At 35.3% G+C, this 417,898-nt stretch carries 367 protein-coding genes and 8 tRNA genes; 209 read left to right on the forward strand and 166 right to left on the reverse strand.

Going from position 1 to position 417,898, the window contains the following annotated elements:
- The first annotated feature begins 407 nt into the window (after positions 1–407).
- The 4 genes from thrS (at position 408) to rplT (ending at position 3,621) form a co-directional block, all read left to right on the forward strand.
- Positions 408–2,348, forward strand: coding sequence for a threonine--tRNA ligase (thrS, locus tag ACFQ39_RS00005; RefSeq protein WP_377175158.1), 1,941 nt, complete (start codon positions 408–410; stop codon positions 2,346–2,348).
- Positions 2,349–2,387: 39 nt separating this feature from the next.
- Positions 2,388–2,945 carry a translation initiation factor IF-3 gene (gene infC / locus ACFQ39_RS00010; RefSeq protein WP_377175861.1) on the forward strand — a complete coding sequence of 186 codons (558 nt, stop codon included), beginning with the start codon at positions 2,388–2,390 and terminating at the stop codon, positions 2,943–2,945.
- A 34-nt stretch (positions 2,946–2,979) separates the two neighbouring features.
- The gene (gene rpmI, locus ACFQ39_RS00015) at positions 2,980–3,177 is read left to right on the forward strand and encodes a 50S ribosomal protein L35 (RefSeq protein WP_377175160.1); all 198 of its coding nucleotides are present in this window, start codon (positions 2,980–2,982) and stop codon (positions 3,175–3,177) included.
- Between the two features lie 99 nt (positions 3,178–3,276).
- The gene (rplT, locus tag ACFQ39_RS00020; RefSeq protein ID WP_377175162.1) at positions 3,277–3,621 is read left to right on the forward strand and encodes a 50S ribosomal protein L20; all 345 of its coding nucleotides are present in this window, start codon (positions 3,277–3,279) and stop codon (positions 3,619–3,621) included.
- A gap of 110 nt (positions 3,622–3,731) precedes the next feature.
- Here rplT and prfA read toward each other — a convergent pair whose 3' ends face one another.
- Positions 3,732–4,808, reverse strand: a complete 1,077-nt coding sequence (gene prfA / locus ACFQ39_RS00025; RefSeq protein ID WP_377175164.1) for a peptide chain release factor 1 — start codon at positions 4,806–4,808, stop codon at positions 3,732–3,734.
- A gap of 145 nt (positions 4,809–4,953) precedes the next feature.
- Here prfA and ACFQ39_RS00030 point away from each other — a divergent pair, with 145 nt between their 5' ends.
- Positions 4,954–5,373 carry a c-type cytochrome gene (locus ACFQ39_RS00030; protein ID WP_377175165.1) on the forward strand — a complete coding sequence of 140 codons (420 nt, stop codon included), beginning with the start codon at positions 4,954–4,956 and terminating at the stop codon, positions 5,371–5,373.
- 48 nt (positions 5,374–5,421) lie between these two features.
- On the opposite strand, the gene gdhA (ACFQ39_RS00035) is transcribed toward ACFQ39_RS00030, so the two are convergent.
- The 3 genes from gdhA (ACFQ39_RS00035) to gdhA (ACFQ39_RS00045) all read right to left on the reverse strand — a co-directional run bounded on the left by gdhA (ACFQ39_RS00035) (position 5,422) and on the right by gdhA (ACFQ39_RS00045) (position 11,305).
- Entirely contained in the window at positions 5,422–6,759 is a 1,338-nt protein-coding gene (gene gdhA, locus ACFQ39_RS00035; RefSeq protein ID WP_377175167.1) for an NADP-specific glutamate dehydrogenase, read from the reverse strand.
- Positions 6,760–6,819: 60 nt separating this feature from the next.
- Positions 6,820–9,852: a PEP/pyruvate-binding domain-containing protein gene (locus tag ACFQ39_RS00040; protein ID WP_377175168.1), complete on the reverse strand. Its 3,033-nt coding sequence runs from the start codon at positions 9,850–9,852 to the stop codon at positions 6,820–6,822.
- A gap of 109 nt (positions 9,853–9,961) precedes the next feature.
- The gene (gdhA, locus tag ACFQ39_RS00045) at positions 9,962–11,305 is read right to left on the reverse strand and encodes an NADP-specific glutamate dehydrogenase (RefSeq protein WP_377175170.1); all 1,344 of its coding nucleotides are present in this window, start codon (positions 11,303–11,305) and stop codon (positions 9,962–9,964) included.
- Between the two features lie 205 nt (positions 11,306–11,510).
- Here gdhA (ACFQ39_RS00045) and pheS point away from each other — a divergent pair, with 205 nt between their 5' ends.
- The 26 genes from pheS to ACFQ39_RS00175 all read left to right on the forward strand — a co-directional run bounded on the left by pheS (position 11,511) and on the right by ACFQ39_RS00175 (position 33,571).
- On the forward strand, positions 11,511–12,530 hold the full coding sequence (gene pheS / locus ACFQ39_RS00050) for a phenylalanine--tRNA ligase subunit alpha (RefSeq protein WP_377175172.1): 1,020 nt from the start codon (positions 11,511–11,513) through the stop codon (positions 12,528–12,530).
- Between the two features lie 4 nt (positions 12,531–12,534).
- Positions 12,535–12,993, forward strand: coding sequence for a retropepsin-like aspartic protease (locus ACFQ39_RS00055; RefSeq protein ID WP_377175173.1), 459 nt, complete (start codon positions 12,535–12,537; stop codon positions 12,991–12,993).
- A complete protein-coding gene (locus ACFQ39_RS00060) occupies positions 12,993–14,168 on the forward strand; it encodes an AIR synthase related protein (RefSeq protein ID WP_377175175.1) in 1,176 nt (391 codons plus the stop codon). Before ACFQ39_RS00055 ends, ACFQ39_RS00060 begins: the two co-directional genes overlap by 1 nt.
- Before the next feature lie 57 nt (positions 14,169–14,225).
- Entirely contained in the window at positions 14,226–15,707 is a 1,482-nt protein-coding gene (locus ACFQ39_RS00065) for a DUF5687 family protein (RefSeq protein WP_377175177.1), read from the forward strand.
- Between the two features lie 7 nt (positions 15,708–15,714).
- Positions 15,715–16,410: an ATP-binding cassette domain-containing protein gene (locus tag ACFQ39_RS00070; protein WP_377175179.1), complete on the forward strand. Its 696-nt coding sequence runs from the start codon at positions 15,715–15,717 to the stop codon at positions 16,408–16,410.
- Positions 16,411–16,463: 53 nt separating this feature from the next.
- Positions 16,464–16,796 (forward strand): PadR family transcriptional regulator, encoded by a 333-nt coding sequence (locus ACFQ39_RS00075; protein ID WP_377175181.1) that lies wholly within the window; start codon positions 16,464–16,466, stop codon positions 16,794–16,796.
- On the forward strand, positions 16,793–17,491 hold the full coding sequence (locus ACFQ39_RS00080) for a hypothetical protein (protein WP_377175183.1): 699 nt from the start codon (positions 16,793–16,795) through the stop codon (positions 17,489–17,491). Before ACFQ39_RS00075 ends, ACFQ39_RS00080 begins: the two co-directional genes overlap by 4 nt.
- A gap of 117 nt (positions 17,492–17,608) precedes the next feature.
- On the forward strand, positions 17,609–19,762 hold the full coding sequence (porW, locus tag ACFQ39_RS00085) for a type IX secretion system periplasmic lipoprotein PorW/SprE (RefSeq protein WP_377175185.1): 2,154 nt from the start codon (positions 17,609–17,611) through the stop codon (positions 19,760–19,762).
- 17 nt (positions 19,763–19,779) lie between these two features.
- Positions 19,780–20,178 (forward strand): bactofilin family protein, encoded by a 399-nt coding sequence (locus tag ACFQ39_RS00090; protein WP_377175187.1) that lies wholly within the window; start codon positions 19,780–19,782, stop codon positions 20,176–20,178.
- On the forward strand, positions 20,147–20,368 hold the full coding sequence (locus tag ACFQ39_RS00095; RefSeq protein WP_377175189.1) for an AtpZ/AtpI family protein: 222 nt from the start codon (positions 20,147–20,149) through the stop codon (positions 20,366–20,368). Before ACFQ39_RS00090 ends, ACFQ39_RS00095 begins: the two co-directional genes overlap by 32 nt.
- Before the next feature lie 8 nt (positions 20,369–20,376).
- Positions 20,377–20,754, forward strand: a complete 378-nt coding sequence (locus ACFQ39_RS00100; RefSeq protein WP_377175191.1) for a DUF6168 family protein — start codon at positions 20,377–20,379, stop codon at positions 20,752–20,754.
- A gap of 77 nt (positions 20,755–20,831) precedes the next feature.
- On the forward strand, positions 20,832–21,920 hold the full coding sequence (gene atpB / locus ACFQ39_RS00105) for a F0F1 ATP synthase subunit A (RefSeq protein WP_377175193.1): 1,089 nt from the start codon (positions 20,832–20,834) through the stop codon (positions 21,918–21,920).
- A 30-nt stretch (positions 21,921–21,950) separates the two neighbouring features.
- Positions 21,951–22,142, forward strand: coding sequence for an ATP synthase F0 subunit C (gene atpE / locus ACFQ39_RS00110; RefSeq protein ID WP_377175195.1), 192 nt, complete (start codon positions 21,951–21,953; stop codon positions 22,140–22,142).
- 73 nt (positions 22,143–22,215) lie between these two features.
- Positions 22,216–22,716, forward strand: coding sequence for a F0F1 ATP synthase subunit B (locus ACFQ39_RS00115; protein WP_377175197.1), 501 nt, complete (start codon positions 22,216–22,218; stop codon positions 22,714–22,716).
- 4 nt (positions 22,717–22,720) lie between these two features.
- Positions 22,721–23,278, forward strand: a complete 558-nt coding sequence (atpH, locus tag ACFQ39_RS00120; protein WP_377175199.1) for an ATP synthase F1 subunit delta — start codon at positions 22,721–22,723, stop codon at positions 23,276–23,278.
- A gap of 21 nt (positions 23,279–23,299) precedes the next feature.
- Positions 23,300–24,877 carry a F0F1 ATP synthase subunit alpha gene (atpA, locus tag ACFQ39_RS00125; protein WP_377175201.1) on the forward strand — a complete coding sequence of 526 codons (1,578 nt, stop codon included), beginning with the start codon at positions 23,300–23,302 and terminating at the stop codon, positions 24,875–24,877.
- A 47-nt stretch (positions 24,878–24,924) separates the two neighbouring features.
- Positions 24,925–25,785, forward strand: coding sequence for an ATP synthase F1 subunit gamma (atpG, locus tag ACFQ39_RS00130; protein WP_377175203.1), 861 nt, complete (start codon positions 24,925–24,927; stop codon positions 25,783–25,785).
- A 164-nt stretch (positions 25,786–25,949) separates the two neighbouring features.
- A complete protein-coding gene (locus ACFQ39_RS00135; RefSeq protein ID WP_377175205.1) occupies positions 25,950–26,486 on the forward strand; it encodes a hypothetical protein in 537 nt (178 codons plus the stop codon).
- 116 nt (positions 26,487–26,602) lie between these two features.
- Positions 26,603–27,274, forward strand: coding sequence for a hypothetical protein (locus ACFQ39_RS00140; protein WP_377175207.1), 672 nt, complete (start codon positions 26,603–26,605; stop codon positions 27,272–27,274).
- 102 nt (positions 27,275–27,376) lie between these two features.
- Positions 27,377–28,039 carry a hypothetical protein gene (locus tag ACFQ39_RS00145; RefSeq protein ID WP_377175209.1) on the forward strand — a complete coding sequence of 221 codons (663 nt, stop codon included), beginning with the start codon at positions 27,377–27,379 and terminating at the stop codon, positions 28,037–28,039.
- A complete protein-coding gene (locus ACFQ39_RS00150; protein WP_377175210.1) occupies positions 28,032–29,093 on the forward strand; it encodes a sensor histidine kinase in 1,062 nt (353 codons plus the stop codon). The genes ACFQ39_RS00145 and ACFQ39_RS00150 overlap by 8 nt, the downstream gene beginning before the upstream one ends.
- A complete protein-coding gene (locus ACFQ39_RS00155; RefSeq protein WP_377175212.1) occupies positions 29,083–29,772 on the forward strand; it encodes a LytR/AlgR family response regulator transcription factor in 690 nt (229 codons plus the stop codon). Before ACFQ39_RS00150 ends, ACFQ39_RS00155 begins: the two co-directional genes overlap by 11 nt.
- 153 nt (positions 29,773–29,925) lie before the next feature.
- Entirely contained in the window at positions 29,926–30,435 is a 510-nt protein-coding gene (locus tag ACFQ39_RS00160; protein WP_377175214.1) for a hypothetical protein, read from the forward strand.
- A 183-nt stretch (positions 30,436–30,618) separates the two neighbouring features.
- Positions 30,619–31,137 (forward strand): DUF3575 domain-containing protein, encoded by a 519-nt coding sequence (locus ACFQ39_RS00165; protein WP_377175216.1) that lies wholly within the window; start codon positions 30,619–30,621, stop codon positions 31,135–31,137.
- Between the two features lie 17 nt (positions 31,138–31,154).
- Entirely contained in the window at positions 31,155–31,664 is a 510-nt protein-coding gene (locus ACFQ39_RS00170) for a DUF3575 domain-containing protein (protein WP_377175218.1), read from the forward strand.
- 254 nt (positions 31,665–31,918) lie between these two features.
- On the forward strand, positions 31,919–33,571 hold the full coding sequence (locus ACFQ39_RS00175) for a sodium/sugar symporter (RefSeq protein WP_377175220.1): 1,653 nt from the start codon (positions 31,919–31,921) through the stop codon (positions 33,569–33,571).
- Positions 33,572–33,621: 50 nt separating this feature from the next.
- Here ACFQ39_RS00175 and ACFQ39_RS00180 read toward each other — a convergent pair whose 3' ends face one another.
- The gene (locus ACFQ39_RS00180; protein ID WP_377175222.1) at positions 33,622–36,186 is read right to left on the reverse strand and encodes a M14 family zinc carboxypeptidase; all 2,565 of its coding nucleotides are present in this window, start codon (positions 36,184–36,186) and stop codon (positions 33,622–33,624) included.
- Between the two features lie 93 nt (positions 36,187–36,279).
- Between ACFQ39_RS00180 and ACFQ39_RS00185 the strand changes: the two genes are divergently transcribed.
- Entirely contained in the window at positions 36,280–37,239 is a 960-nt protein-coding gene (locus ACFQ39_RS00185) for a 2-hydroxyacid dehydrogenase (protein ID WP_377175224.1), read from the forward strand.
- On the opposite strand, the gene ACFQ39_RS00190 is transcribed toward ACFQ39_RS00185, so the two are convergent.
- From ACFQ39_RS00190 to ACFQ39_RS00230, 9 genes are all read right to left on the reverse strand, one after another.
- Positions 37,214–37,630 (reverse strand): CBS domain-containing protein, encoded by a 417-nt coding sequence (locus tag ACFQ39_RS00190; RefSeq protein ID WP_377175226.1) that lies wholly within the window; start codon positions 37,628–37,630, stop codon positions 37,214–37,216. The genes ACFQ39_RS00185 and ACFQ39_RS00190 overlap by 26 nt on opposite strands.
- 64 nt (positions 37,631–37,694) lie before the next feature.
- Positions 37,695–38,564, reverse strand: a complete 870-nt coding sequence (locus ACFQ39_RS00195; RefSeq protein WP_377175228.1) for a CvfB family protein — start codon at positions 38,562–38,564, stop codon at positions 37,695–37,697.
- 122 nt (positions 38,565–38,686) lie between these two features.
- Positions 38,687–41,122, reverse strand: a complete 2,436-nt coding sequence (locus ACFQ39_RS00200) for a GH36-type glycosyl hydrolase domain-containing protein (protein ID WP_377175230.1) — start codon at positions 41,120–41,122, stop codon at positions 38,687–38,689.
- 201 nt (positions 41,123–41,323) lie between these two features.
- Positions 41,324–42,466, reverse strand: a complete 1,143-nt coding sequence (locus ACFQ39_RS00205) for a saccharopine dehydrogenase family protein (RefSeq protein WP_377175232.1) — start codon at positions 42,464–42,466, stop codon at positions 41,324–41,326.
- 27 nt (positions 42,467–42,493) lie between these two features.
- The gene (locus ACFQ39_RS00210) at positions 42,494–42,991 is read right to left on the reverse strand and encodes a CIA30 family protein (protein ID WP_377175234.1); all 498 of its coding nucleotides are present in this window, start codon (positions 42,989–42,991) and stop codon (positions 42,494–42,496) included.
- A 68-nt stretch (positions 42,992–43,059) separates the two neighbouring features.
- Positions 43,060–44,514 (reverse strand): PAS domain-containing protein, encoded by a 1,455-nt coding sequence (locus ACFQ39_RS00215; RefSeq protein WP_377175236.1) that lies wholly within the window; start codon positions 44,512–44,514, stop codon positions 43,060–43,062.
- Positions 44,515–44,717: 203 nt separating this feature from the next.
- Positions 44,718–45,239, reverse strand: coding sequence for a menaquinone-dependent protoporphyrinogen IX dehydrogenase (hemG, locus tag ACFQ39_RS00220; RefSeq protein ID WP_377175238.1), 522 nt, complete (start codon positions 45,237–45,239; stop codon positions 44,718–44,720).
- Positions 45,240–45,368: 129 nt separating this feature from the next.
- Entirely contained in the window at positions 45,369–47,495 is a 2,127-nt protein-coding gene (locus ACFQ39_RS00225) for a xanthine dehydrogenase family protein molybdopterin-binding subunit (RefSeq protein ID WP_377175240.1), read from the reverse strand.
- Entirely contained in the window at positions 47,492–48,040 is a 549-nt protein-coding gene (locus ACFQ39_RS00230) for a (2Fe-2S)-binding protein (RefSeq protein ID WP_377175242.1), read from the reverse strand. Before ACFQ39_RS00230 ends, ACFQ39_RS00225 begins: the two co-directional genes overlap by 4 nt.
- A gap of 230 nt (positions 48,041–48,270) precedes the next feature.
- Here ACFQ39_RS00230 and ACFQ39_RS00235 point away from each other — a divergent pair, with 230 nt between their 5' ends.
- The 13 genes from ACFQ39_RS00235 (at position 48,271) to ACFQ39_RS00295 (ending at position 70,487) form a co-directional block, all read left to right on the forward strand.
- Entirely contained in the window at positions 48,271–51,102 is a 2,832-nt protein-coding gene (locus ACFQ39_RS00235; protein ID WP_377175244.1) for a helix-turn-helix and ligand-binding sensor domain-containing protein, read from the forward strand.
- Positions 51,103–51,387: 285 nt separating this feature from the next.
- Positions 51,388–54,603 carry a SusC/RagA family TonB-linked outer membrane protein gene (locus ACFQ39_RS00240; RefSeq protein WP_377175245.1) on the forward strand — a complete coding sequence of 1,072 codons (3,216 nt, stop codon included), beginning with the start codon at positions 51,388–51,390 and terminating at the stop codon, positions 54,601–54,603.
- Positions 54,604–54,621: 18 nt separating this feature from the next.
- Positions 54,622–56,322: a RagB/SusD family nutrient uptake outer membrane protein gene (locus ACFQ39_RS00245; RefSeq protein ID WP_377175246.1), complete on the forward strand. Its 1,701-nt coding sequence runs from the start codon at positions 54,622–54,624 to the stop codon at positions 56,320–56,322.
- Positions 56,323–56,350: 28 nt separating this feature from the next.
- On the forward strand, positions 56,351–57,136 hold the full coding sequence (locus ACFQ39_RS00250; RefSeq protein WP_377175249.1) for a hypothetical protein: 786 nt from the start codon (positions 56,351–56,353) through the stop codon (positions 57,134–57,136).
- Positions 57,137–57,250: 114 nt separating this feature from the next.
- Positions 57,251–58,372, forward strand: a complete 1,122-nt coding sequence (locus ACFQ39_RS00255) for a glycoside hydrolase family 16 protein (protein WP_377175251.1) — start codon at positions 57,251–57,253, stop codon at positions 58,370–58,372.
- A 134-nt stretch (positions 58,373–58,506) separates the two neighbouring features.
- The gene (locus ACFQ39_RS00260; RefSeq protein WP_377175253.1) at positions 58,507–59,952 is read left to right on the forward strand and encodes a glycoside hydrolase family 30 protein; all 1,446 of its coding nucleotides are present in this window, start codon (positions 58,507–58,509) and stop codon (positions 59,950–59,952) included.
- A 21-nt stretch (positions 59,953–59,973) separates the two neighbouring features.
- Positions 59,974–61,512 (forward strand): sugar porter family MFS transporter, encoded by a 1,539-nt coding sequence (locus tag ACFQ39_RS00265; RefSeq protein WP_377175256.1) that lies wholly within the window; start codon positions 59,974–59,976, stop codon positions 61,510–61,512.
- A 3-nt stretch (positions 61,513–61,515) separates the two neighbouring features.
- Positions 61,516–62,844, forward strand: coding sequence for a glycoside hydrolase family 2 TIM barrel-domain containing protein (locus ACFQ39_RS00270; RefSeq protein WP_377175258.1), 1,329 nt, complete (start codon positions 61,516–61,518; stop codon positions 62,842–62,844).
- A 262-nt stretch (positions 62,845–63,106) separates the two neighbouring features.
- A complete protein-coding gene (locus ACFQ39_RS00275; protein WP_377175261.1) occupies positions 63,107–65,305 on the forward strand; it encodes a beta-glucosidase in 2,199 nt (732 codons plus the stop codon).
- On the forward strand, positions 65,295–66,635 hold the full coding sequence (locus tag ACFQ39_RS00280) for an ADP-ribosylglycohydrolase family protein (protein ID WP_377175263.1): 1,341 nt from the start codon (positions 65,295–65,297) through the stop codon (positions 66,633–66,635). Before ACFQ39_RS00275 ends, ACFQ39_RS00280 begins: the two co-directional genes overlap by 11 nt.
- A gap of 13 nt (positions 66,636–66,648) precedes the next feature.
- Complete coding sequence (locus tag ACFQ39_RS00285) at positions 66,649–67,506, forward strand: endonuclease/exonuclease/phosphatase family protein (protein WP_377175264.1); 858 nt, start codon at positions 66,649–66,651, stop codon at positions 67,504–67,506.
- Positions 67,507–67,535: 29 nt separating this feature from the next.
- Complete coding sequence (locus ACFQ39_RS00290) at positions 67,536–68,807, forward strand: glycoside hydrolase family 5 protein (protein ID WP_377175266.1); 1,272 nt, start codon at positions 67,536–67,538, stop codon at positions 68,805–68,807.
- 144 nt (positions 68,808–68,951) lie between these two features.
- A complete protein-coding gene (locus ACFQ39_RS00295; RefSeq protein WP_377175267.1) occupies positions 68,952–70,487 on the forward strand; it encodes a CotH kinase family protein in 1,536 nt (511 codons plus the stop codon).
- A 20-nt stretch (positions 70,488–70,507) separates the two neighbouring features.
- Here ACFQ39_RS00295 and ACFQ39_RS00300 read toward each other — a convergent pair whose 3' ends face one another.
- The 4 genes from ACFQ39_RS00300 to ACFQ39_RS00315 form a co-directional block, all read right to left on the reverse strand.
- Positions 70,508–70,957: a YybH family protein gene (locus tag ACFQ39_RS00300; RefSeq protein WP_377175269.1), complete on the reverse strand. Its 450-nt coding sequence runs from the start codon at positions 70,955–70,957 to the stop codon at positions 70,508–70,510.
- Between the two features lie 99 nt (positions 70,958–71,056).
- The gene (locus ACFQ39_RS00305) at positions 71,057–72,703 is read right to left on the reverse strand and encodes a beta-N-acetylhexosaminidase (protein ID WP_377175272.1); all 1,647 of its coding nucleotides are present in this window, start codon (positions 72,701–72,703) and stop codon (positions 71,057–71,059) included.
- Between the two features lie 158 nt (positions 72,704–72,861).
- Complete coding sequence (locus tag ACFQ39_RS00310; RefSeq protein WP_377175274.1) at positions 72,862–73,518, reverse strand: PliI family lysozyme inhibitor of I-type lysozyme; 657 nt, start codon at positions 73,516–73,518, stop codon at positions 72,862–72,864.
- Between the two features lie 16 nt (positions 73,519–73,534).
- Positions 73,535–74,068 (reverse strand): GNAT family N-acetyltransferase, encoded by a 534-nt coding sequence (locus tag ACFQ39_RS00315; protein ID WP_377175276.1) that lies wholly within the window; start codon positions 74,066–74,068, stop codon positions 73,535–73,537.
- Positions 74,069–74,234: 166 nt separating this feature from the next.
- On the opposite strand from ACFQ39_RS00315, the gene ACFQ39_RS00320 reads away from it, so the two are divergent.
- Together ACFQ39_RS00320 and ACFQ39_RS00325 are read left to right on the forward strand one after the other, a co-directional pair.
- Positions 74,235–75,005, forward strand: coding sequence for a hypothetical protein (locus tag ACFQ39_RS00320; protein ID WP_377175279.1), 771 nt, complete (start codon positions 74,235–74,237; stop codon positions 75,003–75,005).
- A gap of 67 nt (positions 75,006–75,072) precedes the next feature.
- The gene (locus ACFQ39_RS00325) at positions 75,073–75,480 is read left to right on the forward strand and encodes a DUF2721 domain-containing protein (RefSeq protein WP_377175281.1); all 408 of its coding nucleotides are present in this window, start codon (positions 75,073–75,075) and stop codon (positions 75,478–75,480) included.
- Between the two features lie 36 nt (positions 75,481–75,516).
- Here the strand turns inward: ACFQ39_RS00325 and ACFQ39_RS00330 are convergent, their stop codons facing one another.
- The 20 genes from ACFQ39_RS00330 to ACFQ39_RS00425 form a co-directional block, all read right to left on the reverse strand.
- Positions 75,517–76,695, reverse strand: coding sequence for an MFS transporter (locus ACFQ39_RS00330; RefSeq protein ID WP_377175282.1), 1,179 nt, complete (start codon positions 76,693–76,695; stop codon positions 75,517–75,519).
- Positions 76,696–76,814: 119 nt separating this feature from the next.
- A complete protein-coding gene (cls, locus tag ACFQ39_RS00335; protein ID WP_377175284.1) occupies positions 76,815–78,296 on the reverse strand; it encodes a cardiolipin synthase in 1,482 nt (493 codons plus the stop codon).
- 156 nt (positions 78,297–78,452) lie between these two features.
- A complete protein-coding gene (locus tag ACFQ39_RS00340; protein ID WP_377175286.1) occupies positions 78,453–78,704 on the reverse strand; it encodes a CBU_0592 family membrane protein in 252 nt (83 codons plus the stop codon).
- A complete protein-coding gene (locus ACFQ39_RS00345; protein ID WP_377175288.1) occupies positions 78,697–79,260 on the reverse strand; it encodes a GNAT family N-acetyltransferase in 564 nt (187 codons plus the stop codon). Before ACFQ39_RS00345 ends, ACFQ39_RS00340 begins: the two co-directional genes overlap by 8 nt.
- A 47-nt stretch (positions 79,261–79,307) precedes the next feature.
- Complete coding sequence (locus ACFQ39_RS00350; RefSeq protein WP_377175290.1) at positions 79,308–80,576, reverse strand: MFS transporter; 1,269 nt, start codon at positions 80,574–80,576, stop codon at positions 79,308–79,310.
- A gap of 136 nt (positions 80,577–80,712) precedes the next feature.
- The gene (locus ACFQ39_RS00355; protein ID WP_377175292.1) at positions 80,713–81,807 is read right to left on the reverse strand and encodes a BamA/TamA family outer membrane protein; all 1,095 of its coding nucleotides are present in this window, start codon (positions 81,805–81,807) and stop codon (positions 80,713–80,715) included.
- 237 nt (positions 81,808–82,044) lie between these two features.
- Complete coding sequence (locus tag ACFQ39_RS00360; RefSeq protein ID WP_377175295.1) at positions 82,045–83,472, reverse strand: DUF1254 domain-containing protein; 1,428 nt, start codon at positions 83,470–83,472, stop codon at positions 82,045–82,047.
- 23 nt (positions 83,473–83,495) lie between these two features.
- Complete coding sequence (locus ACFQ39_RS00365) at positions 83,496–85,007, reverse strand: DUF1254 domain-containing protein (RefSeq protein ID WP_377175297.1); 1,512 nt, start codon at positions 85,005–85,007, stop codon at positions 83,496–83,498.
- Positions 85,008–85,228: 221 nt separating this feature from the next.
- A complete protein-coding gene (locus ACFQ39_RS00370) occupies positions 85,229–85,852 on the reverse strand; it encodes a TetR/AcrR family transcriptional regulator (protein ID WP_377175300.1) in 624 nt (207 codons plus the stop codon).
- Positions 85,853–85,901: 49 nt separating this feature from the next.
- Complete coding sequence (locus tag ACFQ39_RS00375; RefSeq protein ID WP_377175302.1) at positions 85,902–86,756, reverse strand: hypothetical protein; 855 nt, start codon at positions 86,754–86,756, stop codon at positions 85,902–85,904.
- Between the two features lie 67 nt (positions 86,757–86,823).
- A complete protein-coding gene (locus ACFQ39_RS00380; protein WP_377175305.1) occupies positions 86,824–87,537 on the reverse strand; it encodes a porin family protein in 714 nt (237 codons plus the stop codon).
- A gap of 188 nt (positions 87,538–87,725) precedes the next feature.
- Positions 87,726–88,238, reverse strand: coding sequence for a DinB family protein (locus tag ACFQ39_RS00385; RefSeq protein ID WP_377175307.1), 513 nt, complete (start codon positions 88,236–88,238; stop codon positions 87,726–87,728).
- A gap of 4 nt (positions 88,239–88,242) precedes the next feature.
- Positions 88,243–88,689, reverse strand: a complete 447-nt coding sequence (locus ACFQ39_RS00390; protein WP_377175310.1) for a GNAT family N-acetyltransferase — start codon at positions 88,687–88,689, stop codon at positions 88,243–88,245.
- 36 nt (positions 88,690–88,725) lie between these two features.
- The gene (locus ACFQ39_RS00395) at positions 88,726–90,036 is read right to left on the reverse strand and encodes a M24 family metallopeptidase (protein WP_377175312.1); all 1,311 of its coding nucleotides are present in this window, start codon (positions 90,034–90,036) and stop codon (positions 88,726–88,728) included.
- Between the two features lie 189 nt (positions 90,037–90,225).
- Entirely contained in the window at positions 90,226–90,429 is a 204-nt protein-coding gene (locus ACFQ39_RS00400) for a hypothetical protein (RefSeq protein ID WP_377175315.1), read from the reverse strand.
- 45 nt (positions 90,430–90,474) lie between these two features.
- Positions 90,475–90,771 (reverse strand): Bor family protein, encoded by a 297-nt coding sequence (locus tag ACFQ39_RS00405; RefSeq protein ID WP_377175317.1) that lies wholly within the window; start codon positions 90,769–90,771, stop codon positions 90,475–90,477.
- 342 nt (positions 90,772–91,113) lie between these two features.
- A tRNA-Arg gene (locus ACFQ39_RS00410) sits at positions 91,114–91,187 on the reverse strand.
- A 7-nt stretch (positions 91,188–91,194) separates the two neighbouring features.
- Positions 91,195–91,491, reverse strand: coding sequence for a GIY-YIG nuclease family protein (locus tag ACFQ39_RS00415; RefSeq protein WP_377175319.1), 297 nt, complete (start codon positions 91,489–91,491; stop codon positions 91,195–91,197).
- Positions 91,492–91,536: 45 nt separating this feature from the next.
- Positions 91,537–91,983, reverse strand: coding sequence for a GatB/YqeY domain-containing protein (locus ACFQ39_RS00420; protein ID WP_377175321.1), 447 nt, complete (start codon positions 91,981–91,983; stop codon positions 91,537–91,539).
- A gap of 68 nt (positions 91,984–92,051) precedes the next feature.
- Positions 92,052–92,531, reverse strand: a complete 480-nt coding sequence (locus tag ACFQ39_RS00425) for a regulatory protein RecX (RefSeq protein WP_377175323.1) — start codon at positions 92,529–92,531, stop codon at positions 92,052–92,054.
- A gap of 60 nt (positions 92,532–92,591) precedes the next feature.
- Between ACFQ39_RS00425 and ACFQ39_RS00430 the strand changes: the two genes are divergently transcribed.
- A complete protein-coding gene (locus tag ACFQ39_RS00430; protein ID WP_377175325.1) occupies positions 92,592–96,164 on the forward strand; it encodes a lamin tail domain-containing protein in 3,573 nt (1,190 codons plus the stop codon).
- A 38-nt stretch (positions 96,165–96,202) separates the two neighbouring features.
- Here the strand turns inward: ACFQ39_RS00430 and ACFQ39_RS00435 are convergent, their stop codons facing one another.
- The gene (locus tag ACFQ39_RS00435) at positions 96,203–97,738 is read right to left on the reverse strand and encodes an Rne/Rng family ribonuclease (protein WP_377175327.1); all 1,536 of its coding nucleotides are present in this window, start codon (positions 97,736–97,738) and stop codon (positions 96,203–96,205) included.
- A gap of 278 nt (positions 97,739–98,016) precedes the next feature.
- A complete protein-coding gene (locus ACFQ39_RS00440; protein WP_377175329.1) occupies positions 98,017–98,307 on the reverse strand; it encodes an HU family DNA-binding protein in 291 nt (96 codons plus the stop codon).
- A gap of 135 nt (positions 98,308–98,442) precedes the next feature.
- On the opposite strand from ACFQ39_RS00440, the gene mutY reads away from it, so the two are divergent.
- Genes mutY through ACFQ39_RS00465 form a run of 5 tightly spaced genes read left to right on the forward strand, consistent with a single transcriptional unit; the run spans position 98,443 to position 102,926 of the window.
- The gene (mutY, locus tag ACFQ39_RS00445; protein WP_377175331.1) at positions 98,443–99,480 is read left to right on the forward strand and encodes an A/G-specific adenine glycosylase; all 1,038 of its coding nucleotides are present in this window, start codon (positions 98,443–98,445) and stop codon (positions 99,478–99,480) included.
- Positions 99,481–99,518: 38 nt separating this feature from the next.
- Positions 99,519–99,956: a single-stranded DNA-binding protein gene (locus tag ACFQ39_RS00450; RefSeq protein WP_377175333.1), complete on the forward strand. Its 438-nt coding sequence runs from the start codon at positions 99,519–99,521 to the stop codon at positions 99,954–99,956.
- Between the two features lie 25 nt (positions 99,957–99,981).
- On the forward strand, positions 99,982–101,301 hold the full coding sequence (gene gldE, locus ACFQ39_RS00455) for a gliding motility-associated protein GldE (protein WP_377175335.1): 1,320 nt from the start codon (positions 99,982–99,984) through the stop codon (positions 101,299–101,301).
- Between the two features lies 1 nt (position 101,302).
- Entirely contained in the window at positions 101,303–101,863 is a 561-nt protein-coding gene (gene gldD, locus ACFQ39_RS00460; RefSeq protein WP_377175337.1) for a gliding motility lipoprotein GldD, read from the forward strand.
- A gap of 4 nt (positions 101,864–101,867) precedes the next feature.
- On the forward strand, positions 101,868–102,926 hold the full coding sequence (locus tag ACFQ39_RS00465; RefSeq protein ID WP_377175339.1) for a COX15/CtaA family protein: 1,059 nt from the start codon (positions 101,868–101,870) through the stop codon (positions 102,924–102,926).
- A gap of 69 nt (positions 102,927–102,995) precedes the next feature.
- On the opposite strand, the gene ACFQ39_RS00470 is transcribed toward ACFQ39_RS00465, so the two are convergent.
- The 3 genes from ACFQ39_RS00470 to ACFQ39_RS00480 all read right to left on the reverse strand — a co-directional run bounded on the left by ACFQ39_RS00470 (position 102,996) and on the right by ACFQ39_RS00480 (position 104,578).
- Positions 102,996–103,226: a hypothetical protein gene (locus ACFQ39_RS00470; protein ID WP_377175341.1), complete on the reverse strand. Its 231-nt coding sequence runs from the start codon at positions 103,224–103,226 to the stop codon at positions 102,996–102,998.
- A 214-nt stretch (positions 103,227–103,440) separates the two neighbouring features.
- Entirely contained in the window at positions 103,441–104,187 is a 747-nt protein-coding gene (locus tag ACFQ39_RS00475) for a lipid-binding SYLF domain-containing protein (RefSeq protein ID WP_377175342.1), read from the reverse strand.
- A 43-nt stretch (positions 104,188–104,230) separates the two neighbouring features.
- A complete protein-coding gene (locus ACFQ39_RS00480; protein WP_377175344.1) occupies positions 104,231–104,578 on the reverse strand; it encodes a heavy-metal-associated domain-containing protein in 348 nt (115 codons plus the stop codon).
- Between the two features lie 73 nt (positions 104,579–104,651).
- Here ACFQ39_RS00480 and ACFQ39_RS00485 point away from each other — a divergent pair, with 73 nt between their 5' ends.
- The 6 genes from ACFQ39_RS00485 to ACFQ39_RS00510 all read left to right on the forward strand — a co-directional run bounded on the left by ACFQ39_RS00485 (position 104,652) and on the right by ACFQ39_RS00510 (position 109,578).
- Positions 104,652–105,524: a DMT family transporter gene (locus tag ACFQ39_RS00485; protein ID WP_377175345.1), complete on the forward strand. Its 873-nt coding sequence runs from the start codon at positions 104,652–104,654 to the stop codon at positions 105,522–105,524.
- A 179-nt stretch (positions 105,525–105,703) separates the two neighbouring features.
- The gene (rplU, locus tag ACFQ39_RS00490; protein WP_377175347.1) at positions 105,704–106,345 is read left to right on the forward strand and encodes a 50S ribosomal protein L21; all 642 of its coding nucleotides are present in this window, start codon (positions 105,704–105,706) and stop codon (positions 106,343–106,345) included.
- Positions 106,346–106,381: 36 nt separating this feature from the next.
- Positions 106,382–106,642, forward strand: a complete 261-nt coding sequence (gene rpmA, locus ACFQ39_RS00495; protein ID WP_377175348.1) for a 50S ribosomal protein L27 — start codon at positions 106,382–106,384, stop codon at positions 106,640–106,642.
- A gap of 131 nt (positions 106,643–106,773) precedes the next feature.
- Positions 106,774–108,225, forward strand: coding sequence for a lipopolysaccharide biosynthesis protein (locus tag ACFQ39_RS00500; RefSeq protein ID WP_377175349.1), 1,452 nt, complete (start codon positions 106,774–106,776; stop codon positions 108,223–108,225).
- Complete coding sequence (gene dut / locus ACFQ39_RS00505; RefSeq protein ID WP_377175350.1) at positions 108,222–108,653, forward strand: dUTP diphosphatase; 432 nt, start codon at positions 108,222–108,224, stop codon at positions 108,651–108,653. The genes ACFQ39_RS00500 and dut overlap by 4 nt, the downstream gene beginning before the upstream one ends.
- Before the next feature lie 46 nt (positions 108,654–108,699).
- Entirely contained in the window at positions 108,700–109,578 is an 879-nt protein-coding gene (locus ACFQ39_RS00510; protein ID WP_377175352.1) for a tetratricopeptide repeat protein, read from the forward strand.
- Between the two features lies 1 nt (position 109,579).
- Here ACFQ39_RS00510 and ACFQ39_RS00515 read toward each other — a convergent pair whose 3' ends face one another.
- Genes ACFQ39_RS00515 through ACFQ39_RS00540 form a run of 6 tightly spaced genes read right to left on the reverse strand, consistent with a single transcriptional unit; the run spans position 109,580 to position 113,686 of the window.
- Entirely contained in the window at positions 109,580–110,218 is a 639-nt protein-coding gene (locus ACFQ39_RS00515) for a LysE family translocator (protein ID WP_377175354.1), read from the reverse strand.
- Between the two features lie 15 nt (positions 110,219–110,233).
- The gene (locus tag ACFQ39_RS00520; protein ID WP_377175356.1) at positions 110,234–111,283 is read right to left on the reverse strand and encodes a 2Fe-2S iron-sulfur cluster-binding protein; all 1,050 of its coding nucleotides are present in this window, start codon (positions 111,281–111,283) and stop codon (positions 110,234–110,236) included.
- A gap of 20 nt (positions 111,284–111,303) precedes the next feature.
- On the reverse strand, positions 111,304–111,741 hold the full coding sequence (locus tag ACFQ39_RS00525) for a TPM domain-containing protein (RefSeq protein WP_377175358.1): 438 nt from the start codon (positions 111,739–111,741) through the stop codon (positions 111,304–111,306).
- Between the two features lie 27 nt (positions 111,742–111,768).
- Positions 111,769–112,362: a LemA family protein gene (locus tag ACFQ39_RS00530; RefSeq protein WP_377175360.1), complete on the reverse strand. Its 594-nt coding sequence runs from the start codon at positions 112,360–112,362 to the stop codon at positions 111,769–111,771.
- 23 nt (positions 112,363–112,385) lie between these two features.
- Positions 112,386–112,715: a MerR family transcriptional regulator gene (locus ACFQ39_RS00535; protein ID WP_377175362.1), complete on the reverse strand. Its 330-nt coding sequence runs from the start codon at positions 112,713–112,715 to the stop codon at positions 112,386–112,388.
- Entirely contained in the window at positions 112,715–113,686 is a 972-nt protein-coding gene (locus ACFQ39_RS00540; RefSeq protein ID WP_377175364.1) for a peptidoglycan DD-metalloendopeptidase family protein, read from the reverse strand. Before ACFQ39_RS00540 ends, ACFQ39_RS00535 begins: the two co-directional genes overlap by 1 nt.
- A gap of 109 nt (positions 113,687–113,795) precedes the next feature.
- Between ACFQ39_RS00540 and alaS the strand changes: the two genes are divergently transcribed.
- Positions 113,796–116,408 carry an alanine--tRNA ligase gene (gene alaS / locus ACFQ39_RS00545; protein ID WP_377175366.1) on the forward strand — a complete coding sequence of 871 codons (2,613 nt, stop codon included), beginning with the start codon at positions 113,796–113,798 and terminating at the stop codon, positions 116,406–116,408.
- Positions 116,409–117,371 carry a GSCFA domain-containing protein gene (locus ACFQ39_RS00550; protein ID WP_377175368.1) on the forward strand — a complete coding sequence of 321 codons (963 nt, stop codon included), beginning with the start codon at positions 116,409–116,411 and terminating at the stop codon, positions 117,369–117,371.
- A gap of 31 nt (positions 117,372–117,402) precedes the next feature.
- On the opposite strand, the gene ACFQ39_RS00555 is transcribed toward ACFQ39_RS00550, so the two are convergent.
- The 3 genes from ACFQ39_RS00555 to ACFQ39_RS00565 form a co-directional block, all read right to left on the reverse strand.
- Positions 117,403–117,714 (reverse strand): rhodanese-like domain-containing protein, encoded by a 312-nt coding sequence (locus ACFQ39_RS00555; RefSeq protein ID WP_377175369.1) that lies wholly within the window; start codon positions 117,712–117,714, stop codon positions 117,403–117,405.
- A 212-nt stretch (positions 117,715–117,926) separates the two neighbouring features.
- Positions 117,927–120,113, reverse strand: coding sequence for a glutamine synthetase III family protein (locus tag ACFQ39_RS00560; protein WP_377175371.1), 2,187 nt, complete (start codon positions 120,111–120,113; stop codon positions 117,927–117,929).
- Positions 120,114–120,293: 180 nt separating this feature from the next.
- Positions 120,294–121,226 carry a calcium/sodium antiporter gene (locus ACFQ39_RS00565; protein WP_377175373.1) on the reverse strand — a complete coding sequence of 311 codons (933 nt, stop codon included), beginning with the start codon at positions 121,224–121,226 and terminating at the stop codon, positions 120,294–120,296.
- Between the two features lie 149 nt (positions 121,227–121,375).
- Here ACFQ39_RS00565 and ACFQ39_RS00570 point away from each other — a divergent pair, with 149 nt between their 5' ends.
- The 6 genes from ACFQ39_RS00570 to ACFQ39_RS00595 all read left to right on the forward strand — a co-directional run bounded on the left by ACFQ39_RS00570 (position 121,376) and on the right by ACFQ39_RS00595 (position 124,815).
- Complete coding sequence (locus tag ACFQ39_RS00570) at positions 121,376–121,738, forward strand: BlaI/MecI/CopY family transcriptional regulator (protein ID WP_377175374.1); 363 nt, start codon at positions 121,376–121,378, stop codon at positions 121,736–121,738.
- A gap of 4 nt (positions 121,739–121,742) precedes the next feature.
- Positions 121,743–123,455 carry a M56 family metallopeptidase gene (locus tag ACFQ39_RS00575; RefSeq protein WP_377175376.1) on the forward strand — a complete coding sequence of 571 codons (1,713 nt, stop codon included), beginning with the start codon at positions 121,743–121,745 and terminating at the stop codon, positions 123,453–123,455.
- 87 nt (positions 123,456–123,542) lie between these two features.
- A complete protein-coding gene (locus ACFQ39_RS00580; protein WP_377175379.1) occupies positions 123,543–123,695 on the forward strand; it encodes an SsrA-binding protein in 153 nt (50 codons plus the stop codon).
- Positions 123,696–123,726: 31 nt separating this feature from the next.
- Positions 123,727–123,966 carry a putative signal transducing protein gene (locus tag ACFQ39_RS00585; protein WP_377175381.1) on the forward strand — a complete coding sequence of 80 codons (240 nt, stop codon included), beginning with the start codon at positions 123,727–123,729 and terminating at the stop codon, positions 123,964–123,966.
- Between the two features lie 60 nt (positions 123,967–124,026).
- A tRNA-Arg gene (locus tag ACFQ39_RS00590) sits at positions 124,027–124,100 on the forward strand.
- 265 nt (positions 124,101–124,365) lie between these two features.
- A complete protein-coding gene (locus ACFQ39_RS00595; protein WP_377175383.1) occupies positions 124,366–124,815 on the forward strand; it encodes a Na(+)-translocating NADH-quinone reductase subunit F in 450 nt (149 codons plus the stop codon).
- 58 nt (positions 124,816–124,873) lie between these two features.
- On the opposite strand, the gene ACFQ39_RS00600 is transcribed toward ACFQ39_RS00595, so the two are convergent.
- From ACFQ39_RS00600 to ACFQ39_RS00635, 8 genes are all read right to left on the reverse strand, one after another.
- On the reverse strand, positions 124,874–126,946 hold the full coding sequence (locus ACFQ39_RS00600) for a M13 family metallopeptidase (RefSeq protein ID WP_377175385.1): 2,073 nt from the start codon (positions 126,944–126,946) through the stop codon (positions 124,874–124,876).
- Between the two features lie 223 nt (positions 126,947–127,169).
- Positions 127,170–128,078: a hypothetical protein gene (locus tag ACFQ39_RS00605; RefSeq protein ID WP_377175386.1), complete on the reverse strand. Its 909-nt coding sequence runs from the start codon at positions 128,076–128,078 to the stop codon at positions 127,170–127,172.
- 2 nt (positions 128,079–128,080) lie between these two features.
- On the reverse strand, positions 128,081–129,403 hold the full coding sequence (locus ACFQ39_RS00610) for a vanadium-dependent haloperoxidase (protein ID WP_377175387.1): 1,323 nt from the start codon (positions 129,401–129,403) through the stop codon (positions 128,081–128,083).
- Positions 129,400–132,675: a VCBS repeat-containing protein gene (locus tag ACFQ39_RS00615; RefSeq protein ID WP_377175388.1), complete on the reverse strand. Its 3,276-nt coding sequence runs from the start codon at positions 132,673–132,675 to the stop codon at positions 129,400–129,402. Before ACFQ39_RS00615 ends, ACFQ39_RS00610 begins: the two co-directional genes overlap by 4 nt.
- The gene (locus ACFQ39_RS00620) at positions 132,668–136,003 is read right to left on the reverse strand and encodes a VCBS repeat-containing protein (RefSeq protein ID WP_377175390.1); all 3,336 of its coding nucleotides are present in this window, start codon (positions 136,001–136,003) and stop codon (positions 132,668–132,670) included. The genes ACFQ39_RS00615 and ACFQ39_RS00620 overlap by 8 nt, the downstream gene beginning before the upstream one ends.
- A 3-nt stretch (positions 136,004–136,006) precedes the next feature.
- Positions 136,007–139,306, reverse strand: coding sequence for a VCBS repeat-containing protein (locus tag ACFQ39_RS00625; RefSeq protein ID WP_377175391.1), 3,300 nt, complete (start codon positions 139,304–139,306; stop codon positions 136,007–136,009).
- A gap of 95 nt (positions 139,307–139,401) precedes the next feature.
- On the reverse strand, positions 139,402–140,946 hold the full coding sequence (locus ACFQ39_RS00630; RefSeq protein WP_377175393.1) for a RagB/SusD family nutrient uptake outer membrane protein: 1,545 nt from the start codon (positions 140,944–140,946) through the stop codon (positions 139,402–139,404).
- A 20-nt stretch (positions 140,947–140,966) separates the two neighbouring features.
- Complete coding sequence (locus ACFQ39_RS00635; RefSeq protein ID WP_377175395.1) at positions 140,967–143,957, reverse strand: SusC/RagA family TonB-linked outer membrane protein; 2,991 nt, start codon at positions 143,955–143,957, stop codon at positions 140,967–140,969.
- Positions 143,958–144,227: 270 nt separating this feature from the next.
- Between ACFQ39_RS00635 and ACFQ39_RS00640 the strand changes: the two genes are divergently transcribed.
- Positions 144,228–145,259 (forward strand): LacI family DNA-binding transcriptional regulator, encoded by a 1,032-nt coding sequence (locus ACFQ39_RS00640; RefSeq protein ID WP_377175397.1) that lies wholly within the window; start codon positions 144,228–144,230, stop codon positions 145,257–145,259.
- 146 nt (positions 145,260–145,405) lie between these two features.
- Here the strand turns inward: ACFQ39_RS00640 and ACFQ39_RS00645 are convergent, their stop codons facing one another.
- Complete coding sequence (locus tag ACFQ39_RS00645) at positions 145,406–146,725, reverse strand: sugar porter family MFS transporter (RefSeq protein WP_377175399.1); 1,320 nt, start codon at positions 146,723–146,725, stop codon at positions 145,406–145,408.
- Between the two features lie 416 nt (positions 146,726–147,141).
- Between ACFQ39_RS00645 and ACFQ39_RS00650 the strand changes: the two genes are divergently transcribed.
- Positions 147,142–147,666 (forward strand): HD domain-containing protein, encoded by a 525-nt coding sequence (locus ACFQ39_RS00650; protein WP_377175401.1) that lies wholly within the window; start codon positions 147,142–147,144, stop codon positions 147,664–147,666.
- On the opposite strand, the gene ACFQ39_RS00655 is transcribed toward ACFQ39_RS00650, so the two are convergent.
- From ACFQ39_RS00655 to ACFQ39_RS00670, 4 genes are read right to left on the reverse strand one after another with little or no spacing between them, the layout of a single operon-like run.
- Positions 147,667–148,245 (reverse strand): HD domain-containing protein, encoded by a 579-nt coding sequence (locus ACFQ39_RS00655; protein WP_377175403.1) that lies wholly within the window; start codon positions 148,243–148,245, stop codon positions 147,667–147,669.
- Complete coding sequence (locus tag ACFQ39_RS00660) at positions 148,245–148,805, reverse strand: Pycsar system effector family protein (protein ID WP_377175405.1); 561 nt, start codon at positions 148,803–148,805, stop codon at positions 148,245–148,247. Before ACFQ39_RS00660 ends, ACFQ39_RS00655 begins: the two co-directional genes overlap by 1 nt.
- A 4-nt stretch (positions 148,806–148,809) precedes the next feature.
- Positions 148,810–150,822 (reverse strand): adenylate/guanylate cyclase domain-containing protein, encoded by a 2,013-nt coding sequence (locus tag ACFQ39_RS00665; protein WP_377175407.1) that lies wholly within the window; start codon positions 150,820–150,822, stop codon positions 148,810–148,812.
- A gap of 1 nt (position 150,823) precedes the next feature.
- A complete protein-coding gene (locus ACFQ39_RS00670; RefSeq protein WP_377175409.1) occupies positions 150,824–156,058 on the reverse strand; it encodes a S8 family serine peptidase in 5,235 nt (1,744 codons plus the stop codon).
- 348 nt (positions 156,059–156,406) lie between these two features.
- Between ACFQ39_RS00670 and ACFQ39_RS00675 the strand changes: the two genes are divergently transcribed.
- The 3 genes from ACFQ39_RS00675 to ACFQ39_RS00685 are packed head-to-tail and all read left to right on the forward strand — an operon-like array spanning position 156,407 to position 159,905.
- Positions 156,407–156,892, forward strand: a complete 486-nt coding sequence (locus tag ACFQ39_RS00675) for an acetyl-CoA carboxylase biotin carboxyl carrier protein subunit (protein WP_377175412.1) — start codon at positions 156,407–156,409, stop codon at positions 156,890–156,892.
- Positions 156,893–156,901: 9 nt separating this feature from the next.
- On the forward strand, positions 156,902–158,362 hold the full coding sequence (locus ACFQ39_RS00680; RefSeq protein WP_377175414.1) for an acetyl-CoA carboxylase biotin carboxylase subunit: 1,461 nt from the start codon (positions 156,902–156,904) through the stop codon (positions 158,360–158,362).
- Positions 158,355–159,905 (forward strand): acyl-CoA carboxylase subunit beta, encoded by a 1,551-nt coding sequence (locus ACFQ39_RS00685; RefSeq protein WP_377175417.1) that lies wholly within the window; start codon positions 158,355–158,357, stop codon positions 159,903–159,905. Before ACFQ39_RS00680 ends, ACFQ39_RS00685 begins: the two co-directional genes overlap by 8 nt.
- Before the next feature lie 25 nt (positions 159,906–159,930).
- On the opposite strand, the gene ACFQ39_RS00690 is transcribed toward ACFQ39_RS00685, so the two are convergent.
- The 4 genes from ACFQ39_RS00690 to tpiA form a co-directional block, all read right to left on the reverse strand.
- Positions 159,931–161,454, reverse strand: coding sequence for a M28 family peptidase (locus tag ACFQ39_RS00690; protein WP_377175419.1), 1,524 nt, complete (start codon positions 161,452–161,454; stop codon positions 159,931–159,933).
- Positions 161,455–161,479: 25 nt separating this feature from the next.
- Positions 161,480–161,755: an ATP-dependent Clp protease adaptor ClpS gene (locus tag ACFQ39_RS00695; RefSeq protein ID WP_377175421.1), complete on the reverse strand. Its 276-nt coding sequence runs from the start codon at positions 161,753–161,755 to the stop codon at positions 161,480–161,482.
- 30 nt (positions 161,756–161,785) lie between these two features.
- On the reverse strand, positions 161,786–162,613 hold the full coding sequence (gene prmA / locus ACFQ39_RS00700; RefSeq protein ID WP_377175423.1) for a 50S ribosomal protein L11 methyltransferase: 828 nt from the start codon (positions 162,611–162,613) through the stop codon (positions 161,786–161,788).
- Positions 162,614–162,674: 61 nt separating this feature from the next.
- Positions 162,675–163,436 (reverse strand): triose-phosphate isomerase, encoded by a 762-nt coding sequence (tpiA, locus tag ACFQ39_RS00705; RefSeq protein ID WP_377175425.1) that lies wholly within the window; start codon positions 163,434–163,436, stop codon positions 162,675–162,677.
- A 92-nt stretch (positions 163,437–163,528) separates the two neighbouring features.
- Here tpiA and pyrF point away from each other — a divergent pair, with 92 nt between their 5' ends.
- Complete coding sequence (gene pyrF, locus ACFQ39_RS00710; protein WP_377175427.1) at positions 163,529–164,362, forward strand: orotidine-5'-phosphate decarboxylase; 834 nt, start codon at positions 163,529–163,531, stop codon at positions 164,360–164,362.
- Positions 164,363–164,398: 36 nt separating this feature from the next.
- Here the strand turns inward: pyrF and ACFQ39_RS00715 are convergent, their stop codons facing one another.
- Together ACFQ39_RS00715 and ACFQ39_RS00720 are read right to left on the reverse strand one after the other, a co-directional pair.
- A complete protein-coding gene (locus ACFQ39_RS00715) occupies positions 164,399–164,890 on the reverse strand; it encodes a DUF1579 family protein (protein WP_377175429.1) in 492 nt (163 codons plus the stop codon).
- On the reverse strand, positions 164,887–165,399 hold the full coding sequence (locus tag ACFQ39_RS00720; RefSeq protein WP_377175431.1) for a GTP-binding protein: 513 nt from the start codon (positions 165,397–165,399) through the stop codon (positions 164,887–164,889). Before ACFQ39_RS00720 ends, ACFQ39_RS00715 begins: the two co-directional genes overlap by 4 nt.
- Before the next feature lie 95 nt (positions 165,400–165,494).
- On the opposite strand from ACFQ39_RS00720, the gene der reads away from it, so the two are divergent.
- Positions 165,495–166,799: a ribosome biogenesis GTPase Der gene (gene der / locus ACFQ39_RS00725; protein WP_377175433.1), complete on the forward strand. Its 1,305-nt coding sequence runs from the start codon at positions 165,495–165,497 to the stop codon at positions 166,797–166,799.
- A gap of 170 nt (positions 166,800–166,969) precedes the next feature.
- On the opposite strand, the gene ACFQ39_RS00730 is transcribed toward der, so the two are convergent.
- The 3 genes from ACFQ39_RS00730 to ACFQ39_RS00740 are packed head-to-tail and all read right to left on the reverse strand — an operon-like array spanning position 166,970 to position 169,541.
- A complete protein-coding gene (locus ACFQ39_RS00730; RefSeq protein WP_377175435.1) occupies positions 166,970–168,307 on the reverse strand; it encodes an NAD(P)/FAD-dependent oxidoreductase in 1,338 nt (445 codons plus the stop codon).
- Positions 168,308–168,331: 24 nt separating this feature from the next.
- Positions 168,332–168,697 (reverse strand): DoxX family protein, encoded by a 366-nt coding sequence (locus ACFQ39_RS00735; RefSeq protein WP_377175437.1) that lies wholly within the window; start codon positions 168,695–168,697, stop codon positions 168,332–168,334.
- A gap of 34 nt (positions 168,698–168,731) precedes the next feature.
- Positions 168,732–169,541, reverse strand: coding sequence for a TPM domain-containing protein (locus ACFQ39_RS00740; RefSeq protein ID WP_377175439.1), 810 nt, complete (start codon positions 169,539–169,541; stop codon positions 168,732–168,734).
- Between the two features lie 91 nt (positions 169,542–169,632).
- On the opposite strand from ACFQ39_RS00740, the gene ACFQ39_RS00745 reads away from it, so the two are divergent.
- Positions 169,633–172,821 (forward strand): WD40/YVTN/BNR-like repeat-containing protein, encoded by a 3,189-nt coding sequence (locus ACFQ39_RS00745; protein WP_377175441.1) that lies wholly within the window; start codon positions 169,633–169,635, stop codon positions 172,819–172,821.
- 106 nt (positions 172,822–172,927) lie between these two features.
- Here the strand turns inward: ACFQ39_RS00745 and ACFQ39_RS00750 are convergent, their stop codons facing one another.
- Both ACFQ39_RS00750 and ACFQ39_RS00755 read right to left on the reverse strand, forming a co-directional pair.
- Entirely contained in the window at positions 172,928–173,557 is a 630-nt protein-coding gene (locus ACFQ39_RS00750; RefSeq protein ID WP_377175443.1) for a DUF6973 domain-containing protein, read from the reverse strand.
- Between the two features lie 19 nt (positions 173,558–173,576).
- A complete protein-coding gene (locus tag ACFQ39_RS00755; protein WP_377175445.1) occupies positions 173,577–176,351 on the reverse strand; it encodes a WD40/YVTN/BNR-like repeat-containing protein in 2,775 nt (924 codons plus the stop codon).
- 181 nt (positions 176,352–176,532) lie between these two features.
- Here ACFQ39_RS00755 and ACFQ39_RS00760 point away from each other — a divergent pair, with 181 nt between their 5' ends.
- From ACFQ39_RS00760 to ACFQ39_RS00770, 3 genes are read left to right on the forward strand one after another with little or no spacing between them, the layout of a single operon-like run.
- Positions 176,533–177,831 (forward strand): aminopeptidase P family protein, encoded by a 1,299-nt coding sequence (locus tag ACFQ39_RS00760; RefSeq protein ID WP_377175447.1) that lies wholly within the window; start codon positions 176,533–176,535, stop codon positions 177,829–177,831.
- Positions 177,831–178,622, forward strand: coding sequence for an alpha/beta fold hydrolase (locus tag ACFQ39_RS00765; protein WP_377175449.1), 792 nt, complete (start codon positions 177,831–177,833; stop codon positions 178,620–178,622). The genes ACFQ39_RS00760 and ACFQ39_RS00765 overlap by 1 nt, the downstream gene beginning before the upstream one ends.
- A gap of 1 nt (position 178,623) precedes the next feature.
- Positions 178,624–179,118 (forward strand): DUF4251 domain-containing protein, encoded by a 495-nt coding sequence (locus ACFQ39_RS00770; RefSeq protein ID WP_377175451.1) that lies wholly within the window; start codon positions 178,624–178,626, stop codon positions 179,116–179,118.
- A 7-nt stretch (positions 179,119–179,125) separates the two neighbouring features.
- On the opposite strand, the gene thiL is transcribed toward ACFQ39_RS00770, so the two are convergent.
- Positions 179,126–180,172 carry a thiamine-phosphate kinase gene (gene thiL, locus ACFQ39_RS00775; RefSeq protein ID WP_377175453.1) on the reverse strand — a complete coding sequence of 349 codons (1,047 nt, stop codon included), beginning with the start codon at positions 180,170–180,172 and terminating at the stop codon, positions 179,126–179,128.
- A gap of 76 nt (positions 180,173–180,248) precedes the next feature.
- Here thiL and ACFQ39_RS00780 point away from each other — a divergent pair, with 76 nt between their 5' ends.
- Together ACFQ39_RS00780 and ACFQ39_RS00785 are read left to right on the forward strand one after the other, a co-directional pair.
- Positions 180,249–181,148 (forward strand): metallophosphoesterase, encoded by a 900-nt coding sequence (locus ACFQ39_RS00780; RefSeq protein WP_377175455.1) that lies wholly within the window; start codon positions 180,249–180,251, stop codon positions 181,146–181,148.
- A gap of 52 nt (positions 181,149–181,200) precedes the next feature.
- Positions 181,201–182,094: a hypothetical protein gene (locus ACFQ39_RS00785; RefSeq protein WP_377175457.1), complete on the forward strand. Its 894-nt coding sequence runs from the start codon at positions 181,201–181,203 to the stop codon at positions 182,092–182,094.
- On the opposite strand, the gene ACFQ39_RS00790 is transcribed toward ACFQ39_RS00785, so the two are convergent.
- Both ACFQ39_RS00790 and ACFQ39_RS00795 read right to left on the reverse strand, forming a co-directional pair.
- Positions 182,091–183,245, reverse strand: a complete 1,155-nt coding sequence (locus ACFQ39_RS00790; RefSeq protein WP_377175459.1) for a hypothetical protein — start codon at positions 183,243–183,245, stop codon at positions 182,091–182,093. The genes ACFQ39_RS00785 and ACFQ39_RS00790 overlap by 4 nt on opposite strands.
- A 58-nt stretch (positions 183,246–183,303) precedes the next feature.
- Entirely contained in the window at positions 183,304–184,053 is a 750-nt protein-coding gene (locus ACFQ39_RS00795) for a TerB family tellurite resistance protein (RefSeq protein ID WP_377175460.1), read from the reverse strand.
- Positions 184,054–184,190: 137 nt separating this feature from the next.
- On the opposite strand from ACFQ39_RS00795, the gene ACFQ39_RS00800 reads away from it, so the two are divergent.
- Positions 184,191–184,601 carry a BrxA/BrxB family bacilliredoxin gene (locus tag ACFQ39_RS00800; RefSeq protein ID WP_377175462.1) on the forward strand — a complete coding sequence of 137 codons (411 nt, stop codon included), beginning with the start codon at positions 184,191–184,193 and terminating at the stop codon, positions 184,599–184,601.
- A gap of 57 nt (positions 184,602–184,658) precedes the next feature.
- The gene (locus ACFQ39_RS00805) at positions 184,659–185,321 is read left to right on the forward strand and encodes an HD domain-containing protein (protein ID WP_377175464.1); all 663 of its coding nucleotides are present in this window, start codon (positions 184,659–184,661) and stop codon (positions 185,319–185,321) included.
- A gap of 52 nt (positions 185,322–185,373) precedes the next feature.
- On the opposite strand, the gene ACFQ39_RS00810 is transcribed toward ACFQ39_RS00805, so the two are convergent.
- The 10 genes from ACFQ39_RS00810 to leuS all read right to left on the reverse strand — a co-directional run bounded on the left by ACFQ39_RS00810 (position 185,374) and on the right by leuS (position 197,105).
- Positions 185,374–186,147, reverse strand: coding sequence for an enoyl-CoA hydratase/isomerase family protein (locus ACFQ39_RS00810; protein WP_377175465.1), 774 nt, complete (start codon positions 186,145–186,147; stop codon positions 185,374–185,376).
- A 4-nt stretch (positions 186,148–186,151) separates the two neighbouring features.
- Entirely contained in the window at positions 186,152–187,606 is a 1,455-nt protein-coding gene (locus ACFQ39_RS00815) for a sensor histidine kinase (RefSeq protein ID WP_377175467.1), read from the reverse strand.
- A 57-nt stretch (positions 187,607–187,663) separates the two neighbouring features.
- The gene (gene trpA / locus ACFQ39_RS00820) at positions 187,664–188,425 is read right to left on the reverse strand and encodes a tryptophan synthase subunit alpha (RefSeq protein ID WP_377175469.1); all 762 of its coding nucleotides are present in this window, start codon (positions 188,423–188,425) and stop codon (positions 187,664–187,666) included.
- Positions 188,426–188,435: 10 nt separating this feature from the next.
- On the reverse strand, positions 188,436–189,620 hold the full coding sequence (gene trpB / locus ACFQ39_RS00825; RefSeq protein WP_377175471.1) for a tryptophan synthase subunit beta: 1,185 nt from the start codon (positions 189,618–189,620) through the stop codon (positions 188,436–188,438).
- A 10-nt stretch (positions 189,621–189,630) separates the two neighbouring features.
- Complete coding sequence (locus tag ACFQ39_RS00830) at positions 189,631–190,281, reverse strand: phosphoribosylanthranilate isomerase (protein ID WP_377175472.1); 651 nt, start codon at positions 190,279–190,281, stop codon at positions 189,631–189,633.
- Entirely contained in the window at positions 190,274–191,059 is a 786-nt protein-coding gene (gene trpC / locus ACFQ39_RS00835) for an indole-3-glycerol phosphate synthase TrpC (RefSeq protein WP_377175474.1), read from the reverse strand. Before trpC ends, ACFQ39_RS00830 begins: the two co-directional genes overlap by 8 nt.
- A gap of 6 nt (positions 191,060–191,065) precedes the next feature.
- Positions 191,066–192,058 (reverse strand): anthranilate phosphoribosyltransferase, encoded by a 993-nt coding sequence (gene trpD, locus ACFQ39_RS00840; RefSeq protein WP_377175476.1) that lies wholly within the window; start codon positions 192,056–192,058, stop codon positions 191,066–191,068.
- 9 nt (positions 192,059–192,067) lie between these two features.
- Positions 192,068–192,637: an anthranilate synthase component II gene (locus ACFQ39_RS00845; protein ID WP_377175478.1), complete on the reverse strand. Its 570-nt coding sequence runs from the start codon at positions 192,635–192,637 to the stop codon at positions 192,068–192,070.
- A 13-nt stretch (positions 192,638–192,650) separates the two neighbouring features.
- Positions 192,651–194,048, reverse strand: a complete 1,398-nt coding sequence (locus ACFQ39_RS00850; RefSeq protein WP_377175479.1) for an anthranilate synthase component I family protein — start codon at positions 194,046–194,048, stop codon at positions 192,651–192,653.
- A gap of 237 nt (positions 194,049–194,285) precedes the next feature.
- Positions 194,286–197,105 (reverse strand): leucine--tRNA ligase, encoded by a 2,820-nt coding sequence (gene leuS, locus ACFQ39_RS00855; protein ID WP_377175481.1) that lies wholly within the window; start codon positions 197,103–197,105, stop codon positions 194,286–194,288.
- A gap of 159 nt (positions 197,106–197,264) precedes the next feature.
- Between leuS and ACFQ39_RS00860 the strand changes: the two genes are divergently transcribed.
- Both ACFQ39_RS00860 and ACFQ39_RS00865 read left to right on the forward strand, forming a co-directional pair.
- Complete coding sequence (locus ACFQ39_RS00860) at positions 197,265–198,035, forward strand: patatin-like phospholipase family protein (protein ID WP_377175483.1); 771 nt, start codon at positions 197,265–197,267, stop codon at positions 198,033–198,035.
- Positions 198,036–198,063: 28 nt separating this feature from the next.
- Entirely contained in the window at positions 198,064–199,695 is a 1,632-nt protein-coding gene (locus ACFQ39_RS00865) for an amidohydrolase (protein WP_377175485.1), read from the forward strand.
- Here ACFQ39_RS00865 and ACFQ39_RS00870 read toward each other — a convergent pair.
- Entirely contained in the window at positions 199,685–200,218 is a 534-nt protein-coding gene (locus ACFQ39_RS00870) for a DUF2911 domain-containing protein (RefSeq protein WP_377175486.1), read from the reverse strand. The two genes, ACFQ39_RS00865 and ACFQ39_RS00870, sit on opposite strands and share 11 nt — an antisense overlap.
- A 27-nt stretch (positions 200,219–200,245) precedes the next feature.
- Positions 200,246–200,803 (reverse strand): DUF2911 domain-containing protein, encoded by a 558-nt coding sequence (locus tag ACFQ39_RS00875; protein ID WP_377175489.1) that lies wholly within the window; start codon positions 200,801–200,803, stop codon positions 200,246–200,248.
- 271 nt (positions 200,804–201,074) lie between these two features.
- Here ACFQ39_RS00875 and ACFQ39_RS00880 point away from each other — a divergent pair, with 271 nt between their 5' ends.
- The 5 genes from ACFQ39_RS00880 to mdh all read left to right on the forward strand — a co-directional run bounded on the left by ACFQ39_RS00880 (position 201,075) and on the right by mdh (position 207,666).
- Positions 201,075–202,190 carry an acyloxyacyl hydrolase gene (locus tag ACFQ39_RS00880; protein WP_377175491.1) on the forward strand — a complete coding sequence of 372 codons (1,116 nt, stop codon included), beginning with the start codon at positions 201,075–201,077 and terminating at the stop codon, positions 202,188–202,190.
- Between the two features lie 119 nt (positions 202,191–202,309).
- Positions 202,310–202,984 (forward strand): response regulator transcription factor, encoded by a 675-nt coding sequence (locus ACFQ39_RS00885; protein WP_377175493.1) that lies wholly within the window; start codon positions 202,310–202,312, stop codon positions 202,982–202,984.
- The gene (locus tag ACFQ39_RS00890) at positions 202,984–204,231 is read left to right on the forward strand and encodes a sensor histidine kinase (RefSeq protein ID WP_377175495.1); all 1,248 of its coding nucleotides are present in this window, start codon (positions 202,984–202,986) and stop codon (positions 204,229–204,231) included. The genes ACFQ39_RS00885 and ACFQ39_RS00890 overlap by 1 nt, the downstream gene beginning before the upstream one ends.
- 554 nt (positions 204,232–204,785) lie before the next feature.
- Entirely contained in the window at positions 204,786–206,726 is a 1,941-nt protein-coding gene (gene gyrB / locus ACFQ39_RS00895) for a DNA topoisomerase (ATP-hydrolyzing) subunit B (protein WP_377175496.1), read from the forward strand.
- Between the two features lie 19 nt (positions 206,727–206,745).
- A complete protein-coding gene (mdh, locus tag ACFQ39_RS00900; protein ID WP_377175498.1) occupies positions 206,746–207,666 on the forward strand; it encodes a malate dehydrogenase in 921 nt (306 codons plus the stop codon).
- 49 nt (positions 207,667–207,715) lie between these two features.
- Here mdh and ACFQ39_RS00905 read toward each other — a convergent pair whose 3' ends face one another.
- Entirely contained in the window at positions 207,716–209,383 is a 1,668-nt protein-coding gene (locus ACFQ39_RS00905) for a formate--tetrahydrofolate ligase (protein WP_377175500.1), read from the reverse strand.
- A 157-nt stretch (positions 209,384–209,540) separates the two neighbouring features.
- Between ACFQ39_RS00905 and secDF the strand changes: the two genes are divergently transcribed.
- The 6 genes from secDF to ACFQ39_RS00935 all read left to right on the forward strand — a co-directional run bounded on the left by secDF (position 209,541) and on the right by ACFQ39_RS00935 (position 216,794).
- Positions 209,541–212,516, forward strand: coding sequence for a protein translocase subunit SecDF (gene secDF, locus ACFQ39_RS00910; RefSeq protein WP_377175502.1), 2,976 nt, complete (start codon positions 209,541–209,543; stop codon positions 212,514–212,516).
- A gap of 98 nt (positions 212,517–212,614) precedes the next feature.
- Positions 212,615–213,154: a hypoxanthine phosphoribosyltransferase gene (hpt, locus tag ACFQ39_RS00915; RefSeq protein ID WP_377175504.1), complete on the forward strand. Its 540-nt coding sequence runs from the start codon at positions 212,615–212,617 to the stop codon at positions 213,152–213,154.
- A 79-nt stretch (positions 213,155–213,233) separates the two neighbouring features.
- The gene (locus ACFQ39_RS00920; RefSeq protein WP_377175505.1) at positions 213,234–213,806 is read left to right on the forward strand and encodes an adenylate kinase; all 573 of its coding nucleotides are present in this window, start codon (positions 213,234–213,236) and stop codon (positions 213,804–213,806) included.
- A 10-nt stretch (positions 213,807–213,816) separates the two neighbouring features.
- Entirely contained in the window at positions 213,817–214,809 is a 993-nt protein-coding gene (gene obgE / locus ACFQ39_RS00925; RefSeq protein WP_377175507.1) for a GTPase ObgE, read from the forward strand.
- Between the two features lie 52 nt (positions 214,810–214,861).
- Positions 214,862–216,373 carry a class I SAM-dependent methyltransferase gene (locus ACFQ39_RS00930; protein WP_377175508.1) on the forward strand — a complete coding sequence of 504 codons (1,512 nt, stop codon included), beginning with the start codon at positions 214,862–214,864 and terminating at the stop codon, positions 216,371–216,373.
- Between the two features lies 1 nt (position 216,374).
- A complete protein-coding gene (locus ACFQ39_RS00935; protein ID WP_377175510.1) occupies positions 216,375–216,794 on the forward strand; it encodes a hypothetical protein in 420 nt (139 codons plus the stop codon).
- Positions 216,795–216,943: 149 nt separating this feature from the next.
- Here ACFQ39_RS00935 and mnmD read toward each other — a convergent pair whose 3' ends face one another.
- Entirely contained in the window at positions 216,944–217,615 is a 672-nt protein-coding gene (gene mnmD / locus ACFQ39_RS00940) for a tRNA (5-methylaminomethyl-2-thiouridine)(34)-methyltransferase MnmD (RefSeq protein WP_377175512.1), read from the reverse strand.
- A 91-nt stretch (positions 217,616–217,706) separates the two neighbouring features.
- Here mnmD and ACFQ39_RS00945 point away from each other — a divergent pair, with 91 nt between their 5' ends.
- Positions 217,707–218,777: a branched-chain amino acid aminotransferase gene (locus ACFQ39_RS00945; RefSeq protein WP_377175514.1), complete on the forward strand. Its 1,071-nt coding sequence runs from the start codon at positions 217,707–217,709 to the stop codon at positions 218,775–218,777.
- Between the two features lie 22 nt (positions 218,778–218,799).
- Here ACFQ39_RS00945 and ACFQ39_RS00950 read toward each other — a convergent pair whose 3' ends face one another.
- Positions 218,800–219,186, reverse strand: coding sequence for a pyrophosphohydrolase domain-containing protein (locus ACFQ39_RS00950; RefSeq protein WP_377175516.1), 387 nt, complete (start codon positions 219,184–219,186; stop codon positions 218,800–218,802).
- Positions 219,187–219,432: 246 nt separating this feature from the next.
- Between ACFQ39_RS00950 and ACFQ39_RS00955 the strand changes: the two genes are divergently transcribed.
- On the forward strand, positions 219,433–219,621 hold the full coding sequence (locus ACFQ39_RS00955) for a hypothetical protein (protein WP_377175518.1): 189 nt from the start codon (positions 219,433–219,435) through the stop codon (positions 219,619–219,621).
- Here the strand turns inward: ACFQ39_RS00955 and ACFQ39_RS00960 are convergent.
- Positions 219,618–220,874, reverse strand: a complete 1,257-nt coding sequence (locus tag ACFQ39_RS00960; RefSeq protein ID WP_377175519.1) for a peptidase U32 family protein — start codon at positions 220,872–220,874, stop codon at positions 219,618–219,620. The two genes, ACFQ39_RS00955 and ACFQ39_RS00960, sit on opposite strands and share 4 nt — an antisense overlap.
- A 216-nt stretch (positions 220,875–221,090) precedes the next feature.
- Between ACFQ39_RS00960 and ACFQ39_RS00965 the strand changes: the two genes are divergently transcribed.
- The gene (locus tag ACFQ39_RS00965; protein WP_377175521.1) at positions 221,091–222,080 is read left to right on the forward strand and encodes an aspartate-semialdehyde dehydrogenase; all 990 of its coding nucleotides are present in this window, start codon (positions 221,091–221,093) and stop codon (positions 222,078–222,080) included.
- A gap of 36 nt (positions 222,081–222,116) precedes the next feature.
- Here ACFQ39_RS00965 and trxA read toward each other — a convergent pair whose 3' ends face one another.
- Positions 222,117–222,476: a thioredoxin gene (trxA, locus tag ACFQ39_RS00970; protein ID WP_377175523.1), complete on the reverse strand. Its 360-nt coding sequence runs from the start codon at positions 222,474–222,476 to the stop codon at positions 222,117–222,119.
- 170 nt (positions 222,477–222,646) lie between these two features.
- Positions 222,647–224,905 carry an inorganic phosphate transporter gene (locus tag ACFQ39_RS00975; protein ID WP_377175525.1) on the reverse strand — a complete coding sequence of 753 codons (2,259 nt, stop codon included), beginning with the start codon at positions 224,903–224,905 and terminating at the stop codon, positions 222,647–222,649.
- A gap of 381 nt (positions 224,906–225,286) precedes the next feature.
- Here ACFQ39_RS00975 and ACFQ39_RS00980 point away from each other — a divergent pair, with 381 nt between their 5' ends.
- The 3 genes from ACFQ39_RS00980 (at position 225,287) to ACFQ39_RS00990 (ending at position 228,048) form a co-directional block, all read left to right on the forward strand.
- Positions 225,287–225,490, forward strand: a complete 204-nt coding sequence (locus ACFQ39_RS00980; protein WP_377175528.1) for a dodecin family protein — start codon at positions 225,287–225,289, stop codon at positions 225,488–225,490.
- Between the two features lie 75 nt (positions 225,491–225,565).
- On the forward strand, positions 225,566–227,692 hold the full coding sequence (locus tag ACFQ39_RS00985) for a thioredoxin domain-containing protein (protein ID WP_377175530.1): 2,127 nt from the start codon (positions 225,566–225,568) through the stop codon (positions 227,690–227,692).
- Positions 227,689–228,048 (forward strand): DUF1304 domain-containing protein, encoded by a 360-nt coding sequence (locus ACFQ39_RS00990; RefSeq protein WP_377175532.1) that lies wholly within the window; start codon positions 227,689–227,691, stop codon positions 228,046–228,048. Before ACFQ39_RS00985 ends, ACFQ39_RS00990 begins: the two co-directional genes overlap by 4 nt.
- Here the strand turns inward: ACFQ39_RS00990 and tsaB are convergent.
- The 3 genes from tsaB to ACFQ39_RS01005 all read right to left on the reverse strand — a co-directional run bounded on the left by tsaB (position 228,045) and on the right by ACFQ39_RS01005 (position 229,878).
- Positions 228,045–228,725: a tRNA (adenosine(37)-N6)-threonylcarbamoyltransferase complex dimerization subunit type 1 TsaB gene (gene tsaB / locus ACFQ39_RS00995; protein ID WP_377175534.1), complete on the reverse strand. Its 681-nt coding sequence runs from the start codon at positions 228,723–228,725 to the stop codon at positions 228,045–228,047. The genes ACFQ39_RS00990 and tsaB overlap by 4 nt on opposite strands.
- 124 nt (positions 228,726–228,849) lie before the next feature.
- Positions 228,850–229,137 (reverse strand): TM2 domain-containing protein, encoded by a 288-nt coding sequence (locus ACFQ39_RS01000; protein ID WP_377175536.1) that lies wholly within the window; start codon positions 229,135–229,137, stop codon positions 228,850–228,852.
- Between the two features lie 9 nt (positions 229,138–229,146).
- Positions 229,147–229,878, reverse strand: a complete 732-nt coding sequence (locus ACFQ39_RS01005) for a TM2 domain-containing protein (protein ID WP_377175538.1) — start codon at positions 229,876–229,878, stop codon at positions 229,147–229,149.
- 116 nt (positions 229,879–229,994) lie between these two features.
- Here ACFQ39_RS01005 and ACFQ39_RS01010 point away from each other — a divergent pair, with 116 nt between their 5' ends.
- Positions 229,995–230,990: an NAD(P)H-dependent glycerol-3-phosphate dehydrogenase gene (locus ACFQ39_RS01010; protein ID WP_377175540.1), complete on the forward strand. Its 996-nt coding sequence runs from the start codon at positions 229,995–229,997 to the stop codon at positions 230,988–230,990.
- A gap of 17 nt (positions 230,991–231,007) precedes the next feature.
- Here ACFQ39_RS01010 and ACFQ39_RS01015 read toward each other — a convergent pair whose 3' ends face one another.
- From ACFQ39_RS01015 to fabD, 4 genes are read right to left on the reverse strand one after another with little or no spacing between them, the layout of a single operon-like run.
- The gene (locus tag ACFQ39_RS01015) at positions 231,008–231,403 is read right to left on the reverse strand and encodes a hypothetical protein (protein ID WP_377175542.1); all 396 of its coding nucleotides are present in this window, start codon (positions 231,401–231,403) and stop codon (positions 231,008–231,010) included.
- Positions 231,404–231,409: 6 nt separating this feature from the next.
- Entirely contained in the window at positions 231,410–231,589 is a 180-nt protein-coding gene (locus ACFQ39_RS01020; protein ID WP_377175544.1) for a hypothetical protein, read from the reverse strand.
- Positions 231,586–232,347 (reverse strand): enoyl-CoA hydratase/isomerase family protein, encoded by a 762-nt coding sequence (locus ACFQ39_RS01025; RefSeq protein ID WP_377175545.1) that lies wholly within the window; start codon positions 232,345–232,347, stop codon positions 231,586–231,588. Before ACFQ39_RS01025 ends, ACFQ39_RS01020 begins: the two co-directional genes overlap by 4 nt.
- A gap of 12 nt (positions 232,348–232,359) precedes the next feature.
- Complete coding sequence (gene fabD / locus ACFQ39_RS01030) at positions 232,360–233,238, reverse strand: ACP S-malonyltransferase (RefSeq protein ID WP_377175547.1); 879 nt, start codon at positions 233,236–233,238, stop codon at positions 232,360–232,362.
- Between the two features lie 382 nt (positions 233,239–233,620).
- Between fabD and ACFQ39_RS01035 the strand changes: the two genes are divergently transcribed.
- The 11 genes from ACFQ39_RS01035 to ACFQ39_RS01085 all read left to right on the forward strand — a co-directional run bounded on the left by ACFQ39_RS01035 (position 233,621) and on the right by ACFQ39_RS01085 (position 244,367).
- Positions 233,621–234,157 carry a hypothetical protein gene (locus tag ACFQ39_RS01035; protein WP_377175549.1) on the forward strand — a complete coding sequence of 179 codons (537 nt, stop codon included), beginning with the start codon at positions 233,621–233,623 and terminating at the stop codon, positions 234,155–234,157.
- 214 nt (positions 234,158–234,371) lie between these two features.
- Positions 234,372–235,109 carry a queuosine precursor transporter gene (locus tag ACFQ39_RS01040; protein WP_377175551.1) on the forward strand — a complete coding sequence of 246 codons (738 nt, stop codon included), beginning with the start codon at positions 234,372–234,374 and terminating at the stop codon, positions 235,107–235,109.
- Positions 235,110–235,684: 575 nt separating this feature from the next.
- Positions 235,685–236,425: a helix-turn-helix transcriptional regulator gene (locus ACFQ39_RS01045; protein ID WP_377175553.1), complete on the forward strand. Its 741-nt coding sequence runs from the start codon at positions 235,685–235,687 to the stop codon at positions 236,423–236,425.
- 274 nt (positions 236,426–236,699) lie between these two features.
- Positions 236,700–237,713: a hypothetical protein gene (locus tag ACFQ39_RS01050; protein ID WP_377175555.1), complete on the forward strand. Its 1,014-nt coding sequence runs from the start codon at positions 236,700–236,702 to the stop codon at positions 237,711–237,713.
- A gap of 118 nt (positions 237,714–237,831) precedes the next feature.
- Positions 237,832–238,821: a hypothetical protein gene (locus tag ACFQ39_RS01055; protein WP_377175557.1), complete on the forward strand. Its 990-nt coding sequence runs from the start codon at positions 237,832–237,834 to the stop codon at positions 238,819–238,821.
- A gap of 27 nt (positions 238,822–238,848) precedes the next feature.
- Positions 238,849–239,829 carry a hypothetical protein gene (locus ACFQ39_RS01060; RefSeq protein ID WP_377175559.1) on the forward strand — a complete coding sequence of 327 codons (981 nt, stop codon included), beginning with the start codon at positions 238,849–238,851 and terminating at the stop codon, positions 239,827–239,829.
- Positions 239,830–239,910: 81 nt separating this feature from the next.
- Positions 239,911–240,342: a hypothetical protein gene (locus tag ACFQ39_RS01065; protein ID WP_377175560.1), complete on the forward strand. Its 432-nt coding sequence runs from the start codon at positions 239,911–239,913 to the stop codon at positions 240,340–240,342.
- 11 nt (positions 240,343–240,353) lie between these two features.
- Positions 240,354–241,061 (forward strand): CsgE family curli-type amyloid fiber assembly protein, encoded by a 708-nt coding sequence (locus ACFQ39_RS01070; protein WP_377175561.1) that lies wholly within the window; start codon positions 240,354–240,356, stop codon positions 241,059–241,061.
- A gap of 14 nt (positions 241,062–241,075) precedes the next feature.
- On the forward strand, positions 241,076–241,477 hold the full coding sequence (locus tag ACFQ39_RS01075) for a curli production assembly/transport component CsgF (RefSeq protein WP_377175563.1): 402 nt from the start codon (positions 241,076–241,078) through the stop codon (positions 241,475–241,477).
- Positions 241,478–241,483: 6 nt separating this feature from the next.
- Positions 241,484–242,842 (forward strand): CsgG/HfaB family protein, encoded by a 1,359-nt coding sequence (locus ACFQ39_RS01080; RefSeq protein ID WP_377175565.1) that lies wholly within the window; start codon positions 241,484–241,486, stop codon positions 242,840–242,842.
- Positions 242,843–242,855: 13 nt separating this feature from the next.
- On the forward strand, positions 242,856–244,367 hold the full coding sequence (locus ACFQ39_RS01085; RefSeq protein ID WP_377175567.1) for a carboxypeptidase regulatory-like domain-containing protein: 1,512 nt from the start codon (positions 242,856–242,858) through the stop codon (positions 244,365–244,367).
- 33 nt (positions 244,368–244,400) lie between these two features.
- Here ACFQ39_RS01085 and ACFQ39_RS01090 read toward each other — a convergent pair whose 3' ends face one another.
- From ACFQ39_RS01090 to ACFQ39_RS01110, 5 genes are all read right to left on the reverse strand, one after another.
- Positions 244,401–245,402 carry a PorP/SprF family type IX secretion system membrane protein gene (locus ACFQ39_RS01090; protein WP_377175570.1) on the reverse strand — a complete coding sequence of 334 codons (1,002 nt, stop codon included), beginning with the start codon at positions 245,400–245,402 and terminating at the stop codon, positions 244,401–244,403.
- 2 nt (positions 245,403–245,404) lie between these two features.
- A complete protein-coding gene (locus ACFQ39_RS01095) occupies positions 245,405–247,135 on the reverse strand; it encodes an Ig-like domain-containing protein (protein ID WP_377175572.1) in 1,731 nt (576 codons plus the stop codon).
- A gap of 96 nt (positions 247,136–247,231) precedes the next feature.
- On the reverse strand, positions 247,232–248,026 hold the full coding sequence (locus tag ACFQ39_RS01100) for a DUF2797 domain-containing protein (RefSeq protein ID WP_377175574.1): 795 nt from the start codon (positions 248,024–248,026) through the stop codon (positions 247,232–247,234).
- Positions 248,027–248,088: 62 nt separating this feature from the next.
- Entirely contained in the window at positions 248,089–249,228 is a 1,140-nt protein-coding gene (locus ACFQ39_RS01105) for a 5-(carboxyamino)imidazole ribonucleotide synthase (protein WP_377175577.1), read from the reverse strand.
- Positions 249,229–249,240: 12 nt separating this feature from the next.
- Positions 249,241–249,672, reverse strand: coding sequence for a hypothetical protein (locus tag ACFQ39_RS01110; RefSeq protein WP_377175579.1), 432 nt, complete (start codon positions 249,670–249,672; stop codon positions 249,241–249,243).
- A 171-nt stretch (positions 249,673–249,843) separates the two neighbouring features.
- Here ACFQ39_RS01110 and greA point away from each other — a divergent pair, with 171 nt between their 5' ends.
- Positions 249,844–250,320 (forward strand): transcription elongation factor GreA, encoded by a 477-nt coding sequence (gene greA, locus ACFQ39_RS01115; RefSeq protein WP_377175581.1) that lies wholly within the window; start codon positions 249,844–249,846, stop codon positions 250,318–250,320.
- A 10-nt stretch (positions 250,321–250,330) separates the two neighbouring features.
- On the forward strand, positions 250,331–250,720 hold the full coding sequence (locus tag ACFQ39_RS01120) for an HIT family protein (protein ID WP_377175583.1): 390 nt from the start codon (positions 250,331–250,333) through the stop codon (positions 250,718–250,720).
- Here ACFQ39_RS01120 and ACFQ39_RS01125 read toward each other — a convergent pair whose 3' ends face one another.
- Positions 250,721–251,911 carry a sensor histidine kinase gene (locus tag ACFQ39_RS01125; protein WP_377175585.1) on the reverse strand — a complete coding sequence of 397 codons (1,191 nt, stop codon included), beginning with the start codon at positions 251,909–251,911 and terminating at the stop codon, positions 250,721–250,723.
- A gap of 97 nt (positions 251,912–252,008) precedes the next feature.
- Here ACFQ39_RS01125 and ACFQ39_RS01130 point away from each other — a divergent pair, with 97 nt between their 5' ends.
- The 5 genes from ACFQ39_RS01130 to ACFQ39_RS01150 are packed head-to-tail and all read left to right on the forward strand — an operon-like array spanning position 252,009 to position 254,568.
- On the forward strand, positions 252,009–252,875 hold the full coding sequence (locus tag ACFQ39_RS01130; RefSeq protein ID WP_377175587.1) for a flavin reductase family protein: 867 nt from the start codon (positions 252,009–252,011) through the stop codon (positions 252,873–252,875).
- Positions 252,876–252,878: 3 nt separating this feature from the next.
- A complete protein-coding gene (locus tag ACFQ39_RS01135) occupies positions 252,879–253,247 on the forward strand; it encodes a DUF3127 domain-containing protein (protein ID WP_377175590.1) in 369 nt (122 codons plus the stop codon).
- A gap of 60 nt (positions 253,248–253,307) precedes the next feature.
- On the forward strand, positions 253,308–253,961 hold the full coding sequence (aat, locus tag ACFQ39_RS01140; protein WP_377175592.1) for a leucyl/phenylalanyl-tRNA--protein transferase: 654 nt from the start codon (positions 253,308–253,310) through the stop codon (positions 253,959–253,961).
- A gap of 32 nt (positions 253,962–253,993) precedes the next feature.
- On the forward strand, positions 253,994–254,323 hold the full coding sequence (locus ACFQ39_RS01145; protein ID WP_377175593.1) for a nucleotide pyrophosphohydrolase: 330 nt from the start codon (positions 253,994–253,996) through the stop codon (positions 254,321–254,323).
- Complete coding sequence (locus tag ACFQ39_RS01150; RefSeq protein WP_377175595.1) at positions 254,320–254,568, forward strand: hypothetical protein; 249 nt, start codon at positions 254,320–254,322, stop codon at positions 254,566–254,568. Before ACFQ39_RS01145 ends, ACFQ39_RS01150 begins: the two co-directional genes overlap by 4 nt.
- A 1-nt stretch (position 254,569) precedes the next feature.
- Here the strand turns inward: ACFQ39_RS01150 and ACFQ39_RS01155 are convergent, their stop codons facing one another.
- Positions 254,570–257,683 (reverse strand): VPS10 domain-containing protein, encoded by a 3,114-nt coding sequence (locus tag ACFQ39_RS01155; protein ID WP_377175597.1) that lies wholly within the window; start codon positions 257,681–257,683, stop codon positions 254,570–254,572.
- 62 nt (positions 257,684–257,745) lie between these two features.
- On the opposite strand from ACFQ39_RS01155, the gene ACFQ39_RS01160 reads away from it, so the two are divergent.
- Positions 257,746–258,957: a 3-phosphoshikimate 1-carboxyvinyltransferase gene (locus ACFQ39_RS01160; RefSeq protein ID WP_377175599.1), complete on the forward strand. Its 1,212-nt coding sequence runs from the start codon at positions 257,746–257,748 to the stop codon at positions 258,955–258,957.
- Position 258,958: 1 nt separating this feature from the next.
- On the opposite strand, the gene ACFQ39_RS01165 is transcribed toward ACFQ39_RS01160, so the two are convergent.
- Positions 258,959–259,879, reverse strand: coding sequence for a polysaccharide deacetylase family protein (locus ACFQ39_RS01165; protein ID WP_377175601.1), 921 nt, complete (start codon positions 259,877–259,879; stop codon positions 258,959–258,961).
- Between the two features lie 8 nt (positions 259,880–259,887).
- Positions 259,888–260,388, reverse strand: a complete 501-nt coding sequence (locus ACFQ39_RS01170) for a GyrI-like domain-containing protein (protein WP_377175603.1) — start codon at positions 260,386–260,388, stop codon at positions 259,888–259,890.
- Positions 260,389–260,530: 142 nt separating this feature from the next.
- Here ACFQ39_RS01170 and ACFQ39_RS01175 point away from each other — a divergent pair, with 142 nt between their 5' ends.
- Entirely contained in the window at positions 260,531–263,137 is a 2,607-nt protein-coding gene (locus ACFQ39_RS01175; protein ID WP_377175605.1) for a hypothetical protein, read from the forward strand.
- A gap of 3 nt (positions 263,138–263,140) precedes the next feature.
- Here ACFQ39_RS01175 and ACFQ39_RS01180 read toward each other — a convergent pair whose 3' ends face one another.
- Positions 263,141–263,641, reverse strand: a complete 501-nt coding sequence (locus ACFQ39_RS01180) for a hypothetical protein (protein ID WP_377175607.1) — start codon at positions 263,639–263,641, stop codon at positions 263,141–263,143.
- Between the two features lie 235 nt (positions 263,642–263,876).
- Here ACFQ39_RS01180 and ACFQ39_RS01185 point away from each other — a divergent pair, with 235 nt between their 5' ends.
- Positions 263,877–264,716, forward strand: coding sequence for a GLPGLI family protein (locus ACFQ39_RS01185; RefSeq protein ID WP_377175609.1), 840 nt, complete (start codon positions 263,877–263,879; stop codon positions 264,714–264,716).
- A gap of 33 nt (positions 264,717–264,749) precedes the next feature.
- Complete coding sequence (locus tag ACFQ39_RS01190; protein ID WP_377175611.1) at positions 264,750–267,455, forward strand: carboxypeptidase regulatory-like domain-containing protein; 2,706 nt, start codon at positions 264,750–264,752, stop codon at positions 267,453–267,455.
- Positions 267,456–267,678: 223 nt separating this feature from the next.
- Here the strand turns inward: ACFQ39_RS01190 and ACFQ39_RS01195 are convergent, their stop codons facing one another.
- Complete coding sequence (locus tag ACFQ39_RS01195) at positions 267,679–269,013, reverse strand: hypothetical protein (RefSeq protein ID WP_377175613.1); 1,335 nt, start codon at positions 269,011–269,013, stop codon at positions 267,679–267,681.
- 97 nt (positions 269,014–269,110) lie between these two features.
- Here ACFQ39_RS01195 and ACFQ39_RS01200 point away from each other — a divergent pair, with 97 nt between their 5' ends.
- From ACFQ39_RS01200 to ACFQ39_RS01230, 7 genes are all read left to right on the forward strand, one after another.
- Positions 269,111–269,860 (forward strand): response regulator transcription factor, encoded by a 750-nt coding sequence (locus tag ACFQ39_RS01200; protein ID WP_377175616.1) that lies wholly within the window; start codon positions 269,111–269,113, stop codon positions 269,858–269,860.
- 131 nt (positions 269,861–269,991) lie between these two features.
- Positions 269,992–270,711 (forward strand): LuxR C-terminal-related transcriptional regulator, encoded by a 720-nt coding sequence (locus ACFQ39_RS01205; protein ID WP_377175618.1) that lies wholly within the window; start codon positions 269,992–269,994, stop codon positions 270,709–270,711.
- Positions 270,712–271,178: 467 nt separating this feature from the next.
- Positions 271,179–272,477, forward strand: coding sequence for a tyrosine-type recombinase/integrase (locus ACFQ39_RS01210; RefSeq protein WP_377175620.1), 1,299 nt, complete (start codon positions 271,179–271,181; stop codon positions 272,475–272,477).
- Positions 272,478–272,495: 18 nt separating this feature from the next.
- Positions 272,496–273,407 carry a hypothetical protein gene (locus ACFQ39_RS01215; protein WP_377175622.1) on the forward strand — a complete coding sequence of 304 codons (912 nt, stop codon included), beginning with the start codon at positions 272,496–272,498 and terminating at the stop codon, positions 273,405–273,407.
- A gap of 114 nt (positions 273,408–273,521) precedes the next feature.
- Positions 273,522–273,791 carry a helix-turn-helix domain-containing protein gene (locus tag ACFQ39_RS01220; RefSeq protein ID WP_377175624.1) on the forward strand — a complete coding sequence of 90 codons (270 nt, stop codon included), beginning with the start codon at positions 273,522–273,524 and terminating at the stop codon, positions 273,789–273,791.
- A gap of 3 nt (positions 273,792–273,794) precedes the next feature.
- Complete coding sequence (locus ACFQ39_RS01225; protein ID WP_377175626.1) at positions 273,795–274,052, forward strand: hypothetical protein; 258 nt, start codon at positions 273,795–273,797, stop codon at positions 274,050–274,052.
- 442 nt (positions 274,053–274,494) lie between these two features.
- The gene (locus tag ACFQ39_RS01230) at positions 274,495–275,316 is read left to right on the forward strand and encodes a hypothetical protein (RefSeq protein WP_377175627.1); all 822 of its coding nucleotides are present in this window, start codon (positions 274,495–274,497) and stop codon (positions 275,314–275,316) included.
- Positions 275,317–275,604: 288 nt separating this feature from the next.
- On the opposite strand, the gene ACFQ39_RS01235 is transcribed toward ACFQ39_RS01230, so the two are convergent.
- Both ACFQ39_RS01235 and ACFQ39_RS01240 read right to left on the reverse strand, forming a co-directional pair.
- Complete coding sequence (locus ACFQ39_RS01235) at positions 275,605–276,654, reverse strand: hypothetical protein (RefSeq protein ID WP_377175630.1); 1,050 nt, start codon at positions 276,652–276,654, stop codon at positions 275,605–275,607.
- A gap of 293 nt (positions 276,655–276,947) precedes the next feature.
- Positions 276,948–277,949 (reverse strand): hypothetical protein, encoded by a 1,002-nt coding sequence (locus ACFQ39_RS01240; protein WP_377175632.1) that lies wholly within the window; start codon positions 277,947–277,949, stop codon positions 276,948–276,950.
- A gap of 247 nt (positions 277,950–278,196) precedes the next feature.
- Between ACFQ39_RS01240 and ACFQ39_RS01245 the strand changes: the two genes are divergently transcribed.
- On the forward strand, positions 278,197–278,646 hold the full coding sequence (locus ACFQ39_RS01245) for a JAB domain-containing protein (RefSeq protein ID WP_377175634.1): 450 nt from the start codon (positions 278,197–278,199) through the stop codon (positions 278,644–278,646).
- Positions 278,647–278,690: 44 nt separating this feature from the next.
- Here the strand turns inward: ACFQ39_RS01245 and ACFQ39_RS01250 are convergent, their stop codons facing one another.
- The 5 genes from ACFQ39_RS01250 to ACFQ39_RS01270 form a co-directional block, all read right to left on the reverse strand.
- Complete coding sequence (locus tag ACFQ39_RS01250) at positions 278,691–279,386, reverse strand: PD-(D/E)XK nuclease family protein (RefSeq protein ID WP_377175636.1); 696 nt, start codon at positions 279,384–279,386, stop codon at positions 278,691–278,693.
- Between the two features lie 16 nt (positions 279,387–279,402).
- The gene (locus ACFQ39_RS01255; protein ID WP_377175638.1) at positions 279,403–279,861 is read right to left on the reverse strand and encodes a hypothetical protein; all 459 of its coding nucleotides are present in this window, start codon (positions 279,859–279,861) and stop codon (positions 279,403–279,405) included.
- A 173-nt stretch (positions 279,862–280,034) separates the two neighbouring features.
- Positions 280,035–281,672 (reverse strand): DUF4116 domain-containing protein, encoded by a 1,638-nt coding sequence (locus ACFQ39_RS01260; protein ID WP_377175640.1) that lies wholly within the window; start codon positions 281,670–281,672, stop codon positions 280,035–280,037.
- Between the two features lie 17 nt (positions 281,673–281,689).
- Entirely contained in the window at positions 281,690–282,511 is an 822-nt protein-coding gene (locus ACFQ39_RS01265; RefSeq protein ID WP_377175642.1) for an 8-oxoguanine DNA glycosylase OGG fold protein, read from the reverse strand.
- A gap of 68 nt (positions 282,512–282,579) precedes the next feature.
- Entirely contained in the window at positions 282,580–283,491 is a 912-nt protein-coding gene (locus ACFQ39_RS01270) for a helix-turn-helix transcriptional regulator (RefSeq protein WP_377175644.1), read from the reverse strand.
- 188 nt (positions 283,492–283,679) lie between these two features.
- Between ACFQ39_RS01270 and ACFQ39_RS01275 the strand changes: the two genes are divergently transcribed.
- From ACFQ39_RS01275 to ACFQ39_RS01330, 12 genes are all read left to right on the forward strand, one after another.
- A complete protein-coding gene (locus ACFQ39_RS01275) occupies positions 283,680–283,757 on the forward strand; it encodes a JAB domain-containing protein (RefSeq protein WP_377175862.1) in 78 nt (25 codons plus the stop codon).
- 120 nt (positions 283,758–283,877) lie between these two features.
- Entirely contained in the window at positions 283,878–286,406 is a 2,529-nt protein-coding gene (locus tag ACFQ39_RS01280; protein ID WP_377175646.1) for a DEAD/DEAH box helicase family protein, read from the forward strand.
- Positions 286,403–286,786 (forward strand): GIY-YIG nuclease family protein, encoded by a 384-nt coding sequence (locus tag ACFQ39_RS01285; RefSeq protein WP_377175649.1) that lies wholly within the window; start codon positions 286,403–286,405, stop codon positions 286,784–286,786. Before ACFQ39_RS01280 ends, ACFQ39_RS01285 begins: the two co-directional genes overlap by 4 nt.
- 4 nt (positions 286,787–286,790) lie before the next feature.
- Entirely contained in the window at positions 286,791–289,364 is a 2,574-nt protein-coding gene (locus ACFQ39_RS01290; protein WP_377175651.1) for an N-6 DNA methylase, read from the forward strand.
- Positions 289,364–290,212 (forward strand): SIR2 family protein, encoded by an 849-nt coding sequence (locus tag ACFQ39_RS01295; RefSeq protein ID WP_377175653.1) that lies wholly within the window; start codon positions 289,364–289,366, stop codon positions 290,210–290,212. Before ACFQ39_RS01290 ends, ACFQ39_RS01295 begins: the two co-directional genes overlap by 1 nt.
- Positions 290,212–290,901: a hypothetical protein gene (locus ACFQ39_RS01300; protein WP_377175656.1), complete on the forward strand. Its 690-nt coding sequence runs from the start codon at positions 290,212–290,214 to the stop codon at positions 290,899–290,901. The genes ACFQ39_RS01295 and ACFQ39_RS01300 overlap by 1 nt, the downstream gene beginning before the upstream one ends.
- Before the next feature lie 186 nt (positions 290,902–291,087).
- Positions 291,088–291,984 carry a DUF5655 domain-containing protein gene (locus ACFQ39_RS01305; protein WP_377175657.1) on the forward strand — a complete coding sequence of 299 codons (897 nt, stop codon included), beginning with the start codon at positions 291,088–291,090 and terminating at the stop codon, positions 291,982–291,984.
- Between the two features lie 30 nt (positions 291,985–292,014).
- On the forward strand, positions 292,015–292,542 hold the full coding sequence (locus tag ACFQ39_RS01310) for a hypothetical protein (RefSeq protein ID WP_377175659.1): 528 nt from the start codon (positions 292,015–292,017) through the stop codon (positions 292,540–292,542).
- Positions 292,543–292,652: 110 nt separating this feature from the next.
- Positions 292,653–293,588: a DUF5677 domain-containing protein gene (locus ACFQ39_RS01315; RefSeq protein WP_377175661.1), complete on the forward strand. Its 936-nt coding sequence runs from the start codon at positions 292,653–292,655 to the stop codon at positions 293,586–293,588.
- 90 nt (positions 293,589–293,678) lie between these two features.
- Positions 293,679–294,053: a hypothetical protein gene (locus ACFQ39_RS01320; RefSeq protein WP_377175663.1), complete on the forward strand. Its 375-nt coding sequence runs from the start codon at positions 293,679–293,681 to the stop codon at positions 294,051–294,053.
- Between the two features lie 103 nt (positions 294,054–294,156).
- Positions 294,157–294,975: a putative phage abortive infection protein gene (locus tag ACFQ39_RS01325; RefSeq protein ID WP_377175665.1), complete on the forward strand. Its 819-nt coding sequence runs from the start codon at positions 294,157–294,159 to the stop codon at positions 294,973–294,975.
- Between the two features lie 163 nt (positions 294,976–295,138).
- A complete protein-coding gene (locus ACFQ39_RS01330) occupies positions 295,139–295,402 on the forward strand; it encodes a hypothetical protein (protein ID WP_377175667.1) in 264 nt (87 codons plus the stop codon).
- 131 nt (positions 295,403–295,533) lie between these two features.
- On the opposite strand, the gene ACFQ39_RS01335 is transcribed toward ACFQ39_RS01330, so the two are convergent.
- On the reverse strand, positions 295,534–296,151 hold the full coding sequence (locus ACFQ39_RS01335) for a T9SS type A sorting domain-containing protein (protein ID WP_377175669.1): 618 nt from the start codon (positions 296,149–296,151) through the stop codon (positions 295,534–295,536).
- Between the two features lie 404 nt (positions 296,152–296,555).
- Here ACFQ39_RS01335 and ACFQ39_RS01340 point away from each other — a divergent pair, with 404 nt between their 5' ends.
- Complete coding sequence (locus ACFQ39_RS01340) at positions 296,556–296,927, forward strand: hypothetical protein (RefSeq protein WP_377175671.1); 372 nt, start codon at positions 296,556–296,558, stop codon at positions 296,925–296,927.
- Positions 296,928–297,117: 190 nt separating this feature from the next.
- On the opposite strand, the gene ACFQ39_RS01345 is transcribed toward ACFQ39_RS01340, so the two are convergent.
- Both ACFQ39_RS01345 and ACFQ39_RS01350 read right to left on the reverse strand, forming a co-directional pair.
- Positions 297,118–297,203, reverse strand: a tRNA-Leu gene (locus ACFQ39_RS01345).
- A gap of 141 nt (positions 297,204–297,344) precedes the next feature.
- Positions 297,345–297,416, reverse strand: a tRNA-Gly gene (locus ACFQ39_RS01350).
- Between the two features lie 143 nt (positions 297,417–297,559).
- Here ACFQ39_RS01350 and cyoE point away from each other — a divergent pair.
- The 9 genes from cyoE (at position 297,560) to ACFQ39_RS01395 (ending at position 304,153) form a co-directional block, all read left to right on the forward strand.
- Positions 297,560–298,465 (forward strand): heme o synthase, encoded by a 906-nt coding sequence (cyoE, locus tag ACFQ39_RS01355; protein ID WP_377175673.1) that lies wholly within the window; start codon positions 297,560–297,562, stop codon positions 298,463–298,465.
- Positions 298,465–299,025: a cytochrome c oxidase subunit 3 gene (locus ACFQ39_RS01360; protein ID WP_377175675.1), complete on the forward strand. Its 561-nt coding sequence runs from the start codon at positions 298,465–298,467 to the stop codon at positions 299,023–299,025. The genes cyoE and ACFQ39_RS01360 overlap by 1 nt, the downstream gene beginning before the upstream one ends.
- A 115-nt stretch (positions 299,026–299,140) precedes the next feature.
- Positions 299,141–300,118, forward strand: coding sequence for a cytochrome c oxidase subunit 3 (locus tag ACFQ39_RS01365; RefSeq protein ID WP_377175677.1), 978 nt, complete (start codon positions 299,141–299,143; stop codon positions 300,116–300,118).
- Between the two features lie 15 nt (positions 300,119–300,133).
- Complete coding sequence (locus ACFQ39_RS01370) at positions 300,134–300,481, forward strand: cytochrome C oxidase subunit IV family protein (protein ID WP_377175679.1); 348 nt, start codon at positions 300,134–300,136, stop codon at positions 300,479–300,481.
- An 81-nt stretch (positions 300,482–300,562) separates the two neighbouring features.
- Entirely contained in the window at positions 300,563–301,222 is a 660-nt protein-coding gene (locus ACFQ39_RS01375) for a hypothetical protein (RefSeq protein ID WP_377175681.1), read from the forward strand.
- Positions 301,223–301,244: 22 nt separating this feature from the next.
- Positions 301,245–301,886, forward strand: coding sequence for an SCO family protein (locus tag ACFQ39_RS01380; protein ID WP_377175683.1), 642 nt, complete (start codon positions 301,245–301,247; stop codon positions 301,884–301,886).
- Positions 301,883–302,413 (forward strand): DUF420 domain-containing protein, encoded by a 531-nt coding sequence (locus ACFQ39_RS01385; protein ID WP_377175685.1) that lies wholly within the window; start codon positions 301,883–301,885, stop codon positions 302,411–302,413. The genes ACFQ39_RS01380 and ACFQ39_RS01385 overlap by 4 nt, the downstream gene beginning before the upstream one ends.
- Positions 302,413–302,652, forward strand: a complete 240-nt coding sequence (locus ACFQ39_RS01390) for a hypothetical protein (RefSeq protein WP_377175687.1) — start codon at positions 302,413–302,415, stop codon at positions 302,650–302,652. The genes ACFQ39_RS01385 and ACFQ39_RS01390 overlap by 1 nt, the downstream gene beginning before the upstream one ends.
- Before the next feature lie 58 nt (positions 302,653–302,710).
- Complete coding sequence (locus ACFQ39_RS01395) at positions 302,711–304,153, forward strand: TolC family protein (RefSeq protein ID WP_377175689.1); 1,443 nt, start codon at positions 302,711–302,713, stop codon at positions 304,151–304,153.
- Here ACFQ39_RS01395 and ACFQ39_RS01400 read toward each other — a convergent pair.
- The 3 genes from ACFQ39_RS01400 to ACFQ39_RS01410 are packed head-to-tail and all read right to left on the reverse strand — an operon-like array spanning position 304,126 to position 307,682.
- Positions 304,126–305,955: a GNAT family N-acyltransferase gene (locus ACFQ39_RS01400; protein WP_377175691.1), complete on the reverse strand. Its 1,830-nt coding sequence runs from the start codon at positions 305,953–305,955 to the stop codon at positions 304,126–304,128. The two genes, ACFQ39_RS01395 and ACFQ39_RS01400, sit on opposite strands and share 28 nt — an antisense overlap.
- A 3-nt stretch (positions 305,956–305,958) precedes the next feature.
- On the reverse strand, positions 305,959–307,206 hold the full coding sequence (locus tag ACFQ39_RS01405; protein WP_377175693.1) for an aspartate kinase: 1,248 nt from the start codon (positions 307,204–307,206) through the stop codon (positions 305,959–305,961).
- A complete protein-coding gene (locus ACFQ39_RS01410; protein WP_377175695.1) occupies positions 307,203–307,682 on the reverse strand; it encodes a GNAT family N-acetyltransferase in 480 nt (159 codons plus the stop codon). Before ACFQ39_RS01410 ends, ACFQ39_RS01405 begins: the two co-directional genes overlap by 4 nt.
- A gap of 74 nt (positions 307,683–307,756) precedes the next feature.
- Between ACFQ39_RS01410 and fbp the strand changes: the two genes are divergently transcribed.
- The 28 genes from fbp (at position 307,757) to katG (ending at position 339,280) form a co-directional block, all read left to right on the forward strand.
- Positions 307,757–308,776 carry a class 1 fructose-bisphosphatase gene (fbp, locus tag ACFQ39_RS01415; protein ID WP_377175696.1) on the forward strand — a complete coding sequence of 340 codons (1,020 nt, stop codon included), beginning with the start codon at positions 307,757–307,759 and terminating at the stop codon, positions 308,774–308,776.
- Between the two features lie 21 nt (positions 308,777–308,797).
- The gene (gene folB, locus ACFQ39_RS01420; protein ID WP_377175698.1) at positions 308,798–309,154 is read left to right on the forward strand and encodes a dihydroneopterin aldolase; all 357 of its coding nucleotides are present in this window, start codon (positions 308,798–308,800) and stop codon (positions 309,152–309,154) included.
- Between the two features lie 13 nt (positions 309,155–309,167).
- Positions 309,168–309,893, forward strand: coding sequence for a glycosyltransferase family 2 protein (locus ACFQ39_RS01425; protein WP_377175699.1), 726 nt, complete (start codon positions 309,168–309,170; stop codon positions 309,891–309,893).
- 4 nt (positions 309,894–309,897) lie between these two features.
- The gene (locus ACFQ39_RS01430; protein ID WP_377175701.1) at positions 309,898–310,530 is read left to right on the forward strand and encodes a lipid-A-disaccharide synthase N-terminal domain-containing protein; all 633 of its coding nucleotides are present in this window, start codon (positions 309,898–309,900) and stop codon (positions 310,528–310,530) included.
- On the forward strand, positions 310,517–312,127 hold the full coding sequence (locus ACFQ39_RS01435) for an ArnT family glycosyltransferase (RefSeq protein WP_377175703.1): 1,611 nt from the start codon (positions 310,517–310,519) through the stop codon (positions 312,125–312,127). Before ACFQ39_RS01430 ends, ACFQ39_RS01435 begins: the two co-directional genes overlap by 14 nt.
- A gap of 53 nt (positions 312,128–312,180) precedes the next feature.
- Positions 312,181–312,251 (forward strand) — tRNA-Cys (locus tag ACFQ39_RS01440).
- Between the two features lie 104 nt (positions 312,252–312,355).
- The gene (locus tag ACFQ39_RS01445) at positions 312,356–313,222 is read left to right on the forward strand and encodes an MBL fold metallo-hydrolase (protein ID WP_377175705.1); all 867 of its coding nucleotides are present in this window, start codon (positions 312,356–312,358) and stop codon (positions 313,220–313,222) included.
- A 26-nt stretch (positions 313,223–313,248) separates the two neighbouring features.
- Positions 313,249–314,928, forward strand: coding sequence for a S8 family peptidase (locus ACFQ39_RS01450; RefSeq protein WP_377175706.1), 1,680 nt, complete (start codon positions 313,249–313,251; stop codon positions 314,926–314,928).
- 78 nt (positions 314,929–315,006) lie between these two features.
- Positions 315,007–316,830 (forward strand): M1 family metallopeptidase, encoded by a 1,824-nt coding sequence (locus ACFQ39_RS01455; protein WP_377175708.1) that lies wholly within the window; start codon positions 315,007–315,009, stop codon positions 316,828–316,830.
- Positions 316,831–317,263: 433 nt separating this feature from the next.
- Entirely contained in the window at positions 317,264–318,115 is an 852-nt protein-coding gene (locus tag ACFQ39_RS01460; protein ID WP_377175710.1) for an alpha/beta hydrolase, read from the forward strand.
- 169 nt (positions 318,116–318,284) lie between these two features.
- Positions 318,285–318,737, forward strand: a complete 453-nt coding sequence (locus tag ACFQ39_RS01465; protein ID WP_377175711.1) for a hypothetical protein — start codon at positions 318,285–318,287, stop codon at positions 318,735–318,737.
- A 389-nt stretch (positions 318,738–319,126) separates the two neighbouring features.
- Entirely contained in the window at positions 319,127–321,418 is a 2,292-nt protein-coding gene (locus ACFQ39_RS01470; protein WP_377175713.1) for a glycoside hydrolase family 3 protein, read from the forward strand.
- A 196-nt stretch (positions 321,419–321,614) separates the two neighbouring features.
- A complete protein-coding gene (locus ACFQ39_RS01475; protein ID WP_377175715.1) occupies positions 321,615–323,000 on the forward strand; it encodes an amidohydrolase family protein in 1,386 nt (461 codons plus the stop codon).
- 56 nt (positions 323,001–323,056) lie between these two features.
- Entirely contained in the window at positions 323,057–324,487 is a 1,431-nt protein-coding gene (locus tag ACFQ39_RS01480; RefSeq protein ID WP_377175717.1) for a DUF1254 domain-containing protein, read from the forward strand.
- A gap of 159 nt (positions 324,488–324,646) precedes the next feature.
- On the forward strand, positions 324,647–325,489 hold the full coding sequence (locus ACFQ39_RS01485; RefSeq protein ID WP_377175719.1) for a GIY-YIG nuclease family protein: 843 nt from the start codon (positions 324,647–324,649) through the stop codon (positions 325,487–325,489).
- A 249-nt stretch (positions 325,490–325,738) separates the two neighbouring features.
- A complete protein-coding gene (locus ACFQ39_RS01490) occupies positions 325,739–325,987 on the forward strand; it encodes a hypothetical protein (RefSeq protein WP_377175721.1) in 249 nt (82 codons plus the stop codon).
- A 76-nt stretch (positions 325,988–326,063) separates the two neighbouring features.
- Positions 326,064–327,080: a YeeE/YedE thiosulfate transporter family protein gene (locus tag ACFQ39_RS01495; RefSeq protein WP_377175723.1), complete on the forward strand. Its 1,017-nt coding sequence runs from the start codon at positions 326,064–326,066 to the stop codon at positions 327,078–327,080.
- On the forward strand, positions 327,077–327,619 hold the full coding sequence (locus ACFQ39_RS01500) for a hypothetical protein (RefSeq protein ID WP_377175725.1): 543 nt from the start codon (positions 327,077–327,079) through the stop codon (positions 327,617–327,619). The genes ACFQ39_RS01495 and ACFQ39_RS01500 overlap by 4 nt, the downstream gene beginning before the upstream one ends.
- Positions 327,620–327,869: 250 nt before the next feature.
- Complete coding sequence (locus ACFQ39_RS01505) at positions 327,870–328,277, forward strand: nuclear transport factor 2 family protein (RefSeq protein ID WP_377175727.1); 408 nt, start codon at positions 327,870–327,872, stop codon at positions 328,275–328,277.
- Between the two features lie 372 nt (positions 328,278–328,649).
- On the forward strand, positions 328,650–329,159 hold the full coding sequence (locus ACFQ39_RS01510) for a lactoylglutathione lyase family protein (protein WP_377175729.1): 510 nt from the start codon (positions 328,650–328,652) through the stop codon (positions 329,157–329,159).
- 192 nt (positions 329,160–329,351) lie between these two features.
- On the forward strand, positions 329,352–331,493 hold the full coding sequence (locus ACFQ39_RS01515) for a cation:proton antiporter (protein WP_377175731.1): 2,142 nt from the start codon (positions 329,352–329,354) through the stop codon (positions 331,491–331,493).
- Positions 331,494–331,658: 165 nt separating this feature from the next.
- The gene (locus tag ACFQ39_RS01520) at positions 331,659–331,916 is read left to right on the forward strand and encodes a nuclear transport factor 2 family protein (RefSeq protein ID WP_377175733.1); all 258 of its coding nucleotides are present in this window, start codon (positions 331,659–331,661) and stop codon (positions 331,914–331,916) included.
- 6 nt (positions 331,917–331,922) lie between these two features.
- Positions 331,923–332,150 carry a DUF4440 domain-containing protein gene (locus ACFQ39_RS01525; protein WP_377175864.1) on the forward strand — a complete coding sequence of 76 codons (228 nt, stop codon included), beginning with the start codon at positions 331,923–331,925 and terminating at the stop codon, positions 332,148–332,150.
- Between the two features lie 100 nt (positions 332,151–332,250).
- Positions 332,251–332,631: a YkvA family protein gene (locus ACFQ39_RS01530; RefSeq protein WP_377175735.1), complete on the forward strand. Its 381-nt coding sequence runs from the start codon at positions 332,251–332,253 to the stop codon at positions 332,629–332,631.
- A gap of 207 nt (positions 332,632–332,838) precedes the next feature.
- Positions 332,839–333,288: a hypothetical protein gene (locus ACFQ39_RS01535; protein WP_377175736.1), complete on the forward strand. Its 450-nt coding sequence runs from the start codon at positions 332,839–332,841 to the stop codon at positions 333,286–333,288.
- Between the two features lie 45 nt (positions 333,289–333,333).
- The gene (locus ACFQ39_RS01540; RefSeq protein WP_377175738.1) at positions 333,334–334,098 is read left to right on the forward strand and encodes a DUF6090 family protein; all 765 of its coding nucleotides are present in this window, start codon (positions 333,334–333,336) and stop codon (positions 334,096–334,098) included.
- A gap of 195 nt (positions 334,099–334,293) precedes the next feature.
- The gene (locus tag ACFQ39_RS01545) at positions 334,294–336,918 is read left to right on the forward strand and encodes an MGH1-like glycoside hydrolase domain-containing protein (protein WP_377175739.1); all 2,625 of its coding nucleotides are present in this window, start codon (positions 334,294–334,296) and stop codon (positions 336,916–336,918) included.
- A gap of 190 nt (positions 336,919–337,108) precedes the next feature.
- A complete protein-coding gene (gene katG, locus ACFQ39_RS01550) occupies positions 337,109–339,280 on the forward strand; it encodes a catalase/peroxidase HPI (protein ID WP_377175741.1) in 2,172 nt (723 codons plus the stop codon).
- Between the two features lie 120 nt (positions 339,281–339,400).
- Here katG and ACFQ39_RS01555 read toward each other — a convergent pair whose 3' ends face one another.
- Positions 339,401–341,809: a glycoside hydrolase family 3 C-terminal domain-containing protein gene (locus tag ACFQ39_RS01555; RefSeq protein WP_377175743.1), complete on the reverse strand. Its 2,409-nt coding sequence runs from the start codon at positions 341,807–341,809 to the stop codon at positions 339,401–339,403.
- A gap of 83 nt (positions 341,810–341,892) precedes the next feature.
- Here ACFQ39_RS01555 and ACFQ39_RS01560 point away from each other — a divergent pair, with 83 nt between their 5' ends.
- From ACFQ39_RS01560 to ACFQ39_RS01570, 3 genes are all read left to right on the forward strand, one after another.
- On the forward strand, positions 341,893–342,612 hold the full coding sequence (locus ACFQ39_RS01560) for an NUDIX hydrolase (protein ID WP_377175745.1): 720 nt from the start codon (positions 341,893–341,895) through the stop codon (positions 342,610–342,612).
- 8 nt (positions 342,613–342,620) lie between these two features.
- Positions 342,621–343,049, forward strand: coding sequence for a hypothetical protein (locus tag ACFQ39_RS01565; protein ID WP_377175747.1), 429 nt, complete (start codon positions 342,621–342,623; stop codon positions 343,047–343,049).
- Between the two features lie 88 nt (positions 343,050–343,137).
- Complete coding sequence (locus tag ACFQ39_RS01570; RefSeq protein ID WP_377175749.1) at positions 343,138–343,752, forward strand: fumarylacetoacetate hydrolase family protein; 615 nt, start codon at positions 343,138–343,140, stop codon at positions 343,750–343,752.
- A gap of 163 nt (positions 343,753–343,915) precedes the next feature.
- Here ACFQ39_RS01570 and infB read toward each other — a convergent pair whose 3' ends face one another.
- From infB to rimP, 3 genes are read right to left on the reverse strand one after another with little or no spacing between them, the layout of a single operon-like run.
- Positions 343,916–346,723 (reverse strand): translation initiation factor IF-2, encoded by a 2,808-nt coding sequence (infB, locus tag ACFQ39_RS01575; protein ID WP_377175752.1) that lies wholly within the window; start codon positions 346,721–346,723, stop codon positions 343,916–343,918.
- A 24-nt stretch (positions 346,724–346,747) separates the two neighbouring features.
- Positions 346,748–347,998, reverse strand: coding sequence for a transcription termination factor NusA (nusA, locus tag ACFQ39_RS01580; protein ID WP_377175753.1), 1,251 nt, complete (start codon positions 347,996–347,998; stop codon positions 346,748–346,750).
- An 8-nt stretch (positions 347,999–348,006) separates the two neighbouring features.
- On the reverse strand, positions 348,007–348,468 hold the full coding sequence (gene rimP / locus ACFQ39_RS01585; protein ID WP_377175755.1) for a ribosome assembly cofactor RimP: 462 nt from the start codon (positions 348,466–348,468) through the stop codon (positions 348,007–348,009).
- A gap of 153 nt (positions 348,469–348,621) precedes the next feature.
- On the opposite strand from rimP, the gene ACFQ39_RS01590 reads away from it, so the two are divergent.
- Together ACFQ39_RS01590 and ACFQ39_RS01595 are read left to right on the forward strand one after the other, a co-directional pair.
- Entirely contained in the window at positions 348,622–349,452 is an 831-nt protein-coding gene (locus ACFQ39_RS01590; RefSeq protein ID WP_377175756.1) for a universal stress protein, read from the forward strand.
- Between the two features lie 305 nt (positions 349,453–349,757).
- Complete coding sequence (locus ACFQ39_RS01595) at positions 349,758–350,486, forward strand: sulfite exporter TauE/SafE family protein (RefSeq protein ID WP_377175758.1); 729 nt, start codon at positions 349,758–349,760, stop codon at positions 350,484–350,486.
- A gap of 92 nt (positions 350,487–350,578) precedes the next feature.
- Here the strand turns inward: ACFQ39_RS01595 and ACFQ39_RS01600 are convergent.
- Positions 350,579–350,649 (reverse strand) — tRNA-Gln (locus tag ACFQ39_RS01600).
- Positions 350,650–350,828: 179 nt separating this feature from the next.
- On the opposite strand from ACFQ39_RS01600, the gene ACFQ39_RS01605 reads away from it, so the two are divergent.
- Positions 350,829–353,909, forward strand: coding sequence for a glycosyltransferase family 117 protein (locus tag ACFQ39_RS01605; RefSeq protein WP_377175760.1), 3,081 nt, complete (start codon positions 350,829–350,831; stop codon positions 353,907–353,909).
- Positions 353,909–354,547, forward strand: coding sequence for a polysaccharide deacetylase family protein (locus tag ACFQ39_RS01610; protein WP_377175762.1), 639 nt, complete (start codon positions 353,909–353,911; stop codon positions 354,545–354,547). Before ACFQ39_RS01605 ends, ACFQ39_RS01610 begins: the two co-directional genes overlap by 1 nt.
- Here the strand turns inward: ACFQ39_RS01610 and ACFQ39_RS01615 are convergent.
- Entirely contained in the window at positions 354,544–354,840 is a 297-nt protein-coding gene (locus ACFQ39_RS01615) for a thioredoxin family protein (protein ID WP_377175764.1), read from the reverse strand. The two genes, ACFQ39_RS01610 and ACFQ39_RS01615, sit on opposite strands and share 4 nt — an antisense overlap.
- 153 nt (positions 354,841–354,993) lie before the next feature.
- Here ACFQ39_RS01615 and polA point away from each other — a divergent pair, with 153 nt between their 5' ends.
- From polA to ACFQ39_RS01675, 12 genes are all read left to right on the forward strand, one after another.
- Positions 354,994–357,837: a DNA polymerase I gene (polA, locus tag ACFQ39_RS01620; protein WP_377175766.1), complete on the forward strand. Its 2,844-nt coding sequence runs from the start codon at positions 354,994–354,996 to the stop codon at positions 357,835–357,837.
- A gap of 162 nt (positions 357,838–357,999) precedes the next feature.
- Positions 358,000–358,455 carry a 50S ribosomal protein L13 gene (rplM, locus tag ACFQ39_RS01625; protein WP_377175768.1) on the forward strand — a complete coding sequence of 152 codons (456 nt, stop codon included), beginning with the start codon at positions 358,000–358,002 and terminating at the stop codon, positions 358,453–358,455.
- 1 nt (position 358,456) lies between these two features.
- The gene (gene rpsI / locus ACFQ39_RS01630) at positions 358,457–358,843 is read left to right on the forward strand and encodes a 30S ribosomal protein S9 (protein ID WP_377175770.1); all 387 of its coding nucleotides are present in this window, start codon (positions 358,457–358,459) and stop codon (positions 358,841–358,843) included.
- A 125-nt stretch (positions 358,844–358,968) separates the two neighbouring features.
- Entirely contained in the window at positions 358,969–359,700 is a 732-nt protein-coding gene (gene rpsB, locus ACFQ39_RS01635; RefSeq protein ID WP_377175772.1) for a 30S ribosomal protein S2, read from the forward strand.
- A gap of 71 nt (positions 359,701–359,771) precedes the next feature.
- A complete protein-coding gene (gene tsf, locus ACFQ39_RS01640; protein WP_377175774.1) occupies positions 359,772–360,596 on the forward strand; it encodes a translation elongation factor Ts in 825 nt (274 codons plus the stop codon).
- Positions 360,597–360,723: 127 nt separating this feature from the next.
- Positions 360,724–361,431 carry a UMP kinase gene (gene pyrH / locus ACFQ39_RS01645; RefSeq protein ID WP_377175776.1) on the forward strand — a complete coding sequence of 236 codons (708 nt, stop codon included), beginning with the start codon at positions 360,724–360,726 and terminating at the stop codon, positions 361,429–361,431.
- A gap of 20 nt (positions 361,432–361,451) precedes the next feature.
- Positions 361,452–362,006 carry a ribosome recycling factor gene (gene frr, locus ACFQ39_RS01650; RefSeq protein WP_377175778.1) on the forward strand — a complete coding sequence of 185 codons (555 nt, stop codon included), beginning with the start codon at positions 361,452–361,454 and terminating at the stop codon, positions 362,004–362,006.
- A gap of 73 nt (positions 362,007–362,079) precedes the next feature.
- Positions 362,080–364,473, forward strand: coding sequence for an efflux RND transporter permease subunit (locus ACFQ39_RS01655; RefSeq protein WP_377175780.1), 2,394 nt, complete (start codon positions 362,080–362,082; stop codon positions 364,471–364,473).
- Positions 364,470–365,336, forward strand: coding sequence for a glucose-1-phosphate thymidylyltransferase RfbA (rfbA, locus tag ACFQ39_RS01660; protein ID WP_377175782.1), 867 nt, complete (start codon positions 364,470–364,472; stop codon positions 365,334–365,336). The genes ACFQ39_RS01655 and rfbA overlap by 4 nt, the downstream gene beginning before the upstream one ends.
- A gap of 80 nt (positions 365,337–365,416) precedes the next feature.
- Entirely contained in the window at positions 365,417–366,850 is a 1,434-nt protein-coding gene (gene asnS, locus ACFQ39_RS01665; protein ID WP_377175784.1) for an asparagine--tRNA ligase, read from the forward strand.
- Positions 366,851–366,980: 130 nt separating this feature from the next.
- A complete protein-coding gene (gene rpoN / locus ACFQ39_RS01670; protein ID WP_377175786.1) occupies positions 366,981–368,438 on the forward strand; it encodes an RNA polymerase factor sigma-54 in 1,458 nt (485 codons plus the stop codon).
- Between the two features lie 3 nt (positions 368,439–368,441).
- Positions 368,442–369,044, forward strand: a complete 603-nt coding sequence (locus ACFQ39_RS01675) for a hypothetical protein (RefSeq protein ID WP_377175788.1) — start codon at positions 368,442–368,444, stop codon at positions 369,042–369,044.
- On the opposite strand, the gene ACFQ39_RS01680 is transcribed toward ACFQ39_RS01675, so the two are convergent.
- The 7 genes from ACFQ39_RS01680 to ACFQ39_RS01710 form a co-directional block, all read right to left on the reverse strand.
- Complete coding sequence (locus ACFQ39_RS01680; RefSeq protein ID WP_377175789.1) at positions 369,039–369,701, reverse strand: porin family protein; 663 nt, start codon at positions 369,699–369,701, stop codon at positions 369,039–369,041. The two genes, ACFQ39_RS01675 and ACFQ39_RS01680, sit on opposite strands and share 6 nt — an antisense overlap.
- A gap of 75 nt (positions 369,702–369,776) precedes the next feature.
- On the reverse strand, positions 369,777–370,241 hold the full coding sequence (locus tag ACFQ39_RS01685; protein ID WP_377175791.1) for an ExbD/TolR family protein: 465 nt from the start codon (positions 370,239–370,241) through the stop codon (positions 369,777–369,779).
- A gap of 6 nt (positions 370,242–370,247) precedes the next feature.
- The gene (locus tag ACFQ39_RS01690) at positions 370,248–370,874 is read right to left on the reverse strand and encodes an ExbD/TolR family protein (RefSeq protein ID WP_377175793.1); all 627 of its coding nucleotides are present in this window, start codon (positions 370,872–370,874) and stop codon (positions 370,248–370,250) included.
- 3 nt (positions 370,875–370,877) lie between these two features.
- The gene (locus ACFQ39_RS01695; RefSeq protein WP_377175795.1) at positions 370,878–371,342 is read right to left on the reverse strand and encodes a hypothetical protein; all 465 of its coding nucleotides are present in this window, start codon (positions 371,340–371,342) and stop codon (positions 370,878–370,880) included.
- A gap of 8 nt (positions 371,343–371,350) precedes the next feature.
- The gene (locus ACFQ39_RS01700) at positions 371,351–372,037 is read right to left on the reverse strand and encodes a MotA/TolQ/ExbB proton channel family protein (RefSeq protein ID WP_377175796.1); all 687 of its coding nucleotides are present in this window, start codon (positions 372,035–372,037) and stop codon (positions 371,351–371,353) included.
- A 113-nt stretch (positions 372,038–372,150) separates the two neighbouring features.
- A tRNA-Ser gene (locus tag ACFQ39_RS01705) sits at positions 372,151–372,237 on the reverse strand.
- A 75-nt stretch (positions 372,238–372,312) separates the two neighbouring features.
- The gene (locus ACFQ39_RS01710; protein ID WP_377175798.1) at positions 372,313–373,344 is read right to left on the reverse strand and encodes an asparaginase; all 1,032 of its coding nucleotides are present in this window, start codon (positions 373,342–373,344) and stop codon (positions 372,313–372,315) included.
- 70 nt (positions 373,345–373,414) lie between these two features.
- Here ACFQ39_RS01710 and ACFQ39_RS01715 point away from each other — a divergent pair, with 70 nt between their 5' ends.
- Positions 373,415–374,092: a zinc metallopeptidase gene (locus ACFQ39_RS01715; protein ID WP_377175800.1), complete on the forward strand. Its 678-nt coding sequence runs from the start codon at positions 373,415–373,417 to the stop codon at positions 374,090–374,092.
- 1 nt (position 374,093) lies between these two features.
- On the opposite strand, the gene ACFQ39_RS01720 is transcribed toward ACFQ39_RS01715, so the two are convergent.
- From ACFQ39_RS01720 to pdxA, 7 genes are all read right to left on the reverse strand, one after another.
- Positions 374,094–374,558, reverse strand: coding sequence for an Lrp/AsnC ligand binding domain-containing protein (locus tag ACFQ39_RS01720; protein WP_377175802.1), 465 nt, complete (start codon positions 374,556–374,558; stop codon positions 374,094–374,096).
- Between the two features lie 72 nt (positions 374,559–374,630).
- On the reverse strand, positions 374,631–375,983 hold the full coding sequence (gene accC, locus ACFQ39_RS01725; RefSeq protein WP_377175804.1) for an acetyl-CoA carboxylase biotin carboxylase subunit: 1,353 nt from the start codon (positions 375,981–375,983) through the stop codon (positions 374,631–374,633).
- A 49-nt stretch (positions 375,984–376,032) separates the two neighbouring features.
- Positions 376,033–376,515 carry an acetyl-CoA carboxylase biotin carboxyl carrier protein gene (gene accB, locus ACFQ39_RS01730; protein WP_377175806.1) on the reverse strand — a complete coding sequence of 161 codons (483 nt, stop codon included), beginning with the start codon at positions 376,513–376,515 and terminating at the stop codon, positions 376,033–376,035.
- 15 nt (positions 376,516–376,530) lie between these two features.
- Entirely contained in the window at positions 376,531–377,526 is a 996-nt protein-coding gene (locus ACFQ39_RS01735; protein WP_377175808.1) for a beta-ketoacyl-ACP synthase III, read from the reverse strand.
- A gap of 188 nt (positions 377,527–377,714) precedes the next feature.
- On the reverse strand, positions 377,715–377,909 hold the full coding sequence (gene rpmF / locus ACFQ39_RS01740; RefSeq protein ID WP_377175810.1) for a 50S ribosomal protein L32: 195 nt from the start codon (positions 377,907–377,909) through the stop codon (positions 377,715–377,717).
- Positions 377,910–377,911: 2 nt separating this feature from the next.
- On the reverse strand, positions 377,912–378,454 hold the full coding sequence (locus tag ACFQ39_RS01745; RefSeq protein ID WP_377175812.1) for a YceD family protein: 543 nt from the start codon (positions 378,452–378,454) through the stop codon (positions 377,912–377,914).
- A 66-nt stretch (positions 378,455–378,520) separates the two neighbouring features.
- Positions 378,521–379,564 (reverse strand): 4-hydroxythreonine-4-phosphate dehydrogenase PdxA, encoded by a 1,044-nt coding sequence (gene pdxA / locus ACFQ39_RS01750; RefSeq protein ID WP_377175813.1) that lies wholly within the window; start codon positions 379,562–379,564, stop codon positions 378,521–378,523.
- Between the two features lie 72 nt (positions 379,565–379,636).
- Between pdxA and ACFQ39_RS01755 the strand changes: the two genes are divergently transcribed.
- Entirely contained in the window at positions 379,637–380,221 is a 585-nt protein-coding gene (locus tag ACFQ39_RS01755; protein WP_377175815.1) for a riboflavin synthase, read from the forward strand.
- On the opposite strand, the gene ACFQ39_RS01760 is transcribed toward ACFQ39_RS01755, so the two are convergent.
- Both ACFQ39_RS01760 and ACFQ39_RS01765 read right to left on the reverse strand, forming a co-directional pair.
- On the reverse strand, positions 380,222–380,407 hold the full coding sequence (locus tag ACFQ39_RS01760; RefSeq protein ID WP_377175817.1) for a hypothetical protein: 186 nt from the start codon (positions 380,405–380,407) through the stop codon (positions 380,222–380,224).
- Positions 380,408–380,752: 345 nt separating this feature from the next.
- Positions 380,753–380,826, reverse strand: a tRNA-Ile gene (locus ACFQ39_RS01765).
- A gap of 94 nt (positions 380,827–380,920) precedes the next feature.
- Here ACFQ39_RS01765 and ACFQ39_RS01770 point away from each other — a divergent pair.
- Entirely contained in the window at positions 380,921–381,514 is a 594-nt protein-coding gene (locus ACFQ39_RS01770) for a hypothetical protein (RefSeq protein ID WP_377175819.1), read from the forward strand.
- Here ACFQ39_RS01770 and ACFQ39_RS01775 read toward each other — a convergent pair.
- Positions 381,498–381,821: a hypothetical protein gene (locus ACFQ39_RS01775; RefSeq protein ID WP_377175821.1), complete on the reverse strand. Its 324-nt coding sequence runs from the start codon at positions 381,819–381,821 to the stop codon at positions 381,498–381,500. The two genes, ACFQ39_RS01770 and ACFQ39_RS01775, sit on opposite strands and share 17 nt — an antisense overlap.
- Before the next feature lie 20 nt (positions 381,822–381,841).
- Positions 381,842–382,816, reverse strand: coding sequence for a polyprenyl synthetase family protein (locus ACFQ39_RS01780; RefSeq protein ID WP_377175823.1), 975 nt, complete (start codon positions 382,814–382,816; stop codon positions 381,842–381,844).
- 109 nt (positions 382,817–382,925) lie between these two features.
- Between ACFQ39_RS01780 and ACFQ39_RS01785 the strand changes: the two genes are divergently transcribed.
- Genes ACFQ39_RS01785 through ACFQ39_RS01800 form a run of 4 tightly spaced genes read left to right on the forward strand, consistent with a single transcriptional unit; the run spans position 382,926 to position 389,565 of the window.
- Complete coding sequence (locus ACFQ39_RS01785; protein ID WP_377175825.1) at positions 382,926–383,519, forward strand: TetR/AcrR family transcriptional regulator; 594 nt, start codon at positions 382,926–382,928, stop codon at positions 383,517–383,519.
- A complete protein-coding gene (locus ACFQ39_RS01790) occupies positions 383,516–384,859 on the forward strand; it encodes a TolC family protein (RefSeq protein ID WP_377175827.1) in 1,344 nt (447 codons plus the stop codon). Before ACFQ39_RS01785 ends, ACFQ39_RS01790 begins: the two co-directional genes overlap by 4 nt.
- Positions 384,860–384,891: 32 nt before the next feature.
- Positions 384,892–386,061: an efflux RND transporter periplasmic adaptor subunit gene (locus tag ACFQ39_RS01795; protein ID WP_377175829.1), complete on the forward strand. Its 1,170-nt coding sequence runs from the start codon at positions 384,892–384,894 to the stop codon at positions 386,059–386,061.
- Between the two features lie 3 nt (positions 386,062–386,064).
- Positions 386,065–389,565, forward strand: coding sequence for an efflux RND transporter permease subunit (locus ACFQ39_RS01800; RefSeq protein WP_377175831.1), 3,501 nt, complete (start codon positions 386,065–386,067; stop codon positions 389,563–389,565).
- On the opposite strand, the gene ACFQ39_RS01805 is transcribed toward ACFQ39_RS01800, so the two are convergent.
- Genes ACFQ39_RS01805 through ACFQ39_RS01815 form a run of 3 tightly spaced genes read right to left on the reverse strand, consistent with a single transcriptional unit; the run spans position 389,562 to position 394,208 of the window.
- Positions 389,562–391,787: a patatin-like phospholipase family protein gene (locus ACFQ39_RS01805; RefSeq protein ID WP_377175833.1), complete on the reverse strand. Its 2,226-nt coding sequence runs from the start codon at positions 391,785–391,787 to the stop codon at positions 389,562–389,564. The genes ACFQ39_RS01800 and ACFQ39_RS01805 overlap by 4 nt on opposite strands.
- Before the next feature lie 22 nt (positions 391,788–391,809).
- Positions 391,810–393,597, reverse strand: coding sequence for an excinuclease ABC subunit UvrC (gene uvrC / locus ACFQ39_RS01810; protein WP_377175835.1), 1,788 nt, complete (start codon positions 393,595–393,597; stop codon positions 391,810–391,812).
- Positions 393,594–394,208: a DUF4230 domain-containing protein gene (locus tag ACFQ39_RS01815; RefSeq protein ID WP_377175837.1), complete on the reverse strand. Its 615-nt coding sequence runs from the start codon at positions 394,206–394,208 to the stop codon at positions 393,594–393,596. Before ACFQ39_RS01815 ends, uvrC begins: the two co-directional genes overlap by 4 nt.
- 99 nt (positions 394,209–394,307) lie before the next feature.
- On the opposite strand from ACFQ39_RS01815, the gene ACFQ39_RS01820 reads away from it, so the two are divergent.
- Positions 394,308–395,552, forward strand: coding sequence for an aminotransferase class I/II-fold pyridoxal phosphate-dependent enzyme (locus tag ACFQ39_RS01820; protein WP_377175839.1), 1,245 nt, complete (start codon positions 394,308–394,310; stop codon positions 395,550–395,552).
- Here the strand turns inward: ACFQ39_RS01820 and ACFQ39_RS01825 are convergent.
- From ACFQ39_RS01825 to ACFQ39_RS01875, 11 genes are all read right to left on the reverse strand, one after another.
- Positions 395,549–396,217 (reverse strand): lipoprotein signal peptidase, encoded by a 669-nt coding sequence (locus ACFQ39_RS01825; protein WP_377175841.1) that lies wholly within the window; start codon positions 396,215–396,217, stop codon positions 395,549–395,551. The two genes, ACFQ39_RS01820 and ACFQ39_RS01825, sit on opposite strands and share 4 nt — an antisense overlap.
- 16 nt (positions 396,218–396,233) lie before the next feature.
- On the reverse strand, positions 396,234–396,821 hold the full coding sequence (locus tag ACFQ39_RS01830; protein WP_377175843.1) for a hypothetical protein: 588 nt from the start codon (positions 396,819–396,821) through the stop codon (positions 396,234–396,236).
- A 64-nt stretch (positions 396,822–396,885) separates the two neighbouring features.
- Positions 396,886–397,266 carry a TraR/DksA family transcriptional regulator gene (locus ACFQ39_RS01835; RefSeq protein WP_377175844.1) on the reverse strand — a complete coding sequence of 127 codons (381 nt, stop codon included), beginning with the start codon at positions 397,264–397,266 and terminating at the stop codon, positions 396,886–396,888.
- Between the two features lies 1 nt (position 397,267).
- On the reverse strand, positions 397,268–400,678 hold the full coding sequence (gene ileS, locus ACFQ39_RS01840) for an isoleucine--tRNA ligase (protein ID WP_377175846.1): 3,411 nt from the start codon (positions 400,676–400,678) through the stop codon (positions 397,268–397,270).
- 119 nt (positions 400,679–400,797) lie between these two features.
- On the reverse strand, positions 400,798–402,342 hold the full coding sequence (locus ACFQ39_RS01845) for an OmpA family protein (protein ID WP_377175848.1): 1,545 nt from the start codon (positions 402,340–402,342) through the stop codon (positions 400,798–400,800).
- Between the two features lie 89 nt (positions 402,343–402,431).
- Positions 402,432–404,060 (reverse strand): OmpA family protein, encoded by a 1,629-nt coding sequence (locus tag ACFQ39_RS01850; protein ID WP_377175850.1) that lies wholly within the window; start codon positions 404,058–404,060, stop codon positions 402,432–402,434.
- A gap of 56 nt (positions 404,061–404,116) precedes the next feature.
- On the reverse strand, positions 404,117–405,043 hold the full coding sequence (locus ACFQ39_RS01855; protein ID WP_377175852.1) for a PorP/SprF family type IX secretion system membrane protein: 927 nt from the start codon (positions 405,041–405,043) through the stop codon (positions 404,117–404,119).
- Positions 405,044–405,173: 130 nt separating this feature from the next.
- Entirely contained in the window at positions 405,174–410,912 is a 5,739-nt protein-coding gene (locus tag ACFQ39_RS01860; protein WP_377175854.1) for a T9SS type B sorting domain-containing protein, read from the reverse strand.
- Positions 410,913–411,128: 216 nt separating this feature from the next.
- Positions 411,129–412,730, reverse strand: a complete 1,602-nt coding sequence (locus tag ACFQ39_RS01865) for an OmpA family protein (protein ID WP_377175855.1) — start codon at positions 412,728–412,730, stop codon at positions 411,129–411,131.
- A gap of 40 nt (positions 412,731–412,770) precedes the next feature.
- Positions 412,771–413,697: a PorP/SprF family type IX secretion system membrane protein gene (locus tag ACFQ39_RS01870; protein ID WP_377175857.1), complete on the reverse strand. Its 927-nt coding sequence runs from the start codon at positions 413,695–413,697 to the stop codon at positions 412,771–412,773.
- Positions 413,698–413,755: 58 nt separating this feature from the next.
- A partial coding sequence (locus ACFQ39_RS01875; protein WP_377175859.1) for a T9SS type B sorting domain-containing protein occupies positions 413,756–417,898 on the reverse strand: 4,143 nt, incomplete at its 5' end.

The following is a 417,898-nucleotide window of genomic DNA, read 5'->3' on the forward strand; positions in this document are numbered from 1 at the left end:
TACTTCCTCAGCTAAGCGGGTGCAAATGTACAATAGTTTTTTATTCCGGCAAGAAAAAAATTATTTTTTTTTCAAAACTAATTCCTCGTAATCCTTACCCAAATAATTCAATAAACTACAGAACTTAAACACTCAACCAAATAAACAGTATTTACCGTTTTTTAGCGGGTGCAAATGTACAACTAAATATAATTGCAATCCAAACTTTTTTTGACCATTATTTTGATAAATTTCATATCCTATTGATTACCTGAATATTCGGCTTTGAAATAATTTACAATTTAACATTTCATTACAAACTTCAGAATTTGACAGAATTAGTATATATATTAAGGTGTAGTTTATTTTTTTACTCCATCAACTTAAATTTTCAAAAAGTAATATCTTTGCAGCCTTAAATTAGAAAAATGATCAATATAACTTTACCTGACGGTAGCGTAAAACAGTTCGAAAAAAATTCGACTGCCATGGATGTGGCAAAAAATATTAGTGAAGGTTTGGCCAGAAATGTGCTTTCGGCTCAATTTAACGGCTCAACAATTGAAACCAAAACGCCTTTGAAAGAGGACGGTTCACTCACTTTATATACATGGAATGATCTGGAAGGTAAAAAAGCTTTTTGGCATTCTTCTGCACACATATTAGCCCAGTCGATTCTATTTTTCTATCCTAATGCAAAATTGACTATTGGTCCAGCCATTGAAAACGGTTTTTACTACGATGTGGATTTTGAAGAGGAATCTATTTCTGAGGCTGATTTCAAAAAAATTGAAGATAAAATGCTCGAGTTTGCGAGACAAAAGTTTGAGTTTGAAATGCGATCTGTCTCGAAAGCCGATGCGCTTTCCTATTATAGAACAAATAATAATGTTTTTAAAGTAGAATTAATTGAGAATTTAGAGGATGGAGACATCACTTTCTGTGATCATAGCGATTTTACAGACCTATGCAGGGGCGGGCATATACCGAATACTGGGTTTATCAAAGCTGCTAAAATACTGAGTGTTGCCGGAGCTTACTGGAGAGGTGACGAAAAAAACAAACAGCTTACCAGAGTATACGGCATCACATTTCCTAAACAAAAAGAATTAACTGAATACCTGGCTCTTTTAGAAGAGGCTAAAAAAAGGGACCACAGAAAGCTCGGAAAAGAACTAGAACTTTTCGCCTTTTCTAATAAGGTTGGGCAAGGTTTACCCCTATGGCTTCCAAAAGGTGCTGCCCTTAGAGAAAGATTAGAGAATTTCTTGAAAAAAGCACAGAAAAAAGCGGGTTATGAAATGGTCATTACACCCCATATTGGTCAAAAAGAACTCTATGTCACTTCTGGTCATTATGCAAAATATGGAGCTGATAGTTTTCAACCTATTCATACGCCTAAAGATGAAGAGGAGTTCTTGTTAAAGCCAATGAACTGCCCACACCATTGTGAAATTTATAACAACAAACCCTATTCCTACAAAGATTTACCGAAAAGATTTGCAGAGTTTGGCACTGTCTATAGGTATGAACAGAGTGGAGAATTACATGGTTTGACAAGAGTTCGGGGTTTCACACAAGACGACGCCCATATTTTTTGTACCCCAGAGCAGTTAATTCAGGAATTTCAGGAAGTGATCAACCTAGTATTGTATGTTTTTAATTCTTTAGGATTCGAAAACTTTACCGCTCAAATTTCTTTGAGAGATCCAAATAACAAAGAAAAGTATATTGGAAGCGACGAGAATTGGGAAAAGGCAGAACGAGCCATCATTGAAGCGACAAAAGAACAAGGCATGGAAACTGTTATTGAATATGGTGAAGCCGCTTTTTATGGTCCGAAACTGGACTTTATGGTAAAGGATGTTTTAGGAAGATCATGGCAACTAGGCACAATTCAAGTGGATTACAACCTTCCTGAAAGGTTTGACCTCACCTACAAAGGTGCTGATAATCAATTACACAGACCCGTCATGATTCATAGAGCACCATTTGGCTCAATGGAAAGATTTATCGCTATTCTGATAGAGCATACAGGTGGTAATTTCCCATTATGGTTAATGCCTGAGCAAGCTATTATTTTACCTATCAGTGAGAAATATCAAAATTATAGCGAAAAAGTTTTAAATTTGTTGGAAAATTACGAAATTCGCGCCCTCGTAGATAATAGGAACGAAAAGGTAGGCAGAAAAATCAGGGATGCCGAAATGAGTAAGATACCTTTTATGTTGATCATTGGAGAAAATGAGGCAAATGAGGGTACGGTTTCTGTAAGGAAGCATGGTGAAGGAGACCTAGGCACTTTCTCTGTTGAACAATTTGCAAAAATTGTTCAGGACGAAATTGACAAAACCCTAAAACAATTTTGAATTAACCATTCGATTTAATCGAAATAAAATTATAAAGATATCGCAGTATACAGAGGTAGAGGTAACAGAACCTTTAGAGTAGAAAAAGAGGACAAGCACAGAATCAATGACAAAATTCGTGTTCCTGAAGTACGTTTGGTTGGAGAAAACGTTGAAGTTGGCGTTTATCCTATTGCACAAGCGAAAGCGATTGCCTTGGAACAAGAGTTGGATTTGGTAGAAATTTCTCCAAATGCGTCTCCTCCTGTTTGCAAAGTGATCGATTACAAGAAATTTCTTTATGAGCAGAAAAAACGGGAGAAAGTTTTAAAAGCTAAAACAACAAAAGTAGTTGTTAAAGAAATTAGATTTGGTCCTAATACAGACGACCACGATTATGACTTTAAAAAGAAACACGCTATGAAATTCCTCGAGAGTGGAGCAAAATTAAAAGCGTTTGTTTTCTTTAAAGGAAGATCTATCGTCTACAAAGATCAAGGTCAGATTCTTTTGCTCAAATTGGCTCAAGATCTGGAAGATTATGGAACTGTTGAGCAAATGCCTAAATTAGAAGGTAAAAGAATGACGATGCTCATGGCACCGAAGAAAAAGAAATAAAGTATTATAAGCAAGAATTATAAACCGAGAGAAGATGCCTAAATTGAAAACAAAATCTAGTGCCAAGAAACGCTTCAAGTTGACAGGAACTGGAAAAATTAAGAGAAAACATGCTTACAAGAGTCATATTTTGACTAAGAAAAGCAAAAAACGTAAATTAAAATTGACGCATGCTACATTGGTTCATCCAACTGATGTAAACAGTATCAAAGAACAATTAACGTTGAAATAAACTAAAAGTTTATTCGGTAATTCATATTAACCCTGTGTTAGTGCCCAAAAAAATGTTCTCGATTATTCAGGACTGCCTGACACAAAAAAAATTAAAATTATGCCAAGATCAGTAAATTCAGTAGCTAAAAGAGCTAGAAGAAAAAAGATTTTAAAACAAGCCAAAGGGTACTTTGGTCGTCGTAAAAATGTTTATACAGTTGCTAAAAATGCAGTTGAAAAAGCATTATCTTATTCATACCGCGATAGAAAAAACAAAAAGAGAAACTTTCGTGGATTATGGATTCAACGTATCAATGCGGGTGCACGTTTGAACGGAATTTCTTATTCACAATTGATGGGTAAATTAAAAGCTAACAACATAGACTTGAATAGAAAAGTTCTTGCTGATTTAGCGATGAATAACCCAGAAGCTTTCAAAGCCATTGTAGAAAAAGTAAAATAAATAAAAACAATTTCTTGCTTATATAAATAAAGCCGAATCAAATTGATTCGGCTTTTATTTTATGACTTATTTTGGTATTGAGATTCTTGACTCAAATAATTCTATTCGGATTAAATTGAATCTCCTGTAGCTTTGATTTTTTCAGCATTCTCAGCCAATTTCAATTCTTCAATAATTTTAGTTAAATCACCATTGATCACACTACTCAGGTCATAGATGGTTAGTCCAATTCTATGTTCCGTTACTCTACCCTGAGGATAGTTATAGGTCCTGATTTTCGCAGACCTATCTCCGCTTGACACCAGTGTTTTTCTTTGTGCCGCGTCTTCATCTAGTTTCTTTTGCAATTCCTGCTCATACAATCTAGACCTCAGCACTTTTAGCGCCTTTTCTTTATTCTTGTGCTGTGATTTCTGGTCTTGGCATTGAGCCACTATGCCCGTTGGCACGTGTGTTAATCTCACTGCTGAATAGGTAGTGTTTACCGACTGACCTCCGGGACCTGATGCACAAAAATAATCAATCCTAATATCACTCATTTTTAGGTCGATATCAAATTCTTCTGCCTCTGGCAACACCATTACGGTAGCCGCCGAAGTATGTACTCTTCCTTGTGTTTCTGTCTGAGGAACGCGCTGTACTCTGTGTACACCAGATTCAAATTTCATGGTGCCGTATACATTATCACCGGATAAACTAAAAATAATTTCTTTAAAACCTCCAGCTGTCCCTTCATTCAGATCTTCAACCTCGACTTTCCATCCTTTTTCCGCAGCAAACTTTTGGTACATTCGGAATAAATCTCCTGCAAAAATACTCGCTTCATCTCCTCCGGTACCCGCTCTAATTTCTACAATAACATTTTTTGCATCTTGCGGATCTTTGGGGATGAGCATGAATCTCAACTCATCTTCCAACAAAGGAATCTTAGATTGACCTTCGTCTAATTCCATTTTTGCCATTTCCGTCATTTCGGGATCAGATCCATCTGCAATAATTTCTTTGGCTTCCTCTATATTCTGAACAACGGCAATATACTCGTTACCCTTTTCAACGATCTCTTCGAGGTCTTTATATTCTCTGGTCAATTTGATATAGCGATCTTGGTCTGATATCACATCAGGTTGTATGATCAAATCTGAGATCTCATCAAAACGCTGCTTCACTAACCTAATTTTCTCTAACATTTTCTTTCTTTAAGGACTGCAAATTTACATTATTTTTTAGAGTTTTCTTCTGCTAAACCTTTGCTAAAAATATCGCATAATCTTTGTTAAAATCATCTATTTATTCTTTAACTTTGTTTCAAATACTAAATTAAAACCTATCATCATGAGAAAATTTTATTTTTCAGCCCTTTTAGCCTCTTTGTTTATTGTAAGTTGTGGAGACAAAAAAGAAAAAACGGCAGAACCAGAAATGAAGCCTGAAGTACAAACCGAAGTGAAAAGCGAACCTGTTAAGGCTGAAGATCAATTAGTAATGGGAGAAAGATTGTTTACTGAAAAAACTTGTGTTTCTTGCCATCAAATTGACACCAAAGTTGTGGGTCCATCAATTAAAGATATTGTTAGAATTTATGACGAAAAAAATGGTAATATCGTTCAGTTTTTAAAAGGAAATGCTGAACCTATTGTGGATACCGATCCAGGACAAGTAGCCATTATGAAGGCAAACTTAGACGGATTTGTAAAAGATTTATCTGCTGAGGAACTTCAAGCCCTAGCCGCTTATATGAGAAGCAAAAAATAATCTGAAAATTGATTAAAATAAAAAAAGGCCTTAAAGGCCTTTTTTTATTTATACAACTCCCAAATCCAACATGGCATCTGCCACTTTAATAAATCCTGCAATGTTGGCACCTTTCACATAATCAATATAACCCTCGTGGTCTGTACCATACTTCGAACAGGCACTGTGAATAGAAGACATAATCTGGTGTAATTTTGCATCAACTTCTTCTTTGGTCCAATTCATCTTCATGGCATTTTGCGACATTTCCAAACCAGACACTCCAACACCACCGGCATTAGCTGCTTTACCCGGTGCAAAAGGTAATTTATTTTGATGGAAAAGCTCTATGGCCTCCGGGGTACAACCCATATTAGATACTTCTACTATATATTTAACCCCATTTGCAATCAATATTTTTGCATCCTCTTCATCCAGTTCATTTTGTATTGCACTTGGCATAGCTATATCACAAGGCACTTCCCAGGGTTTTCTATCTGCATAAAATTTAGCTTCTGGAAAAACTTCTGCATAAGGAGAAACAATATCATTGTTTGAAGCCCTTAAACTCAATAGGTAATTTATCTTGTCTGCATCTAATCCCTTTTCGTCATAAATATATCCGTCGGGACCAGAAATAGTAACTACTTTTCCTCCTAATTCAGTTACTTTTAGTGCCACTCCCCAAGCAACATTTCCAAAACCAGAAACAGTAACAATCTTGCCTTTAAAACTGTCATTTTTTGTATCCAGCATTTCCTTGGTAAAATAGGTGGCGCCAAATCCAGTAGCCTCCGGCCTGATCAAACTTCCTCCCCAATTGAGACCTTTACCCGTAAACACACCGGAATTTTCAAATTGAAGTTTTTTGTACATGCCATACATAAAACCAATTTCTCGTCCGCCAGTTCCAATATCACCGGCAGGAACATCTGTATTCGGACCAATAACTCTCCATAATTCTAACATAAATGCCTGACAAAAGCGCATAATTTCGTTGTCTGACTTTCCTTTAGGATTGAAATCGGATCCACCTTTTCCTCCTCCCATCGGCAAGGTGGTTAGGGCATTTTTAAATATTTGTTCAAAACCAAGGAACTTTAAAATGCTCAAATTAACACTTGGGTGTAAACGTATTCCACCCTTATAAGGACCAATCGCATTATTAAATTGTACACGATAGCCCAAATTGACCTGCACATTCCCTGCATCATCCATCCAAGAAATCCGGAAAGTGTAAATTCGATCGGGCTCTACCAAACGTTCAATAATCTTTGCAGCTTCGTATTGCGGATTCTGATTATAGATTTCTTCGATTGATTCTAGTACCTCTCTCACCGCTTGAAGATATTCATGCTCACCAGGATGCCTAGTCTCCAAATTATTCAATATTTCTTTTACATTCATATCTGTAATTTTAAAAATCGTTTTATTTAATTTTTTCTTTTTTTGAATCAAGTTATACCGCTACATAAAGCCTTCGGGCGGCAAATCATCAAGTGACATTTCATCCTGACTATGAAGTAAATTTGCTTTATATCCTTCTTTAAAAATTGCCGCTTTATTTGATTTACCTTCAATGATAATATTCAGTGGTTCATTAAATCTTATGTGTCTTAAAAACTGATTTTCAAATACGGCCTCCTGGCTATTTAAATAATCAATATCTAAAAATCCATCATCTACAAAGGGATTAACGGTTAAATAACCTACCTTAAATGATGTTAGATTTTGGAAAAAATGTGTACCCTGACTAGGGTCTATTCTGAAATTATTCAGTCCAGCCTCTATAATGATCTTAGCAGAAGAAATTTGAGGCCAAATCACCGGAATACCTAACCATGGATCACTCGAACCCCATCTTCCGGGACCACAAAGTACAAAATCATCATTTGATTCTGTAAATTTCTTGTTGATCTCTTCCACAGCCTTCGCAATTTCTCTTGTTTTCGCACTTTGAAAAGTTTCTGGTTTAACATAAACAAAATCGTAGATGTGCTCATATCTACCATTACCCAAAGCCGAATTTGAATAAACAATCGTATCACTTTCTTGCACTTCTCCTAATCTACCCACGGTTCCATCATAAGTTTCAACGATGGGTCTAATTTGTAGAAAACTAAATTCTTTTGGTTGCCCTTCAGGAACATCTAATTTGATCGCAAACTCAATTTCTATAGGGTTACTCATTTCTGCCTGGCCAATTTTCAAAAGATCTTGGAGAATCTCAGGCAGTGGAAAAGTGTTGTATTTCAGAATATTGTCAAAGGTAATGACCCTAAAACCATCATGCAATACACCTGGTCTTATGACATTATTTTGCAGGTCATAGGTAGATGCTACAAACTTAAAAGAAGATTGATCTTCAGCATTTCTGATATTTATTTTCTTTTTATTGATAGCTTCTGAAGTCGATGTCACATAGCTATTAGGATCCATGTCTAATCCATAAAAATATTGCTGTGTTTCTCTCATGGTTGTGCCGGGCGAGGACAGTTGCAGAACTTGTTTTGGATGATAGGGAGAAAACCTTAAGGTTTGTCCACCACCTACAATAATCTCTCCGAGACCTAGTGCAATGTTACAAATACCCTCTTCAGGAAGTTCATTTCCAATAGGGTAAAAATTAATGGATCTTGCTACCCCTGATACGTTTGGATAATAAACATCTTTATATTGTTTTCCTGTTATTTCCTGTAAGATGACAGCCATTTTATCCTCTTCTATGGTATGCGAGGTAGCTTTTAAATAAGCCTTACTGTCTTGATAAAAAGCAGATGCCATGACCGATTTGATGGCATTTGAAACCATTTCCAACATTTTATCTTTCCTAGTATTAGGAATCATATAAGTGGCAAAAACACCTGCAAAGGGTTGGTAGTGCGAATCTTCCAAAACACTGGAAGAACGTATAGCCAATGGCGATTTCGTAACATTCAGAAAAACGCGGATATCTTCTAAAACCCAATTAGGTAATGGTTTTGAAACAAACATTTTCAAGATCTCCTCGTCATCATTTGAATTTGCAACAAAATTGATCAAATCATGCTTTTCCATAAATTCATCAAAAACCTCCGTACTAACGACCACTGTTCTTGGAATGGAAATAATAACATCTTCAAACTTATTATATAATTTATGTCTTTTGAGAAAAGTGTTAATAAAAGCCAGACCTCTACCCTTTCCTCCTAATGCGCCTTCTCCAATTCTTGCAAATCCGAGATATTCATCATACCTGTTTTTATCAAATTTAGCTATGACACCTCTGGACCTAAAAACTCGATAAGCTTTAATCCCATCGATCAAAAAGTCACGTATTTGATCTACATCATCAAAATCTTCATATTCTACATTGCTGAATAAATTTGCCAATGAAAACAGGGCTCTAGATTGCAACCACTTACTGTATTCGCTTCTTTTTGAATGATATACAATCGAATCGTTGGAAACAAAAGTTAATGCTTTTTGAAATTCATTTAAATCTGTTACCGTTGCCAAAACTTTCATTTGTACAGGGTCCCAAAACTCAAATGCACCAAAAGAAAAATACTTGGTAATATAATCTTTGATCTCACTACCTACAGTTTCAGAATGTTTGTGTAAGAATTTACCTTTTAATTCTAAAGCCATTTTTTCATTTTCAATATCAGATGACTGAATAAGAAATGGAAAATAGCGTTCTATACTCCGCACGTATTTGAGCAATTCAAATCCTGCCTTAGAATCTCTTTTCCCGCCTTTAAAATAATTTACATCAGAAATAACTCCCAATAAATTGTGTTTATACTTTTCGAAAAGAGCTATTCCCTCCTCGAAATTAGTAGCTAAGAGAATTTTAGGACGGCCGCGCATCAACATCATGGTTCTGTGCTCATTTAAACCTTCCGACATGAATGAGCGGGTCTGTTTCAAAATGATTTTGTAAATTAAGGGTAGATACCGCGAATAAAACCTGATCGAATCTTCTACCAACAAAATAGCTTTTACTCCAATCTCGTTGATATCTCGTTCTGCATTCATTCTATCTTCCGCCAATTTAATGATCGCTAAAAAAATCTCAACATTGCCACTCCAGTGAAAAACAGCATCAATAATTCCTGTTTGGGCATTTAATACTTTTTTTCTCAGTTCCGAAGAATAGTGACTAATCGCCGCGATATGCACTTGTGGAAATGCTTCTTTGATTTGTTTTGAGGTTTCGAATGCGTTGTATTTTCCAATATCGAGCCAGGTAATAACCAAGTCAATCTTATCTGAACGCATCAATTTTATGGCTTGAGCAGCAGAATTGGCATGAAGAAAACTTGGAGGAAATCTCAAGTTGAGATCGGTGTACTCATTGAAAATTCTTTCATCAATTCGTCCATCTTCCTCGAGCATATAAAAATCGTAGTTTGAACAAACGATCAACACCTTATTGATTCTATCTCGCATAAGTTCATTGAAAGCGACTTCTTCAAACTCATACGTTTTAAGATCGGGAAGCGGTTTTCTTTTCATTTGCTCGGAAATTGATTTCGGAAGTTATTCAATATTGCGGAAATACTGTCATTCTAATTGAAAAAAAGGGTCGAAAATTCAACCCTTTTTTCTTTTTGCGATGGCAACATTATACAACTCCATGTGCAAGCATGGCATCTGCAACTTTGACAAAACCAGCTATGTTGGCACCTTTTACATAATCTACGTAACCATCTTTCTGGGTACCAAATTTAATACATGACTCATGAATATCACTCATAATCTTTTGCAGTTTTGAATCTACTTCCTCCCTCGTCCAATTTAACCTTAAGGAATTCTGACTCATTTCTAAACCTGAAGTGGCTACTCCACCTGCATTAGAAGCTTTCCCGGGAGCAAAAAGAATTTTTGCTTTATGAAATGCAGCAATTGCATCTGGGGTTGAGGGCATATTTGCTCCTTCACTTACACAAATACAGCCATTTGAAATTAATGATTTAGCATCTTCACCATTGAGTTCGTTTTGAGTAGCACAAGGAAAAGCGAGATCACATTTTTCGTGCCATGGGGTTTTTCCTTCAAAATATTTAGACTTGGGATATTTTTTTACGTACTCACTAATTCTACCTCTTTTCACATTTTTCAAATCCATTACATACGCTAATTTCGTTGCATCAATTCCTTCCTCGTCTAAAATATAGCCCGAAGAATCTGATAAGGTAATTACTTTAGCCCCTAATTGAGTTGCTTTTTCTGTAGCATATTGCGCGACATTTCCAGATCCTGACACCAATACAGTTTTCCCTTTTAAATCTTTGCCTTGGGTTTCTAGCATATTTTTCGCAAAATAAACTGCACCATAACCAGTAGCTTCGGGTCTTATTAAAGAACCTCCCCAAGACAAACCTTTTCCTGTTAGTACGCCGGTGAACTCATTTCTCAATCTTTTATAGGTACCATAAAGAAACCCAATTTCTCTTCCTCCAACACCAATATCTCCGGCAGGTACGTCCGTATTCGGACCAATATGTCTATATAATTCTGACATAAAGCTTTGACAGAAACGCATCACTTCACCATCCGATTTACCCTTTGGATCAAAATCTGAGCCTCCCTTTCCTCCACCCATTGGCAGGGTTGTCAAACTATTTTTAAAAACTTGCTCAAAGGCCAAAAATTTTAAAATACTCATATTAACGGTTGGATGAAATCTAAGTCCTCCTTTATAAGGACCGATGGCAGAATTCATTTGAATCCTATACCCTCGGTTTACTTGTATTTCGCCAGTATCATCCACCCAGGCCACACGAAATGTTATGGCTCTTTCTGGTTCTACCATGCGTAATAATATATTCTTTCCGTTATAAATTTCTTGTTTTGCGATATAAGGGATGACAGTTTCTGCCACTTCTTGAACAGCTTGAATGAACTCCGGCTCATGACCATTTCGCTCAATCACCTCATCCATAAAGGCTTTTATTTTTGATTTCATAATATTTAGCTTAATCTATTTGTAATTTAATAATTTGAACAAACAAAAATAATCAAATTAACAATATGACTTCTCATTCCCATTTCAATTTTATCGATTTATTTTTAAATTAAATGCGTATGTGATTGCATATCAAAATTGATTTTCCAGCCCCCTGATAAATCAAAAAAATGTAAATTTGCCTTTTTTAATCTCTCAAAGATCAATGAAGGAGAAAATTCAGTTATTAACACAAGAAATTCAGGCGTTTAACGCAAAAAACGCAGATGAATTAGAAGCGTTCAGAATTAAATTTTTAGGAAGTAAAGGAATCTTAAAATCACTTTTTGGAGATTTTAAGGCTGTAGACAATTCCTTAAAAAAGGAAATAGGTCAGGAATTAAATCAATTGCGTCAACTAGCCAATGACACGCTAAATTCTCAAAAAGGAATATTAGAAAGCAGTAAAGTAAAAACCAAAAGTAACACTGATTTTACGAGGCCGGCTGAACCTATTGATATTGGAGCGCGACATCCAATATCTATTGTAAAAAACCAAATACTTGACGTTTTTTCAAGAATTGGCTTTACTGTTTCTGAAGGTCCTGAAATAGAAGATGATTGGCATAATTTTACAGCGCTTAATTTGCCAGAATACCATCCGGCAAGAGATATGCAGGATACCTTTTTTATCGAACAGGATCCAGACATATTGCTGAGGACACACACCTCTTCTGTTCAGGTTAGATTCATGGAAAACAACCAACCTCCTATAAGGACGATCTCTCCTGGAAGGGTTTTTAGAAATGAAGATATTTCTGCAAGAGCCCATTGTATTTTCCATCAGGTAGAAGGATTGTATATCGATACGGATGTTTCGTTTGCAGATTTAAAACAAACCCTTATTTACTTTACCAAAGAAATGTTTGGTAAGTCGCGAATTAGGTTAAGACCATCCTATTTTCCCTTTACAGAACCGAGCGCAGAAGTTGATATTTATTGGGGATTGCAAACAGAAACTGATTATAAAATCACCAAAGGTACTGGATGGCTCGAAATAATGGGCTGTGGTATGGTAGATCCGAATGTTTTGAAAAACGTCAATATCGATCCTGAAAAATATAGCGGCTATGCCTTTGGAATGGGAATAGAACGTATTGCGATGTTACTTTATCAGATTCCTGATATCAGAATGTTTTATGAAAACGACCTTCGTTTTATCGATCAATTCAAATCAGTAATTTAAATAGATGACGAAACTAACCGATTTTCTTTCAAAACAAGGTTACCAAAAAATCAAACTCAAAAAGATCAATACGAATCATTTTGAGATCAAGGCCAAAGTCAATAAAGTGAAAGGTAACTTTATTTTAGACACCGGCGCATCAAACTCTTGTGTGGGATTTGACATGATCGAAAATCTTTCGTTAGACGCTGAGCCGACAGATCAAAAAGCCAGTGGTGCGGGCTCAACTAATTTAGAGACAAAACTGGCTAAAAACAATGTTGTTCAAATTGGTAAATACAAACAGCCTAAAGTAAATTTGGTCTTGATTGATCTAAGTCACATCAATGAAGCGCTGATAAGTCAAAATGCTGATCCGGTGACTGGAATTATTGGTGCCGACATCCTTTTCAAAGGAAAAGCGATCATAGATTACGACAAAAAATATCTATATTTAAAGAACAAAACAGAAAAAAACAAGTGATGAGCCAAAAAGAAAATCGCTATAATTTAAGAGGCGTTTCTGCGCAAAAAGAAGACGTTCACAATGCCATTAAAAATATAGACAAAGGTCTTTTTCCTCAGGCTTTTTGCAAAATTATACCAGATTATTTAACCCAGGATGAAGCTTATTGTTTGGTGATGCACGCCGATGGTGCGGGAACAAAATCATCTTTGGCTTATATGTATTGGAAAGAAACAGGCGATCTTTCAGTTTGGAAAGGAATTGCCCAGGATGCACTCATCATGAATATAGATGATCTATTATGTGTTGGTGCAACCGAAAACATCCTACTTTCTTCGACTATTGGTAGAAATAAAAACTTAATTCCAGGCGAAGTTTTATCTGCCATTATTAACGGAACTGAGGAATTGATCGATGAATTAAAACAGCACGGATTTGTTATTCATGCCACTGGTGGTGAAACAGCTGATGTAGGAGACCTAGTGCGGACCATCATTGTAGATTCTACGGTAACCGCTAGAATGAAAAGAGAAGATGTGATCGATAATGCTAATATTCAGGCAGGCGATGTCATTGTTGGCTTGGCCTCTTTTGGTAAAGCCATCTATGAAACAGATTACAACGGTGGCATGGGTAGTAACGGACTTACAAGTGCCCGACATGATGTTTTCGAAAAAGGTTTGGCTGCCAAATATCCCGAAAGTTTTGACAACCAGGTACCTCAGGATTTGATCTATTCCGGATCCATGAAATTAACAGACCCAGTACCTGGAACTGATTTAGATGCAGGAAAATTGGTACTTTCTCCAACTAGAACTTATGCCCCAATAATCAAAAAAATACTGGAAAAACACAGAAAATCAATACATGGAATGGTGCATTGCAGTGGTGGTGCACAAACTAAAATCTTACACTTTGTAAACAATCTACATGTTGTTAAAGATAATTTATTTGAGGTACCCCCATTGTTCAGGCTAATTCAAGCACAATCAAATACAGACTGGAAAGAGATGTACCAGGTATTTAATTGTGGTCATCGTATGGAAATTTATTTACCTGCGTCTTTGGCTCAGGAAATCATTGATATATCTAAATCTTTTCATGTCGATGCAAAAATTGTAGGAAGGGTAGAAAGTTCTAACCAAAAGAGGTTGACGATCAAGAGTGAATTTGGTACTTTTGAGTATTTCTGATTCGTGCATGTAACAATTAAGCTTGATTTTGCACTAATCAAAGTGTAAAACCAAACTATGACAAGTGATTTTGTAAAACTAGAACAAAAACAGTTCTTTCGTTCTTCCTATTGGCAAAAGAGTATCGCATTAAACATTTTGCTCGGTTTTGTAGCCCTTTATTTTATCGTTGTATTTATCGCCTTGGGCTTTAGTTTATATCCTATTATATTTAAGTATTTTCCAGACCAAGACCCTTTGGTTGTAGCGAGTTCATTTCTTTTTTATTGGTTTTTAGCCGATTTGGTGATGCGCTTCTTTTTCCAGAAACTCCCTTTGATGCAAGTAAAACCATTACTCACCTTGCCCATTAAAAAATCAAAGGTGATTCATTATGTGTTGAGGAAATCACTTTTCTCATTTTTTAATTTCTTACCCTTATTTGCGATAATTCCTTTTGGCATTGTAACTGTTATGGAAGGAGGATATGACTCCGGAAAAATGTTTACCTGGATTGTTTTTGTGGTTTTAGCTACACTGATTGTCAATTTTTTAAATTTCATCATAGAGATCAAATCGTCTGAATCTGACTTATCATTTCTTCCCCTATTAGTCATCGCCTCTATTTTATTCGGACTCAATTATTTTGAATTGGTTCAATTTGATACTTTTTTAGCTCAAGGAGTCATATCCATTGTCGAAAAACCTGTCTATTTAATTGTTCCTTTTCTTGTGTTGGTAGGACTTTACTTTTTGGATTTCCAAAACCTTAAAAAACAATTGTATTTAGATCGGTCTGTACGAACAAAAACGATGACCATCAATTCTTCCGATTTGTCTTGGACACAAAAATTTGGCAGTAGTGCCCCTTTTTTAAAATTAGATCTCAGATTGATTTGGAGAAATAAACGATCTCGTTCTACAGTTTTTATTTTGGTGATTGGTCTCTTATACGGATTATTTTTCTATCCCAACAAAATGTACCAAGAATGGGATGCTATGTTTGTATTTGTCGGCGTATTTATTACTGGAATTTTTATGATCAATTTCGGACAATTTATTCCTGCCTGGGATAGCAGTTATTATAAACTATTGATGAGCCAAAATATTCGATACAAAGATTACCTCAATTCTAAATATACGTTAATGATGCTAAGCGCTCTGATTCTATTTATACTCAGCATACCTTATGTATATTTTGGTTGGAAAATTATTCTGATCCATTTTGCGGCTATGGTCTATAATATAGGTGTTAACAGTCATGTTCTTTTATATGCAGGTTCATTTAACCGAAAGAAAATAAATCTCGACCAAAGAGCGGCCTTTAACTATCAAGGTACAGGTGCCGTACAATGGCTGGTTGGAATACCCCTTTTGTTATTGCCTGTGCTATTTTTTTACTTACCCTATAAATTTATCAATTTTGAAAGCGGACTTACATTTTTGATCATACTAGGTTTATTAGGGATTTTGTTTCACACAAAACTCATGCGTTTTATTACGGCGAAGTACCAAGAAGTAAAATACCCAATGATAGAAGCCTTTAACCAAGACAACTAATTAAACTATGATTTCAGCAACAGAAATAACTAAGAAATACGGAGATAAACAGGTTCTAAATATTGAAGAAATAACCATTCCTTCAGGTCAGTCTTTCGGACTAGTGGGTAATAACGGCGCAGGGAAAACTACTTTTTTTAATTTAATTCTCGATCTGATCCAACCAACAACAGGGAAAATAAAAAACAAAGAAGTAGATGTAAGACATAATGAAGATTGGAAAAATTTTACCTCGGCATATTTAGATGAAAGTTTTTTGATCGGCTATTTAAAACCAGAAGAATATTTTGAATTTATTGCCAAACTGAGAAATGTGAATGATGCAGATCTTCAAAATGCGCTGATGCAGTATGAAGAATTATTTAATGGAGAAATCCTCGGTCAAAAAAAGTTCTTAAGAGACCTCTCTAAAGGAAACCAAAAAAAAGTGGGCATTGTTGGTGCTTTGATTGGTCAGCCGGAAGTAATCGTGCTGGATGAACCATTTGCTAATCTGGATCCTACCACACAAATCAAGTTAAAAAAACTACTCAAAGAACTCAACCAGACAACTAATTCAACCTTGCTTATTTCCAGTCATGATTTGGGGCATATCACTGAAGTATGCGACAGAATTGTTGTTTTAGAAAAGGGAGAGGTTACCAAAGATCTCAAGACATCAGAAGAAACATTAAAAGAGCTAGAAATTTTCTTTTCCTCATAAAATATATAATGCATAAGTTTCTTATGTATTAGCATTTTTTATTACTTTTACCTATGCAAAAATTGGTAAAGGGCACATTACAAACGATTGTACTCAAATTATTGTCTGAAAATGACAAAATGTATGGTTATGAAATTACCCAAAGAGTAAAAGAACTTACTATAGGCAAAATTCAAATTACCGAAGGAGCGCTTTATCCTGCTTTGCACAAATTAGAATCAGAAGGACTTTTAGACGTGGAAGTTGTGAACATTGGTAATCGCATGCGCAAATACTACAAGTTAACTGAACAGGGCAAGAAAGAAAAAGTGAATAAACTGGACGAATTGGAGGAATTTATAAAAACCATGCAAAATCTAATCAACCCTAAATTTAGTATGGAATGAGCCAATTAAGCAAAGCACAAATCGAGAATTTATACCAATTTACCCGACAGCATTTTGTTGAATGGTATGATTTACAAACTGAATTGGTAGATCATTTGGCCAATGATATTGAAGTGATGATGGAAAATGAGAAAGATTTAAGCTTCGAAAAAGCAAAGTACCTATCTTTCAAAAAATTTGGTGTTTTTGGGTTTAGTGATATCATTGAAAAAAAGCAAAATTCGCTCTCAACCCATTATTGGAAATTGGTAGGGAAATATTTTCTCGAATATTTAAAGCTTCCCAAAATTTTATTCACACTTTTTTTGATCGCTGTTTCTTTCTCTGTTCTAAAATGGTTTGAAGAACCTAAATACTTCATGATTACTTTTTTTGCCACGCTTTATGGATTTTTATTCCATCATCTTTATCGTTTTCATAAAATGATGAAACATAACACCAAGATTACCCAAAGAAAATGGCTTTTTGAACATACTATTTTAAATTTAGGTGGTGCTGTTTGCCTTGCCGGAATTCCTATTCAAATCTTGGGTAATGTTTTAGACGCAACTAAATGGACAGACAAAAGTTTGATCATTTATTCCACCTTGATGATTGTCGTGGGCCTCATCACATTTATTTTGATCAAAATAGTACCTAAGAAGATTTTTCAAGAAATGTCAAAACAATTTCCTGAATACAAACAAATCGCCTAATTTCACTTCTTTTCGTTTTAATTTGTACTTTTACAGACACTTCATCGTTTATCTAAAAAATAGGTTTCAGACCGTTGGAATTGTGATTTGAAAAAAGGGACAAAAATCTTATTCTTCTTGCTTGGGATACTTGCTGTTTTGATTGGTTGTTCTACCAAAAAAGACACGTTTATCAATCGTTCATCGCATGCCATGGTGTCAAAATACAACGTACTTTATAACGGCAATTTGGCATATGACGAGGCCAAGGAAAAACTTGATGCCGAATATGAAGATAACTTTTGGGAAATTCTTCCCATTGAAGCGATCAATATCGAAGATAAAATACCGATGCCCGGAGAAAGCCAAACAGAAAACCCCGTGAAAGTTGGCTTTGACAAAGCCGAAGAGAAAGCGGTTAAAGCCATTCAAAAACACTCGATGGTAATAGAGGGTTACGAACGCAATAATCAGATAGACGAAGCTTATTTGTTACTGGGTAAGTCGAGGTATTTTAGTCAGCGTTTTGTTCCTGCAAGAGAAGCTTTTACCTATGCCCTTGAAAAATATCCCAACGCAAATCTTTATTACGAAACTAAAATTTGGAAGGCCAAAACTGATATCCGATTACAAAATGAATTGTTGGCCATTGAAACATTAGACAATACAATCAAAAGCGGTAATCTTGATGAAGAATTAACCGAAAAAGCCTATACTGCAATGGCTATGGCTTATAATCAACTGGATAGTTTACAGAAGACCATAGATAACTTGAAACTGGCTACTTATTATTTTACCAATAAAAATCAAGGAGCCAGAAACCTCTTTATTTTAGGGCAATTATATCGTGAGCAGCAAAAAATAGACTCCTCTAATATGATGTTCGAAGCGCTTACTTATCTCAAAAAGATACCTAGAAAATACATGGTACATGGACAGATAGAAAGGGCTAAAAATTTTACGGAAAAAGATAGTACTGACGCTCTAATTTTTGCTTTGCGACAATTGGTTGATGACAGAGAAAACAGAGCATACTTTGATGAAATATATTATCAAGCCGGATTGATTGCGGAGAAAAAAGGTATCAAAGACAAGGCAAAAGAATATTTTGCCCTTTCCATTTTGATGAATAGCAATAAGCCATACCAAAAAAGCCTCTCCTATGAAGCTCTTGGGAACTGGTATTTTGACAATGCCGAATTTGCAGCGGCCGGGAAGTATTACGATAGTTTGTTACAGATACCCAATGTGGATCTCAACAGCAAAAGAGTTCGAAGAATTATAGCGAAAAACAAGAGTCTTGAGGATGTAATTTTTTACGAAAATGAATTAAAGGTATCGGACAGTATTTTATATTTAGCTAATTTAAATGAAGCGGGGCAAAAGCAATATTTCTCAGAATATGTAGAAGCTTTGCGGAAACAGGATGAATTGATCAAAATTCAGCAAGACCGCATGAATGCCTCAGGAAACGAATTTTTAGGTGCAACAAGCGGTCCCAGAGCCAATGAAAAGTTCTATTTTTATAACACTCCAGTTGTTCAAATGGGAAAACAAGATTTTAAAAACAGATTTGGTAACAGAGCACTAACAGATAATTGGATTTTTTCCCAATTGGCCAGTGGCAATGTGACTCAGGAAATTTCGCAAACTGAAACCATCGATTTAGAACAGCGCTATGATCCGTTATATTATATACAAAGCATCCCCAAAGAACCCAAAACCTTAGATAGTATAACCAATATTAGAAATTTAGCGCATTATAACTTAGGATTATTGTACAAAGAACAATTTAAAGAATATGAAATTGCCGCAGATCATTTCGAAAAATTCTTAAGTTTTAACCCTCAGGAATCATATATATTACCAGCAAAATACCAATTGTATAAATGTTACGAGCAGTTTAAGCCTGATTTGGGCAATAAACTGGCTAAAGAAATCGTTACTGATTATTCAGATAGCAAATACGCCCAAATAATTAGTCACCCAGAAGAGGTGATCTCATTTGAAAACAACGAATCCTCCCCCGAAAACGTTTATAAGCAGGCCTATATTTGTTATGAGGAAGGCGAATTTGATTATTCACTTAGTTTGTTGAATCTTTTGGACAACAGCGCTGAAATTTTAACGCTAGAACCCAAAGTTGAGCTTTTAAAAGCGTTTATCGCTTTAAAAAAGGAAGGTAAAGAGATTTACACCAAACAACTGAACGAATTGATCATTCAATTTCCAAATACAGAAGAAAGTAACTATGCCAAAATAATATTGGCGAATATGGATGAAAAAAAATAACCTAAAAATTAAAATTTATGTTTAGCGAAAAAAGGGGGACACAGAGCGTAGTTGGAGAAAGAAATATCATTGGTAAAAACACAAGTTTAGTTGGTGATTTACAATCTGAAGGAGATTTCAGAATCGATGGTAAAATTGAAGGGAATATTAAGACGGCAGGTAGGGTTGTCATAGGAAAAGAAGGAACCGTTACCGGTACCATTGATTGCACCAACGCAGATATTGAAGGACATTTTTCGGGAAATCTCGTGGTAGAACAATTATTGTCTTTAAAAGAATCTGCCGTGGTAAACGGAGAGGTTACTTTGGGTAAGCTTATGGTAGAGCCAGGAGCAGAACTCAATGCCACTTGTGCGATGAAAGGCGCCCTAAAACAAATAAATCATGGAGGATCCGAAACCAAAAAAACCGCTTAACAAATACATTCGTTTAACAGGAGCGGGTCTTCAAATGGGTATTACCATCTATTTGGGGGCTTATTTTGGCAAATGGCTGGATCTCAAATATCCTAATGACAAAAATTGGTTTACTATAATTTTCACGCTTTTAGCGCTGGTTATTTCATTTTACAGTTTACTCAAACAAATTAAAGACATCAACAACTAAATAGACCTATGGCTCAGGTTTTACGATTTTCTTTCGTTCTGTGTATCAGTCTGTTTTTCGTCTTTTTTGTTCATACCTCTATAATTTTTCAACTAGACCTACCCATTTTTGATCATCTTATCGTTGCGGCTTATTTGATCAATTGTATCTTGGCGATTCTCATTTACACTTATTTATTTTATTCAAGAAGAAAATATCACGACCAATTGGGCTTCCTTTTCATGTTTGGAAGTATGCTTAAATTTGCCGTGTTTTTTATTTTTTTTTATCCATCTTATAAAGCAGATAATCAACTCGAAACAATTGAATTCATTACATTCTTTATCCCTTATGTGATCTGTTTGATTTTGGAAACCTTAGGTTTGATTAAGATTCTAAAAAATTAGTATTTTTTTATTTGGGTTCATCGAAATAAAAATCTTACATTTGCACCGATTTTTTTAAGCCACAAAAACAAAAAAATATGCAGCGTAAGCATTTCGTCAAGTACCTTACAATCATTGCTTTTGTAATTAATTTCAATTCGTTTGCACAGCATAATGAGCACGAGACCCAGCATGAGGAGAAAGATCTAAAAACTGAGATCAAAGAAGAAATTCAACATCACCTTCAAGATTCGCACGACTTTACTTTTTTTAGTGATAAAGAGAAAGGTAAACATTACGGCATTTCATTGCCTGTGATTTTATGGGACAATGGTTTACAGGTTTTTTCTTCGGGAAAATTTCATCACGGAGAGACTGTGGCAGAAAACAATGGTAATTACTACAAACTTTACCATAATAAGATATACAAAACTGATGCAGAAGGAACAATTAGTTACGATGAAGCGCATCATCCAACCAATGCAAAGCCATTAGATTTTTCAATGACCAAAAGTGTAGTCATGATGATTGTTACCGGGTTATTGATGTTTTTAATTTTCGGTGGATTGGCTAAATCGTTTGGAAAAGGACCTATACCCTCTGGAGTTGGAAGATTTTTTGAGCCTATCGTACTCTTCATAAGAGATGATATTGCCATTCCAAACATTGGTGATCCTCAGTATAAGAAATATATGCCCTATTTATTAACCATCTTCTTTTTTGTATGGTTCCTAAACTTATTCGGTTTGACTCCTCTGGGAGTGAACGTAACCGGCAATATTGCAGTTACCTTTGCCTTGGCACTGTTGACCTTTATTATAACACAAATTTCGGGTAACAAGAATTACTGGAAACACATATTCTGGATGCCAGGGGTGCCGCCTTTGATGAAAATCGTTTTAGCACCTATTGAATTATTGGGTGTGTTTATTAAACCTTTTGCATTAATGATTCGTCTCTATGCCAATATTATGGCAGGTCACGTCGTATTAATGAGTATCATTGGGTTAATGTTTGTTTTCCAAAATTGGGTTGGTAGTTCAATGACATTTTTATTGGCTTTTGCCTTATCAATTTTAGAATTATTGGTTGCCGCTTTACAGGCGTATATTTTTACTATGCTTTCAGCACTTTATTTCGGTTTTGCCGTTGAAGATCACGAACATGAGCACAGTGAAAGTCATTAATTTGAATGTTTAATTTTTAAATATATATATATGGAGATTCCAGCTATTGTTGGTGCAGGTTTAATCGTTATTGGTGCCGGATTAGGTATCGGTAGAATTGGTGGTTCAGCAATGGACGCTATTGCTCGTCAGCCAGAAGCATCAGGTAAAATTCAAACAGCTATGTTGATTGCAGCAGCGCTTATTGAAGGTATTGGTTTCGCTGCTTTATTTGCAGTGTAACAAAAATTCCCAACAGCTATAACGGTTGGTTATAGCTGTTGTTTTTAAATAAAAATTATTACATCAATATACTATGGAAAAATTAATCAACGACTTTTCATTCGGGCTGTTCTTTTGGCAGATCCTTATTTTTGTTTTATTGGTTTGGCTACTCAATAAGTTTGCCTGGAAACCAATTCTGAATGCAGTAAATTCAAGAGAAGAGGGTATAAAAAAAGCTTTAGATGAGGCAGATAAAGCTCGTCAAGAAATGGCTGAATTAAATGCCAGTAATGAAAAGATCTTAAAAGAAGCTCGTGCAGAAAGAGAGAAAATGTTAAAAGAAGCAAGAGAGATCAAAGATTCTATGATTACCGAGGCAAAAGATGAAGCAAAAGTTCAAGCCAATAAAATCATCGAACAAGCCAAAGTAACAATTGAAAACGAAAAATTAGCAGCCATTACCGAGCTTAGAAATAATGTAGCTGAACTTTCTATAGGAATTGCTGAAAAATTAATTCAAGAAGAGTTATCGAACAAAGACAAACAGGTCAAATTGATCGAAAAAATGTTGGACGAAGCGCCTTTAACTTAATCAAATGAAAGGAACAAGAGCTGCATTGAGGTATGCGAAAGCTACCCTAAACCTAGCAAAAGATCGCGGTGTTGCTGATAATGTCTACAACGATATGTTGCTGATCGATCAGACCATCGATGAAAATAAAGAGTTGAAAAACTTAATTGTAAGCCCAATTGTGAAGTCGGGCCTTAAAAGTAAAGTGCTCACTGAGATTTTTGGCAAAAAAACAGATCCTCTTACGCAAGATGTGATGAGACTGTTAATAGAAAACAACAGAATAGATATCTTAGAACTTGTCGCAAAACAGTACGCCATTATTTACGATTTTATAAAAGGTGTAGAAGTTGCGCAAGTCACCACTGCCGTGCCACTTACCAAAGATCTCGAAGCTAAGATTCTCAAAAAAGTAAAAACAATTACAGGAAAAGAAATTTCTGTAGAAAATAAAATTGACCCTAGTATGTTGGGTGGTTTTATTTTACGTGTTGGAGACAAACAATACGATTCTAGCGTAAAAGGTATTTTGAATAATTTACTGGATAAATTTGAAGACAACTTTTATGTTCAAAAATTTTAATTAAAGAAATAAACAATAAAAATGGCAACAATAAAACCGGCTGAAGTATCAGCAATCTTAAAAGAACAACTGATTGGATTTAAGGGAGAAGCTTCTTTGGATGAAGTAGGAACTGTATTACAAATTGGAGATGGTATTGCTCGCGTATTCGGACTTGCCAATGTTCAATACGGTGAATTGGTTCTTTTTGAAGGAGGATTAGAAGGTATAGTATTGAACCTTGAAGAAGATAACGTTGGTGTTGTATTGTTAGGTGAATCGACTAAAATTAAAGAGGGTGCTACAGTTAAAAGAACCAATCGTATTGCTTCTATCAATGTAGGTGAAGGGATTTTAGGTCGTGTAGTAAACACACTCGGACAACCTATTGATGGGAAAGGTCCTATTGAAGGTGAATTATTTGAAATGCCACTTGAGCGTAAAGCGCCAGGTGTAATTTTCCGTCAACCTGTAACTGAGCCTCTTCAAACGGGTATCAAAGCAATTGATGCGATGATTCCTATCGGTAGAGGTCAGCGTGAGTTAATCATTGGTGACCGTCAAACAGGTAAAACAACGGTTGCTATAGACACCATCATCAACCAAAAAGAATTTTATGATGCAGGTGAGCCAGTTTATTGTATCTATGTTGCCATAGGACAAAAAGGTTCTACCATTGCGAATATAGCGAGTACCTTAGAAGAAAAAGGAGCATTGGCCTACACAACTATTGTTGCTGCGAACGCATCAGACGCGGCTCCAATGCAGTTCTACGCACCTTTCGCAGGAGCTTCGATCGGAGAATATTTCAGAGATACAGGCAGACCGGCATTAATTATCTTTGATGACTTGTCGAAACAAGCCGTTGCTTATCGTGAGGTCTCTTTATTACTTCGTCGTCCACCAGGACGTGAGGCTTATCCTGGAGACGTTTTCTACTTGCACTCTAGGTTACTTGAAAGAGCGGCTAAAATTATTGCCGATGACTCTATTGCACAGAAAATGAATGACGTTCCGGCATCATTGCAAGGGAAAATAAAAGGAGGAGGTTCTTTAACCGCTCTTCCAATTATCGAAACTCAGGCAGGAGACGTATCAGCCTATATTCCAACCAACGTAATTTCGATTACTGATGGACAGATCTTCTTAGAATCAGATTTATTTAATGCAGGGGTTAGACCAGCGATTAACGTAGGTATTTCAGTATCGCGTGTTGGTGGTAACGCACAGATTAAATCGATGAAAAAAGTTGCCGGTACTTTAAAACTTGATCAGGCACAGTTCCGCGAATTAGAAGCTTTTGCTAAATTCGGTTCTGACCTTGATGCGGCTACTTTAGGGGTGATTGAAAAAGGTAGAAGAAACGTTGAGATCTTAAAGCAAGCACAAAATGATCCATTTACTGTAGAAGATCAAATTGCAATTATCTATGCGGGTTCGAAAAACTTATTGAAATCAGTACCTGTAGAAAGCGTTAAAGAATTTGAAAAATCTTTCTTGGCATTTTTGAGAAAAAAGCATGCAGATGTTTTGGCTACATTAAAATCAGGTAAATTAACAGATGAAGTTACCGAAATCATTGAGAAAGTAGCACTAGAAATTGCAGCAACTTATAATTAATCTAAGCTTTAAGGCGCATTGAAAAATGTGTTTTGTTAATTGATGATATGGCAAACTTAAAAGAAATACGGAACAGAATTACATCCATAGGTTCTACGATGCAAATAACCAGTGCCATGAAAATGGTATCTGCTGCAAAGTTGAAAAAGGCACAGGATGCAATTATTCAAATGAGACCCTATTCCAATAAATTGACAGAGCTTTTGCAAAACTTAAGTGCAACATTGGATGCCGAAGATGGTGGTGCTTTCACACAACAAAAAGAAGTTAATAAAGTTTTGATTGTTGCAATTACCTCGAACAGAGGATTATGTGGTGGCTTTAATTCTGCGATCATTAAGCATGTAAAAATGCTTTCTGAAACAAAATATGCTGGGAAAGACGTTAGTGTTTTAACCATTGGTAAAAAAGGTCATGACATCTTAGCTAAAACAAGCAAGATTTATGACAATCAAAGTGAACTATACGATGACCTCAATTTTGACAATGCAGCATTGATTGCAGAAAATTTGATGGAAGTATTTTTAAAAGGCTCCTTTGATAAGATCGAATTGGTTTATAACAGGTTTAAAAATGCTGCTACACAAATTGTCACTGAAGAACAATTTTTACCTATTTTACCTCCTGAAAAAGTTGGTAATACAAGTGTAGATTATATTTTTGAACCTTCTAAAAAAGAGATTGTTTTAGGGATTATACCTAAATCTTTAAAAACACAATTGTATAAGGCAATTCGCGATTCTTTTGCAGCAGAGCACGGCGCCCGTATGACAGCCATGCACAAAGCAACCGATAATGCAAAAGACCTCAGAAATGAATTATTACTTCAATACAACAAAGCGCGTCAAGCTGCTATTACAAACGAAATTTTAGAGATTGTTGGAGGAGCTGAAGCATTAAAAGGATAACATTTATTTACATATTACACAAAAAACGCCAAGAATTCTCTTGGCGTTTTTTTTTGATGATTTTTATTGTTTACCGAGAAAAACAGTCAACTGAACGAATAATTTTTGCCAACTCAATGGGACGCTCGTAATTTGTTTGCTCTAACAATTTAATAAATTCTACCATGATGAAGCGTTTTATTTTAAACCAGAATTTCGTAGGTATACTTTTACTTACAGCCGTAGTTTTATGCAATACAAGTTGTAGCAAAGATGATGACAACGATAAAAAGATTGCTGAAAGCATGCTGGAATCACTTGATAAGACCAAATGGGTTTTTGATGGAATTGGTTTTCCTGCTATTTATTTAAAATTCAATGATACAAACACTGATTTTATAGAATTGTGGGCCGCGATCGCAGAAATGGAGTGCTATATCTATGGTAGTTCAGAGGATGACAATACATTACAAATTATAGAAAATTCAAAAACCAAATTAGTTATTAAAGCAACTGAATCCTCAGAATATTACTCATTAATGATTATTACCTATGTCGGCGACAAGCTCAACATAAAGGACGAATATTATGTAAATGGCGTTTTGGACGATACAGATGTGTTGGTTTTTAATAAGACAAGTGTTAACCTGGACAATTTAAACTTATGTGACCTTGGATTCGAGTTTAAATCTCCATTGGTAAAACAATCTTTTTCAAACTAATTGAGAACTCAAATTAAAAAAAGTACAATCTCGACCTTATAGATATAAATTTCTGTAGTGTAACTTTCTCAATAGAATAAGCTTTTACTTCATTCAAATAATTATATTTGAGTTATATGAAGGTCAAATTTATACTTACAACATTGATTTTGTTTATATTAAATGGATGTATAGTAAAATCTTTACATCCATTTTATACAGAAAATACGATCTTTTTTGACAACAGATTTCTGGGAACTTGGGAGGATGACAAATCCAATAAATGTGAGGTTTATTCTTTCCAAAAGAAATTTTTAGAAATCAACAAAAAACGATCCTCTTCAGATTTAACAACAACAGAAATTGAAGAATTTAATAAATACAAAGACGCCTATTATATAGTCCTAACAGAAGGCAGTAAAAAAGCAACTTTCTCGGTATTTTCGTTTAAAATAGAGGATCAGGTATTTTTAGATTTTACGCCCATGTATATTGATCTAGGCAAGATTAACAATTTAGCCAGCCAACATTTAATGGGTATGCACACTTTGGTTAAGCTGGAGTTCACAAATGACAATAGTGTAGTAAATCTCAAGTTCTTTGAAGAAGAAAAATTGAAAGAGTTGATTGATCAGAATAGAATAAAAATAAAACATGAAAAAATTGGTCACAATGAAAACAACTACTTGTTAACGGCTTCGTCAAGAGAACTTCAAAGATTCATCACGAAGTATATGAACTCTCCAGATCAAGAAAAATGGGCCATGGGTCAGCCAAACAATTACAATTTTAAGCTCAAATTGAAATAAACTTAATTGTTTTATATTCAACAATTAGGAGATGTTTACAACCATACTTGATAGAATATTTCACCATATGCAGTCTTTTTCAACCATCTAATCACAAAAGTTATGAAACTAAGGCTATTTCAACACATATTAATACTCTTTGTATTCAACTCTTGTATTGTTCTGTCAATACATCCATTTTATACAAAAGAATCTATATACTTCGAAAAAAAACTTATAGGAAATTGGGAAGATCAATCTTACAATGAATGGAAAATCATTCCTTTTAAAGAATACTATTTGAGAAAACAGAAACAAGAAAATCTCTCGGCTGATTCGATTAAATTTCTAAAAAAATACATCCATGCCTATTTAATCACATATCAAGATGAAAAAAACCAAGAAATTGAATTCGTTGGAATGCCCTTTAAAATAGACAATAACTTGTTCATCGATTTCTATTTATCTTCCTGTGATTGTGAAATAGATGAGCTTGCATCTATGCATCTTGCTCCTTTGCATTCTCTTGCAAAAGTTGAGCTCTTAAACAAGAATTCATTAAATTTAGTATGGTTAGGAGATGAAAAATTCAAGCACCATATAGATGAGAATAAGATTAAAATAAAGTATGAGAAAATTGGTCTTAAAAACGATCAATATATATTAAGTGATGACTCTGAGAATTTAGAGAAATTTATTAAGCGATATATGAATTCCGCCATACCAAATAAATGGGAATCAGGCGAAGAGCAGGTTGAAATTCATTTAACGAAAAAAGATGGCTAGTATTAAAAACATACTTTTTAAACAAAAAAATCACAACCCCTATCTATTTAATGGCGTTATATGGATAACTACGTTTTTTGTCATGTTATTTGCATTTTCAGAGGACAATCATCCTAAAAAAATTGATTTCCTGTATACTTCCTTTTTTCTAATTACTATAATAATTCCTTCACTCATTAATTTATATATCGCAATTCCCAATTTACTTAAAAAAGAAAAATACATACTCTACGCTGTGGTCTTTTTGATCAATTTAATGCTTTTTACACAATTGAATATTTGGTTTTTTGACATGGTTATTGATAAGATTTTTCCCGATTATTATTTTATCTCTTATAACAGTAACCTAAAACTCATTGTTCTCTTTACATTATTCTTAATTGGCACAACTCTTCTCAAAATTTTTGAAGATTGGATTTTTCTAAACAGAAGAGAAAATGAAAAACTGGTTATAGAAAATCAGAAAATTCAGAGTCAATTATCTTCATTAAGATCTCAGATAAATCCGCATTTCCTATTCAATGCCTTGAATGTAATTTATGCTTTGGCATTGGATAAAAAGGAAGAAACGACAGATGCAATTGTTCAGTTGTCTGATATATTAAGATATGTAATTTACGATTCAAACACGAATCGTGTTATGCTAAAAGATGAAGTTAAGTTGATTAACAGCTATCTCGAATTTCAAAAATTTAGACTCCAAAAATCAAAAAGAATTAAATTCAATGCAAATGTTGAGAATGAGAACTATCTTATCTATCCTATGCTATTGTTGCCCTTGATTGAAAATAGTTTTAAGTATGGAAGTAATGATGGACTAAACAAACCATTTATAAAAATGGATTTGAAACAAATAAATGGTAGTTTTAGTTTTTGTATTACCAATAACTACGCGATCAGCCAAGGACATGAAAACAACAATTACTCTGGTGTTGGTATTGAAAATATTAAAAAAAACCTTGAAATTATCTACCCTGACCGGCATGTATTTGCAACAGAAAAAAATAATAATGAATTTAAAGTTACTTTAAAACTTTTTAGCCATGATAATTAATTGTCTCATTGTTGATGACGAGGTTTCTTCACAGAAAGTCCTCGAGAAATTCATAAAAGTTGTCGATTTTTTGTCAATTGTTTGTATTTGTGATAATGCAGAAGATGCATTAGAAAAATTACAATACAACCATGAAATAGACCTATTATTCTTAGATATCAATATGCCAAAAATATCTGGCATCACGATGTATAAATCCTTACAAAATCCTCCACCAGTCATATTTACAACTGCTTATTCAAAATATGCCATAGATGGTTTTGATGTAAATGCCATAGACTTTTTACTTAAACCTTTTTCCTTTGATCGATTTTTAAGCGCTGTAAATAAGGTAATTGCAAAAAACAGTTCTCTACAAAACAACTTAATCAAAAACAATTCAATTTTAGTAAAAGCAGATAAAACTATACATAAAATCAATATTAATGATATACTCTTTATTGAGGCTTATGGAGATTATGTTAAAATCCATCTGAAGGATAAGTACATTCTAACCAACAAAACATTTGCTTCTATATTAGTTTCATTACCTCAAAATAAGTTCATTCAAACACACAAATCATTTGCTGTAAACATAGATGAAATTAATACTCTACAAGGAAATCAAATTACAATAGCTCATCATACTATTCCTGTTGGTCTCACCTATAAATCGAATTTCCTTACATTTTTTAAGTAAAAAACCACTTGTTCATCGGTAATATGGGCAAGTACAACGAATTATTTTTACATAGTTACACCAATTTCGTTTCTTTAAATCAAAAAGTCAAAGTTGTTGAAGTGATTGAGTTACAAAGGTAATGCTCGTAAAAATATGGGTAAAAATCATCATATGACAAAATTAGTTTTGCTTTTATTGCTGATAGTTTTTCTATCTGGTTGTGAAGAGGATAGCTTGACCGAAATTAAATATGACGGAACTGGAGGAATATCCTGTTTAGTCGATGGAATGGTCTTGAAAAATGGACCAAGTGATGCTATTTGCAAATTCACTATTTTGGAAAATGGTATAATTATTTTAGAAATAATGTTTTTTGATAATACCAGTCAATGGGTATTTGAATCTGTTTATTTGAAAATTTACGATATTCATATTGATAACATTATAGGATCGACCTATTATCTTGCTGAGAAAATGAATAATTCAAGCTATGCCGTTTATGAAATTGGAAGTTTGAAATATGAAACAAATAAAAACAATGTCGGAGATTTTACTATTTCATACTACGATTCTGAGAAAAAAGTAATTGCGGGATACTTTTCGTTTAATGCGAGAGGCAATGGAGAGGTTAAGAAAATAAAGTTTGGCCGATTTGACCTTCCTATAAATGAGCTTAAATAGGATTAATAGTAAAGTAGTGGTACTGTAATTTGTTATTAATGTGGCCTAAAAACCACTAAACTATAGATATTTTGATTTAAAATGTTTTATGAAACAAACTAAAAAATTCACGGGTTACAATTATGCATTATTTCTTCTATTCAGGGTTCCATTCTACTTAAATTTTTATCTAAAATTTATTTTATGAAAAAATACTTTATGGTTACGATAGCATTTCTGTTATTTTCTCTTCCGTTTTATTCCCAAAAAAATATAGTGAAATTTGGGTTTTTACATAACGGCGGGACCAATTATGGTTTTACATATGAACGTTCAATAGCAAGTAACTTTTCATTATTGGCCCAATGGGGTTTTGTTACGGATATCATATTTGACACTGATAACGCTGAATCATTTCAAGTTGGTTCAGGACTTTATCTGGAGGGAAGATATTATTTCCAAAAAGAAAAAGACTTGATGGAAGGTTGGCATGTAGGTGTTAATTTTTTATTCCAGGATACAGAAATGGAAGACGATTTTAGTACCGAATATCTAAAAAGAAAAGGCTTTGGAGTAACCACAGGTTACCAATGGATTTTCTTAAATCATTTAACCATAGACACTATGTTTGGTTTAGGATATTCTATTAATTCAACTAATATTAAAAATTTAGACAATGGTGTTATATTTATTTTAGGCGCTAATCTAGGATACAATTTCTAATCATTAAATTAAGACTGATGAAAGCAAATCAATCTACAACGTTATTATTTACACTTTTAACCCTGCCCATTTTTGCCCAGGAAAATATAATAAAATTAGGCTTTTTGGGTTCTGGTGGAACTCTCTCGGGGTTACAGTTCGAAAGGTCAATTACGAAACAAATATCTTTTTTAGGAGAAATTGGATATGCTGAGGTCATAGATATTTTAGGTGTTGAATCAAATAAGGGCTTCGGTCTCTATGGCGAGGGTAGATACTATTTCTCAAAAAACAAGGATTTGATGGAAGGATGGCACAGCGGTATTTATCTTTACTATTTAAATACAAAGGGCGATGATTCCAGCTATTCTGATTATCATGTGAACGCATTTTCTGTAGGTCTTAACGGAGGGTATCAATTCATTTTTTCAAGTCATATCTCATTGGATCTATTGGCTGGTGGAGGGATTCGTTTTGCATCTGGCACTTTTGATAGTGACACCGATTTTTATCCTCTTTTAGGGCTAAGTTTAGGTTACAACTTTTAACGTAAACTGCGATAAAACTATTTCATTTCAACAAGAAATTATACGTCATTTTAGTTTGTATTGAATTTAAATTCTATCTCTTTACCTTTATTCTTTAAATTTACCTAAACGTGCAGATCAACTATATTTTCGTTGTATATTCCTTTCATTTATAATTAATGTATTTTTTACATTTAATATTGATTTTTAGTGTCATTTGTCCAATTTATTCGTATACTTGACATAAGAATGAAGCTTAATTATAAATTGAAAAGATGAAAACCAATTTTGAACTTATAGACTATGTCATATTCATTATTTATGCCTTAATCATTTTAGGAGTTGGTTTATGGGTTTCAAGAGATAAAAAGGGTCATCAAAAAAATGCAGAAGATTACTTTTTGGCGAGCAAAAGTTTGCCTTGGTGGGCCATTGGTGCGTCATTAATCGCTGCAAATATTTCAGCCGAACAATTTATAGGTATGTCGGGCTCGGGTTTCGCCTCGGGTTTAGCGATTGCTTCCTATGAATGGATGGCGGCCATCACGTTAATCATTGTTGGTAAATATTTTTTACCAATTTTTATTGAAAAAGGGATTTATACGATCCCGGAATTTGTAGAAAAACGGTATTCAACAAATTTAAAAACCATATTGGCAATATTCTGGATTGCGCTTTATGTATTTGTAAACCTTACAACTGTTTTGTATTTAGGCGCTCTGGCCATCGAAACTATTTTGGGAGTTCCAATGATTTACGGCATTATGGGTCTCGCTCTGTTTGCGGCAGCCTATTCTCTATATGGTGGACTTTCTGCAGTGGCTTGGACAGATGTTATACAGGTTGTTTTTTTGGTGTTAGGAGGGCTTGCAACTACTTATCTTGCACTGAATACTGTATCTGGCGGAGAAGGTGTTTTTAGCGGTTTAAAAACAGTCTATGATGCTGTGCCAGAAAGATTTGCTATGATTTTGGATAAATCAAATCCTGAATATAAAAACTTACCCGGTATTGGGGTTTTAGTGGGCGGACTTTGGGTTGCGAATCTCTATTATTGGGGGTTTAATCAATATATCATACAAAGAACGCTGGCAGCCAAATCTTTACCTGAAGCACAAAAAGGTATTTTATTAGCGGCATTTTTAAAATTATTGATTCCTCTTATTGTAGTGATTCCCGGAATTGCTGCTTATGTGATGGTCAATGACCCTGAAATCATGGGTAGTTTGGGAGCTGCCGGGCAACAAAATTTACCCTCACCGGAGCAGGCTGATAAAGCTTATCCCTGGTTGCTTCAGTTTTTACCAACCGGACTAAAAGGAGTTGCTTTTGCTGCATTAGCCGCGGCTATTGTCTCCTCTTTGGCTTCAATGCTCAACTCTACCTCAACCATTTTTACAATGGATATCTATAAACAATATATCAATCCAAACGCAAATGATAAACAAACTGTTAATACAGGTAGACTCTCTGCTTTAATTGCTTTGGTTATTGCCTGTATTATTGCTCCCCTTTTGGGAAATTTAGATCAGGCTTTTCAATATATCCAAGAATATACCGGAATTGTAAGTCCAGGAATTTTAGCTGTCTTTTTATTGGGACTTTTCTGGAAAAAAACAACCAATAAAGCTGCGATCATTGGTGCTTTGAGTTCTATTCCTATCGCTATGTATTTCAAAGTTGCTCCTAAGGGTTGGTCAGATAGTGCATTCTTTGTGGATGTTCCCTTTATGGATCAAATGGGCTATACTACCTTGTTAACCATGGTGGTCATCATTATTGCGAGCTTAATTCAAAACAAAGGAGCTGAAGATCCTAAAGGGATTCCTTTAAACAAACAAATGTTTAAAACAAATGCAAAATTCAATATCGGTGCCTTTACCATCATGGTTATTTTGGTAGCACTCTATGCCGCATTTTGGAACTAAAAAATATAACATTTTAAAAAGTCCACTAAGTGCAGCATTTTAATATTAGGTTATTTTGGCATTTCAATGATTGACCCAAACATGATGGCATTCGTAAACAATTTATTCGTACCATACCAAATTCCTCTAAAATTAGGGTTATCTGCAAACATAACAACCCTTCCTTTGCCAATGTTACTCACAATTATAGAGGCAGATTTTTCCATCAATGCTAAGTTCTCCGGTGTAATAAATCCGTCGATATGAGGATCATCGGTATATCTTGCCACCGTTGAAAAATTGTTTTTGCTCGGATTCAACCAAACGGTGTTATTTTTATACACAGGTAGTGTTCTTTCCGAATAACCGAATCCAATAGGATGAGTAATATCTAAATCCACTTCAAAAATAGCTCCTCCAATGTTATTCCGGCCAATGAAGCCGTCAGACAAACCATAATCAACCCTTTGCACGGTGGTGTCTTTTGACTTTTCAACCAATGTTTCATCTACTAATTTATTCTTGATGATCCATGTATTAGCTGTTCTTGTTGTAATTAAGGTATTTCCTATGCCTACCCAGTTTTTCAATTTTTCTATTTCCGCACTACCAAAAACATTATAACTACCCGAAACCATCACAATGGCATTGTATCTATTCAGATCAGCTCTATCAAAGTCTGAGACATCTATTTTTACCAAGGGCATTTTCAATCGCTGTTCCATGAGATGCCATACTTCACCTGCCTCATAAGGCGATATCCCCTCACCCACCAATAACATCACTTCAGGCTTTTTCACAGTCATTAAGCTTCTGCTGCCCAAGCCATTACCATCAACAGTCATACCCGTTTGAATCGGGTAAACTTGCACATCAAAATCATTACTCCCATCTAGCAAAAATTCATATAGTTCATCAGAAGTTATTTTTTGATCCTGTACAGAAAGCATGATAGATCCGCGACCAAATGAATGATTTTTACCTTCAACTACTGTTGTAAGAGGTTTTGAAGTTGTTTTAGCTATTAGCCCTTTGTCCTGCAAAAAATATAAAAAGGATGGTGCATTATAATCTGCATAATCTATTAAATAGGCATAATTCGACTTTTGCAAAGTTCTGTTTTTCTTTTCCAAAAATTCTTTGGTGATCTCATTACCCAGATTCGGTAATTTATTTAATTGTGCATGTGGTAAATTAAAGGCGTTGACCAAAGACCAAGCCGAAGTATCGTAATATACACTGTCTCGATACTTTTCGAAAGTCTCAAATAGTGATTGAACCATATAATATTGCTGCTGTTTTACCGGAACAATATAGCTCATGTCTTTTTTAAATGTTCTTTTATCAATGTCTAGATCCTTCTCCGCTTGATATACCTTGATTTTATGCGTGAGCAAAACTTCTAAGAAAGCCTTGTTCCTATTTGTGTCATAAGGATCTCCAAAAACATAGGCTTTAACTTTACTTTTTGATGCCTTATCAATTGCTTCTTGAAAAAATCTGCTCTGATAATCATAAAGCGTTTGCTTATTCTCAACTGCAGCTTTTAAGGTTGAGAAACTCGAGATGAATTGATTTCTAATAGCGAAAGCAAAAGTAATCTCACCTGTTGGTGTTTCTTGTAAATGGCCTCTGGCACTCGCCTGCTCAAATAGCAAAGCCAAAGATCCTTGTAAATCACCATAGGTAGAGCCATAACCCGGATAAGTAGAGTCATACACCTCCGCTGTAAAATATAATGATCCTATTTGATCTAGATCAGCTGCAAATTGTTTGGCAAAAAGGTTGTTGAGCGTGGTATAATTCTCTTTCGGTGTAATTGGAACAAGTGAAGCAGATTGGTTTTTTGGCTCGAAAAAATAAGTGCTGTTTGTTCCCATTTCATGAAAATCAGTGACCACATTGGGATACCACTCATGATACCATTTCAATTTTGCCTTACTTTCAGGATGCACCGCCAAAAGTAAATCTCTATTCAGATCAAACCAATAATGATTGGTTCTTCCATTAGGCCAACCCTCATTATGCTCAATATCATTTTTATCTGCAATAAAGGGCTGTCCTCTACGTGAATTTACCCATTGCGTATGCCTGTCGCGCCCATCAGGATTAATGGTTGGATCTAAAAAAACCACTGTTTCCGACAGTATTTCATCTACTTTTGGATGACTTGAAGCCGCCAATGTATATGCCGTAAGCATGGCGGCCTCAGTACTGCTCGGTTCATTTCCATGAACATTATATCCCAAATTAACTATCAGCGGGAGATCGGTAAAAGACGAAACTTTCTTATCAGGATCTACAACTTCCAAATGTACTCTTTTGATCTCTTCTAAGCGATCGTGATTAGATTTGTTTGTAATAATAGCCATGACCAACTTGCGCTGCTCATGGGTTCTTCCATATTCGAAGACTGTGACTCTATCAGACATACTTGCCAATTTTTCTAAATAAGAAACAACAAGATCATGACGTGTGTGATACTCACCAATTGGGTATCCCAAATATTCTTCAGGGCTTGGAATTTTACTATCAAATGGACTATATTCTTTGAAAAAATAATCCTGTGCTATTCCTTGAAAAGGGAGAAAAATAAAAAAGAGAAAGCAGAATCTATATGGTATTTTTTTTAACATATGAGGTGTACATTTTGTGTAGTCAGCTAAAATAGAAAAATTAATTCATTAAGATAATAATCCTAATTTTGTCTTAAACAAAAGATTATAAAAATGAAAGTTTTGCTTCTCGATACTAATCACGAAAGAATTAAGGAAGGACTTACTCAATTGAATTTTGAGTTTGATGAAGATTACCATTCCACAAAACAAGAAATTGAAGACAGGATTCACTTGTACGATGGGATCGTGATTCGCAGCAGATTTAAAATAGATCAATCTTTTTTAGAGAAAGCCAAAAACCTAAAATTTATCGGACGTGTTGGTGCCGGACTTGAAAATATTGATTTGAACTATGCAGAACAACAAAACATTCATCTTATCGCTGCGCCGGAGGGAAACAGGAATGCGGTTGGAGAACAGGCACTTGGAATGATTTTAGCTCTTTTTAACCGGCTTTGTATCGTAAATAGAGAAGTGCGCGAAGGTATTTGGCTCAGAGAAGAAAATCGAGGTATAGAATTAGAGGGGAAAACAGTTGGCATTATCGGCTACGGGAATATGGGTAAGGCATTTGCCAAAAAATTAAAAGGATTTGACTGTGAAGTGATTTTTTATGATATACTCCCAAATTTGGAAGATCAAAATGCAAAAAAGGTAAGTTTAGTGGAGTTGATGGAGCGCACTGATATTTTAAGTTTGCACACACCTCAAACAGAACTCACTAAAAAAATGGTCAATAAAAACTTTATCGAAAGTTTTTCTAAATCCTTTTATTTGATCAACACAGCCAGAGGTTCTGCCGTAGTTACTGAAGACCTCGTAGAAGGTTTAAAATCCGGAAAAGTTCTAGGTGCCTGTTTGGATGTATTGGAATACGAAAAAAGCTCTTTTGAAAACATGTTTTCAGAAAAAAATGGTTTGCCCGCTCCCTTTCAATTTTTGATAGAATCCGACAAGGTTTTATTAAGTCCGCATATTGCAGGTTGGACTCATGAGTCGAAGTACAAGTTGGCTGATGTGATTATAAAAAAACTTGAATATTGGCTTAACAATTCTCTACAAAATAATTGAGTAAATCTGTTGTAGTAACAATCCCCACCAAATGTTCATCATCAACAATAGGCAAAGAATGAAACTTTTTATTGGCCAATAATTTTGCTACTTCGTATATAGGCGTATCAGAAGAGACTGTTACCAAATTTTTGATCATCAAATCTTCAATGCTCATCATATTATATATAGCTGTATCTACTGTACCTTCTTCATTATAAGCATCAATAAAACTGATCCGAAGAATATCAGAAAGACTGATCATTCCCATCAATCTTTTTCCATTTACCACAGGGATATGGCGAATGTTATTTTTCTTCAACCTTTTCTCTGCTGTATATAAAGTATTTGACAAATTTAATGTGATTACATCTGTTGTCATTATTTTGCCGATAGGTTCCTCTTTTTTCATAAGATCAGTATTAATGATATAAAGTTCATTAAATAAATAGACTTAAAAAATGATTAAAGTCAATCTATTCAGAAGACTTTTCGGGTTCTTCCTGGGCAACCTGAATTAAATGTATTCCTTCTTCATCTAAACGGATCAATTTGTTTTTAAACAAATTCCCCACTGCCTTTTTAAAGGCCTTTTTACTGAGATGAAATGCGCTATAAATTAATTCAGGGCTTGTTTTATCATGATAGGGTAAAAACCCATCTTCCTCATTTAATTTAGTCAAAATAATTTGGGCATGAGGCTCAATCGATTTTTTATAACCTTGTGGATGTAAACTGATATCTAATTTATTCTCTGAGCGAATTTTCTTTACATAACCAGTAAGTTTATCACCCACTTTGATTTCGCCAAAAATTTCATTTTCAAAAATAAGGCCTTTATGAAGGTGATTTACAATCACTGAATATCCTAAATCCGATTTGTGCATCACCAATAATTCTACTTGATCCCCTTCTTCTACTGTTAAATTCTCATTATTCAAGTATTTCTCGATTTTATTACTTCCAATAAGCCTATCCGTTTCTTTATCAAGGTCCATATATATGATATACCACCTACCCACTTCCAGTTTTTGTCTTTGTTCTTTAAACGGAACGAGCAGATTCTTTACCATGCCCCAATCCACAAATGCACCAAAACTAGAAACTGCCGTCACTTTCAAAAACCCAAATTGGTGTAATAAAAGATAGGGCTCAAGGTTAGTAGCTATCTTTTTACCATCGTGGTCTCTGTAAACAAATACCGTTAAAACATCTCCTAAACTATATTCTTCCGGACAGTATTTACTGGGAAGCAAGACATCTTCGCCCTCTTCATCGCCCAAAAAAAGACCAACCGTGGTCATTCTTAAAATACTTAAATCATTGTATTGCCCAATTGAAATCATGAAAATGCTTTTATACTGCAAAGTTACTCTTTTTTAATGGCAGTATCGAAGTTGGTTTGTTGAGACGAAGTTTAATTTCAAAAAAAATCCGAAATCTATAACAGATTTCGGATCATGTCTTACTAGCCCATCATGACTTCTATTTGGTAATCTCCGGGAGGTAAAACAGGGATTTTATTTCCTTTCATCTGCTTTCCATTGACAGTAAGAGATTTTACCCCTTTACTTACCTTATTCGGATTCTGAATATCGATATACAAATTAGCTCCTCTAAATTTTCTTTTTACCTTATAGCCTTTCCATTCATTCGGGATACAAGGATTTATTTCCAATCCATCATAGTCAGGGTTAATTCCTAAGATATATTGAACCACCGCATAAAAATTCCAGGCAGCAGTTCCTGAGAGCCAAGAGTTTTTCCCTTCACCCGGTTTATACGCATCTTTTCCTGCAATCATTTGGCAATAAACATAGGGCTCGACTTTATGGAGTTCTTGAATATCTTGCAAGTATGAAGGACATATTTTACTGTAATAATCCCAGGCTTCATTTCCTCTTCCCAATTTCGTTTCTGCAATCATAATCCACGGGTTATTATGACAAAAGATACCGGCATTTTCTTTATAACCTTTGGGATAGGTCGAAATTTCGCCATATTCTATGACATATTTTGTAAATGCTGGATTATTTAAAACGATACCATAGGGTGTATCTAGGTGTTTTTTAACAGCGTCTAAGGATTTTTTAACCATTCCTTCTTCCATGCCGATCTCCGCCATAGCACACCAGCCTTGCGATTCTATAAAGATCTTTCCTTCATCATTTTCATTCGAACCCACCTTTTTACCAAAATAATCATAGGCACGCAAGTACCATTCTCCATCCCAACCTTTTGTCCTAACTACTTGTTTCATCTTGTCAACCTCTTTTAGAGCACGATTAGCTTCAGCAGTTTTACCCAAAACCCTACAGAGTTCTGCGTAGTCCGTTCCATACATTACAAATAGGCCGGCGATCATCACAGATTCGGCCTTACTGCCATCCGTCTTATTTTCTGTCGTTTGAAAAGATTCATTGGGATCGTTAGAAAAACAATTCAAATTCAAACAATCGTTCCAATCTGCTCTTCCTATAAGAGGCAAGCCATTGGGTCCTAAATTATTGATGACATGATCAAAAGAAATAGTGAGGTGATCAAATAGACTTTTGGCTAAACTCATGTCATTATCAAAGGGAACCATTTCATCTAAAATGGAAAAATCGCCGCTTTCTTTAATGTAAGAAACTACGCCTAAAATTAACCACATGGGGTCGTCATTAAAACCTCCCCCAATGGCATTATTTCCCCTTTTTGTAAGAGGTTGATATTGGTGATAACAACCGCCATCTGGGAATTGTGTCGATGCAATATCAATAATTCTTTCTCTAGCTCTTTCAGGGATTTGATGGACAAAGCCGATCAAATCCTGATTGGAATCTCTGAAACCCATTCCTCTTCCAATACCCACTTCGAAAAAAGAAGCAGATCGAGACATGTTGAAAGTAACCATACATTGGTATTGATTCCAGATATTCACCATACGGTTCAATCGATCATCTTCATGCTCTATATTGATAATGCTCAATAGATTCGTCCAATAAGTGTCTAACTCAGCCAATGCCTGATCTACCTTATCTACTGTATCGAATTTAGCAATCAATGATTTCGCTTTGGATTTATTGATTATACCATAACTTTCCCATTTATCGTCTTGTTCATTCTCAACATATCCTAAAATAAAAATCAGGTCCTTTTCTTCCCCTGGTTTTAATGTAATTTCTTTGTAATGAGAGGCGATTGGCGACCAACCATGGGCTTCCGAATTTCTGCTTTTACCTTCTGTCACAACTTGAGGGTTACTAAATTCATTATACAAGCCCATAAAAGATTCCCGATCTGTATCAAAACCATCAATGGTGTCGTTTAAATGGTAAAAGGCAAAATGATTTCTTCGTTCCTTGTATTCCGTTTTATGGTATAGTGTAGCACCGTCTATTTCTACTTCTCCTGTAGATAAATTTCTTTGTAAATTATTCTGATCATCTTCTGCATTCCACAAACACCATTCTGTAAAGGAAAATAGTTTAAAAGTTTTGGTTTGTTTACTTAAATTGGTCAATTTCATTTTTTGGATTTCGGCCCAATTTCCTAAAGGAATGAAAAAAGTTATCTCTGCCGCTATTCCGTTCTTTTCTCCCCTAATTTTCGTGTAACTCAAACCATGCCTACATTCATACTTATCCAATTCCGTCTTTACTGGCTTCCAACCTGGCGACCAAATTGTTCCACCATCATTGATATAAAAATAACGCCCTCCATTATCCATAGGAACATTGTTATATCTGTATCTATTCAATCGCCTAAATTTGGCATCTTTATAAAAGGCGTATCCACCTGCTGTATTTGAAATCAGACCAAAAAAATCTTCATTACCTAAATAATTGATCCATGGAAAAGGAGTAGCGGGGTTGGTAATGACGTATTCTTTATTTTTATCATCGAAAAAACCGTATTGCATATTTTTAAAATTTTTGAAGACATGTATGATAACATCTATATTTTGAAGATTTTAAATTAAACCATATGATGTTTAAACAAAGTAATTGATTATTTCAATAACCTAATCATACCTAAGTAGTGTTTGGAATTTTTGGATAAAGAAATGATGAAATCCTACAAAGAGAAAAAACATACCTTAGATAAACCTATTTCAAAAGGCTTAATTTTCTATTTTTCCATAGATTTTTGCAATACAATTTCCATTCAGAAATTGCTGGGTATCGAGCTCACTTTGTAAAATGGGTCCACGCTTATTTTCTTTTAAAAGCCACATCGCAGATTCAACCATGGGCGCGGCTGTTGTCGTTTGAATCGCTCTTAATTTTGCTTTACCTACTTTTTGCGGTTTAATTATTTTGGCAAATTCTTTTCTTCTTAGTACTCCTTTTTCATCATTGCCCTGAACTGCGGCAAAGACCACGACCTGGTCTTCTTCCAAATGCGGAATTACACTTTCCATTTTCTTCTGCAAATCAGCAATCTTATCATTGGACTTAAATGTCTTTAATTGTTCTTCTACCCATTGATAGTGTCCTGGAAAACGGAGTGTTTTATAATCTATGTTTTCTACTTTATCTTTTAATGCTTCTGGTAAATCTGCAGCTCCCCCTGATGTTAAATCTTCTTCATAGAGAAGTCCGTGAATCAGAATTCTTTTTCTTTCAGATAATGATGGTCTATTTACCACCTCATGATTACGCACCACAATCGCATCTTTGATGTACTCCGTGGCAACACCAACCGGACTCCAAGTAAAACCATAAAAATAAGGTGCCATGGCATGCTCTGTTAATGCACCTACTTTCATTTCTAAATGGATAGCTTTTTCAACCTTAAACTCTTCGCAAAAAGATTTATATAAATGATGAGCAAGAACATTGATGTAACCTGGTGCTAAGCCTGATTGCAGTACAAAAGCAGTTGATGCATCTTTGGCTATTTCTTTGATTTGCTCTGTTTCTTGGACATACTCTGTTAAATTGACATAATGCAGTTGATGATTTTTAGCTAACAAAGCCATTTTAGGTGCCAAAGAACCAGGAAGACAATCCAATAAAACTTGCCCTTTATCCAGAATTTCCTTCATTCGTTGATCTGGCTCTGTTAATAATGTAAAGGGCTCAATTTGGACATCTTTTGTACTGTTTGTTTTTATCCATTCTGCAACGAGTTTTGCCTTAGAGAATGTCCTGTTTCCCAAATAAAGTACTAATCTTTTTTCAGACCATTCTGCTAACAATAATCCTACGGCTTCTGCAATACCGCCAGCTCCAGCAATTACGATATGGTTTGCTTCTTTCATCTTAAACTGAGTTTAAATGGTGAAATACTATTGAAGTATAATTTTATCTATGGATAAAGAAAACTCCTCACCCACTTTGTTTCCTATTAAAAATGCTATTTCTTCAATCTGTGACTGGTCAAAATTGGGTTTGTCTAAGCGCCTACCTCGAAAAGCAGGATACATTTTTGATAAAGGAATTTCGATCTGCTCCCAATCACCGCTTGTTTCAAAATATAACACATAAGAATAATAATCACCCCTTCTGGCCTTTACTCTGAACTGATATTTTTTTCCATCTCCTTTTAAAAAAAGTATAATTTTTTGATTATTACTTACCGAAGCTTTAGCTAAGCTTCCTCTAACAGAGGAAAATCCTCCATTATTTTCTGTAGAAACACGGCCACTAAAAACAGCATTTCCCTTCACATCCAATTTAAAATTGCCAGAAGATACCCCACCCATGACCACATCATCCACGACTTGCCAATTCTTTAAATCCGCATTTGAATGGAAATCACATAAAACTATAGACGACTGTATCATAATAAATAATATTAATTTGTAGTAAAGCATAGTACACTAATTCTATCATAGAAACTTAAAGCAAGTTCCTATTTCTTTTCTTTGTTATCGGATACTTCATCATCATCTTTTTTAAACCCAATCGCCTTTCTCAATTTTTTCTCCGATTTTTTTAGCTCTTCTTCGATCTTTTTGTATTCTCCAATATCCTTAATGGTTACAACTCCGGCAACCACCTTATTCTCCTGATCTATTATCGGCCTTCCGCTAATGAGCACTCGTCTTTTTTGTTGTAATTCTGGATGCCACAAAACGACATCTACATCATTTGAAGCCTCACCGGCCAAAGCCCTTTCCATGGGCATATTTTGTGAAGGAAAGACTGTTTTTTCATCGGGGTAATACAATTCAAATTGATCTGAAAATTGAGCAGGAATATTTTCATCATCCTGAATACCAAAAAGTTGATGTGCCATGTAATTAGCCAAAACCACTTGCTTATCAGAATTTGCCACAATAACACCGTCACCTATATTATCTACAATCAAGGCCAACTGCTGCTGGCTTTCGTATAATTGATTCAAAGCAAGTTCCTCCTCCTGTTCCTGTTTTAACATTTCGGTCATGTCTCTTGCGATCGCATACAAGAAACCCGTTTCAATATCGGAAGTAGCTGTCCATGAAAGTGATTTTATACTTCCATCTTTGCAGATCCATCTGTTAATAAAATTCAATGTAGAAACTCCCTGTTGTAATTTTTTAATTTCTTCTTCAGTTTTGGCTAAATCATCTGGGTGAATATATTGGCTAAATGGATGGTTTAATAATTCCTCACTCGAATAACCCAATACTTTTGAAAGGGCAGGATTGATTTTGACAAATTTTTCATCAGATGCCACAACTAATATATCCATTGAGAGCATGAAAAACTTCTCTCCAGCAATCAAAGATCTTTCAATATTTTTTCTTTCTGTAATATCTGTTCCAATGCTCCCTATGGCAAAAACTCGATTATCTGTATCGAATAGAGGAAATTTCACCGATAAATAGGTATGAGGTCCGTCGTCCTGCTCGACAACTTCTTCTATCTTTATCTCCTGACCATTTTTTAAGGCTTCCAAGTCTGCATTCCTAAATTCATCTGCAATTTCTTTGTCCAGAAAATCGTGATCAGTTTTCCCAATGATGTTCTTCTCATCCAAGCCAAATAATGCGGCAAATTGCTTATTAATGGTTAAATATTCACCATTTATTTTCTTGACAGATATAGGTAAAGATGTATTGTCTATAATTGATTGGATCAACATTCTATTTTCCACAAGGTTTATCTCTGACTTTCTTCTCGCCTTTAATTGTCTTTTGATGATGATGTAAACCACTGTTAACATAATCAAGGACATGACAATAAGTAAAAGAACAATCCAATCCAAGGTAACTGTTTCTCTATTAGCGAGTCGATGCCAATAAATAAGACCAAGCACCAATACAACTAGGATATTGATGACAAAACCTATGACAATTTTCTTTTCGAAAGATATTTTCATTTTAATTTGATTGAAAAATTGTAATTAAGACTCTTTTTGTTTGGTATAACTAAAAATAATTAAATAAACCCGAACTAAGGGACTATCAAACAAATTAAATGAAAAGTTGGTATTTTAAAAGTGTGATATACAATCATACCCAGTAACATACCACATTGTCGGTAACTGAATTGGTAGTTATTTTTAAATTTCCTTTTTTGTATTTAAAGGTTACAAAGTTTTTGTCCGAATTGATCTACATCATCCCAATTGGTGTATTCAATTTTAGTTTCTGGATTTGTTGGCCCTTTTGTCATCCACATGATGAATTGGATCATGATTCGGTCAAAAAATGTGTACTTTTTATAATCCAACATCCCGGCAAAAACATCAACTTGATCTGGGCGCCAATCAGTAGATTTAAAATATTTAATTACATATGGATTTGTTTCCGCACTCTTTTTTTCAGGTTTTCTCGCGACCAGATTTACCGAAAAGAAAGCAGTTTTTATTTTGGCTAACTTTTTCTTTTGTTCTTCAATAAAGGCAATAATGTCCTTGTGATGAATTCCATACCTAATGCTTGAGCCTATGATAATTCTATCAAATTTCAAGACATCTTCATGAAATTGATCTATAGAATACATTTCTATATCCTGTTGATTCTTTTGTAAAACTTTTTTTAAATGATCTGAGATTTTCTTGGTTTGACCATCAACAGATGCGTAAATTAATGCTGTTCTCATACAACCTTCTTTTAAGATAAGGTTCGGGCGGACTATTTAAATCAGAAAACCACCACCCGTATCTTATTTATAATCAAAGTTAAGGTTTAAAAAAAGAATGTTTTATGACCAATATCAACCTCTCTAGAATTAACTCATACCAGACAAAACTCTCTGGGGTGTAATGGGTAATCTATTCACTCTCGCCCCACAAGCATCAAAAACAGCATTAGCGATAGAAGCTCCTACACAAATAATAGCAGGTTCTCCTCCACCTTGAGGTTTCGCGTCCATTTTATCTATAAAAACGCAATTAATCTCTGGCGTTTTAGAGAAGCGTGTAAATTCATAATTATTAAAATTATCGGTTTTCATCTTTCCTCCTTCAAATTCTATTTCTTCAAATAATGCATAGCCAACACCCATTGTAATACCCCCTTCTGTTTGTATGGTTGCGCCATGAGGATTTACAACTTGCCCCATATCCTGAGCGCAAATAACCCGTATCACTTTTACTTCTCCGGTTTGCTTATTAACCTCTACTTCTGAAATCATTGCCACTAAAGTCCCGGCATCTTGCCCTAGTGCAATTCCAAATCCACGGTTTGATTTTTTCTCTTTTCCCCAACCAAAAGTTTCTGCTGCCAATTTTAATGTTGCCACCATATTTTGATCTTTCAGGTTACGAATTCTGAAGTCATAAGGATCAATGCCTGCGGCATTGGCTAAAACATCGATATGTGATTCTCTGGCAAAAGTTGTGGTGTTATTTCCAGGAGCTCTCCAAGCACCCGTGCCAAACGGATGTACACCAGATTTATTAAACATTCTAGTTCTGTTATCTGGTATGTCATAAAACAGATTGGTACCTCTGGTCCCTGCACAATAAATATCAAAATCCCAAACTGTCAACTCACCCTTTTCATCAACTCCAGCGCCTACATTTACAACTGCCGCAGTCCTAAATCGATTATAAAAAAATTCTTCCTTTCGAGAAAACGACAGTTGCACAGGCTTACCTACTTTTTTTGCTATTAAGGCCGCTTCTATGGCTTGGCTATTAAATCCTTTTCCTCCAAAACCTCCACCTAAAAAGACCTGTTTAACATGAACTTTCTCCTCGGGCATATTTAATTCCTTTGCTACCTGACTTCTTGTACCAAAAGGCGTTTGTGTAGAAACCCACATCGTTAATTTATCTCCTTCAAAATAGCAGGTAGCGGCATGTGTTTCCATACAGGCATGCGCCTTATACCCGTCTAAATACTTTCCTTCAAGATAGATTTTAGATTTAGCCTTTCCGACTTTAAGACTTCCCGCTTCTTCAAATACTTTAGACTCTTTAATCTGTTCTTCCAGATAGTTAAATATGGATTCTTGATCTACCTTAAGTTCTGGCGATTTCCATATAACCCTTATACTGTTCATGGCTTTATTCGCCACTTCAGGATCTTTATGCACAACAGCAACAAAATCATCTGTTTCTACAAATTCAATATCCTCAAAATCTGATAATCCTGAAGTGTCTACACTTACCTTTTCTGAACCAAAAATGTCTGGCCTTACTATTTTGGCATAAACCATGCCCGGCAGTTTGATGTCAGCAGTATATTTTGCTTTACCCGTTACTTTTGCCTCAGCATCCATACTCAAAATAGGCTTTCCAATTATTTTAAAGTCTTTTGCTTTTTTTATTTGAGGCTTCTCTTTGAGGTTCTTTACAATTTTCTGACCTTTAGTTAATTCCGCATAACTTATTTTTTTTGAAGGATCATTTTTTACATAAATCGCTCCGTTATTTACTTGAAGTAGATCTTTAGAAATTTCAAATTTTTCTGAAGCAAGGTCTAGTAATACTTCCCTTGCCTCTGCCGCCGCGGCTCTTATGACAGGATCAGTAAATCTAGTTGTTAGGGAACCCCAAGTTCCGGCATCATATGGACATAGTTCTGTGTCTCCCATCACCATATCGACATCATAAACAGACACTTCCAGTTCTTCTGCCAATACCTGAGCCAAAGAAGTGACAATTCCCTGACCCATTTCAATTTTACCAGTATAACAATCCACCCTGCCGTTTTCTTTTACACGCAGGTAAGCGTTAAAATTGAGATCTTCAGAAGTATTGGAACAACTCGCATTTAACAAGCTAATATCTCCTAAACAAAAAACTACGATGATTCCACTTCCTAAATTTTTTAAAAATTTACGTCTGTCGTATACCGGAGCTTGGTATAGATCATTAAAAAATATATCATTTTGAAGATCTCGTTTCATAATTTTACTTTTTTATTCATTTCTTTTGAAGCAGTTTGAATGGCATCGACAATTCGATTATAAGCTCCACATCTACATAAATTAGCGTCCATTCCTACAATGATTTCTTCTCGGGTAGGCGCAGGATTTTGCATTAGGAGTCCGTATGCATTCATGATCATCCCTGAAGTACAATAACCACATTGCAAGGCATCATGAGTAATAAATGCTTTTTGCAGTGGATGTAACTCTCCGTTTTGACTCAATCCTTCAATGGTAAGAATATCTGCGCCATCTAGATCTTCTGCAAAAATCATACAAGATCTAATAGCTTCACTATTGATTAAAACCGTACACGCACCACACTCCCCTATACCACATCCATACTTTGTTCCGGTTTGGTCTAAATAAACTCGAATAAGTGTTAAAAGAGATTCTTCGCCATGAACATCTAGCGATACAGATTGTCCATTTAATTTAAATTTTACAGATTGCTTCATCGTAATTTTTTTAAAATTGGCAAAAGCCAAAAAATCACCAATAAAGTTAGAAAATAATTCCTTCATTATCAATGAACTTCAGGTTTTTCTATTACATTTAGAATGATTCAACCAAAGTTTTCTGATCAAATTTTTTGATGAAAATCTTTTACCATTAATTTATTGAACATTGTCAAAAAATAATCTTCTCTGACAGAAAAAGTGAAAATAGTTTTTAAATAATTCATTTGTATTGAATCAAAATCAAGGTTATAATAATTCATTTATTCGTTTATATTTGTTCTAAAATTGAGCGCTTGAAGAAGCTAATAGTTTTCCGTTTTTTCTCAATAGCTGTAACTTTTATTGCATTTTTGTTAAATTATCAGCTGATCTGTCAGGAGTTACCTCCTATTCAAAATTTTACTACACAAGATTATTTGGCGGGTAATCAAAATTGGTCTATCGCTGAGGCAGGCAACAAGTATATTTATATTGCAAATAATGAAGGTCTTTTAGAATATAATGGGGCAACATGGAAGATTTATTCTTCTCCGAATCAATCTGTCATAAGAAGTGTAAGTGTTATCAATGACAGATTATATACGGGTTGTTTTAGAGAGTTTGGTTATTGGGAGAGAAATGAATTTGGCAATTTAGATTACTACTCGCTCAGCGAAAAAATAAAAGACAAACTTGATGATGATGAACATATTTGGAAGATTTTTTCTTTCGATAATTGGGTGGTATTTCAATCTCTTCACAACATCTATTTTTATGACACGATAAGTCACGTTTTTAAGATTGTTCATTCAGAGACGCTGATATCAAAGGCTTTTAGAGTAGATAAAGATATCTTTTACCATAGGTTGGATTTTGGTCTTTATAAAATCGAGAATGGGATTTCTAAAATTTTTTCAGATGATCCATCGATCAAAGAAAACAACATCATCAGTATTTTTTCTAAAGACAATAAATTATTTATCCTCACCTCGGAAGAGGGTTTTTACTTCTTTGAAAACAAAACTTTAAAACATTGGAATATTGAGGCAGATGAAGAACTAAGAAGTTCAAGTATTTATAGTAGTGCGATATTAAGTGATGGCAGTTTTATTATAGGAACCATCTCAAAAGGATTAATCCATTTAAATAAAGAAGGAAATATAGTTCAGCATTTTAATAAAAATCATGGCCTCCAAAATAATACTGTCCTGTCTGTTTTTGAAGATTCGCATGAGAATATCTGGTTAGGACTAGACAATGGAATAAGCTTAATTAATTTGAATTCACCTTATCTCGAATTTAATGATGGGGATGGTAGTTTGGGCACAGTTTACACTTCTATTCTTCATAATGAATTGTTATATCTCGGTACAAATCAGGGGCTTTTTGTAAAACCCTTTGAGTCAGATGAAAAGTTTAAACCTATTCCCGGCACCGAAGGGCAAGTTTGGTGTTTAAAAGAATTTTCCGGAGAATTATTTTGTGGACATAATAATGGCACCTATCTCATTGAAGATGCAAAAGCGACTCATATTTCTCATGTTGTCGGGACTTGGGACATAAAGCCAATTAAGAACTCCAATTTACTCTTACAAGGGCATTACAACGGGCTAAATATTCTTGAAAAACAAAATGGAAAATGGAAAATTCGCAATCATTTAAAAGATTTTAATATTTCATCGCGACAATTTGAATTGATAGATGAGAATATTCTTTTTGTCTATCATGAATACCAAGGTTTGTACAAACTAGAATTGGATCAAAACTTTGAAAAAGTAAAAAATTTCTCAGTTGTACTGAGCGCACCTCAAGGATTAAAATCCGATTTAATTCACTTTCAAAATAAACTTTATTATAGTTGTAAGGAAGGAGTTTTTGAATATCAAGAAAGTACAAACCACTTTATAAAAGATACGCTTCTAACAAAACAATTTTTGGGTGAGGATCAATTTGTCTCCGGAACATTATTATTAGATTCTTTAGATCAATCTTTGTGGGGATTTACTAAAGAACACATTGTTAAACTAATGCCGGGTAAACTGACAAATCAACTGAAAAGAATAGCTTTTTCTTTGCCAAATCCGTTTAGAGGTACGGTATCCGGCTATGAGAATATTACAAGATTAAAAAACAATAATTACCTTATTGGCACCTCAAACGGTTATTTAATCATTGATACGGATAAGTTAGAAGAAGAAAAAAATGATTTTTATGTAAACATTGCATCAGTTCAAAATAGTTTTTTAGACAAGGAAAAAGCAAACGTATCCTTTTTTCAAACAAACCCATTTCCTTACGAAACCAATAATTTTTATTTTCAGTTTGGCGTGACAGTATTAGACAATATTTTTCCCATTCAATACCAACATAAGCTAGAAGGAATATACAATGAATGGAGTGATTGGACAAATAAATCTGAAATTTCCTATGAAAACTTACCAGCTGGAAACTATATCTTTAAACTAAGGGCAAAACAAGGAAATGTATTGTCAAAAAATATAACTTCGTTCGCCTTTCAAATAGAAAAACCTTGGTATCTCAGTAATAAAATGATTTTGTTTTATGCTGCGCTCTTCATTTTATTTATTCTTTTGATTAACCTAATTAACAGGTGGTATTACAGAAAACAAAAGCAAAAATTGCTAGAAGAAGAAAAAAGGGTTTTACTCATGAAGCAATTAAATAGTGAAAAAGAAATCATCCAATTAAAAAATGAAAAGCTTCAGAATGAAATAGAAAACAAATCAAATGAGTTAATGAATTCTACCTCTAACGTGATCAAATTAAATGAAATGCTTACATCTATTAGAAGCGGCCTCGAGCCCGTTAAGGATGAACCTAAAATTAAGCGAGTTATTAATATGATTAATCAAAAATTAAATAATAATTCAGATTGGGAAACATTTCAGGAAGCATTTAATAATACAGATCGTGATTTTCTTCACAAGATTAAAACAGCACATCCCACTCTAACCCCGCACGATCTGAGACTGTGCACTTATTTAAGGATGAACCTTACATCTAAAGAAATTGCTCCGCTTTTGAACATCTCTCCTAGAAGTGTAGAAATAAAAAGGTATCGTTTGAGAAAAAAAATGAACCTAGAGCATGAAAATAGCTTAGTAGAGTATATTTTGAGTATTTAATTAACTTTACATATTAAAATATTACCTCAACATTCCCTCAACATTTACCTTTCTTAACCGTTTAAGATTAGTAAAATATAGTCATCTCTCCTAACTCATCAAATCGTCAAAAAGATATCTAAATCCTTTCCTAATATATCCTTCGAGTCTATTTCTCAACTAAAAGGATCATATTCCATTTATACTATTTTGTCATTTTTGACCCTGTATATTTTTTGTATAGGTCGATATTAAGAAATTGTTAAGAAACCTGCATAATATTACTTAACTCAAATTAAATATTTTATGAAACATAAATTAGTTAGAAATTTTTTATTTCTAGGATTGTTTATACTTTGTAGTTTTTCATATGCGCAAAGTATATCTGGAACAGTTTCAGATGCCCAGGGTCCATTACCAGGGGTAAATGTAATTGTTAAAGGAACCGACAATGGTGTGACGACAGATTTTGATGGTCGATACACCATTTCTAATGTTAGCCAAAATTCTGTTTTGGAATTTAGCTATGTAGGATTTCAAACTCAAGACATATCGGTTGCAGGTCAGACTGTGATTAATGTAGTACTTGAAGAAGATGTCAATCAATTAGATGAGGTGGTCGTTATTGGATATGGTGTCCAAAAGAAAGCATTGACTACCGGAGCAAATTTAAACGTAAAAGGGGAAGATATTGCTGCCTTAAACACAGGTACTGCTATGGAAGCCTTACAAGGTGTAGCTGCGGGTGTTAGCGTTACCAGAAATAGTGGTTCTCCCGGCGCAGGTACCAGAGTTACTATTAGAGGGCTGGGTACCATAGGTAATTCAAACCCTTTGTATATTGTTGATGGAATTGCTGTTGGTGATATCGATTATTTGAACTCTTCAGACATCGCCTCAATTGATGTCTTAAAAGATGCCGCTTCTGCGGCCATTTATGGTTCTAGAGCTGCAAACGGGGTTATTCTTGTAACGACAGTGAAAGGACGAAGAGATCAAGCGGCAAAAATTAGTTACGACACATTCTACGGTTTTCAAAACATCTACAAAAACTTAGATCCATTGAATGCACAGGAGTATATGTACATAATGGATGAGGGTCGTTTAAATGATGGTCTGGGTCCGAATGATTGGGAAGCAATACTCAAAAATAACTCTTGGTTAAATGATAATTACAATGGTCTTGGAACACAATTGGGCGAAGAAATTTGGTCAGATTTACAAAACGGATGGAAAGGAACCAATTGGATCGATGAAATGACTAATAAAGATGCACCAGTTCAAAGTCATGCCGTAAATATTACAGGAGGTAGCGAAGATATTATCTATTCTATGGGTGCTTCTTATTATGATCAAAAAGGTATTATTGGTGGTGATATCATCGGTGCGGGATTTAAAAGATTTACAGCCAGATTAAATACCCAAATGGTTCTCAAAAAGAATTCCTCACATGCCATCTTAACAGTTGGAGAAAATTTCACCTACACCAATACAGAAAACAGAAGTGTGGCAACAGGAAATATTTATTGGAATGACCTTCATAACGGATTGGTGCAAAATCCTTTAATGCCGGCCTATTGGCAACCTGCTATAGATAACAATGTGAGTGAGTTTGGATTTACACCTACTTTAGACGGTTTAAATTCGAATCAGACTAACCCAATCGCGGTTATGTATTACAGACATAATTATAATTATGGCAAAGGCAACAGGATTGTAGGAAATGTTTTTGCTGAATTAGAACCCATTAAAGACTTGAAATTTAGATCTGCTTTTGGTGTAGATTCATGGTTTGGTCACGGAAGATCTATGAACCCTACTTATCATTTAGGCGTTCTTTATAGAGATGATGTAGATGGAGCTCAACAAAGTCAATACTTTGGAAATAACTGGACATGGACCAATACATTATCCTATAACAAAAGTTTTGGAGATCATCATTTAGACATGGTTATTGGGACAGAAATGCTTCAAAACCAAATAAATACAGAAGTTGGCGGTTCTAGAAATAATTTATTATTTCCTGGCGATCCAAAATATGCTTACATCCGCAACACCCAAAGTCCTGAAAGCATCAGTGACATCAATACTTGGGGTCAAGATTGGGGTGCACAAGGTGGAGGATTATTATCTTACATTGCTCGTGGGCAATACAATTACAAAGAAAAGTATCTTCTTTCTGCCACATTCCGTGCGGATGGTTCTTCAAATTTTGCAGAAGGAAATAGATGGGGTTATTTTCCTTCCGTATCAGCCGGTTGGGTAATAACTAACGAAGATTTTATGGATGATTCTAGTAATATCTTGAGCTTCTTAAAATTAAGGGCAAGTTGGGGGCAAAATGGTAATCAATCCATAGATAATTTTGTCTATTCATCTAATATTACTTATGCATTTCCAGGTTATTTCTTCGGTGACACAAAACCAGTATCAGGTCCAACGGCTTACCCAGCAAATGTGCCAAATAAAGATGTTACTTGGGAAACTTCAGAACAACTCAACTTTGGTTTAGATGCACAATTCTTTAATTCGAGATTAGGTGTAACCTTTGATTGGTACAACAAAACAACCAAGGATTGGTTGGTTTTGGCCGGTATTCAGGGAACTTTTGGTGCGGGCCCTCCATATATCAATGGAGGTGATATCGAAAATCAAGGGGTAGAACTTGTTTTGAACTGGAACGACCGTTGGGGTGATTTTAAATATGGAATAACTTTGAGCGGATCGCATAACAAAAATGAGGTGACGAGAATTGACAATACCAACGGTATTATCAATGGACCAAGTTCTGTACTATCACAAGGAACAGCAGAAATTTCAAGAGTTGAAGTAGGTCGCCCGATCGGCTATTTCTATGCATTTGAAACCGATGGTCTTTTACAAACCCAAGATGACGTTGATGCATATGTAAAACCCGATGGTACACCAATGTTTAACGATCAAAGACCGGGTGATGTAAAATTTGTAGACCGCAACAATGATGGTGTAATAGATGAACAGGACAAAACGATGATAGGTGATCCAAACCCTGATTATGAGGTAGGTATTCAGTTGTACTTTGAGTTTAAAGGAGTATATGCCAACGCAACCCTCGCAGGAAAATACGGAATGCAGGTCATGCAATCATACAGATCATTCGCTGATAATTTTGATCAAAACTACACCACTGATATTTTTAACAGATGGCATGGTGCCGGAACCTCAAATCGTATCCCTAGATTAACTTCAGGATCAAATAGAAATACCAACCTGATCTCTGATATTTTCATGTACGACGCTGATTTCTTGAGAATAAATAACTTAACTGTGGGTTATGATTTTGGAGAAGCACTTTCTAATATCAACGCCATTTCCAACCTTAAAGTTTATATGGCCGTAAATAACCTATACACATTTACCGATTATAAAGGAATGGATCCTGAAGTACGTTTTGGACATGACGCAAGTTGGGCTTCAGGAATAGATCTTGGATTATATCCTCAGGCTAGAACAGTTATGTTTGGTGTAAGTGTTGATTTTTAATGTTTAATAAATAAGATAATGAAAAAACTAATATATTTTGCTTCCCTTGTAGCTATGTTACTTGTAACCAGCTGCAGCGAAGAATATTTGGATACGGATAATCTTTATGGAAAAAGTTTAGAGACTTTTTACAAGACTCCGCAGGACATAGATGAAGCTATGGCTGGTGTATACAACGCCATATACACACCTAATGTACACAGTAACGAATCTGTAGCAGCAACTTTAATGTCTGATATGATGTTAGGTGGTGGTGGACCTGATGATAAATCTGCAAAGTATGTAGATAATTTTGAAGATCCTGCAGAGGATACTTATCGCGATATGTGGACTCAATGTTATAGAGGAATTGCCAGAGCAAATGCGATCATTGAAAAAACTCCGGATGCAGATTTTACTACCTATTTTGATAGTCCTGAAAAAGCCCAGGAATTTAAAGATCAAGCCATAGGTGAGGCCCTTTTTATGAGAGCATTTTTCTATTTCAGATTAGCTAAATTCTTTGGTGGGGTTCCCATGATAGTAGCTGTAGATGATCCAAAAGATGTAGGTAGATCTTCCTATTCAGATACTTTTGCACAAATCGCATCAGACTTGGTGAGCGCCATCGAAACAATGCCTGCAACACCATTTCCGAGCATTCCAACTTCTAGATATGGACATGCAAACAAATGGGTAGCAGAAGCCTATTTGGCCAGGGTATTTTTGTTTTACACCGGTTATATGACCAATATTGAAGGTCAGGGAACAAATGATCTTCCCTTAGCAGGTGGTGGTTCTTTATCCAAATCTGAAGTTACCAGTTATTTGGAAGATTGCATTAATAATAGTGGACATAAATTAGCGAGTGATTTTAGAAATTTATGGCCTTATTCTTACCTCAATCAAAGTGCGGGGACAACCGTATTGCCATGGGCAGAAGCTGAAGGACTTTCATGGGTAGGTCAAGACGGACACTCTCCAACTTTTGGAACAGGAAACTATGAAACTATGTTTGTCCAACGTTTCTCCTTTGGAGATTGGGGATGGTCAAACGGGAATATCTACACCAACAGACTTTGTTTATTTACTTCCATTCGCGGAAACTCACTTACTCCTTTTGGAGAAGGTTGGGGATGGGGTACAGTAAACCCTAAATTATGGTCTAGTTGGTCTGATGACGATCCTAGAAAAGTAGGCTCTATTCTTCAACTCGGTCAAGCGGATCAAGGAACAGACGGCTATAAATTTCCTGATAATGCGGATCATCATACAGGTTATTTTAATAAAAAATACACCGCTTTGCAACACAGCGGTAAAGGTATGTTTGTTCAGTTATACAGCTGGGGAAATGCAGATATGCAGTTGATGCATGCACAAGACTTTATTTTTATGCGTTTCGCCGATGTATTACTGATGCATTCAGAAATTACAGGAACAGCTGAAGGTATGAATGAAGTAAGAGCTAGAGCGGGATTAGACCCTGTAGGATATTCTTTACAAGCTTTAAAGGAAGAGCGTTTACACGAATTGTCTTTTGAAGGTCTCAGATGGTTTGATTTAGTTCGTTGGGGAGATGTAAATACGGCCTTCAACGATGTCATCAATGTGAAAAATGCAGGTGGAATCGATGCACAATACAAAGTGACCTACAGACCTGAAACCAAAGGATTGGTTCCAATACCTGAAACTGAAATCAGACTATCAGGTGGAGTTTATGAACAAAACCCGGGCTGGTAAAAAAGTTAAATTTTAATATAACAGAGATATGAAAATAAATAAAATATATGGTCTTTTTATTGGATTGATGGTACTGATGGTATCATCATGTGATCCAATTGTTGACGAGGAATACCTTGAAAATACGACAGACATCGCTGGTGTTGAGTTGGTAGCAACTCAAAGTACACCAGGTGGAAATAAAATTACCTTAGAAATGGCCACGCCCGGAATTACCGGCTATTGGGACTATAATTTAGGTAAGGCCTTAACTGATAAATTTGAATTTATCTATCCTATTCCTGGAAAAGCAACATTTACCTATGTAGGTACACTTGGAGCAGAGTTTTTTGAAAAAACAATCGATGTTCAAATTGATCAACTAGACAATGCATTAGATCAGGATTGGTACGATTTAGTTGGAGAAGATACTGCTGCGGGTAAAACTTGGGTTTTCAATGGTACCGGAGGTGATGAAAGATTATGGTGGTATATGAGTCCACCTGATAATTGGGCCGGAGTTTGGTGGAATGCCGGAGGAACTTGTTGTCCTCCTTTCGATCAAGCCGGCAAGATGAAATTTGATCTTGATGGTGCAGCGAATTTCACTTATCAATCAGGACCCGATGCTGACCAAGTAAAATCAAGTTTTGTTTTAGATGTTGGAAATCAAATGCTTCAAATCAATGGTGGAAATATTTTAGGAGCTGTTGAATGTGGTACCAATGCCAGTGCAAAATATCAAATTATTTCATTAACAGAGGATGAATTGATCCTATTTATACCAAATGGTACCTGCGGTAGCGGATGGACATGGATCTTTAAACCAGAATAACCTTCTCATTCATAATTCATAATTAGATTAATTTGTGTTTTGATCTTTACCGGCCTTCGGGCTGGTAAAGATTAAAACTTTCAAACATGTATTTTTATCACTATTTTTGAAGTTATGAAAAACTCATCGTACAATCAATTTTATAAAATAGGATTTTTCGTCTTATTTATACTGTTCGGTCTATCTTGCAATGGCAGTGACGACCCCACAACTCCTGAACCGGATGATATTTTTCCTACAAATCTGGTGGTTAACTTAGCCATCAACGGACAAGACTCTTCCAATCCAAACGGAGATGGTTCTGGAAAAATAACCTGCACAGCTTCGGCAAAAGATGCGATAAAATACGGTTTGAAAATTGGAACTGAACCTGAAATTCAAAATACAACAGGCAATTTTGAATTCACCTTCACTAAAGTAGGCACAAATGATTATTCGATTACTATATATGCTTATTCAAAGGATGCCAGATCGATTAATGAGTTTAAAACTATTCGAGTATATGTAAAACCTCCTGAGTACAAACTAGTTTGGGCAGATGAATTTGATGTAGATGGAGCCGTTTCAGAGCAAAATTGGAAATTTGAAACAGTACCCCCAAATAATGGCAGCTGGTGGAATGGAGAAAAGCAACATTATACAGACAGGCTGGATAATGCCTATGTTTCTGATGGAACTTTGAAAATTACTGCAAAAAAAGAGACCTACACTTTTAATAGCTCTACCAAAAATTACACTTCTGCACGTTTAAACTCAAAACATACTTTTACATATGGAAGGTTAGATGTTAGAGCTAAATTACCAAAAGGTGATGGAACATGGCCCGCCATTTGGATGCTTGGTGCCAACCACACTACTGTGGGCTGGCCGGCTTGCGGAGAAATTGATATTATGGAGCACTGGGGACATATTCCTGCGGAAGTATCTAGTGCTACACACACACCGGCTTGTTCCGGTGGCTGTAGTAATGTTCGAGTTGGCGCTACAATGATTAGCGATTACGACACTGAGTTTCATGTTTATTCTGTAGAATGGACACCAGATAGCCTCCGCTTTTTAATAGATGGAGAATTCAAATATGAATATAGCCCATCTTCTAAAAATAGTCAGAATTGGCCATATACTGCAGATCAATTTATTATCCTCAACGTTGCCATGGGAGGTGATTGGTTTACAATCGATCCTAACTTTACCAAATCATCTATGGAAATTGATTACGTAAGACTTTTTCAATGATTTGATTTTAAAAATAAGAATTAGACAGGGATAAGCTAAATCAAAAAGAAATCTTATGTCAATAAATTAAAATACACATGCTCAACCAATTTTATATAAACAAGATTTTACTTTCATTTTTTACTGTACTTCTTATGACAAATTGTAAACAAGAGGCAAAAAATCCGTCGACTGAAAATGATAAGGAAACAATAAAAGAAAAAAGACAAAGTTTCGAAAATAGTGCTGTCTACACAACCAGCATCACAAATGATGTGAAATTACAATTAACCCATGCACAACTTAATTTCACAGATTTTATTCAACCACTGGAGACTGAAAGTTCAGTCTTAGTAAACACCGCAAAACAACATCAAACTCTTTTAGGAATTGGGGCTGCGCTTACAGATGCTGCGGCCGAAACATTTTATAAGTTAGATGAGGATCAGCAAAAGGTGTTTATGGAAGCTTATTATAGCATAGAAAATGGTATTGGATATTCATTGGCCAGAACCATCATTCACAGTTGTGATTTTTCGAGTGGCAGTTATACGTATATAGAAGAAGGAGATGCTGATCTAAAAACATTTAATATAGAGCATGACAGAACATACAGATTGCCATTTACCAAATTAGCCATTGAAGCGGCTGGTGGAGAACTTACTACTTATGCAAGTCCATGGAGTCCGCCTGCCTTTATGAAAACCAATGGAAACATGCTGGGAGGAGGCAAATTAAAACCAGAATTCGCGAAAGTCTGGGCAACTTATTACGCTAAGTTTATCAAAGCGTATGAAAGTGAGGGAATTCCTATTTGGGGGCTTTCTATTCAGAATGAACCCATGGCCACCCAGAGATGGGAATCTTGCATCTATACAGCCGAGGATGAACGAGATTTTTTAAAAAACTTTTTGGGCCCAACCTTAGAGGAAGAAGGACTAGGGGATAAAAAAATAATTGTTTGGGACCATAATCGTGATCTACTTTTTGAAAGAGCGAATGTCATTCTAAGTGATCCTGAGGCCAATAAATACGTTTGGGGAACCGGTTTTCACTGGTATGAAGATTGGAAAGACGGCATACCTATGTATAAAAACGTCGCTAAGGTGAATGAAGCTTTTCCGGATAAAAAACTCATTTTTACCGAAGGATGTAATGAAAGATTTGACATGGAAAGAATCGAAGATCCAAAACTTCCTGAAAGATACGGCAAAGCGATGATCAATGATTTTAACCACGGAACCGTGGCGTGGACAGATTGGAATATCTTATTGGATGAAAATGGCGGGCCCAACCATGTTGGAAACTTTTGCTTTGCTCCGGTGCATGGAGACACAAAAACCGGCAAGTTAATTTTTACCAATTCTTACTACTACATCGGACATTTTTCAAAATTTATCCGCCCGGGAGCAAAAAGACTCTCTACAGGCACCACATCTAATCCGCTTAGTGCGACCTCTTTTATGAATGTAGATGGAAGCATTGTGATTGTAGCGATGAACGATGCAGATACACGCATAGATTATTTTATAACTGTAGATGGAAAGACCGCTAAATTAGCTATGCCCGAGCATTCTATTCAAACCATTGTTTTAAATTAACCGCTACTAAACAATTTAATAATGTCAAAAAAAGTTGTATTTATTGCATTTGTAGTCTCATTAGGCGGGTTTTTATTTGGGTTTGATGCGGGAATTATTTCAGGCGTAATGTCTTACGCCGGACCTGAATTTAATTTGAACGATACTCAAACAGGTTGGGTAGTTAGCTCACCCTCATTTGCAGCCATGATTGCTATGTTAATAGCAGGACGATTAAGTGATATCATTGGCCGCAAAAAAATATTGATCCTCGTTGCTTTCTTATATGCTTTTTCAGCCTTATCCTCTGCCTACGCCACATCCTATGAAATGCTTTATATAGCAAGAATGATTGGAGGTTTAGCTTTTGGTGCAGCGCTCGTATTAGCGCCAACTTATATTGCCGAGATTTCTTCAGCTGAAAATAGAGGAAAGCTAGTCTCAATCCAACAATTAAATATCGTACTTGGCTTTTTCGCAGCTTTTTTAAGTAATTATTATTTCAACAAACTAAATACCGAAGGGAATTCGTTTTTAACCGATGAAAATGTTTGGAGATGGATGCTTGGGGTGGAGTTTATTCCTGCAATTTTATATTTTATTTGTATGTTTTTTGTACCAAAAAGCCCACGTTGGTTATTTTCAAAAGGCAAATTACAAGAAGCAAAAAATATATTGAACAAACTTTACGGAGAAAAACTGGCAGCTATTGAAATTAACTCAATTAAAGAAAATGTAAAAGAAGGGGAAAAAGCAGAAAAAATTGCTATTGTAGAGCTTTTAAAACCTTCATTGCGGTTTATTTTAATGGTAGGTTTAGTTTTGGGAATTCTCCAACAGATTACAGGTATCAATGCGGTCTATTTTTATGCCACTTCAATATTTAAACAAACTGGAATTGGCAATGATGCTTCTTTCGCGTCAGGGATATTATTGAGTTCAACCACAGTGGTATTTACAATAATAGCGATTATTTTAATTGATAAAATGGGTAGAAGACCGTTACTTTTAGTTGGAATGGCTGGCATTGCTTTAAGTTTATTGTTGTGTGCGCATGGTTTTAATCAGGCAACGTATGAATTAACTCCTGAAAATATTTCAAAATTTGAAAACTTTGATTCAAGTAAATTAAATCAATTTGCGAATAAAAAGTACGACAATGATTTAGATTTTAAAAACGATATGAAATCAGCCTTAGGCAACCAAGTATATACCAAAAACGAGGGCGCCATTTTAGAAGCTGCAACAAACATGAATGCTACTTTGGTGCTAATAGGTATTTTAGGCTTTATTGCCTGTTTTGCCTTTTCTTTAGGCCCAGTTATGTGGGTAATGCTGTCAGAATTGTATCCCATTAAATATAGGGGTTTGGCGATCGGTGCCATTGGCTTTGTAAATTCATTTATAAGTTGGTTAGTACAACAAATATTCCCTTGGGAATTATCAACGCTTGGAAACGCTTTGACCTTCTTGATTTTTGGATTAATCGCTCTCATTGGTTTCTTTATTTTATTAAAAATATTACCGGAAACCAAAGGCAAATCATTAGAGCAAATCGAGTTTGAATTGGTGAAAAACTAACTAATGGCAGTACAACATCTTAAATTCATTTTTGTAATAGTTTTGAGTATCCTGAGCTTATTCGCTTGCAATTCTAAACAAACCAAAAAGGAAACTTCTGTGAAAACAAATCATCCATCAAAAGTTGAATTAAAAAAAGTAGGCGAAAAATTTCAAATCTATATAAATAATGAACCTTTTTATATAAAAGGTGCAGGTATAGAATTTGGTAATATACCAGCTTTGGCAAAACATCATGGGAATTCTTTTAGGACTTGGAGAACAGATAATGGAGAAAGAAGTGCCAAAGAAGTTTTAGATGAAGCATATGAAAATGGATTGATGGTCACCATGGGAATCGAAGTTGCGAGAGAAAGACATGGATTTGACTACAATGATGAAAAGGCAGTAAAAGCACAGCTCGAACGGATTAAAAACGAGGTCATGGCATTAAAAGATCATCCTGCTCTTATGATTTGGGGAATTGGTAATGAACTCAACTTGCGGTATACCAATCCTAAGGTTTGGGATGCTGTAAACGATATTTCCAAAATGATACATAAAATTGATCCAAATCATTTAACCACCACGAGTCTTGCGGGTATATCTCAGAATGAAGTGTCACTGATCAAAGAAAGGTGTTCTGATATAGACCTACTTTCAGTTCAAATGTATGGCGAATTATCAAGGCTTCCACAATTAATAAAGGAGTATGGCTGGAAAGGAGCTTACATGGTGACCGAATGGGGAGCCACCGGACATTGGGAAGTGCCAAAAACGAGTTGGGATGTGCCAATTGAAGAAAACAGTACTGTAAAGGCAGCGAATTATTTAAAAAGATATGATAGCGGCATTGCATCAGATCCTGAGCAATGTGTTGGTTCTTACGTTTTTCTATGGGGCCAAAAACAGGAACGAACACCTACATGGTATGGAATATTTTTAGAGGACGGCAAGGAAACAGAATCAGTTGATGCGATGCATTACATTTGGAATTCAAATTGGCCATCCAATCGAACACCAAAAATAGTGTCCTTCCTGTTAGATCAAAAAACTGCATACGATAATGTCATATTAGAAGATGGGAAAAACTATAAAGCAAATATTACAATTGAAGATCATGAAAATGACAAAATCAATTATACGTGGGAAATTTTGCCAGAAAGTACTGACCTTGGAGATGGTGGAGATTATGAATCACGTCCCAAACCCATCGAAGGTAATTTTATCAGCATGGCTAATGGTCAGTTAGAATTTAAGGCGCCTAAAACAGGAAATTACAGACTATTTGTCTATGCCGATGATGGAAATAATCATGCAGCAACAGCAAATATACCTTTTAAAGTCAATTAAAGTTTTTACCTTAAGAAAATACACCCCTCATTTTGTGTGTTTTACAACCCAAAAATCATGCCCTCATAATTAAAAACAAATTAGGAATTAGATGGATGTATTTCTTCATTATAAAAAAATTTAATTATATGGCTTTCAAGTAAAATAATCTTCTAAGTGTTTTATCTAGTATGAGAAAAACGATAAGATTAAAACAATTATAACAAAACTATGGTCATTGAAAAATTCAAAATTTTGATCGCCATTTTTAAGTAAAATCAATATGAAAAGTAAAATTGTATTTGGCATTATCACTTTATTTCTTTCGTTTTTTAGCGTTGGGCAGAACTTGTCTCAGAACAAATCGAGGGATTTAATAATTGAAGAGAGAATTGATAGTATTATAGGACTGTTGACATTAGAAGAAAAAGTCGCGATGTGTCACGCCCAATCAAAATTTAGTACGCCGGGTGTACCCAGATTAGGTATTCCTGAAATTTGGATGTCGGATGGTCCTCATGGTGTAAGAGGAGAAATAAACTGGGATAATTGGGGTTATGCAGGTTGGACAAATGATTCCATTACCGCTTTTCCAGCACTGACATGCCTCGCGGCTTCTTTTAATCCGAGTCTCGCGAAAGCATATGGTCAAAGTGTAGGAGAAGAGGCTCGCTATAGAAAAAAAGATGTTTTACTAGGACCTGGTGTTAATATATACAGAACTCCCCTGAACGGAAGAAATTTTGAATACATGGGTGAAGATCCGTTTTTGGCTTCTACCTTAGTTGTTCCTTATATCCAAGGGGTGCAAGAAAATGGCGTAGCAGCCTGTTTGAAACATTTTGTACTAAATAACCAGGAAAAATGGCGTGGTCATATCAGTGTTGAGGTAAGCGACCGTGCGCTTTATGAAATCTATTTACCCGCTTTTAAAGCAGCTGTTGAACAGGGAAAAGTGTGGGCAGTAATGGGCGCTTATAATAAATTTAGAGGTCAGTATTGTAGCCATCACGAACTGCTCATTAATAAAATTCTAAAAAGCGATTGGAAATTTGATGGAGTTTTAATTACAGATTGGGGCTCTGCACACAATACAAAGGAGGCGGCACTGTATGGTTTAGATATGGAAATGGGCACAGGAACAGATGGCTTAACGAGCACATTAAAAAATGCCTATGATAATTACTACCTGGCCTATCCTTTTTTGCAAATGATTAAAAATGGTGAAATAGAAGAGCGATTTTTGGATGAGAAAGTGAAGAGAATTTTACGGTTAATGTACCGCACAAATATGAATCCTACCCGTTCCTTTGGAAAAGCAAATAATCAAGAACATCTGGATATAGCCAGAAAAATTGCACAAGAGGGAATTGTTTTATTGAAAAATGATAGCGATATATTTCCTATAGACCCAAATAAAAAAATGACAATTGCAATTATAGGTGAAAACGCAACCAGGAAAATGGCACCTGGTGGTGGGTCTTCAGAACTAAAACCAAAATTTGAGATATCACCACTTCAAGGTATACAAGAAAGATTTAAAAATGCAACAATCTTGCACAGTATGGGATACGCGTCCGGACCACCGGTGTACGGTAATGTGATCCCTTCAAAATTGAATGCTGACTCTTTAAAATCAGCTGCCATAAACATCGCAAAACAAGCCGATCTCGTTTTATTTGTTGGGGGACTAAATAAAAATCACCTTCAAGATTGTGAAGGTGGTGATCGGCTTTCTTATGACTTACCCTTTGGTCAAAATGAAATGATCAATGAAATTTCCAACGTAAATAATAATATCGGAGTTGTCCTTATTAGTGGAAATGCCGTTGCCATGCCATGGCTGCCAAAAGTGAAAGGGCTCGTTCAATCCTGGTATTTAGGAAGTGAATCTGGTCATGCCTTGGCAGATATTTTAAGTGGAGATGTCAACCCCTCAGGCAAACTCCCTTTTACTTATCCTATAAAATTAACTGATAATGGTGCACACTATTTTGGAGAACTTTCATATCCGGGAGACAGCATAAAACAATATTACAAGGAAGATATCTTCGTGGGTTACCGTTGGCATGAACATAAAAAAATTACTCCGCAATTTGCTTTTGGTGAAGGGCTTTCTTATACCGATTTTAAAATTGATAATATCGAAATATTAGACAAAACAGTTTCTGCCGAAAATCATTTAAAAATCGATTGTGATATAAAAAACATTGGTAGTCGAGAAGGTTCAGAAGTCATTCAAGTGTATGTTGGCAAACCAAAGTCTATTGTAAAGAGGGCTGTGAAAGAATTGAAAGGATTTGAGAAAGTTTTCCTTAAAAGTGGCGAGAAGAAAACAATTACTATTACCATTGATCCAAAATCTTTGGCTTTTTACGATGAAACAATTTCTGACTGGCATCTGGAGAAAGGCGAGTATATCATATATGTGGGAACAGCTTCGAATAAAATTGATCAAAAATTAAAAATCGATGTACAATAAAGTTTTTCTTAGAATTGGCTTAGTTTTTTTTCTTTTTATCACAAATCATATCGAAGTTTTTGCTCAGATAAAAGAAAATAAAGTATCAAAATCTGAGGATCATATTTTATCGCGGGCTGAATACGTAAATAAATTAGAAGGTTTTTGGTTGGGACAATGCATTGCGAATTGGACAGGTTTAATCACCGAAATGGATAAAATTGGAAATATCGGAGAGATTAAAACGGGTGATTTTTATACTCGAAACAATTGGGGTAAAGCCGATCAGCCCAGTATTTGGGGAGAAGGAGTTCCTAGCAATTTATCGCCAACCATTGATTTTATTTTTGCTAAACCGGATAGTATTTGGGGGGCAGATGATGATACGGATATAGAATATATGTACCAACACCTTCTATTGAATTACAAAACAAGTATGCTTTCGGGGGAACAAATTAGAGAAGGTTGGCTAAAACATATCAAACAAGAGGAGGAAAATTATTTGTGGGTTTCAAATCAACAAGCCTTTGATCTTATGAAAAAGGGAGTGATACCACCGGAAACAGGATCAGCTAAAAACAACCCTCAATATGATATGATCGATGCACAGCTCACCACAGAAATTTTCGGACTCTTCGCTCCTACTCGTCCGGATATTGCTTTAAAAATGGCGAGACTACCCATACAAACTGTGGCCAGAGAAAATGCAGAAAAAATATCGCAGTTTTATGTCATCATGCATGCGTTGGCAAGTTCACCTTCAACATTGCCCATTAAAAACCGACTGCAAAACATGGCAGAGGAAGCAAAAATGGTATTCCCGAAAGATTCCTACATGTGGCATATGTACGATTTTGTAAAAAGGAATTATGATGCGAAAGTACCTTGGGAAAGAACGAGAGACCAACTCTATGAAAAATATCAGGTAAACCAAGAAAATGGTTACGGTATTACATCTCAGAATTTATATTGCAACGGATGCTTTGCCGCAGGTATTAATTTTGGAGCGAGTTTAATCAGTCTATTTTACGGAGAAGGAGATTTTAAGGAAACTGTAAAAATTGGTGTTCTCACGGGTTGGGATTCTGATAACCCAACGGCTACATGGGGAGGTCTGATTGGTTTTATGATCGGCAAAGAGGGAATTGAAAAAACATTCGGACAAAAATTTTCTGATCAATTTAACATTCACAGAACAAGAATTAATTTTCCTAATGATGGAGTTGATCATTTTCCTTCAATGGCACAGAAAGGGATAGAAATTATTGATAGAGTAGTGATTGAGGAAATGCACGGAAATATTGATTTTGAGAACAACAATTGGATTATTCCTCAAATCATTATAAAATAAAGTAAATCTTGTTATGAAATTTTCAAATCGACATGTTCAATTTTATCTAGTTTTACTGGCGTGTACCATTTTTACTCATCTACAGGCACAAGAAATGAAAGTAATGACCTTCAATATCCGCTATGCAACAGCGAATGACAAAGAAAATCAATGGGAACTGCGAAAAGAAGAATTAGCGGATCTTTTGGTTAAGAACAGACCAGATATTTTTGGAATCCAAGAGGGTTTAAAATTTCAACTGGATTTTATTGAAAAGAAACTAAAACAATATACCTATTTTGGTGTTGCTCGGGAAGATGGAAAGGAGTCTGGAGAATATTCTCCCATCTTCTTTGACACAACCAAATATACTTTGATTGAAGAATCCACCTTTTGGTTGGCAGAAAATACTTCTTGCTGTAACATCGGCTGGGATGCGGCACATAAAAGAATTTGTACTTATGGTCTTTTTAAAGAAAAATCATCAAAAAATAATTTTTGGGTTTTTAACACGCATTTTGATCACAAAGGTGAGATAGCCAGGCAAAAAGAAGCAGAATTGATCCTGAAACAAATAGAAAAAATAAATCATGAGAAATTTCCTGTTGTCCTCATGGGCGATTTTAATGCCCTACCTGATAGTGAACCTATTTTAAAAATCAAAGCAAAAATGAAAGACGGATTGGAATTTACTTCCAACGATTTTATGGGAAAGATAGGTACTTTTAATAATTTTGACCCAAATTATCCTGAAGACGTGAGAATCGATTACATATTTGTAAAAGATTTTGAGGTTTTAACTTATCAACACATCAAAGATAAAAGGAAAAACGGCTTATTTATTTCAGATCATTTTCCTGTTGTTGTAAATATATTCCCTTCCAATCCATAAAAAATTAAAGCATCCTAAAACATTCCGCCATGCATCTACAAAGAAATTATTTATTTATCCTCTTCATTATGGTAAGTTTCATTTCTTGTAAAAAAACAGAAAAGGATACACTTGTTCAGTCTGATAAGATGAAATCCTTTTTAAGGACAGATGGCCAAAATATCCTTGATGAAAATGGTAATACCATCATTTTAAAAGGAACCAATTTAGGGAATTGGTTAGTCCCTGAAGGATATATGTTCAAAATGGAGCAGGTAAATTCTCCCCGAAAAATTGATGAATTGTTATATGAGTTGGTGGGTCCTGATAGTCTACGAGTATTTTGGGAAGGTTTTTTGGACCATTACATCACCCATGAAGACATCAAATATTTGAAAAGAATTGGCTGCAATCATATACGCCTGCCATTTCATTATAAACTGTTCACCGATGAACTTTACATGGGTAAAAAAAATGCTGGCTTTAAATATTTTGACAGGATCATTGATTGGTGTAAGCAGGAAAACTTGTACGTCTTATTGGATATGCATTGCGCCCCTGGCGGCCAAACGGGAGACAACATCGATGATAGTTATGGCTATCCCTATCTTTTTAAAAGCCAATCATCTCAAGACCTTATGACCGAAATCTGGGTTAAAATAGCCCAGAAATATGCTGATGAACCCATCGTACTGGGTTATGATCTCATGAATGAACCCATTGCTCATTACTTTGAAAACGAACTGGATACTTTGAATCGTTCGTTGTTTGAGTTGTACAAAAGAATTACTAAGGAAGTTCGACGGGTTGACCAAAACCATATGATCTTTTTAAATGGTTCGGTTTGGAGTACGAATTTTAATGTTTTTGAAACAATATTTGATGAGAATATCGTTTATGAATTTCACAAATACTGGTTCGATGTAAATCAAGAAGCTATTCAAACTTACATAGATTTTGGTCTGAAAAACAAAGTCCCTATTTACATCGGAGAAACAGGTGAGAATTCGGATGATTGGGTGCATGATTTCAGAACCTTACTTGATAAGAATAACATTGGTTGGTGCTTCTGGCCCTATAAAAAAATGAACAATCTAAGTGGTATCATGAATTTTCCAGAACCGAAAGATTACCATTTTATCTCAGATTTTGCCAAAAGCAATCGTTCAAGTTATGCTGAAATAAGGAAAAACAAACCAGATTCAGACAAGGTCCAGTTGGCTCTGAATGAATTTCTGGAAAATTGTAAATACGAAAACTGTTTTGTTAATACAGGTTATACAAAAGCACTGAATTTTAAAATTGAGCCATCAGAAAAATAGTTCCAAAATTAGGAAGTCCTATGGTGTAAAAAGTAGATCTGAACCGTTTTATTAACTTAAAACTTGTATGCTAAAAAAAGGCACAACATATTTACAACTGAAGTACGAATCATTGAAAGAATATTCAACCCTAACAAAAAATATATGTCCAAATTTACCTATACCTTTTTTGATCTAATCAAAATCAAACTAATCTATTTTTTATTTGGCTTTCTCCTTATCTCCTGCGGGGATGACGGTAATTCAAATGATCCGGAAGCTAATGGTACCACCATCACCTCCTTTACATTTTTGCCTTCTGAAAACCCCAGTATTGGAACCAGTGAAGGCATGGAAATTGAAGATGACAAAATCATTGGAACACTTCCTGTATATGCAGATATGGAAAATCTAGTAGCCAGATTTGAGCATACAGGTGCTGAGGTAATTGTGAATAATTTTCCTCAGCAGAGTGGAAAAACTGCCAATGATTTTACTAAAACACTCAACTACACCGTAAAATCTAAAAATGGAGAAACTAGGGTTTACGAAGTAAATTTAGATAGATTTACAGGTTTACCTATCGTTTATATCAACACCCTTGGAAGTCAGGCCATAGATTCTAAAGATGACTATCGTGAGGGAAGTATACAAATTGATGGCAACAAGAATTTTGCGAATTTAGGGAATAGTGAAATGAAAATTAGGGGAAGGGGTAATTCTACCTGGTGGGTTCATCCTAAAAAGCCCTATCAACTCAATTTTTCAGATAAAACTGAAATGCTGGGTATGCCCAAGGACAAAAAATGGATCTTTTTAGCTGAGTATTCGGATAAAACTTTGCTGCGCAATCGAATTGCTTTTGAATTGGGTCATATGAGCAAATTAGATTGGACACCTCAATCTGCGTTTGCGGAAGTGATGGTAAATAATGAATATATGGGCACCTACCACATTAGCCAGAAAGTCGAAGAAGGTGATTTTCGTGTCGCGTTAGGAGATGATGGCTACTTATTAGAAATTGATCAATTGGACAGATTAGATCCCGATGATGTTTATTTTAGAACGAACTCTTTCTTAATCAATATTAAAGAACCTTCTTTAGACTATGAAAGTACGGCATATACCTACATTAAAGATTATATCAATGACTTCGAAAATACGCTTTTTAGTAATAATTTTAAAGACCCGATTCACGGTTATCAAAAATATGTAAACCTGGATAGTTTTATAGATTGGTATTTGATCAGTGAGATAAGTAAAAATCAGGATTCTAAAGACTTTTCGAGTATTTTTCTCAATGTTATGCCTGGCGAAAAGATAAAAATGGGTCCTCTTTGGGATTTTGATCTCGCATTTGGAAATGTAGATTATTCAGATGCAACAAAACCCACCGGATTTTGGGTAAAAGATCATAAATGGTACAGCAGACTGTTTGAAGATCCTGCTTTTGTTGAGTTGGTTAAGGAGCGTTTCAAATATTTTAGGCAAAATGAAAGCCTAATCCTTCAAAAAATTGATGACCAAGCGAATTATCTTAAATGGGCTCAAGAAGAAAATGATAAAAAATGGAATCTTTTCGGAAATTATGTTTGGCCAAACCCGGTTGTTTTTGATACTTATCAAGAAGAGGTGGATCATCTAAAATCTTGGTATAAAGAGAGAATGAATTGGTTGGAAGGAGCCTTTAATTCGCTCTAGTTGAATCGATAAAATGTAAATTAATCCCAAACGAAACGCCAGTCGCCGTTATTCTGTTTTTTCCAAACAGTATGAAAAAATCCTTCATCGGTAATAACTACTCCCAGAGAATCGGTAGATCGGAAGACATACTTTCCGTAGGTATAGCCTAAATCACCTGAATTGGACACCTCTACAAAATCCGGTTTCCAAGTAAGGCTAACTTTTTTATCCGAATTGCTATTTTCTTCAAAATAGGATTGTAGTGATTTTTTTCCTTTGATCATTTTTTTTCCCCTCATCAAGACAGCGTCTTCGGCCGCATAAAAAAGAAAAGCTTTTTTAATCCCCTCCTTTTGCGCCATTTCAGCAAATTCCCCCTCAACTTTTAGAATTTCGTTCTTAGAATTCTCCACAATATTATCTCCTATTTGCTTTTTACAAGAAATTAAAAGTGTCAATAAAACGAGCGTTACATACGGAATTTTCATTTATAATTCATTTGTTTGTTTCAATTGGTCTGTACCCTATTTTTAATCAAACACAAAATTATACGATTTTCAAAGTGGGCAAATAATTTGCTCAAAGGATCAATCCATTTTAAGACTGTGTTTCGCATATCGATAACCTATAGCGTCAAACCTTTGTGTCATGGTTTGCAATCGCATTTGAAAATCATCCCAATCTCGTCTTTCCTTATTGGACCAAAGTACCTCAGAGAGGGCAGTCATTCTTGGTAAAACCATGTATTCAACATGTTCAAAAGTGGGCATATACTCTGTCCAAACATTCCCTTGGGCACCAAGAATGTATTTTTTTTCTGTTTCAGACAAAATTTCAGGTGTTGGTTCATAGTAATACACCTTCTCAACTGTAGTCACTCTACTACTTCCCGTGAGCGGTTCATTCTTTTGTTCCTCCCCGTCAATTTGGTAATAGTCAAAATAACAATGTGTACCAGGTGTCATAATCACTTTATGATGTTGTTTTGCAGCTTCAATACCGCCTTCTTCTCCCCTCCAGGACATCACGACCGCATTAGGTGCAAGACCACCTTCAAGAATTTCATCCCATCCAATAATTTCTCTATCAAAAGAATTCAGGAATGATTCAATTCGCCTGATAAAATAACTTTGCAATCCCTTTTCATCTCCCAAATTTTCTCTTTTTATTAGCTCTTGGGCATAAGGGCTTTCTTCCCATTCCTTTTTAAGGACTTCATCACCGCCAATATGTATGTATTTGCTCGGGAAAAGCTCCATTACCTCTGTCAATATTTCTTCTAAAAAAGTAAATGTTTCTTCTTTGGGTGAATAGATTTCAGTAAAAATCCCCCACCTTTTCGCAACTTCATATGGACCTTGGTTATTTCCAAACTCCGGATAGGCCGCAAGTGCCGCAGAAGAATGCCCAGGCAATTCTATTTCTGGAATTACTACAATGTGTCGTTTAGCTGCATAATCTAAGACTTCCCGAATTTGCTCCTGGGTATAATAACCCCCATAACGAATCGTATCATAGGTATAAGGCGCATTTTTGGTGCCAGCCAAACCAATGGCTGTTCCATCTCTGTAAGCTCCTATACTTGTTAATTTTGGATATTTTTTAATTTCGATCCGCCATCCTTGATCCTCGGTGAGATGCCAATGAAACGTATTCATTTTGTGCATTGCGATTAGGTCTAAATACCTTTTAATGTAGGATGAATCAAAAAAATGTCGACCGACATCCAGATGCATTCCTCTGTAAGCGTATCTGGGCCCATCTTCGATCTCCACCGCAGGGATAGTAATCGCCAAGTGGTCTTTTGATTTACTTTCTATCTCAGGAGGTAGTAGTTGTCTTAAACTTTGGATACCGTAGAAAATACCGGCAGGTGAATTGGCTGAAATAATTATACTTTGTTGGCTAATCGACAATTTATAGTCTTCCTTATTCAAGATTTCCGGAACCAAACGAAGCGTAATATTTCCTTTCAAAGTGTATTCTTCAGCGATATTTACAGAAATATCTGCCACCTGATTCAACATATCCCGCAAGTAATTCGCTTCGTTTATCAATTCTGAAGAGGCATTTAGCTGTGTTGCCGACAACAAAACGAAACGACCCTTCTTTATTTCGAGTATTTTCGGTTTTGGAATAATTGGATAATCCGCCAGAGAATTGATGGTTTCTATGTGCGAATTCCGACATGATATCATCAAAAGCCCCGTAATTATTAAAATAATAAACCTCATCATCTATCTTTTTGTCTCAATTTATTTTACCCATGACTTTACGAATATCGACTATATAAGGTTCACAGATTTTTTTTGATCAAAATCACCCTAAAGTTCTAATACTTTAAAGGAATCTCGTGTTCTCTTTAACGTATTCCTTACCACTAAAACGTCAATTAGTTTTTCGGTATCAAAATTACCTGGTCAACCACAAACTTTCTAGAAGCTTCCCCATCTACTAATTTATATTGGATCTGTCTAATATTTCCGGTGGGAGAAGCATTGGAATCACCTTCTTCGTATATGGGAAATCTCCTGAGCAATGTTGTTTCGGCAATCGCAAATTCGTCGTGGCCCATATATCCTTTTGCGGCTTCACTGTCAGGTTCAATTTCCGGAAAAGAAATCTGGCTTATAGATTTTCCTCCGTTTACACTGTATGCGATCACATTTCCATAACTACCGCTACCTGCAGAAGTGGTGTAGATCAATATTTCAGGATATCCATCCGAATTGAGGTCCTCAATTTCTGCATTCATCACGGCTCCATCTGTTTCCATTTCCACTTTTGACGCATCCATACTCAAACCTTCTGGTGCGATGGTTAATTTTCTGATGGATCCTTCTCCCTCAGTTTTAATCTGAAAAGTAATCCCTTGTAAGCTCAATGTCTTTTGAAAACTTGGAAGTTTATTCGTGCGATTTCCGTCAATTTCTTGAACTTCCTCAACTGGAAGCTCATTTACTTCTGTTTTTGATTCAACTTTTTGTTTACATGACCAACCCATTACTAGGATTAATAAAAGCAAAGAAAATTTAATACATGTTTTCATATTAAGAAAATTGTTATTACGAAGATATGTCATTCCTCTTTTCGAACAAAAACAATTTCTTATCATCTCCCTCAAGTGTAATTTCACCTGCAAAGATTAGTCCCAGTTTTTTAAGTAGAGACTGGGAAACAACATTTCTCTTATCTGTTATTGCCACTACTTTTTTAAGTCCGAATCTGTCAAACGCCAATGCAAGTATTTTCTGAGATGCCTCAAAACCATATCCTTGTCCTTCATATTGGGGTAAAAATGCAAAACCAATATCCACCCCTTCCAATCCTTCACGGTCATATAAACCGCAAGATCCCATTTTTACCCCATCAGATTTTCTTATGACCGTATAGTTCGAGAAACCCAATCGTTTATGCTGTACCCAAATCTTATTTTCAATATAGGCTTCAGCAGCTTCTTTAGACTTTACATTTCTGTCGCCAATGAACTTCATCCACTTGGGGGTGTTCATCAATTCCAAGATAAAGTCCGCATCTTCTTTATTAGTGGGTCTCAAATACAATCTTTCGGTTTCAAAATTTTCCATTTCAGAATTCATGTAATTACATTTTTTTTAAATATAAGTGGAATTTAGTTAAATCCTCTTCTGAACAAAAATGAATCGCAATGAATTGACCTCAAATTACTTAGATTTTACAATTTGCAAAAACATATTATAAATTTCGTAACTTTAAAAGGAATCTAACCCCTAATCTATTCTTATTATGAAAAAATTGTTTTTAATTTTAGTCGTCATGCTCATGTCTATAGCGACTTACGGACAAATTAGTTATTTACAATACAGACATGTTCCAGCAGATCAGGAAGAAAAATTCTTGGAAAGGGAAACAAAGCATTGGTCTAAAGTTGCCCAGGCAGCTGTTAAAAAAGGGCAAATGCAATCTTGGTCTTTATGGCGTAAAGTAGGTATTACTAATGCTGACACTTCCACACCTAATTATGTATTTGTGAACACCTATGAAAGTATTGATAAAATGGATCCTGAAAAAGCATGGAATGACAATTTAGACGCCCTTGGCAACATAAAACCCGAAAGCATTGAAACCAGCTCATTTACCACAACAACCTTTGATTATTACATACAATCTGAAGATCATGTACCCGGAGAATATAAATATGCTCTTGTAAACTATGGAAAACCAACAGACAGGAATGCTTTTATACAAGAAAACAGGTCTCTTTGGAAACCTTTACATGAAGCGAGTATTAAAAATATTTTAAATGGGATGACTTATTGGGGCATGTCATCTGTCATTTATCCGGCAGGAAATCAAGATAGATTTTCAGTATTTACTGTAGATGGATTCAATAAACTTTCTGATGCTTTGAATTATTTACGCTTTACAGAAACTTCTGATAATTCTCCAAACGCAGCAGCATGGAATGATGTACTCGATAAAACAAAAATGGATGATTTAATGCCCAATGGTTTTGAAAGGAGAATTATTTATGAAAGAGTGATGACCATAAAATAATAGGAAACAGCGATGGCTGATAAGGGAATAAGCTAGTAAACTTTAAGTAAATTTGAAAAAAATTTACATGGAACAGCTAACACTTACAACTCCTGCTCTACTCTTCTCAGCCATTTCATTAATCATGCTGGCCTATACGAACCGATTTTTGGCCTATGCCGCAGTCGTCAGGAATTTGAAAGACCAGTATATAGAGAAAGAGGACGAAAAGCTTATACGCCAGATAAAAAATTTGCGCAAAAGACTTTACTTAACAAGGTCTATGCAAATTTTTGGTATCTCGAGTTTGTTGTTATGTGTACTCACCATGTTTCTGATCTATATTGAGCAGCACCTGATTGCCGTTTGGGTTTTTGGGTTTGCCTTAATTCTACTAATCCTATCGCTGGCCCTCTTAATTCGTGAAATTCAAATCTCGGTAGAGGCCCTAGAGTTCCACCTCGGAGATCTTGAATCCCGTTCAAAAAAGACGTAAATAAATAACAATCTTTAGGAAGGCTGCAGATTATATTTAATCAAGGCTTTGTGGGACTTTTTTTAATGCGATCAGGCCAAATATGGGTCCGATTGCCAAGATCATAAAAATATCATTGATATCTAAAAATTCTCTGAGCACATTTATCAATTGGATACTTATGATTGTGATTGCAAAACCGATACAATTGACAATGGTAAGCGCTGTTCCTTTCATTTCAGGAGATGTATTTTGTGCAACAAGGGTAGAAAAGAGGGGTGAATCTGCTATAACAACCATCCCCCATAAAATTAAAAATCCAACAAAAATGTTTTCCCTTTCCAAGGTGAATATCCAGGGGGAAACAAGGCAACAGATACAGGAGGCAAAAAGTGCAAAAAAGGCAATCCTTCTAGTTCCGAACTTTTGAGCGAGATAAGCCCCTAGCACACATGATAAGCCACCTATACCAATCACCAAAAAAGACAAAAAAGGAATATTAAAGGAATTTTCCGGATGGCTTAGGGCATAGGTTTTAATCATAATAGGAACAAAAGCCCAAAAAGCATATAGTTCCCACATATGACCAAAATAACCAAAAGCCGCTGAACGAAATTCACTATTTTCAAAGACTTTATAAAATGCCCCTAGATCTATTTTTTGACCAGGTTTTCTGAATGGTCCATCGGGTACTAAAAAAACCATCAGAACACCTCCTAGAACCGCAAGAGCAGAAGTATTAATCAAAACAAATTTCCACGACAAAAGGTTAGATAAGTTCTTTAACAAATGAGGAAATGAAGTACCAATGACTAAGGCTCCCACAATAAAACCCAAAGATTTTCCCAACCCTTTTTCAAAATAATCTGCTGCAATTTTCATCCCCACCGGGTATATGCCTGCAAGAAAAAAACCAGTAAAAAACCTTAAAACAAGAATGCTCAAGAAACCATTCCCCTTCCAAATTATTCCTAAATTGAATATTGCCCCAATCAAAGCACATACAAAAAATACTTTCGACGGAGGAAATCTGTCTGCAATTGTTAAAATAGCAAAAATCAAGGTGCCTGCGATAAATCCCAATTGCACAGCTGAAGTTAAGTGTCCTAATGCGCTTTCCTGAAGGTTGAAATTCACCACTAAATCATTCATTACACCATTACCGGCAAACCACAGTGAAACACAACAAAATTGAGCGAAAACAATAATGGCTAATATGTGTCTCGGCGATTTCATCTTATATTTTTTTTACTGTGAGATCAAGACTTGACTTACCAAATAAAAATATTGAATCTGTCAAAAGCGAAAGATCGAAAGAGAGGATCATATACTTTTCAGTTAGTTTGAGTCCTATCTTACAAGAAAGAGGAAATTAATCTGGCTGTAGCGAATTTTAAGAATGTCCAATTACTCTGCTTCATCCAATCTGCATAATTAAGTAATTCACTGTTTTCTAAATCCGACAAGAAGTTTCTTTCCATTTCTGCAGCAAACTTATTACCATATATGACAGACATGATCTCAAAATTCAAATCAAAACTCCGTAAATCCATATTGGCCGTTCCTACTACACTCACATAACTATCGGCAACAAGTGTTTTTGCATGAATAAACCCTTTTTCGTACAGATAAATTTTAACCCCAACTTCTAGAAGTTCTTTAAAATAAAAATTTGTAGTTGCTCCAACCAACGCAGAATCAGATTTCTTAGGCACTAAAATCCGGACATCAACACCCGTAATCGCTGCTTGTTTCAAGGCATTTAAAATACTTGAATTAGGCACGAAATAAGGATTAGTTATGTACAATTTTTGAGTGGCGAGCGTGAAGATCTTAAAATAGGTGAGCATGATATTGGATATGTTATCCAAAGGACCTCCGGCAACAATCTGAGCTAATTCTTTTTCTTTATTGATGTTTGTTTCAGGAAAATTAGGAAATAATTCCTTTTTAAATGTCAGGTTTTTAGTTTGGTCAGCCGCATTCCAACAAATAATAAAATGCCTTTGTAAATTATTTACAGACTCTCCCATTATTTTTACGTGTGTATCTCTCCAATACAAACCGGTATCAATAGAATTATCATATCGATCTGAGACGTTTATTCCACCTACAAAACCTACCACGCCATCTATGATGATTATTTTTCTGTGATCTCTGTGGTTGGTTCTACTCGCCAATCGCGTAAAAATAATCTTGATAAAAGGATGTACTTCAGCTCCACCTTCGTTCAATTCCTTTACAATATTTTTCTCTATGCCTCGACTTGCAAAAGCATCTACCAACACCCTAACTTTCACCCCTTCTTTGGCCTTTTTAAGAAGTACCTCTTTGATCTGGTTTCCTCTCACATCATTTTCCCAGGCATAATATTCTATGTGAATGAAGGATTTTGCCTTTTCTAACTCTTTTAAGACTTCTGGAAATTTATTTTCGCCATTTTCAAGCAAATGGTAATCGTTGAAATTTAGGTTTTCATGACTGTGCTTGTAAATAAATTTTACCAAGTCTTTATACTGCATCAAATCATTTTCATATTCTTTCAATAAAGCAGAAGTATTATCCTTGTTCTCTTTATTAAATGCTCTTGTTAGTGCGACTGCTTCCTTATAACGATGAGCTGTAATTTTTACATGCCTGTAATCACCTCCAAAAGCATAAAAGAAGAGAACCCCCAATACCGGAAAAAGGGCGACTAAAAGAATATACGCTAAGGTTTTGGGTGTAGAGTTTGTGTCCAACAAAATTCTAACTATAGTAAATACCAATACGAATCCGTAAAGGATTAAAACAATTATTACGGCTGATGAATTGACATTAAAATCGAAAAATCGCATGAGAGCAGTTTATGGTATTTTTATTAATCGGTTAACAAATAATAGAAAATTAGTGATTAAATTTTACTTTAAAATGATCTTTCTTCATTATAAAAATACAACATAATTATTTGAAACATCTATTTTGAAATGATTCTCGTTTCGTATATATATGATTTATTGGTAATGCTTACTGCCACTGAGAAACTTTAAAAGAGAAATAAGCGATACCAATGTCCAGGCACCTTCAAGAATTATAAACGGAACGTAATGTATGAGAATAGAGGCTAAACAAGCCATCCCGGCACCAATTGTATTGAGTAGAATAAACGATAAGTCTTTATGGGTGACCTTACCTGTTACATTCAAAAAGTACGCAAGTAATATTTGAAAAACTCCTATAAAACCAATCCAGTCTGTGTTAGTCATTTGATATTTTTTGTTTCCATTCGTTTTGTGTTATTTGATAACAAATACAATTTTCGTAATCGGGGTGCTCACTTAATTTCGGATGTTTGAAGGAACCGACTTTACGCATGCCGATTTTATTCATTACCCTTTCTGACCTTGTATTTATTTCGGTGCAAGTTGAAATAATTCTTTTCAATTTCAATTCCTCAAAACCAAATTTTAAACATCGCTCTGCGCCTTCCGTTGCAAAACCTTTTCCCCAAGCAGAATTTTTTAATCGCCAACCCACATCTACGGCAGGTGTATATTTTGTAGGATAATCCTGGTAAGCCAATCCGATAAACCCTATAAATTCGCCTGTTTCTATTAACTCAGCCGCGAAATAATTATGACCGTGTTCGATGTAATGATCCTGCAGTCGTTTGATAAAATCTTTGGTTTCAGAAAGAGTTAATATGTTAGGGAAATGCTCCATTACTTGGGCATCTGCATTCATCATTGCAAATTCGGACAGATCTTCTTTTATCCAATTGCGGAATCCAATCCGTTCAGATGTGAAAATATATCTCTCCATAACAAATAAACACAATATTTTTTATAAAATTTAAATCACATAAAACCTCAAGCCGCTATGTTTTTTTTCAATTTAGCTGTTTGAAGTAAAATGAAACCACTTATAAAAAAGACCGACATAAAAATCATACTGTTACGCATACTTCCGGTCACCTGGTCTATATAACCATAAGCCATTGAACCTATCACGATAGCGATCTTTTCTGTGATGTCATAAAAACTAAAAAAGGAGGCTGTGTCTTGTGTCTCCGAGGGGATCAATTTTGAATAAGTAGATCTCGAAAGCGACTGAACGCCACCCATTACAAATCCCAGAGAACCTGCCAAGCTGTAAAAAGTTACTTTTTGCTGTAAAAAATATCCCGAAACACAGATCGTGATCCAAATGATCAAAGTGCAACTAATGGCAAATCCATTCCCCTTTTTTTCGGACAACCACGCAAAGAAATAAGCGCCGATTACAGCCACAATCTGTAGAATCAAGACAATATAGATCATTTCATCGGCGCCCATCCCTATCTCTTTATCAGCAAAGAGCGGAGCCAATAACATAACGGTTTGCACGCCCATACTGTAAAGAAAAAAGGACGATAAAAACCTCAACATTACTTCTTTTTGCCTGATGACCTTGAACACCTGCATTAACTGTTTTCTTCCCTGACTTAAAACTTGAAAACTGAAACGATTCCCAGTACTTCGGTCTTTTAAAAAGTAGAAAGAGATTTGTGCAAAACCCATCCACCAAATACCCACTAAAATAAATCCAAAACGCGTTGCCGATCCGCCATTTTCAAAACCAAGGAATTCATAGTTTTGATATAGAAGCAGATTAATTATAAGCAGTATAATGCTACCGATATATCCCATGGCAAACCCTCTGGCACTTACACTGTCCATTTTATCCTGCGTGGCCACTTCGGGTAAAAAGCCATTATAGAACACCAAAGAACCTGCATACCCTATACTTGCCAAAACAGAACAGGCGATCCCATATTCGATATTTTCACCTGTAAAGAAAAATAATCCGATACAGGCCAATGATCCTAAGTAAGTAAAGAATTGCATAAAGCGTTTCTTCAATCCGCCGTAATCGGCAATACCCGAAAGTACCGGAGAAAGAAAAACGATAACCAAAAAAGAAAAGGAAATAGCATATGAAAAAAGTACAGAGTTCTTCATTGACAGCCCAAAGAATTTGACCATTTCCCCACCAAAAGCAGTTTCAGTTGTACTGATATAATAAATAGGAAAAATAGCAGTGGTAACAATTAAATTGTAGACAGAATTAGACCAATCAAAAGAGGCCCAGGCATTCATCAGACGTTTGTTGTTTTTTTCGAGCACAGTTTTATCCGGAATTTACCTTGCACAATAAATTGCTATAGGTTTTATCAAATATACCTATTATCTGAAAATTATGGATGTGGGGGTTGCAATGCGATGAGGCAACCGATTAAAAAGCCTCCATTACCCCAAAATACAAGCCCTGATTACCATCTACGCCCAATGCGTAATCTAAGCGAATATTGATTCTTTTCTCTTTTGAGACCATATAGCGTAATCCCAACCCGGCACTTGGTAACCAGGCTCGCTCAAATTCCTCCTCCCCGTTGTTTTCATTACCCCAAATACTTCCCGTTCCACCAAAAAAAGCTGCACCCCATTTTTTATAAAAACGCCAGCGCAATTCTACCTGACTGGCGATCATGTTTCTACCTTTGTACTTTCCTGTTTCATAGCCCCTTAAACTGTTTCTCACTCCATAATTTTGATAGCCGTCAAAGGGCACATCTCCAAAGGCAAATCCACCCGCTAAACTCGCAGCCAAGATCTTATCATCGCTGAGCGAATAAAAATAGGTAAACTCATAATCAGTATCTACATAATCATTATCACTGCCTAACCAATCTGCGTTGAGCTTTGGCCTGATACTAAAACTCAATCCACGAGTTGGATAGTAAGGGTAATCTCGACTGTCAAAGGAAAGATTAAGTCCGATAGACGATACAAAATTATCTTGAATACCGTTTTCTTCAAAAAACGCTTTTGTAAAATCCTTTTCTTCCTGCGTTCCTCTGTTAAACGCATAGCTGGTCTGAGTGCCCAGATAAAGTATTCCCAAATAAAAATCACGCCATACCTTTTTACTGTATTCAGCGGTCATAAAGGTTCTCATCTCAGTATAAACCAATCTAAAATCGCCGTCATAATCCTCGTATTTAAAATCATTGTTGACCCTTAAATTACCTACTCCAAAAGCTGCTCTATTTCTATCTTCTCCCCAGAAAATTCTGGCAAAAGGGGTAATCATATAACTGTCATTGGTAGAATAAATACCGTAAAGTGAAACCAAGGAAGGTGGTGATTTCTGATCTTGCTGGTTTATTTTAAAAAAGAATAAGCCAAGTCCACCAAATCCGGTTTGCATAACCGGGTCATTGGTGATGAGGGGTACAGCTAAAAAAGTCTTAGTATCCTTATTAAAAATAGTGTCTAAAACCTGCTCTTCCTGTCCGGATAAGATTCCAATCCAGAAGTATATGAGCATGTGGAACCATTTTTTTATGCTATTTTCCATTTTGCACTATTAAGAAATCATATTGATTTGGAATCATGTTTTAATCTTCAAAGTCATTCCTAATTTCTAACGACCATCCAACTAAAAAGACCAAATCTAAATTAAAAATTAGAACCAGCCCTAAGAACAAATCCAGAAGTGGTCATATCATATAAAACCTGATTTTTGCCAATTTTTCCATTTTGGTTCTATTTTTTTCGAAATTAGCTACTTCTGAGGCACAATTCCCGGTGGTACCCAAGAACCGTCAATCACTTTTGTCATAGGAGCGTATAAACGCAGTGCTATTTTGAATGGTCCAGATTTTGGAGCAGGAAGCCAATTGCTTTCTTTATCTGCTCCTGGTGATTCGGGCTGGATGTAAATGGTAAGCGACCCATCTGAATTAGGCTTCATGTTGCTTCGATCACCCACTGCATATCTATTCAATGGATTATCGACCAAATACCCTTCCAAATCATACATGGTTAAAGACCAGAATGCAGCGGCGGGAGGCCATTCACCTTTCTCAAAAGTGAGTGTGTAATTGTGCTCGCTGCTGAGCTGTTTTCCGTTGATATCGTTCAGCGCGAGCGGATAGAAGGCATCCTCGATAACGTTTCCACCGATACCGACGAAAGTCCATGCAGCACGATACGCATATTTCGTTCCATAGCGCCCCATGTCATAGGTTAGCCCCCAGTTATTGACCATCTTGCCAAGATTTTTCATCTCTGCTCCCATAGACGCTTTTCCCTGCGCTACTCCCTCCTCGAGAGCCTCGACTAAATCGTCAGCGAGTCCTTCTATGGAAAATGGCATACCTGGAGCGATACCCAGTTTACGAATCTTTTCAAGCATCGGATTATCCTCTACATAGGCCGGGTTTGTCACCAAGAGTCGATTGAGATTGCTGAAAAATTGTTCAGCACTAAGCGCCATCAATTGCTCGTTGACTAATGTCTTGCCATCAGCTCCATCTTTCAATGGAACTTCAGGGGATGTGTAGGACTTACCCCAAGCAGATAATGGTATGAGTATATACTCATCCTGAACCCGGTTGACAGTTACATAGTCTTCGTCTCCCGAACAGTAGGTGCGACCTCCGATGCCGCCGAGGTTTGTAGGCGAGCGCAGTAGCTCCATTCCCTCAGGAACTGTACCTTTCCAGTCTGGCCCCGCGATGAGAAAGACGTGTGGGTCATCACCACTGTGCGTTCTGGAACCAGGCGCTGCTGGTACGCCATTCCATGCGTCGACGATCTGCATCATCCAATAGCGATCCCCCATGGCCGGCACGGCAAGCACGAGCGGCTCGTCCTTGATGTCGATCCAGGCAAGTGAGTAGAGGTTGTCTACGTTAAAACCAACAATAGAGCGGTTCGAAGCATCGACGAACTTTCGATAGTGGACAAATTGGTTAATCGGTGACCGGGTTTCCTCTGGCTGGGTCACATGGGTGCTGTAATCGATCTGTTTCTCGAACATGACCAAAGGCATTCCAAATAACCAGGCTTCTTTAGCAAGATTTTTTGTCTCTTCTGGTGTTAGATTTTGTACGCCTGTTTTTGTGCCTGTAGTGCATGCTGTAACGAGCACTACAACCGCAAATAGGATGATTTTTATACGTAAGGTGATCTTCGCTAATTTCTTCATTTTTTGTTTTTTATTAAATCAATTTAATCTACCCGCACTACCCCAGGAATATTATAGCTTCCGTCAATTAGTGGTGTATAAGCGCCATAAAATCGGGCGGCAAACTGAAAGCCTTCGTCAGGAGCCGGCAACCAATTTTTCTTCTTATTTGGATCAATGGGTTCATCCTTCTGAACATAGATAATTAGTTTGCCATCTGCCGTATGAAGTTGTCCACGCTCAAGCATATAACTGTTCAGTGAATAGCGATCCAGTGGGTTGTCAACAAAGTAACCTGCGTTGTCATACAGGGGCATTTCCCAGAACTCGGTAACTGGTGGCATATCGTCCAGATCAAAGGTAATGGTATAGTTATGCTCTCCTGTTAATGGCCTTCCTTCAGAATCTTTCATACAAAGTGAACCCGTATGGGATCGAGATGGTACCGGCGCCAAAACGGCGATCAACCCATAGCGCGCCCGGCTTAACCAATCGGTATCCTTGTAATCCAAATCACTGGTGAAATCCCAACCGTTCTTGTTAAATCCAACTCCTTTTTCAGATAAGGCCTGAATATCATTTTTGGCTTCTTCAATACCTTCCTCAATGGCGGTTACTATTTCGGGCGTAAATTGGTCGGGGTCAAAGGCAACTCCCTCTTTTAAACCCAAGCGTTCGAAACGCTTAAATGCTTCTATCTCCTTATGTCCGTCTGTTTGTTTGCTGAAACTAGGATCGTTCAGAACGAGTCCTACCCATCTAAGAAATTCTACTCCACCCAATTTTCCGGGTTCTTTTACTGTTTCCATGCCAGGATAGGTAGGGTAATCAGCGATGGTGCCTGGAACATCTTCTGCACGAACTAATTTCCGTCCGGCTGCATTCCATTGGCTGAGCGTCATAGCTGTGATGCCATCCTGGATGCCGTTGACAATCTTCAACTCTGCGTCTGTATTATCTGTAAGTGCGACACGCGCCAATACACCAACAAAATTTGATTTTGACTGGACAACATCGGCTCCGGCAAAACCTTCCGGTAATGAACCATTCCAATCAGGGCCAAGAATTAAACGCTGAACTTTACCCGGTGCATTAAACTGGCTACCAATCATGTGTCCCCAACGTGCATAATTATCAAAGAGCTGTACGCTCCAATAATGATCTTTAATATCAGGAACTATAATGACCATCGGTTCCTTTGAAACATCAAACATTCCGGTGCCATAAAGCGTAGTGGCATTGGGTGTAGTGGCCACCTTTGGCATGGCCTTCATAGGTTTCCTAAACCATGCAATCCGGTTTAAACCAACTTTAATGGGGCTCAAATCATTCTGGGTATAATTGTAGCGCAGGTGATAAATAGCCACAGGGTGCATGCCCCATAAAAAAACTTCCTTGGCAATGCTCTTTGCTTCTTCAGGTGATAGTTGTCCTTGTATTTCTCCATTAGGAGCAGGATTGCAAGCGACAATGAGCAAAACAGCTGCAACTAAAATGGCTTGAATACTCAATGTGAAATTTTTTAAATTAAAACGTAGCTTAAATTGGTTTTTCATGATTCTACTGTTTGGTATAACTTTCTATACGTCTGTATATTTGATATAAAATTTTTCGCTCTTTACGATAAATCTAAATCCAAACTGATTTACTTATTAAATCAAAATAGGAAGGGTTTGTTTAGGATCAAAATGCAACAATTTCATAACACGACAGGCATCTCTTATTTGAAATGCCTACCAAAGTTAAGGTCTAAATGCCAATTGTTTTGACAGGGATGTCAAATGAGTTCAAGAGGAAGACTAATGATTTCTTTTCTTGTTTTTATCTGGATATTTTTGATCAAATGAAGCAAGGGCTCCATAATTTCATCTGTAAGTCTTATTAGGTGACTTAGTTCCATATTCTCAAGATCTAGACGGGAATACCAAGTTTCTGTTAACGATTCATGCAAAGAACATGCATCTTCAAAAGTTAGGGGTAAATTATAATGGTTGATGAACATCTGAACAACGAACTCCCGGCCAGAAATTTTGTTACAGTTTTGAAAAACCTCCCTGTATTTTTGAATGTTTTGATGATTAAATAATTGTTTGTGAAATTTAAATCCTAATGAAAAATGGACGATCATTTCGTGCAAATCGGGTATATAATTTTTACAATTCGCCTTTCCATATTCACAAAATACTTTGTGAAGGTCACAATGGTATCGAAGAAGCTCATCAATAAATTCCTCTTGACTTTTAAAATAATAATGAAAGGTTGTTCTGGATACAGCATTATCTTCTGCAATTCTTTTGATACTGAGTTTTTCTGGGCCAAATAAGCCAAAATGCTCATATCCTTTTTCTATCCAAAAATTTAAAGTATCCATGGGTCTGCGATGAACATAAAGATACTCCATTTTTTTCGGACAATGCGTAAATTAAAAGTCTAAACCGAATATTCAATGTTCATTTTTTCTTATCAGGTTTGAAAAAATCAATAGGTTTCAAATCGCACACATCTATCATTTCGATGGGATAATCTAAAGTTACCATATCTTTATCCGCATTATTGGTTCCCATACTGAATTTTACACCGGCGGCTTTTGCCCTTTTGACAAACCTGGCAGAGGGTATCTTATACCGCGCATTGATCTCTATGGCCACTTGATTCTTTGCAGCTGCCTCAATCACCTTATTCATGCGTTCCTCCGTCCACAAAACATCATAATTCACCTGCAGTACATCTGGTAAGAAAGTTGCATTCACATAAATATCAATTGGTTCGTTTTCCATCACATAAACTATCTGTTCCACAAGTTGATCCATAAAGTCGTTTTCAGAATCTATAAAGACTTCCTCAGGCATCCATAGCCTCATTCTTCTTCCTTTATGATCTGTCCAGGTCATGGCATCTGTAAAAACATAGTCAAAGGTAGCAATACTTTCATCCGAAAACATTTTTACCCATTCTCTTCCTTCCGCCTGCATAGCCATATAGACCGGAAAATCCTTGTATTTTTGATAATTTTCTAATAAAGTTGTATCGTCAGTAATCGGAAAACCAATACCTGCATTGAAGGCAACACCATAAGAAATACCAGTTTTCTCTGAATGTTCTAGCAAATCCTCCATAGTGAGTCCTCCTTTTAAATGAGCATGATAATCTACAATGTCGTAACCCAAAGTTTTGAGCTCGGAAATTCTTTTTAAAAGAGCGGTCTGATCACTTAAGTTATCCTGTTCAACCTCACTTTTTTTCTGATTCAACCCGCAACTTGCCAATAATAGCAGCAGGAGAAAGAATAATGGTTTATTTTTCATCGTTTTTCTGTGAATATTAATTGGGGAAAATTCAATTTGATCCTGTTAAAATTTACTACTTATATATTTATTCTTTTGTTTCAGAGGAATTAATAAAGGGAAAACTGACAAAAATTTGCCAAACAGAAGTATTGCTAGAGTAGAGTTCATTGTTTGAAAAGACATCTCCCAGACCAAAATTATATCTTAGTTTAATATCAAGTCCTTTACCTCCCCTCATGGTTGACAGAGCGTAGGACAACTGGAGTGGAATTTGGAAATGATAATCATTCATGATCGGTTTTAAATTCTCCTTTATCTCTACACTTTCTCCTGTACTCAATTTCCCGGTTGTCACTAGTTTTGACGAATTCAGAAAACTAATCTGTGGTCCGGCGGCTATTGAAAACCTCCTCGACATTTGATACTGCAAAAGAACAGGAACATCTATATAGTTGATTTTAATATATGCGTCAGGGTCTTGAATTTCTATCCCCATAAAAACATCATTTAAACCTCTTATCTTTAGTGGTGATACCGGTTTGAATTCGGGTGCCAAGGACCATTTATCGGTGAGCTTAATGTACGTACCCAAACCAAAATAAAAGCCCGCGCCTGAAGATCCCTGGTCAAGACCCGGCAGATCAGAAATAGTAAGTCCGGCATCTAAACTCAGATGAAAATTCTCACTGGCCACTTTATCTCCAAAGATCAAGACCAAGAGACCTGCTTGTGCATTGCATAGGGTTAAGAAAGTAAATTCTAAAAAAACAAATAATCCTAAAAGCTTAAACCATTTCATGACGAAACTGGATGTTGAGGAACGAATTTATCTTTTCAATAAATGAGCGCATCAATGGAAAAGACTTCGTTTATTCACAAGCTAAGTTAATGTAAAAATTACCAAATCCATATAGATAAAGTAATTATTTAAATGATCTTCAAGTCATTAAATACATCTTTAACAAAAGAGACTAATTTCATGCAATTCTAAATCCACGTCCCTGCATAAGTCAAATTTTCATTTGTCATGGCTTGTACATAATCATATTTCAATTTGGTGATTTGCCTGAGATGTAAATAATCGTGAGCTAACCAATTCGCTAAAAATATAGCTGCACTCATTGCTCCCAACTTTGGATGTACATATGAATTTTTCCAATCTGGATTTTCGAGTTTTTCTAACCAAATGATCGATTTTTCTCTTTCTTTTAAAAAGTTACTCAACATCAATTCATAATCTTGTTCCAAATAGTTTCTTTCATTTACCCAAGTCAATGGATCGAATGACGGTAGTGTTTTTTCAGGATTTTTAAGTACTTGCCTAGTTCGCAATCTAAAATCTTCTCTTTCTTCATCGTATAAATGGCATACCACTTCTAAAATACACCATTTCTCAGGACTTGGTTTAAATGTGTACATCTCTTTTGAAAGTGCCGATAATAGATCTTTAAAAACAAGTCTATTTCTATCTAGTTCTTTGGTGATTTTTATGTGATCCATCTTTTCATATTTTTCTCATCAGAGGTAAAAATCTCCCGGGCGGATAGCTCTCAATTTTCCCAATTGTTATAAATCCACTCTTTTTATAAAAACCTTCCGCATTTGGATCCGAAACAACCTGAATAGGTTTTGTACTATGACTAACTAAACCTAATGTATAGTCGAGAAGTTTTTTACCATAACCTTTTCCAACAAATTCGGGTAAAATCCATAAATGATCTATCTCAAAAAAATCCCCTTCCTCAGATACACTACAAAATCCAATAATTTTTTCTTTAAACTGGGCAACCTGAACAGTATTTTGGGTGATATCATCAATCGAAATAAAGAGATCGTCCTTCCATTGTTCAATCCATTCATCAGGATACCCCCAATATTTTTTGGATGCAAGGCTGATTTGGTTTAAATGAGATTGATCTTTTATTTCTGCCTTTCGAAATTTTAGCATCATTCATAATAGCTTTAAAATCAATCAGATAAAATCAGATTAATTCACCATCCTGATAGACTCTTGTCTTCCATTTACGTAACGAAAACCAGTCTCACCAAAAAAACCATCTTCCTCAAGCATAATTCGGATATCCTTTCCCCATTCAGGAATGTTGACCGTTGTATTCAACTCTATGGCATAAACTGTATTATATTGAAGTGGGTAATCGCCATTTACAGGAACACCATCTTGCGCATCCCACATACCGAAAGTTGTCCCTGCACTGTGTCCGTAGGTGCCAAGTGGATGTGAATAAATTGAAGGCCTTAACCCTTCATTCTTGGCTTGATCTATAGATTGGCGTAAAATATTATTTCCAGTTTCGCCCTGAACAAAATTTCCGGTAAAAATATCCTGAACCCTATTTCCCTTTTTAAAAGCCATTTCCAAAAACGCAGGTACAGAAGTTTCACCCTTTTTAGGTACATAGGCGTGTTGTTGGCAGTCTGTGTTTAAACCGATATAGGTGATGCCAAAATCGCAATGAAGCAGATCTCCAGTCATGATAACGTCAGACTTTTCACCTTTAGAAAAGGATTCAATATGACTTTTTAAAGGCTCTTCCTTTCTTTGAATATCAACCGTAGGGTGAAACCAGGTCTCTAAACCTAAGTCAGTCACTTTTTGACGCATCCACCAAACTACATCATCCGAAGTAGTTATACCGGGTTGAATAACTTTATTCGAAAAAGCTTCAGCAATAATATCATGAGTAATTGTAACCAATGTCCGATAAAGCTCCATTTCCTTTTGAGTTCGAGTTTCGATCCAGGCAATAGAAAGTTTTTCGGCAGAAACTATTTTGTCTTGATAGCTTTTTGGCAAAACTGAAATCAATTCATCATAATCTGTTTTTACCAAGCCATCAGCTATATTAAAATGGGTTGAAGTATTTATTCCAATTTTCTTTGGATTTTTTTCTTGGATTATTTTCACCAAGGCTAACCATTGATCTGGTTGCACCTCCTTGTTCCAGGCCGATTGAATGTTGTTACCTACGTTATAACGAGCAACTGCTAATTTTTCAATGGTGTTTTTCTCTTTATTTCTGTAAAAGAGCAGAATCGTTCTTCTTCTAGCGTTTAACCAAGTTGAAGGAAGCATAGTGCGCATAACAGGATCTTCGTTATATTCTCTTGATATAATCAGCCACATATCGATACCTGTTTTATCCATTAATTGAGGTAAAAGATTGTTGAATCTATCTTCAAGGATTTCATCTCTTAATAAGGCACGATCTCTTTCAGGTAAAATTTGTGCATGAAGGAAAGCAGTAAAAAAAAGACAAATAATTAGGTTTATTTTCATGATATAAGATGATAGGAACTATTAATTTACAATGTTAAGGAAATAGATACAATTTCCTTGGATAACAGTGAAAATTTTAGCCGCTTTTATCTTAGATTTCTCTAATGATCACTACTTATTACTGGACTGTGAAATTTAGTAATTCCTTTGGAGAAATTTTAAAGGAGCCTGAAGCGTAAGTCTTTCTGATTAAACCTCGTGCTTTTTAGGTTTCCTTTTAGTTTTAAAAGCGATAAAAGCAAACAATAAGATCAAAATAAGGACACCTGTCAAGTAACCATAGCCAAATTCTGATAAATGGGCGAAGCCCAGCGATAAGAGGTAGATCAATTTTACCAAATAATACAATAAGAAACCCAGAGAAACGATATGAATCACTTTTTTAACTGCCATAAAAAATAAAAGGCCATCTAAAAAGATGGCCCTGATAGAGTAAAATTATTTTGTAACGGTTGTGGTTGTTGGAGAATAAATACCAAATGTCAAAACACTTACGAGCCCATTCACAAAGCTCAATTCAGTTTTTACATTGTAATCTTCAGCTCCCCCTGCCAAATCTTTGGGGTTTGATACATCGATTGGAGCAAGTCCTCCGATCAAGTAATGATTCCATTTTGTCGTTTTATCATTTCCTTTTGCGCCTTCTCCTACAACTGTAGTATAAGAATAGCAAGAGGTAAATAAAATTCCAGTGGCCATTAGCATGACAGCCATTTTTAATGTTCTTTTTATCATTATTAAGAAATTTAATATGACTAATAAAGTTATGGTTTTATTTAATTCCAAAGAGAAAATTCATGAATTATTTTGCTCCAAAAATCTCATTAATTTTTGTACTCGGCGTTTGTCAAAATGTAAAAAATCAAGCTATAAGATTTAGCTTGTTCGAATAATTGTATCAAAGGATGATCTGCGATGATCCTCCAAAGCTCCGCTTTGAAAATCAAAAAAGCAAGCTTTATGATTGCGATTGGCAATTAATTGTGATAAAGGATTATCTGCGATGATCCTCTAAAGCTCCGCTTTGAAAATCAAAAAAGCAAGCTTTATGATTTCGCTTGCTTTTTGATTTATTCGTGACCCCGACAGGATTCAAACCTGTAACCCTCAGAGCCGAAATCTGATGCGCTATTCAGTTGCGCCACGGGGCCATTTTACCTATAATTTCTTTAAATATTCTCTTCCTGATCCAGATTTTAAATACTTCTCTCTTTTTCTTGCCTCTAACCTCTCTTCAAACTCTTCAACATGGATGAGCTTCCATGGGACATATGCCTTCGTTGATTTGTTCTTACCTAAATTATGCTCTCTTACTCGCCGATCCAAATCCTTTGTGAAACCCGTATAGTTCCTATCAAAATTGACACTATTTAAAACGTAAACATAATACATTTTTACTTTTGCCGAAACCTGCCTGCCGGCAGGCAGGTCTGATGCGCTATTCAGTTGCGCCACGGGGCCATTTTACCTATAATCTCTTTAAATATTCTCTTCCTATTTTCAACTTAGGAGTTTCTTTACAACATCAGATATAGCTTTACCATCTGCCTTTCCTCCTAATGATTTTGAGGCCACTCCCATTACTTTCCCCATATCCTTCATCGAGTTCGCTCCCGTTTGGGTAATTATTTCTTCAATCGCTTTTTTTAATTCCTCCTCTGATAATTGTTGAGGTAAAAACTGTTCTAAAACTTTGGCTTGTGCTAATTCTGGTTCTGCCAAATCAGCTCTTCCCTGCTCTGCATAAATTGCAGCACTATCTTGTCTTTGCTTTACCAACTTCTGAACAATTTTAAGTTCATCAGCTTCAGATAAGGTGACATTCGTACCACTCGTATTCGCCAATAAGAAAGCAGATTTCAAGGCTCTAAGCGCTTCCAAAGCTACTGTATCTTTTGCTCTCATGGCTGTTTTAATATGCTCCATTATTTCTGTCTGTAAACTCATCCTTTTGTTGATTTAGGCCAGCAAAGATACTAAAAAGATCGGCAAATATTCTTTACGAAATTCTCTTTTTAATCTAAAAAATATGGGTTAATTACATCATTAATCATATCTTGCTCATATCCTTTCTGAGCTAAAAATAAATATAATTTTTGGCGCTTTTGGTATGAGTTAGATTCGGTAATGAGATTGTATTTTTTATTAGCCAAATTCTTGAGATTATACAAATACACATCTTCATCAATCTCTTTAAATCCAGATGCTATATTCCTTTCTGAAATTCCTTTAAGTTTTAAAGCAGCTTTTATTTTTACTCTACCCCAGGCCTTTTGACCGTACTTTCCTCTAACAAAGCTTTTGGCAAAACGTTCTTCATTTAAAAAATTATTTTCTAATAAATGTAAAATAATTTTTTCTTGTCCTTCTTGAATAATATGCATTTCTCTTAACTTCTGCTCTACTTCTGCATGACAGCGATCTTGGTAAACACAATATCTTTCTAAAAGAATTGTGGCTTCTTCAATTGTATATGTTAACCTTTTTCTTTCCATGCCATAAATACTAAAAATCAAATGTAATGTAGATCTAATAAATACACAAAGCCATACCTTATGAAACCAACATTTACCCTTTTTCTGTGTTTTGTATGTTCAATTTCAATCCAATCACAAACTTTGATCGCTAAACAAGGCTTCGAAACTTCCGAAGACACTTGGAATCCAGTAACTTTTTCAACACAACCTTGCACGAGTAATGGAGATACATGGGATTACCAAACGAGCTGGCAAGATCTCTTACCCACTGAAGGCACTCAGTTTTGGGCTATTGAAGATCTTCAGGGTGATTGTGGAAGTTCCAATTTCGAATCCATTTATTTATCAGAAATTGATATATCTTCTTTTAGACAAGTTCAACTTTCATTTGATTATTTTTTCAAAGGATACAACAGTACTGATAGAATTAAATATCAACTGATCATCAATAAAGAGGCTCTGGAAGAAGTCATGCTATACGCTCCAGGTACAGAAGGGAATACCGAAACTTGGAAATCAGAGTTTATCAATATTCCCAATTATGCAAAAACGGTTGAATTGATTATAAGTGTAAAACAAAATGCACAAGGGGATTATGCCGGATTTGACAATATTAAATTGGAGGGAATTGAAATTGTTCCATGTAGCCAATTGATGATTTCAGAGTTGGCCGAAGGAACATCATCTTCAAATCATAGAAATAACTATGTAGAGATTTATAATCCATCTGATTCGCCAATTGATCTAAGTAACTATGATTTGGTATCCTATAGAAATAGCAGTGAACAACACATCAGCCCCTTAAAACTTGAAGGAGTAATTCCCGCATACGGCGTCTTTCTCGTTGAAGATGAAACAGAAAATTTAAACATAAACGCTCAACTATCGACAAATTCTGCAGTACTTGATTTTACAGGAGACGATAAAATTGCATTACGCCAAAATGGAGAGATCATTGATTTAATAGGCAAAATAGGTGACTCTGTTCCCTTTTATGAAAACATAACCTTGCGAAGAAAGCGCGAAATAAATTTCCCAACAAGTGATTTTAATCAGAAAGAATGGATAATAGCTAGCTTGGAAGATATTTCTGATTTTAATCGGCATAACTCTTATTGTAAGGAAGCATCTCCTCAGATAACCCTTTTCGGAAATGGTATCGAAATTATTAGTAATAGCCCTGCTACCATTTATGAAAACAATACTTTTTTTGGCACACATACTATTTCAAATACGCCAATTTCAAAAGAATTCACCATTCGAAACCAAGGTATTGCCGACCTTGAGATTTCTTCCTTCACACTCCTTTATCATGCGGATATTTTTGAACTAGTGGCTCCAAATTCAATCATTATACCACCCGGTGGTAGTAGGAATTTCACTTTGTCTTTTTTACCTGATAAAACGGGATTCTTTGATAGTGAAATTCTTATAAAAAATAATGATCCTTCTCAAACCGACTTCAGACTGAAAATATATGCTGAAGTGGGTGGTGAAACAAACGGGCCATTATTGATCACGCAATACTATCAAGGCACTGGTTCAAACAAGTGGATAGAAATTACAAATACGAGCTCTCATATTATCCACGAGGGAGAATTCTATCTCTGTGCTTATACCAATGAAATGGCCTTTAATCCTCATAATGAAAAGCCTACAGTAACCAAAGCTATACCCACTCTAGAACCAGGTGAAAGTATATTATTTCATGACCCAAATGCCGTGGAACCTAACTACGCTTTAAATCTTCCAAAAATATCGAGTACAACAGCAAGGATAACAGGAAATGATATTTTACTGATTTCTTCTAATAACAAAGAAAAAAGTTGGGAAAATAGAATTGATGTAATAGGTACAGCCGGTCAATGGACAGAATCGGCAAGCTATGTGCGCAAATATGGTTGTGAAGACGCAAAACCCTTTTCGGTTTTTGATCCTACCCATTGGAATACATTAAGTATTGAAGCAGTAAATAGCGCAAAAAATGGATATAATGAAAAATTAGGAGAACACTATATAGGATCCGTAGTGTTTGAAAATGGCACTTGGACAAACGGACTGCCAGAAATAATTCGACCAATTACAATAAAAAGTAATTATAATACGCAAATACACGGAGAGTTTGAAGCTTGTCATATGATTGTTGATGAAAATGTTCAAGTAGAAATATCAGCGGGGAATTCAATTAAAATAGTAAATGACATTGTGAACAAGGGTAAAGTAATTGTTGATCATGAGGGATCGATTACAGCGTCAAACGATGAAGGATTAGTAAGCGGAAATGATTTTGAGATCCATAAAACGGTAAACAATCTTAAGCCAAATGACTATATCTATTGGTCATCCCCGGTGGTTGGGGCAGAAATTAGAAAAGTGTTCCCAAATTCAAATCCAAATTCCTTCTTTTGGTTTAACACGCAAGAATTTGAAGATAACGATAAAGACTCTTATGAAGACAATCACTTAAAAGGTTGGCAGATTGCCCAAGAAACAATGGCTAAAGGAAGGGGCTATACAGCTATGGCAGAAAATTTACTTCCCTTCAAGAGCGAACAACAATTTGTATTTAAAGGAAGTATAAACAACGGTAAAATATTGGTCCCCATTCAAATTAGCTCAAAAGATACTGTTCTAAATAATAATTGGAACTTTATTGGAAACCCATATCCTTCACCCATCGATATTCATCAATTATTGGCCAATGAAAACAACGCAAACTTGATCAATGGGGCGGTTTATTTCTGGACACACCATTCATCAGCTAATAATGGCAAATACAGTTCTTCAAATTACGCTGCCTACGTTGTGGGAACTGGCGGGATAAAAGCAGCTGATGACGGCTTAGAACCCTCAGGATATCTCGCATCTTGCCAAGGTGTTTTTGTCAATGCCAAAAAAGCCGGTCAATTAGAGTTCAACAATGGCATGCGCGTTAAAGATCCGGGCAATATTTTCTTTAAAAATGAAATAAAAGATAGAATCTGGTTGAGTGTAAGCAATAGTGAAGGAATTTACCATCAAATATTATTAGGCTTTTCGGCAGAAGCAACATCTGCATTTGATCCTCAACATGACGCCTTGCTTCCTCCTGGGGAAAATCTACTTTCATTTTATTCCTTAAACAAAGGAAATAAGTTTATTATTCAAGGTCTTGAACCCTTTCATGAAGAGCAGGTTATTCATTTAGGTTTTAATAAGAATATCGAAGAAGCGATAGAATTAAACCTGAAGCTAGATAGAGCTGAAGGTGAATTATTAGAAAGAAAAGTGTTGTTATACGACAAATCAATGAATGTAATTCACGACATGAAAAACAGCTATCAATTTAGTTTAGGCAAAAATGAAGCATACAACGATAGATTTCAGTTGTTTTTCAAAGAAGAAAAAAAGTTAATTTTTGATACGGATGAATTGGAAGTCGAGGTGACAGTAAAAACGAATCCTGAAGCGATACTTTTTGAAACGAATGGTAAGAAAAAAATTATAAAAACTGAGGTCTTTGACCTTCTAGGAAGGAGTATAATAGAACGAAAACTAAATCATCATGAATGGATTCTACAAAAACAAGATCTCAAAGATCATTTTTATATTGTTCAATTACAGTTTGATGATTATACGGTTTACAACAAAAAACTAATTATTAATAAATAAAAAATAAACCTGCCCTTTGGCAGGTTTATTTATCAAATTCATCCTATTTCTTTACCGTCTTTATCAAAAAACTGGTATTCTAAGTATGGAAAAGCGTCACGGGAAATAATTTTAATCCACTTTTTATATTTCATAAACCACTTAAATCTTACTGATTGTAATCCTTTTGTTAGGTAAGCTGCAATAAAGGTATGTGCATGTAGCACTATTCCTTCATGCTTTTCTTCAATCAATCTGTTTAGGTCGGCTTCAATTTTATCTGCCAAAACAATTGGAGCTTCTACTTTTCCACTGCTAGGCACTACTTCTTTTGTTTCGATATTTCTTTCTTGTCTCACCCTTTGGCGAGTAATCTGAACCAGTCCAAATTTACTCGGTGGTAAAATTTTATGCTTAGTTCGATTATTCTTCATTTCCTCGCGAAGGTGATCGAATAATTTTCTTTTGTGTTCTGCAGAATGCATATCGATAAAATCGACAACAATGATACCGCCCATATCACGTAATTGCAATTGACGAGCAATTTCTGTTGCTGCGATCATATTTACTTCCAATGCCGTTTCTGCCTGCGAATTCGCTTTGTTAGACCGATTTCCGCTATTTACATCAATCACATGTAAAGCTTCGGTATGTTCTATGACCAGATAAGCACCCTTGCGCATTGAAACCGTTTTACCAAATAAGGCTTTAATTTGTTTTTCAATACCGTAAAAGTCGAAAATAGGTACTCTTGCTTTATGTAATTTAGCGATTGATTCCTTTTCTGGCGCAATACCACGCAAATATTCACAAACTTCCTCATGTAAATTAGGGTCGTTCGTCACAATACTTGTAAAAGAATCATTAAAAATATCTCTCAAAATTGAAGAAGCTCGATTCATTTCAGACAACACTTTACTAGGTGCTTTTGCCTGTTGGATCTGTTTGCACATATTTACCCATCTTTGCATGGTATTCTGCAAATCCTTATCTAATTCTGCTACTTTTATATCTTGTGCAACAGTTCTGAGAATTACCCCAAAACCTTTTGGCACGATACTTTTAGCTAGTCTTTTTAGACGATCTTTTTCTTTATTACTACTTATTTTTTGAGAAACAGATATTCTGTTTGAGAAGGGTACCAAAACCAGGTACCTTCCAGCGATTGATAATTCTGAACTAATTCTGGGACCTTTCGTTGAAATGGGTTCTTTTACTATTTGAACCAACAATTCTTGCCCAGCTTTTATCACTTCATCAATTTTACCGCCTTTGTCGATATCTTTTTCGAAACGGAAGTTTTTAAGTGTATAATCTTTTAATTTCCCTGTGCGTACTAATTTAGTGAATTTTGAAAATGAAAGGAGTTGCGGACCTAAATCGTGGTAATGTAAAAAAGCATCTTTTTCACTTTTTACATCCACGAAGGCTGCATTTAATCCGGTAAGTGTTTTCTTTACTTTTGCTAAGAAAATATCTCCTACCGAAAAATTATTATCAACTACCTCATTGTGTAATTCAACTAATTTTCCATCTTTTAATAGGGCAAAATCAATATCCGAGGAATTCGATCTAATGATTAATTCTGTTTTCACTCTATACAAATTTATACCCATGGTAAAATACACGTATTTTACCTTGAGATGATTATTAAATACGTTTTTAATGTTTACCGTTCGAAGTTTATAAAAACTTCTATTTCAATGAACTTGTTCGTAAATGTCGTAAAAAAGAAGTAGGTGAACAAGTCACCTACCTATTTATTTTTTCTTTTTATGACGATTTTGTCTGCTTCTTTTCTTACGCTTGTGCGTTGAGATTTTACTACGTTTTCTTTTTTTTCCGCTTGGCATAATTTCAAGTTTTTTAATTACTATTTAACTTCAACGCTGTTCTTCACACTTTCAACAAAAACCTTAGCTGGTTTAAAAGCAGGAATATTATGCGCAGGAATCTTTATTGTTGTGTTCTTAGAAATATTTCTACCAGTTTTCTCAGCTCTTTCTTTTACAATAAAACTACCAAAACCCCTTAAGTAAACATTTTCACCTTTGCTTAACGAACCCTTTATTTCTGCCATTAAATCTTCAACAACTCTTAAAACATCACCTTTTTCAATTCCTGAATTATCTGCAATGCTGGCAACGATCTCTGCTTTAGTCATTCTTAATTATTATTAAAATTATTTATATTCATTATTCGGGCGGCAAAGATATAATAATAAATCAATTTTAAAAAGCTAAATCCTTAAAATTTAATAAGATATATTTGCAATCCCATTAGGAACGGCTATTTTTTTATGATCATAAGTAACCTATTAATTTCGTGGTATTTAGCTAATAAAAGGGAGTTGCCTTGGAGACAAACTAAAGATCCTTATACAATTTGGCTATCTGAGGTGATTTTACAACAAACCAGAATAGCACAAGGCACGGCATATTTTATCCGATTTACAAAAGAGTTTCCTACTGTATTCGACCTTGCAACTGCAAATGAAGATGAAGTACTTAAACTTTGGCAAGGATTAGGCTATTATTCAAGAGCCCGAAATCTTCACTATACCGCAAAGTACATAGTTAATGAATTAAATGGTGTTTTCCCTAATAGCTATAAGTCTTTAAAAAAAATGAAAGGCATTGGTGATTATACGGCTTCAGCAATTGCTTCAATCTGTTTTAACGAAGTTCAGGCTGTTGTTGATGGCAATGTCTACAGAGTCCTTTCGAGATATTTTAACGTTAAAACTGCGATTAATTCCTCTCGTGGCATAAAAGAATTTAAAGAAATCGCACAAAATATTATCTCTAAAGAAAATCCTGGATTACACAATGAAGCAATAATGGAGCTCGGCGCATTGATCTGCACGCCAAAAAATCCAAATTGTGGTGCTTGCCCCTTGTCAGGATCTTGTTTAGCTCTGAAAAAAAACAAAATAGATTCGCTTCCACTTAAACTTAAAAAGACCAAAATCAGAACGCGCTATTTCAATTTTTTAGTGGTTAATATCAATAACCAAAGCACGATTTTAGAACAGAGGAAAGAGAATGATATATGGAAACATCTTTATCAATTTCCACTTGTTGAATCGAATGAAGAGTTGTCACACGAATCAATACTGACTTCTGATAATTTAGAAAAATTGATTCAGGATAAATCATTACAACTGAAGTTATTCAACCAAAATAATATTGTACATATTCTCACACATCAAAAAATACTTGCAAAATTCTGGATCATCAACACAAAAAGCGATCATAAAAACGCCGTAGAATGGAATAATGTAAGTAATTTTGCAGTACCTGTAATTATCTCTAATTTTTTGGAGAAATTTCGTTGAGTGAAAATTTATTTATCTTTGATTCAAATTAGGATTTTATGGCAAACTCTTTAAACAAAGCGATGTTGATCGGCCATTTGGGTGATGATGTTAAAATACATTATTTTGACAAGGGGAACTGTTTGGCGAGATTCCCTATTGCGACCAATGAAACTTTTGTAAACAAACAAAGTGGAGAAAGAATAACGAATACCGAATGGCACAATGTAGTTGTGCGCAATAAGCTAGCGGAACTTTGCGAAAAATATTTAAGTAAAGGTGACAGGGTCTATGTAGAAGGCAGGATTAAAACAAGAAGTTATGAGCAAGACGGACAAAAGAAATATTCCACAGAAATTCATGCGAATGAAATGACTTTCCTCACTACAAAAAAGGACCTATCAGTTGGCGCAAGTCCTGCTCAACAGACACATCAGGGTCAAGCTCCACAGCACAGTTCAACAGCTAATGACGAGGAAGATGATTTACCATTTTGATTTGTTGCTTATTAACTAAATTTATTTGAATTTGGACCCCGAACCGCGGATTTTTCTTTTTTTATCAAATATAGATTGGCCTGTTGTCTTTAGCGTTTTAACGCTCATTGGCTTACTTTTTTCTTCTGCAATCATTTCTGGATCAGAAGTGGCTTTCTTTTCCTTAACCAAAACTGATCTATCAGAAGAAAAAACGAAAAAAGGAAATATGAAATTAGTTGCTGAATTACTGAGTAATCCTGCCAAATTACTAGCAACCATCTTGATTTCTAATAATTTCATCAACATTCTTTTTGTTTTAATCTTTGCCTTTACAGGCGATTATTTTTTTGGATCTGTTGGCAATGCAGTTATAAAATTCTTACTAGAGATTGTTTTAGTCACCTTTTTATTGCTCCTATTTGGCGAGGTTCTACCTAAAATTTATGCCAGTAGAAATGCTGTACATTTTGCGGCATTGATGGCTAAACCATTAAATATTTTAAACTCTTTTTTTACTTTTCTAAGTTTTCCTCTTATCAATCTAACCAGTTTTTTAGAGCAAAGACTAACAAAAAAAAATAGTGAGTTTAATGTTGAAGTGCTTTCTCAAGCTCTTGAACTCACGTCTAAAACAGCCACAACAAAAGAAGAAAAAAAGATTTTACAAGGTATTGTCACTTTTGGAAATACAGAAACATCTGAAGTCATGTGTCCGAGAATGGATATTTTTGCCATTAATATGGAAGAGGAGTTTTTGGACGTGATGAAAAAAATTATAGACAATGGTCACTCAAGGATACCGGTATATGAAGATAATATAGATAATATCATTGGAGTTTTATATATCAAAGATTTAATCCCTCATTTGAATAAAAAAACCTTTAAATGGCAAAAATTACTTCGTAAGCCATTCTTTGTTCCCGAGAACAAAAAATTAGACGATTTGCTGAGAGAATTTCAAGAAATGAAAAATCATTTAGCCGTTGTAGTAGATGAATATGGCGGGACTTGTGGGATCATCACATTGGAAGATATCATTGAAGAAATTGTTGGAGATATAAGTGACGAATTTGACGAACAAGATGCTCAATTCACTAAAATTGACTCCTACAACTATCTATTTGAAGGCAGGGTTTCTCTAAAGGATTTTTTCAAGATTACTAAAATAAATCCTGTAGTTTTTGAGTCGTATATGGAAGATGCAGAAACAATTGCAGGATTGATACTGGAAATAACAGGAAGATACCCCAAAAGGAAAGAAAAAATTAATATTGGACCATATGTCATCTCAATTGAATCTTTAGATTTAAAAAGAATAAAACAGGTAAAAGTAACTTTACCTGAGACATCTAAAACAGTTTAGCATGAATCGATTTATCTTTTATTGCAGTTTTTTCATATTAGTCACACTATTCTCATGTAAGGAAGATATCTTTCCTAAACCAAAAGCACAATTGCGTTTGCAATATCCTGATTCAAACTATCTTTTTTTAACTTCTGATTGCCCTTATACTTTTGAATATTCAGAATTAGCAACCATTAGCACGAACGAGAAATGCTGGACAAATATTTACTATCCAACACTCAAAGCGAGTATCAACATTACTTATAGACCCATAGAAAATAATTTACAAGAGCTGTTTATGGAGTCTGAAAAACTAACCTTTAATCATACAATTAAAGCAGATGGTATCAGCTCTTTGCCTTTCGCAAATAAAGAGCATCAAACCTATGGATCATTATTTGAGGTAACGGGAAACGCAGCCTCTCCTTTGCAATTTCACCTTACAGACAGTATAAAGCATTTTATAACCGGTGCGGTGTATTTTGATGTAAGTCCTAATTTTGACTCTATTCAACCAGCCATTTCCTATATAGAAAAAGATTTACAGAAAATTATGGAGACTACTTCTTGGAAAAATTAAGGAAATGAAGAAATCAGATTATTTGTATTCAAGAACTGTAAGAATTTGGCTGATCATAGGGTTGGTCATGTTATTAGGTCAGGTAATCTTAGGTGGAATTACACGGCTAACTGGATCAGGTTTATCCATCACCAAATGGGATGTGGTCACAGGAGTAATACCACCAATGACTGAGCAAGATTGGTTAAAAGAATTCGACCTTTATAAAGAAACACCTCAATACCAGAAAATCAATAGTGCATTTGATCTGAATGAATTCAAATACATTTATTTTTGGGAATTTTTTCATCGATTTTGGGTTCGTGCCTTAGGACTAATCTTCTTATTTCCATTCCTTTATTTTGTTTTTTCAAAAAAAATTGACGGTAAACTGGTTAAGCGCTTAGGGCTTGTTATTCTTTTGACATTATTAACAGCGTCTGCGGGTTGGATTATGGTTCAAAGTGGACTTGTAAATAGGCCTTGGGTAAATGCTTATAAGCTCACACTACATTTTATATTGGCAAGCTTAACTATTTCTGCACTCGTATGGATCATCGCAGATGTTTATAGATTTGGCGAAGATGCAAAAAACGTTTCCAAAAAATTTGTTCAATGGTTAATAGGTATAACTTTCTTACAACTTATTTTTGCCGGAATGATGAGCGGAATGAAAGCCGGATTATATTACCCAACTTGGCCAGATATGAATGGTCAAATAATTCCCAACGTTTTATTAGAAATTGGAAATTGGAAATTGGAAAATCTAACCAACTATGATAGTTATTTATTTGCACCTGCCCTTATTCAATTTATTCATAGAGCAATAGCTTATTTGCTTCTAATACTGACTTTTATTCTCTTTTTCAAATACCGTTCGAAATTAACGGATACCCCATTGCATTGGATTTGGATTGTATTTATCTTGATTAACATCCAAGTATTATTGGGTATTTTTACCTTATTAAACATCAAAGGTGCAGCAATACCTCTTTTTTTAGGGGTATCACATCAACTAGTGGGTTTACTCTTTTTTATTGGATTACTTTTCTTTTACTTTTCTCTACGGAAAAATAGGGCATAAAAAAAGGCTGCCTTGGCAACCTTTAAAAATTCCGAGAGTTTATTCTCGTTTAGCTTTGACTAATGTAAATTAGTGAGCGCCTTCTTTTACGTCAGCTTTTACTGAATCAATTACAGCAGCAGCCTCATCAGTAGCTTCATTTACAGCTTCAACAGCCTCATCAGCAGCCTCATTTACAGCTTCAACAGCCTCATCAGCAGCCTCAGATACAGCTTCAACAGCCTCTGTCGCATCTTCTTGCGCTCCTTTAGCAGTTTCTTTACAAGAAACGGCAATTAAACCAATAATTGCGAATGTCAAAATACCTTTTAATAATTTCATAGTTTAAATATTTAGTTTGTATGTAAAAACGCACAAACCTACTCATATAATCATAATAAAACAAATTTTTCTTAAATTTATCATAAAACTTAATTCACACATAACTCATTCAATATTAACTGATTAAATATTTACTTAAAAAAAAGAAAGCCCTCCGTGAGGAAGGCTCTTAAATTTTAACAAAAAAAACGGCTTAAATACCTGCTTTATATTTGAATTTTTGAGTGCCAACTGAAGCTTCAGCCATTACTCCGCCCATTGGATCAGTAATTATAGCAACACCATCTTGATAAGCTATGTCGGCAGAAACTCCTTTTTCAAGGGCTACTGCTGAAGCTTCTCCTGAAAACTTAAACTTACCATTTGTAAATCTGTCTAGGGCAGCCTTATCTTCAAAGAAGACAACCTCTCTATATTGCTGTCCACCTGCTTGAAGACCAAAGGTTGCCTGCATCAATGTTGCTTTTCCAATGACGGTTCCCTTTTCAAAAACAAGCCCTTCACCACCTGCTCCACCGATCCCTAAACCAGCTTTGGTTATTTTTGGAAAGATGGCATAACCGTAAGCATTAGCAAAGTACTTTGACAATGAAGGATCTTCTTTTATTAATTCTTTCATACCAGATTTAACCTCATCGGCTAATTTTGTATCCTGCGGATAAACAACTGAAAATCCTGCAGCCTTCACTGCACCCTCAACAGTCTTAGCAGCTTCATTTGCTACCTCTCCTAGGTCTTCTGCGGCATCGACAGCATCATCCATTGCTTCTTCAACTTCCTCGGCAGCGTCCGAAACTGCGTCACTTACATCATCTGCAGTTTCTTGAACAGCCTCAACGGCATCTTGCACATCCTTTTCTGCTCCTTTTTTGGTTTCCTTACAAGCGATCACAGTTGTTGCAAGAAAAATGAGAGCAATTCCTAATTTAATTAATTTCATAGTTTAAATATTTTAATGGTTTGTTCTACAATATTACTAAAATTTATTCAACCAACTGGCTTCTGACCACTGTATATAGATCCCCTCCGCCTGTGGCCTCAATGACATCATTTATTCTTTTTTCATCTATTAAATTGGCATCAAACTCAATCACACCTTTTTTTTGCTCAAAGCTCACTGTCGCAAGTTGCACTCCCTCAGTTTTCGAAAGTTTTGATTCAATCAACTTAGCACATCCAATTTCACATGTCATGCCCTCTATATCGACTTCAACTTTTTTAATTTCCTTAACAACTTCTTTCTGAGAAAGTTTAAATTCTTTGTCCGATTTAGTACAGCTAAAAAACAATAATAGAAATGTGGTGCTAAGAATAAATATAAGCTTTTGCATAGTAGTTAATTTTCTTCAAAGTTATTAATTAAAATAATTTATTTGATTTTTGCATGAACTAATTCTAACAGCTATGAATGAGAAACAATTGCGATGGTTTTATCTTATCACACTATCGCTTATATGGGGTAGTTCATTTATTCTAATGAAAAAAGCTCTTATTGGACTAAGCCCTTTGCAGGTTGGTGCACTTCGAATCTCGATTGCAGCCATTTTTCTCAGCCTGATAGGCATTAAAAAACTAAAAGAAATAGAGTCAAAAGAATGGAAATATCTGATTCTATCCGCCTTTTGCGGTACATTTTTTCCTGTATTTCTATTTATATATGCCGTATACCACATTGATAGCTCTATTGCTTCCATTCTCAATTCTTTAACTCCCTTAAACACCTTGATCATAGGAGTGCTTTTTTTTGGGGTTGCATTTATAAAAAAGCAATTCTTGGGTATATTAGTTGGATTGACTGGTGCTGTTCTTTTAATTCTGAAAGGATCTGAAATAAATCCTGATCAAAATTATTTTTATGCACTTTTTATAATTCTGGCCTCTGTGGGCTATGGCCTAAATGTAAATCTTGTAAAGAAACATTTGAGTAACGTTAACGCAACAACAATTACCATCAGTAATTTTGTCTTCCTGCTAATACCTTCTTTAATTGTATTGTTCTATTCCGGTTTTTTTGAGATTACTTTTAACAAGGATGTAAATATTTCTCTAGTTTACGTTTCACTTTTATCCATCGTTTGCACGGCCTTAGCTAATATTTTATTTTATAAAATGGTACACATTTCATCTCCTATTTTTGCAAGTTCTGTAACTTACTTAATTCCTTTAGTTGCCATTTTTTGGGGAATAATGGATGGTGAACACTTAACTATTTTACAACTACTCTTTGGGACACTCATCATTTTTGGTGTGTATTTGATCAACTCAGCGAAAAAATAAATCATTTTCTTTTTAGAAAAAGATTCACCCAACAGTATAACAAACTTTATTTATATGAATGGAATAAAAAATTTCAAATTATTTTCAATTTGCTTATTCATATAAAAAATGTATATTTGCACCCTCAAAATCTGGATAAGGTTTTGATTTTAATCAAATAAGCGAAAAACAGATTAACTATGTATGCAATTGTAGAGATAGCAGGGCAACAATTTAAAGTTAAAAAAGACCAAAAGGTTTTTGTGAATCGTTTACAACAAGAAGAAGGATCAAATATTTCTTTTGATAATGTATTGTTGTTAGACGATGGCAAAGTAACCATTGGCGCCCCAGTTATAGAAGGTGCAGAAGTAACTGCAAAAATTCTAAAACACCTAAAAGGTGACAAGGTAATCGTCTTCAAAAAGAAAAGAAGAAAAGGTTACAAAAAGAAAAACGGACACCGTCAGTCTTTATCAGAAATCGTAATTGAATCTATTTCAGCTACTGGTGGAAAGAAAAAAGAAGCGGTAAAGTCTGAAGAAAAACCAGCTAAAAAAACGGTAAAAAAGACAGCTGCTAAAAAAGCAGACGATTTGAAAAAAGTTGAAGGAATTGGACCTAAGATAGCTTCTTTATTCGTAGAAGCGGGAATCGATTCTTTTAAGAAATTAGCTCAAACAGATGTAGCCAAATTAAAAGAAATTTTAGAAGCTGCAGGTTCTCAGTATGCTAATAAAGTTCCAGATTCTTGGCCAGCACAAGCACAAATGGCGGCAGATGGAAAATGGGATGAATTGGCTAAATGGCAAGAAGACGTAAAAGGAGGAATTGAAAAATAATCTCCTGAATCAATAAAAATTTAAAAATATAACATCATGGCTCATAAAAAAGGTGTCGGTAGTTCAAAGAACGGTAGAGAATCAGAATCGAAACGATTAGGCGTTAAAATTTTTGGTGGACAAGCTGCTTTGGCGGGAAATATTTTAGTACGTCAAAGAGGAACAAAACACCATCCTGGTGATAATGTTTATATGGGTAAAGACCATACTTTACATGCACAGATCGACGGTATCGTAAAATTTGCAAAGAAAAAAGATAACAAATCTTACGTTTCTATAGAAAAAGCTGAAGCTTAAGTAGTTTTCAAAGCTTTAATAAAAAACCCTTATCAATAGATAAGGGTTTTTTTGTTTATTTATTTTGCGTAGACAAACTTCATAAATTTTCATACTTTCGTAAACCTATATAGCGCAAAAAGAAACTAAACTTGAGCAATTTAAAACGCTTTTTTAAAGATACCCTTATCTACGGTATAGCGGCTGTATTGCCAAGAGCCATCAACATTTTATTGGTAAAACTGCACACCAATACGTTGAGCAGTGAGAAATATGCTGAGAATACTTTGTATTTTGTTTATGCAGCCTATTTAAACGCAATTTTAACCTTTGGCATGGAAACGGCCTTTTTCAGGTTCTTCACAAAAGAAAAAGAGAAAGGAAAAGTCATCTCTACAAGTTTTTACTCCATTTTATCTGTCACAATCATTTTCTTGGCACTTGCTCTCTACTTTTCTAAAGAACTAAGTATTTATTTCGGATTTGGGCATCCCATTTATTTACAAATATTAATCTGGGTAACGGCTTTAGATACTTTGGTTGTGATTCCTTTTGCTTATTTAAGGGCAACGAATAAACCTATAAAATTCGCATCCGTCAAAATCTTCAATATTCTTATCTACGCTTTTTTTAATATTCTGTTCTTATTGTTTTTACCAAAATGGATAGAACAAGGTCATACTTTATCAATACTAGAAGAAACGTATCACAAATACCCATTGGTTGTCTTTATTTTCTTGTCTAATTTATTTGCCAGTATTTTTACATTCATTATCCTTTTCCCTATCATTCTTAAGTTCAAATTCACCTTCGATAAAAAACTTTTACGCGAAATGATGGCTTATGGAATTCCAATTCTCATAACCAGTTTGGCATTTGTGACCAATGAAAATTTAGATAAAATTCTTCTAGAAAAATATTTAGGAAAAGAAGAGATGGGTATTTATGCTGCCTGTTATAAATTAGGTGTATTTATGATGCTTTTTACCATGGCTTTCAAACTTGGTGCAGAACCATTTTTCTTTAACAAGGCAGCTGACAAGAATGCAAAAGAGACTTATGCCAAAATTCTAAATTGGTTCACCATTTTGGGTTCTCTTTTCCTTTTAGTTGTTATACTTTTCTTACCCCTCTTTGCAAAACTCTTACTGGGAGATGAATCATATTACGCCGGATTGAAAATTGTACCCATTATCTTATACGCCAATTTAATGCTTGGTATTTCTTACAACCTCGCTGTTTGGTATAAACTCACCGACAAAACAATTTACGGCACCTACTTTGCATTGGTCGGATCTGTTATTACCATATTAGTTAACATTTGGCTCATTCCAAAAATAGGCTATATGGCTTCTGCTTGGGCAACATTATTCTCCTATGGCATCATAGTAATTTTATCTTATTTCACGGGTAAAAAACATTACCCTATCCCCTACTCAATTTCTAAAACTACCTTTTATCTAATTACATCTTTGATTATTTCGATGATCTCTCTTAGCCAATTTAATGGCAATTATGTTGTTTCTGTATTGTTACTGCTTTTGTTCACTTCTCTAATTTTGTGGAAAGAAAAATCTGAATTACAAAATATTTTTAAAAAATGATAGTTAATATAATTAATAAATCGAACCATCCAACACCGTCATATCAAACAAAAGCATCTGCCGGTATGGATCTTCGTGCAAATATTGAAAAACCGGTAGAGTTAAATCCATTGGAGAGAACTGTTATTAAAACCGGATTATTTATTGCGCTTCCGGAAGGTTATGAGGCACAAGTTAGACCTCGTAGCGGACTGGCAGCAAAACATGGCATTACGGTGTTAAACACCCCTGGAACTATTGATGCAGATTACCGAGGTGAAATTGGTGTGATCTTGGTGAATTTATCAAATGACAAATTTACCATTCAGGATGGAGACAGAATTGCACAACTCGTTATTGCCAAGCACGAGCAAGTGAGTTGGAGGGAAGTTGAAATTTTAGAAGACACATCTCGAGGAGCTGGCGGTTTCGGAAGTACAGGAGTTTAATAGGATCTAAGCAAGAAATAACTTGTAGATCTTTAAAAAATATTTTATGAAATTGATCAAGTTATTTCTTGTTTTTATCGTAAGTTCAATAAATGCGCAGCAAAATAATTTGAACATGGATTCTCTCTCTAGCGAAACATGCAGCTGTATCGAAAAAATAAATATCACCGAAAAGCATAAAAATCAAGCCGTCAACAAATGCTTGAGCCAAACAATTGCAAATCATATCCAGTCAGATATGGCATCTACAGAAGTCATTACAGAAAAAAGATCTGCGGAGATTTATAAGCTTGTAGAGAATCATTTAATCGATAACTGCAAAGCATTAAAAAGCCTGATGTTTACAGAAACGGAAGATGTCGGGCACGTATCGTCAAAGAATGTCTTGGCTCAGTTAGCTTATGACGATGGAATGGATTATTTAAAGGAAGAGGATTTGCCAAATGCCATAGAAAAGTTCAAGAAAGCTGTTCTTTTGGATCCTGAATTTGTCTATGCTTGGGACAATCTAGGTGTCTCATACCGAAAAAACAATGAATTAGATTTAGCCATTGAAGCTTATCAGAATTCGTTAAAAATTTTTCCTAATGGCAAGCTTCCTCTAATCAATCTTGCAGTTGTTTATAATGTGTCGGGGAATGCAGAAAAGTCCAGAGAATATTATAAAAAATACTGTGAAATTTTTCCTGAAGACCCAGAGGGGTATTATGGTTTGGGATTAATCGAATATAGTGGTGGGCAATTGGAATCTGGCTTAGACAACTTGGTTCATTCATTTATCTTATATAGTGCACAACAATCTCCTTATAGGTCTGATGCCGCAGGTAAAATTGGGTATATCTATAATGATCTCAAATCAAAAAATCAGACAGAAATTTTTGATAGAGTGGTTCATAAATACGACCTAAAAATAAAAATGAACTAGATCATATTTCTAAGGGTATAAATCTTTTAGCCGCTAAAATCAAACCAAAAACAATAAAAACAATACCCAAGCCAAATTGCATTTTATGCAATACTATTGGTGTTAGCTTCGATTTTAGTTGTTTAGAAACCACAATTTTAAATAGATCTATTACAAAAAAAGTAATCATTGTTGTGGCAAAATACTGAATGATTTTATTTTTATCGAGTTCCAAACTAGCGGTAACCGCAATAACTACAGCGAACCAAAAAGCTAAGACGCCAACATTGATAAAATTTAAGAAAAATCCTTTTAAGAAAAGTTTGAGGTAGTTTGAAGGTTCATTCACTCTTAATTTTGAATTTGCGATACCCGTCTCACCGGATTTCTTTACAATGGTAAAAACCCCAAAAGCAATTAATACTAATCCACCAAAAAGGTATACGCGGCTATCGTTCTGTATTCTCTCTAAAAATCCAACACTACCAAAATATGCCAATGAAATAAATGAGATATCCGCTAAAATCACACCCAGATCAAATACTATTGCTGCCCTGGCACCTTTTGTTACACTGGTCTCTATCAATGTAAAAAAGACAGGACCTATCATAAAAGCCAGGCCAATTCCTAATAATATTGCATTTAAACTTTCATTGAGCATTCCGCTAATTTAACTTTAGACATCGTCATAATCAATAGATACTGTTGATGTAATGGGATGTGCCTGACAAGTTAATATTAATCCTTCAGCCAATTCTTCGTCACTCAGTATACGGTTATTATCCATTTTTACAGCTCCTTCTGTCACCTTAGCCAGGCAACTACTACAGATACCTCCTTGGCAAGAATAAGGTGCATCAACGCCGTGCGCGAGCGCAGCACCAAGTACTGTCTCATCCTGACGCATTTCAAAAGTAGTCTCTTCTTCGTCTAAATGAATTTTAACTTTCGCTGATCCTTTAAACTCATTTTGATTTACCTCTTTTTCTTCTGTAACATTAAACCACTCGATGTGAATTTGATCTTCACTAAATTGATGTTTGAGCAAATAATGATTAACTTGGTCAATCATGCCCTCCGGACCACATATATAAATTCCGCTAACGGATGGATTAATTTTTTCTTCCTTTAAAATCTGAGTTAAAAGATTTTCTGAGATTCTTCCAAAATGGTGTTTCTCAGATAATTTTCTACTAAATACATAATGTAAAGCAAGTCTCTCCGGATAATTCTTTTTAAGTGTTTCAATGTTTTCTAAAAACATCGTCTCTTCTAAACTTTGATTTCCGTAAACAAGAACAACCTGACTATTTGATTTTGATTCCAGTAAAGAACTAAGCATCGAAAGAATTGGCGTAATACCACTTCCAGCAGCAAACATCACATATTTATCTTCGGCCTGTTCGGGTTCAAGTATAAAACGTCCTTCAGGCGCAGTAACCTCTAAAACATCTCCAGCCTTTAGTTTTTCATTTGCAAAAACAGAAAAACTTCCTCCCTCCACTTTTTTAATAGCAATACGAACTTCTCCGCTATTTAATGAGGAGCAAATCGAATACGCCCTTCTCAATTCCTTTTCTTGAATTTTTTTTCTAATGTTTACATACTGCCCCGGTTTAAAACGAAATTCGCTTTTAAGTTCAGACGGTATTTCAAATAAAACAGAAACTGACGAAGGAGTTTCTCTTCGAACTTCCTTTACTTTTAACGGATAAAAAACAGACATAAAACTTCTTTTTCAGCAAATTAACTTTTGGATATGTGATTTGGTAACTCATTCTTATCAGTATGATGATAAGGGAAGAATTCACTCAACTTTTGTCCAGCCTCAATAATTCCCAAAACCAAACCATCACAAAAATTGCCTTTTGCAAATTCACCCTGAACACGATCTTTTACGCTATCCCAGAAATTTTTAGGTACTTTTTTATCAATGCCGGAATCACCAATCACGGCAAACATATGACTTTGGACGGAGACATAAAATAAAACACCATTGCGGTCTTTGGTTTTATCCATGCCGAGATAATTGAATACCTCTTTTGCTCTGTCTAAACATCCTATTTCGCAATTATTCTCAATATGAACACGTATTTCACCAGATGTTTTTTCTTCTGAACCTCGAATCGTTTCAACAATTTGTTTCTCCTCTTCGGGGCTTAAAAAATCTTCTACAATACTCATATTTCGTTTATTTTTATCCAAATGAGACTAGGAATTAAAATCTACTGTTGGTGCATTCTCACTTCCAGCTGCTGCTTCAAATAAAACTAGCGGATCAAAATTTAAAATGTTAGCCACCACGCTTGCTGGAAACTTTCTCACATAAACATTATAATCTTTTGCTAATTCATTGTACCTGTTTCGTTCAACATTAATTCTGTTTTCTGTTCCTTCTAATTGACTCTGCAGTTCTAAAAAGTTTTGATTTGCTTTTAAATCCGGATATCTTTCTGCAACTACCATTAAACGGCTTAATGCGCCACTTAAAGTATTTTGAGATTCTTGAAATGCAGCCATTTGTTCTGGCGTTACATTGGTAGGATCTATGGTTGTTTTTGTAGCATTTGCACGCGCATTAATTACCCCTTCTAAAGTTTCTTTTTCATGCTCTGCATATCCTTTTACCGTATTGACTAAATTTGGTATTAAATCTGCTCTTCGCTGGTAGGCACTTTCGACATTTGCCCACTGCGTTTTAGCAGTTTCTTGCTTTTCTACCATGGTATTGTTCAAACCTACACCCCATCTAAAAAGACCAATAAGTAGAACTACGATAATAATAAAGGGAAGCCATTTTTTCATTTTTTTTTAATTTAAGTTAAAGATTATAGTTGATTTTTAATTTTCAATAGTTCTTCTTTGATCGCTTGAAGTCTCAAAATAATATCATGAGTCTCCACAACTTCTTGCGGTTTTTCTTTTAATTTAATCTTTGCTCCTTCTAAGGTATAACCTTTCTCTTTTACCAAATAAAAAATCATTTGTAAATTTTTAATATCCTCAGGGGTAAACAACCTGTTGCCTTTTTTATTTTTTTTGGGCTTTAAAATATCAAATTCATTCTCCCAAAAGCGAATAAGAGATGCATTCACACCAAAAGCATTGGCAACTTCTCCAATTTTATAATATCTTTTATCAGGTAAGTCTATGTGCATTAGTCGTATGATTGTCCTTCTTGTGATGATCTCAACAGCATTTCCTGGAATTCTTCCGGTGTAAGTTCTCCATAATAGAAATTAATCGGATTAACTGCCTGCCCTTTATACCAAACTTCATAATGTAAGTGAGGTGCCTGTGACCGCCCTGTACTACCAATAAAACCAATCAGATCACCTCTTTTCACACGCTGTCCTTTTCTTACATTGTATTTAGAAAGATGGGCATAGAGCGTTAAGTAATCAAATCCATGATCTATTCTAATATGATTTCCAAATCCTGAAGAGGCGTTATCAGCACGCGTAACTATGCCATTTCCCGTAGCATAAATCGGTATACCCCTTGGTGCGGTAAAATCCATTCCTTTATGAAATTTTCTCGCTTTTGTAAATGGGTCCAAACGCCAACCATAACCTGAAGCCATCCTCGTCAAATCTTCATTACTTACAGGCTGAATAGCCGGTATAGCTGCGAGTAGAGCCTCTTTATCTTTTGCATAACCTGTAATCTCGTCCAAAGATTTTGATTGTACATACAACTGTTTTGAGAGCACATCCATCTTTTTTGTCGCTTCCGTTATCATGTTGCTGTAATCAAATCCCTCTAAAGATTTATACCTGTTTACACCACCAAAACCAGCTTTCCTTTGTTCTTCAGGAATTGGATTCGCCTCAAAATATACTCGATATATATTGTTATCTCTTTCTTGAATTTCATCGAGAACTTTTTGCGATTGTTCCATTCGCTTACTCAGTAATTCATAATTTAATTTCAAATTCTCCAATTCTCTTTGCATGACCTTCTCTTTTGGTGATGCAATGTATTGTAATAAAACGGTAACAGATAAAAATCCGAATAAAGCTGACGCGATGATAAAAAGCATGGCTCTTCTAAATCGATCTCGCTTTCTGGTTTGTATTTTTTTATAGGATAAAGTATCTGAATCGTAATAATATTTTACTTTCGCCATAATCTATAATTGTACTATTTTTGCAGTATTAAACTGAAAAAAAGCCAGATTAACAAAATTACAATTTTTTTTATTACCCAAACATTTTAGAAAACAAATAGCTCATTGTATGACCTCCTCAGAAATTAGGCAAAAATTCTTAAATTTTTTTGAATCAAAATCACACGACATTGTTGCGTCTGCACCTATTGTCATAAAAAATGATCCTACCCTTATGTTTACCAACGCCGGGATGAATCAATTCAAAGAGTATTTTTTGGGGCAAAGAAAAGTTGAAACGAAAAGAATTGCTGATACGCAAAAATGCCTCAGGGTTTCCGGTAAACACAATGATCTTGAAGAGGTAGGTATTGACACATACCATCATACAATGTTTGAAATGCTTGGAAATTGGAGTTTTGGTGATTACTTTAAAAAGGAAGCAATTGCATGGGCTTGGGAATTGTTAACAGAAGTATTTAAAATCGATAAAAAAGATTTATATGTTACTGTTTTTGAAGGAAGCGAAGATGAAAATTTGGCATTTGACCAAGAAGCTTATGACTGCTGGGCAAAACTGATCGATAAAGATCGAATCATTAATGGTAATAAAAAAGATAATTTTTGGGAAATGGGTGCTCAAGGACCTTGTGGACCTTGTAGTGAGATACATGTAGATATTCGTTCTGAAGAAGAAAAGGCGAAAATTTCAGGCAAAGATTTGGTAAATAATGATCACCCCCAAGTCGTTGAAATTTGGAACCTTGTGTTCATGGAATTCAACCGAAAAGCAGATGGAAAATTAGAAAAATTACCCGCCAAGCACGTAGATACTGGAATGGGTTTTGAAAGATTATGTACTGTACTTCAAAAGAAAAAATCCAATTACGACACAGATGTTTTTCAACCACTTATTAGAGAAATTGAAGCGGTAACAGATTTTAAATATGGTAAAAATGCAGAGACAGATATTGCCATTCGCGTCATTGCAGACCATGTAAGAGCCGTTGCATTTTCTATTGCAGACGGACAGTTACCCTCAAATACTGGTGCCGGATATGTCATTAGAAGAATATTGCGCAGAGCCATACGGTACGGATACACATTTTTGAATAAAAAGGAACCTTTTATTTTTCAGTTAGCCCAAGTTTTAAGTGACCAGATGGGATCTTCTTTTCCTGAATTAACAGATCAAAAACGCCTTATCCAAATTGTGATCAAGGAGGAAGAAAATGCCTTTTTAAAAACCTTGGAACAAGGTTTAGTAATCTTAGATCAGATTGTTCAAAACAACAAAGGAAAAATAGTCTCTGGTAAAAAATGTTTTGAATTATACGACACCTATGGTTTTCCTCTAGACCTTACTGCCTTAATTTTGAGGGAAAAAGGCTTGTCTTTTGACGAAGCTGATTTTCACAATGAAATGCAAAAGCAAAAAGAAAGATCTCGCTCTGCTGCCAGTATCGATGCCGATGATTGGGTTATTTTAATCCATGACCAGGAAGAAGAATTTATTGGTTATGATTATTTAAAAACTAATGTAAGAATTACACGGTATAGAAAAGTTAGTTCGAAAAAGGATGGTACTTGGTATCAACTGGTTTTCAACCTTACACCATTCTACCCTGAAGGTGGAGGTCAAATGGGAGACAAAGGATATTTACAAGCTGCGAACGGCGACGTATTTTATATACTAGACACAAAAAAAGAAAACAACCTCATTCTACATTATTCTAAAACCTTACCAACAGAATTACACCAAACCTTTTTAGCAGTTGTAGATGATAGAAATAGGTTGGCCGTTACTTGTAATCATTCTGCTACACATTTGTTACATCAAGGCTTAAGAACCATTTTAGGAGATCATGTAGCACAGAAAGGCTCTGCCGTTTATGCAAGAAATTTACGCTTTGATTTCTCACATTTTTCAAAGGTCACAGATCAAGAGTTGAAAGAGGTTGAGAATTTTGTCAATGCGAGAATAAATGAAAAATTAGATCTTGTAGAACAGAGAAATATACCCATTCAAGTAGCCGAAGAGCAAGGTGCTATGATGCTCTTTGGAGAAAAATATGGCGACACAGTAAGAACAATTAAATTTGGCAAATCGATTGAACTATGCGGAGGAACCCATGTTAAAAATACCGGCGACATCTGGTATTTTAAAATCACCTCCGAAAGTGCCGTGGCTGCAGGAATTAGAAGAATTGAAGCTGTGACGAATGAAATTGTTAAAGATTATTTCTTAGCTCAGGATAATGAATTCAGCGAGTTAAAATCACTTTTAAAAAATCCATCAGACACAAAACAGGCGGTCTTAAAATTGCAAGAAGAAAATGCCGCTTTGAAAAAAGAGGTTGAAAAACTTATTCAAGAAAAAGCGAACTCACTTAAAACTGATCTGTTATCCAAAATAGAAAAGTTAAACGGTGTAAATTTTTTAGCAACGAACATTGAAATGGATGCTGGAACAATCAAAAATATGGCCTTCGAGTTGGGAGATCAAATTTCTAATTTATTTTTCATCAATGGATCTAAAAACGATGGCAAAGCATTTCTGACCATCTATATTTCAAAAAATTTAACAGAAGAAAAAAGTTTAAATGCCGGCACAATAGTCAGAGAATTAGGTAAATATATTCAAGGAGGCGGTGGCGGACAGAGTTTCTTTGCAACTGCTGGAGGCAAAAATCCGGAAGGCATTGCAAAAGCTTTATCCAAAGCTAAGAGTTATCTTGTTTAAATGAAATTTAGGACTGAAATAAAAATTGGAAAAGCATATCCTCAGATTAATTACGAATCTAAAATAGCCCTTTTTGGCTCTTGTTTTTCCGAGCATATTTCAAGTTGTTTAAAGCGATATCAATTTCAAACTTTCACAAATTCGCATGGCATAGTATTTCATCCTTTGGCAATTGAAAATTCGATAAAAAGGAGTCTAGAAGGAAAAAAGTACTGTGCGGAAGATTTAAACAAATTAAACGACATCTGGTTTAGCTACGAACATCACTCAAAGTTTTCTTCTACTGACCCGAAAAGCACCTTGCAAAAAATCAATGACCATATTAAGTTGGGTAATGTTTTTTTATCCGAGGCAAGCCATGTAATTTTTACTTTAGGAACTGCCTGGGTCTATAAAAGAAGTAACGGAAATCTTGTTGCAAATTGCCACAAAGTACCTCAAAAGGAATTTAGCAAAACACTTCTTTCTCATGAAGAAATTACGAATTCTTTGGTTAGGACAATCGAAAGATTAAAATTACAAAGACCAGGTCTTACAATCATTCTCACTTTAAGTCCGGTAAGACATCTCAAAGATGGTTTTGTTGAAAATGCTCAAAGCAAGGGCTTACTTTTAAACGCAATACATTCGGTATGCGATATGAAAAAGGTTCATTATTTTCCATCTTATGAAATAATGATGGATGATTTAAGAGATTACCGATTTTACGAAAAAGACCTGATTCACCCCAGCGAAACTGCTGTTGAGTATATTTGGGAAAAGTTTAAGGATACTTGGGTAGATGAATCCATTCATCTGGATATGAAAGAAATAGATCGTGTCTTTACCTCATTGAACCACAAACCTTTTCATGAAAAATCTGATGCCCATCAAACATTCTTAGAAGAATTGACGGTTAAAATAAAATCTTTAGAGGAGAAATATCCTCATTTATCATTTCACAAAAAAAGAGGATCGAATTGATCCTCTTTTCTATTTTAGTAATTTTAACTTCTTATTTTATACAAGCAGCAACACTCTGCCATGGTCCACCATTGATAGCGTCAACACCATTTTGTTTTAAAAAATTAGCCGCTGTACCGCTCCTTGCACCACTTCTACAACAAGTAATTACAGATTTACCAAGCTTTTTTATTTCCTCTAATTTAGCTTCAACTGTATCCAATGGAATATTTTTAGATCCTTCCACATGCCCTTCCACAAATTCAGCAATCGTTCTCACATCGATCACAACAGCTCCTTTGTCTAAATATTCCTCAATCGCCGGGGTAGCGACACTACTTCCAAATAAATTAAAAAATCCCATAATCTAGTATTTAAATTTTTTGCAAATTAAGTTTAAATGTTCCACCTATAATGTAACTATTGTTGCAGGTAAATATTGTTCAAATATAGTCATTGTGTTTTATGTATCTATTCGCCTGCACAATTTCAGCCAAACCTTAACATTTTTCATGCCAAAAAAAAAACCTGCTACAGATAGTGAAACAGGATTTTTTCATTGTAACTAAATCTTTATTATCTCGTAAATAACATTTCACGATACTTCACAAGCGGCCACATTTCATCATCTACCATCAGTTCTAACTTGTCACAGTGGTATCTAATTATATCAAAATACGGCTTCACCTTATCACAGTAAGCCATAGCAGTCTCTTCTGCATTATCTAAAATATTGGCTTTTTTGCGTTCTTCTATCATTTCGTGAACATTTTGACTTATCGCACTTGTATGAACAGAAATTTTTCTAATTAAGTCCATTTGATCTTTTGCAATGGTTCTAAACTCCTCTTCGAAGACTTCTTTTAAACCACTAACATTTTCAATCAAAACATTCTGATAGTTAAGCGCTGTAGGTACTACATGATTTAATGCGATATCTCCTAAAACTCTTGCCTCAATTTGAATTCGCATGGTATACTCCTCCAACTTGATTTCATGACGCGCTTCAATCTCAACCTTGTTCATCACCTCCAATTCTTCGTACAAAGCAATTGTTTTAGGTGCAACATCTGCTTTTAGGGCAACTGGCGTTGTTTTATTATTACTCAAACCTCTTTTAGCTGCTTCAATTTCCCATTCGGCACTGTATCCGTTTCCTTCAAAAAGGATGTGTTTTGAATCTTTAATATATTCTCTTAAGACATTGAAAATAGCTTCATCTTTCTTCAAATCCTTTTCTTCAATCAAAGCATCAACCTCAATTTTAAAATCTTTCAACTGTTTTGCTACAACGGAGTTTAAAACTGTCATCGGAATAGCACAGTTAGCCAAAGAACCAACTGCTCTAAATTCAAATTTATTACCTGTAAAGGCGAAAGGTGAAGTTCTATTTCTATCTGTATTATCTAGTAAAATTTCAGGAATCTTTCCAACTACATTTAATTTTAGATCTGTTTTTTCTTCTGGAGAAAGCTTTCCATTGGTTACCTCTTCCAATTCTTTTAATACTTCAGTCAATTGCGCTCCGATAAAAATCGACAAAATTGCTGGCGGCGCTTCATTGGCTCCCAATCTATGATCATTACTTGCAGATGCAATACCTGCACGCATTAATTCTTCGTATTCTTTTAAAGCTTTAATTGTATTGATAAAGAAAGTTAAGAATTGCAAATTGCGCATTGGCGTCCTTCCAGGACTCAATAAATTCACTCCGGTATCTGTGCTCAATGACCAGTTATTATGCTTTCCTGAACCATTGATTCCTGCAAATGGTTTCTCGTGTAAAAGAACTTTAAAATTATGCTTAGATGCAACTTTCCCCATTAGATCCATCAACAAGGAGTTATGGTCTACCGCTAAATTTGCTTCTTCATAAATTGGTGCTAACTCAAACTGATTTGGTGCTACCTCATTATGTCTTGTTTTTACAGGAATCCCTAATTTCATACATTCCTGCTCCAATTCACGCATAAAATTGAGCGCTCTACCTGGAATACTTCCAAAATAATGGTCATCTAATTGCTGACCTTTGGCCGGCGCATGACCCAATAATGTTCTACCTGTCATTACAATGTCAGGACGAGCACTTGCCAATGCCTTATCAATTAAGAAATATTCTTGTTCCCATCCTAAAGATGCGTTTACTTTTGTTACGTTTTTGTCAAAATATTTTGCAACTGCAGTTGCGTGTTTATCCACTGCTTGAAGTGCTCTTAACAAAGGTGTTTTATTATCTAGAGCTTCTCCTGTATAGGAAACAAAAATTGTTGGGATACATAGTGTGGTACCCAAAATAAAAGCAGGAGATGTTGGATCCCAAGCCGTATAACCTCTAGCTTCAAAAGTATTTCTAATTCCTCCATTTGGAAAACTTGAAGCATCAGGCTCTTGTTGAACCAATTCACTTCCTCCAAATTTTTCGATAGCCATCCCCTCTCCGATAGGTTCAAAGAAAGAATCGTGCTTTTCTGCAGTTCCACCAGTTAATGGCTGAAACCAGTGTGTATAATGAGTTACTCCTTTAGACATAGCCCATTCTTTCATCAGAGAAGCCACCTGATCTGCTATCTTACGATCTATTTTTGCCCCAACCTTTATAGCACTTAAAACACCGTTATAAGCTTCTTTGGTTAGGTACTGGCGCATCGCTTTTTCACTAAATACATTGCAGCCAAACATTTCTGAACGCTTAACTGTTTCTGATACTTCAACAGGCTTTCTGTTTAAGGTTTCTTTTAATACTTCAAATCTGAATGTGGTCATACGAATATTTTCTAAAAATTACCAAGCAAAAATATAAAAATAAGGACATATCCAAACCTATACCCACTTTTTTTTAGGGTTAAGTAGCTATTTTTTTTAAATAAACAATTAATTCCCCTGTTTTTTTTAAGGTTATCAAAATATGCGTGCTAGAATGCAGTAGAATTATAAATCTAAGAATTACAACATGAGTGTTATAAAGACTGTATAACAACCAAGTAAGATAAGTCCTTCCTTCCAACTCAATTTCATTTTCACCGGTGTAAAAACCAATGGAAAAATCATTATAGCAAATACCAACATCCATATCAAATCGTATGAAATTAGCTTGTCATCCACAGCTTTTATGGGAGTAATGATTGATGTTACACCTATAACACCGAAAATATTAAATATGTTAGAACCCAAAAGATTACCTAAGGAAATAGCTTTTTCCTTTTTTATAATAGCGATTACCGATGCAGCTAATTCAGGTACACTTGTACCTATTGAAATAATGGTTACACCTATTACTCGTTCACTTACGCCTAGCTCATTTGCCAAATTCACCGCCCCTTTTACCAGCAGTTCAGAACCCGCCCAAAGACCCAATCCACCGAGCGACAAATATAAAAGGGATAAATAAACAGGCAATTCAATCTCTTCCAGCTCATCATCCTCTACAACTGCTTTTTTTTGAAACTTTAGCAAGTAAATAAGAAAAAATACCAGCAATAAAACAAATATAATTCCTTCACCTCTGCTTATTATCCCGTCGAATTTAATAAACAGATAAAACAATATTGAGGCAAACATCATAACCGGCCAGTCTGTGATATAAAAACTCTTTTCAACGCTAATCGTGGATAGAACTATAACAATTCCCAGTACCAATCCTAAATTGGCAATATTGGATCCAATGACATTTCCTAAAGAAATATCTGCAAATCCGCTCATTGCAGCATTTACGCTCACAATTAATTCAGGGGCAGAGGTAGCAAAGGAAACGACTGTCATTCCAATAACAATCTTAGGAATATTGAGTCGCAGTGAGAGTCCAACCGCAGCCTTTAACAACCAATTCCCTCCCAAAATTAAGATGATAAAACCAGCAAGTATAAGTAGATAATTCATTTTCAAAAGTTTCGGTAAATATAAAATTTAATCTTATCGCTGAAATAATTGAAAGGCATATCCTTCAAAATATTAAATATTTGTTAAACCAACTATTTATTTAGTTATATAACTATTTTTATAGTTTATATTTGTGAAAAAGTTAATCCATGGAAAAACTCACCAATAAAGAAGAGGAGATCATGCAGGTTCTTTGGGATCTTGAAAAAGCGTTTGTAAAAGATGTGATTGCGAAATTTCCTAAACCAGCTCCTCATTATAATACTGTTTCTACCATGATCAGAAATTTAGAGGAAAAAGGTATTGTTTCCCATGAAACTTTTGGCAAAACACATCAATACTTTCCATTGATATCTAAAGAAGAGTATAGAAAAAAATTCATGCATAAAACCATTCAAAATTATTTTGAGAATTCTTACAAAAATGTGGTTTCCTTTTTTGCTAAGGAAGAGAAGATTAGCGTAAAAGAACTTAAAGAAATTATAGAAATCATCGAAAATAATAAACAATAGCGATATGGAATTATTAGTCTATTTGGGAAAATCAAGTATCATATTGAGCTTGTTTTATTTGGTTTATATTTTGTTTTTAGAAAAAGAGACCTTCTTTAATGGTATACGCGTTTATTTTTGGTTGGGAACTTTGGCTACATTTATTCTCCCCTTGGTTGAAATTAAACGTACGGTTTTTGTGGATAAGATTACTGTTCCAATATCAGAGGGTTTTTACTATCAAACTGCCGTAACTCATAACACCTTGGATTTAAATGGGATCCTAATGACCATCTATTTTATGGGGCTTGTTTCCTTATTGTTCATATTAGCTATTCGACTTATCTCCTTATTTAGTTTAATTGCAAAAGAGAAAAAAAACAAGTTAGAGAATTACTTTTTGATTAAAACGAATAAGGAAGTTAGCCCTTTCTCTTTTTTCAAATACATCGTAACCGGTAATCAAAAATTTGACGAGAATGAATTTGGTCAAATTTTGTTTCACGAAAAAGTACATGCCAAAGAATGGCATAGTCTAGATGTGCTGATGGCAAATATAGTTTCAATCATTTTTTGGTTTAACCCGTTTGCCTGGCTTTATAAAAAACAAATACAAAAAAATCTAGAATTTATCGCAGACGCTCACACGATTTCATCCTTAAAAAACAAAAAAGACTATCCTTATCTTCTATTAAAATCAGTTCCAACCAAATCTTATGGTTTAACAACCCAATTTTATGATTCAACAATTAAAAAACGAATTACTATGTTACACAAAACAAGATCTAAAAAGGTGAACCAATGGAAGTTTTTAACCGTACTACCGCTGTTAATCTTATTTTTATTCACAATGAATATCAAAACAGTGGCGCAAAATAAAACAGCACCGCTAAGTGTTCAAGAAGAACTTTTTATTGAAATCATTACTAAAGACTTCACAAAATCCCAATTGTCTAGCTTAAAAGAACAGCTCAATTCAAAAGGAATTGAATTTAAATTTGGCAAGTTAAAATACAATAGCCAAAATGAAATTACAGGTATCGAACTTTCGGCAAAATCAAAAACTGGTAATAAAGTAAATCTATCACAAAGCAGTACTGCTCCTATAAGCCCTATTAGAATCTCTTGGGATGATAAAGGAAAATTATCTCTTGGAAATGTTAATGTCGCTCCAGAAAATCATTTTGTTTGGAATGATTCAGGTGCTCACGGTTCACATAAAAAAATAGTCATTGAAAAAAACGGCGACAAAGATATATTGGTCTTCTCGCCTGAAGGTGAGGGTGGATCACTCATTTCAGAAGGCGAAAATATTTTTATCAGTGAAGATGGGAAAAAGCATGTGATAAAAATAAAATCTAAAGGTGATGATGACTTGATCTGGATCTCAAAAGAGGGTGATACAATCAGTCAAAAAACAATGAAGGTAAATACATTTACCGAGGATAACGGAAAAACTTATAAAGTGATCATTGAGAAAGACGGCGATGTAGATGCCAGTGAAGATATCCTTATTAAAACAGATGGAAAAATAAAGGAGAAAAAGGTGTTCTTCGTATCCTCAGATGATGAAAAACCGCTTATTTTAATTGATGGAAAAGAAGCCCCTGAATCTACTATGAAAGATTTAGATCCGGATAGAATTGATAAAATGGAAGTGTTGAAAGGAGATAAAGCCGTTGAAAAATACGGTGATAAAGGTAAAAATGGTGTTATTTTAATCACCACAAAGAAATAAGTCAGTTAAAAACATTTTAATCATCTATTGGGTTAAGTGATCTACCCAATAGATGATTTTTTTTATGAGAATGGTTACATTTGCCCTATGAAAAAGGAACTTTTTAAAGTGCTTGCAAAATTGAATAAAACGGTGCTCCCTAGTTTTGGAAAAAAGCAGTTAGACATGAGTAAAGCTGCCAAATGGCAATTGGCCATCATTGCATGGAGATATTATGTGACACGAAATAGTTTGGATTAAATTTTGTAAATTTAAGGATAAAACTATCCCCATGGATGATCATGATAAACACGTTAAATTTTTTGTTGGATCGTTGATTGAAATTCAGCGATTGCAATTAGATCTAGACGATCAAAACATACCTTCACTGGTAAAAAACAACTTTCAATCCGGATTGCGCTCTGGTTTTTATGGTGGATCGCCCTCTCAAGTAGAGCTTTTTATTTTTGAAAGCGATCTAGAAAAAGCAAAACCTATCCTCAAAGCATTTGAAAAGGAAATGAACGGGTGATTTTTTACAGATATATTTTTTCTTTTCTTTAAAATAAAAGTATATTTGCAGCCCAAAAATGGCCTCGTGGCGCAACTGAATAGCGCATCTGATTACGGCTCAGAAGGTTACAGGTTTGAATCCTGTCGAGGTCACGATAAACAAAAAACGCCAAGCTTGCTTGAGCGTTTTTTTTTATTTCTATTGTTTTGTATCAAAAATAGGGTCACCATACACAGAAATCTGTCAGTTTATGATAAAGCAAATAATATACATCACATAAACTTCGAATAGACAGGTGAATTTTTTTAACAAATGATAGGATTGACCTATCATCTGCGTTCTCCCCCTCTAATCTGATATTTGCACTCAAAAATCATTTTTTGTATCTTAGGGCTGTTTCACTTAATACATTTGATCATGAACTTAGCCCCCAGATTAGAACATGCCATCACCAAACTCTACAATGCTTTCCATCAAAATACCCTAAACCCTGAAGATTGTTATCGATGTGCCGTTGGAAACATTTGTGACAATCAAGATTTTTGGAAACATTTTACAGATAAACACGGCAGTGATCAATTGAATTATTTGGGAAGGGTTCACGAATTGATGGGCAGAAAATACTATGGATATTTACCCTCAGAATTGTTAAAAATAGAATCCACTTTTCTTGAAGGTTGCGGATATAAGAAAGCTTCCGTGCAAAAAAGATCCATTTCAGATCGATATAGTAAAGACCAATTATTTGACGGCCTATTTAGTGCAGTGGCTCTTTTATGCGCTTTGGAAGGAATTGAAAATGTGATGGACTATTCTAAACTTTTCCATCATGAAAAAGATATTCCAGTTTATGAATTGCCATTTTAGTAAATAAAAAAAGAGGTGTATTTAACACCTCTTTTTTGTTGATTCTTTTTATTGATTTCTACCAAATCCGCACTCTCTCTTCAGGAGATAAATACATTCCATCACCTTCTTTTACGTCAAAAGCTGAATAAAAAGCATCAATATTTTTAAGAGGCTGTGTAGCCCTGTACATGCCCGGAGAATGTGGGTCTGTTAAAATCTGATTTCTCAAAGCATCATCTCTCATCAAGGTTCTCCAAACCGTAGCCCAACTCATAAAGAATCTTTGCTCTGGACTAAAGCCATCAATATTCTCTGGTCTACCCTCAACTTCAAAGAACAACTGCAAACCGTCGTAAGCGCCTAAAAGTCCTCCTAGATCTCCAATATTTTCTCCTAAAGTAAATTTACCATTGATAAAAACACTGTCCAACACCTCAATCTTACTGTATTGTTCTGCCAACGCATCACCTCTTTTGGTAAACTCTTCTAAATCTGTATCTGTCCACCAGTTCTTTAAATTACCATCCTTGTCATATCTAGAACCAGAATCATCAAAGGCGTGCGAAATTTCATGTCCGATTACAGCACCCATTCCACCATAATTTACAGCTTCATCTGCTTTGTAGTTATAAAACGGAGGTTGTAATATCGCAGCAGGAAAAACAATCTCATTGTTTCTAGGGTTAAAATAAGCGTTTACAGTTTGAGGAGCCATACCCCATCTAGCTTTATCTACAGGTTCGTACAATTCAGAAAAATTTTTAGCTGTTTCAAATTCTTGAACGGCTCTCATATTTTCTGCCAATGAATTTCCCTCTTTAATAGCTAATTTAGAATAATCTTCCCATTTATCAGGATATCCAATTTTAACTGTCAGATTCTCTAATTTTTCAATAGCCTTCACTTTGGTGTCTTCACTCATCCAATCTAACACCTGGATTCTATTTTGAAATGCTTTAATAACATTCGAAATCATTTGCTCAGCTTTTGCTTTTGCCTCTGGTGGAAACTTAGCATCAACATACAATTTACCCAAAGCTTCACCCACTGAACCTGTTACTGTGCCAAGAGCTCTTTCATCTAAAGGTTGTTGCGCTTTCGCACCTCTGAGTGTTTTAGAATAAAAATCCCAACTCGTTTTTTCCATTTCTGTACTCAAATTACCCGCTGCTCTTCGCAAAGTCGACCATTTTACCATGGTTTTTACATCTTCAAAAGGTGTAGTTTTTACCACTTTATTAAGGGCATCCATATATTTGAGTTCTGAAACGATAACGGAATCGACTTCTTTCTCAATTCCGGCATCTTTAAACATTGTTTCCCATTGGAAAACAGGAGAAATTGTCTGTAATTCTGTTAGAGTTCTCGGATTATTTCTCTTTCTTGCATCTCTCCGTTCTACTTTATCCATTCTTGGCTCGGCTAACTTAGTTTCAAGGGCCAATATCGTTTCTGCACTTTCTTGGGCTTGCTCACCTACTACCCCTGTAAAACTCATAAGATTTACAATAAACTGCTTGTATTGCTCTCTGATTTCTTTTGATTTCTCATCTTGATTGATGTAATAGTCCCTATCAGGCAATCCCAATCTACCGGGAGAAATATACATGGTATTCATCGCACTGTTGTTTAAATCTGCTCCAACTCCAAACCCAATAAATGGATTTGAAACCGCCACATCCTTAGCAATTAATCCTTGCAGCTCTGCCATATTTTGAGCAGCATCAATACTTTTTAAAGTTGGCAAAATCGGATTTACACCTAAGCTATCTCTGGTTAAAGTGTCCATTTCAGATTTAAACAATAGTAAAGCTTTTCCCTGATCGGTTTCTTCACTATAAGCACCTGACTCTTTTGCAAAAGAAATAATCTCTAACAAATCTTTCCGTGTAGATTTTCTTAATACATTAAATCCTCCCCAACTCACTTCATCTTCGGGTATTTCATTTTCTTTTAACCAAGTACCATTGACATAATTAAAAAAATCGTCTTTGGGATTTACATTGGGGTCCATGTTAGCCAATACAATTCCCTCTACTTTTTCTTCCGTTTCCTCTACTTTCTCAGTTTTTTGACATGCCACAATACTTAGAAGTACCAAAGCCAAAAAAAGAGGACTGAATAACTTACCTTTTCTTTGTTTAATCATTTTAAGTTTTTTGATAATATTAATTAATAATTCCACCTACAAATGTAATCTTTTGAACGAATTGACCTTTCAACTCTCTGTAACATAAGCTACACAAAAGGCATTTTGACAAAAAGTTACAAATATTTTCTGTTCATCTTTTTTTACAATTGCATGAACAAATATAGCTCAATTATTGTATTTCCAAATTCTGCTGAAATAAACGAATGTTTTGACGATAAAATTATTGACTAAGAGGTAAGAATACTTCTGTTTCCCATTCCATTTCTTTGGTATCCGTAAATGGATTGTTATGAAAAATTTCAATAGGCTCGAGATCCACCTCAAAATGTTGTCTTATTGCATAATCATGAAGGGCAAACCAGGCTTTATCAGAATAGATATAATTCCCGTTATAAATTGTTTTTAACGCCTGCTTAGAAAGTAGTTGATCAAATTTGAGTGCACCAGTTATATCTGGCTGAACTACAGAATCAATTTGAATACAAAGCCTATAATCAATCTTGTTTTCCTTTAAATTCCAATTTTTTACCATCACAAATGGGTAACCTTTTCTAAGAATACCTAGCTCATCTACTTGATGAATAAGCTCATAATTATGCTTCATCATCTGTTCAGCTTTATCGAATACAGATACGTTCTTGATATCTACATAGGCATAATTTAGTTGAGGTGTTTCAACCAAGATCACCTCATTCACTTTAAACTTATTCGATAGACTTTGCTCCGCTCCCTCTTTAAATGCGGTAGACAATTGTACGATATTTTTCTTGAATTCATTCGAATAAAAAGGTGCAATAATTCTGTTCAATACAGTTTTTCCAGGCTCCTTAAAACCTAGCGTTATATTTGTTACAGAATCATTCTCCGGCTTAAGTTTCCAATAAAGGTTGTAGATTCTATTATTATTTTTTAGTTCCAGTTGCAATGAGTGATACCTTTGATCGTCTAGAAACTTGATTTTGGCACCCTTAGGTCTACCTAATTCTATACCCCAGTCTTTGATCAATGCATAAGCAACCCCTGGTGAAGTTGGAAGTTTAAACCTGATTATATAATCGCTCTGTTTTAGAAATAAATACCAAAATGCGACTAAGCCAACTGCAAATAAAAGGATCTTTTTTGCCGTCATATTTAATTGGCCAACTGAAGTTTATTGTCCACAAAGTGTCCTAAATTCTTCCCTTGAATCAACCCATTGTCTATGGCAGCTCTAAAATGAATGCCACCATATAATCTGCTAATTGCAGCTTCTGATGAAGCCTCATAAAATGATCCGAAACTTCTAACGGGTAATCCATAAACCAATTCTGTTGTATCGTCGAATGCAAAATTGTCTCCGAAGATTTCTGTTAATATTACTGAAGCAGCACCTGAAACTACTGAATGTCCGCTCGTGTATTCCGGAAATGGAGGTGTTTGTAAAACAGGAATCCAACTTTCGTCAAATGTATTATTGATAATGGTTTCCGGACGAATTAAATTACTGCTATACTTCTCATCCCAGCAACTTATAAAAGCATCTGCCATTGCCATGGAGGCTTTTGCATAGACATAGACCGTTTTTGAAAAATCAGCTTCAGCTTTTTGTGAAGCAATCTTACAAATACCAATCCAATGTCCTCCTGGAGTAATCTTTTTTGTCGCGAACATCAAATGTCCTTTCGTCATTGATACATAAGGGTTACAATCCCAAAAACTAGCAATTTCTACATGTTGTTCATCCTTTTTTTTATCAGGACCTCCTCCTCCTAACTCATACACTTCCATTAGTTCTTTATAAAATTTACTATTCTTTGCCATTGTAAACTCCGGATGTGGAAGCGGTTTAAATTGAGCCGCAGAATCAATTGCGAATGGTCTGATTTTACTCCAATGTGGTTCAATCCCATCCATATACATCGGAGGTGTTGGTTGCCAACGAGATACCTCATCCGATTTTACTGTAAATTTTGGCATGGTGCGGGTTTGTTTGTAATTATCTTCATCCAACCAAGCTTTGACATGATTTGCTACCTCTAAGCCATAAGATCTAGAATCATTAAAAACTTTTGAATTTCTCTGCTCCCAATCCGTGTACAGACTATCTCTATATTCATTCATCATGGCTTCTGAAAAAATAAGTTCTTTTCCAACTTCCAAAAAAGCAATTATTGAGGCCATTTCAAAATTGAGATTCTTTTGGCTCGGTTTAGGCGTAGTCTTATAATTTGTTGCCATTCCCTCAATCGATTTGTAATTTTCATCTTTTTGAGCGATTACTTCATAACCGGCAACAGAAGCATAAGCATATATTCTGCTGGCTACCGGAGGCGAAAAAATATCATGAACAATGACCGAGGTTAACTGATCCATGGCATTGTGGTAATCCTTTGGTGTAATCTCAATTTTTTCTTCCTTTTTTGAGCAAGATAAGACCATCAAGCCTAAAACTACTAATAACAGACCTTTTTTCATTTTTTCCATGTTTCTAAATGATATAATTCTGGTTTCCCATCGTTTAGAGTTACCAACAAGTATTCTTTATGATTGATATGAATAATTTCAAATCCTCTTAGAAGTTTATTCGATAAATTTAGACCAAGTTGAGATGTTGAGGTGAATTTTATTGGGCTTTCTAAGATATAACCCGGCATCGCGTCCAATCTGCCATGAAAAGGAATTACTCCTGTGAAATTCCCTCCAAGAAGAAGGTCCTTCTCTCCGTTCTTATCAAAATCATACACCAAAAAACGCGTAATTGGGGCAAGTTGTAGTTCATCGGCGAATCTGCGAAATCTGTATTTACCTTTCATATTTTCCAAATAACCGCTTGCCAATTCTTGCACTTCAAACTTTTGCATTTTACCAAGAAGTTCCTTCTCAAAGACCTCATCTAAATCTTTTCCCGCAAACAAGTCATAAGAAGTAAACTTCTTTTTCAGCGAATTAATTTGTGAAGCAAGCTCATCTAATCCTAAAAGAGGATAGTATTTACCTTCTTTTTCGCTTGCAATGATTGTTTCGGTAGTACCATTATTATCATAATCTCCATAGAACATTTGCAAAGGATATTTGGAACTAGCTTTAAATTTACTATTCAAACCCCAATTACCTAAAACGATATCTTCATCCCCATCCTGATCTATATCAAATAATTTTATTTGTTGCCAAAGCCCATTCAATTGTTCCTCTTCATAAAGGAAAATCTCTTCAAATTTACCTCTGTTATTTTTAAAAAACCTTGGGGACATCCATTCTCCCACCATGACCAAATCATGATAATCATCACCATCTAGATCTGCCCAAAGAAAATCAGAAATCATACCAACATCATCAAACAATTCTGTTTGAACCGGTAAAAATTTTCCGCCCTCATTTTTGACCAAGTAAGACTTTGGTATTTTACCAAAGTCATACGCTTTAAAACCTCCAGCAATAAATAAATCTACATCACCATCTTTATCGTAATCAAAAGCCCTAACTACACTCCCATTTTCAAAGGAATTAGGCATAACATCAGCTTTTTCTTTTAAACCTGTTTTATCTCCATAATATACTCTATCGAGTAAATGAACCGATTCTCTATAATAATCACCACCACTGCTCATAACAAACAAATCTTTCTGTCCATCACCGTTAAAATCTTCGATCACTGCAGAAACATCCTCTTTCAAGGAATCATTTTTCAAGATATTTTGTTCTGCTTCAATAAACATTCCATCATTTTGAAAATACAATTTTGAATGACTGAAAATCGATGATCCAAAAAAAACATCTTCTTTGCCATCACCATTAAAATCTCCAACTACAGTAGCAGGACCTTTATCTGAAATTTTATAAGGAATTAATTTTTGTCGATTAAAATCATTATAATCATTTTCTCTGTGTTCGTATAAAATCCCAACAGAATCAATGTTTATTGATTTGAAAACCTTTTGCGCACCCTTTGAATAAACTCCTAAATTAAATTTTTCTCTGTTTTTTGAAGCTTTGAGAACCAATTTTTGATTGACTTTCTGCTTGTATATTTTTTGAAGGGTTTGATCGGGCCAAATTACCCACAGCGAATCTATTTCGACAGATTTTCCAAATCCGAAATTAAGTATAGGCTCTGAACTAGATTGAAACCCTTTGGTTGTATACAATTGTTTAAACTGTTTTTCACCTTGATTAAAGGAGATCACTTTTGTACCTATCCCAAATTTATTCTTCTTTTCATATTCAAATTGAATAATGAGGTAATTTCCCAATGTCTTTCCATTATTTTTATACAGAGTAGGTGATTGATTCAGGTTGTTGGTAATCACATCTAGATCGCCATCATTATCAAAATCTGCGTAAGCGGCGCCATTGGAGATTAAGGTATCATCGCTAATCCAATTTCCTGTTTGGTCTTTGAATCGGATTCCTTCATTACCCTCAAAAATATAATTCTTGACACTTCCTGACGGCATTAATTTTAATGCTTCTTTATCTACCAAATTTGTTTGATCGATCTTTTTCTGTATTTCTTCATTTGAATAATATTTGATGTAATCCAGATTATTAGGTCTTTTTGGGATACCCGTAAAAACGAAAAGATCTTCCTCGCCGTCCAAATTGTAATCGGCAAAAAGAGCAGACCAACTCCAGTCTGTCGCCGCAACGCCACTGAAGAGCGCTGTTTCAAGAAAATTTGCACCTCCTTGATTAATTTGCAACATATTTCGGCTAAATTGATAATGATAACCAAGCATTTTTATTCTCAAATCGAGAATATCCAATCCTTCATCACCATCTGAAGATTTTAATACTTTTTCTTCTTCTGGCAGCATGTCCAAGGTAATAATATCGGTAAATCCGTCATGATTAATATCAGCAACATCGCTTCCCATCGAAAATCGAGAAGTATGCCCAAAATGTTTTTTGAGCGATTCCGTAAACGTTCCATTTCCGTTGTTCAGGTAAAAATAATCATCCTCATGAAAATCATTACAGATATAGATATCCGTAAATCCATCATTATTAAAGTCTGCCGTTGCTATACTCAAACCATAACTGTTATACCCTCCAAAAATTCCGGCTTCCTCACTCACATCAACAAAGATATTTCCATCATTTCTGAGCAATTTATCTCCACTCTCATAAATTCTCTTATTTCTGATCGTTGCCGGGCCAAAAGAATTGACCGAATGAACCGCATGATTGAGAAGGTACATATCCAAATCGCCATCGTTATCATAATCAAAAAAAGATGCAGTAGAGGCATAGGTTTCAAAATCCAAACCATACTTTTTTGCAGATTCGGTAAAAGTTCCGTCATGGTTATTGATAAAGAGTTCGTTGACACCATCAAAACCATTGATACCCACGACAGCACAGACATAAATATCTAAAAATCCATCGCCATTCACGTCTGCCATAGTAACACCAGAATTCCATTCAGAATTTCCACCTACACCTGCATTTTGGGTAATATCTTCAAATTGTAGATTTCCCTTATTGAGGTAAAGTTTATTTTCTTCGAGATTAGACACAAAAAAAATATCTGTGAGACCATCATTATTAATATCGCCAACAGAAACACCACCTCCATTATAAAAATATAGGTAATCAAGAATACTCAGTTCTTCTGAATCATTAACTCTATTCACAAAATCTATACCTAGATCTTGTCCTTCAATCTCCTCAAATAAATTGTTCTGTTCTTTATTTTGACAAGAAAGGAAAAGAAAAACAAGAATACAAAGTATATTATATCTAATCATTAAGTTCAAAAAGTTGTGGCGTATTGTCATTCAAGCCAACTATAAATAAATCAGGATGAAAATTATTTTTCAACCAGCGCATTTGCGAGGCTTGACCTCTTATAAAAAACCCAGAGTATTGGCTATTTGCACAGCTATACTTTCTTGCTGACTGACTCATAATAACATCCCCTGTACTTGCATCAGATCTAGAAAACTGAGGTTTATACCTAAAATCATTACCCGCAGTAATTATATCTAAAACACCATCTCCATTTAAATCTTTAGTGAGAATCGCATTTACACTTGACCGTTGAATTCTATTGGGTAGCGATTCTATCGCAAAGTTATTGTCGCCATTGTTATATGCAATAACACTTTCGAAAGTCATGACGCTTTTAACTATAGAATTTTCGATAATTTTTTCATTAAAGAGACCATTGATATCTGTTTTGGCATAATCTTCAAACTTAAGTACAGTTTTTTTTAAGGAAGGAATCTGTTTTGAAAGCTCCTTTCTCAATACCACAGGCATATCTTTTCGATTAATGTTTCTCGTTAAAATTTGCTCGATAGTACCATTATTATCAAAATCATTGATATACATTTTAGCGGGGTTTTCTTTGGAAGTCTCATAAAACCAATTTGTTCCTTTGTTCCCCAAAACTAAGTCCAATTTGCCATCGCCGTCCAAATCACAGACATCCAATGCAGTCCATAAACCTGTTAATTCACTAAGATTTGATTTAATTTTTTTTAATCGTCTTCCTGAATTTTCAAAGATCATAGGAGCCATCCACTCTCCGGCGATCACTAAATCTGCTTTTTCATCCTGATTCATATCTATCCAAACTGCATTTGTAATCATACCTACTTTTTTAAGATCAAATGCCTTGGATTCTATGACATCTACAAATTTTCCCTTTCCATCATTTTCAAATAATAAATTCTCGGGGTCTACTCCGTAAATACCAGGAATACTTCTATGTCCGATGAATAGGTCTATATCTCCATCAGAGTCAAAATCACATGGGGCTACCACTGCTGTATTGAGTTGAACGGGAGTAAAAGAACTTTGTTGAAACTCAAAATTACCTTGTCCGTCGTTAAAATAAATTCTATCGTTGAAATATTCCTTTCTTTCAAGCACATTGTTTCCACCTGATCCAACATATAAATCCTGATCACCGTCTTGATCAGCATCAAAAAATGCGGAAGCCGTATCTTCAAAAACAGCATGATTTGCAAAAGCCGTCTGCTCAACAGAAGAATAGGTGCCATCCGCATTTTGTAAATATATTCTCGCTGATTGCCCCGAGGCACCACCAACAAAAATATCTTCCCTTCCATCATTATTCACATCAGCAAGGGCAAAGGTTGGCCCTTCTCTTGACAACATTTTTGGTATGAGGCCTTCATAATCAAAGTCTACATAATCATTTTCCAGATGACTGTCAAAAGTACCCTGTACTTCCTTAAAAATAGGTTTGATTCTTTCTTTAGAAACAGGTTTATCAGAAGTTGCCAGTAAATTCAGGTCAATTTTAAACTCCTCATTCAAGGGTATTTCTTTTATAACAACCCTATGTCTATCAGGACGGAATACTTCAATTGAATCAACTTTATCAATTTCTGCAAGTCCAAAAACCAATTTATAATCTATGGAAGATTGAAAACCCCTTGATGGAATCAGTTCTTGGCGATAAATATTCTCGCCTGCATGCAACAAAATCAATGAACCAATACCATATGTGTTTATAGAATCACCAACGACATTTACTTTGACAAAGTTCCTTTTATACTTTTCATTGGATTTATTTTCAAAGACAAACAATTTTTGATTAACATTATTGACAATCAAATCGAGATCTCCATCATTATCCAGATCTCCATATGAAGCCCCATTTGAAAAACTCGGGATATCCATACCCCAACTTTTTGCAACATTCTGGAAAGTTAAATCTCCGTTGTTTTTCAAAATGTAATTTGGAATTGGCGTACTTGGCATTTCATCGATCACCTTTTTTTTGTCTGCTTCAATCTCCTTCACCGTCATGTTTCTAATAATATCATTGGCGAAAAAATCTATAAAATCTTGATTTGTAAGGTCGTGGAATATCCCATTTGACACATAAATATCCTTGAATCCGTCATTATCTAAATCGACCAAAAGAGCCCCCCAACTCCAATCAGTTTCTGCTACTCCGGCCTGAAAACCAATTTCAGAAAAAGTATTATCACCGTTATTGAACTGTAATGTGTTCTGCATGTATTGTTGATGAAAATCTCTATTTAATTTGAGTTTGTGCAAATCATAATTTTCAAATTCACTTGTTGTTTTTAACCTTTCGTCAAACTCCGGCAGCATATCTGTAGTAAAAATTTCGGGTAAACCATCATTGTTTATATCAGCCATATCCGCCCCCATAGATGACATACTCATGTGTTCTATCCAATCTTTACCTTCTTCAGAAAATGTGCCATCTCCCCTATTGATATATAAATAATCACGCTCGTAAAAATCATTGGAGATAAAAATATCAGGGAACAAATCTCTATTGACATCACCTATTGTTACACCCAAACCAAAACCAATTAGGCTGCTATAAATGCCTGCACTTTCCGAAACATCAACAAATTTTCCGTTTCTGTTCTCATATAATTTATCTCCTCCACCTTTATATTTTTCATCAATTTGCCAGTTTTCCTCTCTTAACTCACGCTTATTATTATAGCCTAAAGTACTTACAGGAATAAAACTGTTATTGAGCATATAAACATCTAAATCACCATCTAGGTCGTAATCAAAAAAAGCTGCGTGGGTTGTAAATCCGTTATCTGCTAAACCATATTCTTCCGCTTTTTCTGTAAATGTAAGATCACCATTATTGATAAAAAGTTCATTCTTTTGATCGTCTCCCTCAATATTTCCAGCATTACATACATAAATATCTAATAATCTATCATGGTTGATATCAACCATGACTACCCCTGTAGACCATGCCTTTTTTCCTCCGGTTTTACTCGATTCGGTAATGTCTTCAAATTGAAAATTCCCTTTATTCAAAAAAAGTTTATTTTCTTCCATATTAGAAGTTAAATAAACATCAGATAATCCATCATTATTTATATCGGCAATAGCTACACCACCGCCATTATAAAAATTACGATAAGAAAAAACATTGAAACCGTCTATGTTTTTAAGGTTATTACTAAAATCGATTCCTGTATCTTCTCTCAATACAAATAATGCATCATCGTTGTTGTATGTTTTCTCCTCTTTTTTAGCACATGAGAGGGTTGTAATAACTAATAAGCCAAATACAATTCCTTTTTTAATTTTAAACATTGTCTAATCCTCTTTAATCCAAACTAAATTTTGATTGTTTCTCGCAATAACCAAATAGCCCCGACCTCCAATCTTTAATGATTTAATATCTCTTATTGCACCTGAAACCGAAATATTTTTGGTTAATTTCATATTGATTTCAAAGTTTCCCTTTTGATCTATTGTCAACACCTGCCCTTTGGAAGCATCCAGTTGCCCTAATTGGGTATTTAACTGCGTATCATTTCCTCCAATAATAACATCGACATTTCCATCTTTGTCAAGATCATCAACGAAAACAGCATGTAGTGGGGAAATCTGCGCGAATTTAGGTAAATTATGTATCTTAAAGTTAAAATCCCCTTCGTTTTTGATCAAAATTGAAGCTAAATTATAAACATATTTCACTTTTGAAGAATTTATCAAATCTTTTTTAAAGATATCTTCAAAACCGGCTTTTGCAAAACTTCTATAGCTCAGAAAACGCTTATTAAGTGAGGGTATTTGTTTAGTGAGTTCATCCTTATTTGCAAATACTATTTCATTCCCATCACTAAAATAGGTCATAACAGGCTCCTCTGTCCCATTTTTATCAAAATCATTGATATATAAAGACATAGGTTCTTCATAGGAAGCATGTAATCGAGAATTTAAACCCCAATTTCCAAGAATAAGGTCTGTATCACCATCGTTATCAATATCAAATGGTACAACAACATTGTACAGACCATTTGTTCGCGATAAAAAATCAGTAGTTATTTCTTTTAAAATACCATTCTCGTTCCTATAAATTTTCAACGGCATCCAATGCCCCACTATAATAAGCTCTTCGTATTGATCTCCGTCTAAATCTGACCAAACTGCATCTCTAACCAATCCTGGATACAAAAGGCCTTGACTATGTTCAGAGGTCAGATCTCTAAAAACTCCACTTTCATTGATAAGCAGGTAAGATCTTGGGGTATCTCCAAATTTTTGTGATACCGAGGATCCTCCCAGAAAAATGTCCAAATCACCATCTTTATCAAAATCATTGATGGCAATGGCAGAGGTATTTGTTTCAATTTTCGGCAATCGATTATTTTCAAGTTTTAAATATCCATCATAATTGATGAACAAGCTAGGTTGTAAATTTTCACCCGAAACATATTCACTGCCACCATTGGCAATAAGTAAATCCAAATCTCCATCATTATCAACATCAAAAAATTCTTGGTTATTATTTTCCGTATTAGAAATGCTATCCAATTCATTATTAACATCCAAAAGAAATGTTGCATTATTCTGTTGCAGATATAAGTGAGCATTATGTTTTTTCCCATTCCCGATAAAAACATCATCTAATCCATCATTATTAAAGTCTATAACAGAAATGCGAGGTCCTAGATGTGAGGTCATATAAGGTGCCAATGGTTCTCTTAAAAATTCTTGAGAATCAAGCTCTGTATGTTGAAAATTAGGAATAAAATTATCTTCACTGTTTTTAACTTCAAAAGGATCAACTATAAACTTGTCCAAAACTGCATTTCTAACATCTACTATTGTCGCAGAATTAAGGGCCGGATTAAAAATAATCTGTGATTTTTGGTTGGGCCAAATAACCTCTAAAGAATCTATTTGGCTAATATTTCCAACACCTATTGTTAATTGAGTCGATACCGCGGATAAGTATCCTCTAGTAGGATAATTTTCATAAAAAATGATTCGGTCACCAGAAAATATTTTGCATTTTGCACCAATTCCCAATTTATTGTGTTCTTCACCAATGAAGGATATTTTTATAAAATTACGGTCTGTATATATTTGCTCGCTTCTATTTTCATACAAAAATGCCACCTGATTTAAATTGTTTGTTACGAGATCCAGATCTCCATCGTTATCCAGATCTGCATATGCCGCCCCATTACTAAAAGAGGGAGTTCCTTGGGCGGTTTTGGCAAAGGTTAAATCACCGTTATTCCCAAAAAAATAATTAGGAACTTTTTTCTGCGGTATTTCATTAATCATTTCCATATCATCCGCTGTCATTCCCTTTGATAATCTCTTTTGAATATTCTCATTAGAAATAAAGCTGATATAATCCATATCATTTGTTGCTCCATAAATTCCGTTAGACACAAAAATGTCTTTCAATCCATCGTTATCAAAATCCATCCATAAACCTGCCCAACTCCATTCAGAGGCCGAAACACCTGATAAATAAGCAATTTCACTAAAATATCCGTTCTTTCCGTTCAGATGAAGTGTGTTTTGCATGTACTGAGGATGATATCCATACTTCAGGTAATTCTGATATATATTGTAGTTAAATTCATTGCCTGAAGTTTTATAAGTTTCCAGATCATTGGGCAACATATCCATCGATAAAATATCTACTGCTCCATCGTTATTAAAATCAGCCAGATCATTTCCCATAGAAAAATGTGTGGTATGACCCATGATTTTGTTGTTCTGATGAATCTTTTCCTCAAAAGTTCCATCCCCTTTGTTGAGATACAAATAGTCATTTTCATAAAAATCATTCCCAACATAAATATCCGGGTAACCATCTGCATTGAGATCAGAAATCCCCAACCCTAAGCCAAATCCAATTTTACTGCTAAAAATACCGGCCTCTTCTGTAAAATCTTGAAAAAATCCCCTGTTATTTTTGTAAAAACGATCTCCTGAAATCGAATCTTTTACTTTTCTTTGACTTCCCTTGCCGTAATTGCTCGATGGATGAATTGAATGATTGAGCAAATACATATCTAGATCACCGTCTAGGTCAGCATCAAAAAATGCTGCTTGGGTAGAATACCCTGAAAAATTTAAACCATATTCCTCTGCTTTTTCTAAAAAATTTGGTATTCCATTTTCATCAATACCTTGATTTACATACAACAGATTTCTCCCAGAAATCCCTTTCAAACCATCAACCTGACAAACATAAATATCCGGTAAACCATCATCATTGACATCGGTTATAGTTACTCCTGTAGACCATCCCTTTTTAGTAATATTAGCCTTTTCACCAACCTCTTCAAATTTTAGTTTTCCCTTATTGAGAAATAATTGATTCTTTTCTTGGTTCGAAGCAAAGAAAATATCCTCCAATCCATCCTGATTAAAATCGGCAATACCTACCCCTGCTCCATTATAGTAATACAAATAAGTTAGGATATTTAGTTCTGGTGTATCTTCAAGTTGATTTTTAAAATGAATCCCACTCTTTTCTTCAGGTATAAGTTCAAATATTTCAAGAGTTTGTTCCTTTTCTTTTTGACAAGAAAAAACGAATAGGATAGTAAAAAGAGTGTAGATAAAATTACTTTTGAAAGTCATTCTGAACTATAAAAACGAAAAGTAATAAAAAAATAAATTGGGTCCTTCAAAAAAATTAAAAGACCCAATTCGAACATTAAAAACAATTAAAATTCTTAATAACCGGGGTTTTGGGTAATATTCGGATTAGCAAGTGCTGCCGCCGGAATTGGGAAAAGTATATACTTGGGATCAGACTCATACTCTTTCAACTGAACAGGAGACAAAAATTTACCAAAACGAACTCTATCGTTTCTTCTCCAACCTTCCCACCACAATTCACGGGCTCTTACATCTAAAAGATCGTCAACACTATTAAGGCTAGTTGAACTTTCATTTTTAAACCCTTGAACAATGGTTTGAGCCGTTGATAATTCGCCTTTTCTAGCCAAAGCCTCTGCTTTCATCAATAAGGCTTCGCCGTATCTTGCTATGACAAAGTCGTTGTCAACATTATCTCCACTTTCATTATCTGGCACGTATTTTACTCCTCGAATACCAGCAGTTTCAAGTGTAGTACCACCTGTGATTAATGTGAGTTCCTTTGTAAATACCAAAGGATTTCCTGGTCTGTCTTTTAAGGCTTCTCCTACACCAGGACCACCCGGCCCATATTGTTGGCCAATTTGAAATCCGACGTTGTATCCATTCTTTGCAGTAATCTCTGGGAACCATTTCAAAATTCTTTCATCATTGGGATCGAATTTGTCATAATATTCTGCTAATGTTGTAAAACCATTCCATCCTGAAGGCGTTTGGTTATAGTGTTGTCCCATAAACCATCTTGAACGCACATTACCTGAAGCAATACCTCCAACATTCTCTGATACGAAAATGATCTCACTGGATGTTTGGGTGTTTTCTGGTAAGAAGTTATCCCAATAATCCCCAGCTAAACTCACATTTGAAATAGCATCAACATGTTGAATAACCATATCCATATCGCCATTATCAAAGTTATATGGCCCAGCAGGATTTTCCGCATTAAATACCGCTTTGTTTAAATACATTTTTGCTAATAACCAATGAGCCGCATTTTTATTTGCGATAGTAGCATCGGTTGTTGCGGGTAGATTAGTCAATATTTCATTTAATTCATCTATTACCCAAGCAGTTGCCTCTGATCTCGACAAAACGGGAGCCGCAGCGTTTGGATCACTTCCAATCTCTCTAATAGGTGCAGATCCCCAAAGATCGATTACATGATAATAATGTAATGCTCTTAAAAACCTTGCCTCAGCTTCTTGCTGTGGACTTGGATTGGCACCCAATACAAAATTTGCCTGATTGATTGCCGAGAAAATATCATTCCAAGTATCTCTATTAAATCCATGATCAGGAGCATAGGTTTGTGTATGCAATTGTCTCCAAACTCCATTATCATCCCAGTCACCTCCCCTAGTTGGACCCACAACAGCATCAGTTGAATGTTCATCTAAACAAAACAATCTCGCTTGGTCTTGATACGGACCTCTCATAGCTGTATATGCAGATGCAAGAAGATCCGCCGGATTGGCATTTGAAACTGCATATTCTGTATTGGCGACTTCAAATTCTACACCGTCAATTACTGTTTCTTCTAGATCTGTACAGGCAGTAAAAAGCAACAATCCTGCAGTGAAGAAACTTAAATTCCTTAATTTATTCAAATCTAATCTCATTTTTTTAAGTTTTTTTATTGTTAAAATCCTACAGAAACACCTAGTGTAAATCCTTTAGAGTTTGGATAAGCCAGATAATCCATACCGGCAGAATTCACGCCGCTGATGGCTTTATTGGTATCAACTTCAGGATCGAATCCTGAATAATCGGTAATTACAAATAAATTGTTTGCACTAAATTGAAAACGAAGTCGATCTACATAATTTCCTAATTTATCTCCATTGATCGTATATCCAATATTCAAGTTAGCAAATCTGAAGAAATCTCCTGATTCTAAATATCTTGTAGATGGTGAATTAGGATCCCCTTGAACCTGATTGGTCGTAGCGTATTCTAAAGGCACGTTTCTATCACCCAAAAATGAACCCTTGAAGAATAAAGCATTGGCTGTGTTGTTATAAATATAACCACCAAACTGTCCGTAGAAAGCCGCGCTAAAATCTAAATTTCTCCAATTACCATTTAACGAGAAACCAACGTTGGTATCTGGTAAACCTGATTTTTTTAGAACTTTTTTCGAGGCTCCACCCAATCCGGTATCACTTCCATCAGCTGCTGCATATATTGAGTTTCCATTGGCATCAAATCCTCTCCATTCATTCAAATAGTAGGTATAAAGTGGCAATTTATTCGCGATAATCTGTGCATAAGCACCTGTTAAACCTTGACCATTTATACCTCCTGTTTCGATAAACAATGGGAAATCTTCCATTTTGTTATCCAAGAAGGCTGCATTACCTGATAGTGATAAAGACCAGTCTTCATTTCTTAATACATCCCAAGTTAAAGAAATCTCATACCCTGTATTCTTTAATTGACCAGGCAAATTGACAAAAGTAGCTGCACCAGCATTATTAGGAACATTCGAGGCTCCAGGTTGAGGAAAGATCAAATCTTCAGTAATTCTGTGATAATAGTCAAATGAACCACTCAAATTATTAAATAATCTGAAGTCAACACCTACTCCAAAGTTGGTTGTTGTCTCCCATTTCAAATCGGCATTAGAGTTTCCTGATTGTGAAAGTGCACCATTATTATAGCGTCCGTAAGCTCGTGATGAATAAACACCAAATTCTTGGTTACCAACAATACCCCAGTTTCCACGAATTTTTAAATTGTTTACAGGGCTATCATTGTTATCAAATATTTTATAGGCAACACCCACAGCAGGGAAAGTGCCATAGGTTTCATTCTCACCTACTTTACTCGAACCATCGAAACGCAAAGAAGCAGTTACCAAAAGATTTTCAAAAATCGCCATTTCAGCGCGGGCAAAGAAAGATTGTAACTCTTGAACATTTTTCAAAGAAGATGTTCTAAAATCACTGTTTTTACCTCCCTCAATGTTATCAACCAAATTCTTTTGGTTCACATTAAAATATTTTGCAGAGGCAGTATTGGATTTATATTCATAAGAATAAAAAGAATAACCCAATAAAGCATTTAATGAAAAATTCTCACTAAAATCATTGCGATAAGTCAAAATATTTTCAAACGTCTTGTTGAATCTTTCCACATCAAACAAAAAGGCCAAACCACCTGCAGGAGATCCATCTGCAGTTGTACCACCTGACACATCGTTTAATTGAAAATCGGCAGCCAATTGTGAAGCTCTGTCTGAGGTAGAATAATCCACACCAAAAACAAACTTATAGTCCAATTTATTTGTTATATGTACTGTTGGAGAGATACTCGCCAAAATTCTTGTCGTATTTGCGTTATCATCATAACTATTCAATAGTTGAACAGGGTTCAAATAATCTGACCCTTTTACAAAATATGAACCATCATCATTAAAAATAGGGTAGGTTGGATTCCAGTATAATGCAGAACCCAAAAGGTTTCCGATAAATCCTGCACCCCCTGTAATCAACTGTGCTTCATCAGTAATATGTGAAGTAAGCACATTTGTTTCTAATAAGAATTTTTCATTAAATGCTTTTAAACTGTTATTCAAAGAAAAAGTATATTTCTTCATACCTGTTTCTTTCACAATACCTTCCTGATCTCTATATCCAAAAGACATACGCGTTCTTGAATCATCGCCAGAAAAACTAGCAGAAAGATCATGACTGATTGTATTAGCAGTTCTAAAAATCGCATCTTCGTAATCATATCCTCTAGAACCATGGTCCAAACTTGGTGAACCATTCAAGCTTGCTTGTTCTGCATATTGTTGCGAAGACATCATGTCGATAGGATTCGACACTTTTTGGAATCCCATAGAAGTTGAATAGTCAAATTGTGGTTTCCCAAGTGTACCTTTTTTTGTAGTAATTAAGATAACACCATTCGCACCTCGAGAACCGTAAATAGCAGTAGAAGAAGCATCTTTTAAAACGTTGATACTTTCAATATCATCTTGATTGATAAAATTTAAAGGGTTTCTCGGCGGGGCACTACCCAAACCATTCACATCTCCACCCGCGGCTGAGACATCTCCACCGGCTAAGGGTACCCCATCCACAACAATAAGGGGATCATTCCCTGAACGAATAGAACTATTACCGCGTACCCGGATATTTAATCCTGCACCAGGTTCACCGCTGGTTTGAGTAATTTGCACACCGGCAACCTTACCTCTCAATACTTCTGCAGGGTTTGCTGCATTTACAGTAGTAATATCCTTTGCGCCAATTGCATCAATTGCACCGGTTGCATCAGATTTCTTTACAGAACCATATCCTATGACCACCACCTCATCTAGGGTTTGTGCATCAGCCAACAAGTTAATATCGATTGTTGTTCTTCCATTTACAGGAACGTCTTGTGTAGAAAAACCGACAAAACTAAATTCCAGAACAGCATCAGCTGCTACATTGTCCAACGAATAAAATCCGTCAAAATCTGTGGCAGTACCATTAGAAGTACCTTTTACCACAACATTCACTCCTGGAAGAGGACCCTCTTCAGAATCCACTTTACCCGATACTGTAATTTGAGCAAACATAGCCCCACTGCACAGAACCGTGATCAAAAGTAAAAATCCTTTTCGTAAATTAATTCTCATAATTCATAAATTAGTAGTTAGTTTAAGTAATCGTTAATTGTGATTATAATAAAAGTAGTCTAACGAAAATATTAATTTTAATGAAATCTTAACAGATATTTAAGTTAAATGACAAAATAGGGCATCGAAAACGATTTCGGAAATCAACTTTATTACTACATTTAACAATAATTTTTGTTAAAACAAGGAAATTAACGATCTCAGGTTTTTATCTATCTTATTTGTTTTTGTTTCAACTAACTAACCCTATTATTAATTATAATCTCTTTTATGGAAAAGCATAGCCTCAAAACAATTGCTAAAAAACTAGGAATATCCGTTGCTACGGTATCAAAAGCACTTAACGACTATAATGATATTAGTGCCGTTACAAAACAAAGGGTTAAAGATCTTGCTCAAGAATTGAATTTTATTCCTGATTCTGTTGCCAAGAGTTTACGTGCCAAACAATCAAAAATAATTGGCTTCATTGCTCCTGATTTGATGCATCACTTCTATTTTAATGTTTTATCCGGAGTCTTAAAAGTAGCTCAAGAAAAAGGTTATTTTGTGGTTGTTGCAAGTTCCGAAGATGTTATGGACAATGAAATCAGACATTTACGTTCTTTTGAAAATAAAAGGGTTGATGGAATTTTATTGGCCTTATCAGACAACACTCTTGAATACAGCCACGTCAATAGGGTAGTTCAAAACGAAATTCCATTGGTACTTTACGACAAAGTGAGTAAAACCGTCAAATGCTCAAAGGTAGTTATTAATGATAGAAAAGCCGCTCAGTTGGCTACACAACACTTGATAGATTTAGGTTGCAAGAAAATTGCTGAAGTAAGAGGCTATTTTAACGCTCTTACTGCAATAGATAGATTTATAGGTTATAAAAATGCATTAAGAGAAAACGGCATGACATACAACAGGAAAATTGTTTTTGACGGGAATGGTCCATCCATAAATGACGGAATGCAGGTTGCTGATAGAATTTTTGAGCAGAAAAACGAAATTGACGGTGTGATTTGCCATAATGATTTGTTGGCCATTGGTATAATAATCAGATTAAATGAACTTGGTGTAAAAATACCTGAAGAAATCGCAATACTCGGATTCAGCGATTCTCCTTATACCAAAATATCTCAACCCAGTTTAACCACCGTAAAACAAAATGGTCATGAAATTGGATTAAAAGCATGTGAAATTTTAATTGAAGAAATAGAAGCAAAAGTCAATAAAAAATCTTTTAAAACAAAAACAATAGAAATTCCAATTGAATTAATCATAAGAAAATCGACTCATAAGCCAATTAACTGATGTTAAATCATTTTTTTGATCCCGCATTTATACCTTTAAAATGGTTGATTGTGTAAATTATTTATCCTTTTTTTCATTTCAATATTGTGACCTATTGTGAATAAGAAAAATATCAAAGACTAAGATGTATTTAAAATAAATGTTTTTTATTTTCTATTTAATTTTTCACTCAGTTCTTCCAAGCGTATACCTTTGGTTTCAGGCATCATAAACCTTACAAAAAGCAATTGCAAAAACATCATTAGGGCAAATATGAGAAAGACAACTCCTGGCCCAATAGAGTTAAATAGAAATGGTATAGCAGAGGGAATTATAGCTGCTAAAATCCAATGAACCGAACTTCCAAATGCCTGTCCAGACGCTCGCAACTGGTTTGGAAAGATTTCAGAAATAAAAACCCAAATCACTGCGCCCTGCCCAATCGCGTGGGCCGCAATAAAAATAAATAAAAATACTGGCACGAAAAATCCTTGCCATTTAAAAAAGAAAGCCATAGAAACTAATGTCAAAGAAAAGATATATCCAATAGAACCGATGTACATCAACTTTCTTCTACCTAGTTTATCTATTAGAAATACACCGAGCAATGTGAAAATCAGATTCACCAATCCTATACCCACTGAACTCAACAGTGCACCACTTTTGTCAATTCCTGCCTCCTCAAAAATCCTAGGTGCATAATAGAGAAATGCATTAATTCCTGAAAATTGATTAAAGAAAGCTATAAGAAAAGCCAATACGAGTGGAAATCTATGTTGCTTTTTAAATATATGATCAGAAGCATCTTGTCGTGAGGCAACTTCTTCAAATTCAGAAACAACAGCTTCAGCATTTACATCCGGATAAATTCTTTTTATTAGTTCTAGTGCCTTAATATTTTTCCCTTTTGAAATTAACCACCTTGGGCTTTCAGGCAGAGTTAAAGCGAGTAAAGTATAAACAGCAGCCGGAAAAACTTCTACGCCAAGCATCCATCTCCAAGCGTTTTGTCCCGCATTTCTCAATAAATAATTAGAAAGAAAAGCTATCAAAATCCCCAGAACTATATTGAACTGATAAAGAGAAACTAATTTTCCTCTATTCTCTGCCTTCGCTATTTCTGAAATAAATGCAGGAGCGGCAATGGTAGATACACCAATCCCAACACCACCCAGAAAACGAAAAAAAGCAAATAAAAATGGATTATTTGAAAAGGCAGATCCTAAAGCCGAAATACTATATAATACTCCAATTAGCACCAAAGTATTTTTCCTCCCCCACTTATCAGTAGGTAGACTTCCAAAAAATGCTCCAAAAACAGTTCCCCAAAGCGCCATTCCCATTACCACAATTCCATGAAAGACATCACTAGATCCCCAGATATCTTGCAATTGTTGATCTGCACCTGAAATTACCACAGTGTCAAAACCAAACAAAAAACCCGCTAACGCTGCTGTAATTGACCAAACAAATATTTTATTTTTCATGAATCATGAATTAGGACAAAAAGATACAAAAAAAGAAAACAGACCTTAGTTTGGTTAGATCTGTTCTCTATGCTAAAAACAATTAAATAAATTATGAAAATTAACAAACTCCAATTGAGTAATTAACTTCTCATTCATTCTTTTCGAATGAATTACAAATTGAATTTAATCAATAACTTAAGGCAAATTAAATTTAATCCAAAAAAAAGGCCTTTTCCCTACCGAAATCGATTTAGGAATTAGTAAAGTTTAACGTTTGTTACAATTCTTTTGTATCCAATTTTAATTATATCATCGAGTTTGACTCTATTACCCAAGTAACCTTTTCCAATAAAAGCAATAAACAAAAAATCAAAACGTTCATAGTTTGGTAAATCTATTACTCTAAAACAAATATGGTCATCAATTTTGAATCTATGAGCATACAAAGCAAGTATCAAGAAGCTGCTCTTTTTGCTGCAGAAAAACATCAAATACAGAATGTTCCGGGCACAAAAGCCAACTATTTTTTGCATTTATCTAATGTGGCCATGGAAATATTGATTGCCTCATCTCATACACCTAATTTTGATGTAGAATTTGCGATACAGGTTGCCTTATTACATGATACCTTAGAAGATACACATACAAGTTTTGCGGAGATTACCGAAATTTTTGGACCCTACGTAGCACAAGCTGTTTTAGCACTTACAAAAGATGATCAACTGCCGCAAGAAGAACAAATTTTTGACAGCATAGAACGAATAAAAAAATTACAACCTGAAGTTTGGGCTGTCAAATTGGCCGATAGAATTAGCAACTTACAACCTCCACCAGAACATTGGAACGGTGATCGAGTAATGAAGTACAAAGAACAATCAGAAAAAATTCATCTTCTACTGAAAGATGGTAACGAGTACCTTGCAAAAAGATTGGATGAGGTCATAAAAAAATACCCTTGATTATAGTATTTCTTCTAATTCTTTAATTCTTCGCTGCTTTTCAGGCTCTCTATTTTTTTTAGCAAAAGAAGTATGGAATTTATGCATTCTCAAAAAATCTATTTGCATTTTTATCCAATCCATTTTAGTACTAATCTTTCCTCTTTCTTTTAATTCTGAGAAAAGTAATTCTGAAATTGGATGATAATCTGATCTACCGAGATAATCTAAATCAACATCACAAATTATTTTTTCTAATTCATTCTGTGGGTTTTGCGGTATTTTTGTGGCGAGAATCATATTTTGTACTTTGCCTATATCCCGCTTTGAAAAATTAAACTCAGCCAAAAGTTCTTTTGCAATTTCTACTCCTGCTTCCTCATGATTTTCCTCGTCGCGAACAAACCCTATATCGTGCAGTAAAACCGTCAATCTCAATAATTTGGCCTGATGACTTTTGATTTTTTCTCTTCTAACATAGACATTACATACTTTTAACACATCTAGAGTATGATGTATACCATGATAGTGAAGATAATCTGGCAGTTCGTTTTTTAATATAGTTAAGATTTTATTCCTTAAAGAAATATAACCGTTCATTATAATGGACTTTGAATCATTGAGGATATAAGCCAAAATACAACGAATGAAATAACAAAGATAAAACTCAAGGCAAAATATTTAATCGATTTTTGCACACAAGTAAATTTTGCATCAATGATCTTACTCTCTGCATGAATTTGCTCGCTTAATTGTTTAAAAAGCTTTTCATGATCACCACAAATTTCAATCGTTTTTTTGGTGTATTCTTCTATTGAACCAAATGCTCGGACTGCATCCATAAAAAAGAAAACGTTCTTTTCATATTTTAATTCCATTTGTGGCTTAAAGCATATAAAACAATAATAAATTGAAATTAAAACGCAAATTAGCCAAAGTGACACCAAAACAATCAAGAATACATTGCCCTTTAGCAAGGAGCCAATATACTCTAAGCGATCTACAAACAAACCCAATATTAAACTATGAAAAGAAAAGATAACACCCGCTTTCAATTCGGAACCTTTGATTAATTTCTCTAAACGTTCTAGCTGTTCCCAATAGTTATTGGGATCTTGATCTTGTAAATCGATTGGTTTTTTTAAATTAGAATCTGACACAACATTAAATTACTTTATGTTCTGAAGTTATTTTTGTATAATTTTCTTTTTTTGCCTTCAAACCCTTTACAAAATACATTTTCATAAGGCCTTTATTCTTGGCCTCAATCTCACCTCTATATTCACAATCATAGACATCATTGATTAATTCAAAGGTGTCTTCAGAAATATTGATCATCCCAGGTTCAGACATACTTTCCATTCTGGCAGCAACATTTACAGTATCTCCCCAAATATCATAAGCAAATTTCTTTGTTCCCACTACTCCGGCAACCACCGGCCCTGTATTTATTCCAATACGCACATCGAAACAGGTTATGCCAGCAGGTTTCATTAATTTGGTTGAAGATACAAAATTGGTCATTTCTATTGCAGCCTGCACCATACTTTTCGCATGATTTTTTGAAGAGGCCATCAATCCACCTGCACACATATAGGCATCACCAATCGTTTTGATCTTCTCCAGACCATATTTTTCCATAATCTCATCAAATTTAGAAAAATAATAGTCAACACTATGCACCAACTCTTCAGGTGTTAAATGTTGAGCAAAAGTTGTAAAACCTTTAAAGTCAGTAAACAGAACAGTGACAGAATTGTAACTTTTCGCTTTTACTTTGCCGTGCTTTTTTAATTCAAGTGCAGTCTCTTCAGGCAATATGTTTAACAATAAATCATCTGATTTATCTTTCTCTGCCTCAATGATCTGCTTGGTTTTTTTCATAAACCTATATCGGTTAAATACACCCATCACCAAGAGAAAAAGGAGCACTGATGAAAAGATTGTACCATATATCACATTTCTCTGTTTCTGCACTTTTAGCTCTTGAATTTCTCCTTCTTTCTCAAGCAAACTTATTTCATCTTGCTTTTTGTTTAAATCGAAATCGAATTGTAGACCTCTAATTTTATCATCTGTCTCAAGATTAAACAGAGAGTCATTTTGAGCCAAATATTTGTTTTGGTAGTTATAGGCATTCCTAAAGTCACCTTGATTTTTGTAAGCTTTAGAAAGACCATCATAAATATCTCTTAACTCATAAGTTAATTCCATTTCTTTGGCTAAAGTCTCAGCTTCCTCAAAAAATCGAATCGCTTCTTTTGCATCATTTTTTTGATTTACAATACCTTTTTGGATCAATATTTGGATATTTTCATATTGCTGGTCATTGGCTATGGCTATCTCATGGCCTAAATCTAAGTACTGGTTAGCTCTTTCAAGATCTCCCATATGGTAATAGGTTTGACCCAAAAACATTAAATTTTCTGCGTAATAAATAGTGTTTTCTGTAATACTTAATGCTTCCTTAAAGCTTTTTAATGCCTCCTCATAATTAGCCTGATCATCTTTAATAAGACCAACACCAAAGTAATAGGCCTTCGCTAATTCAATATTATTTCCAGACACCAAATAAGGCACCATTTGGTTATAATAATCCAAGGCCAACTCATAATCCTGTGGGTTATCTGCATAAGTGATGGCAATATTTCCCAATGCTGAAACAACCCTTAATGAATCTTTAATTTTTTCTGCAATACGTAGAGAGCGTAAACTAAATTCAATGGCCTTGGCATTACTTCCTTGAAGCCGATAAAGACCTCCCAGATTATTCAAAATATTAGCGATTCCGGTTGAATCTGTAGAAAGTTCAAAGGTTTCTAAAGATTTTGTCCAATTATCAAAGGTTTCTATATAATTCCCTTGATAATAGTGAACTAACCCAATTTGTTTGAAAGCATAAGCTTCCCCTTTGGTAAAACCAATTTCGTTAGCCAATTTCTTCGCCCTTTGTGCAAATTCCAATGATTGTGAAAATTCACCTTGGTTTAATAAATCTGAACTAATTTCATTCAAAGCATTAACAGATAAGCTGTCTTTTTTACTTTTCGTAAGAACATCTCTAAGACTATCTATATTCTTACTCTGACCAAGTACATGAAAAAAGCTTAGGCATAATAATATTATTATGCCTTGCTTAAATGGTTTAAGTATTTCGACCAAAAGTCTATGCTTCATGCTAATTCTTTATTATCTCAAAGGTAACTATTTTAGATGAAGTTGTAATTCTCACAAAATATATGCCCGCCCTCTGAGCACTTATATCCAGATTAATATCATTAGAATTGTTTTTCTTAAATGATTTACTGGCTACTACTACTCCGCTAATATTAAGTACATCCACATTTCCAGACTCGATCAAATTGCGTTTGATGGTAAGAGGTCCAATTGTAGGATTTGGGTATACCACATAATCTGTATTCTGATCGGTATCTGTTCCTTTTGCATCGCATTTGTTCGAATCTAAGGAAGCCTCAGAAGAAATAGAGGTTTTTTGTGTCCCATTAAAAGTAGTCAAATTCCAGTACAACTTATTTCCATCAAATAATATAGAAAACACTCCTTCTCCCGGTGTAAAAATAACAGGTGGTGCACCTTGAAATGCACCTAAAGAAGATAAATTATTATCAGGACCAACCAAAACATATACAGGCACGTCATTTGGATTATAATATCTAAAGTTCGCTACATATTTAAATCCATTTGTGCTGTTAGCATCGTATTCAACACAGTCCAGATAAGTTCTCACATTATTCAGGTTATCATCAAAAGATGTCACATAAAGTGATCCTGTTTTATCTAAATTTACAATATAATTATCAGGATTTTCTACCCCAATCTTAAACACACCAACATCGCCTACCACATAATCAAGACCAAAGTCATTGATAAAAGTATACTTCAACCCAGTAGGGAATACATCCACTTTTGATTCATTGTAAACAAAACCGCTAAAATTAGGGGTGATCAAATTTGTATTCACCGGTTCACCCTCAGTGATTAAGATATCATTTGTGGATAAATTTAGCTGTGCAGGCTCAACCGTCAATATACTCTCAACAATGGTATACTCTAAACCATAATTTTTGACCGGAGGTATAATGGTAATTTTATATTGGCCAACCGGTATTTTGGACTGGAGCGTGTAAGTATTTATTAAATCTGAAAAATTGTATTCAATTCCTCCTGAGAACACACTTTCCACATTATCGTTAAAAGCAAATCCGTTTATTGCCACATTTAAGTTTGCTTGTGGATTGACACCGTATTTTACAGTCAAATCATTTATGGTAACAGCCAAAGTCGCTTTAATAATCTCAAGTTTCCCGTGTTCTTCGGCGTATGCTATTAAATAGTTGTCTGTTCCTTTTACTCTGATCTCATAAATTCCGGTTCCTGGAATACTTTCGAAATTATTTCTGTCATACTCCAAATTATTGGAATCGATGAAATAATATTCCAATCCCTGAGGGAAAACAGATGTAATTGTTTCATCATTTACAAATCCTGTTAGTTCAGAAGTCAATTGTTCAAAAGGCAACACTCCATATTTGATTTCCAAATCTTCGGATGAAACCATCAATGTTTTCTTATCTATGATCAATTTTCCGTGATTCTCACCATAAATTAAAGCGTAATTCTTGGGTTCTCTAATTCTAATATCAAATGTACCAACACCTTGTGTTGCCAATCCCTCTACTTCAAATTCCTCGCCCTTCGCGTTTACAAAATAAAATGGTACACCATCCGGATAAACTATTTCCACCGTTTCATCGTACTCAAATCCGTCAAAGGTTAAGGACAGTAATTCTGTAGGATTATCTCCATAATTGATCTCTATATCGGCTACTTCAACCGTTAAGACCTTAGGAGCTACAGACAAATTACCTGATTTATAAAGTACATTAAAATTAGCTGCCATGTTATTTATAAATGCTCCTGGGTAGATCAAATGAGGTTCTGTTGTGGTGACATCATTTCCTGTAATCAAATTGATCGAATAGAATTTTTCTATCTTCAATTCCGGTTCTTCATCGGAAATTGTAAACTCTAAATCGAAAACTGAGAATACTTTTGAATAGTCATTCAAATCTGTCTCGTCACCAAGTCCACTGTCATTGGCGATACTCAATTGTCTTCTACCATTCTCAATGGCAATATCAAAAATATTATCAAACAGATCTTCAGAATTAGCGATACTTAATTGTCTGCGACCATTGGCGATACTCAATTGTCTTCTTCCATTAATAATTGTTTGATCAATGTAATCAGAAAATTGATTTACTCCTAAATCCACAAAATTGTTTGCAATACTTAATTGCCTTCTTCCATTTTCAATACCACTTTTAGTTGAAATCCAACTTCCATCTTCTATAAAAGATAAAATTTCAGTATACCTCGCGATGTTGGAATTCAAACCATTAATCAACAACAGCGTATTATTCAAATCATTTTCATAAAAATCACTTTGATGAGCTGTCTTAATTCTGCTTAAAAATTCTTCAGTATTTGCTATGCCGGTTTCTTCAAAATTATAGGTTAATGGCACTTCAATCAGATCGCCATAGGTAATTGACACGTCTTCAGCTTTGATTTCCAGATCTTTTTTAGTCACACTAAAACTTCCTGTCACAAAATTGATTTGATAGGTAGCTTGCTGTTCTTCTGACAATACCTCTTCAAAAAATGGCGTAATCAAATAAAAATCATTTACATCCGGATATGGAAATACCGCAGGACTGCTATATTTTACCTCGGGCAGACCAGTACTCTCGTAAGTCACTCCCTCGGGCAATCCCTCAACATGAAAAGAAAACTCATAAATTTGTCCATACTCTATAGAAAAGTTATCCGCGATTATATTAACCAGGTATTTTCCGTCTGGGTAAAAGGTTAATCCATTTGATATTCCTTTATCTGCACCTGTTTCTGTTTTGCCTTCAGTTTCGACTATTAATACAGGATTTCCCGAAAATGTATTGACCTTGGCAACAATTTGTTTATCACTTACAGAAACAATTTCTAACTCCTGTCCATCAAATATAACTGTAGGTTCACTTGGCAGGTATTCTCCTAAGATCTTAACCTCAAAAGGTGTTGCTCCGGGAGTTATACCATCTTCTACCACTAACTGTGTAATATTGGCTGTTTGCGCCGCAATTTGACCAAAGGCTGCTTCCATATTGATTAGTCCTTCCCCTGCCTGATCTTTATCACCCGCAGGAATCGAAGTTTGTTTCACAAGTTGCAAAGCCTTATCAGCCTTAATATTTGTTAGTTCGACCGCCTCTATTGGAAGTCCACTAGGATACCACGAAGGTAAGGCCGACATCAACAAAGCGAATGCACCTGCAGCATGAGGGGCGGCCGCGGAGGTGCCAAAAAAGTTTGGAAAACCTGTTCCATCAATATCCTGCCCAATAGAACTCACATTTGTATCTACACCATCAGGTGCAGATAATTTAATCTGAAGTATCTGATTGCTCGATAAGGTTCCGGCAAACGAAGAGAATGCTTGAGCATCAGGATTTTGAGCAGTTCTATAATCAACCGCCGCAATGGCATTTGCAGCTGGAGTCATGGCGTGCCCACTCACAGTAGGTGCACCACCATACTCTAAGAATTCAAGACCATCTGCACGAAAAGCAATAAATCTAAAAGGTAAGCCATTAGTAGCTGCACCATTTGTACTTGTAATCATAATGTTCGCGGTTCCGCTACCTGTAGCTTGAAACACCATTATTTCTGTAGGATCTCCATCTTCATTTACGCGATTATTACCTACAATTAAATTGCCATTATCATCAACAATATAAAAATCAAGGTCTGTAAAGGCACCGCTTAAATTATCCTGTGAAGCGATATCCTCCTCCCATTGTAAAACCAGCATGTATACGCCTTTTTCTACACTAATTTTTTGTAAGATATCTGGTGTTCCATCTGGGTTCGTGCCAAAGACATGTGCTCTTACATTACTTCCGGATGTTAAAAAGTTGGTTTTAGGAAGGTTTAGGGAACTTGAAAATGTCGCCTGATAACCATTATCAGCAAAATTTCCAGCAGAAGTAAAATATAATTTACCATCTTGTGAAGTGAAATTTTCAATAGCCTGAGAAATTCTTCCGTCACCAAAAAAGGGCTCGGTAGGAAAGGTGATGTCATCAACAATTATATCACAATTAGCTTCTTGCAGAGCCTTAATGGCTAACTCAAAATTTCTTGGAGATAGAATTCCTGTGTGAAATGCGAGTTCAGAAGCAGGCGCAACATCGTGCAAAATCTGCAACATTGCTCTTCCCTCATCAGAAGCCTCGCCATAAGGAAAATCTAGTAAAACATCTACAGGCAGATCATATCCATCTGGATTACCTATTCCAGGTAGGTCGCCATTTTCTACATCAACTGTAGCTTTAGATTTACCCGTAAATGGTTGCTTATCATAACTATCTGAAATTACACCCACCTTGATACCTTTCCCATCAACAGGTACAATTTCTCCGTCTCTTAATATTCTAAATGATTCACGCACTACAGAAGTTCTTTGAACTGTATCACCTTGTGAAGTAGCCCGTTCAGCATTTCGAAATGAAGGGACCAACAAACTCGCAAACTTTACACTTTCGAAATTCTCCAATTCAAGAAGTCTGCTAATCGGGAAAAAAACGTCTGCCGCTGTTAGTTGATCCAACAGTATAATATCAGGATCAATGATAAAATTGGATAAATTTGGATTTGAATTGAATTGTAAGGAGAAAGTATTCTTAAGCAGATTAATCAAATTTGGCATTTGATTTGCGCCTGGTATAATCTCAATTAAAACTTCATTATTGTCATTAATTCTATATATCAAATTTGAGGGATTCTCTCCTGCTTCACCCTTTGCTAAGGACTTCAATCTTAAGTCCAACTTTCCTTCCGTCTTTCCATTATCTTGTCCATGGACCGGAAAAATAAATCCAGTTTCTTCTTGAGGACAATTAACCGAATTCGCATCCGCAATCACAACAAAAATCTTCCCATTTGGGCCAACGACTTCCCATTCTACAGATTCATTTTTTGCAAATTGAGTCTTAAATGCTTTTATGTATTTTCCTCTTTTAAAGTAATTGGTACCATTGCCAACCACAACACCTTTCTTCGTCCAATAACTCTTATCAACATCAACAACAATGTCTTCTCCATTATCATTGTCATAGCTAAAGGATACTTGGTATAAGCCATTTCCTATATCTTCCACACAGGCATAAAGTGTTAGATTGTAGTTATTCTGTTTATTGTTTCCCTTTTTCTGAGCCAAAACTAAAGAAGGAATCAATAATAGTAGGGTCAATAAAATTGTAAGATGTGACCCTATTTTAAAATGACCATGGTCTTTTAAAAAAATAGACGATAAAAAAGAGTAAATATTTTTCATAACGAGGGGATTAACAATTCTTTGGATTAAAGAACCTAAGTAAACTACATTTACAAATTTAATATTTTAGCTATTGATATAGTTGTACTTTTCTTGCATCAACTTGGACTTTTATCTCATTTTTCGCTTAAAGATATTTTTTTTGGAAAACAAAAAACCTCCCAAATAATTAAATAAAATCAACAAAACTTCTTAAAAGATAGGTAAAACAACGTTTGGCAAGTTTTCTTCCAATTCTTTTTAAATTTTGGTCATTCTCATTAATTTCTTTAAAGAATTGTGATTCGTATTTGTTATTCAACAAGCATATTTCCGTAAATTTATAAGATACTTTAAAATATATTTCTTGTGGAACAGTCTTATCGAATTACAGTGAATGACTCTTTTGAGTTAAACATATCGCAGGCCGAACTCAATCAAATAAATACAGTTACTAACGATTATCGCAAATATCATTTACTCGATGACAGAGAGGCTTATAAAGCTGAAGTTCTAGAAAAAGATTTTTTTAACAGGCATTATAAAATCGATCTCAACGGTAATCTTTATCAAATAAAAATAGGTCATCCGCTAGATCTTATCATCGAGAGGATGGGATTCGAAATGGGTGCCGGTAAAAAATCAAATGTGATCACTGCACCCATGCCTGGGATTATTATCGATGTCAAAGTAGCTCCGGGTGATGAGGTTGAGGAAGGTGATATCTTGTTTATTTTGGAAGCCATGAAAATGGAAAATGCTATATCCTCCCCGAAAAAGGCGAGAGTTAAACGTATATCGGCAAAAAAAGAGGACACTGTAGAAAAAGGAAAAGTGATCGTAGAACTGGAATAAGCTTATTTTATGAAAAAAATATTAGTTGCTAATAGAGGTGAAATAGCTCTGCGGGTTATGAAAACGGCAAAGAAAATGGGAATAAAAACCGTGGCTATTTTTACTGAAGCAGATAGAGCTGCACCCCATGTTAAATTTGCGGATGAAGCCGTTTTAATTGGTGAAAATCCATCAAATAAATCCTACTTACAGGGAGATAAAATCATTGAAGTTGCAAAAAATCTAGAAGTGGATGGAATTCACCCCGGCTATGGTTTTTTAAGTGAAAACGCAACATTCGCAGAAAAAGTAGAAGAAAACGGGCTGATTTTTATTGGTCCGAAATCTAAAGCCATCAAAATGATGGGTGATAAATTATCTGCCAAAGAAGCTGTTAAGCATTACAATATTCCAATGGTCCCTGGAGTAGACAAGGCCATTTCCAATATAGAAAAAGCAAAAGAAATAGCAAACCAGATCGGTTTTCCTATTTTGATCAAAGCTGCTGGTGGCGGAGGTGGAAAAGGAATGCGAATTGTAGAAGGTGAAAAAGATCTGGCCTCACAGATGGAAAGAGCTACAAGTGAAGCCTTGTCTTCTTTTGGTGATGGATCTGTCTTTATAGAAAAATATGTTTCCTCACCTAGACACATAGAAATTCAAGTACTGGCAGACCGCCATGGAAATATTGTCCATCTCTTTGAAAGGGAATGCAGCATTCAGCGCAGATATCAAAAAGTAGTGGAAGAAGCACCTTCTGCCATTTTAACACCTGAAGTAAGAGCAAAAATGGGAGAGGCAGCTGTAAACGTAGCACGTGCCTGTGATTATTTGGGTGCCGGTACCGTGGAGTTTTTGGTAGACGAGCAACTGAATTTTTACTTTTTGGAGATGAATACACGACTACAAGTTGAACATCCCGTTACAGAACTTATCACTGGGTTAGATCTGGTAGAACTGCAAATTATGATCGCAAGAGGAGAAAAAATCCCTTTTAGTCAGAATGATTTAAAAATAAACGGACATGCCATAGAACTGCGTGTGTACGCTGAAGATAGTAAGAATAATTTTATGCCCAATGTGGGAAAATTGACGAGGTATATAAGACCCGAAGGAGAACATATCCGTTTAGATGACGGCTATGAAGAAGGTATGGAAATTCCCATTTTTTACGACCCAATGATCTCAAAATTAATCACTTATAGCAAAACTAGAATTGGAGCCATCGAATTGATGATCAAGGCTATAGAAAATTATAAGATTACAGGTGTAGAAACAACTTTACCCTTTGGCAAATTTGTAATGAAAAATGAATCTTTCCGATCAGGAATGTTCAATACACATTTTGTAAAAGATTTTTACAACCCAATCTTGCTGGAAAAAGAGCTGAAAAATGAGGCTAAAATTGCGGCATTATTGGCGCTGAAATTATATACAGAAGAGCAAAAATTATTGAGACTCCCTAATGTAAACCTCAACAAAAATGGATAAAGAATTGTCTAAAATAGAGAAGTTAGAACACCGCGTTTCACTTGCACATCAAGGTGGAGGAAAAGAGCGAATCGCAAAGCAACACGCAAAAAAGAAATTGACAGCAAGAGAACGTATAGATTATTTGCTCGATGAGGGCTCATTTGAAGAAATAGGTGTCTTGGTTACTCATCGATGTACAGATTTTGGCATGGAAGATCAAATCTATTTTGGCGATGGTGTAGTAACAGGCTATGGAACAATTAACGGTCGTCTCGTTTATATTTTTGCTCAGGACTTTACTGTTTTTGGCGGTGCATTGTCAGAAACGCATGCCGAGAAAATTTGTAAAGTCATGGATCAAGCACTAAAAGTTGGTGCTCCTATAATAGGTTTAAATGATTCCGGAGGTGCAAGAATTCAGGAAGGTGTTAGATCTTTAGGCGGTTATGCAGATATTTTTTTTAGAAATGTCCAATCTTCGGGCGTAATTCCGCAACTTTCGGCCATCATGGGGCCCTGTGCAGGAGGAGCGGTTTATTCTCCTGCCATGACAGATTTTACTTTGATGGTAGAAGAAACCAGCTATATGTTTGTCACTGGTCCAAACGTGGTCAAAACAGTGACCAACGAAGAAGTAACTTCAGAAGAATTGGGCGGTGCGTTTACACATGCTACAAAGTCGGGCGTAACTCATGTCACCAGTCCAAACGACGTAGCATGTTTAAACGATCTCAAATTACTTTTGAGTTATTTGCCTCAAAGCAACAGAGAAACGACCAAAAAATTACCTTTTGAACTGGGTACAGAGATAAGAGAAGAATTAGAAACAATCGTACCAGAAAACACGAACAAACCCTATGATATGCATTTGGTGATCAAAAACATCATCGATAAGAATTCGTTTTTTGAAATCCAAAAGGATTATGCAGAAAACATCATAGTGGGTTTTGCGAGATTGGCGGGTAGAAGCATAGGAATTGTAGCCAATCAACCCATGAGTTTAGCCGGATGTTTAGACGTTAACAGTTCTAAAAAAGGAGCCAGGTTCGTACGATTTTGCGATTGTTTTAATATTCCTTTACTCGTCTTGGTGGATGTACCCGGCTTTTTACCCGGAACAGATCAAGAATGGAATGCAATTATTACGAATGGAGCCAAATTGCTATATGCATTAAGTGAAGCAACAGTTCCAAGAATTACGGTGATTACAAGAAAAGCTTATGGTGGAGCTTATGATGTGATGAATAGTAAACACATTGGCGCCGATTTAAATTTTGCTTGGCCAACAGCCGAAATTGCCGTGATGGGAGCAAAAGGTGCTGCCGAAATTATTTTTAAAAATGAGATCAAAAAAGCAGAAAATCCGGAAGAAAAACTAAAGGAAAAAGAAGCGGATTACGCCAATAAATTTGCTGACCCTTATCGTGCTGCCAGAAGGGGTTTTATTGATGAAGTCATCTACCCGAAAGATACTAGGAGAAAACTGATCAAAGGATTTCAGGCATTAGAGGGTAAATTAATCCAAAAACCCGACAGAAAACACGGAAATATTCCGCTATAAAAAAAGGCCCGTGAGGGCCTTTTTATTATTTATTCATTGTCAACTTTCCTTCTTTATTCGCCAATTCCCAGGCAGTATAGAAAATAAGTTCTGTCCTTTTTTTCAATAAATCAAATTCAATTTTATCTACTGTATCTGTGTCTTTGTGGTAATCCACATGTGAGCCATTATAGTAAAAAATAATAGGGATATTGTTTTTTGCAAAATTCCAATGATCCGACCTGTAATAGATTCTTTCTGGATGGTCCTGATCGTTGAAGGTATAATCCAAATGTAGATTTGTATAAGTGCTATTCACTTCCTCGCTGATATCGTGTAATTCTTGTGAAAGCTTGTCAGCGCCAACTAAAAACACATAATCTTCGGTCTCAAAATTTCTATTTCCTATTCTGCCAATCATATCTATATTTAAATCAACCATGGTGTTTTCGAAAGGAAATACAGGGTGCTCTGCGTAATAAGCTGAACCTAGTAATCCTTTTTCCTCTCCGGTAACAGGCATGAATAAAATACTCCTTCTAGGTCCATGACCCTCTGCTTTTGCCAGACTAAAAGCTTCTGCTATTTCCAATAATCCTACAGTTCCTGAACCGTCATCGTCAGCACCATTATAAACTTTTCCATCATTAACACCAACATGGTCATAGTGCGCTGTAATTATTATAACTTCGTCCTTTAAATCAGTACCTTCTAAATAACCCAACACATTTTCAGAAAGAACTTCTCTTTTTTCAACACCCAATTTAAAACTCACTTTGTTTCCTTTTATCTTCGTGAAAGCATTGGTCTTTCCTGATGCAAAATTCTCATTAGCTTTTAGAAGTTTCTCCATGGAAGTTTTTGTCAGTTTTTCTGCAACTGAAGGTTTGATATAAAAGTTTCCGGTAGCTGAAGAAGATTCTTCTGAGGCTAAACCAAGCCTTTCATTTGTTAAATAATGGGTATATTTCTCTAGGTATTCATCATACTTCTCATCAGAACTTTGGTTCACTACAAATATCATTTTAGCGCCCTTTTCATAAGCATATTTAGAAGCACTTCTCGTCTTGATTCTATCTGACTGAACGATAACTAAACCTTTGTTCTCTAAGTCCAAACTAGCTAATTCAGCTTCGCTTCCTTCACCTCCAAAAACAATGTCAATGGGAATTTCGGGAGTATCCTGACCTGTACCAGAGTAGACTACCCCGTCCTCCATATTTTTCAGCGTTTCCTCTCCAATTTTAACATAAATATTACCTGGTTTCGTAGCTACCAATTCAACTTCCTGAAAGTAACTCATCTTATTCCCGTTCTTTACCACAGGTTGCAAGCCTAAATCTCTAAAAGTACTTTCAATAAAAGCCGCCGCCATTTTTTGCCCACGTTTCCCTGTTTCTCTACCTTCCAAAGCATCAGAAGCCAAAATCGTAAGGTCTTCTTTTAAATCATCTACGGTGATACTATTCCCATATTTCATCGCCACTTCGCTTTTTGCAACCTTCATTGGTGCTTGGGCAAAAGCAATCCCACTCAACAATAATGCCGAGCTCAAAATAATTTTCTTCATCAAAATTTGTTGTTTTTCAATCGTGTTAAATCAATTCTGCAGATAAACCCAGTTGAAGTAGTTTAGAACATCTCGGTTTGAGATCATCTATTTCCCCTGTTTTTACTGTGCATTTTCCTTTATAATGCACCAAATATGTGCATTGTTCTGCTTGTTCTAGTGTGTGTTCACAAACATCTATTAAAGAATCGATCACATAATCAAACGTATGTACATCATCATTGAATAAGACAATTTGGTGCTGTTCGAGTTCTTTTTCTAGAACATCAAAATCTTCTTGTATTCTTTCTTTTGTACTCATAATCCTTTTCTTTACAATAAATTCTGCTCGCTAATTTAAAAATTTAAGCGAAACCCAGTTGTTTTTTTCCAATTTTCCATCATATTTCATGCCTAAATTTTCTGCAGCTGCTCGCAAAGCAGTAACATCCTCTACATAAAATCCGCTCAACAAAAGAATTCCACCATTTTTTAAACAACCATGGTAGGCAGCCAAATCATTTAGTAAAATATTCCGATTAATATTAGCAATGATCAAATCGTAGCGCTGATCTTTTAACAACCCCACATCTCCTTTATAAACATCGATGTGACTGCATTGATTTCGCTCTATATTTTCAAGTGCATTTTCATAACACCATTCATCAATATCAATCGCATCGGTATGTTTTGCACCTTTCATTTCGGCAAAAATGGCCAAAATTCCAGTTCCGGAACCCATGTCGAGCACATCCTTTTCTTTTAAATCCAGGCTCAATAGTTGCTCAATCATCATGTGTGTTGTTTCATGATGACCTGTTCCGAAACTCATTTTAGGTTCAATGACGATATCGTATGTCAAATTCGGATTTTTATGAAACGGCGCTCTCACGCTCACCATATCTTTAACCGATATCGGTTCAAAATTCTTTTCCCATTCTTCATTCCAATTCACCTGTTCAATTTCTTCAGTGGAATAGGTAATCTTAAATTCATCCGATTGAAGTATCTGTATTGAATCGAGAATATTTTCATGCCAATCTTCTTGTTGGATAAAAGCATCCACCCCATTTTCATTTTCCACAAAGCTTTCAAAACCTACTTCGCCGAGTTCTGCAATTAATATTTCGGCTGCAGGCTGCAGGGGTTCTATGTTAAAATAATATCCGATATAATTCATTCTACTTATTTTAGACAAAAAAAGGCAGCCAAAAGACCGCCTTATCTGCATATTTATTTGTTTAAATCGACTTGATCAAACTCACAAAATCTTTGCTATTCAAAGAGGCTCCACCAATCAAACCGCCATCTACATCTTCTTTGGAAAAAATTTCTTTGGCATTTTCAGGTTTTACACTTCCTCCGTATAAAATTGAAATTTCTTCAGCCACATCGCTTGTATATCTTTCTGCGATCAATTCTCTTATAAAAGCATGCATTTCTTGCGCTTGCTCCGGCGTTGCTGTTTCGCCTGTTCCAATAGCCCAAACCGGCTCATAAGCCAAAACAATACGTTTCCATTGGTCTGAATTTAAATGAAATAAGGCATGTTTAATCTGGCTTTCAACTACTTTAAAATGATCTCCTTTTTTTCTATCTTCTAAAACTTCTCCAAAACAAAAGATGATCTTCATTTTATTTTTAAGCGCTGTATCGACTTTGGCTTTTAAGATTTCATCATTTTCACCAAAATATTCTCTTCTCTCTGAGTGACCTAGAATTACCGTATCGATATAGATTCCTTTTAACATCTCAGCAGAAATTTCTCCGGTAAAAGCACCACTTTCACTCTGATGCATGTTTTGAGCCGCCACCTTGATCTTAGAATCTTTCAATAATTTACTCGCTTTTTGGAGATTTACGAAGGGCGGAGCGATAATGACCCGCACATTTTTATCTAAATGCAAATGTTTCACTTCCTTTTTTATTTCTTTGACAAGTGTTTTTGTTTCTTTCAAAGATTTATTCATTTTCCAGTTTCCGGCAACTATTTTTTTTCTCATGGTATTCTATTAAAATTCGGTATGCAAAGATAGTAAAACACAAGGGCTTAAAACAGATAAAATGGTTACTTTTGCACAAATTTGTGACAAAAATGAATAAGGCTAAACTCGTAAAACAAATACAAAAGAAAAAATCATTTTTATGTGTAGGATTAGATGTCGATCTGGAAAAAATTCCCGTTCATCTATTGTCAGCAGAAGATCCTCTGTTCGAGTTTAGCAAGCAAATCATCGATTCCACTCACCACACTGCAGTTGCCTACAAGCCCAATACAGCTTTTTTTGAGGCATATGGAATAAAAGGTTGGCAGGCTTTGGAAAAAGTAAACCGCTATATTAAAGAATATTACCCCGAAATTTTTACGATTGCCGATGCCAAAAGAGGAGATATTGGGAATACCTCTACGCGCTATGCCAAAGCTTTTTTTGAAGATTTGAATTTTGATTCTGTCACAGTTGCTCCGTATATGGGCAGAGATTCTGTAGAACCATTTTTGGCTTTTGAAGATAAGTTTACGATTATGCTTGCCTTGACATCAAATCCCGGTGGACTTGATTTTCAAACCTTTGTTGATGAAAATGGCTTGAATCTTTATGAAAAAGTGTTGCAAACATCACTGACCTGGAAAAATGCAGAGAGACTAATGTATGTCGTTGGTGCAACAAGACCCGAATATTTTCAAAAGATCAGAAAAATTGTTCCAGATCATTTTTTACTTGTTCCCGGTGTTGGTGCCCAAGGAGGAAGTCTGGAAGAAGTTTGCAAATACGGTTTGAATAAAGAAATTGGTTTATTGGTCAACTCGTCAAGAGGAATTATTTATGCATCCAATAACAAGGATTTTGCAAAAATTGCCCGTGAAAAGGCAGAAGAATTGCAGCAGCAAATGGCAGAAATTCTTTCGGTACGCGATAGCCAAAAGTGACCTTTTAAATAATGGGAATTTACAGTATCAGGTAATTTACTTTCTGTTGTAATTAATTTTCCAGGAAGACTGCCAAGAACCATCATTGGTTTTTCTTTGCCAATCCCAGATAAAACTATTCGGAGTAATCTGGCTGAACACCATTCTAAATTGCTGGGTTCCAGTATTGGTTTCGGTGGTTACTGTCATAAAAACAGGATTACCCTCTTCCATAAGGCCATTGAGCACTATATGACTTCCTTGATTATCTACCCAAGTCTGTTTCCAACTTTTTTGTTGGGCATTATAAACAGAATAACTCATTCCTTTTAATCCATTTTGACCTTCCGCTACAAAATTCTCCCACAAAACAAGCTCATCCAGAATTTTTGAAATCGAATTTGTCGCTTTACCCACAGAGCCGTCTTGATTGGTCCAGGTAAGATTCCAATCTCCCACCCAAAAATCGAACATATCTTTTTTATATTCTTGAGATTGAACAGTAAACCCAATCATACATAAGACATAATAAAGAATTACTTTTTTCATTTATGAATAATTTCGATCATAAGATCGTGTAAATTCTGCATTTGTGTATATCCGAATTTCTTTCCCAATTGACCGGAAAAGTATAGCAAAACCCAAATAATAGGCAAAACGATGCACATCCACATGGCAAAAGTATAGTCATTTCCTAAGCTCCAATTCGTATAAAAAATTACAAAAAAAACAAAGAAAGCCACGGCAACTGCAAAGTGCAAAAACATAAAAAACGTCCATACTTTAGGTTTGGGCCCTAATATTCCTTTCACAAAAACACCCTCTTCTTCGGTAATGATTTCGGCGTGTAGCTGCGGCGACCAAAAAGTTTCTTCTTTTTCAGGCACATCAACAACAATATGATGACCTACAACCTTACCGCGATAACTCGGATAATCATTCTTTAATACCTCCTTAAATTTACCACTAAGATTGTCTGGTTGATCTTGTACCGGAATTTTAAATCGAGGTTTTAACAATACCCGATTAAGGTTTTCTTGATGTATAGGCTCATTCATAATTAACAGCAAATAATCCGAATTTAGAATAAAAAATTCAAACTACTATAAATAAAGCAGATAAACTTATCTTTGCAGCAAAATTCAAAAGGATTATGGGTAGCATTGTAGCCATTGTGGGCAGACCAAATGTGGGGAAATCGACATTATTTAATAGATTAATTCAAAGAAGAGAAGCCATTGTCGACGCAGTAAGCGGTGTAACCCGCGACAGAAATTACGGGAAAACCGAATGGAATGGCCGTACTTTTTCTGTAATTGATACGGGTGGTTATGTTGTAGGAAGTGATGATATTTTTGAAGTTGAAATAGATAAACAAGTAGAACTCGCCATTGATGAAGCGGATGCCATTATTTTTATGGTAGATGTAGAAAGCGGCGTTACAGGGATGGATGAAGCAGTGACCAATTTATTGAGAAGGGTAAAAAAACCCATCTTTTTAGTTGTGAATAAAGTAGATACGGCAATTCGTCAAAACGATGCTTCTGAATTTTACAGCCTAGGACTTGGAGAATACCATACCATTTCGAGTATCAGTGGAAGCGGAACAGGAGAATTGTTAGATGCCATTGTCGAAGCTTTACCCGCCATTGAAGAAAAAGAAGAAGAAGAAATTCCGAGATTTGCAGTAGTGGGAAGACCCAATGCAGGTAAATCATCATTTATCAATGCCCTTATCGGGGAAGATAGGTACATTGTTACCGATATCGCTGGTACTACCAGAGATTCTTTAGACACAAAATACAACCGCTTTGGTTTTGATTTTAACTTGGTAGATACTGCCGGAATTCGAAAAAAATCTAAAGTCTCAGAAGATCTTGAGTTTTACTCTGTAATGCGTTCTGTAAGAGCGATCGAAAATTCTGACGTTTGTATATTGTTGATAGATGCTACCCGAGGTTTTGAAGGACAAGACCAAAGTATTTTTTGGTTAGCCGAAAAAAACAAAAAAGGAATTGTTGTGTTGGTGAACAAATGGGATTTGGTAGAAAAAGAAACCAATACCACCAAAGAATTTGAGGCAATGATCAGAAGAGAAACGGCTCCTTTTACAGATGTGCCTATTATTTTCATTTCTGCACTCACAAAACAGAGGATATTCAAAGCCATAGAAACAGCTGTAGAAGTTTACGAAAATAGAAAGCAAAAAATTTCGACAAGCAAGCTTAACGATACGATGCTAGATATTGTGAAGCAAAATCCACCACCAGCACATAAAGGCAAGTATGTAAAAGTGAAATACTGTATGCAGTTACCCTCACCTACACCACAATTTGTGTTTTACGCAAATTTGCCACAGTATGTAAAAGATCCTTATAAACGCTATGTGGAAAATAAAATGAGAGAAATCTACAATTTTACAGGTGTTCCCATTGTCATCCATTTTAGAAAGAAATAGACCTAAACGGTTTGCATTTTAAATCAAAATTCTATGATGGAATAGGTCGAGTGATTTTGAGGTACTAATAAACTTATCGAAAACTGCTTTAGAAGTTGAAATTCTTGTTGTCGATAGGAATTTCAATCATGTCACTTGTAAAATTCACTCTAATTATAAACGGAAAAAATCTATTCATCGAACGGGTACAATACTTTGGATTCGTTCCCGGGAATTTCTTTGTATTTTCTGATGATAAGCCTGTTGCCCTTATCATAGGTAAAATAACTCCATGCCCAATTGATCCCAACAATGACTTTATTTCGAAATCCACTTATAGAAAACAGGTGAACAATAGACCATAATAGCCAGGCAAAATATCCACCAAACTTGAAGTTACCAATATCCGCAACGGCCCTTCTTTTACCTATGGTCGCTAACGACCCTTTATCCTTATAAACAAATTTTTCCGGTGCCTTATTCTTTAGCCCTCTCAACAAATTTTTAGCGACCAATTCGCCTTGCTGAATGGCCACTTGTGCCACCATCGGATGTCCTCTTTCGTTTTCTTTATCTATCAATGTGGCAACATCGCCTATGGCATAAATATTCTTAAAATAAGCCAGATTTAAAAATTCGTCCACTTTGATCCTTTTACCTCTTAATATGCTCTCTCGGGGCACACCTTCCGGTAAATTCCCTTCCACACCAGCTGTCCAGATCACTGTTTTCGCTTCCAACAAAACATCATTTGATTTGATGAACTGACCATCATAAGACGCAACTCTGGTGTTCAACAATACCTCAACACCCATTCTCTGTAAATATTTAAGTGCCTTTTCAGATGCCTTTTCCGACATTGTTTTGAGTACTTTGCCATTTGCTTCAATAAGATAAATAGACATCATATTAGGGTCGAGTTCCGGATAATCTTTAGGCAAAACATAGCGTTTAAACTCCGCTAAAGCACCGGCCATTTCAACGCCCGCAGGCCCGCCGCCAATGATGGCAAAATTGGTAAATACATCCTGCTCTTCTTTGTCGCAGGTAATTACAGCTCTTTCAAAGTGTTGCAAAATCAAACTTCTAATATCCAAAGCTTCCTGTATGGTTTTCATCCCGATACTTTGAAATTCTATGTCGTGTAAGCCAAAGTAGTTTGTTTTACTTCCGGTAGCGATGACGAGTATATCGAAATCAATATTTCCAATATCCGTCGTTATTACTTTTTTCCGAGGGTCAATATCGGTCACTCGGGCCATCCTAAAAACTACATTTTTATAGCCTTTAAACAATTTTCGAATCGGACTCACAATGCTATCAGGTTCAATACCACTAGTAGCCACTTGGTATAACAAGGGTTGAAATTGATGGAAATTATTTTGATCTAATAAAACGATTTGAAAAGGTTTGTTTTTGAGTTTTTTAATGAAGTTGATTCCTCCAAATCCAGCACCGATCACAACAATTCGTCGATGCTCACTTTCCGGAATGCAGATCTGCTCATTATCGGAAGAATTTTCATTCATATAACATAGTTCAAATTGACGATGTCAAGATACTGATAAATACCAGATTGCCCAATAAATCAAACCAAATTGAAGGGGGATTCTAAGCCAAAGAACCCATTTTGGTAAACCAGCAGAAGCCTCTTTATGCACAAGCATATGAATATGAACCCAAAGAAAGGTCAGTAACATCAGAACAATACCATAAATGGCAAAGTCTTTTGAAAACGAAAAACAGAGTAATACACCCAAAACAATTTCTACAATTCCGCTGAGGTATACCCAAAAAAAAGGCTTTTTAAAGGCATAAGGCATTATTTTGACATAAGCTTTCGGGTAAATAAAATGCATGATTCCGGCTAAAATATACATCCCGGCCATCGCATAAATATGCCAAATCATTGTTGTCATTGCAATAAATTTTTATGAAATCTTGCTTATAGGTTTACCAACCCCCGCTGGCACCACCACCTCCAAAGCCACCTCCGCCGAAGCCGCCACCAAAACCTCCACCGCCGCCGAAGCCGCCGCCGCCCATACCACCACTGCCAAAGCCACCTCCTCGGTAAGATCCTCGACCGGCATTACTCAGTATAATGGCCTCAAGCAATGAATCTGCTGCAGATTTTCTGCCTCCACTTTTTCCTCCTCCACCTCCACGTCGATTTCTTCTTGATAAGATGAGAAATAAAATAAATAATAAGAATATAATGAAAAATACAGGTACACCTTCTCCTTCTGCATAATCCTCCTGACGCTCACCTTGGTACTCACCATTCATGATATCGAATACCATATTGGTACCTATGTCTAACCCTCCGTAATAATTTCCTTGCCTGAACTCTGGTGTTATACCTTGTTCAATAATTCGTCTGGAAAGCGCATCTGTCAATTTATGTTCTACTCCATAACCTGTTCTAATGGTCACTTTTCTGTCTTCTTTCGAAACTAAAATTAAAATACCGTTGTCTTTATCGGCTTGCCCAATACCCCATTTATGGGCTAACTCAGTAGCATACATCGCTATATCATTACCCTCCAAAGAGTTAACGGTTACTACAACAATTTGTGTAGAGGTTGTATCACTGTACTGTATCAACTTTTGCTCCAACATTTTAGCATCGAATCCGCTCATCATTTTGGCGTAATCGTAAACACTCGTTTCTACTTGTGGTTTTGGGGGTAAATAATCTTGTGCAGAGAGATTTAAAACAAAGCAAAAAAGGATTAAAAATAAACTTTTATATTTACGCATGCTTTGTTGCATTCTAACTGATTTGGAGAGTTAATAAACTGCAAGATACCAAAAAAAAATCGAAGTAATTCACACTAAATAGTACAGAAACATGAATAAAATTACCCTTTTTTTATTACTAATCACCTTGACTACAATGGGTCAGCAAATCGAGATGGCTAAATTCTCAGAATTTAAACCCCGATCTATTGGACCAGCAGGAATGAGTGGGAGAATAACTGCGATTGATGTGGTAAATAATCAACCAAATGTTATGTACGTAGGTGCCGCCTCTGGTGGGGTATGGAAATCTGTGAGCGAAGGTGTGGATTGGAAACCTGTATTCGACAAACAACCAGTACAATCAATTGGTGCAATTGCGATACAGCAAAATAATCCTGATGTGGTTTATGTTGGAACCGGAGAGGGTAATCCAAGGAATAGTGTGAATGGGGGTTATGGAATTTATAAAAGCCTTGATGGGGGTGAAACTTGGAAATTGATGGGTTTGCAAAAAACCAGAAATATACATAGAATTATTATCGATAAAGACAATCCGAACACTGTCTATGTCGCAGCGATCGGTTCATCTTGGGGAGAACATGAAGAGAGAGGAGTTTATAAATCTTTAGATGGAGGAGAAACTTGGAAAAAGATACTCTTTGTCGATAATAAAACAGGTGCGGCAGATTTAGTAATGGATGCACAAAACCCTAACAAACTGATTGCGGCGATGTGGGAACACAGACGTAAACCATATACATTTCATTCCGGTGGACCGGGATCTGGTTTATATATCACCTATGACGGAGGTGCGAATTGGACTAAAAAAACGGATAAAGACGGATTGCCGAAGGGAGATTTAGGTAGAATTGGTTTAGCCATTTCAAAAAGTAATCCACAGGTGGTGTATGCCTTGGTCGAAGCTAAAAAAAATGCTTTGTACAGGTCTGAAGATGGGGGAATAAAATGGACTATGGTCAATGATGAGTCTAGCGGAAGAGGAAGCGGTGGCATTGGTAACCGACCTTTTTATTATGCCGATATATTCGTTGATCCACAAAATGAAAACCGAATTTATTCCATTTTTACCTATGTAAATTACAGCATAGATGGAGGCAAAACTTTTGAACAGCTGATGCCCGCCTACAATACAAGTGTAGGAGTTCATCCGGACCATCACGCATTTTGGATACATCCTGACAATCCGAAATTCTTAATGGATGGCAATGATGGCGGATTGAATATTTCCAAAGACCAAGGTAAAACCTGGCGTTTTGTAGAAAATTTACCTGTAGGTCAGTTTTACCATATCAATGCAGACAATGATTTTCCTTATAATCTCTATGGGGGTATGCAAGACAATGGTTCTTGGGTAGGACCAGCCTATGTTCTAAAAGACCAGGGGATCAGGAACAGCTATTGGCAAGAACTTATGTTTGGTGATGGTTTTGATGTGATTCCAGATCCGAAAGACAATAGATTTGGTTATGCCATGTCACAAGAAGGTTATGTGGGGAGATACGATCGAGCAACTGGATTGGCTAAAGGAATTAAACCTACACATCCTGATCCGGATGTTATTCTGCGATTTAACTGGAATTCTGCCATTGCCATGGACCCTTTTGATAGCAATACAATTTATTTCGGAAGTCAGTTTGTGCATAAATCAAGTAATCAAGGTCATGAATGGGAAGTCATTTCTCCAGATCTTACAACCAATGATCCTGAAAAACAAAAGCAATATGAAAGTGGCGGATTGACTATGGATGCTACGGGTGCAGAAAATTACTGTACCATTTTAGCTATTAGTCCAAGTGAATTACAGAGAGAACTGATCTGGGCGGGAACAGATGATGGAAATATTCAGATCACGCGCGATGGAGGAAAAACTTGGAAAAATGTCACACCAAAAAACATTCCTTATCCAAAAAATGGCTGGGTGGCACAAATAAAGCCCTCTAACTTTATCCCAGGTGAAGCCTATGCCATAGTTAACAATTACAGACAATTCGATTTTAAACCTTATTTGTTTCGCACAAGAAATTATGGCGATACTTGGGAAAATTTATTGACAAACAAAACCGAAGAATTTGGTTATACACTTTCTATGGTACAAGATCCTGAACAGAAAAACTTACTCTTTTTAGGTACAGAATTCGGATTATACTTTTCTATTGATGAAGGAGTGAGTTGGACAAAATGGACAGAGAATTTCCCCAGTGTTCCTACCATGGACATGGTTATTCACCCCAAGGAGCACGACTTAAACATTGCCACATTTGGTAGATCGATGTATGTTTTAGATGATATCAGACCTTTGAGAACGCTTGCAAAAGACGGAAAATCTATATTAGACAAGACGATTGCCATTTTTGAACCTCCAACAGCTTATATGGCAGAATACCAACAACCTACAGGAATGAGGTTTGGCGCAAATGCTATTTTTAGCGGAGAGAATAGAAAATCGGGTGCAATGATTACTTATAGCATCAATAAAAAAGATAAGGATGAGAAAAATCAAGAAACAGAGGAAAAGGAAATGAAAAAAGATTCTTTGGTCTTACAGATTTATAACCAAAACAAAGAATTAATCCGGACACTTAAAGAAGATATTCCGGAAAAAAGCGGACTCCATAGAATGTATTGGGGTATGAGAGAGAAAGGAGTTCAATCTCCTTCCAGAGAAAAGTCTAAAAGCAAAGATGAACCTCGCGGTATTGAAGTTTTACCGGGGAAATATGAATTGGTTTTGAGTTATGCAGGACAAAAAGATTCTACTTGGATTACCGTGGCCTATGATCCTAGAATTTCAATTTCAAATGAGGTTCTGATTCAAAAATACAATCTTCAAAAAGAACTTGAACAAAAAATGGATCTTTGTGCAAGAGCGACCGAAAGATTGATTGAGTCGAAAGAAATTGCAGAAGCCTACAAAAAATCAGCTACTAAAATTGATAAAAAAACCTATGAAAACATAATCAAATCCAGTGATAGTATCATTAGACAAATCGACGGATTTATGGATGACCTGATGGGTAAAGAAGATAAAAGGCAAGGTATTACAGCAACAGAAAAGCCTTCAAATATTTCTTATTTGTATCAAGCGAGAAGATACGTAGGTAACTTACAATCTAGTCCTGGTGAGACAGAAAGAATCTTAATCGAAAATGCCGATAAAAAAATTGATCCTATCATTAACAATATCAATCAATTTTATCAAACTGAATGGCCTACTTACCAAAAATTAGTAGAGAGTACTAACTTAACTCCCTTTAAGAAATACGACTTACTAAAATAAGGGCGATTTATAAAGAAAAAAATGGATGAGTATCGATAACACTAATTCAATACTCATCCTTTTAGCTTATTCATTTTTAAATGAAGTAATAAGGTTGTTAAACAACCTATTTATTTGATGGGACCAGGCATTTTTCTGATTCCCAGCTAGATTGATTCTGACCAATAACAATTGGATCTCCTTCACAATTGAGATATATCCCTTCAGGAGATCTTTTAAGAATTCTCAATTTTCCCGTTTTTATAGAATCGATTAAGGCAATGATTAATTCCTTTTCGGTCAAATTTGGATTTTCTCTAATAAGCTTGGCCCCATATTTATTATTGAAATCATCCATTTCCGAAGCGGGTAAATCAGGAATTTCGCCATCTTCTTTTATCCTTTTTTTAAAATCCTGGAAATTACCCTTTTCATGTGCTCTTCCTAAACTCAAAGCCGCATTTTCTCCAATGGCTTGACTCAATCTCGCCATCCAAAGACTATGCTTAAATGCATCTATTTTTCCTCCACTTGTAAATTGATCTAAACTATTTGAATTTTTGACAGAATCAGTAGTCCGTAATACTTCGGAGGTAACCATCATCCCTTTTCTGGCTTTAAAAAGATGTGTAACAACCCAAATTTGCTCAGGGCTACTGAGCTCAAAAAACCGTTTTACTTCCGGCTGACCATAACCTATTTCGATACCAGAAAAACAAATTAAACATATTAGCACAACCGACAACTTCCTCTTCATCTCAATTCATGTTCAAGAATTACTTTATACTAAACTCTTTTTGTTGATCGCCAATTGAAAGTTGGTACTTTCCTTTTGGTAGGTAATACTTACCGTTTTCTCTCTTATCAATTGATTGGTCTTTATTCTTTTTCAAATAATTCTTTAATCCCTTTTCGGAAAAAGAAAGATCGTAAGTTTTGTAATTGAAACCGGCATCAAAATTCATCGGATGTCTGGCCACTTCAATACCATTTTCAGTTTTGACTACTAAATCAGCCTCCGTATTTTTATTGGCATATACCGGAATACTCATTTCAGGTTCGTTTACTTCTCCCCAAGCTGAATATTTTTCGCCCCAATACTTACTGGTTTTAATATCTTCTAAGGTCAAAATTTCTAATGAACTGTTTTTAATTGCATTATACTTTTGGAGATCCGCGATATTCATTTTATAGATAGATCTTCCATGTGTTCCAATGACCAGATCTTTTGCGCTTGGTTGAACAACGAGATCATGAACAGCCACCTTGGGTAAACCTGTCTCTAAGGTCTCCCAATTTTTTCCTCTTTCAAAGGAAACATACGTACCTATATCATTACCTACAAATAAAATATTTTCATCACTCGGATCCTCGGCAATCACATTAATGGGAGAATTTGGTAAATTAGAAGAAATTGAAATCCATGTCTGACCCAAATTTTCTGAAACAAACAAATAAGGCTTAAAATCGTCATTCCTATAACCGTTTAAGGCAATATATATTCTTTTCTTATCATATTGAGAGGCAACTACTCTTGACACCCATAAGTTGCCAGGTAATTGATTAGTTATTCTTGCCCATGTAACACCCCCATTTTGAGTCACCTGTACCAAGCCATCATCTGTTCCCACAACCAACAACCCAAATTGCAAAGGACTTTCTGCAATGCTAGTAATCGTTCCATAAGGTACATTTCCCGGTTTGCCGCCAAGCGTTAAATCATCCGAAATAGCTTCAAAATCATCACCGCGGTTCATCGACCTGTGAAATTTATTACTCCCAATATAAAAAATATCTTTGTTGTGGTGCGACAATAAAATAGGAGTTTGCCAATTAAAACGCAAAGACGGTTCGCCGAGATCATGCTGAGGTTTAACCATTTTTCTTTTCCCTGTTTCGGTATTGATGCGATAATAATAACCAAACTGAAATCCGGTATACAAAATACTATCTCCCCTCGGATCTATCTGCACTTGCATGCCATCTCCACCCATTAAGCTCTGAAAAGGATATTTACCGCTTTGTTGATATCGTGTTGAGGCTTTGTAAATTGAAGGGCCCTTCCAAACTCCGTTGTCCTGTAATCCGCCATAAACATTGTAAGGCTTTTGATCGTCTACATTTACGGCGTAAAACTGTCCCACTTCAGGTTGATTATTTTTGATCCAAGTCTTTCCGTCGTCATAAGTAATGTTCACTCCTCCGTCATTCCCATTGATCAAATGACCTTCTACATTAGGATTAATCCAAAGGTCATGATGATCTGCGTGTACATTATCACCATCAATAGATTTAAATGTTTTACCACCATCTTTAGAAGCTAACAAAGGCACACCATAAATATAAATTTCATTCTCTTTTTTAGGATGTACATGTACTCTGCCAAAATAATATCCATAAGAATAATACAGATCATCAATATAACTGTCATGTGTTTTTTTCCAAGAATTCCCTCCGTCTACAGATTTATAAACTTCGGCGCCAATCACAGGCGTATCGAACAAATCGGCATTGGCATCTTTTAGGTAATTACTCAATTCAACAGGCAAGATTTCTCCAGATGCTACCATTTTCTTTACTTTCTCTGCACTGTATTTTTTAGGAAAATTATTGTCTTTTAAAAATGCATCGAGCTTTTTATTATCGAGATTGTCAAAGACAGCTTTGTCCATTTTTTCAAAATCTTTTTGCAACAATTCACCTTCTTCCCTTTTCTCTTCCTCTTTTTCTCTCCTCCCTTGGTTGTCAACTACAGCGTAAACAATTTGGTCGCTAAAAACCGCTAAACCAATTCTACCTACACCAGATCCTGTTGGAAACCCACTTTCTTCGGTTGAAACTTTTGTCCATGAATCTCCTCCGTCCGTACTTTTATAAATGCCAGAATTTTCTCCATTCCCCTTAAAATCCCATGCTTTACGCTCTCTTTCCCAAGCACCGGCATAAATTGTATTGAAGTTATTTGGATCCATTTCCATATCAATAATACCTGTTCCTTCATCGATAAACAAGGTGTGTTTCCATGTCTGTCCGCCATCAAGACTTTTAAAAACTCCTCTTTCCTTGTTAGGTGTGTAGAGGTGTCCGATAACAGCAACGACAATTTCATCTGTGTTTTTTGGGTTGAGCAAAATCCTGCTAATGTGATGTGAATCCGGCAATCCCATATTTAGCCAGGTTTTACCTTTGTCTGTGCTTTTCAAAATTCCTATTCCGGCATAGGATGAGCGCGAAGAATTTACTTCTCCGGTTCCCACCCAAATGGTTCCTTTTTGCCAATCAACAGCAATATCTCCGATATTCTGAGTTTCTGAATTATCCATGACAGGTTCGAACGATGTTCCGTTATTTTGGGTATACCAAAGACCTCCTGAGGCATAACCCACATAAAACTCGGTTGGATTATTTGGATTGACTTCGAGATCCACTACCCTGCCACTCATGATGGATGGGCCAATTGATTCAAATTTTAAGTTTTTTACCATCGAATCCTGAGCGGAAACAGTTGTTGTAATCAAAAAAAGAATGAAATAGAAAGTAATTTTTTGCATGATCTTGTATTGAAAATATATTGGTTTATGGTCTTAAAAATACTTCAATTAATTTCTCCAACAAAATAAGCGACACCTTTATTGAAATTTAGACAACTATTCAATATTTGTATACGAACTTCGGGGTACGATTCGAAGAATATTGACTAAATTTGTGTTCAATCCTATATTTTTCTCAATCATGAAATACCCACCCATAGAAAAGAATTTATTCGTAAAAAACAGAGCCAAATTTATCAAAGCCATGAAGCCAAATGCCTTGGCTATTTTTAATTCGAACGATATTTATCCGATTAGCGCCGATAGCACATTGCCTTTTGCGCAGCACAGAGATATTTTCTATTTATCTGGTGTAGACCAAGAAGAAAGCGTCTTGGTTATTTTTCCTGATTGTCCGAAAAAAGAGCACAGAGAAATTTTGTTTTTAAAAGAAACCAATGAGCATATCGCGATTTGGGAAGGTGAAAAATTGACCAAGGAGAAAGCATTTGAAACTTCCGGTATTAAAAAAGTTTATTGGTTGAAGGATCTCGAAAAAGTTCTGTTCGAATTAATGACCCAGGCAGAATTTGTCTATGTAAATACCAATGAGCATTACCGCGCGAATGTTGAGACCCAGACAAGAGAAGCACGTTTCATTAAATGGCTTCAAGAAAAATATCCTGCTCACAGCTATTTGCGAAGTCAGCCCATATTACAACGTATTCGTTCGATCAAAGAACCCGAAGAGATTGCGTTAATTCAGGAAGCTTGTAACATTACTGAAAAAGGTTTTAAAAGAGTCCTACAATTTGTAAAACCGGAGGTAGCAGAATACGAAATAGAGGCAGAATTTATCCATGAATTCACTAAAAATAGGGCCGATGGTTTTGCTTACACCCCAATTATCGGTTCAGGATATAACGCTTGTGTTTTGCACTACATCGAAAATAACCAAGTTTGTAAAAGCGGTGACGTTATTTTGATGGACGTTGGGGCAGCCTATGCGCGATATGCCAGTGATATGACCCGTTGTGTACCTGTTTCAGGAAAATTTAGTCCTAGACAAAAAGAAGTTTACAATGCCGTCTTGCGCGTCAAAAATGCAGCGGCAAAGATGTTAAAACCAGGTGTAATTTGGGCCGATTACCATGTAGAAGTTGGAAAAATAATGACCGAGGAACTGATTGGTTTGGGCTTGTTGACAAGAGAAGATGTAAAAAACGAAAATCCGGAGTGGCCAGCCTATAAAAAGTATTTTATGCACGGCACTTCTCACCATATGGGATTGGATACACATGACTACGGTATCTTGACAGAACCAATGAAGCCTGGCATGGTGTTTACTGTTGAACCGGGGATTTATATCCCCAACGAAAATCTGGGTATCCGTTTAGAAGATGATTATGTGATCCAAGAAAAAGGAGAAGCCTTTAACTTAATGGCAAATATTCCGATTGAAGCAGATGAAATTGAAGCTTGGATGCGAGAAAAAAAATAATGACGTCTACCTATAAAAATATCAGTGTTCATTACACAGTTTCAGGCAAGGGAAGATCGGTCGTATTATTGCACGGCTTTCTAGAAAATCTGGGTATGTGGGTTGAAATTGCAAAAGTCCTTTCACTTAAATATAAAGTTATTTGTATTGATTTGTTAGGCCATGGCAAAACCGAAAGTATAGGATATATACATACCATGGAAGACCAGGCTAAAATGGTGAAATTTATCCTTAACGAACAAAAAATTAGAAAAAGTGTTTTTATTGGGCATAGTATGGGTGGTTATGTTGCTCTTGCTTTCGCCGAATTATTTCCAAAAAATGTAAAAGGGCTGTGTTTGCTCAATTCGACCCCTGCCCCTGATGATGAAGAAAAGCGAAAAAATAGAGACAGGGCCGTGATTGCCGTAAAAAAACAACATACTAATTTTGTAAAATTAGCTATTCCGAACTTATTCTCTGAAGAAAATAGACATCGTCTGAAAAAACAAATTGACGCCGTTACAGAGGAAGCCCTAAAAACTAGTGTTCAAGGAATAGCAGCTGCTTTAGAAGGGATGAAAATTAGGGAAGACAGAACTAAATTTCTTCATCAGTCTGATTTTCCTATTTTAGTGGTGATCAGTAAAAATGACCCGGCGATTGATGTGTATCATTTAGAAAAACTAGTTCGGGCTAGTAAAGCTCAGAATCTCATTTTGTGGGATGGACATATGAGCCATATAGAAAATACCCAGGAAGTTTTACATGGTTTAAGTAAGTTTTGTAAAGAAGTTTATAAATCGCAATAGCATGAAACACTTATTTATTTTCTTGTTTTTTTTGACCAGTTTAAATGTCTTTGGACAAACTAAGGTAGAAAAAAAAGCTGCAGAGCAAAAAGCTTATGAAAATTTAAAAACACAGTTGAACAATACTGATTTTCAATTTATTGCTGATTGGGCAAATACTCAAAAGGGAAGAAGAATTAACCTTATTGGAAATCCTAATTTTTTGAATTATGGCGATACCAAGATTGAAGCGGACTTACCTTACTTTGGTGTGGCCCAAATGACAGGTTATAATTCGACAGGAGGAATAAAGTTTATTCAAGAAAATCCGGTAATAAAAAAGGAGTTAAACGATAAGAAACAAAATATAATATTGAAGTTTGAGGCTCAAAATGGGAATGAGTCATTTAATTGCACTCTGACCTTGTTCAAAAACAATACAGCTACTTTATCTGTTTTTAGTAGCAACAGAAATTCAATTTCTTATGACGGTAGAATTACATTTAAAGAGCAATAATAAAATGTTATTCTTCTGATAATGCATTCCAACCACGCGCAATTAATTTGATTTTTTCATTGGCACGAGTCGTAAGCGCACAATCTTGGGATTCATCCGCAATGTAACCGATAACGGTCAAATTTGGATTTCCTTTGATCTTGTCAAAATCCTTTTGGGAAATTGTGAATAGCAACTCATAATCCTCTCCGCCGCTCAGCGCTATTGTTGTACTATCCAAATTAAATTCTTCACACGTAGAAATTACTTGGGGGTCTAATGGAATTTTATCCTCATAAATAACACAACCTGTCTTAGATTGTTTACAGATATGCAGAATCTCGGAAGACAACCCATCCGAAATATCGATCATGGCCGTAGGCTTCACTTCAAGACTTTTTAATAATTCTACAATATCTTTTCGAGCTTCGGGTTTTAACTGACGTTCTACTAAGTAAGTATAATTCTCTAACTCCGGTTGTGCATTTGGATTTACCTGAAAAACCTGCTTTTCTCTTTCTAATACCTGCAGGCCCAAATACGCCGCACCTAAATCTCCGCTTACTACAATTAAATCATTTACATTGGCGCCACTTCTGTAAACCAAATCTTCCTTTTTTGCTTCACCAATAGCCGTAATACTAATCAATAAACCTTTGGTAGAAGAGGTAGTGTCACCCCCAACCAAATCGACACCGTATTTTTCACAAGCCAAATATATACCAGCATACAATTCTTCTATCGCTTCTAAAGGAAATCGATTTGAAACGGCAATAGAAACGGTAATTTGTTTTGCCATTGCATTCATGGCATAAACATCGGAAATATTGACCATGACAGCTTTATATCCCAAATGTTTTAGCGGCACATAGCTCAAATCAAAATGAACACCTTCAACCAATAAATCGGTTGTGACAACAACTTGATCCTTACTTTGCAAAACAGCGCAATCGTCGCCTACTCCTTTAACTGTAGATTTGTTTTTGATTTTAATTTGTCCGGTCAAATGTTCTATCAATCCAAATTCTCCCAATTCAGATAAAGATGTGCGCGATTGTTCTTTATTTTCTAGCATGCTGCAAATTTAGGTAGAATTTCGCTTAGTGTAAAACCCTATAATTATCCTATTTTTATTCTCTTAAAATTTTGTTTTGCAAACCGTCATCGGACATATTCTCAGCCAAGCTTTTAAAAAAGCCAAAAAAGTACCTTTAAAAAAAGACGATAAGTTTATATTCTTTAGTGATTTACATAAAGGAGATAATAGCTATGCCGATGATTTTGCTCAAAACATGGCCATTTATAACCATGCACTCAAACATTACTTTGATGAAGATTATACCTATGTAGAATTGGGGGATGGCATAGAATTGTGGGAAAACACCTCTTTTGCACCCATCTATGCAACTTATAAAGACACCTTTGATCTGATAAAGCTTTTTAACTTAAAGAAAAAACTGTATCTGGTCTGGGGTAATCACGATATGGAATTTAGAGATCCTAAAATGGTGGAAAAAATTCTACACTTGCTCTATACTCCTAAAAACATTTCTGATAAAGACATTTATTTCGACTTAAAATATTACGAAAGTCTACTTTTTGAAATAGAAGGAAGTAACAAAACAATTTTGGCCTTTCATGGACATCAGGCAGATTACATGAATTATGTACATTGGAAAGTTAATCGATTTTTTGTGAGATACTTTTGGCTTTACTTGCAAAAATGGTTTGGAATCAATGACCCTACCAGTCCAGCAAAAAATTATAGGAACCTCATCAGAGTTGAAAAAAATCTAACTAAATGGATCTTAAAAAACAAAAATCAAATGATTATTTGTGGTCATACCCACAGACCGCGATTTCCGGATCCTGGAGAAATTCCATTATTTAATGACGGTTCTTGTGTTCACCCCGATTGTATTGTTGGCATAGAAATTGTAGATTTACACATTTCATTGATAAAATGGTCTTTGCAAAGAAACGTGGATGGTACTACGCAAATAGAAAAAACTACTTTAGAAGGTCCAACGGCATTAAATAAATTTGTTTAATAAAGTATATGAGGTATTAAAATCCTCTATTTTTTCTCTAATTCCCAACCCTATGAAATCCTTCATCGCTTTTCCAATGTTCCTCGTCGTTCTAATTTGCACAAACGTACAAAGTCAAACCGATAAACTCTATGATTCTATCTCAATCTTCCAAAAAAATGTAAATAAAAATAAATTTCAGTTCAAACCTGAAAAAATTGGTGACATGTCTATTTCTCAGGAAAAACCACGCAGATCTACCTATTCTGCAGGAGAAGTTTTAGAGGATATAGGCCGTGTTGGATTGACATTGGTATTAAATGGACTTTTTGGCGATTATACAGATACCTCGATCGATGACACTGACGAGGTAGATTGGGTACTTACAAGTCGTTTAAATTGTGCTATTCCAAGTTATAACTGGGAAATACAGATCCTTACCAAAGGCATCCATTACAAAGAATTCAATGCCTATGGGTCCGAATTAGGCTCTAACAGTCAAAGAGAAGTTTGGTGGGATGACAGTACTACGGGCATGATACTGCATCAAAAAGATACTATTTCCAGATTCGTTTTGTTCGTCAATCCAGATATCAATCATATTATAGAAAAGATGGCTCCAGATGATTTTGAAGACCGAAAGGTTGGTATCATGAACAACCTTCATGATACATTCGGACAGGGTAGTTTATTTTTATGGCATATAGATTTTGCCATCATTGGCAAATTTAGAGGTGATGATTTTGCCGCTGTCTGCAGTGAACAAGCAGGGAAATACTGGATTTTTAGAAATGGTATTCCACAAGGTATTCTTCAATTTCCACAAAATTTATTGTTTCAGCAATCTAAAAAATCTGAAGAAAGACATTTGCTTGTCGCAAAAAACGCCGCAAACCTAAGTACGGATCTTCTAAGGTTATCTATGCTCTATTATTATTTTAGATCGAATTTCGAAACCCCAGATTAATAATTTGCATAAAACCTTCTCAGCCTATCGTCTACTTGAGCATAGATTGGTTTTGTAAATTCTACAAACATTTGCTGAGGCGGAATGGGCTGTGCGTATCTATTCTGACATAAATTCCATTGCAAATCATTCAATGCTCTCTTATCGCCTTGGTATGTGGCCCAATCGTGAAACCAAACATATTGTCCCGGTAAGTCCTCATTGACTAAGTTTCTATTCACATCTAAATCTTCAATATTTAAATGAACCAATCCGCGTGAACTAACTTCAATATGGAAGTTGGTTAATTCTGCTGCAACCGTACCATAAACTTCTTTGGTTCGTCCATTATCTAATTTGGTTTCCCCAATTTTCACGGAATCTCTTGAAACCTCTTCAATTTTTTCTCGGGTATGCGTTTCTCCTACGACAAAATCTTCGAATCGAATCACCAAATTTTGGTTGATCTCTTGCTGAGGTCCATTTGTATTTCCCTCATTGTATACAAATCGTACAAACCTTTCTTGCTCTATGCGCTGCAGCGTGTTTTTAACCTGCTGGTAAAAAGTTTCTGCACTTAGCTCGTATGTTCTAGACTGAATAGGTTCAAAAATAGTATATACTTTTAGAAGCGCTAATTCGAATGAAAGATTTAGCTGCTCGTTTACATTTTTGTAACCTGGTACAAACTGGTCTGCCTTTTCATAAAATCCATACGCCGCTTTTGCATTATCTCTTCCTCCCAAACTCAACAATCTTTCTCCTTCTGCATATTGCTCCTCTGCCGCAAGGGGTAAAAGTCTATTGTATTCCGTATAATATTTTTTAGGATTTTCTACAGAATTCATCGCAGCCGGGCTTTGGGCAATTTTTTCGTAAAGATCGTTCAACTGTCCATAGAGATATAACTGATTGGTATTTCTGAATTGACTATTCAAAACACCTTCTTTTTCGAGTTTGTCTATAAAATCATTAACAGCATAAGGATAGGAAGCTTTTAAAGTAGCCTTCGCCTTCTCATTATTGGGGTTACTTTTGAGCTTTTCAACCGACATGATAACCGCCTGATAGTAATTTCCCTGGTCTAACATTTTTTGTGGAGAACTACAAGAAAGAAGAAAAACCATTAGGAAAGAAATCCCTAAAGACCAATTTTTGATTAGTTTGATCATGATAAAATAATTTATTCGATTTTTAAACGAAAAGATATTGGGTTTATTTCATCAATCATCACATTCCTCTTGCCAATTGAATTTTTTCATAGGCTTTTTGAACCTCTCTGAATTTTTCTTCAGATGCCTCTATTTGAGCGCTGGTTAAAGTCCTTATCTTATCTGGGTGATATTTTTTTACTAATTTTCTGTATGCCGATTTAATTTCTTCGTTTGAAGCGGTGTTATCCAAACCTAAAATAGCATAAGAATTTCTTGATACAGTTTGTTGTTCCTTGTAAAACAATCTTTTTACTGATTCGAAGTCATAACTACTAATATACAGGTAATTAGAAATGGATTTTAACTTATTCACTTCAAGTGCTCCAACTTGTCCATCGGCCTTGGCTACATTAAATAAAAACCGCAATAAATTAATGCGTTCTGCCATTTGCATGTGCTCATTTACATTTAAACAGACCTGCCGAGTATTGATTTTACTCTTGCTTTGGATGATGCTTTTAAACATTTTGAAAGCACTGTTAGCCCTTTCTTTGCCGTACATACTTAGAAAAGCATTTCGCACAAAATGAAGTTCTCTTTGGTTAATATTTCCATCCACCTTAATCACAACAGCCGCTAAAAAAAGTACGTTAATCTCAAAACCTACCGCCTTTTTATGGGTACTATCAGTTTGGGTATACTGAATCAATTGACCCAAAACATATTCATCAAACAAATAACCCAAGCCAAAGCCTATAAGACCCCCCACTGAACCGGCGATAAAAAACCCAAGAAAAGCAAGTATAAATTTTGAAAATCCTTTCATAACAATGTGCAAAGATAAACTTCTCTTTTCACTTTTTATTTTATCATAATAAAGAAAAACACCCAATTAATTTAACTTCCTCATTCTTTGAATTAGCCTTATATTTGCAATCTTAAATCGATTAAAAAAATTAAAATATGTATCCAGAAGAATTAGTAAAACCTATGCGCCAACAATTGGTTGACTCAGGTTTCCAAGAATTAAAATCTGCTCAGGATGTTGAGGAAGTATTGAGCAAAAAAGGAACTACTTTGGTTATGGTGAATTCTGTGTGCGGTTGTGCCGCCGGAACTGCCAGACCCGGTGCCATAGCTTCTTTACAATATGTTAAAACTCCAGATCATTTAACCACAGTTTTTGCAGGAGTAGATACAGAATCTACCAACAAGGCCAGAGAAATGATGGTACCTTTTCCTCCCTCATCTCCTTGTATCGCATTGTTTAAAGATGGTGAATTGGTACACATGTTAGAAAGACATCATATCGAAGGTAGATCTGCCGAAATGATTGCTTCTAATTTAGCAAGTGCTTATGAAGAGTTCTGTTAGCTGTCAGGCGAACTAAAGAATTCATATATTTAACCTCCATTTATTGGAGGTTTTTTTATGGATAAAATTGAAATAATAAGACAAACTGAACTGTTTGTTCAAAAGGTTTTGGAAAACGCTGAATCTGGCCACGATTGGTTTCATATAGATCGTGTGAGAAAAAACGCTAAATATATTGCTCAAAATGAAACTGCAGATTTATTTATTTTGGAATTAGGTGCTTTGCTTCATGATATTGCAGATGCAAAGTTCTATGATGGAAATGAAACCGTTGGACCCAGAAAAGCGCAAAACTTTTTAGAGGGATTAGATGTTTCTGATGACGTGATAGAACAGGTTGTCAAAATCATAGAAAATATTTCTTTTAAAAACACCTTATCAGATCGCCATTCTCGGTTTGACTCAATAGAACTAAGAATTCTTCAAGACGCAGATCGTTTGGATGCTATTGGAGCCATTGGTATCGCGAGAGCATTTAACTATGGTGGATTTAAAAACCGGCAAATGTACCATCCAGAAATTCCGCCCAAGCTCGATATGACGAAAGAAGAATACAAAAAATCCGAGGCTCCTACCATCAACCATTTTTACGAAAAATTGTTGCTCTTAAAAGATCAGATGAATACCGAAACCGGGAAAAAGTTAGCCGAAGAAAGGCATCAATTTATGCTTACTTTCTTAGATCAGTTTTACGCAGAATGGAATGCAAAAAAAGCGTGATTTAACCCTTCAATTCAAATTCTTTTGAACCGTTTTTTACTCAATTTTTCATCTAAAAATTAGGCTTTCTCTTTTCTAAAAAAGCAGTTGTTCCTTCTACAAAGTCTTCTGTGCCAAAACAGTTTCCAAATTCGTTTATTTCTGTTTCAAAACCACTTTTTGCATTCTGGAAGCCGGCATTGATTGATTTGATGGCCGAGGCAATAGCAGAATACGAATTATTCGAAATTCTATCCGCAATTTCTTCGCAAAATGAAAGTAAACTTTCTTGTTCTACCACGTGGTTAACCAACCGGTAAGACATAGCTTGATCTGCCGTTAACATAGTTGCAGACATTATCATTTCCATAGCTTTTCCCTTACCAACCAGTTGGGGTAATCTTTGAGTCCCACCGTAACCTGGAATAAGTCCTAAGGTAACCTCGGGCAAACCCATTTTTGCATTTTTACTCGCCACGCGCATATGACATGCCATTGCCAATTCTAATCCCCCCCCTAGCGCAAAACCATTCACAGCTGCAATCACAGGAGTTGGTAATTTTTCGATAAAATTGAACAATAATTCCTGACCTTTTCTTGCCAAATTCGAACCTTCAATCACGTCAAAATCTGCAAATTCAGAAATATCTGCCCCTGCCACAAAGGCTTTCTCGCCACTACCGGTTAAGATCATTACTCTAATATCCTCATCTCTATGCATGGCATCTATGGCATTGTGCAATTCTTGGATCGTTTCTGCATTAAGTGCATTGAGCTTTTTGGGTCTGTTAATAGTGATAAGCGCCAAATATGCTTTTTTTTCTACTAAAATATTGTTGTATTCCATCCTCTTAATTTTTAGGTAAGGTTACTATAAAGGTTGTTCCTTCATTAATTTCTGAGTTAAATTGTATGGTGCCACCATAGGCTTCAATGATATTTTTCACCATAGAAAGGCCCAATCCCATGCCACTGCTTTTGGTTGTAAATTTAGGTTCGAATATTTTTTGGGCATCGCTTTCGGTAATCCCTTCTCCATTATCTGCCACCTGAATAATGATATGTTCAATTGTTTCTAAAAGTCGCACATCGATAAAAGGATTCTTTTGGTTTTGTAAAGCTTGAATTGCATTTGTCACCAGATTTGTTACGATTCTAGTCAATTGAATTTTATCCAAATTCGCATAAATCATTTCTTTATCAGGATGAAATTGAATAAATGGTTCGTGAAAAATATCCAGGGCAATTTTTACTTCGTTTACCACATTCAATCTTTCTTTATTCTGTTTAGGCATTTCGGCAAAGCTTGAAAAAGCACTGGCTATGGTACTCATGGTATCTATTTGTTGAATCAGGCTTTCACTAAACTCGGAGACTTTTGTTTTGATATCAGGATCTTTAGGATCAAAAGTGTGCTCAAAACTTTGTATGGTCAAGCGCATTGGTGTTAAGGGGTTTTTAATTTCATGGGCCACCTGACGAGCCATTTCGCGCCAAGCTTGTTTTCTTTCAACTTCGGCCAATTTTACAGCACTCACTTCCAACTGATCTACCATTTTGTTATATGAATTGACCAATGCATAAATACCATCGTTCGTATCATCTAAAATAATTTTTTCGTTTTTGGTGCCTAATTCTGTAGCTTTTAATCTTTCGCTTACATATTGAATAGATTTGGTGATATAATTAGATAAAAAATAAGCGATCAAAATGGCCAGAAACAAAATCACCAAATACACCATAAACAAACGTCCTAAAAATTCTCGCAACTCTTTATCCTGGAAAGAATTATCTTGAAAATAAGGCACCCCAATAATACCCACTCTTTTGAAACTCGGGTTTAAAATAAAAGAATAGGACGATCTGTACTTTTTATCTTTCCCTGATTCTAAAAAAACTACTTCCCTATTATCAGGGTTATTTCTAATCTTGTTGAGAACATCTTCATTTAATTGCTTAGTTCTTCCTGCTTCGCTAATTCTATTAGAACTACCGATAAGTTTACCATTTAAATCATAAATATTCATATCGATATTATGAATATCAGAAATTTCATTGATTTTTTGACTAATTATCCTTACCGCTGAAGTAGTGTCTAAAGGATTCTGGGCGTTATGGTATAACTCATAAGTCACAGCCGATTTAATGGCCTCTTCTTTTCTTTCTAATCTTTTTTGATGGTAATCTTCGGTCTGTTCATTGTATTGATAAATGGTTATTGCCGCAATCAATATAGATGCCACAACAACCAATAGTATCATCGAAATAAAAATACGCGTACGAAGTGATACCGATTTAAGGTTCATGAATTTTTTTTTTATAAAGATAACAAAAGTGTTATTTCTTTATTCCGCCGATTCTATTTAACGCAGGGAATCGATAAAAGAATCAATTCCGTTTAAGCCTTGGTCTGTCAAACATTTCACAAAAGCTGAGCCTATGATGGCTCCTCTGGCATATGTGGTTGCCTGTTCAAAAGTGTCTTTATTCGAAATTCCAAATCCAACAATTTGCGGTGTACTTAAATTCATTGCATGAATTCTTTCAAAATAAGCACTCTGTACATTTCCAAATGAATTTTTAGCTCCCGTTGTACTTGCCGAACTCACCATGTAAATAAATCCTTTAGAAATTTTATCAATGAATCTGATTCGTTCTTCACTTGTTTGGGGCGTAATCAAAAACACATTGATCAAACCGTGTTTCGAAAACACTTCTTCATAGTTATCGTGAAAAACATCCACAGGTAAATCAGGTATAATTAATCCGTCTATCCCCACTTCAGCACATTTCTCGCAAAACTTTTCTACACCATATTGCAAAATAGGATTAAAATATCCCATGATAATAAGCGGAATTTCAACTGTTTTTCTGATATTTTTTAGCTGATCAAATAGCAAATCACTCGTCATTCCGTTTTTTAGAGCTTGTGTACTACTTTCCTGAATGGTTGGTCCATCAGCAAGAGGATCAGAAAAAGGTAATCCAATCTCGATCATATCTACACCATTCTTTTGCAACTTTTCTATAATCACTGCGGTATCATTTAGTTCAGGATATCCCGCAGAAAAATAAATAGACAATAGTTTTCTATTTTCTTTTAGTTTTTGATTGATTCGATTCATGGCTCTACGCTTAGGCTAGATTAAAGTATTTGATATAGGTATTGAGGTCTTTATCCCCTCTTCCAGACAAATTGATTACAACAATATCATCGGGTTTAAAAGATATTTTTGAAAGAACTGCCAGGGCATGAGCGGTTTCTATGGCAGGAATTATTCCTTCCAATTTACTCAATTCTAAACCTGCTTCCATTGCCTCGTCATCTGTGGCATTTAAAAATTCTGCCCTTCTTGTCTGAAACAAATGAGCATGTTGTGGTCCAACCCCTGGATAATCCAATCCGGCTGATATTGAATAGGGCTCAACAATCTGGCCATCTGCCGTTTGCATCAAGATCGTTTTACTTCCATGGATAATACCGATTTTTCCTAAAATAGAGGTCGCAGCAGATTCTCCTGAGTTTACACCCTTTCCTGCTGCTTCAACAGCTACTAGCTTTACATTCTCATCATCTAAATAATGATAGAAAGCACCGGCAGCATTCGAACCACCACCTACGCAGGCTATCACGTAATTAGGGTTTTCAGTTCCTTCATGCTCCTTTAATTGCCATTTCATTTCTTCTGATATCACCGATTGAAATCTAGCAACCATATCGGGATATGGATGAAATCCTACTACAGAACCTATAATATAATGTGTATCAACAGGATTATTGATCCATGCCCTTATGGCTTCATTGGTAGCATCTTTCAAAGTCTTACTCCCTGATGTGGCCGGAACAACTCTAGCACCCAACATTTTCATTCTCGCAACATTAGGCGCCTGGCGGGCAATGTCTATTTCTCCCATATATACCGTACAATCAAGTCCGGCTAAGGCACACACAGTGGCCGTGGCTACGCCGTGTTGACCTGCTCCCGTTTCTGCAATGATTCTTTTTTTACCAAGGCGTTTAGCAACAAGAATTTGTCCGATCGTATTATTGATTTTATGAGCACCTGTATGGTTTAAATCTTCTCTTTTTAAGTAGATTTTGGCTTTATATTTATCAGAAAGTCGTTCTGCTAAATACAAGGGCGAAGGTCTTCCTACATAATCCTTTAACAAACCTTGAAACTCTTTTTTAAAATCCGGATCTGCCATGATTTCAAGATAGTTTTCTTGGAGTTCTTCCATATTTGGGTACAACATCTCAGGTACAAAACTACCTCCAAATTCGCCGTAATAACCCTTTTCGTTTGCGTGATAATTCATCATATTTTTTTTAATTCAAAGAATTCAACTCTTTTGTGAATGCATCTATTAATTTGATATCCTTTTCTCCAGGAGCTACTTCAAATTTACTGTTTACATCTAAAACCTTACATTTCCTTGCACTAGGTTGATTCAAAAATTTGTTTATTTTATCCAAACTTTCTATGCCAATTCCACCACTCAAAAAGTAGGGTTTATCAAGGTTATAACTGTTGAGAATATCCCAATCAAAGGAAATGCCATTTCCACCTTTTTCTTTCCCTTTTGTGTCGAACAAAAAATAATCCACTGTTTCTTTGTAAGTTGTTAACTGTTGAAAATTAAAACCTTCTATAACAGCAAAAGCTTTAATTATTTCTAATTTCTTCATTCCAGAATCTACAATTTTCTGTTTTAAAACATTGATATATTCAACGGATTCATCGCCGTGTAACTGAATGGCTTGGAGATTATATTTTAATGTTAAATTGACCAATTGATCTATTTCTTCATCTACAAAAACTCCTGTTTTTTTTATTGTTTGGGGTAGTTTAGGCATATTTCCTTCAAAGTATCTTTTAGATTTTGGATAAAATATAAAACCCATATAATCAGGTAATAATCGAGATAAAGCCTCAATATTCTCCTGATACTTCATTCCGCAAACCTTTATTTTAACCATGATACAAGTCTTGAATAAAATCTATTGCGGCTAATCCAGGATCTGTTGTTTTCATGAAATTTTCGCCAATTAAAAAACCCTGAAACCCACATCTTTTTAATTCCAAAATGGTCGAAACATTGCTAATACCACTTTCAGATACTTTTACTTTCTCTTTTGGAATCAATTCCGATAAACTTTTACTGATTTCAATACTTACATCAAAAGTTTTTAGATTCCTATTATTGACGCCCACCAAATCGACGCACCCAAGAGGAGACTTTTTTAATTCTTCTTCGTTATGCACTTCCAAAAGAACATCCAAACTCAAAGATTTTGCCAAAGCAGACAAATCTTTTATTTCAGAACTATTTAAGACGGCAGCAATGAGTAAAATAGCATCGGCACCAAAGGCTCTAGCTTCGTATATCTGGTATGGATCGATGATAAACTCCTTACGTAAAACGGGAATATCCACACTATTTCTCACCTGTATTAAATCATCTAATGCACCACCAAAATATTTTGTATCGGTTAATACCGATATCCCAGAAGCACCTGCCATTTCGTAGCCCTTTACTACTTCAACAACACCATTTTGATCATTGATTATCTGCTTTGAAGGCGACTTTCTTTTGAACTCACTAATGATACCGCTTCCGGTTCTTATTGAATCGGCCAACGAATAAGTTTCTCTTTCAAATAATGGTGAATGCTTATAAAATTCAATCGGAATTAAAGACTTTTTTGCCTCTACTTCTACTCTTTTGTCCTGAATGATTTTATCTAGGATATTCATGACTTTTTAATTTGATAAAGCTATTAATGTTTTAAAACTGTCTAAGGCTCTTTTATCTTGAAGAGATCGCTTGGCAAGCTCAAAACCTTCTTGGTGACTTGTGTTTTTCACTATCGAAATGGCCAATCCTGCATTTGCGCAAACCACATTATTCTGTGCACTATTGCCCTCTCCGTTTAATATTTTTCTAAAAATTGCAGCACTCTCTTCAATTGTTTTTCCTCCTTTTATTTCTTGTTGATTAAGCATTGACACACCAATTTCATCAGGAGAAAACATTCTATTCTCTTTGTTACTAATGATCTTTGTCTGTCCTGTTAAAGAGATCTCATCATATCCGGCCAAATCGTGTAAAATGGCAAAATTTTTATCCGTGTTTTGATATAAATAACTGTACATTCTCGCCAATTCCAAATTAAATACGCCTACCAATTGATGCTTTGGAAAAGAGGGGTTCACCATAGGCCCGAGCATATTAAAAAACGTTTTTACACCCAATTCTCTTCTAATTGGTCCGACATTTTTCATTGCCGGATGAAAAAGTGGTGCATGCAAAAAACAAATACCCGCTTTATCAATTGCATTTTGTAACACGCTTTGTTGGTTTGAAAATTTTACTCCCAAATACTCCAATACGTTTGAAGAACCGCAGTTGGAAGAAACACCATAATTTCCGTGTTTGGCCACTTTTACACCTGCTCCAGCTGTGACAAAAGAGGCTAAAGTAGAAATGTTAAAAGTATCCTTTCCGTCTCCTCCTGTTCCACACAGGTCTATTGTTTCAAAATCAGACAGATCTATGGGTAAACAAAGATCTAACAGCGCCTCCCTAAAACCGTCCAACTCTTCTACAGAAATGCTTCGCATCATATAAACCGTTAAAAAAGATGCGATTTGACTGTTGTTATATTTTCCTTCTGAAATATTTACCAAAACCGTTTTCGCCTCATTCTTGCTGATACGTTCGTGCTGAATTAATCGATTTAAAATTTCTTTCATAGCTTTTCTCTAATGTTCTATCCAATTTTTTAAAATAGCTTTTCCGTGTTCTGTTAGAATAGATTCAGGATGATACTGTACAGCACGGACATCATAGTCTTTATGCTTAATAGACATGATCTCGCCGTTTTCATCGATGGATGTGACGATCAAATCCTTTGGTAAGTCGCTCGAAACTACCCAGGAATGATATCTTCCTACCTCAAAATTTTGCGGAAGATTACTATATAAAACCTCATCCGGCTCGGTTAGAAAGATGGGTGAAGAAACGCCGTGATACACCTGACTTAGATTCTCTAATTTCCCACCAAACACCTCAGCAATAGCTTGTTGCCCCAAACAGATTCCCAAAATACTTTTTGTCGCGGCATATTTTTCAATAATCGGTTTCAACAATCCTGCTTCATCCGGAATTCCCGGTCCTGGAGATAAAAGAATTTTGTCAAAATCCTTAACTTCTTCCAAACTGAGTTTATCGTTTCTTTTTACAACTACATCACAATCTAAATCCTGCAAATAATGTACGAGATTGTAGGTGAATGAATCGTAATTGTCAATAACTAATATTTTCTTTGACATCGCTTTTGCTGAATTAAATTTTTTCCGCCATTTCTAGGGCTAATTTCAGGGCGCCTAATTTATTGTACACTTCTTGTAATTCACTTTTAGGATCTGATTTTGCCACAATTCCTGCACCTGCTTGGTAAAAAAGCCTGTGATTTTTACTCAGAAATGAACGGATAATAATGGCGTGATTAAAATTTCCCTTAAAATCCATAAAGCCAATAGCACCACCATAAAATGTGCGATTCGTCTTTTCATATTGATCTATCAATTGCATGGCCCTGTGTTTTGGTGCTCCCGTTAGCGTACCTGCAGGAAATGTGTCGGCCACCACTTGATAGGTAATAGCATCTTTAAACTTCTCGCCTACTACCTTTGAAACCAAATGAATGACGTGAGAAAAAAATTGTATCTCTTTATAAGTTTCAACATGCACATGTTCTCCGTTCCTACTGAGATCATTTCTTGCTAAATCAACTAACATCACATGTTCCGCATTTTCCTTTTCATCTTTAGCCAAAGCTTTTGCTGCTTCGAGATCTTTTTCATCGTTACCGGTTCTTCGAAAAGTTCCTGCAATAGGATGAATTTCTGCTTTTCCATTTTTCACAACCAATTGAGCTTCGGGCGACGAACCAAAAATTTTAAAATCACCATAGTCAAAGTAAAATAAGTAAGGTGAGGGATTAATGGAACGCAAGGCACGATATACATTAAATTCATCTCCTTTAAAACTTTGCGAAAACTGACGAGATAATACAAGTTGAAAAACATCTCCTCTAAAGCAATGCCTTTTGGCTTGTTCTACCAATTCTAGGTATTCATTGTCAGTAAAACTAGACGCTTCATCATCCCCATTTTTAAAACTGTAAGAGGCGAAATTTTTATTCTCGATTAATTGATGGATTTCGTCTGTATTATTTTTCCCTGAAAGGCTATGACAAAATATAAAAGCCTCATTTTTAAAATGATTGATCGCAATAATATTCTGATATACTGCGTAATACACTTCTGGTATTTGCAATTTATTTTCTTTTGAAGTAATAGAAATATCTTCAAAAAACTGAACAGCATCATAACTTATATAGCCAAATAAACCGTTGTTGATGAATTTAAATTTCTGGTCTTCTGCTTCAAACTTTTGACTGAAATTATGAATCTCCATTGGAACATCGACCCCCTGATTTATCTCGATTACAAGATCCTTCCCATCTGGAAAGTGTTGATGAATTTTAGAATCTTGTACAGAAATACTCGCGATTGGATTAAAACAGATATAAGAAAAACTATTCTCATTACCATGATAATCAGATGATTCTAATAAAATACTATTTGGAAAATTATCGCGAATCTTTAAATAAATACTCACAGGTGTTATGGTATCCGATAGAATTTTTTTGAATGATGTTTTAATTTGATAGATCATATTTCGAAAAAAAAAGGCTTGTCGTGAAGACAAGCCAATTAGTTATATTTTTTTACAACAAGTACTACTTCACGGAACTGTAATTCTGCAAAGACCACCACCAAGTATGTACAAATTGATTTTTCATTTTTACTTGAGCAAATTTAACAACAATTTTCAAAAAACAAAGAAAGTTTATAATAATTATAGCTAACTCTCAATTTCCCTATATTATTCGTAATATATACACCTAAAAAACTAACCCACAACGTTAACAATCTTTCCCGGCACCACAATTACTTTTTTTGGTGTTCTTCCTTCCAAAATTTGTTGTGTTTTTTCGTGACCTAACACTTTTTCTTCTATTTCTTTCGAATTCAGGTCTAAAGGTAGTTCTAGGGTAAATTTTAATTTTCCATTAAATGAAATCGGATAATTCTTAGTACTCTCTACCAAATATTTTTCTTCAAATACAGGAAAAGGAACAGTAGAAATTGAATCTACATACCCCAAGAGAGACCATAACTCTTCTGCAATATGAGGTGCATAGGGAGACAACAAAACGGTAAGCGGTTCTAAAATACTGCGCTTATTGCACTTTAATGCAGCTAATTCATTTACGGCAATCATAAAAGAACTGACCGACGTATTAAATGAAAAATTAGCAATATCCTCATCCACTTTTTTAATCGTTTTATGCAATGTTTTCAATTCTTCTGCCGAAGCATTTTCTTCAGACACCTCAAAATTATCGCCATTTAAAAACAATCGCCATAGCTTTTTCAAAAAGGAATGAACCCCGGTAATTCCGGCAGTATTCCATGGCTTTGCCTGCTCCAGGGGTCCCAAGAACATTTCGTACATTCTCAAAGTATCGGCTCCGTAATAAGCACAGATATCATCGGGATTCACAACATTGTATTTAGATTTTGACATTTTCTCCACCTCTCTACCTACCATATACTTTCCGTTCTCAAGTACAAATTCAGCATCTTTAAACTCGGGTCTCCACTCTTTAAACGCAGTTAAATCCAGTTCATTAGAAGCGTTCACCATGGATACGTCCGCATGAATCGGCTGCACTTTTTGCTCACCAATTAAACCGTGGGAAACAAATTTATTCTGACCTTCTATACGATAAACAAAAGCACTCGTACCCAAGATCATTCCTTGGTTGATCAATTTTTTGGCATATTCATCAACAGGTAAAAGGCCTCTGTCAAACAAAAATTTCTGCCAAAATCTTGAGTACAATAAATGCCCTGTTGCATGTTCACTTCCTCCAATATACAAATCGACATCCTGCCAGTAATTCAATGCTTTTTTACTTGCAAATTCTTCTTTATTCGCTGCATCCATATACCTGTTAAAATACCAGGAACTACCGGCCCATCCCGGCATGGTATTTAATTCTAATGGAAAAACTATTTGATGGTCTATTTTATCATTCGAAACAACTTTATTTTCCTTCGTATCCCAAGCCCATACAGTTGCATTCCCCAATGGAGGTTTTCCATCAGAAGTTGGTAAATATTTTTCTACTTCGGGTAAGCGCAAAGGCAAATATTCTGTATCGATCATCACAGGCATTTCATCCTTGTAATAAACTGGAAAGGGCTCTCCCCAATATCTTTGTCGTGAAAAAACAGCATCGCGCAGTCTGTAATTTATTTTTCCTTTTCCAATTTTTCTTTCTTCAAGTGCTTTTGTGATTACTTTAATTGCTTTTTTTCCTGGCAAATCATTAATGAAATCTGAATTTGCAATGACGGCATCTTTGTCTTCACAAGCTGCTTCAGAGATATCTACATCCTTAAATATATTTGGAATTGGTAAGTTGAAATATTTAGCAAAATCATAATCCCTTTGATCTCCGCAAGGAACCGCCATCACGGCACCTGTGCCATAGCTTGCTAAAACGTAATCACCAATCCAAATGGGAATTTGATTTCCGTTAAACGGATGAATTGCATATGCACCTGTAAATTCTCCACTGATGGTTTTCACATCCGACATTCTATCTCGTTCACTCTTTTTTGCAGTGGCTTTGATATAGTTTTCAATGGCTTCCTTTTGTTTTGAAGTTGTAATTTTCTCTACCAAAGGATGTTCGGGTGCCAAAGTCATAAATGACACACCAAAAATAGTATCCGGCCTGGTCGTAAACACTTCAATTACAGCTTCCTTTTCATTAAATCCATCAACCCTAAATTTAACTGAGGCTCCTTCTGACCGACCGATCCAATTCGTTTGTGAGTCCTTTAAAGGCTGTGGCCAATCCAATTTTTGCATCCCATCTAACAATCTTTGAGCATATGCCGTTATACGCATGCTCCATTGTCTCATTTTTTTGCGTTCAACAGGATGTCCGCCTCTTTCAGAGACACCATTTACGATTTCATCATTTGCCAAAACAGTACCAAGGGCCGGACACCAATTAACTTCAGTATCAGATAAATAGGTTAATCGGTATTTTGACAGTATCTCTTGCTTTTTACGGTTAGAAAAACCTTTCCAATCTTCTGCGCCAAACAAATGAACTCCTTCATCACAGGCGGCATTTATCTTAACGTTTCCTTCCTGGACAAAAATATTTTCCAATTCATCAATAGGTCTGGCTTGGTCTGCATCTTTACAATAATAGGAGTTAAATAATTGAATAAAAATCCATTGCGTCCATTTATAATAATCAGGATCTGATGTACGTACTTCTCTACTCCAATCAAAACTAAATCCAATTTGATCTAATTGCCTCCTATATGTTTTGATATTTTCTTCTGTTGTTGTAGCAGGATGTTGACCTGTTTGAATCGCATATTGTTCGGCTGGCAAACCAAAAGAATCATAACCCATGGGATGAAGAACATTATAACCTTTGTGGCGCATATACCTGGCATAAATATCGCTGGCAATATAACCCAATGGGTGACCTACATGTAACCCAGCTCCACTAGGGTAAGGAAACATATCTAACACATAAAACTTTTCCTTATCACTGTTATTCTCTGCCTGAAAAGTTTTATTTTCTTTCCAATATTTTTGCCATTTGGCCTCTATTTCATTAAAATTGTACTTCATCAAAAAAATGATTTTTTAAGTATTCTATGGGATTACCTTGCGGAAGTGCCTATTTTTGAGTTGCAAATTTACTCTTAAAGTGCCAAAAGACAAAAGAATTCTCCTTTCTGAAAAATAGTAGCTAATTTTAACCAAAAGAAAAGCAAATTACTTTTTAAAATGACAAAAAAAATAGGCTTGATTTTATCTGGAGGTGGAGTGAGGACTATGGCACATATTGGTTTGATCAAATGCTTAAATGAGGAAAACATAAAAATTGATGCGATTGGAGGCACAAGTGCCGGTGCTGTCGTGGCAGCAATGTATGCCAATGGTTATGAAACAAAAGAAATGTTAGATTTCTTTAAAAACACCTCTCTTTTTAGGTATTCTCTATATACCTTTTCTAAACCTGGTATTATAGATAGTGAAAAGTTTATTTCTACTTTTAAAAAAATCTTCCCTAGAGACGCTTTTGAACAACTTCGAATTCCGACCTATATTACTGCGACCAACTTATTATCTGGAAAACTAAGGTATTTTACGAAAGGAGAATTGATTAGACCTCTTATTGCTTCCTCTGCTTTGCCGCCTGTTTTTTCACCAATAGAAATCAATGGAGAACTATATTGTGATGGAGGAATTCTGGACAACTTTCCTATTCAACCCTTAAAAAAATCTACAGATGTTTTAATTGGCTCCTTTATCAACCCTCTTGAAAACATCTCCAAAAATCAGATTGACAGCACCCTAAAGCTCATTTATAGAGTGTATCAGATTGGCTTAGATGCAAAAGACATTAAAAAATTCAAGCATTGCAACTATGTCTTTATACCACAAAATTTAAAGAAAATAGGTGTTTTAGATACCAAATCAATCGAACAATCTTTTCAATTAGGTTATGAACAAGCCAAAAAAGAAATCGACCAGATAAAATTAGCAATCAATTAATAATTTTATATTTAGCAAAAAAATACCCATGAGAAATTTCTTTATCTTTTGTTCACTTATTCTATTCTATTCTTGTTCTGATTCAAAAGCTACTGCGGAATTAATCGTGATCAACGGAAATATATATACTGTTGACGAGGAATTTGGAAAAGCACAAGCATTTGCAGTTTCTAATGGAAAATTTCTTGCTGTGGGAACCAATGAGGAAATCACAAATCAATACAAAAGCGATCAGACCATCGATGCAAAGAACCAAACAATTGTTCCCGGATTAATTGATGCACATTGCCATTTTTTTAATTATGGATTTGTTTTACAAGAACTTGATTTAGTCGGCACAAAGAGTTACAAAGAAATTGTTCAAAAAATAGTCGATTTTCAAAAAGAAAAAAACAGACCATTTATTTTGGGTCGAGGCTGGGATCAAAACGATTGGGAAATAAAAGATTTCCCAACAAAAGACACACTTGACCTGCTTTTTCCTGATACACCTATTGCTTTAGGAAGAATAGACGGGCACGCGCTTTTGGTAAATCAGAAAGTTTTAGACTTAGCTGGTATAAATGAAAAGACAAAAGTTGAAGGCGGGGAAATCATTAAACAAAATGGAAAAATTACAGGTGTTTTAGTAGATAATGCAGAGGAGTTGGTAAACAAAATCATCCCTAGAAGCACAAAAGAAAATGCAATTAACGCCTTATTAGATGCACAAAAAGTTTGCTTTTCTTTGGGTTTAACAACTGTTGACGATGCTGGCTTGAGCAAATTTGCCATCAACTTGATCGACAGCTTACAACAAGCTCAAAAGTTAAAAATGAGGGTATATGCCATGGTTTCTGTGAGCGATGAAAACCTAGATCATTTTATTAATAATGGCATTATCAAAACAGATCGATTAAATGTTCGATCTTTTAAAGTATACTCAGATGGAGCTCTTGGATCTCGTGGCGCAGCCATGAGAGCGCCTTATTCAGACAGAGAAAATCATTTTGGAGCTTTGGTAACTGGTGTAGAAAAAACAAAAGAAATAGCCCAGAGAATAGCCAATTCAGATTATCAGATGAATACACATGCCATAGGGGATTCTGCCAACACCTTTCTATTAAAAACCTATCAAAAGGTTTTGAAAGGGAAGGTTGACAGAAGGTGGAGAATAGAGCATGCACAAATTGTTTCTCCCGAAGATTTTGAATTTTATAAAGAAATAATTCCTTCTGTTCAACCTACCCATGCTACAAGCGATATGTATTGGGCGGAAGACAGGGTTGGAAGTGACCGAATTAAAGGGGCTTATGCCTATAAAAATTTATTGAATGAGTATGGAAAAATTGCTTTAGGTACAGATTTCCCGGTAGAACAAGTAAATCCCATGCTCACATTTTACGCTGCAGTTTCAAGAAAAGACCTCCAAGGTTTTCCTGAATATGGATTCAATCCTGAAAACGCACTTTCTAGAGAAGAGACTTTAAAAGGTATGACAATATGGGCGGCGTATTCCAATTTTGAAGAAAATGAAAAAGGAAGTATCGAAAACGGTAAATTAGCTGATTTTGTGATCTTAGATCAAGATATTATGACCGAGGATATCCATAAGATTCCCGAAACAAAAGTGCTATCCACTTTTGTAAACGGAGAAAGGGTTTATGATATTATGAAATAGGTACAATTACTCTGGTGGTATCCCAACCAAAAATCATATTGATTACTTTCCCTTTTTCTTTAAATCCAATAGAAAAAACTTCAATTTCTTCTGCCTTGCGAACTTTGGATTTTACTCTGACAACATCAAATTTTTCTTTGTAGGAAGAAGTACCCCAAGTATCTAGATGAGAGCTTAATATAATGGTCCATTCTTCTGCTTCAGGTATGGCATAAAGGGTGTAAGTACCTTTTTTCACTTCTTGATCTCCAAAAATTACGTCTTCATAAAAAGTAATTTCTGTTGTTTCGTTAGCTCCAACACGCCATACCTCACCAAATGGAACTAAACCTCCAAAAATTTCTCTGCCATTCTTTTGAGGTCTTCCATAAAGTACTTTTACCAATGGCGGCATTAAATTTGTTTTGCGATAATATACTATGTCGTGCGGACTTTTATCTACAATTTGGAAGTTTTGTGCTTCTGTTTGCGTCGAGAAAATAAAACTCAACAATACAAAAAATAAAAGGTAAAGATTCTTCATAATTATTTTGATGAGTTCAACAATTTTTTAAAGCTCTGCCAAGAATGGGGAATAGGATTCTACAGGGATATTAACTCGTGTAGTGTCCCAAGCCAAAACCATAAAATTTCTATTGTAATTTTGATTAAACGCAATTGAAAAAATATCGATTGGCTCTCCTTTTTTTACAGGTATTTTAATTCTGGCAACATCTTTTGATTCGTCGTAGAAAAAAGCACCCCAAGTATCTGTATTACTATTTAAAATAATTGTCCATTCTTTCTCACCAGGAATGGTATGTAGAATATATGTCCCAGCCTTTACCAACTCATCGCCAAATTTAATGTCTGTAAAGAATTTTACTTCTGTAGCTTCATTATCACCCGTTCGCCAAATTTCTCCAAACGGAATTTGCTTACCAAAAACTTCTGTTTCTAGTTTATGCGGACGGCTGTAAACTACTTTTATAAGCGGTTTTGACAATTGATTTGCTCGCAAATAAGCAATGTCTGTTGGATTTTTATCTAAAGGTGAAAATCGTTGTGCAGTAATGTGATTGCATACCAATAGCATCATCATCACAACACCAAAATACATTTTTTTCATAGCAATTGAATATCTTTTGTAGATGTTGTATTTAATATAAACGCAAATTGTTCTTTGATATTGCACGAAGGATGGTTCTTGAATATACCGCGTTATTAAAACTTAATAGTTAACGCTAATTGCAATATGTTTTTTATTTCTAAAGCTGTAATTTTGGGTATATTGCAGCGCCTATAAGGCCAGCTAACAATAAATAGTTTTTAAATTGTTCCTCTTTAAACATTCCCTCTGTCTATGTCGCATATTAGTGCTGTCAGCAATCTTTTTAGGAGTGATTTTTAAATCTTTCGGACAGGATACTTTAAAAACAACACAATTTATTTCTAGGCCACAAAAAACTTCTAAATACAATCTCGAACTCCAATCTAAATTTGAATTTGGTGGTGTAATTACTGCATTAGAGGAAAGAGGTATTTACGAATATTACGGTACCGATATGAGAATGGGATTCAGAAAAAAAGAAAACAATGCTTATTCTACCTTATATCGTTCTCCTGTGTTTGGTATAGGATTTTACGCTGGCACATTTAAGGATAATGTTTTTGGAAACCCTTATGCAATAGATGGTTTTGTAGATATTCCAGTAATGCATATGCCGGATAATTGGGAATGGATTTATAGTCTGGGTCTTGGGTTAGCTACAAATTTTAACTTTTATGATCCCATAAAAAATCCTACCAATGAAATCATTGGGTCAAGGAGGAATGTTTATATAGCCTTGTCTACAGAATTACGCTACTATATTACTCCTCATTGGAAAATTGGGGCTGGAGCGGGCTTTAAACACTTCTCAAATGGAAGACTTCGATTGCCAAACAAGAGTATCAACGTATTACCTTTTTCTGTCATGGCATCCTATAATTTTAATGATGAAAAAACAGTTTTAGACAAATCAAAAATATCGGAATTTATACCATTTAACATGTTCAGTTTTTTTGGAGCTGTCGGTAATCGTAATTTTGAGTATGGAAAAGCGGACTATTTTAAATCTACCCTTAGCGCCAATTTTTTACATCAATTTCAATACAAATATAGATTTGGTTTAGGCTTTGAACTATTCTATACAGCTGGCGCATTAGATAGAGTTACCGAAGACAAAACCAATTTTAAAAAGCAGTTTAGTTATGGGGTAGTTGGCCTTTGGGAATGGGTATTAACAGATCGAATTTATGTCCCCTTGAATGTTGGTGTTTATTTAAACCGAAATGAAGAAAATGAAGAAAGTGCCATTTACAAAAGACTTGGTTTTAGGTACCTGATAGGCCAGCAAAAAAAACTATTTGTAGGATTAAGTTTAAAGGTGACCGAGACAAGATCAGATTATATAGAATGGACCTTAGGTTACACTTTCAAAAAAGACCCAAATAATTATCAGTTGTTATATTAATTTTATTACCGAGTATCAATTAGACCTCTTTAATTTTAACAGTCCGTTTGCAAGGCAAGTAATATTTATTAAATAACTTGCATCTTTTCAAGCAATTGTGCTTTTTTAAAATATGATCGATGAAAATACTTGTTGTTGAGGACGAAATGGATCTGGTTCAAGTTACTTGCAATTATCTTCAAAAAGCTGAATTTATTTGTGAACACGCCATGGATTTTCTGAGTGCCGAAGATAAATTGGTGACTTATGATTATGATATTGTTGTTCTCGATATCAATTTACCCGGTGGAAACGGCCTTGATTTATTAAAATATATCAAAAAGAACAAACCGCGGACTGGTGTTTTAATCGTCTCTGCGAAAAATTCATTAGACGACAAATTGAAGGGGCTTGATTTAGGCGCAGATGATTATATTACGAAACCATTTCATTTGGCAGAGTTAAATTCAAGGATCAATTCACTTATAAGAAGGCGACATTATGACGGTGATCAGAAGATAACATTTAACGAAATAGAAATAGATCCTGAAGCCAAATCTGTAAAGGTTCTTGATAAACCTGTTGAATTAACCAAAAAGGAATATCACCTTTTATTGTATTTTGTCACAAATAAAGGTCGGGTTCTAACCAAGGAAAGTATTGCAGAACACCTTTGGGGAGACAATGCTGACATGCTCGATAATTTTGATTTTATTTACACACACATGCGAAATTTAAGAAAAAAACTAAGTCTATTGGGATGTCCTGATTATCTTCAAACGATATATGGATTGGGGTACAAATTTGGTGATTAATGAAACTGCTCAATAAAACCCGGCGAACCTATTTTATTTATTCTGCCATCATTTTTGTCTTATCAAGTACAACCATTTTTTTTGTTCTAAAAAGAGTAATGGCTCAAAGGCAGGATGAAAAACTCTTGTGGGATAAAGAACTCATTGCACAAAGGTTAAAATATGACTATCCATTACCCATTTTAGAAGTTGATGATTACGAATTAGACTACCCTGTAAGAGATACACTGTATTTTAAAGACACAATGCTTTACCAAATTATCGGTGGAGTAGAGAATTATGAATTGTACAGACAGCTTACTTCAATTGAAACACTACAAGGTAAAACCTATAAAATTGTTACAAGAAGTTCACAGGTAAAAAACCATGAATTTATTCTTGCAATTACAATTTCGGTCGCTGTTGTTGTCTTTTTATTAATTCTTTCCGCTTATATATTAAATACCTATGTGGCAAAAAAATTCTGGAATCCTTTTTACAAAAATCTTGACAAATTAAAGAATTACTCATTTGAAAATGCAGAGCCCATCGCTTTAGAAGAATCTCAAATAGATGAATTCAAAGAACTAAATCATTCCTTATATAAACTCACAGACAAACTCAGTACAGACTTTCAGAATCTGAAAGAATTTACTGAAAACGCTTCACACGAAATGCAAACTCCTTTGGCCATTATTCAGTCGAAACTTGAATATTTAATGCAGTCTGAAAATCTCAATATAGAAGACAAACAGACCATTAGTACAGTTTTTAGCGCCTCAAAAAGACTCTCGAAATTGAACAAGACATTGTTGATGCTTTCGAAAATAGAAAACCAACAGTATAGCCAGAAAAAAGAAATTTTAGTGAATGAAATAGTAAATCAGCAATTAGAGATTTTTGAAGATTTTATCCTCAGTAAGGACCTTACCATAAGTAAGAATCTTACCTTAGATGCTAAAGTAAATGCAAATCCACTTTTATTAGATATGGTTGTCTCAAATCTGATCAGTAACGCCATTAAGCACAATCAAGAAGGGGGTAGCATAGAAATTCACACAAATGAGGTATACCTCTCGGTTGCAAACACAGGTAAACCAACAAAAACTTCTTCAGATATGTTGTTTGATCGTTTTAAAAAGGAGAGTACTTCCTCAGATTCATTTGGCCTCGGCCTTGCAATTGTAAAAAAGATTTGCGACGTACACGAATGGAAAATAAACCATCATTACAGTGAAGGCCTGCATCATTTCACCATTTATTTTTGATTTTTTTTTAAATCTGAAGAAAACTTCAGATTCTCTTAAGAATTACCACATACATTTGTCTCAGTTAATAATTGATAACGTTACTATTTATTATTTCAGAAAGTTCAAAGTCCAGAATATTGGATACTGAAATAAGATCACAAAAGTGATCATTGTGCAAGGGAGTTGTTTTTATCTGAGGGGAATAAAATGACAAACGAAACACAAAAAGCAAATACATTGAAATATTAAGCTATTTTAATTTGCACCAAGACCTGATACCAAAAAGTATCAGGTCTTTTTCTTTAGAAATAACTTAGATTTAGGTTAGAGATTTACATCTCTTATAAAAATTATTAGAATAAATCCTTTGATTTTTATGCGCTAAAAAAAAGCCTGTTTCCCCAGGCTTTTTTCATTGAGATTTAAAGAATTCTTTAAATATAAAAACTATAAATTTTTTACGAACATTTGTTAATAACTTCACTTGATTAACCTTAAAATCAACCCCTACAAACACTGTGTTTTGTTATATTTGTACTTTCTAAAAAGTAGAGAAAATAATTATTGAAATTATGAGCGAAGAAGCAAAAAAAGATCAATATTCAGCGGATAGTATTCAGGCCTTAGAAGGAATGGAACATGTGAGGATGAGACCCTCGATGTATATCGGTGATGTAAGTTCAAGAGGTTTGCACCATTTGGTCTACGAAGTGGTAGATAACTCCATTGACGAAGCTATGGCTGGGTATTGCTCTCAAATTGATGTTATAATTAACGAAGACAACTCAATTACAGTTAAAGATAATGGACGGGGTATTCCTGTTGGTTTGCATAAAAAAGAAGGCGTTTCTGCTCTTCAAGTAGTAATGACTAAAATTGGTGCCGGCGGTAAATTTGACAAAGACTCATATAAAGTGTCAGGTGGTTTGCACGGTGTTGGTGTATCATGTGTAAATGCACTTTCAAATCATCTTACAGCAACTGTAGAAAGAGAGGGGAAAATTTGGCAACAAGAATATGAAAAAGGAAAAGCACTTTATCCCGTAAAGGTAATTGGAGAATCAGATAAAACCGGAACAGAGGTTACCTTCTGGGCCGACGATACAATTTTTCAAACGGACATTGTTTTTAGTTACGATATTCTCGCTGCAAGACTGAGGGAATTGTCTTATTTGAACCAGGGAGTGAAAATAACACTCACAGATAAAAGACATAAAGACGATGAAGGTAATTTTATTCATGAAGAGTTTTTTAGTGAAGAAGGTCTAAAAGAATTTGTTCGTTACCTAGACTCAACGAGAGAACAACTTACGGCTGATGTAATTAGTATGGAAGGAGAGAAAAATGGTATACCCGTAGAAGTTGCCATGGTTTACAATACCTCTTTCAACGAAAATCTGCACTCTTATGTCAATAATATCAATACACATGAAGGTGGTACACACCTTTCTGGTTTTAGAAGAGGATTGACGAACACCTTAAAAAAATACGCGGAGACTTCAGGTTTATTGAGTAAATTGAAGTTTGAGATCTCTGGTGATGACTTCCGTGAGGGCTTAACGGCCATCATTTCTGTCAAAGTTGCTGAACCTCAATTTGAGGGACAAACAAAGACCAAATTAGGTAACAGAGATGTGACATCAGCGGTGAGTCAGGCAGTAAGTGAAATGCTGACTGATTATTTAGAAGAAAATCCTAACGACGCAAAAATCATTGTTCAGAAAGTGATACTTGCTGCTCAGGCGAGACATGCTGCAAATAAGGCGCGTGAAATGGTGCAGCGTAAAACGGTGATGCATGGTGGTGGTTTGCCCGGAAAATTATCTGATTGTGCTTGGAGTGATCCCGAAAAATGTGAAATTTTCCTTGTTGAGGGAGACTCTGCAGGTGGAACTGCCAAGCAGGGACGCGACAGAAACTTTCAAGCCATTCTGCCCTTGAGGGGTAAAATATTGAACGTTGAAAAGGCTATGCAACATAAAGTTTTTGAAAACGAAGAGATCAAAAACATGTACACTGCCTTAGGTGTATCTATTGGTACAGAAGAAGATCCTAGAGCTTTAAACCTTTCCAAATTGAGATATCACAAAATTGTGATTATGTGTGATGCCGATGTTGATGGAAGCCATATTGCGACTTTGATACTCACTTTCTTCTTCAGATACATGCGAGAACTAGTTGAAAATGGAAATATTTACATCGCTGCACCGCCACTTTACTTGGTAAAGAAAGGAGCAAAAAAAGAATATGCTTGGAACGACAAGCAACGTGATAAGCTTCTTGATGCTTTTGGTAGCGGCGCCTCTATTCAGCGATATAAGGGTCTTGGAGAAATGAATGCAGAACAATTATGGGATACAACTATGAATCCTGAATTTAGAACCATGCGTCAGGTTTCAATTGAAAATGGAACTGAAGCAGACAGGGTCTTTTCTATGCTTATGGGTGATGATGTGCCACCTCGAAGAGAATTTATCGAAAAAAATGCCGTTTACGCAAACATAGATATATAGTAATTTTAAATAAATAAAAATGAAAGTAACAGTAGTAGGAGCAGGTGCAGTAGGTGCGAGTTGTGCCGAATATATTGCCATTAAAGATTTCGCTTCTGAAGTAGTATTAGTAGATATCAAAGAAGATTTTGCCGAAGGAAAAGCCATGGATTTGATGCAATGCGCTTCATTAAATGGATTCGACACTAAAATATCTGGAGCCACCAATGATTATTCAAAAACAGCCAATAGCGATATTGCCGTAATCACCAGTGGTATTCCAAGAAAACCAGGGATGACTCGCGAAGAGTTAATCGGTATCAATGCTGGAATCGTTAAAACCGTAGCAGAAAACTTATTAAAACATTCTCCTAACGCAATTCTTATTGTTGTAAGTAACCCGATGGATACGATGGCTTATTTAGCTCATAAAGCTACCGGATTACCAAAAAACAGAATTATAGGAATGGGTGGAGCCCTAGACAGTGCAAGGTTTAAATACAGACTTTCCGAAGCTTTAGGTTGTCCAACTTCTGATGTAGATGGAATGGTGATAGGTGGACATAGTGATACAGGAATGATTCCACTAACCAGATTGGCAGTAAGAAACAGCATTCCGGTTTCAAAATTCTTATCTGAAGAAAAACTAAATGAAGTAAAAGAAGCTACGAAAGTAGGTGGTGCAACTTTGACAAAAATGCTCGGAACAAGTGCGTGGTACGCTCCAGGAGCAGCTGTATCTGCTATGGTTCAAGCCATTGCATGTGATCAAAAGAAAATGTTCCCTTGTTCAGCTCTTCTAGATGGCGAATACGGCTTGAAAGATATTTCTATCGGAGTTCCTTGTATTATAGGTAAAAACGGTATCGAAAAAATTGTTGAAATCGATCTAACAGATGCGGAAAAGGCCAACCTGAAGGAGAGTGCTGATGCAGTACGTGTAGTTAATGGATTGTTGTAAAATAATTTTATTTATCAAAAAAAAAGAGGCTTTAAAAGCCTCTTTTTTTTTAGGATAGTCCTGAAATTCTACCGTCCCTATCAATCTTCATTTTTTCACTTGCTGGTTGTCCTGGTAACCCGGGCATACGCATCATGACACCCAAAATTGGTATGATGAATTTTGCTCCTGAAGCGATTTCTATTTCTCTTACTGTGATTACAAAATCTCTTGGCCTTCCTCTTAAACTTTCATTATCTGAAAAAGATTTTTGAGTTTTGGCCATGCAAATTGCAAAGTTTTGGAATCCAAGTTTTTCTATTCTATTTAAATTGAGTTTTGCTTTTTTATCATAATCCACACCGCTAGCTCCATATATTTCTTTGGCTATTTTTTCTATTTTCTCTTTCACTGGCATATCCCAATTATATAATGGCTTAAAACTTGATGGTTTGTTTTCAACAACATCTATTACGGCTTTTGCAAGATCTTCGGCTCCTTTTCCTCCTTTTGCCCAACCCTCAAATAAAACAGCTTGAATATCTAATTGTGCACATTGATGTTTTACAATTTCTATTTCTTCTGAAGTGTCATTTGAAAAAGCATTGATGGCAACAACAGGTTCAACATTAAATTTTCTGATATTCTCAATATGCTTTTCAACATTTACAAAACCCGTTTTTACAAAATCCGTATTGGGTTGATTAATTTGATTAGGTTCTGCCCCTCCATGATGACGAAGTGCTTTGATGGTAACGACCAATACAACGGCCTTTGGCTTTAATCCCGAGGCCACACATTTTATATCAAAGAATTTCTCAGCACCCAAATCTGCCCCGAAACCAGCTTCTGTAACAACATAATCCGATAAAGACATGCCCATTTTGGTAGCTATTATTGTATTCGTTCCCTGAGCGATATTGGCAAAAGGTCCTCCATGAATAATGGCCGGATTTTTTTCTAAAGTTTGTACCAAATTTGGTTTAATCGCATCTCTCAACAAAATAGCCATAGCATCTTCAGCTCTTAAATCTCTGGCAAATACAGGCTTTTTATCGAAAGTAAAACCTACAATAATATCTCCTAGCCGCTTTTTAAGGTCTTCTAAACCGGTTGCCATACACAAAATAGCCATGACTTCAGAAGCCGGTGTAATGTTAAATCCATCTTCTCTTGGAATTCCATTTTGAGAACCTCCTAATCCGACAATTATATTCCGCAATGACCTATCATTCATATCAATTACCCTTTTCCAGAGAATAGTTCTAGGGTCTAAATTTAAGGTACATGGGCATTGCAAATTATTATCAATCAAGGCAGCAAGTAAATTATTGGCCTTTTCTACGGCATTAAAATCTCCTGTAAAATGTAAATTTATATCCTCCATGGGGACTACCTGAGAATATCCTCCACCGGCTGCACCTCCCTTAATTCCAAAAACAGGCCCAAGAGACGGTTCTCGCAATACAACGGTAGTTAGTTTCCCAATTCTATTTAATCCTTCAGACAAACCTATAGAAACAGTGGTTTTTCCTTCACCTGATGGGGTTGGTGTCAATGCAGTCACTAAAACCAAATTGCTATTCTTTACTTTAGCCTCATCAATTAAATCTAAAGGCAGTTTTGCTTTATATTTTCCAAAAAGCTCCAAATCATCTTCGTCAACCTTCAATTTGTGTGCTATATCCTTAATGGGCAACATGCTGTTTTTTTGTGCAATTTCAATATCTGTAAACATCCTTTTTTACATTTTATACACACGAATTTAGTTAAAAAAAATGGTTTTTAATCTTCTGAAAAACAGCGCAGGAATCAGTTGCGATTTTTCTTTCAAACCTAAATTAAATCAGTATATTTGCGCGTTTAAAAAATTTATGGATTAAAAATTAGTGATAATGCAAAACAAAGGTCTTATTAGAACTTTTGCAATTTTGTTTAGTTTAGTTTGTCTTTACCAGCTGTCCTTTACATATTTTGCAAAAAATGTAGAGAAAGATGCCGAAGCCTATGCACAAAACAATTCTACAGCAAATAGCTTAGACGAAAAAGCCCAATTACAGAGAAATTATTTGGATTCTATTGCCAATGTTCCTGTCTTGAATTTAGGCTTTGCCGACTACACCTACAATGAGTTAAAAGAAAAAGAAATCAATCTTGGTCTTGACTTAAAAGGGGGAATCAATGCGATTCTTGAAGTTTCTGTGAGGGATATTTTGTATGGACTTTCAAACAAATCAACAAATCCTGTATTTAATGAAGCGCTAAACGCAGCTACTGCCGCGCAAAGAGATAGTGATAAAGATTATTTATCTCTTTTCTTTGATGCTTTTGAAAATGCCAGCAAGGGAACTGTAAAGCTTGGAGACCCAAGTATTTTCGGTAATAAATCTTTAAAAGATAAGATCAACTTTAAAATGTCTGACGAAGAGGTAAAGCCTCTATTGAAAACAGAAGTTGAAGGATCTATCAATACTGCTTTTGAAGTATTGAGAAGTCGTATAGATAGATTTGGCGTTACTTCACCAAGTATCCAGCGAATTGGTGAAACAGGTAGAATTTTGATCGAATTACCAGGTGCCAAAGATATAGACCGTGTTAGAAAATTATTACAAAGTACTGCAGAATTGCAATTTTGGGAAGTTTACACTAATCAAGAAATGTCTCAATTTTTGATCAATGCAAACGGCGTTTTGGCAACTATGGTTGAACAAGAAACAAGTCAGCAAGCAGATTCAACAAAAATTGAAAATGAAATTGACGAGTTATTGGGTGAAGTGAAAGACTCTATCGATCCGATGTCAGCAAATCCTTTGTTCAGTGTTTTAATGCCAAATATTCCTCAATCAGCTAACCAATTGAGTTCGGTTGTTGGATCTGCATCTGTTTCAGACACTGCAAAAATCAATGGTTATTTATCACAAAAAGAAGTGCGTAACTTATTGCCTTCAGAAATGAAATATGCTAAATTCTTATGGGATCACAAACCTATAGAGAATACTGAGGTAATTAACCTTTACGCCATTAAATCAAACAGAGACGATATTGCTCCGATTCAAGGGGATGTTATTTCTGACGCTGCTCAAGTTTTTGATCAATTAGGCGCCAACCCCGAAGTAACTATGTCAATGAATTCGGTTGGGACAAAACAATGGGCGAAAATGACCTCTGAAAATGTGGGGAAATTCGTTGCAGTTGTACTTGACGATTTCGTTTACTCTGCTCCTCGTGTGAACGACGCAATTACTGGTGGCAGAACTTCTATTACAGGACAGTTTTCTATTGAAGAAGCACAGGATTTAGCCAATGCACTAAAATCTGGTAAATTGCCTGCTGCGGCACGTATCATACAATCTGATGTCGTTGGTCCTTCTTTAGGTAAAGAAGCAATTCACTCGGGAACAGTATCATTTATTATCGCTCTGATCTTGGTGTTGTTATGGATGATTTTCTATTACGGAAAAGCCGGAATTTTCTCAGATATTGCTTTGGTACTGAATATTCTTTTCATCTTTGGAACATTAGCCTCATTTGGCGCTGTACTAACACTGCCTGGTATTGCGGGTATTGTGTTAACCATTGGTATGGCGGTTGATGCTAACGTGCTAATTTATGAGAGAATTAAAGAAGAACTTTCTATTGGAAAGCATCTGAAAGAGGCTATTGATGATGGATTTAGCAATGCCTTATCTTCTATTTTAGATGCGAACATTACAACCTTATTAACTGGTATTATCCTTTATATTTTTGGAACCGGTCCGGTAAAAGGTTTCGCTACAACCTTGATGATCGGTATCGTTACCTCTTTATTTGCAGCTATTTTCATCACAAGATTATTGTTGGAATGGTATGTAAGAAATGGAAACAAACTTACTTTCAACACTACGATTACTAAAAATTGGTTTACTAATTTCAACATCGATTTCTTGAAAAAGAGAAAAATGGCCTATATCATCTCAGGTACCATCCTAATTTTGGGTATTGGTTCACTGTTGACAAACGGTTTAAATTATGGAGTTGATTTTAAAGGAGGTAGAACTTACACTGTTAGATTTGATGATGCCGTAAGTGCTCCAGAAGTTGCTGCAAGCTTAAAAGATGCTTTTGGAAGTTCTCCAGAAGTGAAAACTTTCGGAAATGCCAGTCAGTTAAAAATTACGACAAAATATAAAATTGATGATACAGATTTGGGTGTTGATGATGAAATTCAAAATCTGCTTTACACAAATCTAAAACCTTACTTACCCGCTGATATCAGTTACGACCAATTTAAAGGAGCTGATAACGAAGGAAATATTGGTATTGTTCAATCGATAAAAGTAGGACCGACAATTGCAGACGACATCAAGCAGGCGGCAATCTTTGCGATTATCGGAGCACTTATCGTTGTGTTCTTATATATCTTATTGCGATTCAGAAAATGGCAATATAGTTTAGGTGCGGTAGCTGCGGTTTTCCATGATGTATTAATTGTACTCGCCATATTCTCTATTTTCTATAAGGTACTTCCTTTTGATATGGAAATAGACCAGTCATTTATAGCAGCGATCTTAACTGTTGTAGGTTATTCTTTGAATGACACCGTGGTAATTTTTGACAGAATTCGTGAATTTGCAAAGGTACACAGCGGATGGCCTTTCAATAAAATTGTAAATACTGCCTTAAATAGTACAATAGGAAGAACATTAAATACATCTATGACGACATTAATCGTATTGTTAGCCATCTTTTTCTTCGGAGGAGATTCTATCAAAGGCTTTATGTTTGCCTTAATCGTAGGTGTGGTTGTAGGTACTTATTCATCTCTTTTTGTAGCAACACCAATTATGTATGATGCTACTAAAGATAAAGACACACCAAGTAAAAAAGGTTAATTTACTTTTTAAATAATTAAAAGCCTTTTTGATTAATCGTCAAAAAGGCTTTTCTTTTTTAGGCATGAATTATTTTTACCTTTGCAAAAATTAAAACAATGGAACAGATCACCATACATAATTTACCATTTAAACCTTTTGTAACCTCCGATAAAATTGCCAAAACAAATGCGTTTTTAGCAAAAAGAATCGCTGAGGATTTGGGTCCTGATGAAGAACCTGTTTTTGTAGGAATTTTAAACGGATCTTTTATGTTCGTTTCTGATTTTATAAGAAATTATCCTCATCCTTGTCATGTATCATTCGTGAAGCTCTCTTCGTACAAAAGTCTTGACTCTACAGGCGTAATAAAAAAACTGATCGGCATAAATGAAGATCTTACCAATAAAACTGTTATCATCTTAGAAGATATAATCGATACCGGTACAACACTTGAAGAGATCTATCGAATTTTTAACGAGCAAAATCTAAAACAACTTAAAATTGCTACACTCTTTTTTAAGCCCGAAGCTTATAAAAAAGAATTACCTATAGATTATGTAGGCCTGGAAATTGAAGACAAATTTATTGTTGGTTATGGGTTAGATTTTGATGGTCTCGGAAGAAATCTACCCGATGTATATCAAATTGACAAATAGCCTGTTCTATTTTTTAAAATTGACAACTAAAAACATTGTCGTATTTTTGTAAACCTAAATTCAAAACAACTAATTAAAAATGAAAAACATCGTTTTATTTGGTCCTCCAGGAGCAGGAAAAGGAACGCAAGCAGAATTATTAAGAGATCGTTATAAACTTGTCCATATCTCTACCGGAGATGTTTTTAGGTATAACATTAAAAATCAAACTGAATTAGGGAAATTAGCACAGAGCTATATCGATAATGGAGATTTGGTACCTGACGAAGTTACCATTCATATGCTTATCGCAGAAGTAGAGAAAAACCCAGATGCCAAGGGCTTTATTTTCGATGGTTTCCCGAGAACCGAATCTCAAGCCATCGCTTTAGACGAATTTCTGGCCAAAAAAAACAGTGGAATTAATGCGATGATTGCTCTGGAAGTACCTGAAAACTTGCTGGTAGAGCGCATTTTACTCAGAGGAAAAAGCAGTGGAAGATCTGACGATCAAGACGAATCAAAGATTAGAAATCGATTTAAAGAATACCAAACTAAAACAGCTGTGTTACAAGATTTTTACCAAAAACAGCAAAAATACTTCGGTATAAACGGCGTAGGGTCCATCGAAGATATTACCCTGAGATTACAAAAGGTAATCGACCAACTTTAATAAACCCCAAATGACCGAAGGCAATTTTGTAGATTATGTAAAAATATTTGCGGCGTCCGGAAACGGAGGTAGTGGATCATCACATTTACACAGAGAGAAATATGTTGCCAAAGGTGGACCCGATGGTGGAGATGGCGGACGTGGTGGACACATTATAGTTCGTGGGGATGAAAATATGTGGACACTCATCCACTTAAAATTTAAAACACATATCCGAGCTGAACACGGAGGAAGTGGTTCTAAGAATCGAAGTACAGGAAAATCAGGTGATGATCAATATATCGATGTGCCTTTAGGGACCATTGTTAGAGATGCAGAAACAGATGAAATTCTCTTTGAAATTACTGAAAATGGGCAGGAAACTATTTTAGTTGAAGGTGGAATGGGCGGATTAGGCAACTGGCATTTTAAATCATCTACGAACCAAACACCGAGGTATAAACAACCTGGAATTCCCGGAGCCGAAGGTTGGTTTAGATTAGAACTAAAAATTCTAGCAGATGTAGGTTTAGTCGGTTTTCCAAATGCAGGTAAGTCAACTTTACTCTCTGTCCTAACCAGCGCCAAACCCAAAATTGCCGACTACCCTTTTACTACCTTAAAACCAAATTTGGGTATAGTAAAATATAGAGATTTTCAAAGTTTTGTAATGGCCGATATTCCAGGAATAATAGAAGGTGCAGCCGAAGGAAAAGGACTTGGACATCGCTTTTTGAGACATATTGAAAGAAACTCTTTGTTGCTTTTTATGGTTTCTGCGGATAGTTTGGATATTAATAATGAATACAAAATTCTACTAAACGAACTAAAAAAACACAATCCAGAATTGTTGGACAAAGAAAGGATTTTGGCCATTTCTAAATGCGATCTTTTAGATGAAGAATTGAAAAAAGAAATTAAGAAAACCTTGCCCAAAACAATTCCCCACCTATTTATTTCTTCTGTCGCACAAATCAATTTAGACCAACTCAAAGATTTGATTTGGAAAAAGTTAAACGAGTAAAATTCTTTTACAATTTTAAACTTATATTAGCCCTTAACCAAAAAACGATCTCATGATTCATGTTCTTAATGGAGACAGTCTTTTAGATCGATTTCCTTTGGATATAAAGGGTGAACGAATAGTAGCGAGAGAATGCCTTATTGAAGGCGATGTTTCAGGTGAAAATCTTGCCGAATTCTATCTAAACAGAGCAACATTTCTTGAAAGAACATATGGAACACAACAAACTGAATACTTACATAATTCGCAAAAGGAATTTGAGAAAATCCTCAAACTAAATACAGAAGAGGAAGTTTACTGCTGGTTTGAAAAAGATTTATTCTGTCAAGTTAATTTTTGGTTTGTTTGCCATTTACTGCATGAAAATAGGCAACAAAATGTATTTTTAGTGCTCGCAGAAAATCTTGATTTCGGATTCTCTAGCTATAATGAAGAAGAACTCAAATTACTTTATAGAAAAAAAACATCTTTAGACTCCACAGATCTAGAAGGCTTTTCAAAACTTTGGTCGGCCTATCAAACAAAAAACTCCGACAAACTGCAAGAAGCTGCAAAAAAATTAACTCCTAAATTTTCCTTTTTAGAAGAAGTTATAACAGCAGAGATCGAAAAAAATCCTATTGATAAAATGGGTCGACCCATGAAAGTGTTGGAAGAGTTGATTTTGTCAAGAAATTCTACTGACTTTAAACAAATATTTCCAGAATTTTCAAAGCGTTTGCCCATATATGGATATGGAGATTTACAAATTATACATATGATTAACGAATGGGAAGAAAAATACCTAACCATTAATAAAACCTTATGGAATAAAAAAGCACCTATTCATTTTAACTCTAAATTTTATGATAATCATACTTTTCTCACAACTCTAAATTCTCTCAATTCAATTGAAATAGGCTTATTGGGAAACATAGAAGGGCTTAAAGTCCTTCATTTGCAATGTCATTTCGGACAAGATACTATTTCTCTTCAAAAGTTAGGCGCACAAACCACCGGTGTAGACTTTTCTGAACAAGCCATTGAAAAAGCCAGGGAATTGAGTGAGCAAAGTGAAACTTTCCCTGATTTTATATGTAGTGATATTTATGAATTAGATAAAAAACTAGAAGGACAATATGATTTAATTTTTACGAGTTATGGAACTATTGGTTGGTTGCCAGATCTGAGAAAATGGGCTAAGATAGTAGATCATTTTCTAAAACCTGGTGGTAAATTCTTATTGGTCGAATTTCATCCGATGATTTGGATTTTTGATGAAAATTTCGAAAAAATCGTCTATCCTTATTTTAATCGCACTGCGATTGTTGAAAAAGAAGAATATTCTTATACGGATGGGGACCCGATTCAGTTGAATTCTGTCACTTGGAACCACCCTTTATCTGAGGTGTTTACATCACTTTTAGAGGAAAATCTAATTATTGATGACTTTCAGGAGTACGATTACTCTCCTTATGATTGTTTTTCGAAAACCGTAAAAATTGATAAAAACATGTTCCAAATTCAAGGTATGGAAGGAAAATTACCAATGGTTTATAGTTTAAAAGTTTCTAAACCCACATAAAATGAGTGACAACAAAGATAAAGTGGACAAAAAAATCAGAAATAAGGTTCGGTTTTTTATGGTAATGTTTATCATTTCATTGACACTTGCCATTAATGCCATATTCACTGAAATGGTACCCGCAAGATTTCCTCTCATAGCTTTCTTCATCGGCCTTGGCGCAGGATTAATTTTAAGTAGGATTCAGAAAATAACTTGGGATAAGGACGGAGAAAGAATTGTAAAAGAATTCGATCTCGTCAGTGGAATTTTAGTTTTTTTCCTCATTCTACTTCTAATTTTTAAAGAAAAAATCGTGCATCAATTTGTTAATTTTCCTAAAATAAATAGCATCATTTTTTCGTTAAATGCGGGAATTATGCTAGGACGAACAATCCTAATCCGTCATAAAGTCATTAAGATTTTGAGAAATAACGCCTAATTTATTCTTGAATTGTTAAAAAACCTTCGATAATACTATCCAAATTATAGAATAAAAACAATATTAAAGCCAGTACCAGCAACAAAATTAACATGCGTTTGTTATTAGGTTTTTTTCTTTTTACAAATTTCGTATCCACAATATATCTATTATTTTCTTGGTTTAATCGCTCTTAACATTTCTCTTTTTCCAGGGGGTCCTGGCAATTTTTCTACGTCAAAACCAGAGGTGAGCATTGCCCTTCTAACGCTTCCTTTCGCCGCATAGGTGACTAAAATTCCTCCTTCTTTCAAAGCTTCAAACATTTTTTTAAAAACATTTTCTGTCCACAATTCTGGTTGTACCCTAGCTCCGAAAGCATCATAATAAATCAAATCATAGCTATTCTTTTCACTAAAACTCTCAAATTTTTGTTGCCTTTTAGTAAGATGAAACAATTCTGAAATCATCAATTTCTCTTCCCAATTACCTTCGTGCATTTTTATAAAATCATTTTCTCTGCTTTTTGCTTTCAGCAGATTTACATAGTTTAACTGTTTTACCTGCTCTAAAGAAACAGGAAAAGCCTCTAGCCCCGTATAATCAATGTCCATTTTTTTCCTTTCTCCTTCAATCAGCGTTATAAAAGCATTTAAACCTGTGCCAAAACCCATTTCCAATAACTTTATTTGTCCGCGGTTTTCTAACAATGTTAAACCATTTTTGATAAAAACATGGTATGCCTCTTGAATGGCTCCATGAATGGAATGATAATGCTCGTCCCATTCGGGCAAATAAATACTCGAACTTCCATCCTTAGTAATAATCACTTTTCTTTCCATACCTATCTTTATGAAGCATCTCAGATAAAATCAATCAAATCGAATTCAAATTTAACCATTATTAAGTACTTTTGTATGAAAATATAACCTTATGCAAGTAGAAATGAAGCCTGTAATTCGTGTTGAAAAAACCAAAAATTCAAAAATTTCTCAAGTAGATTTTAGTAACCTGCCTTTTGGAAAAGTATATACTGACCATATGTTTATTTGTGATTATAAGGATGGACAATGGCAAGAACCAAAAGTTATTCCTTACCAGAATATAAGTCTTGATCCCTCGGCCAAAATTTTTCATTATGGACAGTCTGTTTTTGAAGGAATGAAAGCTTACAAGGACAAAGACGGTAAAGTATGGCTTTTTAGACCCCTTGAAAATCAAAAAAGATTGAATATTTCATCTAAAAGACTGGCGATTCCAGAATTGCCAGAAGAAATATTTATGGAAGGATTAAAAGAATTACTCAAGGTAGATAAAAATTGGATTCCACAATCAGAGGGGAGTTCTTTATATATTCGTCCGTTTGTTTTTGCATCGGGTAACGGTTTCCATGCCTCACCAGCTGATAAATATACATTCATTATTGCTTGTTCGCCTTCAGGATCATATTTTGCGGGCAAAGTAAAAGTTTTGATAGAGCAAACCTATTCTCGATCTGCCAATGGTGGTGTAGGTTATGCAAAAGCCGGAGGTAATTATGCCGGGCAATTTTATCCTACGCAACTAGCTGTAGACAAAGGATTTCAACAAGTAATTTGGACAGACGACACCTCACATGAATATATTGAAGAAGCAGGTGCCATGAATATTTTTGTGCGAATTAATGATACTTTATTGACTGCACCTACGAGTGATAGAATTTTAGATGGTGTTACGAGAAAAAGTATTTTAGATATCGCAAACGATATGGGAATTGATGTAGAAGTGCGAAAAATAAGTGTCACAGAATTAGTAGAGGCAGCACAAAACGGATCTTTAAAGGAAATGTTTGGTGCTGGAACGGCAGCAGTCATTTCTCCAATTTCAGGTTTTGGATATCAAGATAAAACTTTTGATATTCCGGAACTGAAAAATTCATATGCCGAACAATTTAAGAAACACATCACGGATATTCAATACAACCGAGCCCAAGATAAATTTGGTTGGAGGTATGAGGTAAAATAAAAAAAGGCTTTCGGGCCTTTTTTTATTTCTTTAATATAGCTGCTATATCCGGTTTAAAATAATTGGGTCCCTTAAGTACTTTCCCGTCTTCTCTGTATATGGGTTTGCCATCTTCTCCCAGTTTACTCATGTTACTTCTTTGAATTTCCTCAAAAACCTCTTCTATTTTGTCTTGCATTCCATGTTCTATAATAGTTCCACATAAAATATAGAGCATATCACCTAAGGCATCAGCTACTTCAACCAAATCATTTTTTAAGGCTGCCTCAAGGTATTCTTCGTTCTCCTCCTTCATTAAATCATACCTCAACTGTAAGGTCTTTGGGGTTAAATTTGCCGTTGGATTGTGTTTTATTCCTAATCCAAAAGCCTCATGAAAATCTTGTACTGCACTTATTTTTCTTTTCATTATATTAAATTTTCAATGCAACATTACGGATTCAATGATACATTTACAAGTCATTAAATCAACTATTAAAATGAAAATTATCATTTCATAAAATCATTCATTCCTAATATTATTTCATTGAAAAACTTAGTTATTGTTCTACAATTCTTCAAAGAAAAATAGCCTTCGATAATTAAACCCTTTAGCCTTCTTGGAAATTCAGGTCGGCTTTTCCATTATTTTGAAGTATTTTTGCCGCAAAAAAAGATGTTTAGTCAAGGACAAATTACTTTTGGAATCGTTTTCGCCATAGCCTTTATCATTGCCATGATTTTTAGCTATAGAAAAGACATTAAACTGCACAAGTATTATTATAAAAATGTATGGGTGGTAGGTCTTGGTGTTATCTTAGCGATAATCCTGTTTGCCACCATTACTTTTTGGCTAAACGATTAATTTACCTTCTCAAGTTCTTTATCTGCCGCTACAATTTTGTACAACTTATCACTAGGCCTTACTCTAAAATCTGTTTTAAAAGTAATAGAATCCCCTCGATTTGCTTGTTTCCCGGGCGCATCATTTACAAACATTTCTGTAATATCCATTTCTTTGGCACCTGTAGTAGGTCCAGTTATGAGTATTTGATCTCCAACATTTAAGTCATATGCTTCCAGCTTAAACTCGGCGATATTGGTTTTTGGGAAGAAGTGCATTCCTTTACCTATATAAACTTTCTTCTGTGTTGCACTGGATCCGGGACCATCACTCCACTCGCCCATTTTCTGACCTAAATAGTAGCCACTCCAAAAACCACGATTGTAAACTTTTTCTAATTCTTCCATCCAATCTGGCACCCTATCTTTACTATAAGTTCCGCTGGAAATACAATCTAATGCTTCTCTGTATGTTTTGATTACTTTGGCTACATATTCTGGGGCTCTTCCTCTTCCTTCTATCTTTAATACACTGATCCCTGCATCAGCTACTTGGTCTAAAATATCTATGGTACATAAATCTTTTGGCGACATAATATACTCATTATCCAGTTCCATCTCGACACCTGTCTCCTGATCTATGACTGTATATTTCTTTCTGCAATTTTGCTTGCACGCACCTCTATTTGCACTCGAATTATAGGCGTGTAAACTCATATAACATTTCCCTGAAACGGCCATGCACAAAGCTCCATGTCCAAAGATTTCAATTTCTACCAACTTCCCGGAAGGTCCTTTGATCTCTTCCTTTTCAATTTGAGCAGTAATCTTTTTAACCTGACGTAAACTGAGTTCTCTACTTAATACAATCGTATCCGCAAACATGGCGTAAAATCTTACCGTTTCAATATTTGTAATATTGATCTGGGTAGAAATATGTACCTCCATCCCCACTTGTCTCGCAATGGCAATAACTGCCTGATCCATAGCTATAACTGCGGTAATATCGGCTTTTTTTGCCGCATTGATTAAAGTCTTTACGATGCTCAAATCGTGATCGTAAATTATTGTATTCAAGGTGAGGTAGCTCCTAACATTCTTCGCCTTACATCTTTTAGAAATTTCTGGCAAATCGTCTAATGTAAAATTAATCGATGCTCTCGCGCGCATATTTAATTGCTCAACACCAAAATATATAGAATCGGCACCGTTGTCCAACGCAGCCTGCAATGATTCAAAGTTTCCGGCCGGGGCCATAAGTTCAATCTTCTTCATGTTTTTCTTATTTCTACACCTCATAAGAGATGATCATTTTTTGGAAAGTGCAAAATTACAATTATTAATTTAACTAAATTTTTACCTGTTTAAATTTAACAGTTCTGCGTAATTATTGAATTATTTTAAACAAAATGGAATAATTTTGAACTTTTCTTGATTAGAGATGCCAAATAATTAGCATCTTTGCGCCCGATAATTAAAATCTTAATAAAAATGAAATTAGCAGTGGTTGGTGCTACCGGAATGGTAGGCAATGTGATGTTGCAAGTTTTAGAAGAAAGAAACTTTCCTTTCGATGAATTATTATTGGTCGCCTCAGAAAGATCTGTAGGTAAAAAAATCCCATTTAAAGGAAAAGAATATACGGTAATCGGATTACAAGAAGCCGTAGACCAAAAGCCGGACGTGGCTGTTTTTTCTGCCGGGGGAGGAACTTCATTAGAATGGGCCCCAAAATTTGCGGAAGTAGGTACAACAGTGGTAGATAATTCTTCTGCCTGGAGAATGGATCCTACAAAAAAACTGGTCGTACCAGAAATCAATGCTAATGTCTTAACCAAAGAGGATAAGATCATTGCCAATCCAAACTGCTCTACCATTCAAATGGTTGTTGCCTTGGCACCTTTACATAAAAAGTACGGAATTAAAAGATTGGTGATTTCTACCTATCAATCTATTACCGGTACTGGCGTAAAAGCAGTAAAACAATTAGAAAACGAATTCAAAGGAGAGAAAGGTGAAATGGCTTATGCTTATCAAATTCATAAAAATGCTATTCCGCAATGTGATGTTTTCGAAGAAAACGGTTATACAAAAGAGGAAATGAAATTGGTGAGAGAAACAAAAAAGATTTTAAATGACAACACTATTGCTGTTACTGCTACTGCCGTGAGAATTCCCGTAGTAGGTGGACATTCTGAAAGTATCAACATAGAGTTTAATTCAGAAGTAGATATTGCAGATATCAAAAAGTTATTGAGTGAATCTCCAGGAGTAGTTTTACAAGATAATCCTGCCACATCAGATTACCCGATGCCTTTGTATGCTCATGGAAAAGATGATGTTTTCGTTGGTAGAATTCGTTTAGATGAATCACAACCCAATACAATCAATATGTGGGTAGTAAGTGATAACCTCAGAAAAGGTGCCGCAACGAACACCATTCAAATTGCCGAATATCTCTTAAAAAATAAGTTGATCTAATAAAAAATCCCCGTTAAAACGGGGATTTTTTATTTATTACTTTTCAATTTTGAGCACATCTTTGATCACTTCTTCTAAGTTATGCTTGGGTAAAGCTCCTTGTGCCATTTGAGGCTGTTCTCCCATAGGGCAAAAAAGCATGGAAGGAATACTTCGAATACCAAATGCTGCAGACAACTCTTGTTCCACCTCAGTATCTACTTTATAAATATCTACCTTACCGGCATACTCTTCAGACAGTTCTTCAAGAATTGGAGCTACCATTTTACATGGACCGCACCAATCAGCATAAAAATCTATAATGCAAGGCTTATCGCCCTCAAACTTCCATTCTTTGTTTTCTTCGTAATTAAAAACTTTCTTTAAAAAAGTTTCTTTCGTCAATAATTCTGTCATTTTTTCTATTTAAATATGATTAATCGAATTCTTTTATGCAATAAGCGTACCCTTTTTAATGCCATACAAAATGACAAAAATAATTTTAACCCTTTTGTCATATCTGTTACACCCAATGGCGAAAAATTCTGTAATAAAAAACCCCGAACTAAGTCGGGGTTTGTAAAACTCTACAATTTTTGTTTCCTTAAATTCAATTCGAATTCCTGATATAATTCAAGTAAACTCATTACGGCTTGAATCAAATCTTTCGTTTCTAATAAGTTACCAAAGTACAAGGTTGTATTTTTTGGACTTGATTCTTCTGTTCGAATTCTATTGACTTGTCTTTCAATTATTTCTGTAACATGATTTACAAAATCCCTTCTTTCGTCAATAATCTTACCGATGTCTGTAAAATTTCTCTTTTCAAAAACAGCGCTAATTTCTTTAAGCATAATCGATAATTCATTATCGATCTCTTTAAGATCTTTGATCTGACCTTTCTTGAGTACTTTGTGATTATTATGTACGTGTTTGTAACTCGCAGATGTAATATAACTGATAGATTGTGAAATATCTTGCAGATATCTTAAAACCATCAAATAAAATCTACTAGCTTCCACAGAGGCTTCATCAAGAGATTTGATAAAATAAAATGCACCATCTTTTAATTCATCAACTTCATCATTCAATTTCTTTACATGTCGTGTATTTTTCTTCAGTTTATTCAAATCATGACGAGAAAGATCATTGACCACATTGGTGTATAATTTATTTACGCGATTTAATACTTCGGAAATATGATCAGAAGTTTCTTCTACTACTTCTTTGACTGAAGTCAACTCGGCTCTTTTGATTACACGTTTTACAGCTTTTTCCTTTTCTTCATTTCTGTGCTTGACAAAATTTCTAAATAATAGAATACAAACAAGTAATAATACCAAACTCAAGGCAACACCGCCTCCAAGATGTAACAAATAGGTAAATACACCTGCCACGACAAATGCGACAATAGCAGTTACAAACCACCCTCCAATAACATTCAACACACCTGCCACACGGTAAACAGCACTTTCTCTATCCCAGGCTCTATCAGCCAAAGATGTACCCATAGCTACCATAAATGTAACATAGGTTGTAGATAAAGGGAGTTTTAAAGAAGTAGCAAAAGCGATTAAAATACCAGAAACCATAATATTTGTACTTGCCCTTACTGCATCAAAAGCAGGTAACTCATATACTTTATGCTTTGGTAAAGCGAGCACCGGTTTTTCAAATCGTTTATCAATTTTATCCATCCACGATTGAGGTAAAATTTTATCTAAACCATAAGACATACCAACAGAACCTCTAACAATTGCTCTTGACAATTCATTAGGTTGAAATTTCTCATGTCCTTCACTTTGACGTGCTAAATTAACCTCTGTATCTGATACTTTTCTGGCTTTTGACGAGAAAATAAGTGTTACAACCATTACTGCACCGGAAATAAATAAAAATAATTGCGGCGTAGGTACCTTACCTGCCAAAACACTCATATCAAACTCTGAAGCAGGAATTCCAGATCCTACCCAGGCATTGTAAGAGTTCCAAGCTGCCATTGGCACCCCAATAAAATTCACCAAATCATTACCCGCAAAGGCCAAAGCCAATGAAAAAGTACCGACAGTGATTATCACTTTATAGATATTTACCTTCAAAAACTTAGTCAATATATAGGAAAGTAAGATCCAAAAAATCAATGATCCAACCGCGATTAAATTCTCGTGATTGTCTAATATATGTCCTATACTGTCTCCATAAGGAGTTCCTTTTACACCTTTTAAAATGATAAAGTAAGTAATTCCAGTTAAGGCAACTCCACCAAAAATAGCACCATAAATTTTTGGTTTTTGTTCAAAATTAAAAGTCAAAAATAATCTGGTTATGTATTGCACGAGTACACCAACTGTGAATGAAATTATGACCGAAAGAAAAATGCCGGAAATAATTTGTAAAGCCTTTTCTGAGTTGATATATTTCGCCAATTCGCTTACCGATTCCGTATCGGACATCGCGATTTTAATCAATGCCATTGCTACGGCAGCTCCTAACAATTCAAACACAATCGAAACTGTGGTAGAGGTAGGCATACCCAAAGTGTTGAAAAAATCGAGTAAGAGCACATCTGTTACCATCACTGCCATGAAAATGATCATGATTTCATCAAAGTAAAACTCTCCAGGATTAAAAATTCCTTTTCGAGCAACTTCCATCATTCCACTCGAGAAAATTGCTCCAATACCAATACCTAAACTGGCAACAATCATGATGGTTTTCATCGACACTACCTTAGAGCCAATGGCAGAATTCAAAAAGTTTACAGCATCGTTACTCACACCCACAACCAAATCCACAATTGCAAGTCCGATTAACGCGATAAGCATTAACACGTAAATATTTTCCATTATCAATTAATTAATTAAACGCATGCAAAATTAGTATAGATAACACCTATTTATGTTATCAAAATGTTATCAAATTTAACATTAGTTTTCAAAGATATAACATTTACTTAACCTCAACTTCAATTCATGTTTACAATTATGGCAAAATTCTAAAATTCAATCTTTAAAAAGTAAAAATTTGTTTGATGCCTTTTGTCTTTCATCTACCTCATTTAAAGTTTTTTTCTAAGTAAGATTATTTGATCCTTTTAGCAAAATGCGAAAAATAATTCATTCAATTCAACATTTGCCGGTGGCTTTATTTTCAGACTTAAACCTGGTTTAAGTTAAATCTTGATTTTAAATTTCGTATCTTTAAGTTTTAACTAAACCCAAATTATTATGTCAGTACTAAAGGTAATAGAAATCATGGCTAACTCCACAGAGAGCTGGGAAGATGCCACAAAAAAAGGTGTAAAGCATGCCGCAAAAAGCGTTAAAGGCATTAAATCTGCATTTGTTCAATCTCAAAGTGCGGTAGTGAACGATGATCACATCACGGAATTCAGAGTAAATTTGAAAATTACTTTCGAAGTAAAAGATTAAATTCTGATATTACCCTAAATGATTACCCCGAAGCATTCGGGGTTTTTTTGTGCTATATTTGACAAAAAATACAAAATGGGGAAGCATTTACTTACACTCATACTCCTATGTAGTTTTGTGAGTTGTAAAAAGAAAATCGAGAAAGAAATGAAAGAAGACCTACATACAAATCACCTTATACACGAAACAAGCCCATATTTATTGCAGCATGCACACAACCCAGTAGATTGGCACCCATGGAATGAAGAGACCTTGGCCCTAGCTAAAAAAGAAAACAAATTGATGTTAATCTCAATTGGATATGCGGCTTGTCATTGGTGTCACGTAATGGAACACGAAAGTTTTGAAGATTCGGCCGTGGCCGAAGTGATGAATAAATATTTCATCAATATCAAAGTGGATAGAGAAGAACGACCCGATGTAGATCAGATTTACATGAATGCCGTACAATTGTTAACAGGAAGAGGTGGTTGGCCATTAAACGCCATTGCCTTGCCTGATGGAAGGCCCGTTTGGGGAGGAACATATTTTCCTAAAGAAAATTGGGTACAAACCATTGAACAAGTAGCAAAATTGTATGAAGATGATCCAGATAAGCTTAAAGAATATGCGGAAAATTTAACAGAAGGTATCATACAGTCTTCTTTAGTCACACTTAACGAAAATCCTGCTGATTTTACATTGACAGAAATCAATAAGGGGCTAGAAAAATGGTATCCTTATTTGGATATAGAAAAGGGAGGCAGCAAAGGAGCTCCAAAATTTCCCATGCCTGTCAATTTAGAATTCCTATTGCGATTTGGTTTTCAAACAAAGAATGACAGTATTTTAAGCTATGTACATACTTCTTTGGATCAAATGGCAAATGGGGGAATTTACGATCAAGTGGGCGGAGGTTTTTCTAGGTATTCGGTAGACAACAGATGGCATATTCCACATTTCGAAAAAATGCTGTATGATAATGCACAATTGGTTAGTTTATACGCCAATGCTTATCGCGTTGAGCCAAAAGAACAATACAAAAATGTAGTATTTGAAACCTTGCAATTCGTAGAAAGGGAGTTGTACCATGATTCTGGGGCATTCTATTCGTCACTCGATGCAGATAGTTTAAACGAAGCCGGTGAGTTAGAAGAAGGAGCTTTTTATGTTTGGAAAAAAGAAGAATTACAATCCGTTTTAGGAGATGATTTTGACCTCTTCGCCGATTTTTTCAATGTAAACCTAAATGGAAAATGGGAAAATGACACATATCATCTCATTAAAACCAAAACTATAGAAGAATTTGCTAAAGCAAATGGTTTAAATAAGGAAGTTTTAGTTCAAAAAATCAATATTTGGAAGGAAATTCTTTATCAAACCCGGGAAGAAAAATCTCGTCCTAGGCTCGATGATAAAACATTGACTTCTTGGAATGCATTGATGTTAAAGGGTTATGTTGATGCCTACACTGCTTTTGGCGAAAAGCACTTTCTGGAAATGGCTTTGAAAAATGCTCGTTTTTTGGTCACAAATCAACTCAAAGAAGATGGTAGTTTGTACAGAAATTATAAAAACGGACAAAGTTCTATAGAAGCTTATCTAGAAGATTATGCAACTCTTTCAGCTGCATTTATCAGCTTATATCAGGCGACTTTGGATGAAAATTGGTTGAGAACCGCTAAGCAATTAACGGACTACTGTTTTGATCAATTCTATGATGAAAACTCAAAAATGTTCTATTTTACTTCTCAAAAAAGTAAAGATCTCATCACAAGAAAAGTAGAGATTGAAGACAATGTGATCCCTTCTTCTAATTCAATTACGGCCAATAATCTTTTTCTTTTAGGGCATTATTTTTATAATAAATTTTATCTCGAAACAGCCTCAGCAATGCTAAACAATGTAAAAGAGCAAGGTCTGGGCTATATGGGTGCCAGTGCAAATTGGTTTCTGTTGTACACAAATTATTTAGGCGAATTTTATGAAATTGCTGTGGTAGGAAAAGATGCACTGTCCAAAATAAGAGAGATCAATCAATCGTTTTTCCCGAACAAACTCTTGGTAGGAAGCACAAAAAATAGTGATCTTCCACTTTTAGAAGGAAAGTATAATGCAGACCATACGACTATTTTTGTCTGTATTGATGGGGCTTGTCAACTTCCTGAACAAGACACAAAAAAGGCTTTGCAGCAGGTGAGTACAAAATTTATTCAAAAATGAATTTTTTGATCGATCTTATCATAGCATGTGTTGCATTTGAACATGTATATTTTATGATCCTTGAAATGTTTTTTTGGGATAAACCATTAGGATTAAAATCCTTTGGTTTAACAAAAGACTTCGCAGAACAGACAAAAGTTCTAGCCTTCAATCAAGGTTTATACAACGGTTTTTTGGCTGCTGGTTTAATATGGGCTTTAATGAGTGAAAACAATAAAGAACAGATAGCATTGTTTTTCTTGATTTGTGTTGTATTCGCGGGAATCATTGGGGCTTATTCAACCAAAAAAGCAAAAATATTTTATATCCAATCCATTCCAGCTTTGATTGGCCTAATCTTCATTCTTTTATTTTAGAAAAATATTTTGGGTTTTCCGGCGATAAAATCCTTGAGATAATAAGGCTCGAAATAGGCAAGGTCTTCAAAGTCTTTCTTTTTATATTTTTCCTCGCTCAACATACACATTGTTTGGGCTGAAGGATAGCTATTCGCCAAAAAATACGCATTTTCATGTGTCAGGATTTCCTTCACTTTTTTAGCCCCATCTCCTAGAAACACCACTTTGCCTTTTGAAAGTTCTTCGGCGAATGATTCTTCTGTTATGATTTCTGCTTTAGTTTCGCGAATTTGAATAAAACTTTTATTAAACACCGCGCTATATACTTCCATGCGCCTAGCATCTAGCAACGGAACAATCATTTCTAACCCTGCGAACTCAGCACTTTGAGCCAAAACATCTAAAGTGGGAATAGCAATTAAAGGTTTATCCAAAGCAAAGCAAAGACCTTTTGCCGCAGAAACACCAATTCTTAAGCCGGTATAAGAACCGGGACCCTTACTTACTCCGATGGCATCTAAATCTTGAAACTTTAGTCCTGCCTTTAAAAGGACTTCTTCTATTAAAAGGTGTAACTTTTCTGCATGAGAATATTGTTCTTCATTTTGCTCTAAAAAAGCCATCATTTGTCCATCTTTTGCTAAGCTTACCGAGCAATTTTTTGTGGCAGTTTCAATATTTAAGATGATTCCCAAAAGTAAAAATTTTGCGTGCAAAAATACGCAATTAAAAAAAATCCGCAAAGACTTTCATCTATGCGGTTTTCAGTATTAAAAATTTTAGTTACAATTTGAATAAATCAAATCTACTCACATTACCTTAAAACCAACCTTTCTTATTCAATTGGTAATTTACATAAAATTCCTCATCCGTCTGTGTGAGATAAACAATTCCCTCTACCAAACCAATAATACCCATTATACCTGCGCCAATTCCACAAGTCAATATACTCACCAACAACATAATTAAGCCTTCTTTGCTGTAACCCAAAATAAATTTATGAATTCCAAGCGCACCCAATAATATAGCGAATACACCTGCTATAATTCTTTTATTCTCTTGTGTGGGTTGAGGAATTGCTCTCCCCTGTTCATCTACTACCTCCATAAACTATCATTAAAACCAGGGCCTTTTATTCTTTTGATAAGTATTATAAAAGTCCTCATCGCTTTTGGTGAGGTAAATTACACCTTCAATAAATCCGATCGCAGCCATTACCAAGCCACCTAGCCCGAGCAAGAAAGACCCCAGTACCGTCAAGATTAACATAATTAACCCTTCTTTATTATACCCCAAAATAAATTTATGCGCCCCTAAGGAACCAAAAAGTATAGCCAAAACACCTGCAATTATTTTCTTATTATTTTCCTTTTTGATTAAGTCATCATATGCTTCTTTGGCTCCTTTTGTGAAATCATTGGCTGTTGATTTCGCTTCTTCCTGAAAATCTTTCGTGTTTTTATCAAGGCCTTCTAATATGTCTTTTGCCTCTTTTTTAACCTTTTCAGCGGTTTCATTAAACCCTTTTTTTAGCTCTTCACTTTCAATACCAAGGTCATCTGCAATTTTCTTTGCTCCGCCTTTGAGCTTTTCGCCGGCATTTTTTAATTCGTCTATCACTTCGTCTGTCGTTTGCCCTGTTTTATCAGCTATTTCTTCAATCTTTTTTTCTACTTTTTTAGTAGTTTTTTTTGCCGATGCTTTGGTTTTAGCGGCCGTTTTTTTTGAAGCTTTAGCTGTTTTCTCTCCTTCTTCCTTAATGGTATTCGCCACTTTTTTTAGACTTTCTTTAGCTTGCTCTACCGCATCTTTGTCAGCAGGAGTTTTATTTTCTTCTTTTTTAGCCATGGTAATTGGTTTATTTTTAGTTGATTGTTTAACAAATCTATAAAATTTCATCTTTAAATCCTAAGTTTTCTGAATTAGTTAAAATTGAGTAATTTTACCCTTTCTTAATCGGTCAAATGAAATGTGATCATAAAATTGCCGTTATTGGCGGAGGAAGTTGGGCCACGGCCATTGTGAAAATGTTGTCGGAAAATGTAGATCCAATTGGTTGGTATATGCGTAGCGTTTATATCACAGAACATATCAAAAGGAACAGACATAATCCAACCTATTTAAGTTCAGTGGAGTTTGACACTGATCAATTAAAATTATCTAACGACATAAATGAAATAGTTGAGTATGCCGACTTGCTGATATTTGCAATACCTTCAGCTTTTTTAAAAGAAGAGTTAGAAAAGATTACTGTGCCCCTTACGAATAAAATTATTTTTTCAGCCATCAAAGGGATTGTGCCAGAAACAGGTTTGATTGTGGGCGAACACTTCCATAAAGTATATGATATCCCTTATGACCAGATAGGTGTAATTACCGGACCTTGTCATGCCGAAGAAGTAGCAATGGAGAAATTATCCTATATCACATTAGCATGTCAAGACACAGAAAAAGCAGATTGTCTGGGTAAATATCTTTCCAGCAGATATATCAATGTAAAAGTTTCTGATGACATCGTGGGTACCGAATATGCCGCTGTTCTTAAAAACATTTATGCGATTGCTGCAGGAATGGCTCACGGGTTGGGTTATGGCGATAATTTTCAAGCCGTACTTATTTCTAATTCCATAAGAGAAATGAAAAGTTTCATCAAAAAAGTACATAAGATGAAGCGAAACATTAATAATTCTGCTTATTTAGGGGATTTATTGGTGACAGGATATTCTATTTTTAGTCGAAATAGAATGTTTGGAAACATGATTGGCAAAGGCTATACCGTAAAATCTGCCATGCTCGAAATGAATATGGTGGCAGAGGGATATTACGCGACCAAAAGTGCCTATAAAATCAATCAGGAAAATGGCGCAAGTACGCCTATCATTGATACAGTCTATAGGATTTTGTACGAAAACAAAGATCCGAAAAAAGAATTCCAGCAATTAACCGATTTATTAAATTAAACTGCTAAATACTAATATTATTTAAAGGCGATTCCTCTCATGTTCATCGCTTTAATCATTCTAAGTTTACCTTCTTTTACGGTAGATTTTGGAACGAAAAATTTCTTTTCAAATAAATTATTCTCTACAAAGAAAGAAAGGCTAAATTCATTGTTGAGCTCGAGCACGTCTTCTTGAAGTAATTCAATTTTGGCGAAAGAACCCGCAGGTAAAACATCTATTTTATGCCTCATGATGGCGGTTTCTCTTTCCCTGTCAAAACCTTTGCTCATGATTAAAACGGTATTTAGATCAAAGCTACTTTCGTTTAACAAAAAAGCCACCCAATCATTTGATTTGTAAATATCATTAAAAGTATAGGTCACGACCAAAGAAAGCCCTTCAAACTCCTTAATTTCTATGTCTTTTTTCATGAAAACTCAATCTTCCTTAGATTCTTTTTCTCTGCGTTTTTTAGCCAAATAAAAAAACAAATATGCCAGACCCACCAAAAGTACAAAAGGTAAATAAGTACCTATCACAACTCCTATTTCATAATTACTATCAGGAGCATTTTTCATTTTCTCTTCAATATCTACCTGTAACAAAAGTAAAATCATAATTTATTTTTGAATTTTTGAAGCGCATTTTTTGTAAAGTCAGAAAGGACTAGTTTTCCGTTAATGGCTGCATATTTAGGTAAAAGCGTATCCCAATCCTCTGTTCCTTTCCACAGGACCGTTTTTAATGCAGCTAAGCTTTCTGTGCTATAGCCTGAAATTTTTGACGAAAACAATTCTATTTCATCATCCATCTCACGTATATTTTCAAAAACCTTTGCATACAAACCTTTCTCTTTTGCCCAATAAGCCGTCTTCCATTCATGGGCGCCAAGTGTTAATTCAGTTAAACCGGATTTTCCCATCTTTCTCTCTACTGCCGGAGCGATGACAAAAGGCCCTAAACCAATACTTAATTCAGATAATTTTATATCTGCCGATTCTGTGGCGTAACAATAATCGGCTGCAGCGGCAATACCTACTCCTCCCCCAACGGCTTTTCCTTGGATCCTAGCCATGATGATTTTAGAAGACTTACGCATGGAATTCATCAAATCGGCAAAGCCTCCGAAAAAAGCTGTGCCTTGAGCTATGTTATCAATTGTTAAAAGTTCATCAAAAAAAGCTCCTGCACAAAAACTTTTCTCACCTTCACTTTTCAAAATGATTAAATTGATTTCCTTATCCTCTGAAACTCTGTTTATCGTATCAATTAATCTTTGAAGTAATTCTGTTGGAAAAGCATTGCTCGCTGGATGCCCGAATGTGATGGTGGCAATTTTTTTATTTGTATTGGTGAAAATAGTTCCCGGATTCATTTTATCCAAATTTTAGGAAACGCTCTCTGCAGAAACAGTGTTGTCTATTTTTTTGACTAACCCTTGCAGCACTTTTCCTGGACCGACTTCTAAAAATTCTGTAGCTCCGTCAGCTACCATTTGCTTAATTGTTTGTGTCCATTTGACTGGCGCGGTTAATTGAGCCATTAAATTTTCCTTAATTTCTTTAGGATCAACGACAGCAGATGCAGTTACGTTTTGATAAATAGGACAAATAGGTTGATGAAAAGTAGTTTCCTTTATCGCGTTGGCCAATTTTTCTCTTGCCGGCTCCATCATGGGTGAGTGAAAACCACCTCCAACAGGTAAAATTAAAGCTCTTTTCGCTCCTTTCGCTTTCATTCCTTCACATGCTTGGCTTACTGCATCAACTTCACCGGAAATAACTAACTGACCCGGACAGTTGTAGTTTGCTGCCACTACAACACCAGGTGTATCCGCACAAACTTGTTCTACAATACTGTCTTCTAAACCAAGAACTGCTGCCATTGTAGAGGGTTGTAATTCACAGGCATTTTGCATTGCCAGGGCTCGTTGGAAAACTAATTTTAAAGCAGAGGTAAAATCCAAAGTTTTATTGGCTACAAGGGCCGAAAATTCTCCCAAAGAATGCCCGGCAACCATATCAGGCTTAAACTGTTCTCCCAAGGTTTTAGCCAATATGACTGAATGCAAAAAAATAGCCGGTTGTGTAACTCTGGTTTGTTTTAAGTCTTCGGCAGATCCTTTAAACATAATTTCAGTAATGTCAAACCCCAATATTTTATTGGCTTCATGAAAGTATTCTTTCGCCAAAGAAGATTTTTCGTATAACTCTAATCCCATTCCTGAAAATTGCGCTCCCTGTCCGGGAAAAATATATGCTGTCATCTTTACTATTTAATTTTAAACAGCAAAATTAATGAAAAGATATCGGAGTATACAGCAATCAGTAATCAGATTTGAGATATGACCTCAGATAGTGGTTCTTACTTTCCTTACTTAGAATAGAATTATTTTACAATTCAAACCCAAAATGAACAAAAAAATCGCCTTTTTTTTCGTAACTTTATGGGTCTATCAAATTTTTGACTGGCATTTTTTTCTTCTTATGAAAAACTTCTATAAACTAAATTGTCATCTCGACTTATCCTCGTAAGTGTTGGCGCAAAAATGCCAACCCCCTATAATTTTCGTGATTGTTTTTTAAAATTTTTTGGCATGGATTTATTTCATTGCCAAGCTTAATTTATTCCTCCTAAATCTTAATGTTATGAAAACCTTTATCAAACTTTTTATTCTACTTCTGGCCAGTATTGGGTTTTATGCTTGCAGCGAAGATTCGGTAGACGAACTATTAGAAAAAGATCTCTCAATTACTGAAAAAATAGAGATTCCTGTACATGTAGACAAAACCAATGGTACTTGGGCTACTTTTGACAATTCGAAAGAAATAAGTATCGACAATGCACAGACCCAAGACTACCTGAACAGGGTGAAAGCAGTAAAAATTAAAAGCCTGACCTACAGAATTATGAATTTTAACGGAGATCCTAACGGTCAGGTAGAAGCCTCTTTTCATTGTGCTAATCAACTATCACTAGCAAATACTTTTGTTGTGCAAACTGCCGCACAGAATATGATGCAATACCAAATAAATGAAATTGCCGAGTTAAACCGTATCGGACAAGCCCTTAAAAATGGCAAAAAAATGCAGGCAAGATATACCGGAAAGGCTTTATGCGACCAAGCTGATATGGATTTTGTTGTGCAAGTTACTCTTGAAGCAACTGTTACCGTGGGCCTATAAAACTATTTTTTCAACCACTCAACAAACAAATCTTTAAAGTCCAAACCTTACCGGTTTGGGCTTTTTTTTATCTATTAAATTCTAAAGGTACTAATCATTAACTACTCCTAGGAAGCGCGTTTCCGACGGTCAGGGTAGCAAAACATTCAGTCATTCTTTTAAAAAATATGATGACAGATATTTTTTCATTATTTTCGTTTGACAAAATCAATGAATGACCGAATCAAAGAGAAACTTTGCCTTTTCTATCTATTTAGGACTCGCTGCAATATTTATTGCCTCACTTGTTGTTTCTAATCTCATTTTTCAAAAATTCTTTAGTTGGAATTTTTTGGGTTGGTATAATTTTGAGATCTCCGTAGGAATTTTACCTTATCCAGTAACGTTTTTGGTCACTGACCTAATCTCAGAAATTTACGGAAAAAAACGCGCCAATCAGGTGGTTGCCGCCGGTATATTTGCATCGGTTTTTTCTTTAATGATCATCATGGTTTCTGATGCTGCACCGGCCACAGAATGGTCACCTGTAGGTGATGAAATTTTTCACAGAGTTTTCGGCTTATCTGCTTTGGCGGTTTTTGCATCTGCAATGGCCTATTTGGTGGCACAATATGTCGATATTAGGATCTATCATTTTTGGAAAACAAAAACCAAAGGAAAGCATTTATGGTTGCGAAACAATTTTTCTACAATTTCCTCACAATTTTTAGATACATTTTCTGTGCTTTTTTTACTCTGCTCTTTTAACGTGATCGAATGGGATCTATTCGGGAAATTATTGCTTAATGGGTTTCTATTTAAGTTGCTCATAGCCTTATCAGATACCCCGTTGCTCTATTTCTTTGTTCACTTATTTAGAAAACATTTCAATTTAGCGATTGGAGAAGAAATAGATTTCTTTCCCGATCACCAAGAATCTCAAAATGAAAAAGAAGAGAAGCTTTTGACCTGAGTTTTTACCCATACCCATCCGTCTATATAGAAATCTCTCAAATTTGATTAAAAAATACAGAAATACCCCACCGAGGGTATTGTCTTATTGGCAAAATATGACTAATTTAAGACCATAACAATTTTCCCGAAATTGAGGTGATGAAAATGATCTCAAAAAAAGGGATTTTTTATGAGAGGTCTTCGGACCTCTTTTTTGTAATTCTTTAGACATTTGTTTTCTATCCTTTTCGACCAAAAAAAATCATTTAAGGCCAAATTAAAAAACGTCAAGAGGTTTTTGTCAACACATCTAGATGTTTTTTGATTTTGTAGAACAATTTATGCTTTAGGCATTTAAAGCGATTCCTAAATATCTAAAACTAAAATTTCATAAATTGAGTACTACATTACTCAATTTATGGTATTGTCTCTAAAATTTATACCCCCTATATTTGCGCAGGTAAAACAGGATTAAATCAATTTTTTAAATTTTGATTTGACTTATTATAATAACTATTTCTTTGCCGTTTTGGTTATTTTTATTTCATTGCAAACGATTTCCCCCGTTTAATGAAAACCTAAAGAGTTTATTAAATGGATAAATATTACCCCTCAATCAGAAAGTTCATTGATGATATTTCTCAAATCTATCATCGAGAAAATCTGCATGGTCAATTTGACGTAAAAACCTATCGGTCTTATCCTACGGCTAAAAATGAATGCTTTTACGTTTTTGACCTCTTTCTAAATAAAATTATATATTTCAAAGGTTTCAATGATTTTTTAGGCTACAAGGACAAGATAGATTTACCATTTATTTTTTCATGTTACCATCCAAAAGATAGAACTGTTGTTACCGATCTTATTAAGGAAGTAGTAAAAGAATTACCCAAACAAAACTTTCATTTACACGCCAACATCTTAAATATTGCTTATCGTTTTAAAAAGAACAACGGAGATTATTGTAAAATTTTAAGTCAGACCATTGTCTCTGACATTGATCCAAAGGGCAAAGTAACAAAGGTTTTACTGCGCTATACTGATATTTCCTTTATGGATTCGACCCCTATTGTTAAATGGGATGTAGATGAAAAATATTTCTGTAAAAAAACAATTCAACAAAGGCTTATAGAACAATCTGATTTACCCCTAACCCGAAGAGAATCTGAGATTGCCTTTTTAATAGCTAAAAATTATACCAATTCTGAAATTGCAGACCAATTGTGTATAAGCAAAAGTACGGTAGAATCACATCGAAAAAGCGTTTATAAAAAGACAAATTCTCACAGTAAAGATCATTTGATCTTGTTCTTAAAAAGCAAGGGAGCAATTTGAGCTAACTACTACCTGATATTGCGTACTTACTTACCTAATATTCAAAATATCAAATATTTACAATATTCTTAAAATCCTGACAAAACTAAAAATATTGAAAATATACCCCCCTCAGGGTATTGCCTTCAACATTAATTTAACATAATTTTGGGGAAATCTTCATATTGCTATGAATTCAATATTCGCATAAACCCTTAGATCAAGAATAAAAAATTCTTGGCTTGTGAAGTTATATTATTAACTAGAATTTTTATTAATTTAAAACCCCTCAACAATGAGAAAAAGTTACGTATGCGCTTTTGCGTTGATGATCGGAGCAATCGGATTTGCTCAAAACAATCAATCTACCGTTGAACAAAAAGGTTCAAACGGTGAAAGTAAAGTAGTTCAGGATGGACAACTAAATACCGCGATTCAGTATCAAACAAGCAATACTGGTTTGGTAAACATTTTTCAACAAGGTACTTCGAATTATGCCAACCAAGATCAAGATAAACAATGGCAAGGTAATACTTCATTTGACGTTAATCCTTCTAAAATGTTTATGACTATCAAGCAAATAGGAGAAAGAAATAGAGCATGGCAAACCCAAAGATGGAGCAGTCAGACAGCGATTGCTGAGCAAAGAGGTAATGATAATACTTCACGGCAATTCCAATCTGGTAACCACGGTAATTTAGCTGAAGTTTATCAACGTGACAATATGCATACAGCTACTCAGAACCAAACCGGGGAGACAGGAAGTTGGGTTTATATTAATCAATCCGGTTATAAAAATACAGCTACCCAAAACCAGATTAAGGGTATTGCAAATAGTGCTGAAGCAAGACAAAGTGGAGCACGAAATACTTCAACTCAGACTCAAAAAGGCTTTGGGAGTTTTTGGGGTGACAAGAACATTGTAAAAGTTAATCAGTCTGGAAATGATAACATAGCAACTCAAGATCAATCGAATCCAGGAAATATTCATGGTGTATATCCTAATAATATTGCCGAAATCATCCAAAGTGCGAATGATGGTCTTGCTGTCCAAAATCAATATGGCCTTGATGGTTTTCAAAGAATTGAACAAAAAAATGGTCGTGACAATTATGGATATCAATATCAAGACGTTGCCTCAGAAAGGGGTGATGCAAGATTGATGCAAAATGGAAGCGGTAACTGGTCACAACAGTGGCAATATGGAACTGACAATACGTCAAATGTTAATCAAACTGGAAACGGAATGTGGAGTAAAGTAACCCAAAGCGGTGCTGGAAATACAAATACCGTGATTCAAACAAATTAATATTTCTTGGACATCCACTAAGGTGAATGTCCATTTTTTTTCTTTTTTAAATAGAAATTAATTCGATTCTAGAAAAAAGTGCTTTAAAATTTTTTATTAATCTAAAACCCCCTCAACTATGAGAAAAATTATGTTTGGCGCTATTGCGCTAATGATCGGAGCAATAGGATTTGCTCAGGACAATCAATCGACGGTTTTTCAAAACGGTAATGACCTAAAAAGTGTCGTCAACCAAACTGGAAATAATAACGTAGCAGATCAAAATCAAGTTGACACTTGGGATGAAGTTTACATTTCTCAAAAAGGAACAAGTAACTATGCAAAACAGGTACAAACAGATGGCCCTGCTGCCAATGAAAGGTTAAATGTGGCTAAAATCAATCAAATGGGAAATGGCAACAAAGCTTGGCAAACTCAATCAGGTGAAGTAGATGAGGCGTATGCAACTCAAGAAGGTAAAGAAAATGAATCCAGACAAACGCAAACTGAATGGAATGACTACTCCAAGATTAATCAAAATGGGAATGGCAATAAGGCTACACAAGAGCAAAAAAATGGTTCAGGCCATAATATTGCAAACACAAGTCAAAAAGGCATGGGAAATCAAGCTTGGCAATACCAAATTGATGGATTCAGAAATACGGCAAGTGTTGAGCAGCACGGAAAAATGAATGAAGCTAGACAAACCCAAAATGGGAATGCATTTTATGGTGCAGATCAACAAAATTTAGTTTCTATTGTTCAGGAAGGTGATGAAAATAAAGCAACTCAAAAACAAGACAACTCCATTGGAGGAGAAAACAATAGAAACAAATCATACATCACGCAAAATGGCAGTAAAAATATTGCTGCACAAGATCAATTTGGAGATATAGACTTTGCTAAGATTACTCAAAAAGGTAGTGAAAATTATGGCTATCAAAAACAAGAAATTAATACAATTGGTGAAACAGCTATTTTAATGCAAAATGGTAAAGGAAATGAATCATGGCAGTACCAATATGGTGAAGGCAATACTTCCAATGTGAATCAAACTGGATTGAGTCAATGGAGTAAAACTACACAAATGGGTATGAACAATACTACAACCGTTACCCAATCTAACTAACCCTTTAATTACTTAAAACCCTTAGATATGAAAAAAATTATTTTTGGCGCAATAGCGCTAATGATCGGAGCAATAGGATTTGCTCAAAACAACCAATCTACAGTATTGCAAGACGGAACTAATTTAATTAGTGATGTTATACAAGCAGGTGAACTCAACGTTGCTGACCAAAATCAGCAAGGAGACCAACAAGGTGCATTTATTAATCAGAATGGTAATAGAAATAAGGCTATTCAGGTTCAAAAGGATTTTCATTCTCGTTATGGTACTGCAACAATAAAGCAAGCGGGAAATGATAACGATGCTTATCAGAATCAATTAAACTTTGGCAATAATACTTTAATTGCCACTCAAAATGGTCAAAGAAATGAATCTGACCAATGGCAAAAAGGTGGCCATGGAAATGACGGAATTGTTTATCAAGGTAAAGGTGCAAACGACAATATTGCTTACCAAGAGCAACAAGGAACTAACAACTATGTAAATGTTAGGCAAAGTGGTGATCGCAACTATTCGAATCAAAAACAATTAGTTTCGTTGCACGGTATTGCAAATATAAATCAATCTGGTAATGACAATGATGCTTACCAAAGTCAAACTGGCGGTGTTTGGGATAACAATGGTGAAGTTAAGATTGTACAATCTGGCAATGGTAATTATGCAAAACAAGATCAAGCAAATCCATCTTCAGGACCTGGCTTAGGAAATTACTCTTCTACCGTCCAAGAAAGTAATTTGAATGATGCATTTCAAAACCAATATGGCGAAGATGGAATGTTAACAATTATACAGAAAGGTGACAAAGAGAATTATGGATATCAAATTCAGGCGGCAGGCTCAAAAGGTGAAACTGCTAGTTTAAGCCAAAATGGTAAAGATAATGATTCATGGCAATACCAATATGGTCAAGGGAACACTTCTACTGTAAAACAAACCGGTTTGAGTCACTGGAGCAAAACCACCCAAATGGGTATGAACAATATAACAACAGTTACTCAATCTAATTAAGATTGAACTAAAAAGTAAATAACTATTTCAATTAATTAGCAGAGGGATTTACCCTCTGCTAATTCTATTATCTCGAGCGACATGAACACAAAAGTAATTTTAGTTTTTCTTATATCTATGTTATTTGATTTCTCATATGGACAATCTCTGGATGAAAATAGTGTAATTATTAATCAGTATTTTCAAAATGCTGGTGAGAATCTTATCGGACTAAATAATTCAAGCGCCAATTCAAGCCAAACGAGCTATGTTAATTTAGTACAAACAGGATTCAATAATAATATTCATTTGAATTCAGTAAATAGGGATAACCAAACAGTTCAACAATTTGGAAATAACAATAGCTATGAGAACTACGTTTATTATAATACTGAAAAAACAAACAAAACCATTAACCAAGAGGGCAATTTAAATTCTTTACTTATTTTTGGCGAAAACTCACTTATGAAAAACTTGATCATCAATCAAAAGGCAGATTTTCAATCTATCGTGATCAAGAATTACACCAATTAAATTCTGGTAATTTGAAATGGTTTGGTTTATTTTTTTTTATGTCTATTGGGCTAACCTATGCCCAAGATGATCAATTGTTGCAAGCCAGACTTAATATCTCCAGAGAAGATATTTTTGTGAATATAGAGGGTATTGTAGAAAACAATAGCCACGTATATAACAATAAGCTTAGTTATCATTTGCTCACTTTAAAAAAAATGCCGCAAGACATCAAATTTGAAAAAAATGATCGTTTTGGCGAATTTACCTTACTCCCCAACGAAAACAAAACGGTAACTACCCTCAGAATAAACTTAGAAGAAGAACAAGAACTCAAAGTATACTTTTTTGTGCGAGACCAAAAAAATCTAATTGCCCAAGATTCTATTGTCATTAACGAAGTGGTAGATTTGCTCAAAACTACCGTGATGCGTGAAATTGACATTGAGATCAAAGGACTTGTGATAGAAACTACAAAAACAAAAATGGGAAAAGATTTTTATGATTTTTTTTATCAATTATATTTACGCGAAGGTGCTGAGTATTCTTTTATTATAAACATTGAAGAAAAACCGTTTTTGGGTACAGGTAGTTTGATCTCAGTTATTATCGAAGACCAGACTATTTTTGAATTCCAAGCACGTCCAGATGTTGAAATGTTGGAAGGTGCTGCTAAATACGCTCTAGTGCGGGTAAATGAATTCAACAAGAACAAACAAAACGTTCCCAAAGTATATTGACAAATTCTATTGAAATGAAAAAGAAAATTTATATTTATTTACTTTTTTTGCCCACAATGCTGATGGCGCAAGAAATGGTTTATAAACCTGTAAATCCAGCCTTTGGAGGAGATACATTTAATTACCAATGGTTACTGAGTTCGGCTGAGGCACAGAACTCGCATAAAGAAGATTCTGGGTTTTCCTTTGACGAACAATCGGATATAGATAGTTTCACAGAAAGTCTCAACCGCCAATTGTTAAATAAAATCACTTCAGATCTTTTTAGAGAACAATTTGGCAATGGCGATCTCACAGAAGGAACTTATATGTTTGGAAGTCTGGTACTCGAAATATCGCCTAGTACAAATGGTCTGCTCATTAACATTCTCGATACCCAAACCGGAGATCAAACACAAATTATTATCCCGAATTAGTAAACTATGAAGAAAGTTTTTTATTCTTCTCTTTTGTGCTTGTTGCTGTGGTCTTGTGGTGCAAGAATCAAACAACCTTTTTTAACAGAACAAGCTCGTATTGGAGAAAACACTACACCCGAAAATACAGTTTTAGGTGATGTAAAACCTATAGAACCTGTGGTGGTAGGTGTCTATAAATTCAGAGACCAAACTGGGCAATACAAACAAGTTGAAAATGGAACCAGTTGGAGTACGGCAGTCACCCAGGGCGCTACTACTATCCTACTTAAATCTTTGGAAGACTCAAAGTGGTTTACCCCCATAGAGCGTGAAAATGTGAGTAATCTGCTCAATGAACGTCAAATTATACGCTCTACCAGAAATCAGTATAGCAATCCGAATCAACAACTTTCAGAAGCCGATGTTTTGCCCCCTCTACTTTTTGCGGGAATTATCTTGGAAGGTGGTATTATCTCTTACGATTCCAACATCAGAACCGGGGGAGCGGGAGCGAGATATTTTGGTACAGGTGCCTCCAGTGAGTATAGAGAAGATAGAATTACAGTATATTTAAGAGCCGTTTCTACCTCAAACGGGAAAATTCTGAAAACCATTTATATTTCCAAAACCATTCTTTCACAAGCCATTTCCGCGAGTATGTTCAGGTATGTAGATGTTAAAAAGCTTTTAGAAGTCGAAGTGGGAATGACCCAAAATGAACCCAAGCAACTGGCAGTAAAAGAGGCCATAGATAAAGCCGTTGAGGGTTTGATCATAGAAGGTATCATCGATGGATTATGGTTACCGGAAGGTGGTGAACCTGTAGTTCAACAAATAAAAGAAGCCTACGCTCAAGAATTGGCAGAGGCTGAACGCACAAAGTTATACAACCGCACCTTTGAAGACCAAAGATCTAAACATGGATTGTCTGTAAAATTAGGGGGTGCTTTAATGGATGGTGATTATTCCAATAACGACCTGGGGTATAGTTTTAATGCGAATTATAAATACTTGTTTAACAATCCGCATTGGAGTTTCAATTTAGGAACAGGTTATATGGAGTTGGACAGAACAGGTCCTCCCATCGATTACGATTTCACAATAGATGGCAATTTAGAATTCATCTTCTTGCCCTACGAAAATTTAACACCCTTTGTCTATGCCGGGGGAGGAACAATTACCAACACCTCTTTCGAAAATGCTGAATTTAAATTTCAATATGGAGCAGGTATTGAATATTTACCTGTTGAAAATATCGGAATTGAATTATTTGGCGAACAAAATTTGACATTTTCTGATAACATAGACGGTGTGATTCAAGGCCAAAGAGATGACTTTTTTTGGCGATTTGGTTTGGGTATTAACTTTTATTTTGGGAGATAAAAAAATGAAAAAAATGAAAATAAGATCAGTGCATATCATCTCATTCCTATTCAGTTTTCTAATATTACTGGCCTGTGGAGAAGATACAATTGAATTTGGTGGGACTGGAAAAATTAAAGGAAAGGTAGTAGAAGACATCAGCTTCATTCCTGTGGAAAATGCGAAAATAGAACTCAGCCCTTCAGGAAATACTGTTTTTTCTGATGCAGAAGGTAATTTTGAAATGGAAAATGTAACCGTTGGAGAATATTCTGTAAGCGCTACTAAGGAAGGCTTTTTAACAGGATTTGAGCCTGCACAAATAGAAGTAGGTTCTGAGGTAAACGTTGTTTTTGAATTAAAAGAGGAAACAGCAAACAACAGACCTCCCAATGAACCAAAATTAATTAGTCCCGAAGACAACGCCATAGATGTAGCATTAACAACAAATCTCGTTTGGAGTGCTTCTGATCCTGACGATGATAATTTAACTTTTACTATTAAGATCAAAAACGACAAGAACAATGACGAAGTTGTAAAAGAAAATATTACCGATACAATTTTTCAATTAACAGACCTGACCACATCTACCAAATATTTTTGGCAAGTGAGTGCTTACGACAGCATCAATGCACCGGTTTGGAGTAAATTGAGATCCTTTACTACCTCGAATCAGGTAAATAGCAGATATTTATATGTAAAATCAAGTAATGGTAATAATGTGATCTATTCTCGTGATGAGGATGGTTCAGAGTCTGCTTTAACACCCGCAAGTTTAAATAGCTGGAGACCTAGAAAAAACAGTTCTAGTAATTTGATTGCATTTCTGAGAACAGATGAAAATTTTGAAACTCAAATCTACACCATTAATCCCGACGGAAGTAATTTGTTTAAGGTAACCAAAACACCAGTTGCCGGTTTCAAACCTTCTGAAATGGATTTTTCATGGAATTCAAATGGCTCTAAATTGATTTACCCGCACTTCGATAAAATATACGAGATCAATAAAGATGGTAGCGGATTGAGGTTAATTCATCAAACAACAGATGGCAATTTTATCTCCGAATGCGATTGGAGTTATGATGGGAACACGATTGTAGTGAAAACAAATAATTCAAATGGATATAATGTTTCTATCTATACCATAGATATGAATGGCAATAAAAAAACCAACGTACTCAGTGGAGTGAATGGTGCAGCGGGTGGATTAAATCTATCTGTTGATGGAAAGACTTTATTGTATACCTACGATATATCAGGATTTGAAAGTTCATCCTACAGACAACTAAACACACGTATGTATATTTATGATTTTACTTCGAATACGAGAAGAGATATTTCTGCAAACAAAATAGACGGAAGCTTAGACATCGACCCTCGTTTTTCACCAGATGAAGCCAAAGTGATTTTTGTAAACACCTCTAATGACGGAGTTTCTCAAAAGAATATATTTACTCAAAACGTAAATGAAGATGGTACCATAGACGGTACTCAATATGAAAGACAAGAACTCGTCCAGGATGCGATTATGCCGGATTGGGAATAATCAAAAAAAAGGGCTTTGGCCCTTTTTTTTGCATTAATATTTGGTTTGCCACATCCGTTTACGAACGTAGGTACTGGGCGAAAAAAATTGAAGTGTCACTTCAAAAGTATTTCCTACATTGCCAATGGCAGAAACCGGTATATCATAAGATAAGCCTATTTTAAAGCTTTTGGTTTTCAAACCGATATTCGGATTAACCGACAAAAAATAATCACTCGATTCAAGAATCTTATCTAGTGTATTCGAAGCTAGAATACCTAATGTGAGTCTAGAAAATCCATATTCTAACCCCACATCAAATCGGTTATACAATGCTTGATGGTAACCATTAAAAGTAATGAATAAAAAAGATGTAGGATCAGAACCGTAAAGTTGATTTCTATGCCAACTTTTTCTATAGCCTCCCTGAAAAGTAATTAAAGGCTGTAAAGACAAGTCTTCTCCTTCTAAAAAAGAAATATTGGGTTGATTAACATGTTTAATACCAGCTCCAAGCCAATAATTTTCTGCGTATAACACAGCCCCGGCAGAAAAATCGAAATAACCGAAACTACCTTGAATTAAATTTGTCAAGACTGGATCTTGTGAACCCGGATTGATTAGGCCGGAACCTATATCGATCTCGTCTTCGAAAAACAAACCGGCAGAATTGATCTGGTTGATAGAATAACCAAAACCAATCCCAGGAAATAAGCTGATATCATCTGTAATTTGTAAATGGAGGGCATATGATGCTTGAAATTGAGACAAACTATACTCTCCTAATTCTTCAGATTGATGGATGACTTGCAGGCCTATTCCGCTGCGAATCCCCTCGAACCAATTATCGGCTGTAGCATAGACCGTATTTAAGTTAGAGGATATTCCCAACCATTGGTTTCTGTAGCCTGACCCTAACCTTAAACCTCCTGTAGAACCTGTAAAAGCTGGATTTAACATGGTTGGTGCTGCATAAAATTGGGTAAAGATGGCATCTTGTGCTAACAAACCTGAGCTCGATAATAACGTAATATAAAAACAAAGTTTTTTCAGCATATTTATTTAATCAGGGTAAACAGGCCTTCTTTTTCCGTTTTCTCATTTTCTAATGATACCGCTTTAATACGGTACATATAATTTCCGTTCTGCGCATCCTTTCCTTTTATAAGCCCATTCCATCCTTGCAATACTTCATTTTGCTCATCATAAATTAGATTTCCCCAGGTATCAAAAACTTGTAATTGAAGGAATGACATACCCCTGTAAACAGGTTTAAAAAAATCATTTATACCATCCCCATTGGGACTAAACGCGGTGGGCAAAACTAGCTTTGCTTGTCCTTTTACCAAAATATTTACTTGTGCAGTTTCTGAGTGTACAAATCCATCACTAATTGAATAAGTAAAATTGTCTGTACCGCTAAAAAGTGCGTTCGGTGTATATACAAAAGACCCGTCTGGGTTAAGAACAAGGGAGCCGTTTTGCACATTCTCCAGCAATGAAACGACCATTGGATCCATATCTTGATCACTATCATTTAATAAAAGTCCATCTTGATTTGATATATTCAAGACTACACCCTCTTCTGTTTCATAGTTATCTTCATTTGCTATTGGTGGAGTATTGACTAAATTAACCATGATTTCTACCTCAATTTCATCTGAACTCAACTCACCATCTGTAGCGTAATAAGTAAAGGAATCTACGCCAAAAAATAACCGGTCTGGTTGGTAATTGAATGTGCCGTCAGTGAACAAATTTAGTTCACCGTGATTAGCCGTCCTCACCAATTCAACGGCTAAAATATCTCCATCAGGATCTATATCATTTTGTAATAATCCCAGATCTTGCGAAACAATTAGTTTTACACCATCTTCCGTTTCATAAAAATCGGGCTCGGCAACAGGATTTTCATTGGTAAAAGTACAATCATTGTTGAATTTTGTCCATGGATCAATATCTGTCCATTTCACTTCGGCCTCATCTTGACTATCTACTTGAATACAGAAAAGTTCGGAATTTCCTGTGGTTTTTAATTTTTGCAGCAAATCATTATGCCCATTCCTTATATTGAGATTCTGTAATAAATTATCATCACACTCCAATGAATTCAATTTGGTGTTTCTTGATAAATCTAGCGCACTCAATAAATTTCTACTACATGATAAACTTTCCAAATTTGTATTAAATTCAAAACTCAAGTCTTGAATTTGATTACTAAAGCAACTTAGTAGTACCAAATTAATATTGTTCCCAAATTCTAATTGGCTCAGTTGATTAAAATTACAATACAACTCCCTTAAAGCAATATTTTCTTCAATATTCAGTGTTTTTAACTGATTATCTGATATGGATAATACTTCCATCCCTTCGCATTTTATCAAATTGATCTCAGTTATATTCAAAGAGTTTATTTTCAGTTCTGTTAATAGAGAGCTTTCATCTGTGCTACTCACTTCGATGAGAACCTCTGAGGAATTTCTTACAACTGATAAGTCAAAAACTGGATTGTTTCCCAACTGGATTTGTTCCACCATTCCTGGTGCTGTGGCCTTCCATGTGAGCAAATCACCAGTTTTGGTCACTAGGGACGGTTTCCATTCTTTGCTTTTTGAGGTCGTGCGCAAAGTTAGTATTACCTCGTTTAAACCAGACCTATTTGCAAGAACAGATTGACCGAATATCAAAAAAATCGACAAGGTAGAAAAGAGGATCGCATATTGACGTAGGTTTTCATTAAATAATAGCTCCCGCCCACTATGCCATAAAGAATTTCTAGTGCAATTCATATTTTCTTTTTCAAATATGAAATTACGGGTTCTTATTTAAAACACAATGTTTTAAAAGGATTTTTTGTTATTGATCTTGCTGAAGTTTAAGATCAATCATACTTTCAACTCTACGATATATCCCTCATAATTCCGCACATTGAAAACAATACCATCTTCAAAGATCAAATATTGTCCTTTGATACCAATTAAAACACCGGAATATTGTTGGGTTTTATCCAAGTTTAAACTTTTTATTTTTTTAGGATACTGTAAAACCGGAAAATCCAATTCAACTTCTTTACTGTGCAAGTCTTTAAAATAGGGTTGTACCTCTTCCGGAATAAATTGCGCCAATTTTTCTTTTTCCATATTTAGATCAAGGTCTTTAACCTCATTCGTCAACATTTTTCGCCAATTGGTTTTATCCGAAACATGTTCCTTTAATGCGACCTCAGTGATCCCTGCTAAATAACGATTTGGAACTTCTACAATCTCTATGGCTTCATGCGCACCCTGATCTATCCATCGCGTTGGAATTTGTGCTTTTCTCGTTACACCGACTTTTACATTGCTCGAATTAGCCAAATACACTACATGCGGTTGTAATTGCATGCTTTTTTCAAATTCCAGATCACGATCTTCGATTTCTAAATGTGCCTGACTCAATTCAGGACGCATAATCCAATCTCCCGCCTGTGGCATTTTGTAAAAACAATCATAGCAAAAGCCCTGGCGAAAAATTTTCTTATCTTCACCACAACTCAGGCATTGGTATTTTTGAAAAGTAATCTCAATCTTTTTATTCAATAATTGATTCACCACCAAAAAATCAGATTCCATATCTAAATAATATTGGATGGGATTTCCCAATTCAGTCGACATTTTTCTTAAAACACCCGCGTATTTCATTTATATTAATTTAGTTTTCTGTAAAAAGAAATCAGTATTTCCAATTGGATGAGCAGCACCTTTTAATTACTCTTCACAACAATTGTTTTTTTAACCAATTCTGCTATTCTCCTCGCCTCTTCCATATTTTCATTTACTATAGTAACGTGACCCATTTTTCTGAACGGTCGGGTTTCTTTTTTTCCGTAAATGTGTGGAGTTACTCCCTCAATCTCCATGATTTTTTCAATATTTTCATATCGCACAACACCCGAATATCCTTCTGCCCCTACCAAATTAACCATGACCCCGGCTACTTTGCTTTCCGTTTTTCCTAAAGGTAAATTCAATATGGCTCGCAAATGCTGTTCAAACTGGCTCGTATAAGAAGCTTCTATGCTGTAATGGCCGCTATTGTGGGTTCTAGGTGCTACCTCATTAATCAATATCTCATCATTTTCTGTTTGAAACATTTCTACGGCCAATAACCCGATATGTCCATAAGCTTCCGCTACATTCATAGCCGTTTGTCTGGCCTTTTGGGCGACAGCTTCAGGAATTCTTGCGGGGCAAATTACATATTCAACCTGATTGGCTACGGGGTGAAATTCCATTTCTACAACCGGGTAAGTACTTACTTCTCCGTTTTCGTTTCGCGCTACAATTACGGCCAATTCATTTTTAAATGGAATTAATTCCTCAGCGATACATTCCCCATCCGGCAATCCAATTAAATCCTTTTGATGTCGAATCATTTTTACGCCATTTCCATCATAACCAAATTTTGCCGATTTCCAAACAAAAGGAAATTCTATACTTTTTAAGTCCTCAACAATTTTAAAAACCTGAAAAGGTGCTGTCGGGATATTATTTTCTATATAGAATTGTTTTTGTCTGGCTTTATTTTGAATGATTTCTAAAACACTGGGTTGTGGATAAACTTTTAAACCTTCCTTCTCCAATTGCTTCAACGCTTCAATATTAACGTGTTCAATTTCAATGGTGAGCAAATCAACACTTTTGCCAAACTGATATACAGTTTCATAATCCATTAAATCTCCACAATGAAACTCATTGCAAATTTCACTGCACGGTGCATGTTTCGAAGGATCCAACATAACTGTAAAAACATCATATTTCTGTGTTTCTGTCAACAACATTCTGCCTAGTTGTCCACCTCCCAAAACACCTAATCTAAAATCAGATGAAAAATAATTTTTCAAACTTTCTTTCTTTTAAAAATTCGTAATTCGCAACACATTGCCGCCCTGTAATTCAGTCCTGTACTGTCTCGCTGCTACATTAATGCCATCCGTCAGCGGACCACCATCTAAAATACTAAATTCACTTTTATCACAAGCGCATTGCATAATGATGCTATTTCTGACCACCATAACAGAACAAGCTTGGGGTTCTAAATGGGGTGCACTTCGCTCGAATGCCACAAAATTATTGATGCCTGAACGGTAAATTACAATGCCCGAAATACCACCGTTTGTATAGGCCCAACCTCCAACAACCTGCAGATTAATGTATTCCGGATTGTTCAAAAATACAGTTTCATTGACAGGTACATTGGGTAATATTTGATTTGGATCATCGTTGCTATCAGAACAAGCCATAATCACCAAAAAAAGCAATCCAAATAAAACTTTCCAGTTAAACATAGGTTAGATTTTACAATCAGCTGACAAAAATAAGGCTGGCATTGTAATTAGCCCTGCAAGTTACAAATATTTTAATTTTAAAAATTATTTGTACATTTGTAATGAAATCTCATTCCAACACATTGGATTTGGGATTTTTTGTATTTATATCAGCTTTCAAAATGACGAATTATGAGTGAAGTTTCTTATTACACTGCTGCAGGATTAAAAAAATTACGTGACGAATTAGAGTATTTAGAGCATGTGGAACGCCCGCGTGTGACAAACGAAATTGCAGAAGCACGAGATAAAGGAGATTTGAGTGAAAATGCAGAATATCATGCGGCCAAAGAAGAACAATCTCACCTGGAATATAAAATCGCTCAACTTAAAAACACCCTTTCTAAAGCGAGATTGATTGACGAGTCTCAATTAGATAACTCGAAAGTGTTGGCTCTTTCTACGGTTAGAATCAAAAATCTCGACAATAAATTGGTGTTTACCTATACGCTAGTAGCTGATGCTATTGCCAATTTAGCAGAGGGAAAACTCTCTGTAAACTCTCCTATTGGCAAAGGACTTTTGGGTAAAAAAGTTGGTGAAATTGCTGAGATACAGGCACCAAAAGGTATCATGAAGTTCGAGATTTTAGAAATTACGCGATCTTAACCTAGACAAAATGAGCACTATTTTTACCAAAATCATAAAAGGAGAAATTCCAAGTTATAAAATTGCCGAAAACGATCAATTTTTTGCTTTTTTGGATATCAATCCAAATGCCATCGGTCATACTTTGGTTGTACCAAAAAAAGAAGTGAATAAAATCTTTGAGTTGGATAAAGAAACCTATCGCGGTTTAATGGATTATTCTTACGATATCGCTCAAGCCATTGAAAAGGTGGTTCCTTGCAAAAGAGTGGGTATGACTGTTATTGGATTGGAAGTTCCGCACGTACATGTCCATTTGATTCCTTTAAATAATATGAGTGACGCTACTTTTGGAAAAAAAATACAAATGGGGGAAGAAGATTTTAAAAAATTGGCCCAAAGAATATCTGCGGAACTTTAATTATTCAGCAATTAACTTTAACTCTATAGCAAAGGTAGTTCCCTTTCCAATCTCAGAATTCTTGACATAAATTCTACCATTGTGATAATCTTCAATAATTCTTTTGGTTAAAGACAGACCAAGCCCCCAACCTCTTTTTTTCGTAGTATATCCAGGGTCAAATATTTTTTTGTGAAGCCGTTTGAGTATACCTTTTCCTGTATCCGAAACCAAAACCAATGCATGGTTGTTTTCTCTTGAAATGGTGACAGTTAAATTTCCTTTACCCTGCATGGCATCGATAGCATTTTTAACTAGATTTTCGATCACCCAACTATACAATTGCTGATTTAAGTTAACCATCAGAGGCTTTCCGTATTCATCTTTAAAGTCAAATGTGATCTGCTTAAAACTCCTTGATTTAATATAACCGAAAGCATTCTTTGTCTCTTCAACCAAATCGATGGGTTCAAGTTTTGGAATGGATCCAATTTTCGAGAACCTGTCTGCAATAGTATTGAGTCTGTCAACATCTTTCTCAATTTCCGTTACAATATCTTCACTGGTATTTTCTAAACGCAACAACTCTACCCAGCCCAACAAGGAGGAGAGCGGTGTGCCGATTTGATGCGCCGTTTCTTTGGCCATACCAGCCCATAGTTTGTTTTGTTCCGCGACTTTATTCTGCTGAAAAACGAGGTAAATTATCGTTCCAAACAGCAATAAAATAAGTAAAAGTCCTAAAGGATAAAATTGTAATCGATTGAGTAAATCGGAATCTCTATAATAAATTCTTTGGGTAACATTTACATTGTCTTGTTTGTAATTCACAACCAAAGGTTCATTTTCGGCTTGCATTTTTCGCAACTGTTTATGCAGGTATAGTCGGTCTTTTTCAGGTAAGGAAGTAAATTTACTGGAATTTGCCACTCCCAGGTTTGCCCAGCGATAAATATCTCCATTATCATAGGTAACGATCATAGGAATACTGCTGTTACTCGCAATGATCTTTTCTTCCAGACTTACATCTACATCAAGGTCTACGTTGTTGAAATTTTCATAAGCAATGGCCAGAACTTCCATTTTTAGGCGTTCCTCATTTTTAAACTTCTGAAAAAACTGATTGGTATTCCATAGAATTAAAGCCACAATCAAAAAAGAAGCAATCGTAAGTGCCCACCTTATAATGGTCTTGGTTTCAGGGAAGTTCATATACAGCTTTAAGAATTCTAATACCTACAACTTTAAAAAGTTATAGTTATTATTTGATTTACAAATATTAGTTACTTTTGTTAAAAAATCAATACAATTGTTAACAATTCTTCCTAAAAATATTTCAACGCCTAAATTACACCAATATTTGTTAAGTGCAGTGGCACCTAGACCTATTGCTTTTGCAAGTACTTTAGACGAAAAAGGAAATCCTAATTTATCTCCTTTTAGTTTTTTTAATGTCTTTAGTGCCAATCCGCCTATTTTAATTTTTTCTCCTGCTAGAAGGGTTCGCGACAATTCAACTAAACACACCTTAGAAAACATTTTAAAAACTAAAGAAGTTGTCATCAACGTAGTAAATTACAACTTGGTGCAGCAAACTTCTTTAGCGAGTGTAGAATATCCTGAAGGTACAAATGAATTTATCAAAGCTGGATTAACCATGCTTAAATCAGAATTGGTAAAACCCTTTCGGGTGGCAGAATCCCCAATTCAGTTTGAATGCAAGGTCAATGAGGTAGTCCCACTTGGAAAAGAGGGAGGCGCCGGAAATCTGGTTATAGCCGAAATTGTTTGCATGCACATTCATGAAAGTGTTTTGAATGAACATGATGAAATTGATCAAAACGCATTAGATTTAGTGGCGAGGGCAGGTGCCAATGAATATTGTAGGGCTAAGAACGGTTTTTTTACAGTACCCAAACCCGTTTCTCATATGGGCATTGGCATAGATCATTTGCCTAAAGAAATTAGAAGTAGTAAGTGGCTCACAGGCAATGATTTGGGCAAGCTTGGAAACACTGAAAACTTGCCAAAAAAGAGCGATGTTGATAAGTTTTTGAAAGAGAATCCCCAATTCCTGAGGATAAAAACCAAAGAAAAACATATTTTTGCCAAAGAGTTTTTAGAAAAAAATGACATTGAAAGTGCGTTAAAAGTGCTTTTGATAAATGAGAAATAATCTATGGAAATAAACGGAAAAATAAAAAAAATCGACACTACTAAAACTTTTGGCAACAACGGATTTAGAAAAAGAGAAGTAGTAATTGTTACAGATGAACAATATCCTCAATTTTTATTAGTAGAATTTACACAAGACAAATGCGATTTATTAAACAGCTTTGCTGAGGGTGATTTAGTGAAAATCAGCATCAATTTAAGAGGTAGAGAATGGATCAATCCTGAAGGAGAAGCAAAATACTTCAATTCTATTCAAGGTTGGAGAATTGAAAAAGCCCAAGCAGGACATAGTTCTGTGCCACCGGTTGAAGCGCAAAGCTTTGTGCCCGCAGATAATTATAAAGACGAAGAACCGGATGACCTTCCTTTTTAAAAATATATCATTCAATTAAAACTTAAAACTGCACAGAATTTTTCTTTGCAGTTTTTTTGTATGTATATACTAGGTAAAAACATCTACTTTCCTCCTCCATCGAGTGCAGATGAAAATGGTCTATTGGCCATTGGTGGAGATCTTTCATCAGAACGATTAATATATGCTTATCAGAACGGTATTTTCCCATGGTTTAACCCGGGAGAACCTTTTATTTGGTATTGCCCTCCGGAACGCATGGTACTTTATTTCGATGAGTTAAAAGTGAGTAAAAGTATGAAACAACTTATACGAAGTGATCGGTTTGAACTTACTTATAACGAAAACTTTACGGAGGTGATCAGAAATTGCAAAACGATTTACAGACCAGATCAAGGTGGAACATGGATTACCGATGAAATGGAGCGAGCCTACATCGAACTCCACTACAAAGGTTTTGCAAAATCTGTAGAAGTTTGGGAAAATGGAGTACTGGTAGGTGGTTTATACGGCATCGATCTCGGCCATGTTTTTACCGGAGAAAGCATGTTTAGTAAAGTAAGTAATACTTCAAAACTTGCCTTTGTTTTTTTATGTGAGTCCTTGAAAAAAGACAATTATGCCTTACTGGATTGCCAGGTCTATAATCCACATTTAGAAAGGTTGGGTGCAAGGGAAATTCCTCGTTCAGAATTTTTAAAAGTGCTTCATAAGACAAGTCATAATAAGACTTGATTCTCTATATTTGTTTCTTAAAGAAAATATGCATGGATATTAAAAATGCCCAAATCGAAGTAGACAATTGGATCAAAGAACACGGAGTTCGATATTTTAATGAGCTTACCAACATGGCTCAATTAACCGAAGAAGTGGGAGAAGTCGCTCGAATTATTGCCCGTAGATACGGAGAACAAAGTGAAAAAGAAAGTGATAAATCTAAAGACCTCGGCGAAGAATTGGCCGATGTTCTATTTGTTTTACTCTGTTTGGCCAATCAAACGGGTATAGATCTTCAAGCTTCTTTTGATAAAAAAATGGATTTTAAAGCCAAACGCGATCACGATCGTCATCATAACAACGAAAAACTAAAATCATGACTTTTACAGAAAAAATAAAACATCCTCAGTTTTGGCCATTGACTTTCAAAGTTGCATTGACGTTTTTTGGAATATTGATCATTATATCACTTTTATTCAACAGTTTTTCAGCACTTATTCGCTTCGATTTTAGCAAAGTAGCCGAAGAAAATTTTACCGATGGTAAATGGCTGAACTTCTTCGGTATTAAGCTATTGGTTTCTTTGGTTTATGCCATTTGGACTACCTCGAGAAACATCAAATAAATCAGTTTTGATTTAGTTGTATTAAATCGATATCACTTTCTTTCACTTTTTGATTGAGCGCGGGGATATCTGTTTTAAAAATTTTATAGAGTTTATTAAGTTCTGTATCAATATCCTTAATCACTTCTTTTTTAAAAGCAACGGCTTGGTCTGTTGGTCTATAATCTCCCATCGAGGTAAGCGAGTTTAAATGCCCGAGTTTATTATTCAATTTGATTGGGTAATTTAATGGGTCCTGACCACTTTTGCTTTTCGTTTGATATAAATTATTCTCAATTTCTGTCATTTCCTTTTTCACTTTATCCGCCTCGGCCAACAATTCTTTAAACTTATCTTTATCGTCGATACTCCCTTCCAATTTTGTAATCTGTTCCTTGGCCTTGCTCACATTTTTAAGTGCCAAATGAGTTTCTGTCATCTTATCTCTTACCTCAATCATAAAATCAAATTGTTGCTGCAGATCTTGTTCTGTGCTTTGACTTCTTGGATCTTTAAGTAAATTGAATGACTGCTCGATTTTTTCTTTGTTGCTCTGCAATACCACAGAATATTTTCCGGGCAATGCGGTTGGTCCACTCAAAGAAGCCCACCACAAAATCATCCCTTCAACTTTTTCGGCAGAGGGATATTTCAAATCCCAATAAAAAACATTACTTCCTGGTTTCACTTTTAATTCCTCTTCATTTTTCTTTTTATCGGCATGTGTAGAATATTTTTTGATGAGTTGTTTTTTGGCATCGTAAAAAGTCAAAGCTATAGTGTCATTTTTAGTTGTGTCTTTTACATAAAAATATACGGGTAAGCCACCATAATGATTCTCACCTGCGGTTTTTGATTTTGCTCCTCGACCCCCCGACATCCGATAGGCATCCTTAGGTTGATACAAAACCATCGATTTGCTTTCCATATTCTGCTGGGTTTGATGTAAAGGCGTTAGGTCATCTATCATCCAAAAAGCCCTGCCCTGGGTTGCCGCAATCAATTGGTCATCTTTGATCGCCAGATCTGTAATTGGAACTACGGGTAAATTCAACTGAAATTTTTGCCAATTCAATCCGTCGTCAAAGCTCAGGTACATCCCTTTTTCTGTTCCGGCATACAACAAGCCTTTCCTTTTTGGATCTGCCCTTAAAGCACGTGCAAAATCCTCATTACCGATGCCATTCACGATCAAATTCCATGATTTTCCATAATTCACGGTTTTGTAAATATAGGGTTGATAATCGCCGGATTTATATTTCGTGCCCACAATATAAGCACCTCCTTTGTTGAATGGATCTATTTCGATACAGTTGATCATCATCCAGTCGGGCATATTCTTAGGACTAACATTTTGCCAATCCTTTCCTCCGTTCTTGCTAACATGTACCAATCCATCATCAGAACCTGCCCAAATCAGCCCATTTTCAAATGGGGATTCTGTCGCCGCGAAAATAGTTCCATAATATTCTACTCCTGTATTATCTTGAGTAATGGGTCCACCTGAAGATTTGAGAGTTTTTGGATCATTTCTTGTCAGATCAGGACTAATCACTTCCCAAGATTGTCCTTCATTTTTAGTAACATGTAAATGGTTTGATGCTGCGTATAATTTTTTAGGTTCATTGGGTGAAAAAAAGATGGGAAAATTCCATTGAAAACGATACTTAAAATCTTCAGCCCCATGTCCCATTGGATTATCAGGCCAAACATTGATTGCTCTCACTTCTTTGGTTTTATGATCTACTCGGGTTAAAAATCCGCCATAACTACCACCATAAACAATATCATTATTAGTAGGATCTACCGCAATATGAGCACTTTCACTTCCCGCAGTTTCTTCCCAGTCACGCTCGCTAATATACCTGCCATCTGTTCTATGGCTTATTCTAACGGTTGAATTATCTTGTTGGGCACCATAAATTCGGTATGGAAAATGGTTATCCGTAACAACTCTGTAAAACTGGGCCGTAGGTTGATTGTTATATGTCGACCAATTTTCTCCCGCATCAAAACTTACCTGTGCACCTCCATCGTCTGCAATAATCATCCTTTGATTGTCTTCAGGAGCGATCCATAAATCATGGTGGTCTCCATGGGGGGCATTAAAACTAGCAAAAGTTTTACCCCCATCTTTAGAAACGTGGTACTGAACATTCATCACATACACAATACTCTCATCTTGCGTATCCGCATAAATTCTGGTATAATACCATGCCCTTTGTCTTAAATCTCTTTCGCTATTAAGTAACTTCCAGGTTTTTCCTCCATCATTCGACTTATACACACCCCCTTTTTCGTTTTCGATCAATGCCCAAACATTGTCTGAGTTCTGATAAGAAACAGCTACTCCCACAATTCCCCAAACTCCTTTTGGCAAACCTTCATTGGCAGATAAATTCGTCCAGGTATCTCCCCCGTCAACACTTTTCCAAATCGCCGAACCTTCACCTCCACTAGACAAACTGTAAGGGGTTCTTCTCACATTCCATGTGGTAGCAAACAAAATTCTGGGATTATTTGGATCGATCACTAGATCGACAGCACCTGCATCTTTATTGGCAAACAAGACTCTTTTCCAAGTCTTACCTCCATCTATACTTTTATAAACACCCCGTTCTTCTGAAGATTTATACAAATCCCCCATGACAGCCGCATATACAATGTCATCATTTTTTGGGTGAATTCTAACTCTGGTAATGTGTCTCGATTTTGGTAAACCGATGTGATGCCATGTTTTCCCGGCATCTACTGATTTCCATATACCGTCCCCAGAAGAAACATTTCCCCTAACGGTCACTTCGCCCATGCCTACATAGATTACATTGTTATCCCACTCGCTCACTGCAACAGCTCCTACAGAACCCCCAAAAAAACCATCAGAAATATTTTCCCAAGAATTGCCTGCATCAGTAGTTCTCCATACGCCCCCTCCCGTTGCGCCCATATAAAACAAGTTGGCTTTACCTGGAACACCAGTTACTGCTGCACTTCGACCCCCACGAAAAGGACCAATATTGCGCCATTGGATAGCATCATAAATTTGTTCAGGATATTTGTTTAATTTCTTTTGTGCGTTACCTTTGTGACCCACTGCAAAAAGCAGACAACAAACTAGTAGAATTATTTTTTTCATGAATTTCGGTAAAAGACGATTTTTGAGTTAAAAAATAAATGTAAAAATGAAGTTTCTAAATTATGGATTTAAGTCTTGATTACACAAATAAATCACTCAAAAAAACCGGAATAATTATATCAGGATCAAAAAGTGAATCCAACCGATTATTGATTCTTCAGAAATTATTTCCTAACCTTGTATTAGAAAATTTATCAGACTCTGATGACACCATCCACCTAAAGGATGCATTGACTTCTGAATCAGACACAGTAAATATTGGTCATGCAGGGACAGCCATGCGTTTTTTAACTGCTTATTTTGCTTCAAAACCAGACTCGCATATTGTTTTAACCGGGTCATCCAGAATGCAGGAAAGACCAATCCAAATTTTGGTGAATGCTTTGCGTGATCTCGGTGCATCAATTAACTATGCAAATAACGACGGTTTTCCTCCGCTTAAAATAACAGGAAAAACACTCGAAAAACAAAAGGTGAAAATGAAGGGAAATGTAAGTTCTCAATATATTTCTGCACTTTTATTAATTGCTCCCTCATTAGAAAACGGTTTAGAAATTGAATTAGAAGGTGAAATTACCTCTGCTCCTTATTTACAGATGACGGTCACTTTATTAGAAAAACTAGGTGTGAAAGTGGATTGGAAAGGTCAATCTATCAAAGTCTATCCCAAGAACAATATTGATAATTGTACAATTACGGTGGAATCAGATTGGAGCTCAGCCTCTTATTTTTACAGTTTGGTAGCTTTGTCTCAAAATGGTGAATTGAACCTGTCCGCCTATTTTAAAGAAAGTTTACAAGGCGACAGTCGTTTAGTTGAAATTTACAGAGCTTTTGGTGTAGAGACAACGTATCAAGAAAACGGTATCACATTAAAAAAAATAAAAGATTTTGACCTTCAACCGATTTCCTTGAATCTCATCGAGCAGCCGGATATTGCACAAACAATTGCAGTCACTTGCTTTGGTCTCGGAATTGCCTGTGATTTGACAGGGCTACATACCTTAAAAATCAAAGAGACAGACAGATTGGAGGCTTTAAAAAATGAACTCAGCAAATTAGGTGCTGAGATTTTTGTAACAGATAAAAGTTTGCATTTAAAGGCTTCGCCACAAATGAACGCCGATGTTTTGATTAAAACCTACAACGATCACAGAATGGCTATGGCTTTTGCGCCTTTGGCGATAAAAATTCCTATACAAATTCAAGATGCAGAAGTAGTTAGTAAATCTTACAAACATTTTTGGCGCGATTTAGACAGCGTTTTTACCTAATTTATCGAACGAGCTTATCTCTTATTTCCCGCCAGGTTAACAATTGAATATTATTCTCTTTTAGTAAATTTTTGCATTTTTCGCTTGTGAAAAAATCCAAATCCTGTTGTCTCCATTTTGCACCGTAATCTTCGTGTTCAATGGTTGCAGACTCAAGTTCATCCGTAAGATGAGCGGTATGCAATAAAATAGCATGAACGCCGGGTTGGAGTTTTTGGAGAACCTTTGTGTAATAAGTCGCTAATCCCGATTGATAGTCTTTTGGTTCTGCCGTAAAAACACGATCTAAGACAAGATCAGATTCTTCGAGCAAATCAGGTGACAAACCATAGTTTTCAAGGGCCGCCTTGCTGAGTAAAACAGGCAATTTATATTTTTTCCCCAATCGTTTATAGACTTGAAATAAGTCCGGATTGAGAAATAGCGCTCCCATGTGTGTATCCAAATGCGTAACATCTACACCTTTGCTTAATGCAAGATCGATCTGAGCCCTGAGTTCATTTTCTACTTCTGCGGCATTCGCATTCCTGTCTATGATCTCCAGATTTTCATGTAAAAAACCGCTTTCATCAATTAATGTCCGCCCATCTTCAGTACCCAATACAGGCCTCCATTTATAATATTTCCATTCACTGTTCAGGGTGAGATGTATTCCAAAATCACCGTACGGATGGTCTTTTGCATAGGCTGCAATTTCAGAAAACCAAGGGCAAGGTACCATAAGACTAGCTGAATTGACAGAACCTTTTTCCATAGCTAAAATACTACCACTGTTTTGCGCATGTGCCATTCCCAAATCATCGGCATGAATAATGAGTAATTTTGCCGTTTTCGGATAACCCAATCTTTCTTGTAAAGTTTTTTGCGCTGAGATGGACAGTCCCATAAACGTAAAAAACAAGAAAATATATTTTCGTTTCATAAACAACTCTAGTTAGCTTTTAATTTTATAGGAATAAAGACATCTTCGATAGAATTTGGGTTATGGGGACCCAAATAGCGATGATCAAACACTTCAAAATGTGGATGGTTTTCTAAGACATAATCAGAATCAGGCAGCCACTGGGAAAAAAAATAAAACAAAGCTTTAGAAAAATCCATCACAGTTCCGGTGTGGACAAAAGTGGCATAGGAACCTTGCGGAATCAATATTGATTCCATTCCTTCAGGGATTTGACCTATCTTTTCTACCTCAACAGCGGCCCATCTGTCAAAATCAGTTTCAGAAGTAAATTGAATTGGATCGAAATGATGATAATTCTGTAGAGAATAAAAGCGATCATCCTTTCTATTACTAATTTCTTTCACTCTTGGCTTAAACTTTTTCCAGAGACTAACGGCTTCATTTTTTTGAAGATTTGTATTCATTTTCATCCCTACCAATGCAGTGGATGACAACTCTACTACGGTTATTGAACAGGGTTTGATCATTTTTTAATCGTATAAGGTCTAAAATTGCCCTAAATATTTATTATACACAAATGTTTTCGAATAAATTAAGCGATGGAAAATACCAAAAAGACATATAAAAGTGCATCAAAAAGAATAACTTGGTCCTGAAATTTACAATTTTATGCAGAGTATCTCAACCAGGTCAATTCATTTTAAATTACGCCAATCTCTTTTTTTTCTCCTCTTCGTTTGCAACCTAATTGCTCAGGAAAAAGAAGAAAAAAACAATGTGTTTGTGGATAAAAATGGTGTGATGAGATGGGAAAATAATAAGAGTGAGGTACATGGTTTCGGAGTAAATTATACGATGCCTTTCGCACATGCCTACAGACAAGCCAAAAAAATGGACATCGACCCAAAAAAGGCTATCGATCAGGAAGTTTATCATTTTTGGCGCTTGGGTTTCGACCTTTATCGCGTGCATGTTTGGGATACGCAGATCAGCGATGTCAAAGGCAATCTTCTTGAAAATGAACACCTCGACACATTTGATTATTTACTCTATAAATTAAAAGAATACAACATCAATTATGTCATCACACCGATTGCTTTTTGGGGAGATGGCTGGCCAGAAAGTGATACGGAAACACCCGGGTTTTCAAATACTTATGGCAAAGACCAGTGCTTGGTCAATGAAGATGCAATTAAAGCACAGGAAAACTATTTGTATCAATTTCTTATTCATCAAAATCCTTACACAAAGCTTTCCTATAAAGATGATCCAAGTGTAATTGCTTTTGAAGTGAGCAATGAGCCTCACCATAGAGGTACTCCTGAAGAAGTTCAGGCTTTCGTGCGACGCATGGTTCAATCGATACGCAAAACAGGAACCAAAAAACCAATTTTTTACAATATGAGTCATGCTATTCAATATACAGAAGAATATTTGGCAGCAGGCATTCAGGGGGGAACATTTCAATGGTATCCCACAGGATTGGGTTATCAAAGAGAATTGTCGGGTAATTTATTGCCGAATGTAAATGAATATGATATTCCATTTGAAAAGAAAATGAAAGCAAAGAATGCTGCTAAATTGGTTTATGAATTCGATGCAGCCGATGTAGATAAATCTTATATCTATCCTGCCATGGCACGAAGTTTTAGAACTGCAGGGATACAGATTGCCACCCATTTTGCCTACGACCCTACTTTTTTAGCTCCTTATAATACCGAATACAATACCCACTATATGAATTTGGCTTATGCTCCTCAGAAAGCACTAGGTCTTAAAATATCCTCGGAAGTATTTCGTCAAATACCACTTTACCAAACATTTGAAAAATATCCTCAAAATCTAAACTTTTACGATTTTCATATTGACTACGAAAGTGATTTGGCAGAATACAATACCGATACTAAATTTTTCTATACTAACCATACCCAAACTCTACCCAAAAATCAACAGAAACTCAGAGAAATTGCGGGTTTTGGAAATTCGCGTATCATTCAATACAAAGGCGCAGGTGCTTATTTTTTAGACAAATTAGGCGATGGTACTTGGCGATTGGAAGTGATGCCTGACGCTTTGCGTGTGCGAGATCCTTTTGGGAAAAATAGTCCTGAAAAAATTGTGACAGTCATCCAATGGAACGAAAATGATATGACCATTCATTTAAACAATTTGGGGAATACTTTTTCTATAAAAGGCTTGAACGAAGGAAATAACTATGAGGCGAATACGTCCAACGGACAGTTTAAAATTACACCAGGAACTTATCTGCTATCAAAAGAAATCAGCACGAATAATGGAAAGATTTCAAATCAATTCAAATCCAGTGAATTGAATACGTTTTTTGCACCAAAAGCTAACCTAGATCAAAACTGGTTAAAAAATATTACACAAAAAATAGCGATAGAAAATACTTCTTTTAAGATAAAGACACAATTTATTTCTCCTGCTTCACCAAAGAAAATAGAAGTGATGGGTTATCTCAATAACCAGTATATGACATTCACCATGCAAAAAACTGGAACGTTCGACTATGAAGTTGAAATTCCTTCAAATACCCTTTTTCATGGTTATTTTAGATACCATATTATTGTGCAAGAAAATGAAAAGGATTTTTACACCTATCCCGCAGAAAAAAAAGGGAGGCCTTATGATTGGGATTTTTACGACAAAAGCACTTATGAAATAGAAATAATTCCCCCATCTTTTCCCATTGAATTGTTCAATGCTAAAGAAGATGCAACACTTTTGGTGGCTCCATGGAGAAATACATTTAAATTAGTCCCGTCACCAATAGGAACTTCCGCATACCAAATCAATCTGGAGGAACTATTTGTAAAAGACCCCGAAAATACTGAGGCTAAACCACTTTACGACTATTCGTTCAAACATTATATAGTAGACGAGATCCAAGCGCTAGAAGCCGCTTTACCCACAAAAACAAAACTTGTTTTTTACGGAAAATCACTCAATAATAAACCTTGTAAATTACAGATCGCACTAGTGATGAATGACGGACACGCCTATGGTAAAGTTATAGAAATTGATCCACTAACAAAAGACTATGGCCTCAATTTGTCTGACTTAAAACCGGTGAGAACAGTTACTTTACCTAGGCCTTACCCTACATTTCTGCCGTATTATTTAGATCATCAACTCACATCGCCTTTTGATTTGACAAAAGTTGAAAGTGTGCAATTTTCTATTGGACCTGAAATTCCAAAAGACGCACTAAATCAAAAGCACGGTATCGAAATCGTCAGTTTAAGACTTGAGTAAGTTTTACTTTCTTTCAAAAGTTTGTATGTTTCCTGCTTTAGCCACCTCTTTTAAACTAGAGATATCAACAGCGTCTACATTATCTGCAGGAAGTACAACTACCCTAAAAACCTGATTTTGCGTCCATTCGGATCCAAGAAGTCCAAAATCTATGGTCCCGTCTAGGAAGATACTTACATCATCTTGGGTAAAATCAAAATTGTATTGTAACTGTCCTTCCTGAAATTCGACGATCTGCGGCAACAACCTCCAAATTGGCTGTCCATTTGTCACATCCCATTGAATATAAACAAGTGTTACATCAGATGGAAATACATCAAATCCATAAGGTTCTACAATACTATAACCATTTTGCGCGGTAAAATCAACTTCAATTTCGAAGGCACTCGCAAGGAAAATAGCACCATCATCTCCAGGTAGACCGGGAGGTCCGGGAGGGCCCGCAGGACCTTCACAAGCAATAGACAAAAGAACAATGAACAATAGGGAAATAATTTTTTTCATGATGATCAAATATTTCTTTAAAGATACTATTTCTGGATGACAGAGAAAAGTAAGTCGAGAATTACCTTTTTCACAAGTAAAACTCAGGATACATTTTAAAATCAAACAAGACAAATTGTTGTCATTCGCTTTCTCTGAAAGTTAAGATATATTCGAATCTTAAATTTTCTTATCAATTTACCTGTTTTGTTTAACTTTTAATGTACATTTGTTAAACAAAATAATTTATGTAACAATGAAAACATCATTCCTTTCCCAAAAACCTCTACTTTTTTTTACAATGCTTATGCCCTTGTTTTTATTTGCACAAGATTTTCAAGGCAAGGCTTATTATTTTTCCAAGTCTACCATGGAACTCGGCAGTTTTGGAGCAACCATGAGCGAAGCTCAGAAAAAACAAATCCAAGAGCGTTTAAAAAACAGGTTAGAGAAAACCTATATTCTAACATTTAACAAAGAAGAATCTACTTTTAAAGAAGATGAAAAAATAGATGCAATCTCTGGTGCAACTGATAGTTGGGGTAAAAACTTCTCTCCAGGTGAGCAGTATAAAAATATAAAAACAAAAACCCTATTGCAAAGACAAGAGTTTTATGGCAAACAATTTTTAATCAAAGACGATTTACTCTCTGTCAATTGGAAAATAGGAACTGAAACAAAAAAGATCGGTCAATACACTTGTTTTAGAGCGACTGCTTCGATCCCTTCATCAGATCTTGCTTGGTATGACTTTTCATGGGACAGTTTAAGAAATAGAGAGCAAAAAAAAGATAGTGTAGGTGATGCTATAATAAAAGACATTAAAATGACAGATGTCGTGGCATGGTACACGCCACAAGTTCCTTTAAGCCAAGGGCCTTTAGAATATTGGGGATTACCGGGTTTGATCCTAGAAATTAATGTAGGTGGTACAACTATTTTGTGCTCAAAAATAGTGATGAATCCCGAAGAGAAAAGCAAAATTGAAGCGCCAGATAAAGGAAAAATTGTATCAAAACAGGAATATCAAGAAATCATTTCGAGTAAAATGCAAGAAATGAGGGATAATCGTGGGAGACAGAGCAGTAGAAGGTAATTCTATTATTTAATTTATTTCTAAGCCAATCTCATGATAAAAATTATCCTACTTGTAATGCTGTGCTCAATCAATATTACTTTTTCACAAATTAAATTTGATGGTGTTGTAAAAGATAGTCTGGGAGGTCCTTTAGAATTGGCTAATGTGATTGCTATAAATGAAGAAACCAGCAATCTTGAAGCTTATTCGATCACTGACGAAAATGGCTATTTTTCAATGACCCTTGGAGAAAATGGTAAATATAAATTTCAAATCAGCTACATCGGTATGAAAAGTACGGAAGAAATCGTTGTAATTGAAAATTCTGATATCACAAGAAATTTTATTCTTCAAGCTGACATTACCCTGGACGAGATCGAATTGACCTACGAAATGCCCGTAACCATAAAAGGTGATACTATCGTTTATAATGCAGATTCTTTTAAAAACGGGTCTGAAAGGAAATTGGAAGATGTATTGGAAAAACTTCCGGGAGTTGAAATAAATGAAGATGGACAAATAGAGATAGAAGGAAAAGTGGTAAATAAACTAATGGTAAATGGAAAAGATTTTTTTGACGGCGACACAAAAATTGCTACGAAAAATATCCCCTCCAATGCTGTTGATAAAATCCAGGTATTACGAAATTACTCGGAGGTGAGTCAACTGAGCAGTGTAACAAATAACAGTGACAGTTTTGCCTTAAATATCAAACTAAAAGAAGGTAAAGAAAATTTCTGGTTTGGTAATATCAATGCTGGTGGTGGATACTCAGCGGCAGACAAAGGACTCTATTTACTCCAGCCAAAACTATTTTATTATTCGCCTAAATTCACGTTTAACTTTATTGGAGACATGAATAATATTGGTGAGGTAGTTCTCACGCCACGAGATCTCCGCAACTTTGGAGGTGGTTTCAGAGTTCCTAGTAGAGGCAGCGGAACAGATCTAAATCTAGGAAATAATGATCTCAGCTTTTTAACCAGTCAAAACAATGCCTTGGCTATAGAAAACAGATTGGGTGCCACAAATTTTAGTTGGGCTGTATATAGTGCTTTAGATATAAGTGGATTTGCAATTTTTAACAGTAGCCTCATCGACTCAAAAAGGAGAAGCATTACTGAATTTACTGATTCCGATTTAGGTATTCCCATAGAAATAACAGACCAAACAAGCAAAGAACGTTCGAATCAAGCTTTATTAAAATTGAGCGCTTCATATAAACCCAATGCGAATAACCAATTGGATTATGATATTTTAGGACGTGTTTCCACAGACAAACAAATACAAAATTTATTATCTTCTGTTGTTGGAAATACTTTTCAGTTGGATGAAACGTCACCTTACAGTATCAACCAGAACCTGAATTACTATTACACGCTAAATGAAAATAATATTTTCGCATTCGAAGCTCAGCATTTACTCAGAGATGAAGACCCTTTTTACAATGCTATCATAGAAAACAAAGAAAATTATCAATCAACCGCTGCGAGTTTAGGCTTAGATGAAAATCAGGAGAATTATAATATCGCTCAAACCAGGCGTATCAAGTCAAATCAATTGGACGCCAAACTTGATTATTACTATATAATTAATGCGAAAAGCAATCTCAATTTGACCCTCGGAACTATTTTAAGTCGACAAGAATTTAATTCTAACTTATTCCAATTTTTGGATGATGGCTCAGAATTCAATCCGATTCCAACATTTAACGGTGGATTGGCCAACAATGATGTAGCGTATAATTTTAGCGATATTTACCTAGGAGCACATTATCGTTTAAAGGCAGGAAAAATTACCATTACCCCAGGTTTTTCGATCCATTCTTATGCAAATAAGAATACCCAATTAGGTGAGGTATACGAAGATAATTTTTTTAGAATTATGCCGGATTTTGAAACACGTATACAATTCAAAAATAGCGAAATTCTAACCTTTAGGTACGATATGCGAAATCAATTCACAGATGTGACCAAACTTGCACATGGCTTGGTTTTAAATAATTTTAGTAGCATACAGTTTGGTGAACCTGAATTACAAAATGCTTTATCACATAACTTAAGCTTGATCTATTCTAGTTTTAATTTATTTAACTATACCAATGTTTTTGCTCGTTTAGCCTATTCTCAAAATATAGACCAAATCAGAAACATCACTTTTTTCGAAAATGTCATTAACACCAGTACCTTTTTCAATTCTAGCTTTGCAGATGAAAGTACAACCATGTTCGGGCGTGTTCAGCGCACATTTGGAAAAGTGATCGCTTCAATAAATATGAATTTAAATTACAGTAAAATAAACCAGTTTATAGATGAAAGAAGATCTCAAAATACAGAATTTACACAGAGTTACACGCCGGGTGTCCGCACAAATTTTAAAAAAGCCCCCAATGTGAGCTTAAATTATAATTATAGAATTGCTACGAATAACCAAGGAACAAATGAAACAATTTTTTATACCCATGCTCCTTACATAGATTTTGATGCTTACATCTGGGAATCTGTTACTTTTCGAACAGATTATACCTATACAAGACAAACCCTGAAAGGTGGGAATAGTGGTACATTTCAAACTTGGAATGCTTCATTGGCATACAGAAAAAACAGAGATGCCAAATGGGAATACGAAATTGTGGCGACAAATTTATTGGACATCGACTCAAAGCTAACCAACACGGCAACCAATCTTTTTGTGTCTCAATCACAGATTTTTATACAACCTCGATTGATTACTTTTAGGTTGAGATATGAAATATGATTTACTGGCTATCAAAGTACAATGACCACTTGTAGTTGAGACTACACTTATATGGATTGGGAAAACTTGTCTTCATAAGTTTCTTTGCGAAAAAACCTATTCATTTCAACAGATAAACTTGGTGCATATAACTTTATATTCGAAGCAAACTATAAAGAACAGTTTATTGTTTACATGGAGTTGAACCTTCCTCCCACTTACAAACCTGCTTGTTTTATGCTTATTATAAAAAATAAGTCTTGTCCAAACTATACAACCTTATTCTTTTGTCTTCCTTGGATTTGACCGATCGAATCAGATCCTCCCTTTCATTTAATAGAGTTTGCAGTTTAATGTTCAATTCTGCGATTTTCTGCACTTTTATTCTTTCATTGTGAGCTGGACTAAATTGAGGTTTTTCTACGATACCTAATATAGCGGAAGAAGTAACTCTTTTGTTCTCGATCAATAGATGAAGGATTTTCATGGTTTCCTCATCACATTCGGTAAATTTATTCTTGTACTGTAAACCATTGCTAAGCAGTGCAATTCTTTTTTTCCTTTTATTAAAGCGATAGAACCATCGGACCATTAAAAAAAGTAGTACGGCTAACAAACCATAGCCTAGTATAGGATAAAACCGGGTCCAGGAAGTTTTATAAAACTTCTCCTCAGATATCATTAATCCAAAAAACTCCTCTTTTGGAGCGATCCTCAAGAATGCGTCCTTACCAACACCGAGCGTATAAACTACCTTGTCATCCATCATCATAAGTATCCCGATACCGCCCATCTTGCTTTTATGACTTTTTCGATAGATAGTCTTGCGATTATTTAGAATATCTATCTCTGTGACATCGTTATCTTGAAAGATATATTTCAACTCACCCTGTTGAATCTGGAAGAGGTAATTATTGTCTTTGTCGACTGGATTATCACAGGTGCCTAGATAATCCCATTTTCCGTCTGAAAATGTATAGCGCCAAACCTCATCTGTCTTGAACATCTCCACCCTGTTAAGGGGGTTAAGCTTTATGCCGTTGTACAAATATAATCTGTCCGAGGTATGGATCACTTCAGGCCAAGCGATCTCAGGAGCTTCATTTTTAGTGTCATGATGTTGGTGATATTCCCACTCCCTGGTACCCCTATCGAAATAGGTAAAGAAATTATGGATGGTCCAAAACCCGTAACCTCCGTATCTAAAGATTTTGCCATCACGCTCGAACAACACATTTCCATTTTGCATTTTGTGTTCATAGGAATTGTCGATCCTGGCAATTGAATCGTTTTGCATTTCAAAGACTAGTCCGCCATTGCGGCTGAGAAAATAAGGAATCGAATCAATCAACACAGACGCAAGTGGGCCAAAGTAAAAATCAGGATCCTTTTTTAAAGTTCTGGTTCTTTGTTCCAGCGTTTTCAGATCAACTACGGTGTAATAATCTTCATAAAACATCAAAATACGTTGATGAACCGGGTCAGAAATATACATTTTCGCACCATTTGAATCACCAATATAAAGTTGTTGCGCAATGCTCGTAAACCCTATAAAAACAAGTAAAAAAAATAATCTCATTATTATGCGACAATATATAAAACCTAAAAATACGATATAATTTTGAACATGATGTTTACCTGAAGGGAATTTAGACATAGATAATAAAGATCGGATCATGAAAATCACAAAACAACTAAACACTTATCTCAATAAACTATCAGATAACAATTTGCTCGTGGGTAGTTCGGTTAAAAAGAGTTTTGGCAATGGCCTTTATTTAAAAGGGCAAGATTGTCATTGTCTACTAGACTTACGCAAACAGGAAATCGTTGAACCAACAGGCTTTAGATCTTTCATGGGTTACCGAAACGATGACATCAATCTTGACTTTTTGCTTAAAATCATTCACCCTGAGGATTATACTCTAGCAGATAGGATCATTCAATTGATGATAGGACACTGTATGGCAAACCCGGACATACAAAATCCGTTTCAATTAAACCTCACCTGCAGGTATAAAACGAAAAACAATGAATACATAAATATACTCAATCAGCTAACCATCGCAGAGATGACCGCTGAAGGTTATCCCATAAAATTATTGTTAGAACTTCGAGATATTTCCTTTATTAAAACATCTACACATGTGAGTTGGGTCTTTCATTCTCCTTACTTAGATATCGGCGAGTTTAGAGAACAGGTCTATCTACCCTATCAAAACAACTTTACTCATAGAGAACTGCAAGTAATACGTGAAATGGCAAGTGGAAAAACCAACAAAAGTATAGCCCGAACCCTGTTTATAAGTGAGCTGACAGTAGCAACGCATCGAAAAAACATCCTGCGCAAAGCTGATTGCCACTCTGTTCATGAACTTATTAATCATACTAAAGAAAAAGGAATCATTTTGGAGAAAGTTTCTTGAAATATACCCTTGAAGGGTATTTGTTTTACTTATTAGAAATCATATTTTCCCCATCCTAGTTAAAAGAAATTAGGATGGCCTCCATAATGTGGGAATAAACATATTTTCGGACTTGGATGAAAGACAATGACATGCTTCAGTTTCTGGCAGAATTGCCTACGAACTTCAAAAAAATGCAGATCAACGGGCAAGATTTCATAGATTATGAAAACATCCTATTGCAATCCAATGAATGTATTTTTGTAGTAGATTTTTTTAAAAATGCACTGGTATACGCAAACGGATTTCCAAACACTTGGGGTTATGAGGATGAAGAAATTACCCTTGAGTTGATCATAGAAAATATTCATCCTGATGATAAAGAACTTGTGAATAAAATTATCAAAGCAGCCATCTTACATTCAATTCAACATGTGGGCTCTGTAAATGAAAACATTCTAACAATGACCTACCGTTGCAAAAAAAAAGACAAGACCTATGCCAAATATTTAAGCCAATCTGTTGCCCTCAAAACAGACGATAATGGCGCCATGGTAAAAAATCTTGTAAGACTTACAGACATCTCATTTATAGACAGTTCAAATCATGTGTTTTGGGATTTTCATTCCAATGGTCTGAACAAAAAGAAATTCAAAAAAATGATCTACGAAGAACAAATTTCAATTTTCACGAACAGGGAATTGGAGGTTATCCAAATGATCTTAAAAAATCTGTCCAACCAGGAGATTAGCAAACAGCTCAACATTAGTATAAATACAGTTAGTACACATAGAAAAAATATTATGAGAAAATCGGGTTGCCATAATGCCCATGAACTCATTGATTTTTGCAAAGGGAAAGGGATACTCTAATTCTTTTCGATCCCAGGTTGTTAATTTAAGCCACTCCTCTCACTAAAATATTTAGAAAAATTTTAATACATTCTTGGATTTAGATTGAATTTTAAAGATTAGAAATAATAAAATTTTCAATTTATAAAAAACCTTTGACCGCTAGAAAAGAATGCAAATTGGAGTAGAAAATACTAATCATAATCAACTCAAATTCATTTATTTCCAGCTAACGAGTAATAGCAGAATAAACAAAAAAACCGAAACAGATGTTTCGGTTTTTTTACTCGTACTCGGAGCGGGACTTATTCTACTATATTATATACAATTCTATCCAATTTCTACCATAGCATAAATACCTATTTATCAATCTTTTAAATTATCATTCCGCATTATTGGTCATTCGTTTAAATTGTTTTACCTTTATTTTAATTGTGCATTACTGTGCAATTACTGTGCAAGTTTGATTTAATCTAATCATTCAGATTATGGCAAAAATTTTTTATTACTATCGTTCCAAAAAAAATATTGGTCCTATTACTATACGTCTATCCCATAAAAATGACATTGATTATTTTGTAAATACACAGCTTTTTATTGAAAAAACTTTTTGGAATTTTAACAAGGGAATTCCCAAGACCACTGATGACAAGGCAAAAAAAGCAAAGGTGGATCTGACAAACCTTGAAAGATCAATTCTGGAAAGTTTTAATGCAGATTATAATGATGGAATACCTATTTCTAAAGATTGGCTGCAGTTTAAAGTTGATCTTTTCTTCAAAAGAGTCACATTAAACAGTGTTAGCGATATTTTATTGGATAATATTCAACGCATTATTGATGGCGCGAGCATAAGGAGAAATAGTAAAGGGGGTATTGGTCTATCTAAAAGCCGGATAAACAGTTACAATAACCTGAAGAAACTGCTCATGTCCTTCCAGAAGGATCTGAAAAAAGTTATGAAAATAAAGGATGTCAACTTACAGTTCGCTCAAGAATTTAAAACCTACATGAAGGATAAAGGATACTCCAATAGTTACCTTGAAAAGAAACTTTCGGATATTAAAACTGTTTGTCTTGATGCCCAAATTAATGGCATCGAAACCAGTATTCAGTTACCAAAAGTAACCGGTTTGAAAGTTAAAAATGACTTTATTATCTATCTTAATGAAGATGATTTAGTAAAGATCAAATCCAAAGAATTTAAGAGTGCAGCGCATAAAAATGCAAAACGATGGCTTTTATTGGGGGCTATGATTGGTCAAAGAGGCAATGATCTTTTATCACTTACCAATCAGAATATAATCTACCAACATGGAATTAAATTAATAGAATTAGTTCAAGAGAAAGGTAACAAGCGTGTTGTCATTCCTTTCTCTCCGGAAATGGAGGACCTCTTAAAAGATGGCTTTCCTCATCGAATAAGTATTCAAAAATTCAATTCTTATTTGAAGGAGATTTGCAAGAATGCTGAAATAAATGAGCCGACCATAGGCTCTTTATATAATAAAGAACTAAAAAGAAAGGTAGTTGGCACGTATGAGAAATGGCAGCTGATTTCTTCACATGATTTGAGAAGAAGTATGGCCAGTAATAATTACGGTAAAATGCCTACACCCTTGATTATGAGTATCACCGGACACAAAACAGAAGCTATGTTGTTGAGGTATATTGGCAAAACCTCTGATGACTTCGCCCAGCAAATTGCTGATTATTATTTAAGACAGGCAGCACTTACAAATAAATCGGCTGATGAATTAACAAATGAAATGAGAATCGTCAATTAAATACAATTACAAAAGACCATGACCCAAAATTTTAGACTTACATGCTTCAGTAAATATTTTACTTTAAAACCGATAGCAGAAACTCCCATATTGGTAACAATAAATAATGGGGAGGATGCCATTACTGAAAATTTTGATTGTTTTAATTTAATGGCATTCGTTTATGGTTTCAATAAAATAATCAATGAAATACAGGTAGAAATTGAAGAAAATTTTGTGAATAAGTCAAATATGGGCTCCTACATAAAATTAGTTGAACATTGCAGAAAAAGACTGGAAGATTCTTTAAAAAATAGCACATCCAATATCCTCAATGTTAGGGCTATATTTGAAGATTACAAAATGAAATTTAACGGTATAGATGATATTCTAAAAATGAGCCCTAATTGCGATTTGTATAATAATTTGGTATATGAATGGCCCGAGTCAATGCTTCATTATGATAAAAATTCTTATAAAATAATAGACACCCATACCGGTTATGATGATGTCATTAGAGTTCAAAATGAATTATTTAATTACGTAAAGGAGCAAACGGTTAAAATAATTTTGGACCATATGAACAGTTTCATTCCTCAAAATGTTAGTTCTAAATCAAAAAAAACTTTTAGAGAATATTTTAATTTTGACAAATTTGACGAAAAAAAATTAAATAAGTTAAAAGTACTCGGTACCAGTACAAATGGTTCTGGAAGATCAATTGCATTAATTATCGGCCTCTTAGTTGAAAAATCATTTGTAACTATTGAAAACCGTAAGCGTAAAAAGTTTATAGAAGAATTTTATGAATTTTGTGAATTAGTTGTTCCATTTAGAACTGCTGGTATTGATTGTTATTTAGATTCTAATAATAAATTTAAAAATGCTGAAGATCCGGATTATATTAATTATAAACAGAGGTTCTCCGATATAAACTTTGAATTGAAATAAAAATAATCATTTGTCTATTTGTTTTCATTTGTTAACAATTGCAAACAATTGCATATCAGTGTTTTATGTTTTATTGTGTTGTAATATTGCGGTATAACTTTAAATACTTATACCGTGAACCGAAAAATCATCACCGAGTTAACCCCGGAAGAACTTCAAGATTATATCAATAAGGGTTTAGATTTATATCTGAATATTCAGAAAAATAAACTTCAAGAAGAAGACAAATACCTCACAAGAAAGGAAGCCGCTGCATTGCTTAGCATCAACCTGTCAACGCTTTGGTCTTACACTAAAAGTGGCAAGATTCCATGTTATTCCATAGGAAATAGGATATATTACAAACGTAGTGAAATTGAAGCCTCACTAATTAAAATCAATTAGGCCATGAAAGAACTTCCAATACATTTCATCGGCCAGGGTGAAGTACGCGGTTATGAATTCACCCAAATAAGCAAGACAGATCAGGCTTTTATATACGAAGTCAACAGTTGTAGTAGTAAATACTACGAAGTCTTTAAAAAACGTCTAAACAAGCGCTTTGGCACAGTCAGTTATCCAACTTCACGAGGATTTGGTATCTGGGCATGGACTTATATGTCTTTGGAGAGAGCAGAACGGAAGTTTAATGAACTGAACTCCTGATGCTGTGGTCGATGGATTTAAAATATCGACCCCTGTTTTTGACTACGACAAGATCGCAAGAGGTTCGTATCTTGATTTTACCCAAGTACGAGATGCGGAAACAAATAATCCAGTTGTAAACCAGTTTGGGAATAGTCACATTTCTGCAAAGTATCAAGGACTAACTTTCATCATCTACTTTAATTCGGATCAACCTTCCAGATTACTAATTACCGGTAGCTTTCACATATATTTCAATTCTGGCGCACATAATGCAAATGTCTTTACTTTTTTGAACTTCCTTGATGTTCTCCAGGATCTGCAGGATAAGTTTAACCTACAATGGAACCACTGCTATTTTCATAATCTTGAATTCGGGGTCAACATCATTCCTCCGGTAAAATCAAGTATCATTCTAAAAGGGTTACTGTCTCATTCCAACAGTCCCTTTAAGCAGATATCTATGGATAAGGCTAATTACTACCAAGCCCAACATGCCAATTATTACATTAAGGCTTACGATAAAGCAAAACAAAATCGTCATATAACAGGTGTCCCTAAAGAGTTACTAAGAATTGAACTGAAATATGTCAAGATGAATGATATTGTTAAGTATTTGAATAATCTTAATATCCACACCGGTAACAAACTCTCTGTTGCAGATACTGGCAATATTGATTTATGGAAAGCGCTTGGTGATCTAATTGTTAATAAATGGAATGAAATTCTATTCTTTGATTATACCATAAACAGAAAGAGGCTTTCAAGAAAACAAAAATCTCAATATGATCAGTATTCTAATGTCCACTTCTGGGAAGGACTATCAAGACAGAAAAAGTACAAAGAACTAATAAAATTCAAATCTTTTACAGAAAACCATTCCGATCATTTACAAGATAAGATTGCAACTCTTATTATTTCTAAACTGCAGGAATTACTTTCAGAAACATCTCCTACAATTTCCGAACAACCAAGGTTGTCCATAGATAGTACAATTTCTACTACTTTTGATTATAAAATATTAACTATCAGTAATTTAATAGAAAAATATGGAGACATATTTACCAACTCTAAAGGTGATTGCCCTTTAGTAACCTATGATAATGTTGAAGAAATTACTGGTGCACTTTTTGAAATAAAAGAGAGGGAGGAAGGGAGACGGATTAACAGTATATTAATTCGGTTAAATGGTCAACTTATACCATGGTTCAATTTATCACATTTTGATAAAGAAACACCAAACTACCAAGAGTGGATAAATCAACCAGGAGAATTGCCTTTCTGAAAACTTATACAATTAAAAAAATGTACTATAGCAATTTGAACCCTATTTTGGCACTGTTCTACCAAAAAGTCAAAAACGTTTATATTTTGTCGATATGGCATGCTCAAAATAGCACTATAGATTAGTATTGACAAAGCTATTCTAATAACATAATCCTGTTGACAAACTTTTTACAAGACTACTTTACGTTTTGTTTTGAGCTCAAAAAATAACATCGTTACTATCCCAAAAAAAACCACCCCATATCGAGGTGGTATGAGCAATTTATTTTTGCCAAGGTTTAGATAATTAATATCCGCAGTCTTCTGAGAATGTTGTCCATGGATCAATATTATATGATCTTATTTGTGTAAAAAAATTTTGATCTATTGATATACAAGTTAAATTTGGATTATTTGCTGTATATAAAAACGCAAATCTCCATACTTCTGGGTCAAAACTACCTGCTATATCTCTTAGATTTAAGTATGAAAGATTGCAATTATTTACACTAAAATTTCCAATAGTACAACCGCTAATGTCGACACTTTCTAGCTGTGGATTGTTGGATATAGATAATCCGGACGCACTTAATCCATGAGCTTCAAAGGTTCTAAATAAATTATATGAAAGATTAATACTAGCATTTCCTGATAGCCCTTCTTCTGGCAATAAAATAGTTTCTAATTTGTTATTATAACCTACTATTATATTTAATTTATTACTTTTTCGAAGGTCAACCATTTTTATGCTATTATCATAGAAGAGTATTTCCTTTAGTTCAGGTAACCAAGTAACATTTAAATCAATCAATTCATTTTTGGGGCATGATACTATTCTTAAAGCTTTATTTTTAATAAGGTTCAGACTCTGAAGCCTATTGTTATTAATATATAATTCTTTTAACATTGTATTTTTGCTGAGGTCAATGGATTTAATGTTATTATTAATAACCCGCAGTATCTGTAGATTTTTAAAATCTTCAATTCCTGTAAGATCAGCAATACCAAGATTATTTAAGTGTTTTGGAAAGCATTTAATGTCAGCAATATTAGAAGTAAGTACATAATTATCTAAAAAGTCATCATACCCGAAATCAATAAGTGCTTGTTCAAAAGCATCGTCAGGAACATACGTATACCCACATCTACCTAATTTATCACCATGCTTTAAATGGGCGTTTAGAGCATTTTCAGAAATACTCAATGTTTTCCAAGTATCGGTGTCAGAATCATAGTGGCAAACCTCAATTTTTGGTAGCTGTTTTTCAGCGGAAAGGTCAATGATTGGATCGTCTTCTTTTTCACAAGAGCCGAATAAGAAAATCGAAAGGGTCAGTAAATAAAAATACTTTTTCATATGTGAGGGGTTTTAAGATAAGTGATATAAACTTACGCTCTATTTTTTGCCTCTAACATGATAAATATCAGTTATTTATATACCCTCTAAGGGTATTTTTCGCAGTTCTTCCTCTAATTGTTTTAACTTTAGTTTATTTTTCTCCCTTTCGATTATGTCAAATGCTCTTTTTAAATCTTATATCAATTGATTGCCCATTCTTTTTTTGTCATTATCAAAATCCGTTGAATATATAACATAAAACCACCCCTTTCGAGGTGGTTCAAGCTATTAATTTTGTCAGATGTAAATGATTAATATCCGCAATATGTACTAAAACTTGCTGCACTCGAAGTTAAAGTTGCTGTACCTAAAACCGTCGAACTAACCTTTATACAAGACAATAAATTGTAGCTATCATCCCATACCCCAACAAATTTCAATAGAAAAAGATTAGACAAATCTAATTCTGTAATGCGGGTATTATCAAGTTGTATCTGTATTAAATTAACATTATTGGACAGGTCGAGACTTTCTATTGGAACTTGGTAAAGACCAAGCGTTTCTAATTTTACATTATTTGAAAGATCTATGGACTTTAAGGGAACATTTAAAAGGCTTAATACTTCTAAATTTATATTCTTACTTAGATCAATTTCCTTTAAATCGACAGAATAATAATGCTCTAATCCCAAAATTTTTAGATTGATATTTTGGGAGAGATCAATATAGGTAAGTTTATCGGTTGCCGTCTGAAGATGACTCAAAGATTTAAAATCTTCAATTCCAGTTAGATCTTCTACAATATTGGAGGAAATTCCAGTCCAATTACCGTTTTCGTCATAATAATAGAAACCCAGTAATAGCTGGGTTACTGAATTTATATTACTTGTCAAAACATAGTTATCTAAAACATCATCATATCCCAATCTAATCAACTCTTTCTCAAATGGATCATCTGGAACATAAGTATAGCCCTCTTTACATTCTCCTTCGTAGTCCCCATGATCTAAATGTCCAGCAAGCTCATTCTCATGGACACTAATTGTTTCACGAGTTCCGGTTTCTTTGTCATAGTGACAAACATTTACTAAATCAGAGCATTGACCTTCATAGTCTCCATGTTTCAAGTGCGCTTTTAAGGCATTTTCATTTATATTAATTGTTTTCCAAGTATCGGTGTCAGAATCATAATGACAAACCTCAATTTTTGGCAGCTGTTTTTCAGCGGAAAGGTCAATGATTGGATCGTCTTCTTTTTCACAAGAGCCAACTAAGAAAATCGAAAGGGTCAGTAAGTAGAAATACTTTTTCATGTATGAGGGGTTTAATTTGTTATATATTAAAGATATCCCAAGAGAAATGCATATAACATGACAAATATCATCTTTTCAAATACCCTCTCACGGTATTTTTTATGACCAAGTTGTCAAAAAGTTAACATCAATTTATAAAAAATAACCTCCACCCTATCTTCTAGTGGAGGTCCATTAATTCAATTTATTTATTAACCCAAGGGGTAGCAGTGTAAAAGCTGTTACCCCTTTTTTAATTCTATTTATTATGCAAACATTTGTATCAAAACTCCGTGAAGTAACCGCTGTTTACAAAACAGTAAATGACCTCAACAACATTAAGATAAGTTGTTCTAAAGATGTAGCTGATTTTGTGAGACGAATCTATCCTGTGGATATCAATATCAGGGAAGCCATGGTTGTCCTATACCTCAACAACTCAAACAGAACAATTGGTTATAGTATCAACAGTATTGGCGGTATTACAGGCACTTTGGTCGATGTAAGGCTCATACTAAGGGATGCTTTATTAACCCAGGCTACGGGGCTTATCTTGATCCACAACCATCCTTCAGGTAGCCTTCAACCAAGCACACCCGATCTGACAATTACAACCAAGGTAAAGGAGTCCGCTAAAATTATGGATGTTAACCTTATAGATCATTTGATATTAACAGAAGAGAGCCATTATAGTTTTGCTGATGAGGGCAAACTATAACAAATTAGAATTGACCATCAATATTTTTACGGGATTTGAAAATTTTACCGCAAGACTTCATTATACGATAACGCATATTTACAATATTCGCAATCAGGTGTCTCATCAGGTATTTTATTATTAGATAGGCATTGTTCAATTTCATCAAGTGTACCTTCTATCCATTGATCATTTCCAATATAGGGAATGATCTCACAATGAAAATTTATGCTCTCATTAAATTGCTCCTCATTTCGGTTTCCGGTACAATAGAGAAAGTAAGAAGTATCCGATACGTTCAAACCATTTTTCCTCAAAAGCCATTGGTAGATCTCCATTTGCCTTTTATATCCTGTCATCCAGTCGGAAAGTTCCATTACAGGTTCATTCTTGGCGGTTGCTTTGTAATCAACCACATGATATTCTCCTTTAGAGTTTATCCAAAGATCATCAATGCCTCCATAAATATGGAAATCACGGTTTTCGTCTTTAAATATCACCCCATGACCCAGAGAATTTCGCCATTTGTCAATCATGGGATGATTTGCAGGAATGGCGTCAAGACCAAAACGATCTTGAATAGGGTGTTTTGATCCTTCTTGTCGGTGGAAATCAAACTCCTTCTTCAGCAAATGATCCACAGCACTATTCAAGTTAAAAGGGTAACCGGGAGGCCTTTTTACACCATACTTGATATTTAAGTAAAAACATCGTGGACATTCAATGTAAAGATCAATTTTAGAACGGGAAAGTTTTAACATGATATCAATTTTAGGGTTATTTACAAATTTCTATTTTTATTAAATCACACTCTTTTTTAGTAAGTTTTTCAGCCAAATAAGCAACCAAGGGTGTATCTCCTATTTTTTTGATAGTAAAATCAATAAAAGGATGTTCCAACCATAACATCATGTTATGTTCATTCCTATTATTCCTATAAAATCGAATCAATAACAATCTTCTTTCATAAGATAGATACTGTCTAACATTTGTAATTTCTTTTTTTAACTTTTTGAGTAAAAAACTTCTTTTTAAATTATTTTTCTCCACATGCCTCTCAAAACATTTTATACTATGTTCATGCATTTTCATCTTTAATTCAAGATGAGGTTCAAAATCTTTATTCTCATTAACTTTTAAGAACTGAAAGAAACTTTCAAATTTTTTGAATTTCTCAATAGGAGAAACATATATGTATTTCGCTTCATCTTTTGCAAATGATAAAATGGATTCCACCTCTAAATATTGAGGTTCCAATCTTAACTCAACAGTGTGCAAAGAGACCAGTTTATTCATACACATAAAGTTTAGGTTTATTGTGTCAAATTTAGGTCTTAGGTCCGCCAAAAAATGGCGTAGTAATAAAAAATACTGTTTTTTAGGTCGGATTACTTAATAGAAATCTCTAATTACAGCCCAAGTCGTTCAACTAATTGGGGATCGGCAAACATTTTGGATTCAGGATTTTGTTTAATCGCTAAAAGAACCATTTCTTCATTAGCCCGAAGTCTATTACTCGCATATTCAAGGAGATTTCCTTCTTTTACGATAGCGGATCTTACTATCTCAGTATCATCTTTTATGTTTTCGCCCGCACATGAGAGACAGTTTGGAAAATGGCTGATAATTTTTCTCATAAAGTCATACTCATTCAAAAATTCGGGAGGAGCTATACTTTCAAGAGTACATTGCATATGCGGATACAATTCGTAACCAGCTTTTAAACAAAGAAATAATAGATCTTGATCCCGACGTAAAGATTCATCCGAAAAATTGAATATCGATCCATCCTCCCCATATTTTTGGAGAGCCTCTCTAAAAAAATCAGCATCTTTACTAAAATTCTCTCCAATTATTTTTCGATAAAGTTGACTGGCATCATCTTCCCAATTCCAAAATTCAAGGCTACAAGCAAGTAATAATTCCCTATCTGTTTGCCAATCTTCAGGCCAACTTAAAAAATCAACTCCAATTTCATCCACATCTTCCTCTCTCTGAGCTGCCAAAAATTTATTTTTATCAGAAAAAGCTGCTGCTCTTATTTCAGCATCGTTCTTTAGTTCATCACTTGCATAACAATAGTAGAATGGGATTCTATTAATAACCTCGAGCATGATCTCCTTATTATTTCTCCATTCTTCGGATAACCACATGACCAGATCAGAATTCAATTCAAGCGCTTTTTTGACAAATTCAGGGCTTTCTACGAGTTCTCTAGACACACCGTAATTGACAAGTCTATCCAGACTATATATCTGGCGATTCTTGATAGCTTCCAAAACCATTTCCTCATCTATACCTATTGACTCATCAGCTGATTGTAAAACCCAGTATCCATAGGTTTTTATTTTTACGGCTTCTTCATAAAAGGATCTATCTCGACTAAAATATTCGCGTAATGCCTGAGTGAATAAATTAAGGTTTTCATCGTTCCAACCCAAAATATGATCCTGCAAAGTTGAGAGCATAAAATTTTTGTCCGACTTCTGACCTGCTGAAAGGGTCGGGAAATAATCTCCATAACCAAAGGTGGGAAATATATAATCGTAATTGATCTGAGTGGTTGGAATTAGGTTCGTACCTTCTAAAGGTTCAAAATTTTTTGATAAAGGAATTCCAAGGAGCCAATTATTGGTACCATAATGGTCATTAACATAAAATAATTTTGTCTCAACCTCAAATGTTTCAGGGACATGCGGATGATTCGTTTTATTTACTTCTTTTTCAATTTGAAAAACCCTAGGAAAATATGGTGGAATATAAATTTTATTCTCATCCACATTATCATGGACATACAAGTGAAGATGAAAACGCATAAGGAGCAACAATTCATCATGATCTGATGGATCGTAACTAACATAATAATCCCAGTCATCAAGGGGTAGATTAAAATAGGTGTCAAAAAAGTATTGTAATCTTTCCGGAGTGATATGAAAAATTTCTTTTCTATTTGAACTGAGTCCTCGCCCAATTCTTATGAGCTTTTGTAACTCTTGCTGTAAGGTTTCTAATTGTGTCATGGTATAATTCAAAATAACTAATCCCAATTTTGAATGAAATTATTTTAAAAGAATTGGTTATAAACATTCCGCGGATTTTCATAACCACCATTTCCATTTAAAGGCCAACCAAACAAAAAGGTTTCAAGATCACTTAATAAGATCGGGTGATCTATCTGATTATTAATTTCATTCAACTGACTATGCATATAACTAAAATAACTGTGATAAAAATTAGGCTTGTCTCTTCTTAGTGTAAATGTTCCAAAGGGTGAATCTTGGTTCGAAATTGCATGTGTTAAATTAATTCTTTGGTTCTCATTGACATCCTCATCTGTATGTACTAAATACATAAATGCTTTGGTCAACCATTTATCAAGAATAGGTAAGTTATTACCGTCAGAAAAAAAGAAGAAAAATTTAGTAAAAAAAGCATACCCCACACCAGGTATATAATTTGGTTGTTGATATTGAAAAGAATTGAATAATTGGACTATTTCATTTGGTTCTTGATAATCGACGATATGAATTTGATTTCTTAAATTATCAAAGAATAAATCATCTTCACTATTTAAAAATAGACTTAAACCTAAAATTCCCTGAGGATATACAACAGTAAAATAAATTCCCCAGCACAAGATCAAAACACAAATTTCTTTAGAGGAATAAAGTCCATTAACATCATTAACCAACTCAATTATTTCTTCTCGATTTAATATTATGTGATTTTCTAGAATTAATCGATCTCTTAAATTCGTCAGAAAAGCGGGCTGACCATCCCTCCCTTCAACAATATTAATACCAATGTTTAACTGATCAATAATATTGAAACCAACTTGTTCAATGTTCTGAATATGTTGCAGATTTTCTAAGATATAAGGGCTCATAGGTATGAAGATTATAGTTTGAACTCAAAAATATATTATCAGTACGCCAAATATTGACGTACTTCTTTTTATTTATATTGTTGCAACGTTTTAATTAGACCTTCTTTAATCTTAATTACTAACCATTCCGGCTCAATTACCTTAACCGAATCAGCATATGCATATATTAGGTCTTCCAATTCCAGATTTGGAATTACATAAATAGAAATTCGGTACTCTTTATCATTGTTTTCAATAATAGTTTGAGAAGGATGAATTTTAAGCGATTCTAGATAGTTTCCACGCCAAGGAGAAAAAGAAAGAATTATGTGCTCTTTTTCTTTGCTTTCTGAAGCGCGAATTCCAATGATATCCTTAAAAATAGCATTCGGATCTTTGTTTGGATCTTTCGTGAATGTTTCCTTTTGTATTTCAAGATTCATAATTCTGTCTATTCCGAAGGTCAAGAAATTTGAATCTCCCTTTGGAATGGCCCTTAAATACCATCTGTTATTATACTCATGCAGTCCGTAAGGGTACACCTGAAATCTAGATATTGTTTTTTTTTGAAAACTATAGTGATCGAAGGAAACTACCTGGCTATTTTTAATCGCCAGGATTAAATCTTTTAGGTTGCCCATTCCTTTAAGATCATACATTTTATCAAAGGAGACCTGCTTAAAAAAGTCGTTACCTTCTTTCACGGAACTTTGAAAGAGTTCCGCCAGGTTTATCGTTTGCAACATTCTTACAAACCCTTCTATATCGGACCCCAAAGTTTCATCTTTGTCTATAAAATATCCTTTCTGACTTTTATTGTATTTTATTGAAATACCAAATGCTTTTCGCAAATCCTGAACAACTCTGTCAAATGATCTACTTCTTATACAAAAACCATTCTGTTCTAAATAACTTATGAGTTCTATTTTACTGGAATATGGCTTAAATTCTGTGCGGTTAAGAATTAACTGATACTGTCTTAATTTATCTTGCCAGCCCATAATGAAGAGGTTATCTAACCTTAAATTTACTAATTTATATTTAGTGGTGAAAAATGGAATTACTATTACTCGTAATTATATCGAAAGGAATTTGTTTAATTGGGCAACTACCCCTAATGGTATTCTATGGCGGCAAATTAGAATTAGCTAACTCTTTCTCAATCTAAATTAAAACTCCATTATAATAAATCCATGTTAACCTTTTGGATCATTTGATATTAACAGATGAGAACTATTATAGTTTTGCTGATGAGGGCAAAATTTAGCAACCTCAACGAGTAATTACATATGAATGATATAAGTCAGTCTATTTTCTAGAACATATGTTATATTAGCTTCTTTTTAATTGACTTTTTAATATCGTCACTTGAAATGAAAATTATTGTATGAAAAACGAAGCCCATGCGCGAATCAAGATTAATGAACTGCTTAGAGAAGCAGGTTGGAGGTTTTTTGATGATACAAATGGGAAAGCAAATATTCTGCTTGAAAACCACGTAAAAATTACCCAAAAGGAAATTGATGCTTGGGGAAATGATTATGAAAAAACAAAAAACGGTTCGCTTGACTTTCTTTTGGTTGACAGCAATAATAAACCGATTTGTGTTTTAGAAGCTAAAAAAGAAGACCTACACCCTCTTGCTGCCAAAGAACAAGCCAGAAAATACGCCAAGACAGTTGATGCTCAATACGTGATTTTATCGAATGGTATCGTTCACTATTTTTGGGATGTTACCAAAGGAAATCCTAAACCGATCTACAAGTTTCCTTCTCCTTATGAAATCGGTGCCATTAAAGATTGGAATCCTGACCGAAATGCTTTGGCTAGTGAAAAAGTGGCGATTGACTATATCGCTTCTATTCAAATGCCCGACTATGCGGAACGACCTGAATGGAAAGGCAGCATTGAAGCCAGCAAAGATTTTATATGGACAAACGGACTTAGATTTTTACGTCACTATCAATTAAGTGCCATAGAACATTTGCAGAAAGCAGTAGCCAATGGCAAAGACCGCTTTTTGTTTGAGATGGCAACAGGAACAGGAAAAACCCTGACTTCTGCGGCTGTCATTCGTTTGTTCCTGAGAACACAAAACGCCAGACGAGTTTTATTTTTGGTTGACCGTTTGGAATTGGAAGACCAGGCTTGGAAAGCATTTACCCAATATCTTAAACCCGATTACAGCACTTTCATTTACAAAGAACACAGAAGCGATTGGCACAAAGCAGATATTGTGGTTACCACCATTCAATCGCTTATGTTTAATGACAAATATCGTTACGATTTTTCTCCAACGGATTTTGACCTGATTATTTCGGACGAAAGTCATCGTTCTATTTCCGGAAACGCCAGAGCGGTTTTTGAATACTTCCATGGGTATAAATTAGGATTAACAGCCACACCAAGAGATTATCTGAAAGGCGTTGACCCTGAAAAAGTAAAAGAAAACGACCCAAGAGAAATTGAACGAAGAATGTTGCGAGACACCTACTCAACTTTTGGTTGTGACGGTGGAGACCCAACTTATCGTTATTCGCTTCTAGATGGTGTAAAAGATGGTTTTCTAATTAATCCAAAGGTGTTGGATGCTCGAACAGAAATTACAACACAACTACTTTCTGATGAAGGTTATGCGGTTGTTGTTCCAACAGAAGAAGGAGAAGAAACCGAAACTTTTGTTTCTCGTGATTTTGAAAAGAAGTTTTTCTCTGAAAAAACCAACGGTGTTTTTTGCCAAACCTTTTTGGAAAACGCGCTGCGGGATCCCATTACAAAAGAAATTGGAAAAACCATCATTTTTGCGGTAAGTCAGAATCATGCTCGGAAGTTAACTGAGATACTCAATGAATTTGCCGAACAACTTTATCCAGGAAAATACAATTCTGATTTTGCAGTTCAGGTAACTTCTCAGGTAGGTGATGCTCAACAAATGACCATCAACTTTACAAACAACAATCTAAGTGGAAAAACAACTTGGCTGGAAGGTTATAAATCTTGTAAAACAAGAGTTTGTGTAACCGTTGGTATGATGACTACCGGCTACGATTGTCCTGATTTGCTGAACATTTGCATGATGAGACCAATTTTTAGCCCAGCGGATTTCGTACAAATAAAAGGCAGAGGTACACGAAAGAACACCTTTGAATTTAAGTTCAAAAACGAATTGAACGAAGAAGAAATGAAACGCCATGAAAAAGAAGTTTTTAAACTCTTCGACTTCTTTGCCAACTGCGAATATTTTGAGGAAAAGTTTGATTATGACGAAAAGCTAAAACTCCCCAAACCGAAAAAAGGAGGAGGTGAAGGTGGTGGCGGTGGTGTTGACCTTGACAAATACACCACATTTCAGCCCGATCCCTTATTGTCTTTAAGTGAACAGCAAATCGGTTATGAAGGGATGAAGATTGACCGCATGTTGTTCAAAAAGTTTGAAGACCGCATCAAAATGGACGACATGATTAAGAAACATGTAGAACTAGGAAATTGGGAGCATGTGATCAGTCATATTCAGCAAGAGATTTTTGACAAACCAGAAGAATATTTCAACCTTGAAAAACTTAGAAAAGCAGCCAAGATTGACCGCAAGGTTTCTATTCGTGAAGTGGTAGAAAAGATATTTGGTATCATCCCGAAATTCAAATCAAAAGATGAATTGCTGGAAGAAGAGTTCGACAAGTTTATTTCCATTTATCCGCCAGAGGAAGATGTAAATTTAAGGGCACTCAAATACTTTTTTAAAGCCTACATTGTTGACCAAGACATTCGAAAAATCATTTCTTCCAAAGATTTCCATGCCTTGCAAACACACCCAATGCTTACCATTTCACAATTCAAAGAAGTGGCAGTCAAATATCGGCAGGTGATCCCTGAATACATTAATGATTATGTGAAACTTGAACGATTCGCAGCATGATGCAATTAAATCTAGCAGACACGAAAGAACTTGAATGTCGCCCAGGAGTCTATAGGATTTACTGGATTAAGAACGGAAAAAGACAACCAATCAAGCGTTTCATGGGGTCAGATAAAACGGGCCTAATTTACATTGGTGAGTCTATTAATATTCGCAAAAGATTGAATGAGTTTAGAAATGCCGCTTTCGGAAAATCGCAGGAATCTCATGTTGGTGGAAAGAAAATATTTAGACTAGACATCTTGAAAAGTCATATTCAAAAGAAAGATCTGTTTTTTGAATTTGAGTATACAGAACCAAACGAACATAGGGACCGGGAAAATCAATTACTCGAGCATTACAAGCAGAAATTTGGTGAAGTACCACCCTTAAATGGATAAAAACATGTTAGATACATCTACAAAGAAAAGAATAGACGATTGCCGGGATATTTTAGTGGGCAAACTGCCCGACCCCAAAGCACAAATAGAGCAAATTACCATTGGTTTGATTTACAAGTTCATGGACGACATGGATAAAGAGGCCATTGAATTGGGTGGTTCGGCAAAGTTCTTTTCTGGTGATTATGAAAAATACGCTTGGGACAAGCTGTTTGACACCAAAGTAACGGCTGCCGAAATGCTTCGCTTGTATTCGGATGCCATTGAAAGTATGGAGAAGAACCCGAACATTCCACAACTGTTTCGTGATATTTTCAATAATGCCTATTTGCCTTATCGCGACCCTGAAACATTGAAACTGTTTCTGAAAACCATTGGCGAATTTGAATACACCCACAGCGAAAAACTGGGTGATGCTTTTGAATACCTGCTTTCGGTGATGGGTTCGCAAGGCGATGCAGGACAGTTTAGAACACCCAGACACATCATTGATTTTTTGGTGGCGATTATTGACCCTGACAAAGGCGAAACCATTCTTGACCCTGCGTGTGGAACAGCAGGTTTTTTGATTTCTGCTTACAAGCATATCTTGCTCAAACATACCAAAGCCAACAAAGAAGGTTTGAACATTTTCGAGTATAACAAACTCTCAAACCTGCCTGAGGGCAAGACAGGAAAACCTTTCAATAATTTAGGTGACCAACTCACACCTGACGACCGAAAAAAACTGATTCAGAATTTTGCAGGCTATGACATTTCACCCGACATGGTGCGACTGAGTTTGGTGAATTTGTATCTGCATGGTTTTTCTGACCCACATATTAATGAGTACGATACGTTGAGCAGCGAAGACCGTTGGAATGAAAACTTTGATGTGGTGTTGGCCAATCCGCCATTTATGAGTCCGAAAGGTGGCATACGACCACACAAGAAATTTACCATTAGCAGCAACCGCTCGGAAGTGCTGTTTGTGGACTACATAGCCGAACACCTTAACCCCAAGGGCAAAGCAGGCATTATTGTGCCCGAAGGTGTGATTTTCCAAAGCGGAACGGCATACAAAGCATTACGCAAGATGTTGGTTGAAGATTATCTGTATGCCGTAGTGAGTTTACCCGCAGGTGTGTTTAACCCCTACAGTGGCGTAAAGACTTCCATTTTGTTGATGGACAAGGCCATTGCCAAACAACGTAACGAAATTCTGTTTGTTAAAATTGACAATGATGGTTACAACTTGGGTGCACAACGAGCAGCCGTAAAAGGCGGTCAATTAAAAGAAGCCATTGCCCTAACCCATGAATTTGTGGCATCAGGTGAAATCTCTGATTCGTTGATTGCTCATGCGGTTTTGAAAACTGAGATAGCTGCGAATGGGGATTATAATTTGAGTGGGGAGAGATATAAATCAAAACTTGTTGCCGATTCAAATTTTGAAATGGTAGATCTCTCAAATGAAGAGATATTTAAAATTTTATCAGGTGGAACGCCAAGTTCATCAGTTGATGAATATTGGAATGGAGATATTAATTGGGCAACCTTAATTGACTTGCCTCAATCTGAATTTATTTCCGTTATTTATTCGACAGAACGAAAGATTACTGAAGAAGGGTTAAAGAATTCTTCGGCTAAAATGCTTCCAATAAACTCAGTAATTGTCTCAACAAGAGCAACAATAGGCAGAATTGCCATTAATGCAGCTGAGTGTTCTACGAATCAAGGTTTTAAAAACATCATAATAGAAGATTTCAGTAAAGCAAACACTTATTTCGTTGCTTTAATGATGACAAGGCTCATTGATAGAATGAATGCAATGGCCACAGGTGGAACATTCAAGGAACTCTCAACTTCGAATTTCAAAACTCTCCAAATCCCCCTTCCCCCCTTATCCATTCAGGAAGAAATAGTAGCCGAAATAGAAGGCTATCAAAAAATAATAAATGGCGCCAAAGCCGTAGTAGCCAACTACAAACCCAAAATAGACATAGACCCAGATTGGGAGATGGTGGAGTTAGAAACCATTGCACAAGTAATAAGTGGTTATGGTTTTAATAGTTCAGATTTCAGTGATGATAACCCAATTAGATGCATAAAAATTACAAATGTTGGGGTTCGTGAATTTGTGGATGACGATTCTAGCCGATTACCTGAACATTTCATAGAAGAGTATTCAAGGTACGCAGTAAACACAGGTGACTTAGTAATATCCTTAACACGTACAATAATCTCAAGTGGGCTAAAGGTTGCTGTTGTACCTGAGTCGTGGGACAACACATTAGTAAATCAGCGAGTTGCAGGCTTAAAACCAATGAAAGATTCTAATATTCAATTTCTGTATCACTATTTGTGTTCGGACTCTGTTTACAAATACGTTGAAGAGCAATCAAGGTCTTTAATGCAACCCAATTTATCTGTTACTGATTTGAAGAAATTACCTGTACCTAATCCACCAATTGATATTCAAAATGGAATTGTACAGCAAATACAAATTGAGCAAGAATTGGTCAATTCTAACAAGAAGCTAATTGAAATTTTTGAGCAGAAGATAACGGAAAGAATTGCTAAAGTTTGGGGTGAGTGATGGGTGCATTAAGAGAAATATCAAACCAACACCACCGGGTCGCTTACTTGATTGGCAATGGCCCTAATCTTGCTGCCAACATAATGCCTTCATGGAAAGATTTGTTGAAGTCAGCGGCAGACCGTCCTATCAACTTTGAAATAGACGGCCTTTCAAATACTGAGGTGTATGATTTGGTAGAACTCCATTCCGAAAATGGTCATGATGTTAAGGAAAGGGTGAAAACCAAACTTGAACTTCTTCCAAGCTATGATATCAGTATTCATAGACGGTTAATGGAGTTTGCTGAATCAAACAATTCACCAGTATTGACCACCAATTTTGATGAAGCATTTGAAAACTCAATCAATGCCGAATTACACCATATTGACTCAAAGGGCTTCACACGTTTTTATCCATGGAAAACTTACTACGGTCGAGAGCAATTGGTCTTACCAACGGATGGATTTGGCATTTGGAAAATTCATGGAGATGTACGTTACAAGGACAGTATTCGCTTGGGATTGACTGATTATATGGGAAGTGCTGAACGAGCAAGAAAACTCATTCACAACGGAGATGACCGATTGTTTCAAGGCAAGCGTCAAGAGTTTTGGCAAGGTCATCAAACTTGGCTTCACATTTGGTTCAATTTACCGATTGTCATTTTCGGATTGGGTTATGGTATTGATGAAGTGTTTCTGAGATGGTTACTTATTGAAAGAAGACGCTATTTGAACATTTATCATGATCCAATGGAAGTGTATTACGTTTCAAAAGGAACGCCAGCACCACCAACGCAAAATCTGATGCAAAACCTTGGTGTAACCATTAAAGTCGTAAACAACTATTCAGAAATCTACGGGTAATGGCAGAGCATTTTGAAATATTGAACTATCTGCCCATTCGTTTCAAAAACAGGAACGAGCAAGAATACATTGAATTTCTTTGGGATTCTTTTGAGAGCAATTACAACAATGAAAAATATCAATTTTCATTTATAGCGTATCACATGCTCTTTATGAGTTTTGTGTATTTTAATGTATGGCAAATTAAGAAAATTCACTCGGCAGATTACGACAAAATCACGCTTGGTTTTAATGATTGCTTCAATAACGCCACATCGCCTTTTACATTCAGCCAAGAACAAGAAAGACGGATTTTTACCCTTTTCAAATTCTTTGGTTTAGGCAATGAGAAAATCGGACAATACAAGAAAATAGTTGACTTGAGAAATGAAGTAGCCCACAGCAACGGAAACATATTTTTTAAGGCTCAGGAAACAGTGGACAACAAAATCACAGAGATTTTAAGGTTTGCAGAAGAAATCCAACAACACAGCAAATCGGCCATTCAAGATTGCTTCAAACGCTTTTTAATAGAAAGTCAAAACGAAGACGACAGAAGATACATTGACATTCAGGAGCAAATACATGAAGAATTAGTGCATGAGCATTATTTATCACAAAAAGACTTAGAATTTTGTATGGAGTATGACATCACAGAATTGGCAAAGAACCGAATTATGGAGAAATTGAAAGAATATTTGAAATATTAAAAATTGAATACGCAACAGAAAAGAATGCCAACACCTAAAGCCACACACATTGCCAAAAATTCATATCCAGGTAAATTATTCTATAAGAGTTGACAAGTGCAAATAGACCAAGCTACCAAGGAAATAGTTGAAATTAAAAGCTAATAACAGAATTGCTACGATATAGAAGAGTAAAATAAATTAATCATGGCAGATATAAAATTGTATACTTTAAAAGGGGGTATTGCAAAGGCAAAAACTCCCGTTGATTTTAAATTTGAAAGAGAAATTCAAGCACTTTGCGAAAAAAATTTAGAGACCTTTTTTGGTATTCGCTTTCTTGCCACAGAATATTCTACCGGGAACAAGCATAAAGGGAGAATTGACAGTCTAGGTATCGATGAAAATAACTGCCCGGTTATCATTGAATATAAACTTGACAGTAAAGAAAATGTCATCAATCAAGGATTGTTCTATTTGGACTGGCTTATGGACCACCAGGCTAATTTTGAATTGCTCTGTATGGACAAACTCGGTAAGAAAACCGAAGTAGACTGGAGTAGTCCAAGACTATTATGTATTGCAAGGGATTTTACCCGTTATGATGACTATGCAATAGGGCAAATCAATAGAAATATTGAACTTATTAGGTATAGAGCATTTGAGGATGACAATATTATCTTTGAACTAGCAGGCGCCACCCAAAAGCAAGAGATTTCGAAGTCTTCAAATGGCTCACAGCAAAAATACAGAAACATGGAAGATGCCATAAATGCGGCATCAGATGATTTACTCAACCTCTACCAGGAACTTGAAGACTACCTATTCTCTCTGGGAGACGATGTTCAAAAAAAGGAGCTCATGTATTATCATGCCTTTTCGAGGATCAAGAATTTTGCCTGTGTTGAACTGAGAACGAAAAAGAAAGATTTGTTGATCTATTTAAAACTCAATTATAATTCTATTGAGAACCCACCAAAAAATTTAAGAGATGTTTCCAATATAGGTCATTATGGTACAGGGGATGTAGAGCTTACGATACAATCTATGGAAGAATTGGAAAATTCAAAACATCTTATTGAGGAATCATATAAAAATAGTTGATGCCATTTTAACTTTCAAAGTGATAAAGCAATGAAAAACAGAAAAATACAGATATTATTTCTAACAGTCTTGTTTGTTATTTTAATTATTGTTTTGGTGTATTTAGCATTAAGATATCCTGAAATAATAAAATTGGAATTGTTTATTGGTCTCATTGCAATTTTTACAACTTTATATTTCAGTTTGAATAAAAGCTGGCTTGATCATGACAAAATATTTATAGATTTATTTCATCAGATGAATACTAAGTTTGATGAATTGAATGAAGATTTGAACAGTATCCGAGAATTTGGTAAACCTATGAATGATAGGAATCCTGATGCCGTTATACAAGATTATTTAAATTTATGCAGTGAGGAATATTTATGGTATATGAAAGGTAGAATAGATGAATCTGTTTGGGTTGCATGGAAGGCTGGGATGAATTATTATCTCGAATCTGATATCATAAAAAGTTATTTTATTTCTCAAAAACCATATGATGTATCGTACTATGGATTCATAAATGCAATATTGAAAGAAAAAAAATCAAATAAGAAGTATAAAAACAAGGCTTGACCTGATTTTGAGTCCGTTAACATAAGTGTTCAAACAGTAGATATTGTTAACGATTTACCAAAATTAGAATTTGAATAAAATATTATGACTAAAACTAATTGAACTAAAAAATGGGAACCCATCCAATTGAAGAACTACTACCCAGAAAAACAGATCAAATTTTGCAATTAGCACTGGATGCATATTCTTCTTCTATAGATGAGGTTGTTAATTTTGGGACTCATATTATTCTTTGGGATTATAAGAAGAAAAGGGATGGGAAAGACAATCATATTCCAACTTTATTTTTACGTAACATAATTGAAATTGGAGATTCAATTTCAATTCTAATTAAGAGCTCATCAATTGATCCTAGTAAAATTTTGATCAGATCTCTTTTAGAGAATTTTTTTCAATTATTATATATGCTTGAGAAAGATGAAAAAGAGAGGGCTCAATGTTTCATGATTTATAAAGCAGTGAACGATCTAAAATACTACAAAAAGTTTATCTCATCTGATCCATCCTCAAAAGGATTATTTTCAAAGCTAGAAAAAGACCAAAGTGATTTTGATATAACAAATTTATTAGATAGAGATGATTTCATTAAAGCTATCGAATCAAAGTCTTCAATTTTAAAGAAACCAGAATTTAAAGATGTTTACGAAGAATATCTAAGAACAAAGAAAATTGGTAATGGTAGAAATCCAAATTGGTATTCCTTGTATGACGGACCTAAGAACATAGAGCAGTTATCCACTCATCTCAGAAGGGTATATTACTATGAATTTTTTTATAGAAGTTTTTCCCAAAACGTACACATTTCGGATTTATTTAAAGGATTGGCATTGGTAGGAATCGATAAGGCACAGATGATTCAGATAAGGGATTTTGAGGATTGTCATACAGTTTTTATTGCAACTAATAAGATTTTATTGGCCTTATTCATAGAATATGTGCAGAAAAGAATACCTGAGCGCAATCAGGAATTTAGGTTTTGGTTTAATTCTTTTTATCCAGAATATGATAAATTAGTTCAAAAAGGGCAGATAAAGTATAAGAAATGAAACACAGTAACTATGAAAAATGTTGCGGAGTTAATATAGTAGAATTTGATAGTTTCATATAAAGTAATCAAAAAACTTAAATTTTTTTCAATGGATTTTGAATTTATTCTTTCCTCCTATTTCTGTAGTCATTCTGAAATTACTCTTCGAGACAATAAACTCTCAAGAAAAGATAGGTTTGATAAAGTAAAATCTATAGTAACTCCCGAAACATTAAAACTATTTTGGGAGAAAATTAAAGCATTACACATAGATACTTGGGATAGTGAATATATCGATGATGCTATTTTTGATGGTACACAATGGGAATTAAAAGTTAAGTCAGACTTCTTAATAAAAAAAATAGTGGGTTCCAATGCCTTTCCGGATGGAGGCATTGAATTGGATGAAACTCCCATTTTTGATGAACTTATAAAAGCTGTGGAGTTTTTGATAGGGGAAGAAGATTTTTTTAATTTATCATAATTTAACAAATGGAACATATATATTTATTGATTTTCAGGGGTATTTGTACAGAGATAAGGTTGGGTAGGAATAATTATTTTTAAAAAACATAGGACAAAATAAAATGGACGTTTTCTCTATAAAGACCGCTAAGATTCTATTTTGGGTTGGTTTAGGTTTATTAATACCTGGCTTAATTATTTTCTTTTGGGGAGAATCATTTCTCAATTTTGATGAGCAAATAAAGTCTGATAAAATTGGTCAGTTCGGCGATTTTGTTGGTGGTTTAATCGGTTCCTTATGGGCTGCTGCAGGCTTTATTTTGTTTTATGTTGCATTGAAAGAACAAATCAATTCTTACAATTTACAGAAAGTTGAATTTGAAAGTACGAAGAATCTATTGAAGCAACAGAAATTTGAAACTACATACTTTAATATGCTGAATTTACTTATTAATATCGTCGGCACAATGAAAAGAAACGATTCAAGTTTAAATTCAAATAATTCAAAAGATTGTTTTATGTTTTATTATGATGAATTGGAAAAGCATATTATTAATAGTGATAATTTACAAGATGTTCTTATGAACAAGGGTAATCCAAGACAAATCGATATACAAGAAGGTTTTATAAAGTTTTATGATAAATATAAAAACGAACTCGAAAAATATTTCAACAATACATACAACATTCTCAAATTTATCCATAAACATCAACTACCAGATAGTAAGTTTTACTTCAACTATTTAAGGGCTCAGTTCAATTCAAATGAGCTCATTTTAATGTTTCACTATGCTTTAAGTGAAAAAAGTAATGAGAATTTAAAAGAATATATCGAGAGTGGAGAATTCTTTAGATACCTCGACAAGGATAATCGGCTAGTTAAAGATTTTTTAGATTTTTATTTGCCAATAGCCTATGAACAAACTTATTCTAAAAAATAAGTTATTGAAGATATTTGTGGATGTTTTTTCTTAATTAACTCTATTATTTTTTGAGTTATTCCTTTAGTATTTTGATCCATAGGTGTGACGTTTAAACTAAAGTTTTTGATTAATGCTAAAACCATAAGCAAGGTTAACATCAAATTTGCAAGAACTTTGCACAATGATGTATTCGAACTATTTCAAAGGAATCATAAACGAAGGTAATGCCCTTTCCCTTTCTCCAAAATGCGTTACTACAATGATGAATATTATTCATCTTGAAGGGAAGTTAGCAGGAATGAACGCTCTGAGAGATAAATACGACAAGTTTAATTTTAGTAGGGAAATCTTTAAAGTTGAACGAAAGCTAACAGATCTAACCGGCAATATACCCCCAAGGCAATTACTTGAAAGGTTTTATAAATTAACTCAGGATGAGAAATAAAAAACCACCTCTTTCGAGATGGTCAAGGCAATTTATTATAAAGGGGACATACTTAATGTCAGAAATAGAAAAAGGTTAACATAAAAAAACTAATGAATAAAAAATCGGGTTAGTTTTATAAAATGGTCTATTCAATTTTTTATAACCTTATATGTTGAAACTATTCTATCATTATTATCATAAAGATTCACTAAATATATACCCATTTTGAGTTGTGAGAAATCTATTGAAGAACGATCTGTTTCAAACATTTTTCTTCCATAAAGATCGTAAACCTCTACTTTAAATATTTTATCTGAATTAATCGTCAACCTTGAATCTGTTGGGTTAGGGTAGACCATAAGATTTTCTTTAGGCATTGTAGATTCTTCAATTGCCAAAGTTCCGTCAAATGCTATGTCATAGACTAAAATTTGAATTAAAGTAAAACCAGCATTTGTATCACCTCCCTCACCAAAATACAACTCCATTCCTTCGGTGAAAAAAAATGGATCATCGTTTCCTATCCTGGAGGTAGCACCAGCGCCTTCAAAAGTATTTCCTCCTTTGACCTTTACAGCAATATACCATTTTCCAGAACCATTAATTACCCAGGTTTTGCCATTGGGTACAGTTAATGTTTGACTTTCAGAATTATAGTTAGTAGCATTCAATGTAATTACATCAGTCATTGTCATATTCTCTCTTTGAGCAAAGGAAATCCATGTTATTATAAAAAAGAATATTAGTAATAATCGATTTTTTTTCATGTTTAAAAGGTTTAAGGATTAATAATATGGATACGATTTATTTGTGTGTACTGCACTTCTATTTAATTTCAAGATAATTATTAGATAGCATTCGTACCATACCCTCTAAGGGTATTTTTCAATTGAAAAACTACCCCTTTAATTTAGCTTTAGTCAATTTACTATTCAGTGGTTTTCTTAATGTTAGTTTTTTAAAATGGTTAACAATAAAATTGATTTTCATTAAAAAAATTTAATCACCCATCCCACATCCCAAAATACCCCCCGCCCCAAATCACTTTTTTGGGTACCCCGGGGGTAGTTCCTTTATCCAAAAAGGGGACCCAATTTCATTTTTATTTAACTAAAGCTGTAGAGCATTGTACTTTGTTGTTATGTTAGTTTCAGACTACAATGTCCATCTTATGGACACAGGTGATGGTGCCATCACTTTTGATGAAAATGGTATAATTAAAACGATTGTTATACCGCAAAATGACATGATGGCTAAAACCATCTTTGACCAATATTATTATCAATTGTCTTTATTTAAAAACAGGCATTATGCTATCGCCAAATGGATTGTAAGAGACATCAGACTAGCTGGTTATGTCTTTAAACAAGACAAACAGAAGAAAAATGTTTATTATCCTGTTTTAGTTAATCCAGATGAGAACAGGAAATGGAAACATAAAATGTCATTAGTAGAAGAATTGCATTGGCTTCACCATGAACTTGATCTAATCAAAAAGAAAATTTACTGGAATTCTGTGGACAGTGGTGAGTCCTCAGGTTGATTTTACTCCCACTATATAATTAAATCAATGTTTTGACACATTTATATATTGATAAGAATGGATTATAACGGTTGAACTGAATTAGTTGTTGTTATTTAGAAAAGTAGACTAGAATTGTGCAATAATTGTGCATTTTTAAAAACAAAAAACCTCAACTCGCTTATTAACAGCTTATTGAGGTTTTCACTCGTACTCGGAGCGGGACTTGAACCCGCACGGACATTTCTGTCCACTGGATTTTAAGTCCAGCGTGTCTACCAATTCCACCATCCGAGCCTTTGCACAATTGTACAAAAAATTGATAGTCTAAAGAGCGAAAGACGGGATTTGAACCCCTGCCTGCGGCAGGCAGGCGCGACTGGTCGCTACATTATAATTTTCAGAATCTTTTGAATAAAAATGATCTTGAACGTTTTGAGCGAAAGACGGGATTTGAACCCGCGACCCTCACCTTGGCAAGGTGATGCTCTACCCCTGAGCTACTTTCGCAATTGCATTACTACTTCCAGTAATGGAGCGCAAATTTAATACAATTTCAGAAATCGCAAAGTCATTTCTTATTTTTTTTGAAAAATATTTTTGCTGTCAAACTTTAATTAATAACTATATTTGCACCCATAAAAAAACTGGTAGTGGATAAAACCTTGAGCACAACAACCAAAACCTTCTTTTTATCTCAAACCATGGCTGATCTGAAACAGTTAACCAAATTTGGTTTATCTGTGAGTGTGGTTGTATCTTCTTTAGCAGGCTACTTTTTGGCTGCAGATCAGGTACAGATCAGAACTTTAATTTTATTGGCCATTGGTGGTTACTGTATGGTTGGAGCCTCTAACGCCTTCAACCAGGTTATTGAAAGAGAACCTGACGCATTAATGAAGAGAACAATGAACAGACCTGTACCCACAGGTCGTATGTCGGTTTCTGTAGCTTTAACTATTGCTATTATTCTCACCCTTTTAGGAATTATTATTTTATATACCATCAACCCTAAAACGGCACTATTCGCAGCGATTTCTATATTTTTGTATACGAGCGTTTACACACCTCTTAAGCCTCTCTCGCCTATATCAGTATTCGTTGGTGCTTTGCCCGGAGCTATTCCTTTTATGTTGGGTTGGGTAGCAGCAACCGGAAAATTTGGTATCGAAGCCGGCGTACTTTTTTTAATTCAATTTTTTTGGCAATTTCCTCACTTTTGGGCCATAGGTTGGCTGCAATTTGAAGAATACAAAAAAGCAGGATTTAATATGATGCCTACCGGAGAGAAAAATAAAAAAGCTTCTAAACTTATTATTTTTTATACCATTTTCATGATCATTGTATCCGTTTTTCCGGTATTCAGAATAACAGGTGATCTTTATTTACTTCCGCTCTCTGCATTACTTGTTCTTGTATTGGGCTTGGTTATTCTGTATTACGGTGTGCGTTTACACAAATATCAAACAGATACAGAAGCTAGAAAACTTATGTTATCCAGCGTGCTTTATATTACAGCGATACAGGTTATTTTTGTCATCGATAAATTTTTGCATTAATGGGATTAGAACCAAAAGTAAAAGAAAAGGCATTCAAACAAATGCTGTGGGTTTCCATGATCAGCATGACCATGATGTTTGCAGGATTAACCAGTGCCTATGTGATTAGTACGAAAAGAGAAGATTGGGTAAATTTCGAACTACCGCAAGCTTTTTACATTAGCACCATCTTGATTGTTTTGAGCAGTCTGAGTTATTTTCTCGCCAAAAGATCACTTGAAAATAGAACGCGAACAACACTATTTTTAGTGATCACTTTGATCCTTGGAATTGGATTTGTTCTTTTTCAATTTAAAGGGTTTAGTCAACTCATAGATGCTGGATTGTATTTTACAGGAGAAGAAAGTAATGTTGCTACCTCCTTTCTATATGTGATTACCATGGCCCATATGGTCCATATTTTTGGTGGCATTATTGCACTAGTTGTAGTCTTAATCAATCATTTACGAGGAAAATATACCCCAGACAATAAGCTTGGCCTAGAACTCGGTTTAATTTTTTGGCATTTTGTAGATTTATTATGGATTTATCTGGTCATGTTTTTTATCTATATCAATTAATCCGTCAAGAAAATCGGAATCAAGAAAAAAGAAAGAGCAAATTGATTTATTTTTTTATTTTTGCTGTTTACTAAAATGGACAACATTTAACAAATACTAAAACTAATTAACTTATATGGAGGCAACAGTTGCTGATATACCAAAAGGAAAGACCTGGAACGGAGGTGGTGCAGAGCCCTTTGGCGCTAGCTATGGTAAAATGATGATGTGGTTTTTTATCATGTCGGATGCACTTACTTTTTCGGGTTTCATTGGGGCTTATGGTTTGATGAGATTCAAATTCTTAGAAACCTGGCCCATTGCAGATGAGGTATTTACTCACGTTCCTTTTATACATGGCCATTACCCCATGTATTATGTAGCTTTCATGACCTTTGTCTTGATCTTCTCTTCTGTAACCATGGTATTGGCCGTAGATGCAGGAAAACATATGAATAAAGCGAAAGTAACTTTGTATATGTTTCTGACCATTATTGGAGGATTGATCTTCTTGGGTTCTCAGGCTTGGGAATGGAAAAATTTCATTTCAGGAACTTATGGTGCTGTTATTTTGAATGATGGAAAAGTAGTTCAGTTTGTCGATGAAACCGGACATCAGGTTACGCTCGAAAGTTTTGCTGCCAATGTTCCTACAGAACGCGTACAACATACCCGAAGTAACGGTTTATGGTTTGTTAGTGAACCTGCTTTGGCACCCGTTTCTATGGAGCAAGTAAAAAAAGGTTTTGCAGCTAATCCCAATATCAATTTGCGCATCGAAAAAATTGATCCAGCTACCAAGAAAAAAATAATCGTTTCTAAAGAACAGGCAAATGCTTACTTGGCCAATGCCAAAGAAGTGGTTAAAGGTGCAAACCTCAGGGTAAATGAATACGGAAAAACACTTTTTGCAGATTTCTTCTTCTTTATCACAGGTTTTCACGGTTTTCACGTTTTCTCTGGAATTCTCATTAATATCATAATATTTTTTAATGTAATTCTAGGTACCTACCAACAAAGAGGTCATTATGAAATGGTTGAAAAAGTTGGACTTTATTGGCACTTTGTAGACCTTGTTTGGGTATTTGTATTTACATTCTTCTATTTAATTTAATTTTTGAATAATAAAATGTCACACTCTGATTCACATTCACATACTGCGCTCATTTGGAAGGTGTTCGCGTTTTTATCCCTAATTACTATTGTTGAGGTTATTTTAGGAATTGCAAAACCAAAATCTCTATACTTAACCCATTTCTTGGGTACCAGTCCGTTAAACTGGATCTTCATTATTTTGACTTTGGTAAAAGCCTACGGAATTGCCTGGTACTTTATGCACCTAAACGATGAGAAAACATGGTTTAGACGCTCAATAGTTTGGCCTGTTGTTTTCTTGATCATGTATCTTTCTTTCTTTTTACTTTATGAAGGAGGGGCCTTGCAAGATATCTTGCATTCAATTACGAAATGGCAGTAAAACAATAAACATATAAAAGTAAAGCGTTTTGATTTATCGAGACGCTTTTTTTATTTTTGCAAACTAGATTCCCAATCTATTATGAGCCAAAAAAAAGTCAATAAAAAAAGTAAAATCATCTTGTCCATTTTGTTTTTTGGCCCTTTGTTATTTTACCTTTCTCTGCTAACGGGAACGCACTCCTATACAAAATTACCTGTATTGACAGAAAATATAAATTCTTTGAAGCAATTTGAAGATGCTGAGGATCACAGTTTTGTGGGTCATGTTACTGTTCTTGCATTTTTAGGTGAAGATGTTTTGAATTACAAGACCAATGCGCTCAACCTCAACGAAAAGATTTATAAAAATTTTTATGGCTATCCTGATTTTCAAATACTGGTACTTATGCCGGTTGGTACTGAAGAAAAAGTAGCACAACTCAGAAAAGAATTAGGCGCTACCTCTGATATAGAGAAATGGTATTTTGTTTTTAAAGAAAAAAAGGAAATCAAAGAAATTTTTCAAAGTCTGCACACTCCTTATCTAATGAACGAAGTCAATTATTCTCCATATGCTTTTATTATCGATAAGAACGGCAATTTAAGAGGGCGAAATGATGATGAGGATGAAGTGAATGGCTTGCTTTATGGGTATAACGCAGAAACTGTTGCGCTCATCCATCAAAAAATGGTTGATGATATGAAAGTACTTATGGCAGAATATAGACTGGCCTTAAAATCGAATAAAAGAGAAATTTAATGTTTCTCGAAAATAAAAAAAGATGAAAAAGAATACATACATCATCGTATCCCTCATTATCCTGATTTTTGGCATTTATGCACTCCCAAAAATAATGAACAAGTTCAGCGATGAGACCTTGATGAAATTTGAAGAGGTTCCTCCATTTTCATTTACAAATCAAAACGGTGAAACAATTTCCAATGAAGATTTCGAGGGAAAAGTGTACGTGGTAGAATTTTTCTTTACCTCCTGTCCTACCATTTGCCCTAAAATGAACGCAAGTTTACTCAAAGTACAAAAAGAGTTTTACGGAAATCCTTCGTTTGGTATTGCCTCTTTTAGCATAGATCCTAAAAGAGATACACCCGAAGTACTAAAAAAATATGCGGAAGACCATGGAGCAAGCCATAAGAATTGGCATTTTTTGACAGGTGAAAAAGAGGTGATCTACACCTTTTCTAACCAAGGCTTTAAACTCTATGCCGGTGAAAATGAAGCTGCCGAAGGCGGTTTTGAGCATTCTGGCTTATTTGCTTTAATAGACCAAGATGGTTTTATTCGATCTAGGGTAGTCGAAATGGGCGACAGTAAAAACCCTATAAAATTTTACGACGGACTAGATGAAACACAAGTGCAATGGCTAAAAGAAGATATCGCTAAACTTTTAAAAGAAAAAGGATGAGTACGCCTAAACCTGTTCAAAAAAACCATCGTGGTTTGATTATCGCTCTTTCGTTTATCATACCCTTAGCAGTTGCAGCCTTATTCAAAGTTAAGATTGATCTAGATTTACCCGTTTTTTTGCCCCCTATTTACGCCACGATTAATGGGTTTACCGCCCTTATTTTAATGGCAGCCGTTTGGACCATCAAAAATGGAAAACGCAGTTTACACGAAAAATTAATGAAAAGCGCATTGCTGCTATCCGCCCTGTTCTTGATCCTTTATGTGCTTTATCACATGACATCCGAATCGACTTCCTATGGTGGTGAGGGTCTCATAAAATATATTTATTATTTTATTTTAATTAGCCATATCTTATTATCAGTGGCGGTTGTTCCTTTTGTATTATTTACCTTTTTACATGGGCTGAACCAAAATTTTATCAAACATAAACGCTTGGCGAGAATTGCTTTTCCTCTTTGGCTGTATGTAGCAGTCACAGGGGTTGTGGTATATCTTATGATTTCACCCTATTATATCTTCTAATGAAAACCAGTTCGAGCAAATTAAATATATTTTCTATTTTCATGCTTATTCTGTTGAGCATTAACATGGATGTACAAGCCCAATGCGCCATGTGTAAAGCCGTAGTCGAATCAGGAGGTGGAGATACAGCTGAAGGTATTAATAACGGAATCGTTTATTTAATGGCCTTTCCTTACCTCATTGTGGCGGTGAGTATTTTCATTTTCGTTCGGAATTATCGCAAGTCTAGAGCCAAATAATTTTCAAAAACTGTAACATTTATTTGATTTGCTCGTCAAATAGCAAAATTATTTATACATGAAAACCCTTTTGTCGCTCCTTATCACTGTTTTATTCAGTTCACTTTCCTTTGCCCAAGATTCTTCACCAAAAAAATGGTCTTTACAAGAATGTGTTGATTATGCCATTGAAAATAATATCACGGTAAAGCAAAATGAGTTAAATATCGATTTAGCAGAACTTAATAAGAAAGATGCTATTGGAAACTTTTTACCCACTTTGAACCTAAACGGGAATCACGGTTGGAACTCAGGTCTTACAACAGACGTGACAACGGGAGTATTGCGTAACCAAACTACACAAACCACATTTGCCGGAATTAATTCAGGAATCACAATTTTTGATGGTTTAAGAAACCTCAATCAATTGCGTCGTGCTGAATTAGAAATTCTATCAAATAGATATCAAGTAGACCGAATTAAAGATGATATTTCTCTAAATGTGATCAATGCATATTTACAAGTTTTATTCAGCAAAGAAGCCGTTAGGGTGGCCGAACCTCAATTAGAAGTATCAAGAGAACAACTAAACAGAACAAATAAATTGGTCGAGGCAGGAACCCTTCCAAGTGGAGATCTATTTGATATTCAGGCAACTGTCGCCAACGATGAACAGAACTTGGTCGTAACCCAGAACAACGTTAAGCTTGCACTAATTAGTCTTGCACAACTACTTCAATTAACTGAATATGACAGTTTTGATATAGCAGATGAAGAAATTGCTAGTTTACCCATCGTTAATTTAGGCGATTATACCGTAGATGAAATTTATGCTAAAGCTCTTGAGAACAGAAATGAAATAAAAGTTGCCAAAGCGAATATTGATATTGCAGAAAAAGACATCGATCTGGCAAAAGGAGACAGATATCCAACCCTTTCCGGTTTTTATAACTGGAATTCGAGATATTCGAACTTAGATAGAATTGTAGGTTCAGAAATAGATCCTACTAATCCGACTGTTGTCATTGGGCAAGTAGAAGGAACAGGCCAAAATGTAATTACACAGAATTTTAATCCTGTTACAGGTAATCCTCCCGGTTTTTTTGATCAGTTTGATAGAAACAAAGGGTCTAGTATTGGTTTAAGTCTTCAAATTCCTATTTTAAACGGTTTTAGAGTTTCTAATAATATCAAACGTGCCAAAATAAACTACGAGCAAACACAAGCTCAATTAACCCAGGAAGAATTAAATCTGGATAGAACCATTAATACTGTTTATGCAGATGCACAAGGCGCTTTAAAAGTTTATGAAGCGGCCCAGAAATCTGTATTGGCTCAGGAAGAATCTTTTCGTTACGCTACAGAAAGATATAATGTGGGTATTGTTAACTCCTTTGAGTACAGCCAAATTAAGAATAGATTGATTCAGGCTCAATCTGATTTTCTGAGAGCTAAGTATGAATATATTTTTAGGGTGAAGTTATTAGAATTTTACTACGGAGTACCTGTGTCTTTGGATTGATGAAATCCAAGCGACTTGGCTTTGGCTTCCAATTCTAGCTGTAAGTCATCCAATATGGGTTTTACTGTACTTTCGGGTAAATCAGAAATTCTGATATACATCAAGCCATCTACAGCATTATTAAAAGCAGGATCTACATTAAAGGCAATCAATTTAGCATTTTGTTTGGCGTATTTTTTAAGCAACACTGGAAGCCTTAAATGGCCGGGTTCCAACTCATCAATGATCTTATCAAACTTGTTCATGTCGGCCTGAGCCGCATCAAATACAAAATGCTTATCCGCATCCTTAAGTTTTACTTTATACTCCTTTTTAGGATGGACATATTGAGCCAAATAAGGATCGTAATAATTTGACTTCATAAATTCAACCATCAGTGATTTTGAAAAGTTAGAAAACTGGTTGCTGATACTCACTCCTCCTAACAAATATTTATACTCCGGGTTTTTTAGTGTAACATGCACAATTCCTTTCCACAGCAAAAACAAAGGCATCGGTCTTTGCTGGTAAGATTTTATCACAAAGGCTCTACCCATTTCGATGCTTTCTTCCATCATACCGCTCATCTCAGGTTCTAACCTAAATAATTCACTAATATAAAATCCATCCAATCCGTACTCCTTATAAATATCCTCACCCATACCCATTCTATAGGCACCAACAATCTTTTGGGTGGATTCATCAAATAGAAAAAGATGTTTGTAGTATTTGTCGTATTTATCAAGATCGATAGATTTATTTGTCCCTTCTCCTACATCCCGAAAGGTGATTTCCCTTAACCTACCAATTTCCAATAATATATGCTCTATTTCATCACCATCAGCAAAAAATATGGCATAATTATTTGACCTAAATAAGAGTTTGTCCTTTTCTTCAAGTGCTTGTATTTCTTTAAGAATTAAATCTTGATCAATTTCATCAATAATTCTTTTTGGCGCTTTCGGAATTTTAAAATTTGCCGGATTCATCAAAAGATGTTCTTTCTCAAAGGGTTTGGCCAACATATATGTTTTATACCTCAGGTATTGATGAAAATCTTCTAAACCATTGAGATTTTCTTGTTCTGCAACGCTAATTGGTTTTCCAATACGCACTTTAATGACCCTGTCTTTTTGGGTTAATAATTCCGAAGGTAATTTAGCTGTGCGTAACGTATCACTAATTTTAGATAAGCCATAAAACAAAGGACTGTTTTTGGCATGAAAATAAATAGGAATTACCGGTACTTTTGCCTTTTGGATCAACTTAATTGCTCCCTCTTCCCAAGGTTTGTCCACCATTAATTTGCCATCCCTATAGGTAGAAACTTCTCCTGCAGGAAAGATACCTAGTGCTTTGTCATTTTTTAAATGTTGTAGTGCATTTTTTATCCCCGTCACACTAGACCCAGCGTCTTTTCTGTTTTCAAAAGGATTTACAGGCATGATATAAGGTTGCAAGGGCTCAATCCTGTTCAGTAAAAAATTAGCGATAATCTTAAAATCGGGTCTTACTTCCAACAATAATTTCAACAATAATATTCCATCAATACCTCCAAGTGGATGATTTGAAATTGAAATAAACGCGCCCTCTTTTGGGATTCTTTTTAAATCATCTTCCGGAATTTCGAATTTAATTTGGACCTCGTCAAGGATGGCATTTAGAAAAGTGAGGTCACTTTTGTCTTTGTGTTTGTTGTATATCTCATTTAGTTTTGAGATCCGCAACACTTTGAGCATGGTATAACCTAAAAAAGTTCCAAAAAAGCCATACTTATCTGTATGAATAACTCCGGCAATTTCTTTGGCTGTAACTAAACTCATTTTCTATTTCATTAATATTTGAACCGTTTCTCTACTTGTTTGTTTTAGAAGAACCTCCTTGCCTTTTAAAAGATCACTTATGACTTCCTCATTAAAATGCCTTACCGTATAAAGTATTAAGTTATTATTATACAGCACTTTATACTTTTTTTGAAGATCTTCGATCAAGGCCTGAAAGGTATTAAAAATATCTTCAAAACAAACTGAAAAACTGATGGCCGAAAGCTGGATCAAATTCACACTAATTCTATGTTTGTGAAAAAGATCATAAATATCACTCAGATCTTCTTCTGCAATAAAATCAAACTCCCTGTCTGAGATTGACAGTAAAATCTGATTTTCTTTTCTTATAAAAATGGGTGTCCTGGGTTCCAACATTAAAGCCTTGCTGATTCTTGTTCCCGGTAAAACCGGATCGACAAACGATTTTACGACCAAGGGAATATTCTTTTTTTGAAGCGGCTGAATCGTTTTGGGATGAATCACGGTAGCTCCGTAAAAAGACATTTCTATCGCCTCCGTAAAAGACAGTTCATTTAACAAAACTGCTCGTTCAAAAACTCTCGGATCGGCGTTCATCACACCAGGTACATCCTTGAACACATTTACCTCTTCCGCATCTAAACAATAGCCAATAATTGCCGCCGTATAATCAGAGCCTTCACGACCTAAGGTTGTCGTTATATTTTCATTGTGACTGCCAATAAAGCCTTGAACTAATGTAATTTCTGAAGTTTTTATTTGTGAGCTAACAGCTGCCTGGGTCAGACTCCAATTTACCTTGGCTTTTCTATGATTATCATCCGTTTTGATCACTTCTCTGGCATCGAGCCATTGATGATTTATCCCGATATGATCCAGCCAAAAACTGCAAATTTTAGTCGATAGTATTTCAGCTTGAGAAACAATTTCATCATAAACTCGATCATAAGCCATGCCCTTATTTAATTCTATTTTCTCTGAGAATTGCTGATAAAATAAAGTCAGATCTTTTTCAAATTTATTTTGATGACCAAATAGATCAATTAAAATATCCTGATGAAATAACCTGGTAAAATTCACCTTTTCTTCGATTTTTTCAGGTTCATAAAACAAAGCTTTTACAATTTCTTCAAAGGCATTGGTCATTTTTCCCATGGCAGAAATGACAATCACACCATTCATAAAACCAACTTTTTGAATGACGGATGCCAGATTTCTTACACCCTCTGCATTTTTTACCGATGCACCACCAAATTTTAGGACTTTCATAAAGTATTCAAATAATTCTCTAATCCCGCTTTATCCATCTGCACTACACGCCAGCTTTCTAAAATCTTTGCCCCGGTAGATTCGTAAAAATCAATCGCCACCTTATTCCAATCCAGAACATTCCACTCAACTCTTTTATAACCTCTAGATTGGGCAGTTTTTAGCACTTCATTGTACAGTTTTGTTCCTAAACCTTGATTTCTATGAGTTTCTTTAACGATGAGATCTTCCAGATGAATTGTTTTTCCTTTCCACGTTGAGTATCGCTCATAGTATAATGCCATACCGACCACTTGTCCGTTTACCTCTGCCAACAGGGCTTCGAACGCAGGTTTTTCGCCAAATCCATCTTCAATTAATTGCGCTTCGGTTACTTCAACCATATGTGGTTCCTTTTCAAAAATTGCCAGATCATTGATCAGCGATAAGACAGATTTCATATCCGATTCATTGGCTTTCCTTATAATTACTTGCATCTTTTGATATTTTTTTCTGTAAAAATAGCCATATTTGTAGCTTAATTGACCCTATACCAGATAAAAACATTTCTATGCATAATCACGAAACCTTAGGTGAGTACATCATCAACAATCAAAAAGATTTTCCCTATTCTTCAGGTGAACTTTCACGCTTACTAAGTTCTATTAAATTAGCGGCTAAGATTGTAAACCACGAAGTAAATAAAGCGGGACTGGTCGATATTGTTGGCGCGGTGGGAAACACTAATATTCAGGGTGAAAATCAACAAAAACTGGATGTTTATGCCAATGAAATTTTTATGCGCACCTTGGTCAACAGAGAAATTGTCTGTGGAATTGCCAGTGAAGAAGAAGATGAAATGGTAATTATTGAAGGTAAGGATCGCGCCCACGATAATAAATATGTGGTTTTGATAGACCCGCTAGACGGATCTTCCAATATTGATGTAAATGTATCTGTTGGTACCATTTTTTCCGTCTATAGAAGAGTTTCTCCTATTGGCACACCTGTTACCTTAGATGACTTTTTACAACCTGGAAACTTACAAGTGGCTGCTGGGTATGTGGTTTACGGTACTTCTACGATGTTGGTATACACCACCGGGCATGGCGTTCAAGGGTTTACCCTTAACCCTGCTTTGGGTACCTTTTATTTATCACATCCAAATATGAGATATCCGGAAAACGGCAATATATATTCGATCAATGAGGGTTATTATGTGCATTTCCCTCAGGGTGTAAAAGACTTTATCAAATATTGTCAGGAAGAAAAAGAAGACAGACCTTATTCTGCCCGTTACATCGGGTCTTTGGTTTCTGATTTTCACAGAAATATGATCAAAGGAGGCATTTACATCTATCCTACCAGTTCAAAAGCCCCACAGGGTAAATTGAGATTGTTGTACGAGTGCAATCCAATGGCATTTTTAGCCGAACAAGCAGGAGGAGAAGCCATTGATGGTTATAGAAGAATTATGGAAATAAAACCTACAGAGCTACATCAAAGAGCGCCCATTTTTGTAGGCAGTAAAAATATGGTGAGAAAGGCCAAAGAATTTATGGACAAATATCCTGAAAACGCAGATTATTAGATCAATATAAAGTTTTGTACATTGGGAATTATTCGAGTAAAAAACATCAAAGTATACGCCTATCATGGCTGCATGATAGAAGAAGGAAAAATAGGATCTGACTACCGAGTGGATCTTAAAGTATACGCCAATCTTAAGAGTTCTGCTCTGACAGATGATCTTCACGATACGGTAGATTATGTGCATCTGAATAGAATTGTAAAAGAAGAAATGGCGATTCGCGCCAAACTACTCGAAACAGTGGCCAACAGAATTCTAGACAGAATTTTGTTTGAAATTGATCTCGTTGTAAAAGCAAATATAAAATTGTCTAAATTAAACCCTCCTATAGGTGGTAATGTAGAAATGGTTACTATCGAGATGGAACGCTCACGTTAACATCCACAGCCCAATGAAAAAAAGTTTTACGATCATCGTTCCTGTGTATAATGAAGAAGCTAATTTGGCTCGTGTAGGTGAAGTTTTAACAGAATATATGAATGGCGCAGAACTCGAAACAAATGTACTATTTGTCAATGACGGTTCTTCAGATAAAAGTCAGGAGGTAATTGAGGCCATTTGTGCCAAAAATAAGTCCTTTAATTTTATAGAATTCAAAGAAAACAGAGGTCTGTCTGCCGCCATCAAAGCAGGTATAGATCATGCTGATAGCGATTATGTAGGTTATATCGACTCTGATCTGCAAACCACTCCCCAAGATTTTGATCTGTTATTAGAACACATAGAAGCATACGATCTGGTAACAGGTGTGCGCTCTAACCGACAAGATTCTGTGGTCAAAAACATGTCGTCAACCATTGCCAACGGGATTCGCAGGGCTTTTACAAATGATGGTATGGATGATACCGGCTGCCCATTAAAAGTCATGAAAACCTCCGCAGCAAAAAAAATTCCCATGTTCAAAGGTTTACACCGCTTTTTGCCTGCCATGATTCTCTTGCAAAATGGAAAAATAAAACAAGTACCGGTACAGCATTTTCCGCGTATAGCTGGTGAAGCCAAGTACCATTTATGGAATAGATTATTTGGCCCATTGGTAGATTGTTTTGCTTATTTGTGGATGAAAAAAAAGTATATCAATTACGAGGTAAAAGAAAAGTCGGGCTCTTTAAAATAGCGTAATGAACGACTGGATCATTTATAGCATTGGCTTTTTAGCACAAATTCTCTTTTCTTCAAGACTGCTCATTCAATGGTTACAGAGCGAGAAAGTAAAAAAAGTAGTAACTCCATTGCTTTTTTGGCAACTCAGCCTGCTCGCATCATTTTTACTTTTTGTCTATGGTTGGTTTAGAGATGATTTTGCGATTATGCTCGGCCAGGTGCTTACCTATTTTATTTACATCAGAAACTTGCAAATACAGGGTTTTTGGAAAAAAATGCCTCGCTTTTTTAGAATATTCCTGTTTATTTTTCCGGTGATCATTGTGATCTATTCATACAACAACAATCAATTCGACATGCAAAGGATACTAAAAAATGACAGTATCCCCACTTGGTTGATTATTTTGGGTGTAATTGCTCAGCTCGTTTTTACGCTCCGGTTTATATACCAATGGGTATATGCAGAAAAACACAAGTCATCAGAACTCCCGAAAGGTTTTTGGTTGCTGAGTTTGGCTGGCTCAACGTTGATATTGATTTATGCCATTTTGAGAAAAGACCCTGTTTTGTTAACAGGACATTTATTTGGTGCTTTTGTCTATATCCGCAATTTGTCGATCATCAAAAAAGGAAACAATGAATCAGAATAAAAAGTATTTAGGCTATCTCGCCTTGGTCTGTGCCGCCATTTTCTTGAGTCATTTAGACGTTATTTATGTCAATATTATGGAAGCGAGAAACTTTATTACCGCTCGGGAAATGCTGCAAAACGGCAATTGGATACATACCACCATGAATTTGGAGCCCAGATACGAAAAACCTCCTCTACCCACTTGGCTAACAGCTGTTTCGGCTTCTGTTTTTGGATTAGACAGTTTGTTTGGTTTGCGATTGCCGGCAGTTCTATCTGTGATCTGTATCATTTTTACCAGCTTCTATTTGGGTCTTAAGTTTTTAAAGACTTCAAAACAAGCTTTTTATAGTGCCCTTATTCTTGCCTCTTCTTTTTACATCATTTTTTCCGGCAGAAACGGACAATGGGATATTTTCGCCCATGCCTTTATGCTTTTGGCGATCTATCAATTGGTCTTGGTTTTTCAATCCGATAAAAACCTTTTAAAAAACTGGATCTTGGCAGGTGTTTTTCTCGGACTCTCTTTTATGAGTAAAGGACCTGTATCTCATTTCGCTTTGCTTTTACCTTTTTTAATTGCCTATGGAATCGTTTATCGCTATCCGGGTTTTGCCAAAAAATGGCGAGGATGGGTCTCTCTTTTGATCTTTTTCATTGTCATTGGATTTAGTTGGGGTTTGTACATTTACCTTACCGATGGTTCTTCTGCAGACGCTATTGCGGATAAAGAAACGGCAGCCTGGGCCGATAGAAATGTCAGACCTTTTTACTATTACTGGAGCTTTTTTACACAATCAGGGATATGGACTTTCTTTGCCTTTATCGCCATCCTCTTCCCCTATATGCGGACCAGAGTGACAGACAAGCGCGCCTATACTTTCTTTTTTTTATGGACCGCTATTGCCGTTGTGCTACTTTCTTTGATTCCTGAAAAAAAATCTCGTTACTTATTGCCTGTTTTGATTCCCTTGGCATTTACCACCAGTTTTTACATAGAATTTCTGGTTGTCAAAGGAAAAAAAATCATCAAATTAGACCGATGGTTGGCCAATTTTGGTTTTGGATTGATCGGATTGATCGGTATCGCATTCCCCATTGCAGGTTATGTGTATTTTAAAGATCAGCTATCGGGATTTTACCTTCCTTTTATTTTGGTTTCTATTTCTCTTTTTGCATTGGGAATCTACATCTTCAACACGCTGATCAAGCAACAATATGAGAAGGCGTTTTACAGCATGGTGCTTTTTTTGTCCGCCATCATGTTATTCGGCTTTCCGATGGCGCAACTCTTTTACGACAATGATCAATTTAATAACATCAGTAAAGTGAGAAAAAATCCTGCCCATGAAAAACTACCATTTTACTATATGGGAGAAATTGCTCCGGAATTGATCTGGGAATTAGGAGAACCGGCAAAAAAAATAGAGACCATTGACCAACTCTCTCAAAATGGGACATATGGTGTTTTCGTAAACGATAGCCTGGCGGAAGTGTTTGCTCAAAATTATGCTGTAAAATCAAAAACGAAATTCGATATCAACTACGTCAATAAAAATAAAAAAGGATATAAAGAACGTTTAACCACCAACTTTTTGGTGATAGAACACAATTAGCGACTTAAATCATTGTGTAAAGTAAATTTTTGATTAAATTTGCATCCGATTTTGGCGTCGTGGCCGAGTGGCTAGGCTGGGCTCTGCAAAAGCTCCTACAGCGGTTCGAATCCGCTCGTCGCCTCACTTAAAACCTCATTTCTAATCCGTTTAGCATGAGGTTTTTTTGTTTTTTTTAACAATGATTATTCTATTATTTTGCATCTTTGTAACTGTTTAACTTCACAGATGCAGATTTACCCTATTCAAACAGGTTATTTTAAGCTAGATGGTGGTGCCATGTTTGGTGTTGTGCCTAAAGTAATCTGGCAAAAAACCAATCCGGCAGATGCCAATAATCTCATTGATATGAGCCTGCGTTGCATGCTGATTGAAGATGGCAAAAGATTGATCCTGATCGACAATGGAACCGGTGATAAACAATCTGAAAAATTCTTTAGTTATTATTACCCTTATGGGGATGAAACTTTAGACAACCAATTGGCCAAATACGGTTTTCATCGCGATGATATTACTGACGTTTTTCTCACGCACTTACATTTTGATCATTGCGGAGGGAGTATTCAGTTTAACAAAGACAAAACAGGGTACCAACCTGCCTTTAAAAATGCTAAATTTTGGAGTAATAAAGACCATTGGCAATGGGCTACCCACCCAAATCCCAGAGAAAAAGCATCTTTTTTACCCGAAAATATAAAGCCTATCGAAGAAAGCGGTCAGCTACATTTTGTCGACATTCCAAAAGAAGGAATTCTTAAAAACTCTCCTTTGGGATTTGATATTCTATTTGTAGACGGGCATACGGATAAACAAATGATTCCCATGATCAACTACCAGGGAAAGAAACTGATTTTTATGGCAGACCTTCTTCCTACGGTTGGGCATATCCCTTTGCCCTATGTCATGGGTTATGATACCAGGCCTTTGATAACCATGTCTGAAAAAGAAAAATTTCTCCAAAAGGCGGTAGAAAATGAATTCTATCTTTTTTTAGAACACGATGCCGTTCATGAGGTTTGTACACTTCAACAAACAGAAAAAGGAGTAAGATTAAAAGAAACTTTTGTGTTTAATGATCTCTTCTCTCAAACATAAATACAATCAAAAATAATTTATAACATATGAAAATAAACCATTTTATTGCCGGACTAGGATTGACTATTTTTCTCGCCGGATGTAGTTCTACACAAGTTAGTACAAATAATAACATCTCCAAAATACCAGTTCCTGCCGGAGATGATGTGGTGATTAATTTACCCGAGAAAAAGGGTACGATGTCTGAAGCAGAAATTCATGCTTGGCCACATGCTGATTTAGCGACGGATACCATTCCGGGTATGAGTTTGGCTAAAGCCTATGAATTCGTCGAAGGTAAAAAATCACACACTGTGATTGTGGGTATCATCGACTCAGGAATAGACATCAATCACGAAGATCTGAAAGATCAAATTTGGGTGAATGCGAAAGATATTCCTAACAACAACAAAGACGAAGACAAAAACGGCTATGTAGATGATGCAAATGGATGGAACTTTTTAGGAGGTCCAAAAGGTGCAGCTGCGCCAGAGCAATTAGAAGTAACCCGTTTGTATAATAAATACAGTGAGAAATATGACGGTGTAGATCCTTCCTCTGTTTCTGCCAAGGACAAAGAAGAATACGACTATTATCTCAAGATAAAAAATGACTTCGAGAAAAGAATTTCAGAAGCCAATGAAAACTACCAATACTATACTGGTTTAATGTCTATGATCAGTGAGGCAGATGAGGCAGCTAAAGCCAAATTTGGAGAAGGTTATACCATCGAAAATTTAAACACTTTGCCTGCCGATGAGCAAAATCCTCTTTTGATGAAAGTAGTTTCATCAGGAGCGAAAGTAGAAGATGTTAAAAAACAGATCAATGGAGGTTTAGAATATTACGGTGCTCAGGTAAACAACCAATACAATTTAGAATTTGACGGAAGAAGTGTTACTGGAGATGATCCTTATGACATCAAAGACGTTCCTTACGGTAACCCTTGGGTAATTGGTTCTGTAGAAAAAGAAAAACACGGTACACACGTAGCAGGTATTGTTTTGGCAACAAGAAACAATAACAAAGGAATGAACGGTGTAACCAACAATGTTAAATTGATCACAGCAAGAGCAGTCCCTGACGGAGATGAGTACGATAAAGATGTGGCTTTGGCTATTCGTTATATGGCAGACATGGGCGCTAAAGTGGTGAACATGAGTTTTGGTAAATATTATTCTCCAAATGCAGAATGGGTATACGATGCAATTAAATATGCTGCTTCTAAAGATGTTTTATTGGTACATGCTGCAGGTAATGATGGTAAAGACATCGATAAAAGCGATAATTTCCCAACCGATGCGCCTAACAAAATAGATGAACTTACAGACAATGTGATTACCATTGGCGCAAGTACAAGAAATTATAATGATAAATTGGTAGCGAGCTTTTCTAATTATGGTAAAAAGAATGTCGATCTTTTTGCTCCAGGTTTAGAGATCTATTCTACCGTACCAAACAATGAGTACGAACAATTACAAGGCACCTCAATGGCCGCACCTCAGGTAGCCGGTGTAGCTGCCATGATCAGGGCTTATTACCCGGAACTTTCTGCCAGTCAGGTAAAACACATTTTGATGAACTCAGGAACTAAAATAGACCTTGAAGTTCTTTTACCAAAAGCTGAAGGTAAAAAAGTTCCTTTTGCAGATCTTTCTGCATCAGGTAGAGTACTCAATGCTTACGGCGCCATGAAAATGGCAGACCAAATGGTCAATGGCAAATAATACAATCATCTTTTAGTGAAGAGAAACTGCGAATCCGAAAGGATTTGTAGTTTCTCTTTTTTTAATTAAAAAAATCAAATGAAAAAGTTTTTATTCTTTCTGTTGATTTGTCAAATCTCCTTTGCTCAAAAAGAGACCTATTGGCAACAACACGTAAATTACACCATGGACATAGACATGGATGTAGAAAAATTTCAATACAAAGGGAAACAGAAATTGGTATACACCAACAACTCACCCGATGTTTTAAAAGAAGTATTTTATCATTTACAGTTCAATGCCTTTCAGCCGGGTAGCGATATGGATATTCGTTTGCAGAATATACCAGACCCGGACAGAAGGATGGTGAATAATCTGGGTACCAGAGAAAACCCTGTATATCAAAGCAGAATCGCCGAGTTAAAACCAGATGAAATCGGTTACCAAAAAGTGATTTCTCTCCAACAAAATGGAAAGCCTGTTTCTTACGAAGTGATCGGTACGATTTTAAAAGTGAAACTCAATCAAGCCATTCAACCCGGCGAAAAATCTACTTTTGATATGGTTTTTGAGGCACAAGTGCCAATTCAGATCAGAAGGAATGGTAGAAATAATAGAGAAGGTGTGGCGCTTTCTATGGCGCAATGGTATCCTAAACTAGCAGAGTACGACGATGAAGGCTGGCATATTAGTCAGTATATCGCCAGAGAATTTTACGGCGTTTGGGGCGACTTTGATGTGACCCTTCACATCCATAAAGACTATGTAGTGGGAGGAACCGGTTATTTGCAAAATCCACAAGAAGTGGGTCATGGTTATGAAGATAAAAGCAAAGCTTTAAAGCTCCCGCAAGGCGACAAACTGACCTGGCATTTTAAAGCACCAAACGTGCACGATTTTTCATGGGCAGCAGACCCTGAATATATCCACGATATGATCATTGGAGAGAACAAAGTGGCCTTGCATTTTTTTTATAAAAACAATCCGGAAACGAATGAGAACTGGAAAAAATTACAGCCTAAAACAGCTGAATTATTGTCTTATTACAATAAACATATTGGAGAATACCCTTATCAACAATATTCTGTGATCCAGGCCGGAGATGGTGGTATGGAATACGCCATGTGCACCTTTATTACCGGAGGAAGAAATTTAGGAAGTCTGATCGGTGTTACTGCCCACGAATTTGCCCATACCTGGTTCCAGTTTTTATTGGCCACCAACGAACTCAAACACGGTTGGATGGATGAAGGATTTACCAGCTATATTTCCAGTTTAGCCGAAAACGAAATTTTAGATCAAAAATTAGACAATCCAAATGAAGGGAGTTATATCAGTTATTACAGATTGGTAGCTTCCGGACAAGAGCAACCACAGAGCTTACACGCAGATAAATTTAACTATAACTTTAGCTATTCCTGGGCAGCCTATTCAAAAGGATCCGTTTTTTTGGCGCAGTTGGGTTATATTATCGGTGAAGAAAATCTGGCAGAAACACTTAAAAAATATTATGCCGATTTTAAGTTTAAACACCCTAAACCCAATGATTTTAAGAGAAGTGCCGAAAAAGTGTCGGGATTACAATTGGATTGGTATCTCAATTATTGGACACAAACCACCAGCACCATAGATTATGCAGTACAGAATGTAGAGGCTAAAAAGATAACTCTGGCAAATTTGGGTTCTATGCCTATGCCATTGGATGTTCTAGTGACCTATACCGACGGAAAAACAGAATTATTTAATATCCCGCTACAAGATATGATGGGTCATAAACCAACGAAAGCTAAAGTTTTACCGAGTTGGTCTTGGGTGCATCCCTCCTATTCTTTTGAAACACAAAAGCCAATAAAATCTGTCGAAATAGATCCAAAGAACCTCATGGCTGATATTGATAAGAACAACAATAAAGTCATACAGTAAATAAAACTACAGATGCAAAAAAAAAGGCTTTTGAACCTCGGTTTAGAAGCCATTTCTGTTTACCATGATTTATTTGTGCTGTAGCAAAACAATTGTATACTTGATGAATTGTTGACTGCATCTTGACAAACTAAATTAAACATCTTGATCTATTATTTTTGATATCTAGATGTTTTTAAATTCACATCCGGTTATTCTTCTATTTTATTCTTGATGAAAATTGTAAAACGTTCTGACAAATCGATAAAACTAAGCGCGAGAAAAATAAAAGGATTGAACTCAACTAATTTTTTTTTCTAAACAAGTATATTTGGTTCGATGTAGCGTGTTTGGACATAATAATGTAGAAATAAATTAAAAAATATCTTTGTTAAATGTGATAAAACTCGACACTCTATATTCAAATCTATTGCGACCAATCTATCCCCAAACCATGAAACACAACCTATTAATTTTTACTTCATTGTTCATTTATAGCACAGCTTTTGCCCAAACATCTCCTATCAAAATAAGTGAAACTGATTTTTCAATCGGGAAGGCGCTTAGGATAAAATCAAGCGTTTTAAACGAAACGAGATACTTAAATATTTACCTGCCTTTGAACTATTCAAAAGACAGTGCAAAAACTTATCCGGTGATTTATTTGTTAGACGGTTCCCGAGATGAAGACTTTATTCACGTTTCAGGTATTGTTCAGTTTGGTTCATTTTCTTGGATCAACATGATCCCTGAGTCGATTGTGGTGGGCATTGGCAATGTGGATAGAAAAAGAGATTTTACGAGTCCTTCTCAAAATAAACTAGACCAAGAGGAGTTTCCAACTTCCGGAAAATCAGAAAATTTCATCAACTTTTTAGAAAAAGAGCTGCAGCCCTTTATGAAAGTTCACTTTAGAACAACGAATATCAAAACCATTATTGGTCAATCACTTGGTGGTTTATTAGCCACAGAAATATTATTTAAAAAACCTGAACTATTTGATAACTACATCATCGTAAGCCCAAGTTTATGGTGGAACGATGAAATGTTATTAAAAGAAAAACTCATTCCCTACGATTCAAAAAAATCAATTTATATAGCCGGAGGAAAAGAGGGTGAAGTGATGGAACGAATCGCTAAAGAATTGTATCAAAAGTTAAATGAGCAGAACAAGGACAACACCGCGTTGTTTTACGAATTTATGGAGGACAAAACACACGGAGACGCATTGCATATTGCCGTATATCATGCTTTTGAAAAAATCTTTAAACCCCAAAAAGAAGCACTAACTCCTGAGGCAGAATAAACAATACTGAACGATCCCTGCTCCTGTTTATATTGAATTCAACAAAGTAAATCTTTGTCTTCGTATTCAGCACAACTGCCTATTTCAAAAATTCAAAAAAACATTTATTTCAATGATTTTTAGCTTGTAAAGAGTTAATTTAGTCATACCCAAAAAGATCGGTTTCATCATGAAAAATGAAAAATCCATCATGCTGACTTTTGCTATTTCAATTGGTTTACTGAGTAATTTGGCAAGATTGAGCACTTTTGGATTTTTTTATCTCATTGGTCTTTTATCGACACTATTTTTTGGAATTATTCATGTCATATTTTTGCGCCAGGTCCATAAAAATTATGATCGATTAGAATTGCCCTCCAAAATAATTGCCTGGATAGGTATTCTGATCTACCCGCTTATTTTTCTTTTTCAATTTGATCTTGAGGAATATAAAGACGCTTTTTATGTTTATGAACATCTCACAGGTGAACAAACCACAGATTTTGAACATGTTGCTTATTATATTGCGATTCTTTCCGGTGTTCTTTATATCCTAAACTTTATACGCTGGAAATATAAATTGAAAACCCTTCATCAGCCAACTCACTCAGGCAACAAGGTACCTTCGAAAAAAAACTTATAGCGTGCTTAGCAATTTTGTTTTTTACTTTTGGTTGTATTCCATTTCGGAACTTGTATGCATTAAAGCCTCATGAAAAGAGCCGCAACGATCTCATTATTAAAAACTGAAATTAATCGGGAAGTGAATAAAGTAAAATCCGGTAACGTTATCATAACTCCCAAATAAAGTATAAATAAAAACCTACTAAGCAACCTAAAAATAAATTTGAGGTACGAACTCTATGACAAAATTGCCGGGAGAATTTTCTATTTCCAATTTGTTTGCTAAATTCATCGCCTAACAACACGACAAATCTGCACTCAACCTAAAAATAATTTTTAATTAATTTACGACTTTCTGTGATACAGGACTTCTGTGGCTACAAAATGAAATCAAAATCTCCTTACATCATGATTAAGCTTAAAAAAACATTTAAAATATTAGGTGCTTTTGCACTGTCTTTTTTATTTACGCATTGTAGTGAAAAGTTTACAACGCAAACAAAAGAAGGCTTCATAAGTGTTGCCAATGAAAACGGAAGCACTTTAGGTTATAATGATAGTTCTGGCGTGAGTCTGCTGACTGTCGACCGTTTTGCCTTCAAGGATCTAAATAAAAATGGTGAATTAGATACCTATGAAGATTGGCGTTTGCCCGCTGAAATTAGAGCAAAAGATCTAGCGTCAAAAATGTCAGTTGAACAGATTGCGGGATTGATGCTTTATAGTGTGCATCAGGCAATACCTGCTGTCGGCAGAAGAGGTTCTGATTATGGTGGAAAACCTTTTGAAGAGAGTGGAGCACAGCCTAGTGATCTTTCTGATCATCAGAAAAAATTCTTAACAGAAGACAATTTAAGACATGTTTTAATTACCAGTGTACAAAGTGCCGCTGTGGCTGCACAGTGGAATAACAATGCCCAGGCTTTTGTTGAAGGTATAGGTCTGGGAATTCCGGTGAATACAAGTTCAGATCCCAGACATGGCAGCGACACATATGCCGAATTTAATGAAGGAGCTGGTGGTGAGATCTCTTTATGGCCGGGTACCTTAGGTATTGCAGCCACATTTGACCCTGCATTGATGAAGCAATTTGGAGAGATCGCTTCCAAAGAATACAGAGCCTTGGGGATTGCCACGGCACTTTCTCCACAAATAGACCTCGCAACAGAACCAAGATGGAGTCGATTTGACGGGACCATGGGCGAAGATCCTGATCTGGCAACAGATTTAGCAAGAGCTTATGTAGATGGTTTTCAATCTTCCGAAGGCGGAGATTGGGGTTTTAAAAGTGTCAATACCATGATAAAACACTGGCCGGGCGGCGGACCGGAAGAAGGTGGTCGCGACGGGCATTTTGGTTACGGAGCTTATGCTGTATATCCGGGGAAAAATATAAAAGATCATTTACAGCCTTTTACCGAAGGTGCATTCAAACTAGAAGGAGTAACGAATAGGGCATCCGCAGTAATGCCCTACTATACCATTTCTGACGGTGAAGGGGAAGCTGTCGGCAACGGTTTTAATAAATACCTGATCACCGACCTTTTACGCGGTACCTATGGCTATGATGGTGTGTTGTGTACAGATTGGGCAATTACAGGTGATGTGAGTGCCATAGATCAATTTCAAGGAAAGTCCTGGGGTGTAGAACTCCTTACCGTGGCTGAACGACATTACAAAGCCATCGAAGCCGGAATGGATCAATTTGGTGGAAACAACGATATGAAACCGGTCCTCGAAGCTTACAACATGGGTGTAAAAGAACATGGCGAAGCCTATATGCGGGAGCGATTTGAAACCTCTGCCATTCGCTTGTTAAAAAATATCTTCCGTGTTGGCCTTTTCGAAAATCCCTATTTGGATATAGAAGAAACCAAAGCCCTCGTGGGAAATCCTGACTTTATGAAAGCCGGATTTGAGGCCCAAAAGCGTTCGGTGGTTATGGTAAAAAATCATGCAAACACACTTCCTATCAGAGAGAAACAAAAAGTTTATGTACCGCAGCGCTACTCTGCATCGACTACCAATTGGTTTGGTATGGTTACGCCTGAAAAAACCGAAGTTCCATTTCATCTAAATATCGTTTCTAAATTTTATGATGTCGTCGATCAACCGGAAAATGCTGATTTTGCGCTGGTAGGAATAGAAAGCCCTAACGGAGGTGTGGGATACGACCGCACAGATGTTGACAATGGCGGCAATGGCTATGTGCCCATCAGCCTGCAATATCAACCTTATACTGCTTCAACGGCCAGAGAAGTGAGTTTGGCAGGTGGCAGCCCATTAGAAGACTTTACCAATAGAACTTATAAGGACAAAACCGTAAAAACGGTCAATAGTTCTGACATGGATCTGGTAAATGAAACCAAAATAAAAATGGGTGATAAACCCGTGATTGTTATCGTAAAAATTGCAAAACCCATGATCTTCTCTGAAATTGAGGGCAGTGCATCGGCCATCTTAGTCCATATGGGTGTTCAAGACCAGGCCTTGATGGAGCTCATCTCAGGTAAAACAGAACCAACAGGCTTACTACCCTTTCAGATGCCTGCTGATATGTTGACTGTTGAAGCACAATATGAAGATGTTCCCAGAGACATGACGCCTTATACAGATGCTGAGGGTAATGCCTACGACTTTGCTTTTGGTCTCAATTGGAGTGGTGTTATAAATGATGACCGCGTAAAAAAATACAGGTAAAGGCATTAAATAAAAACCATCAAAGAATTGGGCAAGACAAAACCTCGGAATAAAAATGAAAATTCAATATAAATATTTTATTTCGAGGAAATTTTGTTGGTTTAAAAATCCAATTTTAGAAGGAAGTACATCCTAATCGGTCAAGAAAAATCACTACCTTCATATCTACAAACTATTAGGATCCAATATGAGATCAATGATCAAAACCTTCTTGACCTTTTTGTTATTGATTCCATACCAAAATATGTTGCATGCCCAAGATCTATTGATTAAAGGTGGCTCATATTTTAACATTTCTAACAATTCATTTGTCGAAAATAAAGGCATAAAGGTAATTTCAGGAAAGATTGTGGCGATAGGCGGTGAAATGAACACTGATCATCTTCCTGTTCTGAACCTGGACGACTCATTTTTTATATTACCGGGGATCATTGATTTGCACGCTCATTACAAAGTGCATATTGGAGGAAAAGAGAAAACCGACACATTAGGTATGCCTATTATTTATCTTGCGAACGGTGTAACTTCTAGCTTTACGGCAGGTGAATTAGAACCTAAAAAAATATTAGAGCTAAAAAGAAAAATAGAAAATCAGTATGTCGTAGGGCCAAGAATATTTAATACCGGCCCCTATTTTGGAAAAGATGCCAATTCAAAGAACAATGCTTGGAAAGAGAATCTCAGTGAAGAGCAAATCGAGGAATTGATCGATCATTGGGCATCAAAAGGAATTGCCGGGGTTAAGGTTAAAGGCATTACCGAACAACAACTAAAAACTATCATTGAGCGGGCTCATTTTCATGGCCTGACAGTCACAGGACATCTTGACTCCGGTTATAAGAATACCGTAAGTACAGAGATTGCCATTAAATTGGGAATTGACAGAGTAGAACATTTTTTAGGAGGTACTGTATTACCCGATACAATCGGTGCATATAGTTCTTTGGCGAAAATGAATCCATATGATATTCGTTTGGATACAATCATTCAAAAATTTATCGAAAACCGCATCTACTACAGTCCTACCCTTAGTACCTATGGCATGGTTGGCGGATCTACTGATGAGGCGCTCGCGGATTGGATCGATCAATCGATCTTTTTCACATCTTATGCAAAATCAGTCATTGAAAAACAAGCAAAAGGATCATCTTTTCAGGTAATGATGAATGACATCTATGAAAATAAAAAAATAGAAATCAAACGTTTTTATGATGCCGGAGGGAAGGATTTAATTGTCTTGGGTACAGACAGACAGTTAAGGAATGGCGATATTGGGGGCTTTGCCGCTCATAAAGAAATGAGGGTGCTATCAGAAGTCGGAATTCCTAATCACGATGTGATTGGCATAGCGAGTATCAATGGCGCAAGAGCATTGGGTGTTGAGGATGAGTTAGGCTCAATTGAAATTGGAAAATGGGCTGATCTTTATGTGGTTCAAGGAAATCCGATCAAAGACATCAGCAACACGAGTTCCGTTTTCAAAGTCATTAAAGGAGGAATTGTTTACGATTCCGAAGCCCTATTGAATTCTGTACACCATTCATTAGGTCCTAAAAATGCTGAAGATTGGCAGAATGAATAAAGGTTTTAAAATTCGAAATAAAGTACCGTTTGGAAAAATATTAAAATAAATATACAATGAAACCTAAAACTATGTTATTGATGGTTGCTCTTGCAGTATTGTCGCTCGCTGCCTGCAAACAGAATCAAGCTAAAAAAACCGACGATTCTTTGACCAATTTGCCTTTAGATTCGATAAAAGCCATCACAAAAGATGCTTATATCTATGCCTATCCGATGATAGATATGTACCGCATTCAATATGCCTATTCTATTGACACCAGCAATGCAGAATACAAAGCGCCCTGGAATCAATTGAAGAACATGCCTAAAGTTTTTACTCCGGATGATAAGGCTGTACAAACCCCGAACTCAGACACACCCTATTCAATGGTGGGATTAGATTTACGTACAGAACCGATGGTACTTACCATTCCGAAAATTGAGGGTAATCGGTATTTTAGTGTACAGCTAATCAATTCCTATACGAATAATTTTGATTATATCGGTAGCCGAACTACCGGTAATGAAGGTGGTGTATTTATGGTAGCCGGACCCAACTGGAAAGGCGAAACACCCAATGGTGTTACAAAAGTCTTCCCTTCTGAGACTGAATTGGTTCTTGCGGTTTACAGGACGCAACTTTTTGACCCCAGCGACCTCGATAAGGTAATTGAAATTCAAAAGAATTATGTTGTCCAGCCCTTATCAAGCTATTTGGGCGAGGCTGCCCCAGCAGCTGCTAAAGAGATCAATTTTATCCAACCACTTTCACAGGAAGAACAAAAAGTATCTCTGGAAGTTTTCAATATTTTAAACTTCCTTTTACAATTTTGCCCAACGGATCCATCAGAAAAAGAACTGATGAACCGATTTGCTAAAATCGGCATAGGTGCAGGCAAAACCATGGATTTTAATGCGCTTTCACCCGAGGTAAAGAAGGCAATGGAAGAAGGTATACATGACGCTTGGTCAGTTGATTTTGCACAATTCATGAAAAAAGTAGAAACAGGCGAGATCATGAGTGGAAAGCTTTTTGGGACAAGGGAATATTTAAAAAACAATTATCTCTATCGCATGGGTGGTGCTGTACTTGGTATTTTTGGCAATTCAGAACATGAGGCCATTTATCCAATGTATTCAACCGATAAAAACGGACAGCCATTGGATGGCACTTCAAACAATTACACCTTGCATTTTGCGGCAAATGAACTGCCTCCTGTAAACGCATTTTGGTCATTGACCATGTACGAGTTACCTTCAAGTTTGCTTGTATCCAATCCCATAAACAGGTATCTACTTAACTCGCCTATGTTACCGGATTTCAAATATGATAAAGATGGCGGCTTAACTTTTTATATACAAAATGCTTCTCCGGGTAAGGATAAAGAATCAAATTGGCTACCTGCACCAAAAGGACCTTTTAGGGTAGTGCTTCGGTTGTATTGGCCTAAAGATGCTGCCATTGATGGTACCTGGAAAAACCCTCCGATAAAACTGGTGAAATAAACAACGCATTGTGGGATTTTTTCAGAACAACTTAGGCTTATAACATTTGGGGATAACCCTGGATAGGTCATATTTACCTTCGTTTAACGGACAAATTAACTGAGAAAGAATTATTTTAGTGTGCATGTAAGGAGTTTTACTGCATTTCAAAATCAATATATGAATAGACCACAAACGATACAGATTTTTTTGCCAGATGGCTCACCAAGAAGTGTAAAAATTGCCGAAATAACAAACCGAGTTGTAAAAGCGGTTTTGGTACCTAGAAATAAGATTGACTATATTTCAACGAGAACAGAATTGAATAATGTTGGAATTTATTTCTTGTTTGGAGAATCAGCTGAAAAAGCGAAACCGATAGTTTATATTGGAGAGGCTGAAGATTGTCTTGACAGATTAAAGCAGCATAACAGAACAAAGGAATTTTGGAATTATGCTGTTGTAATGGTCTCAAAAATCAATGCTTTCACTAAATCACATGCGAAATATTTAGAACATATTGCAGTTGATCAAGCTAAAGAATCAAACAGATTCGAAACTGAAAATCAAATAGCTCCAAGTAAACCATTCGTAACTGAATCAATGGAAGCTGATTTATTGGATAGTTTTGACACAATCAAAATACTTCTTTCTACTCTTGGCTTTCCAGTTTTTGACAAAGTTGGAAAAGAACAAATTACATCAAAAGAGTTACTATTTTTAAAGGGTCGTGATATTAATGCCGAAGGAGATTTAATTGACGATGGTTTTGTTGTATTCAAAGGTTCTCAAGTAAAAAAAGATACTGTTCCATCTTGTCATGAATATCTTATCAACTTAAGACAAAAATTAATCCAAAATGAAATCCTAATAGTAAACAATGGTAATTATGAATTCACACAAGATTACGTGTTCAATTCACCAAGTACAGCGGGCGGGGTTGTTTTAGGACGTTCAACTAATGGTTGGACCAAATGGAAAAATAAAGACGGAAAAACATTAGATGAACTGAAAAGAAATTAGAACGCATTTCAACATTGGTTATAATACAGCGAATATTTTGCAAAGAAGAAATATCAATATATCAATAAAATTAAGCTAGTGAGCAAGCGCATTTTCGCGGCACAATTGTAACTCGTCAGCTTGCTGCTCAAACGCAAACATTTAATCGCGCCGCAATCATAACCGTAACCGTTGTGATTAATTTTAACCCGTCTGAAAAAAGTAAAGAATATAAATCAAAGCAGGTAAAATAAAGACAGATCATACCACATGAGTCAAAAAGAACTATCTCAATTAAACGACAAAGAGCTCTTGGAAGCAGCTAAAAATAACAAACCATCGCCTATCATTGATGCATTTCTCATTGGGTTTTTAGTCGGAATAACTATTTATAGTGTTGCTGCGAACACTTGGGGGTTTCTAACCTTAATTCCTTTGTTTATTATTTATATCTTCCTTAAGAAACCAAAAAAATATGAAGCTATAAGGAAAGAATTGAAAGAACGAAACCTACATTAAGTCTTTGACTGGGAATGAATTTAGGTTTCATTTTGAATGGTACAGAATTAATTCAACTAGGTAAAAAAACAGCATTATGATATTAACAATACTTTTCGGATTCCTATTTGGGCTCTGCCTAGCTATTGCCCAAGTAAACAAAAACTCGGTAATAGCAGGGATGTCAACCCTGGAGGATTTTAGGGTAGCTAAAACCATGGCAGCCGGTATTGGTCTCGGAGTTATACTCATTTCACTTTTTGTGCTTATGGGATGGGCGGAATATCATACCAAACCCTTAATTCTCGGTGGCATATTTTGGGGTGGCCTTTTGTTTGGGGTGGGTATGGCCATCCTTGGTTATTGTCCTGGAACATTGACCATATCTATGGGACAAGGGTCAATTGATGCTTTGATAGGTGCCTTGGGCGGATTGCTTGGTGGTGCAGTTTTTACTGTAACTAAGCCTATGATACAGCCAATCATGAATAAAGACCTCGGCAACCACTACCTCTACCAGAATATGAGTGACTACCCTCTTGCTTATTTCCTAATATCCTTTGTTTTTGGAATAGGTATCATCATCCTGGCATTTCAAGTTCACAGACGAGATAAGGTACAAAACTTGACTTGGTTATATGCGGGCCTAGGTCTAGGAGTATTAAACGCAGTCATGATTTTAGACAATGTAGCTGGCCGGCCTATTGGTGCCTCTACTGCATTCCCGTATTTGGCTGATTCTATTTTAGGATTAACGGAGAACGAATATTTTAAACAAATACAAACTTCAGGTAACTGGGAAACTTATTTTCTTTTAGGTGCATTTTTTGCAGGGCTAGTCTATGCCCTCCTTAAAAAAGAATTCAAACTCCAACTCATTTATGAACATTGGGAAAAATACAAAGGAAACAGTAAGTTAAGAAGGGTGCTCTTGGCTTTGCTTGGTGGTTTCATTTTAATATATGGAGCCAGAATGGCGGGAGGATGCACGAGTGGACATATCTTATCCGGTACAATGCAATTCGCAAAGAGTAGCTTAATTTTTGCCGCGTTTGTATTTATTGGATTCTTAATGACAGGTAAACTTTTCTACAAAAGGAAAATTGACGCATGAAAATAATCAAAATAAAAGAAATTTTCTTTTTTGTACTTCCATCAATTCTACTTTTGATCGGTTGTAATTCAAATGGCAAGTCGGAAAAGTTAAGCCAGCAGGAGAAAAAATCAATTCAAAATTCCATCCAAAAAGAAATTGATATCATGATTCAAGCGGTGAGCAATAAAGATATTGATACGTACATGAAGGGAATGCCGGAAGATTTTATCATCTATGACGAAAATGGCGAGATTATTACTCGACTAAAGCAAAAAGAATATGCATTAAGGGATTGGGCAATTATTGAAAAAACGCTGAATAATGAAATGAAAATCGACAGTATAGGTTTTATGGCACCTGATAGTGTTTACGTATATACTTCACAGCGATGGGAAAGAATAATGTTTCAAAGAGATGGAATTACAAAGGATACAGTAATAACCTCCCAATTGCACAAGGAGCTCTGGAAAAATAGGAAGAACCGTTGGATAGGCTATGATGTAGAAGAACTGGGAGGAGAAATATTTATCAATGGCAAAAAATATGATCCTAACTAATCAAAAACTACCGCCAGCAGCACCTAAAAAACATAGCTAATTTTGGCTATATTTATATCTCTTGTATAAAACAATATAAACCGTGCGCTGATAGAAACAATGCCGAAAATGGTTTGCATTTTCTATACGAGGACCTTGTACTTCATTCCAGATGACATCATTGAACCGGAAACCGGTATACCGAAATTAGACCGAAGTAGTTACAAATAGTACCTTATTTAAATTTTAATCATCAACTAAATTCAAAATCATGACAACTAAAGAAAACATCAAAATTATTGATTCCCTGTACAAGGCGTTCTCAACAGGAGATATGCCAACTGTATTAGGACAAATGCATCCTGATATCGAATGGAATGAGGCTGAAAGTAATTCGCTTGCAGATGGCAACCCGTATATTGGTTCAAATGCCATTTTAGAAGGCGTTTTTGCGCGTCTAGGTGATAACCACGAATATTTTGGTTTGCAGGATATAAAAATTCATGGCATGGATGACAACAAAATTTTGGCTACCCTGAGATATGACGCAAAAGGAAAAGCCACTGGAAAGGCCTACAATGCCCAAGCTGCACATCTCTGGACGCTTGATGATTCCGGAAAAATTATTGCTTTTCAACAATTTGTAGATACCAAAAAGTTAGCTGATTCAGGCGTTTAGCTTTGACAGGGCACAAAAAAACAACAAAAGCACAAAGGTCTCAGCGGAATAACCTGTGAATGATTCCACAACGAATTCATAATAGAGACCTTTGTGGTTCATCCCGAGTACTCGGGATGAACCAATAGGCAATGATAAAATTCTTTAGATTATCGAAACACAATTTTGCAAAGCAAAATCGAATGTATTTATCGTCAAGGCCAATTCGAATAATGCATTTATTGAACGGGAAATATTAGAACCTCTATAGAAGATTACTTGTTTAATGCTAAACCAAAATCGTTAATTTTAACTTGGGCTTAATTCCTACTCGTAAAATTCTCGGGGATTACACTAGATAAAACCAGAAACAAACACTTAAAAAGCAATCTTATGAAAGAAATTAAATATCCGAGATCATTTTCACATATTGGAATTACTGTACCCGATATTCATAAAGCTGTAAAGTTCTACCAAGAAGTTATGGGGTGGTATGTGATTATGAAGCCTTCTAGGGTAAAAAAAGAAACAGATACAGCGATCGGACAAATGTGCATTGATGTCTTTGGCGAAAAATGGGAAGAATTCGAAATTGCACATATGTCTACCTCTGACGGAATTGGAATTGAACTTTTTTCATTCCCTCATGGAATAAAAGAAGCTCCTGAATTCAATCCTTTTCATACAGGACTTTTTCACTTCTGCGTTCAAGATCCTGACATCGAAAACCTTACAAAAACAATAGTTGCAGCCGGTGGTAAACAGAGAATGCCGATAAGGGAATACTACCCTAATGAAAAACCTTTTAAAATGGTCTATGTAGAAGACCCTTTTGGAATTGTATTTGAAATATATACACATAGTTATGAGTTGACATATTCATCAGGTGCATATCAAAAATAAAAACTGTTTGTATCGTTGAGACCATGTTTCATGTAATAAAAACTTTGTTATACTTGTAATTACATAACAAAACCTATAAACTTGGAACGATACAGCACCGCGGAATCTCGCACATCGCATAACCGAAGCACAGGGTTTAGGCTAACCGCCACATTTTATATCATTGCATCATAAATCTAAAATTGGCAGTATATGATCTTGCTAAGTGTTATCGACACAACTTTACCCTTAACAAATCCGGTTTTAAAGTTTCTTGTCATACTGGTTGTGATATTATTTACACCAATTCTTTTAAATAAACTTAAAATACCGCATATCCTCGGTCTTATCATTGCTGGGGCGATTATAGGTCCAAATGGCTTTAATTTACTTTTGCGCGATAGTGGTATCATCTTATCAGGTACGGCAGGTTTACTGTATATTATGTTTCTTGCAGGATTGGAAATTGATATAGCAGAATTCAAAAAGAATAGTTCAAAAAGTTTAACTTTTGGTCTGTATACCTTTTTAATTCCAATGGTCTTAGGTATCTTGTCAAGTATTTATATTTTAAATCTGTCAATCCTTTCAGCTGTATTGGTTGCCAGTATGTATGCCTCCCATACATTAATTTCATATCCGATATTAAGCAAGTTTGGGGTGACCAAAAATCGTGCAGTTAACATTACTGTTGGTGGCACCTTGATTACCGATACACTCGCTCTTTTAGTCTTAGCTGTCATCGTGGGAATGACCAAAGGGGAGGTAAATTCTGCATTTTGGATAAGACTTTCTATGTCCATTTTGATATTTGTTCTTATCGTTATGTTTCTATTTCCTATCATAGGAAGGTGGTTTCTAAAACGATATGAAGATAAAACTTCTCAATACATTTTTGTTCTAACTATGGTTTTTCTTGGCGCAGTGCTTGCCGAAGCAGCCGGAATTGAAGCTATTATTGGAGCATTTTTATCGGGTTTGGCTCTCAACAGATTAATACCGGCCACATCACCCTTAATGAATAGGGTCGAATTTGTAGGAAATGCTGTTTTTATACCCTTCTTCCTAATTGGCGTGGGAATGCTGGTAGATTACCGCGCATTTATTCAAGATTTTGAAACCATTAAGGTTTCAGCAGTGATGACCATTATTGCAACTTCCTCTAAATTTTTAGCGGCCTTGTTGACCCAGAAAACATTTAAGTTTTCTATAGACGAAAGAAGGTTGATTTTTGGATTAAGCAATGCGCAGGCTGCAGCAACACTTGCTGCTGTAATTGTAGGTCACAATATCATACTAGGCGAAACAGCATCAGGAGAACCCATTAGGTTATTGAACGAAAGTATTTTAAATGGAACCATTATCATGATTCTGATCACCTGCACTATTGCAACCTTTGCAGCACAGAAAGGCGGAAAAAATATTTCATTAAATGAATCCTCAATTATCGAAAATATTGATTACGATGAAAGAATATTGATACCTATAAGTAATCCTGATACGATCGAAGAATTAATAAACTTAAGCACCATCATTAAATCAAAGGATAATAAAAACCGATTATTCGCCCTCAATGTTATCAATAATGATCTTATTGATACAAATACCGAATTAAAATCCAAAAAAATGCTTGAAAAAGCTGTAATGACAGCCGCAGCTACCGATATTCAATTAAATAAATTACTGCGGTATGACATGAATATTTCCAATGGAATTACAGGGGTAGTTAAAGAGCAAAATATAACAGATCTGATCTTAGGCCTACATCTTAAAAAAGAAATTTCTGAATCATTTCTGGGAAAATTATCGGAAGGTATCTTGTCAAAATGTAACACCACTACTTTTATCTATAAACCTGTACAACCCATTTCAACTATAAAAAGACATATTATCATAGTACCTCCAAATGCAGAAAAAGTGATAGGTTTTTCCTTTTGGCTTTCCAAAATTTGGAACATCTCTAAAAATACAGGTTCAAAAATTGTTTTATATGCAAATGAGACAACCATCCATTTAATAAAGACTATCGTTTCAAAACAGCCTATTTTAATAGATTTTAAACTTTTTGATGATTGGAATGAATTCTTAAATATATCGCGTGACATTAAAATAGATGATAATTTAATCATTGTATTAAGCAGGATAAATAAGCCATCCTACGATGAAAATATGGCAAACATCCCAAAATACATTAATAAACATTTCAAATTAAATAGTTGTATACTCATATATCCCATGCAAATTGGAATTAATGATAATGAGACAATAGACTTGAATAACCCCTCTTTAAAAGAACCAATTGAAAAACTTGACGAATTGGGGAAAAATATTGTAAAATTATTTAAACGAAAATAAATAGGCACTTTCTTTCAAATACATGGTGTTAAAGCAATTAAAATGTGTGATAAGCAACTCAATTTATTTATCATGGAGGATACAAACAGTATCCATCCTATATCATTGAATAGTCAAAAATCCAAAACTAAATAACCTTTCCTATTCGAATCAAAAAAAAATAACATGAACATTCTAAAATCTAAATTTATCGCTATTCTTACCTTGCTAATAGTTTGTCAATTTGGCAATGCTCAAATTGCGATCTATGAAAACCCTATACCTAAGTATGAGCCTCCGGATCAAGAATTGTATGACCTTATTCTTGCGAAAGACAAAGAATATTTTGACGCGTACAATACTTGTGATATGCAAAAGCAAGAATCACTTTATTCTGAAAACCTGGAATTTTTTCATGACAAAGGTGGTTTAACTACGTCATAACAAGAAATTCTTTCTTCCATTAAAAAAAATATTTGTGGAAAAGTAACTCGAACCTTGATGGAAGGAAGTATTGAGGTTTATCCCATCAAAGATTATGGTGCGGTTGAGATTGGGTTTCATAAATTTTACAACAATGAAGAACCAAATGCGATATCTCAACCCGTTAAATTCATTATTGTCTGGAAGAATGAAAACGATAAGTGGCTAATCACAAAAGTTATTAGTCTTCACTAAAAATCAATCATTAAAAGCTAGAACCAAATAAAGTCCTTGGTCAAAAACCATGTTTTTCAACCCAATTGTATGAAAATAATTTACAAGGCTTAGCATTACAATGAGAATTCTTGAGAAAATAAAAAGGAGTGCCAAACAAATTAAAAAAGAGATTCTTGTATTATCATTGGCCATAAAGGACGAAAGAACACCAATCTTAGCTAAGCTCTTGATAGGTATAACGATAGGTTATGCTTTAAGCCCAATAGACTTAATTCCAGATTTTATTCCTGTTATTGGTTTTATTGATGATTTGATCATTCTCCCACTCCTGATTCTTTTATCTCTTAAATTCATTCCTGAAGAAGTATTGAATGATTGCAGGGACAGCGTAAATAATGAGGTTACTTTGAATAAAAAGTTGGGACAGTTTTCAGCGATAATGATTGTTTTGATTTGGTTTTTTTTGGCAGGATTAATACTTTATAAATTGGTTAAGTAATCCAATTAAAAAAATAATGGCTTCATCGGGATATGCAGACTAATGAAAATGACAGATAAATTGCTTATCGATTAAAAGAGAAATACTTGACCATGTGTGCTTCTAACGCCAAGGACGGTTGCTGTAATTACCTACAAAATACTACTGCAACGAAATAGCAGAAATTTGTTCAAGAAAAATAATCCTCAATAAATTTTTAAATAGAAAATGAAGAAAATATTATCCTGTATTCTATTATTTACTTCTATAAATTATTCTAACGCTCAAAAAATGCCGCAAAAAGAATATGTAGAGCAAGCCAAATACATTTGGGAGAATTTTGTGCCTAAATCAGGACAAGCAGAATATGTTCAAGGTGAATTATTAAGAGCCCTGGAAAAACTAAGAGATGAAGCGCAAAGGAATGGAAATGGTAATTTTTATAAAAAGTGCCACAAAGCTTTCCTAAAATATTTAAAGGAAAAATTATCCGATGAACATATTTTTGATAAAGAAATGATTAAACAAATAAATCGAGAATTAGATAAATTAAGTCATCAAAGACAACCTTATATTGAAGATGACGTTTATGATTACCTTAGCGATAGAATTGTTGATTGGTATCTATACTATGGAAATGAACTGAGACATGCATTTAATACCAACCTACAGTGTTGACGAACAAAAAGTCGATGAACTTTAAACTTTGGAGAAAAAAATAAAATGATTAAGTTTTTTAGAAAAATACGAGAGCAACTAATATATCAAAACAGAACTTCCTCAAAAACGAACAGATTGAGTAAGTATTTCCTTTATGCCATTGGAGAAATTATACTTGTGGTCATAGGTATTTTAATTGCGCTGCAGATCAATAACTGGAATGAAAAAAGAAAAGAGAACCTAAAGTCTAAGGCCCTACTTCAAGAGTTCAAAAAAGATCTTGTGCGAGATACCCTTGAGTCTAATTACGTAACCGGTATGTTAAAACGTCAGATTCAAATTGAATCTTGGGCTCTTTTGTTGACTTCATACCATGAGCACCAGACTGATAGCTTGAGGTTAGTCTTTTTTGGACCTTATTATCAACAATCTATTTCAGTTCGAACCTATGATAAATTACAAAATTCTGAAAACCCTAACCTTACAGGTTTTCCTATCTTGCAAAACAAGCTCACAAAGTATTATACCGAAACAAAATACCTAGTTGATGCATTTAATGAAGAAGAGAAACTTTTTGCCCTTGAAAACAATATCAATCAAATTATTCGGTCAAAATTGGAAATCAATTTAAAAGATTTTCCCATGCTTCCCAAAGCAAAAGATCAAGACAATATTCTGTTTGATTTTGTCACTAGTATTGAAGGCAGGAATTTTATCAAGGAAAATTATATGCGTAGAGAAGGAATGATACGCTATTTTGAAAAAGTAAAACAGGAAGCTAAAGAATTAGTTCTGCAAATAGACACAAGCTTGAAGGGTAATCAATAAAAAAGGATCAGAGTCAAGAATAATCCTGACTTTGTATCTTTTAAAGTTAGTTTTTATTAAAAATATTTTCGAATACAATGTTGTATTACTTTTCAGATTACTGCACTTTAGTCAAAATCTTATTTTTATTTTAGTCACGGTATAAATGAATGTTTGGTGTACCTTATCTTTACACCAATGATGACTCTTTAGTATATGATTAAAAAAACGGCAGAGGTAGAAAGACTATCAGAATCAAAAACTTATAGTAAATGGAAAAAATGGGGCCCTTATTTAGCTGAAAGGCAATGGGGCACTGTAAGAGAAGATTACAGCATCCATGGCGGTGCCTGGGATTTTGTGACCCACGAAAATGCACGAAGCAATGCTTACCGCTGGGGGGAAGAAGGTATTGCCGGTTTTTGTGATTCAAGAGAGATTATGTGTTTGGCTCCGGCATTTTGGAACGGTAAAGACTCGATTTTAAAAGAACGTTTATTCGGACTTACCAATAACCAAGGCAATCATGGAGAGGATGTAAAAGAACTTTATTTTCATCAGGTTTCATCTCCCACACATTCTTATTGCAAATATCTTTATAAGTACCCTCAGAATGAATTTCCTTATTCTGATCTCATCAATAATAACCGGCGCAGCAGAGAAGAACACGAATATGAAATTTTAGATACCGAAACTTTTAAAAACAACGCCTATTTTGATTGTTTTATAGAATATGCTAAGGCTGGTGCCGAAGATATTCTGATGAAGATCACCATCGTGAATCGAGGGTCTACATCTGCTAAAATTCATGTACTTCCCCACCTTTGGTTTAGAAATTTTTGGAAACACAATAAACGCTTTAATCGTCCAGGAATAAAATCCATCAAAGAGGATTGCGTGCAATCTCGGAGTGTAAGAAATGGGAGATACTATTTGTACCACGAAGATGGCAAACAGCTGTTTTGCGATAACGAAACCAATAATGTACGCATCTATAATATCCCGAATGAGGTCGACTATGTAAAAGATGGTATCAATGACCATGTAGTGAACAAAATGCCAACGGTAAATCCTGATAAGAAGGGTTCAAAAGTAGCCATTTGGCATAAATTCAAATTAAAAGCGGGTGAGCAAAAAAGTGTCAGAGTGCGACTGAGTAAAAAATCGTTAAAAGATCCATGGGGAGATTTTGAAAACGTGTTTACACAGAGAATTGAAGAATGTGAAGAATTTTACAGCGAAACCATTGATACCAACTTACCCAAAGATCATCAATTCATTGCCAGAAGTGCTTTTTCCGGTTTATTATGGACGAAGCAGTTTTATTATTATGATGTGTTTAAATGGTTGTTCGGAGAGCCGGGTGAGGTTGCTCCATATCGCACATACTTAAGAAATTTTAGCTGGCAGCACCTTACCAACAGACATGTAATTTCTATGCCCGACAAATGGGAATACCCTTGGTATGCTGCATGGGACTTGGCTTTTCACATGGTCTCTTTTGTTGAAATAGACCCCTATTTTGCCAAAGAACAATTGTTATTGGTACTTCGAGAAAATTATATGCACCCAAACGGGCAAATTCCTGCCTACGAATGGAATTTTAGTGATGTAAATCCTCCTGTACATTCATGGGCGGTATGGAGTGTCTATGAAAAAGATAAAAACTACCACGGGCAAGGAGATATTCAGTTTTTGGAAAAAGCTTTTCAGAAACTACTCCTCAATTTTACCTGGTGGGTAAACCAAAAAGACAAAAGCGGAACAGACCTTTTTGAAGGAGGTTTTTTGGGTTTAGACAATATTGGTGTTTTCGACCGCAACCATATGCCAGAGGGCATTACAAGAATGCAACAGGCAGACGCCACCAGTTGGATGGCCTTATTTGCACTCAATATGTTGCGCATGTCTTTGGAGCTATCGAAAACCAACAAAATCTACGAAGAAGCCGCAGCCAAATTCTTCAGGCATTTCTTGAATATAGCCTGGGCCATGCACCATATTGGTAAAAAAGATCTATCTCTATGGGACGATGAAGACAATTTCTATTACGATGTCGTAGAAATGTGGGGAGGTGCAACAGATCGATTAAAAGTTAGGTCATTGGTTGGTGTCATCCCTATGTTTGCCGTGGAGATCATGCATAAAGATTTATTCGAAGAATTAAAAGAGTTTAAAATTAGAGCGAACGATATTATTAGAACTCGTCCGGATCTGGCCTCTTTAATTTCCAATTTAGATGAGACCAATGCTGATGGAAATTATCTTTTTTCCATTATGCGCGGCTTTAGACTGGAGCATCTGTTGAAGCGTTTGCTAGATGAAAATGAGTTTTTGTCGGATTATGGCATTCGCTCTCTATCAAAGTATCACGAAAGACATCCTTTTATATTTGAACATCACGGGAATTATCAAATTCAATATGAGCCAGGAGAAAGTCGATCGAGTATGTTCGGGGGTAATTCCAATTGGCGAGGACCGATCTGGTTACCTATAAATTACATGATCATTCAGTCTTTGCGCAAGTATTACTCTTTTTATGGCGATAAATACACCTATGAATTCCCAACAGGCTCAGGCATCAAACTTAATTTAAAGCAAATAGCCAATGAAATCACCAAAAGATTGATTAGGCTTTTTGAACGCGATTCAGAAGGGAAATTCCATTATCATGCAGATAGCCCAGGCAAGCATTTCTCAAAAAATGAACACTTTAAAGATTTACACCTTTTTTATGAGTTTTTTGACGGTGATAACGGCAAAGGCCTTGGTGCTTCACATCAAACAGGGTGGACTGCTTTGATAGCCAATTTAATTATGGAAATGAATAAAGAAGAGTGAGTTAGAAAGATTTTCTCATTTTAGATTTTAATCAATACAAATTTTCAGTTTGACTTGTTATCTGCTACTTCACAATAAGTTGCAGGAAAATTGACCAATGTAATAATTTGATATCATCAAGGAAATGATTAAATTTATTACCCTTTAAAAAACTATTTTAATAACCCCCATTAATACAATATATTACACTATGGACAATTCTTCAAAAGGCAAATGCCCTGTGATGCACGGAGCAAATACAGAATCAAGTAAAACGGTAATGAATTGGTGGCCTAATGCACTAAATTTAGATATTTTACACCAACATGACACTAAAACGAATCCTTTAGGCGAGGATTTTAATTATGCAGAGGAATTTAAAAAATTAGATCTCAACGCGGTTAAAAATGATTTAAAAAAGCTGATGACTGAAAGTCAAGATTGGTGGCCTGCGGATTGGGGACATTATGGAGGCTTAATGATCAGAATGGCCTGGCATGCTGCCGGAACCTATCGCATCGCAGATGGCCGTGGAGGAAGCAATACCGGAAACCAACGTTTTGCGCCCCTAAATAGTTGGCCAGACAATGTGAACTTAGACAAAGCAAGAAGACTTTTATGGCCGATTAAGAAGAAATACGGCAACAAACTTTCTTGGGCAGATTTGATGATTCTTGCTGGAAATATGGCCTATGAATCTATGGGTTTTAAAACCTATGGATTTGCGGGAGGGCGAGCGGATATCTGGCATCCGGAAAAAGATATTTACTGGGGTGCAGAAAAAGAGTGGTTAGCTCCTACTGGAAGCGAAGGAAGTAGGTATTCAGGTGAAAGAGAACTGGAAAATCCTTTAGCCGCAGTTATGATGGGACTCATTTATGTAAATCCGGAAGGTGTTGACGGTAATCCAGACCCTTTAAAAACGGGAAGAGATGTACGTGAAACATTTAAAAGAATGGCAATGAATGATGAAGAAACAGTTGCATTAACTGCCGGAGGACATACCGTTGGTAAAGCCCATGGTAATGGTGATGCGTCTATTTTAGGGCCAAAACCTGAAGCTGCTGACTTGGAAACACAAGGATTTGGTTGGATGAATCCAACTGGAAAAGGAAATGCAGAGGATACGGTATCCAGCGGCTTAGAAGGAGCCTGGACCACTACGCCTGACAAATGGAATCATTCCTATTTTCATTTATTGCTCAATTACGACTGGGAATTGAAGAAAAGCCCAGCCGGAGCATGGCAATGGGAACCGATCAATATAAAAGAAGAAGACAAGCCTTTTGATGCACATATTCCGGGTGTTCGCAGAAATCCTATCATGACCGATGCAGATATGGCCATGAAAATGGATCCTGCTTACAGAAAAATATCTGAAAAGTTCTATAAAGATCCTGATTATTTCGCCACTGTTTTTGCCAAAGCTTGGTTTAAACTGACACATAGAGATCTCGGACCAAAATCGCGTTACCTCGGTCCAGATGTGCCAAAAGAAGATTTGATCTGGCAAGACCCAATTCCACAGGTTAAATATACACTTAGCCATGATGAGATTGAAGATCTGAAGAGTAAATTGCTCAATTGTGGTTTAACCGGAACCGAATTGATCAACACTGCCTGGGATAGCGCCAGAACATTTAGGAGCTCTGATTATAGAGGTGGAGCTAATGGAGCTCGTATCCGTTTAAGCCCGCAAAAAGATTGGGTAGGCAATGAACCAAAACGTTTACAAAAAGTACTCGATAAACTTGTTGAACTTCAGGCTTCCTTAAAGAAAAATGTGAGTATCGCGGATTTGATCGTCTTAGGTGGTACTGCTGCTGTAGAAAAAGCTGCGCATGATGCCGGATCAAAAATTAAAGTCCCCTTTACTCCTGGTCGTGGAGATGCCACGCAGGAAATGACCGATGTTGAATCTTTTGAAGTTCTCGAACCTATTCATGATGGATACAGAAACTGGCAGAAAAAAGACTATGTCGTAAAACCCGAAGAACTGCTTTTGGACAAAACCCAACTCATGGGCTTAACAGCTCCCGAAATGACTGCGTTGATAGGTGGTATGCGTGTTTTGGGTACCAACCACGGAGGTACAAAACACGGTGTTTTTACAGACAAGGTAGGTGTACTCAGCAATGATTTTTTTGTCAATCTTACCGACATGAAATACAAATGGGTACCGGTATCTGATAATTTGTACAACATTGTTGACAGAAAAACAGGAGCTACTAAATGGACGGCCACACGTGTAGATCTTGTGTTTGGATCAAACTCTATACTCAGAGCCTATGCCGAAGTATATGCACAAGACGATAGCAAAGAAAAGTTTGTGAAAGATTTTGTAAATGCTTGGGTAAAAGTGATGAACGCAGATCTCTTTTGAAAAGATGTATGAAATTGCAAAATTAGAAATCGAATAAAACCTAAACTTTATTGGGTTCAGCAGATGATAAAACCGCCCCACAGGATGAAGGGGCGGTTTTTTATATGACTTAATTCCACGCTAAATTTCAATCTCTATGGATTGATGAATTTTCCTGGAAGAATTTCCTGCTAGGATTTCGTAAATTCCTTTTTCCAATGCCCATCCTGAACTATTTTCATCCCAATAGCGCAAATCCGAAATAGGTATTTGTAAAAACACTTCTTCCATTGCGCCCGGTTCCAATTCTTGGGTTTTGGCAAAAGCTTTTAATTCTTTTAGGGGACGGTCGATTTTCGAATCGGGTTTTGAAACATACATCTGCACTACTTCTTTACCCCTCTTTTGACCTACATTGTTGACATTCACTTTTATATCGATGGTATCTCCTTCAACCATTACTTCTACATCAGTAAGTTCAAAATTGGTATAGGAAAGACCATAACCAAATGGATACGAAACGTCTAAGTTTGCTTTATCAAAATGTCTGTACCCAATATATATACCCTCTTCATAAAGTGTATAATCTTTGTTGCGAACTTTCTTTTCTTCAGGCAATTCCTTTTTAAAGAGCATCTTTAAGATTTTAAGTGGCTCGCCATCTAAGGGGAAGTTGGCATTTGAAGCATGATCATTTAAATGGACAGGGAAAGTCATCGGCAATTTTCCACTTGGATTCACATTTCCGTGTAAAATATCTGCAACCGCATTTCCGCCTTCCTGTCCTCCTTGCCATGCCAGTAAAATAGCATCCGGTTTGTTTTTCCAAGAATCCGTTTCAATGACTCCACCTACATTCAACACAACAATTACTTTTTTTCCGGCTTTATGGAATGCCTCACATGCCGAACTAATGATGTCCCTTTCTTCTTCCGAAAGTAGGAAATCATCTTTTATAACCCGGTCTGCACCTTCTCCACTATTTCTACCAATGGTGACGATTCCTATATCTGAAGTTGCTGCAAGTTGACTGAGTTCTTCTTTACTCAAATGAAACTCAGGAGGATTATAGGGTTTAAACATGGCGGAAAAACCTTCTGGTTTTAAGAATAATTCTTTATTCGCCTCTTTATGAACTTCAAATGCTTTTTTAGCAATGTCATTGATTTCATATCCTTTATTATTTAATCCTTCTTCCAGAGAAACGGTATAGGCTTCATTTACATCTCCTGAACCAGTTCCTCCGGATATAAAGTCGTAAGAAGTTACTCCTAGAAGTGCTATATTTTTGATGTTTTGGAGAGGAAGTGTTTGTTCGTTTTTAAGCAAAATCATCCCTTCTGCAGCAGATTGCCTAGCAATTTGTGCATGTGCCTTTAAATCAGGTTTATTGCTATACTCGTAATTCTTCATCTTCTGGCTCTCGAAGATTAATTTGAGGATTCGTTTGACAGATACATCAATCTCTTTAATCGAGAGATCTCCATTTTCTGCTGCCTTTCTCAGGGATTCCCATTGCTTTTTTGTTCCAGGCTCAAGTAAATCATTGCCCGCACTTATCTGATCCGGGGCACTCTGTCCTCCAAACCAATCTGTCATGACAAGGCCGTCAAATCCCCAATCGTCTCTTAAAACATTTGTCAATAATTCTTTGCTTTGAGAAACATAGGTACCATTGACTTTATTATAAGATGACATTACCGTCCAAGGTTGTGATTTTTTAACAATGATCTCAAAACCTTTGAGATAGATTTCTCGCATTGCCCTTTCAGATATCAGCGCATCATTAAAATTTCGATTACTCTCTTGATTATTGGCCACAAAATGTTTTAGTGAAGTACCCACACCGTTTGATTCTATTCCATTCACCATAGCTGCGCCTATATTTCCTGTAAGAAGCGGATCTTCTGAATAATATTCAAAATTTCTACCGCAAAATGGGTGTCGCATAATATTGGCTCCGGGTCCCAAAATCACATCAATACCATATTCCAAAGCCTCATTTCCCATCGCCTTTCCCACATTTTCATTCAATTCTACATTCCAAGTTGAAGAGAGCGATGTTGCAATCGGAAAGGCTGTGCAATAATAGGTTTGGTCATCATTTTCGCGTGTTGATTCAATTCTTAATCCTGCCGGGCCATCTGATAAATAAATGGTAGGCAAACCTAATCTAGGTGTGGGAACAATAGTACCCACAGCACCCGGAATTCCAGTCCCTGCTTCAACCATACCAATACCAGATGCCATTCCGGATCCTTTTAACAGATGTATTTTTTCTTCTAAAGTCATTTGACCGAGAAGATCATTTACACGCTCTTCTGTGGTCTTTCTTTTATCTTCATATTCATCCAGAAAGCCATTGTCATTAAGATCTAAGAATGTGAAACCATCTACTGTAATTTCTTTGCTACCCAATTTTTCGGGAAAATCCCTTTCAAAATTTAAAATGTTAGATTTAAACCAAAACCAACCTCCTAAACCCAAAATAATTACTAAAATTAACAATGACAATAGGGTAATCAAGATGATTTTCAAGTACTTGTTCATATTTTAACTATTTTTGTGACAATACGCCACAAATGTAATCAATATTATTTTGTGTCTTAATGTCACAATTATTTTTTTATACTATGAATATCAAGAACTTTTTAGAAAAGGGAAATGAATTGGTTTTGCCAAATCTTTCTATTGATATTGTTATCATTGGGTATGAAGCGAATGAACTTAAGTGCCTCCTGCTTCAAATTGGGGATAAATGGTTACTGCCTGGAGGCTTTGTTTTAAAGAACGAATCTGTAGAGAATGCGACAAAAAGGATTTTAAAAGAAAGAACCGATTTAGAGAATACGCATTTTAAATTTTTAGAAGTTTTTGGAGATAAGGATCGGAGGTTTAAGCAAATCTGGAAGGATTTTTATGAGAAATCAGGACTTATTTGGACAGATTATTGCTGGCTAAACACGAGGTTTGTCAGCCTCGTTTATTACGCCTTGGTAGATATGGAGAATACTTTTCCTGCTTTAAACGAAATTGATGAGGCTTTTGCCTGGTATAGTTTTGAAAATCTTCCAAGTATGTGGATGGATCACAAAACAATCGCCTTAACAGCGCGAAAGAGATTGAAAGAAGATATAAAACAAGAACATATAACTTTTAATCTTTTGTCTGACGAATTTACTATGCCCGAACTTCATGAACTTCATCAAACCATTTTATGTGAAAAACTCGACAGAAGTAGATTTCAAAAAAAAATGCTTTCTTCAAATTTATTTGAAAGACTTCCTGAAAAGAATCAAAAATCCCCCGGAAGAAATCCATATCGCTATAAGATCAAACCTAAAAAAATATAAATTTGATCATGTGGCAAAAAACACTTCTTGTTATTTTCTTTCTCAGCACGCTCCTTTCTTGTTCTAATGAAGAGGAAACTAAACTCAATAAATACCCCCAAAAATGGATATTGGTCAAAATGACTTATCATATGACGGGTACAGAGGTATCAGGTTTAGACATGCCTTGGCAAGAGATTTACTTACTTAATGAGAACGGTACTTTTAAAAAACAGAGAGAATCAGAAGGAGCAGTTACAGAAGAATCAGGTTTATATAAACGAATTGAAAACAACAACGAGACTTTACTTGAATTCCATTACAAAACTCCTAGTGAAATCGTCGGCAGTTGTACAGGAAATCAATTAGAGACACTTTGGTTAAAAACAAACAATATACTTGTTAGCACTTGGTTACAATGTGATGGTCCGGGATTAGAATACCATCGAGAATTCTGATCTTTTAAACAAAAAAAATCGACATAAATTACTTGAATTGGCCTACTTATTAGTAGTTTTAATTTTCAATATTTTAAATGATAAATCAATGAAAATTCTCGCTATCGGCAAAAACTATGTCAACACGAAAGAAGAAATAAGCTCAAACAAAACCGGACAACAAATTATCTTTTCGAAACCAGAATCAAGTTTAGTTAGAAACAATGCAGATGTAGTTTATCCATCCTTCACCAATGATTTGAGGTATGAAGCAGAACTTGTTTTGAAAATTGGCACAAAAGGAAAGAATATCTCAGAAAATGAGGCGCTCTCTTATATTTCTGAAATAGGTATAGGAATTGATTTTACGGCTAAAGATATTTTTGACCTGTACAGAGATTTAAAAGGCCCGTGGGATTTGAGTAAAGGTTTTGATGGTGCTGCTCCGATATCATCCTTTCAACCACTTGCCAATTTTAGTGATGTAAACAATATCCGTTTCGGATTAAAAATCAACGGAAAAGAAATGCAATCAGGTAATACAAATTTCATGATATACAATTTTAGCGAAATTGTTGCCTTTGTTTCTAAATTCATGACCTTAGAACCAGGTGATCTCATTTTTACTGGTACTCCTGCCTCGGGAACAGGACAAATATTTAAAGGGGATCATTTACAAGCTTCGATCGAAGGAGAAGTCGTGCTAGATTTTAACATGATATAGAGAACTTGAACTTTCGAGAATCACCAAATTTTCATTTGAATCTTTTTTGATTTGCAAGGTTTACGAGGTATTTTAAACCTAAAGGTTAAAAATTAATTTTAATACCCGAGGTCAAAAAAAAAGGGTTGGAAATAATCCAACCCTTTTTTCGTATTTCTTAAATCTATTTCAATTTTTTCTTCACTGCCACTTCTTGGTAAGCTTCAATGATATCGTTTTCTTGAATATCGTTGTAATTTTTGATCTGCATACCGCAGTCATACCCTTTAGAAACTTCTTTGACATCATCCTTAAATCTTTTTAATGAAGTTAATTCTCCCGTAAAAATGACGACATTATCTCTAATAATTCTAATTTTTGATGATCTGTAGATCTTACCATCGAGCACCATACAACCTGCAATCGTTCCAACTTTCGAAATTTTATAGGTCATACGTACCTCGGCATTACCGGTAATTTCCTCTACAATTTCAGGAGATAACATACCCTCCATTGCATCTTTCACATCACTAATGGCATTGTAGATAATCGAGTAATTTCTGATATCTATTTCTTCTTTTTCGGCTAAATGTTTTGCACTTACAGATGGTCTCACATTAAAACCGATAATAATTGCCTCAGAAGCCGATGCCAATAAAACATCCGATTCAGTAATAGCACCTACTCCTTTATGAATGATATTTACCTGAATTTCTTCTGTAGTCAATTTTTGCAAAGAATCTGTCAATGCCTCAACTGAACCATCCACATCACCTTTTAAGATAATGTTCAATTCTTTGAAACCGCCTAAAGCAATCCTTCTACCAATTTCATCAAGTGTAATATGTCGTTGTGTTCTAATCGATTGTTCTCTGTGTAACTGAGATCTTTTTGCTGCAATTTGTTTGGCTTCTCGTTCATCATCGTAAACACGGAATTTATCACCTGCTTGTGGTGCTCCATCGAGTCCTAAGACAGAAACTGGAGTAGAGGGTCCGGCTTGTTCAATTAAGTTTCCTCTTTCATCATGCATGGCTTTCACCTTACCAAAATGTTTTCCGGCCAACATAAAGTCACCCACTTTCAAAGTACCGCTTTGTACCAAAATGGTGGTAACATATCCTTTTCCTTTATCCAATTGTGCTTCCACTACAGAACCCGTTGCAAATCTATCCGGATTCGCTTTTAGTTCTAACAATTCAGCTTCCAACAATATTTTTTCCAAAAGATCTTTGACACCTGTTCCTTTTAGAGCGGAAATGTCTTGGGATTGAATTTTCCCTCCCCATTCTTCGATCAACAAATTCATTCCGGCAAGTTCTTCTTTTACCTTATCCGGATTTGCATTGGGCTTATCAATCTTATTAATTGCGAAAATAATAGGCACACTAGCTGCCTGAGCATGACTGATTGCCTCTTTTGTCTGAGGCATTATTGAGTCATCTGCAGAAATTACAATTACGGCAATATCTGTTAATTGTGTACCCCTTGCCCTCATCGCTGTAAACGCTTCGTGGCCTGGTGTATCTAAGAACGTTATTTTCTGGTCTTTACCTATATCTACTGAATAAGCTCCAATGTGTTGGGTAATTCCACCAGACTCTCCGGCGATCACATTTTCTTTTCTCACATAATCCAGCAAAGACGTTTTACCATGATCTACGTGACCCATAACTGTTACGATAGGTGATCTCGGTTTTAAATCTTCTGGCTTATCTTCTTCAATATCACTTGATTCTTCTACCTCTGCATCGACAAATTCCACTTCATAACCAAACTCGTCCGCAACAATAGAAAGTGTTTCGGCATCCAACCTTTGGTTCATGGTCACCATAATACCCAATGAGAAACATGCTGTAATGATTTGCGTTACAGGCACTTCCATCATCGTTGCAATTTCATTAACAGTAACAAACTCTGTTACCTTTAATACTTTGCTTTCTGCCTCTTGTTGCTCTTGCTCCTTTTCTGTCTGTTGACGGTGAGCATCCCTTTTTTCTCTTCTGTATCGCGCACCTTTACCTTTTGAAGATTTACCTTGAAGCTTTTCTAATGTTTCTCTTACTTGTTTTTGTACGTCTTCTTCATTCGGTTCTTCTTTAACCGCAGGTTTATGCTTTGATTTTTTAAAATCTCCAGAACCTTTGTTTTTATCTACCTGTGAAATTTTTACTGGTGAAGGTTTGAATATTCTTTTTCTTTTTGTTTTCTTATCGGCATTATCTTTACCCTTCTCACCTTTTGCATCCTTCTTCTTATCTTTCTTATTGTCTTTAAACTGAGAAAGATCAATCTTATCAGTAATTTTTGGACCTGAAAGTTTTTGATACTGAGTAACATGCGTTTCAGATTCAGTTTCCTCTTTCACCTCTGGTTTAACTTCCTTTACCTTATCCTCTACCGACTTTTTTTCCTTTAACTTAGGCTTTACTTCTGTACTCTCTACGGCTTTTTGTTCTACAGGCTTACTTTCTTCTTTGGTTTCAGTTTTTTTCTTTGGCTCCAAGTCAATCTTACCAACCATTTTTGGCTTTTCAATTTTGACATTAGACTTGATTACCTCTGGTTCTGCAACTTTTTCAGGTTCTTTAACCTCCTCTTTTTCAACAGGCTTTTCAGGTTCCGGTTTACTTTCAGTTTTTGGTTCCAGGTCAATCTTACCAACCATTTTCGGACCTGTTAATTTTTCAGATCCCGGTCTAAATATATCTTGATTTCTTTGACTTACTTCTCGATGACTCTTTTCGAACTCCTTCCTTAACTCTTCCTTCTCCTTTCTTTTCTCTTCGCCAATTTCAATAGAAGTTTCTTTTTTACTTTTATCAATTGCGAATTCATCAGCCAACAGTTGATGTACTTCTTCAGAGATTTTCGTGGTTGGTCTTGCCTCCACCTCATGTCCTTTTTTGGCAAGAAACTCCACAGCTCTGTCCAAAGAAATATTCAACTCCCGGAGAACTTTGTTTAATCTTATTGTATTCTGATCACTCATATATTTTTGACCTAATTTATTTTTCTACGCTTCGAATTCTTCTCTTAGAATTCGCTGGACATCAAGAATGGTTTCTTCCTCTAAGTCTGTTCTTTTTACTAAATCTTCAACATCTAGCTCCAGTACGCTTCTAGCTGTATCTAAACCAATTCTTTTAAACTCTTCTATAATCCAATCTTCGATTTCATCAGAAAATTCTGTAAGGTAAACATCCTCAACATTTTCTACGTCATCGCGTTGAACATCGATCTCATAACCGGTTAACATACTAGCCAAACGGATATTTACACCACCCTTTCCGATGGCTTTTGATACTTCCTCTGGTTTCAAGAACACATCAACCCTTGCTTTTTCTTCACCAACAGCTGGGTTTATGACAATGGAAGTTACTTTTGCCGGACTCAATGCTCTAGCAATGAAAATGGAATCATTTTTTGTGTAATTGATCACATCAATGTTTTCATTTCCTAATTCTCGAACAATTCCGTGAATTCTGGAACCTTTCATCCCAACACATGCACCAACAGGATCAATTCTATCATCATAAGAGTCTACGGCTACTTTTGCCTTCTCACCAGGTATTCTAGCTACCCTTTCGATTGTAATTAAACCGTCAAAAACTTCTGGTATTTCCTGTTCGAACAGTTTTTCTAAAAATTCAGGAGCTGTTCTTGATAAAATGATCGCAGGTTTGTTACCTCTTAATTCTACTTCTTTTATAATACCTCTTACAGATTCACCTTTCCTGAAATAGTCAGATTTTATCTGCTCACTTTTTGGCAAAACCAATTCCACGCCGTTATCATCTAGTAAAATAACTGCATTATGTCGAACATGGTGTACTTCTGCACTGTACAATTCACCCTCCAATTCCTTATATTGCTTATATGTATTGGTATTGTCGTGTTCGTGAATTTTCGCAATTAAATTCTGACGCAAAGAAAGAATTGCTCTTCTGCCTAAGTCTACCAATTTAACTTCTTCAGAAACTTCTTCACCCACCTCAAAATCGGGCTCTATTTTCCTAGCTTCTGTCAAAGATATTTCCTCATTATCGTCTTCTACTTCCCCATCGTCAACCACAACGCGGTTTCTCCAAATTTCTAAATCTCCTTTATCAGGATTTATAATGATATCAAAATTATCATCAGAACCATATTTTCTTTTCAAAGCAGCTCTAAAAACCTCTTCTAAAATGGCCATCAGGGTAACTCTATCAATGCTTTTATCATCTTTAAACTCAGAAAATGACTCTATTAACGCAATATTTTCCATATCATTATTTAAATAATTATTTTCACTTTAGCTTCTTTAATTTCTTTTATTGGAATAGTAATTTCACGTTCTACGGTTATTTTTCCTTTCCCTACAGGTTTCGGCTCTCTTGTCGTTTGAAGAATCACAATAGACTCATCGTCAACTTTTTGCAAGACACCTTCACTTGTACCTTCCTCAGTTTTTACTTTCATTGTTCTGCCAATGTTTTTTTTGTATTGACGGAAAGATTTCAAAGGTTCTGTAATATCAGGAGTGGTAACTTCTAACGCGTAATCTTCTTCTTCTCTATCCAAGTTATTTTCAACATGTCTGCTGATTCTAATACACTCATTTAAGGGCACTCCAGCATCACCATCAACAATAACAGTAATTTTATTTGAGGAAGAAATTGCCAAGTCTAATAAAAAAAGTGACTCATTCTCCTCTAGAGCTTCATTAACTAAATGTACAACTTTTTCAGGATTCATTCTTTACATATAAAAAGAGGGGATTTTAAATCCCCTCCAACGCATTACATCTTAAAATTCGGTGCAAATATAGTAATTCATTTCATTCTGACAAAAATCATTACTTATTCAGTACAATTTCTTAACTTTAACTCTCCAACTAAAAAATTTATTATGAAAAGAATTCTAGTTCCCGTTGATTTTTCGAAAGAAGCTGAATACGCAGCCAAAGTTGCTGCGAGTATCGCAAGAAAAACCGACAGCGAGATAATTTTGTTACACATGCTCGAATTACCTGTTAACATTATTGATCCTGCCGAAATTAGCAGTATTAATACTGGTCCTCAAGCTTTGTTTTACATGAAACAAGCCCATGAAAAGTTTGATAACTTTATACAAAAACCATTTTTTAAAGGAATTAAAGTGGTCGAATCTATTCAATTTTCTATGGCATTTGCCGGGATTATTGATGAAAGTAAAAAACATAATATCGACTTAATTGTGATGGGCTCACAAGGTGCAAGTGGTTTACAAGAAATGTTTATCGGTTCAAATACTGAAAAGGTAGTGAGAAGATCAACTGTTCCTGTACTTGTTGTAAAATCCAATGGTGTTGAGTTTAACATAAAAAACATCGTTTTTGCATCAGACTTTAAAGAAGAAAGTAAAAAAACATTTCCAAAGGTGATGGAGTTTGCCAATCTTTTTGGCGCTAAATTCCATTTTCTATATGTAAACACCATTCATAATTTCAATACCACAAAAGCCATTGAAGAAAGAATGCATAATTTCATCAAAGACTTTGAATTAAAAGACTTCAAAACAATTATTTATAATGACATTTCTATAGAAAATGGTATTCTGAGTTATTCAAATGATGTTAAGGCTGATTTAATCGCTTTAAATACACACGGAAGAAGCGGATTGTCACAACTCTTTAATGGAAGTATCGGCGCAGAGCTCACCAATCACGCCCTGAGACCTGTTATTACATTTAAATTATAGGAAAATGAATCCAAGGCCTTACATAAGGCCTTTTTTCTTTCTTTAAAGATGATTAATCACCCAAATGGTGCTGTAAATCATTAAAGTGCTTAAAATAAGTATGTAGATGATAGAAAGTGTCGTCAGTACTACATTTTTAATTATCTTCATTTTTACACGTTTAAATTCACACAAAATTAAACTCCAATATTCCATTTTTACACGACAAGCAATGCCTTTCCATGCTTCTCGAACAAAACCCTGCTTATTGAACTAAAAATCACTAATTTTATTGTATTTCAAACAATTACAAATAATTTTGGGCAATGGAAGAAAGGTTTATCCTATTTTACACCCTGGCCTATCTCGCAGAAGTAATTGGAACGATAAGTGGATTTGGATCTTCCATCCTTTTTGTTCCTATCGCATCTCTTTTTTTTGATTTTGAAAAGGTTCTTGGCATTACGGCCCTATTTCATATTTTCAGTAATCTATCCAAGATTGCTTTTTTCAAAAAAGGAATCAACAAAGAAATTGTTCTAAAATTAGGCATACCAGCGATCGTTTTTGTTACAATAGGAGCAGTAATGAGCAAGTTCGTGGCACAAAAAAAATTGGAATTAATTATGAGTATTTCTCTGTTCATTATTGCAATTTTTTTGATAATTTATTCCAAAAAACAAATCAAAACAACAACCAGAAACCTCATCACCGGAGGTGTATTATCTGGCTTTTTTGCTGGCTTAATAGGTACAGGTGGCGCCATAAGAGGACTAACGCTTTCGGCCTTTCACTTAGAGAAAAATATATTTATAGCCAGTTCTGCATTAATTGATTTAGGGGTAGACTCAAGTCGGACGATCGTGTACTATTTGAACGGTTATATGAGTAAAACCTTTTTAATTACACTTCCCTTTCTTGTAGCTGTTAGTATTGCAGGTACTTGGACTGGAAAAAAGATTTTGAGTAAAATTTCCCAAAAAGTATTTCAAAACATCGTTTTAGGGGTAGTCATTTTAACCTCAGCAGTATATATTTTTAATTACTTGAAATAAAAAACAACAAAACAACATCAAGTATGAAGGAATAAATATAAAAATAAAAAAGCGTAAACAATTATATTACAATTATTTACGCTTTTAAGTTGTTGACCCACAGGGATTCGAACCCCGACAAGCGGCACCAAAAACCGATGTGCTACCGTTACACCATGGGTCAATGTCAAACGAAATTCTAAAAAAGAACTATTCCGTTTAAGCAGGCGCAAATTTATAACAAAGATTCTTTCTAGCAAAAAACTTTTTACGCTTTTTTACTAATTTTTTTCTAAGGTTTTATTCAAGCAATTTCCATTTGATATATTTTAGTAAATTCGCCTCGACATTTAATCAATTTTCATGCTTGCAAATCACTATCAAAAATATAACAATATTCTAGGTTGGATCGCTTTTGCTATCGCCTTAATTACCTATACCTTAACTCTAGAGCCAACGGTTTCTTATTGGGATTGTGGTGAATACATAGCCACTTCTGTTAAATTAGAAGTCGGCCACCCACCAGGAGCGCCACTTTTTCAAATGATGGGCGCATTTTTTGCCATGTTTACCAATGATGCATTACAAATTGCGAAAATGGTAAATTTTATGTCGGCCTTGGCTTCTGCTTTTACCATCTTGTTTTTGTTCTGGACCATCACCGCGATCGCCAAAAAAATGGTTCTAAAATTTAACGACCATATTTCGGATGGTCATGTTATTGCAATTTTAGGAAGTGGAATGGTTGGCGCATTGGCCTATACCTTTTCAGACAGCTTTTGGTTTAGTGCAGTAGAAGCAGAAGTATATGCTATGTCGTCTTTTTTAATGGCACTTCTCTTTTGGTTAGGTTTGAGATGGGAAACTGAAATGGACAATCCTGGTGGCCATAAATGGCTATTGTTAATCAGTTTTGTTGTGGGATTATCATTTGGAGTTCACATTTTGTCTTTGCTCGTAATTCCTGCCATTGTTTTTATGTATATCAACAAAAAAACAGAACATTTTAATTGGAAATCATTTGTTTTAGCCAATGTGATTTCAGTGGCAGTTTTGGCTTTGATCTTCAAATTTTTGTTCCCATTTACATTGGTTTATTTTAGTGCCTTAGAATTGTTTTTCGTCAATACAGTTGGATTACCCTTTAATTCAGGAAGTATTATTGCCGGTATCATTTTAGCAGGACTTTTCTATTTTGGATTAAAACAGACTCGTAAAAAGAATAAACCGATTGCGAACCTGGCAATCTTGTGTACTCTATATATTATGATCGGTTTTTCTTCTTGGCTCATGTTGCCCATTCGTGCAAATGCGAATACGACTATTAACGAAAATAACCCTTCAAGTGCCAGAGAGTTACTGGCTTATTACAATCGCGAACAATACGGTGATGCCAATGTGTTTTACGGATCATATTTTTCTGAGAATGGCGCAGATAGAGATAAATCTGACCCATATAGAGATGCAAAACCAAAGTATGAAAAAGACGAAGAGCAAGGTAAATATGTAATTGTCAATAATTATAAGGATGCAATTCCAAATTATTCAGATAAACATAAGGGCTTTATTCCTAGAATGGTTGATCCATCTCCCGGCGTTGTTCAAAATTACAAAGCAATAACGGGTATTCCTCAAAAAAGTAACCGCAGACCGACCTTTGGTGAGAACATCTATTTTATGATCGATTACCAATTTGGTTATATGTATGCCAGGTATTTTATGTGGAATTTTGTTGGAAAACAGGACGATATCCAAGGGAATTTAGACAATCACGGAAATTGGATGAGTGGAATCAATTTTATTGACGAAATTCGATTGGGTTCTCAAAAAGATCTTCCAGCAGATGTACTTGAGAATAAGGGAAGAAATAAGTACTATTTTCTGCCATTTATCCTTGGCTTGATTGGCTTGTTTTATCAACTAAAAAACGATAAACGAGATTTTTATGCCCTTTTCTTGTTTTTTGCCTTTACCGGTCTTGCCATTATTTTTTATACAAATCCGAAACCTTTTGAACCGAGAGAGAGGGACTATGCTGTAGTCGGATCTTTTTATGTATTTGCCATGTGGATCGGCTTTGGTGTACTCGCCTTATACGACCAATTCAAAGATAAACTAAACCCTAAAGTTTTAGCTTTGTCCATTACAGGACTTAGTCTTTTGGCAGTACCAACACTAATGGCCAAAGAAAATTGGGACGACCACGACCGTTCCGGCAGGTATTCAACACGCAATAACGCTAAAGCTTATTTAGATTCTTGTCAGGAAAATGCCATTATGTTTACCATTGGCGACAACGACACATTTCCACTTTGGTATATGCAGGAAGTGGAAGATTACAGAACCGATATCAAATTGGTCAACACGAGTTTATTTGCCAAAGATTGGTATATAGACCAACAGAAAAGAAAAACATACAAAGCACCGCCAATTCCATCACAACTTTCGCATGATGACTACAAAGAAGGTTCTCTGGACGTAGCTTATCACTACCCCTATCCATTTCCACAATTTAAAGATTCTATCATGGATATTCAATCTTTTATGAAATGGATACAAAGCAAAGATCTAAGAACAACGGTTGATTTTGAAGAAAACGGACATCCTGAAAAAGTTTATCCTACTAATAAATTACGCTTAATGGTTGATAAAGATGCTGTACTTAAAAACGGCATTGTACCGATGAAAGATGCAGATTTGATCGTTCCCTATATCGACATTACCATCGCAGATGTACTCACAAAAAACAGAATACTGATGTTGGATGTTCTTGCCAATAATAACTGGACTCGTCCATTGTATTTTACTGGTGGAGCTCAAGCTGCCGAGGAATATATTTGGCTAAAAGACTATTTGCAACTCGATGGTTTGGCATATAAATTTGTGCCAATAAAAACACCTTTAGAAGGTGCGAACTTTATGAACATGGGTAGAATTGATACCAAAACCATGTATGAAAATGTACAAAAATGGGATTGGAGAAATTCTAATGGAGATATCTATTTAGATCCAGAAACACGTAAAAACGCAATTTCTTTTAGAAACAGTCTTGGAAGATTAGCAGATGAATTGATTTTGGAAGGAGACTTCGGCAAAGCTGAAGAGATTCTCGATTTGGCTATGGAAAAAATGCCCATTGATCGATATGGTTATTACAGATTAGTGATAGGCTACATTGAGTCTTATTACAACATCGACAAAAGAGAGAAGGCTCGTTTTATCTCTGAATATTTAATAGGACATATCCAAGAGACACTAAATTATTACGGAGCGATGAGTTCGGATGAAATTAGTGCTAATTTTAATGAATTAGAAGGGAATCTTGATCTGTACCGCTATATCATTGCAACTACTCAAGAATTTGATAGTGAGGAGTATACTGCAGAGCTAAAAGAAGAATTTATGGCATCTGTTTCCATGTTAGAAAAAGTGTTAGAGGAATAGTGTGGTACCCTGTTAAAACTCCGTCTTTTGCTAAGGTAATTTTACCTGATCTTTGCTGGAATTTTAACAAAAGCCAAAAGGATCTATATCTTACTTTTGACGATGGTCCACACCCTGAAATTACTCCTTGGGTTCTGGAATTATTAGAAAAATATCAGGCAAAAGGTACTTTTTTTTGTGTAGGAGAAAATGTGGAGAAGTACCCAAATGTAATTCAAACAATAAAGGATCAAGGTAATTCTCTTGGTAATCATACTTTTAATCATTTGAATGGGTGGAAAACTCCTCTCGAGATGTACCTGGATAATATCAAAAAATCATTTGATACTTTTGAAAACTTGTGTTTTAAAACGAATTTATTTCGCCCACCCTATGGCAAATTGAACTTGGCGAGTAAGTTGCAACTTAAAAAGTGGAATACTAAAATTGTGATGTGGGATGTACTTAGCGGAGATTTTGATTCTGAAATTACCCCAGAAAAATGCTTTAAGAACGTAGTCGAAAATGCACAAAACGGGAGCATTATCGTTTTCCATGATAGCTTAAAAGCAGAACTAAATTTAAGATATGTCCTACCCAAAGTTCTAGATTATTTTTCAGAAAAAGGCTACCGTTTTAAAGCTATAGAAGAAACCTAAGTGTATTGCTCAACCAGACTAATCAATGTATTCGCATCTTGTAAGCCCGTTTGTCGCCACTTCATTTCACCATTTTTATAAATAATGAATGTGGGATTTCCTTTAATTCTTAATGCGTTGGCCAAAGCCTCATTTTTTTCTACATCAATTTTCACAACTCTTGCTTTATCGCCTAAGGCTGCTGCTACATCACGCAAAATAGAATGAGTGCTATCGCTTTCATCATTGAGCTGAGAATAAAAATCAATTAAAGTTGGTACGGGGGATTCGATGAGTTCACCAAACTTTGTCATATTATTTTCCTTTTGAAAACCTTATCACAAATATAACATTTTTAATGAATTAGCTTTTTGTACTAATAAAAATAGGATTGGAATGAAGTAACTTTCGTCAATTAACCAAGAAAACGCTCAATTTGATTATTTTTACAATTCTAAATAAACTTCATGTCAGATTCCAAAAAACTATTTCTATTAGATGCTTACGCATTAATCTTTAGAGGATATTACGCTTTTATTAAAAATCCAAGGATAAATTCTAAGGGAATGGATACTTCTGCCATAATGGGATTTATGAATTCACTTCTCGATGTGATCAAAAGAGAAAGACCAGATCATTTAGCGGTTGCCTTTGATAAAGGAGGATCATCCGATAGAAACGAAATTTTTCCTGAATACAAGGCGAACAGAGATGCCACCCCCGAAGCTATAAAAATTGCTATTCCCTATATTCATGAGATTTTGAATGCAATGCATATTCCTATTGTAGAAAAAGAGGGTTATGAAGCTGATGATTTGATAGGTACTTTATCAGTTCAAGCCGAAAAAGCAGGTTTTACGACCTATATGGTGACACCAGATAAAGACTTTGCACAATTAGTTACCGACAAAACTTTTGTCTACAGACCTGCTAGAATGGGCAATGGTATAGAAATTTGGGATGTAGAAACTGTGAGAGAGAAATATGATGTAAAAGAACCTATCAATGTTACAGATTACTTAGGAATGATGGGAGATGCGGTTGATAATATTCCGGGATTACCCGGAGTAGGAGACAAAACTGCGAGAAAGTTTCTGAAAGAGTACGGAACACTAGAAAACCTTTTAGCAAATACTCATGAGCTAAAAGGAAAAATGAAAGAGAATATAGAAGCCAATGCAGAATTAGGTCTTCTTTCTAAAAAACTGGCAACCATTATGGTAGATTGCCCAGTTGAGTTTGATGAAAAAGATTTTGAATTAGATCCGCCCGATTTAGAAAAAATTCAACAAATTTTTCAAGAGTTAGAGTTTAGACGATTGTTTGAGAATATCAATCAGACTTTTCAAGGAAACTCAAAGAGCTTAAACCAAGATGAGGTAGCATCACAATCTTTTTCAAACGTTTCTTCGGCTTCTAATGGAAGTAATGACCAGCAATTGGACATGTTTTCTAATGTATCTAGCGATACTGCGATAGATTTTCCAGGCTCTGGTTTTATTCAAATTGATAATAAAGATCATCATTATCAATTTATAAACACAAATACAGGTCATCATATTCTGCTTAAAAAACTTCTTGCCCAGAAATTAGTCTGTTTTGATACCGAAACTACAAGTTTAGACACTTTTTTGGCGGAGTTAGTTGGTATCGCATTTTCTTTTGAGCCTGGCAAAGGATATTATGCTGTTTTCCCAGAAGATCAGATAGAAGCACAAAAAATTATCGAAATCTACCGACCCTTTTTCGAAAAGGATTCTATTGTAAAAGTGGGGCAAAATTTAAAATACGATATTAAAGTACTACACAATTACAATATCGAGGTTCAGGGTGAAGTATTCGACACTATGATTGCCCATTATTTGATCAACCCTGATATGCGCCACAACATGGATGTTTTGGCTGAAACTTATTTAAATTATCAGCCGGTACCTATTGAAAATCTCATCGGAAAAAAAGGCGTGAATCAAGGAAATATGCGTGATGTAGATTTGGAAAAACAAACAGAGTATGCTGTTGAAGATGCCGACATCACATTACAGCTCATGCATATTTTTGAACCTGAATTAGTCAAAAATAAATTATCTGAATTATATCAAAAAATTGAAGCTCCGCTCATAATTGTTTTGGCCAATATGGAATTGGAAGGGATCAATATAAATAATAATGTTTTAAACGGATTATCACAAGAATTAGAAAAGGATACAGCAGAATTAGAAAGGAAGATTTACGCTCAAGCAAAAACCGAATTCAATTTGGCCTCGCCAAAACAGTTAGGTATTGTTTTATTTGAGGAATTAAAATTGGTTGATAAACCAAAAAAAACGAAAACTGGTCAATATGGAACAGGTGAAGAAGTTCTATCCAAGTTGGCAGAAAAGCATCCTATTGTCAAAGACATTTTAGATTGGAGAAGTTTAGTTAAATTGAAAAATACATACGTAGATTCATTACCAAACGAAATAAATAAGAAAACAGGGAGAATTCATACTACCTATAGCCAAGCGGTAGCAGCAACCGGACGCTTGAGTTCGAATAATCCTAACCTTCAAAATATTCCCATAAGGACTGAAAGGGGAAGAGAAATCAGAAAGGCCTTTATCCCGAGAAACGAAGATTACGTTTTATTAGCGGCAGATTATTCTCAAATAGAATTGAGATTAATTGCAGAATTGAGCAATGATAGTGAATTGAAGTCAGCATTTGAAAGAGGTGAAGACATTCACAAATCTACGGCTTCAAAAGTGTTTAATGTACCATTAGATGAGGTTACTCGAGAACAGAGAAGTTATGCTAAAACGGTAAATTTCGGAATTATTTATGGCGTTTCAGCATTTGGATTAAGTCAGCAGACCGATTTAAGTCGAGGAGAATCCAAAGAATTAATTGAGAATTACTACAAAACTTATCCTACTTTAAGAGCATACATTGATCAGCAAATTGATTTCGCCAGAGAACACGGATATGTTGAAACTATTCTGGGAAGACGTAGGTATTTAAAAAATATCAACTCAAGAAATGCAGTAGTTCGCTCAGGTGATGAACGAAATGCGGTAAATGCGCCAATTCAAGGTAGTGCTGCAGATATTATCAAAATTGCCATGATCAACTTACATAAAATTCTAGAGGAAGGGAAATATAGATCAAAAATGATACTTCAAGTGCATGACGAATTGGTGTTTGACGTTCACAAAGATGAATTGAGCATTCTAAAACCTATCATAAAAGAAGAAATGGAAAGTGCCTATCAACTCTCCATACCATTAATAGTCGACTTGGGTGAAGGAAAAAACTGGCTGGAAGCACATTAAAATTCGAAAATAAAGTTCTTGAAATCAATTTATTGTAAGTAAATCCTTCTTTAAACATTTATTCCAAAAATCCCTTTTGTTAAATACATATTTTATTGTACTTTTGCACACTCTTTTTACTAAAAGAGAAAAGGAAGTTTAATATTAACAAAAAATTTAATTGTGAATACATTAAGTTACAAAACAGTGTCGGCCAACAAAAACACCGTAAACAAGGAGTGGGTTGTGGTTGATGCAGACGGTCAAACGTTGGGTCGTCTAGCCTCTAAGGTAGCAAAGCTCATCAGAGGTAAATACAAACCAAATTACACTCCGCATGTAGACTGTGGAGATAATGTAGTGGTTATCAACGCTGAGAAAATTAATTTAACCGGGAAAAAATGGGATGCGAAAACTTACATTCGCCACACTGGCTTTCCTGGTGGACAAAGAACTCTTTCTGCATCAGAAATGTACAAAAAAGATCCTACTAGGTTAGTGGAGAAAGCAGTAAAAGGAATGTTACCAAAAACCAAATTGGGTGCTGACTTGTTCAGAAATTTGTATGTATACAGTGGTACTGACCACTTGCAAACAGCACAAAACCCAAAATCTATTAACCTAAACGATTTAATGTAATATGGAAACTATTCATAAAATAGGTAGAAGAAAAACCGCAGTTGCGCGTGTTTACTTATCAAAAGGTAAAGGTAACATTACAGTTAACGAAAGAGAATTTAACAACTATTTCACTACAGATACTTTACGTTACAAAGTTTTACAACCATTAAATTTAACCAACAACTTGGAAAATTTTGATGTTACTGTAAATGTATTTGGCGGAGGAGTAACTGGACAAGCCGAAGCTATTCGTTTAGGCATATCAAGAGCATTGGTTGCTTTGGACGAAGAGAATAAATCTGTTCTTAAACCAGAAGGATTATTGACAAGAGATCCAAGAATGGTGGAAAGAAAGAAATTCGGTCAGAAAAAAGCGAGAAAGAAATTCCAATTCTCAAAACGTTAATATCATTATTTATAAATTATTTAAACCATTGTTGTCGTTTTTCAAGTCTAGCATCCAAATAAGGAAGACCGATCGTATCGCTACTTCTTTATTGCTACTAAAACGGAACGTAAACTAAACACAAAATGGCAAACGTAGAAATTCAAGATTTAATTGACGCCGGGGTACATTTTGGTCACTTGACCAGAAAATGGGATCCTAACATGGCCAACTACATTCACACTGAACGTAAAGGAATTCATATTATCGACCTTTACAAAACCAGAGCTAAGATGGACGAAGCTGCTAAAGCTTTGAAAAAAATTGCTGCTTCTGGAAGAAAAGTGTTGTTTGTAGCAACCAAAAAACAAGCAAAAGACATTGTAGCTGCAAAAGCTGAGTCGGTAAATATGCCTTACATCACAGAAAGATGGCCAGGTGGTATGTTGACAAATTTCGTAACAATTAGAAAAGCAGTAAAAAAAATGAGTCAGATCGATCGTATGAAAAAAGATGGATCATTCGATGCTTTATCTAAAAGAGAGAAATTACAGATCAACCGTTTAAGAGCAAAATTAGAGAAAAACTTAGGTTCTATCGTTGATATGACCAGAATTCCTGGTGCTCTTTTAGTAGTTGACGTAAAACGTGAGCACATTGCAATTGCTGAAGCACAAAAATTGAATATTCCAATTTTTGCGATGGTAGATACAAACTCAGATCCTAGACCGATTGATTTTGTTATTCCATCAAATGATGACGCGTCAAAATCGATAGAAAAAGTATTAGCGCATTTAACTGATGCAATTGGTGAAGGTTTATCTGAAAGAAAATCAAACAAAGACACCAAAGAAGAAGTGAGTGCCACTGCAGAATAACTAAAATAGGTTGAATCATAAAAAGAGGCTTCAAATCCTGAAGCTTCTTTTTCAAATAAACAAAAAAAATTATGGCAAATATTACCGCCGCAGACGTAAACAAATTAAGACAAGCTACTGGTGCAGGAATGATGGACTGCAAAAAAGCCTTGGTAGAATCTAATGGAGACTTTGAAAAAGCAATAGAATTTTTGAGAAAAAAAGGTCAAAAAGTTGCTGCGAATAGAGCCGACAGAGAATCAACAGAAGGAGCTGCAATTGCAAAAGTAAATGAAGATCACACTTCTGGTGTTTCAATTGTTTTAGCTTGTGAAACTGATTTTGTTGGTAAAAACGAAAGCTTTGTTACTTTAGCCAATAAATTAGCAGACATCGCTTTAACATGCGAATCAAAAGAGGATTTATTAAGTGCCTCTATTGACGGAATGACAGTTGCTGACAAATTAATCGAGCAGACAGGTGTAATTGGTGAAAAAATAGAAATTCCTAGTTTCCAAAAAATTAACGCCCCTTATGTATCGAGCTATATCCACGCTGGCAACAAAATTGCCTCATTGGTAGGCCTTTCTGGAAAAGGAAATGGAGCTGAAGAGGTAGCAAAAGATATTGCAATGCAAGTTGCTGCTATGAATCCGTTAGCACTTGATGAAGCCGGTGTTGATGCGAGCATTATTGAAAAAGAAATAGAAATTGCAAAAGATCAATTAAGAGCAGAAGGGAAACCTGAAGAAATGCTTGATAAAATTGCAAAAGGAAAACTAAATAGATTCTTTAAAGAAAATACCTTGATCAATCAAGATTTTATTAAAGACAATAAAATGAGTGTTTCACAATACGTAAAGACATTAGGGAAAGACGTAAATGTAGTCGATTTCAAACGTGTTGCACTAGGTTAATAAGCCTATGAAAATATGAAGATCCCCGATAAGTTTTTATCGGGGATTTTTTTTATCTTAAGTTTAAATCGCAAATGCTTAGATATAAAAATTAGTATATTTGCAAAACCAATTTTCAGTCCTTAGAATGAAATATAAAAGAGTCTTATTAAAATTAAGTGGAGAATCCTTAATGGGTGACCAAAATTACGGAATAGACGGCACTCGTATTTCAGATTATGCCAAAGAAATAAAGCAAGTCGTAGACTCAGGTACTGAAGTTGCTATCGTTATTGGAGGAGGAAATATTTTTAGAGGATTAGCCGCCGCGAGCAAGGGAATGGATAGAGTTCAAGGTGATTATATGGGTATGTTGGCAACCGTTATCAATAGTCTTGCTTTGCAAAGTAGTTTAGAAGAAATAGGCGTGCAAACGAGATTGTTGACAGCGATCAAAATGGAGCAAATTGCAGAACCTTTTATCAAAAGAAGAGCAGTTCGTCATTTAGAAAAAGGAAGGGTCGTTATATTTGGAGCAGGCACCGGAAATCCCTATTTTACAACCGATACTGCCGCCGTTCTCAGAGCCATAGAAATTGGTGCCGATGTTATTTTAAAAGGAACTAGGGTGGATGGTGTATATACGGCTGATCCTGAAAAAGACAGCAATGCAATCAAATTTGACGAAATAACCTTCAAAGAGGTTATGGAAAAAGGGCTGAAAGTTATGGATATGACTGCTTTTACCCTTAGTGAAGAAAATGAGTTGCCTATTATTGTTTTTGATATGAACAAAAAAGGTAATCTTTCAAAAATTGTTTCTGGAGAGAATGTTGGAACAATTGTGGATTTGTAAAAAAGTAAAATTCTAATATCATGAACGAAGAAATTCAATTTGTTTTAGACAGCGTGGAAGAACAGATGTCAAAAGCCATATCACATCTTGAATATGAATTTACAAATATTAGAGCTGGGAAAGCTTCGCCAATTATGCTCAAAAGTGTAATGGTAAATTATTACGGTGCCAGTACGCCACTTTCCCAAGTTGCGAATGTAAATACATTGGACGCACATACTTTAACCGTTCAGCCATGGGAAAAATCTATGATCCAGGAAATTGAAAAAGGAATTCAGAATGCTAACTTGGGCTTTAATCCCATGAATAATGGTGAAAGCATTATTATAAATGTTCCAGTACTCACAGAAGAACGACGAAGAGATCTAGTCAAACAAGCTAAAGCCTTAAGTGAACTTGCTAAGGTAAGTATAAGAAATGATAGAAAAGAAGCCAACAATGAATTAAAAAAGCTGGATATTTCTGAAGATCTTAGAAAAAATGCCGAAGTTGATGTGCAAGAACTCACTGATAAGTATAGTAAAATAGTAGATGAACACTTAAAAATTAAAGAAGAGGAAATAATGAAGGTCTAGCCTTTGTGTTACCTGGTTATGGAAACTCATCCACAATCAAATAATCCTTCTCTATAACCCAGGTAGTAAACAGATGAATTTTTGGGTAAGAGTTTCAAGATTTATATTAAAGCAGAGAATACTTATTCTAATTATTCTCGTGCTTATTACCGCTTTCCTCGCATCTAAGATTAAATACCTCGAATTTTCTCATACTGAGGCGAACCTGTTGCCCTCCAATCATATAGAAAATATACGATACGACAAATTTCTTGAAATTTTTGGAGAAGAAGGAAACCTTATCCTTTTGGCCGTTAACGACGAATCTTTATTCGAAGTTGAAAATTTTAGTGATTGGATAGATTTAGCTCATAGACTTGATACATTTAGTCAAGTAGATTTAACTATTTCCGTTGCGGATATTAAAAAACTGACCAAAGATACTGAGAACGAAAAATTCACAGTAGAACCTCTCTATAGTTTAAAACCATCTAGCAAAGAGGACATAGAAAAAATTAGGTATGAATTATTTCATGATTTACCTTTTTTTGATCATTTATTGTACAACAAAGAAACAGGTACGCTTCAAACAGCCATTTATCTCGATAAATCGATAGTAAATACGCCTATAAGAGAAAGGTTTGTCTTTGATGATCTCAATCCTATTATTGAAGAATTTGAGCAAAGAACTGGTTTGGATGTCAGGGTATCGGGTATGCCCTATATCAGAACCATGAATGCCCAAAACATTATCGATGAAATTGGGATGTTCGTCGGTTTGGCACTAGGCATTACATCTCTTATTTTCTTTGTATTCTTTAGATCTTTTAGAGCAACATTTATTACCATGGTAGTTGTGAGCATTGGGGTAATATGGGCTCTTGGTTTTATTGGCTGGTTTAGGTATGAGATCTCTGTTCTCATGGCTTTGATCCCACCTTTGATCATCGTAATTGGGGTGCCGAATGCCATCTTTTTAATTAATAAATATCAACAGGAAGTTAAAAATCACGGTAATCAAGCAAAATCCTTACAAAGAGTTATATCTAAAATAGGTAATGCAACTTTGATGACCAATCTGACCACAGCTTCTGGTTTTGCTACCTTTATATTCACAAAAAGTCAGCTTCTAAAAGAATTTGGAATCATCGCATCCATTAATATAATGGCCATTTTTTTCTTATCACTATTTATAATTCCAATCATCTATAGTTTTATGCACAAACCCAAAGAGCAACATTTGGAGCATTTGGAAAGAAAATGGATGGAAAAAGTGGTGAGTTGGATGGAAAATATGGTTCGTCATAACAGAATTGGTATTTATATTACAACTGTTATCATCATCATTATCAGTTTAATTGGTGTATATATGATTAAGGTCTCCGGCAGTTTGATTGAGGACATGCCTAAAGGGAAAACATTTTATAAAGACATCCAATTTTTTGAAGATGAATTTGGCGGAATTATGCCACTTGAAATTGTAGTTGATACAAAGAAAAAGAAAGGGGTGATGAATTTGACTACGCTTAAGCGGATGAATAAGCTGGAAGAAGAAATTGATGAAATTCCTGAACTCTCTAAGCCTATTTCTGTTTTAAACGTGGTAAAATACGCCAAACAAGCCTACTATAATGGGAACCCCGATTATTATCAACTGCCATCGCAACAAGAACAGAGTTTTATTCTTTCATATTCTAAAAATTCTGGTGCTCAGGCAGAGATGTTAGAAAATTTTGTCGACTCGACAGGTCAATATGCACGCATGACTACTTTTATGAAGGATATTGGTACTGAAAAAATGGAAGAAATTGAAAACAGGTTAAGAGAAAAAGTAAAAAAGAATTTTCCAGAGCAAAAATATGAGGTTTCTTTAACCGGTAAAGCCTTAGTTTTTCTTAAAGGTACCAACTATTTGGTAAAAAATCTCGTAATATCTTTATCGCTCGCCATTTTATTGATTTCTCTTTTGATGGCTTGGATGTTTAGGTCGTATAAAATGATACTCATTTCGTTGATACCTAACATCTTACCCCTTTTAATGACTGCCGGAGTGATGGGTTACTTAGGTGTTCCTATAAAACCATCAACCATTTTAGTGTTTAGTATCGCTTTTGGTATTTCGGTGGATGATACGATACATTTTCTGGCAAAATACCGTCAAGAGCTTATCGCTCATAAATGGAATGTAAGAAAATCTGTATATGGTGCTTTGCGTGAAACGGGTACAAGTATGTTTTATACCTCCGTAGTACTTTTCTTTGGCTTTTTGGTATTTACCGTATCGAGTTTTGGTGGAACAAAAGCTTTGGGAGGATTAGTCTCAATCACTCTTTTATTTGCCATGGGTGCCAATTTATTGTTACTACCTTCACTTCTATTATCTTTAGAATCAGCCATTGCTAATAAAAAAACGTTTAAAAAACCTGCTATCGCAATCATTCCAAGAGATGACGATGATACTGATAGTTTAACCGATGATATGCCATGAAAGGAATTATTTTAGCCGGGGGTAGTGGTACCCGATTACATCCACTTACACTTGCAATAAGTAAACAGCTCATGCCAATTTACGATAAACCGATGATCTATTATCCTCTATCGGTTTTGATGTTGGCTGGTATAAAAGAAATTCTGATTATATCTACCCCTCATGATTTACCATCTTTCGAAAAACTTTTGGGTGATGGCTCCAGATTGGGTTGTAAATTCAGTTATGCCGTTCAAGAAGTGCCAAATGGACTCGCTCAAGCTTTTGTTATCGGGAAAGATTTTATAGGAAATGATTCTGTTGCCCTTATCTTGGGTGATAATATTTTTTATGGAACAGATTTGCACAGAAGACTCATAGAGGCTGCAGAGCCTGAAGGGGGAGTCGTTTTTGCCTACCATGTAAGAGATCCTGAGAGATATGGAGTGGTTGAATTTGATGAGGCAGATAACGTATTGTCGATAGAAGAAAAACCGCAGAAACCAAAATCAAATTATGCAGTTCCTGGTTTATATTTTTATGACAATGAGGTTATTCAAATTGCAGAAAGTTTAAAGCCATCAGCAAGAGGAGAATTCGAGATCACCGATATCAATAAAGCCTATCTCGCAAAAGGGAAACTCAAAGTTGGAGTTTTTAATAGGGGAACTGCCTGGTTGGATACAGGAACTTTCGACTCCCTTATTCAAGCACAACAATTTGTTCAGGTGATTGAAGAGAGGCAAGGTTTAAAAATTGGATGTATAGAAGAAGTTGCCTTTAGAAAAGGCTTTATCAATGAGACTAAATTAAAAGAAATTGCTGATCCATTATTAAAAAGTGGTTATGGTAATTATCTTTTGAGCTTGATAAAAAATAGTTAAAAGAGCACTTGAATAGGCCTAATTATTACATATGAAATTTTATCTTTGCGGGTCGTTAAAAATGAAAATAATTTCACATAATGAATAGGATAAGTATTGCAGAATTATTAGTGTCTGATAATTATTTACACGAAGTAACCGTTAAAGGATGGGTAAGAACATTTAGAAGTAATCGTTTTATTGCATTAAATGATGGCTCTACAATTAAAAATATACAATGCGTAATTGATTTTGAAAAAACTGATCCATCAATCATTAAAAGAATAACAACTGGTGCAGCCTTATCTATTACCGGATTGCTTGCTGAAAGTGTTGGCGCCGGTCAAAGTGTAGAAATTCAGGTATCTAAAATTGAAGTTTTAGGAGATTCAAATCCCGAAAAGTATCCCATTCAACCTAAAAAGCATAGTTTCGAGTTTCTAAGAGAACAGGCTCATTTGCGCATTCGAACAAATACCTTCAGTGCTGTAATGCGCTTGAGGTCTGCCTTGTCTTTTGCTATTCATGATTATTTCACAAAGAATGGCTTTTATAATGTACATACGCCCATCATTACAGGAAGTGATGCAGAAGGTGCTGGTGAAATGTTTAGGGTAAGTACACTAAACCCCATGAATCCTCCAAAAAATGAAGCGGGTGAAATTGATTTTACGCAAGATTTCTTTGGAAAAGAAACTAATCTTACTGTTTCCGGACAACTAGAAGCCGAAACTTATGCCATGGCATTAGGAAAAGTATATACGTTCGGCCCAACATTTAGAGCCGAAAACTCTAATACTTCTCGACATCTTGCTGAATTCTGGATGATTGAGCCCGAAGTGGCATTCAATAATTTGGACGCCAATATGGACTTGGCTGAAGACTTCATTAAATCTGTACTAAAATATATTTTAGAAAATTGTAAAGATGATCTAGACTTCTTGAATCAAAGATTTTTAGACGAAGAAAAAACGAAACCTGCCAACCAAAGAAGCGAAATGTCTCTGTTAGAAAAACTCAATTTTGTGATAGAGAATAATTTCAAGCGAGTAAGTTATACAGAGGCGATTGAAATTTTAAAGAATAGCAAACCAAATAAAAAGAAAAAGTTTCAATATTTAATTACTGAGTGGGGGGCAGATCTTCAAAGTGAACATGAACGTTTCTTAGTAGAAACTCACTTTAAATGCCCTGTTATCTTATTTGATTATCCGGCAAAGATTAAGGCATTTTACATGCGATTAAACGAAGATGGTAAAACAGTAAGAGCAATGGATGTGCTCTTTCCTGGAATCGGAGAAATTGTTGGTGGAAGTCAAAGAGAAGAGCGTTTAGATGTTTTATTAGAGAAAATTAAAACATTTGAAATTGATGAAAAAGAATTGTGGTGGTATTTGGACACAAGACGTTTTGGTACTGCTATACATTCAGGGTTTGGATTAGGATTTGAGCGTTTAGTTCAATTTGCAACGGGTATGGGCAATATTAGAGATGTCATACCATTCCCAAGAACTCCTCAAAACGCAGAATTTTAGAACTTTTTGCAGTAAAATCAACTGTTCTATAATAAATGGGTTAAAAATTGGTTAAAGTGTAGCTCGTATGAATACTGTACGGCTTAATTTGATTATATTTTTAAGTAAATTTATAGTACAAACCTTTTTTATGCTCAAACAAAGCTTACAGCAAAAACTTCAACAGAAGTTATCACCTCAACAAATTCAATTGATGAAACTAATCCAATTGCCAACAATGGCATTTGAACAAAAGATTTCTCAAGAAATTGAAGAAAATCCGGCTTTAGAAAGTGGCCGAGAGGGAAATGACGAGTATGACATGATGGATTCATCAAATGATTTTGAAGATACAGGCAATGAGAAAATTGAAACAGAAATCAATATTGATGAATATTTAAGTGATGATGAAGTGCCTAGTTATAAACTTCAAGTAAACAATTCTTCTAGCGATGATGATGATTATCGTATCCCCTTTTCTGGTGGCACTACATTCAATCAGTTTTTAAAGAATCAATTAAACACTTATCATTTAACAGAACAAGAATCTCAAATCGCAGAGTTTATTGTAGGTAGTATTGATGATAATGGTTATCTAAGAAGGCCTATTGAAGATATTGTAGATGATTTAGCCTTTTCTGAAAATTTATTTACAACAGAGGATGAAGTAGAAAAAGTCCTAGAAATTGTGCAGCAACTTGATCCTCCCGGAGTTGGATCACGCAATTTAAAAGAGTGTTTGATTATTCAATTAAAACAAAAAACCGAGACAAAAGACAGATTAGTTGCCATTGATATTCTTGAAAACTCTTTCGATATTTTCGTAAAGAAGCATTATGACAAACTTATTCAAAAACATAATTTAACTAGAGAAGAATTAAAAAGAGTAATAGGTGAGATTGAAAAATTGAATCCAAAACCAGGAGGATCATTTAGTGGAGGCAACTCGAATGTAGAACATATAGTACCGGATTTTACAATTAGAATTAATGATGGAGAGTTAGATTTGAGTTTAAATGCCAGAAATGCTCCTGAGCTAAAAATTTCAAAAGATTACAGCGAAATGCTACAGGGATATTCTGAGGCAAAAGATAAAACAAAAACGCAAAAGGATGCTGTCATTTTTATCAAACAAAAACTCGATGCAGCCAAATGGTTTATAGATGCAATCAAACAGAGACAACAGACTTTACTTTTTACTATGGATGCTATCATGAATCATCAGAAGGAGTACTTTCTCACCGGAGATGAAAGAAATTTAAAGCCCATGGTTTTAAAAGATATTGCCGAAAAAATTGGTATGGATGTGTCTACTGTTTCACGCGTTGCAAATAGCAAATACGTTGATACACCTTACGGAACTAAATTGCTCAAAGATTTCTTTTCAGAGTCTCTTAAAAATGAAAAAGGAGAAGATGTGTCAACAAAGGAAATCAAAAAAATCCTTGAAACAGTAATAGAGAAGGAAGATAAAAAAAACCCACTTACTGATGATAAATTATCAGCGCTTTTAAAAGAGAAAGGTTATCTACTTGCAAGGAGAACAGTTGCTAAATATAGAGAGCAATTGGATATTCCTGTTGCACGACTCAGAAAACAGATTTTGTAAACCATGCTCTCCGTAAGTAAAATTATATCTTATATTTTTCACCCTGTTCTTTTTAGTACGGTTGGGTCTTTGGTTTACTTTATAATTGTGCCTAATCATATTCCTAAAAAACAAGAATACATTATTCTTGCCATCATTTTCGTCAGCACATATATTCTTCCTCTTTTATTGTTATATACTTTGAAACATTTTGGATTGATTGAAAGTTTGGAAATTTTCTCTATTCAAGAACGTAAGTTCCCAGTCATATTTTTAATCATTTTGACCTTTATGTTGGGTAAAATGCTAACTGCTCTTGGAGGGGTAGATTTATTAGGAGTTTCGTTTTACGGAACTTGTATTGGCCTATTACTTATCTATTTGCTCTTTTCTGTTAATATTAAAGCAAGCATTCATACAATGGGAATGGGTACCTTAATTGGCTTTACAATGATAATGAGCTTGTATTACGAAATGAACCTAATTTGGCTTATCGCTATTTTTGTAATTCTTTTTGGTTTTTTAGGGAGTGCTAGACTAGCTTTAAAAGCTCATAAACCATTTGAAGTATATATTGGTGTTCTTATTGGTATTTTTTCTCAACTCGCTGTATTTTCTATTTTATAACGGATAGAATATTATCCCAATCTTCACTTCATTAACCCCAATTACCTTGGCATAACTTTCAGATTCGTTAAATAAATCGCTAATCCCATAGTAACAATATATATTCCATTTGTTAAATCCAGCCGCTAGAGAAATCCCATATTGAAAATCATTAATATCAATTACATCAAATACATCAAAGTCCTCACTTTGCTTAATATTACTGCTGTTGTAAAATGAATAATTAAACTTTAATCCAGGATAGAATCGCCAAAAATTATACTTGGAGGGACTTGAATTTCTAATTCTGAATTCAACAGGAAATTCAACCATGTTCAATACAACTTTATTGCTAGAAGAAATATTATCGTCTGTTGCCCCTTCTACATTCCTAACCTTGAAATAATGTGTGTTTAAATTATAGCCTAACCCGGCTCCTAAACCAATATTCCGAGCCCTATTTAAAGGAATATCTTTAATAAAGCCAACTGTAAAACTATACGAAAAGCCAGTTTGTTTTATCTCCTCTGGCAATTTGATAAGTCTTTGATAACTTAACGAAACATATAATTGATCTTCCAGATAATTTTCATCAAAAACCTGCTCAGTTACATTCAGATCATCTTGGGCAAATGATAAAAAGCCGAAAAGAAATAAAAAATAACAGGGAATTCTCATAATCAATTTTTGATGATATAAAAAAAGGCAATCAAATATACATTCGATTGCCTTTATAAACCTTTAACTAAATTTTTATTTTTTCATATTTCTTGAAATATCTCCCTTTCTGGTCGAATAGTTGATCTTCAAGGCATCTACGTTTCTCAATTCTTCCTTGATATCCGTAATTGTACCAACACTAGATTCAATATCGGCCTTTATAGAAGTTGTCAACAAAGGAACCTCTTCTTCAGGATGCGTTTCACGTTCGGCAAAAACAAAGTATTTCACGTCATTAACATCTGCAAGGCGATCATTTAACTGGATTTTATCACCATTCTGTCCATCGACCTTACCTACATAAATATAACTAACTAAACTTTTACGTTCTAGTTTCTTAACTTCCGTTGCAAAAGGTAATGATTGCTTCACTTTTAATTCAGTTTCACGCATAACAGTAGAAACCATAAAAAAGAATAACAACATAAATACAATGTCAGGCAAAGACGCAGTAGAAATACCTGGCGTTCCTTTTTTCTTCTTTTTAAACTTAGACATATCTATTTATTTAAATGGTTCTGCTTCTGATATAATTTGAGGATATTTCTTTTTAATATTCTCAACTTTTTCTTTTAAACTTTCATTAGACGGATCATTTTCTGAATCCTTTAACAAATCATCATATGATCTTCCATAAAGTTTATTTGCCAATCTATTTCTTAGAACGGTGTAGGCTCCAACCAACTCATTCTGTACGGCAATATATGTACCATAAGACGTTCCTCTATCACTTTCTAATGAAATAATTGCTTTATTCGGGTGGTCTGATGATTCGGGATCTTTTGTTCCCTCACACCAGTCACATTCAGCCGGCTCAGCACCATCAATTGGATTTCCAAGACCTCCACCGTTATCGATAAATTTGATAGCTTCTTCCCTCAATTTATCAACTTGAATAAAGTGTTCTCCTTCAATTAGTATTTCATTGTTTCGGTTAACCGTTACAATAAATACGTTTTTCTCTTTTAATTTTGGAGGTTCAGGCGCATCTGGCGGTTGCTTTTCAGGCAACTTTCTTGATATCCCAGTATCGACGTCCATCGTTGTAGTTACTAAGAAAAAAATCAACAACAAGAACGCAATATCGGCCATAGACCCCGCATTAATTTCCGGTAAATCTCTCCTAGCCATATATTAACCTTTAAATAATGATTTTGCAAAATCAAACAAAAATCCAAAAATGCCGATAGCTCCTAAAATAACTGTGTACCATATTCCAGTACTCACCCATTTTGAAGTGCTTCCAGCCTCTCCATCTTTAATTGTTTTTCCATACATATCAGTAACGGCTCCATCATCTGCAAGCGCATAAGAAATCGCTAATAAAACACCTAAAACAGCTAAAGCCATTAATGTTCTCACTAAAAGTTTAGGATGTTTAATTAAGTTCCAAACTGAAAATACAACAGCTAAAACTGTGGTTATAATCAAAACTATTCTTGCAAATGAAATATACGGAGACACTACGCTATTCTGCAATTCGACCGTTGTTTCGATCGCTTCGTCTCCTGAAACAACTATCCTGACCAAGAAATAAACGGCAATCAAACCGATTAATCCTGCTACCAGAGATAGTATTTTTGAAAAAGTGCTATTCATGATAAAAATTATTTTTTATTTCTGATCAATAGATCAACTAATTTAATTGAAGCGTCCTCCATACCGTTTACAATACTATCAATTTTTGAAATAATGTAGTTGTAAAATATTTGAAGAATAATTGCTACAATCAAACCGAATACTGTTGTCAATAAGGCCACTTTAATACCACCCGCTACTACAGATGGAGAAATATCACCCGCTGCCTCAATCGAGTCAAATGCACTAATCATACCAATTACAGTTCCCATGAACCCAAGCATTGGTGCCAACGCAATAAACAAAGATAACCACGAAACATTCTTTTCTAATAATCCCATTTGAACGCCACCGTAAGCAATCACAGCTTTTTCAGCAGCTTCTACTCCTTCGTCCATTCTGTCTAATCCTTGATAGAAAATTGAAGCAACGGGTCCTTTTGTATTTCTACAAACTTCCTTAGCAGCTTCTACTCCACCACTATTCAATGCCTCTTCCACACTACTTACAAGCTTATCAGTATTTGATGAAGCCATGTTCAAATAAATGATTCTTTCGATTGCAATGGCTAATCCTAAGATCAAAGTCAACAATACGATTCCCATAAAAAATGGACCACCTTCAATAAAACGTTGTTTTAAAACTTGGTGGAATGTTTTGTCTTCAACTACAGGTTCTGCTTGTGCATAGATGCTTTGTACTGAACTTAAGATCATCATACCTGATATTGCCAGGGTTGTAAATACTTTTTTCATTGTTTAAATCTTTGTTTTTTAAATTTAGTTAACGGGTTAAAGATATAAAATTTTATCTATAAAAATACTTTCTGCGGAGAGAAAGGGATTCGAACCCTTGTTACAATTTCTCATAAACACGCTTTCCAAGCGTGCGCCTTAAGCCACTCGGCCACCTCTCCTCGATTGCTTTTTATCAAGCGGCAATTAACAAAAAATTCTTAAGGTGGAAAAATTATATTTCAAAAAAAACATTGCTAAATTGACATTTCCCCGCGAAGTGATAACTCAAAATAATGTTTAAATTCTTCGAGACTTAAATTCTGACCCAAAAGATATTTCAACTTGGCTATTGCCGATTCTGTAGTAATATCGCGTCCATTAACTACACCTATCTCCCTTAACTTCTTACTCGTTTCATAGAATCCCATGACCACAGTACCTGAAATGCATTGTGTAACATTTATGATAGGTATACCCTTTTGAATCGTTTTTTTCAACAAATCTATAAACCAATCATTTGTGGGAGCATTTCCGGCCCCATATGTTTCTAATATTACTCCTCGTAACTGAGGTATTTGCAGTGTGTTTTTTATTACTTCCTCTGTAATACCAGGAAAAAGTTTCAGAATAACTACATTTTCATCTAAGTTTTTACGCACAACCATGGGCACATTTTTATTTGCTCTTAAAAGTGCCGAATGATTAAAACTTAAATTGACACCACTTTCACAAAGTGCCGGAAAATTTGGGGATTGAAACGCATCAAATTGATCAGCGCTTATTTTCTTCGTCCTGTTCGCCCGGTAAAGCTTATATTCAAAATACAATCCAACTTCTTGAATTTTAGGAGAATTATTCTCTCTGGTAGACGCAATTTGTATGGAAGTAATTAAGTTTTCCTTGGCGTCAGTCCTAAAATCACCAATCGGCAATTGAGAACCTGTAAATATGACCGGTTTAGCTAAATTCTCTAACATAAAACTTACTGCTGAAGACGTGTAAGACATCGTATCTGTTCCAGTTAAGACCACAAAACCATCAACTTCTGAATAATATTTCTCAATCAAGTCTACAATTTGAATCCATGATTGGGTATTCATATTTGAGGAGTCTATAGGTTCAGAAAAAGAAACTGACTCAATATGACAGTCGAGCAAATTTAACTCTGGAATATTTTTCTTAATTCCGGAAAAATCGAAAGAACGAAGCGCACCATCTTTACTTTCCTTTACCATGCCTATAGTCCCTCCGGTATAAATGATTAAAATTTTCGGAATTTTTGTCATATTTTTAAAATTGGAATAATTTATGCTATATCTTTCGTCGTATAACAAATCAAATTTAAAATAAAAATATATGTCAGGAGCTTATATATTAATTCTTTTGGTTGGCGGATTGGGCATGTTGGTGCAGATGAAACTCAAAAGTAAGTTTAAAAAATATTCTCACTTACACTTAGCAAATGGTTTAAGTGGTAGAGAAATTGCAGAAAAAATGTTAGCTGACAACAATATTAATGATGTCAAAGTAATCTCTACAAGAGGTAGTTTAACTGATCATTATAATCCTACAAATAGGACGGTTAACTTAAGTGAATCTGTATATAATCAGCGTAATGCTGCAGCTGCTGCTGTAGCCGCCCATGAATGTGGACACGCAGTGCAACATGCAAAATCATATAAGTGGCTAGAAATGCGTTCGAAACTTGTACCAACTGTAAATATCTCGTCTAAATTTGCCTCATTTTTACTTATTGCGGGTATTTTTACGGTCAACACTTTTCCGTCGCTATTATTAGCCGGAATCATCTTTTTTGCAGCTACTGTTTTGTTCAGCTTTATTACTTTACCTGTAGAGTATGATGCGAGTAACAGAGCTTTAGCTTGGTTAAATGATAAGAATATGTTGACAGAGAATGAACAAAATGCAGCCAAAGATTCTTTAAAATGGGCGGCGCGAACCTATGTCGTTGCAGCCGTAAGCTCTTTGATAACCTTGCTATATTACCTCAACATTTATAATAGTAGATCGTAAATTAGATTTTAATTTGTCTATCGATTTGTTGTTCTAAAGAAATAAAAGTCTCGGTTCGAGAAACACCTTTTATATTTTGAATACGATGATTGAGCACCTGCATGAGGTGCTCATTGTCTTTACATGAAATTTTTACAAAGATGGCGTAATTACCGGTGGTATAATGGCTTTCGACAACTTCTTCGATTTCTTTTAGTCGATTTACTGCATCTTTATATTTACTAGAACTTTCTAGAAAAATTCCAACAAAAGCCAAGGTTTTATAACCTAAAACTTTAGGATTCAATACAAACTTCGATCCTGCCAAAATACCAGAAGCCTCGAGTTTTCGAAGTCGCTGATGGATCGCAGCTCCAGAAATCCCTACTTCTCTTGCTATACTTAAAATAGGTGTTCTTGCATCGTTAATCAAACGATTTAGAATAATCTTGTCTATTCCGTCTATGAGATATTGTTCTTTCTTCATTTTTTGTTCGATAAAAGTAAAAAAGGATAAGCAAATGCCTATCCTTTTTATCAATTATTTATTTTGAGTATCTTATTGATCTTCCTTTTTCATGACGAAATCTTCCATAAATTTGGTGGTGTAATTACCCGATACATAATTTGGATCGTCCATTAATTGTCTATGGAAAGGAATTGTTGTTTTTATTCCTTCAATAACAAATTCATCCAAAGCTCTTTTCATTTTTGAAATTGCCTCTTCACGTGTTTGCGCGGTAACAATTAATTTTGCGATCATTGAATCGTAATTTGGAGGAATTGTATATCCTGCATAGACGTGGGTGTCAAGCCTTACACCGTGACCACCTGGCGCATGAAAAGTAGTAATTTTTCCGGGAGAAGGTCTAAAACCATTATATGGATCCTCTGCATTAATTCTGCATTCAATAGAATGTTGATTCGGGAAATAATTGATTCCCAAAATTGGTACATTATAAGCTACCTTAATTTGCTCACGAATTAAATCGAAATTACCAATCACTTGTTCTGTAATAGGATGTTCTACCTGTATCCTGGTGTTCATCTCCATAAAATAGAATTTCCTGTTTTTATCAACCAAAAACTCTATGGTGCCAGCTCCTTCATATTTTATAAACTCCGCGGCTTTAACAGCAGCTTCACCCATTTTCTTTCTTAATGAATCGGTCATAAATGGCGAAGGCGTTTCTTCCGTTAGCTTTTGATGCCTCCTTTGAATAGAGCAATCTCTTTCTGATAAATGGCATGCCCTTCCACTAGAATCACCTACAATTTGAATTTCTATGTGCCGTGGTTCTTCAATTAACTTTTCCATGTACATTCCGTCATTGCCAAAAGCAGCTTTTGCCTCTGTCCTTGCAGAACTCCATGCATTTTTCAGATCTTCAATTTTCCAAACGGCACGCATTCCCTTTCCACCGCCGCCAGCTGTTGCTTTCAACATTACAGGAAAGCCAATTTCTTTAGCTACTTTTTCTGCAACTTCGTAGGTTTCAAGAATTCCATCAGAACCTGGTACTGTTGGAACTCCTGCTTTCTTCATAGTTTCCTTCGCGGTTGCCTTATCCCCCATTTTACTGATCATTTCGGGAGAAGCTCCAATAAATTTAATTCCGTGTTCTTCACAAATTTTAGAAAATCGTGCATTTTCAGAAAGAAAACCATACCCTGGATGAATGGCATCCGCATTTGTAATTTCTGCTGCCGAAATAATATTCGACATTTTTAAATAAGAATCTGAACTCGACGGCGGACCAATACAAACGGCCTCATCAGCAAAACGCACATGCAAACTTTCTTTATCTGCAGTGGAGTAAACCGCGACTGATTTGATACCCATTTCCCTACAGGTACGGATAACACGAAGTGCAATTTCACCTCTATTTGCAATTAATATTTTCTTAAACATCCTCTAAAAAATTTATTTTAATTCGGATTTTTAATTTAACAAATCAAGACTAAGATGGATCTACCAAATACAATGGCTGATCAAATTCTACCGGTGAAGAATCATCCACTAAAATTTCAACAATAGTTCCTGACACCTCAGATTCAACTTCATTAAATAATTTCATCGCCTCAATAATACATACTGTATCACCTACAGAAACTCTATCACCAACTTTAACAAATGGAGGTGATTCTGGAGAAGATTTTCGGTAGAAAGTTCCAATAATTGGTGATTTAATTGTTAAAAATTTAGATTTTTCAGCTGCTCCCTGACTTGGTGTCTCAACTTTTGCAGCTGGTTGACTTGCTGAAACTACTTGTGTAACAGTTTCTACAGGAGCCACTACCGGGATATGCTGAATTTCAGCAACATCATCTCTTTCGGTACCCGTTTTGATCGTAATTTTAAAATCTTTAGTTTCCAGTTTCACTTCACTGGCCCCTGATCTAGCTACAAACTTGATTAAGTTTTGGATTTCTTTAATTTCCATAATTAATTTTTTAACTTATTTATTATAGGCCCATTTTAAGTAAATAGATCCCCATGAGAATCCTCCACCAAAGGCAGCAAAAATAATAACATCACCCTTTTTTAATTGATCCTCGTAATCTGCCAAAAGTAGAGGCAAGGTTGCAGAGGTAGTATTTCCGTAATATTGAATATTCAACATAACTTTAGAAGAGTCTAGTTTCATTCTACTTGCCGTTGCCTCAACAATTCTTTTATTGGCCTGATGTGCTGCTAACCATTGAACATTCTCATTAGTCAAATTATTTTTTTCTAAAATTTTTTCGCAAACATCCGCCATATTAAATACTGCGTTTTTAAAAACAGTTTGACCATCTTGACGTACAAAATGTAATTTATCTTTAACCGTTTCTTGAGAAGTGGTCAGGCACGATCCCCCAGCTGGAACATTTAAAAACTCTCTCCCATTTCCATCAGTACGCAGATATTCATCTAACACACCTAATCCTTCATGGTTAGGTTCAAACAAGGCCGCTCCTGCTCCATCTCCAAAAATAATACACGTTGTACGATCAGTGTAATCAATCATAGAAGAATTCATGTCTGCACCAATTAACAGCACTTTTGAATATTTTCCTGATTCTATGTATCTCGCTGCAACAGACATGCCGTACAAAAAACTCGAACACGCTGATTCTAAATCGAATGCAAATGCATTTTCGGCGCCAATTTTTGCAGCTACATAAGACGCTGTAGATGCTGCTTGCATATCTGGAGTGGCTGTCGCCACAATAACCAATTCAATTTCTTGAGGTTTTACCGAAGTTTTCTTTAACATGTCTTCGGCTGCTTTAATCGCTAAGAATGATGTTCCCTTTCCTTTTTCTTTTAAAATTCGTCTTTCTTTAATTCCGGTTCTTGAAACAATCCATTCATCATTTGTTTCCACCATCGTTTCTAACTCGGAATTAGTGAGAATATATTCTGGTAAATACTTACCTACGGCTGTAATGGCTGCAGTAATTTTTGTCATGACAATATTTTTCTAAAGGGTGAATTTACAACCAAATTTCTAGACAAAATCTTAAAAAAACAGGATACCAAAGTAAAGGAATTTATCAAAGAAATTGACAGAAAAACTTATTTTTTTAATAAAATTGACCAAAAAACACAAAAAAACCCTCAAAAATGAGGGCTTTATCCGTTTTACGCTACAGAAATTTAAGCTGCGTTTTCAGTGGCATCAATTAACACTTGCCCACGGTAATAAAGTTTACCTTCGTGCCAATGAGCTCTATGGTACAAATGTGCCTCACCTGTAGAAGGATCTTTTGCAATTTGAGGCATTGTTGCTTTATAATGCGTTCTTCTTTTATCTCTTCTAGTTTTTGATATTTTTCTTTTAGGATGTGCCATCTCTAAGTTTTTTTATTGGTTATTAACTTCTTTAATTCAGCCCATCTAGGGTCTATCTCTTCTTTTTGTTTCTTTGGTTGCAGCTCTTTTAATTTATCTACGACTTCTGACTTCAAGGTTCCATCTAAAACCCCTGGATGCACTCGCTTTTTTGGCAAAGCCAAAACAATTAATTCAAAAATATACTGTGCCACATTCAGTTTATACTCATCAAATGGTAAAATCAAAAGATCTTCATCATCATCATTAAACTCTGGTCCGAATTTAACTACGATTTCAAAATTGTTCTCAATTTTTTCATCATAGGGCTCGTTACTCACATCACAAGCAACATTTAGCTTACCTTTTGTTTTAAAGTACAACTCCAGAAGGTTACTTTTTTTTACAAAATCAAGAATTACTTCTATCTCGCCTTCTAAAATCTCATCGTATTTAAATAAATCAAAGAACTGTTTATCAATTTTATAAATAAACTGATGTTTCCCTGGTTTTAAACCGGAAAAAGAAATATCGAATTCTTTTAACGGATCTCTCACTTCATTCATTTTGAGCGCGCAAAGATATAAAATTATCTTTTACTTCGAAACTTATCACTTGTTTTTTTCTGATTTTCATTTAGAACCTTTTGCAACCAACTTCTTTTCGTTTAATTCGTTAAACTCACTTCTGTTTTTAAATATTTTAATCGCAGTGAACATAGCCTCTGTAAAGGATTGATGGTTGGATTTGTTTTGACCTGCAATATCATAAGCTGTACCGTGATCCGGCGAAGTTCTAATCTTTGTCAGGCCAGCTGTAAAGTTCACACCTTTACCAAAAGAAAGTGTTTTAAAAGGTGCCAAACCTTGATCGTGGTACATGGCCAAAACTCCATCGAATTGTTTATAGGTTTCAGAACCAAAAAAACCATCTGCCGCATAGGGCCCCAAAACGAGCATATTATTTTCTCGACATTTATCAATCGTTGGCTTTACAATTTCCTCATCTTCTTTTCCTATTAACCCATTATCTCCAGCATGTGGATTTAAACCTAATACGGCTATTTTTGGTTTTCGAATGCTAAAATCACTTTTAAGAGTCTTATGCATAATCTCAACCTTTTCCATAATTCTTTCTTGGGTAATCAAATCTGCCACATCCTTTAAAGGAACGTGGCCTGTAATTAAACCAACTCTCAATGAATCAGCCATTAAAATCATCAAGCTCTTCCCTTGTAATTTTGATTCAAGAAATTCTGTATGGCCATTAAAATTAAATTCTTTTGATTGTATATTCTCCTTGTTAATTGGCGCTGTAATAAGTACATCTATAGCGCCATTTTTCAGTGCTGAAGTAGCACTTTCAAGTGATTTAAACGCATATCTGCCAGAAATTTCTGTAGCCTTTCCCGGCTCAATGTCGACATTCTCTTTCCAGACATTAAATACATTAAATTTATTTGGAAGAACATCATTTAAATTATCAATTCCATAAACTGCAATGTTACTATTCAAGATTTTCTTATAATAACTCATCACTTTCGTAGACCCAAAAACAACAGGAGTGCAAAATTCCAAAACTCTCGCATCTTCAAAGGTTTTTAAAATGACTTCTATTCCAATACCATTGGCATCCCCAATAGAAATACCCACAATTATTTTATCTGATTCTTTCATGTAAATTTTGAAATACTTTAACTTTGACACTTAAAACAATGACAAATTTAGTCATTATAAATTCAAATAATTATGTTTACGGGTATTATCGAAGATATAGGAATAGTAAAAAATATTGAACAAGAGCAACAGAATTTTCACATCACTGTTGAAAGCTCTATTTCGAAGGAATTAAAGATCGACCAAAGCTTAGCTCATGATGGTATATGCCTCACTGTGGTAAATCAAATTGGAAATCAACATACGGTCACTGCAATTCAAGAAACCATGTTAAAGACGAATTTAGGTTCATTAAAGCCCGGTAGTCAATTAAATTTAGAACGCGCAATGATATTAGGAGCGAGATTAGATGGTCATATTGTTCAAGGCCATGTAGACCAGACTGGCATATGCAAAAAAATTGAAGATCAAGATGGAAGTACAATGTTCACCTTTACATATGACTCATCTTTCAGCAATATTACTATTGAAAAAGGATCTATAACGATAAATGGTGTAAGTTTAACTGTTGTGAATTCCAAAAAAAACTCGTTTTCGGTAGCTATTATCCCTTACACAAAAGAAAATACTAATTTCGGACAATTAAAAATTGGGGACACAGTCAATTTAGAATTTGATGTAATTGGGAAATATGTATCAAAACTACTGCAACAGTAGTTAATTTTTTCTATTCTTTATGCTTTTAATGGCATATATTATTCCAGCAGCCATCAATACAAAAAAACCTCCTGTTATTGGAGTGTCGATTGGCGGTGGTGGCGGTGGTGGTCCTTGGGCAAAGACACTGTCAACAATAAAAAGTAGGGAAACGATGACAATGCTTCTCAAGTATTTTTTTTCCATACAAATTCAGTTAGTTGCAAATGAAATAAAAACATTTACGGTGCAAATATATAAAAACGTTTTTTAAAAAACTTAACTTCAACTTAAATATAATTTATTCCTAAGAAACAGTTCGAGTAAAAGCCCGCAATTTCTTTAAAAAACAAAGTTAAATTCATTTTTTTAAACTTTCAAGTATTTTGACGTACATTTTAACTTTTGAATCACTTATTTTTGTTAAAAGCATTGGATTTAATTAATCTTCAAAATTTGCAAAAAAAATTAAGTAAAACTTTGTTCTCAAATATGTTTAAATAAAAAAAGCTCATGTTTCATTACGAAAACAGGAGCCTTTTATTTCTTTTGTGGACCCACCTGGGCTCGAACCAGGGACCACCTGATTATGAGTCAGGTGCTCTAACCAACTGAGCTATGGGTCCAAAATTGGTGTGCAATATTACTATTTTTTTTAATCTTGAACAAGGACAAATTAATTTATTATTTTTACCCAATCAACTTATAAAATCAAACTTTATGAACAACAAAACTATTTTTACAATTTTGTTTATTTTGACTTCTTTCGTTACTTACAGTCAAAAAAAGGTAATCCCAAACAATCCAAATTATCAATACCAATCTGGAAATGATCAAAATACGCAAACTACCATTATTCGCCAAGCACCAACTTTTGAACCCAGCTGGACTTTTGGAGGAAATTTCGGATTTTCGTTTTGGAATGGCGGAACAGATCTTTTAATTGCCCCAAGGGCTTATTATCACGTTTCACCGCGATTCTGGATAGGTCCTGGTCTAATTTACAATTACTCTAGTTACGATACCAGAAACTATGATTACAGCTACAACGCTTTTGGGGGAAGCTTAACTGGCCTTTATAGACCAGCTCCATTCGTGCAATTGTCTGCAGAATTTCAAGAATTATATACGGATAGAAGTTTTGAATACCTAAATACTAAATCCGATGACTCATATTGGAATTCAGCTTTATATCTTGGAGCTTCATTCGTTTCAGGTCATTTCGCATTCGGGTTTCAATACGATGTTTTATATGATGAAGGAAAAAGTCCTTATTCATCAGCATGGACACCTGTCATCAGCTTTTATTTCTAAAATATACTTTCAAAAACTCTTTACTTAAAATGAAATAGACCAACTTTTCATTTAGTTGGTCTATTTTCGTAAAGGCTTTTCTTATTTCCGATTCAGGCACATCAATTCGATATAGTAAGTTCATCAAACCTTGAACGTTTTTATCAAGGCATTTCTTAACAAAACTTCTCAATAATTGAATGAGTTCATGAGCTGATAAACCTTGGTCTATTTGAAAATCATTTCCTGAGAGTTGAAAGTCTTTGTTTAATTGCAATATTATATTTTCAAGCAAATCACTATCTCCAGAAGTGATAAACTTATCCATAGAAAACTTCACCGGTTTCATCAGATCTTTCTCCCCATTAAATATTGCCCAAAACTATTCAAAATTAATTTTTTCTCACTTGGCATTTTCATATCTTCTAAATACTCAAAGGCCTTTTTTGTATAAAAATCTATTTCATTTTTTAATAAAACATCTGCTTTATATTTTTTAAATAAATCTTTTACCCATTTAATTCTTTCGATCTCATTTTCGTTAGTTGAATTGGCACTCAAAAGTTTAAGTTTTTCTTCCGGTGTACAAGCCTCTAATGTTTTTAACATCAAAAAAGTTTTCTTACCCTCTACTATATCACCGCCTATCGTTTTTCCAAAAGATTCATCACCAAAGCTATCTAAAAAGTCATCTTGAAGCTGGAATGCAATGCCTAATGCCAACCCAAATTCATAAATGAGATTAGCCTCTTTATCTTTGGCATTTGACACAATGGCCCCCATTTTTAAAGCACTTCCAATCAAAACCCCTGTTTTTAGCGAAATCATTTTATAATATTCTGAAAGTGAGACTCCATTTGATTTTTCAAAATCCATATCCATTTGCTGTCCTTCGCAAACTTTAAGGGCTGTTTCATTAAATAGTTTGATAATTTTCTTGAAAGATTCTCCTTCATAAAACTCAAAATATTGGTTAGCCATAACCATGAGCGCATCACCTGAAAGTATTCCTGTATTCACATCCCACTTCACATGTACCGTTTGCTTTCCTCGTCTCAAGTCAGCATTATCCATAATATCATCATGGATCAAAGTAAAGTTATGAAACATTTCCACAGCTAAAGCAGCTGGCAAAGCACTGTTAATATCCCCTTTAAACACATCACAGCCCATCATAGTCAGTACTGGTCGTAATCTTTTTCCACCAATACTCATGATATACCAAATAGGATCGTAAAGGTTTCTAGGCTCTAAATTTTGCTCATTTTCTATAATTGATTCGAGATATTTTTCGAAAACTTTTTGATAAGTAGAAATTTCCAATACTTCAGTTTTATAAATTGTTTTTAACCTTTCAAAGATAATATTATCTCAACAATACTTAGGAAACTTTTTTTGTTTTGTAAGTTTCCTTTTGTTTATATTTGCACCCATGAAAAATTCAATCATTCATAAGTCGGCAGAATTATTTCTGAAGTATGGTTTCAAAAGTGTTACTATGGATGATATTGCCACAGAACTTGGCATGTCTAAAAAAACAATTTATACCTATTTTGAAACAAAGACAAAATTAGTTTCAGAAACAGCTCTTCATATTTTCATGGAAATAGAAAATAGTATTACCAAAACCTGTTTAGCGGGATTTTCACCAATACAGGAAATTTATGAAATTAAAACAAATGTCATGAGACAATTGTACAATGAACAATCTTATCCCATGTATCAGCTGCAAAAATATTATCCCAAAATTTTTAATACAATTAAAGCCAAACAATTTGAAATGTTGCAAAGTTGTGTTGTGACAAATTTGAAAAATGGTATTGAACAAGGTTTTTATCGAAAGAATTTAGATGTCAATTTTATTAGTCGATTATATTTTAACGGCATACTTGGTATAAAAAATGTAGAGCTTTTTCCTTCAGAAGAATTTACATCAACTTATTTAATCGATAATTACCTAGACTATCACTTACGAGCTATTACTACAGAAAAAGGACTTAATACACTAATTGAAATACAAAAATGAAAAAAATCATCACCCTATCCTTATTCTTCCAAATGGTTCTAATCCATGCCCAAGAGATTGCTTATTCATTTACACTAGATGAGGCAATTGCCTATGCCATGAATAACAACTATACCGTAAGATTGGCAGATTTAGACATAGAAGAAGCTGAACAAAGAAAATGGGAAACAACAGCTATGGGTTTACCTCATATTGACGGAAAAGTAGATTATTCAAATTTTTTAAAGCAAGCAGTAACTTTAATCCCCAGCGAAATCGTTGGTGGCACTCCAGGAGAATATGAGACCGTCATTTTTGGAACCAAACAAAACTTAAATGCCACCGTCACTCTAAACCAACTTCTCTTTGATGGATCTTATTTAGTTGGATTACAATCTGCCAAAACTTATTTAAAAATATCAGCCCTAGCCAAAGAAAAAACAAATCAATCTGTAAGAGAGGCAGTTATAAATTCTTATGGTGATGTATTGATTGCAGAAGAAACCATTGAGATTTTAGAAAATAACAAGAAAATACTACAGAAGAATCTAAATGAAACGAAAATAATTTTCGAAAATGGATTTACAGAAGAACAGGATGTTGAGCAACAACAAATAACCTTGTCTAATATAGAAAATGAACTTAACAAAGCGATAAGGTATTTGTCCATCGCAAAGCAAATGTTTAATATAACTTTAGGTATTCCTGTAACCCAAGAAGTCATTTTAACTGAAGATTTAGAATCTTTAGGGTTGAGAAGCACAGATCTTGCCTTACTCACCACGCAATTCGATTTAGAAAATCATATTGATTATCAAATTGCGGATAATGAATTAACTACCAATGAGTTAAAAGTGAAATACGAAAAATCTAAGGCTTTACCTTCTTTAAACGCTTTCCTAAACTATTCGGCCTTTGCCAATAATGACAACAATATATTCTTTGAAAACGACGGAAACTGGTTCGATTCTTCTCTGTTTGGAGTTAGCTTAAAGCTTCCTATTTTTAGTAGTTTAGAAAGATCGTCAAGAACGCAACAAGCCAAAATAAACTTATTACAATCTCAAATATCACTAGATGAGACGGCACAAAAACTTCAGCTACAGGTAGATACCGCTAAAAATAAATATCAATTTTCTTTGGACCAGTTTCAAACAACAAAACAAAATCTTGTGCTGGCAGAAAGAATTGCAAACAAAGAACAAATCAAATTTTTTGAAGGTTTAAGTACAAGTTTTAACCTCGCCAATGCGCAGAATCAATTATTTAATACCCAACAATCTTATTTACAAGCCATTTTTGGAATCATACAATCTAAAGTTGAGTTGGAAAATGCGCTAAATAATTTTAACAATTACTAATGAAAACGAATTATCTAATTATAACGTCCTCCATGAAAAATTCATTAATCCTCATCACATTTATGCTAATTTTAAGTTCTTGTGGTGAAAAATCAGAGCTTTCTGTTGAAGAAGTGATTTCAACCGGTGATCTCGAAAAAATAAGAAATCAAAGAACTAACTTAGAAGCAACTTATCACCAACTTTCTGAGCAGATCAAATTACTCGATGAAGCCATTCAGAAATTAGACACCACCGCTAAGTTACCTTTGGTTACAACCCTTTCTGTGGTAAAGCAAAATTTCACACATTATGTTGAGTTACAAGGGAGTGTAAAAACAAAAGAAAATATCATCATTTATCCTGAAATAGCTGGTATTTTGAAAGAAATAACCGTGAAAGAAGGACAACAAGTTAATAAAGGCAAATTACTCGCAATTATTGATGATGGCGGTATGGCACAACAGGTTTCACAAATGGAAATTCAGGTTGATCTAAGCAAAACAACATTTGAAAGACAAGAAAGGCTTTGGAATCAAAAGATTGGAAGCGAAATGGAATATCTTCAATCAAAATCAAATTATGAAGCACAGAAGAAATCATTGGAACAGATGAAAATTCAATTGAGTAAGACAAGGATTACTGCTCCATTTTCTGGGGTAATTGATGATCTAATGACAGAAGAAGGAAGTTTAGTTTCCCCAGGACAATCACCACTTTTTAGAATTGTCAATCTTAAAAACATGTATATAGAGGCTGATGTTCCTGAAAGTTATGTGAATGACATTGTTAAAGATAAACGAGTTGATGTAGAATTTCCTGCATTGGGAAAGAGTATGGAGACAAGCGTAAGACAAGCCGGAAATTTCATCAATCCCGCAAATAGAACATTTAAAGTTGAAATTGCCGTTCCTAATACAGAAAAGCACATCAAACCAAATTTAACAGCTCGCTTAAAAATTAATGATTACAGTAGTGAAAGTGCAATTTTGATTCCTCAAAGTTTAATTACAGAGAATGCCGAAGGGCAACAATACATCTATATAGTAAAAAATAAAAATGATAACAACGAGGCCTTAGCGGAAAAAACATTTATTACAACTGGTAAGACGCAGGGCGATTTAATTGAAGTCTTAAGTGGCTTAGATAGTGGAAATGAAATCATCAAAGAAGGGGCAAGAAGCGTACGAGAAGGTCAACATGTTAAAATTTTGGAACAGTAAACCATGGCAGATCAGAAGAAAATTATAGACAAAGAATTTGGCCTGTCATCATGGGCAATTCACAACAAAACAACCATATACGTGGTCATTTTTGTTATTCTAATGATGGGCATATCAGCATATTACAGCATGCCACGAGAAAGTTTTCCCGAAATTAAAGAAACGAAAATTTATGTGAGTTCTATCTATCCTGGAAATACAGCTGAAGACATAGAAAAACTTATTACAGATCCTCTTGAAGAACAACTCAAGACAGTGAGTAATGTGGTAGAAATTACCTCGACTTCTCAAGAAGATGTTTCTATGATAGTTGTAGAATTTGATGAGAATATTACTGTAGACCAGGCATTACAAAAAGTAAAAGACGAAATTGATTCTGAAACAGCAAATGAAGATTGGCCCACTTTTAATGGAGCAAAAGTTGAACCATCTGTCTTTAATTTGAGTTTATCAGAAGAAATGCCTATCATGAATATCAACATCTCTGGAGATTATCCCATTGATAAGCTAAAATTATTCGGAGAATACTTGCAAGATGAAATCGAAAATCTAAATGAGATTAAGCAAGTTGATATTCGAGGCGCTCAAGAAAAAGAAGTTGAAGTAGCTGTAGATATTTATAAAATGATGGCAGCTACGGTTAGTTTTGACGATATCATTGGTGCTATTAATAATGGAAATGTTACCATGTCTGCCGGAAATATTATCGCCAGCGGACAAAGAAGGACTATTAGAATTGAAGGCGAAATAGAAAACCCTTCTGCACTAGACAATTTTGTAATCAAATCTGAGAATAACAATCCGGTGTACCTAAGAGATGTTGCAGTAGTAACCTTTAAGGACAAAGACCGAACAACCTATGCACGAGAATTTGGAGATCCCGTTGTAATGCTCGATGTAAAAAAACGAGCGGGGAAAAACATGGTTGAGGCTTCAGATAAAATAAGAATTATTGTTGATGAAGCAAAAGAAAATCAGTTCCCAAAAGATTTACAAGTTCAAATTGCCAATGACCAATCCTCTGTAACAATTGGCCAGGTAGATGACCTTGTTAATAATATCATTTTTGGTGTATTACTTGTAGTAACTGTTTTAATGTTCTTCTTAGGATTTAAAAATGCTCTTTTTGTTGGTTTTGCAATACCCATGTCCATGTTCATGTCGCTTATGATTTTGAATATGCTGGGATACACTTTGAATACGATGATCCTTTTCGGTTTAATTATGGGATTGGGTATGTTGGTGGATAACGGAATTGTCGTTGTAGAAAACGTATATCGACTCATGGATGAAGAGGGAATGACCAGAGTTGAGGCTGCCAAAAAAGGGATTGGAGAAATCGCATTTCCCATTATTATTTCTACCGCAACTACTGTTGCTGCATTTATCCCCTTGGGTCTGTGGCCAGGTGTAATGGGTGAATTCATGATTTTATTGCCAATTACCTTATCCGTTGTTTTAGGCTCGTCTTTAATTGTTGCCATTTTCTTTAATTCTGTCCTGGTTTCTCAGTTTATGACAGTAGAAGATGTCGATATGCCCAAGAATAAAATCATTAGAATAACCGCAATTATGTCAGCCATTGGGTTATTAATTGTCGTTTTTGGTGGTGCCTACCGAGGTTTGGGTACAATTATGATTGTAACCTCTATCTTACTCTGGATTTACAGGTTATTTTTAAGAAAATGGGCAAATTATTTTCAGGAACATATTTTAACCAAGTTTGAGAATTTTTACGAGCGCCAGTTGAGAACCGCTCTCACGGGATGGAGGCCTTATTTGTTATCGATTGGCACATTGGTATTATTGATTATTTCATTTATCACATTTGGTATTTCTTTAGGAAGTCAAAGAACAAAAGTTGAGTTTTTCCCAGATAATAAACCAAATCAAATTATTGTTTATATCGAATATCCAGAAGGGACAGATATTGAGAAAACAAATGCAATTACAAAACAAATAGAAGAAAAAATTTATACTGTTTTAGAAGATGACCTGTACAGAGATGGCGACTATAATTTTATGGTAGAAAGCGCTGTCTCACAAGTTGGCGAAGGCTCCGGAAATCCTCAAACAGATGCTGGCCTGACTTCAGAAATGCCTCATAAAGGTAAAGTTACTGTTTCTATGCGCGAGTTTAAGTACAGAAAAGGACAAGATAGTGAGTTGTTGAGACAAAAAGTTCAAAAAGCACTTGTTGGAATTTATCCAGGTGTACTTATTTCTGTAGAAAAAGATGCTAACGGACCACCGGTTGGACCGCCAATCAATATTGAAATTGAAGGAAATGATTATCAAGAATTAATTACGGTTGCTGAACAGATGAGGGACTATATTAACTCTAAAAACATTTCTGCCATAGATGAATTAAAGATTGATGTAAATAAAGATAAACCGACCATGCAGGTTTTGGTAGATCGTGAAAAGGCCGGAGAACTGGGTGTAAGTGCAGGTCAGGTAGGTCAGCAACTTCGCAATTCAATTTTTGGAAGTAAAGCTGGTGTATTTAAAGAAGGTGGTGAAAGCTATGATATTTATGTTCGTTTTGATGAAAATGACCGTTACAATACAAGCGCCATTTTCAATCAAAAAATTACGTTTAGAGATATGGCCTCTGGTAAAATTAGAGAAATTCCGGTTTCAGCCGTAGCTAAACAAAGTAATAGTTCTGGATTTAATGCTATAAAACATAAAGATGTTAAGAGAGTCGTTACACTTTATTCAGCGCTTTCACCCGGCTATACTGATGCGGCAGCAGCTGTTAAACAAATTCAGAACGAAATGAAATCCTTTGAAGGTATGCCGAAAGGAATTAAAATTGATTACACTGGCCAAATTGAGGAACAAAATAAGCAAATGGCCTTCCTTATGGGTGCTTTCTTCTCCGGATTGGCATTGATTTTCTTTATTCTAATTTTTCAATTCAACTCGGTTTCAAAACCAGCTATCATTATGCTTGCAATTTTCTTAAGTTTTATTGGCGTTTTTGGCGGACTTGTGATTACAGGTAAACCTTTTGTGATTATGATGACCATGATGGGAATTATTTCACTCGCAGGAATTGTAGTGAATAATGGAGTCGTTTTATTGGATTACACCCAATTATTGATTGATCGAAAAATTGCTGATGACGACCTGGCAGACAATACAATTTTAGAAGAAGACGAATTAAAAGAAGTAATTGTGAAAGCAGGAAAAGCGCGTTTAAGACCTGTTTTGCTAACAGCGATTACAACCATTTTTGGTTTAGTACCACTCGCCATTGGATTCAACATTGATTTCTTCTCATTGTTCACTAATTTTGATCCTAAAATCTATTTTGGAGGGGATAACGTGGTATTCTGGGGTCCATTGGCATGGACCGTTATTTACGGTTTATTTGTAGCTACTTTTTTAACTCTTATCATCGTACCTGTTTTATTCTTTTTAGTTTCAAGGTTAAAAAGATGGTTACGAAGGAAATTTTCTTCGGATGTAGTAAAGGTCAATTCAGAATTAGTTTAGAACCAATATCCTAAGTTAAAATACCAAAAGTTCTCTTTGTTATCTGGGTTCCAGGCATATTTTAATTGTATGGGACCCAGAAACGTATTGATGCCATATCCAAATGCATAACCTGACCTAGTGTCTTGAAAGATTTTTCCGTTGTTCCAAAGATCATCGTCGGTCCTGGCAAAATTACCAGTAAAGCTGACAAACTGATTTTTGAAAAGCTCATATCTAATGGTAAGAGCAGATCTTAGGTAACCAGGACCTGATAGATCACCTATTTCATATCCATAAAATGGTACGAAGGTATTGACAAAGTTCTCATTATTTCCTCCCAGAAAATAATCGAAAATTTGATTATTGGAAGAACCTATGGTAATTCCTCCTTCAGATATGAGGTGTAATGTTAGTCTATCTATAAAAGTATAGGCATATCCTAAACGTCCGTAAAGTAAAGAAAACGAGTCAAAATTGTTGTACTTATCAGTAGACAATAAATAAACAATGTAATTGGTATTAAAGAAAAATCCTGTTTTAGGAAAGAATTGTACGTCGTAAGAATCAAATGTAAGCTGGCCAAAAAGATTGAAATAATTATTGTCTTCAAAAAAGAGCTTTTTACTGTCACCTTCTACCAATTCATTCGTATAAACTCTCAATAATTTATCCTCTACACCTAACCTCAATGCCATCTTATTCTTTAAGGTAGTTTGAAAATAAAGCCTTGTCGTAAAATCATTGTATTGCACCGGTACTTTTACCTGAAACAACTCCTCTTCCCTTGTTGGTGGTGCATTTTGAACAAAAAAGCTCTTTTCAAAAGAATTGAACCTAGAATTAATCCCGAAGCTCCAATTAAAACCATTGTCTATAAAATAGTCAAAATTGAATCTAAAATTATCGCCAACAACTACATCTGCGGATAAAAAATCATTGTTAAAAAAAGCATATTTCTTGGTGAAATTTAACAATACTCCTGATTTATATAAATCGTCATAGTGCAGACCTAATTTTACAAAACTCGATGATGTTTCTTCTCTGATATTAAATTCTACTTTTATACCACCATCAACTTGAACGAATTTATACATAATACTCTTAAAGTTTTTAGTCGCACTTAATGCATTTATGCCATCGTAAAAGTCGCTATGGGTAATATATTCTCCAGACCTAATACCCAGTTTTTTTAAACAGTATTCATCAGTATAGTGATCGTTTCCTTGAATTGTAATTTCTTTGATATAAAAAGTCTCCCCTATTTCGAACGACCGAATAGAGTTATGAGGTCTTTTCACTGTCTGCTGGGATGCTATATTTTCAAGTCCGGCAATATGGTTCATTGCACCTTTTTCTCCCACACCTACTAGCTCAATTGCTTTATCGAAGGAAAAATCATTATAGTTTGTGATATCAGGTTTAATATAAACATCGGTTAATGCCACTTTTTTTTCGATATCCTGATACATTTGATAACCTGCAATTTGCATCAGGACTTCTGGCGCCGTACCTAAATCATCATATTTATGCAATGTACCCTGAACATCAACACCAATAATGTAATCTACTCCTTTTTCCTTTAACTTTTCTATGGGGTAATTATCTCTTAAACCTCCATCTACTAGAACGCGTCCGTCAATCACTACCGGTGCCAAAAATGAGGGAAAAGATCCACTAGCCCGTATCGCTTCTGGCAAAAAACCTTTATCTAGCACAACTTCTTCTCCCGTTTCCAAATCAGTCGCGATACAAAAAAAAGGAATAGGCAATTTCTCAAAATCTTGAATTTCGTGCACGTGTTCTGTAAGTCGCGAAAAAAGATCAAAAATGCTCTGCCCTTTTGATATCGAAGAAGGTAATCCAATTTTACCTTTTTTAATGGGTAAAATTACTGAATACTTGCCGTCATTTTCCTTTTGATAGAAATTAGAAGCACTCCTAGGCAGTTTATCTTGTAAAAGATCCTGCATATCATAAGTCTTAAGGATCGAATCTAACTCTCGAGCATTATATCCGGCAGCATATAAACCTCCAATAATTGAACCCATGCTTGTTCCGGCGATATAATCTATTCGAACGCCAGATTCTTCAATTATTTTAAGTGCACCCACATGTGCAAAACCTTTTGCTCCGCCTCCACTTAAGACCACACCCACTTTTACATCTTTTTTTTGATCAAGATTTTGACCAAAAAAAGAAATCGTCGAAATAGAAAGGATTAAAAAAAGTAATTTTTTCATAGACGGAGAACTAAATACAAATCTATTGTAATTCATGGAAATATCCATAAATTTTGTAAGCCTTATCTTTTCCAATTGAGCTAGATAGATCTTCTAAAGTTAGTTCTTTGATTCGTTTCACGGATTTAAATTCTTTTAATAATTTAATTCGTGTTTTTTCACCGATCCCCTGAATTTGATCTAACTCATTTTTTATGGCCTCTTTATTTCTTTTACTACGGTGATGAGTTATCCCAAATCTGTGTGCTTCATTTCTGAGCATTTGAATAACTTTTAGGGTTTCCGATTTTTTATCTAAATATAAGGGTACAGGATCATTTGGATAATAAATCTCCTCCAGTCTTTTAGCAATACCTAAAATGGCAACTTTACCCTTTAATCCAAGTATCTCCAAACTCTTTACGGCAGATGAAAGTTGTCCCTTACCCCCATCTATGACGATTAATTGTGGTAAGGGTTCATTTTCATCAATTAACCTTTTATATCTTCTGTGGACTACTTCTTCCATCGAAGCGAAATCATCAGGACCCTCAACCGTTTTGATATTAAAATGCCGATAATCTTTCTTGCTCGGTTTTCCATCTTTAAAAACAACGCATGCTGCTACGGGATTGGTTCCTTGTATATTACTATTATCAAAACATTCTATATGCCGGGGTTCTGATTTTAATCTAAGATCTTTTTGCATTTGCTTCATGATCCTGTTGGCATGTCTTTCAGGATCAACAATTTGAATTTGTTTGAATTGCTCTTGTCTAAAGAATTTGGCATTTCTTAAAGATAAATCAACAATCTTCTTTTTGTCTCCGGTTTTTGGCACCGTTACTTTAATATCTTCCCCTAAATCTAGCTTAAATGGCACATAAATCTCTTTTGTAATTGAATTAAACTTCTGTCTAATTTCGACTATGGCAAGAGGCAACAATTCTTCATCCGATTCATCTAGCTTTTTCTTTATTTCTAAGGTATGTGATTGGATAATGGCGCCGTGTACTATTTTTAAAAAATTGACATAAGCAAAACCTTCATCGCTAAGTATGGAAAAAACATCTACATTACTAATCGATGGATTTACAACCGTTGATTTTGCTTGGTAATTTTGTAATAATTCCAATTTTTCCTTGATCTTCTGAGCTTCTTCGAACTCTGCCCTATTTGCAAAATTGTGCATCAAATGTTGAAATTGTTTTATAGCAGAACTAAAATTTCCTTTAATAATATTCCTAACTTCTTTTATTTCAGTCAAATAGTCATCTTCCGCCTGAAGGTTTTCACAAGGCCCTAAACAGTTTTTAATGTGAAATTCAAGGCAAACTTTAAATTTATTCTCATTAATATTTTCTTGGGAGAGATTATAATTACATGTCCTAATCGTATACAATTCTTTTATAAGCGAAAGTAAAGCGCGAGCAATCTTAACCGATGTATAGGGTCCGTAATATTCAGATCCATCTTTTATTAAATTCCTCGTTAAAAAAACCCGGGGAAACGATTCGTTCTTTATACAGATCCAAGGATAGGATTTGTCGTCTTTTAATAAGACATTATAACGAGGTTGGTATTTCTTGATCAGGTTATTTTCCAATAAAAGGGCATCAGCCTCAGTATTTACAACAATGTGCTCAATAAAATCTACCTTTTTTACAAGTACCCTTGTTTTGCCATTGTCATGTGTTTTTGTAAAATACGATGAAACTCTTTTTTTGAGGTTTTTGGCTTTACCAACGTATAGCATCTTCCTGTTTTTATCATAAAACTGATAAACACCAGGCATTTCGGGTAAAGATTTTAAACTCAATTCTACACTCAAAACTTTGGTTTTTGCTTTACAAAATTATCTAAAAAAGATGATTCTGTTTCGTCTACAACTTCCCAACCCAAAATTGCCGAAAGCTCGTAGATTTTGGTAAGCTCTTCTACCAATCTCTTTTTTGCATCTAATTGAAGATAAGTTACCTCTGCTGTTTCTCGTATTTTTCTGATACTGGATTTGTTAATTTGGTTGAGCTCCTCTTTGGTAAATGAATTGAATGTACTCTGCTGAAGATCGAAATATTTTACATCAGGAATTATATTTACCTCTTCTTGGGGTATTTTTTTAAGGATAATTTTTCTTTTTACTGAATCTACTTCTACTTCCAATTGATTGAGGTCAAAAGAGACCTGAACCTTTGCATTTACAGTAACAATGGCACTTTTTTTAAACTCAAAAGTGTCATAAAAATACTTTTTGGCATTTTCATAATTATACACTTCACTAAAAGTTCCTTCTGAAACAATTAATTTACTCATATTTTCAATACCGTGTAAAATAACCTGTGTTTCTTCTTTATGAAAACTCTTCTCTTTTTTGGTAAACCATAGCTGACTGATTAAAATACCCAACAATACCAACAATAAATAAAGAAATGTTTTATGCATGATTCAAAATATTCAGTTATTGATTATATTATAAATTCGTAAATTTGTATCCGATTTCAACCTTATATTTACATATTTTTTAAAATAACATCACATACGATGAAATATTGGAAAAAACTATCTACCCAAGAACGCAAAGAAATAATCGAAAAAGCCCTTGCCGATAACGTCGATTTTATGAATGATAATTCTTTGGGTTACCCTGCTTCAAAATTAGACAACCGAGTGTTTTACAGCGATGCTCCTTTTCTGAAAGATGCACCCACTTTGCAAACTTTTGTTGCTAATCCTAATCATATAGGTTGCCACACTTATGGTACTTCCGAAAAAGCATTTAAAGGTACGCAAGAAATCGAAAGAATGGTATTAAAAGTTTTGGCGGTTGATGTTTTTAAGTGTGAAGATGAGCAATTTGACGGATATATAGCGACTGGCGGAACAGAAGCCAACATTGAAGCCATGTGGATTTTTAGAAATTTATTTAAACGAGAATACGGTGCTAAAAACGATGAAATTGCCATCCTTGCCTCAGATGATACGCATTATTCCATCCCAAAAGGTGCCAATTTACTGCAAGTAGATTTGCTATCCATTCCTGTTCATTTTGAAACTCGCGAAATAGACCGAGTAAAACTTAATGAGATTGTTTTAAATGCTAAAAATCAAGGAAAGAAATATTTTATCGTTATTGCTAATTTGGCAACCACCATGTTTGGTTCTGTCGATAATCCGGATGTTTATACAGATCTTCTAGAAGAATTGAATTTGGATTACAGGCTTCATATAGACGGTGCATATGGAGGATTTGTTTATCCTTTTAGCAATAAAGATTCTGAGATCAACTTTACAAATCCGAAAATCAGTTCTATAACAATAGACGGACATAAAATGTTGCAAGCTCCATATGGAACAGGTGTTTTTTTATGTAGAAAAGGATTAATTGAAAATGTTTTGACCAAGGAAGCTGAATATGTTGAAGGCATGGATTTAACCTTATCAGGGAGTAGATCCGGCGCCAATGCAGTGGCCTTTTGGATGATACTTTTTACGTATGGCCCCTATGGTTGGTTCGAAAAAGTTAGTTTATTACAAATGAGAACAGATTGGTTATGTAATGAATTAGATCTGTTAAAAATTCCGTATTTCAGAGAAGAAAAAATGAATATTGTTACAGTTCGATCTGAGTATATTAAAAAAGAAACTGCTGATTTATTTGATCTGGTACCCCAGAAACACAATAATGAAAATAGATGGTACAAGATTGTTTTAATGGATCACGTAGAAGTTGATGATCTCATCGTTTTTATAAATGCGCTTAAAAAAGATATGAATTTGCCTGTTTAATGCTTTTTATGGGGAAAGACTTTTTTATTGAAAAGTAGGAGAATCGCAACGCCTATGCTGATGGATGAATCAGCAATGTTAAAAACCGGATCAAAAAAAGTAAAACGTCTGTTTTCGAAAAAAGAATAATATTTATTACCAAAAAAAGGCAGCCATTCTGGTGTTGTAAAATTGATCGGTTTTAACCATTCGGGTAGGTTAGCATCAACAATAGGAAAATAAAGCATGTCCACCACTTTTCCATGAAATAAACTACTATAACCTCCATCTGGCGGAAAAAATGTCGCTAGTTTTTGATAACTATCGTCAAAAATAACTCCATAAAAAACAGAATCAATAATGTTACCTAAAGCACCAGCAAATATTAAAGAGATGGCAACAATTAATAATTTATTACCTTTATTTTTGATCGATTCATACAACCAATAGCCAATTCCTGTGATTGCAACCAAGCGAAACAAAGTGAGAAATAATTTTCCAGATTCTCCTCCAAACTCTTTACCCCAGGCCATTCCGTTGTTCTCTAAAAAATGAATTCTAAACCAATCCCAGCCAAAGACCTTGATTTCTTCGCTCAGAACAAAATGGGTCTTGATGTAAATTTTACTGATTTGATCAATTAACAAAACAGCGAATACAATAATCAGTGATTTTTTTAAAGACATAATTCGAGAATTCAATCTACTTTAAATAAATATTTCCGTTAATGGATTTTACTATTAATTGATTTTTTTGAGATTGATAAAAACCAGACAAACTATTTGATGCTTTTACTTCATTTACAAAGGTCAGATCTGTTTCCATCACACCTAAATTGGTTACAATGTTAACTTCAGTATCATTAATCGTGCAATGAACATTCCCAACATTTAAAAACATATCCACTTCACCCTTAAATGGTTCAAGGTGAATTTCTCCTTTTTGTAATTCGATCCTAAGCTTACCATCAAAGTGATTCACATCACATATTCCCTCCTCGATAACCAAATCAACCCGTTTATTTCTTGGCATATCTATAATATAAGCCGCATAAACAGGCTGTACCGCACATATTTTTGAAATATCTCCTTCCTCAATAAAATTGCTATTTTGCTGCGAAATGATGAAAAAATTCCCTCTTTCTTCCACATAGAAATTTAAATATCCACCAAAGTCATCAAATGCATTAATTTTTATTAAATCTCCGTCATAACTTCTTACTTCAACTCGATCTATAAGATCAAAACGCAACATGACTCTTTCTGCTTGGGTGGAATAAGATTTTATCACTATATTTTTTTGTTGACCGTAAAAACTAGTGATAAATAGCCAAACAAGAATGTGGAAGATAAATCTAATTTTGTTTTCTTTTTGCTTCAATACTTAAGGTGGCATGAGGAACCAATTTCAATCTTTCTTTTTGAATTAGTTTTCCTGTTTCTCTGCAAATACCGTAGGTTTTATTCTCAATTCTCAATAAAGCATTTTTAAGATCCCGAATAAATTTTTCCTGACGAATCGCTAATTGTACATTCGCCTCTTTGGACATTGTTTCTGAACCTTCCTCAAAAGCCTTAAAAGTTGGAGAAGTATCGTCGGTTCCATTATTTGAATCATTCTTATATGAAGTTCTAAATGATTCCAACTCCTCTTCAGCTTTTTTGATTTTCTCTAAAATGATAACTTTGAATTCGGCTAAATCCGCATCAGAGTATCTAACTGCTTGCTCATTCATTTTACTGCATTTTATCTATTAGTAGCATTGTTTTTATGCCGTCAAATTCTATATAATTTCCGTTTTCAAGATTGTCTTGAAAAATTAGTTCATGGGTTAAAGTTTCACTTTTGATATAATCTTTATTACTTTCAACCGCCTTTTCTAAAATCTCATCCTTTTTAATCAATAACCTAATTTTATCAGTAACTTCAAGTCCACTTTCTTTTCTAAGATTCTGAATTCTATTGACCAATTCTCTGGCTATTCCCTCATTCTTTAAAGATTCTGATATATTAACGTCAAGGGCTACCGTTAAATTGCCTTGGTTAGCTACCAACCAACCTGCAATATCCTGGGTAGAAATTTCAACCTCCTCTAACAGAACTTCTTCTTCCTTTCCATTGATGTGAATAGTTACCTTTCCGTTTTGCTCAAACAATTTAATCGCATCGCCATTTAATTGTTGTAACTCTCTTGCTACCAACTTCATGTCTTTGCCAAATTTAGGTCCTAAAACCTTGAAATTTGGTTTGATGTTTTTGACAATAATTTCTGAGGCATCATCTAACAGATCTATCTCTTTTACATTTACTTCAGACATAATTAGGTCGCGTACGGCAAATATATCATTTCTGTCGATATCATCTAAAATCGGAATCATTATTCTCTGAAGAGGTTGTCTTACTTTTATCATTTCCTTTTTTCTCAATGATAAAACCAAAGAAGATATTTTTTGAGCTTTTTGCATTTTTCTCTCCAAATCATTATCAATCAAAGATTCGTTAACTTTTGGAAAATCGGCTAAATGCACTGATTCAAAATTAGATTTCTTTGTGTTAGAAGTAAGATCCCTGTACAATTGATCCATATAAAATGGAGCAATTGGAGCCGCCAAAATTGAAATTTGCTCTAAACAAGTAAACAAAGTTTGATATGCAGAAATCTTGTCTTGGTGGTATTCTCCTTTCCAGAATCTTCTCCTGCATAAACGCACATACCAGTTGCTCAAATTTTCTGTTACAAAATCTTGTATTTCACGCGCTGCTTTGGTAGGTTCGTAATCATCATAGAATTTTTCTACCCGTTTGATCAGCGTATTTAATTCAGATAAAATCCACCGGTCGATTTCGGGACGATCCCCTTGAGGAATATCATTTTCTGAATAGGTAAATCCATCTATATTGGCATAAAGAGAAAAGAAAGAGTAAGTATTATAAAGAGTTCCGAAGAATTTTCTTCTCACCTCATCTACGCCTTCAATATCAAATTTAAGATTATCCCATGGATTGGCATTCGAAATGAGATACCAACGCGTCGCATCAGCCCCATAATTTGTCATGGTTTCAAAAGGATCAACTGCATTTCCCAATCTTTTCGACATTTTTTTCCCATTTTTGTCTAAAACCAATCCATTTGATACTACATTTTTGTAGGCAATTGAATCAAAAACCGCAGTGCCGATGGCGTGTAAGGTATAAAACCAACCTCTGGTTTGATCTACACCTTCTGCTATAAAATCTGCCGGGAAAAAGGAACCTTCGTCAATCTTTTCTTTATGCTCAAATGGATAATGCCATTGTGCATAAGGCATGGCGCCGGAATCAAACCAAACATCAATTAAATCAGATTCACGCGACATTGGCTTACCCGAGGGAGAAACTAAAATAATTTGATCGACTATATTCTTGTGTAGGTCGATTTTGGCATAGTTCTCATCAGACATATCCCCAATAATGAAATCTTCAAACACATCCGCATCCATGAATCCGGCAGAAACGGATTTTTTCATTTCGGCTTTCAGCTCTTCGACAGAACCAATTAGTGTTTCCTCTAATCCATCTTCTGTTCTCCAGATTGGTAATGGTGTTCCCCAAAAGCGAGAACGAGAAAGATTCCAATCATTGGCATTTTTTAACCAATTACCAAATCTTCCCTCTCCAGTTGATGCTGGTTTCCAATTAATCTCACCATTTAATTCAAACATTCTTTCACGAACATCTGTGATTTTTACAAACCATGAATTTAAAGGGTAATATAAAATTGGCTTATCTGTTCTCCAGCAATTTGGATAACTGTGTTTGTACTTTTCTACTTTAAAAGCCTTGTTTTCTTCTTTTAATCGAATGGCGATCTCAACATCTACAGATTTTTCAGGAGCTTCCCCTTCTTCATAATATTCATTCTTTACGTATTTGCCCGCATGCTCTTGCACATGTTTGGTAAATCTTCCTTGTAGATCTACCAACGGTACCGGTTGGTCATTCTCATCTAAAACCAACATTGGCGGCACTTCAGGTTTAGCCTGTTTTGCTACAAGTGCATCATCTGCACCAAAAGTAGGAGCCGTATGAACTATCCCTGTTCCATCTTCGGTAGTAACAAAATCGCCAGAAATAACCCTAAACGCATTTTCTGGATTTTGATAAGGCAAAGCATAAGGCAATAATTGTTCATATTTTATATCTAACAAATCATTTCCAACACAAGTAGCAAGAACAACATATGGTATTTTCTTATCCTCTGGCTTGTATGCCTCTATTCCCTCAACAGAGTCGACCTTTTTATATTTTTTATCAAACTGATTATTCACTAAACTCTTAGCCAAAATAACAGTTATAGGTTCAAATGTATACTGGTTAAATGTTTTTACAACTGAATATTCTATCTTTTTGCCAACCGTTAAAGCCGTATTTGAAGGTAAAGTCCAGGGTGTTGTTGTCCAAGCCAAAAGATAGATATCCTCTTCTAAATCTTTTAGGAATTGCGGTAACGATTCTTGTTTTGCTTTAAACTGGGCAACAACAGTAGTATCAGTTATATCTTGATAAGTTCCTGGTTGGTTTAGTTCATGCGAGCTCAACCCTGTACCAGCTTTAGGAGAATAAGGCTGAATCGTATAACCTTTATATAGAAGACCCTTTTTATACATTTCTTTAAGTAACCACCATAAAGATTCCATGTATTTAGGCTGGTAGGTTACGTATGGATCATTCATATCTACCCAATAACCCATCTTTTTGGTCAAATCTTCCCAAATATCACTATACCGCATGACGGCTTTTTTACAGGCTTCATTGTATTCGCTTACAGAGATTTTTTTTCCTATATCTTCTTTGGTAATTCCCAATTCCTTTTCCACACCTAATTCAATGGGTAAACCATGTGTATCCCATCCGGCCTTTCTTTCAACCTTGAAACCTTGCAAGGTTTTATAACGGCAGAATAAATCCTTAATTGTTCTGGCCATCACATGGTGAATACCGGGTAAACCATTGGCAGATGGCGGGCCTTCAAAGAAAATGAAAGGTGTTTTACCCTCTCTTGAAGTAATACTTTTTTCGAAAACCTTCTTTTCTTCCCAGTATTTTAGTGTTTCTTTTGAAACTGTATCAAGATCAAATGCTTTGTATTCTCGAAATATTTTACCCATTATTTTACCTCCTGTAAATTGAACCGCAAAAGTACATATTTTATCTATTTATTTAAGGGCTAAACAAAAAAAAGCACCTTAAAAAAGGTGCCATTCTCTTTACTATTAGCAGTTTAATTTTATTTCACGATAATCAAAAATTCTGTTCTTCTATTTTCTTGATGTTGAATTTCGGAACAGTTCACATTGTTCTTACATTCATTAATCAATTCTGTTTCTCCGTAACCTTTACCCGTTACACGCTTTGGATCTGCGCCCAATGAAATAAGATAGTTTACGGTTTCTACGGCTCTTCTCTGCGTTAATCTCAAGTTATAAGTATCTCCTCCTCGAGCATCCGTATGGGCCCCAAACTCTACTACCATTTTTGGATATTTTTCAAGAAGCCTAACAACTTTTGCCAATTCATCTTTAGATTCTTCTCTTATTTCTGCACTATTTAATTCAAAATTGATAGATTCTATGTTCAATAGTTCTTTGTTTCTAACGATAATAATATCTTTTTCTTCCAATTCTAAAACCACTTCATTATCGAAAGCATTTATTTCGCTTGTTTCAAGACTTTTTTCAAAATCGAAATAACCAAATTTAGAACCTCCTAATTTATAGTTTGTGCCGCATGAAACCGGGAATTTAAATTTACCATCGGTCAAAGTTTCAATTCTTCTAATTTTATTCCCTTTGTCATCATATAAAGTAGCGAAGGCATTTTGCAATGGCAACTTCGTGATATTATCAACAATTGTTCCTGTTATTATTTGATCACAAATTGGATTTACCGTTTCCTGCTTGAAGAAATAAATATCGTCATCTCCTTTACCCTTGCTACGATTAGACGAAAAATAGCCTTTCTGCGTTTCTCCATTAATCATGAATGAAATATCATCTGCCTTGCTATTCATCGGAGTACCGAGGTGAATTGGATCAGTAATAGAGCCATCCAATTTAGTCATGTAAATATCAAAGCCTCCCTCACCTCCAGGTTTATTTGATGAAAAATAAAGTACACTCCCATCAACAAATGGAGTAAATTCCTTGTATTTGGTATTAACAGTTGGCCCTAAATTCCTGGGTTTTCCGTAATGACCATCATTAATTTCTACTTCGTAAATATCGGTATCTCCAATCCCTCCGGGCATATTTGAAACAAAGAATAACTTTTTACCATCAGCCGATAACATGGGTTGCCCGGTATCATAAGAATCACTGTTAAATGGAAGGCTTTTAAAATTTGTCCAATTCCCAGATTTATCTATTTCAGCCTTAAATATTTTTAAGTGTTCAGATTTTAATTCTCCGTGCAAATAGTTGTTTGAGGTAAAATAAACTTCATCTAAATTAGGCGTAAATGCCACAAAAGCATCATGGTATTTAGAATTCACGGCTTGTGAAAAATTACTTACTTTTTCTATTTCACCATCAGGTGTTACATCACCGATATAAAGATTTAAGAAAGGTTGATCATTACCTTCCCATTTTCTATTTGATATACCGTCATTTCTTGATGATGAAAAAACAATTTTATTCTTTCCAAAAAAAGCGGTACCGAAATCACTGTACTTTGAATTTGCTTTTAAATTTTTAACAGAATAACTGGGTGCTGTTAATTGAGCATGAATAGGTAGAAAGTGAATTAAAAATAAAACAATGAATATTTTTTTCATTTGAACAAAATTATCAAGACCAGAATACTGCAATTTATAGAATTTAATAAGTTTAAAAAAGCCAACGTTAAAGTTGGCTTTTTAGTATTTTACATCTTAATAATTACGAACTCTGTTCTTCTGTTCATGGCATGTTCTGCATCGCTACAACTAACACCGTCTGAACATTCATTAATTAGCTGTGTTTCGCCATAACCTTTTCCGGTAATTCTTGTTGGATCTATACCATTACTTATGATATAACTCACGGTAGATTTCGCTCTTCTATCCGATAACCAAATGTTGTAACCTTCAATACCTCGTGAGTCTGTATGTGAACCTGATTCTATCACCATATCTGGGTACCTATTCATTAAGTCAACCACCTTGTCTAATTCCGTTTTTGCTTCTTTTGTTAGGTAAGAAGAATTCAATTCAAAATAGATAGGATCTATATTTACGACATAAGTACTTGGCCTCACTTTAACAATTTCTTCCGGAAGCACTTCAGGCATACCTTCAGGCCTTATATCATCCGCCAATAAAATATCACCCGTGCCGAGTAAAATTAAAAGTTTCGTATTCTTATCAGACTCATTCGAAGTTGTAAATAATTTTGACTGCGAAGTATAACCAGGTTTACTTCCTTCTAATGCATAAGTCGTTTCACATTCTACGGGAATAGTAAATGTACCGTCTACATCAACAGTTATGGTTTGAGTCTTATTATTGAGCGTATCACGCAATGAGATATTTGCACCTTGGATAATCTCTGTTGTATTTTTATCTCTAACTTCACCAGATATTAATTGTCTACATTTAAAAGAGATTGGTTCTTCCTCAATGAAGGCATAAATATCATCATCTCCTTGACCACCACCTCTGTTAGAGGAAAAGTAACCTTTTCTAGTTTCAGAATTGATGATATAGGCAAAATCATCCGCAGAAGAATTAATTGGCTCATTTAACAATTGGGGTGAGGAAGTAAAACCTTCAATTTTTGCCGCATATACATCCAATTTTCCAAAGCCACCTGCTCTATCTGATGAAAAATAAAGTACATCATTATCTATAAATGGAGAAAATTCTTTTGAAGAAGAATTAAACTGAGGTCCAATATTTTCTGGATTTCCGAAGCCGCTGTCATTAATTTCCACTTTAAAAATATCAGTCTGACCAAGTGATCCAGGCATATCAGAAACAAAATAAAGTGTTTTTTCATCTGAACTCAAAGCAGGATGTCCGACTGAATAATTAACACTGTTAAACGGCATAGGAATAACATTTACCCATTCGCCTCTGTCATTTACAGTAGCTTTGAACATGGCAAGATTTGTCATGTTCTTTTCATCCTGTGCTAATTTCTTGTTGTAGTAATTATTTCTTGTAAAATAAACTGTTTTTTTATCTTTGGTAAAGATGACATCAGCTTCATGAAAACGAGTATTCACCTCACCTTTTAACGCTTTTACATCAATGAGCTCTTGATCCTCTGTAATAATACCGCTATATAGTTCTAAAAATCTTTGACCATTTTGTTGCCAAACATCATTAACCAAGGTGATACCCTTTTTAGGCATGGCAAAAACCAGTTGATCATCGCCATAAAAAGCCGCTCCAAAGTTGGAGTATTTATTATTTACATCTAAAGTTTTAATTGAATACTTACCGGCTCCTTGATTTTGAGCTGAAGCAATACTAATGACTAGAAAAGCCGTGAACAAAAATAATTTTTTCATTTCCCCCTTTTTTTTAAAATTTTTCTGCTCGAACTTATCGAGCCGATTGCATGAACCTAGAAGAATCTAGGCGACTTCAAGTTTTTCTTAGAGAAGTCTATATCATATAATAAAAACACTTCGTGTGAACCTCCAGGACTTGCGTCTGAAAAATTCGAAATTGTATGATCGTAAGCATAACCGATTCTGAAGCTAGGGGTTACTCCAAAATTGATTAATCCACTTATTGAATCATCCCAACGGTAACTTGCCCCTAACTCTAGGCGGTCATAAAACAAAAAGTTAGCGTTCGCATCTATGGAAACAGGAGCACCAAATACTCCTTTAACCATTACGGACGGTTTGAACTTAACTGTATTCGATAGATCGAACACATATCCTGTTGTCAAAAAACCGTGCATTTCTTCAGAAGCTTTTGTGATAATTCCATCAGATCTTTCAAAATGCTTCGACTTCAAGATGTTAGGCACTGAGAAACTTACGTAAAACTTATCAGTGTAATAAAAAATACCTGCACCAAAATTGGGATAAGTTTCATTTACATTATCCTCAAAAATTGGATCGTTTGGGTCTTGCGGTAGTATCACTGATAAAAGGTCTATTTGCTGAAGAGTAACTCCACCCTTTAAACCAAATGCCAATCTACCAACTTCAGATGTTCTGATTGTATATGAAAGGTCGGCATAGATATTTTGCTCTTTAACCGGACCTATTTCATCAGCAATTACAGAAAAACCTGCTCCTAATCTCTCTCCAATCGGTGCATGAACGTCAAATGTTAATGTTCTTGGTGCTCCTTCGACATCTGTCCATTGTGTTCTAGCTAGAGCACCTAAACTTAGCGTACCTCTTGAACCAGCATACGCTGGGTTTAGAACGTTCATATTATACATATATTGTGTATAGTGCGGATCTTGCTGAGCGAATACATCAGTATAACAGAGTAGTAAACCTAGTACAAAAAATAGAGTAATTTTTTTCATTTGATAATCGTTTATGGTCGATTAGTTTATTAAAAGCTTAAAAAATAAACTAATATTTATGTCTAATGAATTGATTTTAATTTGGTTTGATTTAATGTAGGGAAGCCAAAGGGCTTCCCTAAACAATATTTTAATAATTTACATATACCCAGCCTTTTGATGGGGATTTTTGTCCATCGTTATAATCTATTAAATAGAAATAGGTTCCTGCTGGTACTCTTTCGCCTTTATTAAGCGTCATATTTCCAGTTGATTCTCCATTCCACCAATTAGGGCTTCCACTTCCATTATTCGCATATTTGTAAACACTGTTCCCCCAACGATCAAAGATTTCCATTTTAAAGTTCGGAGATTGTGCCAAGCCCGGAATATTGAAAACATCATTTGTACCATCCCCATTAGGAGAGAATCCATTTGGAATAATCACCGTATTGAACATTAACTCGGCAATGTTTGATATTAACTCAATATTAGGATCACAAGCATAATCAGGTGAAGTAAGCACTACTCTGTACAAGTAACCTTCATATCTACCAATAGCTTGACTAATTATTAGTCTATCTGTATTAACGCCAGAGTATACCTCATCGTTTATCAAGTCCGTCCAGGTCATACCTTTGTCTGTACTAATCTGCCATTGATAGAAACTAGCATTTGCAGAAATCTCGAAAACAGCTTGTGAACCAAGAGCAACTTCAACATCTTCGGGTTGATTAGCTATCGATGATGGTGAGCCCAACTCTTGGAAGTCGAAAACTCCATTATTATTTAAATCATTAGGTGTTGTATATCCATCTGATCCACTTGTTACTAAACCTGCGCTATCTACCGTTACTGGCGAAGTTCCCAATCTACCATCACCATCACCGTCCGTGAATCCGGCTTCAGTTACATCAAGACAAAGATCTCCATCAGAATCTAAATCTAATCTATCAGGAACGCCATCTCCATCTGTGTCTTTTACATCACCACCTTCAACAAGGTCTGTAATTCCATCATTGTCATCATCCTCATCAATTATATCAAGTACACCATCATTATCTGAATCTGGTAACTCATTAAATCCGGCAACTTCTGAGGCAGATCCATTATCACAAGCGAAAGAATCGTTCATGACCATGACGCGATATTCATTATAGTAAAAATCAACACTCATCCCAGTTATTACTAAGGAAGGAGATTGCGTTCCACTATAGTTTGTATTATCTGAAAGATTAGTCCAGTTTACACCATCTGTACTAACCTGCCATTGAAAGCTTTCTGCATTTGCAGATGATGTGAAATTGGCAGAACCATTTAATTCAAAATCCTGATCTACCGGATTAGTAGTAATGACCGCTTCCTGACCGGCTTCTTGGAAATCAAATACACCATTGTTATTTAAATCATTCGGTGTCGTATAACCTGGAGCACTTGTTACTCTTCCTGTTGCATCTACAGTAACTGGCGATAAACCTAGATATCCATCACCATCTTGATCTTCAAAACCAGCTTCTCGTACGTCAAAACAACCATCACCGTCTGCATTAAGATCAATTCGGTCTGGATTTCCGTCATTATCTGTGTCTCTGTCGGCAACACCATCTTCTTCTACAGAATCCAAGATTCCATCGTTGTCATCATCAACATCTATAGCATCCGGAACACCATCGCCATCAAAATCTGAAAATAAGATTGGCGTAACAGCAGTATCAACTATTGGTCCTAATATTTCAGAAACGTTTACAGTGACGGTATTAACTAGTTGAGTTCTATTGATGTCTGCAAAGTCTCCATCTTTTGTTGTATAACTAATTGTATACGTCCAAGTTTCTCCTGGTTCAATTACTCCTTGAACGCCATTATCTCCTGTTGGTCCAACTAAGTTACCTATTGTACCATCGGGTAAAGTATCAACCACATCAACATTAGTAATATTTAGTGTGCCAGAATTTTCTAAAGTTATAGTGTAATCTAAAACTTCTCCTGTTCTACTAACTGAACTTGGACCACCTGTTTGTGTTTTAACAACCAATAAACTAGCCTCTCCAATTGTATAGCTCTCAGTTAGTGAACAACCATTCGCGTCAGTTATTGTAACTTGGTAGGTTCCTGCCGTTAAATTAGATATATTTTGACTTGTAGCTCCATTACTCCATGAGTAAGAATAAGGTGAAGTTCCTCCGCTTACGATCAAATCAATTTTACCATCTGAAGCACCGGCTGAAGATACATTTGTAATGATTGCTGAACTATTTATTATCTCAGGATTGTTGATAGTAAAAGTTCCTGAAATCGTTGCTCCGTTCGCATCAGCTGCAGTAACTGTATAGTCTCCAGGGGATAATCCTGAAAGATCTTCGGATGTTGCTCCGTTACTCCATACATAAGTATAAGGTAGTACTCCTCCTCCAACAGTAATATCAATTGTTCCATTTGCATCACCATTACAATTAACACCACTTGCAACTCCCGAAAGAGTTAGCGTAGATGGTCCGCCAACCGTAAAGTTTGCTATTTGTGTACAACCATTGAAATCTGTCACAGTGACCTCATAATTTCCCCGAGGTAATTGTAACAAATCTTCCGTTGTAGCACCTGTATTCCATATGTAGCTATATGGTGCGACTCCACCAGTAACAGTTAAATCAATTCTACCATCCGATCTTCCATCAGCAGAAACATCTGTAACAACAGCAGCAATAACCAACGGATTAGGATTAATTACGGTATAAGTACCCGAAATAGTTTCCCCATTTGCATCTGTTGCCGTAACAGTATAATCTCCAGCTGACAAGCCGTCAAGATCTTCTGAGGTTGCTCCATTACTCCAAACAAATGTATAGGGTCTTGTCCCTCCATTCACAGAAATATTTATGGTTCCATCTGCGTCACCATTACAAGTAACACCAGTCGCAACACCTGTCAATGACAATACACCCGGACCATCAACAGTATATGAAATGGTTTGACTGCAATTATTTGCATCAGTAACAAGAACGGCGTAAGTACCTTTAACTAATCCTGAAATATCTTGGGTAACTTCTCCATTACTCCATAAATAGGAGTAAGGTGCGATTCCGCCTGAAACCGAAATATCAATTGAGCCATCACTTGCTCCTGCTGCAGATTCATCAGTAATATTTGCAGTTACAACAATTGCTGATGGCTCACTCACGGTGTAATTTCCAACCACAGAAACGCCATTGGCATCAGTTACTGTGACCGAATAAGCCCCTGCCGGTATATTAATCAAATCTTCGGTTGTTGCGCCATTACTCCATAAGAAAGTATATGGTAAAATCCCTCCAGAAACGGTTATATCTATCGAACCATTAGCATCTCCATTACAACTAACATCTGTAATAATTTCGGTTAGAATTAATTGTCCGGGCTCAGTAACTACAAAAGTCTCAGTCTGTACGCAACCATTTACATCAGTAACCGTCACGTCATAACTTCCAGATGCCAAACCTGAAATATCTTCGGTTGTTGCACCATTACTCCATAAATAAGTATAAGGAGCAGTTCCTCCGACAACTGTTAGGTCAATTACCCCATCAGAACCTCCGGCAGCTGTTACATTAGTAATAATACCTGTAATCACAATAGCATCAGGTTGATTAATCGTATAGGTTCCTGTTACCTGAATTCCATTTGCATCAGTGATGGTAACCGTGTAAGTTCCAGCAACCAAATCGATTAAATCTTCTGTTGTTTCTCCGTTACTCCAAGCAAATGTGTAAGGCAAAACACCTCCGACAACAGTGATATCTATTGAACCGTTTGCATCTCCATTACAAGTTAAATCAGTTATATCAACATTCGAAATCTCTAAAACAAATCCTGCCGCAGTTGAAAAAACCTGGGTCGTATCACAAGCAAAAGATAAGTAATCAACTTTTAGTCTATAAAGATTAGTGCTTTCGGTGTCTATTAAGTTAGTAATTGCTAAATCAACAGTTTTTAATGTTGAATCTGTTCCGTCAGGTGTTACAGTTATTACATGGTCTGCATCATAAAGTACATCATTCCAGGTAGCCCCGCCATCTGTGCTTACCTCCCATTGGAAAGTATCTCCGACAGCAACGGTCGAAAATGTTGCACTGCCTCCTAAAACAAAATTTTGGTTGACAGGGTTTGTCGTAATGGAAGCCGGAGCTCCAGCCTCTTGAAAATCTGGTATTGTATTGCCATCTAAATCAACAGGAGGTGTATATCCACCTTGACCTGTTACCTGACCATCTGAATCAATAGCTACAGGAGAAGTTCCTAAATAACCGTCGTTATCCGGATCGGTAAATCCTGCTTCTAAAACATCGAAACAGCCATCTCCATCTGCATCAAGATCAATTCTATCAGGAGTTCCATCTCCGTCAGTATCTCTGTCAACAATTCCACTATCTTCAACTGTATCGAGAATACCATCATTGTCGTCATCAACATCTACAATATCTATGATACCATCACCATCTGTATCCAGTTCTATTAGAATTCCACCATAATCTTCTACCTCCCCATCAGTTGCCACACCACCTGTTTGATCTGCAGTTAATACATCCGTAGTAATTCTAAATCGGGCAGATGTTAATCCTGCATTGATATCAACACCATTGGCAATCAAGTTAGACCAAGTCAAAGTGGCTATATTAGTACCTCCTCTAGGGGCAGACACAGAAGTGAATTCATCTGGATCAAACCGCCCGCTATTATCAAAATCTATCCATGCATAAATGGTTGCATTTTGGTTAAAATTATTAGTGAACTGAACATCTACACTAAACCCATCAAGAGATGTTATTATTCCGACCAGATTATTCACATCAACCCCATCTTCATCATCAAGATTCGTATTATCATCTGTATCTGCTTCTGTATTAGGACTTACATCCCCTTCATTATCTACAATTAAACCTAATTTTATATCTCTTACACCCACAATATGTCTAGGACCATCTGCGTTTAAGTTTGTACCATAATTTAGCGCATCACCAAAATCATAAACAACAGGTGGACGAATAATCCATCCTCTTGCAATTAGGGCATCATAGGCAGGTATTGCATTTGCAGGAATCACACCAGGATTACCTCTTAATCCTAATTCTCCATTGGAGGTTCCAAATGAATTTAAATCTGTCAAGACTTTACCAATTTGATCAGTTGTTAACTGGTTAAAGTCCAAATTCAATAATTCCAAATTAGAATTTGAACTCACATCTATAACACTAATTCGATTAGAAGACAAATCGACATACTCAATAAGTCCATTATTACTTAAATCTATTGCTGATAAATCATTATTATCTAAATCTAAAAATAATAATGCGGGATTCGAACTAACATCAATAGTTGTTAAGTCATTGTTTTGTAATTCTACGTTTTCCAAAACAACATTAGCAGACAAATCAATAGAAGTTAAACTATTATTCTCCAATCCTAATATTCTCAAATTCAAATTCTGACTAACATCAATTGAGGTAAGCAAATTGTTTGGCAGCTCTATGTTTGTGAGATTATTGAGACCAGAGAAATCGACTGAAACTATATCTCTACCTGGTGCAAGAACATTTGTAGTGTAGGTAAAATTAAGTTGACTTGTAACTGTTATAGTTATTGGATCATTTCCTGAATTGGAACTAAAATCAAAAAAAGTTGTATCCCCTGTTCCTGATTGTGTAGCTATTCCTACACCAACTGCTTGCCATTGAAGTGATTGCCCTCCAATATTCACAAAGGTTGCGGTCCAATTGGAATCATTTGAGGTTGTAACTATAGTTGCTGTTTGCTGCGCAAATGAAAAGGCTGAAAACAGCAAGGCTATCAACCATATACCCCAATTTGAAATACTTTTTTTCTTAAAATTAGGGGGAGTTAGGTAATTTTTTTTCATATCGTTTTTCTTAAAATATGTAAAAGTAAAGCTCACCTCGATTGAGGTGAGCTCTCTATAATTCTATGCAAATTTGTTATTAATTTGAGTCATCTGGCTTAAAATTGCCTAGTTATGTTAGTTTTTACTATGTAGACAAATATAAATATTTTTATTACAAATGTCTTTTGCCCTTATATTATTTAATTATAATATGTTAACAATTTTAACAATCATTTACTCATTAAGGGGCACTAGTTCAAAACCAGTTTCATTAGCAATTTTAAATTCTGTACGTCTGTTTAACTGATGTTGTTCTTCAGTACAGTTCGCGTTATTTCCACAGTCATTGACTAATTCGGTCTCGCCATATCCCTTATAAGTTATGCGGCCTGCATCAATTCCTTTTGAAACAATATAATCAACCGTTGATTTCGCTCGTTTTTCTGATAATTTTTGGTTGTACTTATCTTTACCTCTAGAATCGGTATGAGATCCAGCTTCAATCAGTAATTCAGGATATTCGTTCATCACCTGAACCACTTTATCCAATTCTTTTGCTGCATCCGGACGGATGTTAAATTTGTCAAAATCAAAGTAGATTGTTTTGATATTTACTTTGTTTGAAACAAACTGATCAGGCAAATTTAAATCTGCAACTATGGCTTCATTATCAATATCATTGACAGTCACAATAGGTGTTTCATCATTTAAATATCCTTTATTTGATCCTACAACCACGAAAGATGAATCACAAACAGCAGAATTTAAGAAGTATCTTGCATCAGCGGCACTTGCCGTAGTCGATTCGATTACCTCGCCTGCAGCATTTCTCAATTCAACAAGAGCACCAGGTAATAATTCACCTGTAGATTCCGACCTAACGACACCAGTAATTTGCTGTGTACAATGAATGTATATTCCAGGTTTGGCTAGGAATGAATAAATATCATCATCTCCCTTCCCTTCGTCTCTGTTTGAACTAAAAAACCCTCTATCCTTTACATCATCGATAATAAAGGAGAAATCGTCTTTTTCACTATTTACTGGCTGACCTAAATTTAAAGGTTCAGATACCGAATTGTCATAAATCTTACTGGCAAAAACATCCAACTGCCCATACCCAGGGTGCCCATTAGATGTAAAATAAAGTACATTATCCTTCCCTACGAAAGGGAACATTTCTTTACCTTGCGAATTTACCTTTGGCCCCATATTAATAGGGTCTCCAAAAGATCCGTCGTTGCGAATATCTACATAATAGATGTCGGTCTCACCATAACCTCCTGGCATATCAGAAACAAAGTACAGCTTTGTTTCATCATAATTTAAGGCCGGATGGCCGTAAGAATATTGCTGATTATTGAATGGAAGTTTTACTTTCTCCATCCATTTTCCATTTACATCTTTATATGCCATAAAGATTTGAAGCGTGTTAATTCCCGCAGAATCAGTTAAAAATTCTTTTTCAAAATAATTATTAGCTGTAAAATAAACTTTATTCAAGTTCTTGGAGAAAACAACTCCACCTTCATGGAATTTCGTATTCACTTCTCCAGGCAATTGTTTTTTATCAATTACTTGTCGATCATCTGTTATGAGACCCGTATATAGGTCTAAAAAAGGTTGTCCATTTTCTTTCCAAAGCTTTCTAACAACCTTAACTTCATCAGTAGGTGAAGCAAATACTACGCGGTCATTTCCATAGAAGGCCGCTCCAAAATCAGAGTACTTTGTATTGATGTCCAGGTTCTTTATGGTATAAACACCTGGTGTTGTCTGTGATGAGACAAACAAATAAGATAACAATAAAAAAATTAAAGTAATGTTTCTTTTCATATCGGGGAATTTTAAACAAAAGTAGTTAAATTTTAAATATTTAGAAAAATCTCGGTGATTTTAGTTTCTTTTTGTTAAAGTCTATATCATATAGAAGAAATAATTCGTGCGAACCTCCTGTATTGGCATAGTTAAAATCAGACACATTATAATCATACGCATAACCCATTTGAAAATTTCTGGTTATATAGAAATTGATCAAAGCACTGACAGAGTCATCCCATCGGTAGCTCGCGCCTAATTCTAACCTGTCATAAATAAGTACATTAGCATTCATATCAATAGAGACAGGTGCTCCTGTTACTCCCTTAAACATTACCGAAGGTTTCAATTTTAAAGATTCAGATAATTGAAAAACATACCCACTTGTTAGGAAATAATGCATTTCTTCTGAAGCCTTGGTAATGACCCCATTTGATTTTTCAAAATGAGTAGATTTGAGTATGTTAGGTACAGAAAAACCTACATAAAATTTATCATTATAATAATACACCCCTGCCCCAAAATTTGGATAAGTATTACTCATATTATCTTGAAATAATGGATCATTGGGGTCTTGAGGCAAAATAATTGATAAAAGATCTATATTTTGGAAGGTAACACCTCCTTTTAAACCAAACGCTAATCTTCCCTCCTCGGAGGTACTAATCGTATAGGATACATCGGCATACAGATTTTGTTCTTTAACTGGTCCTATTTCATCAGCAATAACAGAAATACCTGCACCAACATTCCTTGCAACTGGAGCATGTGCAGAAAAAGTAGCCGTTTTAGGAGCACCATCTATATCTGTCCATTGTTTTCTCCCCAACATACCTAAGCTCAGTGTCCCACGAGATCCGGCATATGCAGGGTTTAAAACGTTCATATTATACATATATTGGGTATACTGTGGGTCTTGTTGACCAAAAACAGAAGTCAATGCTAAGAATAAAACGAATACGAAAATTATATTTTTTCTTTTCATAAGGGGAATTATTTTTGGAAGAGGGATCTTTCACCCTCTTCCATCATTATTATTGTTATTATTTGTTTAAATAAACCCAGCCGGTTTCTCTCTTCCTATTATTTTTATTGAACTCAATTACATAAAAATAAGTTCCTGCTGGCATTAGCTCACCTTTATTTAAGGTTAAACTGTTTTGGCTATATCCATCCCACCACGTTGGAGATGCCTGACCTTTACGTTGATACTCCCATACTTTACCGCCCCACCTGTCATAAATCTCCATTTTAAAGTCCGGATATTCAGAAAGTGCAGGAACAACAAGCGTGTCATTTACTCCATCCCCGTTTGGCGAGAATCCGTTTGGCACGATGTTACATGGTGTTTCATCTAAATAATTTGGCCAATAGTCTTCATCACAATTGTCGTTGGTTGGATCACCATCTTCATTACTATCCTCTTCAACCGTATTTATACCGTCATTATCATCATCAATATCTCTGTAATCAACATCATCTGCATCATCTCTGTTTGGAAGGTCAGTATATGGATTAAAGATCTCGTCATTTGGAATAAATCCATCATTTCTATCCGATCCTTCATAACCGTCATCCAGTCCATCATTATCCTGATCACTATTGCTTGGAGATGTATCTGCAAGTCCGTTATGATCATAATCATGACCTTCTGTAGCATCTGGTACATTATCATTGTCGCTGTCTGAATCTAGCATATCGATATCACCATCTTTATCGGTATCAACAACTTGAATACCTGTTCCAGCTCCAGGACTGCTCTCATAAGCATCATCCAAACCGTTATTATCACTATCAATGAACGACGGTAAAATATACTCTAACGTATTTTGTGCCTCAATATTATCCGGAATACCATCTCCGTCAGCATCAATATCCAAATAATTTGGTCTCGAATCATTATCCACATCTGCTGTTCCTTCAACTATTGTTAAGATTCCATCATTGTCATCATCAATATCTAGATAATTCGCAACCAAATCTCCATCGGTATCATCATCTGTAGGATTACCATTTCCGTCTAAATCTTCATCGATTGTGGCAATTCCGTCATTATCGTCATCAATATCACGGTAATCCACTTCATTATCCTTATCGGTATTTGGCAGATCGGTTAAAGGATTATTGATAATTCCGTTCACAACAAACCCATCATTCATATCAGCTCCTTCATAGCCATCATCAAGTCCATCTTGATCAGAATCAGTTCCTGTTGGCAATACATCTGCCATACTATCATGGTTAAAATCATGACCTTCCAAACTATCCGGCACTCTGTCATTATCAGAATCTTGATCTACGTAATCAGGATCGATGTCATTATCAGAATTCACAACCGAAATTCCTTCTCCAGCTCCTGGTGTAGATTCGTAAGCATCATCCAAACCATTGCGATCTGTATCGTTACCTGATGGTTTGATATAACCAGCAGTAGTTTGTGCTTCGATATTATCTGGGATTCCATCATTGTCAGTATCTATGTCTAGACTATTTGGATATGAATCCGAATCAAAGTCAGATAAACCTTCAACAGTATCCAAAATACCGTCATTATCATCATCTATATCATAAATGTCTCCAACTAAATCTCCATCTGTATCTACGATCACTTCAATACTCACTGTTGCCGTAGATTTATCTCCTTCAGAAGATCCAATCAATCCTTGACCATCCTCAATTGTGTAGGTGAATGAATCAATCCCTACAAAATCAATATTTGGTGTATATAGTACATAATCATCTGTTGGATCTGTTGGGGTACCATTGTCTTGAATTGTGGCCGTACCGTTCATTGGCAGCGCATTTAACACAATCGCATTTGAACCTGGTCCGTCTCCACCAAAATCATCCGCTCCATATCCATTATCAAGCAATACATCAATTCTATGATCTTTTGAATTCTCAACTATAATCACGTCGTCATTTACTGCTATTGGCAGGTAATTAATTATGATTTCTTCAAATCTTGATTCATCATCATCGGCCAAACCATCATTCAGATCATCAACATCAAAACTCATATTTGGATCGCTATCTGGATCTAATATGTCACTGGCTGTAATTTCAGCCTCGTTTATATAAGTTCCTGTTATTAAAACATCTGCACTAAATTCTAATGTTATCGATGAACCTGCCGGAATTGTGATTCCATTCCAAGAAAGATCAGTTCCGTTTAGATTTCCACCGTTGCTTATTGCCCTAATGTTACCAAAACCACTTGGAATTCTGTTAACGATTGACACACCCGTCGCGTCACTTGGACCGTCATTTTGAACTTTGATTGTAAATGTAATCACATCCCCCGTTGTTGGATTCGCGTCACTTACATTCTGAGTCAAACTTAAGTCTGAAACCGGCGTTGGTACTATCGTGATCGTTGCATAATCATCTTCTGTAACTACACTGTTTCCAGGTGTAGAGTCAGGATCAAAATTATCTGCAGCACTTATTTCGGCAATATTTTCATAATTACCTGTTGTATTCACAGAAACAGTAATCTGAATTTCGGAAGTTGAACCAGCGCCAAGATTTCCAATATTCCAGTCTCCAGTTGCGGCATTGTAGCTTCCTAAACCAGAATCAGCAACAAAAGTGAATCCATTCGGTAATAGATTCTGCACTGCGACACCTGTAGCGTTGCTGGGTCCATTATTGACAACATTTAATGTAAAGACTACATTTTCTCCAACAAAAGGATCACTATTGTCAACGTTCATTGTCAATTCTAGATCTGAAACAGCCTGTGCATCCAGTGTAATCTCAGCATAGTCATCTTCTGAAGAATCTCCATTACCGGGTGTTGAGTCTGGATCTAACTGGTCTGCTGTTGCTACTTCTGCAATATTTGTATAGTTTCCTGTTACATTTACATTTGCAGTAATGTTTATAGTTGCTGAAGAACCTGCCGGAATATTCGACAATATCCACACACCAGTATTCTCATTGTAGCTTCCAGAACTATCATCACTAACAAAAGTCAATCCGTCAGGTAAAAGATCTTGAACTGTAACTCCAGTTGATTCGCTCAATCCGTTATTTTGAACAGTAATCGTATATACAACATTTGATCCAACATTTGGTGTATTATTATCTACCACCATTGTTAATTCTATATCTGATGCCGCTGTTGGTGTTGTTGTAACACTAGCCCAGTCATCTTCAGTTGGATCGTTATTTGCCGGAGTAGAATCTGGATCTACAAGATCAGATGCAACTACTTCAGCAATATTTTCATAATTACCAGTCGGATTAACCGTTGCGGTAATTTGAATTGTTAAATTACTTCCTGAAGAAACATTTCCAATATTCCATAATCCGGTAGTTGAATTATAATTACCTCCTGAATTATCACTTATATAGGTGTATCCATTTGGTAAAAAGTCTGTTACCACTACTCCACTAGCATCACTTGGGCCGTTGTTAGATAACTCAAGACTAAATACTACTGATGCACCAACCTGAGGAATCGAATTGTCAACTGACATCGATATTTCAATGTCCGCACTTGATAATGATGTGATTGCATTATCCGTAACAGGATCTGACAATTCATCTGCATCTACTGTAACAGTATTAATAATATCGGTTCCTTTAATAAAATCATTCAACTCAACTGTATAACTTAAAGTATATATCCAAGTTTCTCCTGCTTCCATAACATTAGCTATGCCATTATCACCAGAAGGCCCTACCAATACTCCATTATTACCACTTGGCAATAAATCTTGTATTGAAATATTTGTCAAATTAATTGTGCCGTTATTTGTTAAAGTAATAGTATAATCAAGCACTTCTCCAACAGCTGTTACATTTGTTGGCCCACCTGTCTGTTCCTTAGTCACTGAAAGTTCTGCAATACAATTTGGTGCTGTCAGAATAATCGTTGCATTATTTGTGGACACACAAGAAGTAACTGAATTTCTAATTACAACATCATAATTACCTGCTACTAAACCATTAAATGTATTTGATGGCTGGAATGTTACTCCATTATCGATACTGTACTCTAAATCAGAACCGGTCGCTTCAATTATGATACTTCCATTATTTAAAATTGGGCATGATACGACTGTTGGATCATTAAATATAATATTTGTAATCAATAATGATGCAGGCTCGCCAACTGTATAACTCTGTGTTGAAGTTGCGCCATTCGCATCCGTTACCGTTACACTATAGGTCCCTGC

The organism is Namhaeicola litoreus (assembly GCF_042679565.1).
In the GTDB taxonomy this organism is placed as follows: domain Bacteria; phylum Bacteroidota; class Bacteroidia; order Flavobacteriales; family Flavobacteriaceae; genus Namhaeicola; species Namhaeicola litoreus.

Coding starts and splice junctions, on each gene's coding strand:
- pyrH (WP_377175776.1), top strand. CDS start 360,724: ATGAAATATAAAAGAGTCTTATTAAAATTAAGTGGAGAATCCTTAATG.
- ACFQ39_RS01775 (WP_377175821.1), bottom strand. CDS start 381,821: ATGGATAAGTTTATCACTTCTGGAGATAGTGATTTGCTTGAAAATATA.
- ACFQ39_RS00040 (WP_377175168.1), bottom strand. CDS start 9,852: ATGAAAAGAAAACCGCTTCCCGATCTTAAAACGTATGAGTTTGAAGAA.
- ACFQ39_RS00210 (WP_377175234.1), bottom strand. CDS start 42,991: ATGATACAGTCGTCTATAGTTTTATGTGATTTCCATTCAAATGCGGAT.
- aat (WP_377175592.1), top strand. CDS start 253,308: ATGTATATACTAGGTAAAAACATCTACTTTCCTCCTCCATCGAGTGCA.
- ACFQ39_RS00175 (WP_377175220.1), top strand. CDS start 31,919: ATGAAAACCAATTTTGAACTTATAGACTATGTCATATTCATTATTTAT.
- ACFQ39_RS00870 (WP_377175486.1), bottom strand. CDS start 200,218: ATGAAGAATCTTTACCTTTTATTTTTTGTATTGTTGAGTTTTATTTTC.
- ACFQ39_RS01500 (WP_377175725.1), top strand. CDS start 327,077: ATGAAAATAATCAAAATAAAAGAAATTTTCTTTTTTGTACTTCCATCA.
- mutY (WP_377175331.1), top strand. CDS start 98,443: ATGATCATAAGTAACCTATTAATTTCGTGGTATTTAGCTAATAAAAGG.
- ACFQ39_RS01050 (WP_377175555.1), top strand. CDS start 236,700: ATGAGAAAAAGTTACGTATGCGCTTTTGCGTTGATGATCGGAGCAATC.
- ACFQ39_RS00245 (WP_377175246.1), top strand. CDS start 54,622: ATGAAAAAACTAATATATTTTGCTTCCCTTGTAGCTATGTTACTTGTA.
- ACFQ39_RS00560 (WP_377175371.1), bottom strand. CDS start 120,113: ATGACCACATTCAGATTTGAAGTATTAAAAGAAACCTTAAACAGAAAG.
- ACFQ39_RS01185 (WP_377175609.1), top strand. CDS start 263,877: ATGAAAACATCATTCCTTTCCCAAAAACCTCTACTTTTTTTTACAATG.
- ACFQ39_RS00815 (WP_377175467.1), bottom strand. CDS start 187,606: ATGAACCTTAAATCGGTATCACTTCGTACGCGTATTTTTATTTCGATG.
- ACFQ39_RS01510 (WP_377175729.1), top strand. CDS start 328,650: ATGAAAGAAATTAAATATCCGAGATCATTTTCACATATTGGAATTACT.
- ACFQ39_RS01310 (WP_377175659.1), top strand. CDS start 292,015: ATGAAAAACAGAAAAATACAGATATTATTTCTAACAGTCTTGTTTGTT.
- ACFQ39_RS01235 (WP_377175630.1), bottom strand. CDS start 276,654: ATGAAAAAGTATTTTTATTTACTGACCCTTTCGATTTTCTTATTCGGC.
- ACFQ39_RS00570 (WP_377175374.1), top strand. CDS start 121,376: ATGGAAAAACTCACCAATAAAGAAGAGGAGATCATGCAGGTTCTTTGG.
- ACFQ39_RS01485 (WP_377175719.1), top strand. CDS start 324,647: ATGAATAGACCACAAACGATACAGATTTTTTTGCCAGATGGCTCACCA.
- ACFQ39_RS00615 (WP_377175388.1), bottom strand. CDS start 132,675: ATGATTAGATATAATATACTTTGTATTCTTGTTTTTCTTTTCCTTTCT.
- gyrB (WP_377175496.1), top strand. CDS start 204,786: ATGAGCGAAGAAGCAAAAAAAGATCAATATTCAGCGGATAGTATTCAG.
- ACFQ39_RS00330 (WP_377175282.1), bottom strand. CDS start 76,695: ATGAAATCGCCGAGACACATATTAGCCATTATTGTTTTCGCTCAATTT.
- ACFQ39_RS00170 (WP_377175218.1), top strand. CDS start 31,155: ATGAAAGCAAATCAATCTACAACGTTATTATTTACACTTTTAACCCTG.
- ACFQ39_RS00580 (WP_377175379.1), top strand. CDS start 123,543: ATGAAAAAGGAACTTTTTAAAGTGCTTGCAAAATTGAATAAAACGGTG.
- ACFQ39_RS01430 (WP_377175701.1), top strand. CDS start 309,898: ATGAACGACTGGATCATTTATAGCATTGGCTTTTTAGCACAAATTCTC.
- ACFQ39_RS01170 (WP_377175603.1), bottom strand. CDS start 260,388: ATGATCAAACCCTGTTCAATAACCGTAGTAGAGTTGTCATCCACTGCA.
- polA (WP_377175766.1), top strand. CDS start 354,994: ATGTCAGATTCCAAAAAACTATTTCTATTAGATGCTTACGCATTAATC.
- ACFQ39_RS01545 (WP_377175739.1), top strand. CDS start 334,294: ATGATTAAAAAAACGGCAGAGGTAGAAAGACTATCAGAATCAAAAACT.
- ACFQ39_RS01265 (WP_377175642.1), bottom strand. CDS start 282,511: ATGAGCCCTTATATCTTAGAAAATCTGCAACATATTCAGAACATTGAA.
- ACFQ39_RS01320 (WP_377175663.1), top strand. CDS start 293,679: ATGGATTTTGAATTTATTCTTTCCTCCTATTTCTGTAGTCATTCTGAA.
- ACFQ39_RS00190 (WP_377175226.1), bottom strand. CDS start 37,630: ATGAAAAAAGAGGAACCTATCGGCAAAATAATGACAACAGATGTAATC.
- ACFQ39_RS01155 (WP_377175597.1), bottom strand. CDS start 257,683: ATGAAAAAAATAATTCTACTAGTTTGTTGTCTGCTTTTTGCAGTGGGT.
- thiL (WP_377175453.1), bottom strand. CDS start 180,172: ATGCTAGAAAATAAAGAACAATCGCGCACATCTTTATCTGAATTGGGA.
- ACFQ39_RS00345 (WP_377175288.1), bottom strand. CDS start 79,260: ATGGAGAGATATATTTTCACATCTGAACGGATTGGATTCCGCAATTGG.
- ACFQ39_RS01195 (WP_377175613.1), bottom strand. CDS start 269,013: ATGAGATTATTTTTTTTACTTGTTTTTATAGGGTTTACGAGCATTGCG.
- ACFQ39_RS01375 (WP_377175681.1), top strand. CDS start 300,563: ATGAGCCAAAAAAAAGTCAATAAAAAAAGTAAAATCATCTTGTCCATT.
- ACFQ39_RS00260 (WP_377175253.1), top strand. CDS start 58,507: ATGACAAATTGTAAACAAGAGGCAAAAAATCCGTCGACTGAAAATGAT.
- ACFQ39_RS01215 (WP_377175622.1), top strand. CDS start 272,496: ATGACCCAAAATTTTAGACTTACATGCTTCAGTAAATATTTTACTTTA.
- infB (WP_377175752.1), bottom strand. CDS start 346,723: ATGAGTGATCAGAATACAATAAGATTAAACAAAGTTCTCCGGGAGTTG.
- thrS (WP_377175158.1), top strand. CDS start 408: ATGATCAATATAACTTTACCTGACGGTAGCGTAAAACAGTTCGAAAAA.
- ACFQ39_RS00310 (WP_377175274.1), bottom strand. CDS start 73,518: ATGAAAACATGTATTAAATTTTCTTTGCTTTTATTAATCCTAGTAATG.
- ACFQ39_RS01565 (WP_377175747.1), top strand. CDS start 342,621: ATGTGGCAAAAAACACTTCTTGTTATTTTCTTTCTCAGCACGCTCCTT.
- ACFQ39_RS01055 (WP_377175557.1), top strand. CDS start 237,832: ATGAGAAAAATTATGTTTGGCGCTATTGCGCTAATGATCGGAGCAATA.
- ACFQ39_RS01395 (WP_377175689.1), top strand. CDS start 302,711: ATGAAAACCCTTTTGTCGCTCCTTATCACTGTTTTATTCAGTTCACTT.
- ACFQ39_RS01175 (WP_377175605.1), top strand. CDS start 260,531: ATGCAGAGTATCTCAACCAGGTCAATTCATTTTAAATTACGCCAATCT.
- ACFQ39_RS00550 (WP_377175368.1), top strand. CDS start 116,409: ATGAAATTTAGGACTGAAATAAAAATTGGAAAAGCATATCCTCAGATT.
- ACFQ39_RS00990 (WP_377175532.1), top strand. CDS start 227,689: ATGAATTTTTTGATCGATCTTATCATAGCATGTGTTGCATTTGAACAT.
- ACFQ39_RS01820 (WP_377175839.1), top strand. CDS start 394,308: ATGAAATATTGGAAAAAACTATCTACCCAAGAACGCAAAGAAATAATC.
- ACFQ39_RS00475 (WP_377175342.1), bottom strand. CDS start 104,187: ATGAAATTAATTAAATTAGGAATTGCTCTCATTTTTCTTGCAACAACT.
- ACFQ39_RS01495 (WP_377175723.1), top strand. CDS start 326,064: ATGATATTAACAATACTTTTCGGATTCCTATTTGGGCTCTGCCTAGCT.
- ACFQ39_RS01845 (WP_377175848.1), bottom strand. CDS start 402,342: ATGAAAAAAATATTCATTGTTTTATTTTTAATTCACTTTCTACCTATT.
- ACFQ39_RS00285 (WP_377175264.1), top strand. CDS start 66,649: ATGAAATTTTCAAATCGACATGTTCAATTTTATCTAGTTTTACTGGCG.
- ACFQ39_RS00980 (WP_377175528.1), top strand. CDS start 225,287: ATGTCAGTACTAAAGGTAATAGAAATCATGGCTAACTCCACAGAGAGC.
- ACFQ39_RS01075 (WP_377175563.1), top strand. CDS start 241,076: ATGAAAAAGAAAATTTATATTTATTTACTTTTTTTGCCCACAATGCTG.
- ACFQ39_RS00315 (WP_377175276.1), bottom strand. CDS start 74,068: ATGAATTCTGAAATGGAAAATTTTGAAACCGAAAGATTGTATTTGAGA.
- rpmF (WP_377175810.1), bottom strand. CDS start 377,909: ATGGCACATCCTAAAAGAAAAATATCAAAAACTAGAAGAGATAAAAGA.
- ACFQ39_RS00975 (WP_377175525.1), bottom strand. CDS start 224,905: ATGGAAAATATTTACGTGTTAATGCTTATCGCGTTAATCGGACTTGCA.
- ACFQ39_RS00065 (WP_377175177.1), top strand. CDS start 14,226: ATGACAAGTGATTTTGTAAAACTAGAACAAAAACAGTTCTTTCGTTCT.
- ACFQ39_RS00225 (WP_377175240.1), bottom strand. CDS start 47,495: ATGAAACGAGATCTTCAAAATGATATATTTTTTAATGATCTATACCAA.
- ACFQ39_RS00645 (WP_377175399.1), bottom strand. CDS start 146,725: ATGAAAAATAAAATATTTGTTTGGTCAATTACAGCAGCGTTAGCGGGT.
- ACFQ39_RS00790 (WP_377175459.1), bottom strand. CDS start 183,245: ATGATCAAACTAATCAAAAATTGGTCTTTAGGGATTTCTTTCCTAATG.
- ACFQ39_RS01135 (WP_377175590.1), top strand. CDS start 252,879: ATGGAAATAAACGGAAAAATAAAAAAAATCGACACTACTAAAACTTTT.
- ACFQ39_RS00485 (WP_377175345.1), top strand. CDS start 104,652: ATGAATGAGAAACAATTGCGATGGTTTTATCTTATCACACTATCGCTT.
- ACFQ39_RS01305 (WP_377175657.1), top strand. CDS start 291,088: ATGGCAGATATAAAATTGTATACTTTAAAAGGGGGTATTGCAAAGGCA.
- ACFQ39_RS00955 (WP_377175518.1), top strand. CDS start 219,433: ATGTTTAGTCAAGGACAAATTACTTTTGGAATCGTTTTCGCCATAGCC.
- ACFQ39_RS01315 (WP_377175661.1), top strand. CDS start 292,653: ATGGGAACCCATCCAATTGAAGAACTACTACCCAGAAAAACAGATCAA.
- ACFQ39_RS00575 (WP_377175376.1), top strand. CDS start 121,743: ATGGAATTATTAGTCTATTTGGGAAAATCAAGTATCATATTGAGCTTG.
- ACFQ39_RS00100 (WP_377175191.1), top strand. CDS start 20,377: ATGGCTCAGGTTTTACGATTTTCTTTCGTTCTGTGTATCAGTCTGTTT.
- ACFQ39_RS01365 (WP_377175677.1), top strand. CDS start 299,141: ATGGAGGCAACAGTTGCTGATATACCAAAAGGAAAGACCTGGAACGGA.
- ACFQ39_RS00115 (WP_377175197.1), top strand. CDS start 22,216: ATGGAAAAATTAATCAACGACTTTTCATTCGGGCTGTTCTTTTGGCAG.
- rpoN (WP_377175786.1), top strand. CDS start 366,981: ATGCTCAAACAAAGCTTACAGCAAAAACTTCAACAGAAGTTATCACCT.
- ACFQ39_RS01330 (WP_377175667.1), top strand. CDS start 295,139: ATGATGTATTCGAACTATTTCAAAGGAATCATAAACGAAGGTAATGCC.
- ACFQ39_RS00355 (WP_377175292.1), bottom strand. CDS start 81,807: ATGCTCATATACTTCTGGATTGGAATCTTATCCGGACAGGAAGAGCAG.
- ACFQ39_RS01520 (WP_377175733.1), top strand. CDS start 331,659: ATGAACATTCTAAAATCTAAATTTATCGCTATTCTTACCTTGCTAATA.
- ACFQ39_RS01435 (WP_377175703.1), top strand. CDS start 310,517: ATGAATCAGAATAAAAAGTATTTAGGCTATCTCGCCTTGGTCTGTGCC.
- ACFQ39_RS00960 (WP_377175519.1), bottom strand. CDS start 220,874: ATGAAGAAGATTGAACTTATGGCCCCGGCCGGAAACTTTGAATCATTG.
- ACFQ39_RS00760 (WP_377175447.1), top strand. CDS start 176,533: ATGAAATACCCACCCATAGAAAAGAATTTATTCGTAAAAAACAGAGCC.
- gldD (WP_377175337.1), top strand. CDS start 101,303: ATGAATCGATTTATCTTTTATTGCAGTTTTTTCATATTAGTCACACTA.
- ACFQ39_RS01760 (WP_377175817.1), bottom strand. CDS start 380,407: ATGGAAAAAAAATACTTGAGAAGCATTGTCATCGTTTCCCTACTTTTT.
- ACFQ39_RS00205 (WP_377175232.1), bottom strand. CDS start 42,466: ATGAAAGAAGCAAACCATATCGTAATTGCTGGAGCTGGCGGTATTGCA.
- ACFQ39_RS00555 (WP_377175369.1), bottom strand. CDS start 117,714: ATGGGATTTTTTAATTTATTTGGAAGTAGTGTCGCTACCCCGGCGATT.
- ACFQ39_RS00735 (WP_377175437.1), bottom strand. CDS start 168,697: ATGACAACAATGATTTGGCATATTTATGCGATGGCCGGGATGTATATT.
- ACFQ39_RS00745 (WP_377175441.1), top strand. CDS start 169,633: ATGAATAAAATTACCCTTTTTTTATTACTAATCACCTTGACTACAATG.
- ACFQ39_RS01745 (WP_377175812.1), bottom strand. CDS start 378,454: ATGAATGAAGTGAGAGATCCGTTAAAAGAATTCGATATTTCTTTTTCC.
- ACFQ39_RS01400 (WP_377175691.1), bottom strand. CDS start 305,955: ATGAGTTTAGTTACAGCCAAAGAAATTGCCGGAGTTATTCATACAGAT.
- ACFQ39_RS01250 (WP_377175636.1), bottom strand. CDS start 279,386: ATGTTAAAACTTTCCCGTTCTAAAATTGATCTTTACATTGAATGTCCA.
- ACFQ39_RS00795 (WP_377175460.1), bottom strand. CDS start 184,053: ATGAAAGGATTTTCAAAATTTATACTTGCTTTTCTTGGGTTTTTTATC.
- ACFQ39_RS01465 (WP_377175711.1), top strand. CDS start 318,285: ATGAAAAATGAAAAATCCATCATGCTGACTTTTGCTATTTCAATTGGT.
- ACFQ39_RS00770 (WP_377175451.1), top strand. CDS start 178,624: ATGAAACACTTATTTATTTTCTTGTTTTTTTTGACCAGTTTAAATGTC.
- katG (WP_377175741.1), top strand. CDS start 337,109: ATGGACAATTCTTCAAAAGGCAAATGCCCTGTGATGCACGGAGCAAAT.
- ACFQ39_RS00765 (WP_377175449.1), top strand. CDS start 177,831: ATGACGTCTACCTATAAAAATATCAGTGTTCATTACACAGTTTCAGGC.
- ACFQ39_RS00155 (WP_377175212.1), top strand. CDS start 29,083: ATGATAATTAATTGTCTCATTGTTGATGACGAGGTTTCTTCACAGAAA.
- ACFQ39_RS00875 (WP_377175489.1), bottom strand. CDS start 200,803: ATGAAAAAAATGTATTTTGGTGTTGTGATGATGATGCTATTGGTATGC.
- ACFQ39_RS00080 (WP_377175183.1), top strand. CDS start 16,793: ATGAGCCAATTAAGCAAAGCACAAATCGAGAATTTATACCAATTTACC.
- ACFQ39_RS01385 (WP_377175685.1), top strand. CDS start 301,883: ATGAGTACGCCTAAACCTGTTCAAAAAAACCATCGTGGTTTGATTATC.
- ACFQ39_RS00320 (WP_377175279.1), top strand. CDS start 74,235: ATGAAAAAATTGTTTTTAATTTTAGTCGTCATGCTCATGTCTATAGCG.
- ACFQ39_RS01370 (WP_377175679.1), top strand. CDS start 300,134: ATGTCACACTCTGATTCACATTCACATACTGCGCTCATTTGGAAGGTG.
- ACFQ39_RS01020 (WP_377175544.1), bottom strand. CDS start 231,589: ATGATTTTACTTTTGTTACAGGTAGATATTGAAGAGAAAATGAAAAAT.
- ACFQ39_RS01335 (WP_377175669.1), bottom strand. CDS start 296,151: ATGAAAAAAAATCGATTATTACTAATATTCTTTTTTATAATAACATGG.
- ACFQ39_RS01025 (WP_377175545.1), bottom strand. CDS start 232,347: ATGAATCCGGGAACTATTTTCACCAATACAAATAAAAAAATTGCCACC.
- ACFQ39_RS01710 (WP_377175798.1), bottom strand. CDS start 373,344: ATGACAAAAATTCCGAAAATTTTAATCATTTATACCGGAGGGACTATA.
- ACFQ39_RS00390 (WP_377175310.1), bottom strand. CDS start 88,689: ATGATGCTAAAATTTCGAAAGGCAGAAATAAAAGATCAATCTCATTTA.
- ACFQ39_RS01590 (WP_377175756.1), top strand. CDS start 348,622: ATGAAAAGAATTCTAGTTCCCGTTGATTTTTCGAAAGAAGCTGAATAC.
- ACFQ39_RS01005 (WP_377175538.1), bottom strand. CDS start 229,878: ATGGCTAAAAAAGAAGAAAATAAAACTCCTGCTGACAAAGATGCGGTA.
- ACFQ39_RS00860 (WP_377175483.1), top strand. CDS start 197,265: ATGACAAAAAAAATAGGCTTGATTTTATCTGGAGGTGGAGTGAGGACT.
- ACFQ39_RS00750 (WP_377175443.1), bottom strand. CDS start 173,557: ATGAAGAGGAAGTTGTCGGTTGTGCTAATATGTTTAATTTGTTTTTCT.
- ACFQ39_RS01675 (WP_377175788.1), top strand. CDS start 368,442: ATGCTCTCCGTAAGTAAAATTATATCTTATATTTTTCACCCTGTTCTT.
- ACFQ39_RS00510 (WP_377175352.1), top strand. CDS start 108,700: ATGAAATTGATCAAGTTATTTCTTGTTTTTATCGTAAGTTCAATAAAT.
- ACFQ39_RS01480 (WP_377175717.1), top strand. CDS start 323,057: ATGAAACCTAAAACTATGTTATTGATGGTTGCTCTTGCAGTATTGTCG.
- ACFQ39_RS00150 (WP_377175210.1), top strand. CDS start 28,032: ATGGCTAGTATTAAAAACATACTTTTTAAACAAAAAAATCACAACCCC.
- ACFQ39_RS01280 (WP_377175646.1), top strand. CDS start 283,878: ATGAAAAACGAAGCCCATGCGCGAATCAAGATTAATGAACTGCTTAGA.
- ACFQ39_RS01410 (WP_377175695.1), bottom strand. CDS start 307,682: ATGCAAGTAATTATAAGGAAAGCCAATGAATCGGATATGAAATCTGTC.
- ACFQ39_RS01800 (WP_377175831.1), top strand. CDS start 386,065: ATGGCAGATCAGAAGAAAATTATAGACAAAGAATTTGGCCTGTCATCA.
- fabD (WP_377175547.1), bottom strand. CDS start 233,238: ATGACAGCATATATTTTTCCCGGACAGGGAGCGCAATTTTCAGGAATG.
- ACFQ39_RS00530 (WP_377175360.1), bottom strand. CDS start 112,362: ATGAAAAAATGGCTTCCCTTTATTATTATCGTAGTTCTACTTATTGGT.
- ACFQ39_RS01065 (WP_377175560.1), top strand. CDS start 239,911: ATGAACACAAAAGTAATTTTAGTTTTTCTTATATCTATGTTATTTGAT.
- ACFQ39_RS00670 (WP_377175409.1), bottom strand. CDS start 156,058: ATGAAAAATATTTACTCTTTTTTATCGTCTATTTTTTTAAAAGACCAT.
- nusA (WP_377175753.1), bottom strand. CDS start 347,998: ATGGAAAATATTGCGTTAATAGAGTCATTTTCTGAGTTTAAAGATGAT.
- ACFQ39_RS00695 (WP_377175421.1), bottom strand. CDS start 161,755: ATGAGTACAAAAGAAAGAATACAAGAAGATTTTGATGTTCTAGAAAAA.
- ACFQ39_RS00450 (WP_377175333.1), top strand. CDS start 99,519: ATGGCAAACTCTTTAAACAAAGCGATGTTGATCGGCCATTTGGGTGAT.
- ACFQ39_RS00060 (WP_377175175.1), top strand. CDS start 12,993: ATGAGCCAAAAAGAAAATCGCTATAATTTAAGAGGCGTTTCTGCGCAA.
- hemG (WP_377175238.1), bottom strand. CDS start 45,239: ATGAGAACAGCATTAATTTACGCATCTGTTGATGGTCAAACCAAGAAA.
- ACFQ39_RS01855 (WP_377175852.1), bottom strand. CDS start 405,043: ATGAAAAAAATTACTCTATTTTTTGTACTAGGTTTACTACTCTGTTAT.
- ACFQ39_RS01325 (WP_377175665.1), top strand. CDS start 294,157: ATGGACGTTTTCTCTATAAAGACCGCTAAGATTCTATTTTGGGTTGGT.
- ACFQ39_RS01060 (WP_377175559.1), top strand. CDS start 238,849: ATGAAAAAAATTATTTTTGGCGCAATAGCGCTAATGATCGGAGCAATA.
- ACFQ39_RS01690 (WP_377175793.1), bottom strand. CDS start 370,874: ATGGCTAGGAGAGATTTACCGGAAATTAATGCGGGGTCTATGGCCGAT.
- ACFQ39_RS01560 (WP_377175745.1), top strand. CDS start 341,893: ATGAATATCAAGAACTTTTTAGAAAAGGGAAATGAATTGGTTTTGCCA.
- ACFQ39_RS01515 (WP_377175731.1), top strand. CDS start 329,352: ATGATCTTGCTAAGTGTTATCGACACAACTTTACCCTTAACAAATCCG.
- ACFQ39_RS00585 (WP_377175381.1), top strand. CDS start 123,727: ATGGATGATCATGATAAACACGTTAAATTTTTTGTTGGATCGTTGATT.
- ACFQ39_RS00385 (WP_377175307.1), bottom strand. CDS start 88,238: ATGGATCACATAAAAATCACCAAAGAACTAGATAGAAATAGACTTGTT.
- ACFQ39_RS01795 (WP_377175829.1), top strand. CDS start 384,892: ATGAAAAATTCATTAATCCTCATCACATTTATGCTAATTTTAAGTTCT.
- ACFQ39_RS01825 (WP_377175841.1), bottom strand. CDS start 396,217: ATGTCTTTAAAAAAATCACTGATTATTGTATTCGCTGTTTTGTTAATT.
- ACFQ39_RS01570 (WP_377175749.1), top strand. CDS start 343,138: ATGAAAATTCTCGCTATCGGCAAAAACTATGTCAACACGAAAGAAGAA.
- ACFQ39_RS01655 (WP_377175780.1), top strand. CDS start 362,080: ATGAATTTTTGGGTAAGAGTTTCAAGATTTATATTAAAGCAGAGAATA.
- trxA (WP_377175523.1), bottom strand. CDS start 222,476: ATGACAGAATTATTGACGAAAGAAACTTTTTTAAAGAAAGTTTTTAAT.
- ACFQ39_RS00740 (WP_377175439.1), bottom strand. CDS start 169,541: ATGCGTAAATATAAAAGTTTATTTTTAATCCTTTTTTGCTTTGTTTTA.
- ACFQ39_RS00340 (WP_377175286.1), bottom strand. CDS start 78,704: ATGACTAACACAGACTGGATTGGTTTTATAGGAGTTTTTCAAATATTA.
- pheS (WP_377175172.1), top strand. CDS start 11,511: ATGAAGGAGAAAATTCAGTTATTAACACAAGAAATTCAGGCGTTTAAC.
- ACFQ39_RS00305 (WP_377175272.1), bottom strand. CDS start 72,703: ATGAGGTTTATTATTTTAATAATTACGGGGCTTTTGATGATATCATGT.
- accC (WP_377175804.1), bottom strand. CDS start 375,983: ATGTTTAAGAAAATATTAATTGCAAATAGAGGTGAAATTGCACTTCGT.
- ACFQ39_RS01865 (WP_377175855.1), bottom strand. CDS start 412,730: ATGAAAAGAAACATTACTTTAATTTTTTTATTGTTATCTTATTTGTTT.
- ACFQ39_RS01595 (WP_377175758.1), top strand. CDS start 349,758: ATGGAAGAAAGGTTTATCCTATTTTACACCCTGGCCTATCTCGCAGAA.
- rpsI (WP_377175770.1), top strand. CDS start 358,457: ATGGAAACTATTCATAAAATAGGTAGAAGAAAAACCGCAGTTGCGCGT.
- ACFQ39_RS00810 (WP_377175465.1), bottom strand. CDS start 186,147: ATGGAATACAACAATATTTTAGTAGAAAAAAAAGCATATTTGGCGCTT.
- ACFQ39_RS00135 (WP_377175205.1), top strand. CDS start 25,950: ATGATGAAGCGTTTTATTTTAAACCAGAATTTCGTAGGTATACTTTTA.
- ACFQ39_RS00480 (WP_377175344.1), bottom strand. CDS start 104,578: ATGCAAAAGCTTATATTTATTCTTAGCACCACATTTCTATTATTGTTT.
- ACFQ39_RS01615 (WP_377175764.1), bottom strand. CDS start 354,840: ATGACAAAGTTTGGTGAACTCATCGAATCCCCCGTACCAACTTTAATT.
- ACFQ39_RS00250 (WP_377175249.1), top strand. CDS start 56,351: ATGAAAATAAATAAAATATATGGTCTTTTTATTGGATTGATGGTACTG.
- trpC (WP_377175474.1), bottom strand. CDS start 191,059: ATGAATATCCTAGATAAAATCATTCAGGACAAAAGAGTAGAAGTAGAG.
- fbp (WP_377175696.1), top strand. CDS start 307,757: ATGCATAATCACGAAACCTTAGGTGAGTACATCATCAACAATCAAAAA.
- ACFQ39_RS01205 (WP_377175618.1), top strand. CDS start 269,992: ATGCTTCAGTTTCTGGCAGAATTGCCTACGAACTTCAAAAAAATGCAG.
- ACFQ39_RS00690 (WP_377175419.1), bottom strand. CDS start 161,454: ATGAAGAAAATTATTTTGAGCTCGGCATTATTGTTGAGTGGGATTGCT.
- ACFQ39_RS01505 (WP_377175727.1), top strand. CDS start 327,870: ATGACAACTAAAGAAAACATCAAAATTATTGATTCCCTGTACAAGGCG.
- ACFQ39_RS01080 (WP_377175565.1), top strand. CDS start 241,484: ATGAAGAAAGTTTTTTATTCTTCTCTTTTGTGCTTGTTGCTGTGGTCT.
- obgE (WP_377175507.1), top strand. CDS start 213,817: ATGACCGAAGGCAATTTTGTAGATTATGTAAAAATATTTGCGGCGTCC.
- ACFQ39_RS01010 (WP_377175540.1), top strand. CDS start 229,995: ATGAAATGTGATCATAAAATTGCCGTTATTGGCGGAGGAAGTTGGGCC.
- ACFQ39_RS01225 (WP_377175626.1), top strand. CDS start 273,795: ATGAAAGAACTTCCAATACATTTCATCGGCCAGGGTGAAGTACGCGGT.
- asnS (WP_377175784.1), top strand. CDS start 365,417: ATGAATAGGATAAGTATTGCAGAATTATTAGTGTCTGATAATTATTTA.
- ACFQ39_RS01680 (WP_377175789.1), bottom strand. CDS start 369,701: ATGAGAATTCCCTGTTATTTTTTATTTCTTTTCGGCTTTTTATCATTT.
- ACFQ39_RS00195 (WP_377175228.1), bottom strand. CDS start 38,564: ATGATTTCAATTGGGCAATACAATGATTTAAGTATTTTAAGAATGACC.
- atpE (WP_377175195.1), top strand. CDS start 21,951: ATGGAGATTCCAGCTATTGTTGGTGCAGGTTTAATCGTTATTGGTGCC.
- ACFQ39_RS00885 (WP_377175493.1), top strand. CDS start 202,310: ATGAAAATACTTGTTGTTGAGGACGAAATGGATCTGGTTCAAGTTACT.
- ACFQ39_RS01360 (WP_377175675.1), top strand. CDS start 298,465: ATGGGATTAGAACCAAAAGTAAAAGAAAAGGCATTCAAACAAATGCTG.
- ACFQ39_RS01695 (WP_377175795.1), bottom strand. CDS start 371,342: ATGAATAGCACTTTTTCAAAAATACTATCTCTGGTAGCAGGATTAATC.
- ACFQ39_RS00515 (WP_377175354.1), bottom strand. CDS start 110,218: ATGCTCAATGAAAGTTTAAATGCAATATTATTAGGAATTGGCCTGGCT.
- ACFQ39_RS01755 (WP_377175815.1), top strand. CDS start 379,637: ATGTTTACGGGTATTATCGAAGATATAGGAATAGTAAAAAATATTGAA.
- ACFQ39_RS01340 (WP_377175671.1), top strand. CDS start 296,556: ATGGACACAGGTGATGGTGCCATCACTTTTGATGAAAATGGTATAATT.
- ACFQ39_RS01815 (WP_377175837.1), bottom strand. CDS start 394,208: ATGCATAAAACATTTCTTTATTTATTGTTGGTATTGTTGGGTATTTTA.
- ACFQ39_RS00290 (WP_377175266.1), top strand. CDS start 67,536: ATGCATCTACAAAGAAATTATTTATTTATCCTCTTCATTATGGTAAGT.
- ACFQ39_RS01685 (WP_377175791.1), bottom strand. CDS start 370,241: ATGTCTAAGTTTAAAAAGAAGAAAAAAGGAACGCCAGGTATTTCTACT.
- gdhA (WP_377175170.1), bottom strand. CDS start 11,305: ATGAAATCAAAAATAAAAGCCTTTATGGATGAGGTGATTGAGCGAAAT.
- ACFQ39_RS00350 (WP_377175290.1), bottom strand. CDS start 80,576: ATGAATGCCTGGGCCTCTTTTGATTGGTCTAATTCTGTCTACAATTTA.
- leuS (WP_377175481.1), bottom strand. CDS start 197,105: ATGAAGTACAATTTTAATGAAATAGAGGCCAAATGGCAAAAATATTGG.
- ACFQ39_RS00850 (WP_377175479.1), bottom strand. CDS start 194,048: ATGATCTATCAAATTAAAACATCATTCAAAAAAATTCTATCGGATACC.
- ACFQ39_RS00730 (WP_377175435.1), bottom strand. CDS start 168,307: ATGAATGAAAATTCTTCCGATAATGAGCAGATCTGCATTCCGGAAAGT.
- ACFQ39_RS01045 (WP_377175553.1), top strand. CDS start 235,685: ATGGATAAATATTACCCCTCAATCAGAAAGTTCATTGATGATATTTCT.
- ACFQ39_RS01090 (WP_377175570.1), bottom strand. CDS start 245,402: ATGCTGAAAAAACTTTGTTTTTATATTACGTTATTATCGAGCTCAGGT.
- ACFQ39_RS00920 (WP_377175505.1), top strand. CDS start 213,234: ATGAAAAACATCGTTTTATTTGGTCCTCCAGGAGCAGGAAAAGGAACG.
- ACFQ39_RS01380 (WP_377175683.1), top strand. CDS start 301,245: ATGAAAAAGAATACATACATCATCGTATCCCTCATTATCCTGATTTTT.
- ACFQ39_RS01450 (WP_377175706.1), top strand. CDS start 313,249: ATGAAAATAAACCATTTTATTGCCGGACTAGGATTGACTATTTTTCTC.
- ACFQ39_RS00280 (WP_377175263.1), top strand. CDS start 65,295: ATGTACAATAAAGTTTTTCTTAGAATTGGCTTAGTTTTTTTTCTTTTT.
- ACFQ39_RS00425 (WP_377175323.1), bottom strand. CDS start 92,531: ATGGAAAGAAAAAGGTTAACATATACAATTGAAGAAGCCACAATTCTT.
- ACFQ39_RS00160 (WP_377175214.1), top strand. CDS start 29,926: ATGACAAAATTAGTTTTGCTTTTATTGCTGATAGTTTTTCTATCTGGT.
- ACFQ39_RS00200 (WP_377175230.1), bottom strand. CDS start 41,122: ATGCAATACGGTTTTTTCGATGATAAAAATAAAGAATACGTCATTACC.
- rfbA (WP_377175782.1), top strand. CDS start 364,470: ATGAAAGGAATTATTTTAGCCGGGGGTAGTGGTACCCGATTACATCCA.
- frr (WP_377175778.1), top strand. CDS start 361,452: ATGAACGAAGAAATTCAATTTGTTTTAGACAGCGTGGAAGAACAGATG.
- rplU (WP_377175347.1), top strand. CDS start 105,704: ATGTATGCAATTGTAGAGATAGCAGGGCAACAATTTAAAGTTAAAAAA.
- ACFQ39_RS01040 (WP_377175551.1), top strand. CDS start 234,372: ATGACCGAATCAAAGAGAAACTTTGCCTTTTCTATCTATTTAGGACTC.
- ACFQ39_RS00830 (WP_377175472.1), bottom strand. CDS start 190,281: ATGGTTAAAATAAAGGTTTGCGGAATGAAGTATCAGGAGAATATTGAG.
- ACFQ39_RS00395 (WP_377175312.1), bottom strand. CDS start 90,036: ATGAAAATAAACCTAATTATTTGTCTTTTTTTTACTGCTTTCCTTCAT.
- ACFQ39_RS01160 (WP_377175599.1), top strand. CDS start 257,746: ATGGATTTAAGTCTTGATTACACAAATAAATCACTCAAAAAAACCGGA.
- ACFQ39_RS00620 (WP_377175390.1), bottom strand. CDS start 136,003: ATGTTTAAAATTAAAAAAGGAATTGTATTTGGCTTATTAGTTATTACA.
- ACFQ39_RS01150 (WP_377175595.1), top strand. CDS start 254,320: ATGACTTTTACAGAAAAAATAAAACATCCTCAGTTTTGGCCATTGACT.
- ACFQ39_RS00865 (WP_377175485.1), top strand. CDS start 198,064: ATGAGAAATTTCTTTATCTTTTGTTCACTTATTCTATTCTATTCTTGT.
- ACFQ39_RS00755 (WP_377175445.1), bottom strand. CDS start 176,351: ATGCAAAAAATTACTTTCTATTTCATTCTTTTTTTGATTACAACAACT.
- tsf (WP_377175774.1), top strand. CDS start 359,772: ATGGCAAATATTACCGCCGCAGACGTAAACAAATTAAGACAAGCTACT.
- ACFQ39_RS01460 (WP_377175710.1), top strand. CDS start 317,264: ATGAAACACAACCTATTAATTTTTACTTCATTGTTCATTTATAGCACA.
- ACFQ39_RS01300 (WP_377175656.1), top strand. CDS start 290,212: ATGGCAGAGCATTTTGAAATATTGAACTATCTGCCCATTCGTTTCAAA.
- ACFQ39_RS01035 (WP_377175549.1), top strand. CDS start 233,621: ATGAAAACCTTTATCAAACTTTTTATTCTACTTCTGGCCAGTATTGGG.
- rplT (WP_377175162.1), top strand. CDS start 3,277: ATGCCAAGATCAGTAAATTCAGTAGCTAAAAGAGCTAGAAGAAAAAAG.
- ACFQ39_RS00630 (WP_377175393.1), bottom strand. CDS start 140,946: ATGAGATTAGATTTGAATAAATTAAGGAATTTAAGTTTCTTCACTGCA.
- ACFQ39_RS01445 (WP_377175705.1), top strand. CDS start 312,356: ATGCAGATTTACCCTATTCAAACAGGTTATTTTAAGCTAGATGGTGGT.
- ACFQ39_RS01605 (WP_377175760.1), top strand. CDS start 350,829: ATGCTTGCAAATCACTATCAAAAATATAACAATATTCTAGGTTGGATC.
- ACFQ39_RS00275 (WP_377175261.1), top strand. CDS start 63,107: ATGAAAAGTAAAATTGTATTTGGCATTATCACTTTATTTCTTTCGTTT.
- ACFQ39_RS00325 (WP_377175281.1), top strand. CDS start 75,073: ATGGAACAGCTAACACTTACAACTCCTGCTCTACTCTTCTCAGCCATT.
- ACFQ39_RS00845 (WP_377175478.1), bottom strand. CDS start 192,637: ATGTCAAAGAAAATATTAGTTATTGACAATTACGATTCATTCACCTAC.
- tpiA (WP_377175425.1), bottom strand. CDS start 163,436: ATGAGAAAAAAAATAGTTGCCGGAAACTGGAAAATGAATAAATCTTTG.
- ACFQ39_RS01470 (WP_377175713.1), top strand. CDS start 319,127: ATGATTAAGCTTAAAAAAACATTTAAAATATTAGGTGCTTTTGCACTG.
- ACFQ39_RS01000 (WP_377175536.1), bottom strand. CDS start 229,137: ATGGAGGTAGTAGATGAACAGGGGAGAGCAATTCCTCAACCCACACAA.
- ACFQ39_RS00625 (WP_377175391.1), bottom strand. CDS start 139,306: ATGACTTTCAAAAGTAATTTTATCTACACTCTTTTTACTATCCTATTC.
- ACFQ39_RS00965 (WP_377175521.1), top strand. CDS start 221,091: ATGAAATTAGCAGTGGTTGGTGCTACCGGAATGGTAGGCAATGTGATG.
- ACFQ39_RS01120 (WP_377175583.1), top strand. CDS start 250,331: ATGAGCACTATTTTTACCAAAATCATAAAAGGAGAAATTCCAAGTTAT.
- ACFQ39_RS01240 (WP_377175632.1), bottom strand. CDS start 277,949: ATGAAAAAGTATTTCTACTTACTGACCCTTTCGATTTTCTTAGTTGGC.
- ACFQ39_RS00720 (WP_377175431.1), bottom strand. CDS start 165,399: ATGAATGAGCCTATACATCAAGAAAACCTTAATCGGGTATTGTTAAAA.
- mnmD (WP_377175512.1), bottom strand. CDS start 217,615: ATGGAAAGAAAAGTGATTATTACTAAGGATGGAAGTTCGAGTATTTAT.
- ACFQ39_RS00800 (WP_377175462.1), top strand. CDS start 184,191: ATGTATCCAGAAGAATTAGTAAAACCTATGCGCCAACAATTGGTTGAC.
- ACFQ39_RS01805 (WP_377175833.1), bottom strand. CDS start 391,787: ATGAAAAAATTACTTTTTTTAATCCTTTCTATTTCGACGATTTCTTTT.
- rpmI (WP_377175160.1), top strand. CDS start 2,980: ATGCCTAAATTGAAAACAAAATCTAGTGCCAAGAAACGCTTCAAGTTG.
- ACFQ39_RS01125 (WP_377175585.1), bottom strand. CDS start 251,911: ATGAACTTCCCTGAAACCAAGACCATTATAAGGTGGGCACTTACGATT.
- ACFQ39_RS01210 (WP_377175620.1), top strand. CDS start 271,179: ATGGCAAAAATTTTTTATTACTATCGTTCCAAAAAAAATATTGGTCCT.
- ACFQ39_RS00805 (WP_377175464.1), top strand. CDS start 184,659: ATGGATAAAATTGAAATAATAAGACAAACTGAACTGTTTGTTCAAAAG.
- trpB (WP_377175471.1), bottom strand. CDS start 189,620: ATGAATTATCACGCAAACGAAAAGGGTTATTACGGCGAATTTGGAGGT.
- ACFQ39_RS01145 (WP_377175593.1), top strand. CDS start 253,994: ATGGATATTAAAAATGCCCAAATCGAAGTAGACAATTGGATCAAAGAA.
- prmA (WP_377175423.1), bottom strand. CDS start 162,613: ATGAATTATATCGGATATTATTTTAACATAGAACCCCTGCAGCCTGCA.
- ACFQ39_RS01735 (WP_377175808.1), bottom strand. CDS start 377,526: ATGACAAAAATTACTGCAGCCATTACAGCCGTAGGTAAGTATTTACCA.
- ACFQ39_RS00655 (WP_377175403.1), bottom strand. CDS start 148,245: ATGAACGGTTATATTTCTTTAAGGAATAAAATCTTAACTATATTAAAA.
- ACFQ39_RS00240 (WP_377175245.1), top strand. CDS start 51,388: ATGAAACATAAATTAGTTAGAAATTTTTTATTTCTAGGATTGTTTATA.
- ACFQ39_RS00520 (WP_377175356.1), bottom strand. CDS start 111,283: ATGTCTGTTTTTTATCCGTTAAAAGTAAAGGAAGTTCGAAGAGAAACT.
- ACFQ39_RS01110 (WP_377175579.1), bottom strand. CDS start 249,672: ATGTTTAACTGGAAAGTTTTATTTGGATTGCTTTTTTTGGTGATTATG.
- der (WP_377175433.1), top strand. CDS start 165,495: ATGGGTAGCATTGTAGCCATTGTGGGCAGACCAAATGTGGGGAAATCG.
- ACFQ39_RS00140 (WP_377175207.1), top strand. CDS start 26,603: ATGAAGGTCAAATTTATACTTACAACATTGATTTTGTTTATATTAAAT.
- ACFQ39_RS00430 (WP_377175325.1), top strand. CDS start 92,592: ATGAAACCAACATTTACCCTTTTTCTGTGTTTTGTATGTTCAATTTCA.
- atpH (WP_377175199.1), top strand. CDS start 22,721: ATGAAAGGAACAAGAGCTGCATTGAGGTATGCGAAAGCTACCCTAAAC.
- ileS (WP_377175846.1), bottom strand. CDS start 400,678: ATGGGTAAAATATTTCGAGAATACAAAGCATTTGATCTTGATACAGTT.
- trpD (WP_377175476.1), bottom strand. CDS start 192,058: ATGAAAGAAATTTTAAATCGATTAATTCAGCACGAACGTATCAGCAAG.
- ACFQ39_RS01785 (WP_377175825.1), top strand. CDS start 382,926: ATGAAAAATTCAATCATTCATAAGTCGGCAGAATTATTTCTGAAGTAT.
- ACFQ39_RS00255 (WP_377175251.1), top strand. CDS start 57,251: ATGAAAAACTCATCGTACAATCAATTTTATAAAATAGGATTTTTCGTC.
- ACFQ39_RS00095 (WP_377175189.1), top strand. CDS start 20,147: ATGGAGGATCCGAAACCAAAAAAACCGCTTAACAAATACATTCGTTTA.
- ACFQ39_RS01390 (WP_377175687.1), top strand. CDS start 302,413: ATGAAAACCAGTTCGAGCAAATTAAATATATTTTCTATTTTCATGCTT.
- ACFQ39_RS00030 (WP_377175165.1), top strand. CDS start 4,954: ATGAGAAAATTTTATTTTTCAGCCCTTTTAGCCTCTTTGTTTATTGTA.
- ACFQ39_RS00165 (WP_377175216.1), top strand. CDS start 30,619: ATGAAAAAATACTTTATGGTTACGATAGCATTTCTGTTATTTTCTCTT.
- ACFQ39_RS01790 (WP_377175827.1), top strand. CDS start 383,516: ATGAAAAAAATCATCACCCTATCCTTATTCTTCCAAATGGTTCTAATC.
- ACFQ39_RS01180 (WP_377175607.1), bottom strand. CDS start 263,641: ATGAAAAAAATTATTTCCCTATTGTTCATTGTTCTTTTGTCTATTGCT.
- ACFQ39_RS01295 (WP_377175653.1), top strand. CDS start 289,364: ATGGGTGCATTAAGAGAAATATCAAACCAACACCACCGGGTCGCTTAC.
- ACFQ39_RS00930 (WP_377175508.1), top strand. CDS start 214,862: ATGATTCATGTTCTTAATGGAGACAGTCTTTTAGATCGATTTCCTTTG.
- cls (WP_377175284.1), bottom strand. CDS start 78,296: ATGCGATTTTTCGATTTTAATGTCAATTCATCAGCCGTAATAATTGTT.
- prfA (WP_377175164.1), bottom strand. CDS start 4,808: ATGTTAGAGAAAATTAGGTTAGTGAAGCAGCGTTTTGATGAGATCTCA.
- ACFQ39_RS01720 (WP_377175802.1), bottom strand. CDS start 374,558: ATGAAGAAAGAACAATATCTCATAGACGGAATAGACAAGATTATTCTA.
- ACFQ39_RS00565 (WP_377175373.1), bottom strand. CDS start 121,226: ATGAATTATCTACTTATACTTGCTGGTTTTATCATCTTAATTTTGGGA.
- ACFQ39_RS01230 (WP_377175627.1), top strand. CDS start 274,495: ATGGATAAGGCTAATTACTACCAAGCCCAACATGCCAATTATTACATT.
- ACFQ39_RS00090 (WP_377175187.1), top strand. CDS start 19,780: ATGTTTAGCGAAAAAAGGGGGACACAGAGCGTAGTTGGAGAAAGAAAT.
- ACFQ39_RS00370 (WP_377175300.1), bottom strand. CDS start 85,852: ATGGAGTATCTTTATGTTCATCGCAGACCCATGGATACTTTAAATTTT.
- ACFQ39_RS01245 (WP_377175634.1), top strand. CDS start 278,197: ATGCAAACATTTGTATCAAAACTCCGTGAAGTAACCGCTGTTTACAAA.
- ACFQ39_RS00525 (WP_377175358.1), bottom strand. CDS start 111,741: ATGAGTATTGTAGAAGATTTTTTAAGCCCCGAAGAGGAGAAACAAATT.
- ACFQ39_RS00295 (WP_377175267.1), top strand. CDS start 68,952: ATGTCCAAATTTACCTATACCTTTTTTGATCTAATCAAAATCAAACTA.
- ACFQ39_RS00360 (WP_377175295.1), bottom strand. CDS start 83,472: ATGAAGAAATTAGCGAAGATCACCTTACGTATAAAAATCATCCTATTT.
- rimP (WP_377175755.1), bottom strand. CDS start 348,468: ATGAATCCTGAAAAAGTTGTACATTTAGTTAATGAAGCTCTAGAGGAG.
- ACFQ39_RS01015 (WP_377175542.1), bottom strand. CDS start 231,403: ATGAAAAAAGACATAGAAATTAAGGAGTTTGAAGGGCTTTCTTTGGTC.
- ACFQ39_RS00380 (WP_377175305.1), bottom strand. CDS start 87,537: ATGAAATGGTTTAAGCTTTTAGGATTATTTGTTTTTTTAGAATTTACT.
- ACFQ39_RS00680 (WP_377175414.1), top strand. CDS start 156,902: ATGAAAAAAATATTAGTTGCTAATAGAGGTGAAATAGCTCTGCGGGTT.
- ACFQ39_RS00945 (WP_377175514.1), top strand. CDS start 217,707: ATGCAAGTAGAAATGAAGCCTGTAATTCGTGTTGAAAAAACCAAAAAT.
- ACFQ39_RS01270 (WP_377175644.1), bottom strand. CDS start 283,491: ATGGGCTGGCAAGATAAATTAAGACAGTATCAGTTAATTCTTAACCGC.
- dut (WP_377175350.1), top strand. CDS start 108,222: ATGATAGTTAATATAATTAATAAATCGAACCATCCAACACCGTCATAT.
- ACFQ39_RS00785 (WP_377175457.1), top strand. CDS start 181,201: ATGAAATCCTTCATCGCTTTTCCAATGTTCCTCGTCGTTCTAATTTGC.
- ACFQ39_RS00075 (WP_377175181.1), top strand. CDS start 16,464: ATGCAAAAATTGGTAAAGGGCACATTACAAACGATTGTACTCAAATTA.
- ACFQ39_RS00365 (WP_377175297.1), bottom strand. CDS start 85,007: ATGAAAAACCAATTTAAGCTACGTTTTAATTTAAAAAATTTCACATTG.
- secDF (WP_377175502.1), top strand. CDS start 209,541: ATGCAAAACAAAGGTCTTATTAGAACTTTTGCAATTTTGTTTAGTTTA.
- ACFQ39_RS01200 (WP_377175616.1), top strand. CDS start 269,111: ATGAAAATCACAAAACAACTAAACACTTATCTCAATAAACTATCAGAT.
- ACFQ39_RS00890 (WP_377175495.1), top strand. CDS start 202,984: ATGAAACTGCTCAATAAAACCCGGCGAACCTATTTTATTTATTCTGCC.
- ACFQ39_RS00230 (WP_377175242.1), bottom strand. CDS start 48,040: ATGAAGGAATTATTTTCTAACTTTATTGGTGATTTTTTGGCTTTTGCC.
- ACFQ39_RS00465 (WP_377175339.1), top strand. CDS start 101,868: ATGAAGAAATCAGATTATTTGTATTCAAGAACTGTAAGAATTTGGCTG.
- greA (WP_377175581.1), top strand. CDS start 249,844: ATGAGTGAAGTTTCTTATTACACTGCTGCAGGATTAAAAAAATTACGT.
- rpmA (WP_377175348.1), top strand. CDS start 106,382: ATGGCTCATAAAAAAGGTGTCGGTAGTTCAAAGAACGGTAGAGAATCA.
- ACFQ39_RS01540 (WP_377175738.1), top strand. CDS start 333,334: ATGATTAAGTTTTTTAGAAAAATACGAGAGCAACTAATATATCAAAAC.
- ACFQ39_RS01475 (WP_377175715.1), top strand. CDS start 321,615: ATGATCAAAACCTTCTTGACCTTTTTGTTATTGATTCCATACCAAAAT.
- ACFQ39_RS00070 (WP_377175179.1), top strand. CDS start 15,715: ATGATTTCAGCAACAGAAATAACTAAGAAATACGGAGATAAACAGGTT.
- ACFQ39_RS00180 (WP_377175222.1), bottom strand. CDS start 36,186: ATGTTAAAAAAAATACCATATAGATTCTGCTTTCTCTTTTTTATTTTT.
- gdhA (WP_377175167.1), bottom strand. CDS start 6,759: ATGAATGTAAAAGAAATATTGAATAATTTGGAGACTAGGCATCCTGGT.
- atpB (WP_377175193.1), top strand. CDS start 20,832: ATGCAGCGTAAGCATTTCGTCAAGTACCTTACAATCATTGCTTTTGTA.
- ACFQ39_RS01165 (WP_377175601.1), bottom strand. CDS start 259,879: ATGAAACGAAAATATATTTTCTTGTTTTTTACGTTTATGGGACTGTCC.
- ACFQ39_RS00650 (WP_377175401.1), top strand. CDS start 147,142: ATGAGCATACAAAGCAAGTATCAAGAAGCTGCTCTTTTTGCTGCAGAA.
- ACFQ39_RS01530 (WP_377175735.1), top strand. CDS start 332,251: ATGAGAATTCTTGAGAAAATAAAAAGGAGTGCCAAACAAATTAAAAAA.
- ACFQ39_RS01190 (WP_377175611.1), top strand. CDS start 264,750: ATGATAAAAATTATCCTACTTGTAATGCTGTGCTCAATCAATATTACT.
- ACFQ39_RS01555 (WP_377175743.1), bottom strand. CDS start 341,809: ATGAACAAGTACTTGAAAATCATCTTGATTACCCTATTGTCATTGTTA.
- pyrF (WP_377175427.1), top strand. CDS start 163,529: ATGAATAAGGCTAAACTCGTAAAACAAATACAAAAGAAAAAATCATTT.
- ACFQ39_RS00145 (WP_377175209.1), top strand. CDS start 27,377: ATGAAACTAAGGCTATTTCAACACATATTAATACTCTTTGTATTCAAC.
- mdh (WP_377175498.1), top strand. CDS start 206,746: ATGAAAGTAACAGTAGTAGGAGCAGGTGCAGTAGGTGCGAGTTGTGCC.
- ACFQ39_RS00665 (WP_377175407.1), bottom strand. CDS start 150,822: ATGAAGCATAGACTTTTGGTCGAAATACTTAAACCATTTAAGCAAGGC.
- ACFQ39_RS00685 (WP_377175417.1), top strand. CDS start 158,355: ATGGATAAAGAATTGTCTAAAATAGAGAAGTTAGAACACCGCGTTTCA.
- ACFQ39_RS01085 (WP_377175567.1), top strand. CDS start 242,856: ATGAAAATAAGATCAGTGCATATCATCTCATTCCTATTCAGTTTTCTA.
- ACFQ39_RS01100 (WP_377175574.1), bottom strand. CDS start 248,026: ATGAAATACGCGGGTGTTTTAAGAAAAATGTCGACTGAATTGGGAAAT.
- ACFQ39_RS00640 (WP_377175397.1), top strand. CDS start 144,228: ATGGAAAAGCATAGCCTCAAAACAATTGCTAAAAAACTAGGAATATCC.
- ACFQ39_RS01490 (WP_377175721.1), top strand. CDS start 325,739: ATGAGTCAAAAAGAACTATCTCAATTAAACGACAAAGAGCTCTTGGAA.
- ACFQ39_RS00595 (WP_377175383.1), top strand. CDS start 124,366: ATGAACTTAGCCCCCAGATTAGAACATGCCATCACCAAACTCTACAAT.
- ACFQ39_RS00270 (WP_377175258.1), top strand. CDS start 61,516: ATGGCAGTACAACATCTTAAATTCATTTTTGTAATAGTTTTGAGTATC.
- atpG (WP_377175203.1), top strand. CDS start 24,925: ATGGCAAACTTAAAAGAAATACGGAACAGAATTACATCCATAGGTTCT.
- ACFQ39_RS00265 (WP_377175256.1), top strand. CDS start 59,974: ATGTCAAAAAAAGTTGTATTTATTGCATTTGTAGTCTCATTAGGCGGG.
- ACFQ39_RS00300 (WP_377175269.1), bottom strand. CDS start 70,957: ATGAAAATTCCGTATGTAACGCTCGTTTTATTGACACTTTTAATTTCT.
- ACFQ39_RS01425 (WP_377175699.1), top strand. CDS start 309,168: ATGAAAAAAAGTTTTACGATCATCGTTCCTGTGTATAATGAAGAAGCT.
- ACFQ39_RS01715 (WP_377175800.1), top strand. CDS start 373,415: ATGTCAGGAGCTTATATATTAATTCTTTTGGTTGGCGGATTGGGCATG.
- ACFQ39_RS00905 (WP_377175500.1), bottom strand. CDS start 209,383: ATGTTTACAGATATTGAAATTGCACAAAAAAACAGCATGTTGCCCATT.
- ACFQ39_RS00635 (WP_377175395.1), bottom strand. CDS start 143,957: ATGAGAATTAATTTACGAAAAGGATTTTTACTTTTGATCACGGTTCTG.
- ACFQ39_RS00540 (WP_377175364.1), bottom strand. CDS start 113,686: ATGGCGAAAGTAAAATATTATTACGATTCAGATACTTTATCCTATAAA.
- ACFQ39_RS00375 (WP_377175302.1), bottom strand. CDS start 86,756: ATGAAAAATAAACCATTATTCTTTCTCCTGCTGCTATTATTGGCAAGT.
- ACFQ39_RS01850 (WP_377175850.1), bottom strand. CDS start 404,060: ATGAAAAAATTATTTTTGTTCACGGCTTTTCTAGTCATTAGTATTGCT.
- ACFQ39_RS00185 (WP_377175224.1), top strand. CDS start 36,280: ATGAAAGTTTTGCTTCTCGATACTAATCACGAAAGAATTAAGGAAGGA.
- rpsB (WP_377175772.1), top strand. CDS start 358,969: ATGGCAAACGTAGAAATTCAAGATTTAATTGACGCCGGGGTACATTTT.
- ACFQ39_RS01535 (WP_377175736.1), top strand. CDS start 332,839: ATGAAGAAAATATTATCCTGTATTCTATTATTTACTTCTATAAATTAT.
- hpt (WP_377175504.1), top strand. CDS start 212,615: ATGGAACAGATCACCATACATAATTTACCATTTAAACCTTTTGTAACC.
- atpA (WP_377175201.1), top strand. CDS start 23,300: ATGGCAACAATAAAACCGGCTGAAGTATCAGCAATCTTAAAAGAACAA.
- alaS (WP_377175366.1), top strand. CDS start 113,796: ATGACCTCCTCAGAAATTAGGCAAAAATTCTTAAATTTTTTTGAATCA.
- accB (WP_377175806.1), bottom strand. CDS start 376,515: ATGGAAATTAAAGAAATCCAAAACTTAATCAAGTTTGTAGCTAGATCA.
- ACFQ39_RS00405 (WP_377175317.1), bottom strand. CDS start 90,771: ATGATAAAAAGAACATTAAAAATGGCTGTCATGCTAATGGCCACTGGA.
- ACFQ39_RS01455 (WP_377175708.1), top strand. CDS start 315,007: ATGAAAAAGTTTTTATTCTTTCTGTTGATTTGTCAAATCTCCTTTGCT.
- ACFQ39_RS00215 (WP_377175236.1), bottom strand. CDS start 44,514: ATGAAAATATCTTTCGAAAAGAAAATTGTCATAGGTTTTGTCATCAAT.
- ACFQ39_RS00055 (WP_377175173.1), top strand. CDS start 12,535: ATGACGAAACTAACCGATTTTCTTTCAAAACAAGGTTACCAAAAAATC.
- ACFQ39_RS01405 (WP_377175693.1), bottom strand. CDS start 307,206: ATGAAAGTCCTAAAATTTGGTGGTGCATCGGTAAAAAATGCAGAGGGT.
- ACFQ39_RS00440 (WP_377175329.1), bottom strand. CDS start 98,307: ATGACTAAAGCAGAGATCGTTGCCAGCATTGCAGATAATTCAGGAATT.
- ACFQ39_RS00985 (WP_377175530.1), top strand. CDS start 225,566: ATGGGGAAGCATTTACTTACACTCATACTCCTATGTAGTTTTGTGAGT.
- ACFQ39_RS00610 (WP_377175387.1), bottom strand. CDS start 129,403: ATGAAAAAAGGTCTGTTATTAGTAGTTTTAGGCTTGATGGTCTTATCT.
- ACFQ39_RS01285 (WP_377175649.1), top strand. CDS start 286,403: ATGATGCAATTAAATCTAGCAGACACGAAAGAACTTGAATGTCGCCCA.
- trpA (WP_377175469.1), bottom strand. CDS start 188,425: ATGAATCGAATCAATCAAAAACTAAAAGAAAATAGAAAACTATTGTCT.
- ACFQ39_RS00420 (WP_377175321.1), bottom strand. CDS start 91,983: ATGAGTTTACAGACAGAAATAATGGAGCATATTAAAACAGCCATGAGA.
- ACFQ39_RS00715 (WP_377175429.1), bottom strand. CDS start 164,890: ATGAAAAAAGTAATTCTTTATTATGTCTTATGTATGATTGGGTTTACT.
- ACFQ39_RS01860 (WP_377175854.1), bottom strand. CDS start 410,912: ATGAAAAAAAATTACCTAACTCCCCCTAATTTTAAGAAAAAAAGTATT.
- pdxA (WP_377175813.1), bottom strand. CDS start 379,564: ATGAAAGAATCAGATAAAATAATTGTGGGTATTTCTATTGGGGATGCC.
- ACFQ39_RS00950 (WP_377175516.1), bottom strand. CDS start 219,186: ATGAAAAGAAAAATAAGTGCAGTACAAGATTTTCATGAGGCTTTTGGA.
- ACFQ39_RS01835 (WP_377175844.1), bottom strand. CDS start 397,266: ATGAATGAGCAAGCAGTTAGATACTCTGATGCGGATTTAGCCGAATTC.
- ACFQ39_RS01870 (WP_377175857.1), bottom strand. CDS start 413,697: ATGAAAAGAAAAAATATAATTTTCGTATTCGTTTTATTCTTAGCATTG.
- ACFQ39_RS01770 (WP_377175819.1), top strand. CDS start 380,921: ATGAACAACAAAACTATTTTTACAATTTTGTTTATTTTGACTTCTTTC.
- ACFQ39_RS00600 (WP_377175385.1), bottom strand. CDS start 126,946: ATGATTAAACAAAGAAAAGGTAAGTTATTCAGTCCTCTTTTTTTGGCT.
- ACFQ39_RS00935 (WP_377175510.1), top strand. CDS start 216,375: ATGAGTGACAACAAAGATAAAGTGGACAAAAAAATCAGAAATAAGGTT.
- ACFQ39_RS01700 (WP_377175796.1), bottom strand. CDS start 372,037: ATGATCTTAAGTTCAGTACAAAGCATCTATGCACAAGCAGAACCTGTA.
- ACFQ39_RS01290 (WP_377175651.1), top strand. CDS start 286,791: ATGTTAGATACATCTACAAAGAAAAGAATAGACGATTGCCGGGATATT.
- ACFQ39_RS00605 (WP_377175386.1), bottom strand. CDS start 128,078: ATGACGGCAAAAAAGATCCTTTTATTTGCAGTTGGCTTAGTCGCATTT.
- ACFQ39_RS01095 (WP_377175572.1), bottom strand. CDS start 247,135: ATGAATTGCACTAGAAATTCTTTATGGCATAGTGGGCGGGAGCTATTA.
- ACFQ39_RS00400 (WP_377175315.1), bottom strand. CDS start 90,429: ATGGCAGTTAAAAAAGTGATTCATATCGTTTCTCTGGGTTTCTTATTG.
- ACFQ39_RS00535 (WP_377175362.1), bottom strand. CDS start 112,715: ATGCACATAGACTTACCTGATAAAAGATATTATAAAATTGGAGAAGTT.